425 protein-coding genes, 3 tRNA genes, 1 other RNA gene, 4 pseudogenes and 2 riboswitches (2 of these 435 cut by a window edge) are annotated in these 461,373 nt (G+C 71.8%); of the genes and pseudogenes, 165 read left to right on the top strand and 268 right to left on the bottom strand.

Features of this window, described 5'->3' with window-relative positions:
* On the bottom strand, positions 1–852 hold the 5' portion of the coding sequence (locus K415_RS0109945; protein ID WP_024286905.1) for an RDD family protein. Its footprint begins 753 nt before the window's first position; 852 of the gene's 1,605 nt are visible here — the first part of the coding sequence; its start codon is at positions 850–852; its stop codon lies off the left edge, out of view.
* 313 nt (positions 853–1,165) lie between these two features.
* Positions 1,166–2,563, bottom strand: a complete 1,398-nt coding sequence (locus K415_RS0109940) for a hypothetical protein (RefSeq protein ID WP_024286904.1) — start codon at positions 2,561–2,563, stop codon at positions 1,166–1,168.
* A 132-nt stretch (positions 2,564–2,695) separates the two neighbouring features.
* Here K415_RS0109940 and K415_RS0109935 point away from each other — a divergent pair, with 132 nt between their 5' ends.
* Positions 2,696–6,679 (top strand): type VII secretion protein EccC, encoded by a 3,984-nt coding sequence (locus K415_RS0109935; protein ID WP_024286903.1) that lies wholly within the window; start codon positions 2,696–2,698, stop codon positions 6,677–6,679.
* Between the two features lie 39 nt (positions 6,680–6,718).
* On the opposite strand, the gene K415_RS0109930 is transcribed toward K415_RS0109935, so the two are convergent.
* The 25 genes from K415_RS0109930 to K415_RS0109810 all read right to left on the bottom strand — a co-directional run bounded on the left by K415_RS0109930 (position 6,719) and on the right by K415_RS0109810 (position 42,293).
* Complete coding sequence (locus K415_RS0109930; RefSeq protein WP_155859425.1) at positions 6,719–7,531, bottom strand: hypothetical protein; 813 nt, start codon at positions 7,529–7,531, stop codon at positions 6,719–6,721.
* A gap of 146 nt (positions 7,532–7,677) precedes the next feature.
* Entirely contained in the window at positions 7,678–10,080 is a 2,403-nt protein-coding gene (locus K415_RS0109925; RefSeq protein WP_024286901.1) for a transglutaminase-like domain-containing protein, read from the bottom strand.
* On the bottom strand, positions 10,077–11,270 hold the full coding sequence (locus tag K415_RS0109920) for a DUF58 domain-containing protein (protein ID WP_051480500.1): 1,194 nt from the start codon (positions 11,268–11,270) through the stop codon (positions 10,077–10,079). Before K415_RS0109920 ends, K415_RS0109925 begins: the two co-directional genes overlap by 4 nt.
* Before the next feature lies 1 nt (position 11,271).
* Positions 11,272–12,231: a MoxR family ATPase gene (locus K415_RS0109915; protein WP_024286899.1), complete on the bottom strand. Its 960-nt coding sequence runs from the start codon at positions 12,229–12,231 to the stop codon at positions 11,272–11,274.
* A 96-nt stretch (positions 12,232–12,327) separates the two neighbouring features.
* Entirely contained in the window at positions 12,328–18,489 is a 6,162-nt protein-coding gene (locus tag K415_RS0109910; protein ID WP_024286898.1) for a fibronectin type III domain-containing protein, read from the bottom strand.
* Entirely contained in the window at positions 18,486–20,183 is a 1,698-nt protein-coding gene (locus K415_RS0109905) for a serine/threonine-protein kinase (protein WP_024286897.1), read from the bottom strand. The genes K415_RS0109910 and K415_RS0109905 overlap by 4 nt, the downstream gene beginning before the upstream one ends.
* A complete protein-coding gene (locus tag K415_RS0109900) occupies positions 20,180–21,550 on the bottom strand; it encodes an FHA domain-containing protein (protein ID WP_024286896.1) in 1,371 nt (456 codons plus the stop codon). Before K415_RS0109900 ends, K415_RS0109905 begins: the two co-directional genes overlap by 4 nt.
* Positions 21,547–22,413, bottom strand: a complete 867-nt coding sequence (locus K415_RS0109895) for a PP2C family serine/threonine-protein phosphatase (RefSeq protein ID WP_024286895.1) — start codon at positions 22,411–22,413, stop codon at positions 21,547–21,549. Before K415_RS0109895 ends, K415_RS0109900 begins: the two co-directional genes overlap by 4 nt.
* 260 nt (positions 22,414–22,673) lie before the next feature.
* Positions 22,674–23,678 carry a polyprenyl synthetase family protein gene (locus K415_RS0109890; protein WP_024286894.1) on the bottom strand — a complete coding sequence of 335 codons (1,005 nt, stop codon included), beginning with the start codon at positions 23,676–23,678 and terminating at the stop codon, positions 22,674–22,676.
* On the bottom strand, positions 23,675–25,258 hold the full coding sequence (gene nuoN / locus K415_RS0109885; protein WP_029663532.1) for an NADH-quinone oxidoreductase subunit NuoN: 1,584 nt from the start codon (positions 25,256–25,258) through the stop codon (positions 23,675–23,677). The genes K415_RS0109890 and nuoN overlap by 4 nt, the downstream gene beginning before the upstream one ends.
* Entirely contained in the window at positions 25,255–26,892 is a 1,638-nt protein-coding gene (locus K415_RS0109880; RefSeq protein ID WP_024286892.1) for an NADH-quinone oxidoreductase subunit M, read from the bottom strand. Before K415_RS0109880 ends, nuoN begins: the two co-directional genes overlap by 4 nt.
* A 13-nt stretch (positions 26,893–26,905) precedes the next feature.
* A complete protein-coding gene (nuoL, locus tag K415_RS0109875) occupies positions 26,906–28,873 on the bottom strand; it encodes an NADH-quinone oxidoreductase subunit L (protein ID WP_369795278.1) in 1,968 nt (655 codons plus the stop codon).
* A gap of 37 nt (positions 28,874–28,910) precedes the next feature.
* The gene (nuoK, locus tag K415_RS0109870; RefSeq protein ID WP_024286890.1) at positions 28,911–29,210 is read right to left on the bottom strand and encodes an NADH-quinone oxidoreductase subunit NuoK; all 300 of its coding nucleotides are present in this window, start codon (positions 29,208–29,210) and stop codon (positions 28,911–28,913) included.
* Positions 29,207–30,049: an NADH-quinone oxidoreductase subunit J gene (locus tag K415_RS0109865; RefSeq protein ID WP_024286889.1), complete on the bottom strand. Its 843-nt coding sequence runs from the start codon at positions 30,047–30,049 to the stop codon at positions 29,207–29,209. Before K415_RS0109865 ends, nuoK begins: the two co-directional genes overlap by 4 nt.
* Positions 30,046–30,672 (bottom strand): NADH-quinone oxidoreductase subunit NuoI, encoded by a 627-nt coding sequence (nuoI, locus tag K415_RS0109860; protein ID WP_231494984.1) that lies wholly within the window; start codon positions 30,670–30,672, stop codon positions 30,046–30,048. The genes K415_RS0109865 and nuoI overlap by 4 nt, the downstream gene beginning before the upstream one ends.
* A gap of 67 nt (positions 30,673–30,739) precedes the next feature.
* Positions 30,740–32,140, bottom strand: coding sequence for an NADH-quinone oxidoreductase subunit NuoH (nuoH, locus tag K415_RS0109855; protein ID WP_051480496.1), 1,401 nt, complete (start codon positions 32,138–32,140; stop codon positions 30,740–30,742).
* Complete coding sequence (locus K415_RS0109850) at positions 32,140–34,818, bottom strand: NADH-quinone oxidoreductase subunit G (protein WP_024286886.1); 2,679 nt, start codon at positions 34,816–34,818, stop codon at positions 32,140–32,142. The genes nuoH and K415_RS0109850 overlap by 1 nt, the downstream gene beginning before the upstream one ends.
* On the bottom strand, positions 34,815–36,176 hold the full coding sequence (gene nuoF / locus K415_RS0109845) for an NADH-quinone oxidoreductase subunit NuoF (protein ID WP_155859424.1): 1,362 nt from the start codon (positions 36,174–36,176) through the stop codon (positions 34,815–34,817). Before nuoF ends, K415_RS0109850 begins: the two co-directional genes overlap by 4 nt.
* Positions 36,173–36,889 carry an NADH-quinone oxidoreductase subunit NuoE gene (gene nuoE, locus K415_RS0109840; protein ID WP_081784969.1) on the bottom strand — a complete coding sequence of 239 codons (717 nt, stop codon included), beginning with the start codon at positions 36,887–36,889 and terminating at the stop codon, positions 36,173–36,175. Before nuoE ends, nuoF begins: the two co-directional genes overlap by 4 nt.
* Positions 36,889–38,241, bottom strand: coding sequence for an NADH-quinone oxidoreductase subunit D (locus K415_RS0109835; RefSeq protein WP_024286884.1), 1,353 nt, complete (start codon positions 38,239–38,241; stop codon positions 36,889–36,891). The genes nuoE and K415_RS0109835 overlap by 1 nt, the downstream gene beginning before the upstream one ends.
* Complete coding sequence (locus tag K415_RS21720; protein ID WP_024286883.1) at positions 38,241–39,083, bottom strand: NADH-quinone oxidoreductase subunit C; 843 nt, start codon at positions 39,081–39,083, stop codon at positions 38,241–38,243. The genes K415_RS0109835 and K415_RS21720 overlap by 1 nt, the downstream gene beginning before the upstream one ends.
* Positions 39,080–39,631, bottom strand: a complete 552-nt coding sequence (locus K415_RS0109825) for an NADH-quinone oxidoreductase subunit B family protein (RefSeq protein WP_024286882.1) — start codon at positions 39,629–39,631, stop codon at positions 39,080–39,082. The genes K415_RS21720 and K415_RS0109825 overlap by 4 nt, the downstream gene beginning before the upstream one ends.
* 49 nt (positions 39,632–39,680) lie before the next feature.
* On the bottom strand, positions 39,681–40,043 hold the full coding sequence (locus tag K415_RS0109820) for an NADH-quinone oxidoreductase subunit A (protein ID WP_024286881.1): 363 nt from the start codon (positions 40,041–40,043) through the stop codon (positions 39,681–39,683).
* A gap of 97 nt (positions 40,044–40,140) precedes the next feature.
* Positions 40,141–41,439, bottom strand: a complete 1,299-nt coding sequence (locus K415_RS0109815) for a geranylgeranyl reductase family protein (protein WP_024286880.1) — start codon at positions 41,437–41,439, stop codon at positions 40,141–40,143.
* Positions 41,440–41,546: 107 nt separating this feature from the next.
* The gene (locus K415_RS0109810; protein WP_024286879.1) at positions 41,547–42,293 is read right to left on the bottom strand and encodes a demethylmenaquinone methyltransferase; all 747 of its coding nucleotides are present in this window, start codon (positions 42,291–42,293) and stop codon (positions 41,547–41,549) included.
* Between the two features lie 263 nt (positions 42,294–42,556).
* Between K415_RS0109810 and K415_RS0109805 the strand changes: the two genes are divergently transcribed.
* Positions 42,557–43,888, top strand: coding sequence for an isochorismate synthase MenF (locus K415_RS0109805; protein WP_024286878.1), 1,332 nt, complete (start codon positions 42,557–42,559; stop codon positions 43,886–43,888).
* Between the two features lie 80 nt (positions 43,889–43,968).
* Here K415_RS0109805 and K415_RS0109800 read toward each other — a convergent pair whose 3' ends face one another.
* The 3 genes from K415_RS0109800 to K415_RS0109790 form a co-directional block, all read right to left on the bottom strand.
* The gene (locus K415_RS0109800; protein ID WP_024286877.1) at positions 43,969–45,477 is read right to left on the bottom strand and encodes a S1C family serine protease; all 1,509 of its coding nucleotides are present in this window, start codon (positions 45,475–45,477) and stop codon (positions 43,969–43,971) included.
* A 135-nt stretch (positions 45,478–45,612) separates the two neighbouring features.
* Positions 45,613–47,499: a 2-succinyl-5-enolpyruvyl-6-hydroxy-3-cyclohexene-1-carboxylic-acid synthase gene (gene menD, locus K415_RS0109795; protein ID WP_024286876.1), complete on the bottom strand. Its 1,887-nt coding sequence runs from the start codon at positions 47,497–47,499 to the stop codon at positions 45,613–45,615.
* On the bottom strand, positions 47,496–48,440 hold the full coding sequence (locus tag K415_RS0109790) for an o-succinylbenzoate synthase (RefSeq protein WP_024286875.1): 945 nt from the start codon (positions 48,438–48,440) through the stop codon (positions 47,496–47,498). The genes menD and K415_RS0109790 overlap by 4 nt, the downstream gene beginning before the upstream one ends.
* A gap of 82 nt (positions 48,441–48,522) precedes the next feature.
* Here K415_RS0109790 and K415_RS0109785 point away from each other — a divergent pair, with 82 nt between their 5' ends.
* Entirely contained in the window at positions 48,523–49,557 is a 1,035-nt protein-coding gene (locus K415_RS0109785; protein ID WP_024286874.1) for a 1,4-dihydroxy-2-naphthoyl-CoA synthase, read from the top strand.
* Positions 49,558–49,611: 54 nt separating this feature from the next.
* Here K415_RS0109785 and K415_RS0109780 read toward each other — a convergent pair whose 3' ends face one another.
* Together K415_RS0109780 and K415_RS0109775 are read right to left on the bottom strand one after the other, a co-directional pair.
* On the bottom strand, positions 49,612–49,800 hold the full coding sequence (locus K415_RS0109780; RefSeq protein ID WP_024286873.1) for a hypothetical protein: 189 nt from the start codon (positions 49,798–49,800) through the stop codon (positions 49,612–49,614).
* A gap of 161 nt (positions 49,801–49,961) precedes the next feature.
* Entirely contained in the window at positions 49,962–51,065 is a 1,104-nt protein-coding gene (locus tag K415_RS0109775) for a DUF3048 domain-containing protein (RefSeq protein WP_024286872.1), read from the bottom strand.
* A 115-nt stretch (positions 51,066–51,180) separates the two neighbouring features.
* Between K415_RS0109775 and K415_RS0109770 the strand changes: the two genes are divergently transcribed.
* On the top strand, positions 51,181–52,500 hold the full coding sequence (locus K415_RS0109770) for an AMP-binding protein (protein WP_024286871.1): 1,320 nt from the start codon (positions 51,181–51,183) through the stop codon (positions 52,498–52,500).
* A 78-nt stretch (positions 52,501–52,578) separates the two neighbouring features.
* Positions 52,579–53,448 (top strand): 1,4-dihydroxy-2-naphthoate polyprenyltransferase, encoded by an 870-nt coding sequence (locus tag K415_RS0109765; protein WP_024286870.1) that lies wholly within the window; start codon positions 52,579–52,581, stop codon positions 53,446–53,448.
* On the opposite strand, the gene K415_RS24620 is transcribed toward K415_RS0109765, so the two are convergent.
* Positions 53,412–53,861, bottom strand: a complete 450-nt coding sequence (locus K415_RS24620; RefSeq protein WP_024286869.1) for a DUF4229 domain-containing protein — start codon at positions 53,859–53,861, stop codon at positions 53,412–53,414. The genes K415_RS0109765 and K415_RS24620 overlap by 37 nt on opposite strands.
* A gap of 36 nt (positions 53,862–53,897) precedes the next feature.
* Between K415_RS24620 and K415_RS0109755 the strand changes: the two genes are divergently transcribed.
* Positions 53,898–54,401 carry a PLD nuclease N-terminal domain-containing protein gene (locus K415_RS0109755; protein WP_024286868.1) on the top strand — a complete coding sequence of 168 codons (504 nt, stop codon included), beginning with the start codon at positions 53,898–53,900 and terminating at the stop codon, positions 54,399–54,401.
* A 36-nt stretch (positions 54,402–54,437) separates the two neighbouring features.
* Here K415_RS0109755 and ccsB read toward each other — a convergent pair whose 3' ends face one another.
* Genes ccsB through K415_RS0109725 form a run of 6 tightly spaced genes read right to left on the bottom strand, consistent with a single transcriptional unit; the run spans position 54,438 to position 59,666 of the window.
* Positions 54,438–55,454: a c-type cytochrome biogenesis protein CcsB gene (gene ccsB / locus K415_RS0109750; RefSeq protein WP_024286867.1), complete on the bottom strand. Its 1,017-nt coding sequence runs from the start codon at positions 55,452–55,454 to the stop codon at positions 54,438–54,440.
* On the bottom strand, positions 55,451–57,082 hold the full coding sequence (locus K415_RS0109745) for a cytochrome c biogenesis protein ResB (protein WP_024286866.1): 1,632 nt from the start codon (positions 57,080–57,082) through the stop codon (positions 55,451–55,453). The genes ccsB and K415_RS0109745 overlap by 4 nt, the downstream gene beginning before the upstream one ends.
* Complete coding sequence (locus K415_RS0109740) at positions 57,082–57,852, bottom strand: cytochrome c biogenesis CcdA family protein (protein ID WP_024286865.1); 771 nt, start codon at positions 57,850–57,852, stop codon at positions 57,082–57,084. The genes K415_RS0109745 and K415_RS0109740 overlap by 1 nt, the downstream gene beginning before the upstream one ends.
* A 5-nt stretch (positions 57,853–57,857) precedes the next feature.
* Complete coding sequence (locus K415_RS0109735) at positions 57,858–58,460, bottom strand: TlpA disulfide reductase family protein (RefSeq protein ID WP_024286864.1); 603 nt, start codon at positions 58,458–58,460, stop codon at positions 57,858–57,860.
* A complete protein-coding gene (locus K415_RS0109730; protein ID WP_024286863.1) occupies positions 58,457–59,119 on the bottom strand; it encodes a histidine phosphatase family protein in 663 nt (220 codons plus the stop codon). The genes K415_RS0109735 and K415_RS0109730 overlap by 4 nt, the downstream gene beginning before the upstream one ends.
* A gap of 19 nt (positions 59,120–59,138) precedes the next feature.
* Entirely contained in the window at positions 59,139–59,666 is a 528-nt protein-coding gene (locus K415_RS0109725) for a MarR family winged helix-turn-helix transcriptional regulator (RefSeq protein ID WP_024286862.1), read from the bottom strand.
* 227 nt (positions 59,667–59,893) lie between these two features.
* Here K415_RS0109725 and K415_RS0109720 point away from each other — a divergent pair, with 227 nt between their 5' ends.
* A complete protein-coding gene (locus tag K415_RS0109720) occupies positions 59,894–60,457 on the top strand; it encodes a YceI family protein (RefSeq protein WP_024286861.1) in 564 nt (187 codons plus the stop codon).
* 190 nt (positions 60,458–60,647) lie between these two features.
* Here the strand turns inward: K415_RS0109720 and K415_RS0109715 are convergent, their stop codons facing one another.
* Together K415_RS0109715 and K415_RS0109710 are read right to left on the bottom strand one after the other, a co-directional pair.
* A complete protein-coding gene (locus tag K415_RS0109715; RefSeq protein ID WP_034662532.1) occupies positions 60,648–61,304 on the bottom strand; it encodes a redox-sensing transcriptional repressor Rex in 657 nt (218 codons plus the stop codon).
* 86 nt (positions 61,305–61,390) lie between these two features.
* Positions 61,391–61,660: a glutaredoxin family protein gene (locus K415_RS0109710; protein ID WP_024286860.1), complete on the bottom strand. Its 270-nt coding sequence runs from the start codon at positions 61,658–61,660 to the stop codon at positions 61,391–61,393.
* A gap of 34 nt (positions 61,661–61,694) precedes the next feature.
* Between K415_RS0109710 and K415_RS0109705 the strand changes: the two genes are divergently transcribed.
* Positions 61,695–62,522 (top strand): HAD family phosphatase, encoded by an 828-nt coding sequence (locus K415_RS0109705; protein WP_024286859.1) that lies wholly within the window; start codon positions 61,695–61,697, stop codon positions 62,520–62,522.
* A 46-nt stretch (positions 62,523–62,568) separates the two neighbouring features.
* On the opposite strand, the gene K415_RS24615 is transcribed toward K415_RS0109705, so the two are convergent.
* The 6 genes and pseudogenes from K415_RS24615 to K415_RS0109680 form a co-directional block, all read right to left on the bottom strand.
* Positions 62,569–62,733, bottom strand: a complete 165-nt coding sequence (locus K415_RS24615) for a hypothetical protein (RefSeq protein WP_231494868.1) — start codon at positions 62,731–62,733, stop codon at positions 62,569–62,571.
* A gap of 71 nt (positions 62,734–62,804) precedes the next feature.
* Positions 62,805–63,587, bottom strand: a pseudogene (locus tag K415_RS21715) (arabinan endo-1,5-alpha-L-arabinosidase); the annotation flags it as partial.
* 113 nt (positions 63,588–63,700) lie between these two features.
* Positions 63,701–64,789, bottom strand: a complete 1,089-nt coding sequence (locus K415_RS0109695) for a LacI family DNA-binding transcriptional regulator (protein WP_024286858.1) — start codon at positions 64,787–64,789, stop codon at positions 63,701–63,703.
* A gap of 211 nt (positions 64,790–65,000) precedes the next feature.
* Positions 65,001–65,099, bottom strand: a complete 99-nt coding sequence (locus tag K415_RS23460) for a 30S ribosomal protein bS22 (protein WP_003792170.1) — start codon at positions 65,097–65,099, stop codon at positions 65,001–65,003.
* Between the two features lie 164 nt (positions 65,100–65,263).
* Complete coding sequence (locus tag K415_RS0109685) at positions 65,264–65,485, bottom strand: helix-turn-helix domain-containing protein (protein ID WP_024286857.1); 222 nt, start codon at positions 65,483–65,485, stop codon at positions 65,264–65,266.
* 191 nt (positions 65,486–65,676) lie between these two features.
* Positions 65,677–66,858: an acetoin utilization protein AcuC gene (locus K415_RS0109680; protein WP_024286856.1), complete on the bottom strand. Its 1,182-nt coding sequence runs from the start codon at positions 66,856–66,858 to the stop codon at positions 65,677–65,679.
* A 178-nt stretch (positions 66,859–67,036) separates the two neighbouring features.
* Between K415_RS0109680 and K415_RS0109675 the strand changes: the two genes are divergently transcribed.
* Positions 67,037–68,404, top strand: coding sequence for a TrkH family potassium uptake protein (locus K415_RS0109675; protein ID WP_024286855.1), 1,368 nt, complete (start codon positions 67,037–67,039; stop codon positions 68,402–68,404).
* A gap of 151 nt (positions 68,405–68,555) precedes the next feature.
* Entirely contained in the window at positions 68,556–69,191 is a 636-nt protein-coding gene (locus tag K415_RS0109670) for a TrkA family potassium uptake protein (protein WP_029663512.1), read from the top strand.
* Positions 69,192–69,340: 149 nt separating this feature from the next.
* On the opposite strand, the gene K415_RS23455 is transcribed toward K415_RS0109670, so the two are convergent.
* The 13 genes from K415_RS23455 to K415_RS0109600 all read right to left on the bottom strand — a co-directional run bounded on the left by K415_RS23455 (position 69,341) and on the right by K415_RS0109600 (position 89,007).
* Positions 69,341–73,708 (bottom strand): alpha-L-arabinofuranosidase C-terminal domain-containing protein, encoded by a 4,368-nt coding sequence (locus K415_RS23455; protein WP_024286853.1) that lies wholly within the window; start codon positions 73,706–73,708, stop codon positions 69,341–69,343.
* Positions 73,709–73,893: 185 nt separating this feature from the next.
* On the bottom strand, positions 73,894–74,964 hold the full coding sequence (gene yjfF / locus K415_RS0109655; protein ID WP_024286852.1) for a galactofuranose ABC transporter, permease protein YjfF: 1,071 nt from the start codon (positions 74,962–74,964) through the stop codon (positions 73,894–73,896).
* Positions 74,964–75,989: an ABC transporter permease gene (locus tag K415_RS0109650; protein WP_024286851.1), complete on the bottom strand. Its 1,026-nt coding sequence runs from the start codon at positions 75,987–75,989 to the stop codon at positions 74,964–74,966. Before K415_RS0109650 ends, yjfF begins: the two co-directional genes overlap by 1 nt.
* Entirely contained in the window at positions 75,986–77,515 is a 1,530-nt protein-coding gene (locus K415_RS0109645; RefSeq protein WP_024286850.1) for a sugar ABC transporter ATP-binding protein, read from the bottom strand. The genes K415_RS0109650 and K415_RS0109645 overlap by 4 nt, the downstream gene beginning before the upstream one ends.
* A 132-nt stretch (positions 77,516–77,647) precedes the next feature.
* Positions 77,648–78,652, bottom strand: coding sequence for an ABC transporter substrate-binding protein (locus tag K415_RS0109640; RefSeq protein ID WP_024286849.1), 1,005 nt, complete (start codon positions 78,650–78,652; stop codon positions 77,648–77,650).
* Between the two features lie 418 nt (positions 78,653–79,070).
* Positions 79,071–80,255: a multiple monosaccharide ABC transporter permease gene (gene mmsB, locus K415_RS0109635; protein ID WP_024286848.1), complete on the bottom strand. Its 1,185-nt coding sequence runs from the start codon at positions 80,253–80,255 to the stop codon at positions 79,071–79,073.
* A gap of 11 nt (positions 80,256–80,266) precedes the next feature.
* The gene (gene mmsA / locus K415_RS0109630) at positions 80,267–81,799 is read right to left on the bottom strand and encodes a multiple monosaccharide ABC transporter ATP-binding protein (protein ID WP_024286847.1); all 1,533 of its coding nucleotides are present in this window, start codon (positions 81,797–81,799) and stop codon (positions 80,267–80,269) included.
* Positions 81,800–81,898: 99 nt separating this feature from the next.
* Complete coding sequence (gene chvE, locus K415_RS0109625) at positions 81,899–83,068, bottom strand: multiple monosaccharide ABC transporter substrate-binding protein (RefSeq protein ID WP_024286846.1); 1,170 nt, start codon at positions 83,066–83,068, stop codon at positions 81,899–81,901.
* Positions 83,069–83,184: 116 nt separating this feature from the next.
* Positions 83,185–83,988, bottom strand: coding sequence for a DeoR/GlpR family DNA-binding transcription regulator (locus K415_RS0109620; protein WP_024286845.1), 804 nt, complete (start codon positions 83,986–83,988; stop codon positions 83,185–83,187).
* 277 nt (positions 83,989–84,265) lie between these two features.
* Positions 84,266–85,774 carry an L-arabinose isomerase gene (gene araA, locus K415_RS0109615; RefSeq protein ID WP_024286844.1) on the bottom strand — a complete coding sequence of 503 codons (1,509 nt, stop codon included), beginning with the start codon at positions 85,772–85,774 and terminating at the stop codon, positions 84,266–84,268.
* A 40-nt stretch (positions 85,775–85,814) separates the two neighbouring features.
* Positions 85,815–86,510: an L-ribulose-5-phosphate 4-epimerase gene (locus K415_RS0109610; protein WP_024286843.1), complete on the bottom strand. Its 696-nt coding sequence runs from the start codon at positions 86,508–86,510 to the stop codon at positions 85,815–85,817.
* Positions 86,510–88,258, bottom strand: coding sequence for a ribulokinase (gene araB / locus K415_RS0109605; RefSeq protein WP_024286842.1), 1,749 nt, complete (start codon positions 88,256–88,258; stop codon positions 86,510–86,512). Before araB ends, K415_RS0109610 begins: the two co-directional genes overlap by 1 nt.
* An 80-nt stretch (positions 88,259–88,338) precedes the next feature.
* A complete protein-coding gene (locus K415_RS0109600; protein ID WP_051480494.1) occupies positions 88,339–89,007 on the bottom strand; it encodes a TetR/AcrR family transcriptional regulator in 669 nt (222 codons plus the stop codon).
* 177 nt (positions 89,008–89,184) lie between these two features.
* Between K415_RS0109600 and K415_RS0109595 the strand changes: the two genes are divergently transcribed.
* Positions 89,185–90,186, top strand: coding sequence for an ABC transporter ATP-binding protein (locus tag K415_RS0109595; protein WP_024286840.1), 1,002 nt, complete (start codon positions 89,185–89,187; stop codon positions 90,184–90,186).
* Positions 90,183–91,832, top strand: coding sequence for an ABC transporter permease (locus K415_RS0109590; protein WP_024286839.1), 1,650 nt, complete (start codon positions 90,183–90,185; stop codon positions 91,830–91,832). Before K415_RS0109595 ends, K415_RS0109590 begins: the two co-directional genes overlap by 4 nt.
* A 46-nt stretch (positions 91,833–91,878) precedes the next feature.
* Here the strand turns inward: K415_RS0109590 and K415_RS0109585 are convergent, their stop codons facing one another.
* The 6 genes from K415_RS0109585 to K415_RS0109555 form a co-directional block, all read right to left on the bottom strand.
* On the bottom strand, positions 91,879–92,886 hold the full coding sequence (locus K415_RS0109585; RefSeq protein WP_369795214.1) for a LacI family DNA-binding transcriptional regulator: 1,008 nt from the start codon (positions 92,884–92,886) through the stop codon (positions 91,879–91,881).
* Positions 92,883–93,713 carry a pyrroline-5-carboxylate reductase gene (gene proC / locus K415_RS0109580; RefSeq protein ID WP_024286837.1) on the bottom strand — a complete coding sequence of 277 codons (831 nt, stop codon included), beginning with the start codon at positions 93,711–93,713 and terminating at the stop codon, positions 92,883–92,885. The genes K415_RS0109585 and proC overlap by 4 nt, the downstream gene beginning before the upstream one ends.
* 78 nt (positions 93,714–93,791) lie before the next feature.
* The gene (locus K415_RS21710) at positions 93,792–94,664 is read right to left on the bottom strand and encodes a hypothetical protein (protein WP_024286836.1); all 873 of its coding nucleotides are present in this window, start codon (positions 94,662–94,664) and stop codon (positions 93,792–93,794) included.
* Between the two features lie 71 nt (positions 94,665–94,735).
* Positions 94,736–95,467, bottom strand: coding sequence for an ABC transporter permease (locus K415_RS0109565; protein WP_024286835.1), 732 nt, complete (start codon positions 95,465–95,467; stop codon positions 94,736–94,738).
* Complete coding sequence (locus K415_RS0109560) at positions 95,464–96,213, bottom strand: ABC transporter ATP-binding protein (protein WP_024286834.1); 750 nt, start codon at positions 96,211–96,213, stop codon at positions 95,464–95,466. Before K415_RS0109560 ends, K415_RS0109565 begins: the two co-directional genes overlap by 4 nt.
* Before the next feature lie 83 nt (positions 96,214–96,296).
* Positions 96,297–96,890, bottom strand: a complete 594-nt coding sequence (locus tag K415_RS0109555; RefSeq protein ID WP_024286833.1) for a TetR family transcriptional regulator — start codon at positions 96,888–96,890, stop codon at positions 96,297–96,299.
* Positions 96,891–97,009: 119 nt separating this feature from the next.
* Between K415_RS0109555 and radA the strand changes: the two genes are divergently transcribed.
* From radA to K415_RS0109540, 3 genes are all read left to right on the top strand, one after another.
* Positions 97,010–98,455 (top strand): DNA repair protein RadA, encoded by a 1,446-nt coding sequence (radA, locus tag K415_RS0109550; RefSeq protein WP_024286832.1) that lies wholly within the window; start codon positions 97,010–97,012, stop codon positions 98,453–98,455.
* 54 nt (positions 98,456–98,509) lie between these two features.
* A complete protein-coding gene (gene disA, locus K415_RS0109545; RefSeq protein ID WP_029663507.1) occupies positions 98,510–99,565 on the top strand; it encodes a DNA integrity scanning diadenylate cyclase DisA in 1,056 nt (351 codons plus the stop codon).
* A gap of 117 nt (positions 99,566–99,682) precedes the next feature.
* On the top strand, positions 99,683–100,063 hold the full coding sequence (locus K415_RS0109540; RefSeq protein ID WP_024286830.1) for a VOC family protein: 381 nt from the start codon (positions 99,683–99,685) through the stop codon (positions 100,061–100,063).
* Positions 100,064–100,115: 52 nt separating this feature from the next.
* On the opposite strand, the gene K415_RS21705 is transcribed toward K415_RS0109540, so the two are convergent.
* Positions 100,116–100,733, bottom strand: coding sequence for a hypothetical protein (locus tag K415_RS21705; RefSeq protein ID WP_024286829.1), 618 nt, complete (start codon positions 100,731–100,733; stop codon positions 100,116–100,118).
* Positions 100,734–100,890: 157 nt separating this feature from the next.
* Here K415_RS21705 and K415_RS0109525 point away from each other — a divergent pair, with 157 nt between their 5' ends.
* Positions 100,891–101,778 carry an adenine glycosylase gene (locus tag K415_RS0109525; RefSeq protein WP_024286828.1) on the top strand — a complete coding sequence of 296 codons (888 nt, stop codon included), beginning with the start codon at positions 100,891–100,893 and terminating at the stop codon, positions 101,776–101,778.
* Between the two features lie 15 nt (positions 101,779–101,793).
* On the opposite strand, the gene K415_RS0109520 is transcribed toward K415_RS0109525, so the two are convergent.
* Positions 101,794–102,339 carry an amino-acid N-acetyltransferase gene (locus K415_RS0109520; protein ID WP_024286827.1) on the bottom strand — a complete coding sequence of 182 codons (546 nt, stop codon included), beginning with the start codon at positions 102,337–102,339 and terminating at the stop codon, positions 101,794–101,796.
* A gap of 282 nt (positions 102,340–102,621) precedes the next feature.
* Between K415_RS0109520 and K415_RS0109510 the strand changes: the two genes are divergently transcribed.
* Both K415_RS0109510 and glpK read left to right on the top strand, forming a co-directional pair.
* Positions 102,622–104,373, top strand: a complete 1,752-nt coding sequence (locus K415_RS0109510; RefSeq protein ID WP_024286826.1) for a glycerol-3-phosphate dehydrogenase/oxidase — start codon at positions 102,622–102,624, stop codon at positions 104,371–104,373.
* Positions 104,366–105,883, top strand: coding sequence for a glycerol kinase GlpK (gene glpK / locus K415_RS0109505; RefSeq protein ID WP_024286825.1), 1,518 nt, complete (start codon positions 104,366–104,368; stop codon positions 105,881–105,883). The genes K415_RS0109510 and glpK overlap by 8 nt, the downstream gene beginning before the upstream one ends.
* A gap of 18 nt (positions 105,884–105,901) precedes the next feature.
* Here the strand turns inward: glpK and K415_RS22740 are convergent, their stop codons facing one another.
* The 14 genes from K415_RS22740 to K415_RS0109435 all read right to left on the bottom strand — a co-directional run bounded on the left by K415_RS22740 (position 105,902) and on the right by K415_RS0109435 (position 118,888).
* Positions 105,902–106,717 (bottom strand): alpha/beta fold hydrolase, encoded by an 816-nt coding sequence (locus K415_RS22740; RefSeq protein ID WP_024286824.1) that lies wholly within the window; start codon positions 106,715–106,717, stop codon positions 105,902–105,904.
* Between the two features lie 51 nt (positions 106,718–106,768).
* Positions 106,769–107,542: an SDR family oxidoreductase gene (locus tag K415_RS0109495; RefSeq protein ID WP_034661165.1), complete on the bottom strand. Its 774-nt coding sequence runs from the start codon at positions 107,540–107,542 to the stop codon at positions 106,769–106,771.
* A 109-nt stretch (positions 107,543–107,651) separates the two neighbouring features.
* Entirely contained in the window at positions 107,652–108,761 is a 1,110-nt protein-coding gene (locus tag K415_RS0109490; RefSeq protein ID WP_024286822.1) for a sugar kinase, read from the bottom strand.
* A gap of 29 nt (positions 108,762–108,790) precedes the next feature.
* A complete protein-coding gene (eda, locus tag K415_RS0109485; protein ID WP_231494867.1) occupies positions 108,791–109,417 on the bottom strand; it encodes a bifunctional 4-hydroxy-2-oxoglutarate aldolase/2-dehydro-3-deoxy-phosphogluconate aldolase in 627 nt (208 codons plus the stop codon).
* Between the two features lie 129 nt (positions 109,418–109,546).
* On the bottom strand, positions 109,547–110,395 hold the full coding sequence (locus tag K415_RS0109480) for an IclR family transcriptional regulator (protein ID WP_024286820.1): 849 nt from the start codon (positions 110,393–110,395) through the stop codon (positions 109,547–109,549).
* Between the two features lie 26 nt (positions 110,396–110,421).
* A complete protein-coding gene (locus K415_RS0109475; protein ID WP_024286819.1) occupies positions 110,422–111,177 on the bottom strand; it encodes an SDR family oxidoreductase in 756 nt (251 codons plus the stop codon).
* Positions 111,174–112,208 carry a zinc-binding dehydrogenase gene (locus K415_RS0109470; RefSeq protein ID WP_051480491.1) on the bottom strand — a complete coding sequence of 345 codons (1,035 nt, stop codon included), beginning with the start codon at positions 112,206–112,208 and terminating at the stop codon, positions 111,174–111,176. The genes K415_RS0109475 and K415_RS0109470 overlap by 4 nt, the downstream gene beginning before the upstream one ends.
* A gap of 1 nt (position 112,209) precedes the next feature.
* A complete protein-coding gene (locus K415_RS0109465) occupies positions 112,210–113,259 on the bottom strand; it encodes a C-terminal binding protein (protein WP_024286817.1) in 1,050 nt (349 codons plus the stop codon).
* Positions 113,256–114,047 carry an SDR family oxidoreductase gene (locus K415_RS0109460; protein WP_024286816.1) on the bottom strand — a complete coding sequence of 264 codons (792 nt, stop codon included), beginning with the start codon at positions 114,045–114,047 and terminating at the stop codon, positions 113,256–113,258. The genes K415_RS0109465 and K415_RS0109460 overlap by 4 nt, the downstream gene beginning before the upstream one ends.
* A gap of 72 nt (positions 114,048–114,119) precedes the next feature.
* Complete coding sequence (locus K415_RS0109455; protein WP_024286815.1) at positions 114,120–114,953, bottom strand: IclR family transcriptional regulator; 834 nt, start codon at positions 114,951–114,953, stop codon at positions 114,120–114,122.
* A gap of 40 nt (positions 114,954–114,993) precedes the next feature.
* Positions 114,994–115,833, bottom strand: a complete 840-nt coding sequence (kduI, locus tag K415_RS0109450) for a 5-dehydro-4-deoxy-D-glucuronate isomerase (RefSeq protein ID WP_024286814.1) — start codon at positions 115,831–115,833, stop codon at positions 114,994–114,996.
* A 139-nt stretch (positions 115,834–115,972) separates the two neighbouring features.
* On the bottom strand, positions 115,973–117,283 hold the full coding sequence (locus tag K415_RS0109445; RefSeq protein ID WP_024286813.1) for a TRAP transporter large permease: 1,311 nt from the start codon (positions 117,281–117,283) through the stop codon (positions 115,973–115,975).
* Between the two features lie 14 nt (positions 117,284–117,297).
* A complete protein-coding gene (locus K415_RS0109440; RefSeq protein WP_024286812.1) occupies positions 117,298–117,801 on the bottom strand; it encodes a TRAP transporter small permease in 504 nt (167 codons plus the stop codon).
* 31 nt (positions 117,802–117,832) lie between these two features.
* Positions 117,833–118,888, bottom strand: a complete 1,056-nt coding sequence (locus K415_RS0109435) for a TRAP transporter substrate-binding protein (protein ID WP_024286811.1) — start codon at positions 118,886–118,888, stop codon at positions 117,833–117,835.
* Positions 118,889–119,163: 275 nt separating this feature from the next.
* Between K415_RS0109435 and K415_RS0109430 the strand changes: the two genes are divergently transcribed.
* Entirely contained in the window at positions 119,164–120,135 is a 972-nt protein-coding gene (locus K415_RS0109430; RefSeq protein ID WP_024286810.1) for a DUF4862 family protein, read from the top strand.
* A 3-nt stretch (positions 120,136–120,138) separates the two neighbouring features.
* Here the strand turns inward: K415_RS0109430 and K415_RS0109425 are convergent, their stop codons facing one another.
* Positions 120,139–121,194 (bottom strand): D-2-hydroxyacid dehydrogenase, encoded by a 1,056-nt coding sequence (locus K415_RS0109425; RefSeq protein ID WP_029663499.1) that lies wholly within the window; start codon positions 121,192–121,194, stop codon positions 120,139–120,141.
* Between the two features lie 309 nt (positions 121,195–121,503).
* Between K415_RS0109425 and nhaA the strand changes: the two genes are divergently transcribed.
* Both nhaA and K415_RS0109415 read left to right on the top strand, forming a co-directional pair.
* A complete protein-coding gene (gene nhaA / locus K415_RS0109420; protein WP_024286808.1) occupies positions 121,504–122,874 on the top strand; it encodes a Na+/H+ antiporter NhaA in 1,371 nt (456 codons plus the stop codon).
* Positions 122,875–122,928: 54 nt separating this feature from the next.
* Positions 122,929–123,975 (top strand): LacI family DNA-binding transcriptional regulator, encoded by a 1,047-nt coding sequence (locus K415_RS0109415; protein WP_024286807.1) that lies wholly within the window; start codon positions 122,929–122,931, stop codon positions 123,973–123,975.
* On the opposite strand, the gene K415_RS0109410 is transcribed toward K415_RS0109415, so the two are convergent.
* The 4 genes from K415_RS0109410 to K415_RS0109395 form a co-directional block, all read right to left on the bottom strand.
* Positions 123,955–125,307 (bottom strand): Gfo/Idh/MocA family protein, encoded by a 1,353-nt coding sequence (locus K415_RS0109410; RefSeq protein WP_029663497.1) that lies wholly within the window; start codon positions 125,305–125,307, stop codon positions 123,955–123,957. The genes K415_RS0109415 and K415_RS0109410 overlap by 21 nt on opposite strands.
* 86 nt (positions 125,308–125,393) lie before the next feature.
* Positions 125,394–126,779 carry an ABC transporter substrate-binding protein gene (locus tag K415_RS0109405; RefSeq protein WP_029663496.1) on the bottom strand — a complete coding sequence of 462 codons (1,386 nt, stop codon included), beginning with the start codon at positions 126,777–126,779 and terminating at the stop codon, positions 125,394–125,396.
* A 79-nt stretch (positions 126,780–126,858) separates the two neighbouring features.
* On the bottom strand, positions 126,859–127,848 hold the full coding sequence (locus tag K415_RS0109400; RefSeq protein WP_024286805.1) for a carbohydrate ABC transporter permease: 990 nt from the start codon (positions 127,846–127,848) through the stop codon (positions 126,859–126,861).
* On the bottom strand, positions 127,841–128,782 hold the full coding sequence (locus K415_RS0109395; protein ID WP_024286804.1) for a carbohydrate ABC transporter permease: 942 nt from the start codon (positions 128,780–128,782) through the stop codon (positions 127,841–127,843). The genes K415_RS0109400 and K415_RS0109395 overlap by 8 nt, the downstream gene beginning before the upstream one ends.
* 234 nt (positions 128,783–129,016) lie before the next feature.
* On the opposite strand from K415_RS0109395, the gene K415_RS0109390 reads away from it, so the two are divergent.
* From K415_RS0109390 to K415_RS0109370, 5 genes are all read left to right on the top strand, one after another.
* On the top strand, positions 129,017–130,255 hold the full coding sequence (locus K415_RS0109390) for a Gfo/Idh/MocA family protein (protein ID WP_034661161.1): 1,239 nt from the start codon (positions 129,017–129,019) through the stop codon (positions 130,253–130,255).
* A complete protein-coding gene (locus tag K415_RS0109385; protein ID WP_197024702.1) occupies positions 130,252–131,250 on the top strand; it encodes a PmoA family protein in 999 nt (332 codons plus the stop codon). The genes K415_RS0109390 and K415_RS0109385 overlap by 4 nt, the downstream gene beginning before the upstream one ends.
* Positions 131,251–131,367: 117 nt before the next feature.
* Complete coding sequence (locus tag K415_RS0109380) at positions 131,368–132,348, top strand: LacI family DNA-binding transcriptional regulator (protein WP_024286803.1); 981 nt, start codon at positions 131,368–131,370, stop codon at positions 132,346–132,348.
* 176 nt (positions 132,349–132,524) lie between these two features.
* Positions 132,525–133,688, top strand: a complete 1,164-nt coding sequence (locus K415_RS0109375) for a Gfo/Idh/MocA family protein (RefSeq protein WP_024286802.1) — start codon at positions 132,525–132,527, stop codon at positions 133,686–133,688.
* Positions 133,685–134,659: a sugar phosphate isomerase/epimerase gene (locus tag K415_RS0109370; RefSeq protein ID WP_024286801.1), complete on the top strand. Its 975-nt coding sequence runs from the start codon at positions 133,685–133,687 to the stop codon at positions 134,657–134,659. Before K415_RS0109375 ends, K415_RS0109370 begins: the two co-directional genes overlap by 4 nt.
* Before the next feature lie 104 nt (positions 134,660–134,763).
* On the opposite strand, the gene K415_RS0109365 is transcribed toward K415_RS0109370, so the two are convergent.
* Genes K415_RS0109365 through K415_RS0109355 form a run of 3 tightly spaced genes read right to left on the bottom strand, consistent with a single transcriptional unit; the run spans position 134,764 to position 138,961 of the window.
* Positions 134,764–135,945 carry an SGNH/GDSL hydrolase family protein gene (locus K415_RS0109365; RefSeq protein ID WP_024286800.1) on the bottom strand — a complete coding sequence of 394 codons (1,182 nt, stop codon included), beginning with the start codon at positions 135,943–135,945 and terminating at the stop codon, positions 134,764–134,766.
* A gap of 57 nt (positions 135,946–136,002) precedes the next feature.
* Positions 136,003–138,105 (bottom strand): FAD-binding protein, encoded by a 2,103-nt coding sequence (locus K415_RS0109360; RefSeq protein WP_024286799.1) that lies wholly within the window; start codon positions 138,103–138,105, stop codon positions 136,003–136,005.
* 52 nt (positions 138,106–138,157) lie between these two features.
* Entirely contained in the window at positions 138,158–138,961 is an 804-nt protein-coding gene (locus K415_RS0109355; protein ID WP_024286798.1) for a 3-ketoacyl-ACP reductase, read from the bottom strand.
* 319 nt (positions 138,962–139,280) lie between these two features.
* On the opposite strand from K415_RS0109355, the gene recQ reads away from it, so the two are divergent.
* The 4 genes from recQ to K415_RS0109335 all read left to right on the top strand — a co-directional run bounded on the left by recQ (position 139,281) and on the right by K415_RS0109335 (position 143,859).
* Positions 139,281–141,161: a DNA helicase RecQ gene (gene recQ, locus K415_RS0109350; RefSeq protein WP_081785209.1), complete on the top strand. Its 1,881-nt coding sequence runs from the start codon at positions 139,281–139,283 to the stop codon at positions 141,159–141,161.
* 225 nt (positions 141,162–141,386) lie between these two features.
* Entirely contained in the window at positions 141,387–142,436 is a 1,050-nt protein-coding gene (locus K415_RS0109345) for a LacI family DNA-binding transcriptional regulator (protein ID WP_024286796.1), read from the top strand.
* A gap of 110 nt (positions 142,437–142,546) precedes the next feature.
* On the top strand, positions 142,547–143,677 hold the full coding sequence (locus K415_RS0109340) for a Gfo/Idh/MocA family protein (RefSeq protein WP_024286795.1): 1,131 nt from the start codon (positions 142,547–142,549) through the stop codon (positions 143,675–143,677).
* The gene (locus K415_RS0109335; protein WP_024286794.1) at positions 143,674–143,859 is read left to right on the top strand and encodes a hypothetical protein; all 186 of its coding nucleotides are present in this window, start codon (positions 143,674–143,676) and stop codon (positions 143,857–143,859) included. Before K415_RS0109340 ends, K415_RS0109335 begins: the two co-directional genes overlap by 4 nt.
* A gap of 2 nt (positions 143,860–143,861) precedes the next feature.
* Here the strand turns inward: K415_RS0109335 and gnpA are convergent, their stop codons facing one another.
* Genes gnpA through K415_RS0109300 form a run of 7 tightly spaced genes read right to left on the bottom strand, consistent with a single transcriptional unit; the run spans position 143,862 to position 152,387 of the window.
* Positions 143,862–146,027, bottom strand: a complete 2,166-nt coding sequence (gnpA, locus tag K415_RS0109330; protein ID WP_024286793.1) for a 1,3-beta-galactosyl-N-acetylhexosamine phosphorylase — start codon at positions 146,025–146,027, stop codon at positions 143,862–143,864.
* Positions 146,028–146,043: 16 nt separating this feature from the next.
* Positions 146,044–147,000 (bottom strand): PmoA family protein, encoded by a 957-nt coding sequence (locus K415_RS0109325; protein WP_034661155.1) that lies wholly within the window; start codon positions 146,998–147,000, stop codon positions 146,044–146,046.
* Entirely contained in the window at positions 146,997–148,364 is a 1,368-nt protein-coding gene (locus K415_RS0109320) for a Gfo/Idh/MocA family protein (RefSeq protein ID WP_051480857.1), read from the bottom strand. The genes K415_RS0109325 and K415_RS0109320 overlap by 4 nt, the downstream gene beginning before the upstream one ends.
* A gap of 30 nt (positions 148,365–148,394) precedes the next feature.
* A complete protein-coding gene (locus K415_RS0109315) occupies positions 148,395–149,129 on the bottom strand; it encodes a hypothetical protein (protein WP_155859423.1) in 735 nt (244 codons plus the stop codon).
* A 3-nt stretch (positions 149,130–149,132) separates the two neighbouring features.
* Positions 149,133–150,053: a carbohydrate ABC transporter permease gene (locus tag K415_RS0109310; protein ID WP_369795212.1), complete on the bottom strand. Its 921-nt coding sequence runs from the start codon at positions 150,051–150,053 to the stop codon at positions 149,133–149,135.
* Entirely contained in the window at positions 150,050–151,018 is a 969-nt protein-coding gene (locus K415_RS0109305) for a carbohydrate ABC transporter permease (protein WP_024286789.1), read from the bottom strand. Before K415_RS0109305 ends, K415_RS0109310 begins: the two co-directional genes overlap by 4 nt.
* Positions 151,019–151,049: 31 nt before the next feature.
* Positions 151,050–152,387, bottom strand: a complete 1,338-nt coding sequence (locus K415_RS0109300; RefSeq protein ID WP_024286788.1) for an ABC transporter substrate-binding protein — start codon at positions 152,385–152,387, stop codon at positions 151,050–151,052.
* Positions 152,388–152,664: 277 nt separating this feature from the next.
* On the opposite strand from K415_RS0109300, the gene K415_RS0109295 reads away from it, so the two are divergent.
* The 3 genes from K415_RS0109295 (at position 152,665) to K415_RS0109285 (ending at position 156,301) form a co-directional block, all read left to right on the top strand.
* Positions 152,665–153,876 (top strand): alpha-hydroxy acid oxidase, encoded by a 1,212-nt coding sequence (locus K415_RS0109295; protein ID WP_024286787.1) that lies wholly within the window; start codon positions 152,665–152,667, stop codon positions 153,874–153,876.
* Between the two features lie 46 nt (positions 153,877–153,922).
* The gene (locus K415_RS0109290) at positions 153,923–155,161 is read left to right on the top strand and encodes an MFS transporter (RefSeq protein WP_024286786.1); all 1,239 of its coding nucleotides are present in this window, start codon (positions 153,923–153,925) and stop codon (positions 155,159–155,161) included.
* Positions 155,162–155,311: 150 nt separating this feature from the next.
* Entirely contained in the window at positions 155,312–156,301 is a 990-nt protein-coding gene (locus K415_RS0109285) for an AEC family transporter (protein WP_024286785.1), read from the top strand.
* An 89-nt stretch (positions 156,302–156,390) separates the two neighbouring features.
* On the opposite strand, the gene K415_RS0109280 is transcribed toward K415_RS0109285, so the two are convergent.
* From K415_RS0109280 to K415_RS0109270, 3 genes are all read right to left on the bottom strand, one after another.
* Complete coding sequence (locus K415_RS0109280) at positions 156,391–157,167, bottom strand: SDR family oxidoreductase (protein WP_024286784.1); 777 nt, start codon at positions 157,165–157,167, stop codon at positions 156,391–156,393.
* A 143-nt stretch (positions 157,168–157,310) separates the two neighbouring features.
* Complete coding sequence (locus K415_RS0109275; RefSeq protein WP_024286783.1) at positions 157,311–158,510, bottom strand: hypothetical protein; 1,200 nt, start codon at positions 158,508–158,510, stop codon at positions 157,311–157,313.
* Positions 158,511–158,543: 33 nt separating this feature from the next.
* Positions 158,544–159,578, bottom strand: a complete 1,035-nt coding sequence (locus tag K415_RS0109270) for an aldo/keto reductase (RefSeq protein ID WP_024286782.1) — start codon at positions 159,576–159,578, stop codon at positions 158,544–158,546.
* A gap of 56 nt (positions 159,579–159,634) precedes the next feature.
* Here K415_RS0109270 and K415_RS0109265 point away from each other — a divergent pair, with 56 nt between their 5' ends.
* Positions 159,635–160,099: a tRNA (cytidine(34)-2'-O)-methyltransferase gene (locus K415_RS0109265; RefSeq protein WP_024286781.1), complete on the top strand. Its 465-nt coding sequence runs from the start codon at positions 159,635–159,637 to the stop codon at positions 160,097–160,099.
* Between the two features lie 19 nt (positions 160,100–160,118).
* Here the strand turns inward: K415_RS0109265 and nagB (K415_RS0109260) are convergent, their stop codons facing one another.
* The 8 genes from nagB (K415_RS0109260) to K415_RS0109225 all read right to left on the bottom strand — a co-directional run bounded on the left by nagB (K415_RS0109260) (position 160,119) and on the right by K415_RS0109225 (position 168,262).
* Entirely contained in the window at positions 160,119–160,907 is a 789-nt protein-coding gene (nagB, locus tag K415_RS0109260) for a glucosamine-6-phosphate deaminase (RefSeq protein WP_024286780.1), read from the bottom strand.
* A gap of 223 nt (positions 160,908–161,130) precedes the next feature.
* On the bottom strand, positions 161,131–161,808 hold the full coding sequence (locus K415_RS0109255) for a hypothetical protein (RefSeq protein WP_231494865.1): 678 nt from the start codon (positions 161,806–161,808) through the stop codon (positions 161,131–161,133).
* A 3-nt stretch (positions 161,809–161,811) separates the two neighbouring features.
* Entirely contained in the window at positions 161,812–162,597 is a 786-nt protein-coding gene (gene nagB / locus K415_RS0109250; protein ID WP_024286778.1) for a glucosamine-6-phosphate deaminase, read from the bottom strand.
* A complete protein-coding gene (locus K415_RS0109245) occupies positions 162,585–163,625 on the bottom strand; it encodes an ROK family protein (RefSeq protein WP_024286777.1) in 1,041 nt (346 codons plus the stop codon). Before K415_RS0109245 ends, nagB (K415_RS0109250) begins: the two co-directional genes overlap by 13 nt.
* Positions 163,625–164,536, bottom strand: a complete 912-nt coding sequence (locus K415_RS0109240) for a carbohydrate ABC transporter permease (protein WP_197024700.1) — start codon at positions 164,534–164,536, stop codon at positions 163,625–163,627. Before K415_RS0109240 ends, K415_RS0109245 begins: the two co-directional genes overlap by 1 nt.
* Positions 164,533–165,522 (bottom strand): carbohydrate ABC transporter permease, encoded by a 990-nt coding sequence (locus K415_RS0109235; RefSeq protein ID WP_081784963.1) that lies wholly within the window; start codon positions 165,520–165,522, stop codon positions 164,533–164,535. The genes K415_RS0109240 and K415_RS0109235 overlap by 4 nt, the downstream gene beginning before the upstream one ends.
* A 140-nt stretch (positions 165,523–165,662) precedes the next feature.
* Entirely contained in the window at positions 165,663–167,003 is a 1,341-nt protein-coding gene (locus K415_RS0109230; RefSeq protein ID WP_024286774.1) for an extracellular solute-binding protein, read from the bottom strand.
* Positions 167,004–167,092: 89 nt separating this feature from the next.
* Positions 167,093–168,262, bottom strand: coding sequence for an ROK family transcriptional regulator (locus tag K415_RS0109225; protein ID WP_024286773.1), 1,170 nt, complete (start codon positions 168,260–168,262; stop codon positions 167,093–167,095).
* A 97-nt stretch (positions 168,263–168,359) separates the two neighbouring features.
* On the opposite strand from K415_RS0109225, the gene K415_RS0109220 reads away from it, so the two are divergent.
* Positions 168,360–169,580 (top strand): N-acetylglucosamine-6-phosphate deacetylase, encoded by a 1,221-nt coding sequence (locus K415_RS0109220; RefSeq protein ID WP_024286772.1) that lies wholly within the window; start codon positions 168,360–168,362, stop codon positions 169,578–169,580.
* Here the strand turns inward: K415_RS0109220 and K415_RS0109215 are convergent.
* The 5 genes from K415_RS0109215 to K415_RS0109195 all read right to left on the bottom strand — a co-directional run bounded on the left by K415_RS0109215 (position 169,570) and on the right by K415_RS0109195 (position 175,932).
* The gene (locus K415_RS0109215; protein ID WP_024286771.1) at positions 169,570–171,003 is read right to left on the bottom strand and encodes a serine hydrolase; all 1,434 of its coding nucleotides are present in this window, start codon (positions 171,001–171,003) and stop codon (positions 169,570–169,572) included. The two genes, K415_RS0109220 and K415_RS0109215, sit on opposite strands and share 11 nt — an antisense overlap.
* A gap of 40 nt (positions 171,004–171,043) precedes the next feature.
* Entirely contained in the window at positions 171,044–173,590 is a 2,547-nt protein-coding gene (locus K415_RS21695; protein WP_024286770.1) for an ATP-dependent Clp protease ATP-binding subunit, read from the bottom strand.
* A 177-nt stretch (positions 173,591–173,767) separates the two neighbouring features.
* On the bottom strand, positions 173,768–174,709 hold the full coding sequence (locus K415_RS21690; RefSeq protein WP_051480484.1) for an alpha/beta fold hydrolase: 942 nt from the start codon (positions 174,707–174,709) through the stop codon (positions 173,768–173,770).
* On the bottom strand, positions 174,706–175,347 hold the full coding sequence (locus tag K415_RS0109200) for a TetR/AcrR family transcriptional regulator (RefSeq protein WP_024286768.1): 642 nt from the start codon (positions 175,345–175,347) through the stop codon (positions 174,706–174,708). The genes K415_RS21690 and K415_RS0109200 overlap by 4 nt, the downstream gene beginning before the upstream one ends.
* Positions 175,348–175,380: 33 nt before the next feature.
* Positions 175,381–175,932, bottom strand: a complete 552-nt coding sequence (locus K415_RS0109195) for an O-acetyl-ADP-ribose deacetylase (RefSeq protein ID WP_024286767.1) — start codon at positions 175,930–175,932, stop codon at positions 175,381–175,383.
* A 210-nt stretch (positions 175,933–176,142) separates the two neighbouring features.
* On the opposite strand from K415_RS0109195, the gene K415_RS0109190 reads away from it, so the two are divergent.
* Complete coding sequence (locus K415_RS0109190) at positions 176,143–177,000, top strand: aldo/keto reductase (RefSeq protein WP_024286766.1); 858 nt, start codon at positions 176,143–176,145, stop codon at positions 176,998–177,000.
* Between the two features lie 253 nt (positions 177,001–177,253).
* Here the strand turns inward: K415_RS0109190 and dtd are convergent, their stop codons facing one another.
* The 6 genes from dtd to K415_RS0109160 all read right to left on the bottom strand — a co-directional run bounded on the left by dtd (position 177,254) and on the right by K415_RS0109160 (position 182,001).
* Entirely contained in the window at positions 177,254–177,679 is a 426-nt protein-coding gene (gene dtd / locus K415_RS0109185) for a D-aminoacyl-tRNA deacylase (RefSeq protein WP_024286765.1), read from the bottom strand.
* Complete coding sequence (locus K415_RS0109180) at positions 177,676–178,740, bottom strand: asparaginase (protein WP_024286764.1); 1,065 nt, start codon at positions 178,738–178,740, stop codon at positions 177,676–177,678. The genes dtd and K415_RS0109180 overlap by 4 nt, the downstream gene beginning before the upstream one ends.
* Complete coding sequence (locus K415_RS0109175) at positions 178,734–179,072, bottom strand: DUF2516 family protein (RefSeq protein ID WP_024286763.1); 339 nt, start codon at positions 179,070–179,072, stop codon at positions 178,734–178,736. The genes K415_RS0109180 and K415_RS0109175 overlap by 7 nt, the downstream gene beginning before the upstream one ends.
* 9 nt (positions 179,073–179,081) lie before the next feature.
* Positions 179,082–180,203 (bottom strand): GGDEF domain-containing protein, encoded by a 1,122-nt coding sequence (locus tag K415_RS22735; protein ID WP_024286762.1) that lies wholly within the window; start codon positions 180,201–180,203, stop codon positions 179,082–179,084.
* A gap of 96 nt (positions 180,204–180,299) precedes the next feature.
* Positions 180,300–181,427 carry a folate-binding protein YgfZ gene (locus K415_RS0109165; RefSeq protein WP_024286761.1) on the bottom strand — a complete coding sequence of 376 codons (1,128 nt, stop codon included), beginning with the start codon at positions 181,425–181,427 and terminating at the stop codon, positions 180,300–180,302.
* A gap of 25 nt (positions 181,428–181,452) precedes the next feature.
* Positions 181,453–182,001, bottom strand: a complete 549-nt coding sequence (locus tag K415_RS0109160) for an FABP family protein (protein ID WP_024286760.1) — start codon at positions 181,999–182,001, stop codon at positions 181,453–181,455.
* A 183-nt stretch (positions 182,002–182,184) separates the two neighbouring features.
* Between K415_RS0109160 and K415_RS0109150 the strand changes: the two genes are divergently transcribed.
* Entirely contained in the window at positions 182,185–182,565 is a 381-nt protein-coding gene (locus K415_RS0109150; protein ID WP_197024699.1) for a DsrE family protein, read from the top strand.
* A gap of 24 nt (positions 182,566–182,589) precedes the next feature.
* Here K415_RS0109150 and K415_RS0109145 read toward each other — a convergent pair whose 3' ends face one another.
* Positions 182,590–183,351, bottom strand: coding sequence for a hypothetical protein (locus K415_RS0109145; protein ID WP_024286758.1), 762 nt, complete (start codon positions 183,349–183,351; stop codon positions 182,590–182,592).
* A gap of 125 nt (positions 183,352–183,476) precedes the next feature.
* Here K415_RS0109145 and K415_RS0109135 point away from each other — a divergent pair, with 125 nt between their 5' ends.
* Complete coding sequence (locus K415_RS0109135; RefSeq protein ID WP_024286757.1) at positions 183,477–184,241, top strand: response regulator transcription factor; 765 nt, start codon at positions 183,477–183,479, stop codon at positions 184,239–184,241.
* 9 nt (positions 184,242–184,250) lie between these two features.
* Positions 184,251–185,177 (top strand): alpha/beta fold hydrolase, encoded by a 927-nt coding sequence (locus K415_RS0109130; RefSeq protein ID WP_024286756.1) that lies wholly within the window; start codon positions 184,251–184,253, stop codon positions 185,175–185,177.
* Here K415_RS0109130 and nth read toward each other — a convergent pair.
* Positions 185,125–185,874, bottom strand: a complete 750-nt coding sequence (gene nth, locus K415_RS0109125; protein ID WP_024286755.1) for an endonuclease III — start codon at positions 185,872–185,874, stop codon at positions 185,125–185,127. The genes K415_RS0109130 and nth overlap by 53 nt on opposite strands.
* A gap of 162 nt (positions 185,875–186,036) precedes the next feature.
* On the opposite strand from nth, the gene K415_RS0109120 reads away from it, so the two are divergent.
* Both K415_RS0109120 and K415_RS0109115 read left to right on the top strand, forming a co-directional pair.
* Positions 186,037–186,432, top strand: coding sequence for a hypothetical protein (locus tag K415_RS0109120; RefSeq protein WP_024286754.1), 396 nt, complete (start codon positions 186,037–186,039; stop codon positions 186,430–186,432).
* A gap of 93 nt (positions 186,433–186,525) precedes the next feature.
* Entirely contained in the window at positions 186,526–187,203 is a 678-nt protein-coding gene (locus K415_RS0109115) for a Crp/Fnr family transcriptional regulator (RefSeq protein ID WP_024286753.1), read from the top strand.
* Positions 187,204–187,297: 94 nt separating this feature from the next.
* Here the strand turns inward: K415_RS0109115 and K415_RS0109110 are convergent, their stop codons facing one another.
* Genes K415_RS0109110 through K415_RS0109100 form a run of 3 tightly spaced genes read right to left on the bottom strand, consistent with a single transcriptional unit; the run spans position 187,298 to position 188,283 of the window.
* Complete coding sequence (locus K415_RS0109110) at positions 187,298–187,771, bottom strand: RidA family protein (protein ID WP_024286752.1); 474 nt, start codon at positions 187,769–187,771, stop codon at positions 187,298–187,300.
* Positions 187,768–187,938, bottom strand: a complete 171-nt coding sequence (locus K415_RS23930; protein ID WP_155859422.1) for a DUF4177 domain-containing protein — start codon at positions 187,936–187,938, stop codon at positions 187,768–187,770. Before K415_RS23930 ends, K415_RS0109110 begins: the two co-directional genes overlap by 4 nt.
* A gap of 9 nt (positions 187,939–187,947) precedes the next feature.
* Entirely contained in the window at positions 187,948–188,283 is a 336-nt protein-coding gene (locus tag K415_RS0109100; protein WP_024286751.1) for a WhiB family transcriptional regulator, read from the bottom strand.
* Positions 188,284–188,481: 198 nt separating this feature from the next.
* Here K415_RS0109100 and K415_RS0109095 point away from each other — a divergent pair, with 198 nt between their 5' ends.
* The 3 genes from K415_RS0109095 (at position 188,482) to K415_RS0109085 (ending at position 192,035) form a co-directional block, all read left to right on the top strand.
* Complete coding sequence (locus K415_RS0109095) at positions 188,482–190,911, top strand: transglycosylase domain-containing protein (RefSeq protein WP_024286750.1); 2,430 nt, start codon at positions 188,482–188,484, stop codon at positions 190,909–190,911.
* 3 nt (positions 190,912–190,914) lie between these two features.
* On the top strand, positions 190,915–191,838 hold the full coding sequence (locus K415_RS0109090) for a metallophosphoesterase (protein WP_024286749.1): 924 nt from the start codon (positions 190,915–190,917) through the stop codon (positions 191,836–191,838).
* Between the two features lie 123 nt (positions 191,839–191,961).
* Positions 191,962–192,035, top strand: a tRNA-Pro gene (locus tag K415_RS0109085).
* A gap of 86 nt (positions 192,036–192,121) precedes the next feature.
* On the opposite strand, the gene K415_RS22730 is transcribed toward K415_RS0109085, so the two are convergent.
* A complete protein-coding gene (locus tag K415_RS22730; protein WP_155859421.1) occupies positions 192,122–193,237 on the bottom strand; it encodes a tyrosine-type recombinase/integrase in 1,116 nt (371 codons plus the stop codon).
* Positions 193,218–193,469: an AlpA family transcriptional regulator gene (locus K415_RS0109075; RefSeq protein WP_024286747.1), complete on the bottom strand. Its 252-nt coding sequence runs from the start codon at positions 193,467–193,469 to the stop codon at positions 193,218–193,220. Before K415_RS0109075 ends, K415_RS22730 begins: the two co-directional genes overlap by 20 nt.
* 101 nt (positions 193,470–193,570) lie before the next feature.
* Here K415_RS0109075 and K415_RS0109070 point away from each other — a divergent pair, with 101 nt between their 5' ends.
* The 3 genes from K415_RS0109070 (at position 193,571) to K415_RS0109060 (ending at position 195,998) form a co-directional block, all read left to right on the top strand.
* Entirely contained in the window at positions 193,571–194,281 is a 711-nt protein-coding gene (locus tag K415_RS0109070) for a hypothetical protein (RefSeq protein WP_024286746.1), read from the top strand.
* Between the two features lie 318 nt (positions 194,282–194,599).
* Positions 194,600–195,052 carry a sigma-70 family RNA polymerase sigma factor gene (locus K415_RS23450; RefSeq protein WP_369795275.1) on the top strand — a complete coding sequence of 151 codons (453 nt, stop codon included), beginning with the start codon at positions 194,600–194,602 and terminating at the stop codon, positions 195,050–195,052.
* Positions 195,006–195,998 (top strand): hypothetical protein, encoded by a 993-nt coding sequence (locus tag K415_RS0109060; RefSeq protein WP_024286744.1) that lies wholly within the window; start codon positions 195,006–195,008, stop codon positions 195,996–195,998. Before K415_RS23450 ends, K415_RS0109060 begins: the two co-directional genes overlap by 47 nt.
* Before the next feature lie 86 nt (positions 195,999–196,084).
* Here K415_RS0109060 and istA read toward each other — a convergent pair.
* Positions 196,085–197,335, bottom strand: a pseudogene (gene istA, locus K415_RS21675) (IS21 family transposase); the annotation flags it as partial.
* A 217-nt stretch (positions 197,336–197,552) separates the two neighbouring features.
* On the opposite strand from istA, the gene K415_RS0109050 reads away from it, so the two are divergent.
* The 9 genes from K415_RS0109050 (at position 197,553) to K415_RS0109005 (ending at position 206,930) form a co-directional block, all read left to right on the top strand.
* Positions 197,553–197,819, top strand: coding sequence for a lactococcin 972 family bacteriocin (locus tag K415_RS0109050; RefSeq protein WP_051480476.1), 267 nt, complete (start codon positions 197,553–197,555; stop codon positions 197,817–197,819).
* A gap of 89 nt (positions 197,820–197,908) precedes the next feature.
* Positions 197,909–198,520 (top strand): hypothetical protein, encoded by a 612-nt coding sequence (locus K415_RS0109045; protein WP_024286742.1) that lies wholly within the window; start codon positions 197,909–197,911, stop codon positions 198,518–198,520.
* A complete protein-coding gene (locus tag K415_RS0109040) occupies positions 198,517–199,545 on the top strand; it encodes a peptidoglycan-binding protein (RefSeq protein ID WP_024286741.1) in 1,029 nt (342 codons plus the stop codon). Before K415_RS0109045 ends, K415_RS0109040 begins: the two co-directional genes overlap by 4 nt.
* Positions 199,536–200,153: an ATP-binding cassette domain-containing protein gene (locus tag K415_RS0109035; protein ID WP_024286740.1), complete on the top strand. Its 618-nt coding sequence runs from the start codon at positions 199,536–199,538 to the stop codon at positions 200,151–200,153. Before K415_RS0109040 ends, K415_RS0109035 begins: the two co-directional genes overlap by 10 nt.
* An 83-nt stretch (positions 200,154–200,236) precedes the next feature.
* The gene (locus K415_RS0109030) at positions 200,237–201,220 is read left to right on the top strand and encodes a hypothetical protein (RefSeq protein ID WP_155859420.1); all 984 of its coding nucleotides are present in this window, start codon (positions 200,237–200,239) and stop codon (positions 201,218–201,220) included.
* A gap of 599 nt (positions 201,221–201,819) precedes the next feature.
* Positions 201,820–202,482: a hypothetical protein gene (locus K415_RS0109020; protein ID WP_231494864.1), complete on the top strand. Its 663-nt coding sequence runs from the start codon at positions 201,820–201,822 to the stop codon at positions 202,480–202,482.
* 328 nt (positions 202,483–202,810) lie between these two features.
* Complete coding sequence (mobF, locus tag K415_RS0109015) at positions 202,811–206,233, top strand: MobF family relaxase (protein ID WP_231494863.1); 3,423 nt, start codon at positions 202,811–202,813, stop codon at positions 206,231–206,233.
* A 176-nt stretch (positions 206,234–206,409) separates the two neighbouring features.
* Positions 206,410–206,670 carry a type II toxin-antitoxin system Phd/YefM family antitoxin gene (locus K415_RS0109010; protein ID WP_024286736.1) on the top strand — a complete coding sequence of 87 codons (261 nt, stop codon included), beginning with the start codon at positions 206,410–206,412 and terminating at the stop codon, positions 206,668–206,670.
* Positions 206,667–206,930 carry a type II toxin-antitoxin system RelE/ParE family toxin gene (locus K415_RS0109005; RefSeq protein WP_034661148.1) on the top strand — a complete coding sequence of 88 codons (264 nt, stop codon included), beginning with the start codon at positions 206,667–206,669 and terminating at the stop codon, positions 206,928–206,930. Before K415_RS0109010 ends, K415_RS0109005 begins: the two co-directional genes overlap by 4 nt.
* Positions 206,931–206,960: 30 nt before the next feature.
* Here K415_RS0109005 and K415_RS21670 read toward each other — a convergent pair.
* A pseudogene (locus K415_RS21670) lies at positions 206,961–207,866 on the bottom strand (transposase); the annotation flags it as partial.
* Positions 207,867–207,953: 87 nt separating this feature from the next.
* A complete protein-coding gene (locus K415_RS23925; protein WP_155859418.1) occupies positions 207,954–208,091 on the bottom strand; it encodes a hypothetical protein in 138 nt (45 codons plus the stop codon).
* A 188-nt stretch (positions 208,092–208,279) separates the two neighbouring features.
* Between K415_RS23925 and K415_RS25135 the strand changes: the two genes are divergently transcribed.
* From K415_RS25135 to K415_RS0108975, 5 genes are read left to right on the top strand one after another with little or no spacing between them, the layout of a single operon-like run.
* The gene (locus K415_RS25135) at positions 208,280–208,687 is read left to right on the top strand and encodes a peptidase inhibitor family I36 protein (RefSeq protein ID WP_081784961.1); all 408 of its coding nucleotides are present in this window, start codon (positions 208,280–208,282) and stop codon (positions 208,685–208,687) included.
* Positions 208,606–209,193, top strand: coding sequence for an RNA polymerase sigma factor (locus K415_RS0108990; protein ID WP_369795210.1), 588 nt, complete (start codon positions 208,606–208,608; stop codon positions 209,191–209,193). The genes K415_RS25135 and K415_RS0108990 overlap by 82 nt, the downstream gene beginning before the upstream one ends.
* Complete coding sequence (locus K415_RS0108985; RefSeq protein ID WP_024286733.1) at positions 209,190–210,272, top strand: CU044_5270 family protein; 1,083 nt, start codon at positions 209,190–209,192, stop codon at positions 210,270–210,272. Before K415_RS0108990 ends, K415_RS0108985 begins: the two co-directional genes overlap by 4 nt.
* Entirely contained in the window at positions 210,265–210,993 is a 729-nt protein-coding gene (locus K415_RS0108980) for an ABC transporter ATP-binding protein (protein WP_024286732.1), read from the top strand. Before K415_RS0108985 ends, K415_RS0108980 begins: the two co-directional genes overlap by 8 nt.
* A complete protein-coding gene (locus K415_RS0108975) occupies positions 210,993–213,245 on the top strand; it encodes an FtsX-like permease family protein (RefSeq protein WP_024286731.1) in 2,253 nt (750 codons plus the stop codon). Before K415_RS0108980 ends, K415_RS0108975 begins: the two co-directional genes overlap by 1 nt.
* 61 nt (positions 213,246–213,306) lie before the next feature.
* Here the strand turns inward: K415_RS0108975 and K415_RS0108970 are convergent, their stop codons facing one another.
* Both K415_RS0108970 and K415_RS21665 read right to left on the bottom strand, forming a co-directional pair.
* Positions 213,307–213,678 carry a hypothetical protein gene (locus K415_RS0108970; protein ID WP_024286730.1) on the bottom strand — a complete coding sequence of 124 codons (372 nt, stop codon included), beginning with the start codon at positions 213,676–213,678 and terminating at the stop codon, positions 213,307–213,309.
* 390 nt (positions 213,679–214,068) lie between these two features.
* Positions 214,069–214,440, bottom strand: a complete 372-nt coding sequence (locus K415_RS21665) for a transposase (protein WP_155859417.1) — start codon at positions 214,438–214,440, stop codon at positions 214,069–214,071.
* Between the two features lie 180 nt (positions 214,441–214,620).
* On the opposite strand from K415_RS21665, the gene K415_RS0108960 reads away from it, so the two are divergent.
* The 4 genes from K415_RS0108960 (at position 214,621) to K415_RS0108945 (ending at position 217,765) form a co-directional block, all read left to right on the top strand.
* Positions 214,621–214,830 carry a hypothetical protein gene (locus tag K415_RS0108960; protein ID WP_024286729.1) on the top strand — a complete coding sequence of 70 codons (210 nt, stop codon included), beginning with the start codon at positions 214,621–214,623 and terminating at the stop codon, positions 214,828–214,830.
* A gap of 172 nt (positions 214,831–215,002) precedes the next feature.
* Positions 215,003–216,277 (top strand): Fic family protein, encoded by a 1,275-nt coding sequence (locus tag K415_RS0108955; protein WP_024286728.1) that lies wholly within the window; start codon positions 215,003–215,005, stop codon positions 216,275–216,277.
* Between the two features lie 73 nt (positions 216,278–216,350).
* Positions 216,351–216,986: a hypothetical protein gene (locus tag K415_RS0108950; protein ID WP_024286727.1), complete on the top strand. Its 636-nt coding sequence runs from the start codon at positions 216,351–216,353 to the stop codon at positions 216,984–216,986.
* Between the two features lie 278 nt (positions 216,987–217,264).
* Positions 217,265–217,765 carry an NUDIX domain-containing protein gene (locus tag K415_RS0108945; RefSeq protein ID WP_024286726.1) on the top strand — a complete coding sequence of 167 codons (501 nt, stop codon included), beginning with the start codon at positions 217,265–217,267 and terminating at the stop codon, positions 217,763–217,765.
* A gap of 38 nt (positions 217,766–217,803) precedes the next feature.
* Here K415_RS0108945 and K415_RS0108940 read toward each other — a convergent pair whose 3' ends face one another.
* Both K415_RS0108940 and K415_RS0108935 read right to left on the bottom strand, forming a co-directional pair.
* A complete protein-coding gene (locus K415_RS0108940) occupies positions 217,804–218,877 on the bottom strand; it encodes an aspartate-semialdehyde dehydrogenase (RefSeq protein ID WP_024286725.1) in 1,074 nt (357 codons plus the stop codon).
* Positions 218,878–218,879: 2 nt separating this feature from the next.
* Positions 218,880–220,154: an aspartate kinase gene (locus K415_RS0108935; protein WP_024286724.1), complete on the bottom strand. Its 1,275-nt coding sequence runs from the start codon at positions 220,152–220,154 to the stop codon at positions 218,880–218,882.
* Positions 220,155–220,347: 193 nt separating this feature from the next.
* On the opposite strand from K415_RS0108935, the gene K415_RS23440 reads away from it, so the two are divergent.
* A complete protein-coding gene (locus tag K415_RS23440; RefSeq protein ID WP_024286723.1) occupies positions 220,348–220,866 on the top strand; it encodes an SSI family serine proteinase inhibitor in 519 nt (172 codons plus the stop codon).
* Between the two features lie 91 nt (positions 220,867–220,957).
* Here the strand turns inward: K415_RS23440 and K415_RS0108925 are convergent, their stop codons facing one another.
* From K415_RS0108925 to K415_RS0108915, 3 genes are read right to left on the bottom strand one after another with little or no spacing between them, the layout of a single operon-like run.
* The gene (locus tag K415_RS0108925) at positions 220,958–221,557 is read right to left on the bottom strand and encodes a DUF5063 domain-containing protein (RefSeq protein WP_231494861.1); all 600 of its coding nucleotides are present in this window, start codon (positions 221,555–221,557) and stop codon (positions 220,958–220,960) included.
* Positions 221,550–222,149 carry a recombination mediator RecR gene (recR, locus tag K415_RS0108920; RefSeq protein WP_024286721.1) on the bottom strand — a complete coding sequence of 200 codons (600 nt, stop codon included), beginning with the start codon at positions 222,147–222,149 and terminating at the stop codon, positions 221,550–221,552. The genes K415_RS0108925 and recR overlap by 8 nt, the downstream gene beginning before the upstream one ends.
* Before the next feature lie 47 nt (positions 222,150–222,196).
* Positions 222,197–224,491 carry a DNA polymerase III subunit gamma and tau gene (locus tag K415_RS0108915; protein WP_024286720.1) on the bottom strand — a complete coding sequence of 765 codons (2,295 nt, stop codon included), beginning with the start codon at positions 224,489–224,491 and terminating at the stop codon, positions 222,197–222,199.
* A gap of 164 nt (positions 224,492–224,655) precedes the next feature.
* Between K415_RS0108915 and K415_RS0108910 the strand changes: the two genes are divergently transcribed.
* Both K415_RS0108910 and K415_RS0108905 read left to right on the top strand, forming a co-directional pair.
* A complete protein-coding gene (locus tag K415_RS0108910) occupies positions 224,656–225,534 on the top strand; it encodes a GyrI-like domain-containing protein (protein ID WP_024286719.1) in 879 nt (292 codons plus the stop codon).
* Positions 225,531–226,148 (top strand): GyrI-like domain-containing protein, encoded by a 618-nt coding sequence (locus K415_RS0108905; RefSeq protein WP_029663462.1) that lies wholly within the window; start codon positions 225,531–225,533, stop codon positions 226,146–226,148. The genes K415_RS0108910 and K415_RS0108905 overlap by 4 nt, the downstream gene beginning before the upstream one ends.
* Positions 226,149–226,187: 39 nt before the next feature.
* Here K415_RS0108905 and K415_RS0108900 read toward each other — a convergent pair whose 3' ends face one another.
* From K415_RS0108900 to ffs, 3 genes are all read right to left on the bottom strand, one after another.
* The gene (locus K415_RS0108900; protein WP_024286717.1) at positions 226,188–227,570 is read right to left on the bottom strand and encodes an FtsX-like permease family protein; all 1,383 of its coding nucleotides are present in this window, start codon (positions 227,568–227,570) and stop codon (positions 226,188–226,190) included.
* Positions 227,567–228,307, bottom strand: a complete 741-nt coding sequence (locus K415_RS0108895) for an ABC transporter ATP-binding protein (RefSeq protein ID WP_024286716.1) — start codon at positions 228,305–228,307, stop codon at positions 227,567–227,569. The genes K415_RS0108900 and K415_RS0108895 overlap by 4 nt, the downstream gene beginning before the upstream one ends.
* A 140-nt stretch (positions 228,308–228,447) precedes the next feature.
* Positions 228,448–228,544: signal recognition particle sRNA small type (gene ffs / locus K415_RS23435), an RNA gene on the bottom strand.
* A 95-nt stretch (positions 228,545–228,639) separates the two neighbouring features.
* On the opposite strand from ffs, the gene K415_RS0108890 reads away from it, so the two are divergent.
* The 3 genes from K415_RS0108890 to K415_RS0108880 are packed head-to-tail and all read left to right on the top strand — an operon-like array spanning position 228,640 to position 231,426.
* Positions 228,640–230,079, top strand: a complete 1,440-nt coding sequence (locus K415_RS0108890) for a ferredoxin reductase family protein (protein WP_024286715.1) — start codon at positions 228,640–228,642, stop codon at positions 230,077–230,079.
* 13 nt (positions 230,080–230,092) lie between these two features.
* Positions 230,093–230,584, top strand: a complete 492-nt coding sequence (locus K415_RS0108885; protein WP_024286714.1) for an FMN-binding protein — start codon at positions 230,093–230,095, stop codon at positions 230,582–230,584.
* Positions 230,584–231,426 carry an FAD:protein FMN transferase gene (locus K415_RS0108880; RefSeq protein WP_024286713.1) on the top strand — a complete coding sequence of 281 codons (843 nt, stop codon included), beginning with the start codon at positions 230,584–230,586 and terminating at the stop codon, positions 231,424–231,426. The genes K415_RS0108885 and K415_RS0108880 overlap by 1 nt, the downstream gene beginning before the upstream one ends.
* 78 nt (positions 231,427–231,504) lie before the next feature.
* Here K415_RS0108880 and K415_RS0108875 read toward each other — a convergent pair whose 3' ends face one another.
* From K415_RS0108875 to K415_RS0108865, 3 genes are all read right to left on the bottom strand, one after another.
* Positions 231,505–232,173 carry a methionine ABC transporter permease gene (locus tag K415_RS0108875; protein WP_024286712.1) on the bottom strand — a complete coding sequence of 223 codons (669 nt, stop codon included), beginning with the start codon at positions 232,171–232,173 and terminating at the stop codon, positions 231,505–231,507.
* The gene (locus tag K415_RS0108870; RefSeq protein WP_024286711.1) at positions 232,170–233,300 is read right to left on the bottom strand and encodes a methionine ABC transporter ATP-binding protein; all 1,131 of its coding nucleotides are present in this window, start codon (positions 233,298–233,300) and stop codon (positions 232,170–232,172) included. The genes K415_RS0108875 and K415_RS0108870 overlap by 4 nt, the downstream gene beginning before the upstream one ends.
* A gap of 92 nt (positions 233,301–233,392) precedes the next feature.
* Positions 233,393–234,373: a MetQ/NlpA family ABC transporter substrate-binding protein gene (locus tag K415_RS0108865; RefSeq protein ID WP_024286710.1), complete on the bottom strand. Its 981-nt coding sequence runs from the start codon at positions 234,371–234,373 to the stop codon at positions 233,393–233,395.
* Between the two features lie 586 nt (positions 234,374–234,959).
* On the opposite strand from K415_RS0108865, the gene K415_RS0108855 reads away from it, so the two are divergent.
* The 6 genes from K415_RS0108855 to K415_RS0108830 all read left to right on the top strand — a co-directional run bounded on the left by K415_RS0108855 (position 234,960) and on the right by K415_RS0108830 (position 237,576).
* Entirely contained in the window at positions 234,960–235,232 is a 273-nt protein-coding gene (locus K415_RS0108855) for a helix-turn-helix transcriptional regulator (RefSeq protein WP_029663456.1), read from the top strand.
* A gap of 7 nt (positions 235,233–235,239) precedes the next feature.
* On the top strand, positions 235,240–235,629 hold the full coding sequence (locus tag K415_RS0108850) for a VOC family protein (RefSeq protein WP_024286708.1): 390 nt from the start codon (positions 235,240–235,242) through the stop codon (positions 235,627–235,629).
* 204 nt (positions 235,630–235,833) lie between these two features.
* Positions 235,834–236,280, top strand: a complete 447-nt coding sequence (locus K415_RS21655; RefSeq protein ID WP_197024696.1) for a hypothetical protein — start codon at positions 235,834–235,836, stop codon at positions 236,278–236,280.
* Positions 236,241–236,759, top strand: coding sequence for an FAD:protein FMN transferase (locus tag K415_RS23430; RefSeq protein WP_024286707.1), 519 nt, complete (start codon positions 236,241–236,243; stop codon positions 236,757–236,759). Before K415_RS21655 ends, K415_RS23430 begins: the two co-directional genes overlap by 40 nt.
* 101 nt (positions 236,760–236,860) lie before the next feature.
* Entirely contained in the window at positions 236,861–237,394 is a 534-nt protein-coding gene (locus tag K415_RS0108835) for a DUF2231 domain-containing protein (protein ID WP_024286706.1), read from the top strand.
* 97 nt (positions 237,395–237,491) lie between these two features.
* Positions 237,492–237,576, top strand: a tRNA-Ser gene (locus K415_RS0108830).
* A 399-nt stretch (positions 237,577–237,975) separates the two neighbouring features.
* Here K415_RS0108830 and K415_RS25130 read toward each other — a convergent pair.
* The 11 genes from K415_RS25130 to K415_RS0108775 all read right to left on the bottom strand — a co-directional run bounded on the left by K415_RS25130 (position 237,976) and on the right by K415_RS0108775 (position 250,365).
* Complete coding sequence (locus K415_RS25130; protein ID WP_369795274.1) at positions 237,976–238,341, bottom strand: hypothetical protein; 366 nt, start codon at positions 238,339–238,341, stop codon at positions 237,976–237,978.
* A 35-nt stretch (positions 238,342–238,376) separates the two neighbouring features.
* On the bottom strand, positions 238,377–240,245 hold the full coding sequence (locus K415_RS0108825; RefSeq protein ID WP_024286705.1) for a hypothetical protein: 1,869 nt from the start codon (positions 240,243–240,245) through the stop codon (positions 238,377–238,379).
* The gene (locus tag K415_RS0108820) at positions 240,242–241,258 is read right to left on the bottom strand and encodes a hypothetical protein (protein WP_024286704.1); all 1,017 of its coding nucleotides are present in this window, start codon (positions 241,256–241,258) and stop codon (positions 240,242–240,244) included. Before K415_RS0108820 ends, K415_RS0108825 begins: the two co-directional genes overlap by 4 nt.
* A 106-nt stretch (positions 241,259–241,364) precedes the next feature.
* Positions 241,365–241,571 (bottom strand): tyrosine-type recombinase/integrase, encoded by a 207-nt coding sequence (locus K415_RS25125; protein WP_369795273.1) that lies wholly within the window; start codon positions 241,569–241,571, stop codon positions 241,365–241,367.
* A 29-nt stretch (positions 241,572–241,600) separates the two neighbouring features.
* On the bottom strand, positions 241,601–242,539 hold the full coding sequence (locus K415_RS0108810) for an IS1595 family transposase (RefSeq protein ID WP_024285365.1): 939 nt from the start codon (positions 242,537–242,539) through the stop codon (positions 241,601–241,603).
* A 37-nt stretch (positions 242,540–242,576) separates the two neighbouring features.
* On the bottom strand, positions 242,577–243,635 hold the full coding sequence (locus K415_RS0108805; RefSeq protein ID WP_029663454.1) for a site-specific integrase: 1,059 nt from the start codon (positions 243,633–243,635) through the stop codon (positions 242,577–242,579).
* Positions 243,635–243,868 (bottom strand): helix-turn-helix domain-containing protein, encoded by a 234-nt coding sequence (locus K415_RS0108800; RefSeq protein WP_024286703.1) that lies wholly within the window; start codon positions 243,866–243,868, stop codon positions 243,635–243,637. The genes K415_RS0108805 and K415_RS0108800 overlap by 1 nt, the downstream gene beginning before the upstream one ends.
* A 43-nt stretch (positions 243,869–243,911) precedes the next feature.
* Positions 243,912–246,842, bottom strand: coding sequence for a MobF family relaxase (gene mobF, locus K415_RS0108795; RefSeq protein WP_024286702.1), 2,931 nt, complete (start codon positions 246,840–246,842; stop codon positions 243,912–243,914).
* Positions 246,843–247,479: 637 nt separating this feature from the next.
* Positions 247,480–248,703, bottom strand: coding sequence for a hypothetical protein (locus K415_RS0108790; RefSeq protein ID WP_155859416.1), 1,224 nt, complete (start codon positions 248,701–248,703; stop codon positions 247,480–247,482).
* 149 nt (positions 248,704–248,852) lie between these two features.
* Positions 248,853–249,401 (bottom strand): hypothetical protein, encoded by a 549-nt coding sequence (locus K415_RS0108785; protein ID WP_024286700.1) that lies wholly within the window; start codon positions 249,399–249,401, stop codon positions 248,853–248,855.
* 520 nt (positions 249,402–249,921) lie between these two features.
* A complete protein-coding gene (locus tag K415_RS0108775; RefSeq protein ID WP_024286698.1) occupies positions 249,922–250,365 on the bottom strand; it encodes a hypothetical protein in 444 nt (147 codons plus the stop codon).
* An 80-nt stretch (positions 250,366–250,445) separates the two neighbouring features.
* Here K415_RS0108775 and K415_RS0108770 point away from each other — a divergent pair, with 80 nt between their 5' ends.
* A complete protein-coding gene (locus K415_RS0108770) occupies positions 250,446–250,841 on the top strand; it encodes a hypothetical protein (RefSeq protein WP_024286697.1) in 396 nt (131 codons plus the stop codon).
* Positions 250,841–251,983, top strand: a complete 1,143-nt coding sequence (locus K415_RS22715; RefSeq protein WP_024286696.1) for a helix-turn-helix domain-containing protein — start codon at positions 250,841–250,843, stop codon at positions 251,981–251,983. The genes K415_RS0108770 and K415_RS22715 overlap by 1 nt, the downstream gene beginning before the upstream one ends.
* 513 nt (positions 251,984–252,496) lie before the next feature.
* Here K415_RS22715 and K415_RS0108760 read toward each other — a convergent pair.
* Positions 252,497–252,967, bottom strand: a complete 471-nt coding sequence (locus tag K415_RS0108760) for a very short patch repair endonuclease (RefSeq protein ID WP_024286695.1) — start codon at positions 252,965–252,967, stop codon at positions 252,497–252,499.
* A gap of 273 nt (positions 252,968–253,240) precedes the next feature.
* On the opposite strand from K415_RS0108760, the gene K415_RS0108755 reads away from it, so the two are divergent.
* Positions 253,241–254,638: a DNA cytosine methyltransferase gene (locus tag K415_RS0108755; RefSeq protein WP_024286694.1), complete on the top strand. Its 1,398-nt coding sequence runs from the start codon at positions 253,241–253,243 to the stop codon at positions 254,636–254,638.
* Here K415_RS0108755 and K415_RS22710 read toward each other — a convergent pair.
* Entirely contained in the window at positions 254,546–255,331 is a 786-nt protein-coding gene (locus tag K415_RS22710; protein WP_051480470.1) for an HNH endonuclease, read from the bottom strand. The genes K415_RS0108755 and K415_RS22710 overlap by 93 nt on opposite strands.
* A gap of 137 nt (positions 255,332–255,468) precedes the next feature.
* Here K415_RS22710 and K415_RS0108745 point away from each other — a divergent pair, with 137 nt between their 5' ends.
* From K415_RS0108745 to K415_RS0108735, 3 genes are all read left to right on the top strand, one after another.
* The gene (locus K415_RS0108745) at positions 255,469–256,608 is read left to right on the top strand and encodes a hypothetical protein (protein ID WP_024286692.1); all 1,140 of its coding nucleotides are present in this window, start codon (positions 255,469–255,471) and stop codon (positions 256,606–256,608) included.
* A gap of 607 nt (positions 256,609–257,215) precedes the next feature.
* Entirely contained in the window at positions 257,216–257,812 is a 597-nt protein-coding gene (locus tag K415_RS0108740) for a helix-turn-helix domain-containing protein (RefSeq protein ID WP_024286691.1), read from the top strand.
* On the top strand, positions 257,812–258,270 hold the full coding sequence (locus K415_RS0108735) for a hypothetical protein (protein ID WP_024286690.1): 459 nt from the start codon (positions 257,812–257,814) through the stop codon (positions 258,268–258,270). The genes K415_RS0108740 and K415_RS0108735 overlap by 1 nt, the downstream gene beginning before the upstream one ends.
* Positions 258,271–258,466: 196 nt before the next feature.
* On the opposite strand, the gene K415_RS0108730 is transcribed toward K415_RS0108735, so the two are convergent.
* From K415_RS0108730 to K415_RS0108710, 5 genes are all read right to left on the bottom strand, one after another.
* Positions 258,467–259,711: an IS256 family transposase gene (locus K415_RS0108730; RefSeq protein ID WP_024286689.1), complete on the bottom strand. Its 1,245-nt coding sequence runs from the start codon at positions 259,709–259,711 to the stop codon at positions 258,467–258,469.
* 67 nt (positions 259,712–259,778) lie between these two features.
* Positions 259,779–259,997, bottom strand: a complete 219-nt coding sequence (locus K415_RS21650) for a helix-turn-helix transcriptional regulator (RefSeq protein WP_024286688.1) — start codon at positions 259,995–259,997, stop codon at positions 259,779–259,781.
* 39 nt (positions 259,998–260,036) lie between these two features.
* Entirely contained in the window at positions 260,037–260,186 is a 150-nt protein-coding gene (locus K415_RS23920; RefSeq protein WP_155859415.1) for a hypothetical protein, read from the bottom strand.
* Positions 260,187–260,269: 83 nt separating this feature from the next.
* Positions 260,270–261,214 (bottom strand): hypothetical protein, encoded by a 945-nt coding sequence (locus K415_RS0108715; protein WP_024286687.1) that lies wholly within the window; start codon positions 261,212–261,214, stop codon positions 260,270–260,272.
* A gap of 631 nt (positions 261,215–261,845) precedes the next feature.
* A complete protein-coding gene (locus K415_RS0108710) occupies positions 261,846–263,024 on the bottom strand; it encodes an IS30 family transposase (protein ID WP_155859346.1) in 1,179 nt (392 codons plus the stop codon).
* Positions 263,025–263,461: 437 nt separating this feature from the next.
* Here K415_RS0108710 and K415_RS0108705 point away from each other — a divergent pair, with 437 nt between their 5' ends.
* From K415_RS0108705 to K415_RS0108690, 4 genes are all read left to right on the top strand, one after another.
* Positions 263,462–264,700, top strand: coding sequence for a hypothetical protein (locus tag K415_RS0108705; RefSeq protein ID WP_155859414.1), 1,239 nt, complete (start codon positions 263,462–263,464; stop codon positions 264,698–264,700).
* Positions 264,697–266,031: a hypothetical protein gene (locus K415_RS0108700; protein WP_024286685.1), complete on the top strand. Its 1,335-nt coding sequence runs from the start codon at positions 264,697–264,699 to the stop codon at positions 266,029–266,031. The genes K415_RS0108705 and K415_RS0108700 overlap by 4 nt, the downstream gene beginning before the upstream one ends.
* Positions 266,032–266,145: 114 nt before the next feature.
* Positions 266,146–267,207, top strand: a complete 1,062-nt coding sequence (locus tag K415_RS22705; protein ID WP_024286684.1) for a type IV toxin-antitoxin system AbiEi family antitoxin domain-containing protein — start codon at positions 266,146–266,148, stop codon at positions 267,205–267,207.
* Positions 267,204–268,139 carry a nucleotidyl transferase AbiEii/AbiGii toxin family protein gene (locus tag K415_RS0108690; RefSeq protein WP_024286683.1) on the top strand — a complete coding sequence of 312 codons (936 nt, stop codon included), beginning with the start codon at positions 267,204–267,206 and terminating at the stop codon, positions 268,137–268,139. The genes K415_RS22705 and K415_RS0108690 overlap by 4 nt, the downstream gene beginning before the upstream one ends.
* 287 nt (positions 268,140–268,426) lie before the next feature.
* Here K415_RS0108690 and K415_RS24610 read toward each other — a convergent pair whose 3' ends face one another.
* On the bottom strand, positions 268,427–268,816 hold the full coding sequence (locus K415_RS24610; protein WP_155859413.1) for a hypothetical protein: 390 nt from the start codon (positions 268,814–268,816) through the stop codon (positions 268,427–268,429).
* A 274-nt stretch (positions 268,817–269,090) separates the two neighbouring features.
* On the opposite strand from K415_RS24610, the gene K415_RS0108675 reads away from it, so the two are divergent.
* A complete protein-coding gene (locus K415_RS0108675; protein WP_024286680.1) occupies positions 269,091–270,146 on the top strand; it encodes a Fic family protein in 1,056 nt (351 codons plus the stop codon).
* 363 nt (positions 270,147–270,509) lie between these two features.
* On the opposite strand, the gene K415_RS0108670 is transcribed toward K415_RS0108675, so the two are convergent.
* Both K415_RS0108670 and K415_RS0108665 read right to left on the bottom strand, forming a co-directional pair.
* Entirely contained in the window at positions 270,510–271,277 is a 768-nt protein-coding gene (locus tag K415_RS0108670; protein WP_024286679.1) for a signal peptidase I, read from the bottom strand.
* Between the two features lie 146 nt (positions 271,278–271,423).
* Positions 271,424–272,098, bottom strand: a complete 675-nt coding sequence (locus tag K415_RS0108665; RefSeq protein WP_024286678.1) for a hypothetical protein — start codon at positions 272,096–272,098, stop codon at positions 271,424–271,426.
* Between the two features lie 651 nt (positions 272,099–272,749).
* Between K415_RS0108665 and K415_RS0108660 the strand changes: the two genes are divergently transcribed.
* Positions 272,750–273,400: a hypothetical protein gene (locus K415_RS0108660; RefSeq protein ID WP_155859412.1), complete on the top strand. Its 651-nt coding sequence runs from the start codon at positions 272,750–272,752 to the stop codon at positions 273,398–273,400.
* A 98-nt stretch (positions 273,401–273,498) separates the two neighbouring features.
* Here K415_RS0108660 and K415_RS0108655 read toward each other — a convergent pair whose 3' ends face one another.
* Entirely contained in the window at positions 273,499–273,933 is a 435-nt protein-coding gene (locus K415_RS0108655; RefSeq protein WP_024286676.1) for an HIT family protein, read from the bottom strand.
* Between the two features lie 667 nt (positions 273,934–274,600).
* Here K415_RS0108655 and K415_RS0108645 point away from each other — a divergent pair.
* Both K415_RS0108645 and K415_RS0108640 read left to right on the top strand, forming a co-directional pair.
* Entirely contained in the window at positions 274,601–275,062 is a 462-nt protein-coding gene (locus K415_RS0108645) for a hypothetical protein (protein ID WP_024286674.1), read from the top strand.
* A gap of 462 nt (positions 275,063–275,524) precedes the next feature.
* The gene (locus K415_RS0108640; RefSeq protein WP_231494859.1) at positions 275,525–275,944 is read left to right on the top strand and encodes a hypothetical protein; all 420 of its coding nucleotides are present in this window, start codon (positions 275,525–275,527) and stop codon (positions 275,942–275,944) included.
* 75 nt (positions 275,945–276,019) lie between these two features.
* Here the strand turns inward: K415_RS0108640 and K415_RS0108635 are convergent, their stop codons facing one another.
* From K415_RS0108635 to K415_RS0108620, 4 genes are all read right to left on the bottom strand, one after another.
* Positions 276,020–277,258, bottom strand: a complete 1,239-nt coding sequence (locus K415_RS0108635; protein WP_024286672.1) for a TIGR03862 family flavoprotein — start codon at positions 277,256–277,258, stop codon at positions 276,020–276,022.
* Between the two features lie 138 nt (positions 277,259–277,396).
* Positions 277,397–277,528 (bottom strand): hypothetical protein, encoded by a 132-nt coding sequence (locus K415_RS24895; RefSeq protein WP_255347121.1) that lies wholly within the window; start codon positions 277,526–277,528, stop codon positions 277,397–277,399.
* Positions 277,528–277,959: an SRPBCC domain-containing protein gene (locus tag K415_RS0108625; protein ID WP_024286671.1), complete on the bottom strand. Its 432-nt coding sequence runs from the start codon at positions 277,957–277,959 to the stop codon at positions 277,528–277,530. The genes K415_RS24895 and K415_RS0108625 overlap by 1 nt, the downstream gene beginning before the upstream one ends.
* Before the next feature lie 153 nt (positions 277,960–278,112).
* Positions 278,113–278,625, bottom strand: a complete 513-nt coding sequence (locus tag K415_RS0108620) for a gamma carbonic anhydrase family protein (protein ID WP_024286670.1) — start codon at positions 278,623–278,625, stop codon at positions 278,113–278,115.
* A gap of 136 nt (positions 278,626–278,761) precedes the next feature.
* Here K415_RS0108620 and K415_RS0108615 point away from each other — a divergent pair, with 136 nt between their 5' ends.
* The gene (locus K415_RS0108615) at positions 278,762–281,005 is read left to right on the top strand and encodes a 6-phosphofructokinase (protein WP_024286669.1); all 2,244 of its coding nucleotides are present in this window, start codon (positions 278,762–278,764) and stop codon (positions 281,003–281,005) included.
* Between the two features lie 37 nt (positions 281,006–281,042).
* Here K415_RS0108615 and K415_RS21640 read toward each other — a convergent pair whose 3' ends face one another.
* Positions 281,043–282,203, bottom strand: coding sequence for a DUF4190 domain-containing protein (locus K415_RS21640; RefSeq protein ID WP_024286668.1), 1,161 nt, complete (start codon positions 282,201–282,203; stop codon positions 281,043–281,045).
* A gap of 164 nt (positions 282,204–282,367) precedes the next feature.
* Here K415_RS21640 and K415_RS0108605 point away from each other — a divergent pair, with 164 nt between their 5' ends.
* Genes K415_RS0108605 through K415_RS0108595 form a run of 3 tightly spaced genes read left to right on the top strand, consistent with a single transcriptional unit; the run spans position 282,368 to position 284,042 of the window.
* On the top strand, positions 282,368–282,712 hold the full coding sequence (locus tag K415_RS0108605) for a winged helix-turn-helix domain-containing protein (protein ID WP_024286667.1): 345 nt from the start codon (positions 282,368–282,370) through the stop codon (positions 282,710–282,712).
* Positions 282,709–283,005, top strand: coding sequence for a hypothetical protein (locus K415_RS0108600; protein WP_024286666.1), 297 nt, complete (start codon positions 282,709–282,711; stop codon positions 283,003–283,005). The genes K415_RS0108605 and K415_RS0108600 overlap by 4 nt, the downstream gene beginning before the upstream one ends.
* Positions 283,005–284,042: an NAD(P)-dependent alcohol dehydrogenase gene (locus K415_RS0108595; RefSeq protein ID WP_034661139.1), complete on the top strand. Its 1,038-nt coding sequence runs from the start codon at positions 283,005–283,007 to the stop codon at positions 284,040–284,042. The genes K415_RS0108600 and K415_RS0108595 overlap by 1 nt, the downstream gene beginning before the upstream one ends.
* Positions 284,043–284,286: 244 nt before the next feature.
* On the opposite strand, the gene K415_RS22700 is transcribed toward K415_RS0108595, so the two are convergent.
* On the bottom strand, positions 284,287–284,655 hold the full coding sequence (locus tag K415_RS22700; protein WP_024286664.1) for a hypothetical protein: 369 nt from the start codon (positions 284,653–284,655) through the stop codon (positions 284,287–284,289).
* Positions 284,656–284,806: 151 nt separating this feature from the next.
* On the opposite strand from K415_RS22700, the gene K415_RS0108585 reads away from it, so the two are divergent.
* The 7 genes and pseudogenes from K415_RS0108585 to K415_RS0108555 form a co-directional block, all read left to right on the top strand.
* A complete protein-coding gene (locus tag K415_RS0108585; protein WP_024286663.1) occupies positions 284,807–285,610 on the top strand; it encodes a Sir2 family NAD-dependent protein deacetylase in 804 nt (267 codons plus the stop codon).
* 205 nt (positions 285,611–285,815) lie between these two features.
* Positions 285,816–289,004 (top strand): NAD(P)-binding protein, encoded by a 3,189-nt coding sequence (locus K415_RS0108580; RefSeq protein ID WP_024286662.1) that lies wholly within the window; start codon positions 285,816–285,818, stop codon positions 289,002–289,004.
* A 14-nt stretch (positions 289,005–289,018) separates the two neighbouring features.
* The gene (locus K415_RS0108575; RefSeq protein WP_024286661.1) at positions 289,019–290,077 is read left to right on the top strand and encodes an ABC transporter substrate-binding protein; all 1,059 of its coding nucleotides are present in this window, start codon (positions 289,019–289,021) and stop codon (positions 290,075–290,077) included.
* The gene (locus K415_RS0108570) at positions 290,055–290,852 is read left to right on the top strand and encodes an ABC transporter permease (protein ID WP_081784954.1); all 798 of its coding nucleotides are present in this window, start codon (positions 290,055–290,057) and stop codon (positions 290,850–290,852) included. Before K415_RS0108575 ends, K415_RS0108570 begins: the two co-directional genes overlap by 23 nt.
* Positions 290,853–290,866: 14 nt before the next feature.
* A complete protein-coding gene (locus K415_RS0108565) occupies positions 290,867–291,439 on the top strand; it encodes an ATP-binding cassette domain-containing protein (protein WP_197024695.1) in 573 nt (190 codons plus the stop codon).
* A gap of 314 nt (positions 291,440–291,753) precedes the next feature.
* The gene (locus K415_RS0108560; protein ID WP_024286658.1) at positions 291,754–293,790 is read left to right on the top strand and encodes an SPFH domain-containing protein; all 2,037 of its coding nucleotides are present in this window, start codon (positions 291,754–291,756) and stop codon (positions 293,788–293,790) included.
* Positions 293,791–294,073: 283 nt separating this feature from the next.
* Positions 294,074–294,562: pseudogene (locus tag K415_RS0108555) on the top strand (inorganic diphosphatase); the annotation flags it as partial.
* A 134-nt stretch (positions 294,563–294,696) separates the two neighbouring features.
* Here K415_RS0108555 and ptsG read toward each other — a convergent pair.
* The 3 genes from ptsG to K415_RS24250 all read right to left on the bottom strand — a co-directional run bounded on the left by ptsG (position 294,697) and on the right by K415_RS24250 (position 299,589).
* Complete coding sequence (gene ptsG, locus K415_RS0108550) at positions 294,697–296,649, bottom strand: glucose-specific PTS transporter subunit IIBC (protein ID WP_029663436.1); 1,953 nt, start codon at positions 296,647–296,649, stop codon at positions 294,697–294,699.
* A 36-nt stretch (positions 296,650–296,685) separates the two neighbouring features.
* A complete protein-coding gene (gene ptsP, locus K415_RS0108545; protein WP_029663435.1) occupies positions 296,686–299,265 on the bottom strand; it encodes a phosphoenolpyruvate--protein phosphotransferase in 2,580 nt (859 codons plus the stop codon).
* 90 nt (positions 299,266–299,355) lie between these two features.
* Positions 299,356–299,589, bottom strand: coding sequence for a PLDc N-terminal domain-containing protein (locus K415_RS24250; protein ID WP_197024694.1), 234 nt, complete (start codon positions 299,587–299,589; stop codon positions 299,356–299,358).
* A 211-nt stretch (positions 299,590–299,800) separates the two neighbouring features.
* Here K415_RS24250 and K415_RS21635 point away from each other — a divergent pair, with 211 nt between their 5' ends.
* The 5 genes from K415_RS21635 to K415_RS0108515 all read left to right on the top strand — a co-directional run bounded on the left by K415_RS21635 (position 299,801) and on the right by K415_RS0108515 (position 304,696).
* Positions 299,801–301,036, top strand: a complete 1,236-nt coding sequence (locus tag K415_RS21635; RefSeq protein WP_024286653.1) for a DUF4214 domain-containing protein — start codon at positions 299,801–299,803, stop codon at positions 301,034–301,036.
* Between the two features lie 100 nt (positions 301,037–301,136).
* Entirely contained in the window at positions 301,137–302,114 is a 978-nt protein-coding gene (locus K415_RS0108530; protein WP_231494858.1) for an ABC transporter ATP-binding protein, read from the top strand.
* On the top strand, positions 302,101–303,063 hold the full coding sequence (locus K415_RS0108525) for an ABC transporter permease (RefSeq protein ID WP_024286651.1): 963 nt from the start codon (positions 302,101–302,103) through the stop codon (positions 303,061–303,063). Before K415_RS0108530 ends, K415_RS0108525 begins: the two co-directional genes overlap by 14 nt.
* Positions 303,060–303,971, top strand: a complete 912-nt coding sequence (locus K415_RS0108520) for an ABC transporter ATP-binding protein (RefSeq protein WP_024286650.1) — start codon at positions 303,060–303,062, stop codon at positions 303,969–303,971. The genes K415_RS0108525 and K415_RS0108520 overlap by 4 nt, the downstream gene beginning before the upstream one ends.
* Positions 303,968–304,696, top strand: coding sequence for an ABC transporter permease (locus K415_RS0108515; protein ID WP_024286649.1), 729 nt, complete (start codon positions 303,968–303,970; stop codon positions 304,694–304,696). The genes K415_RS0108520 and K415_RS0108515 overlap by 4 nt, the downstream gene beginning before the upstream one ends.
* Before the next feature lie 101 nt (positions 304,697–304,797).
* Here K415_RS0108515 and K415_RS0108510 read toward each other — a convergent pair whose 3' ends face one another.
* A complete protein-coding gene (locus tag K415_RS0108510) occupies positions 304,798–306,378 on the bottom strand; it encodes an alkaline phosphatase PhoX (RefSeq protein ID WP_024286648.1) in 1,581 nt (526 codons plus the stop codon).
* A gap of 184 nt (positions 306,379–306,562) precedes the next feature.
* Between K415_RS0108510 and K415_RS0108505 the strand changes: the two genes are divergently transcribed.
* The 4 genes from K415_RS0108505 to K415_RS0108490 all read left to right on the top strand — a co-directional run bounded on the left by K415_RS0108505 (position 306,563) and on the right by K415_RS0108490 (position 312,381).
* Positions 306,563–307,909, top strand: coding sequence for a hypothetical protein (locus K415_RS0108505; protein ID WP_155859411.1), 1,347 nt, complete (start codon positions 306,563–306,565; stop codon positions 307,907–307,909).
* 66 nt (positions 307,910–307,975) lie between these two features.
* A complete protein-coding gene (locus tag K415_RS0108500; RefSeq protein ID WP_024286646.1) occupies positions 307,976–308,830 on the top strand; it encodes a formate/nitrite transporter family protein in 855 nt (284 codons plus the stop codon).
* A 162-nt stretch (positions 308,831–308,992) separates the two neighbouring features.
* Entirely contained in the window at positions 308,993–311,092 is a 2,100-nt protein-coding gene (locus K415_RS22695; RefSeq protein ID WP_024286645.1) for a DUF4214 domain-containing protein, read from the top strand.
* Positions 311,093–311,187: 95 nt separating this feature from the next.
* Positions 311,188–312,381, top strand: a complete 1,194-nt coding sequence (locus K415_RS0108490) for a hypothetical protein (RefSeq protein WP_197024693.1) — start codon at positions 311,188–311,190, stop codon at positions 312,379–312,381.
* A gap of 22 nt (positions 312,382–312,403) precedes the next feature.
* On the opposite strand, the gene K415_RS0108485 is transcribed toward K415_RS0108490, so the two are convergent.
* From K415_RS0108485 to K415_RS0108450, 8 genes are all read right to left on the bottom strand, one after another.
* Positions 312,404–313,786 carry a hypothetical protein gene (locus K415_RS0108485; protein WP_024286643.1) on the bottom strand — a complete coding sequence of 461 codons (1,383 nt, stop codon included), beginning with the start codon at positions 313,784–313,786 and terminating at the stop codon, positions 312,404–312,406.
* Entirely contained in the window at positions 313,783–314,313 is a 531-nt protein-coding gene (locus tag K415_RS0108480) for a SigE family RNA polymerase sigma factor (protein WP_024286642.1), read from the bottom strand. The genes K415_RS0108485 and K415_RS0108480 overlap by 4 nt, the downstream gene beginning before the upstream one ends.
* A 152-nt stretch (positions 314,314–314,465) precedes the next feature.
* The gene (locus K415_RS0108475; RefSeq protein WP_024286641.1) at positions 314,466–315,314 is read right to left on the bottom strand and encodes an ABC transporter permease; all 849 of its coding nucleotides are present in this window, start codon (positions 315,312–315,314) and stop codon (positions 314,466–314,468) included.
* Between the two features lie 5 nt (positions 315,315–315,319).
* Positions 315,320–316,201 (bottom strand): ABC-2 family transporter protein, encoded by an 882-nt coding sequence (locus tag K415_RS0108470; protein WP_024286640.1) that lies wholly within the window; start codon positions 316,199–316,201, stop codon positions 315,320–315,322.
* Positions 316,198–317,214: an ATP-binding cassette domain-containing protein gene (locus K415_RS0108465; protein WP_024286639.1), complete on the bottom strand. Its 1,017-nt coding sequence runs from the start codon at positions 317,212–317,214 to the stop codon at positions 316,198–316,200. The genes K415_RS0108470 and K415_RS0108465 overlap by 4 nt, the downstream gene beginning before the upstream one ends.
* A gap of 160 nt (positions 317,215–317,374) precedes the next feature.
* Complete coding sequence (locus tag K415_RS0108460) at positions 317,375–317,791, bottom strand: nitroreductase family deazaflavin-dependent oxidoreductase (protein ID WP_231494857.1); 417 nt, start codon at positions 317,789–317,791, stop codon at positions 317,375–317,377.
* A gap of 8 nt (positions 317,792–317,799) precedes the next feature.
* Entirely contained in the window at positions 317,800–322,926 is a 5,127-nt protein-coding gene (locus K415_RS0108455) for a glycoside hydrolase family 3 N-terminal domain-containing protein (RefSeq protein WP_155859410.1), read from the bottom strand.
* A 161-nt stretch (positions 322,927–323,087) separates the two neighbouring features.
* Entirely contained in the window at positions 323,088–324,941 is a 1,854-nt protein-coding gene (locus K415_RS0108450) for a bifunctional UDP-sugar hydrolase/5'-nucleotidase (RefSeq protein ID WP_029663424.1), read from the bottom strand.
* 254 nt (positions 324,942–325,195) lie between these two features.
* Between K415_RS0108450 and K415_RS0108440 the strand changes: the two genes are divergently transcribed.
* From K415_RS0108440 to K415_RS22690, 3 genes are read left to right on the top strand one after another with little or no spacing between them, the layout of a single operon-like run.
* Positions 325,196–325,921 carry a response regulator transcription factor gene (locus K415_RS0108440; protein ID WP_369795207.1) on the top strand — a complete coding sequence of 242 codons (726 nt, stop codon included), beginning with the start codon at positions 325,196–325,198 and terminating at the stop codon, positions 325,919–325,921.
* Positions 325,918–326,979, top strand: coding sequence for a sensor histidine kinase KdpD (locus K415_RS0108435; protein ID WP_051480466.1), 1,062 nt, complete (start codon positions 325,918–325,920; stop codon positions 326,977–326,979). The genes K415_RS0108440 and K415_RS0108435 overlap by 4 nt, the downstream gene beginning before the upstream one ends.
* Complete coding sequence (locus K415_RS22690) at positions 326,976–327,479, top strand: DUF3060 domain-containing protein (protein ID WP_051480464.1); 504 nt, start codon at positions 326,976–326,978, stop codon at positions 327,477–327,479. The genes K415_RS0108435 and K415_RS22690 overlap by 4 nt, the downstream gene beginning before the upstream one ends.
* A 25-nt stretch (positions 327,480–327,504) precedes the next feature.
* Here K415_RS22690 and K415_RS25005 read toward each other — a convergent pair whose 3' ends face one another.
* Positions 327,505–328,539: an OmpA family protein gene (locus K415_RS25005; RefSeq protein WP_304412747.1), complete on the bottom strand. Its 1,035-nt coding sequence runs from the start codon at positions 328,537–328,539 to the stop codon at positions 327,505–327,507.
* A gap of 505 nt (positions 328,540–329,044) precedes the next feature.
* On the opposite strand from K415_RS25005, the gene K415_RS0108420 reads away from it, so the two are divergent.
* Positions 329,045–329,353: a DUF4190 domain-containing protein gene (locus K415_RS0108420; RefSeq protein ID WP_024286631.1), complete on the top strand. Its 309-nt coding sequence runs from the start codon at positions 329,045–329,047 to the stop codon at positions 329,351–329,353.
* Here the strand turns inward: K415_RS0108420 and K415_RS22685 are convergent.
* Both K415_RS22685 and K415_RS0108410 read right to left on the bottom strand, forming a co-directional pair.
* On the bottom strand, positions 329,346–330,998 hold the full coding sequence (locus K415_RS22685; protein WP_024286630.1) for an ABC transporter permease: 1,653 nt from the start codon (positions 330,996–330,998) through the stop codon (positions 329,346–329,348). The genes K415_RS0108420 and K415_RS22685 overlap by 8 nt on opposite strands.
* The gene (locus K415_RS0108410) at positions 330,995–331,924 is read right to left on the bottom strand and encodes an ABC transporter ATP-binding protein (protein ID WP_024286629.1); all 930 of its coding nucleotides are present in this window, start codon (positions 331,922–331,924) and stop codon (positions 330,995–330,997) included. Before K415_RS0108410 ends, K415_RS22685 begins: the two co-directional genes overlap by 4 nt.
* 229 nt (positions 331,925–332,153) lie before the next feature.
* On the opposite strand from K415_RS0108410, the gene K415_RS0108405 reads away from it, so the two are divergent.
* Entirely contained in the window at positions 332,154–332,936 is a 783-nt protein-coding gene (locus K415_RS0108405; protein WP_024286628.1) for a class I SAM-dependent methyltransferase, read from the top strand.
* Positions 332,937–333,114: 178 nt separating this feature from the next.
* On the opposite strand, the gene K415_RS0108400 is transcribed toward K415_RS0108405, so the two are convergent.
* From K415_RS0108400 to K415_RS0108390, 3 genes are all read right to left on the bottom strand, one after another.
* Entirely contained in the window at positions 333,115–333,621 is a 507-nt protein-coding gene (locus tag K415_RS0108400) for a ClbS/DfsB family four-helix bundle protein (protein ID WP_024286627.1), read from the bottom strand.
* Between the two features lie 134 nt (positions 333,622–333,755).
* The gene (locus K415_RS0108395; RefSeq protein WP_024286626.1) at positions 333,756–334,868 is read right to left on the bottom strand and encodes a hypothetical protein; all 1,113 of its coding nucleotides are present in this window, start codon (positions 334,866–334,868) and stop codon (positions 333,756–333,758) included.
* A gap of 132 nt (positions 334,869–335,000) precedes the next feature.
* Positions 335,001–335,738: a FadR/GntR family transcriptional regulator gene (locus K415_RS0108390; protein ID WP_024286625.1), complete on the bottom strand. Its 738-nt coding sequence runs from the start codon at positions 335,736–335,738 to the stop codon at positions 335,001–335,003.
* Positions 335,739–335,931: 193 nt separating this feature from the next.
* Between K415_RS0108390 and K415_RS0108385 the strand changes: the two genes are divergently transcribed.
* The 7 genes from K415_RS0108385 (at position 335,932) to K415_RS0108355 (ending at position 342,369) form a co-directional block, all read left to right on the top strand.
* Positions 335,932–337,215 (top strand): sugar ABC transporter substrate-binding protein, encoded by a 1,284-nt coding sequence (locus K415_RS0108385; RefSeq protein WP_231494856.1) that lies wholly within the window; start codon positions 335,932–335,934, stop codon positions 337,213–337,215.
* Between the two features lie 79 nt (positions 337,216–337,294).
* Positions 337,295–338,215 carry a carbohydrate ABC transporter permease gene (locus tag K415_RS0108380; protein WP_231494855.1) on the top strand — a complete coding sequence of 307 codons (921 nt, stop codon included), beginning with the start codon at positions 337,295–337,297 and terminating at the stop codon, positions 338,213–338,215.
* A complete protein-coding gene (locus K415_RS0108375; RefSeq protein ID WP_024286622.1) occupies positions 338,215–339,030 on the top strand; it encodes a carbohydrate ABC transporter permease in 816 nt (271 codons plus the stop codon). The genes K415_RS0108380 and K415_RS0108375 overlap by 1 nt, the downstream gene beginning before the upstream one ends.
* Before the next feature lie 3 nt (positions 339,031–339,033).
* Entirely contained in the window at positions 339,034–340,182 is a 1,149-nt protein-coding gene (gene dgoD / locus K415_RS0108370; RefSeq protein ID WP_024286621.1) for a galactonate dehydratase, read from the top strand.
* A gap of 2 nt (positions 340,183–340,184) precedes the next feature.
* Positions 340,185–340,820, top strand: a complete 636-nt coding sequence (locus K415_RS0108365; protein WP_231494854.1) for a bifunctional 4-hydroxy-2-oxoglutarate aldolase/2-dehydro-3-deoxy-phosphogluconate aldolase — start codon at positions 340,185–340,187, stop codon at positions 340,818–340,820.
* Positions 340,817–341,764: a sugar kinase gene (locus K415_RS0108360; protein ID WP_024286619.1), complete on the top strand. Its 948-nt coding sequence runs from the start codon at positions 340,817–340,819 to the stop codon at positions 341,762–341,764. The genes K415_RS0108365 and K415_RS0108360 overlap by 4 nt, the downstream gene beginning before the upstream one ends.
* Positions 341,765–341,871: 107 nt before the next feature.
* Positions 341,872–342,369, top strand: coding sequence for a gluconokinase (locus K415_RS0108355; RefSeq protein ID WP_029663415.1), 498 nt, complete (start codon positions 341,872–341,874; stop codon positions 342,367–342,369).
* 29 nt (positions 342,370–342,398) lie between these two features.
* Here K415_RS0108355 and K415_RS0108350 read toward each other — a convergent pair whose 3' ends face one another.
* The gene (locus K415_RS0108350) at positions 342,399–343,253 is read right to left on the bottom strand and encodes an alpha/beta hydrolase (protein WP_231494853.1); all 855 of its coding nucleotides are present in this window, start codon (positions 343,251–343,253) and stop codon (positions 342,399–342,401) included.
* 146 nt (positions 343,254–343,399) lie between these two features.
* Here K415_RS0108350 and K415_RS24240 point away from each other — a divergent pair, with 146 nt between their 5' ends.
* Both K415_RS24240 and K415_RS24235 read left to right on the top strand, forming a co-directional pair.
* Positions 343,400–343,957: a pyridoxamine 5'-phosphate oxidase family protein gene (locus K415_RS24240; RefSeq protein ID WP_024286616.1), complete on the top strand. Its 558-nt coding sequence runs from the start codon at positions 343,400–343,402 to the stop codon at positions 343,955–343,957.
* Positions 343,954–344,316: a pyridoxamine 5'-phosphate oxidase family protein gene (locus K415_RS24235; RefSeq protein ID WP_197024692.1), complete on the top strand. Its 363-nt coding sequence runs from the start codon at positions 343,954–343,956 to the stop codon at positions 344,314–344,316. The genes K415_RS24240 and K415_RS24235 overlap by 4 nt, the downstream gene beginning before the upstream one ends.
* Positions 344,317–344,458: 142 nt before the next feature.
* Here K415_RS24235 and K415_RS0108335 read toward each other — a convergent pair whose 3' ends face one another.
* A complete protein-coding gene (locus K415_RS0108335; RefSeq protein ID WP_024286615.1) occupies positions 344,459–345,640 on the bottom strand; it encodes an ATP-binding protein in 1,182 nt (393 codons plus the stop codon).
* 83 nt (positions 345,641–345,723) lie between these two features.
* On the opposite strand from K415_RS0108335, the gene K415_RS0108330 reads away from it, so the two are divergent.
* Positions 345,724–346,140, top strand: coding sequence for a hypothetical protein (locus K415_RS0108330; RefSeq protein ID WP_024286614.1), 417 nt, complete (start codon positions 345,724–345,726; stop codon positions 346,138–346,140).
* 407 nt (positions 346,141–346,547) lie between these two features.
* On the opposite strand, the gene K415_RS23910 is transcribed toward K415_RS0108330, so the two are convergent.
* Entirely contained in the window at positions 346,548–346,910 is a 363-nt protein-coding gene (locus K415_RS23910; protein ID WP_155859407.1) for a hypothetical protein, read from the bottom strand.
* An 895-nt stretch (positions 346,911–347,805) separates the two neighbouring features.
* On the opposite strand from K415_RS23910, the gene K415_RS0108320 reads away from it, so the two are divergent.
* Positions 347,806–348,255 carry a hypothetical protein gene (locus K415_RS0108320; protein WP_155859406.1) on the top strand — a complete coding sequence of 150 codons (450 nt, stop codon included), beginning with the start codon at positions 347,806–347,808 and terminating at the stop codon, positions 348,253–348,255.
* A 176-nt stretch (positions 348,256–348,431) separates the two neighbouring features.
* Here K415_RS0108320 and K415_RS0108315 read toward each other — a convergent pair whose 3' ends face one another.
* The 8 genes from K415_RS0108315 to K415_RS0108275 all read right to left on the bottom strand — a co-directional run bounded on the left by K415_RS0108315 (position 348,432) and on the right by K415_RS0108275 (position 353,497).
* Positions 348,432–349,208, bottom strand: coding sequence for an ABC transporter ATP-binding protein (locus tag K415_RS0108315; RefSeq protein ID WP_081784949.1), 777 nt, complete (start codon positions 349,206–349,208; stop codon positions 348,432–348,434).
* A complete protein-coding gene (locus K415_RS0108310) occupies positions 349,186–350,199 on the bottom strand; it encodes an ABC transporter substrate-binding protein (RefSeq protein ID WP_024286610.1) in 1,014 nt (337 codons plus the stop codon). Before K415_RS0108310 ends, K415_RS0108315 begins: the two co-directional genes overlap by 23 nt.
* 63 nt (positions 350,200–350,262) lie before the next feature.
* Complete coding sequence (locus K415_RS0108305; RefSeq protein WP_081785200.1) at positions 350,263–351,045, bottom strand: ABC transporter permease; 783 nt, start codon at positions 351,043–351,045, stop codon at positions 350,263–350,265.
* A 24-nt stretch (positions 351,046–351,069) separates the two neighbouring features.
* Entirely contained in the window at positions 351,070–351,363 is a 294-nt protein-coding gene (locus K415_RS0108300; RefSeq protein ID WP_024286608.1) for a thiamine-binding protein, read from the bottom strand.
* Positions 351,364–351,467: 104 nt separating this feature from the next.
* Positions 351,468–351,591: riboswitch (TPP riboswitch) on the bottom strand.
* A 43-nt stretch (positions 351,592–351,634) separates the two neighbouring features.
* Positions 351,635–351,850 carry a hypothetical protein gene (locus K415_RS0108295; protein ID WP_024286607.1) on the bottom strand — a complete coding sequence of 72 codons (216 nt, stop codon included), beginning with the start codon at positions 351,848–351,850 and terminating at the stop codon, positions 351,635–351,637.
* A gap of 256 nt (positions 351,851–352,106) precedes the next feature.
* Complete coding sequence (locus tag K415_RS0108285) at positions 352,107–352,583, bottom strand: hypothetical protein (RefSeq protein ID WP_024286605.1); 477 nt, start codon at positions 352,581–352,583, stop codon at positions 352,107–352,109.
* A complete protein-coding gene (locus K415_RS22675; protein ID WP_024286604.1) occupies positions 352,580–352,987 on the bottom strand; it encodes a helix-turn-helix domain-containing protein in 408 nt (135 codons plus the stop codon). The genes K415_RS0108285 and K415_RS22675 overlap by 4 nt, the downstream gene beginning before the upstream one ends.
* A 57-nt stretch (positions 352,988–353,044) precedes the next feature.
* On the bottom strand, positions 353,045–353,497 hold the full coding sequence (locus tag K415_RS0108275) for a hypothetical protein (RefSeq protein WP_024286603.1): 453 nt from the start codon (positions 353,495–353,497) through the stop codon (positions 353,045–353,047).
* A gap of 368 nt (positions 353,498–353,865) precedes the next feature.
* Between K415_RS0108275 and K415_RS0108270 the strand changes: the two genes are divergently transcribed.
* Complete coding sequence (locus tag K415_RS0108270) at positions 353,866–354,366, top strand: hypothetical protein (RefSeq protein ID WP_024286602.1); 501 nt, start codon at positions 353,866–353,868, stop codon at positions 354,364–354,366.
* A gap of 148 nt (positions 354,367–354,514) precedes the next feature.
* On the opposite strand, the gene K415_RS0108265 is transcribed toward K415_RS0108270, so the two are convergent.
* From K415_RS0108265 to K415_RS0108245, 5 genes are all read right to left on the bottom strand, one after another.
* The gene (locus K415_RS0108265) at positions 354,515–354,775 is read right to left on the bottom strand and encodes a hypothetical protein (protein ID WP_024286601.1); all 261 of its coding nucleotides are present in this window, start codon (positions 354,773–354,775) and stop codon (positions 354,515–354,517) included.
* Between the two features lie 173 nt (positions 354,776–354,948).
* Positions 354,949–355,914 (bottom strand): hypothetical protein, encoded by a 966-nt coding sequence (locus tag K415_RS22670; RefSeq protein ID WP_024286600.1) that lies wholly within the window; start codon positions 355,912–355,914, stop codon positions 354,949–354,951.
* A gap of 30 nt (positions 355,915–355,944) precedes the next feature.
* Positions 355,945–357,570 (bottom strand): relaxase/mobilization nuclease domain-containing protein, encoded by a 1,626-nt coding sequence (locus K415_RS0108255; protein WP_231494852.1) that lies wholly within the window; start codon positions 357,568–357,570, stop codon positions 355,945–355,947.
* A 26-nt stretch (positions 357,571–357,596) separates the two neighbouring features.
* The gene (locus K415_RS24600) at positions 357,597–357,911 is read right to left on the bottom strand and encodes a MobC family plasmid mobilization relaxosome protein (RefSeq protein WP_231494851.1); all 315 of its coding nucleotides are present in this window, start codon (positions 357,909–357,911) and stop codon (positions 357,597–357,599) included.
* 451 nt (positions 357,912–358,362) lie between these two features.
* The gene (locus tag K415_RS0108245) at positions 358,363–358,542 is read right to left on the bottom strand and encodes a hypothetical protein (RefSeq protein WP_155859404.1); all 180 of its coding nucleotides are present in this window, start codon (positions 358,540–358,542) and stop codon (positions 358,363–358,365) included.
* 164 nt (positions 358,543–358,706) lie between these two features.
* On the opposite strand from K415_RS0108245, the gene K415_RS22665 reads away from it, so the two are divergent.
* From K415_RS22665 to K415_RS0108220, 5 genes are all read left to right on the top strand, one after another.
* Positions 358,707–359,324, top strand: coding sequence for a TetR/AcrR family transcriptional regulator (locus tag K415_RS22665; RefSeq protein WP_024286596.1), 618 nt, complete (start codon positions 358,707–358,709; stop codon positions 359,322–359,324).
* An 11-nt stretch (positions 359,325–359,335) separates the two neighbouring features.
* Positions 359,336–360,559, top strand: a complete 1,224-nt coding sequence (locus tag K415_RS0108235) for a hypothetical protein (RefSeq protein WP_024286595.1) — start codon at positions 359,336–359,338, stop codon at positions 360,557–360,559.
* A 92-nt stretch (positions 360,560–360,651) separates the two neighbouring features.
* The gene (locus K415_RS0108230; protein ID WP_024286594.1) at positions 360,652–361,674 is read left to right on the top strand and encodes a phosphodiester glycosidase family protein; all 1,023 of its coding nucleotides are present in this window, start codon (positions 360,652–360,654) and stop codon (positions 361,672–361,674) included.
* Positions 361,675–361,683: 9 nt separating this feature from the next.
* Complete coding sequence (locus K415_RS0108225) at positions 361,684–362,844, top strand: bifunctional glycosyltransferase family 2/GtrA family protein (RefSeq protein WP_024286593.1); 1,161 nt, start codon at positions 361,684–361,686, stop codon at positions 362,842–362,844.
* Positions 362,801–363,691 (top strand): CPBP family intramembrane glutamic endopeptidase, encoded by an 891-nt coding sequence (locus tag K415_RS0108220; protein ID WP_024286592.1) that lies wholly within the window; start codon positions 362,801–362,803, stop codon positions 363,689–363,691. Before K415_RS0108225 ends, K415_RS0108220 begins: the two co-directional genes overlap by 44 nt.
* Here K415_RS0108220 and K415_RS0108215 read toward each other — a convergent pair.
* The gene (locus K415_RS0108215) at positions 363,600–364,352 is read right to left on the bottom strand and encodes a BTAD domain-containing putative transcriptional regulator (protein ID WP_024286591.1); all 753 of its coding nucleotides are present in this window, start codon (positions 364,350–364,352) and stop codon (positions 363,600–363,602) included. The two genes, K415_RS0108220 and K415_RS0108215, sit on opposite strands and share 92 nt — an antisense overlap.
* 45 nt (positions 364,353–364,397) lie before the next feature.
* Positions 364,398–365,279: a BTAD domain-containing putative transcriptional regulator gene (locus K415_RS0108210; protein WP_024286590.1), complete on the bottom strand. Its 882-nt coding sequence runs from the start codon at positions 365,277–365,279 to the stop codon at positions 364,398–364,400.
* 286 nt (positions 365,280–365,565) lie between these two features.
* Between K415_RS0108210 and K415_RS0108205 the strand changes: the two genes are divergently transcribed.
* From K415_RS0108205 to K415_RS0108195, 3 genes are read left to right on the top strand one after another with little or no spacing between them, the layout of a single operon-like run.
* A complete protein-coding gene (locus K415_RS0108205) occupies positions 365,566–366,777 on the top strand; it encodes an NADH-ubiquinone oxidoreductase-F iron-sulfur binding region domain-containing protein (RefSeq protein WP_024286589.1) in 1,212 nt (403 codons plus the stop codon).
* A complete protein-coding gene (locus K415_RS0108200) occupies positions 366,774–368,726 on the top strand; it encodes an NADH-dependent [FeFe] hydrogenase, group A6 (RefSeq protein WP_197024690.1) in 1,953 nt (650 codons plus the stop codon). Before K415_RS0108205 ends, K415_RS0108200 begins: the two co-directional genes overlap by 4 nt.
* The gene (locus K415_RS0108195; protein ID WP_024286587.1) at positions 368,720–369,229 is read left to right on the top strand and encodes an NAD(P)H-dependent oxidoreductase subunit E; all 510 of its coding nucleotides are present in this window, start codon (positions 368,720–368,722) and stop codon (positions 369,227–369,229) included. The genes K415_RS0108200 and K415_RS0108195 overlap by 7 nt, the downstream gene beginning before the upstream one ends.
* A 55-nt stretch (positions 369,230–369,284) precedes the next feature.
* Here K415_RS0108195 and K415_RS0108190 read toward each other — a convergent pair whose 3' ends face one another.
* From K415_RS0108190 to K415_RS0108180, 3 genes are all read right to left on the bottom strand, one after another.
* Positions 369,285–369,494: a YbdD/YjiX family protein gene (locus tag K415_RS0108190; protein WP_024286586.1), complete on the bottom strand. Its 210-nt coding sequence runs from the start codon at positions 369,492–369,494 to the stop codon at positions 369,285–369,287.
* Positions 369,494–371,782, bottom strand: coding sequence for a carbon starvation CstA family protein (locus tag K415_RS0108185; protein WP_024286585.1), 2,289 nt, complete (start codon positions 371,780–371,782; stop codon positions 369,494–369,496). The genes K415_RS0108190 and K415_RS0108185 overlap by 1 nt, the downstream gene beginning before the upstream one ends.
* Positions 371,783–371,933: 151 nt before the next feature.
* Positions 371,934–372,668: a hypothetical protein gene (locus K415_RS0108180; protein ID WP_024286584.1), complete on the bottom strand. Its 735-nt coding sequence runs from the start codon at positions 372,666–372,668 to the stop codon at positions 371,934–371,936.
* Positions 372,669–372,768: 100 nt separating this feature from the next.
* Between K415_RS0108180 and K415_RS0108175 the strand changes: the two genes are divergently transcribed.
* Positions 372,769–372,981 (top strand): hypothetical protein, encoded by a 213-nt coding sequence (locus tag K415_RS0108175; protein ID WP_024286583.1) that lies wholly within the window; start codon positions 372,769–372,771, stop codon positions 372,979–372,981.
* On the opposite strand, the gene K415_RS21610 is transcribed toward K415_RS0108175, so the two are convergent.
* The 9 genes from K415_RS21610 to K415_RS0108135 all read right to left on the bottom strand — a co-directional run bounded on the left by K415_RS21610 (position 372,956) and on the right by K415_RS0108135 (position 379,248).
* Positions 372,956–373,222 carry a ferredoxin gene (locus K415_RS21610; RefSeq protein ID WP_024286582.1) on the bottom strand — a complete coding sequence of 89 codons (267 nt, stop codon included), beginning with the start codon at positions 373,220–373,222 and terminating at the stop codon, positions 372,956–372,958. The two genes, K415_RS0108175 and K415_RS21610, sit on opposite strands and share 26 nt — an antisense overlap.
* Positions 373,219–373,839: an NADH-ubiquinone oxidoreductase-F iron-sulfur binding region domain-containing protein gene (locus K415_RS22660; protein ID WP_155859402.1), complete on the bottom strand. Its 621-nt coding sequence runs from the start codon at positions 373,837–373,839 to the stop codon at positions 373,219–373,221. The genes K415_RS21610 and K415_RS22660 overlap by 4 nt, the downstream gene beginning before the upstream one ends.
* Positions 373,830–374,558, bottom strand: coding sequence for a hypothetical protein (locus K415_RS22655; RefSeq protein ID WP_051480454.1), 729 nt, complete (start codon positions 374,556–374,558; stop codon positions 373,830–373,832). The genes K415_RS22660 and K415_RS22655 overlap by 10 nt, the downstream gene beginning before the upstream one ends.
* Positions 374,555–375,283, bottom strand: coding sequence for a hypothetical protein (locus tag K415_RS0108160; RefSeq protein ID WP_155859401.1), 729 nt, complete (start codon positions 375,281–375,283; stop codon positions 374,555–374,557). Before K415_RS0108160 ends, K415_RS22655 begins: the two co-directional genes overlap by 4 nt.
* Positions 375,276–376,274 (bottom strand): FAD:protein FMN transferase, encoded by a 999-nt coding sequence (locus K415_RS0108155; protein WP_024286580.1) that lies wholly within the window; start codon positions 376,272–376,274, stop codon positions 375,276–375,278. The genes K415_RS0108160 and K415_RS0108155 overlap by 8 nt, the downstream gene beginning before the upstream one ends.
* On the bottom strand, positions 376,271–376,720 hold the full coding sequence (locus K415_RS0108150; protein WP_024286579.1) for a hypothetical protein: 450 nt from the start codon (positions 376,718–376,720) through the stop codon (positions 376,271–376,273). Before K415_RS0108150 ends, K415_RS0108155 begins: the two co-directional genes overlap by 4 nt.
* Positions 376,713–377,198: a hypothetical protein gene (locus tag K415_RS0108145; protein ID WP_024286578.1), complete on the bottom strand. Its 486-nt coding sequence runs from the start codon at positions 377,196–377,198 to the stop codon at positions 376,713–376,715. The genes K415_RS0108150 and K415_RS0108145 overlap by 8 nt, the downstream gene beginning before the upstream one ends.
* Positions 377,199–377,296: 98 nt before the next feature.
* Positions 377,297–378,571 (bottom strand): HAMP domain-containing sensor histidine kinase, encoded by a 1,275-nt coding sequence (locus K415_RS0108140; RefSeq protein ID WP_024286577.1) that lies wholly within the window; start codon positions 378,569–378,571, stop codon positions 377,297–377,299.
* The gene (locus K415_RS0108135; protein WP_024286576.1) at positions 378,568–379,248 is read right to left on the bottom strand and encodes a response regulator transcription factor; all 681 of its coding nucleotides are present in this window, start codon (positions 379,246–379,248) and stop codon (positions 378,568–378,570) included. The genes K415_RS0108140 and K415_RS0108135 overlap by 4 nt, the downstream gene beginning before the upstream one ends.
* A gap of 144 nt (positions 379,249–379,392) precedes the next feature.
* Between K415_RS0108135 and K415_RS0108130 the strand changes: the two genes are divergently transcribed.
* Positions 379,393–379,998 carry a hypothetical protein gene (locus tag K415_RS0108130; protein ID WP_024286575.1) on the top strand — a complete coding sequence of 202 codons (606 nt, stop codon included), beginning with the start codon at positions 379,393–379,395 and terminating at the stop codon, positions 379,996–379,998.
* A gap of 99 nt (positions 379,999–380,097) precedes the next feature.
* Here the strand turns inward: K415_RS0108130 and K415_RS0108125 are convergent, their stop codons facing one another.
* The 4 genes from K415_RS0108125 to K415_RS0108105 form a co-directional block, all read right to left on the bottom strand.
* Complete coding sequence (locus K415_RS0108125; protein WP_024286574.1) at positions 380,098–380,553, bottom strand: GyrI-like domain-containing protein; 456 nt, start codon at positions 380,551–380,553, stop codon at positions 380,098–380,100.
* A 505-nt stretch (positions 380,554–381,058) separates the two neighbouring features.
* Positions 381,059–381,886: an ATP-binding cassette domain-containing protein gene (locus K415_RS0108115; protein ID WP_024286573.1), complete on the bottom strand. Its 828-nt coding sequence runs from the start codon at positions 381,884–381,886 to the stop codon at positions 381,059–381,061.
* The gene (locus K415_RS0108110) at positions 381,883–382,932 is read right to left on the bottom strand and encodes an ABC transporter permease (protein ID WP_024286572.1); all 1,050 of its coding nucleotides are present in this window, start codon (positions 382,930–382,932) and stop codon (positions 381,883–381,885) included. Before K415_RS0108110 ends, K415_RS0108115 begins: the two co-directional genes overlap by 4 nt.
* Before the next feature lie 94 nt (positions 382,933–383,026).
* The gene (locus tag K415_RS0108105) at positions 383,027–384,094 is read right to left on the bottom strand and encodes a substrate-binding domain-containing protein (protein ID WP_029663396.1); all 1,068 of its coding nucleotides are present in this window, start codon (positions 384,092–384,094) and stop codon (positions 383,027–383,029) included.
* A 155-nt stretch (positions 384,095–384,249) separates the two neighbouring features.
* On the opposite strand from K415_RS0108105, the gene K415_RS0108100 reads away from it, so the two are divergent.
* Positions 384,250–385,317, top strand: a complete 1,068-nt coding sequence (locus K415_RS0108100) for a LacI family DNA-binding transcriptional regulator (protein WP_231494850.1) — start codon at positions 384,250–384,252, stop codon at positions 385,315–385,317.
* A gap of 64 nt (positions 385,318–385,381) precedes the next feature.
* Here the strand turns inward: K415_RS0108100 and gtfA are convergent, their stop codons facing one another.
* On the bottom strand, positions 385,382–386,866 hold the full coding sequence (gene gtfA / locus K415_RS0108095; RefSeq protein ID WP_024286569.1) for a sucrose phosphorylase: 1,485 nt from the start codon (positions 386,864–386,866) through the stop codon (positions 385,382–385,384).
* Between the two features lie 190 nt (positions 386,867–387,056).
* On the opposite strand from gtfA, the gene K415_RS0108090 reads away from it, so the two are divergent.
* The 3 genes from K415_RS0108090 (at position 387,057) to K415_RS0108080 (ending at position 388,678) form a co-directional block, all read left to right on the top strand.
* On the top strand, positions 387,057–387,725 hold the full coding sequence (locus K415_RS0108090; protein WP_024286568.1) for a histidine phosphatase family protein: 669 nt from the start codon (positions 387,057–387,059) through the stop codon (positions 387,723–387,725).
* A gap of 120 nt (positions 387,726–387,845) precedes the next feature.
* Positions 387,846–388,214 carry a thioredoxin gene (gene trxA / locus K415_RS0108085; RefSeq protein ID WP_024286567.1) on the top strand — a complete coding sequence of 123 codons (369 nt, stop codon included), beginning with the start codon at positions 387,846–387,848 and terminating at the stop codon, positions 388,212–388,214.
* Between the two features lie 62 nt (positions 388,215–388,276).
* Positions 388,277–388,678: a DUF302 domain-containing protein gene (locus K415_RS0108080; protein WP_024286566.1), complete on the top strand. Its 402-nt coding sequence runs from the start codon at positions 388,277–388,279 to the stop codon at positions 388,676–388,678.
* A gap of 288 nt (positions 388,679–388,966) precedes the next feature.
* Here K415_RS0108080 and K415_RS0108070 read toward each other — a convergent pair whose 3' ends face one another.
* Positions 388,967–389,509: a gluconokinase gene (locus K415_RS0108070; protein ID WP_024286565.1), complete on the bottom strand. Its 543-nt coding sequence runs from the start codon at positions 389,507–389,509 to the stop codon at positions 388,967–388,969.
* A 114-nt stretch (positions 389,510–389,623) separates the two neighbouring features.
* On the opposite strand from K415_RS0108070, the gene K415_RS0108065 reads away from it, so the two are divergent.
* The 3 genes from K415_RS0108065 to K415_RS0108055 are packed head-to-tail and all read left to right on the top strand — an operon-like array spanning position 389,624 to position 391,670.
* Positions 389,624–390,667, top strand: coding sequence for a DMT family transporter (locus K415_RS0108065; protein ID WP_081784946.1), 1,044 nt, complete (start codon positions 389,624–389,626; stop codon positions 390,665–390,667).
* Positions 390,664–390,963 carry a type II toxin-antitoxin system VapB family antitoxin gene (locus K415_RS0108060; protein ID WP_024286563.1) on the top strand — a complete coding sequence of 100 codons (300 nt, stop codon included), beginning with the start codon at positions 390,664–390,666 and terminating at the stop codon, positions 390,961–390,963. The genes K415_RS0108065 and K415_RS0108060 overlap by 4 nt, the downstream gene beginning before the upstream one ends.
* Positions 390,963–391,670, top strand: a complete 708-nt coding sequence (locus tag K415_RS0108055) for a LytR C-terminal domain-containing protein (RefSeq protein WP_024286562.1) — start codon at positions 390,963–390,965, stop codon at positions 391,668–391,670. Before K415_RS0108060 ends, K415_RS0108055 begins: the two co-directional genes overlap by 1 nt.
* Positions 391,671–391,743: 73 nt before the next feature.
* Here the strand turns inward: K415_RS0108055 and K415_RS0108050 are convergent, their stop codons facing one another.
* The gene (locus K415_RS0108050; RefSeq protein ID WP_024286561.1) at positions 391,744–393,069 is read right to left on the bottom strand and encodes a uracil-xanthine permease family protein; all 1,326 of its coding nucleotides are present in this window, start codon (positions 393,067–393,069) and stop codon (positions 391,744–391,746) included.
* Positions 393,070–393,214: 145 nt separating this feature from the next.
* Here K415_RS0108050 and K415_RS0108045 point away from each other — a divergent pair, with 145 nt between their 5' ends.
* On the top strand, positions 393,215–393,748 hold the full coding sequence (locus tag K415_RS0108045; RefSeq protein ID WP_155859400.1) for a DUF4190 domain-containing protein: 534 nt from the start codon (positions 393,215–393,217) through the stop codon (positions 393,746–393,748).
* Between the two features lie 5 nt (positions 393,749–393,753).
* Entirely contained in the window at positions 393,754–394,995 is a 1,242-nt protein-coding gene (locus K415_RS0108040; RefSeq protein ID WP_024286559.1) for a glycosyltransferase 87 family protein, read from the top strand.
* Positions 394,996–395,001: 6 nt separating this feature from the next.
* Here the strand turns inward: K415_RS0108040 and K415_RS0108035 are convergent, their stop codons facing one another.
* The 4 genes from K415_RS0108035 to K415_RS0108020 all read right to left on the bottom strand — a co-directional run bounded on the left by K415_RS0108035 (position 395,002) and on the right by K415_RS0108020 (position 400,889).
* The gene (locus K415_RS0108035) at positions 395,002–397,218 is read right to left on the bottom strand and encodes a glycosyl hydrolase (protein WP_024286558.1); all 2,217 of its coding nucleotides are present in this window, start codon (positions 397,216–397,218) and stop codon (positions 395,002–395,004) included.
* Positions 397,215–397,949 carry an HlyD family efflux transporter periplasmic adaptor subunit gene (locus K415_RS0108030; RefSeq protein ID WP_024286557.1) on the bottom strand — a complete coding sequence of 245 codons (735 nt, stop codon included), beginning with the start codon at positions 397,947–397,949 and terminating at the stop codon, positions 397,215–397,217. The genes K415_RS0108035 and K415_RS0108030 overlap by 4 nt, the downstream gene beginning before the upstream one ends.
* Complete coding sequence (locus K415_RS0108025; protein ID WP_024286556.1) at positions 397,946–399,697, bottom strand: glycosyltransferase; 1,752 nt, start codon at positions 399,695–399,697, stop codon at positions 397,946–397,948. Before K415_RS0108025 ends, K415_RS0108030 begins: the two co-directional genes overlap by 4 nt.
* 244 nt (positions 399,698–399,941) lie before the next feature.
* A complete protein-coding gene (locus K415_RS0108020; RefSeq protein WP_024286555.1) occupies positions 399,942–400,889 on the bottom strand; it encodes an LLM class F420-dependent oxidoreductase in 948 nt (315 codons plus the stop codon).
* Between the two features lie 79 nt (positions 400,890–400,968).
* Between K415_RS0108020 and K415_RS0108015 the strand changes: the two genes are divergently transcribed.
* Entirely contained in the window at positions 400,969–402,231 is a 1,263-nt protein-coding gene (locus K415_RS0108015) for an NAD(P)/FAD-dependent oxidoreductase (RefSeq protein ID WP_029663389.1), read from the top strand.
* Positions 402,232–402,279: 48 nt separating this feature from the next.
* Here K415_RS0108015 and K415_RS0108010 read toward each other — a convergent pair whose 3' ends face one another.
* The 7 genes from K415_RS0108010 to K415_RS0107980 form a co-directional block, all read right to left on the bottom strand.
* Positions 402,280–403,221, bottom strand: a complete 942-nt coding sequence (locus K415_RS0108010; protein WP_029663388.1) for an Fpg/Nei family DNA glycosylase — start codon at positions 403,219–403,221, stop codon at positions 402,280–402,282.
* 70 nt (positions 403,222–403,291) lie between these two features.
* Complete coding sequence (locus tag K415_RS0108005) at positions 403,292–404,419, bottom strand: glycerate kinase (RefSeq protein WP_024286554.1); 1,128 nt, start codon at positions 404,417–404,419, stop codon at positions 403,292–403,294.
* Complete coding sequence (locus K415_RS0108000) at positions 404,409–405,044, bottom strand: cysteine hydrolase family protein (protein ID WP_081784944.1); 636 nt, start codon at positions 405,042–405,044, stop codon at positions 404,409–404,411. Before K415_RS0108000 ends, K415_RS0108005 begins: the two co-directional genes overlap by 11 nt.
* A gap of 55 nt (positions 405,045–405,099) precedes the next feature.
* The gene (locus K415_RS0107995) at positions 405,100–407,073 is read right to left on the bottom strand and encodes a glycoside hydrolase family 127 protein (RefSeq protein ID WP_029663386.1); all 1,974 of its coding nucleotides are present in this window, start codon (positions 407,071–407,073) and stop codon (positions 405,100–405,102) included.
* Positions 407,074–407,114: 41 nt separating this feature from the next.
* Positions 407,115–408,008, bottom strand: a complete 894-nt coding sequence (locus K415_RS0107990) for a carbohydrate ABC transporter permease (RefSeq protein WP_024286551.1) — start codon at positions 408,006–408,008, stop codon at positions 407,115–407,117.
* Positions 408,008–408,940 (bottom strand): carbohydrate ABC transporter permease, encoded by a 933-nt coding sequence (locus K415_RS0107985; protein WP_024286550.1) that lies wholly within the window; start codon positions 408,938–408,940, stop codon positions 408,008–408,010. The genes K415_RS0107990 and K415_RS0107985 overlap by 1 nt, the downstream gene beginning before the upstream one ends.
* 104 nt (positions 408,941–409,044) lie before the next feature.
* Positions 409,045–410,370 (bottom strand): sugar ABC transporter substrate-binding protein, encoded by a 1,326-nt coding sequence (locus K415_RS0107980; protein WP_029663384.1) that lies wholly within the window; start codon positions 410,368–410,370, stop codon positions 409,045–409,047.
* Positions 410,371–410,735: 365 nt separating this feature from the next.
* Here K415_RS0107980 and K415_RS0107975 point away from each other — a divergent pair, with 365 nt between their 5' ends.
* From K415_RS0107975 to K415_RS0107960, 4 genes are all read left to right on the top strand, one after another.
* Positions 410,736–411,740 (top strand): LacI family DNA-binding transcriptional regulator, encoded by a 1,005-nt coding sequence (locus K415_RS0107975; protein ID WP_024286548.1) that lies wholly within the window; start codon positions 410,736–410,738, stop codon positions 411,738–411,740.
* A gap of 232 nt (positions 411,741–411,972) precedes the next feature.
* Entirely contained in the window at positions 411,973–412,614 is a 642-nt protein-coding gene (locus tag K415_RS0107970) for a dihydrofolate reductase family protein (RefSeq protein WP_024286547.1), read from the top strand.
* Between the two features lie 27 nt (positions 412,615–412,641).
* The gene (locus K415_RS0107965) at positions 412,642–412,995 is read left to right on the top strand and encodes a YciI family protein (protein WP_024286546.1); all 354 of its coding nucleotides are present in this window, start codon (positions 412,642–412,644) and stop codon (positions 412,993–412,995) included.
* 7 nt (positions 412,996–413,002) lie between these two features.
* Positions 413,003–414,268, top strand: a complete 1,266-nt coding sequence (locus tag K415_RS0107960; RefSeq protein WP_024286545.1) for an RNA polymerase sigma factor — start codon at positions 413,003–413,005, stop codon at positions 414,266–414,268.
* A 75-nt stretch (positions 414,269–414,343) separates the two neighbouring features.
* Here the strand turns inward: K415_RS0107960 and K415_RS0107955 are convergent, their stop codons facing one another.
* From K415_RS0107955 to K415_RS0107940, 4 genes are all read right to left on the bottom strand, one after another.
* On the bottom strand, positions 414,344–415,408 hold the full coding sequence (locus K415_RS0107955) for a hypothetical protein (protein ID WP_024286544.1): 1,065 nt from the start codon (positions 415,406–415,408) through the stop codon (positions 414,344–414,346).
* A 128-nt stretch (positions 415,409–415,536) separates the two neighbouring features.
* Entirely contained in the window at positions 415,537–416,448 is a 912-nt protein-coding gene (locus tag K415_RS0107950; RefSeq protein ID WP_024286543.1) for a hypothetical protein, read from the bottom strand.
* A 102-nt stretch (positions 416,449–416,550) separates the two neighbouring features.
* The gene (locus tag K415_RS0107945; RefSeq protein WP_024286542.1) at positions 416,551–416,790 is read right to left on the bottom strand and encodes a hypothetical protein; all 240 of its coding nucleotides are present in this window, start codon (positions 416,788–416,790) and stop codon (positions 416,551–416,553) included.
* Positions 416,791–416,993: 203 nt separating this feature from the next.
* Positions 416,994–417,083, bottom strand: a tRNA-Ser gene (locus K415_RS0107940).
* Between the two features lie 73 nt (positions 417,084–417,156).
* On the opposite strand from K415_RS0107940, the gene K415_RS0107935 reads away from it, so the two are divergent.
* Positions 417,157–418,023: an NAD-dependent protein deacetylase gene (locus K415_RS0107935; protein ID WP_029663383.1), complete on the top strand. Its 867-nt coding sequence runs from the start codon at positions 417,157–417,159 to the stop codon at positions 418,021–418,023.
* Between the two features lie 62 nt (positions 418,024–418,085).
* On the opposite strand, the gene tadA is transcribed toward K415_RS0107935, so the two are convergent.
* Positions 418,086–418,541 (bottom strand): tRNA adenosine(34) deaminase TadA, encoded by a 456-nt coding sequence (gene tadA / locus K415_RS0107930; RefSeq protein ID WP_029663382.1) that lies wholly within the window; start codon positions 418,539–418,541, stop codon positions 418,086–418,088.
* A 108-nt stretch (positions 418,542–418,649) separates the two neighbouring features.
* Between tadA and upp the strand changes: the two genes are divergently transcribed.
* A complete protein-coding gene (gene upp, locus K415_RS0107925; protein WP_024286539.1) occupies positions 418,650–419,285 on the top strand; it encodes a uracil phosphoribosyltransferase in 636 nt (211 codons plus the stop codon).
* Positions 419,286–419,508: 223 nt separating this feature from the next.
* On the top strand, positions 419,509–420,177 hold the full coding sequence (locus K415_RS0107920) for a winged helix-turn-helix domain-containing protein (protein ID WP_024286538.1): 669 nt from the start codon (positions 419,509–419,511) through the stop codon (positions 420,175–420,177).
* 96 nt (positions 420,178–420,273) lie between these two features.
* On the opposite strand, the gene K415_RS0107915 is transcribed toward K415_RS0107920, so the two are convergent.
* From K415_RS0107915 to K415_RS23405, 8 genes are all read right to left on the bottom strand, one after another.
* The gene (locus K415_RS0107915) at positions 420,274–421,152 is read right to left on the bottom strand and encodes a prenyltransferase (protein ID WP_024286537.1); all 879 of its coding nucleotides are present in this window, start codon (positions 421,150–421,152) and stop codon (positions 420,274–420,276) included.
* Entirely contained in the window at positions 421,149–421,526 is a 378-nt protein-coding gene (locus tag K415_RS0107910) for a lycopene cyclase domain-containing protein (protein ID WP_024286536.1), read from the bottom strand. Before K415_RS0107910 ends, K415_RS0107915 begins: the two co-directional genes overlap by 4 nt.
* Positions 421,523–421,873 (bottom strand): lycopene cyclase domain-containing protein, encoded by a 351-nt coding sequence (locus K415_RS0107905; RefSeq protein WP_024286535.1) that lies wholly within the window; start codon positions 421,871–421,873, stop codon positions 421,523–421,525. The genes K415_RS0107910 and K415_RS0107905 overlap by 4 nt, the downstream gene beginning before the upstream one ends.
* Positions 421,870–423,606, bottom strand: coding sequence for a phytoene desaturase family protein (crtI, locus tag K415_RS0107900; RefSeq protein WP_024286534.1), 1,737 nt, complete (start codon positions 423,604–423,606; stop codon positions 421,870–421,872). The genes K415_RS0107905 and crtI overlap by 4 nt, the downstream gene beginning before the upstream one ends.
* Positions 423,606–424,484: a squalene/phytoene synthase family protein gene (locus tag K415_RS0107895; protein ID WP_024286533.1), complete on the bottom strand. Its 879-nt coding sequence runs from the start codon at positions 424,482–424,484 to the stop codon at positions 423,606–423,608. The genes crtI and K415_RS0107895 overlap by 1 nt, the downstream gene beginning before the upstream one ends.
* Complete coding sequence (locus tag K415_RS0107890) at positions 424,481–425,578, bottom strand: polyprenyl synthetase family protein (protein ID WP_024286532.1); 1,098 nt, start codon at positions 425,576–425,578, stop codon at positions 424,481–424,483. The genes K415_RS0107895 and K415_RS0107890 overlap by 4 nt, the downstream gene beginning before the upstream one ends.
* Positions 425,575–426,120, bottom strand: coding sequence for an isopentenyl-diphosphate Delta-isomerase (gene idi, locus K415_RS0107885; RefSeq protein WP_024286531.1), 546 nt, complete (start codon positions 426,118–426,120; stop codon positions 425,575–425,577). Before idi ends, K415_RS0107890 begins: the two co-directional genes overlap by 4 nt.
* A 282-nt stretch (positions 426,121–426,402) precedes the next feature.
* Positions 426,403–429,735: a sigma-70 family RNA polymerase sigma factor gene (locus K415_RS23405; protein ID WP_155859399.1), complete on the bottom strand. Its 3,333-nt coding sequence runs from the start codon at positions 429,733–429,735 to the stop codon at positions 426,403–426,405.
* Between the two features lie 247 nt (positions 429,736–429,982).
* On the opposite strand from K415_RS23405, the gene K415_RS0107875 reads away from it, so the two are divergent.
* Entirely contained in the window at positions 429,983–430,750 is a 768-nt protein-coding gene (locus K415_RS0107875; RefSeq protein WP_024286529.1) for a hypothetical protein, read from the top strand.
* Positions 430,751–430,839: 89 nt separating this feature from the next.
* On the opposite strand, the gene K415_RS0107870 is transcribed toward K415_RS0107875, so the two are convergent.
* The 4 genes from K415_RS0107870 to dnaK all read right to left on the bottom strand — a co-directional run bounded on the left by K415_RS0107870 (position 430,840) and on the right by dnaK (position 434,888).
* Entirely contained in the window at positions 430,840–431,259 is a 420-nt protein-coding gene (locus tag K415_RS0107870) for a heat shock protein transcriptional repressor HspR (RefSeq protein WP_024286528.1), read from the bottom strand.
* 62 nt (positions 431,260–431,321) lie between these two features.
* The gene (locus K415_RS0107865; RefSeq protein WP_024286527.1) at positions 431,322–432,320 is read right to left on the bottom strand and encodes a DnaJ C-terminal domain-containing protein; all 999 of its coding nucleotides are present in this window, start codon (positions 432,318–432,320) and stop codon (positions 431,322–431,324) included.
* A gap of 58 nt (positions 432,321–432,378) precedes the next feature.
* Entirely contained in the window at positions 432,379–433,035 is a 657-nt protein-coding gene (gene grpE / locus K415_RS0107860) for a nucleotide exchange factor GrpE (RefSeq protein ID WP_024286526.1), read from the bottom strand.
* Complete coding sequence (gene dnaK, locus K415_RS0107855; protein WP_024286525.1) at positions 433,032–434,888, bottom strand: molecular chaperone DnaK; 1,857 nt, start codon at positions 434,886–434,888, stop codon at positions 433,032–433,034. The genes grpE and dnaK overlap by 4 nt, the downstream gene beginning before the upstream one ends.
* Positions 434,889–435,163: 275 nt before the next feature.
* On the opposite strand from dnaK, the gene K415_RS0107850 reads away from it, so the two are divergent.
* Positions 435,164–435,787, top strand: a complete 624-nt coding sequence (locus tag K415_RS0107850) for a YdeI family protein (RefSeq protein WP_024286524.1) — start codon at positions 435,164–435,166, stop codon at positions 435,785–435,787.
* A complete protein-coding gene (locus K415_RS0107845; protein ID WP_024286523.1) occupies positions 435,784–436,152 on the top strand; it encodes a nuclear transport factor 2 family protein in 369 nt (122 codons plus the stop codon). Before K415_RS0107850 ends, K415_RS0107845 begins: the two co-directional genes overlap by 4 nt.
* On the opposite strand, the gene K415_RS0107840 is transcribed toward K415_RS0107845, so the two are convergent.
* Positions 436,125–436,874, bottom strand: coding sequence for an SRPBCC domain-containing protein (locus K415_RS0107840; protein WP_024286522.1), 750 nt, complete (start codon positions 436,872–436,874; stop codon positions 436,125–436,127). The two genes, K415_RS0107845 and K415_RS0107840, sit on opposite strands and share 28 nt — an antisense overlap.
* Before the next feature lie 168 nt (positions 436,875–437,042).
* Here K415_RS0107840 and K415_RS0107835 point away from each other — a divergent pair, with 168 nt between their 5' ends.
* From K415_RS0107835 to K415_RS0107825, 3 genes are all read left to right on the top strand, one after another.
* On the top strand, positions 437,043–437,603 hold the full coding sequence (locus K415_RS0107835; RefSeq protein ID WP_024286521.1) for a peroxiredoxin: 561 nt from the start codon (positions 437,043–437,045) through the stop codon (positions 437,601–437,603).
* Between the two features lie 70 nt (positions 437,604–437,673).
* On the top strand, positions 437,674–438,786 hold the full coding sequence (locus K415_RS0107830; RefSeq protein ID WP_024286520.1) for a GNAT family N-acetyltransferase: 1,113 nt from the start codon (positions 437,674–437,676) through the stop codon (positions 438,784–438,786).
* A gap of 77 nt (positions 438,787–438,863) precedes the next feature.
* Positions 438,864–439,949: a GNAT family N-acetyltransferase gene (locus K415_RS0107825; RefSeq protein ID WP_155859398.1), complete on the top strand. Its 1,086-nt coding sequence runs from the start codon at positions 438,864–438,866 to the stop codon at positions 439,947–439,949.
* Here K415_RS0107825 and K415_RS21595 read toward each other — a convergent pair whose 3' ends face one another.
* The 3 genes from K415_RS21595 to K415_RS0107810 all read right to left on the bottom strand — a co-directional run bounded on the left by K415_RS21595 (position 439,950) and on the right by K415_RS0107810 (position 444,080).
* A complete protein-coding gene (locus K415_RS21595; protein ID WP_034662315.1) occupies positions 439,950–441,026 on the bottom strand; it encodes an ABC transporter ATP-binding protein in 1,077 nt (358 codons plus the stop codon). It lies immediately after the preceding gene.
* A 176-nt stretch (positions 441,027–441,202) separates the two neighbouring features.
* Positions 441,203–442,912, bottom strand: coding sequence for an iron ABC transporter permease (locus K415_RS0107815; RefSeq protein ID WP_024286517.1), 1,710 nt, complete (start codon positions 442,910–442,912; stop codon positions 441,203–441,205).
* A 1-nt stretch (position 442,913) separates the two neighbouring features.
* Entirely contained in the window at positions 442,914–444,080 is a 1,167-nt protein-coding gene (locus K415_RS0107810) for a thiamine ABC transporter substrate binding subunit (RefSeq protein ID WP_024286516.1), read from the bottom strand.
* 88 nt (positions 444,081–444,168) lie between these two features.
* Positions 444,169–444,288, bottom strand: a riboswitch (TPP riboswitch).
* A 110-nt stretch (positions 444,289–444,398) separates the two neighbouring features.
* Here K415_RS0107810 and K415_RS0107805 point away from each other — a divergent pair.
* Together K415_RS0107805 and K415_RS0107800 are read left to right on the top strand one after the other, a co-directional pair.
* Entirely contained in the window at positions 444,399–444,836 is a 438-nt protein-coding gene (locus K415_RS0107805) for a hypothetical protein (RefSeq protein ID WP_024286515.1), read from the top strand.
* A 96-nt stretch (positions 444,837–444,932) separates the two neighbouring features.
* The gene (locus K415_RS0107800; protein WP_024286514.1) at positions 444,933–445,178 is read left to right on the top strand and encodes a DUF4235 domain-containing protein; all 246 of its coding nucleotides are present in this window, start codon (positions 444,933–444,935) and stop codon (positions 445,176–445,178) included.
* Positions 445,179–445,186: 8 nt separating this feature from the next.
* Here the strand turns inward: K415_RS0107800 and K415_RS0107795 are convergent, their stop codons facing one another.
* The 5 genes from K415_RS0107795 to K415_RS0107775 are packed head-to-tail and all read right to left on the bottom strand — an operon-like array spanning position 445,187 to position 451,793.
* Positions 445,187–447,007, bottom strand: a complete 1,821-nt coding sequence (locus K415_RS0107795) for an alpha-glucosidase (protein ID WP_024286513.1) — start codon at positions 447,005–447,007, stop codon at positions 445,187–445,189.
* Complete coding sequence (locus tag K415_RS0107790; RefSeq protein ID WP_155859397.1) at positions 447,004–448,701, bottom strand: glycoside hydrolase family 66 protein; 1,698 nt, start codon at positions 448,699–448,701, stop codon at positions 447,004–447,006. The genes K415_RS0107795 and K415_RS0107790 overlap by 4 nt, the downstream gene beginning before the upstream one ends.
* On the bottom strand, positions 448,698–449,540 hold the full coding sequence (locus tag K415_RS0107785; RefSeq protein WP_034661125.1) for a carbohydrate ABC transporter permease: 843 nt from the start codon (positions 449,538–449,540) through the stop codon (positions 448,698–448,700). Before K415_RS0107785 ends, K415_RS0107790 begins: the two co-directional genes overlap by 4 nt.
* Positions 449,537–450,493, bottom strand: coding sequence for a carbohydrate ABC transporter permease (locus K415_RS0107780; RefSeq protein ID WP_024286510.1), 957 nt, complete (start codon positions 450,491–450,493; stop codon positions 449,537–449,539). The genes K415_RS0107785 and K415_RS0107780 overlap by 4 nt, the downstream gene beginning before the upstream one ends.
* Positions 450,494–450,497: 4 nt before the next feature.
* Positions 450,498–451,793 carry an extracellular solute-binding protein gene (locus K415_RS0107775; protein ID WP_024286509.1) on the bottom strand — a complete coding sequence of 432 codons (1,296 nt, stop codon included), beginning with the start codon at positions 451,791–451,793 and terminating at the stop codon, positions 450,498–450,500.
* A gap of 199 nt (positions 451,794–451,992) precedes the next feature.
* Between K415_RS0107775 and K415_RS0107770 the strand changes: the two genes are divergently transcribed.
* Positions 451,993–453,150 (top strand): ROK family transcriptional regulator, encoded by a 1,158-nt coding sequence (locus K415_RS0107770; RefSeq protein ID WP_024286508.1) that lies wholly within the window; start codon positions 451,993–451,995, stop codon positions 453,148–453,150.
* Between the two features lie 73 nt (positions 453,151–453,223).
* On the opposite strand, the gene mnhG is transcribed toward K415_RS0107770, so the two are convergent.
* Genes mnhG through K415_RS0107740 form a run of 6 tightly spaced genes read right to left on the bottom strand, consistent with a single transcriptional unit; the run spans position 453,224 to position 459,758 of the window.
* Complete coding sequence (gene mnhG, locus K415_RS0107765) at positions 453,224–453,610, bottom strand: monovalent cation/H(+) antiporter subunit G (RefSeq protein WP_024286507.1); 387 nt, start codon at positions 453,608–453,610, stop codon at positions 453,224–453,226.
* Positions 453,607–453,999, bottom strand: coding sequence for a monovalent cation/H+ antiporter complex subunit F (locus tag K415_RS0107760; protein ID WP_024286506.1), 393 nt, complete (start codon positions 453,997–453,999; stop codon positions 453,607–453,609). Before K415_RS0107760 ends, mnhG begins: the two co-directional genes overlap by 4 nt.
* Positions 453,996–454,589: a Na+/H+ antiporter subunit E gene (locus tag K415_RS0107755; RefSeq protein WP_024286505.1), complete on the bottom strand. Its 594-nt coding sequence runs from the start codon at positions 454,587–454,589 to the stop codon at positions 453,996–453,998. The genes K415_RS0107760 and K415_RS0107755 overlap by 4 nt, the downstream gene beginning before the upstream one ends.
* Complete coding sequence (locus K415_RS0107750; protein ID WP_369795202.1) at positions 454,586–456,160, bottom strand: Na+/H+ antiporter subunit D; 1,575 nt, start codon at positions 456,158–456,160, stop codon at positions 454,586–454,588. The genes K415_RS0107755 and K415_RS0107750 overlap by 4 nt, the downstream gene beginning before the upstream one ends.
* On the bottom strand, positions 456,157–456,687 hold the full coding sequence (locus K415_RS0107745; protein ID WP_024286503.1) for a Na(+)/H(+) antiporter subunit C: 531 nt from the start codon (positions 456,685–456,687) through the stop codon (positions 456,157–456,159). Before K415_RS0107745 ends, K415_RS0107750 begins: the two co-directional genes overlap by 4 nt.
* Positions 456,684–459,758 carry a Na+/H+ antiporter subunit A gene (locus K415_RS0107740; RefSeq protein WP_024286502.1) on the bottom strand — a complete coding sequence of 1,025 codons (3,075 nt, stop codon included), beginning with the start codon at positions 459,756–459,758 and terminating at the stop codon, positions 456,684–456,686. The genes K415_RS0107745 and K415_RS0107740 overlap by 4 nt, the downstream gene beginning before the upstream one ends.
* Before the next feature lie 127 nt (positions 459,759–459,885).
* Between K415_RS0107740 and K415_RS0107735 the strand changes: the two genes are divergently transcribed.
* Positions 459,886–461,373, top strand: the 5' portion of a protein-coding gene (locus K415_RS0107735; protein WP_029663364.1) for a (Fe-S)-binding protein. Its footprint extends 900 nt past the window's final position; only the first 1,488 of its 2,388 coding nucleotides appear in the window; the start codon lies at positions 459,886–459,888; its stop codon lies beyond the right edge, outside the window.

Here is a 461,373-nt window from a genome sequence, read left to right as displayed (position 1 = left end):
GCGTCGCCCGGAGGTGTCGAACGCGCTGGAGGCGACGACGAGCCACTGCCCGACGCCGAGCCCGAGGTGCGCGGCGGCGAGCACAGCCGCCCGTCCGACAGCCCGCCCGAGACCCGGGGCGTACGGGGTCTCGACCTTGGCGGTCCGCAGGCCGAGCAGGGCGTTGCCGATCGTCTTGCCGCTGCGCGCCTCCCACAGCACCAGGCCGACCGCCAGCTCGCCGACCGCGAGGCCTGTGTACACCGGGCTGCGGGTGACCGCGAAGACCACGCCGCCGACGAGCCACACGACCAGCCAGTCGAGCGCGTACGCGCCGAGCCGCCGTCCGGTACCGGCCGGGCTGACGCCGTCGAAGGCCGGCCCGAGCGCGACGTCGTGCGCGCCAAGGACAGGAGCCGAGCCCGCCGAGCCGTACGGTGCGTCGGCACCGGGCGCGGGGAGGTACCGATCCGGCGCGTACTGAGCGGAGGCGTACCGAGCGGGTGCGTGCTGACCGGGTGCGTACGGGAGCGCGCCCTGGACGGCGCCGTCGAGCACACCGGCCCACGGGACCTGCGGCGCACCGACCGGGTCCGGCATCGGACCCTTGCCGTACTGCGCCGACCCGGCGTACGGGCCTGCGGCCCCGACAGCGGCGGCCGCCGGGGACACCTGCTGCTCGGGCGTCCGGGAAGCGGGCGACCTCCCGCCTCGGCGGTCGCGGCGTCGTGCGCCACCCCACTGCTGATCTGCGACCGGTACGGCGATGACCGTGACGTCCGGCAGGACCGCACCGCAGCGGGTGCAGAAGGCGCTGCCGGGCGCGACGCCGACGTGGCAGGTCGGGCAGGTGCCCGGGGCGGAGTCGCTCACGCCCTCCCCCTCCTGCTCAGCCGCGCGGCCGCACGGCGGCCAGGTCGGCGCCAGCCTAGCGGGACACGATCGGCCGAGGACCAGATCCCGAGCACCCGCCACTCCCCCGAGTGGAGCGCTCGACCCCCGAGTGGAGCGTTGCACCCCCGAGTGGAGCGTTGCACCCCCGAGTGGAGCGTTGCACCCCCGAGTGGAGCGTTGCACCCCCAACACGCTGGCGTGTCGGGTACGGAACGCTCCACACGCACCCCGGATGCTCCACACGGACGCCGGACGCTCCACACGCACGCCGGTCCCGACGAGTGGCAGCCGGTCAGCCGGACGTGACCTGGCGCAGGACGTCGATCACGCCGGCTCCCGCGAGGGCAGCCGGCAGGGCGAGCACGGCGGCGAACCCCTCGAGGGTGTCGGCCAGGCGGGAGAAGCCCACCGACCGCCAGCCGCGACCCAGCGGGACGCTGATCGCCACGACCAGCAGCCCGACGGCCAGCGCGACGACGGTCACCAGGACACCGGCACCACCACCGGCAGCACCCGCGAGCACGGCGAGCTCGAGCAGGAGCAGCGCACCGCTGACCCGCGGCACCCACCGCACGAGCACCCCCCGCGCCGTCCGGGGACCGAGGCCCAGGGCGACCGCGACGAGCACCGTCGCGCCGATCGACGCCCACCCGGTCACTGTTCCCGACTCGGCCGAGAGCATCAGCGTCGGGGCGAGGACCGCGGCGAGGACGCTGAGCACGACCGTCCCGGCGTCGCGGCGTCGCTCGGCACCGGCAACGGCCCGGTGGACCTGACGTTCGTTGACCGGGCCGAGCGGCTGCGGCTCGGGCGCGCGCACGGCGCCGATGGTGCGCCCGACGTGGGCGACGTCGATGAGCTGCTCGTCCGGGACGTCGACGCACAGGCTGGGCAGGGCCCGGAGGGCCAGCGGGACGGCGCCCAGCAGCGCGGCCGCGGCGAACACGCTCGGCAGCCCCATGAGCAGCGTGAACGCGAACGCCCCCGCGGCGACCCCCAGCACGACCAGGAGCACCCCGGCGAGCTCCGCGGCGGCGTCCCGCGTCCGCCGGGCCACCGACCACCGCACCGCCGCCGTCGATGTCGCGGCGACCAGGCCGGCCACGACCATCAGCTGACCCCCAGCGGCAACCGCGAGATCGACAGTGGCCGCGCCACCCGCGAACCCGGCCAGTGCGGCGACCGCCGTCGGCCAGGAGGTACCGAAGGCACCGGGTCGTGGCCCGACGGCGGCGAGCGCGAACCCGGCCACCAGCAGCGCTGCGGCGAGCGCCCAGCGCAGCACCGGGTCGGCACCGACCCCGTCGGCACCGGCCAGCATGTCGAGGCTGATCGTCGCGGCCAGCACGACCGCAGCCGCACCGGCGACGCCCAGCCACCACGGAGAGGTCGCCGGACGCGCGGCGGCCGGGTCGACAGGTGCCGCGTCCCGGGCAGCTCGCTTGGTCGTGACCGGCCGCGGTCGGGTCAGCACGTGCAGGACCGAACCCTCGGGAATCTGGTCGCCGGTCGTCGAGTAGAGGTCGAGCAGAGCACCCGTGGAGTCGACGATGGTCAGCCGCGGGTCGTCCAGGTCGACGCCCGTGGCCCGTAGCACCTCGTACAGCGGCAGCCCGTACGGGATGGCCACGTCGACGGTCCGGTCGCCCAGGCGCAGGCCGACGCGGGACCGCGCGGACGTTTCGGCCACGTCGCCTCCATGAGAGTCCCGGGCACGGCTGGACGCGCTCATATTAGGGTGTGCGCGGACACCTGTGATCTCGTCGGCCACCTCCGGAGGCCGCGGACCAGCCGGGTGGCACGAGGGGGAGAGGGAACCGAGATGGCCGCAGCCCCGTCGCGCAACCAGCGGATAGCCCCGCCGTCGGTGCCGAACGGCCGGATCGCGGTGCAGCCACCCCCCGAGCTGGCCAAGTCGGAGGGCGTGAGCAACATGCTCTCGACCATGCTGCCGATGCTCGGCTCGATGGGCTCCATCGTCTTCGTCGTGCTCGCCCAGCCCAACATCAAGGGCTTCATCGGGGCCGGAATGTTCGTCCTCGCCTCGCTCGGCTTCGTCGTGGTCAACGGCTGGCGACAGAAGTCGCAGCACCAGGCGACCGTGATCGGCGCGCGCCGCGAGTACCTCGCCTATCTCGCCGAGCTGCGCGACACGGTGCGCCAGGCCGCCCGCCAGCAGCGCCGCAACGCCGAGTGGAACAACCCCGACCCACGTTCGCTGGCCGTCGTCGCCGAGGAGCGGACCCGCGTGTGGGAGCGCCAGCCCGACCACGGCGACTTCCTGTACGCGCGCATCGGGCACAGCGACCAGCCGCTGTGCCTGACCCTCGACCCGCCGGAGACCGCGCCGCTGGCGCAGCTCGACCCGGTCGCCGCCTCGGCCGCCCACCGGTTCATGGTCACCCACGAGATCCAGCACGACATCCCGCTGCCGATCGACCTGCGCTCGGCCGCCCGGATCGAGATCACCGGCGGGGACGAGACCGCCGCCCGCGCGCTGGCCCGCGCGATCGTCAGCCAGACCGCCGCCTTCCACTCCCCCGAGCACCTGAAGATCGCCGTGCTCGCCGGGCCCGACGCGCTGGCCGAGTGGGACTGGGCCAAGTGGCTCCCGCACACGCACTCCCCGCGCGCCCGCGACGCCGTCGGGCCGGCCCGACTGATCGCGACGTCCCTGGACGAGATCGAGGACCTGCTCCCCGAGGACCTCGCCGACCGGCCCCGCTTCGAGCACAGCGAGACGCCGTTGCTGCCGCACGTCCTGGTCGTCGTCGACGGCGGCGAGGTACCGGCCGGCAACGCGCTGCTGACCTCCGAGGGTGTCCTGGGCATCACCGTCCTGGCCCTGCCCGAGCGCTGGGACGAGCTGAGCGACCCGCGGACGCTGCGCCTGACCCTCGGCGCCCGGCTCACCTCCGGCACGGACCGTGGCCGGACCCCGGTCGACGTGCTGCACCTGGGCTGGCCCCCGCAGCACGTGATCGCCGACCAGATGTCCGTGCCGGACGCCGAGGCCGCCGCCCGCCGCCTGACCCCCCTGTACCTGGAGTCCGGCCCGAGCCACGCCGACTCCCCCACCGCCTCCGCCGAGCTGGTCGACCTGCTGGGCCTCGGCGACGTCCGCGACTTCGACCCGGCCGTGGCCTGGCGACCCCGCCTGCAACGCGACCGGCTGCGGGTGCCGATCGGCCTGACGACCCAGGGCCAGCCGATCGCCCTGGACATCAAGGAGTCCGCCCAGCAGGGCATGGGTCCGCACGGCCTGATCATCGGCGCGACGGGCTCGGGCAAGTCCGAGGTGCTGCGCACCATGGTGCTGGCCCTGGCCATGACGCACTCGTCCGAACAGCTCAACTTCGTGCTGATCGACTTCAAGGGTGGTGCCACGTTCGCGGGCATGGCCGACATGCCGCACGTCTCGGCGATCATCACCAACCTCGGCGAGGAGCTCACGCTCGTCGACCGCATGCAGGACGCCCTGCAGGGCGAGATGACCCGCCGCCAGGAGCTGCTGCGTGCCGCGGGCAACTTCGCCAACGTGACCGACTACGAGAAGGCACGCACCGGCGGACGCACCGACCTCGAGCCGCTGCCGGCCCTGCTGATCGTCGCCGACGAGTTCTCCGAGCTGCTCTCCGCCAAACCCGAGTTCGTCGACCTGTTCGTGGCGATCGGCCGGCTGGGCCGCTCGCTGCAGATGCACCTGCTGCTGTCCTCGCAGCGCCTCGAGGAGGGCCGGCTGCGCGGGCTCGAGTCGCACCTGTCCTACCGGATCGGCCTGCGGACCTTCTCCGCCGCCGAGTCGCGGACAGTCCTCGGCGTCCCGGACGCGTACACGCTGCCGCCGATCCCGGGCATGGGCTACCTCAAGCCCGACACGACGACGATGATCCAGTTCCGCGCCTCGTACGTGTCCGGCCCACCGCCGGCCCGCCGGGCCCGGGCGGCCGGGCCCGGGCAGGCCGGCTCGGCGCGGATCGAGCTGTTCACCGCGGCGCCGGTGCTCGGCGCACCCGTCGACGACGACGTGCCCGCGTTGCCCACCGCCGTGCTCGACGAGGTCGACGAGGGCGCCACGTTCGACATCGCCGTGCGACGGATGAAGGGCCAGGGCCCGCCCGCGCACAAGGTGTGGCTCGAGCCGCTCGTCGTGCCGAACAGCGTCGACCAGCTCATGCCGGACCTCGCACCGGACCCGCAGCTCGGGCTGGTCTCGCACGCCTGGCGCGGCGCCGGCGACCTGGTCATCCCGCTCGGCATCGTCGACCGCCCGCTCGAGCAGCGCCGCGAGACCCTCACGCTCGCCCTGGGTGGGGCGGCCGGGCACATGGCGATCGTCGGCGGCCCGCGCTCCGGCAAGAGCACGGCGGCGCGCGCCGTGCTGGCCGGCCTCGCCCTGACCCGCACGCCGCTCGAGGTCCAGTTCTACGTCCTGGACTTCGGCGGCGGCACGTTCAGCCCGCTGACCCGTCTGGCGCACGTCGCCGGCGTCGCGAGCCGCGCTGAGCCCGACGTCGTGCGCCGGGTCGTCGCCGAGATCGACGGCATCGTCGACGCGCGCGAGCTGTACTTCCGCACCAACGGCATCGACTCCATCGAGACCTACCGCCAGCGTCGGGCCCAGGGCCGGGCCGACGACGGGTACGGCGACATCTTCCTGGTCGTCGACGGCTGGAGCACCCTGCGGGCGGAGTTCGACGAGCTCGAGGGTGAGATCCAGACCCTCGCCGGGCGCGGCCTGACGTTCGGCCTGCACCTGATCGCGACGGCCAGCCGGTGGATGGACTTCCGCACCCAGGTCAAGGACGTCTTCGGCACCAAGCTCGAGCTCCGCCTCGGCGACCCGATGGACTCCGAGATCGACCGCAAGGTCGCCGTCAACGTGCCGAAGGACCGCCCAGGTCGTGGCCTGGCGATCAGCAAGCACCACGTCCTGACGGCCCTGCCACGGGTCGACGGCTCGGGGGACGCCGCCTCGCTCGGCACCGGCGTCGACCACCTCGTCGAGACCGTCAACGCCGCGTGGCACGGACCCGCCGGCCCGAAGCTGCGCCTGCTGCCCGAGCACATCAGCCTCGACCAGGTGCGCGCGATGGCACCCGGGGACACCCGGCGCATCCTGCTGGGCATCGACGAGTCGGCCCTGCGGCCGGTGGGCATCGAGCCGGCCGAGGAGTCGCACCTGTACGCCTTCGGCGACGGCGGCTCAGGCAAGTCGGCGCTGCTGCGCGGGGTGGCCCGCGAGATCCAGCGGCTCTACACGCCGGCGCAGGCGCAGATCTTCGCGATCGACCTCCGCCGGTCGCTGCTCGGCGAGATCCCGCCGGAGTACCTGGCCGGCTACCTGACCACCCAGGACCAGGCCGCCGACGAGATCGCCGGCATCGCCGAGTACCTGCGCGGCCGTCTGCCCGGGCCGGACGTGACCCCGGACCAGCTGCGTTCCCGGTCGTGGTGGTCCGGTGCCGAGGTGTTCGTGCTGGTCGACGACTACGACCTGGTCTCGACGTCGACCGGCAACCCGGTCGCCCCGCTCGTCCCGCTGCTGGCCCAGGCGGGCGACGTCGGCCTGCACCTGGTGCTGGCCCGTCGTACCGGTGGTGCCGGCCGGGCGATGTACGAGCCCGTCCTGCAGGCCCTCAAGGACCTGGCCGCCCCGGGCATCGTGCTCGCCGGCAGCCCGGACGAGGGAGCGCTCATCGGCGGTGCGAAGCCGGTCCCCGGCGTCCCGGGGCGTGGTCAGCTGGTGACCCGCGACCACGGCCGCCGGGTGGTCCAGCTCGCCCTGGACCCGCCGACGCAGTAGGGCTGCCGGGTGTCCAGCTCGCCCTGGACCCGCCGAGCGTCAGTCCACCAGGCGCACCGAGCGGAAGGCCTCCTCCAGCTCGCCGCCGGCGAACGACGCGACCGGACCGGAGATCGACAGCACCGCAAGACCGCCGTCCTCGAGCTCCACGGCGAGCAACAGCTCACGCAGGCCGTCGGTGTCGGCACTCCCGGCGACGTGCGGGGCGCTGCCATTCCAGGGCAGGTCGACGGCGTTGTCGTCGAAGGGACCGGTCAGCGACTCGACCCCGTAGTGGGCCTGCGACCTCATGACCGTGACGATCAGGTCACCGGGGGCGACAGCACCCCACACGGCGTCGATCGTGAAGCCCGACGTCGACGCCTGCCCGCGGATCTCGGCGAAGGTGTCCTCCGGCACCACCGTCCACGGCCCGAGCTCACGTGGCAGCACGATGCTCACCGGACCGAGCGCCGTGGAACCCGGCAGAGGATCGCCGGCACCGGCTCGCGGGCCGGCCGCCGGGGCGGCGACGAGGGCCGACGCGCCGATCCCCGCCGTGAGTGCCAACGCCGCCACGGCAGCCATCACGACAGTCGCTGCAGGCAGGGAGAGCCGACGCCACCAGGACGTCGCCCGGCCCGCCGTCCGCGCGGCCGCCGCAGCAGACCCACGGACGCCGCCGGCGCGACGTCCGTGCGCGGTCGGCGCACCGGTCGACGCTCGGTGGCCGCCGGGACGGTCGGACCCATGGCCCCGACCCGCCGTCCGGCCGCCGGGTGCCCGACGTCCTGCGCCGACCCGACGCGCGAGGTCCTGGCCCGCCGCGCCCCGCAGCGCCGGCGCGCGCGCAGCAAGGTCCTTCGGGGGCATGTCCGCCACGGTAACCCCGGCGCGCGCCGGCCCGCGCCAGGACTTGACCGACCCGGCGAGGTCCACCCGTCCGCCACGCAGGGTTCACTCCTCCGCCAGTCGAGGTCCGGTGCGGTCCGTCCGGCGACCCGCCCGGCGGGACCCGCTCAGGCCCGGTGGATACCGGGACCACCCTGACGTCGGCTCGTGCGGGCCCGCGCCGCGCCCCGGGACCGCCGGCGGGCGCGCAGCGACGCCGTCGACCACCGGGCCCGCCAGCGGTGCCGGCGGGGCATCACGGACCGCATCGCGGACACTGTGCTGTCGACCTGCGCCCAGTAGGCCTCGACCTGCTGGGTCGTCGGGTGGCCCCGGCCGAAGACGATCGCGTCGGCCCCCGCGGCGAGCCCGGCCATGGGTCCGCCGACCATCGCCGCACGGCGCCGGGCGTCCTGTGCGTCGCGGTGGGACGCCGCGTGCGCGAAGGCGGTCGTCAGGCCGACGGCGATCTCCCGCCGGGTCGCGCGCGCGGGTGCGGCCTGGCGGAGGTCGCGCGCGTGGTCGAGGACCTCGTCCCAGCCGCCCACGACCCGGGTCACCCCGTCCCCTGTGGTGCGCCGGCGCCGACGGCGTCGTCGCTTGGCTGCCGCGATGAGCAGCAGCGGGCCCAGGACCACGACGAGCGGGATGCCGACGGCGGCCGCCACCAGCAGGACCTGCCGCAGACCGTCGTCGACCGGCTCGGGTTCGGGCTGGTCCTCGGTGCGCGGCTGCTCGGTGTCGTCGTCCGGCGCGGTGACCGGCTCCTGCGGCGGCGGCGGCGGCTGCATCACCTGCGGCTGCGGCTCGGACTGCTCCTCGGGGGTGTCCTCACGTGGGGTCTTGGTCTCGTCCGGCGTCGGGTAGAACGGGACCCAGCCGTTGCCCGCGAAGTTGATCTCCACCCAGGCGGTGATGTCCGCACCGCGCAGGGTGATCGCATCGGCACCCTGCTGCTCCTCGGTCGGGACGAAGCCGAGCACGACCCGGGCCGGCAGGCCCATCTCGCGGGCGAGCAGGGCCATCGCCGAGGCGTACTGCTCGCCGTCGCCGACCATCAGGTCACCGGTCAGCAGGGTCGTGAGCCGGTCCGCCCCGTGGCCGGACAGCGACGGGTAGTCGCCGGACTCGACCAGCCCGTGGCTGAACCAGCCGCGCTCGGCCAGGCCGGACTCCAGGCTGCGGGCGATCAGCAACGGTGAGCTTGCCGTGCCGGCGAGCTCACCGGCGAACAGCGGCACGGCGTCGGGCACACCCTGCGGCTCGGGCAGGCGGACCGACCCCGCGGCTGCGGTGCCGATCTCCGCATCGGACGGCAGCGCGGGCAGCACGACGTCGGTCGTCCACCGGGTCCCGGCCGGCACACCGCCGGTGAGGACAGCGGTGCCGGTGGCGTCGTTGTAGCGCAGCTCGCCGGCCAGGTCGAGTGCGTCCGGGCCCTGGAAGTCGATCCGCTCGGCGTACCCGACGGTCGGCAGCCAGACGAAGGGCAGCTCGTGGACCTCGAGCTCGACGGTCACCTGCTGGCCGCGGACCGAGGTGTCGATCGCGTCGCCCACCCGCCGGAAGCGACCCGAGCCCTCAGCAGCCTCCGCGCCGGCCACGTTCCACACGACGCCGTCGAACGCGTCCATCGTCGCGAGCCGCACCGCCGCACCGTCCGGGAGCCCACTGACGGTGAGCAGGTCGGTGTCCTTCCAGTCCTTGATGAACTTGCGGAAGGCGGACAGCGGGCTGGCCTGGTCACGCGGGTCGAACGGGGGCACGAGCTCGTCGCGCAGGACGAAGCGCGGGCGGTCCTGGGCCACCATCGGTCCGACCAGCGCACCGCTCGCGGCGACGACGGACCCCATGACCAGCAGGGACACCACCCGGCGGGGCGCGAGGCTGCCGCGCCGCCACGCCACCCAGGTAGCCAGCAGCAGGGCCAGCAGGACCCCGGCCGCGACGGGCTGGACGCTCTCCTTCGTGCCGAGCAGGACCGACAGCCCCAGGACCATCGGTGCGACCAGTCCCGCCCAGGCTCCGTCCGCCCGGGGCGATGCGCGCAGGGCGATGCTCACCGAGACGGCGGCGCCGGCCAGTGCGAGCAGGTACGGCGCGACCAGCAGGTTCCCGCTGCCGCCGAGCGCGGGGTCGAGAGTCAGGACCTGCTTCCAGACGGTGACCGCGCCGGTCAGCAGCAGGGTCAGCGACCGTCCGGTCGGCACGACACCGAGGACCGTCGTGGTGGGGACCGCGAGCGCCGCACCGGCGACCAGGTAGGCCACGACGGCGAGGGCCGTCGCGACCAGGCCACCCCAGCGGCGCCGGGCGGCGACGATCGCGACCGCCGCGCCGATCACGAGACCACCGACGACGGGCGGCAGCACAGGCCGGATCCCGTACACCGGCAGCAGGGGCAGCAGGGCGAGGCCGAGGGCCACCACCAGGACGACGACGTCGACGGCCGCACGGTCACCGGCGTGACGGACCGGTCGCAGTCGCGGCTGCGGCTGCGGCTGCGGCTGCGGCGCAGACGTCCCGCTCACGAGCCCACGACCCGGCGCAGGACGCGCGGCAGGTCGTCGAGCGACCCGACCTGCGCGACCGACAGCGAACCGTGTGAGGCGACCTCGACCGCCGCGCCGACCCGACAGGTCAGGATCAGGGTGCGTACGCCGGCCGGGATGCGCACCGCGCCGGAGCGCAGCTCGCCGCGGGTCGGCACCGAGCCGGTGACCAGGATCGCGACGGACGCGTCGGCGGCCTGCCTGGCCACCCACGAGGCCAGCTGGTCGCTGCCCCGCGCATCGGGTCCGGCCTCGAGCGTCGAGAAGTCGTCGAGGAGCCGGGCCGGTGTGTCGACCCGCAACGGTCCCGCTCCGGCCAGCACGGTCAGCTCGCGCTCGTCCCGCAGAGCCTGGACACCGATCGACGCCGCCGCGGCCACGGCGACCTCGAACTCGTCCGCGCTCGCGTAGTCGTCGGTCGACGTGGACAGCGCGATGGCCGTGTGCGTGCGCCGGGTGTCCTCGAACTGACGGACCATGAGCGCGCCGATGCGTGCTGTCGTCTTCCAGTGGATGTGCCGGCGGTCGTCACCTGCGACGTAGTCGCGCAGCGCGTGGAAGGACATGTCGGAGTCCGAGATCACCCGGGTGGCCTGACCTTCGAGGTCGCGCAGCACGCCCGACGCGGCACCGGCGAGGGAGACCAGCTCGGGGTGCACGTACAGGTCGACCGGGTCGGTCCACCGGACCCGGCGGCGCAGCAGGCCCAGCGGGTCCCCGCGCACCGAGAGCACGGGGCCGACGACGACGACGGCGCGCCGGGTCGTCGGGATGGCGAAGACGTCGTCGTGCGACGCCCCCGGCCCGAGCGACGGCAGGTGGAAGTCCGCCGAGCCGCGGCCGACCGGCAGCTCGATCTGCGCGGGCAGCAGCCGTCGGCGCGACGTGTTGCGCACCTCGAGCCGCCCGACGGCGCGCTGGCCGACAGTCACCCGGTGGTCCGACAGGTCCAGGTCGACCTCGTAGGTCGAGCGACCGATCGTCAGGGCGAGAGCGACGAGCACGGCGACAGCCAGGCCGGACGCGACGACCGTCAGCTCGACCCAGCCCAGCCACCAGCCGCCGACACCGAGCACGGCGGCGGCAGCGAGCACGGCCCAGCCCAGGCCGGAGACCGGATGGAGGAACCGGCCCACTGCGCGGCCGACCCGACGGAGCGCTGCGGGCACGTCAGATCCGCGCTGCCGGCGGCTGCGTGTCGGCGAGGATGCGGCCGACGACCTGCCGGGCGGTGACCCCGGCGAACTCCGCCTCGGTGTCGAGGATGATCCGGTGCGCGAGCACCGGCTCGACCAGGAGCTTGATGTCGTCCGGGATGACGTAGGTGCGGCCCTGCGACGCCGCCCAGACCTTGCCGCAGCGCACCAGGGCCAACCCGCCACGCACGCTCGCGCCCAGGGCGGTCTGCGCGTCGGTGCGGGTCGACTCGACGAGCCGGGCGACGTAGTCGAGGACTGCGGCGTCGGCGTGCACCGTCGAGGCGAGCTCGGCCATCTCGGCGACGGCGTTGGTGGTGATCTTCGGGGTCAGGTGGGCCGTGCGGTCACGCTCGGCCGAGCCGGAGAGGATCTCGATCATCGAGTCGTGGTCGGGGTAGCCGAGCGACGTCTTGATCAGGAACCGGTCGAGCTGCGCCTCGGGCAGGCGGTAGGTGCCCGCCTGCTCGATCGGGTTCTGGGTCGCGATCACCATGAACGGCCGGCCGACCGAGTGCGAGACCTTGTCGACGGTGACCCGCGACTCCTCCATGACCTCCAGGAGGGCCGACTGCGTCTTCGGCGAGGCCCGGTTGATCTCGTCCGCGAGCACGACCGAGGCGAACACAGGGCCCTGGTGGAAGGAGAACTGCCGCGTGTTCTGGTCGTAGATCGTCACGCCGGTCACGTCGGACGGCAGCAGGTCGGGGGTGAACTGGATGCGGCTGTGCGTGCCCTGCACGGTGGCGGCGATCGCCTTGGCCAGGGACGTCTTGCCGGTGCCGGGGGCGTCCTCGAGCAGCAGGTGGCCTTCGGCCAGCATGCAGGTCAGGGCCAGGCGCACGACGTGGTCCTTGCCGAGCAGAGCCTCGCCCACGTTGGCGACGAGCGCGTCGAAGGTCTCGGCGAACCAGGCGCTCTGCTCGGGGGTCATCGTCACTGCTGTCTCCTGGTCACTGCTGTCTCCTGTGGTGGGTGCTGCGGGTGCTGGGCATGGCGGGTCGGCGGGGCCGGGTCTCGGCCACAACCCTCACGGGGTCGGGGTCGGGGTCGGGACCGGCGGTGGGTCGGGGGCGGGCGTGTCCGCGGTCCGCTCGTTGCTCACGCCGATGACGTTCACGGCACGGACCTCGACGGTCACGAGCCCGGGCGCGACCGTGTCGGGGTGCACGTAGGTGTCGTTCGGGCTCGTGACCACCTTCGTCGTGGTCCACTCGCCGTTGACGTGGTACCTGACCTCGTACCCGGTGATGGCGGTCCCGCCGTCGTACCCGGGTGACCACGATGCGCGGTACGTCGTGTTCGAGTCCGCGACCAGGACGAGCGAGTCCACGCGATCGGGCTCGCTCGCGCTCTGGAACACCTGACGACCCGTCGACGCCTCGGCGGTACCCGCTGGTGTCTGCGCGCGGACGTCCATCCGGACCGCCACGTTGCGACCGATCGTGACCAGCCCTGCGCAGGTCGCGCTCGTGCTGTCGGCCGGCAGCGCGCTCCAGCCACGAGGGATGTCGTTGACGGTGCACTGGTACTCGAGGGTCCGGCTGTCGGCACCGCCCCACAGGATCGGGGCCCAGCTCGCGCTCACGCTCGTCGGCCGGTTGCTGCCGTCGTAGCTCGGCTCGCCGAAGGCGACCGAGAACGGGTCGGGCTTGGTGATCGGCTTGACGGCGACCGACATCGGGCTCCATGCCCCCGGCCCTGCGACGTTGCGCGCGACGACCTGGAACGCGTACGTCTGGCCGCCCACGAGGCCGGTGACCTCGAAGCTCGTGCCGGTACCCGCGTCGTACTCGGTGCCGTCGTCGCGGCGGACGACGTACTGCGTGATCGTCGAACCGTTGTCGTCGGTCGCCGGCCAGCTCAGGCGGACGGTGCCCTGGCCGGGTTCACGGCGGTCACCGGCCGTCGACGCCACGGCGCTCACGGTCCCGGTCGGCAGGGGGACGCCGTAGGTCGACGCCGTGGCCCGGCCGGCAGCACCGAAGCCGGCCTTGTTGCGGGCCCGCACCTCGAACGTGTACCCGACACCGTTCGCCGCACCGCTCAAGGGGTACGTCGTCGTGGTCAGCGGGTACACGGTGCCGGCGCCGGGACCGCCGGAGATGACCAGCTCGTAGTCCATGATCGCGTCACCGTTCGTCGAGCCGGGCGTCCAGGCGACGTCGATCTTCCCGCCCAGCTCGTCCTCCACCCGGGTCGCGGTGACCGTCGGGGCGTCCGGGGCGGACGCCGGGGCCATCGCCTCCGACCAGGAGCTCCACGGCCCCGGGTCCGGCGCGCGGTTGATCGCGCGGACCTGCACCGCATACGACGTGCCGTTGTTGAGGCCGCCGATCGCCAGGGAGGTGCTCGACGTCTCGAAGGACGACGGGCCGGAGCCCGGCGCGGGGCTGATCGTCACGAGGTAGCTGGTCACCGGTGAGCCGGTGGAGGTCGCGGGCGCCCAGGTGGCCGTGAGGGACCGGTTGCCGAAGGACAGCGTCGGTGTCCCGGGCGCGCTCGCCACAGCGTCCGGCCGGGCGGTCGTCGATGCCGGGCTGGGCTCGGACCAGTCGACGGCGTTCTTCGCCTGGACCGTGAAGGTGTACTCGGTGTTGTTGGTCAGGTCGTCGATCGTGCAGGTCGTGCTCGCGCAGTCCCTGGTCAGCGACCCCGGCTGGGCGGTGACGCGGTAGCCGGTGATCGGCTCGCCGTTGTTGACCGGGGCGTCCCAGCTCAGCACGACCGTCTGGTCGCGCACCTCGCCCACCCGGGGGGCCGTCGGCGCAGCGGGCCGGCCCCGCACGGTCACCGTGATCCGGCCCTCGACCTCGCGGTCCGGGTCGCCGGTCACGTCGCGCACCCGGAACCGGGTGACCATCGGGCCGATGTAGCCGGCCGTCGGCCGGACCGTCACCTGCGAGCCGGAGACCGAGGCCGTCCCGGCACCCGGCGTCTCGACAGTCGCGGAGACGAGCGTCAGGTCCTCGCCCGGGAACGGGTTGAAGGCGCCGTCGAGCACCGAGACGGTCGACGAGCCGCCCTCGACACCGTTCGGCACGTCGAAGTCGAGCACGCGGGCCAGCTGCCGGGTGCTCGCCACGACCCGGAAGTCCACCCGGGCCGGCATCGTCCCGGTGACGCCGTAACCGATCTCGATGCCGACGCCGGCGGCGGTCCCCTTGGGAACGGTCGTGGTGGCGCTGACCGTGAGGACCGAGTCCGCCAGGTCGATCTCGAAACCGCTCGGCAGCTCGGACGTCAGCCGGTAGGTGTACTCCTCCGAACCGGTCGCCGTGCCGACGGGCGCCGAGGTGAAGACCGTCAGGTCGACCCGCGCCGACTCCCCCGGTGCGACGTCGATGACCGACGGGACGAACGTCGGCGGGTAGTCCTCGGCCGCGAGGACGGTGATCGGCAGGGTCATGACCTTGGTGCGGGCGGTCAGGTCACCGGCCGCACCGTCGGACACCTCGAAGGAGATGGACGCCGGGCCGGCGTAGGTGCGCTCGGCGCGGTAGAGCAGGGTGCGCGCGTCCTTGACGAGCGAGGAACCGTCCGCCTTCGTCGCCTGCACCCGCGCGGCGTCGGTGATCCGCACCGTGCGGCCGGGCGCGACCTGGATCTGCTCGTCCAGCGAGATCTCCAGCTGCTCGCCCGCGATCACGACCAGCGGATCGGTGCCGGGCCGCAGGATCGGCGGGAAGTCGCCGAGGGCCGGCACCGTGATGAAGGCGTAGGAGCTCATGCCCGCGGCCTGCGGACTCGTGTTGGTCAACAGGTACGGCAGGGTCTGCGCGCGGTCGATCAGGGTCACCAGCACGTTGCCGTCGGGGGTCACCGTCGCGACCTCCGCGGCCGACGCGTCCACCGACACCGCGAGGTCGCTCATCGGCCCGCTCGGGTTCTCGGCGAGCTCCAGGACGTCGACCTCGACCACCGTCCGGTTGATCGTCTCGGTCGCCGGCACGACGATGTCGCGGGCGATCGGCGGCATGATCGGCGCGTCGGCGGTCACCGCGACGGTCAGCACAGCACTGCCCCGCCCGCCGCGCGCGTTCGTCGCGGTGTACGCGATCTGCAGGACACCGGGCTCGTCGGGCGTCTGCACGACGACCCGGCGCCCGTCGACGTGGGCGTCGACGCCCTCGGCGAGCACGAGGTCCGGTTCGAGCGTGAGCTCACCGCCGCCGGTGTCGGCGTCGTTGGCCAGCACGCGGACCTCGACGGACCGGCCCGGTCGGACCGTCACGTCGTCGTTGCGCGCCACGACCTGCGCCGACGTCGTCGGGCGCTCGGCGATGCCGACCCGGATCGTCGCGACGGCACGCTGACCGACCCAGTCCTCGACGGCGTAGGTGAAGACGTCCGTCCCGAGCTCGCCCGGCAACGCCTCGTACTCCATCCAGTCCGCTCCGACAGCGACGATCCGGCCCTTGGCGGGTGCCTGGTCCTGGCCGAGCAGGTACACGCCGTCGCCGTCCGGGTCGATCCCGGTCAGCGGGATCGGGATCCGGATCGTCTCGCCCTCGAAGACCCGCGCCGTCAGGTCGAGCGGCCGGGGCAAGGGCTTGGTCGCCGGGTCCGACGCGTGCACCGAGACGGTCACGGTCGCCGCTGTCCGGTTGTCGGCCGGGTCCCGCACCGCGAACGTCGCGTGCACGTCCATCGGCGTGGCCGGTGCCTGGTAGCGCAGCACGTCACCGGACACGAAGAGCAGTCCCTGGCCGGCAGCCAGCGGTTCGGCGAGGTCCCGCACCAGGGCCAGGGCGTCGCCGTCGGGGTCGTACGCGCCCTCGAGCACCGGGATCGTCACGATGCCGCCGGTGCGCACCGTCGCCTTGACGTTGGGCACGACCGGGGCCTGCTGGGTGGCGGACGCGGGGATCGGCTGGATCAGGACCTCGCCGACCGCCGACGCCACCCCGTTGGAGACCGTGTAGGTCGCCGTCACCGGCGCGTCGAGCACGCGCAGCGAGCTGAACTGCAGGAGCTGGTGACCGAGCACCGCGGCCTGGAGGCCCGACTCCGCCGGCAGGTCGACGGACTGGAGCACCAGGACACCGCCGCCCGGGTCGACGTCGTTGGCGAGCGGGTCGATCGTCACCTCGCCGCCCGGGGGCAGCAGGGCGCGGTCACGCACCGCGACCGGCGGCGGGACGACCTCCGGCCGCTCCCGGACGTCGATCCTGGCCAGGCCGCTGGCCTGCTGCGGGGATGCCGTGACGAGGAACGACACGTAGTAGGTACCGGCGCGCGCGGCCGTGAACGAGAAGGTCCCGGCGCCCAGGTCGGCCTCGACCGTCGCACCCTGGACCTCGTCGACGCCGGCCAGCCGCACAGGCTCGCGCGAGACGCTCCGCACGCTCTCCAGCGGCCGGACCACGACCGGCTCGTCGACGTAGGTCACGGCGAGCACGGGGTCGATCTGCGGTGCGACCGACCCGGCCGGGCGCACGTCGACGGTCAGCAGACCCTCGACCGTCTCCGTCCCGTCGGAGACCTGCAGGTGCACCTGCTGACGTCCCAGCGCGCTCCCGTCGGACTGGAAGGTGACCTCGCCGTCCTGGCGCGTGCGGACGGAGCCGCCACCCTCCGCGACGCCGGAGACGAGGATCAGGTCGTCGCCGTCCGGGTCCGTGAAGTCCTGCAGCACGTAGCCGACCGCCTGGGCGCCCTGCTCGACGAGCATCCCGCTGACCCGGACCTGCTCGGGAGCGGAGTTCTGGCCGGCCGGCTCGACGGTCAGCCGGACGGTCGCCGTCGCCGGCGCCGACGTGCCGCGACCGTCCGTGATCGTGTACATGAACTCGACGCTGCCGCTGGCGCCCGGCTGCGTCGTGAGCTGCAGCGCACGGCCGCCGTAGACCGGTTGGAGGGTTCCGAAGTCGGCCGGGATCGCGTCGTGCTCGGAGATCGCCAGGATGCCGCAGTCGGAGGACCCGTCGTTGTCGATGACGCTCAGGACCGTCGTCCGCCCGGCCCGGACGCCGTACTCGTCGTCGGTGGCCGACGGCGACGCCGACTGCGCGGTGCACTCGGCCAGCAGGGTCTGGGCGGCCTTCTGGCTCTCGGTCTCCTCGTCCTGCGTGGACTCCTCGTCCGGCTCGATGTCCTGCCAGTTGGGCTGGCGCAGCCTCGGGTCCTGCAGCGGCAGCCACAGCCGGCCGCGCAGGGTGTCGTTGAGCACGACGACGTCACGGTTGACCCGGAAGACCAGCACGTCCGCCGCCGTCATGCCCTCGAGATCGGTGAGCGTCGGGTCGGAGCCGCGGCACAGCTGCAGGTAGCTGCCGGTGGCGGACGCCCACGCGGCGTGCGCGCAGTCGCCGACGACGACCGGCGCCGCGGGCCGGCCCGAGCCGCCCGTGGCGTGCTCGCGGACCGCACCGCCGTCCAGCGGGACCTCGAGCAGGGCCGTGGTTGCGGCGACCAGCACGGTGCCGGCCTTCGGCCCGGGCTGCTGGAGCACCAGGTCGTCGCCGTAGGCACTGAGGTCCACCGCGCCGGACGGCGTGTGCACGGTGCGGCCCGAGAGCGCGACGAGCTGGTCCCCGACGGCGGTGACCTGCTCGATCGACCCGGCGAGCTCCCCGTCGAGGGTGCCGTCGGGCGACACCGTCACGCCGTCGTCGGTCACCTCCGCACGCAGCAGCGCGCCGTCGCCCTGGGCCGCGAGCACTGTGCCGTCGCGCGCGACGACCGCCGCGCCACCCTGGCCGAGCTCGATGTCCGGACTCTGCGCGTCGACGCTCAACGAGCCGATCGACGCCATGGTGCGCGCCCAGACGTCACCGGCCTCGGGGTCCGTCACGACGATCGTGCCGGCCGCCATCGCGACCACCGCCCCGTAGGGCACTGTCGTCTGGGCAGCGAGGGTGACGCTGGCCGGGTCCACCACCGACAGCCGGCCGGGCTCGACGAGCAGCACGTCCTGCGCGTCCTGCCGCACGTCGAAGTCGCCGGACGAGGCGATCAGCCCGGCGTTGAGCTCCTCGACCTGCGGGTTGTACCGGCCGAGCTTGAGGTCCGAGGTGTTGGTCAGCCAGACGGTCCCGTCGTTGAGGTCCACCTGGGAGACCGGGACGCCCGGGTAGACGATCGCGAGCGTCGCGATGACCGCCGGCACGATGGCGGCCGCGACGGTGGTCGACCACCGACGGCGTGCACCCGAGGCCTGACGGGCGGCGGTGCGAACGGTTCCGCTCACGGGGCAGCACACCCCACAGCCGGCGTCGTCGAGGCTCGTCCGTCGACGCGCACGATCGAGATCTCGACGCAGACCTCGGCGGCCGGTGCTGCCGGCGCCGCCGGCGCGACGGTGACCGTCGCCTCCTCGATGCGCTCGACCACCGGCTGCTCACCCGGCACGACGGTGTTCCAGATGTACGCGTCACCGTCCTGGGGGTCCGGGTTGGTCCAGGTGAAGACCGCGCTGCCGTCGGCGCGGACCGAGCCCTCGAGCTCGGCCGGCGTCGGCACGGCTGTCACGACGACCGAGGTCGGCGACGGCTTCGGGTCGGGGTCCGGCTCCGGCTCGGCCGCGCCGGGACGCAGGGCCAGGAAGCCGGCCACCGCGACGGTTGCCACGACGACGAGGCCGGCGCCCGCAGCCGCAGCGACCCGGCCACGACGGCGGTCGGTCGGTGCCTCGACGGGAGCTCCGGCGGCGACGTCCTGCGCGTGCTGACGCCAGGCGGCGGGGACACCGTCGTGCGGCTGACCGGGTGCCGGCGTCGCGGTCGTCGACGGCTCCGCCGCGGGTTCGGCCGACGGAACGCCCGTTGCGGCAGCGGCCGCTGCCGCCTGGGCCGCGTACCGGGCACCCGCCGCCTCGGCGGCCGGTGAGAGGAGCGGACCCGGCGCAGCCGGCCGGCTGGGCGGTGCACCCGGCGCGGGTGGGGCGAGGGTCGGGGCATCGGGCGAGATGCTCTGCACGGGGCGCAGCCGCGTGGCCTGACCGGCGTCGGCGGGGTCCGCGTCGGCGGTGCCCGGCCACGCGCCCGGCTCCCCGGGGACCTGCTCGGCGATGTCCTCCGGCAGGTCCAGCGGTGTCAGCGGCAGCATCAGCTCGGCCTCGACCTGCTGCAGCGCACGGGCGAAGGCCAGGGCCGAGTGGTGGCGCCGTCCGGGCACCTTGTCCATCGCGCGGTGCAGCACGGCGTCGAGGCTGTCCGGCACGTCGCCCCGGCCGGTCGGGGCCAGCGGCGCCCGCTCGATCCGGGTGATCAGGTCAGCGGCGGTGTTCGACCCGTCGGCCACCTCGAACGGTGAGCGGCGGGCGAGCAGGGAGTAGATCGTCGCCGCGAGCGAGTAGACGTCGGCCCGGACGTCGCCGGTCGGATCCTCGGCGAGCAGCTCGGGCGGCGACCACGGGATCGACATCCCGACGGCGGCGTGCGAGCTCCAGCCCGTCGTCGCGGCGATGCCGAAGTCGGTCAGCGCCGGCCAGCCGAAGTCCGTGATCAGGACGTTCGCGGGCTTGATGTCCCGGTGCAGGATCCCGGCACGGTGCGCGGTCTCCACCGCCGAGGCCAGGCGCACGCCGATCCGCAGCACCTCGGCGACGCCCATCCGCTCGGTCCGGTACCGCTGACCGAGGCCGGCGCGCGAGCAGTACTCCATCACCAGGTAGGGCCGGCCGTCCGGGGCGACGTCGGCCTGGTAGATCGTGACGATCGACGGGTGGTGGGACAGCTGGGCCATGACGTCGGCCTCGGTGCGGAACCGGGCGCGCACGTCGTCGCCCAACGAGCTCGCGAGCAGGACCTTGACCGCGACCGACCGGCGCGGCATCTGCTGCTGGTAGAGGAAGACGTCGGCGAAGCCACCCATCCCGAGCAGACGGGTGTGCTCGTACCCCGGGATGACCGGCGGTGTCGACGGTTCGCGGCGTGCGCTCACTCGCCTCGCTCCACCGTGAAGGTGACGCCCTCTCCGAGGTCGACGACGACACCCGGCTCGACAGCGGTCGGCTCACCGGGGTGCAGGCGCTGCGGCCCGCTGCCCTGGCGCAGCAGCAGCACGCCGTTGGTCGAGCGCAGGTCGGTGACGAGCACGTCCTCGCCGTCCATGCGGACCTCGGCGTGCGTCCGGGAGATGTCCTGGTTGGGGCTCGCCACGGTCACCAGGCGCGGGATCGCGCTGTTGGACACACGCGAGACCTGTGGCGCCCGGCCCAGCAGGACCGGCCGGTTGAGCGAGACGACGAGCCCCGAGGAGAGCAGGAGCTTGGCCGGCGCCGGCGTCCTGGGCGCCGGGACAGCCAGCGGACCCGGCATCGCGTCCCCGACCCAGGCCGGGAGCTGCTGGCGCAGTGCGACGACGTCCGAGCTCAGCACCGTCATCCCGTCGTGGTCGACGGCCTCGAGATCACCGGCCCCGGGCTGAGCCCGAGCGGACGGAGCCGGAGCGGGCTCGGCGGGAGCCCCGACGTGCACCACGTCACCCTGCACAGCGGGCTCGACCAGGGGCGCCGGTGCCCGGTGCGGCCCCGGGACGCCGGTGCCGACGGGCGCCGACGCGGTCAGGGCGTGCAGACCGCTCCCGTTGCGACCGGCGAGGCCGGCGGCGGTCGGCTGCAGCAGGGTGTAGTCGAGGTCGCCGAGGTCCGCGAGTACCAGCTCCGGCTCGGATGCTGGTGCCGGCTCGGACGTGGGTGCCGGCTCGGGCTCGGGCGTGGGCGTCAGCACGGGCGCCTGCTCGGGCTCGGGCGTGGGCGCCTGCTCGGCCGCCTGCTCGGGCGCGGCCTCGGCAGTGCCGCCGGCTGTCGCCGCGAACGGCACAGCAATGACGACGCCAGGTCCGGCAGGTGCGGCGTCGGCGGACGACGGCCTCAGCTCGACGCGGACCCCGGCCGCCCGCACGACGGCGGCAAGGACCGGCAGCGAGCTCTCGATCGAGGAGCCGACGAGTCCCGGCGTGCGGACCGTCACTGTCGACGCGTCGGCGACGGTCTCCTCGGCCCAGGTGGAGACGGCCGCTGCGCTGAGCGTCCGGCGCCCGGCCGGGGACTCGACCTCGACCTCGACCTGGCCCCGCACGATCGCATGCACCTGGCCGCCCTCGACCGAGACCAGCGCGAACGGAGGCAGGGCCTCGATCCCGCCGCGCAGCAGCATCTGGAGCTGCTCGGTCAGCCGCGCGCCGTCGCGCAGCGACGTCCACACCTCGGCGACCAGGCCGAGGTCGGTCGCGGGCGGCAGGATCGCGACGCTGCCGTCGGTCACGACCGCGAACCACTCGCCGGGTGCGTACAGGGGCACGATCATCGGAGCACCTCCGGAACTCGAGCGCGGGTCGGTCGCGGTACCGTCGCGCCGTGGATCTCGTCGTCCCAGTCGAGCTGACCGGACGCGTCGTCGGCGAGCACCACATCACGCTGCGATGCGCGCACGGTGTTCTCCGTGTCGGGCGTGTCCGTCGCGGCCGCGACATCGACCACGACGGCACTGACGTTGTCCTGGCCGCCTGCCGTGAGCGCCTCGGCGACCAGCTGCAGGGCGGCGTCCTGGGGGTCGGGGACCGTTGCCAGGATGCGGCGCAGCGCCTCGTCGCCCAGCTCCGTCGTCAGGCCGTCCGAGCAGATCAGCAGCCGGTCGGATGCGCCGGCCGGGATCAGCCAGTAGTCGGGCTCCGGGTCCGCGCCGGTGCCGACCGCACGGGTGATGACGTGCCGCTCCGGGTGCGCGAGCGCCTGCTCCGGGCCGATCTCGCCGCGGTCGACCATCTCCTGGACGACGGAGTGGTCGACGCTGATCTGCTCGAGCTCACCGCCGGAGAACCGGTAGACCCGGGAGTCGCCGATGTTGAAGACCAGCCAGTACGAGCCACCGTCGTACGCGGCGATCACGACCCCCGCCACCGTGGTCCCTGCGGTCCGGCCCGCGGCGACCGTCTCCCGCAGCCGCACGGCCGTGCGGTGGAAGCAGGCGTGCACCTCGTCAGGTGAGGCTGAGATCCGGCCCGCGAGGTGCGAGAACTCCTCGACGGCGAGTCTGCTCGCGACGTCGCCCGCGGCGTGGCCGCCCATGCCGTCGGCGACCATGAAGACCGGCGGGTAGGCCAGCAGGGAGTCCTCGTTGAGTCGGCGGACCCGGCCGCGGTCGGTCGCAGAGCCCCACGACGTGCGCACAGCTCTCCCCCCGTCCGGGTCCGGTCGCCGCGGCTTCGCGGACATCACCCTGTTCCTGACCATCGGCGCAAAACCACCCAGACATGAGCCCGGGACCGAGAGTCAGGAGTGCTCAGGCGCTCGTTCCCCGGGTGACGGGGCGAACGGCACGATGACCGGCCGGTGACCGGCCGACGACCGGCCGACGACCGGCACGGCGCAAGGGTACCGAGTGCCGCGGGCGCGCCGGGCGGGACTCCAGGACCTGGATCCCCGGTCGTTCAGGACGCCCGGTCGACCAGGGCGTCGGTGAAGGCGACGAGGGCGTCCTTGACCGGCCCGTCCGGCAGCCCGTCGAGCGCCGAGACGGCCCGGTGGGCCCACGCCACGGCGAGCTCCTGGGTCTGGGCGACGACCGCGTGGCGACGCAGGCCGGCGACCGCCTGCGCGAGCGCGGCGTCGCTGGTCAGGTCGGAGTCGAGCAGGGCGACGAGCTCGCGGTCGCCCTGCGTGGCATCCGGCCCCGCGGCCTTGGCCCGCAGCAGCAGCGCAGGCATGGTCGGGACGCGCTCGCGCAGGTCGGTGCCCGGCGTCTTGCCGGTCTGCGCACCGTCCGAGGTCAGGTCGATGACGTCGTCGGCGAGCTGGAAGGCGACACCGACCCGCTCGCCGTACTCCGCGAGGGTCGCCACGACGGCCGGCCGGCAGCCGGCGAACATCGCACCGAACCGGGCCGACGTCGCGATCAGCGAACCCGTCTTGTCCGACAGGACCTGCAGGTAGTGCTCGACCGGATCGGCGTCCGCCGCGGGTCCGACGGTCTCGTGCAGCTGGCCGAGGCAGAGCCGCTCGAAGGTGGCCGCCTGGATCCGCACCGCGTCCGGACCCAGGCCCGCGACGATGCCCGACGCCCGCGCGAAGAGCAGGTCACCGGTGAGGATCGCGACGTGGTTGCCCCACACCGAGTGCGCGGACGGCGCACCGCGGCGCACGGGTGCGGAGTCCATCACGTCGTCGTGGTAGAGCGTGGCCAGGTGCGTGAGCTCGACGACGACTGCCGCGTCGACGACCTCGGGGCGCTGACCCTCGCCGAGCTGGGCGGCGAGCAGGGCGAGCATCGGTCGCAGCCGCTTGCCGCCGGCGTTCACCAGGTGCCGCGAGGTCGCGTCGGCGAGCAGGTCGGTGTGCGCGACGGCGTCGCGCAGCCGCTCCTCGACCAGGGCGAGGCGGCCCGCCAGCAGGTCGGCGAGCTCGGGGTCTGCCAGCGGGAAGGGGGCCGACGTCACGGGATGAACTTCGCGGCGTCCGCGAGCAGGTCGAGCAGCGGCGAGGGCAGCACGCCGAGTGCGACGGTCGCCAGCACGCCCAGCGCGATGGCGACGGTGGTGAAGCCCTCGGAGCGGACGACTGTCGTCGACTCCCCCGGCGTACCCACCGGATCGGTGAAGAACATCAGGACGATGAGCCGCACGTAGAAGAACACCGAGGCGGCCGAGACCACGACACCGACGACGACGAGCCAGGTCAGACCGCCCTCGACGGCGGCGGAGAAGACGGCGAACTTCCCGATGAAGCCGGCCGTCAACGGGATGCCGGCGAACGAGAGCAGGAAGAGCGCGAACGAACCGGCCAGCAACGGGTGGCGCTGACCGAGTCCTGACCACTGGGACAGGTGCGTCGCCTCGGCGACCACCACACCGCCCGGCCCGGCGTTGACCTCACGGACGAGCGAGACGATGGCGAACGCGCCGATCGTGGCCAGCCCGTAGGCCAGCAGGTAGAACAGGACGGCGGAGATGCCGGCCTGGGTCAGGGCGACGACGCCGACCAGGATGAAGCCGGCGTGCGCGATCGAGGAGTACGCGAGCATCCGCTTGACGTCGGTCTGCACGATCGCCACGACCGTCCCGACGACCATCGTCAGGACGGCGACCGCCGAGAGCAGCGGGATCACGTCCCACTCGAGCGGCGGCAGCACGACGTAGACGAAGCGCAGGATCGCGCCGAATGCAGCGATCTTGGTGCACGCGGCCATGAAGCCGGTGATCGGCGTCGGGGCGCCCTGGTAGACGTCCGGCGTCCACGAGTGGAAGGGCACCGCGCCGACCTTGAACAGCAGTCCGACCAGCACCAGGACGACCCCACCGATCAGCAGCGGGTCGAGGCCGACGACGGTGCCGATCGCGGCACCGATCTCGGAGAGCCGCAGGGACCCGGCGAAGCCGTAGAGCAGTGCCGTGCCGAACAGGAAGAACGCCGAGGCGAACGCGCCGAGCAGGAAGTACTTCATCGACGCCTCCTGGCTGAGCAGGCGGCGACGGCGCGCCATCCCGGACAGCAGGTACAGCGGCAGCGAGAGCACCTCGAGCGCGACGAACAGGGTCAGCAGGTCACCGGCGGCCGGGAAGATCATCATGCCGCCGATGGCGAACAGGGTCAGCGGGTAGACCTCGGTCTGGGCCAGGCCCTTGCGCCGCGCGAGCTCCTCGTAGTCCGAGCCGGGGACGGCGGAGGCCGACGGCGCGAAGGCGTCCTCGCCGGAGTCGGTGCGGTCGGCGATCACAAGCAGCGCGATCAGGCCGAGCCCCGCGACGGTGCCCTGCAGCACCAGCGCCGGACCGTCGATGATCATCGAACCGTTGAGCACGACCGTCCCACCACTGGCGGCGACGTCGGACCACAGGGCGGCCACGGCGATCACGGCGCCCGCCGTGGAGGCCAGGGCGAGGCTGAGCTGCACGGGCCGGCGCAGCCGCTGGGGTGCGAACGCCTCGACGAGCACCCCGAGCACCCCGGCGATGAGCACGACGGCCACCGGTGCGAGGTACGCCCACGGGATCTCGGGCGCCACGAAGGCCGGTGTCACTGGTCGCTCCCGTCCTCGGAGGTACTGGCACCGGCCGCCGGGTCGGCGTGGGTGGGCACGACGTCGTCGACACCGACCTGGGTCAGGGTCACCGAGGCGGGCTCACGGACCAGGTCGAGCGCGGGCGCCGGGTAGAACCCGAGCACGAGCATCGCGGCGATCAGCGGTCCGACGACCCAGCGCTCCCGGTTCGACAGGTCCGGCATGGTCGCCAGGCCGTCGCGCACCGGACCGGTGAAGATCCGCTGGTAGGCGAGCAGGATGTACAGCGCCGCGAGCACGACCGCGAACGTGGCGACGACCGCGGCGGGCTTGTTCGCGCCGAAGGTCCCGACCAGCACCAGGAGCTCGCTGACGAAGGGCGACAGGCCGGGCAGCGAGAGCGCCGACAGACCGGCGACCAGGAACGTGCCGGCCAGGACCGGGACGACCTTCTGCAGGCCGCCGAAGTCGGCGATCCGCTGCGAGCCCCGCCTGGTCACCAGGAAGCCGGCCACCAGGAACAGGGCGCCGGTCGACAGGCCGTGGTTGACCATGTAGAGGGAGGCACCCTGCACGCTGACCGAGGTGAAGGCGAAGATTCCCAGCACGATGAAGCCGAAGTGGCTCACCGAGGTGTAGGCGATCAGCCGCATGAGGTCCTCCTGGCCGATGGCCAGCAGGGCGCCGTACAGGATCGAGATCACGGCGAGCACGATGATCACGGGCGCTGCCCACCGGGACGCCTCGGGGAACAGCGGGAGGCACAGCGTGAGCATCCCGAAGGTGCCGACCTTGTCCAGGACCCCGACCAGGAGCACCGAGGTACCGGCCGGGGCCTGCTCCGCCGCGTCGGGCAGCCAGGTGTGGACCGGCCACATCGGGGCCTTGATCGCGAACGCGAGGAAGAAGGCCAGGAAGATCAGCCGCTCGGTCGTCACCGGCAGGTCGAGACCGACGAGCTTGTCGATCATGAAGCCGTCAGGTCCGCCCGGGCCCTGCAGGTACAGCGCGATCACACCCGCGAGCATGACCAGTCCGCCGGCCAGCGAGAAGAGCAGGAACTTGACCGCGGCATAGCGCCGCTGCAGCCCGCCGAAGGCCCCGATCATGAAGTAGACCGGGATGAGCATGGCCTCGAACAGGACGTAGAAGAGGAACACGTCCCGTGCGGAGAACACCGCGACGATGAACGCCTCGAGCACCAGGACCAGCGCCATGTAGTGCCGGATCCGGTTGCCGCCCACCGCGCCGGGCCCGGCGACCCCCGCGACCACTGCGGCGTGGTCGCCGGATTCCGCGACCGCGACCACCCCCGCGTCGGGGTGCTCACGCCACGCGGCAAGCAGCACCAGCGGCACCAGGAGCACCGAGAGCAGCACGAGCGCCAGACCGACACCGTCGACACCGACCGCGTAGGAGACGCCGAAGGCCGGGATCCAGGCCTTCGTGTCGATGAGCTGGTGGGTCCCCGCTGCCGCCGTGTCGAAGTCGAGCGCCGCGAGGATGCCGAGCAGCAGCACCAGCAGGGACACCCCGACGGCGATCGGCCGGGCGAACCGGTGGGCCGACCGGGGCAGCGCCCACACGATGCCGGCACCGACCAGCGGGACCACGATCATCGTGGTCAGCCAGGGGAAGGTCTGATCGAGCATCTGGGTCTTCCCCTCAGATCCGGAACGCCAGGGCGATCGCCGCGAGGACGACGAACCCGGCAACCATGGTGGCTGCGTAGGAGCGGACGAATCCGTTCTGCAGCTTGCGGACGACCTCGCCGGAGCCGGCGACGAGCCGCGCGATGCCGGTGGCGGCGCCGTCGACCACCTGCCGGTCGCCGTAGACGAGCGACCGGGTCAGGTACTGGCCGGGGTGCATCAGAAGTCCCTCATTCACGTCGTCCTGGTACAGGTCCTTGCGGGCGGCCCGGGTGAGCACGGAGCCGCGCGGGGCGATGACCGCCACCGGTGAGGCCGCGTACTGACGCCAGGCCAGGAACGCCCCGGCGGCCACCAGGATCAGGGTCAGAGCCATGATCAGCGGGACCGGGATCACCGGCTCGTGGTGCTCGGTGTGGCCGGTCACCGGCTCGAGCCAGGTCGTGAACGCGTTGCCGACCGCGAGCACGAGGCCGAGGGCCACCGAACCGGCCGCCAGCACGATCATCGGCCAGGTCATCAGGCCCGAGGGCTCGTGCGGGTGCTGCACGGGCCCGTCCGGGGCGCCGCCGCCGTGCCCGTCGCTCCACCGCCGGTCGCCGTGGAAGGTCATGAAGAACAGCCGCGACATGTAGAAGGCCGTGATGCCGGCGCCGACCAGGGCGACCGAGCCCAGGAGCCACGGCTGCCAGCCCTCGCCGCCGGCGGTGGCGAACGCGGACTCGATGATCTTGTCCTTGCTCCAGAAGCCGGAGAACGGCGGGACGCCGAGGATCGCCAGCCAGCCCAGACCGAACGTGATCCAGGTGACCTTCATGTACCGCGACAGGCCACCGAAGCGCCGCATGTCGACCTGGTCGCCCATGCCGTGCATCACCGAGCCCGCGCCGAGGAACATGCCGGCCTTGAAGAAGCCGTGCGTGACCAGGTGGAAGATCGCGAACGCGTAGCCGATCGGGCCCAGGCCCGCGGCCAGCATCATGTAGCCGATCTGGGACATCGTCGAGGCTGCGAGCGTCTTCTTGATGTCGTCCTTCGCGCAACCGACGATCGCACCGAACAGCAACGTGATCGCACCGATGATCGCCACGACGAGCAGGGCGACCGGCGCCCCGGCGTAGACCGGCGCGGACCGCACGACCAGGTAGACGCCGGCGGTGACCATGGTCGCGGCGTGGATGAGCGCCGAGACCGGCGTCGGGCCGGCCATCGCGTCACCCAGCCAGGACTGCAGCGGGAACTGCGCCGACTTCCCGGTGGCTGCGAGCAGCAGCATCAGCCCGGCCGCGGTCAGCAGCGCCTCGTCCGCGCCGTCGGCCAGAGCGAAGACCGTCTCGAAGTCGGTGGCACCGAAGGCCGCGAAGAAGATCATGACCGCGACGAGCATGCCCATGTCGCCGACCCGGTTGACCACGAACGCCTTCTTCGCGGCGACCGCGTTGGGCAGCTCGTGGTTCCAGAAGCCGATCAAGAGGTACGACGCGAGGCCCACACCCTCCCAGCCGACGAAGAGCAGCACGTAGCTGTCGGCCAGGACGAGCAGCAGCATCGCCGCGACGAAGATGTTCAGGTACGCGAAGAACCGCCTGCGGTCCACGTCGTGCTCCATGTACGCGACCGCGTACACGTGGATGAGCGTGCCGACGAAGGTCACCAGGAGCACGAAGGTCAGCGAGAGCGGGTCGATCCGCAGTCCGGCGTCCAGGTCGAACGCGCCGGCCGGGATCCAGGTGAACAGGTGCAGGTCGGCGACCCGTTCACCGGCCGGCGCCGCAAGGGTCACGAGCCACAGCACCGCGCCGACGACGAAGGCCGCCCCTGAGGCCGCCACACCGAGCCAGTGGCCCCACGCGTCGCCGCGCCGACCGATCAGCAGCAGGATGGCAGCGCCGAGCAGCGGCAGGGCGACCAGCAGCCAGGCGGCGGTCAGGGCGCCCGTCGCCGGGACGGCCGTGGCGATGCCGTCGACCTCCGTCGGCAGGGCAGCAAGAGCAGTCGTGATCACCGTCGTGCGCTCCCTAGCTCTTCAACAGGTTGACGTCGTCCACCGAGGCGGAGCGGCGGGTGCGGTAGATCGCGACGATGATGGCCAGTCCGATGACGACCTCGGCGGCGGCCACGACCATGACGAAGAACGCCATCACCTGACCGCTGAGGTCACCGTGGATCCGCGCGAAGGTCACGAAGGCCAGGTTGGCCGCGTTGAGCATCAGCTCGATCCCCATGAACACGACGATCGCGTTGCGGCGCAGCAGCACGGCCGACGCACCGATGGTGAACAGCAGGCTCGAGAGCACCAGGTAGTTGCTCAGGTTCATCGGACCGGCTCCTCACCCGTGATGGCACGTCGCGGTGGTGTGGACCCGGTGCCCGCGTCGCCGATCTCCGCATGGACCTCGGCGACCGAGCGTTCCTGACCACGGCTGCGCAGCACGCGCGGCACCGAGGACTCGAGCGGGTAGCCGTCCGGACCGAGGGCCGGGACGTCCATCGCGTTGCTGCGTGCGTAGACGCCGGGTGCCGGCAGCGGCGTGAGCGTCCCGCCGCCCGCGACGCGCGCGTCGGCACGCTCCCGCTGGCCGCGGAGCTTGGTCAGCCGCTGGCGGTGCGTGAGCACCAGGGCGCCGAGCGCCGCCGTGACCAGCAGCGTCCCGACGGCCTCGAGGGCGAACACGTGGTCGCCGAAGATGACCCGCGCGACGCCGACCGGGTTGCCGTCGACGTTGGCGGCCGCGAGCCCCACGGGGGTGATGTCGGCCGCGGTGAGCACGACGCCGACGAGCACGACGGCCAGGCCGATGCCGAGCAGGGCGCCGATCCAGCGCTGCCCGGTGATCGTCTCCACCAGGGAGTCGGAGGAGTCGACGCCGACGAGCATCAGGACGAAGAGGAAGAGCATCATCACCGCGCCGGTGTAGACGATCACCTGCACGACGCCGAGGAACGGCGCCTCCTGTGCGACGTAGAGGATCGCCAGCGAGATCATCACCACCACGATGCTCATCGCCGCGTGCACGGTCTTGCGGGCGAACAGCAGCCCGAGCGCGGCGAGCACCATGACCGGCGCGAGGAACCAGAAGAGCACCGCCTCGCTGTTGGAGGTCTCGCCGGTCTCGGCGATCGTCGCGGCCAGGCCGGCCAGCAGGGCGGCGCTCATCGGGCCGCCTCACCGGTACGGCGCGCGGTCGTGACCGTGGCGAGGGACGGGTCCTCCGGGCGCCACCGCGCGACCCAGTCGACCTGCTCGGGGGCCGGTCCGGAGACCGATCCGCGGTAGTAGTCGGTGTCCTCGGTGCCCGGCACCATCGGGTGCGGGGCCGCGAGCATGCCGTCCGCGAGCGGCGCGAGGAGGTCCTGCTTCTCGAAGATCATCGCGCTGCGGGTCGGGCTCGCGAGCTCGAACTCGTTCGTCATCGTCAGGGCGCGGGTCGGGCACGCCTCGATGCACAGCCCGCAGAAGATGCAGCGCAGGTAGTTGATCTGGTAGACGCGGCCGTACCGCTCACCGGGCGAGAACTGGGCGTCGGGCGTGTTGTCCGCGCCCTCGACGTAGATCGCGTCGGCCGGGCAGGCCCACGCGCACAGCTCGCAGCCGATGCACTTCTCGAGGCCGTCCGGGTACCGGTTGAGCTGGTGACGGCCGTGGTAGCGCGGCTTGGTCGGCACCTTCTCGAACGGGTACTGCTCGGTGACCGTCGGCTTGAACATCGAGGAGATGGTCACGCCGAAGCCGGCCACCGGGGACAGCAGCTCGCCGAGCGCCGACTTGGGCTCGATCAGCGACTCGTACCGGGGCCCGCCGCCGGCGGCGACCTCGCCGGCGCCCTCGCGCCGGGTGATGTCCTTGTCAGCCACGGGGCTTCTCCTCCTCGACGTCGGACGGCTCGTCCGTGCCGCTCTCGAGCGTCGCGGTCGCGGCCTGCGCCGACGCGGACTGCTGCGCCTGCGCCCGCGCCCGGCGCGGTGACAGCGGCAGGGTCTGCCCGGGCAGGGGCGGGACGGGGTAACCGCCCGCGAACGCGTCGAACGGCTCGGTCGCGCCGGCCGACGGGTCGACCGGCTCGGGCTTCTTCTCAGGTATCAGGAACGAGACCGCGACCCCGACCAGCGCCAGGACACCCAGGCCGATGAGCATGCTCCGCAGGTTGACGTCGGTGAACTGCAGGACCCCCTGCACGACCGAGACGCACACGATCCAGGCCAGCGCGGCCGGGATGAGCACCTTCCAGCCGAACTTCATGAACTGGTCGTAGCGGAAGCGCAGCAGCGTGCCGCGGATCCAGACGAACAGGAACATGAAGAACCACAGCTTGGCCAGGAACCAGAGCAGCGGCCACCAGCCCTCGTTGAACATCCCGTCGTTGACCAGGTGCAGGCCGAAGGGCGCCCGCCAGCCGCCGAAGAAGAGCGTCGTGGCCACCGCGGAGACGTTGAGCATGTTGATGTACTCGGCAAGGAAGAACCAGGCGAACTTCATCGAGGAGTACTCGGTCATGAACCCCGAGACGAGCTCGCCCTCGGCCTCCGGCAGGTCGAACGGCAGCCGGTTGACCTCGCCGACCATCGAGATGAAGTAGATGACGAAGGCGGGCAGCAGCGGGAACACCCACCACACCTCCGCCTGCGACTCGACGATCTGCGAGGTGGACATCGTCCCGGCCAGGACGAAGACGCTCACCAGGGACAGGCCCATGGCGAGCTCGTAGCTGATCACCTGCGCGGTGGAGCGCACCGCACCCAGCAGCGGGTAGGTCGAGCCCGAGGACCAGCCGCCCAGCACGATGCCGTACACGCCGACCGACGTCGCCGCCAGGATGTACAGCACAGCGACCGGGAAGTCGGTCAGCTGCAGCGGTGTGACCACGCCGAAGATCGAGACCTCCGGTCCGAGCGGGATGACCGCGAACGTCAGCAACGCGCAGAACACGGAGATCATCGGCGCGACGATGTAGACGACCTTGTCCGCCGCCTTGACGTTGATGTCCTCCTTGAGCAGGAGCTTCATCGCGTCGGAGATGGACTGCAGCAGACCGAACGGACCGTGCACGTTGGGCCCGGGCCGGATCTGCATGCGGGCGACGACCTTGCGCTCGAACCAGATCGCCATCAGCACACTGACCAGCAGGAAGACGATCACGCCGACAGCCTTGATCAGGATGATCCAGCCGGTGTCGTTGCTGAAGTCGGCGCCCGGCACGTCGGCCGCATCGGCGGCCTGAGCCAGCACGAACGCGTTGAGCACGGCCATCACAGCCCCTCTCCCTCATCGGCGGGTCGTTCGTCGGGCACCTGCACGTCCGTCGGCTCGGCTGCGGCGAGGACGTCGACGACCGAGCCCGCGTCGACCCGGAGGGTCGAGCGCACCATCGAGCCGACCGACGCCGTCGGGACCCACACCACGCCGTCCGGCATCGACGTCACCACGAGCGGCAGGGTGACCTGACCGGCCTCGGTGCGCACGGTGATGCGGCCACCGGTCGCCAGACCGAGCCGGGTGGCGAGCTCAACGGACGCCCGGGCGACGGGCCGCTCGGCGGTTCCGGCCAGGAAGGCCTCGCCGTCCTGGCACCGACCGGCGTCCAGCAGCTGGTGCCAGGTGGCCAGTACCGCCTGGCCGTCGCCGACCGCCGGCGGCTCGACAGCGGTGACCGACGGCGCCGCGCCCCGTGCACCGTCCCACGCACCGAGCGCGTCGATCTCGGCGTGCACCTGGGCGAGCGTGCGGAGCCCGAGCGGTGCACCGAGGGCGTCGGCGAGGGCGTCCAGCACGCGATGGTCCGCCATCGCGGTGGAGGTCAGTGCCTGCGGGAACGGCCGCGGGCGGCCCTCCCAGTTGAGGAACGTCCCCGGCTTCTCGACCGGCGGGGCGACCGGCAGCACGACGTCGGCGAGCTCGGTGACCACCGAGGCGCGGACCTCGAGGCTGACCAGGAAGCCGACGTCGACGAGAGCCGTGAGGGCGGCCGTGGGATCGGGCAGGTCCATCGGGTCGACGCCGCCGACGACGAGCCCGCCGAGGGTCCCGTCGATCGCGGCCGCGATCATCTGCGAGGTGTCCCGGCCGGGCGCATCGGGCAGCCGCTCGACGTCCCACGCCGCTGCGACGTCCACCCGGGCCGCCGGATCGGCGACCGGACGACCGCCGGGCAGCAGACCGGGCAGCGTGCCGACCTCGACGCCGCCACGCTCACCTGCGCGGCGCGGCAGCCAGGCCAGGCGCGCGCCTGTCGACCGGGCCAGGCGCAGCACGGCGCTCAGCCCGCCGGGCACTGTGGCGAGCCGCTCACCGACGAGGATGATCGCGTCGCTGCGCAGCGCCACCGCCGCCTCGGCCAGCACGCTCCCAGCGGCGCGCCGCGGGGAGCCGAGCGCGTCGAGGACCTCGGGCTCGGTGCCGGGTGCGGCCTGGAGGAGAGTGCCGTTCAGCCTGGCCAGGGCCCGGCTCGCGAAGGGCGCGACGGAGAACACCCGGTTCCGGTGCGCCTGGACGCCCTTGCGCAGCCGCAGGAAGGCGATGCCGCCCTCGTCCTCCGGCTCGAAGGCGACCAGGAGGGTCGTCGGGGCGTGCTCGAGGTCGGCGAAGGTCACCGACATCCGGGAGCCGGCCACGTGGTGGGCGCAGAACGCCTCCTCCTCGGCCGAGTGCGGGCGTGCGCGGTGATCGACGTCGTTGGTGCCGAGGACCGCCCGGGCGAACTTCTGGTAGGCGTAGGCGTCCTCGATCGTCGACCGACCGCCCGGGAGCACACCGACGCCACCGGCGGCCCGGGCCGCCGTCAGGCCTGCGGCCGCGACCTCGAGCGCCTCGGCCCAGCTGGCCGGCCGCAGCTCGCCGCGGCTGCCGTCCTCGCCGCGGTCCCGCACCAGCGGGACGGTGAGACGGTCCGCCATGGCCTGCCAGGTGTAGCCGAACCGGTCCTTGTCGGTGATCCACTCCTCGTTGACCGCCGGGTCGTCACCGGCGAGACGGCGCATCACGACGCCGCGACGGTGGTCGATCCGGATCGCGGCACCGTTGCTGTCGTGCTCGGCGACGCCCGGGGTGGAGACCAGGTCGAAGGGTCGGGACCGGAACCGGTACGCGGCACTGGTCAGGGCACCGACCGGGCAGATCTGCACGGTGTTGCCCGAGAAGTACGACGCGAAGGGCCGACCCGAGGTGTCGAGCGTGGCCTGGCCGAGCGGGCCGGCCGAGTCGTGCGCCGGCATCCCGATCGCCGCGCCGATCGGCGTCCCGTCGGGCTGGGCGCCGCGGTACACCTGCACCGGCTCGGCGCCGGCGAAACCGAGCACGCTCGGGTCGAAGACACCGATCTGCTGCTTGATGCCGCGCTGCTGCAGGTCGATGAACGGGTCCCCGGCGATCTGCTCCGAGAACCGGGTGCAGCGCTGGCACAGCACGCAGCGGTCCCGGTCGAGCAGGATCTGGGTCGAGATCGCGATCGGCTTGGGGAAGGTCCGCTTGATGTCGTGGAACCGGCTCGTCCCGTGGGCGTTGCTCATCGTCTGGTTCTGCAGCGGGCACTCCCCGCCCTTGTCGCAGGTGGGGCAGTCGAGCGGGTGGTTGATCAGCAGGAGCTCGAGGTTGCCGTGCTGGGCCTTGTCCGCGACCGCGGACGTGCGCTGGGTCCGGACCACCATGCCCGGGGTCGCCTCGAGCGTGCAGGAGGCCTGCGGCTTGGGCATCGGACGGACGGTGCCCTCACGGTCGGGGGTCGCCACCTCGACCAGGCACTGCCGGCACGCGCCGACGGGCGTGAGCAAGGGGTGGTCGCAGAACCGCGGGATGGCGATGCCGAGCGACTCGGCCGCACGGATCACCAGGGTGCCCCGGGGGACGGCGAGCTCGATGTCGTCGATCGTGAACGTGACCTGGTCGGCGACGGTCGGCAGGGTCCCGCCCGCCGTCGGCTGCGTCGTCGTCATGCTCCCACCGTTCCTGCGGCCACACCGGAGAGCGCATGCACATCGGCACGCCGGTTGCGGGGGGTGTACTCGAACAGGGCTGCGGCCGCCGGGTCGAACGGGCAGCCACCGCCGGTGATGTGCGCCTCGAACTCGGCGCGGAACAGGGCGATGCCCGAGGTGACGGTCGACGTCGCGCCGTCGCCCAGGGCGCAGAACGCCCGGCCGAGGATGTTGTCGCACACGTCCAGGAGGGTGTCGAGGTCCTCCATCGTGCCCTGGCCGTGCTCGATGCGCGCCAGGATCTGCTTCATCCAGTACGTGCCCTCACGGCAGGGCGTGCACTTGCCGCAGGACTCGTGCGCGTAGAACTCGGCCCAGCGGGTGATCGCCCGGACCACGCACGTGGTGTCGTCGAAGATCTGCAGTGCGCGGGTGCCGAGCATCGAGCCCGCCGCGCCGACCGACTCGTAGTCCAGCGCCACGTCGAGGTGGTCGGCGGTGAACAGCGGCGTCGAGGACCCGCCGGGGGTCCAGAACTTCAGCTCGTGGCCCGCACGCACCCCGCCGGCCATCGCCAGCAGCTCGCGCAGCGTGATGCCGAGCGGCGCCTCGTACTGGCCTGGACGCTGCACGTGACCGGACAGCGAGAACAGGCCGAAACCGGCCGACCGCTCGGTGCCCATCGACCGGTACCAGTCGACGCCCCCGGTGATGATCGACGGCACGGAGGCGATCGACTCGACGTTGTTGACCACTGTCGGCCGCGCGTACAGACCGGCGACGGCGGGGAACGGCGGCTTGAGGCGCGGCTGCCCCCGACGGCCCTCGAGGGAGTCGAGCAGCGCCGTCTCCTCACCGCAGATGTAGGCGCCGGCTCCCGCGTGCACGGTGACCTCGAGGTCGTAGCCGGTGCCGAGCACGTCGGAGCCGAGGTACCCCTTGGCGTAGGCCTCCTCGACCGCGCGCAGGACCCGCCGGTACACGTGCAGCACCTCGCCGCGCACGTAGACGAAGGCGTGGTGGCAGCCGATCGCGAACGAGGTGATCGCGATGCCCTCGATGAGCGCGTGCGGATCGGCCATCATCAGCGGGATGTCCTTGCAGGTCCCCGGCTCGGACTCGTCCGCGTTGACCACCAGGTAGCGCGGACCGCCGTCGGGGGCCGGCAGGAAGCTCCACTTCAGTCCGGTGGGGAACCCGGCACCACCACGGCCACGCAGGCCGGAGTCCTTGACCGCGGACACGATCGCTGCGGGGTCCATGGCCACCGCGGTCCGCAGACCGGTGTAGCCACCGTTGGCCTCGTAGGTCGCCATCGACCAGGAGGCGTCAGCGTCCCAGTGGGCGCTCAGGACGGGCGTCAGGGTCACCATCACGCATCCTTCGTGCTCGGGTCGTGGCCGGTGGTCGTCCGGGCACCCCTCGCGGGTGCGGTCCAGCCCTTCTCCCGCGCGAGCACCGTACCGGCCAGGGTGGGCCCACCTGCACCGACGCCCTCGTCGGCGCGGCCGTCGCTGAACCCGGCCAGCACGCGCGACATCGCCTTGAACGAGCACACCGACGAGGCGCCACGGGTCGGGGCGACCGGCTCACCGGACCGGAGCCGGTCGACGACCTGCTTGGCCGAGTCCGGCGTCTGGTTGTCGAAGAACTCCCAGTTGACCATCATCACCGGCGCGTAGTCGCAGGCCGCGTTGCACTCGATCCGCTCGAGCGTGACGGCGCCGTCCGTGGTCGTCTCGTCGTGCCCGACGCCGAGATGGTCGGAGAGCTCCTCGTAGATCGCGTCGCCGCCCATCACGGCGCACAGCGTGTTGGTGCACACGCCGACGGTGTACGTGCCGTTGGGGTGGCGCTTGTACTGCGTGTAGAAGGTCGCGACGGCCGAGACCTCCGCCGTGCTCATGCCGAGGGTCCGCGCGCAGAAGGCGATGCCGTCCGGGCTGACGTAGCCGTCCTCCGACTGCACCAGGTGCAGCAGCGGGAGCAGCGCCGACCGCGGCTCGGGGTACCGGGCGACGGCGACCGCCGCATCGGCGACCAGACGGTCGAGCTTGGCGCCCTCATAGGGCTCGTAGCCGGTGGTCATCAGCGGTCCACCCCTCCCAGGACGGGATCCAGACCGGCGACCGCGACGACGACGTCGGCCACCTGGCCGCCCTCGCACATCAGGGAGACCGCCTGCAGGTTGTTGAAGGACGGGTCGCGGAAGTGCGCCCGGTACGGCCTGGTCCCGCCGTCGGAGACCAGGTGCACGCCGAGCTCCCCGCGCGGGGCCTCGACCCGCTGCCAGACCTGACCAGCCGGCACCCGGAAGCCCTCGGTGACGAGCTTGAAGTGGTGGATCAGGGCCTCCATCGAGGTGCCCATGATCTCCTTGATGTGGTCGAGCGAGTTGCCCATGCCGTCCGAGCCGATGGCGAGCTGTGCCGGCCAGGCGATCTTCTTGTCGGCGACCATCACCGGGCCCGGCCCCATGGCCTGGAGCCGGTCGGTGCACTGCTGGACGATCCGCAGCGACTGGTAGCACTCCTCGACCCGCAGGACGACCCGGGAGAACGAGTCGGCGTCGGTCGAGGTCGGCACGTCGAAGTCGTACGTCTCGTAGCCGCAGTACGGCGTCGCCTTGCGCACGTCGTACGGCAGGCCCGCCGAGCGCAGCACCGGTCCGGTGATGCCCAGGGCCATCGCACCGGCCAGGCTGAGGTGCCCGACGCCGATCAGGCGACCCTTGAAGATCGGGTTGCCGAGCATCAGGTCGGTCAGCTGGCGGATGTAGTCCCGGACCTTGACCATGGCCTCGCGGATCGTGTCGAGCGCACCGGGTGGGATGTCCTGGGCGACGCCGCCGGGGCGCACGTACGCGTGGTTCATCCGCAGGCCGGTGATGAGCTCGAAGATCCGCAGGATCTCCTCGCGGGCGGTGAACGCTGTCGTCATGATCGTCGTGGCGCCGAGCTCGTTGCCGCCGGTGCCGAGCGCGATGAGGTGGGACGCGACCCGGTTGAGCTCCATCATCAGCACTCGGATGACCGTCGCCCGCTCCGGGACGTCCTGCGTGATGCCGAGCAGCTTCTCGACGGCCAGGCCGTAGGCCGTCTCCTGGAAGAGCGGGGCGAGGTAGTCCATCCGGGTGCAGAACGTGGTGCCCTGCGTCCAGGTCCGGTACTCCATGTTCTTCTCGATGCCGGTGTGCAGGTAGCCGACGCCGCAGCGGGCCTCGGTCACCGTCTCACCGTCGATCTCGAGCATCAGCCGGAGCACACCGTGGGTCGACGGGTGCTGCGGGCCCATGTTGACGACGATGCGCTCCTCGCCGAGGCGTGCTGCCTCCTCGGCGATCTCGGACCAGTCGCCGCCGGATGCCTCGAAGCTCGGCACGTCCCGCGTCGAGGGGTCGACGACGAACGGGCTCGCGTGGGGGGTCTGGGACTCAGCCATCAGGTGTACGACCTCCGCTCGTCGGGCGGCGGGATGCTCGCGCCCTTGTACTCCACCGGGATCCCGCCGAGCGGGTAGTCCTTGCGCTGCGGGTGACCGGGCCAGTCGTCGGGCATCGCGATCCGGGCCAGCCCGGGGTGGCCGTCGAAGACGATCCCGAAGAAGTCCCAGGTCTCCCGCTCGTGCCAGTCGTGGCCCGGGTAGACCCGGACGCTGGACGGGATGTGCGGATCGCCGTCGGGCACCGCGACCTCCAGGCGCAGCGACCGCCCGTGGGTCACCGAGAACAGGTGGTAGACGGCGTGCAGCTCGCGGCCGGTCTCGTGCGGGTAGTGCACGCCCGAGACGCCGAGGCCGAGCTCGAAGCGCAGGTCCTGGTCGTCCCGCAGTGCCTGACACACCTGGACCAGGTGCTCGCGCCGGACGAAGAGGGTCAGCTCCTCGCGGTCGACGACGACCTTCTCGATCGCGGTGTCGAACGCGGTCCCGCCCTCGGTGAGCACCTCGGCGAGGATGTCGACGACCTCGTCGAACCAGCCGCCGTAGGGCCGCTCGCTCGGGCCGGGCATCGCGATCGTGCTGACCAGGCCGCCGAACCCGGAGGTGTCACCGGTGCCGCGGGCACCGAACATGCCGGTCCGGACGTCGACGACCTCGAGCTGGGGGCGGCCGTCGGTCGTGGCGGGCACGTTCTGCGAGCCGGCCTCGTGCGCGGCCTCGACGGCTGTCTGCGGGGTGTCCGAGGCCGCGGTGCCGACCGGGCCGCCGCCGGCCTTGGCCGCCGCAGCGGCGTCCTTGGCCTCCTGCGGCGCGTCGTCGTCGGTCTTCGGGGTGTCGCTCACCGCAGCAGACCCTTCATCTGGGAGGTCGGTGTCACGCCGAGCGCAGCCGCCTCGGCAGCCCGGGCGGCCTCCTCGCGGTTGACCCCGAGCGGCTCGGCCTGGATCTGGTCGTGCAGCGTGAGGATCGCGTTGATCAGCATCTCGGGCCGGGGTGGGCAGCCGGGCAGGTAGATGTCCACCGGCACGATGTGGTCGACGCCCTGCACGATGGCGTAGTTGTTGAACATCCCGCCGGACGATGCGCACACGCCCATCGACAGGACCCACTTGGGTCCGGCCATCTGGTCGTAGACCTGCCGGACGACCGGCGCCATCTTCTGGCTCACCCGGCCGGCGACGATCATCAGGTCCGCCTGGCGCGGCGAGGCGCGGAAGACCTCCATGCCGAACCGCGAGAGGTCGAACCGCGAGGTGCCGGCCGCCATCATCTCGATCGCGCAGCACGCGAGGCCGAAGGTCACCGGCCACAGCGAGGCCTTGCGGAAGTAGCCCGCCAGGTCCTCGATCGTGGTCAGCAGGAACCCGGACGGTGCGTCCTCGATACCCATGGCCCTCCTCCTTCCTCTCCTGCGTCCGTCAGTCCGGCTCGCTCGTCGGTCAGTCCCACTCGAAGCCGCCGCGGCGCCACTCGTAGACGAAGGGCACCGTGATCAGGACCAGGAACGTCATCATGGCCACGACGCCGAACATCATCAGCTCCCCGAAGGCCACCGCCCACGGGTACATGAAGACGACCTCGATGTCGAAGATGATGAAGGTCATCGCCACGAGGTAGTACTTGATCGGGAAGCGGCCGCCGCCCACCGCGTGCGGGGTCGGGTCGATCCCGCACTCGTAGGCTTCGAGCTTGGCGCGGTTGTACCGCTTCGGGCCGATGATCGCGCTCGCACCGACACCACCGAGTGCGAGCACTGCCGCGACACCCATCAGGACGAGGATCGGGACGTAGGGGTTGCTCATCGGACCCTCCAGGACAGGGGCGGTCTCAGCGACGGCGGGACGGCCGTCGCGCGGGCACGGTCGGTCGGCGACGCAGCCACCGCTGAGTGTCGTCGGGTCATGCTGCCGGCGCAATCCGGGTCAGCGCGCTGATGAAGCGGTCGGACAGGTCCCCGCCGTGCGGCTCGTAGACGTCCGCGAGGAGCTTGAGGGTCAGCCGCATGAGGGCAGGTCGCGGGAGCCCGTAGCGCGTGCACACCCGCATCACCTCGGGGTGCTCGATGAGCTTCACGAACACCCGGCCCAGCGTGTAGTAGCCACCCAGCTCGTCCGCCATGATCTTCGGGTACGTGGCGAGGGTGCTCTCGCGGGCGGCGTCGGTCGTCCGGGACCTGGCCTGCGCGATGACCTCGGCGGCCCGCCGCGCGGCCTGCATCGCGTACGCGATGCCCTCGCCGTTGAACGGGCTGACCATGCCACCGGCATCCCCGACGAGCATCAGCCCACGCGTGTAGTGCGGCTTGCGGTTGAAGCCCATCGGCAGAGCGGCGCTGCGCACCGGCCCGACCTGGTTCTCCGGGGTGAACTCCCACTCCGGCGGGGTGTTGGCGACCCACCGCCGCAGGAGGTCCTTGTAGTCGATCTTGGTGGTGGTGGCACGGGAGCTCACGCTGCCGAGGCCGACGTTCGCCGTGCCGTCGCCCAGCCCGAAGATCCAGCCGTAGCCGGGCATCAGGTTGGACTTGCCGGGCCGGCCGTCCCAGAGCTCGAGCCAGCTCTCCATCCAGTCGTCGTCGTGCCGCGGGGTCTTGAAGTAGGTCCGGACGGCGACGCCCATCGGCCGGTTCGGGTTCTTCTCGATGCCCAGCGACAGCGCGAGCCGGGACGAGACGCCGTCGGCAGCGATCACCACCGGGGCGCGCAGGGTGACCTCGTCACCGGCGCGCCGCCCCTCGGCGTCGACCGGGCGGGCCGTCACCCCGACGACGCGGCCGCTGCGCTCGTGCAGCACCGGGCCGGTCACGTTCATCTGCTCGACGATCCGGGCGCCCGCCGCCCTGGCGTGCCGGGCGAGGGTGTCGTCGAAGTCCTTGCGCGTGCGGCTGACGCCGTAGTTGGGGAAGGCGTCGAGCTCGGGCCACGGCAGCTCGAGGCGGTGCCCACCGCCGTAGACGCGCAGACCCTTGTTCCGGATCCAGCCGTCCTCCGCGCGCATCGGCACGCCCATCGCGACGAGCTCACGGACCGAGCGCGGCGTGAAGCCGTCGCCGCAGACCTTCTCGCGCGGGAAGGCCGTCTTCTCCAGGACCAGGACATCCAGACCTGCGACGGCGAGGTAGTAGGCAGCGGTGGATCCGGCGGGACCGGCACCCACGACGATGACGTCGGCGTCATCGTGCTGCGACCCAGTCGTCACGCCTGCCTCATCCTTGTGAATCCTTGTGAACAATTTCACGAACGGAACCGGGTCAGTCTACCGACGCAGGACGCCGGAGCCGATCAACGGCCCGCCCGACGTCGGACCTACGTCCTAGATGTCCTGTCGCCCGGTGCTGGGTCGCTGTCGCCTGCCGGTGGGTCCGGACGGACTGCGCGGTGCAGCGCGACGATCCCACCGCTGAGGTTGCGGTACGCGACCTCGCTCCAGCCGGCCCGACGGATCAGGCGGCCGAGACCCGCCTGGTCCGGCCACTGGCGGATCGACTCGGCCAGGTAGACGTAGGCGTCCGGCTCCTTGGAGACCGCGCGCGCCACCGGCGGCAGCGCGCGCATCAGGTACTCGGTGTACAGCGTGCGGAACGGCGCCCACGTGGGCCTCGAGAACTCGCAGACGACGAGACGGCCGCCCGGCTTGGTCACCCGCAGCATCTCCGCGAGCGCCGCCGTGGTGTCCGCCACGTTGCGCAGACCGAAGGAGATCGTCACCGCGTCGAACGATGCGTCGGCGAACGGCAGCCGCATCGCGTCGCCGGCGGTGAAGGGCAGGTCGGGACGCCGCGCCTTGCCGACCTCGAGCATGCCGACCGAGAAGTCGCACGGCACGACCCGCACGCCGTCGGCCTCGAATGGCTCGCTGGACGTGCCGGTCCCGGCCGCCAGGTCCAGCACGACGTCGCCCGGCCACGCGTCGACGGCGCGGATCGTCGCGGAGCGCCATCGGCGGTCCTGGCCGAGCGAGATGACGTCGTTCGTCAGGTCGTAGCGTCGCGCGATGCCGTCGAACATCGCGGCGACGTCGTGCGGCTGCTTGTCGAGGCTCGCGCGGGACATGTGGACAGTCTCGCATCCCGCGCGAGCCCGGCCGCCCCTGCCCCGAGTGGAGCGATCGGACCCCGTGTGGAGCGATCGGACCCCGTGTGGAGCGATCGGACCCCGTGTGGAGCGATCGGACCCCGTGTGGAGCGTCGCGACCTCGACACGCGGGCGTGTCGAGGTCCGAACGCTCCACACCGACGGGGTCCCGAGCAGGGGACGGCCGAGGTTGCACGGTCGGCGGCGGCGAGCGCACGCTGACCGTCCTACGCTGTACCGCGATGATCCCCGACCCGCACGCGGCTGCGGGTGCAGCCGCCGACGCGGCCGGCACCCGCGCTCTGCCGTTGGTGTCGCGCACCGTCGCCGTCGACGTCGCCGACCTCCCGGCCAACCTCCTCGACCTGCTCCCCCGCACCGGCGCGATGGCGTGGGTGCGCCGCGGCGACGGCCTGGTGGCGTGGGGCGAGCTCCTGCGGGTCGGGACGACCGGGCCGCAGCGGTTCGCCGAGGCGGAGGCGACCTGGCGGTCGATCGTGCGTCACGCCGTCGTACGCGACGAGGTCCGGGTGCCCGGTACCGGGCCGGTCGCCTTCGGGTCGTTCGCCTTCGCGGACGGCTCGCCGGCCGGCGGAGCGCTCGTCGTGCCGCAGGTCGTCGTCGGCCGCCGCGGCGACACGGCATGGGTGACCACCCTCGACGCCGGCGCCGTCGGCGCACCCGGCCCCGACGTGCTCGTCACGCACCCGGCCCCGCAGTCGCCCGGCGCCGTCACGTTCGACGACGGCGCGCTGAGCCGGCAGGGCTGGCAGGAGGCAGTCGCCCGGGCGGTCGGCGAGATCCGTGCGGGTCGGCTGGACAAGGTCGTCCTGGCGCGGGACGTCGTGGCGCGCACCGAGCTGCCGCTCGACCCCCGCTGGGTGCTGCACCGGCTCGCTGCGGACTACGGCTCGTGCTGGACGTTCATGGTCGACCGGATGCTCGGCGCGACACCGGAGCTCCTGGTGCGCAGCGAGAAAGGTCTGGTGACCTCGCGCGTGCTCGCCGGGACGATCCGGCGGACCGGCGACGACGACGCCGACCTGGCGCGCGCAGCCATCCTGGCGCACTCCTCGAAGGACCTCGAGGAGCACGAGTACGCCGTCTCGTCGCTGACCGATGCGCTCGGGCCGTTCTGCTCGTCGACCAACGTGCCAGAGACGCCCTTCGTCCTGCACCTGCCCAACGTGCTGCACCTGGCGACCGACGTGACCGGCGTGCTGGCCACCGACGGCGTGCACCCGGCGCCGTCGAGCCTTCACCTCGCCGCCGCGCTGCACCCGACCGCGGCCGTCGCCGGCACACCGACCGCGGCGGCCTGCGAGCTCATCGGTGATCTCGAGGCGATGGACCGGGCGCGCTACGCCGGTCCGGTGGGCTGGCTCGGCGCCGACGGCGACGGCGAGTGGGGCATCGCGCTCCGGTCGGCCGCGCTCGACCCGGCCGACCCGCACCGGCTGCGGCTGTTCGCCGGCTGCGGCATCGTCGCTGCGTCGGTGCCGTCCGCCGAGCTGGCCGAGTCCGAGGCGAAGCTCGAGCCGATGCGGCACGCGCTGCTCACGCCTGACGCCTGATCGACCACCCGCAGGCAGGACGACGCCGGCCGGGAGGCCCTGGGGACCTCACCGGCCGGCGCTGCGCCCGACGCGTCGGATCAGCCCTGGTCGAACCAGCCGAACGGGTCGGGGACGGCGGAGTCGGCACTGCCGGGCACGACGTCCTTGCCGGGGGTCTGCGAGTCCTTCGACCCGTCGGAGCCCTGGGTCCCGTCGGAGCCCTGCGAGTCGCTCGCCGTCGTCGTCTCGGCGCGCACCGCGAACGTCACGTCGACCTGGAGCGCCGATCCGTCGCGCACGATGGTCAGCGTCTCGGTCGAGCCCGCCGCGCGCTCCCGCACGAAGGCCGTCAACGCCTCGGCGCCGCTGACCGGGTCGTCGCCGATCGCGACGATCACGTCGCCGACCTCGATCCCGGCGTCCGATGCCGGGGAGCCGTCGGTGACCTGCTCGACGGCCGCCCCGCGGCGCGTCGTGCCGTCGACGGCGGCCGTTCCGTCGCTCATCGCGACACCGAGGAAGGCGTGGTCGGCGGAGCCGTCGGCGATCAGCTCGGCCGCGACCCGGTCGGCGAGGTTCACCGGGATGGCGAAGCCGAGCCCGATCGAACCGCTCGACGCCGACAACGACGCGATCGACGAGGTGATCCCGACGACCTCGCCGGACACGTTGAACAGGGGTCCACCGCTGTTGCCGGGGTTGATCGCGGCGTCGATCTGGATCGCGTTGGTCACGACCGTCTCGTCCGAGCCGTCCGACGTCGACACGGGGCGGTCGAGTGCGGAGACGATCCCGGTCGTCGCGGTGCTGTCGAGGCCCAGCGGGTTGCCGACGGCCATCACCGGGGCGCCGACGGCGACCGCGTCCGAGTCACCGAGCACCGCCGGGGTGAGGTCCTCCGGCGGGTCGGTCAGCCGGATGACGGCCAGGTCGGTCGTCGGGTCGGTGCCGACGAGGGTCGCCTCGAACACCCGCCCGTCGGCAAGGGTCACCTGAAGGCCGCCGTCGACCGCGTCACCGACCACGTGGTCGTTGGTCAGGATGTTGCCCTTGCGGTCGAGGATCACGCCGGACCCCTTGCCCGACGCCGTCGCGGTCTGGACGTCGATCGCCACCACCGACGGGCGCACGGCGGCCGCGACCGCCTGCCAGTCGGGCTGCTCGGCGGTCGAGCCGGAGACCGGCACGGTCGTCGACTCCTGCTGCTCGATCGTGGCCGTGGACGGGGTCGCCGTCGTCGGCTGGTCGGCGGTGAACGCGCCGGTCAGGCCCGCGGTCGCGAGGCTCGCCACCAGGGCGGCCGCGGTAGCCGTGCCGGCGAGCGGCAGCCACCGGGTGCGCGGCGTCGGGCGCGGCAGGTCGGCCTCACGGTACGCGGGGGCGATCGGCGGACCGACGGGTGGCGCGCCGAACGCCCCGGTGACCGGGGCGCCGGTGGCCGGGGCGCCGGTGGCCGGGGACCCCGTCGGGGGCACTCCCGGCACGGGCGTGCCCGTGGTCGGGGGCCCAGCGTTCGGGACCCCAGCAGTCGGGACCCCAGCGGTCGGGACGAGTGGTGCCGGCGGAACCGGCTGCGCTGCGAACGGGTCGCGGTGCTCGGTGCTCATGGTGACCTCCCTTTGGCCCCCATCACAGTCCGCCCGCCTGGGCGGTTGCTGGACCGGGCCTGGGAGTTCGCTGAGAACTGTGCCCGGGCACCAGCGCCGGCGGGGACGGGACCCGCGGCCGGCCGAGAGCTGCGCTCAGCCGCCCAGGGCCTCGCGGGCGGCGAGCCGCGCAGCGTGCGACAACCGCGCGGAGAGCTCGCGGCGCCCCGAACGATCGGTGCGCACCTCGATCACGCCGACCCCGTCGATCGGAGCCGCGAGCGCTGCGCGCAGGCCGGCCGCGTCGGTGACGAGGGTGTGTGCGACGCCGTAGCCGAGGCAGAGCCGGGCGAGGTCGGCACCGTGCGGCGTGCCGAACACGCGCTCGAACCCGTCTGCGTACGCCGGGGCACCGTGCTCCAAGGTCGCGAAGATCGACCCGCCGTCGTCGTTCGCGACGACGACGCTCAGGTCGGGCCGCCGCTCGAGCGGGCCGACGAGCAGGCCGCCGATGTCGTGCAGGAAGGTCAGGTCGCCGAGGTAGACCCGGACCGGTCGGCCCATGGCCAGGGCGACACCCGCTGCCGTCGCGAGGGTTCCGTCGATCCCGGCAAGGCCCCGGTTGGCGAGCACCGTCGGCGCCCGGTCCCAGGCCGCGACCAGGTCGAGGTCACGGACCGGGTTGCTCGACCCGACCACCAGGACGTCGTCCGGACCGGTCGCGGCCGCCACCTGGGTCGCGATCTCCGGACCGGTGAGGCGCCCACCGGCCGCCGGCCCGTCCCCGCCCGCACCCTCGGCGAGCACCGCCGCCACGGCGCGGGCAGCTGCGGACCCGGCCCGCTGCCAGCGGGCCAGCCACGGTGACCCGGCGCCGAGGTTGCCGGTCAGCAGCAGGGGCGGTACCTCGGCGAGCACCTGGGTCGCGTTGCGCGCGGCGTCCGGCCACCGCGCACCCAGCGGCGCGATGACGAGCGACTCGACGTCCGGTCGCGCGAGGAGGGCGTGGACCGGGCGGCTCAGGGTGGGCCGTCCGAGCACGACGACGCGCTGCACCGCCCCACCGAGGGTCGGCTCGTCGAGCAGCAGCCGGTAGGCCCCGATCACGTTCGGTCCCCACCGGGCGCCCGACGTCGGCTCGGCCAGCAGGGGCCACTCGTTGGCCACCGCGATGCGCTCCGCATCGGGCCCGGCACCGTCACCGGCCACGACGACCGTGCGCACGCCGTCGGGCGGCGCGAGCCACTGCGCGGTCAGAACGGCCTGCGCGGTCAGAACGGCCTGCGCGGCCGGAGCGGTCGGCGCGGCAGGAGCGGTCGGCGCGGCAGGAGCGGTCGGCGCAGCAGGTCCGGCGTACGCGGCACCGGGGGGCGTCGCCGGCCCGGCACCGCCACGCCGGACGACCTCGGTCAGACCGTCGCGCGAGCGGGTCGGCCACGGGACGTCGTCGGGCACGAGCGGTTCACGGTAGGCGATGTTCACGTGCACCGGCCCCGGGTCACCGGTCCGCGAGCCCCGGGCGGCGGCGACGGCACGCGCCAGGAGGTTGCGCAGGTCCCGGTCCTCGCCGGCACGACCGGTCGGCGCCGGGACGTCGAGGGTCAGCCGCACCGGCTCGAGCAGCCCGACCTGCTCGGTCGCCTGGTTGGCCCCGGTGCCGCGCAGCTCGTGCGGACGGTCGGCGGTCAGCAGCAGCAGCGGCAGTCCGCTGTGGTGCGCCTCGAGCACGGCGGGGTGCAGGTTGGCGACGGCTGTGCCGGAGGTCGTGACGACCGCGACCGGCCGGGCCGACCCGGCGGCCAGGGCGCCCCGGGCCAGGCCGAGCGCGAGGAAGCCGGCGACCCGCTCGTCGATGCGCACGTGCAGGTCGACACCCGGTGCGTTCGGGTCCCGCCCGGGGCCGACCCGCGCGGCGTCGGCGAGGGCGTGCGCCAGCGGGGAGCTCCGCGAGCCGGGCGCCAGCACGACCTCGCGCACCCCGAGGTCCTCGAGCGCCTGCAGCAGCACCCGGGCGGCTGCGCTCGCCGGGCTCGCGGGGCTCACAGCAGTCCTCGCACGGCAGCAGTCCGCGCGAGCCAGCGTCCGGTCAGGTCCGCATCGCCGCGGTGCGCCGCGAGCAGGGCCGGGTCGGGCTCGGGCCGACGAACCGGGATCGCACCGCCGACCGGCAGCAGGGGTTCGGCGACGACGTCGTCCGAGAGCAGCTGGGCGGTCGCCAGGCCGCACGCGAAGGGCAGCTCGGGCAGCGCGGCGGCGAGCGCGATCCCGGCCGCGAGCCCGACCGAGGTCTCCAGGGCCGAGGACACCACGACCGGCAGACCGACCTGCTCGGCCAGGTCGAGGCAGGCGCGCACCCCGCCGAGCGGCGCGACCTTGAGCACCACGATGTCGGCCGCCTGGGCGCGCACGACAGCGAGCGGGTCCTGCGCGCGCCGGATCGACTCGTCCGCAGCGACCGGGACGTCGACCGCACGGCGCACGGTGGCGAGCTCCGCGACGCTCGCGCACGGCTGCTCGACGTACTCGAGGCCACCGGCGGCGCGGTCCAGAACACGCAGCCGGGCGATGGCGGTCGCGGTGTCCCATCCCCCGTTCGCATCGATCCGGATCCGGCCACCCGGGCCGAGGGCGTCCCGGACGGCTTCGAGCCGCTCGATCTCGTCCGACTCGGTCTGACCGGGTTCGGCGACCTTGACCTTGGCCGTCCGACAGCCGCCGGAGGCCTCGACGATGCGGCGGGCGGCCGGTCCGTCGACAGCGGGGACCGTGACGTTGACCGGGATCGTCTCGCGCAGCGCGGCGGGCCAGCCGACGTCGGCTGCCTCGCGCGCAGCACGCCACCAGGCGAGGGACTCGGCGTCGTCGTAGTCCCAGAACGGCGAGAACTCGGCCCACCCGGCGTCACCGCGCAGCAGGACGCCGTCCCGCGCCGTCAGGCCGCGGAAGCGGGTCCGCAGACCGACCCGGTAGACGTGCGTGGTCACCGGGCCACCGTAGTGCCCGCCGAGCGCCGGTGCCGGTGCCCGGTGCGCTGCCGGCCGGCCACCGGCTGGCTACAGTCGAGCCGTGACCAGCGACCCCGCAGACCTGCCCGCCAAGGTCTCCGCGACCTTCGACCCGCAGCGGTGGCGGACCGTCGTCGGCTTCGAGGACCTGACCGACCTGACGTATCACCGCGGCGTCGTCCGCGACCTCTCGCCCGGCACGCCCGACGCGCCCGACGCACCCGACGCACCCGACGCACCCGACGCGCACGGCACGCACGGCACGGTCCGCGACCTGCCCGTCGTCCGGATCGCCTTCGACCGGCCGGAGGTGCGCAACGCCTTCCGCCCGCACACGGTCGACGAGCTCTACCGCGCGCTCGACCATGCACGGATGAGCCCCGACGTCGCCGTCGTGCTGCTGGCCGGGAACGGGCCGAGCCCCAAGGACGACGGCTGGGCGTTCTGCTCGGGCGGCGACCAGCGGATCCGTGGACGTGACGGGTACCGGTACACCGACACGACGCAGGGGCAGACCGCCGAGGCGATCGACCCGGCGCGGGCCGGCCGGCTGCACATCCTCGAGGTGCAGCGCCTGATCCGGACGATGCCCAAGGTCGTGGTCGCGGTCGTCGACGGCTGGGCGGCCGGCGGCGGTCACTCGTTGCACGTGGTCGCCGACCTGTCGATCGCGTGCCGCCAGCACGGACGCTTCAAGCAGACCGATGCCGACGTCGGGTCCTTCGACGGTGGCTACGGCTCGGCGTACCTGGCGCGCCAGGTGGGCCAGAAGCGCGCCCGGGAGATCTTCTTCCTGGCCCGGGAGTACTCGGCGGACGACGCCGAGCGATGGGGTGCCGTGAACGAGGTGGCCGACCACGACGACCTCGAGCCGCTGGCCCTGGAGTACGCGCGGACCGTCGCGGGCAAGTCACCGCAGGCGATCCGGATGCTGAAGTTCGCGTTCAACCTGGCTGACGACGGCCTCGCCGGTCAGCAGGTCTTCGCCGGCGAGGCGACCCGCCTCGCGTACATGACCGATGAGGCGGTCGAAGGTCGCGACGCCTTCCTGGAGCGCCGCGAACCCGACTGGTCGCCGTTCCCGTACCACTTCTGACCGGCCCCGCCCTCCGCGGGGCCGGCCAGGAGTCGGCCGGTCAGGAGCGGCCGGTCAGGTCGAGCTGACGAACCAGACGCCGAAGTCGACCATGTCGCGCAGCGCCAGGGCGCAGACCATCACCACGCCGAAGAGCAGGACCACCGCGATCAGCACGGGGACGGCCGACCGCAGGTGCTCCCGGGTCAGCGCGTCGTGCTCGATGGGGTCCTGGACGTCGTCGTGAACGGTGATCTGGGCCATGGCACGAGCCTGCCGCGGACGACCCGGGTCGCGGATCGGTCTGGCGGCTCACGTCCGGGCGACGCAGGTCAGCCGAAGGTCGCTCACGGGCGGCACGCACTCATCCCCAGGTCGTACGCGGACCCGCCCGGCAGGTGCCGGGCGGGTCCCTGTCGATCGGGTCAGCCGACGGTGATCGATCCCTGGCCGGCCGGGACGAGCTCGACCCAGGTGTTGCCGGGGGCGAGCAGCAGGGGCTGGCCGTCCGGGAGGAAGAGCTGCATCGGGGCGTCCTGCGCCGCCTTCTTCCACCGGCCGGCGACCGTCGTGCCACCGGTCGCGACCATCGCGTCACCCTCGCCGACCAGGCTGTAGGTCGGCACCACGGCGCCGTTCTGGGCGCCGAACCCGGTACCCGGGTGGTCGGCCGTGATCGACACGACGTTGACGGCCGACAGCCGGGCGCCGCTCGCCGCCGTCGCGGGTGCGCTGCCCTCCGACCTCAGCCAGGTACCGCTCGCGGCATCCCAGGCCCAGGACGGGTGCGAGGCACCGGAGAGCGTGAAGGACAGGCTCGACGCCGGTGTGCCGGCGAGCGGAGCAGTGGCCTGCTCGGCGCGCAGCGCGAACGCGAACTGCTGCGGCGGCGGCGCGACATGATCGCCGTCGGCGGCGTCGATGAACGTCTGGAGCTTGCCGTAGACGTTGTGCGGGGCCGCCCGGAAGCTGACCCGGTACAGGCCCGCGGCGCCCGCGTCGTGGCTGATCGACTGGACGCCGCTGTCGTAGACGAGGTTGAGGATGCCCTGCTGACCGCCGGAGTAGGCGAGCAGACCGTGCAGCGGCGCGACGATCAGCGGGTCCATCGGTCGCACCGAGCGGATCGGGCCGACCTCGTCGGGCACCTGCGAGTGGAAGACCGCGACGAACCGGGAGACGTCGAACTCGACGATGGTCTCCCAGACGACGTCGGCGGCCTCGAGGCCGGACTGCGGGCGCGCGACGTTGGTGTTCTCGATCTTCACGGCCACGGCCGGACGCTGGGCGACCTCGGCCACCGCGACACCCGTCAGCGGCCAGACGATGGGCACGACGGGCTCGGGCGGCGCCGCCCGCGACGGGTCGACGGTCGGCGTCATGGTGACCGGGTCGGGAGTCACCGGCGACGGTGGCGGCGAGGCGCTGCAGGCCGCGAGACCGAGGAGCAGGGCGACACCCGCAGCAGCAGCCCTGGCGAGGGTTCCGCGGGTCGGGACGGACGTAACGGTCGTGGTCCAAGACGCCACGGGGCAACTCCTTCTCGTGCCGGCGCCAGCGGCCGACGCAGTCCTGTCTCGTCGTGCAGCACCCGCCATGCGGCGAGCGCCCGGATCACTCTACGACCTCACCTAGGGTGGGGCGGTGGACCGATCGCTCCGTCGCCTGCCGATCGGGCCGACCTCGGCGGTGGCCGCGGACCGGCTCACCGTCGCTCTGCGGGCCGCGATCGACGGCTCCGGACCCGCCCTCGCGCCGATCCCGGCGGCGCCGGCGGCCACGGCAGCGGCAACAGCAGCAGCAACAACACGCGGGAGACCGTCGCGGGCCGGCGTCGTGCCGGCGGCGGTCGCGCTCGTCGTGCGGACCTCGGGCTCGACCGGCGAGGCCCGCGACGTGATGCTGGACACCGACGCCCTGCGGGCCTCCGCGACCGCGACCGCCGACCGGCTGGACGGCCCGGGCCGTTGGGTGCTCGCCCTGCCCCTCGGGCACATCGCCGGGCTCCAGGTCCTGGTGCGGTCGATCCTGGCCGCTACCCGGCCCGTCGTCGTCCCGGCGGTCGGCGGCTTCGACCCGGCCGGGTTCGCGCGCGCCGTGGCGCAGGCGCACGCCGACCGCCCGCGCGGGCAGCCGCTCTACACGTCCCTCGTGCCGACCCAGCTGCACCGCGTCCTGGTGGCGTGCGGCAGCGACGGTCGGCTGCCCGCGGAGCTCGCACCGCTGCGCCACCTGGACGCCGTCCTGCTCGGTGGCGCGGCCGTGAGCCCGGACCTGCTCGACCGGGCACGCGGCGCGGGACTACGGGTCGTGACGACGTACGGGATGACCGAGACCTGCGGTGGCTGCGTGTACGACGGCCGTCCGCTGGCCGGGGTACGGGTCGCGGTGCACGCCGACGGTGTGCGGCTCGCCGGCCCGGTGCTCGCCCGCGGCTACCTGCCCGACGGTCCGCAGGGCACCGGCCGGGTAGACGGCCAGGGCATCGGGCTCCCGGACGGTGCCGCCGGCCCGGCGCACCCCGACGACGTCGCGTTCACGACCGATGCCGACGGCGTGCGCTGGTTCCGCACGCGCGACCTCGGCGACCTGGACGACGGCGTGCTGAGCATCCTCGGGCGCAGCGACGACGTCGTGGTCACCGGCGGGCACAAGGTCGCACCGGCTGCCGTCGAGGCCGCCCTGGCCGGGGTCGCCGGCGTCGGCCAGGTCTGCGTCGTGGGAGTGCCGGACGCCGAGTGGGGACACGTGCTGGCGGCCGTCGTCGTGCCCGCGACCGGCGCCGGGACCAGCGCCGGACCGACGCTCGAGCGGCTGCGCGAGGCCGTGACCCGTAGCCTGGGAGGCGCCGCGGCACCGCGTCACCTCCTGCTCGTCACATCGCTCCCCGAGCGCGGACCGGGCAAGGTGGACCGGGCCGAGGTCAGCCGTCGCGCTGCGGTGGCACTCGACCGCGACACCTAGGACCAGGGCCGGACGACGGCCCGACCGACGAACGACCTGCGCCCGCACTCTCCGGCGCACCGACCTGGACGGAGCACGATGGCGACACCTGCCGAGTGGATCGAGGGTGCACGCCCGCGCACGCTGCCTGCGGCAGCGGCGCCCGTCCTGGTCGGCACCGGCGCTGCCGCCCAGCTCGGCGAGGCCTCGGTCGGGCGGGCCCTGCTCGCTGCCGGCGTCGCGCTCGCCCTCCAGATCGGCGTCAACTACGCGAACGACTACTCGGACGGTGTCCGCGGCACCGACGCCAACCGGGTCGGCCCGCTGCGGCTCACCGCGTCGGCCGCCGCGACACCCGGCCAGGTCAGGGCGGCCGCCTTCACCGCCTTCGGGGTCGGCGCGCTGCTCGGCCTGGCCCTGGTCGCACTCACCGGCCAGTGGTGGCTGCTCGCGGTCGGGGCACTGGCGATCGCCGCTGCCTGGTCCTACACCGGTGGCCGCAACCCGTACGGCTATCGGGGGCTCGGCGAGGTCGGTGTCTTCGTCTTCTTCGGCCTGGTCGCCGTGCTCGGCACGACGTACACCCAGGCCGGTCGGCTCTCCTGGGCGACGCTCGCCGGAGCGGTGGGGGTCGGGCTGCTCGCCTGCGCGCTGCTCATGGTGAACAACGTGCGCGACGTGCCGACCGACGTCCTCGCCGGCAAGCGCACGCTCGCGGTGCGGCTCGGTGAGCACCGTGCGCGGCGGCTCTATGCGGTGTTCCTCGGGGCGGCGATCCTGCTCGGGACCGGCTGCGCGCTGGTCGCCCCGTGGTCGCTGATGGTGCTGCTGCTCGCGGTCCCCGCAGGGATCCTGTCCGCAACGGTGATGCTCGGTGCGCGCGGCGTCCTGCTCAAGCCCGTGCTCGCCGGGACCGGTGCGCTCGAGCTCGCCTACGGCGTGCTGCTGGGACTCGGCTTGGCGCTCTGAGTCGGTCCGCTGACCGTGGGGTCGGCGTCCGTCTCGGCATCGGCGTCGGCGCCGGCGTCCGGACTGGCGTCGGTGTCGGTCTCCGGACTGGCGTCGGTGTCCGTGCCGGGGCCGGCCTCGGTCTCGGTCTCGGCGTCCTGCGCTGCGACCTCGGCCTCGGCGTCCTCTGCGAGCGCGTCGGACTCGACGCCCGCGGTGAACCGCGCACCCGACGTGCGCCGGCCCTCGGCGCGCTCGGCGAGCCACAGCGCAGCGGCATCGCGCGGACCGGCGAGGACCAGGTAGGACAACGCCCACGCCACGAAGGCCGCGACCACGACGAGCAGCCACCCGCCCATGCCCACCGCCCACAGCCCCAGGAGCGCCATCCCGAACAGGCCGAGGCGGAGCACGGAGTAGACGATCAGGCGCACGCTGCCACCCTAGGCCGCGCCGCTTAGTCTTGACGCATGCTCAAGGCCCTGTTCTACGTCGTGCCGATCGCCCTGGCGCTCTACGCGCTGATCGACCTGCAGCGCAGCAAGCCGGTCGAGCGCGCCGACATCCACCCCGTCGCCTGGGTCGCCCTGATCATCCTGCTGCCCGTCGTCGGGCCGATCGCCTGGATCCTGGTCAGCCGAAGCCGACGCGCTCCCGAGGCGCGCCCGACCCTGGGCGCGCGGCCCGGACCGAACGCTCGTCCGGCACCTGGTACACGTCCGGTACCGCCGAACGGCCGACGCCCGGGTCCCGCGGGACGCACCTGGCCGGTCCGCCGGCCCGGTCCCCTCGCCCCGGACGACGACCCCGACTTCCTGTGGCGCCTCGAGCAGCAGCAGCGACGTCGCGGGACGGGTCCTGGCGGCCGGAAGAAGCCGGCGTCCCCGCTCGACCCCGACACCGGCCCGACCGTCGAGGACACCCCCACCAACCCGACCGACAGCACCCCGCCACCCACCGACGAGACCCCCTGACGCCCCGACCCCGCATCCCCGCGGGGGCGGGTGTGGCTACTCGGTGGGCAGGCCGCTGTAGCTGTGCAGGCCCTGGAAGAAGAGGTTGACGCCGGTGAAGTTGAAGATCACCGTGGCGTAGCCGACCAGGACGAACCAGGCCGCACGCCGGCCCGACCAGCCGCGGGTCGTCCGGGCGTGCAGGTAGGCCGCGTACACGACCCACACGACGAAGCTCCAGACCTCCTTGGGGTCCCAGCCCCAGTAGCGGCCCCAGGCGTGCTCCGCCCAGATCGCTCCCGCCATCACCGTGAAGGTCCACAGCACGAAGCCGACCGCCGTGATCCGGAACGACAGCGCCTCGAGCTCACGCGGGGACGGCAGCACGTCGAGCGAACGCCACCGGCTGCTCGCGAGCATCGGGGACCCGCCGTCCCGCGAGTCCTTGAGCAGCTGCAGGACGCTGGCCGCGAACGCGACGGTCAGGAGGCCGGTGGCGATCGTCGCGATCGAGACGTGGATGACGAGCCAGTAGCTCTGCAGGGCCGGCTCGACCGGGTCGGCGGGGATGTAGAACGCCGTCAGACCCAGGCCGAGGGCGATCACGCTCAGGCCGACGACGATCGTGCCGAGGAACCTCAGGTCGCGGCGGCTGCACAGCACCAGGAACGTCCCGACGGCGACGAAGCTGCCGACCAGGGTGAACTCGTACATGTTCGCCCACGGCACGCGACCGGCCGCGAGGCCGCGCAGCAGGAGCCCGACGGCCTGCAGGGCAGCGCCGAGGACCGTCGTGGCCATCGCGATGCCGACCGCCCGGCGGGCGCCACGACGGACCTCCGGCACGATGCCGGGGGCGGCGGCAGAGGCACCGGCCGACCCGCGAGCCGACCCGCGAGCCGACGCCGCGGCCGACGCACGAACGACATCGGCGGCGGCGGGGGCTGCGTCGGCAGCGGGCCGGGCCGACCGGTCGGCGAGGTGCGCGAGGTCGATCGAGAACGCGACGAGCGCGATGGCGTAGGCCGTCGCCGCCCCCCACACGAGGATCGTGCTGACCTCTCCCAGACTCATGCGTCGTGCCTCTCGTCCAGCGCCCGTACGGCATCCATGACCCGGGCGAGCTCACCATCGAGCCCGACGTCGTCGCCACGGGCCAGGGCCGCACCGGCGACCACTGTACGTCCGTCGACACGGCGGATCCGCAGCCACAACCGGCGCCTCGGCGTGAACAACGACACGGCCAGCCCGACGATGGCGGCGATCGCGAACGCGAGGATCGCACCGAGGGCCGGGTCGTGCCGCAGGTCGAGGGCGACGAACCGCGGCAGGCCGTCCCAGGTGATCGTGCCGAGCCCGTCGGGCAGGTCGACAGTCTGCCCGGCCTCGACGAAGAAGGTGGTCGGCGTCCCGTCCGTCTCGACGGCCTGCGTCATGGCGGTCGTGTCGAGCTGGTAGACGTTCTGCGGCACACCGCCGTCGAGCCCGAGGTCACCGTGCCACACCGTCAGGACCAGCAGCGGGTTGTCCGGCTGCGGGTACACCGACGAGGCACCGGCCTCGGTGACGACGGCGGTGGGCAGGAGGTACCCGATGATGCCGATCTGCTCGCCGACCGAGACGTCGGGCACCTTGATCACCCCCCGCGAGAGGTACTGCGGGTCCTCCGGCAGGAAGGGCACCGGCCCGGCGAACGCGATCTCGCCGGCCGCGTCGCGGACCGTGACGTCCGGCGCGTACCCGTTGCCCTGAAGGTAGACGTGCGCCCCACCGATGGCCAGCGGGTGGTTGACCTTGATCGTCTCGGCGGTGGCCTCGCCACCCGGCTCCCGCACCGTCACGTCGGCCGTGAAGTCGCGCGGACGGGCCGCGGCGTCCTGGCTGAACTCGGCGGTGAACCTGTCCAGGGTCAACGTGAACGGGACGAGCGAGCGCGGGTCGAAGGCGGTCCCTGCCTCGAACGTGTCGTAGTCGGTGACCGCGTTCGCGAACCCCCTGCCCTCGACGACGATCGCCTGCCCGCGGTAGTGCAGCATCTGCCCGGTCGCGACCGAGACCAGGATGCCGAGCAGCGCGAGGTGGAACACCAGGTTGCCGCTCTCCCGCAGGTACCCCCGCTCGGCCGAGACCGTCTGCGCACCGGAGGGCTCGACGGCGTCGTCGACCCGGAAGCGGGGCAGGGCGCGCAGCGGTCCGACCAGGACCGCGCGCGCGGCGGCGACCACCGTCTCGGGGGACGCGGACGTGACGACCTCGTCGCGCACCGCGAACCGCTCGAACCGGCTCGGTGCGCGCGGCGGCCGGGCCCGCACGGCCCGCAGGTGCACCAGGAGCCGGGGCAGGATGCAGCCCACCAACGAGACGAAGAGCAGCAGGTACACCGCGGAGAACCAGACCGAGGCGTACACGTCGAAGAAGCCGAGCCGGTCGAGCCACACCCCCAGCGACGGGTTGTCCTGGAGGTACCGGGCCACGGCGGCCGGGTTCACCGGACGCTGCGGCAGCACCGATCCGGGGACCGCGACCACGGCGAGCAGCATCAGGAGCATCAGTGCGACGCGCATGCTGGTCAGCTGCCGCCAGACCCAGCGCAGCGTCCCGGTGACGCCGAGGCGCGGCAGGACGGGCGGCTCGGCCGTGGTCGTGGCCGCGGCGTACGGGTCGTCCGTCAGACCCTCGGGGCGGTGGTCGCGGGCAGCCATCACACCACCGGCTCGAAGCCGCCGACGAGACCCTGGAGGGACTGCGTCCAGACGCCCCACAACCCGGTGACCAGCGCGAGCCCGACCAGGACGAGCACGCCGCCGCCGACCCGCATCACCGCGACCCGGTGCGTGCGCAGGAAGGCCAGCGCCCGCGCCGACCGCTCGAAGCCGAGGGCGATGAGCACGAAGGGCAGGCCGAGGCCGAGGCAGTAGGCGACCGAGAGCAGGGCGCCGCGTCCGGCCGACGCCTGGTCGAGCGCCAGCGTGTAGACCGCGACGAGGGTCGGCCCGATGCACGGCGCCCAGCCGAGGCCGAAGACGACGCCGAGCAGCGGCGCGCCCCACAGGCCGGCGGCCGGCGCGAACCGGAGCCGCCGCTCGCGCTGGGCGAACGGGACCCAGCCGATGAAGACCAGACCCATCAGCACGACGACGACGCCGAGCACCCGGGTGATCACGTCGCTCCAGCGCAGCACGACCGAGCCGAGGGAGCCGGCCAGCACCCCGAAGAGCACGAAGACGACAGTGAAGCCGGCCACGAACAGGAGCACCCCGGCGAGCATCCGGCCACGGTGCACCTCGCGCAGGGAGGTCGTGCCCGACGCCGCCGCCTGGGTGCCTGCCATGCCTGTGACGTAGCCGAGGTAGCCGGGGACCAGCGGCAGCACGCAGGGTGATGCGAAGGACACGAGCCCGGCGACCAGGGCGAGCGGGACGGCCAGCAGCATCGACCCGCTCAGGACGGTCGCCGCGAACGTGTCGCCGATGCCCGTCACGCCGGCTCGTCCAGGAGGTCGTCGATCAGGGTCCGCAACGTGGAGGGATCGGCGAGGCCGAGGATCCGTGCGGCGACGTCGCCCTGGCGGTCCAGCAGCACGGTGGTGGGCACGGCAGCGACCGGCACGATGCCCTGCAGCGCCGCGACCGCCGCGCCGTCGACGTCGTGCACCGAGGGGTAGGGGAGCTCGAAGGTGCGCTCGAAGGCCTGGGCGGCCCCGGGCTCGTCGGTGGAGTTGATGCCCAGCAGGTGCACGCCCTGGTCGGCGTACTCGTCGGCGATCTCGGCCAGGTCGGGCGCCTCGGCGCGGCACGGGGGGCAGGCCGCGTACCAGGTGTTGAGCACGACGACGTCTCCCTGCCAGGCGGCGACGTCGACCGCGGCACCGGCGAAGTCCACCCCGACGATCTCGACCGGCCCGGTCCGCTCGTCACCGTCCCAGGTCGTCACCGACCGGTCACCGGAGACGTAGCCGGCCTCGTCGCCGTCGTCGGTCCAGCCACCGCCGGCACCCGACCCGCACCCCGCGAGCACGGCGACCAGGACGACGGCCAGCGCGCCCGGCGCACGCCGGCCGAACCGTGGGACCGGGCTCATGCGCCCGGGACGGTGGGGGTGGCCGGGAGCAGGTCTGCGGCGGGTTCGGTGTACGTGATGCCGGCCAGGCGGTCGCCCTCCCAGTGCAGCGAGGTCAACGAGGCCACCGAGCACTCGCGCCGGCGCGGGTCGTGCCACAGCCGGTTGCCCTCCATGGCCCGCCGGGTGACCCAGATCGGGAGCTGGTGGCTGACCACGACAGCCTCGTGACCCGCTGCCGCGTCGCGCGCGGCGACGATCCCGGCGAGCATCCGGGCGACCTGCACCTGGTACGGCTCGCCCCAGGACGGCCGCAGCGGGTTCCACAGGTAGCGCCAGTGCGCGGGACGACGCAGCGAGCCGTCGCCGACGCCGAAGGTCAGGCCCTCGAAATGGTTGGCGGCCTCGATGAACCGCTCGTCCGCGACGACCTCGACGCCGAAGGTCGCGGCGATCGGGGCGGCGGTCTCCTGGGCGCGCTGCAGGGGCGAGGCGACGACGTGCACGACGTCGCGCCGCTGCGCCCCGAGGGGCCCGGTCCCGCCGAGGTGGGCGGCCACCCGGACGGCCATGGCCTGGCCACGGTCGGAGAGGCGGAACCCGGTCAGGCGCCCGTACAGGACGCCGTCGGGGTTGTGCACCTCACCGTGGCGCAGCAGGTGGACGGTCGTGGTCGACATGGGACAAGTCTCCCGCACGTCACGGCAGGGCGGGTCCAGCGGCGGGTGGCCCGTAGGCGACGATCGCCATGGCCTCGCCCAGCGCCCGGAACTGCTCGGGCGTGAGCAGGTCGACCAGGTGCGCGCGGACCGCACGGACGTGCCCCGGAGCGGCCGCCTCGAGCAGTGCGTAGCCGACTTCGGTCATCACGCAGTTGACCCCGCGGCCGTCGTCGAGGCACGTCTGACGACGGACCAGGTTGCGGGTCTCCAGCCGGCTCACCGTGTGGGTCAGCCGGCTGCGCGAGTGCACGAGGGACGCGGCGAGCTCGGACATCCGCAGCGTGTGGTCCTCGCACTCGGAGAGTCGCACGAGGATCTCGTACTCGCTGAGCGACAGGCCGGCCTCGGTCTCGAGCTGGCGGGTCAGCGACTCGGTGAGCTGGGCGGAGCCGAGCAGGAAGGCGCGCCAGTGGCGCTGCTGGTCCTCGGTGAGCCACTGCACGGGCTCGTCGGCGCGGGTCGGCGCGACCGCTGCCTCGGTCTCGACCGTCCGGGTGTTCGACATCGATGTCTCCTGCCTGTCGCGAAGAAGGTTCCCACGACCGGGTGGGGGTTGGTGTGGGGGTTGGGGTTGCGCTCTGCATCCCACTGTAGTAGAACTGTCAACTATCAGGTTGTTGAGCATTCAATCACCAACCGACCGAGACCAGCAGGGGACCCGGTGAGCCGCTCGGCCCGCCGGAGCACGACATCCACCACGACCGGCACGACCGACCAGCACGAGGAGTCACCATGACCACCACCACGCCCACCACCCTCCCCGCCGGCATCACGACCGGCACCTGGGCCATCGAGACCTCGCACAGCACGGCGACCTTCACCGTCCGCCACGCCGGCATCTCCAAGGCCCGCGGCACCGTGGCGATCACACAGGGCACGATCACGATCGGCGCGGACCTCGCGGACTCGAGAGTGACCGCGACGCTCGACCCCGCGTCGATCGACACCAAGGACGCGGGTCGCGACGGCCACCTCAAGAGCGCCGACTTCTTCGAGGTCGAGACCTACCCGACCTGGACGTTCACGTCGACCGGCATCCGTGCCGACGGTGCCGACTACGTCATCACCGGCGACCTCACGATCCACGGCGTGACCCGGTCCGTCGAGCTCGAGACCGAGTTCAACGGCGCGGCCACCGACCCGTTCGGTGCCGCCCGGATCGGCTTCTCGGCCCGCACGGAGATCTCCCGCAAGGACTTCGGCCTCACCTGGAACGCCGCGCTGGAGACCGGTGGCGTCCTGGTGTCCGACAAGGTCAAGATCTCGCTCGAGATCGAGGCCGTCGCCCAGGTCTGACCCTCCGTGGGTCCGGCCGCTCGGCTCGGACCTGCCACCGACCAGTGCCCAGCATCCCCCTGCGCGGGCACGGCGCGATGCCGCCGGCACCTCGGTGCCGGCGGCATCGCTGTGCCCGTCGGGCATCGCAGCGCCCCCAGCAGGAGCGCCGACCGCCGGAGCGTGACGTGCCGCTTCCCGCGGCGGCGGCTCAGGGACGCCCGGCCAGCGCGCGGGCTGAGGTCTTGCGGCGCTCGTGGAAGGCGAGGATCTGCAGCTCGGTCGCCAGATCGACCGACCGGACGTCGACCCCGGCCGGAACCGTCAGGACGCGCGGGACGAAGGTGAGGATGCCGGTCACCCCGGCGGCGACGAGCCGGTCGCACAGCTCCTGGGCGACGTCGGCAGGGGTGGCCAGCACGGCGAGCCGCACCTCCCCGCGGCGCACGATCTGGACGAGGTCGCGGTCGTGCTCGACGACCAGACCGGCCACTGTCGAGCCGACGACCGAAGCGCCCGCGTCGACCAGCGCCGCGACCCGGAAGCCCTTGCCCGCCACCGCGACGTAGTTCGCGAGCGCATGGCCGAGGTTGCCGATGCCGACGATCACGACCGCGAGGTCCCCGGTCAGGCCGAGCGCCGCGGCGACCTGCACCTGGAGGTGCTCGACGTCGTAGCCCACCCCGCGCGTGCCGTGCGAGCCGAGGAACGACAGGTCACGGCGCAGCTGGGCCGGACCGACACCGGCCAGCGCGGCGAGCTGCCCCGACGACGTCGTCTCGACGCCGTCGGCGGCCAGACCGTCCAGGGCCCGGAGGTAGATCGGCAGCCGCGCGACAGTGGTCGCGGGGACGGCCCGGGGGCTCATGCCGGCGCGAGGGCTGATGTCGGCGCGAGGGCCGATGCCGGCGCGAGGGCTGATGTCGGCGCGAGGGCCGATGTCGGCGCGGGGGCTCATGCCGGCCCGCCGGCGAGCGCCCTGAGCAGGCGTGACCGGTCGAGCCGCCAGTAGCCCTGCTGCACGCCGTCGACAGTGACGACGGGGACGAGCTCGCCGTACCGGTCCACCAGGGCCTCGCTGTCGGGTGCCGTGTCGATGTCCACCTCGAGCCAGCCGACCCCGGCCTCGGCGGCGGCCGCGGCCACCACCGCACGGGCCGGCTCGCACAGGTGGCACCCCGCGCGGCCGTACAGGACCACTCGGTCCGCACCCTGCGCACTCATGGGCCAACCCTAGGGGTGTGGCTACAGTGGAAGCGTGGCTGAGCCGACTCCCGCCGTCGTCGGCGCACCGACCGAGGCGCCTGGGACGGCCGCCTTCTTCGACCTGGACAACACGATCATCCGTGGTGCCAGCGCGTTCCACCTGGCTGTCGGCCTGCGCCGTCGCGGCTTCTTCCGGTTCCGGGACCTCATCACGTTCGCGTTCCACCAGGCGCGCTACCTGCTCTTCGGCGAGGACCTGCACCAGATCGACCAGGTGCGCAACCGGGCCTTGTCGATCGTGGCCGGGCGGTCCGTCGCCGAGATGGCCGCGATCGGCGAGGAGGTCTGGGACGAGGTCCTGTCGCTGCGGATCTTCCCCGGCACCCAGGCTCTGCTGACCAAGCACCTCGATGCCGGCCACCAGGTCTGGATCATCACGGCGAGCCCGATCGAGATCGGCGGGCTGATCGGGCGTCGGCTCGGTGTCACCGGTGCACTCGGGACGATCGCCGAGCACGTCGACGGCTTCTACACCGGCCGCCTGGTCGGCGACATGCTGCATGGCACGGCCAAGGCGAACGCGATCGCGGCCCTGGCCGACGCGCACGGCCTCGACCTGGCGCGCTGCTACGCGTACGGCGACTCGATCAACGACCTGCCGATCCTGTCGTCCGTGGGCCACCCGGTGGCGATCAACCCCGACTCCCGGCTGCGCAAGCACGCCCGCGCCCAGGGCTGGCCGGTCCGCGAGTTCCGCGGCCGACGCCGGGTGGCCGCGCGGCGCAGCGTCAACGCGGCGAGCTGGGCCGGCGGCGCCTGGGTCGCCGGCCTGGTGCTGCGCTCGGTGCAGCGCACCCTGCGGCGCGTGCTGGCTCGCTGACGGACCGCCGACCCGCTGCCCGACGCGGTTCGGCTCCCGCGCGCGCTCAGCCGGTCCGCACCACGGGCCAGCCGTCGATCCAGGCGAGCTCCCGGACCGCCAGCTGGAACGCCCCGTCGAGCCGCTCGTCGTAGTAGTGGAAGGCCAGGTGACCGGCCGAGAAGGACTGCCCACCCGGACCGACCACCGGTCCGTCGGACTGGAGCAGCACCGTCCCCCGCCCTCGAGCAGGGACGTCCCGTCACGGTCGACGTACGGCCCGGTGACGTCGTGCGATCGGCCGACGGCGATCCGGTAGGTGCTCATCAGCCCCTGGCAGCACGAGTCCAGCGAGACGAACAGGTAGTACCAGTCGCCGCGCGGCACGACGTACGGCGCCTCGATCGCGTTCGGTGGACTCCCCCGGTCCGCCAGACGCAGCGGCTCGGCGGCAGGGTCGGCCCGCAGCCCGTCCGGCCAGCCCAGCTCGACCATCCGGATGCCGCTCCAGAACGAGCCGAAGGCCATCCACGGCGTGCCGTCCGCGTCCTGCACGACACCCGGGTCGATCGCGTTGAAGTCGTCGCCCCGCGTCGAGGACACGACCATCCCGCGGTCGACCCACCCGTAGCCCGGATCGTCCGGGTCGAGCGAGCCGCTGGTGTGCAGCCCGATCACCGAGGTGTTGCTGCCGAACGTCGACGCGGCCCAGTAGAGGTAGTAGGTGCCGTCGTGCTTGTAGATGTCGGGGGCCCAGTAGTTGCGCACGCCCGGGACGAGCTCGGCGACCCAGGCGGGCTCGTCCTGGGAGTCCCACACCGTCCCGACGTAGGTCCACTCGCGACCGTCGACGGACGTCCGGATCTGGATCGACCCGCCGGCCTCCCGCTGGTCACCCGTCGAGAACACGTACCAGGGCTCACCGTCCTGCCCGACGACGAGCGCCGGGTCGTGCGCGGCCAGGTCGCCGCTCAGGTCGAGCGCGGCCGCGTACGGGTCGGGCCGTCGCACGAACCAGGTGACCCCGGCCGCGAGCACGGCCACCACGGTGACCGCCGCGAGCAGGAGGCGCGTCCTACGACTCATCGCGACGAGTGCCTCGCATACGAATCCCCCGTGATCGGTCGTTCTACATCGTTGTACATCAACGATGTAGCTCGACTCGGTCATCGGTCAAGGCGACCCGGGTCACGGAATGGTCACGATGGCGGGCTGTGCCGGCCCACGGTCGGCACGGCCTGCACGGCCTGCACGGTCGGGAGCCAGCCGGCCGGGCCGTCGACGAGGGTCGAGCCGCGCTGCAGGATGCGGAAGTCGGCGTAGACGCGCTGCGGCACCCGCACGCCCTCCCGGTGGTCGATCTGGTCACGGAGCAGCCTGACCGCCGTCCTGGCGATCTGTTCGCGGCCCGGGTCGACGGTGGTCAGGGACGGGTTCGAGTACTGCCCTTCGTCCACGGCGTCGAAGCCGATCACTGCGACGTCCTGCGGCACCCGCAGCCCGCGGACCTGCAGCTCGTGCAGCACCCCGAGCGCCATCGCGTCGTTCATCGCGAAGACGCCGTCCGGCTCCGCACCCGCGTCGAGCAGCCGGGCCATCGCCTGCGCCCCGGTCGCCCGGTGCCAGAGGCCGGCCTCACCGAGGAGCCCCTCGTCCATCGGGATGCCGGCCGCGTCGAGCGCCTGCTGGTAGCCCGCCAGGCGCAGCCCGGCGGACCCGACGACCTCGCCGGTGTGCACCCCGACGACGGCGATCCGGCGGCGCCCCAGGCCGAGCAGGTGCTCGGTCGCGGCGCGGGCCGCCTCGACGTTTCGCATGGTGACGTGGTCGACCGTCTCCGGGAAGAGTCGCTCGCCGAGGATGACGACCGGGGCGTCGACCTTGAGCAGCGCCTCGTCGCCCGGGCCGAGCGCGAGCGGGCTGAAGATCAGCCCGTCGGTCAGGTACCTGCGCGCGCCGGAGAGCACCTCGAGCTCACGCGCACGCCGGCTGCCGGTCTGCTCGATCAGGACGGTGAGGCCCTGGGCATCAGCCGCCTCGATGATCGAGTCGGCGAGCTCGGCGAAGTACGGCAGGCTCAGCTCGGGCACGGCCAGCGCGATCATCCCGGTCCGTCCGGTGCGCAGGTTCCGCGCGGCGACATTCAGCTGGTAGTCGAGGTCCTCGATCGCGGCGAGCACGCGGGCGCGGGTCGTGTCGCGGATGTGCGGGTAGCCGTTGACCACGTTCGAGACGGTCTTGATCGAGACTCCTGCGAGCCGCGCGACGTCATGCATCGTCGCAGCCATGGCGGTCCCCTCCCTGCCCAGCAGCCTCCGCCGTCCGCGGCGCTCGGGGCGTCGCCAGCCAGGCGACGCCGTTGTACCAGGCTATGTCTTTGTACCAAGCACCGTCGTTGTCCACGGTGCCGTCCGGAACCCCGGACACACTGCGAGCCCGGCACCAGGCCGGGCCCACAGGGTCAGTCGTCGGAGAGTCGGCGCGCCGGGGTGCGCGACGTCACTTCTTGTTGCGGCGCTGGTGGCGCGTCTTGCGCAGCAGCTTGCGATGCTTCTTCTTCGCCATGCGCTTGCGACGCTTCTTGATGACAGAGCCCACGGGTCCTCGCAGATGTGATCGGGTGCTGCGCACGGTCGGACGATGCCGTCTCGGCCATCGCAGTACCCGCGCTCGGGAAAGTCCGCCGCTAACTCTACTCGGTTCCGCGACCGGCTGTGCCAGGCGGCTCTCCCGGGCGCAGACCAGGGCACCGGTCACTGCCCTCAGGACGTGAGGCGGTCCGCGTCCCCGACCTCGACGCTGGAGGCTGCCAGATAGGCCTCGAGCGCATCCTGCGGCACCCGGAACGAGCGTCCGACGCGGACGGCCGGCAGCTCACCGCCGTGCACCAGCCGGTAGACGGTCATCTTGGAGACCCGCATCGTCTCGGCCACCTCGGCGACCGTGAGGTATCGCAGGCGCGGTCGCTCCGGACCACTGGTCATGCTGCCTCGTTCCTGGCACGGCACAGCCGGGCACCGCAGGGGCGCCGGGTCGGCGTCGACGCACGGCAGCTCGCCGCGCGCTGCCAACCCTAGGGCCTGATGGGACTGGAGTGAAAGGGGTGAACAGAGTGAAAGTTGATCAGTCCGGGCAGCCCTGGACGGCGCACCCGATCGGCCGGTCGGCGGGTCGATCAGTCGTACAGCGGGTCCAGGTCGAACCAGTGGAAGACCGCCTGCCGGGTGGCCAGGACGACCCGGTCGACGTCGTCCCCCGGGTCGTAGCCGGCGCTCCACGGACGCGGCGGCGCGGCATCGCCCTCGTCGCCCATCAGCTCCGGGGGCGGGAAGCCGAGCACCTCCTCGACGTGCTCGCACCACGCCCGCGGCACCGGTGTCACCGGGTCCAGCGGCACGTGGGCCGCGATGGCCAGCAGGTGCGTCCAGATCCGGGGCACCACCTGGGCGACCGCGTACCCGCCACCGCCGACGGCCAGCCAGCGCCCGCCGGCGACCTCGTGCGCCAGGTCGTGCACGAGGATCATCGCCTCGCGCTGGGCGTCGACCGACACGGCGAGGTTGGTCAGCGGGTCCAGCCCGTGGGCGTCGCAGCCGTGCTGACTCACCACGACCTCCGGCGCGAACGCCCGCACCAGGGGCACGACGACCGAGCCGACGGCCCGCAGCCAGCCGGTGTCCGCCGTGCGCGCCGGAAGGGCCACGTTGACGACCGAGCCGCGCGCGTGCGGCCCGCCGACGTCCGTCGGATGGCCCGACCCCGGGAACAGCGTGTGCCCGCTCTCGTGCACGGAGATCGTCAGCACCCTGGGGTCGTCCCAGAACGCGCGCTCGACGCCGTCGCCGTGATGGGCGTCGAGATCGACGTAGGCGACCCGGTGCGCGCCCTCGGCGAGCACCGCGCGGATGGCCGCGACCACGTCGTTGTAGACGCAGAAGCCGGAGGCGTGGTCGGCCATCGCATGGTGCATGCCACCGGCGAGGTTGACCGCGTGCGCCGCCGTACCGTGCCACACCGCCGTCGCCGCAGTCACGCTGCCTGCCACGACGCGGGCGGCTGCCTCGTGCATGCCGGCGAAGATCGGGTCGTCCTCGGTGCCCAGGCCGTGGTCGAGATCCGGCTCGCCGGTGGCCTCCGCACGCCGGACGGCCTCGATGTAGTGCCACTCGTGCGCCGTGGCGAGGAGCTCGTCCGACGCGGGCGCGGTCTCGACGAGCTCGACGCCCGGCGCATCCAGCACGCCGAGCTGACGCGCGAGCCGGAACGTCAGGTCGAGGCGGAGCGGCGCCATCGGGTGCTGCGGGCCGAAGTCGTAGCCCAGCATCGCGGTCGACCACACGACGTGTGTCTGCGCCATGCCTCACCGTAACCGGTGCGCCGGTGAGCCGGTGCGCCCGTGCGTCCCGGCGCCGCAGCGCGCCGGGCGGTAGCCTTCGGGCCGACGTGCCAGAGTTGGCAGGTCAGATGTCGTCTCATCGATGCCGTCGGCGGCCCACGCCGACCGACCGGGTCAGCACAGGTGCGGGAGGGTGGAGATGGAGCTCCCACGCCCACTCGTCCTCGGCCGCGAGCTCGTCGACCAGATCGCCCGCCGCTCACCGGCTCGTCTGGTGCTCATCGTCTTCGCCGGCGTCATCGCCGTCTTCACCGCCCTCCTCCTGACGCCGCAGGCGACCGCCGACGGTCACTCCGCGCACGTCGCGGACGCCCTGTTCACAGCGGTCTCCGCCGTGTGCGTGACCGGGTTGACCACCGTGTCGACGGGGACCTACTGGTCGCTGTTCGGGCAGGTCGTCATCCTGGTCGGGATCAAGATCGGCGGCCTCGGGGTGATGACCCTCGCGTCGCTGCTCGGGATGGCCGTCTCGCGGCGCATCGGGTTGACCCAGAAGCTGCTCACCGCATCGGAGACCCGGTCCGGTCTCGGTGAGGTCGGATCGCTGCTCCGCGTGGTCGTCATCACCTCGACCACGATCGAGGCCGTCATCGCCCTCGCCCTGATCCCCCGCTTCGCCATGCTCGGCGAGAACATCGGTCAGGCCGTCTGGCACGGTGTCTTCTACGCGGTCTCGGCGTTCAACAACGCGGGCTTCGTCCCCACGGCCGACGGGCTCGCCCCGCACGTCGCCGACTGGTGGCTCGGCCTCCCGCTGCTGATCGGGGTCTTCATCGGCTCGCTCGGCTTCCCGGTCATCCTGAACATCGCGCGGCGACGGCGCGACGTCCGCCGGTGGAGCCTGCACACCAAGCTCACCCTGACGACGTCGGCCGCACTCGTGGTCGTCGGCGCTGTGCTGATCGGCGCGATGGAGTGGACCAACGTCGACACCCTCGGGCCGCTCAGCTGGCCGTCGAAGCTCCTGGCCGCCCTCTTCGCCGGCGTCATGCCCCGGTCGGGCGGGTTCTCCGCGGTGGACGTCGCCGACATGCACGAGTCCTCGTGGCTGATGACCGACGCCCTGATGTTCGTCGGTGGCGGCAGCGCGTCGACCGCGGGCGGTATCAAGGTCACGACCCTCGCCGTGATGATGCTGGCGATCATCTCCGAGGCGCGCGGCGACCGCGACGTCGAGGCCTTCGGTCGGCGCATCCCGCGGGAGACGCTTCGGCTGGCCGTCGCGGTCTTCCTCATCGGCGCCACCATCGTCCTGGTCGCCGCCCTCGTACTCCTCGAGATCACCGGAGCGAGGCTGGACGTCGTGCTCTTCGAGGTCATCTCGGCGTTCGGGACGGTCGGTCTGAGCACGGGGCTGAGCGCCGAGCTGCCGGAGGCCGGCAAGTACGTGCTGTCCGCCCTGATGTTCGTCGGGCGCACAGGAACCATGACCCTCGCAGCCGCCCTCGCGCTGCGAGACCGGCGCCGGGTCATCCGGTACCCCGAGGAGAGGCCGATCATTGGCTGACACACCAGCACCGGAGGGCCGCGACGCGAACGGCCAGATCCCGGCCGACGGACGTGGCGGCACGGACCGCCTGCACCCCACCGACCCGGGCACGGGCCGGACGACCGGCCGCTCGAGGGCCGACGCGGACCGCCATCCCCGCGACGCGGGCGTGCTCGTCATCGGTCTCGGCCGGTTCGGCTCGGCGATCGCCCTGACCCTGGACCGCCTCGGGCACGACGTCCTGGCGGTCGAGCGGTCCGCCGCTCTGGTTCACCACTACACCGGACGGTTCCCGCTCGTGGAGGCGGATGCGACGAACCCCGAGGCGCTCGTGCAGCTGGGCGCGCGCGACTTCCCGGTGGCGGTCGTCGGTGTCGGCACCTCGCTCGAGGCGAGCGTGCTCATCACGGGCAACCTCGTCGACATCGAGACCCCGCAGATCTGGGCCAAGGCCACCACACCCGAGCACGCGCGGATCCTGCAGCGGATCGGCGCGCACCACGTCGTCCTGCCCGAGTCCGACGCGGGCAGCCGGGTGGCCCACCTCGTCTCGGGCAAGCTGCTCGACTACATCGAGGTCGAGGACGGCTTCACGATCGTCAAGATGCGGCCCCCGCGCGAGACGCAGGGGTTCACGATCGCCCAGTCCCAGATCCGCAAGCGGTACGGCGTCACCGTGATCGGCGTCAAGCCGCCGGGCGAGGACTTCGTCTACGCGACCCAGGAGACCCGGATCTCCGCCAACGACCTGCTGATCGTCTCCGGCCACGCCGACCTGCTCGAACGGTTCGCCGCGCGGCCCTGACACGCCCGGGCACCGGCACCGCCGCCACTGCGCGCCACCACTGCGCGCCACCACTGCGCGGCCACCACCGCGGCGACAGCCGGTGGGGTCCTGCCTGCGTGCGTCGCAGCCAGGACCCCACCGGTCACTGTGCACCGGTCATGCACCGGTCACCTCCGGGCTCGCAGGACCGTCAGCGACACCGCTCCGCTCGACGCGGCGTACCGGTCGTCCCCGCTGTAGGCCAGGACGAGCGACTGCCGGCCGACCGGGAGGGCCGAGGTGTCGACGACCACCAGGGCGACGCCGTACCGGATCGTCGCCGAGCCGATCACCGCCCCGCCGGCCACGACCTCGACAGTGCCCGACGGCCGGACGGCCGCACCGCTCGGCCGCGGGCTGACCGGGCGCACCGTCGCGACGACGAGCGCCGGTGAGCCCACCCGCACCGCACCCGGGATCGCCACCCCCAGCACGCGGGTGCCGACCAGGTCCGCATCGGGCGGCACCTGCACAGTGCCGACCTGCCCGACGTTGCCTGCCACGTCGACCCCGCGGTGCTCGACGACCGTCGCCTGCGCACCGACGGTGACCGGCCCCGTGGCCACGGCCCACGCGCCGCCGTCGACGCGGTACTCGAGCCGGTCGAGCCCCGACGTCTCGTCCTGACCGGTGAGGGTCACCGTCCGAGCCACCTCGTCGACGGTCGCCGTCGAGGTCGGGGGCGTCGCGTCGATCCGCACCGGTGCGACGACCGGCTCCGAGACGTTCCCCGCGGCATCCGTCGCACGTGCGGCCACGTCGACGTTGCCGTCCTGGTCCAGGACGACGGGACCGGTGTACGCGACCCAGCCCGTGCCGACGTCCACCTCGACGGTCGGCGCCAGCCCGCTGTCGTCGGTCGCCGACGCCGTGGCGGTGACCGGCCCGGTGTACCAGCCGTTCGCACCCGACGGCTCGGCCGGGTCCAGCGCGAGCGAGACCTCCGGCGCCACCGTGTCGGGGACGACCGGGCTGGTCCGGATCCGCAGGAAGGTGATCGAGTACGGCGGCAGGTCGTAGCCGAAGCTGTTCGACAGACCGGTGACCGTCCGTTCGACCGGGACCACGGCGGTCGGGTCGGACTTCGTGTTGGTCTGGCCGGGCGCACCGGTCATCTCGATCGCCGTACCGGTCGACCCGACGACGACGTCCGAGATCTCGATCGCCGTGCGCAGGGTGTGCTCCGAGGTGTTGACGAGCTTGGCGACGAGGTCACCCGATGCGGTGTCCCTGGTCACCACCTGGTGCAGCGCGGACGTCGGCACCGGGTCGGTGTACTCCATCTGCAGCACACCGTCGAGGGAGAGCCGGACCGTGCGACCGCTCACCTCGACCGTGACCCGGTAGGTCCGCCCGGTCTCGATCGTGTGGCCCTCGATCGCCGCGACCTCTCCGGCCGAGCTGTTGTCGGCCTTCTGCAGCACCGACCGGGTGTTGTTCCACCCGCCGAGGTTCCACCAGTAGAACGAGTTCGGCGCGGTCGCCCCGAAGCCGATCAGGAAGCCCTCGCTGCCGGCGACCTTCCGCGCGTCGAGCTCGAGGGTGTAGTCCGTCCAGCCTCGGGTGTACGCGTCGGCGACGATGCTGCGGGCGTCGGTGACCGACGTCGACGACTGCACGTACTGACCGTCGGCGACCGCCCAGCTGCCCTGCTGGGGCGACCACTGGCCGGCGTCGTCGAAGCTGTCGGCGAACAGCACCTCACCGGTCGCGTTCGAGGTCACCGTGAGGTTGTCGTAGGCCGCGCTCGTCGACCAGGTGGACAGGAAGACCCCACCGCTGATGTCGGGGGCGACGACCTCACCGCCCTGCGCCGTGCTCGGTACGACCTGCTGGCCGCGCTGGGTCGAGAAGAGCTTCTGGACGTAGTAGCTCGGCGACCCCCAGACCTCGTCGTTGTCGAACCAGAGCGCGTCCGGCGACCACTGCAGGTAGTCCTCGTTGGCCAGCAGCGGCGCGTACGAGGCCAGCTCGACCAGGTCGGAGTTGCGTTCCAGGCCGGTCATGTACGCGGCCTCGACCAGGGCGTTCCAGAACGTGTTGCCGCGCGACGCGTACTCGCCGAGGAACACGTGCGGGCCGTCGCGGTCGTAGTCGTCGTACCGGCCGGTGTTCGCCAGGAACCACGAGGGGTCGTTGTAGTAGTGCTCGTCGACCATCGCGACGCCCTGCTCGCGGTTGAACTCCCAGAGGGCGTCGAACCGTGCACCGGTGTCGTCCGGCCCGGAGTTCGACACGACGGTGATGTCCGGGTAGGCGGCCTCGACCGCGTCCCGGAACCGTGGGAAGTTCGCCTCGAAGGTCGTCGTGTTCTCCTCGTTGCCCAGCCCGATGTAGCGCATCCCGAAGGGCTCGGGGTGGCCGAGGCCGGCCCGGACAGCGCCCCACTCGGTCGAGACGTCACCGTTGGCGAACTCGATCAGGTCGACGGTGTCCGCGACCCAGCGTTCGATCCGCTCGTCATCGGTCATCTCGGGGATCGTGCTGCCGCACCCGTTGGCGCCGACGGACAGCACCGGCAGCGCCGTGGCGCCGAGGTCCTCGGCAAACAGGAAGTACTCGTAGTAGCCGATGCCGTAGGACTGGTTGTAGCCCCAGAAGTTCCAGTTCGTCGGCCGCTGCTCGACGGGGCCGATCGTCTCCTTCCACTGGTAGGTGCGGCGACGGTCGGTGTAGCCGGAGTCCGCGTACGTGTCGAACGTGCCGACGTTGGTGACGCAGCCACCGGGGAAGCGGAGGAACGAGGGCTCCATCGCCGCGATCATCTCGGCGATGTCGGCCCGCAGCCCGTACTGCCCGTTGACGGGGCCGTCCCAGGTGTCCGCCGGGAAGAGCGACACCATGTCGAGGGCGAGGCTCCCCGCAGCACCCGAGAGGACGGCGAGCCGCCCCGCTGTCGTCGTCGACGTCGCGGCGAGGGTGACCGCGTACTGCTTCCACTCGTCGGAGCCGTCGACGTCGACGGTCCCGGCCGCGTGGACGGTGGCGCCGTCGGCCGACTCGACCTGCACGGCAAGGGTCTGCGCCTGCGCGGAGCGGGCCCACACGGTGAAGTCGTACGCCGCGCCCTCGGTGACGGCCAGACCCGTGCTGTAGCCGGCGTTGCGGACGCCGACGCCCGGCCCGGACGCCTGAACCTGCAGGTAGGCGCGGTTGCTGTCGTTCAGCCGGCCGTCGTCCTCGACGACCGTCGCGGTGCCGGTCGCCCCGGAGCGGGTCACCGTCTCCCACGCGGTCATACCCGTGAAGGACGCGTTGTCGGTCGCCGCGAACTCGAAGGACCGGTTGCGCACGAGCTCGGCGTACAGGCCGCCGTCGGCCGCGTAGTTGATGTCCTCGTAGAAGAGCCCGTAGAGATCCGGGCTCATCTCGATGCTGGTCGCGTCGCCGTCGATGGTCACCGAAGCCTGCTGCTCCGACACCACGGCGAGAGTCAGGCGCACCGCATCCGCGAGCACCCCGACGACCAGGGTGCCGTCGACGACGCCCAGGTAGCCGGCGTCAACGGTGGAGTCACCGGTGCGCAGGTACAGGCGTCCGCCACCCGCGTCGGTCAGGCGCAGCAGATCGGCCGGTGAGCCGGGCTCCCCGAGGGTCAGCCGCCCGTCCACGACCCGGACCGGCCGGTCGTCGGCCGCTGTGCGCAGGGTGAGCGCGCCGTCCGCGGCAGCCTGGGCGGTCAGCGCGACGGTGGTCGACGGACGCTCCGCACGCAGGCCCAGCGAGCCGTCGTCGGCGACCGTCAGGTACCGCAGGTCGCCGGAGCCGTTCAGGGTGAACGTGCCGTCCGGCACCACGTCCTGGCCCGGTGCGGCCACCAGCCCGACGTAGTCGAAGACCGCCTGGTGCGGCGGTGCGCCACCGGCCGCGAGCGCGTAGAGGCCCACCTGGATCGTGTCGAAGGTCACGGCCGCGGCCGCGGCCTGGACCCAGGCACCGTCGGCCCAGTAGCTGGTCGTGATGAGGTCGCCGACCCGCTGCAGGCGCAGCGTCTCGCCCGTCGACCCGGGGCGCGCCGTGAACGTCGAGGAGTACACGGCGCCGGTCTCGACACCGTTCTCGATGACGACCGGACCGCCGTCGGCGAAGCTGACGTGGGTCACACCGGCCCGCACGTAGTTGTCCGGGTCCTGCCAGGCGATCAGGCCGGCGCCCTGGAAGTCGGCCGAGACGGGTGCCTCGACGGAGGTCACGACGGTGAAGTCACCGACCGGGACGTCGAGCAGGAAGACGTTGCGGGCCGAGTTGTCGCCCTGGTAGGTGTCACCGGCCTGCGAGGTGAGCACGAGGGCGCCGGTCGCGTCGTCGAGGTGCCACTGCTCCGCCGCCTCGTTGTGGATCGACCAGCGTGGGTCGAGGGTGCCGGCGTCGAACTCGTCGACCCAGGCCCCGTCGGGCAGCACGCCGTCGGGTGCGGCCGCCTCGGCGGGTGCGGCACCAGGACCTGCGACGAGCACGCCGGCCGCCCCGGCGACAGAGAGGGTGAAAACGGTCACGAAGGCTACGAGTGGGGTCCCCAGGGACCGCCGTCGAGAGAGAATCATCATGCTCCAAGCACTCGGTAAGGGTGTGCGGGAGCCCGTTGACGGGCGCTGTTCCGGACCTCCCTCCTGAGCGGTCTCCATCGATGGAAATGCCGCCCGTCAGAAGGCTGCAACCTTCTGACGGGCGGTTCGGGGCGCTACCTGCGCCGGACGACCAGGGCGCGCTGCAGCACCACGAAGATCAGCAGCAGGCCGCCGATGACGATCTTGGTCCACCACGAGCTCAGGGTGCCCTCGTAGGTGATGATCGTCTGGATCAGGCCGAGCACCATGACACCGAGCAGCGACCCGAGGACGAAGCCGCTGCCACCGGTCAGGATCGTGCCGCCGATGACCACTGCCGCGATCGCATCGAGCTCCATGCCGACACCCGTGAGCGAGTAGCCCGAGCGGGAGAAGATCGAGAAGAGGAAGCCACCGATCCCGGCGCAGGTGCCGCTGATCACGTAGACGAGCACCTTGGTCCGGGCGACCGGCAGGCCCATCAGCATCGCCGACTGCTCACCGCCGCCGATCGCGTAGACCGTGCGGCCGAACTGCGTGTGGTGCAGCAGGTAGAAGGCCACCACCACGACCGACAGGGCGATGATGCCGCTCGGCGTGATCGTCCAGGTCTCGCCGATCGGGATGCGGTAGCTCGAGAGCCACACGATGGTCGGGTCGATGATCGGGATCGAGGACAGGCTGATCACGTAGGACAGCCCGCGCGCGAGGAACATCGCCGCGAGCGTCGCGATGAACGGTTGGATCTCGAACACGTGCACCATCAGGCCGACGACCAGCCCGATCAGCGAGCCCACGAGGATGACCAGCGGGATGACGACGGCGGCCGGCCACCCCGACTGCAGCAGCGAGGCCGCCAGGATCCCGGACAGCGCGACGACCGAACCGACCGACAGGTCGATCCCGCCGGTGATGATCACGAAGGTCAGGCCGACGGCGAGCACGATGAGGAAGGAGTTGTTGATGAAGAGGTTCGAGATGACCCGGCCGGACAGGAAGTTGCCGTAGCGGGTCTCGCCGATCACGAACATCAGGACCAGCACCACGAGGGTGCCGACCACCGGCAGGTAGCGCCGGTCCAGGCCATGACGAGGTCCTCGCGGTCCGGTGATCCGGCCCACCGCCGGCCGGCCGGTGCGGCGCGCGGCGCGGCGGCCGGTGCTGCCGTCCGTCTCCTGCGAGTGCACGATCTGGTCCGCGGCCATCAGGCTGCCACCTCCACGGCTGCCGGGACGTCGGGTCGACGACGCGCCGCGAGCTTCGAGCGCACGATCGGCGCCTGCATGATGACCACGGCGATCACGACGATGGCCTTGAAGAGCGGGGTGACCGACGGCGAGATGCCCAGGATCGTCACGCTGAGCGTCAAGGTCTTGATGATGAACACACCGATCAGGGTGCCGCCGAGGGAGAACTTGCCACCCGCCAGGGACGTGCCACCGATGACGACGGCGAGGATCGCGTCGAGCTCGATGAACAGGCCCGCGTTGTTCGCGTCGGCCGCCATCACGTTCGCGCTGGCCATCAGGCCGGCGATCCCGGCGAAGACGCCGGTCAGGGCGTAGACCGTCCAGATGATGCTGCGCGACTGCACCCCGGCGAGCCGGCTCGCCTCGGGGTTGATGCCGACCGACTCGATCAGCATGCCGAGCGCCGTCCGCCGGGTCAGCAGGGCGACGACCGCGAACAGGGCCCCGGCGATGAGGATCGCGACCGGCAGCCCCACCCAGTAGCCGGAGCCGATGGTCTTGTACGGGGCGCTGTTGACCGTCGTGATCTGACCACCCGTGATGAGCATCGCGATCCCGCGTCCGGCCATCATCAGGACGAGGGTCGCGATGATGGGTTGGATCCCGAGCACCGAGACGAGGAAGCCGTTCCAGACGCCCAGCACGAAGGACAGCGCCAGGGCGAGGCCGATCGCCACGAGCACTGTCGGGACCGCACCGGGCTCGGTCGAGGAGCCGATGTAGCTCAGCGCGACCGCGCCCGAGATCGCCAGGATGGCCCCGACGGACAGGTCGATGCCCCGGGTCGCGATGACCAGCGTCATGCCGAGCGCGACGAGCAGCAGCGGCGCGCTGTTGCGCAGGATGTCGATCAGGCTGCCGAAGAGGTGCCCGTCCTGGACCCGGATCTCGAGGAACGACGGCGTGTTGATCGTGTTCGCGACGATGAGGACCAGGAGGGCCAGGACGGGCCAGAAGAGGCGGTGCCGGACGAGGGTCATGACGCGGCCTTCCCGCTGGCGATGAGCTCGACGACGTCGTCCAGGCCGACGTCCTCGCCGTTGACGATCTCGGCGACCTTGCTGCGGTCGCGCATCACCGCGATCCGGTGGCTCAGCCGCAGCACCTCGTCGAGCTCGGCCGAGATGAACACGACGGACATGCCGTCGGTCGCGAGCTCCGCGACCAGGCGCTGGATCTCCGCCTTGGCCCCGACGTCGATCCCCCGGGTCGGCTCGTCGAGCACCAGGATCCGCGGCGCGGTCGCGAGCCAGCGCGCGAGCAGGACCTTCTGCTGGTTCCCGCCGGAGAGGTTGCGGACGATGGCGTCCGGATCGGTCGGCCGGATGCCCAGCAGCTCGATGTACTTGCCGACGACCTCGTCGGCGCGGCGCCGGGGTATCCGACGTCCCCACCCGCGGTCGGCCTGCAGGGCCAGCATGATGTTCTCGCGCACCGTGAGGTCCTCGACGAGCCCCTCGGCCTTGCGGTGCTCGGAGGAGAACGCGATGCCGTTCTTCATGGCGACCCGCGGGCTGCGCAACCGGGTGATCTCGCCCTCGATCGTCAGGTGCCCTGCATCGGCGTGGTCCGCGCCGTACAGCAGGCGGGCCAGCTCGGTCCGTCCGGACCCGAGCAGGCCGGCGATCCCGACGACCTCGCCCTCGTACAGGTCGAGGTCGACCGGCTGGACCGAGCCGCGTCGGCCGAGTCCGATGGCCCGCATCAGCGGCACGGCATCCGTGCCGTGCGCAGTGCTGCGCTTGGGCGCCTCCTCGAGGGCCTCGAGGACCTCGAGGGACTTGCCGATCATCTTCGAGACCAGCTCGAGGCGCGGCAGGTCGACAGTCATGTACTCGCCGACGAGCTGCCCGTTGCGCAGGATGGTCATGCGGTCGGAGATCTCGTAGATCTGGTCGATGAAGTGCGAGACAAAGAGGATCGCGACGCCGTCGTCACGCAGCTGGCGGACCACCGTGAACAGCCGGGCGACCTCGTCGGCGTCGAGCGAGGAGGTCGGCTCGTCGAGGATCAGGACCCTGGCGTCGACGACCATCGCGCGGCAGATCGCCACGAGCTGCTGGACCGCGAGCGAGTGCATCCCGAGCGTCGAGGCCGGGTCGATCGTCAGGCCGAGCCGGGCGAGGTACCCGCTGGCGTCGCGCCGCAGGGTGCGCCAGTCGATGCCGCCGAGCCTGCGTGGCTCGTGGCCGAGCATGATGTTCTCGCCGACGGAGAGGTTCTCGCAGAGGTTGACCTCCTGGAAGACCGTGCTGATGCCGGCCGCCTGGGCCTGTGCCGGCCCGTTGAACACCGCCGGTGCGCCACCGACGGTGATCGTGCCGGCGTCGGTGGCGTACACACCGGTCAGGGCCTTGATCAGGGTGGACTTGCCGGCCCCGTTCTCACCGATGAGGGCATGGACCTCACCGGGGAAGAGCCGGAAGTCCACGGACTGCAGGGCCTTGACCCCCGGGAACTCGATCGAGATGCCGGTCATCTGCACGACCGGGGTGGGCGCTGTCATCGTTGACCTTCCGTGCGGGCGGTACGGGCCCGACCCGGCCGTGCCCCGCGGAGGCGGGTGCACGGCCGGGGCCGGGGCCGGCGGTCACGACCGGCGGGAGATCCGACGGTCGTGACCAGATCCGGTCGTCGATCAGTACTCGCGAGTCGGCAGCGCCTCGATCGCAGCTTCCTGGTCGAACGCCAGGTCCTCGACGACGATCCGCTTCTCGACCGACTCGCCGGCCATCACCTTGTCGATGATGTCGGCCAGGTCCGGCCCGAGCAACGGGTTGCACTCGACGATGTAGTTGATCTTGCCATCGGCAAGGGCCTGCATGCCGTCGTGCACGGCGTCGATCGTGACGATCTTGATGTCCACGCCGGGGACGAGACCGGCTGCTTCGATGGCCTCGATGGCACCGAGGCCCATGTCGTCGTTGTGCGCGAACACCAGGTCGATCTCAGGGTTGGCCTGGAGGAAGCCCTCCATGACCGCCTTGCCCTCGGTGCGCGTGAAGTTGCCGGTCTGCGAGGCGATGATCTCGATGTTGTCGTTGCCTGCGATCGCCGCCTCGAAGCCCTCCTTGCGGTCGATCGCCGGGGCCGAGCCCGTCGTGCCCTGGAGCTCGACGACCTTCAGGGGCTCGCTGCCGAGGTTCTCGACGACCCACTCGCCGGCCATCTGGCCCTCGAGGACGAAGTCGGACCCGATGAACGAGACGTACAGCGACTCGTCCTGCGAGTCGACCGCCCGGTCGGTCAGGACGACCGGGATGCCGGCCGCCTTGGCCTCCTCGAGCACGGCGTCCCAGCCGGACTCCACGACCGGCGAGAACGCGATCACGTCGACGTCCTGGGCGATGTACGAACGGATCGCCTGGATCTGGTTCTCCTGCTTCTGCTGCGCGTCGGAGAACTTCAGGTCGAAGCCGTTGTCGGCGGTCAGCGTGTCCTGGATGGACTTGGTGTTCGCCGCCCGCCAGCCGCTCTCCGCGCCCACCTGGGAGAACCCGACGACGACCAGGTCCCCGCTGCTGGTGGCACCACCTCCGTCGGCGGCGGCTGTGGCATCGTCCGCCGGCTCCGTCGTCCCGCCACACGCAGCCAGTGCCAGTACTGCCACGGCTGCGGCTGCTGCCGCAAGCTTTCGTCCCATCTCAACGACCTCCTCGTCGCGCGTCCCCTCGCCCGGAAGGGCGGTGCTCCGAGGGACGGCGAGGACCGAGCGCACCGGGCCGCGGCGCTCGCCCTGGTTCAGGCGTCCGCCGACGTCGACCCCCGTGGCGACGCGGCGCACAGCGCCGGCGACACGGCGGTGATGCGGTCAGTACATCGTGGAGCCCCCGGCTGTCGCCGTCCCCACAGCGGTGCGGGGGCGAGTCGTCTTCGACCCGCTATACCCGATGTTAACGCTCACACATCGACGGTCAAGGGAGACGAGTCACGGTTTGGTAACGCTCCTACGACTGCTACCGAACGCCGGTCCCGGAGGGTGGCGGGGGGTGCCGGAACGCGACGAGGCCCGGTCCGCAGCGGCGGACCGGGCCTCGTCAGCGACCCGTACGAGCGTCAGCTCAGCGAGCCGCACCGGCGCGGCGCTTGTTGTAGACGTCGAAGGCGACGGCCAGCAGAAGCACCAGGCCCTTGACGACCTGCTGGATCGACTGGTCGATGCCCATGAGCTGCATGCCGTTGCTCATCACACCCATGATCAGACCACCGACCATCGCGCCGGTGACCTTGCCGACACCGCCGGTGACCGCGGCGCCACCGATGAAGCAGGCGGCGATCGCGTCGAGCTCGAACATGTTGCCGGCGCCCGGCTGGGCACCGTTCGAGCGGGACGAGTACACGATGCCTGCGATACCGGACAGCAGACCGTTGTTGACGAAGATGAAGAAGTTGACCCACTTCACCTTCACGCCGGACAGCTGGGCGGCGGACAGGTTGCCACCGATCGCGTAGACGTGGCGACCGAAGACCGTGCGGCTGGTGATCAGCGTGTAGACCATGATCAGCACGGCAAGGATGATCAGCACGATCGGCAGGCCACGGCTCTGCGCGAGCCGGTAGGCGAACGCCATCGCGACCGCGCCGACCGCCACGATCTTCAGGATGAAGAGCGGGAGCGCCTCGACGAGCTGCTGGTACTGCAGGCGGGCCCGCCGGCTGCGCCACGAGTTGACGGCGAAGCCGACCACTGCCAGCGCGAAGATGAGCAGCGTGAAGACGTCGACGCCCTGGCCACCCAGCAGCCCGTTGATGAACCCGCTGGCGACCTTCTGGTACTCGGCCGGGAACGGCGACAGCGAGATGTTGCTCAGCGTCTGCAGGGTGAGCCCACGGAACAGGAGCATGCCGGCCAGGGTCGTGATGAAGGCCGGGATGCCGACGAAGGCGACCCAGAAGCCCTGCCACGCACCCGCGATGAGCCCGACGGCGATGGCGGCGAGCATACCGACCCACCAGGGCATGCCGTTCTTGATCACCAGGATCGCCGAGACCGCGCCGGTGAGCGCGACGAGCGAGCCGACCGACAGGTCGATGTGACCGGCGATGATCACGATCACCATGCCGATCGCCAGGATCAGGATGTAGGAGTACTGCAGGACGATGTTCGAGATGTTCCCGGGGCTGAGCAGCGCGTGGTTCGGGGTCATGACCCAGAACAACGCGATGATCGCCACGAAGGCGATGTAGATGCCGCTCTGCCGCAGGTTCCGGGTCATGAGCTCCCGGAGATTCGCGATGCCAGTCATAGCAGTCGTCCCTATTCCTTTTCCTTGGTCATGAGCTGCATCAGACGCTCCTGGGTGGCCTCGGCCGCGGGTACCTCACCGGTGATCCGGCCGAAGGCCAGGGTGAAGATGCGGTCGCAGATGCCGATCAGCTCAGGTAGCTCGGAGGAGATCACGACGACCGCCTTACCCGCGGCCACGAGTCGGTTGATGATGGTGTAGATCTCGTACTTGGCACCGACGTCGATCCCACGCGTGGGCTCGTCGAGGATCAGGACGTCCGCGTCGGTGTAGATCCACTTGCTCAGCACGACCTTCTGCTGGTTGCCGCCGGACAGCTTGCCGGTCAGCGCCAGGACGGTCGGGGTCTTGATGTTCAGGGACGCCCGGTACTCCTCGGCGACCTTGAGCTCCTCGTTGCCGTTGACCCAGCCCCGGCTGGACATCTTGTGCAGGCCGGCCGCCGAGATGTTCCGCTTGACGTCCTCGATGAGGTTCAGGCCGTACTTCTTGCGGTCCTCGGTGGCATAGGCGATGCCGTGGGCGATCGCGTCGCTGACCGTGTGGGCCTTGATCTCCTTGCCGTTCTTGTACAGCTGCCCGGTGATGCCGCGCCCGTAGCTGCGCCCGAACACACTCATCGCCAGCTCGGTACGCCCGGCGCCCATCAGACCCGCGATCCCCACGACCTCACCGGCACGCACGTCGAAGCTCGCACCCTCGACCACGATCCGGCCGATCTGGGTGGGGTGGTGGACGGTCCAGTCCTCGACCCGCAGCGCCTCGGCGCCGATGTCCGGGGTCCGCTCGGGGAAGCGGTGCTCCAGGTCACGCCCGACCATGCCCTTGATGATCCGGTCCTGCGTGGCCTCGGGCTTGCTCATGTCAAGCGTCTCGATGGTCTTGCCGTCGCGGATGATCGTGGTGACGTCGGCGATCTCGGCGATCTCGTTGAGCTTGTGGGAGATCATGATCGAGGTGATGCCCTGGCCCTTGAGGTGCCGCAGCAGCCCGAGCAGGTGCTCGGAGTCCTGGTCGTTCAGCGCCGCTGTGGGCTCGTCCAGGATCAGCAGCTTGACCTTCTTCGACAGTGCCTTCGCGATCTCGATCAGCTGCTGCTTGCCGACGCCGAGCGTGCCCACCGGGGTCGTGGGGTTCTCGTCCAGACCGACCCGGGCCAGCAGCTTGGCGGCCTCGGAGTTGGTGTGGTTCCAGTCGATCAGGCCGCCGCGGCCACGCTGCTCGTTGCCCAAGAAGATGTTCTCGGCCACCGACAGGTAGGGCACCAGCGCAAGCTCCTGGTGAATGATGACGATGCCACGAGCCTCGCTGTCGTTGATCGACCCGAAACGCACGGGCTCACCCTCGAAGACGATCTCGCCCTCGTAGGTGCCATGGGGGTACACGCCGGAGAGAACCTTCATCAGCGTCGACTTGCCGGCGCCGTTCTCGCCACAGATGGCGTGGATCTCACCCCGGCTCACGCTCATCGAGACGTCCTGCAACGCCATCACGCCAGGGAACGTCTTCGTGATGGAGCGCATCTCCAAGATGTCGTTGCTCATGCGGCCTCTACCTCGCTCTTTCGTGGGCCACGGATGTTCGAACTGATGCCGGTCCGGCGGGGTTGGTCCCCGCCGGACCGGCATCATGCACCGATCAGATCACTCGGCGACGCCGCTGGCGACCTCTTCGGCCGTCCAGTAGGCCGAGTCGACCAGAAGTGCCTGGATGTTGTCGGCGTAGACGATGTCCGACTCCAGCAGGTAGGACGGGACGACCTTGACACCGTTGTCGTACGTCTCGGTGTCGTTGGCCTCCGGCTCGCCACCGGCAAGGTAGGCCTGGGCAGCCACGACGGACTGCTCAGCCAGCTTGCGGGTGTCCTTGAAGATGGTCGCGAACTGCACGCCATCGACGATCAGCTTGACCGAGGCGATCTCGGCGTCCTGGCCGGTGACCGGCGGCATGGGCTTGTCAGCCGTGCCGTAGCCAGCGTTCTGGAGCGCCGTGATGATGCCACGGGACAGGCCGTCGTACGGAGCGAGAACGCCGTCAACCGTGCTGCCGTCGTTGTACGCGGCGGTCAGCAGGTCTTCCATGCGCTTCTGGGCCGTCTCCTGCTGCCAGCGCAGAATGGCTGCCTGCTCGATGTTCGTCTGGCCGGACTTGACGACGAGCGTGCCCGCGTCCATGAACGGCTGCAGGGTGTCGATCGCACCCTTCCAGAAGAAGTGCGCGTTGTTGTCGTCCAGCGAACCGGCGAACAGCTCGATGTTGAACGGTCCGGTGGCGGTGCCCTCGGAACCGTCCGCGTTGAGCAGACCCAGGCCCACGAGCAGCGAGGTCGCCTGCTGCACGCCGACGTTGTAGTTGTCGAACGTCACGTAGAAGTCGACGTTCGCGCTGTCACGGATCAGGCGGTCGTACGCGATGACCTTGATGCCTGCGTCAGCAGCAGCCTGCAGCTGGCCCGAGAGGGCCGTGCCGTCGATCGCGGCGATGATCAGCAGGTCGGCGCCCTGGGTGATCATCGAGTCGATCTGCTGGGACTGGGTCGGGATGTCGTCGCCGGCGAACTGCAGGTCGACCGTGTAGCCGGCCTCCTCCAGGCCCTTCTTGACGGCGTCGCCGTCGGCGATCCAGCGCTCGGACGTCTGCGTCGGCATCGAGACGCCGATCAGGCCGCCTTCTGCCGGCGCTTCGGTGGCCGTGTCGGTGCCGGCGTCGGTGGTGTCGTCGGTGGTGTCACCGGCGCCGCCGCCACCGCAAGCGGTGAGCGTCAGCGCGAGGGCGATGCCCGCCGCTGCTGCGGCGAACTTACGTGTGCTCATGTTTCTCCTCCTCGAGAACGTGCATCTTCCTGATTCGGGCTGTTCTGGGCTCTCCAGACCGGCCCGGGCGACCTGACCGTTGATGTGCTCGGACCGGTCAGGAAGTCTGTGGGGTGCTACTCGACCTGCACGACCTGCACGCCGGTGTGGCGCAGCTGGCCGATCTCGTGGACCGGACCCGACGGGCCCGTCACGATGGTGTGGACGTCCTTGATCCGGCCGATCCGGCCCAGGTGGACCTGGCCGAGCTTCGAGCCGTCGGCGACGATCACGGCGCGGCCCGCCGAGGCGATCATCCGCTGCTTGATCTCGGCCTCCGGCAGGTTCAGGTTGGTGACGCCGTGCTCGGCCTCGACCCCGTTGCAGCCGATGAACGCGATGTCCGCATGCAGGTGGTCGAGCATGAGCGAGGCCATCGGGTTGACCAGCGAGTGCTGCAGCCGGCGCAGCGTGCCACCGGTGACGACGACGGTGAACCGGCCGATGGCCGGCTCGAGCTCGAGGGCGATGTTCAGCCCGTTGGTCATCACGACGACCTGGTCGAGGTCCTGCCGCGCCACCAGCGCCCGGGCGACAGCTGTCGTCGTGGTGCCGACGTCGAGCAGGATGCTCATCCCGGAGGTGACCATGGAAGCCGCGTACTGACCGATCCGATGCTTCTCGCCGGCGAACTCGACGAGCGACTCCTCGAACGACAGCTCGGTGCGACCGCTGCGCGCCGGGGCCATCGCCCCGCCACGGACGCGTCGGACCGCATGGGAGGTCGCGAGCGCTGCCAGGTCGGCGCGAACGGTCACATCCGAGATCCCGAAGGTCTCGGCAAGGTCGGTGACGCGCACGAACTCGCGGTCACCGATCAGCTGGAGCATCCGACCGCGACGGACTGTCACGGGCAGCTGCTCGGTCTCTTCCTTGAGCACGCCCCTACTGTCGAGGACGCCGAGTCGATGCGTCAACTTCTTGAAGCCAACTTTTGATTGCGAAACAATAACGACTCGCGAGCAAGCCCGACGGGTAGGTCGAAGGTCCCCAGGCGCCGTCACCCGATTGCCAGATCGGGTCCGCGCATGCTCAGGAGACCTCCCTGCGCGGGAGGTCTCCTGACCTGGTCTCGACTTGTCTATTCGAAAGGTTCGTAAGGCTTGGTTCACCAGCCGAAGAATCCCGCTCTGCGCCCGCAAGCCCTACGCTGCAGGCTCAGAAACCCTGGGCCAGGCGGTAGTAGGCCTGGTTCCAGCGCAGCTCCTGGGCGAATCCGCGCGATGTCGTGGTCGCGTCGATGGTCAGGAGCTCGGTCTGTGCGATGTCCGCGAAGTCGGCGAAGACGTCGATGCCGACCTGCGTGGAGAGCACCGTGTGGTGGGCGGCACCGGCCATCAGCCAGGCCTCGGCCGACGTCGCGAGGCTCGGCTCCGGCTTCCAGACCGCCCGCGCGACGGGCAGGTTCGGAAGCTCTTCGTCGGGCGGCACGACCTCGACGACGTTGGCCGTCAGCCGGAACCGGTCCCGCATGTCCGACAACGCGACGACCACACCCGGCCCCGCGTCCGTGTCGAAGACGAGCCGGACCGGGTCCTCCCGGCCGCCGATGCCGAGCGGGTGGATCTCGAGGGTCGGCTTCGCGGTGGTCAGCGACGGGCAGATCTCGAGCATGTGGGCGCCAAGGATCTTCTCGTCGCCCGGGACCAGGTTGTAGGTGTAGTCCTCCATGAGCGAGGCACCCCCGGGCAGGCCCTGGCCCATCACCTTCGCGGCCCGCACCAGGATCGCGGTCTTCCAGTCACCCTCGGCCCCGAAGCCGAAGCCACGGGCCATCAGACGCTGGACGGCCAGCCCGGGCAGCTGCCGGAGGGCGCCGAGGTCCTCGAAGGTGGTCGTGAACGCCGTCGCGCCGATCTCGCCGAGGAGGCTCAGCAGGGCGAGCTCCTGGCGTGCGCCGTAGCGCAGGGAGTCGTGCCGGTCACGGCCGGCCCGCAGCTCGGGGACGACGTCGTAGGTGTCCTCGTACTCGGCGACGAGCGTGTCGATCGCCGCGTCGTCGACCGTCTCGACGGCGGCGACCAGGTCGTTGACGCCCCAGGTGTTGACCGACACGCCGAAGCGCAGCTCCGCCTCGGTCTTGTCGCCCTCGGTCACCGCGACGTTGCGCATGTTGTCACCGAACCGGGCGAGCTTGAGCTCGTGCGTCGCGGCCCAGCCGGCGGCGGCCCGGACCCAGGTCCCGACCCGCTCCTGGACGGTCGGGTTCGACACGTGCCCGACGACCGTCTTGCGCGGGACACCGAGCCTGGTCTGGATGTACCCGAACTCCCGGTCACCGTGCGCGGCCTGGTTCAGGTTCATGAAGTCGAAGTCGATCGTCGACCACGGCAGCTCGACGTTGGCCTGCGTGTGCAGGTGCAGCAGCGGCGTGCGCAGCGCGTCGAGCCCGGCGATCCACATCTTGGCCGGTGAGAACGTGTGCATCCAGGCGATGACACCGATGCACTGGTCCGCGGCGTTGGCCTCCAGCGCCATCCGGCGGATCGCACCCGCGTCCTTGAGCACCGGCTTCCACACGATCCGCACCGGGACGGCGTCGGCGGCCTCGAGCTCGCGCGCGATCGCCTGCGACTGCTCCGCCACCTGGCGCAGCGTCTCGTCGCCGTACAGGTCCTGGCTCCCGGTGAGGAACCAGACCTCGCGGTCGGCGTAGGGCTTGGTCATCTGGACTCCTTCGTCGTGGTCCTGGGTGCTCGACGGCCGGTCAGCGGCCGTAGACGTTCTGGTAGCGGTCGTAGAGGTGGTCGATGTCCGCCTGGGCGATCGGCAGCGGCTCGCCCAGCTGCCGGGAGATGTGCACGGTCCGGGCCACCTCCTCGACCATCACGGCGGCCTTGACCGCAGCCTTGGCGTCCTTGCCGATCGTGAACGGCCCGTGGTTGCGCATCAGGACGGCCGGGCTGCGGCTCCCCCGCAGGGTCTCGACGATGCCGCGTCCGATCGAGTCGTCGCCGATCAGCGCGAACGGCCCGATCGGCACGTCACCGCCGAACTCGTCGGCCATCATCGTCAGCACGCACGGCACCGGCTCACCCCGTGCGGCCCATGCCGTCGCGTAGGTCGAGTGGGTGTGCACGACGCCGCCGACCGCCGGCATGTTCCGGTAGACGTAGGCGTGCGCCGCGGTGTCCGACGACGGCGAGCGGTCGCCGTCGACGAGCGTGCCGTCCAGGTCGCAGACCACCATCGACTCGGCGCTGAGCTGGTCGTAGGTGACCCCGCTCGGCTTGATGACGAACAGGCCGGCGGTGGTCAGCCGCTGCGAGACGTTGCCGGCGGTCCAGACCACCAGCTCCCAGCGCGGCAGCTCGGCGTGCAGGTCGGCGACGACCTGACGCACGCGCGCGATCTCCTCGACGACCTCGGGGCCGTAGCCGTCGAGGCCGGTCGGCTGCGCCATCACGCCTCCTGGTCCGCGGCCGGCGTCTCGGGCTCCGCGGCACCGGGCTCGGGCGGCCGCTGGGCGGTGGCCTGCCGCCGGATCGCGCGGAGCCTGTGCATGACGTCGTTCGCACCGCGACCGAAGTAGTCGTGCAGCGTCTTGTACTCGGCGAACAGCGCGTCGTAGGCGCGCGAGTTCTCCTCGATCGGCTGGTAGACCGCACGGTCCACCTTGCCCATCGCGGCCGCCGCCGTGCGGACGTCCGGGTAGGCGCCGGCCGCGACAGCCGCGTGGATCGCCGAGCCGAGCGCCGGGCCCTGCTCGGAGGCGATCGTCGACAGGGGCAGCCGGGTCACGTCGGAGTAGATCTGCATGAGCAACCGGTTCTTGAGCAGCCCCCCCGCCACGACGAACTCGGTCACCGGCACGCCGGAGTCCTGGAAGGACTCGACGATCACGCGGGTGCCGAAGGCCGTCGCCTCGAGCAGTGCGCGGTAGGTGTCCTCGGGCCGGGTCGCGAGCGTCTGGCCGACGACGACGCCCGAGAGCTCGTGGTCGACGAGGACCGAGCGGTTGCCCGAGTGCCAGTCGAGCGCGATCAGGCCGTGCTCGCCGATCGCCTGCTGGGCGGCGAGCTCGGTCAGGTACTCGTGCACCGACTCGCCGCGGCGCATCGCCTCGGCGTGGTAGATGGGCGGCACCCCGTGCTCGACGAACCAGCCGAAGATGTCGCCGACGCCGCTCTGCCCGGCCTCGTAGCCGTAGAGACCCTCGACGATCCCGCCCTGGACCACACCGCACATGCCCGGCACCTCGTGCAGCGCGCTGCCGTTCATCACGTGGCACGTGGAGGTGCCCATGATCGCGACCATCTGGCCGGGCTGCACGGCGTTCGCCGCCGGCGCCGTCACGTGGGCGTCGACGTTCCCGACGGCCACGGCGATGCCCTCCGGCAGGCCAGTCCATCCCGCTGCCTGCGCGCTCAACCGGCCCGCCGCCGCGCCGAGCTGCCCGATCGGGTGCTCGAGCTTGTCGGCGACGAAGTCGGCGAAGCCCGGGTTGAGCGCCGCGAGGAACTCCGGGGACGGGTAGTGCCCGTCCTGCAGGATGCCCTTGTAGCCGGCGGTGCAGGCGTTGCGGACGTACTGGCCGGAGAGCTGCCAGACGATCCAGTCGGCGGCCTCGACCCAGCGCTCGGTCGCGTCGTAGACCTCGCGGTCCTCCTCGAGGAGCTGCAGGCCCTTGGCGAACTCCCACTCCGACGAGATCAGCCCGCCGTACCGCGTGATCCACGACTCGCCACGCTCGTGGGCGAGGGCGTTGATCCGGTCGGCGTGCGGCTGCGCCGCGTGGTGCTTCCACAGCTTGATGTAGGCGTGCGGCCGGTCGGCGTACTCCGGCAGCTCGCACAGCGGGGTGCCGTCGGTCGTCGTCGGCACCATCGTGCAGGCGGTGAAGTCGGTGCCGATGCCGATCACGTCCGCGGGGTCGACGCCGGCCTCGCGCAGGGCGGCGGGCACGGCGATCTTCAGGACGTCGACGTAGTCGGCCGGCACCTGCAGCGCCCAGTCGGGTGGCAACGGGACCGGTGAGCCGGCGTCGGCAGCGGGACCGGCCGTCAGGACCCGGTCCATCACCGCGTGCGGGTACGGGTACACCGCACTGCCGAGCTCGGCGCCGTCGGCGACGCGCACGACGACCGCCCGACCCGACAACGTCCCGTAGTCCACCCCGACGACCAGCGCTCTGGTCGGGTCGACCGCCATGGTGACTCCTCATCGCCTCGTTGCGAGCTGTTCGCTCCTGGTCTGGCCTACGGATGATGTTAGCGCTCACATGCGCGCTGTCAAGTGACCGGGACGACCGTCGGGAGCGCGGTCCCGCCCCGGCTCGCGCGAACGCCCCGCTGACCCGGCGACTCGCCCGTCCGCACGTCGAGGCCGGCCTCGAACATGTCGAAGCACCGCTCGAGGACGTCACGCAGCGGCTCGGCGAAACCGCTGCCGTGCCAGTGGTGCAGCGCTCCGAGCAGGCCGCCCACGACCGCATGGGCGAAGACCTGGACCTCGAGGTCCGTGTGCGGCCGCTGGAGCCGTGCGGCCACGACCTCCCCGAGCACCTCGGACGTGGCCAGCACCTCGCGGGCCGACGCGGCCTCGAGCGCCGGGTGGGACATCATGTGCCGCACGCGGCGCTGCAGGCGCTGCTCGTCCGCGCTCGCGAGCCCGGTCATCACGGCGATCATCACCCGGCGCGCGGCGATCAGCGGCGGAGCGTCGTCGAGCTGTGCGAGCAGGCGCTGCAGGATCAGCGGGTCGAGCTCGTCCCAGATGATCAGCTGCTCCTTGGTGCCGAAGTAGCGGTACACGGTGCTCGGGGAGATCTCGGACGCCTCGGCGATCTGCTCGATCGTCACCGCGTCGTAGCCCCGCTCGTCGAAGAGGTCGAGGGCCGCGCTCTGGATCCGGTGCATCGCGGCCAGCCGCTTACGTTCTCGCAGTCCGCCGTCAGCCATGCCGTCATCGTAGACCACAGTGACTGCCACTTTCACTTGACAGTCACTGTCACAGACATCTACCGTCATTTGACAGTCACTGTCAGCCCGTTCGGAACCCACCGGACGGCCGGCACCGACACCAGCGGTCGGACGCTGCGGGGGCGGTCCCCCGCAGGCCCGACGGACGGAGGACCCGTGGAGAACGTCATCCGCACCCGCGGACTGGTCAAGGCCTTCGGCCGGACCCAGGCCCTCGACGGGGTCGACCTCACGGTGGGGCGCGGTGAGGTGCACGGGTTCCTCGGCCCGAACGGCGCCGGGAAGTCGACGACGATCCGGATCCTGCTCGGCCTGCTGCGCAAGGACGCCGGTGAGGCAGTCATGCTCGGCGGCGACCCCTGGCGGGACGCCGTCCCGCTGCACCGACGGCTCGCCTACGTCCCGGGCGACGTCAACCTCTGGCCCAACCTGTCCGGCGGCGAGGCGATCGACCTGCTCGCGTCGCTGCGCGGCTCGAGCGACCGACGCCGCCGTGACGAGCTGCTCGAACGTTTCGCGCTCGACCCCACCAAGAGGTGCAGCGCCTACTCCAAGGGCAACCGCCAGAAGGTCGCGATCGTCGCGGGGCTCGCGTCCGACGTCGAGCTCTTCCTGCTCGACGAGCCCACCAGCGGTCTCGATCCGCTGATGGAGACCGTCTTCCAGGATGTCGTGCGCGACCTGCGGGAAGGCGGTGCCACGATCCTGCTCTCGAGCCACATCCTGGCCGAGGCGGAGGCCCTGTGCGACACGGTCTCGATCATCCGGTCCGGCCGGATCGTGGAGTCCGGGACCCTCACCGCGCTCCGCCACCTCACGCGCACCGCGATCCACGTCACGACCACCCGTCCGCTCGACGCTCTCGACCGACTGCCCGGCGTGCACGACCTCGCAACGTCCGACGCCGGCCGGACCGCGCACTTCGAGGTCGCGGCCGAGCACCTCGGCGAGGTCGTCGAGCACCTCGGGGCGCACGGCGTCCGCACCATGACCAGCAGCCCGCCCACGCTGGAGGAGCTGTTCCTCCGGCACTACGGCGACGAGCTGGCGGCCCTGAACGGAACCGGGAACGGGAACGGGAACGGAACCAGCAACGGGAGCCGCGACGCGGATGCCCACGGCAGGCACCGGGCCCGCAGCGACGAGGTGGCACGGTGAACGCGACGACCGCCGCGCGAACCTTCACCGGGACCGGCCGCCTGGTGCGACTCGCCGTGCGCCGCGACCGGATCCTGCTGCCGGTCTGGATCCTCGCCATCAGCGGGATCGCCGGAGCCGTGGTCGCCAGCTACGCCGCCACCCTGCCGAACGAGGCCGAACGAGCCGTCACGGCGGCGTTCAGCGCGAGCAACCCGATGACGAGGGTGTTCGACGGCGCGGCGTCAGGCACGTCGCTCGGTGCGATGTCGCTGGTCGAGGGCTACAAGGTGCTGGCCATCCTGACCGCGCTGATGAGTGCGCAGGCCGTCGTCCGGCACACCCGGCAGGACGAGGAGACCGGCCGCGCGGAGCTGCTCGGCTCCGCCGTCGTCGGTCGGCACGCGCGACTGACCGCGGCCCTGGTCGTGACACTGAGCGCCGACCTCGTGCTCGGCGCAGCCGTGGCCGGCGCGCTGGTCGGCACCGACCTGCCGGTGTCCGGCTCGCTCGCTGCGGGCGTCGCCGTCGCCGGCACCGGCTGGGTCTTCGCAGGCATCGCCGCGGTCGCCGCACAGGTCCTGACCACGGCGCGGGGCGCGAACGCCGTGGCCGCGGCAGCCTTGGGCGTGGCGTTCGTCGTGCGGGCCGTCGGCAACCTGCTCGGCGAGGTCACCGACAGTGGCGTCGAGCTGGTCACCGCCTGGCCGGCCTGGCTGTCGCCGCTCGGCTGGGGCCAGGAGGTGCGCCCGTTCGACCAGGACAACTGGTGGGTCGCCGGGCTCTTCGTCGGCCTCACGGCCGTCCTGGTCGCCGTCGCCTTCGTGCTCACCGCGCACCGGGACGTGGGGTCCGGCATGGTGCCGGCCCGCTCCGGCCCGGCCTACGCCCCGCGCGGGCTGAGGTCGGCGACCGGGCTGGCCTGGCGCCTGCAGCGTGGGGTCCTGCTGGCCTGGCTGATCGGACTGGTCGGAGCGGGCGCCGCGTTCGGTGCCGTCGGCAAGAGCGCCGAGGACCTCGTCGCCGACAACGACCAGATGGAGCAGATGCTCGCGCGCCTCGCGCCCGAGGGCGGGATCGTCGACCTCTACTTCACCCTGCTGATGGCGATCATCGGCGTCGCGGCCGCGGGGTACACGGTGCAGGCCCTGCTGCGGATGCGCGCCGAGGAGGCGACCGGTCGGCTCGAGCCCGTGCTCAGCACAGCCGCCGGTCGCACCCGCTGGCTGGCCGGTCACGTCGTCATCGCTGCCGGCGGCACGACGGCGATCCTCGTCCTGAGCGGTCTGGCCGGCGGCCTCGTCTACGGCAGCGTGACGGGGAGCTGGGCCGCGGGCGTCAGCGACCTGCTCGGAGCCGCGCTCGTCCAGGTGCCCGCCGCCCTGGCGCTCGGCGCCCTGGTGCTCGCGCTGTTCGGCCTGCTGCCCCGGTGGGCCGGCTCGCTCGCCTGGGCCGCGCTGGCCGTCGCCCTGGTGATGGGCCAGCTCGGCGCCCTGCTCGACCTGCCCCAGTGGCTGCTGAACGTCTCACCGTTCACGCACGTCCCCCGGGTCCCGGCCGAGGCCTTCTCGGCGACGCCGGTGGTCTGGCTGGTGGCGGTCACCATCGCCCTGGGCGCCGTCGGGTTCGCGGCGTTCCGTCGGCGGGACCTGGCGATCGGCGCCTGATCCGGGGTCGGCCCCGCACTGCTGCACGCTGCGCGGCACGCCGCTGTCAGCTGCGCGGCACGCCGCTGCTCGCGCGGACGACGAGACGTGGCTCGATGAGCTCCGGCTGCACCGCGTCACCGGCGATCGCCCCGAGCAGCAGCTTCATGCAGCGACGACCGAGCGCCCCGAACTCCTGACGCACGGTCGTCAGCGGCGGGAAGAAGTTCGCCGACCCGTCGACGTCGTCGAAGCCCACCACCGAGACGTCGCCCGGGACGCGCACACCGGCCTCGGCGAAGGCGCGCAGCAGCCCGAGGGCGAGCTGGTCGTTCGCGGCGAAGACCGCCGTCGGCAGCACCCCGTCCAGCAGCCGGAGCCCGACGTCGTAGCCCCGGCCGGCTGTCCAGTCCCCTCCGATCGGGTCACCGGCGGTGATCCCTGCTTCGGCGAGCTCGTCCTGCCAGCCGCGGACGCGCGCCCGCGCGTCGAGCCAGTCCACGGGCCCGGCGAGGTGGGTCACCTGGGTGTGGCCGAGGTCCAGCAGGTGACGGGTGGCCAGCCGGGCGCCCGCGTACTGGTCGACCGCGACCGAGTGCAGCCGCCCCGGCAGGTCCTTGGGACCGACCATGACCACCGGGATCGGCGCGTCGAACGCCTGCACGGCTTCGATCGCCTCGTCGTGCGCCGCGATGACGACCACACCCTCGACGCCCTGGGACATGAAGTGCTCGAGCACCTCGTGCATGCCCTGCGCCTCCCACCGCGCGACCGTCGCGACGCTGACGAACATGCCGGCGTCACGCGCGGCACCCTCGACGGCGATCAGCGTGCTGGTCGGGCCGAACAGCGCCGAACCGGACGTCAGGACGCCGATGGTTCCCGTCCGCCGCGTGACGAGCGCCCGGGCGGCGGTGTTGCGGCGGTAGCCGAGGGCGGCGATCGCATCAAGCACGCGCTGCCGGGTCTCCGGGCGGACGCTCGGGTGCCCGTTGAGGACCCGGGACACGGTCTGGTGCGAGACCCCTGCGACGGCCGCGACGTCGCTCATGGCAGGGGGTCGTGCGATGGTCACCCGTCCAGCTCTGCGGCAAGCTCACGCGAGCGGTCGCGAGCCGCCTCCGCCGCGGCCAGGACCGCAGCCCGCACACCGTGCGCATCGAGCTCGCGCAGGGCGGCGACAGTCGTGCCACCCGGGGAGGACACCCGCTCGCGGAGCACGACGGGATGCTCACCCGACGCGGCAAGGAGCAGCGCGGAGCCGCGGAAGGTCGCCGTCGCGAGCTGCAGCGCCTGCGCCCTGGTCAGCCCGAGCAGCACGCCGGCCTCGGCCAGCGCATCGACGAGGTAGAACACGTAGGCCGGGCCGGAGCCCGAGATCGCCGTCACCGCGTCCAGGTCGTGCTCAGCGACCTGGATCACGAGCCCGGTGCCCGCGAGCAGGGCCTGGACCCGGTCGAGGTGCTCGGGGGTCGCCGACGTGCCGCCGCTGATCGCCGCGGCTCCCTCGCCGATCACGGCGGGCGTGTTCGGCATCACGCGCACGACCGGGACACCGGCCGGCAGACGCGTCTCGTAGAACGAGATCGGCAGGCCGGCGGCGACGCTCACCACGATCGCGCCGGGACGCAGGGCGGGCGAGATCTCGGCCAGGGCGCCGGCGACGTCGTTCGGCTTGAGCGCGATCACGACGACGTCGGCGCTCGCCGCGACCTTCGCGTTGCCGTCCGCCGCGCGAACGCCGTAGCGCTCACCGAGCTCGTTGGCCCGCGTGGCGAACCGCTCGCTCACGGCGAGGTCGTCGATCGCGACACCGGCCCGCAGCACCGCCGCGACGATCGCCTCGCCCATCACGCCGCCACCGAGCACCGCGACGCGTCCGTACGTCGCAGGTCCGGTCATCGCACGCTCCTTGTTCTTCTGATCACGGGACTGTCACGGTCACGTCACAAGAGTGTCACGATCACAAGCCTGTCACGATCACAGGGCGTACGCGGTGTAGACGTCCCGGAGGGCCTCGACGGGTCCGTCGACCTGGAGCACGGCGGTGCCGTTGGTCCAGGTGACGGTACCGGTGCCGTCACCTCGCGGCGCGACCAGGTAGCGGCCCACCTCGGTGCCGGCGACCTGGACGGAACCCTCCTCGACGTCGGTGCTCGACGCGTCGGGGGCCTCGGTCGCGTCCCCGGCGTCGGAGCCGCCGGCGGCAGCGACCGCAGCCGTCTGCTCCTGGACCATCACCTGGTAGGCGGCCGCGGCGGCTTCGGGCGTCGCCCACTGGCCGGCCAGGACGACGAGGTCCTGGCTGCCGTCGGTGTAGCCGAGGCGGTAGCCCTCGAGCGCACCGGCTGCCACCATCGGGGGGTTCTGCTCGACCGAGCTCAGTGCGTAGGCGAGCACCGTCGACGGCAGGGCCTCGAAGAACGGCGTGCCGGCGTCGCGGGCGATCGGGTCGACCGTCGGCGTGGGGACCGGGAGCGTCACGACCTCGGCCTCGAGGGTCTCGGCGGCCGCCCGGGGCTCGGGGTCGTTGCCGAGCACGAGCACGGCGCCGACCACGAGGCCGACGAGCACAGCGCCGCCGGTGATCAGCATCCACAGCGGCGGGCGGCGGCGGCCGGTCGGCTCCTCGTCGTCCGGTCCGGTCGACGGTCCGGCGGCGTGGCTGGGGACCGCACCGTGCGCAGGCGTCGGGGAGGCGCCAGGCCCGCCCGGCCGACGCGCGCCACGGCCGATCGGGTCCGACGGCGCTGTGCCGGGAGCAGCGGCATCGGCACCGCCGCCGACCCCGCCGAAGGGCCACCTGCGCGTCTCGTCCTCGCCGGGGCCCTTGCCTGATGTGGTGTCGCTCATCCGTCTCTCCCTGCCTGTGCTGTGCGGTCAGCCTATGGCCTGCCCGCACGTGGCACCCGGAGGGCTCGCGCTCAGGGCGTCCGACGGCGCAGGGTCAGGGCCCCGAGCAGCAGTGCACCGGCGATGAACAGGACGATCACGCCCACCGCGCCGCGGACCTGCTCGAACCCCGCACCTGCGGCCAGCTGCTGCAGCGCTTCCATGCCGTAGGTGAGCGGGAACACGCGCGAGATCGCCTCGAGCACGTCCGGCATCTGGTCGCGCGGCATGACCAGGCCGCCGAGGATCAGCTGCGGGAAGATCATCACGGGCATCAGCTGGACCGCCTGGAACTCGGTCTTGGCCACCGCCGAGCCGGCGAGGCCCAGCGCGGTGCCGAGGATCGCGTCGAGCACGGCGACCAGCAGCACGACCCAGAGCTCGCCGAGGACCTCCATGCCGCAGACCCAGATCGCGAACGCGGCGAGCACGAGCGCCTGGACGACCGCGACGAGAGCGAACGCCAGCGCGTAGCCGAGCACGACGTCGGCCTTGCCGACGGGGGTCGCCATCAGGCGCTCGAGCGTCCCGGACTGCCGCTCACGCAGGGTGGCGACGCTCGTGACGAGGAACATCACGATCAGCGGGAAGAGGCCGACGAGCAGCGGGCCGAGCATGTTGAGCACCGGCGTGCCGTCGAACATCCACGCGATCAACCCCGTCAGCAGACAGGGCAGGACGATGAGGATCGCGATCGTGCGTGGGTCGTGGCGGATCTGGCGCAGCACCCGCTCGGCGCCGGCGAGGGTCAGTCTCGCGCTCATCGTGCGGTCCCCTCGGTCGTCATGCCCTCGACGAGGGTCAGGAAGGCACCCTCGACGTCGTCCGCGCCGGTCCGTGCGAGCAGCTCGGCAAGGGTCGCGTCGGCCAGGACCCGGCCGTCCCGCAGGAGCACGAGCCGGTCGCACCGCACCGCCTCGTCCATCACGTGGCTCGAGACCAGCAGCGAGGTCCCCCGGTCGCTCAGCTCGCGGAACAGGCTCCACAGGTCGCGGCGCAGCACCGGGTCGAGCCCGACCGTCGGCTCGTCGAGCACCAGCAGGTCCGGCGAGGCGAGCAGGGCGACGGCGAGCGAGACGCGCGAGAGCTCCCCGCCGGACAGGTTGCCCACCCGACGGCCGGCGAGCGCGGTCAGGTCGACGTCCCGCAGGCTGCGGACGACGTCGTCCTCCACCGCACCGAGCAGCCGCGCGAAGTAGCGCAGGTTCTCGACGACCGTGAGGTCGGTGTAGACGCTCGGCGCCTGGGTCACGTACCCGACCCGGTGCCGCAGCACGGGACTGCCGGCAGGTCGGCCGAGCACCTCGACGGTCCCCTCGGCGACCTCCTGCACACCGACGACAGCACGCATCAAGGTCGTCTTGCCGCTCCCGCTCGGGCCGAGCAGCCCGATCAGCCGGCCCGCCGGGAGGTCGAGGTCCATGCCGGTGATCACCTCGACCCCGTGCCGACCACCGCGCACGACGCGCAGCCCGCGGATCCGGATCACCGGTTCGTCAGTATTCCCCATGCGGGGAATACTGACACCTGCCAGGCCACCGGCACAAGGGACGGCCGGCCGGTCGTCGGTGCTCGGACCAGGCGGCCGCCGGATCAGCCGGACGGCTCGAGGTAGTGCTGGAGCACCGGGCCGACCCGGCGGACCAGCTCGGCGGCGTCCGCGCTCGCGATCGGCTCGACCTCGAGCACGTACCGGGCCACCAGCAGCCCGGCCACCTGGGACGCGACCAGGCTCACCCGGAGCGGAGCGTCGGGCCCGGGCATCGCCGCAGCGACGCGGACGAACACCTCCCGGACCAGGAAGTCGCGGACCAGGGTGTCCTGGCCGGCGGCCGCGGCACCGAAGACGATGCGGAACTGCTCGCGCCCGCCCGGGGCGTCCCAGATGTCCAGGACGCTCGCGACGAGCCGCTCGCCCAGGCCGTCGATGCCGCCGGCCAGGAGCCCGGCGACCACCTGCGACGGGTCGGTCGGCCGATCCGCGACGGCCACCGCGAAGACCTCCGGCTTGCCGCCCGGGAAGTAGTACCGCACGAGCGCAGGGTCGACCCCCGCCGTCCGGGCGATGCCTCGGACGCTCGCCGCGTCGTACCCGCGCTCGGCGAACTCGACACGCGCGGCGGCCACGATCTCGGCGCGCGCCCGCGCACCACCGGCCCGGCGTCCGCGCTGCCGCTGCTCACCCATGGCCGCAGCCTAGAAGGCCACGGCCGTCGGCGAGCCGATCGGGGTGCGCCGGTGCATCGGCACCCGCCGTGCGGCCTGCCGGACGGGTCGTGTCGGACCAGGGCACTACCGTCGACCGCGTGTCGACGACCACAGCACGCAGCGCCCGGCCCCGCTCGCTGCGCCCCGGCTACACCTGCACCGACTGCGGCTGGACCGCCTCGAAGTGGGCCGGCCGGTGCGGCGAGTGCCAGGCGTGGGGAACTGTCGTCGAGGACAGCCCGGCAGGCGCCGGACCACGCACCGCGGCGACGCCACCCACCCGTGGCCCGGCCCGCCCGATCACGGACATCGACGTCGAGCCGGCGCGGGCCCGGGCCACCGGCATCGGCGAGCTCGACCGGGTCCTGGGCGGCGGCCTCGTCCCCGGCGCCGTCATCCTGCTGGCCGGCGAGCCCGGCGTGGGCAAGTCGACGCTGCTGCTCGACGTCGCGAGCCGGGTGGCGACCGGTCACGGGCCGGCCGGCTCGAACGGTCCCGCCGGGTGCCCGCGCACGGTGCTGTACGTCACCGGCGAGGAGTCGACGGGGCAGGTCAGGCTGCGCGCGGAGCGGATCGGCGCGCTCGCGCCCGGCCTGCTCCTTGCGGCCGAGACCGATCTCGGCGCCGTGCTCGGGCACCTCGAGTCGCACGACCCGGTCCTGCTCGTCGTCGACTCCGTGCAGACCATCGCGTCGAGCCTCGTCGACGGTGCCCCGGGCGGCGTGAGCCAGGTCCGCGAGGTCGCCGCCGCACTCATCGCCGCCGCCAAGGCACGCGACATCCCCGCCCTCCTGGTCGGGCACGTGACCAAGGACGGGAACGTCGCCGGGCCGCGCACGCTCGAGCACCTCGTCGACGTGGTGTGCCAGTTCGAGGGCGACCGGCACTCGAGGCTGCGCATGCTCCGGGCGACCAAGAACCGCTACGGGCCGACGGACGAGGTCGGCTGCTTCGACCTGACCGAGCGGGGCTGCCTCGAGCTGCCGGACCCGAGCGGGCTGTTCCTGTCCCACACCGTGCGGCACGTCGCCGGGACCTGTGTGACGGTGACCCTCGAGGGCCGCCGCCCGCTCGCGACCGAGGTGCAGGCGCTCGTCGTCCCGACCCTCCTGAGCAACCCACGACGGGTGACCAGCGGCGTGGACTCGAGCCGGTTGGCGATGGTGCTCGCGGTGCTCCAGCGCCGGGCGGGCGTCCCGATGGCCGACCGCGACGTGTACGTCTCGACCGTCGGTGGCGCACGCCTCGTCGAGCCGGCAGCCGACCTGGGCATCGCCCTGGCCGCTGCGAGCGCGAGCGAGGACGTCCCGCTGGTCGACCAGCTGGTCGCGATCGGCGAGGTGGGTCTGGCCGGTGAGATCCGGCCGGTCGTCGGCCTGGGCAGGCGGCTGAACGAGGCGCGACGCCTCGGCTTCACGAAGGCCGTCGTCCCGGCCGGAACTGTCGAGACCGGCGAGGCACCGGACGGTCTCGAGCTGCTCGAGGCGACCGACGTCGGCCAGGCACTGCGCCTTGCCCGCGGGCCCCGCCTGCGACCGGCGTAGGTGCCGCTCGCGTACGATTCGGACGTGGTCACCACCGAGCGCTCCGCCGAGGACATGCTGCGTTCAACCCTCGCCGCCGTCGCGCCCGGGACGGAGCTGCGCGACGGTCTCGAACGCATCCTCCGGGGCCGCACGGGCGCCCTGATCGTGCTCGGCCACGACAAGGTCGTCGAGTCGATCTGCTCGGGCGGCTTCAGCCTCGACGTCGAGTTCCAGGCGACCCGGCTGCGTGAGCTCGCCAAGATGGACGGCGCGATCGTGGTCGACCGCGACGCGACCCGGATCCTGCGCGCTGCCGTCCAGCTGCTGCCGGACCCCACCATCGAGACGACGGAGTCCGGGACCCGCCACCGTACGGCCGAACGGGTGGCGAAGCAGACCGGCTTCCCGGTCGTCTCGGTGAGCCAGTCGATGCGGATCATCGCGCTCTACGTCGGCGACTCGCGCTACGTGCTCGAGGGCTCCGACATCATCCAGTCCCGCGCGAACCAGGCGCTCGCGACCCTCGAGCGGTACAAGTCGCGCCTCGACGAGGTCGCCGGGACGCTCTCCGCCCTGGAGATCGAGGACCTGGTCACCGTGCGCGACGTCGCGGCCGTCGTGCAACGGCTCGAGATGGTCCGCCGGATCTCCGAGGAGATCGCGGGCTACGTCGTCGAGCTCGGCACCGACGGCCGACTGATGGCGCTGCAGCTCGACGAGCTGATCGGCGGTGTCGGGTCGGACCGGCAGCTCGTGATCCGCGACTACACCGAGACGCCGCGGACCGGGCGCACCCTGGCCGAGGTGCAGGCGGCGCTGGCCACCCTCGACGCCAACGAGCTGCTCGACCTGGGCTACATCGCTCGGATCCTCGGCCTGGTCACCGTCGACGACTCGCTCGACGGTGCCGTCGGGCCGCGCGGCTACCGGCTGCTGTCCAAGGTGCCGCGCCTGCCCGCGACGATCGTCGACCGCCTGGTCGGACACTTCGGCGGCCTGCAGAAGCTGCTCGCGGCCGGGATCGACGAGCTCATGGCCGTCGAGGGCGTCGGCGAGCAGCGGGCCCGTGCGGTGCGTGAGGGCCTCTCCCGGCTGGCCGAGTCGAGCATCCTCGAGCGCTACGTCTGAGCCCGCCGTCGGCCGGGCCTGACGCCCGCCTGAGTCCTGGCGACCCGGAGGCGGGTCGTCCGAACCTCTGAGGTCCAGGCCCTCGCCGCGCGCCGCCGGGCGCGCTACCGTGCCCGGATGGGAGTCGTGATCAGCCAGCTCTGCATCGACAGCGCCGATCCGGTCGTCCTCGGCAGGTGGTGGGCCGAGACGCTCGGTTGGGCGATCGAGGACGACGATCCCGAGGAGGTCTGGGTCGCGCCGGACGGCGACGCCCAGCGGGGGATCCTCTTCCTGCGCGTCCCCGAGGGCAAGACGGTCAAGAACCGGCTGCACCTCGACCTGCGCCCGGAGAACGGCTCGGACCAGGCGACCGAGCTCGATCGCCTGGTGGTGCTCGGTGCGACGCGGGTGGACGTCGGCCAGGGCGCCGTGCCGTGGATCGTGCTCGCCGACCCCGAGGGCAACGAGTTCTGCCTGCTGCGCGGTACCCCCGCCGAGTCCGCCGCAGCGGGCTGACCGCCGGCGGCATCAGCCCAGGCGCTAGGCGGATCAGCCAGCGCCGACGGGATCAGCCCAGGTCGAAGACGACCGGCGCGCTCTCGGCGCCGAGGAGCTTGGTGACCGCGTTGTAGGTGCCGGGCCGCGGCTCGGGCAGCCCGGTCGCACAGCCCTCGGCGGAGCGGATGCGCGACCAGCCGACGTCGACCGCGTCGCGGGCACCGGGCTCCAGGAGCAGCATCCGCTCACCGCCCTCGGCGGGGCAGTCCAGCGACGACCAGATGCGATCGGCGCCCGAGGTGATCAGGATCTCCCGGCCCGGATCGCCGGCGTCGACGGTGCAGCTGACGGTCCCGGTGTTCGTGACGGCGACGGTGAAGATCGGCAGGACGCCGGCGGCGTAGGTCGTCGCGTCGGTCGTGAGCGTCAGGGCCAGCTCGGCCGCGGTGCAGGCAGCCGGCCCGCCCGGGTCGGTCGCCGCGGCGTCGTCCGTCACCGCGCCGTCGGCCGCGGCCGGGTCCGCCGAGCCGGCCGGGTCGGCGGGTGCATCGGCGTCGGGGTCCGCACCGCCACGCAGCAGGGCGAACACGACCAGGACGACGACAACGGCGACGAGCACGATCACGAGCCGGCGGATCCAGTAGACCCGTTCCGGCTGCGGTCCGACCGGGTGCAGCACGGTGCTCATCGACGCCTCCATCCCTCGCCTCACGCTACGACCGCCCGCGGCTCGGGGACGGGAGCCGCGCCGGGGGTCGTGCGACGAGGTCCACGCGGCCGGACCGGGCCACCGCGGTCCCCGGTCGGCCGGACGCGGGCCGCCGGCCGTCCGGCATGATCGGACGGTGGAGCACCCGCTGGTCGCGCCGGTCCTGGCGTGGTTCGACGAGCACGCGCGCGACCTGCCCTGGCGTGCGCCCGACCGCACCGCCTGGGGCGTGCTGGTCAGCGAGGTGATGCTCCAGCAGACGCCGGTCGTGCGGGTGGAGCCGCTGTGGCGTGCCTGGATGCTCCGCTGGCCCACCGCTGCCGACCTCGCCGAGGCGAGCACCGCGGACGTGCTGCGGGCCTGGGACCACCTCGGCTACCCGCGGCGTGCGCTGCGGCTCCAGGCGTGCGCCCGCGTCGTCGTGGAGCGGCACGGCGGGGTGCTGCCGACCGCACCGGACGCCCTGCTCGCGCTGCCCGGCGTCGGGACGTACACGGCCGCTGCGGTGCTGGCCTTCGCGCACGGTCGGCGCGCCGTCGTCGTCGACACCAACGTGCGGCGGGTCCTCGGCCGGACCGTCCAGGGCACGGCTCTGCCGCCACCGCACCTGAGCGTCGGCGAGCTGCGGCGGGCCGAGCAGATCGTGCCCCTGAACGACGCACGGGCCGCCGGCTGGAGCGCTGCGGTGATGGAGCTGGGTGCCCTGGTGTGCACCGCGCGCTCGCCCCGGTGCGCGGACTGCCCGGTCGAGCAGCTGTGCGCCTGGCGGGCGGCCGGCATGCCGCCGGACACGCTGGGGCATCGCCGCCGGTCGCAGGCGTGGGCCGGGACGGACCGCCAGGCCCGCGGACGGCTGATGGCTGCGCTGCGCGACGCGTCGGGGTCCGTGCCTGCGGCGGCGCTCGCCGAGGTCGTCACCGGTGACGAGCAGCGGGAGCGCGCACTCGCCGGTCTCGCGGCCGACGGGCTTCTCGTGGCCGAGCCCGACGGGGTCGCCGGCACCACCTACCGCCTGCCCACCTGACGCCGTCGCGGCCCCTCAGAGCTCGATCAGCATCCTGGTGTTGCCGAGGGTGTTCGGCTTGACCCGGGCCAGGTCGAGGAACTCCGCGACGCCGTCGTCGTGCGAGCGCAACAGCTCGGCGTACACGTCGGTGTCCACCGGGGTGCCGGCGATCGCCCGGAAGCCGTGCCGCGTGAAGAAGGCGATCTCGAAGGTCAGGCAGAAGACGCGCTGCAGGCCGAGCGCCTTGGCCCGGTCGAGCAGCTCACCGAGCAGGGCATGCCCGACGCCGTGCCCGCGCCAGGCCGGATGGACGGCGAGCGTGCGCACCTCGGCGAGGTCGGACCACATGACGTGCAGGGCACCGCAGCCGATCAGCGCCGCTGTCGCGTCCTGGGCGACGACGAACTCCTGGACCGCCTCGTAGTAGCCGACCATCTCCTTGGCGAGCAGGATCCGCTCGTCGGCGTAGGGCGCGACGAGGTCGCGGATCTCGCGGACGTCGCGCGGCAGGGCAGACCGGACGGAGTACGGCTGCTCGGGGCGGTCCTGGTGGTCGGGTGTCGCCGTGGGTGCGCTCACCCCGCACACGCTAGGGCACCGACGGGGCCCGTCCCCGGCGGACGCCGGCCCGGGTGCGTCGTGCTCGAACGCGCGAGGCCGGTGCGAGGACAGTGCGAGGTCAGCGCGACGTCAGGGCGACCCACTGGCCGGTGCCGGTCCGCGCGGCGCCCTTGCGGCGCCGTCCGTCGGTCGTGACCATGGGACTGTCGCGCGTCCGACGGCTGGACAGACCAGGGCACCCGGATCCGGGTTGCCGCGTGGCCGACGGCACCGGTCGGACCGGTGCGCGAGGAGGACAGCGTGAGGACAGCAGCACTGACGCCCGCGGCTCGGCACGATGCGCTCACCACGCTCGAGCGATCGACGGAGCCCGGCGGCGAGCTCGACGTCCTGGTCGTCGGCGGCGGCGTCACGGGCGCAGGCATCGCGCTCGACGCGGTCACCCGCGGGCTGCGGGTCGCCGTCGTCGAGGCGCAGGACTGGGCGAGCGGGACGTCCGGCCGTTCGAGCAAGCTCGTGCACGGCGGGCTGCGCTACCTCCAGATGCTCGACTTCCACCTGGTGCACGAGGCCCTGACCGAGCGCGACCTGCTGCTCAAGCGCCTGGCACCACACCTCGTCCGGCCGGTCGCGTTCCTCTACCCGCTCGAGCACAAGGTCTGGGAGCGGGCGTACGTCGGTGCCGGCGTCGCGCTCTACGACGTCCTGGCCAGCATCGTGCCCGGCAACCGCGCCCTGCCGTGGCACCGGCACCTGAGCCGCTCGGCGATGTCGCAGCTCTTCCCCGACCTGCGTCACGACACCGCCGTCGGCGCCATCCGGTACTGGGACGCGAGCGTCGACGACGCCCGCCTGGTCACCATGCTGATCCGGACGGCTGCGAGCTACGGCGCGCACGCAGCGAGCCGCACCCAGGTGATCGAGCTGACCCGACGGAGCACCGGCGCGGTCGACGGCGCGGTCGTGGCGGACCTCGAGACCGGGCGCCGGATCACCGTCCGCGCCGACCAGGTGATCAACGCCACCGGCGTCTGGACCGAGGAGACCGAGGCACTGACCGGCGGTGCGGGCGGCCTGCGCGTGCTGGCCTCCAAGGGCATCCACATCGTGGTGCCGCGCGACCGGATCCGCGGTGACGTCGGGCTGATCCTGCAGACCGAGAAGAGCGTGCTGTTCGTCATCCCGTGGTCCCGGTACTGGGTCATCGGGACCACCGACACGCCCTGGGAGCACGAGCTCACGCATCCGGTCGCGACCGCGGCGGACATCGACTACGTGCTCGAGCACGCCAACGCCGTGCTCGCCGACCCGCTCACCCGCGACGACATCATCGGGACCTGGGCCGGGCTGCGGCCGCTGCTCCAGCCCGGGACGAAGGCCGGGACCTCCTCGGCCAAGGTGTCACGCGAGCACACCGTCGCCTCGCCGGCACCCGGCCTGACGGTGATCGCGGGGGGCAAGCTCACGACCTACCGCGTGATGGCCGAGGACGCCGTCGACTTCGCCCTCGGCGACCGGGCCGCGGCGCTGCCGTCGATCACCGACCGCATCCCGCTCGCCGGGGCGGAGGGGCATGCGGTGCTGCAACGCCAGGCCCGTCGGATCGGGGCGACCTACGGCTGGGACCGCGCCATGCTCGACCACCTGCTGCACCGGTACGGCTCGCTGCTGACCGAGGTGATCGACCTGGTCGACGCGGACCCGTCCCTCGCCCGCCCGCTCACCGGCGCGCCGGCCTACCTGCGCGCCGAGGTGGTCTACGCGGCGAGCCACGAGGGCGCGCTGCACCTCGAGGACGTCCTGGTCGGTCGCACCCGCCTGGCCTACGAGCAACGGGACCGCGGGCTCGGTGCGATCGAGGAGATCGCGGTCCTGGTCGGCGATCGGCTCGGCTGGACGCCGGAGCGGCGCGCGCACGAGATCGCCTCCTACACCGCACGCTGCGAGGCCGAGGAGGCCGCGTCCCACGAGCCCGACGACGCCGCCGCCGAGAAGGCCCGCCTCCGGGCGGCGGACGTCGCACCGCTGCACGAGCTCACCGCCCGTGGCTGACCACATCCTGGCGATCGACCAGGGGACCACGAGCACCCGCGCGATCGTCTTCGACCACGCGGGCTCGGTCGTCTCGATGGGCGCCAAGGAGCACACCCAGATCCTGCCGAGGCCGGGCTGGGTCGAGCACGACCCGATGGAGATCTGGGCCAACGTCCGTGAGGTCGTCGGCCTCGCCCTGACCCGCGCGAACCTGAGCCACCGGGACATCGCCGCCGTCGGCATCACGAACCAGCGCGAGACGACTGTGGTGTGGGACCGGCTCACCGGTGAGCCGGTCCACAACGCGATCGTCTGGCAGGACACCCGCACGCAGAAGATCTGCGACGGGCTCGCCGCGCTCGGCGGAGGTGCGGACCGCTACCGGGAGCGCGTCGGTCTGCCGCTGGCGACGTACTTCTCCGGTCCGAAGATCCGCTGGATCCTGGACAACGTCGCCGGCGTCCGTGAACGGGCCGAGCGGGGCGAGCTGGCGTTCGGCAACACGGACGCCTGGGTGCTGTGGAACATGACCGGCGGCATCGTCGGCGGCGTGCACGCGACCGACGTGACGAACGCCTCGCGCACCATGCTGATGAACATCGACTCGCTGACCTGGGACGCGGAGATCGCGGCCGAGATGGGCGTCCCGCTGTCGCTGCTGCCCGAGATCCGCTCGTCCTGCGAGATCTACGGAACGGGCCGGCCGGGCGGCATGGTGCCCGGGGTGCCGATCGCCGGGGTCCTCGGGGACCAGCAGGCGGCGACGTTCGGCCAGGCCTGCTTCGCGGTCGGGACCGCGAAGAGCACCTACGGGACCGGCAACTTCATGCTGCTCAACACCGGGACCACGCCGATCCGGTCGACGCACGGCCTGCTGACGACCGTCTGCTACAAGATCGGCGACCAGCCGCAGGTCTACGCGCTGGAAGGCTCGATCGCCGTGACCGGGTCGCTCGTGCAGTGGCTGCGGGACAGCCTGGGGCTGATCACGGACGCGGCGGAGGTCGAGGCGCTCGCAGCATCGGTGCCGGACAACGGCGGGGCGTACTTCGTCCCCGCCTTCTCGGGCCTGTTCGCACCGTACTGGCGGTCCGACGCCCGCGGCGCGCTCGTCGGGCTCACCCGGTACGTCACCAAGGGACACATCGCGCGGGCCGCGCTGGAGGCCACGGCCTTCCAGACGCGTGAGGTGCTCGATGCGATGAACGCCGACGCGGGCGTCGACCTGACCGAGCTCAAGGTCGACGGCGGCATGGTCGCCAACGAGCTGCTCATGCAGTTCCAGGCGGACATCCTGGGCGTCCCGGTGATCCGTCCCCAGGTCACCGAGACGACGGCGCTCGGTGCGGCCTACGCGGCCGGCATCGCGGTGGGCTTCTGGTCCGGCGAGGCGGACGTCGTGGCGAACTGGGCCCTGGGCCGACGCTGGGAGCCGTCGATGGACGACGCCGCACGCGCCAGGACGTACCGGAACTGGAAGAAGGCCGTGACCAAGACGTTCGACTGGGTCGACGAGGACGTCGACTGACCCGGTTCAGCTGGCGGTTCAGCCGGCGGCTGAGTCGGCGGCGGACACCACGCGCCGCACTGCTGCGACGAACATCGCCCGGCCCTCGCGGCGCACGTTGTGCCCGACGCCGATCAGCGGGACGTGCGTGAGCAGCGGGCCGAGGAGCTCGTGCGCGCGCTCGACGTGCTGCGCGTCGACGATCGCCCCGCGGGCCGGCTCGCCGGTCAGGAGCGTGACCGGGACACCGATCTGCCCGACGGCCTCGGACCAGACCCGCCCGGCCCAGTCGTGCGGGACGTCGGCCAGGCCCTGGTCGACCTGACGTTTCGACGACGTCCACGGACCGTGCTCGTCGGCCGGCCACCCCGGGTTCTCCCGCTGCGAGCGCTCCTCGAGCTCGGCCTGCGTCCGCCCGACGAAGGACCTCAGGGTGCCGCGCAGCCACCGGGGCACCCCGGCGTCGTCGACCTCACGGGCCCGGTTCCAGGCCGGCTCCTCCAGGACCACGGCAGCGACCAGCTCAGGCGCGGTCAGGGCGAGCTCCTGGGCGACCAGGCCGCCCATGGAGTGACCGACGACCACGACCGGCCGGCCGACGGCATCCCGGACGGCGGCGGCCGCGTCGGCGGCAAGAGCGGCGATCGTGAACGGCTCGGCAGGCAGGTCCGAGCGCCCGTGACCGCGGGCATCGACCGCCAGGACCGCCCGGCCGTCGGCGAGCCAGGGCAGCACGGGGCGCCAGCACTCGGCCGAGTCGGTCACACCGTGCAGGGCGAGGACCGGGACACCCGGGCCGTCACCGTGCAGGTCCCACGCGACACGTCCGGTTCGTCCGCTGCAGATGCTGAGCACGGCTCTCACGCTAGCGCCCACCTGCGGGAACAGCCCCACGCAGGGACCAGGTCACCAGGCGGAGTCCCCCCGCATGATGGCGTCCGTGCCGCCGTCGATGTAGACGACCTGACCGCTGACGTGCGTGTTCTCCTCGCTGACGAGCCACGCGAGGAGCCGCGCCGGGACGTCGGGCATCATGATCCCGCCGGTCGGCATCGGCGCACGCGCGAGAGCCGCCTTGCGGCCGCCCTCGGTGGAGATCACGCCCCGCGTCAGGGGCGTCGCGACCACACCCGGGCCGACGGCGTTGAGCGGGATGCCGGCGCCGGCCCAGGCCGGGCTCGGCGCGGTGCGGCGCATCCACCGGACCAGCGCGGCCTTGCTGCTCGGGAAGACCTGGTCGCCGCTGCCGGCCTCGAGGAGCTTCGCGGTCCGTTCGAGCGCCCCGCGCTCGTCGCCGGCCAGGCACAGGTCCACGAGCTCGGCGTCCGCCGGGAGGAGGCACGCCATCGCACCGGTGAGCGCCGCACGCGGTGCATCGGAGTGCCGGAGCAGCGGGCGCAGTCCTTCGAGGGTGGCGATCGCGCCGAAGACGTTCACGGCGATCGTCGACGCGCACGGGCTGACCAGACCCGCGTTGGCGACGATCGCATCGATCCGGCCACCGGTCAGCTCGGTCACCCGCTCGACCATGTCGCGGCGTCCGGTCTTGACCGCGAGGTCCGCCTCGACCTCGGCGCCGGAGAGGTCGACCCCGATGACCCGGTCACCGCGTCCGTGCAGGAGGTCCTTGAGGGCCTTGCCGATACCCGATGCCGATCCCGTGATCACAACCGTGCGCATCACGCCTCCATCGCCGGGTCGAGCGTTCGCCCGCCCCCAACGCTAGGAACGGACGCGGCGCGTCGGCGTGGACCTAGGTCCCTGCAGGCCGGCGGTCAGCGGTCAGCGGTCAGCGGTCGACGCGTGCGCCCCCGCCGCCGGCGAGCTTGAGGACCTCGGCCTTCGTCGCCATGGTCGTGTCGCCCGGTGTAGTCATGGCCAGCGCGCCGTGCGCGGCGCCGTACTCGACGGCTGTCGCGAGCGGCTGACCGTCGAGGAGTCCGTAGATCAGGCCCGAGGCGAAGGAGTCGCCGCCCCCGACCCGGTCCATGATCTCCAGCCGCTCGCGATGCGTGGCCTGCACGACGCCGGTGGCCCTGGACCAGGCAATGGCGCCCCAGTCGTTGATGCTCGCGCTGCGCACGGTGCGCATCGTCGTCCCGATGACCTTGAAGTTGGGGTAGGCCGCCGCGGCGGTCTCGATCATCGCGGCGAACGTGCCCACGTCGAGCGCGGAGAGGTTCCCGTCGACCCCCTCGACCTCGAAGCCGAGGCTCGCGGTGAAGTCCTCCTCGTTGCCGATCATCACGTCGATGCTCGTGGCGATCTCACGGTTGACCTCCTGAGCCTTGGCCTGGCCGCCGATGGCCTTCCACAGGCTGGGCCGGTAGTTCAGGTCGTAGGAGACGACGGTGCCGTACTTCTTGGCCGCCGTCACGGCCTCGACGACGGTGTCCGCCGCCGACTCGCTCAGCGCCGCGAAGATCCCGCCGGTGTGCAGCCAGCGGACGCCGAGCTCGCCGAACAGGTGGTCCCAGTCGATGTCGCCGGGCTTGAGCTGGGACGCGGCGGTGTTCCCGCGGTCCGAGACCCCGACCGCGCCACGGACGCCGAAGCCCCGCTCGGTGAAGTTGAGGCCGTTGCGCACGCTGCGGCCGATGCCGTCGTACGGCACCCAGCGGATGAGCTGGGTGTCGAGCCCGCCGGTCAGGATGAAGTCCTCGACCAGACGACCGATCTCGTTGTCGGCCAGGGCGGTGACGACCGCGGCGCGCAGACCGAAGGCGCGGCGCAGGCCACGGGCGACGTTGTACTCACCGCCACCCTCCCAGGCACGGAACGACCGCGCGGTCCGGATGCGCCCCTCACCCGGGTCGAGCCGGAGCATGACCTCCCCGAGGGACACCGCGTCGTAGCGGCACTCGGCAGCGGGCCGGATGGTCAGGGCGCTCTCGGTCATCGTCGTGGTCCTTCGTCGTGAGGTGTCGGTCAGGAGCGCGCCGCGAGGGCGACGGCCTGTGCGGTGAGCTCGGTGATGCCCGCGAAGTCGCCGGCCTTGACCCGGTCGCGCGGGACCATCCACGAGCCGCCGACCGCGGCCACGGCCGGGATGCTCAGGTAGTCGTGCAGGTTCTTCGGCCCGATGCCGCCGGTCGGCACGAAGCTCACGCCGCCGAAGGGCGCCGCGAGGGCGGCGATCGCGGCGGCGCCGCCCGAGGTCCCGGCCGGGAAGAACTTCACGGTGCTCAGCCCGAGCTCGAGGGCCGCCTGGATCTCGGTCGCGGTCACCGCACCGGGCAGGGCCAGCACGCCGTGCTCGCGGCAGCGCTCGACGACCGCGCGGCTCAGGCCCGGCGAGACGACGTAGGCGGCGCCGGCCGCGACCGCCTGGTCGACCTGCTCGACGGTCAGGACGGTCCCGGCACCGACCAGGATGTCGCCGCGGGCAGCCATCGCGCGGATCGAGTCCTGCGCGGCTGCGGTGCGGAAGGTGACCTCGGCCACGGGGAGGCCGCCGGCCACCAGGGCACCGGCGAGCGCATCGGCGTCGGCCGCGTCGTCGAGCACGACGACCGGGACGAGGCGGGCCGCGCTCAGGGCTGACAAGGTGTCCATCACAGCATCCATTCCGTTAGGCGAAACGTGTGTATCGCTCTCCGGAACCAAGGATGCCACGACTCGTCGCCGAACTCAACCCCTGCCGGTCACCCACGACGGCGGGAGCGACCTCGGACGCGCCGGACCTCAGTCGCGCAGGGTGGCCGGAACCGGCTCCGGCGGGAGCGCCAGCCCGTCCGGCAGCAGCGGTGGCAGGACCTCGAGCATCTGGCGGTGCAGCCAGGCGATCCGTTCGGTGGTCATCCGCTCCGCCGGCGCCGTGATGCTGACCGCGGCGATCGCGACGCCCGAGCGCAGCAGCGGGACGGCGACGCAGCTGATGCCTGGCTCGTTCTCCTGCTCCTCGGTCGCATAGCCGCGGGCCGCAGCACGCTCGACGACCTCCCACACGTGCTCGACGTCGATCCGGCCGTCGCCGTCCGCGGCGCGCGCGTAGCCGGCGAGCATCGACCGGTCGGTCCCCCGGTGCGCGAGCAGGGCGCGGCCCAGGGCGGTCGTCACCGCCGCGCTCCGTCGGCCGATCGAGGACCACACGCGCACCGAACGGTCCGGCTCCACCTTGTCCAGGTAGACGACCTGCGTCCCGCTGAGCACCCCGAGGTGCACGAGCTCGTCGACCGCGCCGCACAGGGCGATCAGGGCCGGGTGCAGCAGGACGGGCAGGTTCTCGTCGCTGAAGAAGTCGTCGGCGAGCTGGGTCGCGCTCGGGCCGAGCGTGTAGGCGCCCGACGACGGGTCCTGGGCGACGAAGCCGCGGAACCGCAGGGCGGCGAGCGCGCGATGGACAGTCGTCTTGTTCAGGTCGAGCGCCGCCGCGAGCTCGGCGAGGGTCATCCCGTGCGCACCGGCCCTGGCCAGGGTCTGCAGCGCGAGCAGCGCGCGGTCGACGCTCTCCACCGGTGAGGAGGTCTGCGCCATCGTGCTCTCCTGATCGTCGACGTGCTCGACCGCGGCCACCGACCTGCGGTGCGGCATGTGCCCAGGGTAGGAGGCCGGACGACCTACCGGGCCAGCCAGCCGCCGTCGACGGCCAGGACCTGACCGTGCACGTAGCCCGCTGCCGGTGACGCGAGGAAGACCACGACGTCGCCGATGTCCTGCGGCAGGCCCCACCGGCCGGCGGGGATCCGCACCGACAGCTGCTCGAGGCGTACCGGGTCGGCCAGCAGGGCGACGTTCATGTCGGTCGCCATGTAGCCCGGCGCGACGGCGTTGACGTTGACGCCCTGGCCTGCCCACTCGTTGCACAGCGCCTTGGTCAGCTGCGCGACAGCGCCCTTGCTCGCCGCGTAGGCCGGGACCGTCATGCCGCCCTGGAAGGAGAGCAGCGAGGCCAGGTTGACGACCGCCCCGTGCCCGCGCTCGAGCATCGGCCGGCCGAAGAGCTGGCAGAGCTGGAAGACGGCGCGCAGGTTGACGTCGATGACGTGGTCCCAGGCCGCCAACGGGAAGTCGACCGCGGGGTGGCGGTCCTGGGTGCCGGCGTTGTTGACCAGGATGTCGATCCGGTGGTCGGCCAGGACCTGCGCGGACGTCGCCGCGATGGCATCGCTGTCGGCCAGGTCGAGCGGGTAGTGCTGGACCGCCCGGCCCAGGTCGGCCGCCTGCCCGGTGAGCTCGTCGGGCAGCGGGTTGCGGCCGAGGACGACGACGTCGGCTCCGGCCGCCAGCAGCGCCTGGGAGATGCCAAGACCGAGGCCGCGTCCGCCACCGGTGACGACGGCCGTGCGGCCGGTCAGGTCGAAGGGGCTGCTCATGCGTCTGCCTTTCCGTCCAGGGGGGTGATCAGGACCTTGAGGCAGTCCTGGCCGGAGGTCGCCGCTGCCAGGGCGGCGCCGACGTCGGCCAGCGCGAAGGCCTTGGTCGGGAACCGGTCGAGCCCCAGCGCGCCGGCGGCGATCAGCTCGATCGCCCGCGTCATGTCGGCCGACGTGTAGACGCGCACCCCGACGACCGTCTGCTCCTTGAAGCACACGGCCTGCAGGTCGAGCGGCGTCGGCTGCTTGTAGACCCCGACGACGACGATCCGCCCGAGCACCCGCGTCGCGGCGGTGAGCTCGGCGGCCACCGTGGGGTGGGCCGCGGAGTCGAACGTCGTGTCCGCACCCTCGCCATCGGTCAGCGGGGCCAGGGTCTCGACCATCGTCGAACCGTCGGCGACCACGGTGAAGCCCAGGTCCTCGGCCACCTGCCGGCGCCACGGGCTGGGCTCGGTGATGACGACCGTGCCGGCACCCTCGTGCCGGGCGACCATCGCGGTCAGCACGCCGATCGGACCGGCGCCGTAGACGGCGACGGTGTCACCCGGATGCATCCCCGACAGGGCCACCGCGTGCACCGCGACGGCGAGCGGCTCGGCCAGGGTCGCGGTCCGGGGGTCGACGCCGGCCGGCACCTCGTGCAGGACCTCGGGCGGCACGGCGACGTACTGCGCCATCGCCCCGGGGGCGTCGATGCCGTACAGCCCCAGGCGTCGGCACACGTGCGGGTGACCGTCCCGGCAGGCCCGGCACCCGCCGCAGCTGATCAGGGGCTCGACGGTGACCAGGGCGCCCGCCGTCGGGCCGGTCGCACCGGCGACCTCGACCCAGCCGGAGATCTCGTGGCCCATGATCAGCGGGGCCGTCGCACGCGGGTGCTTGCCGTGCACGATCGACAGGTCGGTCCCGCAGACGCCGTCGTACGCCACCTTGACCAGTGCCCAGCCGGCCGGGACGTCCGGCAGCGGCACGTCGGTGACCTCGACCTGGTCGGTGCCGGTCCACACGGCTGCCTTCATCGTGCTCATCTCATGCTCCTGTCGGCAGGGCTGCGGGGGTTGCGGTGGTTGCGCGCACGGCGGGGGCCGCCACGGCGCACGCGGCGTTGCGGCCCGGCGCCCCGAGCACCTCCGGGTTGACGATGTCGCGGGGCGCCCGGCCGGCGCACACGTCCACGACGTTCGCCACGGTGCGCCGCTTGAGCTCGTCGTACGACTCCTCGGTGTACCAGGCGAGGTGCGGGGTCAGGACCACCGAGTCGAAGCCCATCAGCGGGTGGTCCGGGGGCAGCGGCTCGGTCTCGTGGACGTCGATCGCCGCACCGCGGATCGAGCCGGAGCTCAGGGCCGCCACGAGCGCGCCGGTGTCGACGACCCCGCCGCGGCTCGTGTTGACCAGGATCGCGTCGGTCCGCATCGCCGCGAGCTCCCGGGCACCGATCAGCGAGCGGGTGCTCTCGTTCAGCGGGGTGTGCAGCGACACCACGTGGGAACGCTCGAGCAGCTCGTCCAGACTCACCAGGGGGAAGCCGTGGAACGCGTCCGAGCCTGGCTCGGCGGCGATGTCGTGGCCGAGCACCTCGTACCCGAGACCGGCCGCCTTGCGTGCGGTCGCGGTGCCGATCAGGCCCATCCCCACGATGCCGAAGACCCGCCCGGAGGTCTGGTAGAGCGGACGGACCGCGACCAGGTCGAACGAGCCGTCACGCATCCCGCGGTCGAGCCGCGGGATGCCACGGGCGGTCGCGAGGGTCAGCCCGATCGCGTGGTCCGAGACCGACTCGGTGCCGTAGTCCGGCACGTTGCAGACCGCGATGCCGCGTTCGGTCGCCGCGGCCACGTCCACCGAGTCCACCCCGACGCCGTACCGGCCGATCACCCGCAGGCTCGGCAGCGCGTCCATCACCTCCGCGGTGATCTCGGCGTACTGGACGAGGATCCCGTCGGCGCCGGCGACGTTGGCGATCAGCTCGGCCGCCGAGCGGGACTGGGTCAGGACGAGCTCGGCACCCGCCGGGTCGGTGACCTCGTGCTCACGGTCGAACGAGTCGTGGTCGCACTCGGTGATGACGATCCTCATCGGGCGAGCCAGCCACCGTCGACCGGCAGGATCGCGCCGTTGACGTAGTCGGCCGCGCGCGAGCACAGGAACAGGACGGCACCGGCGATGTCCGACGGCTGCGCCCAGCGGGCCGCCGGGATGCGCGCGAGGATCGCGTCGCTGCGCGCGGCGTCCTGACGCAGGTCGTGGGTGTTGGCGGTCGCGACGTACCCGGGCGCGACCGCGTTGACGTTGACGCCCTTCTCGGCCCACTCGTTGGCCAGCGCCTTGGTCAGTCCGGCGATGGCCGACTTCGAGGATGTGTAGCCGGGGACGTTGATGCCGCCCTGGAAGCTGAGCATCGACGCGGTGTTGACGATCTTCCCGTGGCCGCGCTCGATCATCGTGCGGCCCACCTCGCGGGACAGGACGAAGGTCGAGCGGAGGTTGACGTCGAGGACGTGGTCGAAGTCCTCGTCGGTGTGGACCGCGGCGGGGGCACGGCGGATGGTGCCGCCGTTGTTGATCAGGATGTCGACGCCGCGGCCGGCGAGGTCGGCCGCGAGCGCGGTGACCTGCCCGCGGTCGGAGAAGTCGGCACGCAGCGGGGTGAACGTGCGTCCGGTCGCCTCGACGGCGGTGCGCACGGCGCTGGCACCCTCGGGCATGTCGTGGCTGACCCCGATGACGTCCGCACCGGCCGAGGCGAGGCACTCGGCGATGGCCAGGCCGATCCCCTGGCTGGCGCCCGTGACGACCGCCAGCTGCCCTTCGAGGCTCAGGAGACTCTCCGCATACGCGGCAGGCGTGATGGCTGCGTTCGTCATGGGTGCGTTGCTCTCTTCGTTCGGGGAGTTCGGGGCGTTCGGGACGGTCAGGTCAGGTCAGGTCAGGTCGTGTCAGGTCGTCGGGTCCGGGGTGTAGCCGAGGGCGGCGGAGATCTTGTCGGCCGTCTCGACGGCCAGGACGGACATCGCCTCGATCTGCTCGACGGTGTGCTCGAGCGTGAGCGTCGAGATGCTCAGGCCGTACGTGATCGACCCGGTGTGGTCGCGGATGGGGGCCGCCACGCAGCCGACCCCGGGGACGTTCTCCTCGCGGTCGAGGGCGTAGCCCAGCTCACGGACCGTCGCGATCTCGGCCCGCAGGCCCTCGATGCTCGTGATCGTGTGCTCGGTCCGGCGCGGCAGGCCCGCGCGCGCGACGAAGCGTTCGAGGCCGTCGTCCGTGTAGCTGCTCAGGACGACCTTGCCGATGCCGGAGGAGTGCATCGGGATGGCGTGGCCGACCCGCGAGGGCATCTGGTACGGCTTGTCGGAGTCGCTGCGGATCAGGTAGACGATCTCGTCCCCGTTGACCACGCCGACGTGCACCGTGCAGTGCACCTTCTCGACGAGCGCGTCGACGAAGGGCTGCGCGATGGCCGAGATGTCGATCCGCGCCAGGGCCTGGCCCGCGAGGGACAGGATCTTGGGGCCGGGCAGGTAGCTGCCGTCGGCCGCGACGGCGACGAACCGCCGGTCGACGAGCGTCGACAGGATCCGATGGGTGGTCGCCTTGGCCAGTCCGGTCGCCTCGACCACGTCCATGAACCGGGCATGGGTCAGGGCCGCCTCGAGCACGAGCAACGTCTTCTCGCTCGCGTTGGCGCTCGGCGCGACGCGGACGTCGGCACCCGCGACACCGCTGCCGATGGGCTCGACGACGGGTCCGGGCGTGGTCTCGATGGCCATGGTCTGTCCTCAGGACGCGGTGGTAGGGAGTGGTGCGGTCTCAGCGCATGTCGGCGATGGCGAAGCCGTCCATGTCGTCGAAGGACTGGTTCTCCCCCGCCATCGCCCAGACGAAGCTGTAGCTCGCCGAGCCGACGCCGGAGTGCACCGACCAGCTCGGGGAGATGACCGCCTCCTGGTCGGCGACCACGAGGTGCCGGGTCTCGGTCGGCTCACCCATGAGGTGGATGACGCGCGCGTCGGCCGGCAGGTCGAAGTAGAGGTACGCCTCCATGCGGCGGTCGTGCGTGTGCGCGGGCATGGTGTTCCACATGCTGCCCGGGTGCAGCGTCGTCACACCCATCACGACCTGGCAGCTCCGGACGCCGTTCTCGTGGATGTACTGGTTGAGCGTGCGGCGGTTCGACGTCAGCGCGTCACCGAGCTCGCGGATGTTCCCGGCGCCCGCCTCGACGAAGGTCGTGGGGTAGGCGGTGTGCGCGGGGGCCGAGACGAGGTAGAAGCGGGCGGGGCCGGCCTCGGTCCCGGCCTCGCTCGAGGCGAAGGTGACCTCCTGGGCGCCCCGACCGACGTACAGGCAGGACCCGTGGCCGACGTCGTAGGTGGTGCCGTCCGCCGTGATGGTGCCGCGACCGCCGACGTTGACGATCCCGCCCTCGCGGTGCTCGAAGAAGTGGTCGCTGCGGATCTCGGGGAACGTCGGCAGGGCGACGCCCGTCGTCACCGGCATGACGCCGACCAGGACGACCCGGTCGTGGTGGGTGTAGACCGCGTTCGCCTGGTCGGCGGCGAAGAGGCCGGGGACCAGGTAACGGGCTCGCAGCTCGGCGGTGTCCATCCCGGGCAGGTGCTCCGGGCTGGTCGCGTAACGCTGTTCCATGTCAGGCCTCTCCGACGTCGGTGGTGCGGTTGAGCGGTGCTTCATGCGGCAGCCCCCTAGTAATACTGTGCAGATCCGGCCGGCGGTGGCCGCCGTCCGGGTGTCGGCCGACCCGTCACCGGGCCGGCCGGCACCACGGTCAGGGCGTGACCAGCCCGAGCTGCGTCGGCAGCCACATCGACAGGGCCGGTGTGAAGATCACCATGATCAGCACGAGGATCAGGGCGCCGAAGAACGGCAGCAGCCTGCGGACGACGTCCTCGATCGAGATGTCCGCCACCTTCGCCCCGACGAACAGGATCGGACCCACGGGCGGGGTGATCGTCCCGATGGACAGGTTGAAGACCATCATGATCCCGAAGTGCACGGGGTGGATCCCCATGGCCATCACGATCGGCAGCAGGATCGGCGTGAAGATCAGCACCGCCGGCGTCGGGTCCATGAAGCACCCGAGGATCAGCAGGATGACCGCGATGAGCAGCAGGATGACGATCGGGTTGCTGCTCACCGAGAAGATCGCCTCCGACGCCATCGCCGGGATCCGCGCGAAGGACATCACGAAGCCCATGATCGACGAGACGCCCACCAGGAACATGACGACGGCCGTCGTGCGGGCCGCGTCCATGAGCATCGTCGGCAGCTGCCGGACCTTGATCGTCCGGTAGACGAAGGACAGCGCCAGCGAGTAGACGACAGCGATGTTCGAGCCCTCGGTCGGCGTGAAGAAGCCGAGCAGGATGCCGCCGATCACCACGACGATGAGCAGCAGTGCGGGCACCGCAGCCAGGAGCGTCTTGGCGCCCTGGGCGAAGCCGATCCGCTCGGTCACCTTGAGCTCGGGACGCTTGCGGGCGTACAGATACACGATGATCATGCACGCCGCGGCCCACATCGCCCCGGGGACGTACCCGGCGACGAACAGTGCGGCCACCGAGGTGCTCGAGACCAGCGAGTAGACGATCATCAGGTTGCTCGGCGGGATGATCATCCCGGACGGTGCGGACGCGATGTTGACCGCGGCCGAGAAGGACTTGTCGTAGCCCTCCTTGGCCTGGATCGGGCCGATCGTCGAACCGATCGCCGCGGCCGCCGCGACGCCGGAGCCGGAGACGGCCCCGAACAGCGCATTGGCGGCGATGTTGGTCTGGGCGAGCGAGCCCGGCATCCGGCCGACGAGCACCTTGGCGGCGTTGACCAGCCGGAGTGCTATCCCGCCTTGGTTCATGATCACGCCGGCGAGGACGAAGAACGGGATCGCCAGCAGGGGGAACGAGTTGATCCCCCGGAAGACCTGCTGCGCCGAGGTGAGCACGCCGTTCTCGACGCCGAGCGTGGTGAACATGGCGATCAGGGACGAGAGCCCGACCGCGATGCTGATCGGCGCGCCCATGATCAAGAAGAGGGCGATGCCGCCGAGCAGGATGAGTGCTGCGAGTGCTGCTGGATCCATGTGTCAGCCCTCCTTCACAGGACGTCCGGCTCGGCGTCCTCGACGGCGCTCTCAGCGCCGACGAGGATCCGGACCAGGTGGTAGACGGTGTAGAAGGCGATGAGGATCCCGGAGATGGGCAGCGCCAGGTAGAGCGGCCCGACGTTGGTCGGCAGCCCCGTCAGGTTCTGGTCCCAGGCCAGGTCGACCACGCGGAAGCCGCCCCAGATCAGGACGAGCCCGGTGAACGCCAGGATGGCGAGCTGGACGACCGCCGTGATGGCGATCTTGACCTTCTCGGGCAGCTTCTTGACGGCGAAGTCGACAGCGATGTGGCCGCGCTCACCGAAGACGAGCGCCGAACCGAAGAGGCCCAACCAGATGAACAGGTACTTCGCGAGCTCCTCGGACCAGCCACTGGGCTGGTCGAGGACCTGCCGTGCGAAGACCTGCCAGGTGACGTCGACCACGAGCACCGCGAACAGCGCCACGCACACCCACGTCAGCACGCGGTCGAGCACGTTCTTGACTGATGTCATGAGTTCGGACCTCTTCGGTTCGGGTGGCTGATCACTCAGCCGCGGCGCGGACCTGGTCGTAGATGGCGCGCGTGACGTCGGTCGTCAGCTTCGCCTCGGTGAGCGGGGAGATGGCCGCGGCGAAGGCCTCGGCGTCGACCTCGTTGAACGTGGCACCGGCCGCCTCGGCAGCAGCGATTCCCTCGGTGACCTGCTCCTTCCACAGCTCGGCCTCGCGCACGCGGGCCTCGGCGAGGAGCTCGGTGAAGATGTCCTGGGTCTCGGTGGACATCGCGTCCCACACGTCCGGGTTGATCATCAGGTAGTCCGGGAACATCAGGTGCCGCGTGTAGCTGTAGAACGGCGCGACCTCGGCGTGCTTGAGGTTCGAGTAGATGAGCTCGTTGTTCTCGCCGCCCTCGAGGATGCCGGACTGGATGGCGGTGTAGACCTCACCCTGACCCATCGGGGTCCCGGTGCCGCCCATCAGCGACATCATCTCGATGTTCGTGTCCGACTCGATGACGCGGATCTTCATGCCCGCGAGGTCCGCGGGGGTCACGATCGGCTTCTCGGAGTTGTAGACCGACCGGACGCCGCCGTGGAAGGCGGACAGGATCTTGATCCCCTGGTCCTCGAGCGAGGAGTACAGGTCGGAGACGATCGCCGGGTCGTTGGTGACAGCGCTCTGGTGCTCCGGGGAGTCGAAGACGAACGGCAGGTTGAAGACCACGAAGTCCGGGTTGAAGTTCTCCAGCAGCGGCCCGCCGACGTACGCCATCTCGATCGTGCCGGCCTGGACCAGCTCGATCGTCTCGCGCTGGGCACCGAGGGTCTCGTTCGGGAACACCTCGATGTCGTACGCACCGTCGGTCGCCTCGAACAGCTTGTCGCCGAGCTCGTCCATCACGATGTACTGCGGGTGGGTCTCGGGCTGGTTGAACGCCACCTTCATGACGAGCGTGTCGGCCGAGGCCTGGGGAGCCCCGGTCTCCTCGCCGGCAGCGGTCTGCTCGGTCACCGGGCTCGTGCCGGCGCTGCACGCGGTCAGCGCGAGCACCGATGCCCCGATCAGGGCGGTGATCGAAACGGCCTTGTTTCGCCTCATGGAAGGACTCCTCATTCGGCTCACGGGTGTGAGCACATCGGTACAACGGGGACGTGCAGCCAGTGCGTGGTGTCCCGCGCCCTGCTGGGCAACCGGAACGCTGCGTCGCGATCGAACTGACCGCGATGTCAGCGTAGCGTGGATGGAACTAAGTTCCGGTGTGCGGAACTCTAGCCAACGGATGCCCCCGTGTGTGGGACCTAGGTCCACGGGCGGGTCGATACCGTGTCGAGCCACAGGCCTCACGACCCGTGCCGCCGACGACCGGAGGAACCATGACGATCCCCGCGCTGCCGACGCCCGGACAGCCGCCCGCACCGAGCCCACTGCTCGGCGCCTACGCGATGGCTCCTGCCGATCCGACCGCGGCGGAGGCGTTCTACGCAGGCGTCGCGGGCCTCGACGTCGGCGGCCTCGAGCTGCCGCTCGGCCCGGCGGGCTCGGCGAACCTCGAGCCGGCCTGGTTCACCCGCAACGTCCAGCCGGACTGGGACCTGCTGGTGACCTGCATCCCGGCGGTCATGGGTCGGCTCGGCACCGATGCCGCCTACGGCCTGTCCTCATCAGACGCCGACGGCCGCCGCCACGCGCTCGACGACGTCGCACGGGCCCGGGACCTGGCGGTCCGGCTGGCCGACGAGCACGGCCGACGTCGCGTCGTGGCGATCCAGGTGCACAGCGCGCCCGGCCCGGGGCTCGCCTCGCTCGACGCGTTCACCCGGTCGCTCGAGGAGATCCTCGGCTGGGACCTGGCCGGCGCCGAGGCGCTCGTCGAGCACTGCGACGCACGCGTCCCGGGTCAGCCGGCGGCGAAGGGCTTCTGGTCCCTGGCCGACGAGATCGCGGCGATCGGTCGGGTCGGCCACGCCGGGCTGAGCATCAACTGGGGCCGGTCGGCGATCGAGGGCCGGAGCGCCGCCACTGCGCTCGAGCACGTGACGACAGCAGCCGGGGCGGGGCTGCTGCGCGCCGTCGTGCTCTCCGGGGCCACCGACGCGGCCACGCCCTGGGGCGCCCCGTGGGGTGACGCGCACATCCCGCCGCGCGGCGCCGACCCGGCCCTCGCCGCGTCCCACGCCTCGCTGCTCGGAGCGGCCGAGATCGCCGCGACGCTCGCCGCCGCCGGGCCGGAGCCGCTGGTCGCGGTCAAGGTCTCCGTGCGGCCGGCCGATGCCGACGTCGCCACCAGGCTCGCCGTCGCCCGGGCCGCGCTCGACCTCGTCGCGACCGCCCGCGCGGCGGGCTGACGGTCAGTCCAGGTCCGCCGGGTCGACCAGGTTGCGCAGCGGTTCGCCGTCGAGCAGCCGCCGGGCGTTGTCGGCTGTCAGCTCGGCGATCCGCCGGTCCTCGGCCGGGCTCAGCGCCGCGGTGTGCGGGCTGATCAGCACGTTCGGCAGGTCCCACAGCGGGCTGTCCGCCGGCAGCGGCTCGACCGCTGTGACGTCGAGGGCGGCGAACCCGACCGCGCCGTCGCGCAGCGCCGTCACGAGCGCGGGCTCGGCGATCACCGTGCCGCGGCCGACGTTGACGACGCTCGCCCCACGGCGGGCCGCGGCGAAGACCTCGGCGCCGACCAGGCCGGTCGTCGCCGCGGCACCTGGCAGGGTCACGACGATCGCGTCGACGCCCCGCGCGCCCTCGGCGAGCGCGTCGAGGCGGACCGTGCGCTCGACGCCCGGGACCTCGACGGCGCTCCGGTTCGCTCCGACCACCCGGGCGCCGAGTGCGCTGAGCAGCCGTGCGGTCTGCCGACCGATGCTGCCGAGGCCGACGACCAGGACGGTCTGCTCGTGCAGCTGACCCATCGCCCACCGGTCCGACCAGTCGTGGTCGCGCTGCTGGGCGATCAGCCGCGGCAGGCTCTTCGCACCTGCGAGCAGGCCGAAGACGGCGAACTCGGCCAGCGTCCCGGCGTGCACCCCGGCCGAGGTCGTGAAGCCGACCCGTGCGAGGTCGGCCTGCGACAGGCCGGCCGCGGCGACCTGGGACGCCCCACCGGCCGCCATCGTCTGAACCCACCGCAGCCGCGGGTTGGCGGCGACCGTCCGCGCCAGCGCGGCCGACGAGACGTCCGGGATGCCGTAGAGCGCGTCAGCCGAGTCGACCAGGGTGTCGAAGCACGCCTGCTTCTCGGGCGTCCGGCGCCAGGTCGGGTCGCCGCTGTGGTCCCCGGCATGCCGCATGGGCGGCAGCAGGCTGTGGTCGCGCACCAGCTCGACCCGCGGCTCGAGCTCCTCGAGCCGCACGCAGAGGTCCTCGTCGAGCGGTGTGGCGAGCACCATCCGTAGCCGCTGACCGTGGTCCATCGTGGCGTTCCCTCCGTCGGCGCGGCGGACACCGCAGGTCCAGTGCTACCGCACCGGGGCACCGACGTCACGCCCGGTCCAGGGCAGGGCACCGCAGGCCCGGGCCTCCGTCGAGGGTCGAGCCGTCGGATGCCGGGCCCTCGCGCATGCGTCGTGCACGCGCGACGCACGCGCCCGCGGATACCACCGGGGGACCCCGGGTCAATGGGGACGTCCGGGCCCCGGAGGCGCTCGGGACGTGGGCTACGGTTCACCGCGATGCGCCCGTCCACCGCAGTGCGGTGCATCCCGCTCCCACCTGAGGACGCCATGACCGACCGACCGACCAGCCCGTTCAGCCGTCTGACGCCCGGTGGCCGCCGCAACTTCGCCGACGACCTGCGTGCCGAGAACACCGGCGCGATCCTGCTCCTCGCCGGCGCCGTCATCGCTCTGACCTGGGCGAACTCACCCCTTCGGGACGGCTACACAGCGCTGAGCGAGATCGTCGTCGGTCCGAGCGCGCTGCACCTGGACCTGACCGTCGCGCAGTGGGCGACCGACGGCCTGCTGGCGATCTTCTTCTTCGTCGTAGGCCTCGAGCTCAAGCGCGAGATGGTCGACGGCCAGCTGCGACGGCCCGCCACCGCGATCGTCCCGATCCTCGCCGCCGTGGGTGGCATGGCCGCACCGGCAGCGATCTATGTGCTGATCAACGCGACCGGTTCGGGCGGCTCGATGGACGGCTGGGCCATCCCGGTCGCGACCGACATCGCGTTCGCGGTCGCCGTCCTGACCCTCTTCGGCAAGCGGTTGCCCACCGCGCTGCGCGCCTTCCTGCTCACGCTCGCGGTCGTCGACGACCTGCTCGGCATCGTGGTGATCGCGATCTTCTACGCCGACGGTCTCCAGTTCGCCTGGCTCGGCGCGGCCTTCGCGACGATCGCCGTCTTCGGCGTGCTGGTGCGCCGCCGCGGCATGACCGCGTGGGTGCTCATCCCGCTCGCGCTCGCGGCCTGGTACTGCATGCACGCGTCCGGCATCCACGCGACGATCGCCGGCGTCATGCTCGGCTTCACCGTGCCGGCCCTGGCCCGGCCCGGCGAACGACGGAGCGTCGCCGAGCGCTTCGAGCACCTGTGGCGGCCGGTCTCCGCCGGCCTGGCCGTGCCGGTCTTCGCGCTGTTCGCCGCGGGCGTGAGCATGAGCCCGGACGCCCTGGCCGGCGCCGCCCGGGATCCGGCAGCCCAGGGCGTCGCGCTCGGGCTCGTGCTGGGCAAGCCGATCGGCATCCTGCTCGCGACGCTCCTGCTCGTGAAGCTCACCAGAGCCACCCTCGACCGCTCGGTCACCTGGCCGGACCTGTTCGCCGTGACCGTCGTCGCCGGGGTCGGCTTCACCGTCTCTCTGCTGATCGGCGAGCTGTCCTTCGCCGAGACCTCGCCGCACAGCGAGCACGTCAAGGCCGCCGTCCTGATCGGGTCGCTCACGGCCGCCGCCCTCGGCGGAGCGCTGCTGACCTGGCGGACCCGGGTGCACACCCGGCTCGCGGACATCACGGCCGAGGACCTCGACCTGTCGGACGACCTCATCGAGGACGTCACGGCGGACCTCACAGCGGACCTCAAAGCGGAGCTCGCGCGCGAGCTGGCGCAGGACCTCGACGGCTTCGAGGAGGAGCTCGAGCCGGACGCACGGTAGCCGAATGCACCGCGGACGCGTCCTGCGCTGGGGGTAAGCCCTTACCCTGGTGCTGTGGCCGGACTCGTGACGTTGAGCCAGGTCGCCCGCGAGGCGGGCGTCTCTCTGGCCACGGCTTCGCGCGCGTTCAACGGGAGCGCCAACCGGACGGTGCGCGCCGACCTGCGTGACCGCGTGCTGGCCGCAGCCGAGAAGCTGCACTACTCCCCGGATGCGAACGCCCAGGCCATGGCCCGTGGCCGGACCATGTCGATCGGCCTGATCGTGCACGACATCGCCGACCCGTACTTCTCGTCGATCGCCTCCGGCGTGACGCTCGCGGCCGAACGCGCCGGCCTCGTCGTGACCCTGGCCAGCACCCAGCACGACCCCTCGCGCGAACCCGGGTTCGTCGAGGTCCTGACCAGCCAGCGCGCACGGGCGATCATCGTGGCCGGTGGTCGGCGCGACGACGAGACAGTGAACGACCGGATGCGCCGCGCCCTCGCGGACTACCGGCGCTCGGGCGGAGCGGTCGCCGTGATCGGACAGCCCCTGCTCTCGGTCGACACCGTCGTCGTGGCGAACACCAGCGGCGCCGCGGCACTAGCCCGCGCCCTGCACGCCCGGGGCTACCGCCGGTTCGCCGTCCTGGCCGGGCCGGACGACCACTTCACCGCGCGCGACCGGTTCACCGGCTTCGCCACGGCGCTCGCGGAGCTGGGTTGTCCGCTGCGCGAGCAGGATGCGATCGCCTGCGCGTTCACCCGGGACGGCGGCCACGAGGGGATGCACCGGCTGCTGCGCGGCGGCACCGACGTCGAGTGCGTCTTCGCCGTGAACGACGTCATGGCGGTCGGGGCGATGGCGGCCGTCCGCGAGACCGCCCGCACCGTGCCGGACGACATCGCGGTCGCGGGGTTCGACGACATCGTGACGCTGCGCGACATCACCCCGCCGTTGACCACGGTGCGGGTGCCGTTGGTCGACATCGGCATCGCCGCGACCGAGCTCGCCCTCGCGGCCCCGGCTGCCGAGCCGCGGCTCGTGCACGTGGAGGGCACCGTCGTGCTGCGCGCGTCCACGCCGGGGCGAGAGCCCTCAGATCAGGCCCAGCCGTAGGTCGGCCGTACGGACCGGCAGGCCCGTCTCGAGGGACGTGTTGGCGGCGATGCCCACGACGACCGACCGGACGCCGTCGAGCAGCCCGGCGGACCGTCCCCACGGGTCGTGGTCGGCACCCCGGAAGAGATCGTCGAGCATGCGTTCGTCGCCGCCACCGTGCGCCCCGGCCCCTTCGGGGATCTCGACCTCATGGGCACGGTCCCAGTGCCGCTGGACGACGAGCCGTCGGCCCCGGGGTCGCGCCACGTCCCCGCCGGGCCCGTCCGGCAGGTCGGCGACGCCCGGGTCGGTCACCGGACGCCCGTCGGCCCCGAGCAGGACGGCACCGCGCTCGACCACGTCCAGCTCGGCGCGGCCGAGGGTCCCGTTGATCGCGACCCGGTACCCCTCCCACGGGCTGTGCGCGTTGAGCGAGTACGTGAGGGTCGCCCCGCGGGCGTAGTCGACGATCACCGCGAGGTTGTCCTCGATCGTGATGCCCGACGTGAAGACGTCCCGGTCCCGCAGGTAGCCGTCGTGCACCTCGGCGTCGAGGTAGAGCGCGCGCAGCCTCGGGTCCGCGTGCAGGTCGAGCAGGAACGGGTCGGTCGACCCGGGCCGCTCCGAGCCACGGGCCGGGCGGCGGATCAGTCCACGGCGGCGCGCGTTGGCCGCGCCGTAGAAGCGCAACGCACCGCTCGCGTAGACCCTCGACGGGACGTCGGCCAGCCACCAGTTGACCAGGTCGAAGTGGTGGGCGGCCTTGTGCACCAGGAGGCCCCCGGACAGGTCCTTGCGGCGGTGCCAGCGCCGGAAGTAGTCGGCCCCGTGCACGGTGTCGAGCAGCCACTCGAAGTGCACCGAGGTCACCTCGCCGATCGCCCCGGACGCCACCACCTGCTTGAGGGCCAGGTTGCGTGGTGCGTAGCGGTGGTTGAGGGTCAGCACGATCGAGCGACCGGTTCGCTCGGTCGCCTCGACGATGCGCCGGCCGCCGGCCAGGTCGATCGTCATGGGCTTCTCGAGCACGACGTCGGCCCCGGCGCCCATGGCACGTGCCGTCTGCTCGGCGTGGGTGTGGTCAGGACTGGTGATGATCACGACGTCGACCTGCTCGACGTCCACCATCTTCTCGATCTGGTCCGGGACGTAGCGGGCCGGCCGGGACGCCCCGGGCACCGCGGCGACGAGCTCGTCGTAGTAGTCCATCCGGCCCGGGTTCGGCTCGCACCAGGCGACGAGCTCGCCGACGTCCGCATGCGGGCCGAGCAGCGCCTCGACGAACACCTGCGCGCGGTGCCCGGTACCGACCACGGCGTACCGCCGTCGGGCGTTGGCCCTGTCACCCACGCATGCTCCTCCTGATCGCACGGCCGGACACAGGTCGACGTCGCGCGTCGGTCCGGGCCCTGGCGGGGCCGGACCGACGCGGGTGGTCACTGACCGGTTGCGGTCTCGACCTCGGCGATGAACTGCTCCGCAGCCTCCTGCGGGGTCAGACGGTCGAAGAGCACCTCGGCGTTGATCCGCCGCGTGATCTCCGCGACCTGACCGGCACCGACGGGCGGCACCGGCAGACCGTCGACGATCTCGTCGTCGAGGTCGGACAGGAACTCCGCGGCCTGCTTGTCGACGGCGGAGAACTTGTCGGAGACCGCCGCGCGGATCTCGGTGTTCGCCGGCAGGCCGCGGTCGGAGAGCAGGATCTCGGCCGCCTCGGGGTCGTTGAGCAGGTAGTCGATGAGCAGGGCCGACGCCTCCGGGTACTCGGTGTCCGCAGCCATCGTGTAGAACATCGCCGGCTTGTAGTACATGCCGGTCCGTTCGAACTCGGACTCGCCGGGGTGGCGCAGCAGGGTGAGCTCGCGGCCCGAGGCGTTGGACACCGCCTCGAGCTGGTTGGTCCAGAAGAACGCCATCGCGCCCTTGTTGGTGCCGACCAGGGACTGCTCGGGTCCGCCTGCGTCGATCTCCACGGTTGCGGAGGCCGGCGGCGTGCCGCCCTGGTCGCGCAGCTGCAGCGAGATCTCCCACCATGCGGCGAGCGTGTCGGCGCTGAAGCCGAGCGAGCCGTCCTCGTTGTAGAGGGCCTCACCGTGCTGGCGGGCGAAGATCGCGAAGCCGGGCTCGTTGAAGCCGTAGTCCTGGGCGCCGTAGATCCCGTCCCCTGCGCTCGCACTGATCTGCGTCGCGATGTCGACGTAGTCCGCCCAGGTCCAGGTCGAGTCGTCGGGCATCTCCACCCCCGCGTCGGCGAAGACCTGTGGGTCGGCCATGATCGCGTAGGCGTTGACGCCGGTCGGGATGCCGTACTGGCCACCCTCCATCTGGCCGGAGGCGATGATCGACTCGTCGATCATCGACAGGTCGATCGCGTCCGGGTACTCGTTGAGGTCGGCCAGGACACCGCGCGAGGCGTAGTCGCGCAGGTACCGCTCCTCCTGGGTCATCACGTCCGGCGCGTCTCCGCCGGCGACGGTCGTGGCGAGCTTGTCCCAGTAGCCGCCCCAGTCGGTGAAGTCGCTGACGACCGTGATGTGCGGGTACTTCGCCATGAAGTTGTCCAGCACCTCCTGGGTCAGCTCATGACGCGTGTCGGAGCCCCACCAGGAGAACTTGATGGTGGCCTCCTCCGGCTCCTGCTCGGCGGCTGCCGTCTGGTCACCGCCCGCCGGAGCGGGTGTCTGTTCGGGGTCGCTCTCACCGCCGGCACAGGCGGTCAGGGCCAGGCCGGCGGCGACGGCGACGGCGACCGCAGCGAGTCGGGAGGTGCGGCGTGCTCCCCGCACTGAGGGTGTCGAGGTGCGCATGCGGTGGGACATCGTGCTCCTTGCGGTTGAGGGTCGATGCTTCAGCGGTGCCGTCCATGGCGGTGGTGCGGTCGTGCGTCGACGACGTCGATCACTTGATCCCGGTGGTGGCGATGCCCTTGACCAGGTACTTCTGGCCGAACAGGAAGACCAGGAAGACCGGGACCAGCGACACGATCGACATCGCGAACAAGGGGCCCCACGAGCTCTCCCCGGTCGAGTCGACGAACGTGCGCAGGGCGACCGGGACGGTGTACATGTCCGGGTTGGTCAGGAAGATCAGCTGGCTGAAGAAGTCGTTCCAGGTCCAGATGAAGGTGAAGATCGCCGTCGTCGCCAGGGCCGGCGCGGACAGCGGCAGCATGATCTGGAGATAGATGCGCGCATGCCCTGCGCCGTCGAGCCTGGCCGCCTCGTCGAGCTCGCGCGGGATCCCGCGGAAGAACTGGACCATCAGGAAGATGAAGAAGGCGTCGGTGGCCAACAGCTTGGGCACGACCAGCGGCAGGTACGTGTTGATCCAGCCCAGCTGAGAGAACAGGACGTACTGCGGGACGATGATCACGTGGATCGGCAGCATGATCGACATGAGCATCACGCCGAACCACAGCGGCTTCCCCCGGAAGTTGAGCCGGGCAAACGCGTAGGCGGCCATCGAGCAGGAGATCAGGTTTCCCAGCACCGCTCCGGCCACGATGATCAGCGAGTTCAGCAGGTAGTGGCTGAACGGGTGCAGCAGAGCGTTCCAGCCCAAGGTGTAGTTGCTCAGGTCGATCTCGCTGGGGATCAGCGCGGGGTCGCGGAAGATCAGCGCCGTCGGCTTGAAGGAGCTCGAGAGCATCCACAGCAGCGGGTAGAGCATCACGAGCCCGCAGATGATCAGCATCAGATGCTTGAGCACCGACCTGACGCGTGCGGGCCAGGTCCGCCGGTGCCGCCGCGGCGGCGACTTCCGGCGCTGGGCCGGCGAGCCGACCGAGGGGGTGGCGGTCCGGCGTCGGGCGGTAGCGGTCGCCCGCACGCCCGAGCCGTCGGGGTCCGCGGGAAGGGGGGCCGTCTCGACGGCGTCGCGCTCAGTCATTGTAGAAGACCCAGTACCTCGAGAGCAGGAAGTTGACGGCGGTCAGCGCCGCGATGATCGTGAGCAACAGCCACGCCATCGCCGAGGCGTAGCCCATGTCGAAGGCCGCGAAGCCCCGTTGGTAGAGGTAGAGCGTGTAGAACATCGTCGAGTCGACCGGGCCGCCCGTGCCGCCGCTGACCACGAACGCCTGGGTGAACGACTGGAAGGCGTGGATGACCTGCAGCACCAGGTTGAAGAAGATGATCGGGGTGAGCAGCGGGAGGGTGATCGCCCGGAACTGGCGGAACCTGCCCGCGCCGTCGATCGACGCGGCCTCGTAGTACATCTCCGGGATCTGCCGCAGCCCGGCGAGGAAGATGATCATCGGCGCACCGAACGTCCAGACGTTCAGGATCACGAGGGTCCCGAGCGCGTAGTCCGGGTGCGAGACCCAGCCCTCGCCCTGGATGTCGAAGATCGCCAGACCCTGGTTGACCAGGCCGTTCGTGCCGAAGATCTGGCGCCACAGGATCGCGACCGCGACGCTGCTGCCGAGCAGGGACGGCAGGTAGTAGACCGATCGGTAGATCGCCAGCCCTCGCAGCCCGCGATCCAGCAGGAGCGCGAGACCGAGGGCGGCGCCGAGCTGGAGCGGCACCGAGACGAAGACGTAGGTGAACGTGACCCGCAGCGAGTTGTGCAGGCGGGCGTCCTCGAGCATCCGGCCGTAGTTGTCCAGCCCGATCCAGCCGGGCGGCTCCAGGAGGCTGTAGTCCGTGAAGGACAGGTACAGCGACGCGAGCACCGGGCCGACCGTGATCAGCACGAGCCCGATGAACCACGGAGCGAGGAAGACGAGAGCCGCCTTGTTGTCGCCCCGCTCGATCGGGCTCGGGGTGGGCCTGCCGCCCTTGGTCCGCCGCAGCTGGGTGAGCTCACCGACGACAGACATGGCGTCCTCGTCGGGTGTCGTACGGGGCCCGCGCGGCTGCCGCCGCGGATGGCCGGACGTCGGTCATGCGCACTCCTCGGTGATCGCCCTTGATGGACCGAGCTGGGGACTGGCGAAGGTGGAAAGCGCTATCCAACTTCTGATAGAACTGGATACCAGGCCTTCTGATGTGATGTCAACCACGCGAGCCCCGTTCCAGCAGCCCGGAACGGCCCAGACGAAGCGGAGCAGCACGTGACGAAACACCCGCGGCACGGTCCACCGGCACCGTCCGTCGCGCTGGTCGGGATCCACGGCCACGGGCGCTCGCACCTGGTCCGCATCCTCCGGTCCTGGACCGGTGGGGACCTGCGGCTCACGGCGCTCGTCGACCCCCGTCCACTCGGGCCCGACGCGGTCGACGAGGTCACGGCGGCCTCGGGCGCACCGACCCGCGACCTCGCCACCGATCTCGCCACCGTGCCGTGGTACCCGGATCTCGGCGCGATGCTGGCGGCGGGAGCCGCGCCGGACGTCGTGGTCCTGTGCACGCCCATCCACACCCACGGCCCGCTCGCCACCCGGGCCCTCCAGGCCGGCTGCGACGTGCTCCTGGAGAAGCCACCGGCGGCGTCGCTCGGCGAGCTCGACCGGCTCCTCGCAGCCGAGTCGGCGACCGGTCGCGTCGTCCAGGTCGGCTTCCAGACCTTCGGCTCGGCGGCCCTCGCCGCGATCGACGAGATCGTCGCGGCCGGTGAGATCGGCGAGCTGACCGGCGTCGGCGCGGTCGGGACCTGGGTCCGGACGACCGGCTACTGGACGCGCTCGTCCTGGACCGGACGACGCTCGCTCGGCGGGCGCCCGGTGGTCGACGGTGTCGTGACCAACCCGCTGGCGCATGCCGTCGTGACCGCGCTGCGCCTGGCCGGTGCCCGGACGGTCGACGACGTCGCCTCGGTCGACCTCGACCAGTACCGGGCCAACCCGATCGAGGTCGACGACACCTCGGTCGTCCGGGTCACCACGAGCCGCGGCATCCCGGTCACCGCGGCGCTGACGCTGTGTGCCGCGACGCAGACCACGCCGCACGTGACCGTGCAGGGCAGCCGGGGCCAGGTGGTTCTCGACTACTACGCCGACATCGTCGAGGTCACCGGTACGGCGGGCATCCGGACCATCACCGCCGGGCGCACCGACCTCCTGACGAACCTCCTTCGGCACCGCTCCGACCCGTCGGTGGCCCTGCTGTGCCCGCTGCGTGACACCGGCGCGTTCACCCGGGTGCTCGACGCGGTACGGGCGGGCCCCGATCCGACCAGGATCGATCCCGGGCACATCACGGCAGTGACCGACGACACGACGACGTCCGACGACGGCACCCACCTCGTGGTGCGGGACGTCGACCGGTGGTGTGCCCGCGCCGCCGCCGAGCACGCCACCTTCGCCGAGCTGGGCGCGCCATGGGCGCGGCCCGCGGCCGGGACCGCGGGATGAGCGCCACGACCCCGGCGGAGCACGCGCCGCCGGGCAAGACGCCCCCGTGGGACCCGGCACCGCACCGCGGCGAGCACGCTGATCTGCTGCGGGTCCAGGTGGGCGCGACCGAGGTGGCCAGGTATGTCGACGGCGCCGGCAGCCCGGCCTTCGACAGCCCTCGCCCGCACCTGCACCCGGTGCGGACCCGCACCGGGATCATCGTGACCGACGCGAGCCCGGCCGATCACACCTGGCACGCCGGGCTCGGGGTCGCGGTGCAGGACGTCGACGGCGCGAACCTGTGGGGCGGACGCACCTACCTGCCGGGACCGGGGTACACCTGGCGCCACGACCACGGTCACATCGAGCACCGCGAGTGGCTGCGGCGCGCACCGGGTGGTGTGCGCCACCGCCTCGCCTGGACCGGTCCGACCGGTGAGGTGCTGCTCGACGAGGTCCGCGAACTGCACTGGGCTCTGCTCGACGACGAGTCCTGGCGGCTGGAGGTCTCCTTCACCCTGACCCTGCCGGCCGCGCGCACGACCCCGGTCGAGCTCGGCAGCCCGGGCTCCCACGGCAGGCCGCTGGCCGGCTACGGCGGGATGCTCTGGCGACTGCCACCGTGCGACGACGTCGACCTGCGCACCCCGTCGGCCTGCGGCGAGGACGCCGTGCACGGCAGCCGGCCGGACGACGGCGCCCGGTGGCTGGCGTGGAGCGCGCGCGCCCGTCCGGCCGGGCCGAACGGGCAGGGCGGCGAGTTCACGGTCATGGTCGCACCGGTGGACGAGGCCACCGCGGCCGACCCGTGGTTCGTCCGGGTCCGCTCGTACCCCGCGATCGGCTCGGCCCTCGCGTGGTCGGCACCGGTCGAGGTCAGCCACGGCCGCCCGCTGCGCCGCGCCTTCACCTTCGTGGTCGCCGACGGGCGATGGCCGGACGACCGCGTCACCGGGGCCATGACGTCCACGCGTCCGGGTGCCACCTGGCCGACCCCACCGAGCGCCGCCTGAAACGCGGTGCCATCCATCGCGGTCCCTGGTGAAACGCGATGAGACGCAGTGGGATCTGGTTCACTGGCATCTCACGTACTGCTCCCGAACGTCCCCACCGACGCGGAAGGACCGCCCATGGTCACGTTGCGCGACGTCGCACGCGCCGCCGGTGTCTCGCCTGCGACAGCCTCCCGAGCCCTCGCGCAGCCAGGTCTCGTGACCGTCGACCGTCGCGAACGGGTCGAGCGCGTCGCGGCAGAGCTGGGCTATCGCCGACCGGGGACGGCGACCCACCCCGGCGGCGTCCTCGGACTCGTGGTGCCGGACATGGAGAACCCGTTCTTCGCCGGGATCGCCAAGGGCGTCCAGCTCCGGGCCCGGGCCGCCGGCCTGTCCGTCGTGGTCGCCGACTCCGACGAGGACCCCCGCATGGAGACCGAGATCCTGGCGCAGATGGCCACCCAGGTGGACGGGATCGTGCTCTGCTCGGCCCGGATGTCCGACCAGGCGCTCGCCAGGATGCCGAGCAGCCCGCAGATCGTCCTGGTCAACCGGGAGGCGGAGCACCTGCGGTCGGTGATCATCGAGAACGAGGACGGCATCCGGCAGGCGCTGGCCCACCTGCACGCGCTCGGGCACCGCCGCATCGCCTACGCCGGCGGGCAGTGGGGCTCGTGGTCGGACCGCGAGCGCAGACGCGGCCTCGAGCTCGCGGCTCACACCCTGCCCGACGTCGAGCTCATCCAGCTCGGGCACTTCCCGACCGTCTTCGCCGGTGGCGTCGCCGCCGCCGACCTCGTCGCCGCCAGCGGGGCGACGGCGGTGATCGCGCACAACGACCTCATGGCGCTCGGGATCCTCGACCGGCTCCGCTCGCGCGGGACCCTTGTGCCGCAGCAGGTGTCGGTCGTCGGCTTCGACGACGTGCCCGCCGCCACCCAGGTCTCCCCGACCCTGACGACCGTCTCGGTGCCGCTGCAGCTGCTCGCCCGGGCCGCGGTCGACGTGCTGCTCGAGCCGCACGGGCACGCACCGGACGACCCCGCAGCCGGGCGCACGCAGACCGTCCCGGTGTCGCTCGTCGTCCGGGACTCCACCGCGCCCGTCCCGGTCTGACCGCGCCGTCCTGCTCCGAGGACCCGCGCGACGAGAGTCGGCCACCCGGTGCGGACCCCTGCGCGACGAGAGTCGGCCACCCGGCGCGGACCCGCGACCTTGACGGGACCGGTGCTCCTTGCCTACGCTCGGAAAGCGCATTCCCGCACTCTCACCCGACCCGAACCGGAGAAACCATGGCGTCGACAGTCCTTCGTATCGCGATGAACGGGATCACCGGCCGGATGGGCTACCGGCAGCACCTCGTGCGGTCGATCCTCGCGATCCGCGATGCGGGCGGTGTCGAGCTGGCCGACGGCAGCCGCGTGCAGGTCGAGCCGATCCTGATCGGCCGCAACGAGGCCCGGGTGCGGGAGATCGCCGAGCGGCACGGGGTCGAGCACTGGAGCACCGACGTCGACGCGGTGCTCGGCGACCCGAGCGTGAGCATCTACTTCGATGCACAGGTCACCTCGAGGCGCGCCGCCGCGCTCACCGCCGCCATGAAGGCCGGCAAGCACATCTACACCGAGAAGCCGACGGCCGAGACCCTCGACCAGGCCGTCGAGCTCGCCCGGATCGCACGGGACGCGGGCATCACGGCCGGCGTCGTGCACGACAAGCTCTACCTTCCCGGCCTGGTCAAGCTCCGGCGGCTCGTGGACGAGGGCTTCTTCGGCCGGATCCTGTCCCTGCGCGGCGAGTTCGGCTACTGGGTCTTCGAGGGAGACGTCCAGCCCGCCCAGCGCCCCAGCTGGAACTACCGCGCCGAGGACGGCGGCGGGATGACCGTCGACATGTTCTGCCACTGGAGCTACGTGCTCGAGGGCATCCTCGGGACCGTCCGCGCCGTCACCGCCCGCACGACGACCCACATCCCGGTCCGCTGGGACGAGCACGGACGTCAGTACGACGCGACGGCCGACGACGCCGCGTACGGCATCTTCGATGTCGAGACCCCGGCGGGCGACCCCGTCATCGCGCAGATCAACTCCTCCTGGGCGGTCCGCGTCTACCGCGACGAGCTCGTCGAGTTCCAGGTGGACGGCACCCACGGGTCGGCCGTCGCCGGCCTGAACAAGTGCGTCGCCCAGCAGCGCGCCCACACGCCCATGCCGGTCTGGAACCCCGACCTCCCGGTGACCGACCGGTTCCGCGACCAGTGGCTCGACGTCCCCGCCAACGGCGAGCTCGGCAACGGCTTCCGACTCCAGTGGGAGGACTTCCTGCGCGACGTCGTCGCAGGCCGCGAGCACCGGTTCGGCCTCCTCTCGGCCGCTCGCGGCGTCCAGCTCGCCGAGCTCGGTCTGCGGTCCTCCGCGCAGGGTCGCCGGCTCGAGATCCCGGCGATCACGCTGTGAGCGCCGGCGCGCCGGTGCCGATCGCACCGCAGGGTGCACCGGCCGACGTGTCCCGTCTCTCCCTGAACACCGCGACGACCAAGGCCTGGACGCTGCGCGAGGCCGTCGACGGCGCCGCGCGTGCCGGGTTGCCGGCCGTCGGGCTCTGGCGTGACCGGGTCGCCGAGGCGGGCCTCCGCGAGGCCGCGCGGATCGTGGCCGATGCCGGGCTGCGTGTCTCGTCGCTGTGCCGCGGGGGCTTCCTCACGGCCGCCGACGACGCCGGGATCGCGGCGGCGCTCCAGGACAACCGGGCCGCGATCGTCGAGGCGGCGACCCTCGGCACCCACGAGCTGGTCTTCGTGGTCGGCGGCCTGCCGGCGGCGTCAGCACCCGGCGGCGGCGCACTGCCCTACCCGTCCCGCGCCGACCGCACTGCCCGGCACCCGCTCGCCGACCCGGCACGGGACCTGGTCGCGACCCGCCGGCGGGTCGCGGACCGGATCGCCGACCTGGTGCCCTTCGCCGCCGAGCACGACGTGCGGATCGTGCTCGAGCCGCTGCACCCCGTGTTCGCGGCGGACCGCGCCGTCATCTCGACGCTCGGCCAGGCCCTCGACCTGGCAGCGCCGTTCCCGGCCGACGTCGTCGGAGTCGTCGTCGACACGTACCACGTGTGGTGGGACCCGGACCTGGAGCGCCAGATCGCCCGGGCCGGTGCCGAGCGCCGGATCGCGTCGTACCAGGTGTGCGACTGGATCCTGCCGCTGGCCGCCGACCCGCTGCTCTCGCGCGGGTACATGGGCGACGGGTACGTGGACTTCGCGACCATCACGCGGTGGGTCACCGCAGCGGGGTACCTCGGGGACGTCGAGGTCGAGATCTTCAACCAGGAGGTCTGGGACACCCCTGGCGACCAGGTCGTCGCCACCGTCGCCGCGCGCTACGCCCGGCACGTCCAGCCCCACCTGGCCCCGTCGCCTCAGGGCTGAGCGATCGCCTCAGGGTCGAGCGAGCGCCTCAGGGCTGAGCGATCGCCTCAGGGTCGAGCGAGCGCCTCAGGGCTGAGCGATCGCCTCAGGGTCGAGCGAGCGCCTCAGGACTGAGCGAGGAACCCGGGGACGAGAGCGGCGAAGGCCTCACCCATGTGACGGTGACCGGCGGCCGTCGGGTGCAGGAGATCGGGCAACGGCATCGAGGCCCACTCGGGCCGTCCGTAGAGCTCGCGGCCGTCCAGGTAGTGCATGGAGCCGTCCCCTGCGGTCCGCCGCCGGCCGACGACGCCCTCGAGCACCTCGCGGATGACCTCGAGGCTGAGCTTGCCCGTGGCGAGCTCCTCGGACCGTCCGACGGTGCGGAACACCGGCGCGTCGGGCGGCGAGTCAGGGTCGATCGACGTCGGGCCGGGGCGGTCCTCGACGATCGCGCACAGGATCGGCGAGACCACGACCAGCGGCGTGCTCGGGTGACCCTCACGGATCGTGTCGAGGAACCCCTCGACCGCCGGGGGAAAGGTGCGGCGCCGGAAGCAGTCGTGGTTGACCACGTTGATCCCCAGCTTCAGCGTGATCAGGTCGGCCGGCTGGTCACGGATCGTGCGCGCGATGAACGGGTCGAGCACGGCGTTGCCCGACAGACCGAGGTTGACCAGGTCCAGCCCGGCGAGGCGGGCGACGACGACCGGCCAGATCCCGGTCGGCGACGCGGCCGACGCACCGTGGCTGATCGAGCTGCCGTGGTGCACCCAGCGCGGCCGGCGGACCGATCCCGACGCGTGATCCGTCGCCGACGCCACCGGCGCGTCGGTCCGCACCGCCAGGAGCCGGGTCACCTCGGCGTACGGCAACCAGATCTCGAGCTCCTTGTCCCCGGCCTCGAGCACGGGGAACACCACGGTCGCGACCGGACCGGTGTGCGTGATCGTCATCGCCGCGATCGGGTCCAGCACGATGACGCCGTGGCCGTCGGCCGAACCGTGGCCGACCACGACGCCGTCGACCACGAGGTCGTACCGTCCGGCGTCCGGGACCGGGCGGTCGACGATCGCCGTGCGCAGGGCCCGCACGTCGAGCTCGACCTGCCGGGCCGCGGTTCGGAACGCCAGCCGCACCCCGGAGGGCTGCTCCTCGCACATCCGGATGAAGCCGTCGGGCAGCTGTGCCCGCGCCACGGCCGGCAACCGGTGCACCACGACGCCGTCAGCGGTCTGCTCGAGCTCAGCGGCGCCGAGCACCCGCACCGGTCCGCCGACCACCGGTGTGCTGATCCAGGCCGTCACCAGCGCCACAGCCGGCGTCGGCGCCGGCTCCGTTCGGACGACGACCCGGGTCCCGGCTCAGAAGATGTTGCGGTGCTCACGGAACTCACGCCAGACGTTCTCGAAGAAGTCGTCCTCCTGCGGGATCGGCCGGCGAGGACGCCACCGGAAGGCCACGCGACCGGCCCGGTCGGCGGCCGGCGACGGGTCTTCGGCTCCCGACCGCTCGGCTGCCCCCGATGGCTCGGGGCCGCTCCACGCGACCTCCTGCACCTGGTCGTCGAGCGCACCGCCGTCGAGCCGGAAGCGGAACAGGTCGGGCAGGTCGAGCTCGCGTGCGGCGTCGGGGCCGTACCCGACCCGGGGCAGCGAGCCCGCCGGGTCGGTGTAGAGGACCGAGCCCCGGGACCGGCCGCCATGGGCCAGGTAGTCGGCCATCGCCGACAGGTAGACGTAGGCGGTGGTGAGGATGTCGCGGACCAGGAACGTGCGGTTGATCGCCCGGCGCGAGCCCCGGTCGGCCGTGACGAGGTCCTGGTAACCGGCGAGCCAGTCGTGCACCTGGACCAGTGCCTCACCGATGGACTGCTCCGAGCGCACCGGCCCGGCCTTGGCACTCATCAGCACGCCCACGTCGTGGAGCAGGTCACCGGTGTTGTCCGGCACGCCGGACGCCGCACGCGCCGTGGCCCGGGCGACGAGGTCGAGCGCTCCGTCGAGCACCGGGCCGGCGTCCGCCATGAACGCCTCCATCGGCGCTGGGGCCCAGGAGCGGCGGGCGGCGATGAACTGTGCGGCCCGGGTCGCTCCGACCTGCCCGGAGTTGAGGGCCGCGCCGCCGGGCCGGTACACCCCGTGCGCACCGCCCGCCTCGCCGACCGGGAAGAAGCCGCCGACGTTCGACTGCCACCACGGGTCGACGAGCAGCCCGCCGTTGTTGTGCTGGACGCACACGTCGATCTCGAGCATCTCCCGCTCGAGGTCCACGTACGGGTTCTTGCCGAGGTAGAGCTGGTACGCGGGCTCGTTCATCCGGCGTAGCCGCTCGATCGGCGTCCCGAAGAGCACCCCGGCCCGGTCGAGGTGCTCGTGGGCCTCGGGCGAGAGGGCGCTCGGGTCGAGCTCGGCGCGCACCGGGTTGCTCCGGAAGTCGAGGAAGACCCGGCGGCCGCGCAGCACCGTCTCGCGGTACACGAGCAGGTCGATCAGCGAGGACCCGTCGAGGGCCTTGCGGATGTCGAACGGCCACTGGTAGCCCTTGAGGAAGACGAGCGAGAGCAACCGCCCGTAGTCACCGATCACCTCCGTGAGGAACTCGCGCTCGTCGCCGCCGTCGGCATCGGTCGACACGAACCGCGGGATGACCTGCATGTACGTCCCCGAGACGTTCCACCGGGGTCTGGTCGACGCCAGGCCGAACTGCCACTCGGTGAGGTTCTTGCCACGCACCCCCGCCCGGTAGGCCGCACCCGATGCGCCCCACTGGCCGTGGGGGAAGACGCTGGTCGCGTAGATCCCCGCCGGACCCCCTGTCGCGTAGACGATGTTGGTGCAACGGAACAGCAGGTACGGGTTCTGCTCGCCGTCGTGCGGGATGTCGGTGCGCAGCACGAGCAGGCCGGCGACCTCGGGCCCGTCGGCGCCGTCCCGGGTGATGAGGTCGACGACCCGGCACTCGTCGATGATCCGCGTCCCGTTGCGGCGCACCCTGTTCTCGAGCTGCTCGACCATGCTGCGACTCGTGTAGGGGCCCACCGACGTGGCCCGGCGACGCGGGTCGTGGTCGGTCTTGTAGCCGATGAACTCCCCGTACCTGTTCTGCGGGAAGGGCACGCCCAGGTCGCACAGGTGCAGGAAGGCCCGCGCCGACAGGGCCGCCTCGGCCAGGGCGTTGTCCCCGTCCATCGCACCACCGGCGAAGAGGGTCTCGGCCATCTCGCGCACCGAGTCGCCGTCACCCCCCGAGAGGGTCAGCTTGTAGTAGGTCTGCTTGTCCGAGCCCGCGTTGCGGCTCGCACCCGCGTTGACCTTGTCGGCGACCATGACGACGTCGTCCTGGCCGAGCTCCCAGAGCCGGTCCGCCGCGCAGAAGCCCGCCGACCCGGTGCCGACGACGACGGTGTTCGCCGTCACCACCGGCACGTCCTGCCCGGCGATCCGCAGCACCTCGGGCTCACTCATCGGGTCGCTCCTTCGCGTCGCCGGCCGCCCGCTCGAGCGGGCCGGGTGGGGTTCACAGGCGGGGGATGTGCATGCCGCCGTCGACGTGGAAGACCTCGCCGGTCGAGTACGGCGTCCGGCCCGAGGCGAGGAGCGAGACCGCTCCGGCGACGTCGGCCGGGCGACCCCAGCGGGCGATCGGGGCCAGCCCGTCGGCCAGCAGCGCGTCGTACCGGGACGTGACTCCTGCGGTCATGTCCGTCGCGATCACCCCCGGACGCACCTCGTGGACGACGATGCCCTCGGGAGCCAGCCGCACGGCGAACAGCTGCGTGGCCATGGCGACCCCGGCCTTCGACACGCAGTAGTCACCGCGGTTCGTCGACACCGCGACGGCCGAGATCGACGACACGTTGACGATCGTGGCGACCGGGGCGTCCGGCAGCACGACGCGGCCGCCGGCGACCGGCAGGTCCCCCCGGAGCTCGATGACCCGGTTGGCGAACACCTGGGTGAGGAAGTACGGACCGCGCAGGTTGATGCCCAGCACCCGGTCGAAGCTCTCGGTCGTGGCCTCGAGCAGGTCGGCCCGCACCGAGGGGGCGACGCCGGCGTTGTTGACGAGCAGGTCGAGGCGGCCCCACGCAGCGACCGCGTCGTCGACGTAGCGGCGATGGTCCGCCGGCTCGGCGACGGAGCCCTGCACGTAGCGCACCCGCTCGGCGGTGCCGGCGAGCTCGCGCAGCTCGGCCAGGACCTCGGTGGGCTCCTCGCGCGTGGCGAGGATCGAGACGGCGTACCCGTCGGCGAGCAGACGTCGGGAGATGCCGAGGCCGATGCCACGGTTGCCTCCGGTGACCAGCGCCACAGCCGGCATGGTTGCCCTCCTCGCGTCCGTCTCCGTCTGCCCTGAACAGTGACATGCCGAGAGCCATTCGGCAAGCGCTTTCCCAGCACGTTCCCGCACACGGCCCGCCGAACGGACGGCCGAGTGCCAGCGCGGTGCGGCCCGCCTCGCCGCTGTGGACGGTGCGCGGGACGTCAGGGGCGGCTCGTAGGGTGTGCGGGTGAGTGCAGCCTGGACCGGAGCGGACGACGAGCCCCCGTACGACCCTGCGTACGACGACGCCCCGCCGGACGCTGTCGCACGGCCGACCGGGGCGGCAGGGACGGCCGGGGCGGCCGCGGCACGGGCGATGCAGGTGACCCGGGAGGCGCCGGCCACGGCGGCCGCCGACGGCTCGCCGGCTGCGCCCCTTCGCGCACCCCTGGCGGTACTCGCGGAGGTGTTCGGGTACCCGACGTTCCGTGGCGAGCAGGCCGAGATCATCGACACCGTCGTCGGCGGCGGCGACGCCCTCGTCCTGATGCCGACCGGGAGCGGGAAGTCGCTCTGCTACCAGATCCCCGCGCTGGTACGCCCGGGCACCGGAGTCGTCGTCTCGCCGCTGATCGCCCTCATGCAGGACCAGGTCGACGCCCTGTCGGCTCTCGGGGTGCGGGCGGGGTTCCTCAACTCGACCCAGGACTACCCCGAACGCCGGCGCGTCGAGCAGGCCTTCCTCGCCGGCGAGCTCGACCTGCTCTACCTGGCCCCCGAGAGGCTGCGTGTCCCGGAGACCCTCGACCTGCTCGACCGTGGGCGGATCGCCCTGTTCGCCATCGACGAGGCGCACTGCGTGTCCCAGTGGGGGCACGACTTCCGCCCCGACTACCTGCAGCTCTCCCTTCTGCACGACCGGTGGCCGACGGTCCCGCGCATCGCGCTGACCGCGACCGCCACCGAGGCCACCCACGCGGAGATCGCCGAGCGCCTGCAGCTGGCCCGGGCACGCCACTTCGTGGCGAGCTTCGACCGCCCCAACATCCAGTACCGCATCGTCGGCAAGGACAGCCCGCGGACCCAGCTGCTCGGCCTGCTGCGTTCGGAGCACCCCGGGGACGCCGGGATCGTCTACTGCCTGTCCCGCAAGTCCGTCGAGCAGACGGCGGCCTTCCTGACGGCCAACGGGATCCCGGCGCTGCCGTACCACGCGGGGCTGGACCGCAGGGTCCGCTCGACCAACCAGGCGCGGTTCCTGCGCGAGGACGGTCTGGTGATGGTCGCGACGATCGCCTTCGGGATGGGCATCGACAAGCCGGACGTGCGGTTCGTCGCGCACCTCGACCTGCCCAAGTCCGTCGAGGGGTACTACCAGGAGACCGGGCGGGCAGGTCGTGACGGCCTGCCGTCGACCGCATGGCTCGCGTACGGCCTGCAGGACGTCGTCCAGCAACGCCGCATGATCGACACCTCCGAGGGCGACGCCGCGCACCGGCGTCGTCTCGGTGCGCACCTCGACGCGATGCTCGCCCTGTGCGAGACCGTCGAGTGCCGGCGTGTGCAGCTGCTCGCGTACTTCGGCCAGACGAGCGAGGCGTGCGGCAACTGCGACACGTGCCTGGCGCCGCCGGAGTCGTGGGACGGCACGGTCCCCGCTCAGAAGCTGCTCTCGACCGTCGTGCGCCTGGACCGCGAGCGCAACCAGCGGTACGGCGCCGGCCACCTGGTCGACGTCCTGCTCGGCAAACCGACCCCGCGGATCGAGCAGCTCGGGCACACGTCGCTGAGCGTCTTCGGCATCGGGACGGACCTGACGGAGCCCGAGTGGCGCGGTGTCGTGCGGCAGATGCTCGCGCAGGGTCTGCTCGCGGTGGATGCCGACGGGTACGGGACGCTGCGGATCACCCCCACCAGTGCCGAGGTCCTGTCCGGGTCCCGGAGCGTGCTGCTCCGCCGCGAGGCGCCCAAGGCGGCCCGTGCCCGGACACCACGGACCGGGAGGCGCGGCGCGGTCTCCCCCGCCGCGGACCTGGACGGTGCCGCGAGCCTGGTCTTCGAGCGGTTGCGGACCTGGCGGGCTGCGACGGCCAAGGAGCAGGGCGTGCCGGCGTACGTCGTCTTCCACGATGCGACCCTGCGGGAGATCGCGACCCGCGTCCCGACGACCCTCGAGGAGCTCGGTACGGTCACCGGCGTCGGGGTCAGCAAGCAGGAGCGGTACGGTCCGCACCTGCTCGAGGCGCTGCTCGGCTGACCCACGGAGCAGGCGAGAGGTCAGGACAGGCCGGGACTCAGGGCAGCCGTGCGCCGTCCGGGATCTAGATGGCGTCGTAGACCAGGACGTTCGGGGTGCCCGCGCGCTCGGCCGACCGAGCAGGCCACGCGCGCCGCGTCATGTGTTGAATCGCTTCAGGGGCAGAATGATCCGAGAAGTCGATCAAGCACGCGTCAACGCGGTCGTCCAGCGAAGGGACTCACGGTGGTCACCACGTCGGGGCGCGGTCCGGGGCGCAGCCCGCGGCGCTCGAGCATCAGCGACGTCGCCCATGAGGCCGGCGTCTCGCTCGGCACCGTCTCCAACGTCCTGAACCGCCCCGAGCGCGTCTCGCCCGCCACCCGCGAGAAGGTGCTGCTCGCGATCGAGGCGCTGTCCTTCGTGCCCAACGGCTCGGCCCGTCAGCTGCGGGCCGGGACGATCACCACCGTCGGGGCGATCCTGCTGGACATCGCCAACCCGTTCTTCACCGAGGTGGCGCGTGGCATCGAGGACCGCCTCGGGCAGGCCAACCACACCCTCATGCTCGCGAGCTCCGACGAGGACCTCGAGCGCGAGGCACGCTACCTGCGCCTCTTCGAGGAGCACGGGGTGCTCGGCATCCTCGTGACACCCGCCGGGCCCGACATCGACCACCTGATCGAGCTGCACCGCCGCGGCATCGAGATCGTGCTGCTCGACCGCACCTCGCCGGTCGCGGAGCTCTCCTCGGTCGCCGTCGACGACGTCGCCGGCGCCGCCCTGGCCGTCGACCACCTGCTGAGCCTCGGTCATCGGCGGATCGCGTTGATCAACGGCCCGCCGACGATCAGGCAGTGCGTCGACCGACGCGCCGGCATGGTGCGTGCCCTGGCCGGCGCCGGGCTCGACCCGGACGACGCCATGATCGAGATCACCGTCTCCGCGCTCAACGCCGAAGGCGGCGAGGCCGGGGTGACCGAGCTCCTGGCCGGCCGCACGGGATCGACCGCCGTGTTCTGCGTCAACGACCTGACGGCCCTGGGCGCCATGCGCACCCTGCGTGCCCACGGCCTCGAGATCCCCGGCGACATGGCCGTCGTCGGGTACGACGACGTCAACTTCGCCTCGATGTTGGCCACGCCCCTGACCTCGGTCCGACAGCCCCAGCGCCGCCTCGGCCACGTCGCAGCCGACCTGCTGCTGCGGGCATCCGGCCGGGGCGCGGCACCGCCGCAGCAGATCGAGTTCCAGCCCGAGCTCGTCATCCGCGCCTCCTCGGGCCCGCACCGCTGACCGGCCCTCACGATCCTCGGGACGCCGGATTGAAACGATTTACGGCACGGCTGTCGAGTGGCTAGGGTCGGAGTCTGCGCATCCTCACCTGCGCAGCGAAGGAGCCCGTCGTGACCCCCAGCACGACCCCCGCAGCGGTCACCCTGAGAGCCGCGATCGTCGGCACAGGGGCCGTCGCGCACCTGCACGCGCAAGCCCTGGCGGCCGATCCGCGCATCGACCTGGTTGCCGTGAGCAACCGCAACGCCTCGCGCAGGACGGCGTTCGCCGACACGTACGACGTCCGCGGCCGGTATGCGACCCACGCCGAGCTGCTCGCCGCCGAGACGCTCGACCTGGTCATCCTGTGCACCCCGCCCGACCTGCACCGCGAGCAGACGCTCGACGCCTTCGCCGCCGGGGTCAACGTGCTGTGCGAGAAGCCCCCCGCGCTGTCGCTCGCCGAGCTCGACGACATGCAGTCGGCCGCCGACGCCAGCGGGCTCGCCTTCGCGATCGTCTTCCAGCAGCGCACCGGCACGGCCGCAGCCCACGTCAAGCGGCTGCTTGACACGGGTGCGCTCGGCCGACCCCTGCTGGCCCAGTGCCAGACGCTGTGGCTGCGCCAGGACGACTACTACGCGGTCGACTGGCGCGGCACCTGGGACGGTGAGGGTGGCGGCACGACGCTCGGCCACGGCATCCACCAGATGGACCTGCTCGCCCACCTGCTCGGCGACTGGGCCGAGGTGGACGCACGGGTCTGGCGCCTCGCCCGGGACATCGAGATGGAGGACGCCTCCACGGCGGTGATCCGCTTCGCGAACGGGGTCGTCGCGACGGCGGTCTCGAGCGTCCTGTCGCCCCGGGAGACGAGCTACGTGCGGCTCGACACCGAGCTCGCGACGGTCGAGGTCGAGCACCTGTACGGCCACAGCGGCGACAGCTGGCGCATCACGCCGGCCCGCGGCGTCGGCGAGGAGCAGGTGGCGTCCTGGGCCTTCCCGAGCCAGGACGAGCCGAGCGGTCACGAGCCCCTGGTCCGCGCGGTGGTCGACGCCCTGGTCGCCGGCACGCCGATGCCCGACCTGGTGACCCACGCGCGCCGCCCGCTCGAGCTCGTGACGGCGATCTACGCGTCGGCGACCCACCGCCGCCCGGTCACACCCACGAGCCTGGACACCGACGCACGTTTCCGCACCTCGCTGCGCGCCGACATCACCGACCTGCGCCCCGGGACGGCGGTGCCGACCCCGACGTGATCCCAGCGCCGCTGTTCGTCGACCCGGCGCACGAGGGCGGCACCGACCCCGTCGTGGTACGCCGCGGCGACGAGTGGTGGCAGCGCTGCTCGGTCATCCAGGCGGCGCTGCTGCGCGTGGTCGACGGAGTGCTCGTCTGCGATCGTGACGAGGACGTCGAGCTGGACCTTGGCGGGACCTGAGCTCACATCGCGAGCGTGACCATCCCGCCCGGTGCGACGGTCACGGTGCGGGGGGTGCCGCCGTGCACCGTCGTCGTGATCGGTTCGTCCGCGGCGCTGACCACGACGAGGCGGCCCGAGGCCGGGAACGCGGCCACGTCGGCCCGCGGGTCCTGGGCCCACCACCCGCCACGGTCCGTGCCCGCAGCCCACAGGATCGCGTTCTCCAGCCGACGGGCGGCCGTGGGTCCGTGGCGGTGCCCGGTGAGGTAGACGGCGCGCCCGTCCCCGAAGCGGGCCGCCGTGGCCAGCGGGTTCGTCCCGTGAGCCGCGAGGACCGTCACGTCGCTGCGGGTCACGAACACCCCCGGTCGCGGGGCCAGACCCGCCACGTCGGCCCCGTGGTCGAGCACCGGGTGCGTCGGCGCGACGTCGAAGGTCCGCGCCATGACGCGGATCCGGTCGCCGGTGTCCTGGTCGACGCCCAGCACGTCGGCGAGCTGGAAGAACCGGGTCGAGAAGGCCGTGGCCGACGGCTGGCCGAGGCCGACCAGCCCGCCGCCGCGCGCGACGAACGCGGTCACGGCGCTGACCAGGGCGGGTTCGGCCCAGGCGTCGCCACCCGACCACGCCGACCCGGCGTCGCCCGCGTTGACCAGCACGTCGATGTCACCGGGCACGCCGTCGGCCGCGACCGCGGCGAGCGAGTGGAAGGTGACCCGGAGCGGGAGCCCGGCGAGGGACTCCAGCACGTGGGTGAGCAGCAGGTCGGGGTTCTCGTGCAGGTGCCCCGAGGTGCTCCAGGTCCGCAGCGCTCCCCACGCCGTCACGACGCCGACGCGCACGGGCGACGCGTGCGGCGCGCCCTCGGCGTGCAAGGCGCGGATGAGACGGTGCTCGGCGGCGACCTGCGCGACGTAGTCCTGGAAGTCCTCGAACGGCTCGGTCAGGCTCAGGTAGCCGCCCAGCCCGATGCGGTCGATCGGTGCGCGGAGCAGGGCGCGGCGCACAGTGGTCCAGCAGGCGCGCGCGTCCGACGTCGGGTCTCCGCCCGGCGCGAAGGTGGGCCGGCCCTCGAGGTCGATCGGGAACAGGTAGGGGTGCAGCCGCAGCTCGTGGGTCGGCACGTCCGCCGCAGCACAGAGCCGCGCCTCGTAGCCGGAGAAGACGGCCTTGATCAACCCGTCGAAGCCGTACTCGGCGAACCTCCCGGAGAAGGGTTCGAGACCGATCCACGAGTCGTCGTAGAAGACGTACGCCTGCTTGCCGTGCCGGTGCACGATCTCGACACACTGCCGACCGAGGTCGAGCACGAAGTCCTGCACGAAGGCCATCCAGGCGCGGTAGACGCCCGACGGCGGGTTGTGGGTCGAGGTGTAGCGGCCGGCGTTGACGAAGTCCTCGGACGTGATCGTCAGGCCCGTCGTGGCGCGGAACTCCCGCAGGGCGACAGGGTTGACCGTGAAGTCGTAGGAGCCCCAGTCGGCGTACACGTGCGGCAGCTGCGGGTCGTCGCCCCAGAACCAGGCGAAGTTGTAGAACAGCGAGGTGAACCGGACCACGGTGGTGTCGGGGTGGTCGACGCACCACTGCTCGAGCCAGGCGAGCAGGTGCTCGCGGACCTCGGGGTCGCGGGGCTCGACGGCGCGCAGGTGCTCGCGATCGCCCCAGCCGTTGGTGACGTGGTTGTACATCGAGATCTCTTCCCAGATCCGCGTCACGAGGAAGTTGACGGTGTAGGTGTGCCAGGCCTCCGCTCCGTGCACGGTGACGCGGCCACCCTCGACGAGCTCCCACCGCTCGGGCCGGACCTCGACGCCGGTCGTCCGGTCGAAGACCTGCCAGAGCTCGAGCCCGTCCCGGTCGTCGACCACGAACTGGTCCCGCGAGTAGCCGGCGAGCAGGTCGATCGTGACCTCGTCACTGTCTGCGGTCACCGGGGTGGTCATGAGGAAGTTCTGCTGGAGCTTGTCGGGATGGGCCGTGGCCCACTCGTTGTCCTCGCGGACGAGGCACAGGGTCGAGTAGATGCCGAGTCCCGAGTCGAGGATCTCGCGCGAGAGGCTCGTCCCGTCCGAGTCGCGGATGACGTCGGCGCCCCACCGCTCGGCCATCGCCAGGGTGTAGTCCTCGTGGCCCGCCTCGCCCGGAAGGGTGAACCCACCGGTCGACGGTCCCGTCGCACCCATCAGCGCTCCGCACCCATCAGTGCTCCTCACCCATCAGCCCGGCCAGGGCCACCCGGCCGAGCGCGGCGAGCTCCGCACCACGGTCCGGGTCGGCTCCGCCGTCGGCGATGACCACGGCGTACCGGAACGTCAGCGCCGCGCCGGGCCCGAACGGCACCTCCGCGCTGAAGAACGGTGCGGGGTTGACCCCCGCGAACCACTCGTTGCGCATGAACCACTGCGGCGGGTGCTGCGGGTTGGCCGCGTCGTCGACCATGACGAGCGTCGAGTGCCTCGCGGTCCCGTCGTGCTGACCGGTGAAGCCCATCCACCCGGCGCGCGTCCCGCGGATCTCCTCGCCCCCCGCGTGCCCCGGGGCGAGGATCGTGCCACCGGTGAAGGACCGCGGCCCGCGCCAGAACAGTCCGCCGTAGCCGGCGTTCTCGCGCCCCTTGGTCGTCGGCGAGCCGATGTCGAGGTGCGCACCGCTGATGTTGGTGATCGCCGACGCGAAGGTCAGCACCCACACGCCCTCGGCGGCCGCGGGCACCGTCACGCCGAAGGATCGGGACTCGCGGACGACCTCGTCACCGACCGCCTGGCCCGGGGTGGGCTGGGCGTGCCACACGAGGTCGTGCGCGACCCGGACGCCGTCGTCGTCGACCGCCATGGCCGTGAAGCGGTCGTGATCCATCGACCCGTCGTTCTCGAGCTGGACATAGCCCTGCCCGTGGACGTAGTTGGGCCCACCCCAGAAGTTGTGCGGCCCGACGTCGGGCAGCGACCAGGCGATGCCCTTGTGCCAGACGTGGTCGTGCGGACGGAACAGGCTCATCAGGTCGCCGCCGAGCGTGTGCAGCGGGTGGAAGTAGGGCCGCGGGGACTCCAGCTGCACGTCGTCCGGTCGGTAGACGTAGGTGAGCAGCGGCTGCCCGTCGCAGGCGACCTGGACCGAGCGGTCCAGGTCGTGCCGGACGGTCAGTCGGCGCGTCACAGGACGGTACCGAGGTCGAGGTCGGCGATCGCCACGGCCTGGCGGGTGCGCATGGACTCGTTCGCCGCGATGCCGACGGCGACGGCGCGGACTCCGTCGAGGTACCCGGCCGGGCGCCCGAGCGCGTCGGCGCCCGGTCCACGGAACACGTCGGCGAGCAGGATCGCGTCGCCACCACCGTGCCCGCCGATCCCCGCCGGGATGGCGTGCTCGGTGGCGCGCTCCCAGTGCTTCTGCACCAGGAGGTGGTCGCCGATCGGACGCAGCACGTCGCCGGCGAACGCACCCGGGGTCGCGCTCGGGTCGAGCACGGCGCGGCCGTCCTCGTCGAGCTCGACCGATCCCCGCTCGACGACCGAGAGCTCGGCCCGGCCCGCCGTCCCGTTGACGGTGACCGTGTAGCCCTCCCACGGGGAGTGCGCGTTGAGCGAGTAGGTCAGGGTCGCACCACCGCGGTAGTCGACCAGGACGGACATCGTGTCCTCGATGGTGATGCCGGGACCGAAGACGTCCTGGTCACGCCGGTAGCCGTCGTGGTGCTCGGCGTCCAGGTACAGGGCCTTGAGCCGCGGGTCCTGGTTCAGGTCGAGGCACCACGGGTCCTCGGCATGGCCGGTCCCGCGCTCCGGGCGCGGGCCCATGCCTCGCGACGCCGCCGCGTCGGCTCCGTAGAACCGCAGGGCTCCGCTCGCGTAGACCCGCTCGGGGGTGTCGGCGAGCCACCAGTTGACCAGGTCGAAGTGATGGCTCGACTTGTGGACCAGCAGGCCACCGGAACGGTCCTTCTCGCGGTGCCAGCGCCGGAAGTAGTCCGCACCGTGCACCGTGTCCAACGCCCACTCGAAGTGCACGGAGCTCACCGTGCCGATCACACCCGAGGCGATGACCTCCTTGAGCGAGCTGTTGCGCGGGGCATAGCGGTAGTTGAAGGTCATCACGACGTCCCGCGCGGTGGCCGCGACGGCGCCGGTGATGGTCCGGCAGCCCGCGGCGTCGATCGTCAGGGGCTTCTCCACCACGGTGTCGGCGCCGGCGGCGAGGGTGCGCGAGACCAGGTCGGCGTGCGTGTGGTCCGGTGCGGTCACGACCACGACGTCGACGCGCTGCTCGTCGATCATCTGCTCGAGGGCGTCCGGGGTGTAGCGCGGCAGCGCTGCCGCACCGCCGCGTCCGGCGACCAGGGCGTCGTAGTAGTCGATGCGGGTCGGGTTGGGCTCGCACCAGGCCACGAGCTCGGCGACGTCGGCGTGCTCGCCGAGGATCGCGTCGATGTACATCCAGGCACGGTGGCCGGTGCCGGCCACTGCGTAGCGTCGTCGCTGTGTCACAGGCGTGCTGCTCACGGGCGTACTGGTCACGGGCATCTTGGTCACGGTCGTCCTCGGTGGTGAGCGTCAGTGCGTGTCAGGCGTGTCAGGGGTGTCAGTGCGTGTCGGTGTTCGGGTCAGGAAAGCGCCTTCCGTCGGGGCGAGACTACCGCCGTCCGCATGCCGTTCGACGGCCAGCACCGCCAGCGCCAGCAGGCCGCCGACGACCAGGGCCAGCGGCACGAGCATCCACACGATCACGCCGGCGAGCACGAGGGCGATCAGGAGCATCCCGGTACCGCGCAGGTCGTCCCGGCTCCGCCGCGCGGCCGCCCGGACGGCGGGCCACCAGGCCGACCCCGGTCGCCATCCGCCCGCACTGCGCAGGAGCACCACGGCGAGTGCCGCGAGCACGACCCCCGACGCGACGCCGGGAAGCCGGAACGCGTCGGCGGCCGCCGTCCGGAGCAGCCAGATGTTGAACCCGAGGACGAGGACGGCCCCGACCCCGGCGATCGACACCAGCCACACCCCTCGGCAGGCCACGACGAACAGCCGGAGCAGGTCCGCAACCCGGTCGCCGCGCCCGTCGAGGTGCCGGCGCAGGTGCACCACGCCCGCGGCGAGCGCCGGCAGAATGGTCAGGACCGGGATGCTCAGGATCGCGACGACCAGCCCGACGAGCAGGACCTCGGCGAGCAGGGCGAACGACGACGAACCGTGCGGCAGCGGCGTCCGGCGGTTGCCCGGCTGCCGCACCCGCTCGGGTGCCACCCGCCCGGACCGGGGACCGGCGGGCGCTGCAGGGTCGACCCGCGCCATCGCTCAGCCCTTCAGACCCTGGGTCGCGACGCCTTCGACGAGGTGCCGCTGGAAGATGATGAAGAACAGGATCACCGGCACCAGGGCCAGGACGGCCATCGCCATCTGCGCGCCGTAGTCGGACGTGCTGGTCTGGTCGACGTACAGCCGCAGCGCGATGGGCAACGAGTACAGCGCCGGGTCCTTGAGGAAGAGCAGCGGCCCGAAGAAGTCGTTCCACGACCAGATGAAGGCGAAGATCGAGGACGTCACGAGCGCCGGCTTCATCAGCGGCAGCATGATCGAGCGGTAGATCCGCAGGTGACCGGCGCCGTCGATGCGAGCCGCCTCGTCCAGCTCACGCGGCAGGTTGCGCATGAACTGCACCATGAGGAACACGAAGAAGGCCTCGGCGGCGAGGAACTTGCCCAGCAGCAGCGGCCAGAACGAGTTCACCAGGCCGAGGCTGTTGTAGACGATGTACTGCGGGATGATCACGACGTGGAACGGCAGCAGGAGCGTCGCGATCATCAGGCCGAACCACAGGTTGCGACCGGGGAACCGGATCCGGGCCAGCGCGTACGCGCTCAGGGAGCCTGAGATCGTGATCCCGACCACGGAGCCCACCGCGAGGATGAGCGAGTTCTTGAAGAACGTCCAGAAGGACACCCCGCCGATCCCGCTCAGGGCCCTGGCGTAGTTGTCGAAGGACACCTCGTCCGGGAAGAGGCTGACGTTGCCGATGATCTCGGCAGTCGGCCGGAAGGACGACACGAGCATCCAGATCACCGGGTAGAGCACCACCGCCAGCAGGGCGAGCGACAGCACGTGGAACACCAGCGCACGCCGCGGACCTCGGCCCCGGAGCCCCGTCGGGCGTGCCTTCGCGGGCGCCCGCCGGGGCGGGTTGGTGCTCACAGTCGTCGGCGTGCTCACGGCGCTCACTTCTCTTCCCCGCTGTAGTGGACCCAGAGCTTCGAGGACTTGAAGAACACCAGCGTGACCAGGCCGACGACCATGACCAGGATCCAGGCCATCGCGGAGGCGTAGCCCATCTTGAAGTCGGCGAACCCGCGGATGTAGAGGTAGAGGGTGTAGAAGAGCGTCGAGTTGGCCGGGCCACCCGAGCCGCCCGAGATGATGAAGGCCGACGCGAAGATCTGGAACGAGTGGATCGTCTCCAGGAGCAGGTTGAAGAAGAGCACCGGCGAGAGCATCGGAAGCGTGATGGCGAGGAACTTCCGTACCGGGCCTGCGCCGTCGACGGCCGCCGCCTCGTAGAGCTCGGCGGGCACCTGCTTGAGACCGGCGAGGAAGATCACCATCGGAGCGCCGAACTGCCAGACGGTCAGCAGGACGAACATCGGCATGGTCTTGCCCGGGTCGCCGACCCAGCCACCGGCCTCGAGGCCGAAGCCCTGGCCGATCCGGTCGACGATCCCGCCGTCGATGAACATCGCCTTCCAGACGATCGCGACCGAGACGCTCGCACCGACGAGGGACGGCAGGTAGAAGGCCGAACGGTAGAAGCCCTTGGCGCTGAAGGCGTTGTTGAGCAGCATCGCCACGGCGAGGGACGAGGCGAGCTTGATCGGTGTGCCGAGGAGCACATAGAGGCCGGTCACCTTGAGCGAGGCGAGGTAGCGCTGGTCGGCGAACAGGCGCGTGAAGTTGTCGATGCCGACGAACGTCGGCGCGTTGAACAGGTCGTAGTCCGTGAAGGCCAGCACGAGGGAGGCCACCATCGGCCCGGCGGTCAGCAGGAAGAAGCCGAGCAGCCAGGGGGCGAGGAAGGCGTAGCCGGCGCGGGCCTCGCCCCGGCGGGGCCGACGCCGCGCGGGCGTCGGTCCCGCCGGGGACTGGACGTCCCCGCTGTGGATCCGGTCGACGAAGAGCTTGTCGGGGGTCATCGCGGTTGTCCGTTCGAGAATGACCCTCGGGTCAGCTGTTGTCGGCGATGGTCTGCTGAGCCTCGCTGAACCACTGGCTCACGGCGTCGTCGACACTGGTGCTGCCGTAGTTGATCTCCTCGGAGATCTCGCGGAAGCGGGTCTCGAGGGTGCCGAAGCCCTGGATGGGCGGCGGCGGGGACTCCTGCAGGTACTCGGCGATGGACTCCTCGTAGGCCGCGACCTGGGCGTCGGCACCCTCGAGTGTGACCGCGTCCCGCTGGAGGCTCGAGGCGCGCAGGCCCTGCGAGGTGCCGAAGACCTCGGCGACGGCCGGGTCGTTCACGAGGAAGTCGATCAGCAGTGCGGCCTCCGCGGGGTGCTCGGAGTTCGCTCCGATCGAGTAGAGCATCGAGGGCTTGAGGAACAGCCCGAGGTTGCCCGGGTCGTCCGACGGGATCGGCATCATCTCGAGGGACTCGGCGCCGGAGTTCGTCAGGTAGCCGGCGATGAAGTTGTCCCAGCTCATCTCGGAGCCGGTCTCCAGGGAGTCGAACGGACCCAGCGGGAGCAGCTGCGTGGCACGATCGGCCGGGAACGTGACGCCGTCGGCCCGCAGGTCTGCCGTCAGGTTCCACCACTCGCGCAGGTCGTCCTCGGTGAACGCAAGCTGGCCGTCCTCGGTGAAGACGTCCTTGCCCTGCTGGTTGAGCCAGTGGATGAAGATCCAGAACGTGGCGGTGTAGTCCGCGCCCCCGTGGACCAGGTTGCCGTCCGCGGTGGTGACACCCGCCTCGCTGACCTGGCGGAGGAAGTCGTTGTACTCCGCCCAGGTCTGCATCTCGCCGGGCGCCTCGACCCCGGCGGACGCGAGGATCGCCGGGTTGTAGAACATCGCGAAGGCGTTCGTGCTGATCGGGACGGCGTACGTCGTGCCGTCGATCTGCCCGGACGGCAGCAGCGTCTCGGCCATGCCCGAGACGTCGATGCCGGCCCCGAGGAGCTCGTCGAGGTCGTACAGCTGACCGGTCGCACCGAACTGACGCAGGTAGGACAGGTCCATCTGCACGACGTCGGGGAGGCTGCCGCCTGCGGCCTCGGTGGCCCGCGCGGGCCAGTAGTTGGGCCAGTCCGTGAAGGAGGGCTGGATCGTGATGTTCTGGTGCTCGGCCTCGAAGAGCGCCAGGGCTTCCTCGTACCGCGCGGCACGGTCGTCGTTGCCCCACCAGGTGACGGTGAGGGTCACGGGTTCGTCGCTGCTCGCCTCGGTGGCCTCGGCCGTGCCGTCGGCGGCGTCCGGGGCCTCGGCGGTGTCAGCGCCACTGCAGGCCGTCAGCGTGAGTGCGGCGGCAGCAGCCAGTCCCGCCAGCTTGAGGATGGATCGTTTCATCGTCGTGAGCCTCCTTGCTCGTCGGAAAACGCTTCCCCAGCGTATGGACGCCCTCCGAGGCACGTCAAGACCGCCGGGCGGCGAGATTGAATCGTTACAAGCATCTCGACCGTCTGGAGCCTCCGAGCCCAGGTCGCTCGTGGGCACCCGACCGCCCGTGGCGCGTGGCTCGGTACGTCACGCGCGATCGGGCCATCTGGCCGACTGCGGTGCGTCACGGTTTGAAACGTTATAACCTCGTGCCGACCGAAAGCCCTCGCGTGTCGACGGAGCCACGATGACTGACCGACAGCTTCCCCGGTGGTCCGAGCTCAAGCCCCTGCTGCGGGGTCGGCCGATCGAGCTCGACCCGACCACACGTCGCCTCGAGCGAGCCTTGTCGATCGCCGACCTCCGCCGGGCGGCGCGGCACCGGACGCCACGCTCGGTCTTCGACTACACCGACGGTGCGGCCGATGCCGAGATCAGCCTGCGGCGGGCGCGGAGCCTGTTCCGCCGGCTCGAGCTGCGGCCCTCGGTCCTGCGCGACGTCTCGGTCGTCGACACCACGACGACGATGCTCGGGCGGCCGGCGAGCGTGCCGTTCGCCTTCGCCCCCACCGGCTTCACCCGGCTCATGCACCACGACGGCGAGCGGGCCGTCGTGCGCGCAGCGCAGCGCCACGGGATCCCGTACACGCTCTCGACCATGGGCACGACGACGATCGAGGACGTCGCCGCCGCCGGACCCGACGCGCGCAGGTGGTTCCAGCTCTACGTCTGGAAGGACCGCTCCGCCGGTGTGGACCTCATGGCCAGGGCCAAGGCAGCCGGGTTCGAGGCGCTCATGCTCACGGTCGACGTGCCGGTCGCCGGTGCGCGGTTCCGCGACGTCCGCAACGGCTTCTCGATCCCGCCGTCGCTGACGGTCAAGACCGTGCTCGACGCGGCGACCCACCCGGCCTGGTGGTTCAACCTGCTCACCACCGAGCCCCTGACCTTCGCCTCGCTGTCCTCCTGGGACGGCACCGTCGCCGAGCTCATCGACCAGCTGTTCGACCCGAGCATGACCCTCGCCGACCTGGAGTGGCTCCGGGCGAGCTGGGACGGGCCACTGATCATCAAGGGGATCCAGACGGTCGAGGACGCCCGTCGCGTGGTCGACGCCGGAGCCGACGTCGTGGTGCTGTCCAACCACGGTGGGCGGCAGCTCGACCGCGCCCCGGTGCCGCTGCGGCTGCTCCCCGACGTCGTCGACGCGCTCGAGGGCCGCGCCGAGGTGTGGACGGACACCGGCATCCTCAACGGGACCGACATCGTCGCCGCCCTGGCCCTCGGCGCCGACGCCACGATGGTGGGCCGCGCCTACCTCTACGGGCTCATGGCCGGTGGCGAACGGGGCGTCGACCGCGCCGCGAAGATCCTCACCGCCGAGGTCCGCCGCACGATGGCTCTGCTCGGCGTCCGCACCGTGACCGAGCTCGGTCCCCAGCACGTCCGCCTCCCCTGACGCCCGCGCCCTCGCCGCTCCCGCCACCGAACCCGGGGCCGACGGCGTGAGGGGCGGGTCGGGGCAGACTCGGGCGCTGTTCGGGAGCGGCCCCTTCCGGCTCTACCTGACCGCCCAGCTGCTCGGCGGCAGCGGCATGTGGATGCTGCGGATGGCGACGGACTGGCTCGTCCTCGAGCTCACGGGCAGCCCGGCCGCCGTCGGCGTCGTCGTCGCGCTGCAGTTCCTCCCCCTGCTGGTCGTCGGCCCGCTCGGCGGGGTGATCGCCGACCGGCACGACAAGCGCCACCTGGTCCTGGGGGCCCAGACCGCCTCGGTGCTCGTGGCGGTGACCCTGGCCGCGCTCACCCTGACCGGCACCGTCGCCGTCTGGCACCTCTACGCCCTGGCGGTGGCGCTCGGACTGGTCGCCGCGATCGAGATGCCGGCGCGCCAGGTGCTGGTCAACGAGGTCGTCGGGGACTCCCTGCTGCGCCCGGCGATCAGCCTGGCAAACGCCGTCAGCCAGGGCGGCGGCCTGGCGGGCCCGGCCCTGGCCGGCCTGGTGATCGCCGAGGTGGGTCAGGGCTGGGCCTTCGGCATCAACGCCCTGGTCGGCGTGGCGGTCATCGCCCTCATCGCCGCAATCCGCCCGGGCGCGCTCCGTCACGTCCCCACCACCGGCCGTGCCCGCGGTCAGCTGCGCGAGGGGTTCGGCTACGTGACAGGTCGACCGCACCTGCTGGGCGTCGTGGCCCTCGCAGGGTTCATGGGCGCGCTCGGGCTCAACGGCCCGGTCGTCCTGTCGACCTTCGCCGAGGAGGTCTGGGAGACCGGCGCACGCGGCTTCGGCCTGTACAACACGGCGGGAGCGGTCGGGGCCGTGGTCGGCGCCGTCCTGTCCGCACGTCGTGGCCGGCTCAGGGTCCGCACGGTCGTCCTGGGTGCCGCGCTGTTCGGCGCGGCCGAGGTCGTCGCCGCCGCGATGCCCACCGAGGGGGCCTTCCTGGCCATGCTCGTCGTCGTCGGGGCAGCCACGCTCTTTTTCCTGACCAGCGCCGCGACCTACGTGCAGCTGGCGGCCGAGCCGTCGGTCCGCGGCCGCGTGATGGCGATCTACTCCCCGGCGCTGCTCGGTGGGCACGCGTGCGGCGGGCTGCTCCAGGGGTGGCTGGCCGAACAGCTCGGCGTCCGGCTCGGCCTGGCAGTGACGGGCTCGCTCGCCCTGGCCGCGACCGCCGCCGTCGCGCTGGTCCTGCGGCCGCGGTCACGCCCGCACCCACCCGATCCGCGCCCGGGCCCCTGACTCCTGCCGGCAGCTGCAGCTCGTGAACCCGGTGCGAGGGACGCCGCCCGACCCGGGCAGCCGTCGCCTCTGGGAGGATCGGGCCATGCTTCCGTCACGGCATGGACCTGAGGGCACCATGGCCCCCACCGACGCCGGGTGCCGGCGCTGATGGGGGCCATCGTCACGGCACTCGGCACGATGGGCGCGATCGTCGCACTCGGCTGGGTCCTCGGTCGCCGTGGGACGCTCGGGCCGGCCGGTCCGGCGGTCCTGGCCAGGGTCGTGTTCACGGTGGCGACGCCCTGCCTCCTGCTCGTCACGGTCGCCCGTGCGGACCTGCACCTGCTGCTGTCCCGGTCGGCCCTCGTCACGGCGCTCAGCACGTCGGCGGTCGTGCTCATCGCGCTCGTCGTGCTGCGCGGGATGTGGCGGCGGCCCGCGGCGGACGTCACCGTGGCCACCCTCGCGTCGTCGTACGTCAACGCGGGCAACCTCGGCCTGCCGCTGGCGGTGTACCTGCTGGGCGATGCGGTCGCCGTCGTGCCGCCGCTGCTCTACCAGCTGCTGATCCTCGCGCCGGTCGCATTCACGGTGCTCGACGCACGCGCGGTCCCGCCAGAGCCACGGACGGCCGACGACGACGACGGTGCGGCACTGCCCGGACCTCGGCGCAGGTCCGTCCGCGGGGCGTTGCTCGCGCGGCGCGTCGCCGGCCGGACGCTGCGCAATCCGATCATCGTCGGGGCGCTGTCGGGTCTCGTGCTCGCGGCCCTGCCGTGGCGCCTGCCGGAGGTGGTCCTCGGACCGTTCGCCATGATCGGCGCCGCGGCGGCACCCCTCGCGCTGCTCACCTTCGGCATGGCGCTGGCCGTGCCGCGGACCACCGACGTCCAGCCGGTCCGCCGCGAGCTCGTGCTCGTCGTGCTGCTGCGATCGGTCGTCCACCCGGTCCTCGCCGCCCTGATCGGCACGGCCCTCGGCCTGACCGGCGAGCTCCTGCTGGCCGTGACCGCCATGGCGGCGCTGCCGACGGCGCAGAACGTCCTGGTCTACGCGATGCAGTACGGCCGGCAGCAGCCGCTCGCGCGCGACGCCGGTCTGGTCACGACGGTGCTCGCCGTCCCGGTCCTCCTGGTGATCACCGCCGTCCTGGCCTGAGCAGAACCGGCCCCAGACGCAGGACCACGTGATCGGTCCCCGGCCCGGCGCGCAGACGCACCCGGCCGGGGGCACCCCACCCGGTCACCTCACCAGGTGGACTCGCCGCGGATCACGACGTCCGAGCCGCCGTCGACGAAGACGACCTGGCCGCACAGGTGCGAGTTCTCCACGCTGACGAGCCAGGCCAGCAGTGCCGCCGGCACCTCCGGCCCCATGAAGCCGTTGAGCGGCATGGGGACCACCTGCCGGAGTTCCGCGCGCTTCTCCTCGGTGTCGACCAGGTCGGCGGTCATCGGGGTGACGACGATCCCGGGGCCGATCGCGTTGATCGGGATGCCTGCGCCGGCCCACGCCGGGGTCGCCGCGTTGCGGCGGAGCCACCGCGCCACCGCTGCCTTGCTGCTCCCGTAGATCAGCCCGCCCGTCTCCGCGCCATCGGCGAGCACGGCGGCCCTGGCCAGCGCACCCGTCTCGTCGCCCGCGAGGCACAGCTCGACGAGCTCCGGGTCGTTGGGCATCAGGCTGGCCATCGAGCAGGTCACCACGGCGCGCGGCGCGGGCGAACCGGCAAGGAGCGGCCGCAGGCCCTCGAGCGTGGCGATCGCGCCGAAGTAGTTCACCGCGATGGTCGCGGGGATCGGGTGGGCCAGGCCGGCGTTCGCGACGACCGCGTCGATGTGCCCGCCGGACAGCTCGGTGACACCCGCGACCAGGGCATCGCGCCCCTCGGCGGTGGTCAGGTCCGCCACGACGTCGGCGTCGTGGATGTCCACCCCGATCACGCGCTCCCCGCGTGACGTCAGCAGCTGTGCGAGGGCTGCGCCGATCCCTGATGCCGAGCCCGTGACGACAGTCGTGCGCATCGTTCCTCCAGAGCAACCGGGGGCCTACGCGGGACGCCGATCGGGCGGGAGTGTCACTGGTCCCTTCCGCCGACCCCGGGCGCCTCGCGCCGAGCGACACCTCCGGCGGCCGGGGCGCGGTGCCGCTCCGAGGGTCCGGCAGCTCAGGCCAGCTGCTCGCCGAGCCAGGCGAAGGCGCGGTCCTGCATCGGGCGGCTGAACGCGTGGCCGCCGTCGTAGAACTCGCCGGTGTAGGCGGCGGGCCCACCCGCCGCGGCATACCGGGCGATCAGACGCTCGTGCGCCGCGGCCATGCCCTGCGGGGGGAACAGCTCGTCGTGGCGCCGGTACTGCACCAGGAGCGGGGCCGGCGCGCCACTGGCCGCGACGTCGGGCCAGTCCCCGAGCCGCGCGAGGCCCGGCGGGAAGAACATCCAGGTGTGCGGGGCCACGTGCTGCGGCAGGAGCGCACGCTGCGTGCTCATCATCGCGACGACCACCGCGGCGCGGATGTGCTCGGAGGTGGCCAGCAGGAAGGCGGCGCGCGCGCCTCCGCCGGACAGGCCGACGCAGCCGATCCGGTCGGGGCGGACGTCCGGACGCCCGGCGAGGTACGCGGTGGCAACGCGGTCCTCGTGGCTCACGACGGCCGCAAGGCTCGTCCCGAGCACGGTGCAGTACTTGGCGACGAGATGCTCGTGCGCGGCAGCGAGATCCTCGTACTGCGCGAGGGTCTCGACCGTCTCGGCGGTCTCGGCCGTCTCAGCCGTCTCAGCCGTCTCGGCGGTCTCGGCCATCTCTGCCGCCTCTGCCGCCTCCGACGGCACCGGCGCGCGGCCGAGGGCGGCACCGATCGTCGCGGCGTCGAACCGTCTGCTCCCCCACAGGAAGACGTCGTGGACCAGCACGACGTACCCCTGGCGCGCCATGTCGTCGGCATAGGCCCGACCGTCGTACAGGTCGTCGCGGACGGTCGGGATGCCGACGGCCGGGCCGTCCGGCCCGTCGGACAGCTTCTCCTTGCCGTACCGCTTGACCCGGCCGTGGCAGTGCAGGGCGACGACGCCGGGCAGCACCTCGTCGGTGTCCGGGCGGAGCACCCACGCTGCGGTCCGCGGCCCGTACCCGACGCTCCACGAGACCTCCTCGCCACGCAGCCCGTCGGTGACCCAGGTCCGCCCGACCTGCACACCGAGCGGGCCGTCGCGGCGACCCGGGTCGTCACCGAAGGTGAGCATGCCGCGCACGGCGCCACGCAGCGCCGCCCCGTCGAGGTCGACCGGCCACAGGTCGCCACGCCGCGCAGCCGCGTCGACCCAGTCGCCGTAGGCCCCCAGGTGGTCGGCCCCCGGGCCGCCGCTCATCGCCCGATGCCGCCGCTCATCGCCCGGCGCCGATCATCGAGCCGTGCCGTCGACCGCGTACTCCTCGATCGCCGTGAGCTCGTCGTCGGACAGCGGCCCGGCCGCGAGCGCGGCGACGTTGTCCTCGAGCTGGGCGACGCTGCTCGCACCGACCAGCGCCGAGGTGACCCGCGCATCGCGCAGCACCCAGCCGAGCGCGAGCTGCGCGAGCGACTGGCCGCGGCCGGCCGCGATCTCCTGCAGCGCCCGGGCGCGCGCCAGGTACGTCGGGGAGATCCGCTCGGCCTGCAGGAAGCGCCCGACGGACGCGCGTGACCCGGCCGGCACCTCGCCGGTCAGGTAGCGCGAGGTGAGCAGGCCCTGGGACAACGGTGAGAAGACGATGGTTCCGATGCCCAGGTCACCGACGACGTCGAGCAGCGACTCCTGCTGCCCGTCGGCGACCAGCTCGATGTGGCGGTTGAACATCGAGTAGCTCGGCTGATGGATCAGCAGCGGCGTGCCGAGGTCGGCCAGCACCTGCGCCGCCACCCGGGTCTGCGCCGGGGAGTAGTTGGAGATCCCGGCGTACAGCGCCCGACCGCTGGTGACCGCGGTGTGCAGCGCACCCATCGTCTCGGCGATCGGCACGGCGGGGTCGGGCCGGTGGGAGTAGAAGATGTCGACGTAGTCCAGCCCCATCCGCCGCAGGGACTGGTCCAGCGAGCTCAGCAGGTACTTGCGCGAGCCACCGTCGCCGTACGGGCCCGGCCACATGTCGTAGCCGGCCTTGGACGAGATCACGAGCTCGTCGCGGTACGGGCGCAGGTCCTTGGCCAGGACCGTACCGAACGTCTCCTCGGCCGAGCCGGGCGGTGGCCCGTAGTTGTTGGCCAGGTCGATGTGCGTGATCCCCAGGTCCACGGCCCGGCGCAGGATGGCGCGCTGGTTCTCGAACGAGTGGCCGGCACCGAAGTTGTGCCACAGGCCGAGCGAGAGGGCGGGCAGGTCGAGGCCGCTGCGACCGGTCCGGCGGTAGGTCATGGTGTCGTAGCGGTCGTCGGCCGCTGTCCAGGGTGAGTGCGTCATGGCGGCAACGCTAGTCACTCACGCCGATCATGTGGCCCGGGTGGCAGACTCGGCGCGTGCTGCGCGTGATGTTCTTCGAGCCTCGGATCGCCGGGAACACCGGAAGCGCGATCCGGCTCTCCGCCGCGACGGGGGCCGAGCTCCACCTGGTCGAGCCGCTCGGCTTCGACCTGTCCGAACCCAAGCTGCGCCGCGCGGGTCTCGACTACCACGACCTCGCGCACGTCGTCGTGCACCCGGACCTCGAGGCCGCGTTCACCGCGTGCCCCGGCGCACGCGTCCTCGCCTTCACGACGCAGGCGACACGGCGGCACACCGACATCTCCTACCGACCCGACGACGTGCTCCTCTTCGGCCCCGAGCCCACCGGTCTGCCCGACCACGTCCTGGCGCACCCCCGGATCACGGCCCAGGTCCGGATCCCGATGCTGCCGGACCGCCGGTCCCTCAACCTGTCGAACTGCGCAGCGATCGCGAGCTACGAGGCCTGGCGCCAGCTCGGCTTCGACGGCGCCGTCTGAGCACGGCGCGACCCTGCCGTCACAGACCCTGCCATGAGGGCTTGTTCGCCCACGCGTGCCGGTAGAAGTCGGCGAGCTGGAGCCGGCTCGCTGCCGCGTCGTCGATCAGGACCGTCAGGTGCGGGTGGTACTGCAGCACGCTGCCCGGCCACAGCGCACTGACCGGACCCTCGACGAGGTGCTCCACCGCTTCGGCCTTGCCCTGCCCGAACGCGAGCAGGACGACGTGCCGCGCCTCCATGATCGTGCCGAGGCCCTGGGTGAGCATGTACTTGGGCACCGAGTCGATGTCGTACTCGTCGAGGAACCGCGAGTCGTCCCGCCGGGTCTGCTCGGTGAGGGACTTCACCCGGGTCCGCGAGGCCAGCGACGACCCGGGCTCGTTGAACGCCACATGGCCGTCGATGCCGATCCCGAGCAGCTGCAGGTCGATCCCACCCGCGGCGGCGATGTCACGCTCGTACTGCGCACAGGCCGCGACCAGGTCCTCCGCGCCGCCGTCGGGCGCCCGCACCGCGCCAGGTGCGAAGTCGACCCGCGCGACGAGCTGCTGGTTGATCACCGCGAGGTTCGACTCAGGGGCGTTGGGGGGGAGCCCGACGTACTCGTCGAGCAGGAAGCCTCGGGCTCCGGCGAAGGACAGCCCCGTCTCGTGGTGTCGCCGGACGAGGGCCTCGTACACCGCGAGCGGGCTCGACCCGGACAGGAGCCCGAGCACCGCATCGCCTCGACTGCGCAGCAGCTCGTCGATGGCCTTTGCCGCCAGGTCCGCCAGGTACTGGGCGGACGGGTTGATCACGACCTCCATGGCACTTCCTCCGTCATCGCAGGATCCCCAGGACGGTCAGGGGCCGCGAGACCCGCGCCGACCGGTGCAGCACGCGCACCTGCGTCGATCATCCCAAGTCGGTCGAGCGTCCGTACGCGGTTCGGCCGTCGGATGCCCGTCGTGTCTCCGTCGGCCCGACGCCAGGCACCCCCGCGGGACGCATCGATCGGCACGGACCCCGGACGCTGGTCGCGGGTGCGGGTCAGCGGTCGCGGGGCTCGCTGAGCAATCGACGCAGGGCCAACCCGGTGGTCAGGGCCATCGCCGCGGCCATCGTGAGCCCGCCGAGCAACCCGATGGCCAGGACCAGCGCGGTGCCCTGCCCCGGCTGCCACAGCGGTGTGGTGACCAGGCCGAAGGCGGTCAGACCGACCCCCCAGGCGAGCGCCGTCGCTGCGACCCACGCGCCGGCGCGCGCGACGTGCCGACGCAGCTCGTACCACTGCGCGACCCCGATCGACGTCAGCAGCACCAGTGCGAGCGGGAGACCCAGGGCGATCGCCACGCCGACCGGCCAGGTGGACCAGGTGTCGTACAGGGTGCTCGGCAGCATGCCGACGACCCACGCCAGGGCGGCCGCCAGTGCGGTGCCGACGACCCAGCGGCGGCCGGACAGCGCCGGCAGCACCCCGCGCAGGACCCGGGCCTGGGCCAGGCCGAGGACCGTGCCCTCGCCCAGGCCGGCGACGACCGCAGCCGCGAGCACGACAGGTGCCGCACTGTCGAGCACGAGCGGGACGACGAGGGACGGCACGAGGAAGCCGAGCAGCTCGCCCGCGGTCACCCACCTGAGCCAGCGACCCAGCAGGCCGTCCGTCGCTGCCTCCGGCACCCGGCCCACGCCGTCGGCGGGCGGCCCTGCCAGTGCTCTGGGACCCACCGGTCAGAGGCCCTGCCAGGACGGCTTGTTGTCCCACGCGTGCCGGTAGAAGTCCGCGAGCTGGAGCCGGCTCGCCGCCGCGTCGTCCACCAGGAGGCTCATGTGCGGGTGGTACTGCAGCACGCTGCCCGGCCACAAGGCACTGACCGGACCCTCGGCGAGCTGGTGCACCGCCTCGGCCTTGCCCGGCCCGAACGCGAGCAGGATGACATGCCGGGCCGCCATGATCGTGCCGAGCCCCTGGGTCAGGACATGCTTCGGCACCTGCCGGATGTCGTAGTCGAAGAACCGGGCGTTGTCCTGCCTGGTCTGCTCGGTGAGGGTCTTGACCCGGGTCCGTGACGCCAGCGACGAGCCGGGCTCGTTGAAGGCCACATGACCGTCCGTACCGATCCCGAGGATCTGCAGGTCGACCCCGCCGGCCTCCGCGATGGCCTGCTCGTACTGCGCGCAGGCCGCGACCAGGTCCTCCGCGCCGCCGTCGGGCGCCTGCACCGCACCCGGCGCGAAGTCGACCCGTGACGCGAGCACGCGCTCGATCACCGTGAGGTAGCGCTCGGGGTGGTCGGCGGCGAGCCCGACGTACTCGTCGAGCAGGAAGGCGCGAGCCTCCGCGAAGGACAGGCCGCTGTCCCGGTGCCGCCGCACGAGCGCCTCGTACACCGCGAGCGGACTCGTGCCGGTCGCGAGCCCGAGGACGGCGTCCGGGCGGCTGCGCAGCAGCGTGTCGACTGCCTCCGCCGCCAGGTCCGCCAGGTACTGGGCGGACGAGTTGATCACGACCTCCATGGCACTGCCTCCGTCATCGCTGATGCCCGTGGACGCTCGCGGACCGCGAGTGCCGCGCCGATCGGTGCGACGAGCGCACCCGTAGGGATCATCCCAAGCCGGTCGGCGATCCGCATGCTCTTCAGGAACTCGGAGCGCTGCGCCTGCCGCCGGAGGGTCGACGCCACGGCCTCGAGCAACGGGGCGCCGATCTCCGCGACGCCGCCGGCGAGCAGGACCCGTTCGACGTCACAGGTGAGCACGAGCAGACGCACGGCGGCGCTCACGGCGTCGACGAAGCCGTCCCGCACCCGCAGGGCCTCAGGGTCACCGGCCGCCGCTGCCTCGAAGACCTCGGCGGGTGCCGGACGCCCGGAGCGACTCGGCCAGACGGCGTCGATCGCCGAGCCCGAGGCGTAGAGCTCGAGGCAGCCGCGCTGGCCGCAGGGGCACAGCGGCCCGTCGAGCACGTAGGTCAGGTGCCCGATCTCGCCGGCGCCGCCAAGATGGCCACGGCGGAGCCGGCCGTCCAGGACCAGCCCGGCTGCGAGGCCGGTGCCCAGGGCGAGGACGGCGAGGTCGCTGCGGTCCAGCAAGGACGCGGCACCGAGCGCGGCGGCGTTGAGGTCGTTCTCCACAGCGACCCGGACGGCGGCCCGCTCGGCCGGGTGCTGCGCCGGGTGCTCGCCCGCCCGCCCGGACAACCGCTCTGGCAGCCTCTCGGACAGCAGCGCGCCGAGCGGGACGTCGCGTGCGTGGACACCCAGGTTGACGGCGTGCGACACGGCGCCGGTCAGCGGATCGACCACCCCGGGCACCCCCACGCCGACCCCGACGAGGTCGCCAGGGGCCAGACCGGCCGCACCGCACAGCTGCCGCACCGCCTCGGCGGCCGAGCCGACCACACCGTCGATGCCGTGCTGGGTCGGCAGGCGTGCGGTACCGCGGACCGCGTCGTCGGCGTCGAGGAGCACCCCGTGAACCTTGGTCCCACCGATGTCGAGCCCGACGGACCAGCCGCTGGTCCCGGTTCCCGTCCACCCGGTCATCAGCCCTTCACCGCCCCGGCGACGAGCCCGGCGGTCATCTTGTTCTGGACGAACAGGAAGAACAGGATCACCGGTACGGCGATGAGGGTCGCGCCGGCCATGACGACGCCCCAGTCGGTCGCCCGGTTGGCCTCGACGAGGCCCTGCAGCCACAGCGGCAGCGTGCGCTGCGCGGGGTCGGTCATCACGACCAGGGCGAGCGTGTACTCGTTCCAGGCCTGCAGGAACCCGTAGACCCCCGAGGCGACCAGGCCGGGGGCGAGCAGCGGGAAGGTGACCCGGAAGAAGGCACCCGTGCGCGAGAGCCCGTCGACCATCGCGGCCTCCTCGAGCTCGATCGGCACACCGCTGACGAAGCCGCGCAGCATCCAGATCGTGAAGGGCAGGATCGCCGCGACGTACACGATCGACAGCCCGAGGACGGTGTTGACCAGCCGCCAGCCGTCGAGCATCTGGTACTGCGAGATGAACAGGCCCTCGGCCGGGATCATCTGCACCACGAGGATCGCGACGATGAACGGCTTGCGACCGCGGAAGCGGAAGCGGCTGACCGCGAGCGCCGCGAGGAAGGCGAACAGGATCGCGGCGACGAGCGTGAGCCCGGTGACGGCGAGCGAGACCCGGAACGAGGCGAGGAACGTCGGGTCGGCGAAGACGCGGCGGAAGTTCGACAGCGTGCCGTCGGTCGGGAAGAAGGTGGGCTCGGGTGTGCGCAGCCGGTTGGTGGGCAGGAAGGCGCTGCTGACCATCCAGTAGATCGGGAAGACCCAGACCACCGAGACGACGACGGCAAGGAGCCCGAGCAGCCAGCGGCCGACGACGGCACGCGGTGCGTTCGCCGCGGACGATCGCGGGGCGACGGCGTCCGGACCGGCGGCTGCGGCGGGCACGGCCCGTGCGGTCAGGCTCACAGCTCCTCCTCGCGCAGCATGCGGCGGATGTAGAAGGCCGTCAGGGCCAGCGTGAGGGCGAGCATGATCGTGGCCATCGCCCCGGCCATCGAGAACTCCTTGGCGAGCGAGTAGATGTAGGTGCCGAGCAGGTGGGTGTCCCGGGTCGGCGCGCCCGCCCGTTGCAGGACGTAGATCTGGGTGAAGACCCGCAGGTCCCAGATGATCTGCAGCAGCGCGACGACGAAGAGGACCGGCTTGACCATCGGGATGGTGATCAGCCAGAACCGCTGCCAGCCGTTGGCACCGTCCAGCTGAGCAGCCTCCATCGTCTCGGCCGGCACCTGCAGCAGGCCGGCGTACACGGTGAAGACGACGAACGGCACGCTCATCCAGACCACGATCACGGTGGCCACGAAGTAGAAGGACAACGGCTCGATGAGCCAGGAGTGGTACCGCATGCCGTCCATGCCGAGCGGCTCGGCGAGCAGCCAGTTGATCACGCCGTACTGCGAGTCGAACAGCCACTGCCACACGGTCATCGTCGCCAGCACAGGGGTCCCCCAGGCCAGCAGCATGCCGACCTGGAGAGTCATCCGGGCGGCCCGCCCGACCTTGGCCATCAGGACCGCGAGCGACATCCCGACCGCCATCGTGACGCCCGCGTTGACCAGGCAGAACGCGACCGATCGCGCGATCACACCCCAGGTGTACGGGTCGCTGAGCAGCTCGGTGTAGTTGCGCAGCCCGACCCACGGAGCGGGCCGACCGAACTGCTGGGCCAGGCCGTACTCCTGGAAGGAGATGACGAACTGGCGCACCAGCGGGTAGCCGAGCCCGACCAGGATGGGTACCGCTGCCGGGACGAGCAGCAGGTAGACGCCGAGCCGGGTGCGCAGCGGCCGACGGCGGGCCGGGCGCGCGGCCACCGGCGCCGGTGCCGGCGCGGGACCCTGCGGTGCCGTTGCGGCCACCACGGCGGGTGGTCCGGTGCGGGAAGCGGGCATGAGGTCTCCGGGGGAGCTGTCGGATCGTCGGATCAGCAGGGCGGGTGGGCAGGCGGGTCCGGCGGGCACGTCCGGCGGCCGGGACGGGCGAGCAGGGCAGGTGGGGCACGCGGCGAGGAGAGCGCGTGCCCCACCCGACCTCAGTTCAGCGTGTCGGCGATGAGCTGGTCGGCCTGCGCCGCGGCGTCGACCAGGTCTGCGCCGCTCGCTACCTGCTGGAAGAAGTCCTCGAGGATCCGGGCTCCTTCGACGTCGGCCCACTTCTCCGCAGCCGGGGTCAGACGGGCACCGAGGGCGGCGTCGATCGCGGCCGTGGCATACACGTCGTCACCCATGGCCGAGGCGTACTCGCTGTTGGCCGGGATGAGACCGTTCTCCGCGAGCATCGTCTGGTAGGTCTCGCTGAAGATGATCCGGAGCAGGTTCTTCGCCAGGTCCTGGTTCTCCGACTTGGCCGGGATGGCGATGTTGGAGCCGCCGGCGAAGACCGTCGCCGGCTCCCCTGCGGTCAGGCCGGGCAGCGGGAACACGCCGGTCTTCTCCTCGTTGCAGGCCTGCTGCTCACCGCGCAGCGCGGTCGCCTCGTCGGACGTGTCCTCCGGGTCGACACCCTTGTTGCACTCGGGCAGGTCGATGCTCCAGCGCGCCCAGGTGGGTGCGGAGAACATCGCGGCCTCGCCGTTGTTGAACGGCACCCACGGCTCGTTCGAGTCGGCGTCCCGCGGCGCGTTCGTCGCCTCGGTGAAGAGGGTCTGGAGCTGGGCCAGGCCCTCCTGCGACGCGGGGCTCGACAGCGCGCCGACCCACTGGTCGCCGTCCTGCACCGCGAGGTCCCCGCCGTGGCTGTAGATCCAGGCGGTGCCGTTGTACCAGTCCTGGCCGGGCAGCCAGAAGCCGGAGAAGTTGGCCGTGCCGTTCGGGTTGGCTGCCTGCAGCGCGACCGCCACCTCGGTGAACTCGTCGAGCGTGGTGGGCACCTCGACCCCGGCCGCAGCGAACACGTCCTTGTTGTAGAAGACCGCCCGGGCTCCCGAGTAGTACGGCAGCGCGTACACCGCACCGTCGGCCGAGCCGGCCTCGACGAAGCCCTGCAGGAGGGTCTCGCCACCGAGCTCCGAGTACAGGTCGGTGATGTCGGTGAAGGCGCCGGCGTAGGTGAACGTCGGGGCCTGCGTGTTGCCGATCTCGACGAGGTCGGGGGTCTGCTCGGCCGATGCGAGGGCGGTCTGCAGGCGGGGGACCAGGCCGTTCCAGTCCTGCTCCTCGATCACGAGGGTCGAGCCGGCGTTCTCGGCCGCGAAGGTGTCGATCAGGTAGTCCCGCAGCTCCTGCGGGGTGTCGCCACCGTTGACCCACAGCCGGATCTCGGTGGACTCGGCAGCGTCGTCGGCCGGTGCATTGTCGTCGCCGGTCGCGCCGCTGCACGCGGTCAGAGCGAGCAGGCCGACGGCGGTGATCGCTCCAGTACGTACGATTCTCACGTTGGGGTTCCTTCCCGTTGCACGGACGACGCCGGACAGCGTCGTCACAGGGTTGTGCTCCGACTTGCAGGCTGGTCGGCTCGGGGCCGTCAGGTGACCCCGAGCTGACCGGACAGCACGAGGACCGCAGCCCCGGACAGGGCTCCGTCCTCGCCGAGGGCGGACATCCGCAGCTCGAGATCACTGCTGATGACCGGCATGACTCGCTCCTGGAGGGTCACCAGCGCGGCATCGCGCAGGGGACCGGCCAGGAGCTCGGGGGGACCGCTGAGAACGACCTCACAGAGGTTCAGCGCACTGACGACCGGCGCAAGGGTGACCCCGAGGCGACGGCCGACCGACGCCAGGGCGGCGTCGGCTGACTGGTGGTCGAGGCCGGCGATCCGTCGGCGCAGGGCCGGGACGGACAGCACGGTCTCCAGGCATCCGCTGCGACCGCAGGCGCACACCCGCGCCGGGCCGAGCGGTGAGCCCTCGACGTCGTCGCGTTCGTCGACGACTGTCACGTGGCCGAGCTCGCCGGCCGCGTGGGTGTGCCCCTGGACGAGCGATCCGTCGAGCACGATGCCGGCCCCGACGCCCTGGCCCACGGTCAGGACGAGGAGCCCCTTGCCGGACGCCCCGCCGTAGGTGAACTCGCCCAGCACTGCGGTGTTCGCGTCGTTCGCGACGTGCACGGGCAGGGCGAGCACCTCGCTCAGGGTGGCCGCGAGCGGGACCCCGAACCAGCCGCGGTTGGGCGCCTCGAGCACGGTGCCTGCGTCGTCGATGATGCCCGGCGAGCCGACGCCCACCCCGAGCACGGGGTAGGCGGTGACCTGGACGAGCTCGCGGCAGAAGGCGGTCAGGGCATCGACGGCAGCCTGCCCGGTGCGGCCCTCGAGGGCGGCAGAGCGCCGCTGGACGATGGCTCCGGACAGGTCGAGCACGGCGCCGTGCATGTGCTCGTCGTCGGTCAGGTCGACCGCGACGATCTGGTACGCGTCGGTGCGCAGGCCGACCATGGTGGCGGGCTTGCCGACCTTGCCCTGCGGACGCAGCCCGAGCTCGGTGACCAGTCCCTCCGACATCAGGTCGCCGACCAGGTCGGAGACGGTGACCCTGGTCAGGCCGGTCGCCCGGGCCAGGTCGGCCCGCGAGCCGGGCCCGGAGTGGAACAGGTGCTGCAGGACCATCGACCGGTTGTGCGCACGCGCATGCTCCGGCAGGACCTTGCCGGTCGGGCGCAGCGACCGACCCCAGCTGCGCCGCTGCCACATGTCCGTCACATTTGTTAGTAGACCTTCCTTACATTCTTCTGTCAAGATCTGCCCGCGGTCGTGATAACACTGTGACCATGCACGTAGGAGGCCGCCGATGACCGGTACCGCAGCACCCGTGACCCTCCGGGGCAGGGTCGTCACACCCGACGCCGTGCACGACGACGGACTGGTCGTCGTGGACGGCGAGCGGATCACCTGGGTCGGCCCGGCCTCGGCCGCCCCGGTCGGCGTCACCGTGCCCGCGGCCGCCCCGGTCCCGCCGATCATCCTGCCGGGCCTGGTGGATGTGCACTGTCACGGTGGTGGCGGTGCGAGCTTCCCCGACGCGACCGACGCGTCGCAGGCCCGCGTCGCGGTCACCGAGCACCTCGCGCACGGGACGACGAGCCTCGTGGCCTCGCTCGTCACCGCCGACCGCACGGCGCTGCTCACCTCCACCGCGCTGCTGGCGGACCTGGCCGATGCCGGTCAGCTCGCCGGCATCCACCTGGAGGGGCCGTTCCTGTCGCGGGCACGATGCGGCGCCCAGAACCCCGCCCACATGGTGCCCGGCGACGCCGCGCTCGTCCGTGAGCTGGCGGCCGCCGCTCGCGGGCACCTCGTCTCGATGACCCTCGCCCCGGAGGCTCCGGGCGTCCTCGGCGCCGACGGTGCGCTTGTGGCCCTGGCCCAGGCCGGCGCCCTGCCGTCGATCGGGCACACCGACGCCTCGGCCGAGCTCACCGACACGGCCCTCGACACGGCCCGCTCGGCACTCGCCGCTCCGGGCAGCCGGTCGGCCCGCCCGACGGTGACCCACCTGTTCAACGGGATGCGGCCGGTGCACCACCGGGACCCCGGCGCGGTCGCGGCCTGCCTCGGTGCGGCGGCCCGCGGTCGAGCCGTCGTCGAGCTGATCGCCGACGGCGTGCACCTGGCCCCGGCGACGGTCAGGGCGGTGTTCGACATGGTCGGGCCGGCCGGGATCGCCCTGGTGACCGACGCGATGGCAGCGGCGGGCATGCCCGACGGCGACTACGTGCTGGGTCCGGTCAGCGTCCAGGTCAGGGACGGCGTGGCGCGGCTGACCGACGGCGGTGCGATCGCCGGCGGGACGGCCCATCTGCTCGACACCGTGCGCTGGTCGGTGTCGATCGGCGTCCCGTTGATCGACGCGGTACGGGCGGCGTCGACCACACCGGCGAGCGTGCTCGGCCGGCCGGACATCGGGGCCCTGGAAGCCGGGCGACGCGCCGACCTGGTGGTCGTCGACGCGGACCTCCGCCCGCTGCGGGTGATGCTCGCCGGATCGTGGACGGACCGCGTCAGCCGGTGACGGTGCCGACGAGCGACGCGATCTCGGTCGGACCGAAGCTGACGTTCACCACGGCCGCCGCGCGCACCTGGTCACCGTCGACGACGGAGGTCACGGTCACCACGAACGGGGTCTCGTAGAGCCGCACGGTGAGCACGTGCGTGTCCGGCGCGGTCCAGACGGCGCTCACCGCCACCGCCTCGGGACCCTCGCCGCGCACGGCGGACCGACCGAACTCCCACCGCCCGTGGCCGGCCTCCAGGACGAGCGTCCCGCGTTCGGCGACGACCCGGACGCGGGTGCTCTCCGGGCCGATGTCGAGCCGTGCCGAGCGGATCTCGCCCGGGTTCGGCTCGAAGGTCACCGTGCGACCTGAGATCCGTGCGGCGGCGTCGACGGCGTCCAGACCGACCGGCGGGTCGAGCCGCAGGTCGGCGAGCCGGGAGCCGAGCGCGTCGCACGCAGCGTCGTCCGGCGCCAGGGCCACCTTCTGCATCGCCGGCAGGACGTGCGTCCAGACCCGGTCGAGCACACCCTGCATGCTCGCGACACCGGCCGTGATCGCGACCACGGCGTCCAGCTCGGGGAGCACGAGGCAGAACTGGCCGAAGGCGCCGTCACCGCGATAGGTGCCGTGACGTCCGCGCCAGAACTGGTAGCCGTAGCCCTGGACCCAGTCGGGGTCACCCGCGGAGTGGGTCGAGAGGGTCTGCGCCCGGGTGGCCTCGGCAACCCAGCCGATCGGCAACAGCTGTCGGCCCTGCCAGAGACCGTCACCCAGGCACAGCTGCCCGAAGCAGGCCACGTCCTCGGTGCGCAGCGACAGGCCGAAACCGCCGGTGTCGATGCCGAGCGGGCACTGCTCCCAGGTCGCGCCGGTGATCCCGAGCGGTTCGAGCAGGCGCGGTCCGAGGTAGTCCAGGACCCGCAGCCCGGTGACCTTCTGCACGATGGCGCTGAGCAGGTACGTCGCCGCCGTGTTGTAGACGAAGTGCGACCCCGGCTCGTGCTCGACCGGCTCCGCGAGGAAGGCCCGGACCCAGTCGTGCTGCGCGAAGACCCGGTCGGACGGGTCGTCGTCGTGGCCGGTCGTCATGGTCAGCAGGTGCCGCAGGGTCATCCGGGCCAGGTTCTCGTCCGGCTCGACCGGTGCGTGCTCGGGGAAGTGCGCCAGCACGAGGTCCTCCAGCGCGAGCAGGCCCTCGGCCCGCGCCAGCCCGACGGCTGCGGACGTGAAGCTCTTGCTCAGCGAGTAGAGCTCGTGCGGCAGATCGGCCGCGTAGGGGGCCCACCAGCCCTCGGCGACGACACAGCCGTGCCGCACGACCATGAGGCTGTGCAGCTCGGGCACCGCGCTCTCGACGTCGTCGACGAACGCGAGCAGCGCGCGCGACGAGACGCCCTGCTCCTCGGGGGTGCTCCGGACAAGGCGACGGTGCGGCATGCCATCACTCTGGCACGCCGCACCGTCACCCTTCGACCGTTCAGTCCGTTGCGGCAGCCTCGTCCGTCGTCGTCAGAGGCGGCATCGCGGAGACCGCGACCGCGACCGGCTCGGCGTCGCCCCGTGCCGGGGCGTCCTTGCCGATCCCCTTGAAGAGGAACTCGCCGAGCAGACCCTCGCCGACGGCGTCCACGACCACCGTCTGACCGGGGCGCAGCTCGCCGAAGAGGATCTTCTCCGACAGGGCGTCCTCGATCTCCCGCTGGATCGCACGACGCAGCGGACGCGCACCGAGCACCGGGTCGTACCCCTTCTCGGCGAGCAGCTGCTTGGCGGCGGGCGTGAGCTCGATGCCCATGTCCTTGTCGCGCAGCCGGCCCGCGAGCTTGGCCATCATCAGGTCGACGATCTTGACGATCTCCTCCTGCGACAGCTGCGGGAACACCACGACGTCGTCCACGCGGTTGAGGAACTCGGGGCGGAAGTGCTGCTTGAGCTCGTCACCGACCTTGGCCTTCATCCGCTCGTAGGACGTCGACAGGTCCCCGCCGGCCTGGAAGCCGGTCATCAGGCCCTTGGCGATGTCCCGCGTGCCGAGGTTCGTGGTCATGATGATCACGGTGTTCTTGAAGTCGACGACCCGACCCTGCGAGTCGGTCAGGCGACCGTCCTCGAGGATCTGCAGCAGCGAGTTGAAGATGTCCGCGTGGGCCTTCTCGACCTCGTCGAACAGGACGACCGAGAACGGCCGACGGCGGACCTTCTCGGTGAGCTGGCCGCCCTCGTCGTAGCCGACGTACCCGGGAGGCGAGCCGAACAGCCGCGAGACGGTGTGCTTCTCGGAGAACTCGCTCATGTCGAGCTGGATGAGCGCGTCCTCGTCGCCGAACAGGAACTCGGCGAGCGCCCTGGCCAGCTCGGTCTTCCCGACGCCGGTGGGCCCGGCGAAGATGAACGACCCACCCGGGCGCTTGGGGTCCTTGAGACCCGCACGCGTGCGCCGGATGGCCTGCGAGAGCGCCTTGATGGCCTGCTCCTGGCCGACGACGCGCTTGTGCAGCTCGTCCTCCATGTGCAGCAGGCGGCTGGACTCCTCCTCGGTCAGCTTGAACACCGGGATCCCGGTGGACATGGCCAGCACCTCGGCGATGAGCTCCTCGTCGACCTCGGCCACGGTGTCCAGGTCACCGGACTTCCAGGCCTTCTCCTTCTCGGTGCGGGCGACGCCGAGCTGCTTCTCGACGTCGCGCAGCCGCGCGGCCTTCTCGAAGTCCTGCTCGTCGATCGCCGACTCCTTGTCGCGGCGCGCCGCGGCGATCTTCTCGTCCAGGTCACGCAGCTCCGGCGGGGCGGTCATCCGGCGGATGCGCAGCCGGGCGCCGGCCTCGTCGATCAGGTCGATCGCCTTGTCGGGCAGGAACCGGTCGTTGACGTAGCGATCAGCCAGCGTGGCGGCCGCGACGAGCGCGCCGTCGGTGATCGACACCCGGTGGTGCGCCTCGTACCGGTCGCGCAGACCCTTGAGGATCTCGATCGCGTGCTGCAGGGTCGGCTCGGCCACCTGGATCGGCTGGAACCGGCGCTCGAGGGCAGCGTCCTTCTCGACGTACTTGCGGTACTCATCGAGCGTCGTGGCGCCGATGGTCTGCAGCTCGCCACGGGCGAGCATCGGCTTGAGGATGCTCGCGGCGTCGATCGCGCCCTCGGCGGCACCGGCCCCGACGAGGGTGTGGATCTCGTCGATGAACAGGATGATGTCGCCGCGGGTGCGGATCTCCTTGAGCACCTTCTTCAGGCGCTCCTCGAAGTCACCGCGGTAGCGGCTGCCGGCCACGAGCGCACCCAGGTCCAGCGTGTAGAGCTGCTTGTCCTTGAGCGTCTCCGGGACGTCACCACGGATGATGTCCTGCGCGAGCCCCTCGACGACGGCGGTCTTGCCGACGCCGGGCTCACCGATCAGCACGGGGTTGTTCTTGGTGCGGCGCGACAGCACCTGCATGACCCGCTCGATCTCCTTGCCGCGACCGATGACCGGGTCGAGCTTGCCCTCGCGGGCGGCCTGGGTCAGGTTGCGGCCGAACTGGTCGAGCACGGCCGAGCCGGACGGCTGACCCTCGGCGGGCCCGCCGGCGGCGACCGGCTCCTTGCCCTGGTAGCCCGAGAGCAGCTGGATGACCTGCTGGCGAACCCGGTTGAGGTCGGCGCCGAGCTTGTTCAGGACCTGGGCGGCGACGCCCTCACCCTCACGGATCAGGCCGAGCAGGATGTGCTCGGTCCCGATGTAGTTGTGGCCCAGCTGCAGGGCCTCGCGCAGCGACAGCTCGAGCACCTTCTTCGCGCGCGGCGTGAAGGGGATGTGACCGGACGGGGCCTGCTGGCCCTCGCCGATGATCTCCTGGACCTGCTGCCGGACAGCGTCCAGCGAGATCCCCAGCGACTCCAGCGCCTTGGCAGCGACGCCTTCGCCCTCGTGGATCAGCCCGAGCAGGATGTGCTCGGTACCGATGTAGTTGTGGTTGAGCATCCGCGCCTCTTCCTGGGCGAGGACGACCACTCGGCGGGCTCGGTCGGTGAATCTCTCGAACATCTGCGCTCCTTGACAAGGACGTCGTCTCGCAAGGCTAACCGCGGCCTGCCCCAGGGACTGCCCGTGTTCGCCGCAGGCGTGACAACCCGTGGGTGGCGGCAGGGGCCGACAGGCGGCGGTCGGGCGGCGGCAGGTGACGGCAGGTGACGGCAGGTGACGGCAGGGCGACGGGCGGCGTCAGGCCGGCGGCGCCGCGCCGACGCGGTCGGTGATGTGGCCGACCGCCAGGGCGATCGTGCCGGCGTCGGTCAGGATCCGCTGGTGCCCGAGACCGTCGGTGCTGACCAGGGCGGCGTTCGGCCAGGCCGCGGCCAGGTCGACCCCGACCTGGTACGGCGTCTCCTTGTCGCGGCGGTCGTGCACGACCAGGGTCTGCGGCATGGCGCCGTCGGCCCCGAGGGGCACCAGGTCGAAGGAGCCGATCGGTCGCTCGCAGAAGTCCTCGATCCCACGCTGGAGCAGCGACCTCGTCCGCTCACCGAACCCGACCGTCCGGGCGAAGTCCGCGATGATCTCGACGAAGTCGTGGTTGGGTGCGACGAGCACCAGGCGCTGCGTCGGCAGCGAGCTCCTGACCGCGAGGGACGCCGTGGTGCAGCCCATCGAGTGCGCGATGACGCCGTCGGCCGGTCCGAACTCGCCCCCGACGGCCTCGAGTGCCTCGATGAACTCCATGGCGTTGCCGCGGCCGGGTCCCATCACACCGGGCTCCGAGTCGCCGTGGCTCGGTGCGTCGAAGCCGACGACGCGGTAGCCCGCCTCGACGAGCGGCGCGACGAAGGCGCCGAGCTGGCCGCGCCAGCCACCCCAGCCGTGCACGAGGTAGACGACCGGTCCGTCACCCCACGACTCCGCGACCACCTGGCCGCCGCGCGGGACCGGGACCAGCCGGACCTCGCCCGGACCGGGCCGCAGATCCTTACGGCGTCCGGAGCCGGCAGGCAGCGTGCACCACAGGCGCATGGCCCGGGCCGCCGCGGTGGACGGCGCGGCGACGTCGAGCGTCGCGAAGGTCGCGCGCAGGGCAGCGAGCCGGGCGACCTGACCCACGCGGGCGGCCAGACGCCGCGCCGGCCGGGGCGCAGGCCGGCGTGCTGGGGCGGGTCGGGCGGAGGTCATCGGACGCTCCCCAGGTCGGCCTGGTGCGTCCGTTCGATGCGTGCGGCGTCGAGCAGCGCGGCGACGGCGGCCCGGGCCCGCGCCTCGGCACCGGGATCGGCGAGCAGCCGGTGCGCGTGGTAGTAGCCGAGCATCACGCCGAACAGGTCGGTCGCGAACTGGTGCGGGTCGGCGTCCGGTCGGAGCTGCCCCTCGGTGATGCCCCCGGCGAAGACCCGTGCGATCGTCCGCAGGAGCTCCCGGTGCAGCTCGGCCAACCGGTCGCGCACCGGTCCGGGCTGCTCGTCGAGCTCGGCGCTGGCCTTGACGAAGAGGCAGCCGCCCGGCAGGCGCAACCGGCCGCAGGCGAGCCAGCCGTCGAGCAGTGCGAGCACCCGCCGCTCGCCCCGGGGCGTCTCGAGCGCCGGCACCACCACGGCGTCGCCGAACTCCTGGGCTGCGGCGTCGAGCACGGCGAGCTGGAGCGCCTCCTTGGAGCCGAAGTGCGCGTACAGGCCGCTCTTGGACAGGCCCGTCCCGGCCGCGAGGTCGCCGATCGTCAGACCGCCGAGCCCGACCCGGCAGGCCATGTCGAGGGCCCGCGCAAGGATCGCCTCACGCGTGCGGTCACCCTTGGTCGTCGTCCCGGTCGCGGTCACCGGCCGAAAATAGCACGGTCGTGCCGTTCGACGTCAATCCCCGGCTCGGCCCGACACCGGCTCGTCGAGGGCCGCGACGAAGGCGGCGTGGACGGTGTGGCCGAACAGCACGAACCGCACCGATCGCACCGACGACGCGCCGACGCCGGCCGCGGACCAGCCGCGGACCGCGGCGACGGCGATCCGCGCGACGTCGGACGCGTCCCAGCCGTAGACACCGGCGCTGACCGCCGGGAAGGCCACCGACCTCGCACCCAGGCCGGCCGCGACGTCGAGGGACCGGGTGAAGCACGAGGCCAGCAGGGCCGGGTCGGTCTGGCCGGCATGACGGTTCGGTCCGGCGGTGTGGACGACCCACCGGCAGGGCAGCCCGCCCGCCCCGGTCGCGACCGCCTCGCCGACCGGCAGACCACCCGGGAGCGTCGTGCGGCGCAGCTCGCGACACTCGGCCAGCAGGGCAGGGCCGGCCGCGGCATGGATGGCGCCGTCCACCCCGCCCCCGCCGAGCAGCGACGAGTTCGCGGCGTTGACGATCGCGTCGACCCGCTCGGCGGTGATGTCACCTCGCACAGCCTCGATCAGCATCCGGTCCCCTCCGGTGCGCTTCGCGCGGGCGCACCTCCGCCTTGCACCGTCCACGCCATGAGGAGCAGGCTAGAGGCCGAATCGTTTCGCGTCGGACCTCCGCAGGGAAGCGGCCGGCCGGCGACGACGACGACGACGACGACTCGACCAGCAGCACCACCAGCACGACCACCACCAACGGCACCACCAGCACGAAGGAGCGAGTGACCCATGCAGCAGCGCAGGATCGGGGACCGGACCGTGAGCGCCATCGGCCTCGGTGCGATGCCGATGTCGATCGAGGGCAAGCCCGACCAGGCACGCTCCATCGCGACGATCCACGCGGCGCTCGACGTCGGTGTCACGCTCATCGACACCGCGGACTCGTATCACCTGAACCCGACCGACGTCGGGCACAACGAGCTGCTGATCGCCAAGGCGCTGCGGCTCGCCGGGCGCTCGGCCGACGACGTCCTGGTCGCCACCAAGGGCGGTCATCGTCGCCCGGGCGACGGCTCCTGGTACGTGCAGGGCGACGCCGCCTACCTGAAGACGGCGTGCGAGGCGTCGCTGCAGCGGCTGGACGTCGAGGCGATCGGCCTCTACCAGTTCCACCGGCCCGACCCTGCGGTGCCCTACGAGGAGTCGGTCGGTGCGATCCGTGACCTGCTCGACGAGGGCAAGATCCTGATGGCCGGGATCTCCAACGCGGACCCCGAGCAGATCCGGCTCGCCCGCGAGATCCTCGGCGGCCGGCTCGCCTCGGTGCAGAACCAGTTCTCCCCCAACGTCCGCAGCAGCGAGCCGGAGCTCGAGCTGTGCGCCGAGCTCGGCATCGCGTTCATCCCGTTCAGCCCGCTGGGCGGCATCTCCTCGGCCGGCGAGCTCGGCTCCCGGCACGCGGCCTTCGCCGAGGTCGCCGCCGAGCGCGGGGTGAGCCCGCAGCAGATCGCCCTCGCCTGGGAGCTCGCCAAGGCCCCGGTCGTCATCCCGATCCCCGGCGCCAGCCGTCCGGAGACGATCCGCGACTCCGTACGCGCCGCAGAGCTCGACCTCACCCCCGAGGAGCTCGCCCGCCTCGACGCCTGACGCCCCCGATCCGGCGTCCCCGCCCCGAGTGGAGCCGTCCGTCCCCGAGTGGAGCGGTCCGACCCCCGAGTGGAGCCGTCCGCCGCCGAGTGGAGCGGTCCGACCCCGAGTAGAGCGGCCTTTCCCCAAGTGGAGCGGTCCGTCCCCGACACGCCGGCGTGTCGGGATCCGAACGCTCCACACCAGCATGGGGTTCGGGGGGACAGGCCGCGTGGCGTTCCGAACCGCCGGTCCTGGCCGGGATCGGCGGCGATCAGGCCTCCAGCAGGATCGTCACCGGCCCGTCGTTGACCAGCTCGACGGCCATGTCCGCGCCGAACACGCCGGTCACGACCCGCAGGCCGCGTGCCCGCAGGGCCTCGACCACCGCATCGACCAGGGGTTCGGCCACCGACCCGGGCGCCGCCGCGTTCCAGGTCGGCCGGCGGCCCTTGCGGGTGTCGGCGTAGAGCGTGAACTGGCTGACCACGAGCACCGGTGCGCCGACGTCGACAGCCGACTCCTCGTCGCGCAGGATCCGCAGCTCGGCCACCTTGCGGGCGATCAGCTCGACCTGCGTCGGACCGTCGTCGTGCGTCGCCCCCACGAGCACGAGCAGGCCGGGCCCGTCGATCGACCCGACGACGACACCGTCGACCGTGACCGACGCGCGGGTGACCCGCTGAACGACAGCCCTCACCGCACACCACCCACGTCGCCGAGCACCGCGGTCACAGCACCGCCCACCACACCACCCACGTCGCCGAGCACCGCGGTCACGGCACCGACCGGGCGCCCGTGCCCGAGCACCGGGGTGCGCCCGACAGCGCGCACCGCATCGACGACCTGCGCCGCGTGCCCTCCCGCATCGACCGCCGTACGCAACGCGATCTCGAGCGCAGCCGCCAGCACGGCCGGCCGAGGCCGCGCCCCGCCGTCGGCGACCTTGAAGGCGACCGCCGACCCGTCGGCGAGGCCGGCCGCGTAGACCCCCTCGGCCCCGTCCTTCGCGACGAGCCCCGGCACCGCGACCATGAAGGCGGTGACATCCCGCCCCGGACCACCGACCAGCTCGGGCCGCGAGGTCATGGCCCGGGCCACGCGCGCCTCGTGCGTCGCCGGTCCGGGCCCGACGTGCGAGCCGCCGGCCGCTGCGATCCGCCCGAAGGCGCGCGCCAGCCCGATCACCGTGGTGGACAGCAGCGGCGCGCCGCAGCCGTCGACCGTCACGTGGTCGACCGGCAGCCCGGTCAGGTCGGCGACGGTCACCCGGATGGCCTGCTGCAGCGGATGCCCAGGGTCGCGGTAGGTCGCCGGGTCCCAGCCCGCCGCGACGCAGGTCGCCAGCATCGCGGCGTGCTTGCCCGAGCAGTTCTGCGTGATCGACGACGCCGTGCGCCCCGCCTGCTGCCAGGCGAGCGCGGCGGCGGCGTCGAGCGGCAGGTCGGGGGTGTTCTGCAGGTCCGCCTCGGTCAGGCCGACACCGGCCAGGACGCCGCGTACGACGGCGAGGTGCGCGGCGGTCCCGGAGTGGCTCGCGCACGCGAGGGCCAGACCGGCCTCGTCGACCTCGAGCCCGGCGTGCAGCATCGCGACCGCCTGGACGGGCTTGAGCGAGGACCGCGGCCAGATCGTCCTGCCCGGATCACCGACCGCGAACCGCACCTCTCCGTCGGGCCCGAGGACGACCAGGTGCCCGACGTGGACCGACTCGACCAGGTCTCCGCGCACCACCTGGGCGAGCGTCCCTGCTGTCACCATCCACCCGGCCTGCCACCGCGTGGACCCCGACGTCCGCCACCGGACTGCGACGCGACCGCCGGCTTGACGTCGACGTGGTAGACGATCCCGGCCACCGCACTGCCCAGCGCGAGGAACGCGAGCGCACCGATGCCCAGCGGCCAGGGGATCGCGACGAACGCGACAGCCGTCGCCACCCCGGTCACCAGGAGCCAGAAGCTCCTCGTGCGCTTCCCCGCGCTGACGAACGCCGCGGGCGGACGTCGGGCCACGTCGACGAACGCGACGAGGCACGTGACGAACACGGCGAGATACAGGGCGAGGACGACGAGGACCTGCGTGTTCCGGATCACCGCATGAGCCTATGAGACGTCGTCGCCGTCCGCGCCACCGTCGCCGTCCGCGTCGCCGTCCGCGTCGCCGTCCGCGTCCGCCGCGCACGCCTCTCCCCGCTTGGCTGCGTACAGCTCGCGGTCGGCGACCCGGTAGAGGTCCTCGAGCGTCAAGCCGTCGGGCCCGGCGTGCGCCACGCCGGCGGTGAGGCTCAGCGCGATCAGACCGTCGCCGTGCGGGAGCGGGCTGCGGCGGACGGCCTTCTGCAGCATCCTCGCCCAGCGGCGGACATCCGCCGGCTCGGCCCCGGGCAGCAGGATCGCGAACTCGTCGCCGCCGATCCGCGCGACGGTGTCGCCCAGCCGGGCCCGGCTCTTCAGGATCCGCGCCACGTGCATCAGCGCTGCGTCGCCGACCGGGTGCCCGTAGGAGTCGTTGAGCGCCTTGAACCCGTCCAGGTCGACCAGCACCAGTCCGGTGCCCTCGCGGGTCGGCGACGCGCTGCGGACCATCGGACGCGCGCCGGCCGGGCCCAGGACGCTCTCGGCGTGCTCGGTGAGCACGCGACGCGTCGCGAGGCCGGTCAGCGGGTCGGCCGACGCGAGGACCCGCAGCCGTTCGAGCATCGCCTCGCGGTACCCGGCGCCCCGGACGAGGACCGAGGTCAGCACGACGATCGCCGTGCCGACGACCGCCAGGTCGCGCAGCGCGTCAGCGGGCTCGAGCGCCGTCAGCACGACGACGGCATCGGCGACCAGCGCCGCTGCCGCGACCAGCCACGCGCCGCCCGCGGGGAGGTGGATGCCGGCGAAGACCACGCCGTAGAGCAGCCCGACCTGGGCTGCCGCGCCGGCGCGGTCGGAGTTCAGGTCGACGAACGCCAGCGCGGCGATCGCCGCGAGCGGGAACGCCAGGTAGGCCACGCCCGGCAGCAGGTTCGGCGCCCGATCGGCCGTGACGCCTGCAGCCACCACCGGTACGAGCGCCAGGCTGGTCCAGATCAGGTCGGGAACCGTGTGGTCGGGGAGTCCGACGACGATGCCGTACGCCTCCGAGGCGACGGTGATCACCGTCCCGACGACCGCCAGGATCACTGCCGTCCGGCCGGCGTCGACCCTGTCCCGGGGTTCGCTGATCCCAGCCAGACGCATACCCCACGGTACCCATCGCGAGTCACGACGCAGCCCGATTCGGCGGCCTCAGGGCCCGGACGAACGGGCTCGGACGAACGGGCTCGCCCGGGTGGGTCAGAGCTGTCCGGGACCCAGGGCAGTCCGCGGTCCGAGCCCCCGCGCGACGGGTGCCCGCGCAGCGGGTCGGTCGACCGACAACCCCTCCCCCGGGACGACGACCTCCTGACCGGCTGCCACGTCGCCGCCGTCGCAGGCCACGAGCAGATCGGCCTCGGTGTCCGCGCTGCGCTTGACGACCGCGAGCGCGATCGGCCCGAGCTCGTGGTGCCGCGCGACGCTCGCCACCGCGCCGATCACGCGGCCGGCGAGGCTCACCTCGGCACCGGGACGCGGCAGCAGGTGACCGGACCCGTCCAGGTGCAGCATGACCAGGCGCCGCGGCGGGCGACCGAGGTTGTGCACGCGCGCGACCGTCTCCTGCCCGCGGTAGCAGCCCTTGTGCAGGTGGACGGCGGTGCGCAACCAGTCGAGCTCGTGCGGGATCGTGCGGTGGTCGACCTCCGCCGCCATCCGCGGACGCCACGCGGCGACCCGGGCCGCCTCACTGGCCCAGGTCCCGGCCAGCCGCCAACCGGTCGCCTCGCGCTCGGCGACGGCCGCGGCGAGGTCCGCGCGGGGGACGAGCACGATCCGCCAGGGACGCTCGGCGCCGGGGTGCTCGTCGTCGGCGGGGCCGTACCGGGTGCCGCCCGGCAGCGTCCGTGGCCACGGGTCGCGCCAGGTCACCGGCTCGTCGGGCCCTCCCTCGGCGTCGATCGGCTCACCGAGGGCCGCCCACCGGTCGGTCACGTCGGCCACCTCGACCCGCATCATGAAGCGCATCGACCCGAGCCATGACGCGAGGCCCGCTGCGCCGGCCGCCTCGGTGACCAGCCAGGTCGTCGTGCCGTCGTCGACCACACCGGCCGCGTGCTCGATGTGACCGTGCGGGCTGAGCACGAGGGTCTCGGTCGAGGTGCGCGGCAGCAGGTCGACCAGCTGCTGGGAGGTGATGCTGTGCAGCCAGCTCAGCCGGTCCGGTCCGGTGACCGTGACGACCCCGAGGTACGACAGGTCGACGACAGCGCCGCCCGCCGCGAGCGCCCGCTGCTCCGCGGTCGGGTCGCCGTAGTGCCACCCGACACCGGCGTCGGCCCCGCCGGCGGCGACGGCCCCGTGACGCTGCAGGAGCGGGCTGGTCATCGGGTCACCGTGCCACGCGCCGCGCTCACGGGTCCACCCGGCTCAGCCGCGCGGAGGCATAGGACTGCAGCGGCTGCCCGAAGGCGGCGATGTCCCAGGTCCACATCAGCTCGCCGTCGACCAGGCCGTACAGGCGGGTCGCCGCGGTGAGCTCGACGGCGTCGGGGGTGCGGACGACCAGGTCGCTCGCGAGGTCGATCCGGCCGTTGCCGACCTCCCCCGCATACAGCGACAGGTGGCCGGCCGGGTCGACGAGCAACAGCTCGACGGGGTGCCGCCCGGGCGCGAGGTCGGCCGGGCGGTCCGGCGGGACGCGCCAGTACCCGGACTCCGTCGCCCAGACCCGGTCCGGCTCGCCACCGGCGAGGTCCCGGTCCGGCGCGTCACCGGCGAGGTGCAGCGTGCTCGTCCAGCTGAGGTACGGCCCGCCGTCGTGGCCGACGACGACGTCCTGCACGACAGCAGCCTGCGGGATCTGCGGGTACCCGACCACGCCTTGCCCGCGCCATCGCCCGACGAGCCACGCGAGCGGGTAGACCTCGGGGGCGAGGCCCTCGGGCAGGGTGAACGGCATCGGCTACTGCTGACCCTTGTAGAGCTTGAAGACGACGTAGAAGGCGAACCAGCCGATCGTCAGGGACGCGGCGACGAGCAGTCCGATGAAGAAGACCTCCAGGGCGACCATGGCTCCGATCCTACGGTGCGTCCCGCCGGGCCCTCACCCGGCACGCGCCGGACCGTCGCCTAGGCTGCAGCCATGAGCGCGACGCCATCGGTGACCCGGTCCCTCGTGGTCAAGACGACCTCCGGCGTCGACCGCCCGGAGGCGTGCAACCAGGCCTTCACGGTCGCCGCCGCCGGCGTGGCGGCCGGTGTCCGGGTCAGTCTGTGGCTCACCGGCGAGGCGTCCTGGTTGGCCCTGCCGGGTCGGACCGCCGACATCCGTCTCGAGCACGCGGCGCCGCTCGGCGAGCTGCTCGCCGTGGTGCTGGCCGAGGGCCAGGTGACGTTGTGCACGCAGTGCGCCGTCCGCCGCGGCATCACGGCCGACGACGTCGTCCCGGGCGTGCGGATCGCGGGGGCAGCGGTCTTCGTCGAGGAGTGCCTCACCGACGGCGCGCAGGCTCTCGTCTACTGATCCGCGTGCCAGGTGGTGCGCTGGTCAGCCGACCAGGACCCGCCCGACGACGTAGACCAGGATCCCGCTCACCGAGACCGGCAGCACGATCACCGCGAACGACGCCAGGCGTCGGTCGAGGGCCGGGAGCCGGTCGAACAGGACGTGCAGCGCCGCGACGAGGATGCCCGTCGCCAGGCCGATCAGCGCCCCGGGGAGCAGCTCCATCGACGGCATGACCGCTCCGGCCGCACCACCGGCGAGCACCGCACCCAGAGAGGTGACGACCGCACCGGTCCACCCGCCGAGTCGCACGGCGGACGCCGCCGACCCGAGGAAGAGCGCAACGGCGCCGCACACGACCAGCGACGTACCACCCGGCGCCCGGCCCGCAGCGACCCAGCCGGCGGCCGCCGTCGCGACGAGCACGCCGGTGACCGTCCCGGTGACCGACTCGACCAGGCGGAGCCGACCGTCCTGACGCGCAAGCTCGTTGACGAAGGCCAGCAGCACCGCGAGCGCGACCACGACGGGCAGCTCACGGAGGAACGGCTGCCCGCGGGTCGCGGTCACCGCGATCACGGCGCCCGCACCGCCCAGGGCGATGACGACCGCGCTGCCGAGCACGCTGGGCAGCTCGAGGAGCACCGGCCACCCGATGGCCAGGACGAGGGTGAGCACCAGGGCCATGCCGACCACGGGCAGCTCGCCCAGGTGGGCCGTGGCCGGGAACTGACCGAGGAAGGCGGCGACGGCCACGAGAGCCGCAACGGCTGCCGTGATGACTGCTCGCGTCGAGACGTCCATCAACGCTCGCAGGAGGTGTGGGCAGCAGTGGGCACGGAGCAGAGTCTCGCAGATCGCGCACCGGCCACGGAGACCCACCCGACGGCGGTACCGTGAGCCAACCCGTCCGCAGGAGGCGCACCCCCGTGGCAGACCTGTTGCTGCTGACACCCACCACCGGAGGCTCCGCGCAGGTGCTTCCGGCACTGGGCCTGCTCGCGCACCGGGTCCGCGTGCTGCCGGTCGAGCCCTCCGCCCTGCTCGACGCCCCCGACTCCGACGTCCTGCTCCTCGACGCCCGCCGCGACCTCGCCACGGCCCGCTCGACCTGCCGCCTGCTGCGTGCCACCGGCCTGACCGTCCCGCTCGTGCTCGTGCTCACCGAGGGCGGGCTGACGGTGGTGACCGCCGAGTGGGGCGCCGCCGACATCCTGCTCGAGGACGCCTCCCCCGCCGAGGTCGAGGCGCGGCTGCGCCTGGTCATCGAACGGGCCGGTGTCGAGGCGCCCGAGACCGACCCGGAGGAGATCTCCTCCGGGGACCTGACGATCGACGCCGGCGGCTACACGGCACGCGTGCGCGGACGGCCGCTCGACCTGACCTACAAGGAGTTCGAGCTCCTCAAGTACCTCGCGCAGCATCCTGGGCGGGTCTTCACGCGCGCCCAGCTGCTGCAGGAGGTGTGGGGCTACGACTACTTCGGCGGCACCCGCACCGTCGACGTGCACGTGCGGCGGCTGCGCGCGAAGCTCGGCCCCGAGCACGAGCAGCTCATCGGCACGGTGCGCAACGTCGGCTACCGCTTCGACCCCCCGCGGGACCGGCGGGTCGGGGTCGACGCCGAGGAGGCGAGCGGTGCCGCAGCGACAGGTCGGGCCGAAGGGGCCGACGGTCGTCCTCTTGCCGGGTAGATTCGCCGCGTGACCGATTCGTCCGCCGTGCTGCTCGAGGGCCCCTGGCGGCACCTCTTCGTCGCAGCCAACGGCGCACGGTTCCACGTCGCCGAGCAGACGCCGGACGGCGGTGACGGGCACCACGCCCCCCTGGTCGTCCTGCTGCACGGCTTCCCGCAGATGTGGTGGGCCTGGCGGAACCAGATCCCCGCCCTGGCCGCGGCCGGCTACCGGGTCGCTGCGATGGACCTGCGCGGGACGGCGGCCTCGGACAAGCCGCCGCACGGCTACGACGTCCCGACGCTGACCCGCGACGTCGCCGGGGTGATCCGGTCCCTCGGTGCCGCCGAGGCCGTCGTCGTCGGGCACGGCCTCGGCGGTGCCGTCGCGTGGTCGATGCCCGCGCTGCAGCCCGGGGTCACCCGCGCGATCGCCGCCGTGTCGGCACCGCACCCCAGGCGCATGCACGCCGCTGCCATGGTCGGGCCGCTGCTGATGCGGACGACCGCGCGACGTCTGGCGTTCTTCCAGCTGCCCTACTTCCCCGAGCGGCGTCTGACCCGCGGCGACCTCGCCGTCCGGGTGCTCACCGAGTGGGGCGCTCCCGGCTGGCTGCAGCCGGACGTCGCCGCGACGTACCGCGGGGCCGGGCAGATCCCGTTCGCCTCGCACAGCGCGATGGAGTCGCTGCGCTGGCTGGTGCGCTCGACCCCTCGGGTCGACGGTCAGCGGTTCCTCGCCGCCCTACGCGATCCGATCGGTGTCCCCGTGCTGCAGCTGCACGGCACCGCCGACCGGTGCATACCGCTGCGGGTGGCCCAGGGCGGCACCGGGGCGCCCTACCGTTTCGAGGCCGTCGAGGGCGCCGGGCACTTCCTGCCGGAGGAGGCACCCGAGCGGACTACCGACCTGCTGGTCGAGTGGCTGGCGACGCTGCCGGCGGCTCGCCCCTGACCGGTGGACCGTCCTTGACCAGGGCGCGAGCGAGCTCGGGATCTGTCTCGCCGATGCCGTAGGAGGGGCACAGCCGCGCAACCGGGCACGCCCCGCACGCCGGGCGGCGCGCATGGCAGGTCCGCCGGCCGTGGAAGATCAGCCGGTGCGAGAACAGGGTCCAGCCCCGCCTCGGGATCAGGGCCCCGAGCGCCTCCTCGACCGTGACCGGGTCCGCCAGGTCGGTCAGGCCGAGCCGTCGCGCGACCCTGCCGACGTGGGTGTCGACGGCCAGCCCTGGGATGCCGAAGGCGTTGCCGAGCACGACGTTCGCGGTCTTGCGCCCGACGCCGGGCAAGGTCACCAGATCCACCATCCGGGCCGGGACCGCACCGTCGAACCGTTCGACGAGCCCGCGGCCCAGCCCGATCAGCGACTCGGCCTTGGCTCGGAAGAACCCGGTGGACCGGATGCGGTCCTCGAGCTCGGCCCGGTCGGCACCTGCGTACGCGGCGGCGTCGGGGTACCGCGCGAAGAGACCAGGGGTCACGAGGTTCACGCGCACGTCAGTCGTCTGGGCCGACAGGACGGTGGCGACCAGCAGCTCGAGCGGGGTCCGGAAGTCGAGCTCGCAGCGCGCGTCGGGATACCGCTCGGCAAGGACGCGGTCGATCCGGCGCGCCCTGCGCACCCGGGCCAGGGCGGCTTCTTCGACCATGGGAGTGAGCCTAGGTGGCCGATCCGACACCGTCCCGGTGGGATGCGCGGCAGTGCACCATTGGAGTGAACTGTCCCCTGCGCGCTCAAGGTCGGCCCGGTCGGCGTCGAGTTCATGGGGGAAGAGAGCCGGCGATGGCTCCCCACAGACAAGGTTGGCGGCATGTCATTGACCCAGGCGGCTGTCCCCGGGACGCGAGACCCAGGAGACGCGCGCGCGGCCCGCAGGATCCTGCGGGCGGAGAAGGCACAGGTGCTCCGTTGGCGCCGACTGCTGCGCGCCCGGCTCGACCTCGCCGTCGCGGCGTTCGCCCCGCCGGAGGCGCTCGGCGGGATGAGCTGGGAGCTGCTGCCCGACGCGCAGCTCGGGCTGCCGACCCACCGGGACCTCATCCACGCGGTCACCGTCCCCGCACCGTCGGACCCGGTGGCCCTGATGGAGCACCTGCGACTCCTCGACCGTGAGCTCGCGGCCTACGGCTCCGAGCTCGACTGCGAGCTCGAGAACCGGATCCAGTCCGTCCTCGACCAGCTGGCGGGTACCGAGAGTCTGCCCTGAGGCCTGCTGCTACTCGCTGCGCCCGGCCGCATGCGGCAGGATGGAGCGCGTCACCTTCAGGCGGCCGGCACGGTAGACGAAGGACGGGACGGCGTGGACGACGACGTTGTGCTCTCGGCGCCGCTCTTCTCGGCGATCGACTCCGAGGCTGCGCAGGCGCTCTTCGCCTCCATGCGGCCGATGCACCTGGCCCGCGGCCACGCGGTGTTCCAGGAGGGCGAGCCCGGGGACCGGCTGTACGTCATCGGCTCGGGCAAGGTGAAGCTCGGCCGGCGCTCCAACGACGGGCGGGAGAACCTGCTCTCGATCCTCGGCCCGGCCGAGATGTTCGGCGAGCTCTCGCTGTTCGACCCCGGGCCGCGGACCGCGACCGCCACGGCGGTCGCCGACGCCACGCTGTACGAGCTCAGCCACGCCGAGCTCATCGGGTGGCTCGAGCGCTACCCCGCTGTCGCCAAGCACCTGCTCGAGGCCCTGGCGCGGCGGCTGCGCCGCACCAACGAGGCGCTCGCGGACCTCGTCTTCTCCGATGTGCCCGGCCGGGTCGCGAAGGCGCTGCTCGACCTGTCCACCCGGTTCGGGGAGCAGGTCGACGACGGGCTCCGGGTCGCGCACGACCTGACGCAGGAGGAGCTCGCCCAGCTGGTCGGCGCATCACGCGAGACGGTGAACAAGGCGTTGGCCGACTTCGCGGCGCGTGGCTGGGTCCGCAGGGAAGGGCGCGCGATCGTCCTGCTCGACCTCGACCGCCTGGAACGCCGCGCGCGCTGACCCGACCGGTCGGTCTGCCCGGGGCGCGAGCCTGCGCCGGACGTCAGCGTGCGGCCGACCGCGGCCTGCGCCGGACGTCGGCCGACGCCGGAGCTCAGCCCAGCTCGACGACGAGCTCGATCTCCACCGGGGAGTCCAGCGGGAGGACCGCGACGCCGACGGCGCTGCGGGCGTGCACACCGGCCTCGCCGAAGACCTGTCCGAGAAGCTCGCTCGCCCCGTTGACGACCTGCGGCTGGCCGGTGAAGGACGGGTCGCTCGCGACGTAGCCGACCAGCTTCACCACCCGGCGCACGCGGTCGAGGCTGCCGGCCTGCTCGGCGACCGCCGCCAGCGCATTGAGCGCAGCCGTCCGGGCCAGTCCGGCGGCTGTCGCCGGGTCGACGAGACCCGGTCCGACGCCGACCTTCCCGGTGGCCGCGAGGACGCCGTCGACGAAGGGCAGCTGCCCGGACGTCCACACGTAGCTCCCGGTGCGCACAGCGGGGACGTAGGCCGCGACCGGCGCCGCGACCTGGGGCAGCGTGATGCCGAGCTCGCGCAGACGCTGGCCGATGCTGTCCGTCATGCCCCGGCCTCGCCCTTGGGACGCTTGAGGTACGCGACGAGCCCGTTGCCGTCCGGTCCGGTGATGACCTGGACGAGCTCCCACCCGTCGGCCCCCCACTGGTCGAGGATCGCCTTGGTGGCGTGCACGATCAACGGAACGGTTGCGTACTCCCAGGTGGTGGCCATCCCCGAACGCTACCGTCCGCCGGCCGGCGCGTGCTCGGAGCGGACACCCCCGGCGCGGTACGCGTGCGGCAACGAGACGAGCCCGGGCTCCGCCTCGACCAGCTCACGCCACGACGCGACGTCGGGGTACCGCCGGACCAGGGCACGTCGCTCGCGCTCGGTCATGCCGCCCCAGACCCCGAAAGCGACCCGGTTGTCCAGCGCATCGATGAGGCACTCCAGCCGGACCGGGCACGACGCACAGACCTCACGGGCCACCCGCTGGGCTGCACCCTCGACGAAGAGGTCGTCGGGGCATGCGCCGGCGCATGCGCCGTATGCGGTCCAGTGCTGGTCTGTGCTCACCACGTCCCCTCGTCTCGCACTCTGTTCTAGCCTAGAACCGCCGCGGGGGTCCTCGGATGGGCCGTTCGGGTACCCCGTAGAGGTACCAGCCACACCGACGACCTCCGGCGGGCGCCGGAGCCGATGGGCACAGAGCCTCCACATCGCCCGGCCCCGGTTCGGCGGGCGCCGTGAGCACCCTCCCGTAGGCTGAGCACCATGGTGTCCTCTGTCGCCGCGCGCCCGCGTCCGGGGCGCCAGGTCAACGCCCTCCAGGCCTTGGCCCTCCTGCTCGCCTTCGTCCTGATCGCCGGCCTCGGGGGAGTCCTGTCCGCCGGCCTGCTGATGCCGGTCGTGGCGACGACGAGCACGATGACGGACACGTCCGTCCGGCTGTTCGACGACCTGCCGACCGAGCTCGAGCAGGTGCCGCTCTCCGAGAGCTCGCGGATCCTGGCGGCCGACGGGACGCTGCTCGCGACCTTCTACGACCAGAACCGCATCGTGGTGACCCTCGACCAGGTCTCCGTCCACATGCGCAACGCCGTCATCGACACCGAGGACAAGCGCTACTACGAGCACGGCGGCGTCGACGTGCTCGGCATGACCCGCGCGCTGATCCGCAACGTGACGACCGAGGACAACCAGGGCGGGTCGACGCTCACCCAGCAGTACGTGAAGAACGCGCTCATCCAGGCAGCCCTCAACATCGAGGACCCGGCCGAGCGCGCCGCAGAGATCGCGGCCGCCCGCGAGACCGACGGCGTCGCCGGCTACGCCCGCAAGCTGCAGGAGGCCAAGCTCGCGATCGCCCTCGAGCAGCGGATGTCCAAGGACGAGATCCTCCAGGCGTACCTGAACATCGCCCAGTTCGGGCTGTCCGTCTACGGCGTCGAGGCCGCGGCACAGCACTACTTCTCGGTGACGGCCGCAGACCTCAACTACCTGCAGGCCGCGACGATCGCCGGCATCACCAAGGCGCCCGGCGAGTACGACCCGGAGCGCAACCCGGAGGCCGCAGAGGGGCGCCGCAACATCGTGCTGGGCCTGATGCTGCGCGAGGGCGACATCACCCAGGCGGAGTACGACGCCGGGGTCGCCACCCCGGTGGCCGCCACGCTCGCCATCGGCCAGAACCGGCTGGGCTGCATGGAGGCCAACCAGGTCGCCAACTCCGGCTACTTCTGCGACTACGTCACCAAGGTGATCGCCAACAACACCGCCTTCGGCGAGACCAGGGCCGAACGTGGCCGGCTGCTCTACCGCGGCGGCCTGACGATCACCACGACCCTCGACCCGCGCCTGCAGGGGATCGCGGACGCCGAGGTCAAGGCCGGCATCCCGGTCGACGACCCGTCGGGGGTCGCCTCGGCCATCTCGGTCATCGAGCCGGGCACGGGCCGGATCCTGGCGATGGCGCAGAACCGCATCTACAACAGCCTCGAGACCGTCGGCCCCGGTGAGACAGCCGTCAACTACAACACCGACCAGGCGTACGGCTCCTCGGGCGGGTTCCACCCCGGCTCCACCTTCAAGCCCTTCACGCTCCTGGAGTGGCTCAAGGAGGGCCACGCCCTCGGCGAGATGATCGACGCCAACCTGCGCCCGTACCCGATGGACGCCTTCAACTCACCCGGGTGCACCGGCTACGTCGGCGGGCCCTACAAGTTCGGCAACGCCGAGGGCCGCGGCGGCGTCATGACTGTGCAGGCCGCGACGCAGAACTCGGTCAACTCCGGGTACATCGAGATGGCGAGCCAGCTGAACCTGTGCGCGATCTTCGAAGGGGCCGCAGCGCTCGGCGTGCACAAGGCCGACGGCAACCCGGTCGACGCGTACCCGTCCAACGTGCTCGGCAGCACCGAGATCGCACCGATGACCATGGCGGCGGCGTTCGCAGCATTCGCGTCGGGCGGCACCTTCTGCGAGCCGATCGCGATCACGAGCGTGGTGGACACCGACGGCAACGAGATCGCCGTGCCACCGGCCAACTGCCGCGCGGTGATCTCCCCCGAGATCGCCGCAGCGATGAACTACGCCCTCGGCCACGTCTGGCAGGGCACGGGTCGCGACATCGGCGCGCTGCCCGACGGGCGTCCGTCGTCCGGCAAGACGGGCACGACGTCGCACAACGAGTACACGTGGTTCGTCGGCTACACCCCGCAGATCGCCTCCGCGGTGTGGGTCGGCTACCCGGACGCGATGATCCCGGTCCAGAACATGACGATCAACGGTCGATGGGTGCGCAACGCCTACGGCTCGACGATCGCCGGACCGACCTGGAAGCGGTTCATGACGGGCGCGCACGAGGGTCTGCCGGTCATGGGGTTCGCCGAGCCCAACGCGGCGCAGGTCGTGGGTGTCAAGGTGTCCGTGCCCGGCGTGTCCGGACGCTCGCCGGGCGACGCCAAGGCGATCCTCGAAGGCGTCGGCTTCCACGTCCGGACGGGCGACGCGGTGTACTCCCAGGCGCCGGCCGGGACGGTCGCCTGGACGGACCCTGGATCCGGGAGCAGCTTGACGAAGGGCTCCCTGGTGACCCTGGTGATGTCCAACGGGCCCGAGCCCCAGCCACCGCCGCCGGTAGAGCCACCGAACAACAACAACGGTGGTGGCAACGGTGGTGGCAACGGTGGCGGCAACGGCTGACCGGTGAGCGCCTCCCTCGGACGCGCGCTGGGCTGCGCCGCACTCGTCGGTGCGACCGGCCTGGCCTGGGCGACGGTGGAGGCGCAGTGGTTCACGGTGCGACGCGTGACCGTCCCCGTGCTCGGGCCGGCCGCGCGACCGATCCGGATCCTGCACCTGTCCGACCTGCACCTGACCCCTGACCAGGACCGCAAGATCGCCTGGGTACGGTCGCTCGCGCGGCTCGAGCCGGATCTCGTGATCGACACCGGGGACAATATGGCGCACGTCGACGCCCTCCCTGCCGTGCTGCACGCCCTCGACCCCCTGCTCGGGGTGCCCGGCGCCTTCGTGATGGGCTCGAACGACTACTACGCCCCGATGCCGAAGAACCCCGCCCGGTACCTGACGCACGACGCCCGGCACGAGCGCATCACCGAGAACACGCGCCTGCCGGCGGACGACCTCGCCACCGCTATGCGGGACGCGGGGTGGAAGGACCTGACCAACCGGCGCGACGTCGCCGTCGTCGACGGCCAGGACGTCTCGCTCGTCGGGGTCGACGACCCGCACCTCGACCGTGACCGCTTCCCCGTCCTGACCCGCAGCCACCGGTCGACCGTCGACCTCAAGCTCGGGGTCGCCCACGCGCCCTACCGCCGGGTCCTGGACGCCATGCACGCCGACGGCGCCGACTTGGTTCTCGCCGGCCACACCCACGGCGGCCAGCTGTGCGTCCCGCTCTGGGGCGCGCTGGTGACCAACTGCGACCTCGACGCCAGTCGCGCCAAGGGACTGCACGGCTGGCCCGGACCACGGCCGGACGAGCCGGGCGGCCACGGCTCCACCTGGCTGAACGTCTCGGCCGGCCTCGGCACCTCGCCGTACGCCCCGGTGCGCTTCGCGTGCCGCCCCGAGGCGACCCTGCTCACCCTGGTCGGGCGCTGAGACCGCACCGTCCGGCCGGCCGCACCGGCCATGACGTCGGCGGGTCGCCGGGGCTCCGCCGTCTCATCGGGACCGACGGTTTCACCGGTACCCCGCGGCTGGGCTATCCTTGTCAGGCTCCACCGGGGTGTGGCGCAGCTTGGTAGCGCGCTTCGTTCGGGACGAAGAGGGCGCAGGTTCAAATCCTGTCACCCCGACACGGTGGTAAAGGCCCCTGGCCTGCGGAGACGCAGCCGGGGGCCTTTCGCATTGTTGGTGTGGAGAGGGTTCAGGGGGCCGAAAATCACCCCGAAATCACCCCCCGCGTCGGGGCGGGTGCGGCGGAGTCGTTGAGCAGCTGCAGCGCTGAGCGGTCGGCGGAGTCGCCGAGGTGGTGCAGGTAGCGCGCGGTGATCTCGACGGAGCTGTGACCGAGCCACGCCTGCACGGTGGTCAGCGGGACGCCACGCAGGATCCACTCGCAGGCGGCGGTGTGGCGCAGGTCGTGCAGGGTTCGACCCTGGCCCGCCTCGCTCCAGTGGGTCTGCCGCACGAACGTCGAGCGGTGGAGCTGTCCGCCGCCAGGACCGGTGAGCAGCAGAACGCCCGGACCTTTGCCCGCGGCGAAGCGCCGGAGCACGGGCACCAGCGCGTCCGGAACGGGAACCCGCCGGCCCCTGCCCGACTTCGGGGTCTTGGCCGCGGCGGTCCCCTCCGGCTGGTTCCGGACGACGCGCAGCATGGGCATCGGCACCTCGATGAAGTCGCTGACGAGCATCGCCCTGGCCTCACCCCAGCGGATGCCGGTGCGCCCGAGGACGCTCACGAGGTCGGCGTAGACCTGGCCGGCCTCGCCGACCTTCGCCAGCACTTCCTCGAACTCGAGGGCGGGCAGGGGGCGCATGTCCTCACGGGCGCGACGGTCCTTCGGCGGCGGGGCCGACTTGACCGGGTTGACCGCGACGTAGCCCTCGGCGACGCACCAGGCGAAGAACGACGACAGCGACTCGCGGTGACGCTTGACCGAAGTCGGCGCCAGACCGCGCGCGAGAAGGCCGTCCTGCCATGCGCTGATGGCCGTGCTGGTGACCTTGCCGACGTGGAGCTTGCGGAGCCAGATCGGCAGGATCGTCTCGGTCCCGGTCCTGCCGGACCGCTGGCCGGAGGTGGGCAGCAGGTAGCGGTCGGTGTTCAGCGTGGTGCGGCTGACCCGCCCTTCTCGCTCCTCGAGCCAGTCGGCGAGGAGCACCTCGACGGCGACCTTGCCGCGGCTCGGGTCGTAACCGTGCTCGTCGAACGCGCCGCGCTGCCGACGCTCCCACTCGGTCGCCGCTCGCTTGGTCTCGAACCGGCGGGTGCTGACGACCAGGCCGCCGATCTTCAGGCGGCCCTCCCATTTGTCACCTCGTCGCACCGGCACGGGCACCCACTCGCTTCAGCCCACGGGGGCGGGCCGCAGAGCGCCCAGCCAGCCACCGTTCGACGTCCGACGCCCGGTAGCGCGGCACACCCTCCGAGAGCCAGTAGACGTCCGGGCCCTCGAACGACTGGCGCCAGCGCACCAGCGTCGACTTGGAGACGGCCAGCCAGGCCGCCACCTCCTGCGTGCGCAGGAGCCTGTCGCCTGCATCCACCGTGTGCGCTTCGCTCATCGCTACACCTCGCGTTCTCGCGGATACACGCGATTGAACCACGGCAAAAGGCGTATCGGCAAGTACATGAGTTGGGGCGGATTCTCGCGTAGCCTGGCGCCATGTCGACAGCCCCCCGCCTGCCCGGCGACCAGACCTACGACGGGCTGCTCGTCCCGGGCGACCTGCCGGCCGGCTGGTACCTGCCACGGCGGTTTCCCGGTGAACGCCCCGACGACGCCAGCGCAGCGATCGACGCCCTGCTCGGCTACGACGACCAGACCGTCGAGGACGAGGAGCGCGCGGCGCAGCTCGAGTCCGAGCAGAACGAGACGATCGACGGCCGGTGGCGCTACCTCGAGCACAGCGCGACGCACACGCGCGTGTTTATCAGGCTCCAGCGCCAGCTCTACGCCATCCCAGAGGAAATCCGCATCACCGGCGTCGTGTACCTGCCCTGGCGGCCCGGCGACCCGATCACCAGCCAACTGCTGCGCGAGCTGCCGACCGCTCGGATCGAGGCCTCAATCAACAAGCGACTCTTCGCCATGACGCGCACCAGCACCATCACCGGCGGCAAGATCGAGCTTCCCAGTGGCCGCAAGGTCGCCGAGCGCGACCTCCTCAAGCCGCTCGGCGACCCCAAGCAGACGGCCGACTTCTACGAGCTCGTCGCGCTCCAGCACGGGCGGCTCACCGTGAATGGCGACTCGAACCCGTCGGCGACGATGGCCGAGATCAGTGGCGTGGCGCTCAGCACGGCGCAGGGGTGGGTCGCGAAGGCTCGTGCTCGTGGGCTGCTCCCGCCGGGGCGCCGGGGACGCGCCGGATAGCTGGCGTTGGTCATGCTGCTCGGGACCTTGCGGTCGGATCCAGGCGATCGCGACTGCACACAGGCGGGAACACGCGCCCTCAAGGCAACTCTCCGAGGGGCTGAGCCGTGTTCTATGTGTGCTGACGTCTATAGAGGGGGACCGGGTGACTCCCGAAGAACCGTGCGAGGACGTCATCGTCGCGGTTACGTCAGCAGGGGCCGTCGGCCGGGACGCTGAGTTCACCGCGTTCATGGCTCAGTCAGAGCCTCTCCTGGGCCGGATGGCGTGGTTCCTGTGCGGGGACATCCACGGCGCTGAGGAACTGGTCCAGCAGACATTGGTCCGCACCTACGCCGCCTGGCCGCGCGCACGGGCCACAGACCCTCGGCCTACGCTCGCCGCACCCTCGCCAACCTGCGTATCGACACCTGGCGCAAGCATAGAAACGAGGTGCTGGTCGGCACGGATGAGTTCTTCTCCGGCACGATCGCGTCAGCTGCCCAGCACCACGCCGAACGCGATGCCCTGGTCCGAGCGCTGCTCCAGCTGACCGAGCGCCGACGCCGCGTCGTCGTCCTGCGCTACCTGCTGGACCTGTCCGAACGCGAGGTGGCCGACGACTTGAACATCTCCGTCGGGACGGTGAAGTCCACAGCCTCGCGCGGCCTCGATCAGCTGCGTGCGCTCCTCGGCGAGCAAGCCCCCCATAGGCAACCCGCGCCCATGACCGCAAGGGATCGAAATGAACCACAACGAGTCGTTCACCGCGGCCCTGCGGACCATGGCTGACCAGACCCCGCTGATCAGGGTCGACCGCCACACCGTTCTTCGGCTTGGCAGGCGCCGCCGCGCGGCGCGCACGGCAGGCGTCAGCGTGATGATCGCCGTAGGTGTGGCGGGTCTCTACGGCGGCGTCGTCGCTGCCCTTCCGCGGGTGCAAGACCACATGGTCGCTCCGGCGACGCCGACGCCTGAGCCATCCCCTGAGCGCTCGGTGACCGCGGTAGGCGCCGTGGTGGACAAGGAAGCCGGGACGATCTCCCTTCCGCTGGACGAGCGGATCTGGAGCTCCGCCGACGTCGCAACGATGCAGGCCGCCGTCGACCTGTACGTGTCGCGGTGCATGGCGGACGCCGGGCTCGGCGCCGAGTACACCTTCCAGGGCCCCTACGCGGTGCAACCGGACGACGTGTACTACGGCGTGTGGGTACGAGCCGTGGTGCTCGAATCCGGATACCGAAGCCTTGGGCCGGACACCAGCCGGCCCGGCAGCGGGCTGCGGGGCAACGACCCCAGGATCAGCACCCAGACCGAGTGCTACCTGAGCGCGCTGAAGTCGGGTCTCACCTATGAGCCGACCGACTTTGACGCTACGGCTCCGGTCGGGCACAAACTGCCCGCCGACCTACCCGAGGGCCAGGTGGTCATGGACGAGTGGCGGCAGTGCCTGCGGGCAAACGACGTCGCGCCGCCCGTCGATGACGCCTCACTCCTCCCACGGGACGCGCTCGGCGCGCCGCTCGAGGAGCAGATTCGCATCGGTCTCATCGATGTCGACTGCAAGGAACAGACCGACTTCGTCCAACGCATCGCCGACATCGACGCTGCCGAACAACTCGCCTACATCGAGCGCGCCAGCGACTACCTGCAACAGATCCGACCCATCCAGCAGTCAGTCATCACCAAGGCCCGCGCCTACCTCCAAGACGCTGGTGTGCCCATCCCCGGGGACTGAGCAGACCCAGCCACAATCGCGGGGGCGCGCTCTGTCGACGACGCGTGAAGACTGGGCCGTAGTCGTCGATACCTGCTCAGATTCCAGCCGTCGCCCCCGACACGCATTCCGACTGGGGACGTCCCACCCGAACGTGGCGGCTCCGCAGGCCGTGGACGCAACGGCCGTGGTATGCCGGGATGGGTCGGGCGGGCTGGCGAACCGACAGCGTGGTGCTTGAGCATGGCCTAGCAGCGCTGCCCAGCACCGCTCGTGACGCGCGATGAGACGCCCGGCCCAGGTGACCGCGACCGAGGTCAGGTTCGCGGTGACCTCGACCTTGCGGCCGACCGCGGCCGGGTCCACGGAGTAGTCGTTGGCGTCCAACCGCACGTAGTGGTCCCGCGGCAACCGGGTGGTCAACCGCCATCCCAGCGCCGGTGTCACCGGCGGCAGGGCGACCATCGCGGCAGCGTCGACGGCCCACCGGTCGGCCGGCCGGCAGCCCAACGACCGGTGATGACGGGCGTTCGCCCTGACCAGCCACGTCGTCAGCTGGTCGTTGAAGTCCGCCGCCGAGGTGAACGTGCGCCCGGGCAGGAACGAGCTCTCGAAGTACCCGTTCGTGCGCTCAACCAGGCCCTTGGCCTCCGGGTCGCGCGGGCGGCACTGATGCACCGCGACACCCAGGATCCCGCGGAAGGCTTCGAACTCCTCGGCGAGCTTGGGCGCCCCGCCCCGCCAGGACCCGACCGCGCCCTCGTTGTCCCAGACCAGCTCGCGGGGGACCGCACCCATCTGCGTCAGCAGCTCCCAGTGGCCCAAGATCAGGTCCGGGGCCTGCCGGGTGGGGATCATCACCGCGAACAGCATCCGGGAGTAGCCCGCGCTCATCACCAGCACCGGCGGAGAACCGACCTGCCCTGCCCCCAGCGGGATCTCGGCGGACGGGGACCGCAAGTCGCACTGCATCCGGTGCCCAGGGTCATAGCTGGTGCGCGTGGACGGGTCCGGCGGCAGGTAGTACGGGGGCGGATCTCCCGAACCCGGTCCTTCAGGACCGTGATCGACCGGGTCCACCCGATCCGCTCTGCGATCACCGTCGCCGCCATGTCCGGGGTCTTGCGCAGCAGTTCCCGCACTGCCGGCTCGACCGTGTCCACGATCGAACCCTTCGGTGGCCGGACGTACTTCGGCGGCACGTTACGGGCCAGCGCCCGCCGCACCGCGTTCCTCGAGACCCCGAGCCGGCGACCGATGGCCTGATCACCCACGGCCGCGGCGGCCACCGCGACCCCGAGTCCCAGCCACTCCTCGAGTCCTGGTTCGGCCGGGTCAAGAAGGGTCGCAGGTCCGATCCGGACTCGTAAGCGTCGTCGAGGACGTCCACCTCCCCATGAATCACTCCACGCCGATCCCACCTTGGAAAGCAGCCCCTCGGGGATCCGCTCGACGCTAGTCTCGAACCGCGTGACTCAAGTCACGCGATCGCGCGACCAAGCCACTTGGCGCAGTGCGCGATCCTGGCAAACGAACTGGCCGGGGGCCTCGATGAAGAAGCTAGTGCGACGTACCATGGTTGCTGTTCTCGCGGGGGGAATGGGTATCGGGACGGCTAGTGCTAGCAGTGCCGCGCTGACCTACCCCGGCGGCGGCACATGGGAGTCGGGAGCCGACTGCTGTTCGGTCTGGTCGGAGTACCTGCACCCCAGCAAGGCGCACCGCGCCTCTGTCCAGGGGCGCACCTACGAGTCGAGCCAGTGGCGGGGGGTGAACGTCTGGGCGTTCGCTGAAGTCGGGACCGCCCTGACCGGGAACAAGGCGTACTGGGACGTCCGGTAGGCATATCGCGGGCGGGTCTGGCGCCAGGCTCTGGCGCCAGACCCGTCACGACGGCCGGCACACCACGCATCTATCCCTTTGAGGTCGCAATGCCACGCAAGTTCGAGGCCGGATTTCTGCTCACGCTGTCACTGCTCATGGCTGGTTGCGCCGGTTCCGGCGACGGCCCCGAAGAAGGACCCGCCGATCCCGAGACGGCGGTGGCCGTTCCGGACTTCTCGGGGCCTTACGCCGCAGAGTTCGCCGAGAGTTACCGGTCTGCAGACTCCGACTTCGTACGTCAGGCACTTGCCGACGAGGAGATTTCGGACGCAGAGTACGCAGAGATGACCGAGCGGTTCCGGACGTGCCTGGACGAGGTTGGCATCACGTTCAACGGGTTCAACAGCGACGGCTCCTACAGCACGTCCCTCGCACCGAACTCCGACGAGACCCACGATCTGGTCAGCGAGTGCGTCACTTCCAGTGGGCAGGACGCCATCGGGATGCTCCGCGACATCATGGCCGCCAATCCCACGAATCAGGATGCGTCGACGATCATGGCCGAGTGCCTCGTTCGCGAAGGTGCAGCGCCGCCTGGGTACGGGGCTGACGACTACGTCGCGGACATCGAGGGTCGGTTTGCTGACTTGGATGGGCTCCCAACGGAAGTCCGCGAAGCGCTCGTCACCTGCTCTGACGATCCCCTCGGCATCGGGTGACGAAGACGACGCCGACGCGGGTCGGGTTGGCCTTCCTCGGCGCCTCTGCCCTCGTCGCGACAGGGTTCCTGGCGGGTGTCGCGTACACGGATCCGGCGGTACCGACAGTTCTGCAGTCGGCCACGGAAGCTTCCACGTTCCCCGTCACCGAGACAGCCTTCGACGACGCCCGTTCGGTCAGGCTTGCGGTGGCTCATCGCTCGTCGACGAGCCTGACGTCGCCCCTCGGTGGTCGGGTCACGGGATATGCCTGCAGCCCGGGTATGCCCATCGCTTCAGGCACATCGCCGCTCTCGATCGACGGTGCGCCGGTCATCGCCTTAGCGACGCAGACCCCCCTGTGGCGCGACCTCGCGCGTGGGGACAAAGGCGACGACGTCGTGGGACTCCAGCAGGAGCTCGAACGGCTCGGTCACCTCGCGGCGGTCAGCGGCAAGGTGGACGCGGCGACGATCAGAGCATTCAACCGATTGCGCAGGACAGTCGGGGAAACATCGCAGTTCACGACGACGATTGTGGTCGACCATGTCCTGTGGCTCCCCGCTGCGACCACAGATGTCGAGTCCTGCTCGGTCTCGGTGGGCGGCACGGTCGCCGCAACGGACGAGATTGCGGTCGTTCCCGGGACGCTGAGCAGCATCTCAATCGTCGACACCCCGCTCGATCTGGTCGACGGACCCAGAACGCTGTCGATCGATGGGACACGCATCCAGGTCGATCCGGCGACGCCCATCACCGACCCGACGACACTGCAGTCGCTCGAGACCCTTCCCTCGCTCCAAGAGCAAGAGGAAGGCGACGAGCCGGTGACGGCGAGACTCGAGCTGACTACGCCAATCCAGGTCTCCGTAGTCCCTCCGTCGGCCGTCATCGGACGAGACGATCAGTCGTGTGTCCAGTCCGGCGGAAACCCGGCAAGCGTTCGAGTGGTCGGCTCTGAACTGGGGCAAACCTTCGTCATCTTCGACGACACCCCGCCCACAGTCGTCGACGTCACTCCGTCCGAGGGGGCGGAATGCGCGTAGCCGTCTCGGGCCTGGGGCACCATTTCGCCGATCGACCGTGGCTCTTCCGGGACCTCGACTGCACACTGCTGCCGGGCCACGTCTACGCACTCACCGGGCCGTCGGGCTCGGGCAAGAGCACGCTCCTCGCCATCCTCGCCGGCTGGCTGACGGCGTGCGAAGGGACCGTCGACCGTCCGGAAGTCGAGGACATCGGCTGGGTCTTCCAGAACCCGCACGGAACACCGCGACGGACGGCAATCGACCACGTTGCGCTGCCGCTCCTGGTACGAGGGGCCGCGATCCAGGACGCCGAGACCGACGCCATGAGCCTGTTGCAGAGGTTCAAGCTGGACGACGTCGCGCACCAGCAGTTCCGTCGCCTGTCCGGAGGCGAGGCGCAACGACTGATGCTTGCTCGCGCTATCGCCGCCCAGCCACAACTCCTGCTGGTCGACGAGCCCACGGCACAGCTCGACCTCTCGACGGCCCGCGAGGTCAACCAGGCGATCTCTCAACTGACGTCACCGGCCACGATCATCGTCATAGCCACCCACAGCGCCGAGACCCAAGAGTCGTGCACCGACCTCATAGAGCTGGCGACGCACCAGCCTGCCATCACCCGATGAAGCTCAGCGCGATCCTCCGCGAGGCCCGGCGGAACGTCACCTCCGGCACGACCCGAGCGGTCTTCCTCTCGATCACTCTCTCGGTGCTCGGGCTGGCGGCCGTCGCCTCGGAGGTCGCGGTCGTCGCGGCGCTCGAGCGCGAGGCGGAAGCGTTCAAGAGCTCGGGCGGTTCAGTCCTGACAGTGGTCGCCCCCGGCCAGATCGACGGCGATCGCTGCGAGAGCTTGTCGAAGGTCCCCGGGGTGCGGGCCGCGGGAGCCGTCACCGTGCCTTCCGACCAGCGCATCACTGCCGTAGCGCTCCCGGGCGCCCCCCTGCCATATGGGTACGCAACCTCGGGATTCGCGACAGTCCTGCGCGTGGAGACCGACGGCGGCCCCGGGCTGCTTCTGTCGAGCGACGCCGCGCAGCTGCTGGGCGCGTACATCGGCAGCGACCTCCGGACGACGGGCGGAACCACCCGAGTATCCGGCGTCTACGAGTACCCGCGCGACGGCCGGCGCAACGGATTCGGCTACATGGCGCTCGCGCAAGTGGACTCAGCGCAGGCCTTCGACGAGTGCTGGGCCGACGCCTGGCCCCAGAACCCGGCGTTGAGGTCACTACTGCTCACGGTGGTCCTTCGCGGAAACCCGTCCGGCGACGAGCAGCCAGAGGTCGCGCCCTTGAACCTGACGCATGGTCTCGAGTTCGACGGGAACACGAACTACCGACAGAGAATCACGCGTTGGGCCGGAGTGGCACTCGGCACACTGACCGCGATGGTGGGCTTCATCACCCTGCGCGCACGGCGCGTCGAGCTCGCTTCTGCGCTGCACGATCGCATGTCTAGGCTCGACCTAGCGGCTATTGCGTTCTTCGAGGCTCTGACCTGGACGGCACCGCCAGTGCTCTTCACGATGGTGGCGAGCACAACCTACTTCGCACGCGAGGGCGAGCTCCACGTCGGCGTCGTTCTCGGCGCTCGCATCGCCGCGCTGATCATTGCCGGAGCAATCGTCGGCGTTGGCGTCGCCCTTCTGACGACCCGCGAACGCGACCTGTTCCTCTACGCCAAGGACCGATGACGCGGACGGCCCGCACGACCCCACCACCGCCTGGATCAAAAACGGCGCCTGCCACCACCAATCATCGAAGGCCCCTGGACCCGGCACGACACCCTGCGCTGGACCTAGTGGCTCCGCTCAGGGCTGAGCGCCGCGGGCATCGGCCATTCGGCGCTGGCTAGGCTTCACGGTGCCCCGGGCGCGGGCGAGCTCGGCCTCGAACTCGGCGACCATCGCCAAGAGGTTAACGGCAGCCGCCCCGTCGGATCGTTCGGGTCGTGCACCAACTCACCGATGTTCGGCGGGACGCCGCGGCCGGTGAGCTCGGCGACGATCTCGCGCGCGTCGGCAGCAACTGGGCCTGGCGGTCGAGCTTGGTCACCACCAGCACGTCCCAGCGCCTCCCGCAGCCCTGGCCGCTGGTTGGTTCCGGCCAGGCCGTGGCCGCCGTAGACCCGGTCCGCCTCGACGCCGAGCCGGCCCATCGCCTCGCGCGGGCGGACCTCGTGGGACCGTGGGACGTGCCGCGGACTCGTCGTCGAGCGGAGCGGGCTGGGCGTCCCGTTGAGGGATCCCCATACGGGCATCGCTGAAGCCACTGGCTACGCTGCACGGCGGGGGTGGACGTGGCGACTGTGAGTAGTGGTTGGCGGCGGGTTGCCGCGGCGCTCGGCCCGGGGCTCGTGGCGATTGGGGTCCTCTCGACCCTGGTAGGCGTCCTGCACGTGGTCGACGCCGGCACGGACTTCTTCGGCGAGGTCGCTGTCCCGATGCGCCTCGTCGCCTCTGACGGAATCGGCGCGGGCGTCGAGCTGAACGTAGCGGCCGAACCGTTCAGTGGGGCCTGGGTCAGCGGGATGGCGGCCGGAGGTCTGCCCGACACTGACCCGTACTCGGACCCGCTCGGGATCGTCACGATCCACGCGGCCGGGTCCTCGCTGGGGGAGCGGCTGCTCTCGCCCGCCGACGTGCTGGTGCGGGGTGCGGCAGTGCTCGTGGCAGCGATCGCGCTGCTCCCGGTGCTGCGAGCGTTCACGACGTCACGCCCGCCCGGCGCGGGGACTGCACGTCGCCTGCGCATGGTTGCGCTCTGCGTGCTCGTCGGTGGCTACGTCGGGCCGCTGCTTCCGTGGTTGGCGAGTGCGTCGGTCCTGGCCCGGCTCGAGCCGGTCCACGGGATGAGCGCCACCCCGCCGCACCACCTCCCCGCGATCGTCGCTGCGGCGCTCGTCGGGCTCCTCGCGGCCGCCGTCGACGGCCGCCCCGGACCTGAGGTCCACTGATCCGGCCAGGTCGATCGGTTCGGGTGCTCGAACGGCGGCGACGCTCGTCGGCAGCCGCGCTGGACGAAGCGGCTCCGCTCAGGGCGGGGCGCGCGGGTAGCCGCCATTCGGCGCTGGCCCTCCATTGTCTGATGCGTTCGACGTCACCGCAGGACGGACGCCAGTCACTGGTCATCGGCTCGATCTGCCTCGTGCGCGGGATCTCGCGCTCATGCGCGTAGGCGAGCATCCTCCTGATGTCGACTCTGCCAACCTGACGCGAATGGACGTATGCTACCTTCGATAGTTGCAAGTACACGCGATGACGGGAGTCGGCGTGAGAGGAGGCGTGCTCCTGTACCGAGGGGCCGGCGCGGCCGCGCGCCGCTACCTCGAGGCGGATCGGTCACGGGCTGACGAGTACTACCTCGACGGCGGCGTCGCACGGGCGGACCTGTCGGTCGTCGACGGGTCCGGGAGGGTGACCGGCGAGAGGTCCCTGACGCCCATCCAGTACGCAGGTTGGGTCGACTGGGGCGACCCGATCACCGGGGAGTCGATGGGGACTCCTCGTCAGGCAGGCGAGGCTCGACAGAGCTCGCCGCGGTTCGCGGAGATGGTCGTGAACAGCCCCAAGTCCCTGTCGATCGCCGCCGCCCTGCACCCGGAAGTGTCCGAAGCGTTGGACGCGGCGCAGCGGGATGCCGTGGCAGAGATCCGGTCCTGGCTCGGCCTGCACTCGGTGACCCGCGTCGGCCCGCGCGGGTGGCAGGAGGTCGTGCCGGTCGAGCGTCTGGAGACGGTCGCCATCTCGCACAGGACCTCGCGGGCGGGCGATCCGCACCGTCACATCCACCTGCAGATCGGGACGCGGGTGTGGGCCGCCGGCGCGTGGCGAGGGCTGGACACCGCGGCGCTGTTCCGGCAGCAGGGCGCCATCCGCGCGCTCGGCACCGCCGTGCTGGCTGCCCACCCGGGGCTCGCCTCGGTGCTGGACGCGCACGCCCTGACGCTCGATCACGTCACCGGCGAGGTGGCCGAGCTGCAGCCGTTCAACGCCGCGATGAGCAAGCGCGCCAGCCAGGTCGCGCGCAACCTGGCGATGTTCGAGGCGCAGTGGGCGGCCGCCAACCCCGGCCAAGAGCCTGGTCCCGTGGTCAGCGCACGGTTGCAGGCCAAGGCCTGGAACCACGAACGCCCGCACAAGAAGCCGTCACGGCTCGGCAGCGAAGCGGGCTGGCGGCGCGAGCTGGACGACGCCGGCTACACCCCCGACCTCCCCCGCGCGCCCAGACGCGACCCCGTCGTCCTCGACGAGCTGCGCGTGCAGGAGATCGCCAACCGCGCCCTGGACCGATGCGCCGCGGGCGCGTCGACGTGGACCGTGCACGGCATCCAGGAACACGTCACCCGGATCATCGCCGAGGCGGGCGTGCGGGCCGAGCGTGGCGAGCTCCGCGACGTCATCGCGATGACGACCCGGCTGGCGGCCGAGGACTGTCTGTCCGTGCTCCCACCCGTCATCGCCCACCCCGAGCACGTCGCGCACCTGACCAGCGTGCGGGTCATCGCAGCCGACACGCAGCTGCGCGACCTGCTGACGGCGCGCGCCGCTCAGCCGTCAGGTGCCACGCCGGACGTGAGCAGCCTGGCGCGTGATCGCGGCCTGGACGACGAACAGGAACGCGCGGCCGCAGCGGTCGCCTCCAGCGCTCCGCTGGTCGTGGTCGAAGGGGCCGCAGGTGCGGGCAAGACCACGATGCTCGGCGTCGCGATCGCCGCGGCGGAGGCCGAGGGCCGCGCGACCAGGGTCGTGACGCCGACGAAGAAGGCAGCCGACGTTGCCGCCCGCGAGCTCGGTGTGCCGACCGACTCCGTCGCAAAGCTCGTCCATGCCCACGGATGGCGATGGGACGAGGACGGAGTGTGGACGCGCCTCGCCGTCGGCGAACCGGACCCGCGCACGGGCACCATCTACGCCGGGCCGCCCGCGGCGGCCCGCCTGCACCCGGGAGAGCGAGTCGTGGTCGACGAGGCGGGGATGCTCGACCAGGACACCGCCCTCGCCCTGCTGGAGATCGCCGACGACGCCAGAGCGAGCCTCGCGCTGGTCGGAGACCGCGCGCAGCTGGCGGCGGTCGGCCGGGGCGGCGTGCTCGACATCGCGGCCCAGGTCTCGCAGCGCACGTTCGACATGGCGACGGTGCACCGCTTCGCCGACCCCGAGTACGCCGACCTCACCGTGCAGATCCGCCGGGGCGAGAACTTGGCGGTGCTGTTCGACCGCCTGGAGGCCCTAGGCCTGGTCGTGCTGCACCCGAGAATCGAGGACGCGCACGACGCGGTCGCCCGCACCGCTCGCGACGGCGACGCGGTCACCGTCGCGACCAACGACGAGGCCCGCGCCCTCAACGCAGCCATCCGGGAGGTGCGCGTGCGGCGGGGCGACGTCGACGACGCCCACACCACGTACGGCAGCGACGGCCTGCCGATCGGCGCCGGCGACGTCGTCCAGACCCGCCTGAACAACAGCGAGCTCGGCGTGGCGAACCGCCAGACCTGGACCGTCCAGCACGTCACGGACGACGGCGACGTCTGGGCCAGGGCAACCGCGGCCGGCGGCGCGCACGGTCGCAGTGTCAGGCTCCCGGCGCCGTACGTCGCCGAGCACACGCACCTGGCGTACGCCGCGACGTCCTACGGCGCCCAGGGCGCGACCACACCCGGGGGGCACACGATCCTCAGCGACGCACTGGACGGAGCCGGCCTGTATGTCGGCATGACCCGAGGGCGGGAGAGCGACACCCTGCACGTCGTCGCGGCGGACCGGGACGAGGCCCGGGCGCAGCTCACCGCAGCACTCCAGCGCGACCGCGCCGATCGCGGGCTGACCGACGCGACCCACGCCGCGCATCACGCGGTCAGCGGCCTGGTCGCCGACGGCCCGATGGCGCTCGTCAACGCCGAACGGGCCCTGCTCCGCGCACAGATCACGAGGGCCGAGCACGAGGCAGCGCGGTGGGAGAACGCCCTGGGCGCCCTGTCTCGGCAGGGCGCCCAGCACCGCGTCGAGGCGGAGCAGCAGGTCCACGTCGTCACGGCCGCCGACGCGCGCCTCGCCGACGTCCGGGCAACGGTCGCCGCACCCCTGATCGAGATGGCCAACACCGACGGCGCCGACTACCTCAGTGCGCAGGAGCGGGCGTGGCAGGCGCACCGCGCACTGAGCGTCGCGGGGCGGTTCGGCAGGCGGTCGGCCGCCCACACCGCTCGGGAGGCGTTCGCGACGCACCGCATGGCGGAGAACTCCGTGCGCCGACGCTGGGGTGACGTCCCGCACACGACGACCCACCTCCCCCTCTGGGCCGAGGCCGCTGCTGAGCGACAGGCCGTCGCCGACCCGCGGGTGGTCGCGGCACAGCAGGCGGTCGACCGCGCCCACCTCGAGCAGCGGGAGCTGAAGGCGACCCACCAGGAGGAGCGGTCGAACCTGATGGACGAGGTCGCGGGCGGGCACTGGCCAAGCAGACTGGCGGAGCGCGTCACCGATCTGCGCGGCCACGTGCGTCAGGCACGCCGCGAGCTTGCCGAGATCGACGCCCTGCCCGTGGGCGAGGCCGCACAGCTCATCCGCGACCGCGCGGCACGGGCCGAGGCGGAGCGGATCGCCGAGGCCGCGCGGCTGGCACGAGCGGCCGAGCGGAGTCGCTCGGACTTCTCGGGACCGGTGTACCCGTCGGCTCCCGATCGCGATTACGGGATGGGTCGGTAGGTGCTACTGGTGAGGGCCAAGCCGCCGCAGTAAGCAAGGATCCTGCAATAGCCTTTCGTAACTGCCGTCGGCGACAAGGCTCCTGACCCGAGCCGTCGAGGGATCCCGCTACTCGCGGATCCCGACTGCAGTCCCTGGCCTGTACATCAGGTCCGCCGGTGACTAGAATTCGGGTCATGACGACCACAACATCGCTGGCCAACGTCAAGGCCCATCTGTCCGCGATCGTTGGATCCGTGCACGACACCCACGAGCGGGTTGTCATCACACGCAACGGCGAGCCGGCCGCTGTCCTCGTGTCCCCCGACGACCTGGCATCGCTGGAGGCGACCCTGGACATCCTGTCGGACAGGGCGCTGATGGCACAGGTCGCCCAGGCACGAGCTGAGATCGACTCCGGCGAGACCGTCGAGCTGGCTGCGCTGCGCCGGCGGTGACCTACCTCATCCGCTGGGCGTCACCGGCGCGGCGAGCGATCGAGATCACCCTTCCGGAAGGCGTAGCAACAGCGGTCTGGGAGTTCGCCAACGGAGCCCTCGCCGAGAACCCGCAGCGCGTCGGCAAGCGTCTCGCGCGTGAGCTCGCCGGGTACTGGTCCGCCCGCCGCGGCCAGTACCGCGTCATCTACGCCATCGACGACGAGACAGCCACCGTCACGATCATGACGGTCGACCACCGCCGCGACGTCTACCACTGAGGAGCGGGACGTGAGCAGCACCCCAGACGCTCACCCCAGAATCACCCCCACTGCGAGCTGGACGGCCCCGGAGGCGCCCCCGAACCGCCGCGACCTGGGCAAACACCCCCGACGGGACGTTCGGGACGAAGAGGGCGCAGGTTCAAATCCTGTCACCCCGACAGAGTGAGTAAGGCCCCTGGCCTGCGGATACGCGGCCGGGGGCCTTTCCTTTCGCCGCTGCCGCCGGCGCTGGGCCCGTGGCGAGGTGCGTGGTTGCTGGCGCTTGACCCGGCGCACGACCAGGCGGCAGGTGATCTGCTGGGCCTTGGGCAGGGAGGTGAACGCGACCTCGGCGACCTGGGCGTCGGAGACCCAGGCGCCGGCCTGCTCGTCGAAGACCGCGTTCGGGTAGTGGGTCGGCGTCCACGCGTCATCGTCGATCGCGGCGATGGCCTTGACGACCTGGAGGTTCATCCGCGCGGTGACGGAGAACCACGCGTCATGGCGCACCGCTGCGGCCAGGAACGCGCGCAGGTAGTACGCCGAGTCGGCACGGGCCAGGACCCGCCCTCTCGCGCCGGCGGCGCGAGCGGTGGTGATGGCCTGGGCCAGCAGCCGCGGTGAACCGGTGGCCGAGGCGATGTTCCCCCGGCGCAGCCGGGCCCGGACCAGCACCGGCGCACTGGTCGGGGTCGAGGCCGTGGCCAGCTGCACGTTCAGGCCTCGGACCCGGGAGTACCCGAACCCGGCGCCCTGCTCGGCATACCCGTGAACGGCGCGGATGGTGTCGTCGACATCGATGAAGACCATGCCGTCGTCCTCGCGCCCGCCGGCCAGCAGGCCAGGGACCTGCCCGGTCAGCCCGGCAAGGACAGCGGCGGAGATCTTGTCGACCTGCTGGACGTGACCGTGGGTGAACGTGCGCAAGAACGTGCCCAACGTCGAGGCCCCCCCGCAATGACCCGGGCCATGCCGCCCGAGCGCGGCAGATCCAGGTCATCGATGCTGTCCGCGCCCGCGAGCATCCCAGCCCACGCTGCGCTACTTGTCCGCCGCATTCGCGCTCGGCACGCTCAGGTGCTCGGCCAGCAAGCCGTCCAGGCCAGCCCGCCCGGCCAACTCCAGCAGCGGCACCAACCCGGCGGACGACACGAGATTCGGGTCATCAAAGACCGGCACGATGCTGTGGCAGGCTCTCACTTACGAGATGCCCTTCGTGAGCCGCTCGGATGGGACGTCGCAATCCACATCCTCGCTGCTCAGGAAGGCATTCTCGCTCACCGCCACGCACCATCACCAGCCTCGGGCCGGTCGATCAGGGCTCAGTGTGATCGAGATCACTAGACCGAAACCCTCCTGCGCATGACATGCAGTGCGGTCGGCGACATGTCATGGGCATGAGATGTTCGTTCCGTCCGTCATGGCGTGGTGCGCCGGTCCTGGCGCTGACAGTGTCGCTGGTTGCCGGTCCGCTGATTCCGGGTGCCTCGGCGGTGGATGTGGCACCCGCGAGCAGCGCGCAGTGTTCCGCAGGTCGCGCGTGCCTGTGGAGCGGGACCCTGTACACCGGGACCATCTTCAGCACGACAGTGTCGGGCAACGTGTCCGGCATGACGGTCGCGGGATCGATATGGAACCGCACGTCGACGGCAGTGCGTGTGTACTCGGCAGCGGGCGGGAGTGGATCGTCGACGTGTATCGCGCCAGGGGGGCAGCTGGCCAGCACGAGCGTGGCAGCACGCTCGGTGAAGGTCATGACCGTGACGACCTGCTGACCGGCGAGGACGTCGCCGCGTTCACCGAACTGTTCACCCGTGCACACCGTGACGTGCGCGCCTTCGTGGTTCGACACGTCGGTCTCGACGGCGCGGACGATGTCGTGGCCGAGACGTTCACCACGGTGTGGGCACGCTGGGACGACGCACCGACCGACCTGGACCAGCGGCGCGCGTGGACCTTCGGCATCGCGCACCACAAATTGCAGGAGTCGACCCGCTCGTCCTTGCGGGTCCGACGCTTGCAGGATCGCCTCACGCACGTCCTTCCCCGACAGCATCAGGACCCTGGAGACGCCATGGTCGCCCTCGAACGCACACGCGAGTTGCTCGCGTCGCTGCCAGGCGCCGAGCGTGACGCAGTCAGCCTGACCGTGCTGGCCGGCCTCACCTGCGACCAGGCGGGTCGGATCCTGGGATGTTCGACCAGCGCCATCACCAGTCGCGTGCACCGGGCACGTACACGACTGAGGGCCCTACTCGAGGACGAGCGAGGTGAGCAGTGAGTGCGGATCGCGGCGAGAGCGAGGTCGCGGCCCTGCGCGCGCTCATGGCGGCGCACGATCTACTCCCCCCGGTGCCGGACGATCCAGGCGACGGCGAGCGGGCCAGCCGTCTGCTGCGGCGGGTCCTCACCACGTCGACCGACCGCCAGCACAGACCGCCGGTCGGTTGGGCCGCGGTGCTCGTGCTACTCCTGGTCGTCGGCTCGGGGTACGCGTTCGTGGCGTCGACCCCCTCCGCGACTGCCAGCACACCGCCCAGCCTGCGGTACTCCCTGGCGTCTCCGGTGAACCTCGTAGAAGCCGCGTCGGCCAGCGAGGCGCTCGCGGCGATCGCGGCCGCCACCGAGGCGGCCACCACTGCCACACACACCGCCGACGTGCAGTACGTCGCCCAGTACGGGTGGCTGCTCGCGGTGGATGTCGACCACACCTCGACGACGGTCGGCGTCCACCCGACCCTGACACGTCGATGGACCGCTCCGGACGGTTCTGCGCGCGTCGACCAGACCCGGGCCCCGGCACTGGACCTGGACGGCCGGCTCAGCACGGACGCACCCGCCTCCGTGCCCGGTGTATCGAGCGACGTCGCGGGTCCGGGCACGGAGGATGCCGCCCTGCCCCAACAGCTGCCCCTCGACCGTGCAGCCCTGCGGGCGACCCTGCTCGCCCGGTACGACGCCCTGCCGTGCGGGCAGAGCGCCGCGTGGACGACGCAGTGCCTCCTGACCGCCGTGCAGGACCTGTACGCCCAGTACGTCGTGCCTCCTGAGCTGCGCGCAAGCCTCTGGCTGGTGCTGGCCGACGATCCCGGCGTCAAGGACCTGGGCTCGACCGAGGACCGGTTCGGACGGCCCGCGCACGCAGTCGCCGTCCAGACGACCGATGACCCTCGGTCGAGCGGCGTCGTCGTGCTGCTCATCAGCCCGACGACCGGTGACCTGCTGGGCACCGAGAACATCACGCTGCGGGATGAGCAGATGGGCATCACGAACCCCACGGTCACCGCGTTCACCACCTTCACGACGTCGACGTGGGTGGACGCAGTCGGCGAGCGGCCGGAAGGCGGAGACGATGACTGACCTGTGGTCCAACCTGGCGGGCGACGGACTCGAGGAGCCCGTCGCCGGACGCGCGGGGCTCGAGGTGCACCACGTCGCCAAGTCTTTCGGCAACCGCGTGGCGCTTCTGGACGCCTCGCTCAGCGTGGCGCCCGGACAGATCGTCGCGGTCATGGGTCCGTCCGGCTCGGGCAAGTCCACCCTCCTGCACTGCGCGGCAGGTGTGCTCCGGCCGGACTCCGGGGCCGTACGGTTCGACGGGCACGACCTGGTCGCCGCCACAACGACCGAAAGGGCTCGTGCCCGCCGCACGACCTTCGGGTTCGTTTTCCAGTTCGGTCAGCTCGTCCCCGAGCTCACCGCTGTGGAGAACGTCGCTCTGCCACTCCTGCTCAACGGGACACCTCGGCGGTTCGCGCGAGTCACCGCCCACGAGATGCTCACCCGTCTCGGTGTCGCGGATGTGGCCGACCAGCGACCGGGCGCGATGTCAGGCGGGCAGGCTCAGCGGGTCGCCGTGGCCCGCGCACTGGTGACCGGGCCACGTGTGATCTTCGCGGACGAGCCCACCGGATCCCTGGACTCCGTGACGGGGAGAGCCGTGATGGAGCAGTTCGTCGCCGGCGTCCGCCAGGAGAACGCCGCGATGGTGCTGGTCACCCACGACGATGAGGTCGCCGAGTACGCCGACCGGATCGTCACCGTGCGCGACGGGCGCACGGACACCCCGACGGACGCCTGATGCTGCGCCTGGGAACGCGACTGTGGTGGGGATCGGGCATGTCGGGGTTCCTGGCCGGCGCTCTGGTGGCCTTCGCCATCGCCCTCGGTCTCGGCGTCACGATCGTCGGGCTCGGTGTCGGGCCAGCCATCCAGGAACGCGCTGACCGCGTCGCCTGGACCACGCTCGACATGCCCGAGCTGACCGCCGGCATCCCCGCGAGCCTCACAGTCGCTCGGTCGCCCAGCTACGTCGGCACCCACCGCATCACCGTGATGACCGTCGCCGGCGACGACGACGCCCCTGTGCCACCCGGCATCGGCGCGCTCCCCGCGGCCGGGCAGGCCTACCTGAGCCCTGCTGTCACCGATCTGCTCGAGCAAACCCCACAGGCGATCGGGCGCTTCGGCACGGTCGTGGGAACGATCGACGACGAAGGCCTGCGTGGCCCGGGCGACCTGCTGGTCGTGCGCGGGGCGCCCGTGGAGCAGGTCGCTCTGTCGGGAGTGACGGTCGACCACATCGCCGACCGGGGGCTGTTGCCCGCGCTGAGCGGGGTCGAGCGCCTGACCTTCACCGTGGGAGCGGTCGCCCTGATCGCCCCAGTGCTCCTGCTGGTCGCGATCGCGGTCCAGCTCAACGCCACGACCCGCCGCCGACGTCGGGACATCCTGGACCTGGCCGGTGCGACACCTCGCCAGCTGACGTCCATCGCCGTCGGCGAGATGGCGGTTCCCGTGCTGTCCGGAGTGCTCCTGGCCGTACCCGCTGCACACGCGCTCCGAGGGCTGGCAGCATCCGTTTCCCTGGACGGCGCCGCATTCTTCGTGGACGACCTCATCATCGCCACACCGGCCCTGGTCGCCGTGTGTGTCCTCGCGCTCATCCTGTGCCTGGGCGCGGTCGCTGTGGGTGCCCGTGCCATCGTGCCGGGGACGGCGGCGCCTCGCGCCGCGGGCGCGCACCGGCGCTGGGGCAGAGGTGTGGCGTCGATGTCGGCCGCCGCCATCGCGATCGCATCCGTCCTCATGGGCGCCGACCGGTCCCCGGCCCTCGCCGTGGTGACCTTCGTGGGCACGCTCATCGTGCTTGTACTCGCGACACCGCGGATCCTCGGCTATGTCGGGCGCACGCTCGAGGCCGCACCCGGGGCTGCCGCGCTCCTGGCCGGACGTCGCATACGGGACAACCCCCGGGCAGGGGTGCGCGCCTCGGCGGGCCTCGGCCTCGCCCTCATGATCACCGCCATGTTCGCCGCCATCACACCCGCCGCGGCCGCCACCCTGGACCGCAGCGCGCAGGTGGGACAGGCCGAGGGAACGGCTCAAGCGGTCATCCAGTACGTCAGCCCACAGGATGCGTCCTCACTCGCCGAGACCATCGACGACCGCGCCGGGATCGACGGGGCCACGCTCGTCATCACCGCACAGGTCAGCGCCCCTCAAGGGGCCTACCGTGCGTGGATAGGGAACTGCTCGGCGATCATCACGCTCGCCCGCCTGGACGATGCCGACTGCACGACGGGCATGGTCGCGGGCCGCGACGTGACAGCCGCGCTCCGCGACCCTTCCACGCTTGAGCTCTACGACCTGGCGCCGGCCCAGGTACGGGCGTGGGACGCGATACCGGAGCAGGGGGACCCCGACATAGCCATGCTGCACGACGACGCCCGATGGAGTGTCATGGCATCCCAGCCGGGCATCGACATGCCCGACATCGTCATCGATCCCACCCTCGTCGATCTCGACCCCGCCGCCGTGCGGCCCACGCTGCTGGTGTTCGCCTACGACTCAGCCGAAGCGCTGGAGGGCGCCCGGACGGTGATCGAGCAGAGCAGCCCTCACGCCACGGTCGCCACCCGGGCAACCACCTTCGACGGGCTCAGCCTCGACGTCCGCCGCCTCTACACCGCGGTCAATATCGGGGCGGCAACGCTCGCCTTGGTCTGCGGCGCTGCCCTCCTCGCGTCGACGGCAGCCACGGTGATCGAACGCCGACGGTCGCTGACGACGCTGCGGATCGCCGGCGCGCCGCTACGGACGCTGCGCACATCGATTATGATCGAGGGGCTCGCCCCACTGGTGATGCTTGCGACGCTGTCCGCCGGGGCCGGTATCGCCCTCGGCCTGCTGCTCGCGGAGGGCCACAGCTATCCACTGCGAGGCGTCGCCTTGCCGCTCCTCGGCAGCATCACCGCGGGAGCACTGGTCGTTGCGGCCAGCGCTCTCCTGGTCGAGCCCCTCACGCGCACCGAGCAGACGCGTACGGAGTGAGCTGGAAGAGCATGAGCGGGAGGAGCGCCCGCCCGGACGCGCCTCCCGCCCCTTCTGCTCCCTACGCGTCGATCTCCTGAAGGTAGATGTACGCATCGGATCCTTCACGCCACGGGAGCGTGAACGTGACCGTCGTACCCTTCGGACACGCCGTCGGGCTGTAGTCCGTGCCTTGGTAGACGTTGTAGGAGGCGTACACCCGCGCGCACTGCCCGTCCGCGTCGGTGTCCGTCACCGTGCCGTTCACCCGGATCCTCGACCCGTCCTTGCACTCGCGCACCATCGCGTGGGCACCGGACGTGTCCCGCGCCTCGTACGCCCCGCACGTGACGGCCGACGGCGTGACCGTGGCCGCCGTCGCGCTGGCAGCTGCCAGCACCGTGGGCACGAGAGCGATCAGGCCGGCTGCAGCAACCCTGATGGCAGTTCGCATGACATTGCCCTCCACATCGTGAGTTCGGTCGCGGGGAACCCCGCACCCACACATGCCGAAGACACACGCGCACATCACGCTGACACAAGTGACCTACGTCACACCGTGGCGCCCGGTGGGTCGTCGCGCGGCACTACGGCGGGCGCGCTGGCTGAGACCCGCCGATCTCCCAGGCGGCATCCAGCCTGCTCCCAGGATCACCTGGGCAGAATCGACCATCGGGCGTCCGTCGTGGGGCCCTACGCCGGCTGAGCCCTGATCCACCGGTCCTTCTCGGTCGGGCGTGGTTTTCGGGATTGTCGGTAGTTGCCGAGCGGAGGGCGTGGCGGGGTCGCCGGTCTGCACCGGCTCTTCCACTGGTTCTGCGGTCGGGCCCGTTCGGGCGAGTGGTCAGGTGGTGGCGGGCGGGGGTCCGATCGCGGCGTCCCAGAGTGCGGCCCAGGCTGGTACCCAGGGCCAGCGTGCTGGCAGGTGCAGCACGATGCGGCGTCCGGTGGAGGCGAGGCGGGCGCGGACGGTGATGATGCGGCGGCGGCGCAGGGTTGCCCAGCGGGCGGTGACCATGCCAGGGGCGATGCTCGCGGCGCGGGCGAGGTTGAACGTCAGGGCCGCGAACCCGACCCAGGCGGCGTTGGCGGCGTAGTGGCCCGAGGGCAGGTGGGCCAGGGGACCGTCCTTGAGCTCGGCGATGACCTGCTCGATGATCGCGTGGTCGCGGCCGCGTTGGTCGGCCAGGACGGTGGTCAGAGTCGAGTTGGTCACGAAGGCGTGGTGGCGCCAGTCGGCGAACAGCTCGCCCTGCACGGGCCCGTGGCGAGGTGCGTGGTTGCTGGCGCTTGACCCGGCGCACGACCAGGCGGCAGGTGATCTGCTGGGCCTTGGGCAGGGCCCGCCCACTGCCCGGCCAAGACCTCAGCGCGCGCCGCGGAGCTGCGCAGTGGCGTGGACCAGGCGCGCGGCATCCTCGCCGAGATCGAGGCGCTACCCGTGACCGCGGCCGCCCAGCTCATCCGAGACCGGGCGGCAGAAGCCGTGGCCGAGCGGTTCGCCGAGGCCGCGAGGCTGGCACGAGGGGCCGATCCCGGCCGCTGGCAGTCGCCGGCCACGGTCTACCCGTCCCACCCCGAACGCGGCCTCGGGCCCAGCCTGTAGCCGGCCCGACCCACCGCTCAAGAGGATGGGATCCAACACACGTTGCCAAGCCACAGTTGTACGCAATGATATGGTGCTAAGCTTTCTTAACCGGCGCTCTTGAGTAAGGTTCCTGAGCGAGCCTTCCCCAACTGGGCGCCGGGGGCAAGGTTCTGAACACTCCGGAGGATCCATGACCCAGCCACGCCGACCAGCCGGTCGGCCCGACGGCGGTCAACGGTCCAGCACCGCAAGCACCGAACCCGGCCCGCACCCCACCACCGGCTGGCCGCCGATCGCCTACGAAGACCGCGACTGGACCTCCACCATCAATGAAGGCCACCTCGACGTGTGGCAACGGCTCAAGACCGCCCGCCCCTACAAGGCCGCCGTCCCACCGTTCATCGCCAACCTCGACCCTCGGCTACGACCCGAAGCACTCACCGCCGCGCTGGACGCCACCAACGAGGTCACCCGCTTCGACACCGAGATGGCCGGCCTTCCCGTCCCCATGCCCGCAGTCCTACTGCGCGCCGAGTCAGCGTCCTCCTCCCAGATCGAGCACCTCACCTCCAACGCCCGCAACATCGCCCTCGCCGAGCTCGGTGCCCCCGGCAAGGAGAACGCCGCACTCATCGTGGCCAACGCCCGCGCCATGACCACCGCCCTGAACGCCGGGGGCACCGTCACCCCCGCCACCATCCTGGCAATCCACGCCGCCCTGCTCCAGGCTGCCGAACCCGAGCACGCCGGCACGTGGCGCGACCAACAGGTGTGGATCGGGTCCTCACCGATCTCGCCGCACGACGCCGACTTCGTCCCACCGCACGCCGACCGGGTCCCCGACCTCATCGACGACCTCAGCGCGTTCGGGCGACGCAGCGACGTGCCACCCCTGGTGCACGCCGCGCTCGTGCACGCCCAGTTCGAGACCATCCACCCGTTCTTCGACGGCAACGGTCGCACCGGTCGGGTCCTGGTCCACACCGTCCTGCGCGGCCACGGGATCACCCGGCACACCACCGTGCCGGTGTCTGCCGGGCTGCTGCGCGCCACCGACCGGTACTTCGCCGCCCTGGGCGCCTACCGTGACGGCGACCCCAGCCCCATCGTCACCGAGATGTCTGCCGCGGCGCTGGCCGCCGTCGCCAACGGCCGTCAGCTCGCCGACGACATCCTGCAGATCCGCCAGCAGTGGCGGGACCAGATCAAGGCTCGCACCGACTCGTCAGCGTGGCGGCTCGCCGACCGGCTGTTCGCCCAGCCGGTGATCAACACCGACCGTGCCACCACGGACCTGGGCGTCTCCGCACCGGCCGCTCGAGCATCCATCGCCACCCTGGTCGACGCCGGGGTCCTGACACCCACGTCGGACGCCCGTCGCAACCGCGCCTGGCAGGCGACCAGTGTCCTGACCGCGATCGACGAGTTCTCCCGCAGGGCCGGGCGCCGCACAGCGGGGCGTTGAACAGGACCGGTGTGCGAGCAGCCTGGCGCGTGATCCCGGCTGAGTGCGGGCGGCGCCTGGCAGGATCTCCACCGTGGAGTTCCACCGAAACCGCGCCCTCCCCGTCGTGCTCGGCGTGGTGCTGGCGGTCGCGAGCGCCGTCGCGCTGCTCGGTGCGATCGCTGCCGCGGCCGGCGTCGTCCAGTGGCTGCCGTGGGCTCCGCTCGTCGCGGCCCCCCTACTGCTCGCCGCGGCCTTTCTGGTGCTCAGCCGGCCGGTCACTCGCTCGCGCGGCGTCGCGGCCACCGTCTTGGTGCTGCTCGTGGTGGCGATCCCCGTCGTCGGGCACCTGCGCCACGAGACCGGCGGCCGCATGATCTCCGTCGACGACACCGGCCTGCCCTCGCGCCCGATCGAGGAGGGATGGATCGTCGTCCTGCCATCCGCCGACACCACCTGGGACCTGCTGGGTGCGCGGCCGGGCGCGACGGACTTCGAGAATCTGGGCGCCTCGCTCGACGAGGGCGACGTCGCCGCCGCCGGCGGTCGCGTGCAGCCCATCGGGCGCTGGGGTCGGTTCGACCTCCCGGTCGAGCCCGGCGACTGGGTCCTCTGCTACGCCTGGTCGAACACCGAGTTCGGGTTCGTCGCCGGCTGCTCCGCGGTGCAGCTCAGCGCCGGCGACCTGGTCGAGGCGTCCTGGGGCGAGGGCGGCTTCGGGGCCTCGTAGTCGGCCGGCGGCTCGTCATCGCGGCCTCCTGACGCTCGCCCCGAAATCACCCGAAGGCGCACCGGACGGTCCCGGATACGCCTGGCCGCCCCGAAGAGCCGGCGGAATCGTTCCACACCACGTTCGGGACGAAGAGGGCGCAGGTTCAGATCCTGTCACCCGACGTGAGTCGAAGGCCTCTGACCAGCGGAAACGCAGGTCGGGGGCCTTCGTCATGGGTGCTCCGACAGTCTTCGTCATGGCTGCCCCGACCACCGCTCTCACGCTAGGGTCCAACCGTGCCGATCCCTGAGTTCATCACGCGCCTGCGGGCGGGCGTCGGCCACGACCTGCTCTGGCTGCCCGGCGTCTCCGGTGTGGTCATCGACGAGGACGGTCGTCTCCTGCTCGGTCGGCGTGCGGACAACGGGCTGTGGGCCGTGGTCAGCGGCATCCTCGAACCCGGCGAGGAGCCTGCCGTCGCGACCGTCCGCGAGGTGCTCGAGGAGACCGGCGTGCAGGCCGAGGTCGTCGCGCTGACCGCCGTCTCGAGCGGCTCTGTCGTTCAGTACGACAACGGGGACGTCGCGCAGTACCTCGACATCTGCTTCTGGTGCCGCCCGGTCGGTGGCGAGGCGCACGTGGCCGACGACGAGTCGACGGAGGTGGGCTGGTTCGCGCGGGACGCACTGCCGGCGGATCTCACGCCGTCGTCGGTCGAGCGGATCAGGCGCACGCTGGCCTACGTCGCGGCGGCGGGCGGCGGCGGGGATCCCCAACCCTGGTTCGCCCGGCCCTGACCAGCACGGGCTCGGCAGCGACCCTGGTGAGGCCGGAGTCAGGTGGTGGCGAGCCGTCGGGCGGCGACCAGCTCGGCGATCTGCACCGCGTTGAGCGCCGCGCCCTTGCGCAGGTTGTCGTTCGAGATGAACAGCGCGAGCCCGCGGCCGTCCGGCACGCCCGGGTCCTGACGCAGCCGTCCGACGAAGGACGGATCGGCGCCCGCCGCCTGCAACGGGTTCGGGACGTCCGTCAGCTCGACACCGGGGGCGTCGGCGAGCACCTCGAGGGCGCGCGCGACGCTCAGCGGGCGGGCGAACTCGGCATTGACCGACAGCGAGTGGCCCGTGAAGACCGGCACGCGCACGCACGTACCCGAGACGAGCAGCTCGGGCAGCCCGAGGATCTTGCGCGACTCGTCGCGGAGCTTGCGCTCCTCGTCGGTCTCGAACGAGCCGTCGTCGAGCAGGTTGCCGGCGAGCGGCACCACGTTGAAGGCGATGTGGCGCACGTACTTCACGGGCGCGGGCAGCCGGACCGCCGAGCCGTCGTGCACCAGGGCCGTGGTGTCCTGCGCGACAGCGGCTCGCACCTGGGTGTCGAGCTCCTGCGCGCCGGCGAGTCCGCTGCCGGAGACGGCCTGGAAGGTCGTGACGATCAGGCGCAGCAGGCCGGCCTCGTCACTGAGCGCCTTGAGGGCCGGCATCGCGGCCATCGTGGTGCAGTTCGGGTTGGCGATGATGCCCTTGCGCGCGTCGTCGATCGCCTCGGGGTTGACCTCGGAGACGACCAGCGGCACGTCGGGGTCCATCCGCCAGGCCGAGGAGTTGTCGATGACGATCGCCCCGGCAGCCGCGAAGCGCGGGGCCTGGGCCGTCGACGTCGCGCCGCCGGCCGAGAAGAGGGCGATGTCGATCCCGCTCAGGTCAGCGGTCGCGGTGTCCTCCACGACGACCTCGCCGCCCTGCCAGGGCAGGCTCGTGCCGGCCGAGCGCGCCGAGGCGAAGAACCGGATCGACGCGACCGGGAAGTCCCGCTCGGCGAGCAGGCGGCGCATGACGCCACCGACCTGGCCGGTGGCGCCGACGACGGCGACCCGCAGGCCCCCGGAGACGTCCGGATGAGCACCCATGACTACCGTCCTGTCCCGCCGTAGACCACGGCCTCGTCCTCGTCGGAGTCGAGCCCGAAGGCCGTATGGACCGCGCGGACCGCGTCGTCGAGCTGGTCGGCGCGGGTGACGACCGACACCCGGATCTCCGAGGTGGAGATCATCTCGATGTTGATGCTGGCGTCCCGCAGGGCGCCGAAGAGCTTGGCCGAGACCCCGGGGTGGGACCGCATGCCCGCGCCGATCAGCGAGAGCTTGCCGATCGTGTCGTCGTACTGCAGCGATGCGAAGCCGACCGTCGACTGCATGGCGTGCAGCGCCGCCATCGCCTTCTGGCCGTCGGCCGCGGGCAGGGTGAACGAGATGTCGGTCAGCCCCGTGGCCGCGGCCGACACGTTCTGGACGATCATGTCGATGTTCACCTCGGCACCGGCGACGATCTCGAAGATCTGGGCGGCCGTGCCCGGCACGTCCGGGACGCCGACGACGGTGATCTTCGCCTCGCTGCGGTCGTGCGCGACGCCGGAGATGATCGGCTGCTCCATCGGTACGTCTCCCTCGATCGGGTCGTCGGTCACCATCGTCCCCAGGTGGCCCGAGAACGACGAGCGCACGTGGATCGGCACGTTGTTGCGGCGGGCGTACTCGACGCAGCGCAGCATGAGCACCTTGGCCCCGCTGGCCGCCATGTCGAGCATCTCCTCGTAGGTGATGCGGTCGAGCTTGCGGGCGTTCGGCACGATGCGCGGGTCGGCGGTGAAGACGCCGTCGACGTCGGTGTAGATCTCGCAGACGTTCGCGCCGATGGCCGCGGCGATCGCCACCGCCGTCGTGTCGGAGCCACCGCGGCCGAGCGTCGTGACGTCGTTGGTGTGCTCGGTGACGCCCTGGAAGCCGGCGACGATCGCCACCGCCCCGGCGTCGAGGGCCTTGCGGATCCGGCTGGCCTTGACGTCGATGATCCGTGCCCGGCCGTGCGCCTCGTCGGTGATGACGCCGGCCTGCTGGCCGGTGAAGGACTGCGCCTCGACACCGAGGTTGGCGATGGCCATGGCGAGCAGCGACATCGAGATCCGCTCACCCGCGGTGAGCAGGATGTCCATCTCGCGCGACGGCGGCATCGGTGAGATCTGGTGGGCGAGGTCGACCAGCTCGTCGGTGGTGTCACCCATCGCGGAGACCACGACGACCACGTCGTCACCGGCGCGCTTGGCCTCGGTGATCCGCTTCGCGACGCGCTTGATGCTCGCGGCATCGGCGACGGAGGAGCCTCCGTACTTCTGCACGATCAGGCCCACGGTGAGCACTCCGGGTGTGTGTGGCGGTCGGAGGACGAAGAATAGTCCTGCCCAGAGTCCGGACATCGGGACGTCCGACATCCGGGCGGGCGTGCGACGATGGTCGCAGACGCGGCACGGGGACGGTCCGGGGCGCACGGCGTCACGATCGGTCTCCGCTGTCGGCTCGGACGCTTGGGGTGGGGAGGTCGGGGTGCGGATCTCGCGGTGGGCTGTGGCGCTGACGGCGGTGCTCGCGCTCGCCGGCTGTGCCGGCGGCCAGGTCCCGGAGCCGGGTGGCGAGCCGTCAGGGTCCGGCCCGACGACGTCGGGCACCACGACCGAGCCGCCCACGAGCCCCGCGAGCCCCACCGCCGAGCCGACCAGCACGCCGTCCTCGTCGGACGACGGGACGAGCCTGACGATCACCCTGGACGAGACCGGCTTGGGGACCACCCGGACCTTCATGCTCACGTGCGACCCGCCGGGCGGCGACCACCCCGATCCCGACGCGGCCTGCGCCGCCCTGGCGGCAGCCGGCGGCGCCGACGCGTTCGTCGCACCGCCGCGCGACGAGATGTGCACCGAGATCTACGGTGGCCCGCAGGTCGCGACCGTCGAGGGCACCGTCGACGGCACCCGGGTCCGGGCGCGGTTCAGCCGGACCAACGGCTGCGAGATCTCCCGCTGGGACGCCCTGGCACCACTGCTCGGGAGCGCGGGCGGGGCGTAGGCGGACACGCTCAGTTCGCCGGTCAGACGTACGCCGGTCCGCCGGTCAGACGTACGCCGGCTCCTGGTGTGCCGATCAGGGGAGCAGGCGCTCAGGGGTGCAGCGCGTGGAACTCCGCCTCGGCCACGGTGTCCTCGTCGATGTCGAGTCGCAGGTGGGCCAGGATCGTCTGGAGCACCCGCAGCACGGCCGAGCCGCGCTCGCCCCAGTTGGCCAGGTAGGAGTACTGCCACCACCACAGGGCCTCGATCACCTGTCCGGCCTCGTAGTGCCGGAGCCCCTGGCTGAGCGCACCGGCCACCATCACGAGGTCCCCGGACACCGACGACGTCACGACCTCGACGCCGAGCACAGGGTCGTCGATCTCGGTGTAGTCGTCGATCCCGTCGAGCACGTTCTCGAGGGCTGCCCGCAGCGGGTCGAGGTCGGCATCGGGGCCGACGTCGGGCTCGAAGCGCTCGGCCGGCAGGACGTCGACCATGGCGCCCAGGCGCGCTCCGGCCGCCAGGACGTCCGAGACGGCCAGCAGCAGCAAGGGGATGGCCACCTCGGGGTTCGAGCCCGCGGCGACCTCCGTCACCGTCGAGAGGAAGCTCCGGGTGTCCCGTGCGACGGAGTCTGCGACGTCACGCAGGTCCGCCGGGGTGTCGACGAGTGCGTCGCCCACGTGGTGAATCGGCTTGTCAGGCACTGATCTGCCTCCGTCCTTCGAAGGCACGCCCTAGCGTGACCTCATCGGCATACTCCAGGTCTCCCCCGACCGGCAGCCCTGAGGCAAGCCGCGTGACCCGCAGGCCCATGGGGACCAGCAGGCGCGCGAGGTAGGTCGAGGTGGCTTCGCCTTCGACGTTCGGGTCGGTCGCGAGGATGACCTCGGTGACGGTGCCGTCGGCGAGCCGGGTCATGAGCTGTGAGATCCGCAGGTCGTCCGGGCCGACGTTGTCCATCGGGTTGATGGCGCCGCCGAGCACGTGGTACCGGCCCCGGAACTCACGGGTGCGCTCGATCGCGACCACGTCCTTGGGCTCCTCGACGACGCAGATGCTGGCCAGCGAACGCCGTGGGTCACGGCAGATCCGGCACAGCTCCTCCTGCGAGACGTTGCCGCAGATGGTGCAGAACTGGACGCGGGCCTTGACCTCGGTGAGCGAGTCGACCAGCCGACGGACATCGACCGGGTCCGCTGCAAGGAGGTGGAAGGCGATCCGTTGCGCGCTCTTGGGACCGATGCCGGGCAGTCGCCCGAGCTCGTCGATCAGGTCCTGGACCGCGCCCTCGTACACCCGTCCAGCCTAAGGGGTCCGGCGGACGTCGGCTCCGTCCGCCGCGCTCAGCCTGTTCCGTCGGGGATCTCGTCGATGACCGTGCCGCCGAGCATCTGCGCGATCAGCGGTGCGCCGACCAGGCCGGTGGACGCGAGATCGGGGTCGTCCGGGTCGGCGTCCTCGCCCTCGTCGACCGAGGTGGGTGCGGCGGGAGCTCGACCTCGATCGGCGCCGGACCGCGGACCGCCGCTGCCCGTGCGCGGGCCACCGCTCCCGGTCCGCGAGCTCCCGGTGGGTCGGCCCGCGGACCGCTGCGCCCGATCCTCGGGCTCCGGGCCGCGCGCGTGGGGCTGCTGACCGCTCGTGCCGGACGACGGGCCGCTCGTGCCGGACGACGAGCCGCTCGTGCCGGACGACGGGCTCTGCGCGGTCGGCGACGCGACCGGCCGCGCGGGGGCGGACCAGGACGCCTCGGCGTCGCTCGTCGAGACGCGGCCGGGGTCGGTCGACGCCGCCGATCCCACGGTGCCCTCGGCGGAGCGATCGTCGTCCGCAGAGCCGCCGGCCGCCCGACCTCCTTCGCTCGGGGCCACGGCCAGCGCCGTCTCGACGCGCACGTCGAGGCCGAGCGTCTCGTGCAGCGCACGCTGGACGTTCTCCGGGTGCGGCCCGGTGCGGAACGTCGTCGCGAGCTGCGGGGTCGTGAAGCCGAGCAGGACCTTGTCCGCGGTGACCTCGGCGACCTGCGCGTTCTGGCTCACGAGCACCCAGGTCGCCATCCGGAGGCCGCGCAGGGTCTGCAGCACCTCGGGCCAGCGACGCCGGACGACCTCGGCATCCAGCCCGGACGACACCACGGGGACGGCCGGCTCGTGGGCGACCGACTCGTCACGGGGTGGTTCGCTCTGCGGCTGCTCGTCGGTCGGCTGCTCGTCGGTCGGCTGCTCGTCGGTCGGCGGCTCGTCGGTCGGCGGCTCGTCGGTCGGCGGCTCAGCGTCCGGCACCTTGGTGTCCGGCGGTTCGACAGCCGCCGGCTCGGGCACGACGGCCGGCTCGGCCCGCACAACCGGCTCCGGCACGACGGCCGCGTCGGCCCGCACGACCGGGACGGCCGCGACAGCGACGGGCGCGACAGCAGGCGCTGCCACACCAGGGGCGGCCGCGACGGGCGCCGCCGCCCGGGCACCACCGACGCGATCCGGACCGAGCTCGCGCTCGACCCGGTCGAGGCGCGCCCCGAGCCCGACCGCGCCGTCGTCGGCGGCGGGCAGCAGCAGCCGGGCGACCAGCAGCTCCAGGTGCAGGCGGGGCGAGGTCGCGCCGGTCATCTCGCTGAGCGCTGCGTTGGCCAGGTCGGCCGAGCGGGAGAGCTCCGAGGCACCGAGCACCCCCGCCTGGGCGTACATCCGCTCGAGCTGGTCGGCGGGCAGGTCGCGGAGCACGGCGCGGGCCGCGTCACCCGACGCGGCGATGACGATCAGGTCGCGGAGCCGCTCGAGCAGGTCCTCGACGAAGCGACGCGGCTCGTGGCCGGAGGAGACGACCCGGTCGACGACCCGGAAGGCGCTCGCGCCGTCGCGCGCCGCGATCGCGTCCACGACGTCGTCGAGCAGGGCGCTGTGCGTGTAGCCGAGCAGCGCGACGGCGCGCCCGTAGTCGATCCCCGAGGCGTCGGCACCTGCGACGAGCTGGTCGAGCACGGACAGCGAGTCCCGCACCGAGCCACCACCCGCCCGGACGACCAGCGGCAGCACGCCGGAGCCGACGGCCACACCCTCGGCGACACACATCTGCTCGAGGTACGGCTGCAGGGTGTCCGGCCCGACGAGCCGGAACGGGTAGTGGTGGGTGCGGGACCGGATGGTGCCGATGACCTTGTCCGGCTCGGTCGTGGCGAAGATGAACTTCACGTGCTCGGGCGGCTCCTCGACGATCTTGAGCAGCGCGTTGAAGCCCTGCGGCGTGACCATGTGGGCCTCGTCGAGGATGAAGATCTTGTACCGGTCCCGGGCCGGGGCGAAGGTCGCCCGCTCGCGCAGGTCCCGTGCGTCGTCCACGCCGCCGTGGCTGGCCGCGTCGATCTCGACCACGTCGAGGCTGCCCGGTCCGCCACGGCCCAGCTCGACACAGGAGTCGCACGTCCCGCACGGGGTCGGCGTCGGTCCCTCGGCGCAGTTCAGACAGCGCGCCAGGATCCGGGCCGACGTCGTCTTGCCGCAGCCGCGCGGCCCGGAGAACAGGTACGCGTGGTTGACGCGATCGGCGCGCAGCGCCTGCATGAGCGGCTCGGTGACATGCTCCTGACCGATCACCTCGGCGAAGGTGTCAGGCCGGTAGCGGCGGTACAGCGCAGTGGTCACGCACGAACCCTATGCGCCGCGCCGGACATCGGTCACCCGGCCCTGGCCCGTCCCGGGACGCCGGACGGCGCCCCGTCTCGTGCCCTTGCGTCTGACAGCCCTTGCGCCTGACACCCCTGGCGTCCGGCACCCCTTGCGTCTGACACGGTGTCAGAGTGTGGGTTATGGGCATGCCTCCCAACGGCGAGCGACTGCTGACGATCGGCGAGTTCTCGCGACTGTCCCAGCTGAGCGTCCGCATGCTCCGGTACTACGACGAGCACGACGTGCTGCGCCCGTCCCGGGTGGACCACCACTCGGGCTACCGCTCGTACTCCCCCGCGCTGCTGTCCGTGGCGCGCTGGGTGCGCGAGCTGCGCGACGTCGGGCTCGGGGTCCACGAGATCGCTGCCTGCGTGCCGATCCTCGACGACCCGCGTGCCGTGCGTGCGGTGCTCGAGCGGCAACGGACGCGACTCATCGCCGAGGCCGCCGACGTCGTCGACCGGGTCCGGGAGGTGGACCACCTCATCACCGCACTGGAGGGACCTGTCATGTCCGTCACGATCACCCACCGCACCAACCCGGCACGCATCACCGCGTCCGTCCGCGACATCATCCCGACCTACGCCGACGAGGGCCGGCTGTGGGAGCGCCTCATGCCGGCGCTGTTCACCGCCGGGGCCGCCATCGCGCCCGACGCACGGTCCGTCGCCGTCTTCCACGACGAGGACTACAAGGAGTCCGACTGCGACGTGGAGGTCCAGCTCGACGTCGCCGCGCCGTTCGCCGGCTCCGGCGACGTCCATTGCGTCGAGGTGCCGGCGCAGGAGGTCGCGGTCGCCGTCCTCGACGGCCCGTACGACGGCATCGGTGCCGTGATGGAGGCCGTCGGCCACTGGGTGCCGGAGAACGGGTACCGGTTCGCCGGGCCGATGTTCAACGTCTACCTCGTCTCGCCGCACGAGGACCCGGAGCCCAGTCACTGGGTGACGGAGGTGTGCGTGCCGGTCGCCCGCGTCGCGCCGGACGCCCCCGAGGTCGCCGCACCCGACGCCCGATGACCGCGGACAACAACGACCTGCGGCGCGACCATCCCGGGCTGTACCGGGCCCCGGACGCACCGGTGCGCCTGACGGTCCCACCGCTGCGGTTCGTGATGGTCGACGGCTCGGGCGATCCGGGCACCGCACCGGCCTACGCGGACGCCGTCGGCACGCTCTACGCGGCGAGCTACGGCGTGCGCGGCCTGGTCAAGCAGGCCGGCGGCTCCCCGTGGACCGTGCTGCCCCTGGAGGGGTTGTGGTGGGCCGACGACATGTCCGCCTTCACAGCGGGGAGCCGCAGTGACTGGCTCTGGACGATGATGATCGCCCAGCCCGAGGTGGTGACCGCCGACCTGGTCGAGCAGGCTGTGTCGGCGGCCGTCGCCAAGGGTCGCGCCCCCTCGGCCGACCGGCTGCGGCTCGAGGTGCTCGACGAGGGCGACGTCGTCCAGGTCATGCACCACGGCCCGTACGCCGACGAGGGTCCGACCATCGCCGCACTGCACGCGTTCATCGCCGACCACGGGCTGGAACGCGCCGGCAAGCACCACGAGGTGTACCTCAACGACCCTCGTCGGGTCGCACCGGCGGCGATGCGGACGATCCTGCGGCAGCCGGTCGCCCGGGGCTGAGGCACCGGGCACTGTCGGCGGGCTGGTCGTGCGGGCGGCTCAGTCCGCCCGCACGACCGTCTCGCGGAGCACCGAGCGCAGCAGGGGACGGCTGGTCTCGGTCGCCGCGAGCACCAGCACGACGCCCGCCCCGAGGCAGGCCGCGAGCGCCAGCAGGCCCTGCGGCGCCGTCGCGGCCGCCGTGCCGAACAGCGGCACGAGCACGACGATCGCGACGAGCGCGGAGGTGCCCGAGACGAAGATCAACGGGGTGAGCACCTCGCGCCGCCGGACCGCGTCGAACAGCTCGACCGGGACGCCGGCCAGCTGCTGCAACGCGTACTCACGCCGCCGGTCCAGGACTGTCGCGGCCTGCACGATGCCCGCCGAGCAGGCCGCCGCCGTGAACGCGATCGCCAGGGTCAGGATGGCGCCGGTGACGAGGTCCGCGAGCAGCATCGCCCCCTGCGCGTCCTGCCCGCCGTCCTCGGCCGAGACGATCCCCGGCAGCACGGACAGCACGCCGGCGACGAAGCTCGCCAGGCTGAGCCCGCCGACGACGCGCCACGCCGCGCGCGGGTCGTCGAGCAGGCGCCGGGCGGCGAGCAGCCAGGGGACGGTGCGGGCGGTGCGGGCCATGACCCGGCCCAGGACGCTGATCGTCCACGGGCCGAGCAGGTTGAGCGTGCCGAAGACCACGGCCAGCAGGCCGAGCAGGAACCCGATGGCGACCGCCTCCTCGAACCCGACGCTCACCTGCGTGTAGGCCACGAACGCGCCGAGTGCCGCGAGGACCGCCAGCATCCGCAGCCAGCGCATCCGGGCCGGGGTCTGGCGCATCGCCACCCCGAGCGGTGAGATGACCACCCGGCGCAGCGAGACCATGCCGCTGACCGCGGCGAGCAGCGGGACGGCCGCGAGCGCGACCAGCACGGCGAACGGTCCGACCCACAGCTCCCCGACCGTGAAGGTCCGATCCATGAACGGGATCCGCGTCCACACCGGCATCAGCCCCAGGTAGCCGACGAACCCGAGCGCGGCACCGAGGAGACCCTGGCCGGCGGTCTCGACGACCGTCAGCCCGATCACCTCCCGCGGCGTCACGCCGAGCAGCCGCAGCGTCGCCAGCCGGGCGTCGCGGCGGGCGACCCCGAGCCGCGCCGCCGCACCACCGAGGGAGACCAGCGGGACGAGCAGGAGCACGACGGCGATCCACGCGAGGATCACGTACGTCGGCGCGAGCTCGGCGACCAGGTCGGACGACGGGTCCTGGGCGCGACCCATGAAGCCCATCAGCCCGCCCACGACGCTCAGGCCGAACGTCGTCATGACTGCGAACGCCAGGACGGCGAGGCCAGCCGGCGTCAGCAGCCCGCGGATGCCGCGGCCGGGCACCCGTCCGGCGCGCAACGGCCCGGACGACAGGGCCAGGACGGCGTTCACCTGGCCGCCTCGACGGTCGCGCTCGCGCGGACCACCCGCCCGTCACGCATCTCGATCCGCCGCGAGCACCAGGCAGCGACCGACTCCTCGTGCGTCACGACGACCAGGGAGGCACCGGCCGCGCGCGTCGTCTCGGTCAGGATGCGCATGACGTCGGTCCCGGTGGCCTGGTCGAGCGCCCCGGTCGGCTCGTCGGCGAAGACGACGTCGGGCCCCGTGATCAGCGCCCGGGCGACCGCGACCCGCTGCGCCTGCCCACCGGACATCTCGCCCGGTCGGCGTGTCTCCATCCCGGCCAGACCGAGCGCCACGAGCCACTGCCGCGCCAGGGCGACGGCCTGGGCCCGCGGGGTGCCGAGCAGCATCAGCGGCAGGGCGACGTTCTCCTGCGCGGGCAGCTCGGAGAGCAGCTGGCCGAACTGGAACACGAAGCCGTAGTGCCGGCGGCGCAGCAGCGACCGCTCCCGCTCGCCGAGGCCGGCCACCTCACGGCCACGCAGCGCGACAGTGCCCGTGTCCGGCCGCAGGATGCCTGCCATGCAGTGCAGCAGGGTCGACTTGCCGGAGCCCGACGGACCCATCACGGCCAGCGACTCGCCGTCGGCGAGGTCGACGTCCACCCCCGCGAGCGCTGTCGTCGGGCCGAAGGTCTTGACGAGCCCGCGCGACGAGAGGCGCGGGGTCGTGGCCGGGGCCGGGGCCGGTGGGAGGGTCACGGGTGCGGGCACGGTGCTCATGCCCTCAGGGTGGTGGCCCGACGTCGCGCTCCGCGTCGGACGGTGGGACGGTCGGGCCCGGTCGGACCTGCGACCTGGGGTGGCCCGACGGTACGACCACGGTCGCACGACCGGTCGGGGTGCGGGGGCGCGTCCGGGCATGCGAGGACCCCTCGCACACCCGCCAGAGCTCACCTGCCCTTGCTGCCTTCCGGCCCTGGGGGAGTTCAGCGAGATGACGCCGCACGAGGGGTCGCCACAAGCGTAACGCAGGCCGGCGCCGTCGAGCCTGCACAGGTGACGCACAGGGAGCGTCCAGGTTCCCCGCAGGTGGGTGGAGGACCGTTCCGGCCATGACGACACTGACCCGCCCCGCACCGGTGGCCATCGCCCCCGGTCGGCGTCCGCCGATGCCGGCTCGCCCACGGTGGTGGGGTGACGCGGTCGGGCTGATCGTCTGGGCGACAGCGCTCGTCGTCATCGGCCTGTGGGTGTCCAACGGCGGCGTGACGAACCTGACGGCCGGCACGGGTGCGGCGCTGACGTCGCTCGGCCGCCTGACCGGGCTGGTCAGCTCGGACATGCTGCTGCTGCAGGTGGTCGCGATGGCGCGCATCCCGTGGGTCGAGCGGTCGATCGGCCAGGACCGGGTGACCCGCTGGCACCGGCTGCTGGGCTTCACCTCGGTCAACCTCCTGCTCGCCCACGCGGTCCTCACGACGCTCGGCTACGCGGCCCTGGACAGCACCGGCTTCCTGGCCGAGCTCTGGTCCCTGATCACGACGGCGCCCGGGATGCTCCTCGCGACCGCCGGCACGGGGCTGTTCGTGCTGATCACCGTGACCTCGATCCGTGCGGCCCGCCGCCGGCTGCGGTACGAGTCGTGGCACCTGCTGCACCTGTACGCCTACCTCGGCGCCGGCCTGGCCCTGCCGCACCAGCTCTGGACGGGCGCCGACTTCCTCGCCTCCCCCGTGGCGACCGTCTACTGGTGGACCCTCTACGCGCTCGCCCTGGTCAGCGTCCTGGTGTTCCGGGTGGCCCTGCCGCTGCGGACGTCCCTGCGGCACGCCCTGGTCGTCAGCGGCGTCGTGTCGGAGGCACCCGGGGTGGTCAGCGTCCTCGTCACCGGCCGTCGCCTCGACGAGCTGGCCGTCGCGGCCGGGCAGTTCTTCGTCTGGCGCTTCCGTACCGGGCGCGGCTGGACCCGCGGGCACCCGCTGTCGCTGTCCGCCGCACCGAACGGCACGTCGCTGCGGATCACCCTGAGCGTCCGCGGCGACGACGGCGCACGCATCGCGACGATGCGGCCCGGGACCCGGGTGCTGGTCGAGGGCCCGTACGGGCGGCTGACCCCCGACGTCCGCACGCGGCGCGGGATCGTCGCGATCGGCAGCGGGCTCGGCATCACCCCGCTCATCTCGCTGCTGCAGGACGCCGCCCTCGACGGCCGTCTCGACCCGGCCCTCGGCGGGCGTCCGGCCACGCTCGTGCGCCGCGTCCGGTCCGCCGAACGGCAGCCCCTGCAGGCCGACATCGATCGGCTCGTGCAGTCCGGTGCGCTCCAGGTGGTCGACCTCGTCGGGCCCCGCAGCGCCGCCGGTACCTCCTGGCTGCCCGCCCAGCTCGGTCACCACCCCGGCCCGGTGGCCGCCCGGTGGCTGGTCCCGGACCTGGCCGACACCGACGTCTTCGTCTGCGGTACGGCCACCTGGGCGGAGGCCGTCGCGGCCGACCTGCACGCCGCCGGCGTGCCGTCCGCCCAGCTCCACGTCGAACGATTCACCTGGTAACGGAAGGTTCATCATGCGTCGCATCGCCATCGCCATCGGCACCACCCTGACCGGCCTCGTGCTGCTCTTCTCCTGGCCGACGAGCCTCAACCGCGCCGTCGTGGGCAGCGGGACGACCCCGGCGACGGGCACGACCACCACCGGCAGCGGGACGTCGACGACCGGCAGCGGGACGGCGACCGCCGACGCGGGTTCGGGCGCCGAGACCACGGCCGCCGCGACGCCCGTCGTCGCCACGTACGACGGCGCGGCCGCCTCGACCCGGTACGGGGACGTCCAGGTGCGCATCACCGTGACCGACGGCGTGCTGACCTCGGCCGAGGCGATCGCGTATCCGAGCGGCGACCGGCACAACGAGCAGATCAACGCGTACGCGATCCCGATCCTGAACGACGAGGCGACGTCGGCCGGCAGCGCCCAGATCTCCATGGTCAGCGGTGCGACCGTCACGAGCCGCGGCTACGTCCAGTCCCTGCAGGACGCCCTCGACCAGGCCGGTCTGTGATGACGACCGGGGTGCACGAGGCGCCGGCGCCCGCGTCGGCGTCGGCGACCGAGCCGGCGACCGAGCCGGAGCACCGGGCGTGGGTCGAGCAGATCATGGGGATGCCGATCAGCGTGCACCTGCGCGGTGCAGGCGCTCGAGGGTCCGCGGCCGAGCCCGCCGTCGCCGCGCTGTTCGCCGACCTCCGGGCCGCCGAGGCGATGTTCAGCACCTATCGGGACGACTCGCAGATCAGCCGGATCCAGCGCGGTGAGCTCGACCTGGCCGACGCCGATCCGGCCGTCCGCGAGGTGCACCGGCTGTGCGAGGTCGCCCTGATCCGCACGGACGGGTGGTTCGACGCCTGGAACGCCGTGCCCGGGCGGCCAGGGGTCTTCGACCCGACCGGCCTGGTCAAGACCTGGGCCGTCGGGCGCGCAGCCCGGATGCTCGACCACCTGCCTGGACCGTCCGCGGCGATCGGTGCCGGCGGCGACGTGCTGATCCGGCCCGGCGCCCTGATCGGGCCCGGTGCCGACGCGTATGCGTGGCGGGTCGGCATCGAGGACCCGCGGGACCGGACGCGGATCCTGGCCACCGTGCCGCTGTCCGACGGAGGAGTGGCGACGTCCGGGATCGCTGCGCGCGGTGCGCACATCCTCGACCCGCACACCGGCGAGGCCGTGACCGAGGTGCTGTCGGCGACCGTCATCGGGCCGTCGCTCCTGTGGGCCGACGTCTGGGCCACGACGGCTGTCGCACGCGGCGCCGCGGCCGTCGACTGGGTCGCCACGCTGCACGGCACCAGCGGCATGCTCGTCCTCGCCGACGGCACGATCCGCCGCTGGAGCAACGAGCCGTAGGCCCCGCCTCACGTCGGGGCGCCACGTCGGGCGAGGTCTCCGGGGTGATCCGCCCCGGAGACCTCGCCCGATCGGGCGCTACCGGCGGAGCACCCGGCGGCTGAGGTGGTTGCCGAGCAGCTGGACGGCCTGGACCAGGAGCACGATCACCACGACGGTCACCGCGGTGACCTCCCAGTTGAAGCGCTGGTAGCCGTGCCGGATGGCGAAGTCGCCGAGCCCGCCACCGCCGATCAGCCCCGCCATCGCCGACATGTCGACCACGCCGACCACCAGGAAGGTGAAGGCCAGGATCAGCGGTCCGAGCGCCTCGGGGACCAGCACCGACCAGATGATCCGCCACCGCGACGCACCCATCGCGCGCGCCGCCTCGACGACACCCGGGTCGAGGCCGACGAGGTTCTGCTCGACGAGCCGGGAGAACGCGACGGACGCCATGATCGCCATCGGGAAGATGGCCGCCTCGGTGCCGATGGTCTTGCCGACGACGGCCATCGTCGCCGGGCCGATCGCCGCGATGAAGATGACGAACGGGATCGGCCGGACGAGGTTGACCAGGACGTTGAGCACCGTGAAGGCGGCGCGGTTGGCGAGCAGGCTGCCGCGCCGCGTGACGTAGAGCCCGATGCCGATCGCCAGGCCGACGACGCCGGCGACCAGGAGCGCGACCGAGACCATCTGAAGGGTCTCGCCGAAGGCCTTGACGAGCAGCGGGCGCAGGTAGTCCCAGTCGGTGTCGCCGTTCATCGCTGCTCCCCCCGGCCCGGTGCCGACCCGGCTGCCCGCGGCCCGGCTGCCCGCGGCCCGACGGCGTCCGGGTCCACGAGCGGGGCGTCGGCGGTGCCGAGGTCGAGCACCGTCGTGCTGCGGGACAGGTCCGCGATGAAGGCGTCGACGTCCGGCACCGCCCCGGCCAGCTCGAGGGTCAGGGAGCCGTAGGGCCGTTCGGCGATCTCCGTGATGCCGCCGTAGACCACCGTGCCGTCGACCGGGTGCTCGCGCAGGGCGCGGGTCAGGTCGGTGGTCGCGGCGCCGTCCTCGCGGATCGCGACAGTGACGATGCGACCGGGGTGTCGATGGCGGAGGCGCTCGAGGGCCGCGGGGCTCGGCCGGTCGCGCAGCGCGGTGCCGACGAAGCGCCGCGTCGCGCGGTGCTGCGGGCGGGCGAAGACGTCGTAGACGTCGCCGTGCTCGACGACCCTGCCCTCCTCCATGACCGCGACCCGGTCGCAGGTGTACTTCACGACGTCCATCTCGTGGGTGATGACGACGACGGTGACGCCGAGCTCGGCGTTGACCCGGCGCAGCAGGTCGAGGACGTCCTGCGTCGTCTCCGGGTCCAGCGCCGACGTCGCCTCGTCGGCCAGCAGGATCCGCGGGTTGGTGGCGAGCGCCCGGGCGATGCCGACCCGCTGCTTCTGACCGCCCGAGAGCTGCGACGGGTACTGCCGCGCCTTGTCCGTCAGCCCGACGAACTCGAGAAGCTCGGCGACGCGGGCGGCGCGCGCGTGCCGTGACCAGCGGGCCACCGCCAGCGGGTAGGCCACGTTGCCGGCGACGGTGCGTGAGGACAGCAGGTTGAACTGCTGGAAGATCATCCCGATGCCGGCGCGCACCCGGCGCAGCTCGTGCTCCGCCAGGCCGGTGATGTCCTGGCCGTCGATCAGCACCTGGCCGGAGGTCACCGGCTCGAGGGCGTTGATCAGCCGCACGAGGGTGGACTTCCCCGCCCCCGAGTAGCCGATCACCCCGAAGATCTCCCCGGCGTGGATGTCGAGGGTCACCCCGTCGACCGCACGGACCACCCCCGAGGTCGCGGGGAAGGTCTTGACGGTGTCGCGGAAGCTGACCATCGCGGCGGTGGTCGTGGTCATGGGGTCCTCGTCTCAGTGGTCGTCCGTCGTCCGGGCGCCTGCCCGGCGTCGGGGCGGTGCGGACCCCCTGCGGCCGCACCGCCCCGATCTGCTCAGCCGCGCGCGTCGGCCTCGACATCGGCCAGGTAGCCCTGGAGCTCGTCGACCGTCTGGTCGGCAAGGACGGCGGTGCCGCCCGACGCGTCGAGCAGCGCGTCCTGGATCTCCTGGTCCTCGTAGATCTCCACGAGCGCGAGGAGGGTCGGGTCGTCCTTGTCCTCCGCGCGGGCGGCCCAGATGTTGATGTACGGACGGGCGCCCTCGGCCTCGGCGTCGTCCTGGTAGAGCGCGTCGGCCGGGTCGATGCCGGCGTCCTCGAGGAAGTCGTTGTTGATGATCGAGGCCGCCACCGAGTCGAGGGCGAGTGCGGTCTGCTGGGCGTCCACCGGGGTGACAGTCACGCGGGAGTCCTCCGCGACGACGTCGGCCTCGGTGGAGAACGCCGAACCGCCGTCGCGCAGGGCGATGAGCCCGGCGTCCTGGAGCACGAGCAGCGCCCGCGCCAGGTTGGTCGGGTCGTTCGGGACCGCGACCTCGGAGCCGTCCGGGATGGCCTCGACCGACTCGTACTGCGTGGAGTACAGGCCGAGCGGGTAGATGGCGGTGGCGCCGACCGGGACCAGGTCCTCGCCGGCCTCCACGTTGTACTGGGCCAGATACAGGATGTGCTGGAACTGGTTCAGGTCGAGCTGCTCCTGGCTCAGCGCCGGGTTGGGTAGCGAGTACTCGGTGAAGTCGACGATCTCGACGTCGTAGCCGGCGTCGGCGGCCTTCTCCTCGAACAGTCGCCACGTGTCGTCGGACGCGCCGACGACGCCGATGGTGATGGTCTCGGTGGCGGCTGCGGTGTCGTCGGAGGTGGCCTCGTCGCTGCCGGCCGCGGGCGAGGAGCAGGCGGCGAGGCCCGCGACGAGGGCGCTCGCGGTCAGGACCGCGGCGGCGGTTCGGGTCGCGCGGAGCGTGCTGGTGGTGCGTGTCGAGCTGGTGGCGCTCGTGGTGCTGGCGGTGCTGGCGGTGCTGGCGGTGCGACTCATGAGGGTTCCTTCGGGTAGCGGCCGGTGCGGCCGGTGCGGCGGGTGCGTTCGGTGTGGTGCGGTCTCGTCGGGGCGCGCGCTCAGCAGCGCGCAGGCATGCGACGGGCACGACGGCGGGCGGCGGGCCACCGCGACGCGCACCCCCGACCAGGTCAGGGCGTGACGTCACGACGGTCGGCGCGAGGCCGCGCGCCGCGGCATGCGGCGGGGGAGGGCGGGGTGGCCCGGCAGCTGAGGTGCCGGTGGCCGTCGGTCGGACCGAGCGACTGGAGCGGGCTCGCGGTGCGAGCGGTCAGTCTGGGCTCAGGCGGTTGCGGCGTCCCGCTGCAGCATTCGGCAACACATCATCGAGCGGGCAGGTGCCGCGTCGATGTGCTGGGCCGTGATGCCGGAGCGAGTCATGGCGATCATGCTGCCCCTCGCGGACGTGCCGCCCAAGCCGCTTCGGCCCGCGTCTCACATAGCGGGCACGCGTGGACCGGTTGCCAGCACAGCCTGTGTGCGACGTCACAGCACGGGAGCCCGACGCGGCCGGCCCTGCTGCGAGCCTTGACAGGCAAGTGGCTCCTTGCCTAACGTCGACATCGTGGGAGACGTGTTCAAGGCGATCGCAGATCCCACGCGACGCGCCATCCTCGACGAGCTGGTCGAGCGCGACGGCCAGACCCTCTTCGAGCTGTGCACCCGCCTGACCATGAAGCACGACCTCGGCTCGTCGCGGCAGGCCGTCTCCCAGCACCTCGACGTCCTCGAGGCGGCTGGGCTCATCACGACCCGTCGTGAGGGTCGATACAAGTTCCATCACCTCGACACGCGCCCGCTCGGCACCATCGCCGAGCGCTGGCCGCTCCAGAAATGAGCCACCCATGCCACGCATCAACCTCGCCAGCGTCTTCGTCGACGACCAGGACAAGGCGCTGACCTTCTACACCGACGTGCTCGGCTTCGTGAAGAAGACCGAGATCCCGATGGGTGAGCACCGGTGGCTCACCGTGTCCTCGCCCGACGAGCCCGACGGCACCGAGCTCGTCCTCGAGCCGAGCGGCCACCCCGCCGTCGGCCCGTTCAGGGCGGCGCTGATGGCCGACGGCATCCCGTTCACCTCGTTCGCCGTCGCCGACGTCCGCGCCGAGCACGCGCGGCTGCGCGACCTCGGCGTCCGGTTCACCCAGGAGCCCCTGACCATGGGCCCGGTGACGACGGCCGTGCTCGACGACACCTGCGGGAACCTGATCCAGCTCGCGTCGATGGGCTGACCCGCACCCCACGTGCCGCCGCGCTGCCCTTCCGCCCTTCCGCCCTTCCGCGGCCGGTTCCACGATCCGGCGAGGTCTCTGGGGTGATCCACCCCCAGAACCTCGCTCGATCGCGCTCGCCGCGGGCGGCGACCGTCGGGGGCCGGCGGGGGCCGCGACCTCCAGCATCGGCGTTGCTGACCAACGTCGAACCCGGAGGCTCTCGTGGACGCCGACCTGGACACCCTCGCGACCGCAATCTACGTCAGGACCGACGATCTTCTGAAGGGGTCACCTGATCGGACTCCGTGGCGTCCGCCGGTCGGGCTGGCGCCCCGGATCACTGATGCGGAGCTGGTGACGTTGGCGGTGATGCAGGCGCTGCTGGGGTTCACCAGCGAGGCGCGCTGGCTGCGCTACGCGACCGCGCACCTGGGCGGCCTGTTCCCGTATCTGCCCCGCCAACCGGGCTACGACAAGCGACTGCGCCGGCCGGCCGGGACGTTGAACTGGCTGATCGCGGTGCTGGCCCGCGAGACCAGCATGTGGACCGACGACGTGTGGGTGGTCGATTCCACCCCGATCGAGTGCGCCCGGTCCCGGGACACCGTGCGCCTCTCTGACCTGGCCGGATGGGCGCAGCACGGGTACTGCGCCAGCCACTCCCGTTAGTTCTGGGGCCTGCGCCCACACCTGGTCGCGACCTTGCAGGGCCTACCCGTCGCGCTCGCGATCACCGACGCCAAGGCGGCGGCGGCGGGGACATCCTCGTGCGGCCGGGGGCCGCTGCGCGGACCTGGACCGTCGGGATCGAGGACCCGCGCGACGGCGGCCGCATCCAGGCGCGGGTCCCCGTGCAGGACGGCGCGGTGGCGACGTCCGGGACCGCGGCCCGCGGGCTGCACATCGTGGACCCGAGGTCCGGCGAGCGTGCGGCGAACGTCCGCTCGGCAACGGTCATCGGGCCGTCGCTGCTGTGGGCGGACGTCTACGCCACGGCGGCGGTCGCGCTCGGGCGCGAGGCCGTCAACTGGGTGGGCTCGCTGCACGGACGAGCGGCATGCTCGTCCTGGCCGACGGCGTCGTGCACCGCTGGCAGAACGCGGCCTGAGCGCTCGGCGACGGTGGAGTTCGCCGTTGGAGCAACGTGACCTGGCTTCGCTATTGTGACTTCCCAGGACCCCAGACCGGGCAGGCTACGGCACGGCCATCGTGCCGGCCGGCGCGGCGGGACGCTCCCTGAGGACGCGCCATGTTCGACACCATCGCCGGTCTGCCGCTGCACCCGCTCGTCGTGCACGCGACGGAGGTGATCGTCCCCGCCGCCGCCCTGGCGCTGGTCCTCGCAGCCCTGTGGCCCCGGTTCCGTCGCTGGGCCGGCTGGGCCCCGCTCGGCCTCGGCGTCGCTTCGCTGGTGCTGGTGCTGCTCTCGACGCAGTCGGGCGAGGCTCTCGAGGAGCGCGTCAACGAGACGTCTGCGGTCGAGCGGCACGTGAACATGGGCGAGGGGTTGGAGGTGTGGGTGATCGGCCTGGTCCTCGTCTCTGCCGCGATGTTCGCCTTGGACCGTCGGCGGCGGAACGAGGCGCGCACCGCCGAGGCGTCCACGCCAGCGGAGGGTACGGCAGGCGTCGTGGGCGCGCTGCGCCGACCGGCGTCGGCACGCCTGATCGCCGTCGTGTTCGCCGTGGCGGCCATCTCGGTGGGCACCGGCACGATCGTCCAAGCCATCCTGATCGGCCACAGCGGCGCAACGGCCGTGTGGGCCGGCACCACCGGCGGCTGACCCGCCCGCGCCTGGCGGCGACGAGCTGACCGGGGAAGCGACCGCCCGACGACGGCGTTCGGCCTGGGCGAGGTGGTCCGCTATCCTCGTTCGGCCGGGAGGATTCGCCTAGTGGCCTATGGCGCACGCTTGGAAAGCGTGTTGGGTGAAAGCCCTCGGGGGTTCGAATCCCCCATCCTCCGCGTGACGAAGGGCCCGTGACCTGCGAGTTCGCAGGTGGCGGGCCCTTTGGCGTGGGTGGGGGCGGGTCAGGTGGCGGTGCGTGGTAGCAGTTGTGGTAGCAGTTTGCTCAACACCGCCGGACTCCGACCCCAGCCGCCCGCACCGCGACACCGCGCTCCGAACCATCGACCGGCTACTGTCGCCCGGCCGAGTGCGAGCGCCTGCCGCCGACACCTACACTCGCCAGCCTCGCCACCCCCTGGGGATCCCGCGTGAAAGCCGCACGGCCGTCTCCGGCGCCTGAAAAGAACCGCTAGGCCCCAGCCTCATGGGCAACTACACAAAGCGGCGAATGCATGCGTGGACGTTTCGATCGAAAGTATCGCGTTCGCGCACAAGAAGCTCTACCCATGAACCCGTCAGGATGGATAGAACGGCATCAACTCGGCCGCGCTTCGCCACGCAATAGGCGCGCCAGGTTCGCGCTGGAACCCGACCAACGTCGCGCCTCCACACAACTCGAAAATCCAGTCTGTGCAGGCTCCGCAGGGCGTGAAATTGTCCCGCTCAGCGACTACAAGTATCGCAATAACCTGCCCTTGAGCACCCTCCGAAACGACTCTCGAAAGCGCACTGACCTCTGCATGTATGTCATGGCTTCGAAAACGGTGCTCGATATTGCACCCAGAGAACAATTCGTCAAGGTCGGTTACGACGCCGCAACCGACCCGCGTCCGTCCGTACACGCGAGCCCGTTCGCGCGCACGCCAGGCCAGGTCCGACATTAGATCGATCGTGGAATCGCTAAGAGGAACCGCACTCATCCGAACTCCTTCTTCGATGCCGCCCTTATTCGTTCGGCAAGTTCAACGACTCTGTGGCCGGAGCCCACGCCTTCGTCGTGCCTCCACAACTCACCCAGGAGCCCCTCCGCGGCGTGGAGCCAGATGGCCGGCGGATCGACCAGATCCAATCCATTCAATGCCTCTCGGTGGAGGTACGGGGTGGACGCAATCTCCCTGGCCCGGGCGGGCTCGCCGAGGCGAGCGAGAACTTCAGCCATAACCCAGTCCTCGGACCGTGATGCGATCTCGAGCAGGCTCCGGAGAGCGCCGTACCGCACCCACTTGCTCCCGTCCGCGCGATCGAGCACCGCGAAGAGCGACTCTCGAACATCGGGGTCGCCCGACGCCCCGAGGACGTGAACCGCGCGCCACCGAACGACTTCACCGGCAGTCCCCGTTGCGAGGCCGGAGAGATGCTGCAGCTGGGACGTGTTCAGCGCCGCCCGTCGTAGCGCGTTACTCGCCGCCCATCCGATCGCCGCGAACTCCGATCCGAGAGCATCAATCTCGCGCTGTTCGGCGACCTCACCGTCGGCCCGCCCGAACATTGCGAACCACTCGGAGAGCCAATCTGCGGGAGACGTCCAGGAGATTGAGCGAGAAACCAACGCGACCAGATCGTCGCGCGATGTCGCTGAGAGCATCTCGTCGGCGACTTCGTCACGCTGAAGCATTAGCGAATCGACCGCTCGTTGCGCGGTCGGGCGCATCCGGTCGAACTGCTTTTCAGCAAGCATCGCGAGAAGAACAAGCCGCATATTCGCACTAACCCGGCGAGGGCCTACGGAGTCCTGCTCGAGCACATCCGCGGCTCCGTACAGATTCCAGTCGTAGATTCTGTGGACGAATTCATCGACCACCGCGTCATCTAGCAATGTCAGCACGAGCCCGAGGGAGTCGAACGAATTCGCGTCGAGCGTCACGACATCGAAGCCCCCCTCACCCCACGCGTCCGGGTTTGCAGCGAGGTGCCGTGCCGCGAGATAGTCGTGGACAAGTTGGTGCGCGAATCTGCAAGACTCCGAGGCAACGAGGACACCAGCATCGATTAGCGAGGACACCTGCTCCGATCCAATGCCCGCACGAAGAGCTTCTAGGTCAACGACACGGTCGCGGCTTGACCGATACGCCTCGTACGCCACCTCTGCCAAGGCCTCTATTGCACCCTCCGCCAGCCCCCCATGCACGGAAAGGAACTCTTCGATAGCCTCGCCGCGACTCCGCTCCACCCCCTGAGCGATCGCTTGGTTCAGGTAGTACGGAACGCGCAGGTGCTCTGCGAGCGCCCCGGAATCTTGAACTACAAGACGTCTGATCACCTCCGAAGGAACCAGCCCGAGCGTCGCTAGCGTCCAGAGGGTCGCAGCTGGGCGCCGCGTCAACCTATCGGTCGCGAGGAATGCGAGCCCTAATGTAGAGGCAAGGAGATAGGGGATCTCAGCGAGGAGCCAGTCAGACGTTGCCCTCGGCACCTCGTTAAGACCGTCTATTACGATGACGCCGTGTCCATCGAGGACGCGACCATAGGAATCGACTTCACTCGCGACTTCGAGAAGATCCGAAAGGGTGAGAGACCTATTTGCGTCCAGGTCGCGCAAATTCCAAGACCGGATGAAGACAGTTCCAAGTCCGCGTTGCCTCGCTATTTCAAGAATTGCGCGCGCCGTGTGGGTCTTCCCGGCACCTCCACGTCCTTGGATAAGCAAGCGACCCGATGCAAGCAGTTTATCGAGCAGCTCGTCCGGCCCAACCGCAGTGCCCGTGCCGGCCAATACGTTGTCGAAGTCGCGCGCGAGGAGGATCTCGTAGCCAAACGAGACTTCCTGGGTTCTCGCCTCCGTCACTCTTGCACCTCCGGGTCGGTCGCCAAATTCATGCTGTAGGCGGGGATCATGGGGTGCCCTCGATGCAGGGGACTGGCATTCGCTACCACGCGCCGAGTTAAGGCAGCCGCGAACGCTGCGGCCGACGACGCGGCGCGAGGAGACCAAGTAGCTCGCTCGTCAGTCTTGCCGACTCCAATTCCAGACCGCTCCAGGGTCGCATCGATGTCAGCTTGCACGAGTTCACGCTCTTGTCCGCGCCCGTAGACGATGTCGCTGACGCCTCTGACCGTAATGAAGGTAGGATTGTAGTGAACTGCCAAACGAGTCTGAGTACGGACCCGATGTAGGCTGTGCGCGATCCCGCTCGACTCCATCTCAATACCGATGGCTTTGTCGAAATGCTTCATCAGCGTCTGCTGTCGCGGCTCCAGCGGATCGTCTGCCAAAGTGTCTCCAGAGACAATCTCGCCGAAATGGACTGCGGGACGAACGCCCGCCCCCTCCCAAGAGGGACCCAGATATTCCAGCCAGGTTGTTTTCCGGCTCACCTGTTTCGCATCGCTGATGAGTTGCATGCTTGGCTGGTCTAGAGCCAGATAGCGAATCAGGTAGCGATGCGGCTCCGACTTGATGAAGTTGGTGTGATGCACATACTCCGACACGAGAACATCGCCGCGATCGGGTCCCTTGAAATGGCCCGGTTCGCCTTCAATCGGCCTGTGCACTCCCCCCGCCGTGCCGACAACAATGACGATCTGCGGTCGGAATTGCCGAATTCGCTCCGCCAGGGAACCGGCTGCGACAAGAGTCGTGAGGCCGTCGGACTGAACTAGCGCGAAGGGAATATGGCTGGTGTCAACACACGAGGCCGGTGCGTACGCTCCGGTGTCCGCGACCTCCGCGAGAGGGCTGAACCGTTCGAAAACCTCTTGCGCCCGTGGAAACTCCTTGTCGGTAATGGTGAACACCAGCACGTGCACATGTTTGCCGGACGCCCCATTAAGGCACACGTCTTCGCTCTCGTCCCCCACGCCATCTCCTCGGTCAACACGGCTTCGAGGTCATCATGCCGCACCGCACCGACACGTCTCGGCGCGGCTGCCCCGCCGGCGCCCATCAGTCCAGGTCACGCGAGGTTCATACGGCACTGTCAGGGCTTGATAGTCCGGGTTGAACGCCCCACAACAGCTCGCTCATCCGCCGGTTCGCCTCCTCGACGAGCTCGGGCACCACGTGCTGGTACCGAGCCGTCATCGTCGGAGAGGTCCAGCCGAGCATGTCCATGACTACCCGCTGGTCGACGCCCTGGACGAGCAGCAGAGTCGCCGCGGTGTGGCGGGCGATTGGGTATCTGCTTGAGTCAAGTGTGCAGGTCAGACGCTGTTTTCGGTGCCGCCGATGAGGCTAGTCAGGGGGTGGGGGTCGGTGGCGACGGCTTGTTGGAGCAGGCGGTAGAACAGCAGGCCGCGTGAGCGTGAGGAGCGACGGTTGAACCGGAAGGTGAACTCGTCGAGGTAGTAGTCCAGCTGGCGCTTGGAGATCCCGTGGTGCAGGGTCCCGGCGACCCAGCGTTTGAGCAGCGAGGCAACCAGGTGGACCCCGGGCAGGTACTCGTGGGCCGGCTCGACCGAGGAGATCAGGACCCGGTACTCGTGGGTGAAGCCCTGCTCGCCGAGCTGGCGCAGGTTGCGGGCGCCGTCGGTGCGGATGTGCGCGCCGGGGGCTATCACCCGGTGGGCGAAGTCCACGAGCTGGTTGGAGTTGCGTGCATCGGCCCTGGCCAGACGGATCCGGCCGATCTTGCGGCCCCCGGGGGTCTCGACCGCGACCATCACCGGGACCTTGGTGATCACCACGCTCGACGCCTTCTTCGCGCGCCCACCGACCATCGTCTCGTCCAGCTCGACGACCCCGGCCAGCAGCTCACGCTCGGGGCGGACCATCGCCCGGCGCAGCTTGTGCATCCACGCCCAGGCGGTCTCATAGGACCCGAACCCCAGGACCTGCTGCAACGTGCTGGCCGAGACCCCGTTCTTCGACGCGCAGACGAACCAGATCGCCGCGAACCACGTCGTCAACGGTGTGTGGGACCGGTGGAAGATCGTGCCCGCCGTGACCGACGTCTGACGCCCGCACCCCGAGCACATCCACATCCCCCGCCGGGCGGTGCGCCACGCCCGGTCCGACCCGCACCCCGGACACACGAACCCGCCCGGCCAGCGCAACCGGGCCAGGTACGCCAGGCAGTCCGCCTCCGTGGAGAACCACGCCACCAACTGCTGATGGGTGCGCGGGTAGTCCACCCCTGCCACCGGAATCCGCTCGTCCATACCCCAGAATCTACTGGACTCAAGCAGATGCCCAATGGCGGGCGTCGTGGAGTCGCGCCGGGCGGACCCCAGCACCCTCGAGGAACTTGACCCAGTGCACGGAGTGGTCGCTTGGATCGATCGGGCGGCCGGTGACGGTGGTGAAGACGAGGCCGGACTCGTGCCACTCGGAGCCGGCGTAGATCCGGGCCTTGCGCTGGGCCTGTCGGTGACGGCGCAGCGCGTCGACCATCGGGCGCGGCATGGGCAGGGTCCGCTTGCTCTGCCTCGTCTTCGGCTCCGCAAGAACGAGCCCGCCGTCGCGCCGCTTCGGGCATTTCGCGGGCCTCTCGTCGCACCGGGTCGGGTCCTCGCAGCCGTGGCGGTACCGGCGGCGTTCCAGCTGCTGGCGCACGCGCAGCCGTCCCGGCTCCAGGTCGACGTCGGCCCAGGACAGCCCGAGCGCCTCTCCCCTGCGCAGCCCGAGGGAGATCGCCAGCATGAATGCGACGCCGTTCGGCTCGTCGTCGGCCGCGGCCATCAGGGTGCGCGCCTCGACGACCGTCAGGGGGTCGATCTCCGGGGCGTCGTAGCGGGGCGTGTGCGCGAGGGCGACGGGGTTGCGCGGGATGCGGCGACGTCGGACGGCGTCGTTGAGCGCCTTGTTCAGCGTCGTCCGCACGTGGTGGACCGACCCGACGTTCAGGCCCTTGGCCAGCAGCGCGGTGTAGAGGTACTCGACGTGCTCCGGCTCGAGGTCGGCGAGCCGATGCTTGCCGATCGTCGGGACGATGTGCGCCCGCACGTCGGTGGTGTACCCGTACAGCGAGTTCGGGCGCACGCGCAGGGCCGAGGCGGTGAGCCAGTCTTCGAGCCAGTCGGCCAGACGCGGCGACCGGCCGGCGGGTACCTTCGCCGCGTCGTCGCGCTCCCGCTCCAGGGCGCGGACCTTGTGGGCGACCTCGGCCTGGGTGGCGCCGCTGCGCTTGCGCCGATCGGAGGAGCCGTCGGGCCTGGTGCCCATCGTGACGAAGCCGTACCAGCGGCCGTCGGTGCTCTGGAACACCGAGGACCGGTTGTTGGCGGCGCGGGTGCCCATCACTCACCGACAGGTTCGTCGGGGTCCGGGTTCTGCTCGCGCCGCAGCCGCTCGACGTACTCGACCAGGCAGTCGGCCGGCACTCGGCGCAGCCTGCCCAGGAGGACGGTCTCTAGCTCGCCCAGCAGCATCAGCTGGTAGACGTAGGAGCGGCCGATCGACAGGCGTCGGGCGGCCTCGGGGACGGTGAGCATGAGGCGCGGGGCCTCGTCGTGCTCGGGGTTCTGGCTCATGGTGATCCTTCCTCGGTGCTGATGCGGATGCGGGTGATGCGGCTCAGATGCCGAGCACAGGTCCATCGCGTGCTGGTGTCGGCGGGTAGGACGAAATGGGTCGGGAGAACTGTGGAGAGGGCGACCGGTCGAGACCCTGTGGATCGGGCAGCCCGAACCGGTAGGGCTCGTGCAGTGGCCGGACCGGGGCCGGGGCGTCCGGGTGGTAGTCGGCCCAGGTCTCGGTGGCGCTCCGCTCGGCGTGGCTGGTCGCCAGGATTCGGTCGAGGACGTCCCGGGTGGAGGGCGGCGACTGGACCTGGCCGGGAAGGCAGTCGTCGCCCACGGGTTCGGTGACCACGTAGGTGCGGTTGAGGTGCCGACCGCGGCTCATCGCGACGTAGAGGTCCTCGCGAGCCATGCCCGGCCCAGCGACGGTGTGGGACTGGTCCACCGTCATGCCCTGGGAGCGGGCGGTGGTGGTCGCGTAGCCGAGCTCGACGTGATCGGCGACGTACGCGTACGGGAGACGGACCGAAGCGCCGTGGTCGTCGCGGCGCCAAGGCCCACCCGCCGGGCGGACCCGCAGCGCCCCGTCGCGCTCGATCGCGACGACGTCCCACAGCGCGCCGTTGCGCACGAACCCGTTCGCCGTGCGCAGGTGACGGTCGTTGCGGCGGGTGACGACCCGGTCACCGACGCCCGCTGTCAGGCCGTCGTGCAGCTCGATCCCGGCGCGCTCCACGGTCCCCGACTGCACGCCGTGGGCGCGAGCGAGGCGGTTGAGGTCACGCACGGTGCGACTGTCGGCGGCCTGCAGGACGGCGACATGGCCCTCGTCCTGGGCGGCCGTGAAGCCGTCGAGTGCGGCGTAGAGCACCTCCTCGCGACTGCCACCGGTGAACGCACCGTGGGCCTCGTAGGCGTCCAGGGCCGCCGGGTGGGCGCGGCGCAGCTCGAGGCTGGCCCGGGCCTCCCACGGCCGGCTGAACCGGAACAGCGACGTGAGCTCGGCGGTCGGGCCGCGGCGCGCGAGCATCGCGAACCCGCCGCCGGCGTCGACTGATCCGCGTTGCAGGTGGTCGCCGACGAGCAGCACCTTGGCCTGGGCGTCGCGGGCCTGGGAGACGAGCGCCGCCAGGGTTCGCGTGTCGGCCAGCGAGGCCTCGTCGACGATGACCAGCTGCCCGGTCCTCATCGCCCATCGGCCCTGTTCGGCCTGGAGTCCGAGGGCCCGGCGACGCTCCCGCTCCCAATCGGTGCCCGGGCCTCCGCCAAGGGCACTCAGTGCGGCATCGAACGCAACGCCGCGGGCGCGCGCCCCGTCGCCGATGGACTCGTGCAGCCACTTCGCCGTGGTCTCGCACGGCACACCCAGGGATGCGCTCAGGGCATGCGCAGCCGTGGCCGACGGCGCCAGCGCGACGACGGGGCCGACGTAGCGCTGCCAGATCGTGGTCAGGGCCTTGAGGGTCGTGGTCTTACCTGACCCGGCCGGCCCGACGAGCGCGTCGAGCAGGTGCTCCGACGTCAGGATGGCCCGGATGGCGGCGGTCTGATCGGCGACCAGTGACCGGCCGACGTCGGCGCTCTGCTGCTCGGCGTCACCCAGCCAGTGCCGCCTGATGAACGGGAAGCCCTTGGTCTCGGCCGCGTCGACGAGGACCCTCTCGGCGGCGAGGAGCTCGGTGGAGGTGAACAGCCTCTCGCCCACCCGGCGGCGCTCGGGCTCGCGCGTGTCGTCCAGCTGCACGCACGCCGCCTGGACCTGGTCGGTGATCGCGCTCGTCAGGCGCAGTCGCTCCTGCGGGGAGGCCATCCGCAGGAACTTCGAGGCGCGCAGCGTCTCGCTCCCGACGTTCCAGTCGGTCCACACCGACCGCCTGGTCGAGACGTCCTGCACCACCTGGGCGACGATCGCGGCGCGAACCTCGGGCCCGACGTCGTGCGCGTGCAGCGGCCGGCCGTAGGCACCGGACAGGGCTCGCGCGGCCAGGTCCTGCGGCTCCCGACCGGTCAGGGCGCGGGCGCGGTTGGCCCAGTCGGTCAGCAGGTCCCGCAGCGGACGGACCACCTTGGGCGGGCGGGTGACCCGCGTCAGGTGCTGCCGCGCCCTGGTGGTCTCGACCCGGGTCGGTTCGCGGCCGCGGTCGGCCTGGAACTGGGCCGCCCACTCGGCCTCGGCGCAGTGGATCTGCTCCGAGCGCGAGGAGAAGTGCGCCAGGACAGCGTCGTCGATGCCGTCGATCTCGAACGCCTGATTGCGGCGCGGGCCGCGGTCGCGCAGGGACAACGCAACCGGTAGGCGCCGGGCGAGGTCGTCGGCCAGGAGCACGTCGTACAGCTCAGAGACCGTCACCGCGGCGGCGTGGACCGTCTTGCCGTCCAGGGACCGCCAGAGCCCGTCGGGCCCCTGGACCTTGTTCGCGAGCACGACGTGGGTGTGCAGGTTCGGGTCGCCGGCGCGGGTGTCCCAGTGGTCGAAGGCGGCCGCGATCATCCCTCGGGTCCGCACCTGTCGGCAGCCCGCGTGCCCGACGCGGGTGCGCACCACCTTCTCCTCGACGAACGCGAGCGTCTGGGCGACGGCGGCGTGGTGGGCGGCGTGCACGGCGGCTCGCGTGGCGTCGTCGCCCAGGGCCCACAGCACGGAGGCGGACTTGGGGACGGTGAACGTCAGGTCGTAGCCGACCACCGGACGACCGAGCTGCCCGGCGTATTGGCGCCCGAGCGGCTCGCCCGTGACCGGGTCGTGGCCGTCGCGGAAGACCGCGGCCATCGCCTCCTCGGTGACCACCGCGCCAGGGGCGACCCGCCCGATCGGCTCGTGCCCGAGACCGGCGAGCCCGCTACCGCTCCACCGCCCCGGCGGGTTGCCGGTGGCCTCGTAGTAGGCGACCAGCGAGTCGCACGCGGCTAGGCCCAGGTCGCCGGCTGCGACGTGACGCGTGAGGTACGCGTACCCGTCGCCCGCGCCGAGCTTGTGCATCGACATCACGAGCGAGACACCTCCCCTCCGGGACCTGCCGGACCTGCTGGCCGGCGCCGGCCCGCGACCACTCCTGCACTAGAGAGCCCTGGCTCTGCGCACATGCCCATACAGAAAGGGGTGCGCCAGGACGACCAACATGAGGGGGTCCGCCGTTTCTACCTCGTCTGGCAGCGCACTCCCCCTTCACTGGGCCTGAGTGCGGTCCGGGGGAGAAGACGCACGGTTGGAGCAGAACTGGGTGCCGTGGGTTGGCCTGACGCGGTAGGTGCGCAGGTCAGCGGGGTGGCGATGTTGGGCAGTCGGGACGGCCGTGGGTGCGTCAGGCATGGACGCGGGGCTGGCGACGGTCACGCAGGCGTCGACGGGTGTCGTCGTCGCCCGTGGCCGCGTTCGAGGCCGAGGTGGACCGCCTCGGGGCGGTCGGGCTCGCGCGGTTCGGCCGGCTGACGCAGCCCGAAAGAAGGCCGCGGTGCGGGCGAAGTCCTCCGTCCAGCACGTGGTGCAAGAAGAGTCCCGCGCCTTCCTGCCTCGCACGACCACATGGCCGCGACGAGACGCTGCTCCAGCCGTCGCCTCCATCCGGCCGATCTCGCAGCCCTTCGGATTGACTAACCAATATGGAGCGGACCGACGGGGCGCCTCAGCCGCCAGGCGGTCTGGGTTCCGCCAGCAGGAACTCCAGTCGGGTGGGCTCGGCGGAGCCAGGAACCTGGTGGGCCGGGTGCGGTCGTCGAGCATTCAGATGAAGGTGCGCGTCCACGATCCCGCCATTCAGCGCTCTGAGAGGCTGGGCGAGGGCGAGGCACGCAGCGACCACGCCTACGAACGAAGCAGCGGCAGCTCGGCCTGCGAGCTGCACGACCCCGCACCGGTCCGCGCCCCGGAGTTCGGCGTCCCGGTAGGCGTCGACGCGGTTCGCAAGCACCTCGCCAGCTTCTGCCGGCTCCGCCGACCACGCTCGGATGCGAGTCGAGTCACCCGCGGCGGGGAAGGTCTTCACGGCGATCTCCGAGAACGATCGGTCAGTTCGCCCCAGCCCTGCGTCGACGGCCATGGTCCATCTGGCCGCGGTGATCGCGCGTCGCGCGATAACGTTGTCGACGCCGATCAGCGCGAGTCCGGGCTCGTGGGACTGACGGACTTGCCCCTCGATCAAGCGCCGCTCGACGAGCCGAACGCTGAAGCCGAGGTGGTCCAGGGCATCACCCACCAGTCGCGTCTTGAGGGTGCCGACATTGTCTTCAGCGACAAGGAGGCCGGTGCTGACGTTCGCCGCCGACACAGACTCGTCGTCCTGCAGGACCACGGTGACGGCCGACCGGTCGACGAACGGCAGCAGACCCCAGCACCAGCTATAGGCCTGGCCGAGATGTCCCAGGCCGACGATCCACACACCCTTGGGCAGGTAAGCGAGGTCCGGTCCGGTCTCGCAGTCCTCGGACGTGCAGCCGGGTGCCCACAGGGACAGGGAGATGTTCTCAAGCCCCACGTCGTCCCGACCGGATGCCAGGGCGAACAGTTGGCCGACACCGAGGGCCGCCGCTGCAGCCGGCGCGAGCGGCATCTGGTCCGACTCGGCAAGCCTGGCGCCGTCCGTCGCGACCATGGCGGTCCACCCTTCCCAGGTGATCTGGAACACCGGCTCGGCGAGCCGAGGATCGGCAGCCCCGATTGCAATGGTCGGCGCGTCTGTGAGGTCCTCGAGGTTGACGAGTTCGGCTCCCTCGGCAGCTAGGGCTGCTCCGAGCGACTTGTCGGCGTGCCAAGCCACGCGGCACGCGGTGGCGGCAACCTCACGTGGGGCGCAGACGCGCACCGTCCCGAACGCCCGGACGCCCGTCATGACGGCGATGAGCGCTGCCACCTGGTGCGAGTGGCGTGTTGCGTCCTCGCCGAGGACCACCTGGGCGACCAGGTTCTCGCGCATCTCGATCGCCTCGTCGAGGGTCCTCGCAACGCCGCAGTCGACGAAGATCTTGGCGGTGCGATCGAAGTTCTCCGCGCTGTGCACAGTCACGGGTCCACCCTCGCGATCGGTCGGCGGAACAGATGGGCCAGACGCGGCCAGGCCGGCATCGACGTGAGTCGCAGCGCTCGCAGCTCGGCGGATCGATCGGCACCCATCCAGCTGCCGCCGCCCTGGTAGACGTAAACACCGCAATCGTCGAGACGAGCGCGGTACGCGTACTGGGGCACGACGACAGCCACGTGCCCGGCCTCCGGGATCATCGGGTGCCTGCGGTCGATGTCGCTCTGGTGGACCCAGGAGGACGGGTGGGTGTGGACGTCCGCGACCACCTTGAAGTTGTGTTCCCGGCAACGCCGCCACAACTCCGTATAGCCAGCCCCGGAGAAGGAGATGCCACCGGTCAGGCAAGTTGCGTCGAGGTCGTCGTACATCACGAACGCAGAGATCCGCTCCGGCGCAAGCCTGGAGGCGAGCAGGAAAGCCCCGGACTCGCGTACGGCGTTTCCTCGCGTATGGAGCTCCCGGGTCAGGCCCCGCCACAGCCGCCGCGAGATGCGCAGCCTGGGAGCGGGGAGCGCTCGCGTTGTGCTCATGCCGCGACCTCGACCATCGTCGGCTGAGTCGCCGTCCGCAGGACGTCACGGATGAGCTGCAGGTAGTCCACGATGGACTTGTCCGGGCCCCACAGGTGTCGCGGATGGTCCGTGCGCCAGGGGTCATGGCCAACGAGCGCTCTGCGGTCGTAGGGAATGTACGGAGATCCCCCGTTCCCGACCGACCAAGCCAGGCTGAAGACCTCGCTCGCCCGGCCGCCTTGTGGCCAGAGGTTAGTCGGCAGCGCGGAGCCCTCTGAGATCGACCACAGGGCGCCTGCCGGCGCGCAGCCGGGGTAGCCGGCACAGTCCAGGATCATGTCGACGCTCCGACCGGTTCCCGCGACCACGCGGAACGTCGCGGTGGTGCCCGACCGGTCATGCAGCGTCCACCAGCCGCGGTCAACGCCGATCTCGAACCGCTCCGAGGTTAGATCGGATGCGAGGGCGGCTTCGTCAGGCGCCACAGTCCTCCTCCTTCATGTCTAGACCGCAGCCGTGCCCTTGCGGTTCTGCACTCTCAGCCCGCGAAGCGGTCGGCGACGACTAGGTCGAGGTCGAGCTTGTGGTCCCGCCCGGCGAGCCGACCGACGTGAGCACCCACGTCGAGCTCGTCGGTGCTCCCGGTCTCGCGGAGGACGAGATCACCAGCATCGGCCGGGTTCAGGTTGAACCCGTCGTGGCCGACGACCCAGCGGTGGACACGCTCGATGGTCGTCCCGGGCGCGAAGCGCCGCTCCCTCTCGTCCCCGTTGTAGTGCACCCGCACGTCCACGCGGTGACGGCCACGGTGCAGACCACGTCGCGCAAGCTGAGCCGCCGTCGCGCCGCGGGCGAGGGTCTCATCGGCGTCCTCCTCCCACAACTCCTCGTCTTCGGCGAGGGCGATGCTGTCGGCGAGCACGGCGCTCTCGTCGATCTCGACGACGGCGCTGGTATCCGAGTCCTGCAGGAAGATCTTCATGAGTGCTCCTCGTGTCGCGATCGGTAGCCCGCTCAGTTCCGAGTTAGGCTTTACCTATCTGGTAGCACCGATCGTACCCCATGAACTGCTTTACCTGGGAGGTAAAGGTGCTTCTCGCGTGGTGGTCGCCTGAGCTGCGGGACATCTGCCGGTCGCAAGTGGCCCTGGCAACCCGGTGGCCGGCGAGCGCAGGCGCAGCCGAGGACCTGCTTGGCGCGGTGGCGCATGCGGAGACCCTCGGTTCGCTGATGCAGCTGCGCTGCATCCGGATCGGGATCTTGGATGACGGTGGACGTGCCGCGGCCGTAGTACAACTGGAGGAGGTTTCGATGCACGCCGCAGTACTGAGCAAGACGGGTCAGAGGCTGCCCATGGTGGCGCCGGCGAACCTGCGCAAGGAGCTCGGCTCCGCTACTGCCCTACTCATCAATGACCTGCAGGCCAACGGCGTCGGCCTCCTTCGAGCGGCTGGCTGATGTCGGGGCAGCGGGAGCAGGGCGACCAGCGCTACCTCACCAGTGAGTTCGCGCCTGACTGGGCGGTTCCGCCAGGGCGGCTGATACAGCGTGAACTGAGCGCTGCGGGGTTCACGCAGACGGATGTCGCTGCACGAACCAACATCAGCGCCAAGCACCTGAACCAGGTGCTGCACGGCCACGTCCCGCTATCCCCGGACGTCGCCGTCTCCCTCGAGATGGTTCTCGACGTGTCCGCGGACCTGTGGCTGCGGATGGATGCCACCTGGCAGGCGGCGCGCCTTCGCCGATCATCGCAGGAGTCATTCGCCGACCTGGCTGGGTGGCTCAACCGGTTCCCAGGCAATGTGCTCGAGTCTCGCAACGTGCTCGACGGCACCGCGCCGGTCGCCACGCGCGTCGAGCAGCTCTTGCGCTTCTTCCGCGTTGCTGACGTCGAAGCCTTCCAGCGGGTCTGGTTGACACCCCAGGCGAGCTACCGTCGCAGCCAGAAGTTCGCCATCGACCCCTATGCGACCGCGCTCTGGCTCCGCCTGGCCGAGCAAGCAGCCGAGGAACTCGCTCCGGATGCCGCCGAGTACGACGCACAGCGGCTCCGCGAGGTGGCTCGGCTGATCCCGGGCTTGTCGCGACTGCCAGTCGCCCAGGCGTTTCCACAGGCGGTGTCGCTGCTGCTCACGTCCGGAGTTCTCCTCGTCTTCATCCCCGAGGTGGACAACACCCGCATCTGCGGCGTCTCCCGATGGACCCACACCGGTCACCCGATAATCGCGCTCAGCGGTAGGCAGAAGTACCTGGACATCCTCTGGTTCACGCTGCTGCACGAAGTCGCCCACGTCATCCTCCATCCGAAGCGTGCAACGTATCTGGAGGTGGACGGGAGTGACACTGTCGTGAACGACGACCGCGACGCACTGGAGGCGGCGGCCGACGACTTCGCGCAGAACGCCTTCCTGGGACCCTGGGAACGCCAGCTGGTCCGATCGCTCCAGGACACCGACGAGCTCGTCGCCCTCGCGGAGCGGGCTGGAGTCCACCCCGGAATAGTCGCTGGACGATACGGACATGACACCGGCGATTGGCGCAAGTTCGGCAAGCTACGACCACGGATCGAACTAGCTACAGCGCTCATTCCCACGTGAACGTCCTGTGAGTTAACCGAGCTCTGCGGGCCGGGGACGGTCCGCAGTGGGCCACGTTCCTCTTCTGCGGGCGCGCCGGAGGTCGTCTCCCGCGAGACACTGCTCGAACAGAAGCCCGCGGACACCGCGGCGACGACAGACCATCGCCGGAGTCACGCTCCCTGTTCCATGCTCGGCGCCGGACGCACCGAGTACGTCATCGGGGTCACGAGGCGATGAACCTGATGCCCGCGCGGTAGCGGTTCTGGTAGCGGTCTTGTGCTGTGCGGCCCCTTCCAGGCGCCTACGCGTCCGGCCGCGCGCACCCCTAAAGGTGACGTCCCGCGCAAGACGAGTCGGTGCTGATCTTGAATGTCGGAGGTTGTCCGTACCGTCGGCTCCGTGAAGGGAGGTGTGAAACATGGCGAAGCCGTCGAAGGGCGCGCTGTCGAAGGCGGGCAGCACACTGGCGTCAAGCGGATCGAGCAAGCCCGCCAAGTCGAAGGCCGGCTCGACCCTCGGGAAGGGCTGACCTCAGTTCTCGGAGGGCCCCGTCGACGAGTTGGCGGGGCCCTCGCACTGCAGTGCCTCCAAGACCCTCCGAACCACGACTGCGGGGTCCTCGTGCTCCCAGGCCCGCACGACGCTCCACCCGGCATCAAGCAGCTGACTTGTCGTGTCCTGGTCGCGGGCTTGGTTGGCGGCGAGCTTCACCGACCACCACTCGGCGTTCGATCGAGGACGGGTGCCGTGCCGTGGGCATCCGTGCCAGAAGCAGCCGTCGATGAATACCGCAACCTTGCGCCGTGTGAGGGCAATGTCGATCGTCCGGCGAGCATGCCCAGGCACCGGGTACGCGACCCGGTAGCGGTAGCCGGCCGCGTACAGCAGTCGTCTGACCGCGAGTTCGCCTTCGTTGTCGCGGCGGCGCAATGCGCTCATCCTGCGGGAGACGGCCTCGCCAGACGAGCCCGGGTGAGGCGGGACCCCGAAACCGCCGACCATGTAGGCCTCCTCCCTGGCTGCGGCTCACAGCCCTCGGCTCCACTCACAGGTTCTCGTCGAACATCCTGATCCACAGGAGGGGCGGCCCCTCGCCCTCCCCGCCCCTTGCATATTCGTACTGTCGTCTCTCCACTGGCATGAGACGAGGCGACGAGGATGCGCACCATCCAACCAGCGCTCGCGATCGACTGGTCAGCCATCGGCGGCCCGGCTCCAAGGACTCACCCGGGACGAGGGCCGGGAATGTCGCACCGGGCAGGTAAGCTGACCCGCATGTCGTTCTCGTTCGTTGATCTGTTCTCGGGTATCGGCGGCTTCCACGCCGCCCTCGGCGCACTCGACGGAGAGTGCTGGTTTGCGTCAGAGATCGACCTGCAGGCCAAGGCCGTCTACGAGAGGAACTGGCACACCGAGGTCGCCGGCGACATCGTCGCCCTGACCGAGGACCAGATGGCCGTTCCGCCCCACGACGTGCTCGCGGCCGGGTTCCCCTGCCAACCCTTCTCGAAGTCTGGGTTCCAGCGCGGGATGGATGAGACGCGCGGCACGCTCTTCTGGAACATCTGCAGGATCCTCGACGAACGCAAGCCCCCCGTGATCTTGTTGGAGAACGTCCGCAACCTCGCTGGCCCTCGGCACAAGGAGACCTGGCGCACCATCGTCAGGTCCCTGAGGGACCTCGGCTATCGAGTGTCTGGCACGCCAACTGTCTTCTCCCCCCACCTTCTCCCGCCGAGCCTCGGTGGTCGACCGCAGGTCCGGGAGCGGGTGTTCATTACGGGCACCTACGTCGGTCGGGCCAGGGCGTGGGCCGAGGCGACCGATGAGCCCCTTGTGCCGAACCGCCCAGTCGCCGGTTGGGACCCCCAAGGGTGGGACGTCGAGCAGGACCTGCCGCTCGACGCCGATGCGGTGATCGAGGGGGTGCACCGCTACGAACTCACAGCCGCCGAGACGTCGTGGATCGCGACATGGGAAGACCTGCTCGTCGAGCTGAAGCCCCACCTGGCGGGAGGGAAGCTCCCTGGGTTCCCTATCTGGGCCGACGAGTTCAAGTCAGTGCCTGAGATTGACGCATCGACGCCCTCGTGGAAGGCCGACTTCCTGCGCAAGAACAGCGACTTCTATCGCCAGCACCAGGAGGCCATCGACGAGTGGAAGATCCGCCACAACGACCTCGAGGAGCTGCCACCGTCCCGGCGCAAGCTCGAGTGGCAGGCGCAGGACGCGGCGACACTGTGGGACACAGTGATGCATTTTCGCCCCTCGGGCATCCGGGCGAAGAAGGCCACCTACCTGCCGGCGCTGGTCGCGATCACCCAGACCAGCATCATCGGGCACCGCCGACGTCGGATCACGCCTCGCGAGGCTGCGAGGCTCCAGGGCCTACCCAACTGGTTCGACTTCGGGGCTCAGCCTGACGCGGCGAGCTACAAGCAGCTGGGCAACGGCGTCAACGTCGGAGCGGCCTACTACATCCTTCGTGAGCACGTCATGCGCGACAAGGACGACATCGCGGCACTCGCTCCGGGTTTGGTCGAGGCCGTTCTCGCCTCTGATCCGAACCCCGATGGGGCGCTAGAGGCCCGCCCATTCGCGATGGCTCCGCAAGGCGGCAGCCGACGGGCGATCCGCGAGCCGATGGGGTCTGCGGACGTACTCTCCGGCTAGCGCCCCGTACTGGGTCACCTCAAGGTGTGGCTTCAGCAACACCTGCAACGACGTCTCGTGCACGGCGATCGCGCCTCGGTCGAACAGAAGGTGAATGTCGGCTCGCAGGAGCAGCCCGTTGGAGACGTGGTTCGTGGCTGGGCCACGGTAGGGGTAGATGTGCGCGGCCTGTAGTGCCTCGACCGCGGTGTATCCCGTGATCGCGCACGCAGACGCGTAGGCCTCCATCAGCGCCGAGCGGAACCGGTCGCGACCTTCCCTGGTAGCGATCTCGACCAAGCGCCGATCTCGCTCATCCTTCAGCTCCAGCGGATCGAACTCCTCCGCGTCGCCATCCGGCACCTCCTGTTCGATCGGTGGAGTGAGTGATGGTGCCCGGCCCGGCGAACCGTGGATGATCAGCCCGTCAATGATCCGCTGGAGAGCGCGATCGGTGACGGTTCCACCGGGGGAGTACAGCGTGGGGTCCATCGGCTCGTGCGTCGCGGCTTCGACGACGGCCGCAAGCAGGTCGTCCTTGAGCAGGCCGTCCGCGCGTGCATGGGGGATACCGAGCCCGCCTGCGACACCCCTGAGGAAGTCGGACCGCACCGTGGAACCGCGGCTCGTAGTGAAGTGCGGGATCCCAAGAAGGTCGGAGATCACCGACATCAACGGTCGCTCCGGGTACTCCACGCCATAGTCCTTGGCCACTGGTCAAGCCTACGGGGGCGATGTCCCGATCCGGCCAAGACCGGCCCGCGCGAGCTACTGTGTGGAGCAGGACAAGAGGGGGTCGCATGGGAGTGCATGACGACCGTCGCGCCACGGCTGCGGAAAGACGGCGGCGGGTGATCGAGGTCTTCGACCGACAGTTCAACTTGAAGGACGAACGGTCGGCGGTGCGGCGTTTCGGCGCCCTGCTTGACGAGCCCCGCGTGATCGTGGCCAACGCGGACATCGACGGCCTGGTCTCCAGCATGATGCTGGCCTCGGTCAGTCAGTGGCGCGTCGGCGCGATCATCGACAAGAGGGGCTACCTTCACCATCCGCACCGCAGCCCGTTCCTGAATCCCGACTCGCTCGCGACGACCGCAGTCGGGGTCGACGTCTTCTCACTCCGGTTCCCCAGCGCGGCGAATCATCCCGTCCTCTACGGCGGCGACGTCAGCCGCGCGCAGGCCGCGCCCCTACGACGCCACGACGAACGCGTCGCCGCCGCGTCGGTCGACCTGCCGATGGTGAACCCCTCGCTGTGGGTAGGCACGGAAGCAAGGCTTGGATCCGCACACGCCCTCGGCATGCCGTACAAGTATCCCTTCGGCACCGCGCAGGTCCTGCTTGCCGTCCTCGAAGCCGTCGGTCGGCCTCCGCGCTTCTTCGATCGTCAGTTCCTTCCCTGGCTCGTCGCCAACTGCGACGGCGGCGTCGACACGATCCGGACCTATGCCTGGAACGCCGAGGTGTGGTGGTCGGCACTCGCCGCCGTGGTAGGTCCGAGCAGCCAGAGCGAGGCCCTATACCGCCTGGCGACGACCCAGCGCCCCAACGAGTTCGTCGACGCCGACCACAGGCTTCGGTACGAGTACCCGGAGACGAGTCCGAACCTCAACGGCAAGTGGAACCTGAGGAACACAACGCCCCGAGCCCTAGCGGCCGTAACGTCCTTGATCACAGACCTGTCTGGTTGGCCAGACCCGTTCCTAGATGGGGTGTCCTCCCTCAGCACCTGGCAGTCGGTCGAGCCCCATCGCGATGTCTTGCCCGTTTCCGGGCTGACGAAGATCAACGCCCAGGACCTCGAAGCGCTCCTCGTCGAGGCTTCGAGTGCGATTCATCTGAACTTCTCGGTCTTCAAGGAGCGAGGCACCGCCCTGGGCTGGATGCTGCTGGACCCCGCGGCGTCTAGCCTGATTCAGGGAGACGTACCGATCGAGGAATCGGATGTTGGCGACCCCGAAGGAGTCCCGGACGCCGACGCTCTTGACTAACCCGTCGCACGCAGGCTCAAGGCCCGTCGACCCCGGTGAGTCGTGAGTCATCCGGTAGCAGTTTTGGTAGCAGTACTTCCCGATCCAGCCCGATCCAGGGGCCATGCGAAGTGCTCGCGAAACTCCCTGACCTGCGGAAACGTACAGCGGCGAACACTTCCCACCCCCATCGAACCTCTTGGAAAGCGTGTTGGGTGGAAGCCCTCGGGGGTTCGAATCCCCCATCCTCCGCCGGTGCGAAGGGCCCGTGACCTGCAGAGATGCAGGTAGCGGGCCCTTCGTCATGATCGGCTGGAGCCGGCTGGCGGGGCGGGGTAGCAGTTCTGGTAGTTGCCAGAGACGGAGACGAGGCCGACCTTGAGGAACGACGCGAGTTCGACGCCCGGCGAGAGAGGGTCGCCAACGAGAGGCGCGAGCGGCCGACGCCAACTCCTCGGGACGTCGTCCCGTCGACGGAGGCATCGAGCAGGTTCGTCGCAGAGGACCCATCGATCGCGGCTCGACGTCTTGATCGCTCGCCTCGGCTTGTCGAACCCGCGCCCGGGCGGGACAGGGAGACCGCTCGCCATCGTTGCGTTCTCATTTGGCGGAAGATATCTTGCGTCATATGAGAACTGAGGCGCCGGCACTCATCCCGATCTTCCGGTCAAGCCTGCAGGCGCGGCTGCTCCTCCGGGTGCTCACCGACGGCGCTGGCCACACGACCACGGACCTCGCTCGTCTCCTCGACGCGCCCGTACCGACCGTCCACCGGGAGGTCCGCCGGCTGATGGAGGCCGACCTCCTCACCGGGACGCGGGTGGGGCGCTCGGTCGTCTTGCGCCCCGCCGACCACAACCCGGCCACCGGCCCTCTCCGCCAGCTCCTTGTGGTCACGTACGGCCCTGCCGCGTACCTGGAGCGGGCGCTGACCGACGTCGTGGGGATCGAGGAAGCGTACGTCTACGGGTCGTGGGCGGCGCGCTGGCACGGCGAGGCGGGCGACGCACCGGGCGACGTTGACTTGCTCGTCGTCGGCACGCCGGACCGGAGTGCCGTCTATGACGCTCTGGACGGCATTGACTCGGCACTCGGCCGGGAGGTCAACGTCACCTTCGTCTCCCCCGAGCGATGGGCCTCCGGTGACGAGCCGTTCCTCGCCACCCTGCGTCAGCGCCCGCTCGTACGGTTGGGCGTCGGCGAGCACAAGGGGGAGGCTGCCTGATGGCCTGGGAGCAAGGGCGAGCCACGATCGAGCGACTGATCGCAACTGGGATGCTCGAGCGGGTGCCGCCGAACCTCGACGGCGCCCAGGCGCTGGTCCAGGCCGCCGTGACCCACCTCGCCTCGGCGCTCACGCTCGCCGAGACCGACACCGTCCTGGCCTACGACGCCCTGCACGGCGCCAACCGGAAGGCGCTCACCGCGATCCTGCTCGCCCAAGGCCTACGCCCCACCCGAGCCGGTGGCCACATCGCCATCTACGACGCCGTGCACGCCCAGCTCGAACCGCCCCGGGGCCGCGACCTGGCGACGTACCACCGTGTACGACGAGCACGGAACGCTGGCGACTACCGGGAGGAGTACGCGGCCGTCGCGGACGACGTCCGTGCCGACCACCCCGGATGCCAGAAGATCGTCGACATCGCCAGGCGCGTCATCGAGCAGATGCCACCGTTCTGAGCGATGACGGCCGCACGGGCCGACCACGCCCGCATGACATGCAAGAAGAGTCGGCTCCTGGGTCATCTCGAGTTCCCGGGGTCCGTCGGCACGTTTCATGGGCGATCACTTCAATGAACGTGAGAGCTCAAGGATGCCGCCCGGCGGTCAAGTCCCGGGGCGTGGTGTGTGACGGCTGTCGCGTGATCTTCGTTGGTTAGGCGCTGAGCGCCGGGAACTGGGGCGTGGTCACCTCCGCGGCGTTGTCGGGGACGGCGGTGATGCGTGAGCGGGCTAGGACGTCCAGGGCGAGGTAGCGGCGTCCTTCGGCCCATTCGTCGTGCTGCTCGGCAAGGACCGCCCCGACCAGGCGGATGATGGAGGTGCGGTCGGGGAAGATCCCCACGACGTCGGTGCGTCGACGGATCTCGCGGTTGAGGCGCTCGTTGGGGTTGTTGGACCAGATCTGGCGCCAGACCTCCTTGGGGAAGGCGGTGAAGGCGAGCAGGTCGGCCCGGGCGGTCTCCAGGTGGTCGGTGACCTTGGGCAGCTTGTCTGCGACGGTGTCCAGGAGCCGGTCGAACTGGGCTGCGACGGCGTCGGCGTCGACCTGGTCGAAGACCGAGTGGAGCATGGTCTTGACCCAGGGCCAGGACGCCGCGGGGCAGGTGGCCTTGAGGTTGACCGTGTAGTGGGTCCGGCACCGTTGCCAGGAGGCGCCGGGCAGGGTGGCGCCGATCGCGGCGACCAGCCCGGAGTGCGCGTCAGAGGTCACCAGCTTGACCCCGGTCAGGCCGCGTGCGGTCAGGTCCCGGAAGAACGTCAACCACCCCGCGCCGTCCTCGGCGGTGGACACGTCGATCCCCAGGATCTCGCGGTGCCCGTCGGCGTTGACGCCGGTGGCGACCATCACCGCGATGTTGACCACCCGCCCACCCTCACGGACCTTCACCGCCAGGGCGTCAGCCGCGAGGAAGGTGTAGGGGCCGGCGTCCAGCGGGCGGGTCCGGAACGCGGCGACCTGCTCGTCCAGGTCCGCCGCCATCCGCGAGACCTGCGACTTCGACAACCGGGTGATCCCCAACGACTCCACGAGCTTGTCCATCCGCCGGGTGCTCACCCCGAGCAGGTAGCAGGTCGCAACCACCGAGGTCAGGGCCGCCTCGGCGCGGCGGCGACGTTCCAGCAGCCAGTCGGGGAAGTAGGTGCCCGCGCGCAGCTTGGGGATCGCCACGTCCATCGTCCCGACCCGGGTGTCGAAGTCGCGGTGCCGGTAGCCGTTGCGTGTGTTGGCCCGCTCCGGGCTGCGGGCGCCGTACTCGGCCCCGCAGATCGCGTCGGCCTCGGCGCCCATCAGCGTTTCGATGAACGTGGCCAACAGGTCACGCAGCAGGTCGGGGCTGGCGTTGGCCAGGTGCTCGTGCAAGAAACGGGCAGGGTCCAGACTGGGAACGGCGGTCATCGCGGGTCCTTCTCTCGAGTCGACTTGGTAGGTCTCTCGAAGAATCACGCGGTGGCCGCCACTTCGTCTACGACGCCCTCACCGACGAGGGCTGATCGCACACCACTCTGCGGGACGCCACTCCGCCCGGCTGCCTCGCGCGGACATCGCAGACCGCGGTGAGCGTGCTGAAGCGAATCGCTCGGGCCCGACCGTTCTTCAGCACCGAGAGGTTCGCGACCGTAATCCAGCTCAGGGCGGCCAGCTGCACGAGCGTCATGCCGCGGGCATCGAGTAGCTCACCCAAGTGGGCGACGACTCGGTGAGTTCCGGCCCCGTCGCCCCTTCACACCAGGCCCTCGGTGTCCGACGCCAGACGCGCTCCTGCCCGTGTCGCCGCGGCGAGCCCTGCGAGCAGTACGACGATCGTGAGCGGCCACACGGCGACGTCCAGGTCAGGAACGAGCCGGCCTCCCGGGAAGTCGAAGGAGCCCATCCCCGTCTGCACCGGCGTCGTGGCAGCAGTCCGACGCCGACCTCGAACCCGCCGGCGAGCGCGCGCCGACCCTCCACGCCACGTCAGGAGAAGGTCTCCACCCACGCGTCGAGCTCGGCGCGATGCGCGTCGACGTACTCCTGCTGGAGCCGGTCGCGCGCTTCCTGCCAGACATCGTCGTACCGGGTCTCGGCCCGGCAGTCCCAGTCGGCCGTCGCGAGCGCCGCCTCATCGTCCGCCAGCCCGGCCTGCCCGAGGATCAGCCCGTCTGGCCCCTCCTGCCCGAGCGCGGGGTCAGCGGCGATGGCGTCGTTGAACGCGGTCCATCTGTCCCACGCCGCCTCCTCCGCATCGGGTGAGGTCCCGTACCCCGGGTGCCCGGCGTCCGACATGCACGCGGACCACCGGCCGGCGGCAGCGGAGACGGCGGCGTCCGTCGGCGCCGCCTCGGCGTCGACCCGCGTGATCTCTTCCTCGAGCGCCAGTCGGACGGGATCCTCCTCGCGGTCGCCCCAGACCTGTTCGCGGGCTGCACCGAAGCACCCGGCAAGGTCAACTTCCCCTCCGGCATCCGGGTCCGCACCGACCGCGTCACCCCAGAGGGCCTGTTGATAGGCCTCGAGCTCCTCCGGGCTCATCGCGCCCAGGATCGCGTCGTTCGGGTTCACACCCGGCGTGCTCTCGGCGCGCATCTCCTCGGGCAGGGCGGCGAACCCGTAGCCGTAGAGCTCGGCGAACTCGCGGGAACCCGGCGGCGGATCGATCGCTGCGGCGTCGACGTAGTGGTAGCCGGAGGTGTCCGGGACGTACTCGAAGCCCTGCTCGGCCATGCATGCAGCGACGGCCTCCTCCATGTGCAAGGCGCCAGCGGCCGCGTCGTCGGAGGTCACCCCGAGAGCCGCCTCGAGGTAGGCCTCCGCCGGTCCCGGCACGCGGCTGGGAACGGGCTGGGGCTCGGCCTGACGGGCACAACCGACCACGAGGCCGACGAGAACGACGGCGACCGCAGCGGCGGCTCTGCGGTACATCTGTCCTCCTGCGGCGTCTCGGCAGGCTGACGCCGCCAGGCGACCAGGATGCTTCGCCGCCTCAGCCGCCAGCATCTCGGGGGTGACGGGCCCGAGACGGACGAGCGTGGCGGGCCGGGGCACAGACGTCGGGCCCGATGTCGACGGTCGGTGGCTGAACCAGGGCATACCGGCATAGTGGCAGAGCAGCCAACGCGGCGTGGATCGCTTGCCGCAGTTGCCGTTGAGCGGTCGGCGACGGCGGGGCAGGCCTGGAAGGGCTCCCGGACTACCGGGGGAGGGGACTCCCGTTTCTGTCACCGCGGGCACCTCGAGCACGCGGCGGGCAGCGACCCCGATGGCGGCCCAGTACGTCGGGTAGGCGAACTCCGGCGGCCCAGCGGTAGCAGTTTCGGTAGCAGTTTGCCTTCAGACCGACCCTGCCGCGCCCAGCCGCCCGCGTCCGCGCACCGCGCTGACCAGCCCAAACACGTCCACCCACACCCACCCGTGACCCCTCCAGGGCACTTGGAAAGCGTGTTGGGGTAACACCCTCGGGGGTTCGAATCCCCCATCCTCCGCGTGTGGAAGGGCCCGTGACCTGCGGTGACGTGGGGCGGATTCCAGGGGTCGCTGCAACACCGCTGGTTGGTTAGGCGGACAGTAGTTCACCGAGGCGCTCGGCTGGGTTCTTCCAGCCGAGCGTCTTGCGTGGGCGGCCGTTGAGCTCCTGGGCGACGTGCTCGAGGTCCTCGGGCCCGAAGACCGACAGGTCGGTGCCTTTGGGGAAGTACTGGCGCAGCAGGCCGTTGGTGTTCTCGTTCGAGCCGCGCTGCCAGGGGCTGGCCGGGTCGCAGAAGTAGACCTGGATGTCGGTGGCTAGGGAGAACGAGCGGTGGGCGGCCATCTCGGCACCCTGGTCCCAGGTCAGCGAACCGCGCAGGTGCGCGGGCAGGGTCGCCATGGTCGTGACCAGCCCGTCGCGGACCTGCTCGGCGGTGCGCCCATGGGGCAGGTGGACCAGCATCACGTAGCGGGTGGTCCGCTCGACCAGGGTCCCGATCGCCGAGCCGCCGTCCGCGCCGATGATCAGGTCACCTTCCCAGTGCCCAGGGACCGCCCGGTCGGCGACCTCGGACGGGCGCTCGGAGATCATGACCATCGGGTCAACGAACCGGCTGGTGCGCGTGTTCGGGTCACGTCGGGGGCGCCGACGCGCCCGCCCGGTGCGCAGCGCGGCCGCGACCTCGCGGCGCAACCCGCCGCGGGCCTGCAGGTAGAGCGCCTGGTAGATCGTTTCGTGACTCACGCGCATCTCGAGATCGTCAGGGAAGTCGGTCACCAGAGCGTGGCAGATCTGCTCCGGTGACCACCGCAACGCGAGCTTGCCGCGCAGGTAGGCGCGCAACGGCCCGTCAACGGTCAACTTGGCGGTCTTGGGGCGGGGTCGACGAGCCGCCGCAGCCCGGTGCGCAGCGAACGGCGCATAGCGTCCATCAGCGCAGGCGTTGCGGCGGATCTCCCGGCTGACGGTCGAGGGCGCCCGACCCAGCCGGGCCGCGACCGCCCGCACCGACAGCCCCGATCGACGCAGGTCCGCGATCTGCTCACGCTCGCTCAGCGACACGAACCGAGCGTCGAGCACCCGCTCGACGTGTACGAGGTTCAGCGGCGTCGCAACATCGATGATCGTGGTCACGCCCCGTGCATAGTCGACCAACCGACCATCGGGATACAGGCGTCGACCATTGCTCTTGCGCACCCCGCGGTCCCAGTCCCTCGCGGTGCGCCCGCTCACCCCGACGATCTCGGACGCACGACCACGCGACACGCCCTCTGCTCGCAGCCTGTCGTACTCCGCCCGACCCGGGTGCGGCGCCCGGCCCGGGCGAGCCGGCACAACCGAACGTCGCCCCGCCGCCCGCGCCCAGCCGAACGCCGTGTTCGGGTTCACCCCGACCGCACGCGCGGCCAACGTCACCGAACCCACACGATCCAGCTCGACGAAGAACAGATCCCGCAGATGCCCAGAAACGACCACGGTCGCTGCAACTCCTCAGATCGAGGTGTTGCACCGACCGCGTGAACCCGCCTGGGTGGCGGGCCCTTCGTCATGCTGGACATGGACCAACTCAAGCCACGTCCGAGGGCGCTCCCGCGCGAGTGGTAGCAGTTTCGGTAGCCGTCTCGCCGCAGGTGGCCTCTTGCACCGTCGCTCTGGCGGACGAGGCGTGACCCGCGGGAGTCCCCTGTGGTGTGCTGTCGCCCATGAGTCCGAAGAGCCACGGCCGACCCAAGGGGCGCGGCCGCACTCCTGTGCGCCGCCGCCCGCCGGTCCGGGAGCTGACCGAGCTGGACCACGTCCTGAAGGAGGCCCGAGGCCTGCGCGAGTGCAGCTTGCTGGAGGCGGAGGCCGTCGCCAGCGCCTGGCTCGGCGGGGCATGGCAGAAGCGCACCCTCGGCCAGCAGGACGCCGAGGGTGACCTTGTGCGCGCGGTCGTCGGTGCCACCCACGGATCGCGGGCGGACCTTGCATTCCTGGCGCTGCACGCCCTGGCGACGATCCCCCTCGAGGACTGGCAGCGCGACGTCGCCGCCGCACTGGACCGCGCGCCGTCGGACACGGCCCCCGCCTGGGCCGTCGACCCCCGCGCCCGCGTCCCTGAGGTGCCGTACCGCGCGCAACGCTGGTCCGACCCGTGGGGCTCGAACCTCGTCCACCTGCTCCGCTTCACCGAACCGATCGAGCACTCGCTGATCATGAAGGAGACAACGGTCGGCGGGCGGTACGTGCAGGCTTTGGAGGTGGGTGTCCAGGACGCCGAGCCCGACCCGGTCGTCGACGCCCTGACCGTGGCCGAGGTGGACCCGGTCGACGCGCTCGCCGACTTCGCCGACGCGCTGTGGCAGACGGACATGTACTGGCCGCCTCAGGACGATGCCGACTACGTCCTCACCCGGGCGCTCGCCCACTGGCGAACCCGGGGGCACCGTCGCGAGGTCGAGTGGCAGCCACTGCCCGATGACGAACGGCGTCGGCTCATCGACGACTTCGCCGCCGAGAAGGCGGTCGGGGTCGACGCGAGCATCGTTGAGGTCTTGGCCGACACCTTCATCGACTTCGGCGACGGGTACCTGCACGGTGGCGTCCTGGCATGGAGCCCCGGCGAGGTCGAGCGCTTCATGCTCGACTGGGTGCACCGCAAGGTCCTCTTGGAGCCTGAGTGCATCGACGCAGTCCCGGCCGTCCTGGCCGCGTGGGTGCGGTTCGCACTGCACCGCCGCGGGCTGGCGGTCGAGGACATCGCACCGGTGGTCGACGCGGTCGCGGAGGCCACCGGCGAGTTCCACGCCCTGAGCGCCGACGGGAGCGCCGGAGGCCCGGCCAAAGAGATCCTGACCCGAATCCTCGCCGAGGGCGTCGATCTCCAAGACCGCCACGCCGTCGACCGGGTCATCGGCGCGTACAACGCCGAGCAGAACGCTCGAAGCCTTCTCGAGCCGTGACCGGCCCAAGTGTCGAGCGGGCGCTGCTGGAGCTGCCCGACGCGACCCGCGACGAGGCGCGGGCAGCGATCGAGTGGCTGCTCCCCGAGGACGACGACGAGTGGGACGGCCTGCTCCAGCTCACGTTGCAGGGGTTCCTTTGGTACTCGCTGCCGATGAAGTGGCTCACCGACAGCGCCCATCACCACGAGGTCGCCTGGGCGCTCGGAGACCTCTTCGCGGCCGCGGGTCTGGAGCGCTACGCAGGCCTGTGCCGGTCCACTGCCACCCACGAGCTCATCGGCCGGTGGGAGACCGACCCGGAGGCGGCGCGCGCCCAGTTCCACACACTCATGGCCGACTCCGGGGTCGATCCCCCAGACATCGGTCTCCTGATCTGGGGCCAGCTGCAGAGCCTTACCGAGCATGCGGCCTCACTCCACGTGAGCGCGGCTCTCGAGGCCGCCGTCGATGCCGGCTCCCTCGTGCCCGGGCGACGGGGCTGGCGATCGGTCGCGACCTCCGTCACGGAGCGGACGCTCGAGGGGCCCGACCCGCACGGGGAGCACCCCCGCCTCCTTGACGCCGTCGAGGCCGCGCGGTGCAAGGACTGGCTCTCCGACCTCCGGCGCCGGACCGCTATGTCCGACGACGACGCCGCAGCGCTGATGGCGAGCGTCGCGCCGTCGTCGGACGCCGACCTGGGCGCGGTGGGGGCGTCACTGGAGCCGCTGACCTGGTTCCTGCGCAGGATCGGCGATGGCGTCACCATGACCGAGGCCGGCTACCTCCCCCGCCCGCTCGCCCTCGATGCCGACGAGCGCTATAACTGGTTCGGCCTCAAGCCGAAGTTCACCGTGCGCGGTGAGCGGGACCTGCCCGAGCTCATGCTCGTCCATCGCCTCGCCCGTGACGCCCGGCTCGTCACGCTGCGCGGTCGCCGGCTCACGGTGTCGGCACGGGGACGCAAGGCGCTCGACGACGAGAGACTGCTCCCTCGCGTCGTGCTCACCAAGCTCTTCGACCCCACCACGTGGCGGGGCGACGCGGCGATTGGCGTTGCCGTCGCCCTCGTCTGCGCCGACCTGACGCAACGGTTCGCCAGCTCCGACCTCGACGCCGCGCTGCACCGCCACCTGCGAGCGCGCTGGCGGCGCGGCACGACAGCCCTGGCCGTGGACGACGTGCGCGGGGCGGGCGGGCAGTTGCGGACGGCGGCGCAGACCTTCGCGTGGTTCGCGCCCACGGAGCGCGGGGCCTGGGACCTTGCACCCCGGCTCACCGACGTCGGGCGACAGGCGTGCCTGCTCGGCCTCCGGGGGGTCGCCTGCGGACCTCGCCCTGCGCTGTGACAACCCGCAGGCGCTGCTTTCGTATCTCGTAGTTGATACCGATATAGTCCCAGGATCGAAGTGGATCCGAGCTGGCTGCTGCGTTAGTAGCATCTTCAGGCTACAATCGCAGTCATGATGACGGACGTGGTGGCGCGAGCCTCCCAGCTCGCCGCAGGGCAGTGGGGGCTACTCACGACCGCCCAGGCCGCCCGTGAAGGCATCACCCGCCTGCAGCTCGCTCGCCTCGCCGACGCCGGTGTGCTCGAACGCCTCGGCCGAGGGGTCTACGCCACCACCTCATCCGCGGACGAGCACCTCAGCCTTCGTGCCGCGTGGCTGGCCCTGGATCCCACCCGAACCGCCGAGGAGAGGCTGAAGAGTCCGACCACCACTGGCGTGGTGTCCCACGCCTCGGCTGCAGGTCTGCACAACCTCGGCGACCTCCTGGACGACGAGCATGAGTTCACGCTGCCGCAGCGAAAGCAGACCCGGCGTGAGGGCATCCGGGTGCACCGCGGTGACCTGACCGAGCAGGACGTGACGATCGTGGAGGGGCTCCCCGTCACGACGGAAGAGCGCACGATCGCTGATCTGCTCCGTGCCGGGCACGACCCCGAGCACGTCGCCCAGATCATCGGGCAGGGCGTGCGTCGCGGTGTCGTCGACCTCTCCGACCTCGCCGTCCACCTCGACCCCCTCGCCCGCCGCCATAACCAGCCCGACGGGGGGGCGCTGGTCGAGTACTTCCTGGACCTCGTCGGGCTGAGCCGCGCCGCGCTAGCCCGCGAGCTTGCCCAGAGCCCCGCCGGTCAGGATCTGGTGGCCGCTGGACGCCTCAGCGCGATCGGGGAGATGCTCGGGCCGATCTTTCCGCAGATCGACATCGCCCAGCTCTTCGGGCTGGACAAGCTCGACCTCGGCCGGATCTCAGGCCTGAGCGAGGTCGTCGCGCGCATGCAGCCGATCTACCCGGCCATCACGCAACTCCAGGAACTGAGCAAGGTTGCGCTGTCGCCGTCCATGCAGGCTGCCATCGCCGCGACGCAGTCCCCTGGCGTGAAGGCGGCGATCACCGCAGCGAAGTCCCCAGAAGGGGATGCGGCGCGACGGTGGCTCGAGTCCAGCCAGGGCCAGCAGGCCTACCGGGCAGCAACACGAGCCAGGCGCACAGAGAGCGCGGAGGCCGAAGGGTGAGCAAGACGGACGGGTACCGCGACGGCACGGCCCTATGGGCTGCGGCATCCGCGCGCGCCAAGGCAGTTGCGAGCGCCACCGGCGCCGACGTCTCGACGCTGCTGCGCCGCTTCGTGAACGAACGGTTCCTCGCCCGGGTCTTCCACGACCCTGAGGGACAGTGGGTGCTCAAGGGAGGTACCGCCGTCCTCGCCCGGGTCAACGACGCACGGACCACCAAGGACGTGGACCTGCTCCACGAGCTGCAGGACATCGACGCCGCTCTTGAGCGCCTCCGCGCTGCGATCGCGATCGACCTCGACGACCACTGCCGGTTCGTGATCACCGGCCATGAGGCGAGCCTCGCGGGCGGCGGCCAGCCCCGGATCGACGGGTACCGGGTTCACGTGGACGCGTACTGCGGCACGGCACGCAGAGGCAGCTTCGGCGTGGACCTGGTGACCGGGTCGCTGATGACGAGCGAACCGGAGGTCATGACCGACACGGTTCTGGAACTGCGGGGTCTGTCATCCCCGCCGATGCGCCTGTACCCCGTGGTTGACCATGTCGCTGACAAGCTGTGTGCGACACAGGCCACGTACGGCTCGGCCGGCGATCGCCCGTCGAGCCGCGTGCGTGACCTCGTCGATCTCGTGGTGCTCGCCCGGTCGCAGGACATCGACGGCGACTCTCTCATCGGCGCGATCCGCGCCGAGTGGGTCCACCGTGGCCTCGACGGTGACCCGCTGTTCGCGCCGCCGGCGAACTGGGATCGGCTCTACCCGCCCGTCGCAAGAAAGGTCCGTGCATGCGAGGGCCTGACCATGTACGCAGCCGCGGTGGAGTTCGTCAGCGAGTTCCTCGGCCCGGCCCTTGACGGTTCAGCGACCGGGCGTCGCTGGTCATCGGAGCGTTCCGCATGGGAGCCACCGCGAGAGCGACCCGAGCGGTAGCAGTCTCGGTAGCAGTTTGCCCTCAGATCAAACCTGCCGCGCCAGTCCGCCCCCGTCCGGGCAGCCCGCTGACCAGCCCAAACACATCCACCCACGCCCACCCGCGACCCCTCCAGGGCATTTGGAAAGCGTGTTGGGTGAAGCCCTCGGGGGTTCGAGTCCCCCATCCTCCGCGTGTGGAAGTGCCCGTGACCTGCGGTGACGTGGGTGGCGGGTCCTTTGACGTGGGTGGGGATGGGAGGTAGCAGTTCTGGCAGCAGTCGTCATCCGACCCGACTCCCACAGGTCTAGTGCCCCACTGTGATCGCGGGTAGCTGGTCGAGGATGGTGCGGGCGTCGGGTCCTGGTGTGGGGTCAGCGGGGATGGTCTGGTCGCCGATCGCGATGACGACCGAGCGCAGAGGCCGCAGGGTCTGCACGAGCTTCTTGATCGTGACGCCGGTGGTGTCCTGCAGGTAGCGGGCCACCGCCAGAGGGGCGACCACGATGGTCACACGGGCTTCGATGGCCTCGCGCCGGCCGGCCGGCGGCGGGCATTCGCCGGGACTCCGACGGGTGCCGCGAACTAGTCTGGCGGCATGCGCCAGCCCTGGTCGCAGTCTGCCGGCGACGTCGACATGGTCGACGTCATCCTGGTGGAGGACGAGGCCGCTGATGAGTTCCTGGCCCTGCTGCACGAGCTCGCGCTCGAGGCGATCGCTCTGCGCGCAAGCTCGCCTGGCGACCCACGCCCGGAGATCGGTCCCGACCAGACACAAACGCGAGCGTCTGGCCGACAGCGGCGCGCGTGGCCTCGTCGCCCAGGGGCTTGACCTGCGCGGACGCATCCGCCAGGGTCCGCGTGCACCCCCTCCCAGGATCACGATGTTGCTCTGCCTCGATTCGAAGCGGCACAACGTAGCAACTTCGCGGCGCAGCGGACACCGCGAAGTTGCTGTGCTCCAATTAGATGTGGCCGAGCGCAGCAACATCTCACGACGGGGGCCAGGGCGTCCGTCCCGCCAGGACGTCTACGACCGGCTCGACGCGGCCATCGCCGAGGTCCGCGACCGCCTCGGCGGGCTGCCCACGCCTGACCAGGCGCGCGCCATCTGGGACGAGCTGTGGGTGCACGAGGCCCACAACTCCACAGCCATCGAGGGGAACACCCTGGTGCTTCGCGAGGTCGAGCAACTCCTGCTCGAGGGCCGCGCGGTCGGCGACCGCCAGCTGGCGGACTACCTGGAGGTCAAGGGTTACGCCGACGCCGCGCGGTGGGTCTACGGGCAGGCCCTGGAACCCTCGGCACAGGGACCCGACGAGCTGCTCACCCTGACCGAGGTCCGACGCGTCCACCAGATGGCGACGGGACCCGTCTGGGACGCGGCGCCTCACCCCGACGCAACACCCGACGAGTCGCCAGGCAGCTTCCGCAAGCACGACATCCACCCCTTCCCAGGGGGGATGCGCCCGCCTAGGTTCGCTCTTGTCGAACCCACGCTGCGCGACTGGCTCGACCAGGTGAACGCCATCCCGAACAGCGACCGCCATCCGATGGAGCTCCTCGCCCAGGCGCACGTCGGCTTCGAGCAGGTCCATCCCTTCCTCGACGGCAACGGCCGCACCGGCCGGCTCCTGCTCAACCTCGTGCTTGCCCGGCTCGGCTACGCGCCCGCGATCATCCAGAAGCGCGAACGCCCCCGCTACCTCGACGCCCTCCGCGCAGCCGACACCGGGAACACCGGACCGCTGGCTGAGCTCATTGCCCGGACCGTGCTGGACAACCTCTACCGATTCGTGGTCCCAGCCCTCGCCGGCCCCGCACGCCTCGTCCCGCTCGCCTCGCTCGAGACTCCACAGATCAGCCGTGTCGCCCTACGCAATGCCGCCCAGCGCGGCCGCCTGCGCGCCCAACGGGGCGACGACGGCCAATGGCGCAGCAGCCGCACCTGGGTCGACGAGTACATCGCGGCCCGGTACACCCGGCGCACCGAGACCGCTGACGGCGCCCGACCTGGGGTTGGGTAGCGGCTCGACTCCGGCGGTGGGTTGAGTAGCCTCCGCCCGCGGCCCGCAGGCGACCGGAGCGCGCTACCGGCTGCGGCACGGCGCTCCTGTCTTCGGCACGATGTGGGCACGGCACATCGACGCCCGGTCCCAGCCGCCGCCCGCCTGCTCGACGGCGAGGTCCTCGATCTGGACGACCTCGCTACCCGAGAGGTCGTGCTCGCCGACCCGACGACAAGGGTCGCCGACACCGGACTCACCTGCAGCCCGTCGACCAGCTCTGGTCGGCTCCGTAGGCGGCGCCCGTCGTCGGATCGGAGAACTCAGCGGGCCATGGGACGACGACGCAGGGATCAGCCGGCCGGAGCGCGCGCCGGCGCTCGGTCAGTCCGCCCGCTCGCCGCGGTGTGCCCCTCCGCGGGTCCGCCCTCCGCCCGGAGATGCCGACACCCGGTCACGCCTGCGGATCGAACCACCGGGCGCCTCCACATCTCCCTTCGCTGCGACGAGCGCCGGGGCAGAGACGCCAGGCGCGCCGGGGCGCGACCCGGCGGGCGGCTCGTCCGACCGCGACTCCGGCTCGTGACCCGGCGGCACAGGGTCGAGAGCGGGCGCGGACTCACCCAGGCGTGCCCGCCGAGCGCGGGAGAAGCCCCCGGCCACGGAGAGCAGGACCATGAGCGCCCCCGCAGCCATCGTCAGGTTCCGGCCGAGCGGCCCGTGGACCCACACGGCGACATAGCCGATCCACGGGAGCGAGAGGACCGCCCGGTGCGCCGTCGTGCCCTGGAGGGTCAGCGTCCACGGGTCGGGTGCGTCGTTGGCGTCGCCCTGGGTCCGGATGACCGGCCCGGCCTCGCTGGGGGTGAGCTCGACGACGCGGTGCACCGTGAACTCGTCCGGCTTGCCCGGAGGGTGGAACAGCAGCACGTCCCGCGCCTGCAGCTCCGACAGCGGGATCCGCTCGGTGACGACCACCCCACCGACCGGCAGGCCCGGCCGCATGCTGCCCGAGAGCACTGGCCGGATCTGATACTCGCCAACGGCCACGCCGACGACCGCCAGCCCGACCAGCGCCACGAAGAGGGCCAGGAAGGCGCGCCCGACCCACTGGCGCGCCCGGTCGAGCTGAGACCGCTGGCGTGCACGCATGAGTACTCCTGACGTCGACAGCTACCTGGGAGGTGCCCAAGTTCGCGAGATGGGGGGATACGTCGGTGTGAGACCTCGGCACGTGAGCCACGGGAGTACGCCGTGGTGGGGGGATCCCGACGGTCCCCCCACCACTGCGCAACGGCTCAGCCGGTGAAAGAGAACGTCAGGGTCGGCGTGACCACACCACCCATCGCGTCATTGGTCAGGCTGGTGGGCTGCACATAGCCACCGGAGAGGGCCTGCCAGGCGGCCCTGGTGTTGGAACCGTCGCTGATCGTCGTGCCGCAGTAGGACGAGTCCTGGCCCGCGTAGAAGCTCACGGCGTACGTAGCGTCGCCGTCGCCCGGGTCAAGCCTGACCGGGTTCTGCTTGACCGTCGGGACCAGCGTGATGGCAGCCCACAGCGGACCGTTCCCCTCGACCCACGTGCCGCTCGGGTCGGAGCCCTGGATGCAGACGTTGATCTGGTTCCTGAGGGCGACCGAGGCGGCAGCGCTGCCGTGCGTCTCGCTGATCTGGATGGCATCGAAGAACGCCGGGATGGTGCCGGTGTTGTTCAGCGTGATGGTGATCGGATCCGACTCGAAGGTCGAGCCCACGGGGCCCACAGGGGGCAGGGTGACGGCGTCGCACTTGTTCGACGCGTCCGTGCAGCCCGGGATGTCGGGCGACGACAGCGACACGTCGAGAGTCCCAGCCGTGATGGTCTGGGTGCTCGACGTGGACTCGGTGAAGGTGGCGGCGGCGCCGACACCGATCGCGGCGATCCCGACCAGGGCGACGCCGACAAACGCGAGGGAAGGATGCGGGGTGGACATGAGCTGCCTCCTGGGGGATGACAGAGCGCCGGTTTCGCCTTTGACTCCCCGCCGATCCACTGGGGCGACCACACGATCGACGGATCCACGTCTCGCTCACGGACCTGACGGACCGCACCACAGGCGTAGCACCAAATCCGGATGGGTGTGGGCAAAACGGACAAACAGTACACAACCAATATCAGCCCTTCACCCGGTTGGCCGCACTCCGTCCCGTGGCGGCAGGCCGCCCTCGTCCGCGCAGAGTTGCGCGACCTTCCAACAGACGCGTCTCCTAGCCTGGCCGATTCGGCAGCAAGGTCGAGCGGTCAGTAGGTTCGCGGCCCTGACGACGTCGTACGTTCCCCATCGAGTCATCAGACCTGGGACGCCCGGCGAGCGGACAGCGGCGAGCATCTCCACGCTGCCGATCCCGTGGGCAGAAGGAGAGTCGCGACCCAAGGGCCCGCACTTCGACGGCGTGATGTCGCGACTCATGGCGAACCTGGCTTCCGGATCGAGCTCGACGAGCACCGCGGTCGCCAATCCCTCCATCTCAGCATCTCGGAGACTTCGCTCTTCGCGTTCGCGGCCACTCAGTGGGCCGATCGCGATCCCCGACGTCACGGCGATCTCGCCTACTGCGCGCGCGGTCTGTCTGTGAACCTTCTCTTGATCGACGACGCCAGCAAGGTGGTCTTCGTCCGCAGGAGTCCGGACATCAGCCACGGGAACGGCTTCGCTGGCGCGGCAAGCGATGCCTGTGAACTGGTCGACCGTGCGGGCATGCGCGCTGATCGTGACGACTCAGGCTTCCCCGACCCGCTCCGTACTGTCCGGCGTGAGGCTCGTGAGGAACTCGGCCTTGACCTCTCGACCCGGGAAGCGAGGCTGAGCACGCTCGGCCTGACCCAGGTGAAGAGCTGGCACGATCTCTTCACCTACGTCCTTGTTGCGACCGCTCGACTGGCGGAGCCCGCTGAGCGCTTCCGGTTGGTCCCGGGCTCGACGGATGACGTCGAGGGGACCTGGGAACTGGGCAGTGATGCGATGGTCGTCGACCTCAAGGCCGCGCTCTCGGACCGTGGGGAGCTCGTTCGCCTGGTTCGATGGCTGCGGTCCGCCGAACAGGTGCTGCCCCACGCAACGGGATCGCTCCTGCTCCTGCTGGCCGCGAATCTCGGGGACGAGGTGAAGAGGCGCACGAGGAAGTCGCCGACCCTGGCAGACCTCCAGTCCGCCGTCTCCGAGCCGCCGCCCACGGGTCGCGCTGCCGTCCCTCGATCCGTCGCGTTCCAGCCACTCTGGGCCAAGGAGCGGTAGCGGTCCTGGTAGCAGTCCGGGGTCGCAGATCCCGTCCACACCGAGCCACCCCGGTCCTCGCAGGTCGCTGACCAGCCGCAGCGGACGACGCCGTCGCCTCAGCAGGTGTCACCCCATGCGGCCCTGATCGCCTCGGCGTGCGCGTCGAGCTGCGCACGGCTCGGGCCTGACCCCCATCGCGCGTCGATGGTGAAGCCGTCGCCCGGATACCGGGGGATCACGTGGAGGTGCGAGTGGAAGACCTCCTGGAACGCGGCCTCGCCGTCGGCGTAGAAGAGGTTCACCCCTTCGCAGCGCAGCGGCGCTCGTCGAAGGGCGGCCGCCACCTTTCGGGCAACAGCGAGCATCTCGCCCGCGAGCTCATCGGTTAGGTCACTCAGGGCCGGAAGAGGAACCCTTGGCATGACGAGCACGTGACCTGCGGTCACGGGGTCGGTGTCCATGATGGCGAGCACCGTCTCGGACTCCGTGATCCGACTTGCCGCGAGGTCACCGCGAGCGATCCGGCAGAAGACGCAGTCATCGGACGTCATGGTCAGAGCGTCCCGCGACACGCCGGTGCGACCCCAGAGGCGCGCCACGGTGGCGGCAGGTTCCGGCAGACGACGGGCCCCGGATCACGGCTCCGACTGCCAGTGCCACCCAGGTGTACCGCAGCTCGTCGGGGGCCACCTGGCCTCAGGCGCCCGCGACAAGGCGCGCCTCCATCCCGACCTCGTCGAGTGGGGTGCCCTGTCCCCGGACGAGAAGCAGAAGGACGTCGACAGCGTGTCCAGCACATCCGCCCTCATGAAGACCCTCGGACTCACCCTGACCGACTCGCCGAACCGCCGGCCGTGAGGTACTCACGGGTCCCCCACGAGGTCACGGCCGAGATCCTGACCGCACCGTGGACGTGGAGCACCTCGAACGGCGACATGGCCACGGCCGAGGCCCGCGACTACCGCCTCACCGACCCCGCGACGGGTGCGCAGTGGTCGATCACGCCAGGCGCTTTCGCCGAGAGCTACCGCCACCTCCACGGGCCGACGTTCGTCTCACGTGGCGACGTGGTGGCGCGCCGGCTGACGCCCGGCGAGCCGTCGACAGACGTCGCCACGCTGGAGGGGCTGGAGCGGGCGCTCCCAGGCGGCGTCGGCAAAGGGCACAAGCTGCAAGCGCCGCTAGCTTCTGGCCGCCGCAGCTGCGAAGCTCGCGGCCGTGGACATCCGGCATGCGCGCTTCGTGCGCTCCGTGCTGGACTCCGCAGAGTCCGCCGAGCTCGAGCACGTCGACGCGCTCGCCGACCAGCTCACGGAGCACCTGACCACCCACGGGCCGCAGATCGACCTGGTCCACATCCATCGCGCCCAGTCCAGCGCCGTCCAGACGATCGTCGCGGCCATGCTCCGCGAGCACCTCGGCTTTCGCGAGGAGGTCGTCCTGACCCCACAGGACGGGTTCGTCACCCACGCCCGACCCGACTTCGTCTACACCCTCGGCCCCGGCCGCGGGATCATCGCCGAGGTCGAACGCGGCGGCACCACCACCAACAGCCACGACCTCAAGGACCTCTGGAAGACGCACATCGCAGCCGACGCCCAGCACCTGTTCCTCGTGGTCCCAACGCCAACTGGAACGAGGCCGGAGTCGCTCGCGAGCACCCCTACGCCCGCGTCCTGACCCGGCTGGGCTCCTTCTTCGGCAACCCACGACGCGAGATCGACGTCGTCAGCCTGCACGTCTTCGGCTACGGGCGAGACACCTGAAGCCCGGTCTGGCGCGTGCTCCGGAACATGCGACCGGTAGCGGTCCCGGTAGCAGTGCGACGCCCAGGTAGACCGCCCACCGCCGCCCACCTGCGGGCGTCGCTGCGGGCCTGAGCGCCCCGCCCCGATCAACCGTGGGCCGAGAGTCGCAAGGCCCTGAGTGGCGAGCACGGCCCAACGAGGTCAGGGGCTCGTGTCCCTCGAAATCAGGGGTTCGAGCTGCGCGAAATCAGGAGTTGGGGCTGCGCGTGGGCCGGCCGGTGACCGTGCTGAACACCAGCTCGCTGCCGTTCCACGTCGACCCGGCGGAGCGGGCGCGGCACGGCCACGGCCCCGGTTCGACGTACGCTCCCTTGTCGTGGCCACGTTCTCCTCTGTGACGAGACAGCACGTCCTCCAGGCGCTCGCCGAGTACGACGCCCGGGGTGGCGAGGAGTTCCTCGAGGTCTACGGCTTCGAGCCGTCCCGGGGCTACACGCTCGTCCATGAGGGCCACAGCTACGACTCGAGGGCGATCCTCGGGGTCGCCCACCGCTTCGCCACCGGGCGGCTCGCAACGCCGGACGACTTCAGCGGCGGCATGCAGGGGCCCGTCGCGATCCTGCGCAAGCGAGGCTTCGAGGTGTCCGAGCCGGTGTCGGCAGCGCGCGCGGCGCCCGTGCGCGCCCCGCGGACCACGCGCGCACCGCGGAGCCCGGTCGCGCGGTCCGCCGCCGCCCGCGAGACTCCGGCCGCGATCTGCCCGACGTGCTTGATGACCCTCCCGGCGACGGGTGTCTGCGACGAGTGCGGCTGAGGCCTGCGGCATCTCCCGCCGCCGCGATGATCGCCGGCCGCAGCCTGATCCCGCTGAACGACGTGCTGCCGAGCCTCACTCCCGCGTTCCGGGCGAGACGGCGCGCCGGAGCCAGTCCAGCGCGCCCTGTCCCGCGACCACGCCGGTGCTGAACGAGGCCTGCAGCAGGTAGCCGCCGGTGGGCGCCTCCCAGTCGAGCATCTCGCCGGCGACGAACGTGCCGGGCAACCGGCGCAGCATCAGCGACTCGTCGACCTCCGGCCATGCGATGCCGCCCGCGGTCGAGATCGCCCGTTCGATCGGCATCGTCGCGGTCACCACCACCGGCACCGCCTTGACCAGCGCGGCCGTCGCCGCGGCATCGCTCGGCATCGCCCCGCCGCTCGACTCGCGCATCAGGGCGATCGCGACCGGATCCAGACCGATCGAGCGGCGCAGCCAGGTCGAGCCGGAGTCCTTCGGACGGCGGTGCTGCAACCGGTCGGCGAGCTGCTGGACGGTGCGGTCGGGACGGAGGTCGACCTCGAGGACGCACCGCCCGTCGGCGTCGAGGGCGTCGCGGATCGCGACGCCGATCGCGTAGACCGGGCCGCCCTCCAGCCCGGTCCGCGTCACCATCGCGTCACCGCGCACCGACGGACCGGGGCCGCGGACCGTCAGACCCACCTGCTTCAGCGGCGTCCCCTCGAACCGGTCGGTGAACGCGCCGGTCCACTCGACCCGCACCCCGACGTTCGCCGGCCGCAGCGGCGTCACCGCCACACCCCGGTCGGAGAACGGGCCGACCCATCCGCCGTCCGAGCCGAGCCGCGGCCACGACGCCCCACCGAGCGCGAAGACCGCCACGTCGTCGGCGACCTCGACCGTCGCTCCGTCGGCGCCGGTCAGACGCAGCGCGCCGTCGTCCGTCCATCCCGTCCACCGCTGCCGCGTCTCGATCCGCACCCCGAGCTCGGCGAGGCGCGCCCACCACGCGCGGACCAGCGGTGTCGCCCGGAACGACCGCGGGAACACGCGCCCGCTGGACCCGACAAAGGTCGGCTCACCCAGACCCGCACACCAGTCCCGGAGATCCTCCGGGCCGAAGACCGCGAGCATCGGCGCGAGCCGGTCGGCGGATCTGCCGTACCGGGCCAGCAGGCTGTCGCGGTCCTCGGAATGGGTGATGTTCAGCCCGCCGTGGCCCGCCAGGAGGAACTTGCGGCTCACCGACGGCATGCGGTCGTAGACGGTCACAGCAACGCCGGCCCGGGCCAGCACCTCCGCGGCGATCAACCCCGCAGGGCCGCCGCCGATCACGCTCGCCGTGCTCACCGGCCGTACCGGACGACGGGGCGGACAGGCACGGGCATCTGCCGAACGTATCCCACGCGTGACGGCTCCCATGAGCGCGAGGCCGCCCGAGGTCGCGAGCCCGTCGGGGACGACGGGCGGGGCCGCGCCGCGGCAGGCTCAGGACGCCGCGGCGACGGCTGTCTCGCGGGGCGCATCGTCGAGGGCGGCCCGCTCGAGAGTGCTCTCGGCCTCGCCGTCGGTCAGGGCCAGCGCGAGCTCGACCAGCAGCGGCCGGCACCCAGCGCGCATCAGCCTCGTTCGGCGATCACCTTCACGCTCGCCACGAGCTGGTCCCACATCGACGCGGAGTGCTCGGCCTCCTCGGCGCTCGCGTTGCCGCCCTGCGACAGGGTCAGCAGCGTGCCCCCCGCCGTGCCCTCGAGCGTCCAGGTCAGCGTGTGGTAGCTCTCCGGCACATCGGGCTGGCCGCTGAGCGGGCTGAAGTGGGTGTTGACCAGGCGGCGCCCGGGTTCGACCTCGAGGATCACGCCCTTGTCCTCGTACTCCTTGCCCTCCCACACGCCACGCCACACGATCGGGGAACCGACCGTCCAGTCCGTCACGACCTCGGCGCCGAACATGAACTCCCGCACGGCGTCGGGATCGGTCAGGACGGACCACACCCGGTCCGGTGCCGCGTCGATCGTGATCGTCGACGTCGCAACATGATCGTTCGCCATGGTTCCTCCTCGTCGGACGGCTGCCCCGCTGCGGCGCAGCGCGGGCGGACCCTCGTCGACCAGTGTTCGCGCTCTGCGGCCCATCCGCGCGTCAGGCGTCGTCCGGTGCGCGCCGTCGAGCAGAGCCGCGCCCTCACCCGGGACATGCGCCGGTCAGCCCAGCGCGCGGTAGTCGTTCGCGCGGGTGACGTAGCGCGACGAGTTGCCGTGCAGGGCCGCGACCTCCTCGTCGGTGAGCTCGCGGCGCACCTTCCCGGGCACCCCGGCGACGAGCGATCGCGGCGGGATCGTGGTGCCTTCGAGGACGACCGACCCGGCGGCGACCAGCGAGTCCCGCCCGACACGGGCGCCGGTCAGCACTGTCGCGTTCATGCCGATGAGGCAGCCGTCCTCGATCGTGCACCCGTGCACCACGGCGCCGTGCCCGACGCTCACGTTGTTGCCGACGATCGCCGGGAACCCCTGCTCCGTGTGGACGACGACGTTGTCCTGCAGGTTCGACCCGGCACCGAGCTCGATCTCGTCGATGTCGCCACGCAGCACCGCGCCGAACCACACGCTCGCGTCGGCGTGCACCCGCACCTTCCCGATCAGGGCGGCGTTCGCCGCGATCCACGCGGTCTCGTGCACCTCGGGTGTGCGGCCGGCGAACGGCAGGGAGATCATGCGGCCTAGGCTAGTTTCCCCGGCGCACCATCACGCGAAGGCACCATCGGAACCTGGAGCGGCGGCGCCCGGTGCTCTGGACAGCGGCGGCGAATAGGCTCGTCCGAGAGCACCACCGCCGACCAAGGGATCCGACATGGGCAACACAGCGCGCGCCGACAGCGGCGGGGCGAGCCCGAGGACCACGATCGCCGTGCTCACGTCCGGCGGTGACGCCCAGGGCATGAACGCCGTCGTCCGGGCCGTCGTGCGGACCGCGATCGGCGCCGGGGCCGACGTCTACGCCGTCTTCGAGGGTCTGCAGGGCATGGTCGAGGGCGGCGAGCGGATCAAGAAGTTCGACTGGGGCTCGGTGGGGTCGATCCTGCACCGCGGCGGAACCGTGATCGGGACCGCCCGCTCGGCCGACTTCCGCCGGCGCGACGGGCGCCTCAAGGCCGCCCGCAACCTCGTGCACCACGGGATCGACCGGATCGTCGTGATCGGCGGGGACGGCTCGCTGTCGGGCACGGACCTGTTCCGCAGCGAGTGGACCGGGCTGCTCGACGAGCTCGTCGCACAGGGCGAGATCACCGCGGAGCAGGCCGGGCGGCACAGCCATCTCATGATCGCCGGCGTCGTCGGCTCGATCGACAACGACATGGTCGGCACCGACATGACTGTCGGCGCCGACTCGGCCCTGCACCGGATCGTCGAGGCGATCGACGCTCTCTCGAGCACGGCGGCGAGCCATCAGCGCTCGTTCGTCGTCGAGGTCATGGGCCGGCACTGCGGCTACCTCGCCCTGATGAGCGCGATCGCCGGTGGTGCCGACTACGTGCTCATCCCGGAGAACCCGCCGGCCGACGGCTGGGAGGACGAGATGTGCGCCCGGCTGCGTGCGGGTCGCGCTGCCGGACGCCGCGACAGCATCGTCGTCGTCGCCGAGGGCGCCCGGGACCGCTCAGGAGAGCCGATCACGAGCCAGGGCGTCCGGGACATGCTCGAGGAAAGGCTCGGCGAGGACACCCGGGTCACGATCCTCGGTCACGTGCAGCGAGGCGGCACCCCCAGCGCGTACGACCGGTGGATGCCGACGCTGGTCGGCCACGCAGCGGCGCTCGAGGTCGTCAACGCCGGCCCCGACCACGAGCCGCAGCTCATCGGCGTGCGCAACAACCGGGTGCACCGGACCCCGCTCATGGCGGCCGTCCAGCGCACCAGGGAGATCCCCGGGCTGATCGACGCCGGCGACTACGACGGTGCGATGGCCGCCCGCGGCTCGTCCTTCACCGAGATGGTGCGGGTCTTCCAGGGCATCGCCCAGGTGGCGCCGACGGACGCCCCGACGGGCTCGCGGATCGCCATCCTGCACGCTGGTGGGCTGGCGCCGGGCATGAACACCGCCGTGCGGGCCGCCGTGCGGTTCGGCCTGTCCCGCGGGCACACGATGCTGGGCGTGCGGGGCAGCTTCCAGGGCCTCATCGACGGCCAGGTCAGCGAGATGACCTGGGGAGATGTCGACGGCTGGGTGGGTCTGGGCGGGGCGGAGCTCGGCACCAGCCGGGCGACACCCAGCGTCGAGCAGTACTACGCGGTGAGCCGCGCGCTCGAGAACCACGACATCGAGGCGCTCCTGGTGGTCGGCGGGCACAGCGCCTACGAGGCCACCTACCGGATGCTCCAGGAGCGGGACCGCTACCCCGGGTTCCACGTGCCCGTCATCTGCCTGCCCACGAGCATCGACAACAACCTGCCCGGGTGGGAGATGGCCATCGGTGCCGACACGGCACTGGGCGAGATCGTCAGCGCGGTGGACCGGCTCAAGCAGTCGGCGATGGCGTCACGCCGGTGCTTCGTGGTCGAGGTGATGGGGCGCTACTGCGGCTACCTCGCGCTCATGGGCGCACTGTCCGTCGGCGCCGAGCGGGTCTACCTGCACGAGCAGGGCGTGCACCTGGCCGACCTCACGGCGGACGTCGCGCAGATGGTGGCGAGCTTCGCAGCGGGCCGCCGCTTCCACCTCGCGATCCGCAACGAGGACGCGAGCATCGGGTACACCACGGAGTTCCTCTGCCAGATGTTCACGGAGGAGTCCGGCGGGGACTTCGACGTGCGTCCGATGGTCCTCGGCCACCTGCAGCAGGGCGGCAACCCGACACCCTTCGACCGCGTCCACGCGACCCGCCTCGCCGCCTACTGCGTCGACTGGCTCTCCGGTCAGATCGTGGGCGGCAAGCGGGAGTGGGGCTTCGTCGGGCTGACGGACGGCGTGCTGTCCACCGTGCCCCTGAAGACCATGCCCGACCTCGTCGACATGGAGCTCCGCCGGCCGATCGACCAGTGGTGGCTCGAGCTGCAGCCGATCATGGACGCGCTCGCGACGGAGCCACCCGAGTAGGGACGCCGGACGGGGCCGGTCGCGTCGGTCGACGGGCTCAGGTCCCTGAGCCGTACCCTGCCGCGATGATCGACTCGATCTGCGCCTGTTCCCGGTCGTAGGCCGCCTCCTGCTCGGCGCTGATGGCCGCCCGGTCCTCGTCCGACATCTGGTCCCATTCCTCGTGCACCCGCGTCTGCTCGGCGCGATCCTCCGCAGTGAGCGGGGTCTGCCACGCCTCGGGGAAGTCCGGTGGGCCTTCGACGTCCACGAAGCCGCCGTACCAGCACGTGAACTCGGCACCGAGATAGCCCTGCCAGAAGGCGTAGATGGAGTCCTGCTCCAGGTCGAGGTCGCCGGCCATGGTGTAGAGGGCGTTCTCCAGGTCGAGGTCACCCAGTGCACCGACCGGCTCCTCGAGCAGGAGCACGAGCGCCTCCCGGTCCGAGCGGTCAGCCAGATGGTCACGATTGCCGGCGAGCAACGAGCAGACCTCGACGTCGACCTCCGGCACATGCCGGACCCCGAGGTCGGCCGGCGGCCCGAGGGACGACGTCCGCGCCTTCTCCTCACCGCGGACCCGCACCTCGGCCACCGTGGCGTCGAGGTCTGCCTGCGCAGAGGCCTGGCGTTCGTCGGCCGTGGCCGCACTCAACGTGAGCGCGTAGCCGCGGTCGGGGCACTGCGCCGCCTGCACCTCGCCGTCGGCGTAGGAGGCGCTGTAGCCGGGCCGCGAACCCTGGACGCACACGGCATCACCGCTGCGGAAGGCGAGCACCTCGACCCCGCGGACGGCACCCTCGGCGTCGACATCGACGTCGTCCAGATCCTTGAACGAGGAGAGCCACTCCCCGGTCCCCGCATGGTGCTCGTCGAGCCCCCGAGCGATGTCGGTGACCACCGCGTGCACCCGGGTCCGGTCTCCCCGCGTCTGGGCCTCGTCCTGCCACTGGTCGACGATGCCCGACGTCGCCAGGAACCACAGAAGGCCGCCGACGCCGACGACTGTGGCGATCGTGGACAGGACCGCGCCTACCATCGCGATCCCCCAGCCTCCGTCGCCGGTTCGCCGGATCCGGCGCAGGGCGAGGTAGGAGAGCACCAGCCCCAGGGGCCAGAAGACGAACGTGAGCACCAGACCCCAGATGGCCAGCGGCTCGGTGTCGCGATACGAGCGCGGCGGGTGCTGCGGACCGCTCGTCGGGCGCTCGTCGGACATCGACTCTCCAGGGCGGGTCGTGGCGGAACAGGGCGATTCGGACCGAACCCTACCGATGCGGTCCACCGGCCGGTCCAGCGCCGTGCACCCGAAGGGCTGGCGCACGACCTCCCCATACGCTAGCGTTTCACCCGTAAGCAACACCTGACAGGTGAAGGAGAAGCATGACGGCAAGCCCGCCGACCGGTGACGAGCTGGTCGGGATGCTGTCTGCGCTGGCCAACCCCATCCGGCTGCGGATCGTGGCCACCCTGGCCGGCGGCCGCGACTACGTGAGTCATCTGGCCAGGGAGATCGGCGTGAGCCGCCCGCTGCTGCACATGCACCTGCAGCGACTCGAGGCCGTCGGCCTGATCGTCGGCCACCTCGAGCTCTCCACCGACGGCAAGGCGATGAAGTACTTCGAGGTCGCCGACTTCGCCCTCCTGCTGACACCTGCGGCACTCGCCCAGGCCGCGACAACCCTGACCCCCTCCGAGCGGGGTCCCGCACCCAAGGAGCACACGTGATCTACCTGAGCACCGTCGAGGTGGCGAGCAGCCGCTCGTGGCCGGACGTCATCCTGATCCTCGGCCTGGTCCTGTTCGGCTTCCTGCTCGTGGCAGCCGCCACGGCGTTCGTCTCCGAGAACCGGAAGATGAAGATCGACGCTGCGAAGACCGACGAGCTGCGCCAGCTCGTCGACCGGTACGAGCAGCTCGCCGAGAAGACCATGGACGCCCAGCAGCGGGCGGCCGCCGACGTCGCCGAGCTGCGGTCCCGGACGGCCTCGATCGAGCAGATCCTGCGAACGGTGGAGTGATGTCGACCGACGCCCCGGCCCCCGACCGGCCCGAGATCGCCGTCGCCCCACACACCATGCGGGCGATCGTCCAGAACCGCTACGGGCCCCCGTCGCAGGTGCTCGCCCTGCGCGACGTCCCGGTCCCCGAGATCGGCGACGACGACGTCCTGGTGCGGGTCCGCGCCGCCGGGGTCAACCCGGCCGACCTGTTCCTGACCACCGGCCGTCCCGCCATGATGCGGCTCGTGCTCGGTCTGCGCCGACCCAAGCCGGCGACTCGCGGGCAGGACGTCGCCGGCACCGTCGAGGCGGTGGGCGTGAACGTGACGTCGCTGCGCCCCGGCGACGACGTCTTCGGCGAGGGCGACTTCGGGAAGACCACCGGGTCGTTCGCCGAGTACGCCCGCCTGCCGCACACCGTGCTCGCACCCAAGCCCGCGGCCCTGACGTTCGAGCAGGCCGCCGCGATCACGATGGTCGGACTGACCGCCCACCGGGCCATCCGCGTGGCAGGCGTCGGGCCCGGGCAGCGAGTGCTGATCATCGGCGCCTCCGGGGGCGTCGGGCACGCGGCGGTGCAGATCGCCGCGGCCGCCGGCGCCGAGGTGACCGGCGTGTGCAGCACCCGCAACGTCGAGATGGTCACGGCGCTGGGCGCCGCGCACGTCACCGACTACACCCGCGAGGACCTGACCCTGCTCTCCGAGCGGTACGACGTGATCCTCGACAACGTCGCGAACGTCCCGCTGCGGCGCCTCCGCCGGCTGCTCACCCCCCGCGGCGTGCTCCTGATGAACAGCGGCAACGGCGGCCGGACCCTGGGTCCGCTGCCGCGCATGGCACGCGGGTACCTGTTGTCGCTGCTCGTGCCGCAGACCATCCGCGCCTTCAGCTTCACGCCCACGACGTCCGACCTGGTCGAGCTCTCGGAGCTGATCGACAGCGGCGCCCTGACCCCGGTGATCGAGCGCACCTTCGCCCTGGCCGACGCCGCGCAGGCACTCGAACGGGTCGCCACCCACCGCGTGGCCGGCAAGGTCGTCGTCGTCGTCTGAGCCCCGAGGAGCACCCCGACGGCCGCGACGCCCCGGGCCCCGGAGACGGCACGGTCGCTCAATCACCCACCGTCCGCACCATCGACCACGGCCCCTCAGCCGGCCAAGTCCGCCCGAACCCCCCGAGCGCCCCCGCCCGCTCACCCGCCTCCCGTTGTGCGGAGTCTGAGTAACGCCTGGCGATACTCAGACTCCGCACAAGCCCGACTCCGGGGGGGATGCGGGGATGGGGGCCTCGCCTGGCTCAGTCGATCGGCGGACCCTCGAGCTCGGCGACGACTGACACACCGTCCGCGTCGCGCACCACGTGGGCCGTGGCGTCGTGGTCGACACCTGCCAGCAGCAGGCGCACCGGGTGCGGCGGGTGCGGCGACAGGACGTTGCGCCACCAGGTCTTGCGCTCCGCCATCCCGACCGCGAAGCGGACGGTCCGCCCGTCGGTGGCGTACTGCGCCACGAGGCGGTGCCTTCGCCCGGTGCGGCGGCCCACGTACTCGACGACAGCGAGCCGGCCTCCGAGCCGCCGACCTGCCCTGCTGCTGAGCACCGGGATGACGACCCGGCTGGTCACGAGGTTCGTCATGGCGAAGGAGTGACGGTGGGCCGGTGACATGGATCAAGCGTCCTGCGCACACGGCGCTCCGGGCGGAGGCCAAGGTCCCGTCGGGCGACTCCGCGGCTGCCGGCGCGGCGCCCGGTCGTGGGGCGCCCGGTCGTGGTGCGGAGACCCGCCGCGCACCGGCGCGCGGCGTACGGTCGACGACGTGGATCACGCACCCGGCAGCACCGAGAGCGCCGGCGGCACCGGCGGCACCGACAGCACCGGCAACACCGGCAACACCGCCCGGACGCCATGGGTCACGGTCCTCGCCGGAGCGGGGATCTCCACCGGCTCGGGCATCCCGGACTTCCGCGGTCCGCACGGGGTGTGGACGCGCGACCCGGAGGCGGCACGGCTGCTGGAGCACGGCTGGTACGTGGCCGACGCGGACATCCGACGGCGCACGTGGCGGATGTGGCGCGAGAGCCCGGTGTGGCAGGCCGAGCCGACGCCGGCCCACCGCAGCCTGGTCGACCTCGAGCGCGCCGGCGCGCTGCGCGCCATCTGCACCCAGAACTTCGACGGCCTGCACCAGCGAGCGGGGTCGTCCGCGCAGATGGTGCTCGAGCTGCACGGCAGCCTGACCGGGTCGCGCTGCCTGAGCTGCGGCTCCGGTGAACGCACCGCTGAGATCCTCGCCCGGCTCGACACCGACCCCGACCCGCACTGCGCGCGCTGCGGTGGCCTGCTGGCCACCGATGTCGTCATGTTCGGCGAGGCCCTGCCCGGCGACGTGCTCGACGCCGCCGCCGAGGCCGCCGCCGCGTGCGACGTGTTCGTGGCGGTCGGCTCGACGCTGACGGTGCAGCCCGTGGCAAGCCTCACGCTGGTGGCCGCCGAGGCCGGTGCGCGGGTGGTCATCGTGAACGACGAGCCGACGCCGTACGACCGGCTGGCCGACACGGTGGACCGCCGACCGATCCAGGTGGCCCTCCCCGAGCTGGTGCGTGAGCTGCTGGTCGGTTGACCGCATCGCGACCGGGCGCCGAGTGCTCGTGGCGCACCGCGGCAACCTCCACCTAGGCCCGAAGTCCGAAGATTCGCCCCGGGCGCCCTTCTAGGGTGATTTCGGGAGCAGGCGTCGGCGCAGACGCTCTGGACACGAGGTGCACCGGGTGGCTCATCTGAGCCACCCCGCACCCGGGACCACAAGACACCGACGGAGGTCTGACGTGCGCGAACTGTCAGAGAGCGACCGCTTCACCATCACGGTCAACAATCGCGAGATCCAGGTCTTCGGTGGCCTGACGATCCTCCAGGCACTCGTGATGGAGGACATCGAGGTCCCGTCGCTCTGCCACGACATCCGCCTGAAGCGGTCCAACGGCAGCTGCGGCCTGTGCGTCGTCGAGGTCGGGACCGAGGCACCGCGCGACGTGAAGGCGTGCCTGACCCCGGTCCAGCCCGACATGGTCATCACGACCCACTCGCCCAGGCTGGAGGAGTACCGCAAGGTGCGGCTCCAGCAGCTGCTCTGCGACCACAACGCCGACTGCGTGGCGCCCTGCGTCGAGACCTGCCCGGCCAACATCGACATCCAGACCTACCTGAGCCACGTGGCGGATGGCAACTACCAGGCCGCCATCCACGTGATCAAGGACCGCAACCCCTTCCCGTCGGTCTGCGGGCGCGTCTGCCCGCACCCGTGCGAATCCGAGTGTCGGCGCAGCCTGGTCGACGAGCCGGTCGCGATCAACTACGTCAAGCGGTTCGCCGCCGACTGGGACATGGCCCAGGACGAGCCTTGGATCCCGCGGGTCGACGCGCCGACCGGCAAGCGGATCGCCGTCGTGGGCGCCGGGCCCTCCGGCCTCTCGGCCGCGTACTACAGCGCGATCTCCGGCCACGCCGTCACAGTGTTCGAGAAGCAGGACCACGCGGGCGGCATGATGCGGTACGGCATCCCCGAGTACCGGCTCCCGAAGGCCACGCTCGACCAGGAGATCGGCGTCATCCAGGCGCTGGGTGTCCAGATCGTCACCGGCAAGGCGCTGGGCACGCACCTGAGCCTCGAGGACCTGAAGCGGGACTTCGACTCGGTGTACCTGTCGATCGGCTCGTGGCGTGCGACGCCGCTGGGCATCGACGGGGACCGCAACGAGCGCGTCGAGCTCGGCATCGACTACCTGCGACACATCGCCAAGGGCTCCACCCGCTCGCGCGGCGACACCGTCGTGGTCATCGGCGGTGGCAACACCGCCATCGACTGCGTCCGGACGGCCCTGCGCAAGGGTGCCAAGAGCGTCAAGCTCATCTACCGCCGCACGCGCGACGAGATGCCCGCCGAGGCGTTCGAAGTGGCGGAGGCGCTGCACGAGGGCGTCGAGATGATCTTCCTCACCGCGCCGACCAAGATCACGACGGCCGAGGACGGCCACAACCAGCTGCACTGCACGAAGATGGTGCTCGGCGAGCCGGACCGCTCCGGACGCCGCCGGCCCGTGATCGTCGAGGGCAGCGACTTCGTCATCGATGCCGACACCATCATCGGCGCCATCGGCCAGAGCACCGATACCGGCTTCCTCTACAACGACCTGCCGGTGCGCCTCAACAAGTGGGGCGACATCGACGTCGACGGCCACACGATGCAGTCCTCGGAGTCGAACGTCTTCGCGGGCGGCGACTGCGTGACCGGTCCGGCGACAGTTATCCAGGCCGTGGCGGCTGGACGTCGCGCGGCGATGGCGATCGACGAGTTCGTCACGCGTGGCTACGTGCGCCCGAGCACGGAGGACTACTCGTGCAGCCGCGGGACGCTCGAGGACCTGCCCCGTGCGGAGTTCGAGGAGATCCCCAAGCTGGTCCGCGCGAGCATGCCCGGGCTGCGGCCCGAGGCGCGCATCGACAGCTTCGTCGAGGTCGAGACGGGACTGACCGAGGAGCAGGCCCGCGCCGAGGCGGCCCGCTGCCTCAAGTGCGGCTGCGCCAAGCAGAACCACTGTGCGCTGCGCCAGGAGGCGACCGACCACGGCGTCGAGTTCGCGACACCCCTGCACATCCGCCCCTACACGCCGATCGTGGAGGACCACCCCTTCATCATCCGCGACAACAACAAGTGCATCTCCTGCGGGCGGTGCGTCGCCGCCTGCGCCGAGATCGAGGGACCAGGCGTTCTCGCCTTCCAGTTCCACGGCGGGCGTCTGACTGTCGGCACCACCACCAACCTCCCGCTCGGCCTGACCGACTGCGTCTCGTGCGGGCAGTGCGTGCGCGCCTGCCCCTGTGGCGCACTCGACTACAAGCGTGAGCGCGGCGACGTGTTCACGGCCATCAACGACCCGACGAAGGTCGTGGTCGGGTTCGTCGCCCCGGCGGTGCGCAGCGTGATCGCGGCCGAGTACGAGATCCCGTTCGACGAGGCGTCGGCACACATCGCCGGCATGATGCGCGCGATCGGCTTCGACAAGGTGTTCGACTTCACCTTCGCCGCCGACCTGACGATCATGGAGGAGACCACCGAGTTCCTCGGCCGCGTCACCGGCGGCGGCGTGCTGCCCCACTTCACGTCCTGCTGCCCGGGCTGGGTGAACCTCGTCGAGCGCCGGTGGCCGGAGATGATCCCCCACCTGTCCAGCTGCAAGTCGCCCCAGCAGATGATGGGGGCCACGGTGAAGAACCACTTCGCCCAGCAGGCCGGCATCAGCCTCGACGACCTGTACGTGGTGTCGATCGTGCCGTGCCTGGCCAAGAAGTACGAGGCTGCCCGGCCGGAGTTCGCGCCCGAGGGCATCCGCGACGTCGATGCCGTTCTCACGACCACCGAGTTCCTCGAGATGGCGGAGATGCTGCGCCTGGAGCTCCGGGACATCACGCCGGCGGAGTTCGACGCCCCGTACAAGCGCGTCAGCGGTGCCGGGATCCTCTTCGGCGCCTCGGGCGGTGTGGCGGAAGCCTCCCTGCGGATGGCCGTCGAGAAGCTCACCGGTGAGCCGCTGGTCGACCAGCTGGACTTCCACGACGTCCGAGGCTTCGAGGGCTTCAAGGAAGCGACCGTCACCGCGAACGGCACGACCGTGCGGGTCGCGGTGATCTCGGGCCTCAACAACGCCGACCCCCTCGTGCGGCGCATCGTGGCCGGCGAGGACGTCGGCTACGACCTGGTCGAGGTCATGGCCTGTCCGGGCGGCTGCATCAACGGCGCCGGGCATCCCGTACCCGACCGGGTCGGTGAGATGGCGGCCCGCCAGAAGGTGCTCGTCAACATCGACCAGACCTCGAGGTACCGCAAGTCCCAGGAGAACCCGGACGTCCTGCGGCTGTACGACGACTTCTACGGCGAGCCCAACTCGGACGCCGCCCACCACCTCCTCCACACCAGCTACGCCCCGTTCCGGGACGGGCCGGTCATTCCGACCCGATGAGAGGCCTGACCCCCATGAAGCGACTCGTGGCTCCGGCCACCGGCCTGATGCTGGTGGTTGCCCTGCTGTCCGGCTGTGGCAGCAGCGCGCCCGCGGTCTCGTCCGCATCGGCGACTCCGTCCGCGACCAGTGCGCCGTCACCGAGTGCTGAGCCGTCCAGCGACCCGACGACGATCCGGATCGCGTCCCTCAAGGGCCCGACCACGATGGGTCTGGTCGGGCTGATGGCCGACGCCGAGGCCGGCGACGGCGCGCAGGACTACCAGGTGACGATGTACGGCACGCCCGACGAGGTCCTGCCGCTGGTCCTGCAGGGCGAGGCGGACGTCGCCCTGATCCCGGCGAACCTGGCCGCCGTGCTCTACAACCGGACGCTCGCCGACGACGGCGCGCAGGTCCAGGTCGCCGCGATCAACACCCTCGGCGTGCTCGACATCCTCGAGTCCGGCGACACCGTGCACAGCATCGCGGACCTCGCGGGCAGGACCATCTACGCCTCCGGCAAGGGCGCGTCGCCGGAGTACGTCCTGAACTACCTCCTCACGAGCAACGGCCTGGACCCCGCCACCGATGTCACCATCGAGTACCGCAGCGAGCACACCGAGGTCGCCGCCCTGCTGGCGAGCACGCCCGGAGCCGTCGCCATGCTCCCCCAGCCCTTCGCGACCGTCGTGCAGGCGCAGAACCCGGCCGTACGCACCGCCCTGAGCCTGACGGACGAGTGGGCCAAGGTGGCCACGGACTCCCAGCTCGTGACCGGCGTCGTCGTGGTCCGCACCGCCTTCGCCGAGGAGCACCCCGAGGCCTTCGCCGACTTCCTGACGGACTACCAGGCGTCCACCGAGTTCACGAACGAGCACCCGGCCGAGGCCGCGGTCCTCATCGCCGAGGCCGGCATCGTCCCCGCCGCGCCGATCGCCGAGGCCGCCATCCCGGGTTCCCACATCACCTACATCGACGGCACCGAGCTCATGACCGTCTTCTTCAGCGGCTACCTCCAGGTGCTGTTCGACGCCGACCCGGCCTCGGTCGGTGGGAGCATGCCGGGGGATGACTTCTACTACAGCCGCTGACACGGCGAACCGGAGCGTGCTGGCGAGGGCCGCACGCCCCCTGCTCGTGCTCGCCTTCTGGCTGGCCGTCTGGCAGGTGGCCGCGGTGGTCGTCGACCAGGAGATCCTGCTCGTCTCGCCGGCCGGCGCACTCACCCGGCTCGGCGAGCTCGTCGTGACCGCCGAGTTCTGGGGCATCGTCTGGCACTCGTTCGTCCGGATCGCCGGCGGCTTCCTGGCCGCGTCAGTGGTCGGCGTCCTCGGTGCGACCGCGGCGGCCGCCTCTCGGGTCGTCGATGCGCTGGTCACCCCCGCGCTCACGGCGATCCGCAGCACGCCGGTGGTCAGCTTCATCATCCTGGTGCTGATGTGGACCAGCAGCGGTCAGCTCGCGTTCGTCATCAGCTTCCTCATGGTGCTGCCCATCACGTACACGAACGTGCTCGAGGGCATCCGGCACCGTGACCTGGCTCTCCTCGAGGTCGCGACGGTGTTCCGGGTGCCCGTGCTGCGCCGGCTGCCCGCCATGGACGTCCCCGCCGTCCTGCCGTTCTTCGTCGCGAGCTGCCGCATCGGCGTCGGGCTGGCCTGGAAGAGCGGGATCGCGGCCGAGGTGATCGGGCTCTCGACGGGCAGCATCGGGGAGCGGCTCTACCAGGCGAAGATCTTCCTCAGCAGTGCGGACCTGTTCGCGTGGACCGCCGTCATCATCGCGCTGAGCTTCGGCTTCGAGAAGGTGGTGCTGGTCCTGCTGCGCCGTGCGGAGACCCGGCTGTCGCTGGGGCGTGCGGCATGATCACCCTCCGCGGGGTGACCAAGCGGTTCGGCGAGCAGGTGGTGCTCGACCGACTCGACCTCGACCTTGCCGACGGCGACGTCACGGCGGTGATGGGCCCGAACGGGTCCGGCAAGACGACCCTGGCCCGCCTCGTGCTCGGGCTGACGACGCCCGACGGCGGCGCGGTGTCCGGGGCGGCGGGCCGGCGCGGCGCGGTGACCTTCCAGGAAGACCGGCTCTGCGACCAGCTCACCGCCGTCCGCAACGTGCGGCTGGTGCTGGACCGGAGCGTCTCGACGACCTCGGTGGTGGCGGAGCTGGGCCGGGCCGGGCTCGACGGGGAGTCCCTCACCAAGCCGGTACGCGACCTCTCCGGCGGCCAGCGCCGACGGGTCGCGATCGTGCGTGCCCTGATGGCCGACGCGGACCTCGTCGTGCTCGACGAGCCCTTCAAGGGCCTCGACGCCGACGGGAAGACCGTGGTGATGGACTACGTCCGGGAGCGGCGCGCCGGCCGGACCATGCTCCTCATCACGCACGAGCCGTCCGAGGCGGAGTACTTCGGGGCGCGCGTCGTCGAGCTCACGCTGGACGGGCGGGTCTGAGGCGCACCACTGTTCCGTCCCGGAGCCGACGTAGGCTCACCCGGTGACGGGGCCGGAGCGCCCGATGGTCGACGTCGAGCCCGTCGAGGAGCGGTCCGACGAGCCGGACGCCGGGCGCCCGCGCGGCCGGGAAGCGTCCCGCCGCTGGGCACTGAGCTGCTTGCCGGTCGGCCTCATCACGGCGAGGGGGCTCCCAGCCACCGAGCGGTACCGCGCGATCGGACGACCGCCTCGTCACGTCGCGTCCGAAGAGCCCGGGCCGGTGCGATACTCGCCCGAGCGCCACCAGGTGCTCACCATCTCCGGAGGCCGTTGTGCCGTCATCATCGGTTGCGCTCACCGTCGGGATCATTCTCGGGATCCTGTTGTTGATCGTCCTTGCGTCGCTCCGGTTCATCGGAGCCAGCGAGGTCGGGCTGGTCAACAAGCGACTGGGGCGACGCCTCCGCGGCGACCAGATGGTCGCCTTCCAGGGCGAGGCCGGCTACCAGGCCCGTCTGCTCATGCCCGGGCTCCGGTTCAAGCTGTGGCCGGTGTTCTCGGTGACCAAGCACCCGTGGGTGCAGGTATCGCCCGGCGAGATCGGCGTGGTCATCTCCCAGCTCGGCGCCCCGCTGCCCGTCGGCGCGAAGAGCGCCCACTACAAGCCGGCTTTCGCCAACTTCACCGACCTGCCCACCTTCTTGAGCGAGGGCGGCCAGAAGGGTATCCAGCGCCCGGTGCTGCCCCCCGGGTCGCTGCTGCCGCTGCACCCGCTGGCATTCCTGGTGCTCACCGCGAGCCGGATGTACGGCGTCCCGATCTCCCAGGGCGGGCGCCACGCAGAACCGACGCTCGCGTCCCTCGGCCTGGTTCCCGACCAGCTGCGGGTAGCGGTCATCGCGCCCCAGGCCAACCAGGACGTCATCGGCGTCGTGACCACCCTCGAGGGTTTCGCGCCGGAGGCCGCTGACATCGCCAGCCGGCTGGGAGGCTTCCAGGACATCACAGCTCTCGAAGCGGCCGACGCGACGGATGCCGAGAAGATCGAGGCGATCCTGTCGAGCAAGAACGGGCTGCACAACTGCTACCAGGACTACCAGGCCTTTCTGGACAGCGGTGGGCGCATCGGTCTGCAGCACGACCCGCTGCTCTACGGCTCGTACCTGCTCAACCCGTTCCTGGTCAGGGTCGAGCTGGTGCCGATGCTCGTCGTGCGCCAGGGCGAGGTGGGCGTCGTCAAGGCCTACGTCGGTCTGCCGACGGTGGACACCTCCGGTGAGGAGTTCAAGTTCGGCTCGATCGTGCGTCCCGGTCACCGGGGGATCTGGAACGAGCCGCTGCGCACCGGCAAGTATGCGATCAACCCCCGCGTCTACGCCGCGGAGATCGTGCCGACCTCGATCCTGACCCTGAACTGGGCCAACACCACGTCGATCGCCCACAACCTCGACGAAGGGCTGAGCCCGATCGACGGCAAGTCCCGTGAGGGCTTCGTCTTCGGGATCGACCTCCAGGTGCAGATCCACGTGCCCGACCTGAAGGCGCCCAAGGTGATCTCCATGGTCGGCACCATGCAGAACCTGGTCAACGAGGTCCTGCAGTCCGCGGTGGGCAACTACTTCCGGAACGCGCTCCAGCAGCTGCCGGCCGTGCAGTTCATCGAGACCCGCGACACCGTGCAGGCACAGGCGCAGGAGTACATCACCGGCTATCTGAGCAAGTACGACGTGGAGACCAGAGGCGTCTACGTCCAGGACGTGATCTTCCCGCCGGAGCTGGTGGCGGTGCTCACCCAGCGCGAGATCGCGAACCAGGAGCGCGTCACGTTCGGGGAGCAGCAGCGCGCCCAGGCGGTGCGGGTCAACCTCGAGCGCGTCCGGGGAACCGCGGACATGCAGAAGGACCTGGCCAAGGCCAGCGTGAACGTCGACATCCAGAAGGCGGCGGCCGAAGCCCGTGCCGCGCAGGCGGAAGGTGAAGCCACCTTCGTGCGACTGACCGGTCAGGCAGAGGCGGACAAGCGCCGCGCGATCGGCCTCGCCCAGGCCAAGGCGATCGAGGCACTCGGTCTGGCCAGGGCAGCCGGCTTCGACGCGCAGGTCGCGGCCATCGGGCAGCAGGCGACTGCCGCCGTCGCCATCGCCGGTGCGGTTGCCGACGGCCACGTCAAGATCGTGCCGGATGTGCTCGTCGAGGGCGGGAACAGCGACGGGGCGATCACCGGACTCGCGGCGTCGCTCACCGGAGCCCTGCGGAACTGGAGCCCATCGCCCACATCGCCGGCGGTCGACGCGACCCCCGTTCCCGACGCCATCGTCCCGGACGTCGCCACGCCCATCACCCCGGAGGACGCGCCCGTCACTCGGTGATGGTGACGAGCGCCGGGCCTCAGGCCGGAGTCGGCGTGCCGCCGCCGGCGGGCGTGGACGTCTCGCCGCCCACGAGCTCGCCGAGGCGCAGTGGTTCGGTGGTCCCCTCGTCGAGTTCACGCGACCCCGTACCCAGGCGTGGCCGCGCCCGGACGGCACGTCGGGTGCCCCTCGTCCATCCACCACGGCTGCGTCGCACGAGTGTGCGGCGGGTCCCCCGGGCCGACGGTGCGCCACACTGGGGTCAGCAGCGCGGTGGTACGAGGGCTGGAGAGGGAGTCTCGTGGAGTTCGACGTGACGATCGAAATCCCCAAGGGGCAGCGCAACAAGTACGAGATGGACCACGCCACCGGGCGGATCCGCCTGGACCGGATGTTGTTCACCTCCACGCGGTACCCGGACGACTACGGCTTCATCGACGGCACGCTCGGCGACGACGGCGACCCGCTCGACGCGCTCGTCCTGCTCGACGAGCCGACCTTCCCCGGGTGCCTGATCCGCTGCCGGGCGCTCGGCATGTTCCGCATGCGCGACGAGGCCGGCGGCGACGACAAGGTGCTGTGCGTGGCGGCCGGTGACCAGCGGTGGTCGTGGCGCCAGGACATCGACGACGTCAGCGAGTTCCACCGCCTGGAGGTCCAGCACTTCTTCGAGGTCTACAAGGACCTCGAGCCCGGCAAGTCCGTCGAGGGCGCCCACTGGGTCGACCGCGCGACGGCCGAGGCCGAGATCCGGGCCTCCTTCCGGCGAGCCGCTGCCGCCGGCTTCTACGACTACCGTCGTCGGCCCCGAGCCGCCATCCCGCTCGCCCGCGCCGGCATCGCGGCGCTCGGGGCTGCCGCCATCGCCGGCCTCCGCCGGCCCCGCCGCACCGGGGGCACCGGGGACACCAGGAGCTCCGGAACCTAGACGCCGGCAGGCTCGCCCATCAGCTGCCCTCGCATCTCGGCGGCGTACTGATCGGCGTTGCGACCGGCGATGAGGTGCAGGGTCCCGCCCGGCAGCACCGCCACGCCGGCGATGCCCGCCGCCGTGAGCACGGCCTCGTCGACGGCCTCCGGGTCCCGCACGACGACGCGCAGCCGGGTCTCGGCGGCGGCCTCGATCTTGACGATGTTGGCGCGACCGCCGAGTCCGGCGAGGTAGTCCCGCGCCTTCTCGGCGGCCTGCGGGTCGCGCAGCTTCGGCTCGGTGCCGGGTGCCTCGTACGAGACGTCGGCGATGTGCTCCTCGGACATCTCGGCCTCGTCCCCGGCGACCTTGAGGTACTCCTCGATGTCGGTCTTGAGGTTCTCCGACCGGGTGCCGAAGATCGCCTGCATGTTGTCGCCGACGACCAGCACGCCGGCCGCACCCAGGGCCTTCAGCTTCTTCTGGTTGACCTTGCCGACGTCGTGCACCCCGACGCGCAGCCGGGTGATGCAGGCGTCGAGATCCTTGATGTTGCTCCGCCCGCCGAACGCGAGCACGAGCTGCTGGGAGAAGCGGTTGGCGGCGTCCTCGATCGCCTCACCGCGGTCGACCTCCTCGTCCTCACGGCCGGGGGTCTTGAGGTTGAAGGCCTTGATGAGACCCGTGAAGACGAGGAAGTACGCGACGAAGTAGATCGGGCCGACGATCAGCACCAGCCAGGGCTTGGTGCCGTTGGCGTAGAAGAGGCCGAAGTCGATGGCGCCCTGGGAGAACGTGTACCCGAGCCGACCGCCGAGCAGGTACATGATCGGGAACGAGATGCCGGCCAGGATGGCGTGCGCGACGTACAGCAGCGGCGCCACGAAGAGGAACGAGAACTCCAGCGGCTCGGTGATCCCGGTGAGGAACGACGTCAGCGCACCGGCGATCATGATGGAGCCGATCCGCGTGCGGTTCTCCGGCTTGGCCGTCCGCCAGATCGCGATCGCGGCGCCGGGCAGGCCGAACATCTTGAACAGGAACCCGCCACCGAGGACGCCGGACGCGGAGTGGCCCGCGAAGAAGCAGGTCAGGATGCCCTGGCAGTCGGACCAGCCGCCGACGTTGAGCGTGAAGAAGAACGGCGCGTTCCAGATGTGGTGCAGCCCGAAGGGCAGCAGCGAGCGCTCCACGAGGCCGTAGACGAAGACGGCGATGGGCGTGTTCGCCTTGAGGATCCCGTTGGCCCCGTTGTTGATGAGGTCACCGATCGGCGGCCAGACGAACGAGAGCACGATGCCGATCGCGATCGCGGCGAACGCCGTGACGATCGGGACGAACCGTTTGCCGGCGAAGAAGCCGAGGTACGAGGGGAGCTTGATCCGGTAGAAGCGGTTGAACGCGTAGCCCGCGAGGATGCCGATGATGATGCCGCCGAAGACGCTCGTGTCCAAGGTGGCCTGGCCGAGGATGCTGCTCGTCGCGACCCCGCGCGCCTGCGCGACGACCCCCATCGTCCCGTTCATGACGAGATAGCCGACCGTCGCCGCCAGCGCCGAGACACCGTCGTTCTTCGCGATCCCGAGCGCGACGCCGATCGCGAAGATCAGCGGCAACGCGGAGAAGATGGGTTCGCCCGAACCCTGGAGGATCTGCAGGAAGATGTAGACGGGCTGTGCGACGACTCCCGCCGTGACGGGGTCCCCGACGGCCCCGGCGGCGTCGCACGCCGCTGCGACGTGGTCGACGGCGCACACGCCGAGGTCGAGCGCTCGCTGGTTGAAGCCACCGATGAACGCCCCGCCGACGCCGAGCAGGATGCCGGCCACGGGCAGGACGGAGACCGGGAGCATGAGGGACTTGCCGAGCTTCTGCATGAAGCCGAAGACCCTGCTCCCGATGCTGATCTTCTGTGCCGGTCCCGCAGACGCGGTTCGGGTCGGCGCGGTGTCCGTCGCCACTGACATCAGTGCGTCCTCTCCTGGAGATCCGGTGCGGTCGACTCAGTCGTCGTCGTCGGTCGGCACGAGGGCACGGACCGCCGCGGCGGAGACCTGGGTCAGTGCGCGGGCGGCCAGCTCCTGGCAGTCCACGAGGGACAAGGCCCGGATCTGCGCCTTGACCGCGGGGATCGCGGGGATGCTCACGCTGAGCTCGTCGACGCCGAGGCCCACGAGGATCGGCACGGCCTGCGGGTCGGAGGCGATGCCCCCGCACACGCCGACCCATTTGCCTGCTGCCCGGGCGGCGGTCGCGGCCAGCCCGATGAGCCCGAGGACGGCGGGGTTCAGGCCGTCGACCTGCGGCGCGAGCTTCGGGTGTCCCCGGTCCATCGCGAGCGTGTACTGGGTGAGGTCGTTGGTGCCCACGGAGAAGAAGTCGACCTCGGCCGCGAACTGCGCCGCCATGACCGCCACCGAGGGCACCTCGACCATGATCCCCACGGGGACCGGCGGGACGCCGAGCTTCTCGCGCTCCTCCTCGAAGATCTCCTTCGCCTGACGGAAGTCGTCGATGGTGGAGATCATCGGGAACATCACGCTGACCTTCGCCCCCGAGCCTGCGGCACGGAGGATCGCCCGGACCTGGCTCCGCAGGATCTCGGGGCGGTCGAGGCCGACCCGGACACCGCGGACGCCGAGGAACGGGTTCTCCTCCGGCGGGATCGGCAGGTAGGGCAGAGGCTTGTCGCCGCCGACGTCGAGCGTGCGGATGACCAGCGGCTGCCCGGGCCGCAGCGCCTCGGCGATGTCGGTGTAGATCTGCGCCTGCTCGTCCTCGGACGGTGCCGTGGTCCGTCCGAGGAAGATGAACTCCGACCGGAGCAGACCGACGCCCTCGGCGCCCTTGGTCATCGCGTTCTGCGCGTCCTCGAGCCCGCCGATGTTCGCGACCACCTCGAGGTGGTGCCCGTCGGTGGTGGTCGCGGGCTCCTCCGCGTGCAGGAGGTCCTCCGCCCGCCGCTCGGCGGTGCGCTCCTGGTGCCGCCGGATCCTGGCGACCTCGTCCTCGGTGACGTTGGTCCGCAGGGTGCCCTTGGCGCCGTCGAGGATCACCAGCGAGCCGTCCGGGATCTCCATGGCGCGGGGTTCGATCCCGGCCACGGCGGGGATGTCCAGCGACCGGGCGATGATCGCCACGTGCGAGGACGCCCCACCCGCTGCGGTGCAGAAGCCGACGACCCTGGTCCGGTCGAGGGAGGCGGTGTCGGAGGGAGTGAGGTCCTCGGCGACGAGGATCGTCCCCTCGGGGATCTCCGGCTTCTCGTGCCGCTGCCCGGTCACCTCCTCGAGGACCCTGCGCCCGACGTCCCGGACGTCGGTCGCGCGCCCGGCGAGGAGCTCGTTCTTGAGGCCGGCGAGCCGGTCCGCGTACAGGGTGTAGGCAGCACGCCAGGCGAAGGCCGCCGTCTTGCCCTTGTCGATCGCGCTCGAGGCGATGTCCAGCAGGTCCGGGTCCCGCAGGATCTCGCGGTGCGCCGCGAAGATCGCGGCCTTGTCCGGGTCGGCGTCCTGCTCGAGCCGACTCTCCAGGGCGCCGAGCTGCACCAGTGCCCGGTCGGTGGCGTCGTTCAGGATGCGGCGCTCGCGGTGCCGGTCCGAGGCCTCCTCCTTGACCTCGATGTCCTCGCGGACCACCCGCAGGGTCTTGCCGATGGCCAGACCCGGGGAGGCGGCGACGCCGAGCAGCAGGTTCGGGTCGTCCGACCGGGGCCGGGCCCTGACCGCCGGAGCCGCGGCAGGCTGCGGCTCGACCTCACCGAGCAGGGCCTCGACGATCGGGACGACGCCCTCCTCGCCCAACCCGTCGCGCAGAGCTGTCGTCAGGTCGTGCACCGCCTCGGCCGCGTCCGGCCCGTGGGCGATGATCTGGACCTTGTCGCCCTGGCTGACCTCCAGACCCATGATCGCCATGACGCTCTTGGCGTTGGCCTGATCCTCCCCGCGCTTGATGCGGATGTCGCTCGCGTACCCCTGCGCGAGCTTGGACAGGACCGCCGCCGGCCGGGCGTGCAGACCGACCGGGTTGGGCACGACGACCGCATCCGAGGTCACGGTCCGCCCGACGGCCACCGCGACGCCCTCACCCGGCGGGGCCGCCATGACAGCCTCGGCGACCTCGTCCTGCCCAGCCGTGACGAAGCCCTCCCCGGCCCTGAAGGTGGAGAGCAGGTCCGAGTTGGTGATCACCATCTGCGTGAGGACGCTCTTCGCGCTCGTCGCGACCATGTCCAGGTCGAACACGATCAGGGGGGCGCCCGTCTGCACCTGGTCACCCACCGCGACCCGCACCTCGAAACCCTCACCGCGCATCTTGACGGTGTCCAGCCCGATGTGAAGGAGGACCTCGAGCCCTCCGGCCGCCCTGATCGACACAGCGTGCTTGGCCGGGTGGATGTGGATGACCTCACCGTCGCACGGTGCGAGGAGCTCGTTGCTGACGGGGTCGATCGAGATACCCTCACCGACCATCTTCTGAGCGAAGACCGGGTCGGGAACCTTCTCGATCGGTACGAGCACCCCTGTCACGGGTGCCGTGAGGCTCAGTCGGGTGATGGGAGGTGCTGCGGTGTCTGTTGCCATGGCTGCACTCTCAGTGGCCGCCCCCGTCTTCCATGGCGGGAGACACATCGACCCTAGCCCGAAGGCCCCGGGGCCGACACTGCTGGACCGTCAGGAGCCGCTGTCGAATCGGCGCCGGCCGTAGATGAACCAGATGGCCGGGCCGACGACGGGGACCAGCACGATCAGGACCACCCACTCCACCGCCCGCAGGAAGGTGGCCGTTCGCATCACGTCCAGGAGGGCGAGCAGCATGAGCCCCGACACGAGGACGATGAGCGCGTTCCACAGGCCGTCGTACGCAGCAGGCCAGAGCGGGTTCTCGGTCGTGATGACGTCGTGCATACCCGCGGCTCCCTGGGTCCCGGAACGCAGGCACCCACCCGGGACGACGAGGCCGGTGCGATGCGACGCCACCACCCTAGAGGTGCGATGGTCGCTCCTGGCAGCCTCCTCCCCCTTCAGCGGGGCGCCGCGGCTGCCGATAACGCACGTGTCGTGCGGCGATGCCCGCACCTGACGTGCACGGCCTCTCGCCCACCCGGTTCGGAGACTCATGTCCTTGTTCACCAGTGCTGCCACGGCTCGACCGCTGCGGATCGCCGCCCTCGCCCTGACGCTCGCCCTGTTCGGCGCAGGGGCCTCGCCGGCTCAGGCGGACGAGCTCCCGCCCGGGCCCAGCGCTCCGGCACCCGCGCCGAGCCCGATCGACGCCTACGTGCGCTACCAGGGGCAGACCACGTGCGACCCGACGGCGAAGCCCGGTGCGCAGTACGTCATGGCGATGGTCCTGGGCTACTACAAGGTCGGCCGCAACATCTCCATCACCCGGGCGTGCACCGTCGGCGGTACGAGCGAGCACAAGGAAGGCCGCGCGCTGGACTGGGGCGTCAACGTCGACAACCCGGCGGAGAAGGCAGCGGGGGACGCGTTCACGAACTGGCTCACCGCCGTGGGCCCCGACGGCAAGGCCGGCTACAACGCCCGCCGCATGGGCGTGATGTACATCATCTGGAACCGGCAGATCTGGAGCAACTCCAGCTCCACCAGCGGATGGCAGACCTACGCGGGCGCCAGTCCGCACACCGACCACGTGCACATCTCGCTCGGCTGGAACGGCGCCTACATGCGCAGCTCGTGGTGGACCGGGATCGCGATCCCGAGCGAGGTCACGACCAGGAGGTACGTGACGCTCGTCTACCAGGACCTCTTCGGACGCAGCCCCGACCCGTCCGGGCTGGCGACGTGGAGCGACGCCCTCAACAACGGGACCCCGCGGATCGCTGTCGCCAACTCCATCACCTACTCCACCGAGTACCGCAGCGGGCTCATCGGCGGGGTCTACCGGGACTTCCTCGGTCGCGAGCCCGAGTCGGACGGGATGCAGAACTGGCTCAACGCGATGGCCGGTGGCCTGACCATCCAAGGGATGGAGTCGGGCTTCCTGGCCTCGCCGGAGTACTACATCCAGTCCGGCGGGACAGATGCCGGCTGGGTCAGCCGCCTCTACCAGCACGTGCTCGGCCGCGACGCCGGCGAGGCCGAGGTCCAGACCTGGGTCACCGTGCTCGCCCAGGGCAGCAGCCGCCAGTCGGTCGCGATCGGGTTCGTCTACTCCACGGAGCGGCTGAGCACTGTCGTCAACGGGTACTACCTCGACCTGCTGGGCCGCGGCATCGACCCGAACGGTCAGCAGACCTGGGTCGGCGCGATCCAGAACGGTGGCCGGACCGAGGCCATCATCGGCGGCATCGTCGCCAGCGACGAGTACTACGCCAGGGCCGAGCGCTAGCCGGACTCCGCCGGGGCGGTCCCGCCGGCGACCGACTCAGGGTCCTCTCAGGGACGTACCGGATAGCGCGCGGACCCCGCGAGGCGGCAAGATCACGACCATGGAACACCAGGCCGCCGTCGGCCGACCGGGGCGCGACGTGCCCGCACCCATGCCCTCCGTGGTGACCGAGGGCCTGACGCGCACGTTCGGCGCCGTCACGGCGTTGTCACAGCTCAGCGTCGAGATGCCCAGGGGCGTCGTCGGCCTGGTGGGCGCCAACGGGGCAGGCAAGTCGACCCTGATCAAGATCCTGCTCGGCCTGCTGCCGCCGACGTCGGGCCGCGCGCAGGTCCTCGGCATGGACTGCAGCACCCAGGGCCTGGCGATCCGGCAGGTCGTCGGGTACATGCCGGAGAGCGACTGCCTGCCCGGGGACGTGTCGGCCACGGAGTTCGTGGTCCACCTGGCGCGGATGTCCGGCCTGCCGACCGCCGTCGCGCGCGAGCGCACCGCGGACACGCTCCGCCATGTCGGCCTGTACGAGGAGCGGTACCGGCCGATCGGCGGGTACTCCACCGGCATGAAGCAGCGCGTGAAGCTCGCGCAGTCACTCGTGCACGACCCCCAGCTCGTGCTGCTCGACGAGCCCACCAACGGCCTCGACCCGGCGGGTCGCGACGACATGCTCGCCCTGATCCAGCGGATCAGCACGGAGTTCGACATCTCGGTCGTGGTGACCTCGCACCTGCTCGGTGAGCTGGAGCGGATCTCCGACCACGTCGTGGTGATCGAGAGCGGCGTGCTGCAGCGGTCGACCTCCACGGCGGCCGCGACCCAGCTCAGCGGGGTCCTGCTGGTCGAGGTGACCGACGGCGGACCCGAGCTCGTGGCCCGGCTGCGCGCGATCGGCGCCCAGGTGGCCGACGCCGGCGGGGCACACAGCTTCGTCGTCGAGCTCACCGACGAGTCGGTGCTCGACGCCGTGCGCGACGGCGCGACGGACCTCGGCGTCGGCCTGGTGCGGATGCAACGGCGGCGGCACCACCTCACCGAGATCTTCCGACCGGAGCAGGAGGGCGCACATGTCCGGCGTTGAGCCCGTCCCCGGTGCCGCGGCGTCGGCCTCTCCGCCGGCGCCCCAGCCTGGGCCACCCCCGCCGCCGGCACCGGCCGGCGACGTCATCCACGACATCGGCTTCCGGCACTACGCCGGGCAGCGCCTGGGCCGCGGGTGGGTCGTGCGGTCGCTCCTGGTCGAGACTGTGCGGGGCGTGTTCGGCCTCGGCCGTCCGGCGAGGTCCAAGGTCATGCCGTGGGCACTGATCGGCATCCTGCTCGTCCCACCGCTGGTCATCGCGCTCTCGATCCTGCTGACCGGTGGCGACGAGCTGCCCATCTCCTACACGGCCTACCCGAACTCGATGCAGCTGGTGGTCTCGCTGTTCGTGGCCGGTGCGGCGCCGTACTGCGTGTCCCGGGACCTGCGTCACGGCGTGATGCCGCTGTACCTGTCGCGGCCGATGATGCGCAGCGACTACGTGCTCGCGAAGTACGCCGGGCTGTCCATCGCGTTGTTCGCCGTCCTGGCCCTGTCCGAGACGTTGCTGCTGGTCGGTGCCCTGCTCGCCAAGCTGTCGGTCGGCGACCAGCTCGCCGGCTGGGCCGGTGGGATGCTCACCGCGGCCGTCCTGGCCGTGGTGCTGAGCGGGATCGGCCTGGTGCTCGCGGCGTTCACCCCGCGGCGCGGCCTCGGCGTCGCGGCGATCATCACCACCCTGCTGGTGGTCACCGGGATCGTCGAGCTGCTGGTCGCCGTCGCCGACCAGAAGGGGTACTCGACGGTCGCCACCTACCTCCAGCTCCTCGACCCCTTCAGCCTGGTCGACGGGTTCTCCGTGCGGCTGCTCGGCGTCGATCCCGCCGGCGGCAACAGGTACCCGCCCGGGGTGCTGGCCGGGTTCGTGTTCACCGCCGCGGTGGTCGCCGTGGTCGGGGCGTGCCTGGGCATCCTGGTCCGCCGGTACCGGAAGGTCGGTGGCGTATGAGCACCCTGGTCCTGGATCGCGTCTCCCGCTGGTACGGCAACGTGGTGGCGGCCAACGACGTGACGATGACGATCGGCCCGGGCGTCACCGGACTGCTCGGTCCGAACGGCGCGGGCAAGTCGACCTTGATCGCGATGATGGGCGGGTTCCTCGCGCCGTCGGCAGGAACTGTCACCCTCGACGGCGTGGTGGCGTGGCGCAACCCGGAGATCTACCGCACCGTCGGCCTCGTCCCGGAGGCGGAGGCCATGTACGACATGGTCACCGGCTGGCAGTTCCTCGTCGCGAACGCGCGGCTGCACCGGCTGCCCGACCCCGAGGGCGCGGCCCGGACCGCTCTCGAGACCGTGGAGATGATGGACGCGAAGGACCGCGACATCGGCACCTACTCCAAGGGCATGAAGCAGCGGGTCAAGATGGCGACCGCCCTGGTGCATGACCCGTCGGTCCTCCTGCTGGACGAGCCGTTCAACGGTATGGACCCGCGCCAACGGCTGCACCTGATGGACCTGCTGCGCCGGCTCGGTCAGGAGGGCCGCACGGTGCTGTTCAGCAGCCACATCCTGGAGGAGGTCGAGGAGATCGCCGGCACGATCGAGGTGCTCGTCGCCGGCCGGCACGCCGCATCCGGGGACTTCCGCCGGATCAGGCGGCTGATGACCGAGAGACCGCACCAGTACACGATCAGCTCGAGCGACGACCGTCGGCTCGCGGCCGCGATCATCGCCGACGGCTCCGCCGACACGGTGGACCTGAGCACGGGCGACCTCGCCGTCCAGACCGCGGACTTCGGGCGCTTCGTGCACGCCCTGCCCCGGTTGGCCCACGACACCGGGATCCGGCTGCTCGAGGTCTCCCCCGCGGACGAGTCCCTCGAGAGCGTCTTCGCCTACCTGGTGGCCCGATGAACGCCGTGGTGATGCAGCTGACGCTGCGCGGACTCCTGGGCCGCCGCCGGTCCCTCCTGCTCGTGATCCTGCCGCTGCTCCTGCTGCTGCTGGCGGTGGCGGTGCGCTGGGCCACGGGCAGCGACCCGAGCGGCTCCGTGCACCTGACGAACGAGTTCGCGCTGGGCACGCTGCTGCCCCTGATGTGCCTGCTGATCGGCACCGGGGTGATCGGGTCGGAGATCGACGACGGGTCGATCGTCTACCTGCTCGCCAAACCGCTGCCGCGGCGCACGATCGTCCTGTCGAAACTGGTCGTCGCGTGGGCCGCAGCCCTGGTCTTCGCCGTCGTGCCGCTCGTCGCCGCGGTCGAGATCGCCGGGGACGACGGCGGGCGGCTGGGCTCCGCGTACGGCGTCACAGCCGCGCTGGCTGCCATCGCCTACACCTCGATCTTCTTCGCCCTCTCGGTCGCGACCCGGAACGCGGTGATCATCGGCCTGCTCTACGCGCTGCTGTGGGAGACCGTGCTCGGCGGCTACGTGGCCGGTGTCCGCAACGTCAGCGTGCGGCAGTGGGCGCTGGCGGCGGCCGAGCGCATCCTCGGCGATCGGGCGACCGTCTGGGGCGTGACCTCGGACGTCAGCCTGAGCGCGGCCCTGCTGCTGCTCGCGGTGACGACCGTGGGAGCTGTCGTGCTCGCTGTGCGACGGCTGCAGACCCTGCGGCTCACCACCGTCGACTGAGGGGCGCGCCGGCGCTCGTCGGCCCACGAGACCGGTCGGCAGTCAGCGACCGCCCCGGCGATCGGCCGGGACGCTCGCTGACCGGTGCTCGCTCCGGACGTTCAGTGCTCGGAGCGGTCGCCGCCGTGCCCGGTCTGGCCCAGGGACAGCTCCCAGGTGACGTTGTCGCCGTGCTGCTGGGTCCAGAACACCCGCCACGCGTCGTCGGTCAGGTTCGGGACCTTCGCGCCGAGGAGCCCCTGGACGGTCGGGTCGCCGTCGGACGCGGTGATGCCGGTGATCTCGTTGTCGCCGTCGTTGTAGCCAGGGCTCGTCGTGGCGTCGTACAGCGCCGAGGCGTCACGGCCCTCGGCCAGCCACCGGGTGACCTCCGGCGCCCGGCGGTCGTTACGGCCCAGCCGGATGAGGTAGCCGGAGTCGAGCGCGTTGCGCTGGGCGTGCAGGGTGTCGCCGGCGTCCTCGACGACCAGGAGCTGGTCCCGGCCGGCGAACGCGATGTTGTCCAGGCCGGTGTGCTCCAGGTCGCCGACGAAGACCGGGGCGATCGTCCCGGTCGCCGCACTCGGCGAGGACTGGGTCAGGCGGAAGACGGCACCGAAGGCGCCCGGCAGCGTCGAGGTGGCCGAGGTGTCGCCGGTCTCGGTGAAGTAGAACTCGCCGAACTGGCTGCCCGGGCGAAACACGCCGTTCTCGGGACGCTTGAACGGCGTCGCCCCGGCCGCCGCAGCCGCTGCGGTGGCGTCGAACGCCTCGGTGCCCTCGTGCACGGTGACCCACGTCGTGCGCAGCGACGTCCCGTAGGTGTGCAGGGCTCCGATCACCGGGTCGGCGGGGTCGGCGGCCAGCTGGCTCGCCGTCACCGGTGTGCCGTCCGCACGTGCGACCTGCAGCGCCTGGAGCGTGCCTCCCGCGGTCAGGTCGCCTGTGTCCGTCGGCGTGAACCGGTAGAGGTAGCTGTTCGGCGCCTTGCCGTTGGCGCCCGCGACGGTCGGCCCGCCGATGTCCTCGACCAACCAGATGTTCCCGTCCGAGTCGTTCTGGACCCCCTCGTACCCGCCCGAGCCGAGCGCCGGCAGCGCGACTGCCACGCCGGTGGTGGGGTCGCCGGCCGAGTCGAGCGCGACGCCGAACACGCCACCCCGCGGCGCCTTCGCCTCGGCCGTCAGGAGCAGCTGCCCGCTGAACGGGTCCCAGGTGATCCCGTCGAACGTCGGCAGCGGCTGGCCGTTCGCATCGGCGTCCGCGACGAGCGACACGCGCTGGACCGGGTCCGGCTGGTCCAGGTCGACGCGGGTGACGTAGCCGCGCGGCCCGCCCTCGTGACCCTGGTACAGGTAGTGGTGACCGCCCAGGACGAGGTAGACGTTCTTGTCCGGCTCGGTCTTGTCGGCCTCGCGCTGGTCCTGGGTCAGCGGACCGCCGTTCGCCGTGACGTAGCCGTAGTGGGTGACCCCGTTGGCCGTGTCGGGGTTCGTGAGCGAGAGCGACCCCCACGCGACGGAGGTCTGGGTCAGGCCCTGCGCCAGGACGTTGTCCTGGATGCCGCTCCGCGGGTTCGCGCCGTCCACGTCACCGAAGGAGCCGTGGGCGTCGCCCGAGGCGACCACCGGCCCAGCTGCCAACGCCGCCCCGACGAGCGTCGCCGCGGCACCGATCAGCCCGGTCTTCTGCCATGCACTCATACGTCTGCCTCCCAAGAGCAGGGCCCGTTCGCCCTGACCTCAGCCAGACAACCCGCCACACGTCGCAGCCGGGTGCACGGACCACGTCCGGCACGTGAACAGTGGCCCGCGGTTCGTCGGTCGTCCCGGGCGGCCACAGCGGCGGCGCCGCCGTACGCTCACCTGGCCGTCGTACGCTCACCTGATGACGCGGCCGGATCACCGGATGGTCGACGTCGAGCTCGTCAGTGACTCCTCGACCGACGGGCCGGACGCCGGCTCCGGCGTGCGCCCGCTCACCACGCCGGGCCGGGGGCGCAGGTCGCTGACGGCGGCAGTGGTCCTCGTCGCCGCCGGCATCGTCCTGCTCGGCTCGCTGCGCACGGAGACGGACGCCGAGCGGCGCGACGACGCCCTCGTCGCGGCCTATGCCGACGTGCCCGGCATCGCCCCGTCCCTACGGGACCCGCCGGCCGAGCCGTGGCGCCTCACCGGGGCCGGCGAGCTCGTCGGCGGACTCGTCATCGCCGAGGAGGACGTGGGCGGTACGCGGCGCACTGTCGCGCGCGACGTCCTGACCGGCGAGCTCCGATGGGTCGTCGCGGAGTCGGTCGAGCCGGCAGGGCGCGGGGCGGACTGCTCAGCAGCGGTCGCGGACGGGGCGATGCTGCTGTGCCACGTACCCGGCGAGCCGGGTCAGGGCGGGCCGAACACCGACGCGGTGCTGGGTGGGACAGCCGACCGCCTGGTCGTGCTCCGGGCCGAGGACGGGCAGGTCGTGACCGAACGGGAGCTGGGCCCGACGACGATCGGTTGGGCCGTCCTGGACGACGACGTCGTCATCGCGAGCCGGTACGGCCCGACGGCGTACGTCGAGCGGTCGACGGTCCTCGACCAGCGGTCGCTGTGGCGGACGGAGATGCCGCTGCCGCCCGACGTGCTCGCCCGGCAGATGGCCCTGACGGCCGACGACGGACTGGTGGCGCTCACCGGCTCGGTCGCCGGTGTCCTGGACGGTCGGACCGGCAGGCTGCTCGGGACCTGGACGGCGTCGGGGGACGGTCGGCTACCGGTCCAGGTCGACCTGTCGTCGATCGGCTTCACCGTCTGGACCGCACCGGCGGAGGGAGTCTGGCTCGATCGCACCGGCGCGGCCGGCGCCCGCCTGCCTGGCGGCCCGGTGGTCACCGCGGTCGATGACGGTTCGGTGCCGCGGGTCGTGCTGCTGCAGGACGCACAGGTGCTCCGCGCGGTGGACGTCTACGAGGGAGTCCTCTGGGAGCGGCCACGAGGCGACCGGGTGCCGATCCGGCTGGACGGGCTCGTCGTGCTCGAGGAGTCCGGCGTGCTGCGGGTCGTGGATGTGGTCTCGGGGAGGGACCGCTGGTCGGTGACGACCGGGATCCGATCGCCGGCCACGACGCGCGTCGTGACGGACGGGGTCCGGGTCCTGGTCGCCGGATACGGGGCGAGCACCGGTCGGCTCGTCACCGCCTACGGCCTGCGCGACGGCGAGCCGGCATGGACCGCATCGCTGCCGCAGCAGGGCTGAGGTTCTGTCACAGCGGCGCACATGGGTGCCGAGCGCTCGAGGTCCTCGGCGTGGCACCGTAGAGCCATGGCGTCCGATCCGCAGCAGCTGTTCCCGGGCAAGCTGTTCATCAGCACGATCCTGGAGGCCCTGGACTCCAAGACGGCGATGTCGGGCGAGCTGGCGCGACGCTATCTGCAGCGCGCGGCCATGGCGGGGATCATCATCGGCGTCTTCTACGCCACGAACTACGCGATCATCGCGGCGTTCGACGCCGTCACCGTCGACGGGTCCACGCTGCGCCCGCTCGGCCGGATCGCGGGCGCCCTCGCCTTCGGCTGGGCCCTGGTCTTCATCTACTACTCGAAGTCCGAGCTGCTGACCTCGAACATGATGATCGTCTCGATCGGCGCCTACCACCGCCGGACGAGCTGGACCAAGGCGCTACGGCTGCTCAGCCTGTGCTTCGGCGGCAACATCCTCGGCGGGCTGTTCGTCGCCGTCCTGATCAGGTTCTCCACGATCGCCGACGGCCCGGCGTTCGAGGAGATGGCAGCGTCGGTCGAGCACAAGCTCGCGTTCATCACGGACGGCGTGACGGGGTGGACCGACCTGCTGGTCCGCGCGATCCTGTGCAACTTCCTGATCAACATCTCGATGGTCCTGATCTACAACGGCGTCATCAAGGACGACCTCACGAAGAGCCTCGCCATGATCATGGCGGTCTTCATGTTCGCCTTCCTCGGCCTGGAGCACTCGGTGGCGAACACCGTCCTGTTCGGCATCGTCGGCCTGCGCGAGGGCATCGACCTCGGGCTGGCCGCGGCGAACGTCGGCATCGCCCTGCTGGGCAACTTCATCGGCGGCGGACTGCTGATCGGCCTGTACTACGCCTACGCCAACGACGACACCCGGTACCGGCCCAGCCCGCCCGCCGGGTAGCGCGCCGCCCGCCGGGTAGGCCGTCCGGCTACCCGCGCGATCACCCCCGCCACACCCCCACGCCGGTCTACGCTCGTTGCCATAGGGCCACGGCTTGTCCCGCACGGTGGCGCCGGCCCGCGACGCATCGGCGGTGTTGCCCGCCAGCGCGAGAAGGCTCCCATGGACGTGTCGCGACTCTCCGGCGCAGGTCTCACTCGGCGAGCGATCGTCGTGACGCTCGGGGCGCTCCTCCTCGGGACGGGTCTGTCGACGACGAGCGCGCAGGGCGTGCCCGCGCAGCCCGAGGCGGCCGCTCCGCACGCCGCCACGACCCAGCAGCCCGCGCGGCCACAGAGCGGCAACTCGGACAGCGAGCTCGTACGGTTCATCACGTTCGTGTACAGCGACCTCTTCGGGCGGGAGCCCGACCAGGCGGGCCTGAACGGCTGGGTGTCCGCGCTGGACCGTGGTTCGCCGCGGACTCCGGTCGCGAATGCGATCACGTACAGCACGGAGTACCGCGCCCGACTCATCGGTGCCTCCTACGACCGCTACCTCGGCCGCGGGCCGGATCCGGTCGGACTGGCGACCTGGCTGCAGGCGATGGAGGCCGGCTGGACGATCTCGCAGATGGAGGCAGGCTTCATCGCCTCTCCCGAGTACTACGCGCGCGCGGGCGCCACCGACACCGGGTGGGTCACGACGCTGTATGCGGACGTCCTGGGCCGCACGGCCGGGGCGAGCGAGGTGGCGGCGTGGACCGGGGTGCTGCGCAGCGGCGGCTCCCGCTGGGCCGTCTCGATGGGCTTCCTGCTCTCGACCGAGCACCTGAGCACCGTGGTGGACGGGTACTACCAGCACCTGCTGGGCCGGGGCCTGGACCCGAACGGACAACAGACCTGGGTCGGCATCCTGCAGGCGGGTGGGCGCGACGAGGCGATCATCGCCGGCATCATCGCCAGCGACGAGTACTGGGACAGGGCCACGAGGCCGGCCCAGCTGGAGCTCACCCCGTCGTCGTCGGTGATCACCTCCGGGGCCGCGCAGACGTATGTCGTCGAGGGGTTCAGCACGATGGGCGTGTCCCAGGGCGACTTCGCGCAGTTCGCCACGTTGGCGGTGGACGGCGACCCGTCGGTCTGTGTGCGCGCGACCTGCTCGCCCCTCGCGGTCGGTGATCACGTCGTCACCGCCACCGTCGGTCGCGCCGACGCCGCCACCGCCGTCCTGCACGTGAGTCCCGCGTCCGGCCCCGTCCTCTACTCGATGTTCGCCTGGGGCAGGAACATGTCCGGTCAGCTGGGCGACGGCAGCCGCACCGACCAGTCCGCCCCGATCATGGTGGGTGCCGAGACCCATTGGTCCACGGTGTCCGCCGACGCGAGCCGCACGGCGGGGATCAAGACCGACGGAACCCTGTGGGCGTGGGGCTGGAACGGGTCCGGCGAGCTGGGCGACGGCACCACCACCGATCGGCCGGCGCCGGTGCAGCTCGGCGCCGACACCCACTGGGCCTCCGTGGCAGCGGGCGGCTCACACACGGCGGCCCTCAAGACCGACGGGTCGCTGTGGTCCTGGGGAGTGAACGACCGTGGCCAGCTCGGCGACGGCACCACCTACTTCAGATCCACTCCCCAGCGCGTCGGGACCGACACGACCTGGGCCTCGGTCTCCGCCGGTGGCGACCACACGGTCGCGGTCAAGACCGACGGCACGCTGTGGACCTGGGGCGGCAACGGCAGTGGTCAGCTGGGTGACGGCACGACGAACGCGCGGTCGGTGCCGGTGCAGGTCGGCTCCGACACCCACTGGGCGACCGCAGCGGCCGGCGACGGGTGCACGGCAGCGGTCAAGACCGACGGGACCCTGTGGGCGTGGGGACTGAACGACCGCGGCCAGCTCGGCGACGGAACCGTCGACCCGCGGTCGACGCCGGTGCAGATCGGCACCGACACCCACTGGGCCTCGGTGTCGACCGCTCTCCGCAGCACGGCGGCGATCAGGACCGACGGAACCCTGTGGGCGTGGGGCGCGTACGAGACCGGCATCGGGACCACCGGCGGCCGACTCCTCCCTGCTCAGGTGGGAAGCGACACGCACTGGTCCGCCGTCGCGGCCGGCAACACCTCCACCGCCGGCCTCACGACAGACGGCACCCTGTGGGAGTGGCCCTCCATCGCCGGCGGCGACGCCGTCGTGCGGCCGCTCCAGGTCGGCGCCGCCGCCGGATGGGTCACGGTGACAGCCGGCAGTGGTCACGTCGTGGCACTCAGGCCGTGAGTCGTCGCGCTTCGGCCGTGAGTGGCCGGACGGTGCTCCTGATCGAGCCCCCCGAGACCACGCCGTGCGGGAGCCGGGACCCCTAGCATCGGCTCGTGAGATCCCGCCGAGGCACCATCGCGCTGGTGCTCGCCGCGACCGCCGCGCTCGGGCTCTCGTCCTGCACGGGCCGCGCGACGCCGGCGCCCCCGGTCACCCCCGCCCCCAGCTCCGTGGACGCCGCTGTCCCCGCCGTCCGGGCGGCGCCCCCGCCGGTCCCCGCGGCACCGGCCGTCCCCGCCGTGGCCGAGGCGCTCGCACCCGTCGCGAGGGCGGGCAACCCCGACGGCCGTGCGGAGGTCCCGCCGGAGGCGCAGGCGGTCGACACCTCGGACCCGACCCGCGTGATCGGTGACGGCACGCCGGCGAGCTGTACGTCGCAGGCCGTGGTCGACGCCGTCGCAGCCGGCGGCATCATCACCTTCGCCTGCGGGTCGGCACCGGTGACGATCCTGATGGCCCAGACCGCGAAGGTGGTCAATGCGAACGGTCCGGTCGTGCTCGACGGCGGCGGCCTGGTGACCCTCAGCGGCGGTGGGGAGCGCCGGATCCTCTACCAGAACACGTGCGACCAGGCGCAGGGCTGGACGACCTCGCACTGTCAGGACCAGGACCACCCGCGGCTCACGGTGCAGAACCTGACGTTCGCGGACGGCAACTCCACCGGCGAGCTGACCGAGGGTGGCGGCGGCGGGGCGATCTTCGTCCGCGGCGGCCGCCTCACGGTGATCGGCTCCACGTTCGTCCGCAACCGCTGCGACTCCACCGGCCCGGACCTGGGCGGCGCGGCGCTGCGCGTGCTGAGCCAGTCCGGCGGGCAGCCCGTCTACGTGGTCGACAGCACCTTCGGCGGCGCGGCAGGCGACGGTGGCAGCTGCTCCAACGGCGGGGCCGTGAGCAGCATCGGTGTCTCGTGGGTGATCCTCAACTCCGTCATGACGCACAACGAGGCGATCGGCAACGGGGCCAACCCGGCCGAGGACGGCACGCCCGGCGGCGGCAGCGGCGGGGCCGTCTACGCCGACGGCAACCTGTTCACTGTGCGCATCGCCGGTTCGATCATCGAGGACAACACGGCCGACGAGGGCGGCGGGGCGATCTTCTTCGTCAGCAACGACCGCACGGGCACGCTGACGATCGAGGACTCGACGCTGCAGCGCAACCCGAGCGGGGCGTTCGAGACCCAGCCGGGGATCTTCTTCCTCGGCGGCACGGCGGCCCCCGCGATGCCCGGCTCCACGGTCGGCTGACCGCAGAGCCCGGGACGGCGCCTCACCGCACGGGTGTGAGGACCTGCACCTGTGCGCTGCCGGGCCGCCCCGCACCGGGCCAGAAGCCGATCGACGCCCCGTCCAGCTCGGTGATGCAGAACGGGACGGCTCCGGTCGACGCCTCGTCGACCCGCTCCCAGCCCGCACCGGCGGCGCTGCGCCACAGACCCGCAACGCTCTGGCTCCCCTCGGGCCGGGACGCGTCGTAGTCGAGGCCGGCCGCATAGAGGTCGTCGCCGACGCGGGTCACCGAGGTCGCCTCGAGGTAGGCGACGCCCACCTCGACCTGCTCCGCCGTCGACTCCTCGCGCGTCCAGCTCACCGCGTCCGGCGACGACCAGACGGCCATCAGACCCGTCTCGAAGGGGCACGAGCCGACCGCGACGAACCCGCTCGCGGTCTCGGTCGTGGCGATCATGTAGCAGTCACCGAAGCCTGCACCCTGCGGAGTCACCCGCTGCCAGGCCAGGCCGTCCGCCGACACCCACGCGGCAGCCGTCGGGACGAGCTGCCCGCCCGGTGACGCCCCGACGGCGAGCAGTCCGTCCGCCGTCGCGACGACGTCGGCCACCCCGGCATCGTCGAAGAGGGCCGCCGCGCTGTCGGGCGCCTTGATCCAGACGGCGCCGTCGGTCGTCGAGTACAGGCTCGCAACGGTGCTCTCGGCCAGAGACGCCCGGCTCACCAGCACGGTGACGCGGTCGCCGACGGCGAAGACGGCATCGACGGAGCCGGCGCTGACCAGGTCCGGGTCGAGCGTCACCGGCTCCCAGGCCGATCCGTCATCGGAGCGGAGGAGCGCAAGACCGTGCGCGAAGAGTCCGTGGGGCGTCGCCACGACCTGGTCGAGGCAGCCCACCGGCTGACCGTCGCTGGTGGCGGCCGGACCGGACGCGCGACGCCAGGTCGAGGCGTCGTCGCTCAGCCACACCGGGAGCTCGGCCGGGGCACCGACGGCTCCGGCATCGACCGGACAGCCCACGACGACGGCCCGCCCGTCGACGGACACCGCGTCGCTGATCGTCGCTCCGCCGAACACGGCTGGATCGGCGCCGACGTCCTGCCAGCCGTCGATGGCCGGGCCGCCGGCACTCGAGGTCGTCGGCGACTGTGTGGCCGAGGGCGAGGGGGTGACCAGGGGCGAAGGCGCCACGGTCCCCGCCGGTGGTGGCGGTTCGGGGCGCTGGTCCACCAGTGCGGCTCCGACCACGCCGACCACTGCCAGCGCGGCGACCGACACCGTGACCACCAGGGCGTCGTGCACCCGACGGCTGCGCCGCGCGCGGTCCTTGATCGGCGTCGTCGCGAAGCCGGTGCCCGACGCATGCGCCTCGGCAGCACGGTCCGCCAGGTCACGAAGCCTGTCGTCGAAGGTGCCGCTCATCGCTCCGTCCTCTCGGTCGTGATGACGTCGATGTGTCCTGCAGTGCTGTCGCCGAGCAGGTGGCCGAGGCGACCGCGGGCGTCGGACAGGTACCGCTTGACCGCGCCCTCGCTGACGGCGAGGCGGTCCGCGACCTCCGGCACCGTCAGGTCCTCGTAGTGGCGGAGCACGATGCACGCCCGTTCTCGCGGTGAGAGACGTGCCAGCGCGGCGTGCACGTCGGCACGGTCCGCAGCGATCGCATCCGGTGCTCCGTCGGCGGTGTGCTCAGCGACGAGGTGCCGGACACCGAACCAGGTCCGTCGCTTGCGACAGCCGTCGCGGTAGACGTTGAGCACCGCGCGGCGCACGTACGCCTCGAGCCACTCGACGTCCGCCCCGGACCGCCGCCTGGCGAAGGTCCGGACGAACGCCTCCTGGACCAGATCCTGCGCGGAGGCCAGCTCACCGGTCAGCAGGTAGGCGTACCCGACCAGCGCGGAGCCGCGCTCCCGGGCGAGGTCGTCGAGATCGTCCTCCCACGCCACCGTGTCCTCCACTCATCGGTCGCGACATCTTCTCGGACCCAGACGTGCGAGCGGCCTGGAACGTTGGGGGACAGGCCGTTGGCGGATTCGACATGCCCATCCTGCACGCGACCGGCGGCTGACCGGCAGCTGCACGGCACCGTGAGCGGACCTCAGTTGCCCGTGCTCGCGTAGCTCCGCAGCTGGCGACGCCACACCTGGTAGCCGAGCGCGAACCAGATCGCGCCGACGACCGGTGCCAGCCATGCCACCGTCGCGGACACCCCGAGACCGGCGGTGCGATCGAGGATCACCGCGGCCGGAACCCACGCGATGAAGGCCACCGGCAGGATCCACGTCATGAACCACTGCGCGGCGAAGCCGAAGACGCTCAGCGGGTACGACCCGAAGTTCAGCAGGATGTTGTCGACCAGGTAGCGGGCCGGCCACACCTCCACGAACCGGAAGCTCATCGCCGAGATCCCCAGTGCGAGGCCGCCCTCGATGAGCGCACCACCGACCACGGCCGTGACGCCGAAGAGGATGTGCGTCGGCGTCCAGGTGAGGTCGGCGATGGAGCTCGCGAACACCAGGATCCCGACCGCCGTGATGACGTCCCCGAGCGTGTTGACGCTGAACCGGCGGGTGAGCACCTGCACGAGGGGGTTGAGAGGTCGGACGAGGAAGCGGTCGAAGGTGCCGTTGCGGACCAGGTCGTCGAGCTCGTTGAGCATGTACAGCGGCACGAGGTAGACGGCGTGCGCGACCAGTCGCAGGGCGTACAGGACGGCGATCTCCGGGAAGGTCCAGCCACCGATGCTGGGATACCGGCTCAGGACGACCGCGATGAACGCGAACCCGCTGCCCTGGTAGGCGATCCCCATCAGCGCGAGGATCACGAAGTTGAACCGGTACTGAGCGGCACCGCGGACAGCCGCCTTGGTCAACGCCCACGTGACGCGGGTGCTGTCCGCGAGGGTGGGGTGCGCAGGTGCCGCACTGACGCGGGCCTGCTGCGACATCCCGCTCACCCGCCCTGGACGACGACGCGGAGCATCGCGCGCCGCCACACGAGAGCCGCCAGGACGCCGAGGACCGCGACCCAGGCGAGCTGCACCCCGATCGATCGCCAGGCGGCCGCGCCGTCGAGCGCACCGACGTAGATGCTGGCCGGGACGTACGTGGTCGCCTGGAACGGCAGCCAGGCGACGAGCGTCCGCAGGACACCCGGGAAGACGCTGACCGGGACGAGTGCTCCGGACAGGAAGCCGGAGACGAGCACGTAGAGCATCGTCAGGCCGTCGATCTCCAGCGTCCAGAACGCCACCATCGCGAGCAGGAGCGCCAGCAGGCCGGCGATCGCGTACGCGCACAGGAGCGAGACCAGGAACATGCCGGCGGCGCTCGCGTCGGCCGGCAGCGCGAGGCTCCCGGCGAACGCCACCACGGGCAGTGCGATCACGATGATGACGAGCGCACCGCCGAGGGCACCGACCAGCTGGGCGATCATCTGCGGCACGAAGCTCACCGGACGCATCAGGTCGAACACGACCGAGCCCTCCCGGATCCGCTCCCGGAGGTATCGGCTGACGGTGTGCGTCGGGAACGACCAGACGATGAGGTTCGCCACCGTGAGGTACACGATCAGGTCGCCGAGCGAGATCGCCAGCACGCCCGGTCGCGCCGCGTACAGCGCCCCCCACACCTTCTTGAGCATGAAGATCTGGACGACCGAGACGCCGAGGAACAGCAGCATCGTGTTGCGGTAGGCGTACATCGCGGCCGCTCGGGTCCGTGCGATGTGCGCCAGGGCCGGCAGCTGCCGCCACCAGCCGAGGGCCGCGGTCGAGGCGGGCCGGCTGGGCGGGCCGGGCGGAGCGAGCGTCGAGCTGACGCCGACGGTGGTCACGTCGGGAGCCCCTGCCGGCTGTAGATCTGCCGGACCACGCCCTCGAGGTCCGGCTCCACGATCGAGACGTCGGCGATCGAGTACCGCGCGGCGAGCGCCGCGATCAGGTCGGACGCGGCGGTCCGGCCGCCCTCGAACCGCAGCCGCACCGTGTCCGGTGCACCGTCGTCGTCGGGGACCAGCTCGGCGCCGAAGGCCGCGACGTCGGCCGTGGTGATCGGGTCCGTCGTCTCACCGTCGCCGGCCACCCGGACGACGAGCGTGCGGTGCGGGGCGAAGCGGGACTTCAGCTCGGCGACCGTCCCGTCGTAGAGCACTCGTCCGTGGTCGATCAGGATCACGCGCGAGCAGAGCCGCTCGACGTCGGCGAGGTCGTGGGTGGTGAGCACGACCGTCGTGCCGTGCTCCCGGTTCACCTCCTCGATGAAGTCACGCATCGTGGCCTTGGCGACGACGTCGAGCCCGATCGTCGGCTCGTCCAGGTAGAGGATCCGCGGCTGGTAGAGCATCGCCGCGGCCAGGTCGCCGCGCATCCGCTGGCCCAGGCTGAGCTGACGCACCGGCCGGTCGAGGAACTCCGTCATGTCGAGCATGTCGACGAACCGGTCGTACTGCCGTCGGTAAGTCTCCGGCGAGAGACGGTAGAGCGTCGCGATCAGATCGAGGGAGTCCTTGAGCGGCAGGTCCCACCAGAGCTGGGTGCGCTGCCCGAACACCACCCCGATCTGCAGGGCGTTGCGCTGGCGGTCCCGCCAAGGGACGACGCCCCCGACCTCGACCGTGCCGGACGTCGGCACCAGGATGCCGGTCATCATCTTGATCGTGGTGCTCTTGCCGGCCCCGTTCGGGCCCAGGTAGCCGACCATCTCGCCGGGCTGCACCTCGAACGAGACGTTGTCGACGGCCGTCGTCCGCATCACCTCGCGCGTGACGAGCGTGCGCAGACCCGCGAACCGACCCGTCTGCGGTGCCGGACGGGTGAAGTCCTTGGTCAGCCCTTCGACCCGGATCACGGGGACCGTCTCCTCCGTCGGATGCTCGTCTCGGGGATGCGCGCGTCGCCGTCGACCGGGCAACCGCTCCCACGTACGCGACCAGGCTAGGCGCGAGCACCGACACCGACGCAGCCAATATCGCCGTCCACCGGCCCGAGGGCCGCGCGCGCTCGTCCGGTCACGTGCCGGGCGGCGCCAGTATCGGCAGCTCGATGAAGTCCCGGCAGCGGATCGGCCAGCGCAGCAGCGCGCGCTGCGGCTGAGGTACCCGGGAGAGGCCCTCGTCCGGGTCGAGCGTCCTCGGTGGGCCCAGCGTGAGGATCCGACGGCCCATCCGCATCCGGCACCGGCCGGCGGCCCGGACGTTGCGCAGCCACTGGACGTCCGGGCCGTAGGTGAGCGCGATCGTCACCGTTCCGCCGGCGGCACCGTCCGCACCGTCGGCACCGTCACGGAAGGCCATCAGCGGCGTGTGGTACCTCGTCCCCGACGTCCGGCCGACGTGCTCGAGGTCGACGATCGAGCCGTGCCCGGCGAGCCGGACGGTGAGCGGGTTGAGGAACCGGCGGTTGAACCGGGTGATGCGCGACGGCATGGGCAAGGTCAGCGCACCCACAGGACCATCGGCCGCGCCATACCCGGGGCGAACGTGACATCACCGCGGTAGACGACCAGGACCAGGGCGGTCCGGGTCCTCGCCGGCAGCGCGACCGAGGCGGTCCCGTCCGGGCGCAGGGCCGCCGAAGCCGCCCGGACACCGTTGGCGTACACGTCGACGGTGCCCGTGGGCACGACCCCGGCAACCGGGCCGACCTGCACCTCGACCACCTTCGGGTCGCTGCGTCGCACCGTCCGGTCGGTCCCGTCCGTGCGGACCTCCGGGGCAGCACGCAGCACGACATAGCGCTGCGTCTGTGATGTCGAGCCGTCGACCGTCGGCGTACCGCGGTACACGGCGACGACGTCGTGCCGCCCGACGGCGAGGTCCGCCGGCAGCTCGATCCGGGCCTGGGCACGGGTCCCGCCTCCGTGATGGCCGGCGGTGAGCTCGCCGGTCGCCACGACAGTCCCGTCCACCTCGATCTCCACCGTGCCCGTCGACACCCCGGCGGATGCCCGGACGGTCACCACGGCCGTGGTCGGCCGACCGAAGTGGTTGACCTGCGGCGAGATCCGCAGCTGGGTGGTTGACGTCGCGGGTTCGGCGAGGTCGACGCCTGCCACGCCGGCGAGCAGCTCGGCCGCCTCACCGGCACGCCCGGACATGAGCGCGTGCTCGGCGTCGGCCGTGACCGCGAGCGCGTCGGCCGGCAGACCGGTGGCGCCGGCCACGACCGCCGCCTGGGCGACGTCCCGGACCACCGAGACCACGAGACCGGCCTGCACGAAGAGCACGTCGTCCCCCGCCCCGTCGAGCTCCGCCGACGCGGCGACGAGCAGGCGGACCGCTCGGGCGACGTCCGCAGGTTCGGTCGAGAGCGCGTCGCCGGACCACACGTCGGCGTCGAGCACGGCCGTCAGGGCCTCGCGAGCCGCACCCGCAGCGAGGGCGTCCCGCACCTGCTCGAGCCGACCGCGCTGGGCATCCGTGCGCAGGCCCCAGCCGTAGGCGTACGCCGGGGCGTAGGTCGGGTCACCGACGTTCACCGGGACCTGGTCGACCGAGGCCGGCCAGGAGAGCGGCAGGCGACCGGTGAACGGCGCCGCGCCGAACAGCACGTCCGCGACACCGGCACCCTCCGACCCCGGCAGCCAGGACGCGACGAGCGCGTCGATCTGCGGCAGCCGGTCGCTCACGACCTGGGGCCGGCCGGCCACGACCAGCACGGCGCACGGCATCGCACCGCACACAGCGTCGATCGCCGCCTGGTCCGCCGCGGGCAGCTCGAGGCTGCGCCCGTTGTTGCCGACGTCGCCGATCCCCTCGGCGTAGGACGGCTCACCGACCACGACGATGCCGACGTCGGCGCCGTCCATCGGTGCGGAGGCGTCCGCCGAGTACGTGACGGAGGCGTCCGGGGCGACCTCGCCGATCCCCTCGAGGATCGTGATGCCCTGCGTCGTGTCGCCGGAGCCACCCTGCCAGGAGATCGTCCAGCCACCCATCTGGTGGCCGAGGTCGTCGGCGTTCGACCCGGCGACGTACAGGTCGGCATCGGCGGCGAGCGGCAGGACGCCGTCGTTCTTGAGCAGCACCTGGGACGCGGCCGCCGCCTGGCGCGCCACCGCGCGGTGCTCGGCCGAGCCGAGGTCACCCGCGTACGTCCGGTCCGCCATCGGCTGCTCGAACAGGCCGAGGGCGACCTTCTGGGTCAGGATGCGCCGGACGGCGTCGTCGATGCGCTCCTGGCTGACCGACCCGTCGGCCACCTTCTCGGTGAGCGCGGTGATGAAGGCACCGAAGTTGTAGGGCGCCATCGCCATGTCGACACCCGCGTCGACCGCCCGTGCGGCCTTCTCGGCGTACGTCCCGCCGGGCAGCTTGTCGATGCCCTCCCAGTCGCTGATCAGGAAGCCGTCGAAGCCCAGCTCGCCCTTGAGCAGGTCGTTGTTGAGGGCAGCGTTCTCGTGCATGCGCACCGGTCCCGCGCCGGCGATGTCGACGGCCGAGTACGACGGCATGATCGAGCCGACCCCGGCGTCGATCGCCGGGACGTACGGATCCACGTGCAGACGGCGCAGCTCGTCGACCGAGTCCGCATAGGTCACCCCCTGGTCGATCGGATAGCCGGACCCGGCGAGCGCCGGCTCGTAGCGGGTCCCCCCGTCACCGGCCCAGTGCTTGGCCGTGGCCAGGACGCGCGACGGCCCCGACAGGTCGCCGGCGTCCTCGCCCTGGAGCCCGACGACGGCGGCCCGCGCCAGGGCGGTGACCAGGGCCGGGTCCTCGCCGAAGGACTCGTAGCTGCGCCCCCACCGCTCGTCGAGGCTCACGCACAGGCAGGGCGCGAACGTCCACGGCACGCCGGTGCCGCGCACCTCGAGCGCAGTCACCTCACCGATCGCCTGGACGAGAGCGGGATCGCGGCTCGCGCCGAGCCCGGCGTTGTGCGGGAAGATCGTCGCCTCCGCCACGTTGTTGTGCCCGTGCACGGCGTCGACGCCGTAGATCAGCGGCACCTGCAGGCGGGTGGACAGCGCCTGGCGCTGGTAGCCGTCGACCATGTCGGCCCAGCCTGCCGGCGTGTTGTCCTGCGGCACGGAGCCGCCGCCGGACAGCACGGACCCGAGTGCGAGGTCGGTGATCTGCTGCGGCGACTGCAGGCCGAGCCGCTCGGCCTGGGTCATCTGACCGATCTTCTCGGCGAGCGTCATCCGGCCGAGCAGGTCCTCGACCCGCTGCGCCGTCGGTAGCGAGGCGTCCAGGTACGGTGCGCCCACGGCGTTGAGCACGATCCGCGGCGAGCTGACCTGCGCGCCGTCGGCGGTGAGCGTCAGCTCGAACGAGCGGGCGTCGTCGACCGGCGCCGTCGCGAGGGTGGCGACCTCCACGACCTGCTCGCTGCCGGACGCCGCACCGGCCTCGAAGGTCAGCGAGCCGGTCAGCGGTGGGTAGTGCGTCCCCGCCTGCGCGGTGCCCGCGGTGTCGGCGTAGCCGACGGTCACAGCCGCGCCGAGGGGCGCACCGTCGGTCGTCGTGACCCGCACAGCCACCTGGGCCGCGTCACCCGGGTCGACGAGGTAGACCTCCTGCGCGGGCGCGACAGCCACGGTCGGCGCGGGGACCGCCGAGCCGTAGAGCTGGACGTCGTCGACCGCGTAGCCCACCGCGTCCACCGTGCCCGGCACCATCGTCAGCGCGTAGCCCCACGCGGACGTCAGGTCGAGCGTGCCGCTGCGGGTGGCTGCGTCGCCCGGCTGGTAGCCACCGAGGGTGAAGTCGCTGAACGGCAGCTCGACGAGCTTCCACCGGCTGCCGGCCGGCGACCAGTTGTCCTTGAAGGTCGCCGCCCACAGCTCGGAGTGCTCACCGTCCGGGCCACCGTCCTTGAGCTCGACCTTGATGTCGCCGCCGGCAGTCGGCGAGGCGGGGCGGTTGTCCTGCGAGGCGTACCAGAGGAACCGGATCCCCTGGAAGGAGCTCCAGTCCTGCGCCGCGGCGAGGTTGTGGCTGAAACCGCCCCAGCCGCCGGACGGGATGAGGTACGCACCGGAGAGCACGTGGTTGCCGACGGGGCCGCCCTCGCGCTCCATCTCGGTGACGTTCAACGAGACCGTCGCACCGGCCGAGCCCCACGTGAACAGGCCCACGGTCGTGCCCGGCGCGGCGATCGGCACGTCGCCCTCGAAGTCCTCGACGGTCGTGACGCGCTCGTAGAGACCGATGTCGTCGATCAGCCAGTCGCCGGCACCGAGGTCGGTCAGGGTCACCGCGAAGCCGGTCGAGGCGCTGGGGTCGAACCGTGCGTCCGAGCCCGGGTCGCCCTTGAGCCTGAGCTGGCTGAACGGGACGGATACCAGCCGCCAGCCGGCCGTGTCGTCGACCACCGCACGCTCGAACAGCTGCCCACCGCTCTTGAGCTCGTAGCGCAGCAGGCCGCCCGACCCGGTGCCGAGGAACCAGAAGCTGAAGCCGTCGGAGGCGGACCAGTCCTGAGCTGCGAGGTCATGCGTGAAGCCGAACCAGTCGCCCGCGACAGGCGTCGCGCCGACCGTGGCCTGCAGCGCGTGGTTGCCGGCCGGTGCGCCGTCCCGGTCGCTCGGGACCGTGCTGAGCACGGGCGTGACCGGGCCGCTGCTGCCCCACGTGGTGTAGCCGGCGGGGACGCCGGACTCGAAGTCGTCGAGGACCACGACCGTGCCGACGTCGGGCAGGTCACCGTGCGGGCTGAGCGTGACGGTCGTCGCGGCGCGCGCGCCGAGCACCAGACCGCCCGACGGCTCGGTGAGCGCGAGGTCGACAGTGCTCACCGGTGCGAGCGGGCCCCGGTCGACGGTCTCGACGATCACGTCCTGGCGGGTGCTGCCCGCCGGGAAGGTCAGCACCTGGTCGACCGGCGTGTAGTCGGTCCCGGGCACGGCGGTGCCGCCTCCGCTGGTGACCCGCACCGTGAGGTCCTGGGTCGCGGGAGCGTTGAGGACGACCGGCACCGCCGCGCTCTGCCCGGCCGGGACCGACGTCGTCGCGCGGGCGAACAGCACGGCGGTCTGGTCCGGCGTGCCGTGCACGCCGAGGGTGAACAGCGAGTAGCCATACCAGTGGGTCCGCGCCGGGTCCCAGTCGAAGCCGACCCGCTCGAGCATGACCACGCGGACGTAGCGCGCCTCGACCGGGGCCGCGAGCGCGATCGCGTCGTCGCCGCCATCGCCCGCGGTCTCGGTGTGCACGGTGGTCCAGCTGGCCTCGTCCTGCGGCGACGACGTCGCGACCTGCAGGTCGTAGGCCGTCGCGTAGGCGGCCTCCCAGGTCAGCGTGATGCTCTCGACCTGGGCCGCGCCGCCGAGGTCGACCTGCAGCCACGCGGTGAACTCGACGTCCTCGTCCGGCCCGTTGCCGCTGGCCCAGCGGGTCGCCGGGTCGCCGTCGACCGCGTTGTCCGGCGGGAACCGGCCGTCGCCGTCGTCCTGCGACTGCGAGGCGGTCGCCACGCCGCTGAGCGCGAGGTCTGCGGTGGCGGCGGCAGCCGGGGTCCCTGCGCTGAGCACCGCGAGCGGTGCGAGGAGGCCGATGACGGCCAGGGCGGCGACGGAGGGACGGGACAGACGGTGGGTTCGGGTCGGGCGGCGCACGATCACTCCTTCGTGAGGCGACCCTGCCACCCCACCACTCCGCCATTCGGGTGAGAAGGAGGGCCAGGTCACGATCCGATAACGGAGCGTGACTCGCTGGTGTGACAGAAGCAGGACCCCCGGACCGCGGGCCCGGGGTCCTGCTCGTCGCGCCCCGAGCGCTACGGCGTGATCGTCAGCGGCACGCCGCCGAAGGTCAGCTGCCAGTCCGGGTTGGTCTTCGTGAAGGTCGACGGGTCGACGACCTGCTCAGCCGTGACCCAGTCGATGAGCAGCTGCCGGATCTCCATCTGCCGGTTGTACACGACAGGTGCCGTCGTGACGCCCGGGAAGTTGCCTCCCCCGGACTGCCGGTAGTTGTTGATCGCCACGACGAACTCCTGGCCGTCCGCCACCGGCACGCCGCCGTAGGCGAGGTCGGTGATCCGCGCCCCGGCCGCCTGCGACAGGTCGATGCCGTAGGTCAACGGCTGGTCGAGCCCGCCCATGACGTCGTAGTTGTAGTCCGGCGTGCCGTTCGGCGCCGTGGCCGTCGGTGCGTTGGTCACGTCGGTCGAGGCGTAGCTGCCGGCCGCGGGGACCTGCTTGAAGTACTCGGCCGACTTCTCGAGGTACGCCCTGACCTGGGCACCGGTGAGCTTGATGCCCAGCAGCGTGTTGTCGTAGATGTACAGACCTGCGATGTCCCGCACCGAGACGTCGCCGGCGGGGATCGCCGCGTCCCGGTTGAACGGCGCCGCGATCGACAGCACCGGCAGAGCGGCGTCGGCGCCGGTCAGGTTCGCCTGGACCTCCCGGGCCTGGACGTAGTTGATGAAGTCGAGCGCCGCCGTGTCCTCGTACCGGGCGGTCGCTGCCGACATCGGCTCCGTCGCCGTGCCGATCACGCTGTTCACGTAGCTGACGACCGTGTCGTGCTGCGCGGACAGCAGGTTCACGATCTCCGGGTCCTCCGTGACGGTGTTGGCGTTCAGGACGCTCGCGTCGACCGAGTCGACGGTCCACCTGCCACGCGCGTACGACAGGTCGAGGTCGAAGACCGACAGCCGCTCGCCCCACCGCAGCGGTTCGGAGAGCACGACCTCCTTGCCGGTGGTCTGGTTGGTGACGATGCGCTCGGCGATCTCCTTGTGGGCGTGCCCGACGAGGATCGCGTCGATACCCGGCACCTGCTCGGCGACCAGGGTGGCGGCGTTCTCCGGGAACGGCAGCGTGTCGCCGTACGACGACGACGTGTCGGCACCCGAGTGCGCAGCGACGATGACGACGTCGGCACCGGCCGCACGCATCTTCGGGACCCAGACCTGTGCCTGCTCGACCAGGCCGGGGAAGCTCATCTGGCCCTCGACGTTGGCCTTGTCCCAGATCGCGATCCCGGGGTTCGTCAGGCCGAGGATGCCGACGCGGACCGGCTTGCCACGCTCCGGTCGCACCGTCTCGATGACGTACGGCTTGAACGCCGGTCGCCCTGTCGCGTCGTCGATCGCGTTCGCGCCGAGCAGCGGGAAGTCCAGCTGCGACTCGTAGGCGCGCAGCAGCGGGATGCCGTAGTTGAACTCGTGGTTGCCCAGCGCAGCGGCGTCGTAGCCGATGGCGTTCATCGCGGCGGCCATCGGGTGGATGCTGCCCGAGGTGATCGGATCGATCTTGGCGTAGTAGTAGGCCAGCGGCGTGCCCTGGATCGTGTCGCCGGCGTCGATCAGCAGCGTGTTGCGGTCACCGCGGTCCGCGCGGACCTGGTCGACCAGGGTCGAGATCTTGGCCAGACCCACGTCGTTGTGGGCGCTGTCGTCGTACTCGGCGTTCCTGAAGTAGTCCCAGTTGAAGGCGTTGCCGTGCAGGTCCGTCGTGCCCATGATCGTGAGCTGGTAGGTACGCGGCTGACCGTGACCGTTGCCGCGCCCGTCGCCGTTGTCGTCGCCGGCCGCGGCCGGCAGCGCCGCCGCCGCGACGAGGACCGCGGCGGCGGCCATGGCGCCGAACGCTCGGGCTCGAGGTGCGATGCGAGTTCTCATGCGGGGATCCTCCCGGGATGTGAGATGTGCACCGGTGGGGTGCCCGCCCATGCTTGTCCCGACCTGACGGACCGGCAAGAGATGGCGGCGGTCGGGGAGACGACCGGTCGATGAACCCGGCCGCGCGTCAGGCGACCTTCGGCGTCCGCTCGCAGCCGGGCCGCAACCGAAGCCACCGGCCACCGGCGCCGTCGGTGCCGGTCCTGGCCGCAGGTCCCCACCCGCCGTGAGACCGCAAGGCTAGGATCAGCCGGGTGCTGACGCCCCCCCGTGCTGAGCGTCTGCTGCTGGTCGATGACGACCGCTCGATCACCGATGCCCTCGCGCCTCTGCTGCGCCGCGAGGGCTTCGACGTCACGGTCGCCGGTGACGGGGAGCGCGCACTCGCGGAGATCGCGGCCCGCGAACCCGACATCGTCGTGCTGGACGTCATGCTCCCCGGCATCGACGGCCGCGGGGTGCTGCGCGAGCTGCGGGTGGCCGGGCGTACTGTCCCGGTCGTCCTCCTGACCTCGGTCGGCGAGGCCGGCGAGCGGGCGCGGGCGCTCGACGAGGGCGCCGACGACTACCTCAACAAGCCGTTCGATCCGGGCGAGCTCGTCTCGCGCGTGCGGGCGATCCTGCGTCGCGTCGGCCGCGGCACCCCCAGCCTCACCGGCTCCGGCCGGCTGCGCGCCGAGGACCTGACCGTCGACCGGGTGGCGCGCCGTTTCTGGCTCGCCGGAACCGAGCTCGTGCTCACCCCGAAGGCCGCGGCCCTGCTCGACTTCCTGCTCACGCATCCGGACGAGCTGTTCACGCGCGAGCGCCTGCTCGAGGTCGTCTGGGGGTTCGAGCATCCCGTGGGGACCCGGGCCGTCGATCACCGGGTCGCCGAGCTGCGCCGCGTCCTTGCCGACGACGCCACGGCGCCGCGGTGGATCGATACCGTGCCGGGGACCGGATACCGGTTCCGGGCAGTGGTGGAGATCGCGCCGTGAGCGGGCTCACGAGCGGTCCGGGCCCCTCGGTCGCGCGGTCCGGCGCGGTGCTCGCACCTGTTGCGGGTGGTCTGGTGCTCGCGGCGCTCTGGTGGCTGTGGGGCCCGTCCGTTCGGGTCACCGCGTCGGCCTCACCCGCACTGCTGCTCGCGGAGGCGGGCGTGGTCACGGGCGTCGTCGTCGCCCTGGTGCGCCGCGCTCGGCGACGGGCCGACGACGCACGCCGCCACCAGGCCGACGAGAGCGAGCGGGTGCGGGCCCGGGCGCAGGCCGACGCCGAGCAGCGCGTGCACGCCGAGCAGCTGCGACTGCTGAGCCGGCTGGATCACGAGCTGAAGAACCCGCTGATGGCGATGCGGCTCGGCCTGGCGAACCTGCGCGCCGACGGCAGCGACGACGCGCTCGCGCTCGTCGAGCAGCAGGCAGCACGCATCGGGGCGCTGCTGAACGACCTGCGCAAGGTCACCGACGTCGAGCGGCTGGCGCTGGACGTCGAGGACGTCGACCTGGCAGCCGTCCTTGACGAGGTCCGCGCGTCGGTCGCCGGACGCCCGGGCGCCGCCGAGCGGACCTGGGTGCTCGTCGTTCCTCAAGCACCGTGGCCCGTCCCGCGCCTGCGGGCCGATGCCGACCTGCTGTTCCTCGCACTGCACAACCTGGCCGACAACGCCCTGAAGTACTCCCGCCCCGGGGACCGCATCGAGCTGCGCGTCGCGGAGGAGTCGGACACCCATGTCGTCGTGGAGGTCGCCGACACCGGGGCGGGCATCCCTGCCGACGAGGTCGAGGCCGTCTGGGAGGAGCTCGCCCGCGCCTCGACCTCGCGCGGGGTACCCGGCACGGGGCTCGGCCTGCCGTTGGTCCGGACGATCGTGCGCCGGCACGGTGGCCGGGCCGAGCTGCGCTCCCGCGAGGGGCACGGGACCGTGGTGCGCCTGCGGCTGCCGGTCGCCGGACCGCCCGCACCGTCCGCCCGACCACCCGCGCCCGAGCCGTCCGCACGACCACCCAGACCCGAGCCCGTCGCCATTCAACGACCACCAAGGAGCACGACGTGAGACGTCGAGCCACGCCCGGGCACCGATCGGCCGCCGTCGCCCTGACCGCACTGCTCCTGCTGCCCGGGCTCACCGGATGCTCGGCCGGGATCGAACCTGCGGAGGCCGCCGGATCGGCACCGACGAGCGACGGCAAGGTTCCCGCCGACGACCCGACGCCGGGCCCCCACGCACGACCCGCGGACACGTCCGGCCCGCCGACCGACGACTCGGCTCCGTACATCAGCTCGACGTGTCAGGACGACGACCTCGATGTCACCCAGGACGATGCGACAGTCCTCATGGACGGTCAGTGCGCGACAGTCACCATCATGGCGTCGGGTGCCTATCTCAGCCTGGACGACGCCAGGTCGGTCGTGGTGATCGGCGACGGGAACACCATCCTGGCGGGCGCGGTCGGCCAGGTCACCGTGAGCGGTTCCGACAACTACCTCTCGCTCGACACCGTCAAGGGCGCCGTCACCGACGAGGGCGCGGGCAACACGGTCCTGACGTCCTGACCGTGTCACCCGCGCCGCGGATGGGTCAGACCGGGGGGATCAGGATCTCGACCCGGCGGTTGAGCTGGCGTCCGGCCGGGTTGTCCACCCCGCCGATCTCGTTGGCTGCCACCGGCAGGGTCTCGCCGAACCCGACGGCCTCGAGCGGCGCCCCGACCCCACGTCCGACCAGGGCGTCGACCACCGAGTCCGCGCGCCGCTGGGACAACGCCAGGTTGAACGCGTCGTCACTGACCGAGTCGGTGTGCCCCTCGACGGTCACGGTCGAGGTCCGGGCGAGCGGACCCCCCAGGGCCTCGGCGACGGCGTCCAGGACCGCACCCGCCTCAGGCCGCAGCTCGGCCGAGCCGAAGTCGAACAAGACCCCACCGGGCAGCGTCACGAGGGTGCCGCACGACGGCGCAAGCGGCTGCAGCGCGGCCAGCGGCGGGGACGCCCCCAGGCGCGGCAGCGGCGGCAGCGGCTCCATCGCGGTCGCGACGCCGTTCACCGTCCCGGTCCCGTCGCCGTTGTTCCGCATCGACACGCGGCCGGTGATGTAGCTGCCCGAACCATCACCGTAATTCCAGATCGACGCGCTGCCGTCAACATAGCTGCCCGACCCATCACCGTAGTTCCAGATCGACGCGCTGCCGTCAATATGGCTCCCGGAACCGTCACCATAGATCCAGATCGACACATCGCCGTCGATGTAGCTGCCGGAACCGTCTCCGTAGTTCCAGATCGACATATTGCCGTCGATGTAGCTTCCCGAACCGTCGCCGTAGTTCCACGTCGAGCTATCGCCGTCGATGTCGGAGCCCGAACCGTCACCGTAGTTCCACGTCGACTCGTTGCCGTCCGCACCGAAGTACGAGCCGGACCCGTCGCCGTAGAGCACGGTGGCGTCGTCGCGCACGAGATTGCCCTGGGCGTCACAGCGGGCTGGGACCACCGTCAGCCCGGACAGGTCCACGTCGGTCAGGTCGACCAGGTCCGCGACGGCGGCGTCGAGCGAGGCCGTGAGGCCCTGCTGGGCGTCGTCGAGCGCGGCCAGGTCAGGGATCTCGATCAACGGCACCGGGGGGACCTGCACCGGCTCCTGGGCCCCGACCGCGTCGACCGAGGGGGCCGCGGTCGCGTCCCCCGCCGCGGAACGGGTGGGCCGGGGCGACGGATCCGCAGGCGCCGGATCAGCCGGCGACGGCGCGGACCTGCCGGACGGCGGCGGCTCCTTGGTGCTCACCCCGACGCCGCAGGCCGCGATCAGACCGACCACCAGAGCAAGGCACATGGCGACCGGCACCGTACCTCTGAGCACGCGGACGGGGGCAGGACGTGGGCGCAGATGGGACATCCGGGACTCCTCAGAGGTCTCGCCAGGGCTTGCGTCGCTGGCTCGGTCGGTGACTCGGCTGGCAGCTCGGCCGGTGTGGCGCAGATCGCTGCGAGCACGACCGTAGTGACCGGCGGGCCCCCGGTCGTCGCAGCGTCGTCGCAGCTCAGCGACCTGTGTCGCAGAGCTGCGACCAGCCTGCGACACCGCTGCGACCCGTGGGCCGCACCGACTGCCTAGCGTCGACGTCATGAGCAACCCGCCGCTGTCCCAGCCAGGCACGCCCGCCTACCCGGCCCAGTTCCCGCCCGCCTACCAGGTCCTGGCACCCCGGACGAACGGCCTGGCCGTCACGGCGCTCGTCACGTCGCTGCTCGGGTTCTCGCTGGTCCCGGTGATCTGCGGCCACATCGCACTGCGCCAGATCAGGGCCCGTGGCGAGGCGGGCGAGGCGCTCGCGATCGTCGGCCTCGTGCTCGGCTACCTCGAGCTGGTCGCCACGGTGGCGATCATCGCGATCATGATCGGCGCCGCAACCCTGCCCGTCTTCCTCACCTGACGGGTGCCCGCCCGACAGATCGCCGCCGCCGGCTCGGCTCGAGGTCGACCCAGCTGAACCGCCAGGCCACGACGACCAGCCCGACGACCGTCCAGGCCAGCAGCGCCCCGAGGTGGTCCCAGGACAGGCCCGAGCCGACGACGTCGTTCGCCGCGGCCGTGGTCATCGCACCCGTGGCGTGCCGCAGCGGGAAGAACCACGAGATGCGGTCGAGCAGCGGTGGGAAGTCGGCGCCGTAGACGAAGACGTCGGAGATGAAGCACAGCGGCAGGAGCGTGCCGAGGGTGACGCCGATGACCGCCTCCGCGGACCGGATCAGGGACATGACCGCGAGCCCGAGCACCGCGAAGCAGGTCGTCGCGAGCAGGAAGGTCAGGAGTGCGCCCGGCCACGCCGGTGGGATGCCGGTGCCGTACATGAGCCCGGCGACCAGGTACATCGCGACCAGGGTCAGCACGGCGACCACCAGCGTCCCGGCCACCCGCCCGACCAGCAGCGCCCAGGCCGGCAGCGGCGAGCCGTGCACGCGTTTGAGCACGCCACGGTCGCGGGCCTCGGCCAGACCCTGCGGCATGTTGACGTAGGCCGTCACCGCCGCGCCGTAGACCGCCATCGTCGCGGCGAAGAACCCGCCGAGCAGCTGGCCGTTGTCGAGCACGACGTCCCCGCCGCCGTTGACCGTCGGGATGATCGCCACCAGCAGGACGGGGAAGATCACGGCGAAGAAGACCGAGGAGGCGTCCCGCCACAGCACCGTGCTGGTGTGCTTGACCTGGCCACCCATCAGGGCCAGCGCCGACGGCGACGCGGTGCGGCGAGGTGCGGCGTCCGCCGCCGGGGTCCGACGAGCCGATGCGCGCGCCGTCGTCGTCACCCGGTCGCGCTCCCGCCGCAGTCCCCAGGCGGCGACGAGCGCACCGGCCACACCCCACGCGACGATCACGGCAAGGTGGTCGAGCTGGAACCCGTTGCCGGTGAGGTACGGGTTGAGCGCGTCGGCGAAGACGTTGACCAGGTGCTTGAGCGGGAAGAGCCAGCCGACCGTCGACATCCAGCCCGGCATCTCGCCGCCGAACAGGAAGATGTCCGAGAAGAAGGAGATCGGGATGACGATCCCGTTGGTCACCGCGAGGGTCGCCTGCGGCGTCGGCAGGAGGACCGCGAGCGCGAGCCCGAGGGCGCTGAACGTCACCGCCGAGAGCACGAGGGTCACGACGACGGCGAGGATCGAACGGCTGAAGAGCTGGACGTCGTAGAGCACCACACCGGCCGTGACGACGACCGCGGTGGCGAGCACGCCGAGGAGCAGCGCGGCGCCGATCCGCCCGCCGAGCAGCGCCCAGCGCGGCAGCGGGGTGCCGTTCTGCCGCTTGAGCACACCCGTGCTGCGGGCCTCGGCGAAGCCCACGGCGAGGAACGAGAAGGTGGCCATGACCACACCGAAGGAGGCGAATCCCGGGGCGAGGAACTGGGCGAGCCGGACGCCGTTGCGCTCGTCGAGGGTCTGGTTGCCGACCAGCGCGGCGATCAGGACGAAGAAGAGCAGCGGGAACCCGATGCTCAGGATCATCGTGATCGGGGTCCGCCTCAGCATCGCCAGCTCGTGCCCGACCTGACGCAGGAGGATGCCGGCGTCGCGATTCATGCGCCGACCTGCGCCTCGTCCTGGTCGACCTGCTCCTCGACCAGGTCGAGGTAGACGTCCTCGAGGCTGGGCCGCGCGAGCGAGAGGCTCTCGAGCTCGACGCCGCGGCCGACCGCCCAGGCGGCGAGGGTGTTGACGTCGGCCGTCGCGGACCGGGTCCGCACCTCCACCAGGTTGCCCGCCAGGCGCAGGTCCTCGCCGATGACCGGGAGGTCGTCCGCCACGACGCTCTGCGGCAGCCGGAACGAGATCACCGTCGCGAGCCCGGAGGACGACGCGAGCTGCTCCGGCGTGCCCTGCGCGACGATCCGGCCGTGGTCGATCACCACGACGCGGTCGGCCAGGTGCTCGGCCTCGTCGAGGTAGTGCGTGGTCAGCAGGATGGTGGCGCCGAGGTCACGGAGCCGGTCGACGAGCTCCCACGCCTTGCGCCGCGCCGACGGGTCGAAACCCGTGGTCGGCTCGTCGAGGAAGAGCATCTCGGGGTCGCCGACGATGCCCAGGGCGAGGTCGAGCCGTCGGCGCTGGCCACCGGACAGGGTCCTGACCCGCGCGTCGGCCTTCTCCTCGAGCCCGACGAGGCGGATCACGTCGTCGACGGCACGGGGGTGCGGGTAGTAGCCGGCGTGCAGCCGGATCAGCTCCCGCGGGCTGAACTGCTCCTCGAAGCCCGCCTCCTGGAGCACGACGCCGATCCGCTCGCGGTACCCGCGCCCGCCGGTCATCGGATCCATGCCGAGGACGGAGACGGTGCCCGCGTCGGCCTTGCGGTAGCCCTCGAGGATCTCGACGGTGGTCGTCTTGCCGGCGCCGTTCGGTCCGAGCAGGGCGATCACCTCGCCCTGCTCGATCGTCAGGTCGAGCCCGTCGACTGCTGCGAGCGTGCCGTAGCTCTTGCGCAGACCCTCCACGACGACGGTCGGCATCCGGCCACCCCTCCCGCTCCGGGCGATCGCGTCGCGCACGACGGCGTCGCGCCGCGGCGAGTCACCCGCCCCCGTTGTACCGCTCCGCACGGGTCGGGCGACAGGGCCCTCGGCCCTGCGGCGACGTCGGGTCGTCGCCCGCACCGCCGTGCGGATGCCGCGTGGCGGCGCAGGTGCCCGACAGCCCGCCGGCGTGGGCCCGAAGCGCGCCGGAGCGTACATTCGAGCGATGTCCTTCGACGTCGCAGCGGATGCCTACACGCGCTTCATGGGTCGGTACTCCGAGCCGCTGGCCGCGGAGTTCGCGGAGCTGGTCGGCGCACGGCCGGGCCTACGGGCGCTGGACGTCGGGTGCGGTCCCGGCGCGCTGACCGGACAGCTGGTGGACCGGCTCGGGGCGGACGCGGTCTCGGCCGTCGACCCGTCCGCGTCATTCGTGGCGGCGATCCGATCCCGCTTCCCCGGCGTGGACGTGCGGACCGGTGTCGCCGAGCGGCTTCCGTTTGCCGATGACACCTTCGACCTGGCGCTTGCCCAGCTCGTCGTGCACTTCATGTCCGACCCCGTCTCGGGCCTCTCCGAGATGGCTCGGGTGACACGCCCGGGCGGGACTGTCGCTGCGTGCGTGTGGGACCACGCCGGGGACGGCGGGCCGCTGAGCACCTTCTCGCGCGCGATGCGCGACGTCGACCCCGGTGCGAGCAGCGAGGCCGATCTCGCCGGCACTCGCCGGCACCACCTGGTGGAGCTGTGCGAGGCGGCCGGCCTGACCCGCATCGAGCCCACCTCGCTGACCGTCGTGGTGCCGTTCGCGACCTTCGCCGACTGGTGGGAACCCTTCACGCTGGGCGTCGGGCCGGCGGGAGCCTACGTCGCCGGGCTGGCCGGGGATGCGCGCGAGGCGCTGCGGACCCGCTGCTCCCAGCTCATGCCGGCGGCCCCGTTCGAGGTGGCCGGCTCGGCCTGGTGCGTGCGCGCCCGCGCCCAGGACCCTGGAACTGCTGTCGAGTGAGAGCTGGCGTCACCCGCATGGCGAAGACCCGCTGCGCAGGGGGCCGGCAACGGGTCTTCTGGTTGAGGATGGCACATCGTCGGCCCGATTCGGCAGTCCCCGCGCGGGTGAATCCGGCAGCCGGATCGTCGGGTTCCCCGATCGGCCTGCGGCGTCCCGGGCGCGAGCGGTGCGCCTCTCAGCCGAGCGTCTGTCGGTACCGCCGGATCTTCTTGGCCGCCCAGTCGTAGTGGCTCGACGTCGACGAGACCAGATAGGCACCGAGCGAGGTCGACCCGGTCCACGGGTAGCGCTTCTTCGTGAACAGCTCGGCGTCCGTGTGGCTCCGGATCAGCTCCTGCAGGCGGCCGTGGCTCGCCTCGAGGGCGGCCCGCGTCGTCGGCAGGTCCGAGGCCTGGCAGCGCTGCCAGATCTCGGCGTTGAGCGCAGGCAGGGTGGACCAGGTGTGACCGGGCGCGGGGATCGCCGGGTGTCGGCCGGCCATGCCCTCCTCGTACCAGCCGAGCATCATCAGGTGCCAGACGTGCAGGTGCCCGAGCACGTCACGCACCCGGCGGTCGCGGTCCTCGAAGCCGAACTCCCGGTCGAGCGCCTCGGGGGGCAGCCCGTCGACGAGCGCCAGGAGGGCCCGGTAGCGGCTCTCGCTCGCCGCGAGCAGCTCGTCCTTCGTCGTCGGACGCGGCATCGCGGGTCAGCTCCCTACCAGGTCGCGGGCGCGGACCGACCCGTTCTGATCTTGCGCTCTTCCGCGGGTGCGCACCAGTGCACGGTGCGGTCGGTCCCGCCGGCTCGTCCGGCTCGACCCGGAGGGTCCGCCGGTCACCGCGCGCCGCGCGGTGGGCGGGCCGTGCCGCTGCCGCCCTTGGAGCTGCCGAGCGCGGCGACGTCGATCTCCGCTGCCTCGTCCGCGAGGTCGTCCAGCCTCCGCAGGACCTGGTGCAGCCGGGCGGTGGCGAACGGCGAGGGGCGCTTCTTCTGGCCGAACGAGTACTCCTCGAAGCCGCGGTAGCAGGACTGCGGCGTGACGGTGCCGGCAGGCGCCATGTTGTACGCGACCAGGCACGCGACCAGCTCGGCCAGGGCCCGGCGGTCGGCCGGATCGGCGCCGGCTCCGCGCCACAGCGCCGGGTACCGGCCGAGCGTGTCCAGGACGCCGTGCACGTCGTACCAGGTCGTCGGCCACTTCACGATCTTGAAGCGGTAGCCGTGGCCGAACATGTACGGCTGCTCGTCGGCCCGGGCGCGCCAGGCGCGCAGGGACACCCGCGCGGCGTCGTGCACCTCGGCCGGGCGCTCGTCCGGCGGCACGTAGGACCAGGCCCGCAGCGCCTCGAGCGTCGCCTGCGGGCAGAAGTCGCCCTTGCGTCCCGGTCCGCGAAACCCGCGGACCTCGTCCGGCAGGCACGGCCAGCTGCGCCCCTGAGCGGTCGCGGCCAGGTCGCCGATCGTGGTCTGCAGGGCACGGGCGACGCGCGGGTCGGCGCCACGGCCGAGGCGCTGCAGCACCTCCGTGATCGCGTGGGTGTCGCACAGCAGCGAGGCCCAGGCAGCCACCGGGGTGACCCGGCTCTTGGCGATGGACGCGAACCTGCCGTCGGCGAGCTGATGACGGAGCATGGCGTCCAGCACGCGCTCGACCCGCTCGTCGTCGCCGGCCGCGACACCCATGTCCGCGAGCAGCCCGAGCAGGTTGGGCACGAAGGCCGGGCTCTGGTGCCCGCCCAGCTCGGCGGCCACCTCCCAGTCGGGCAGGCGTTCGAGCAGCGCCTGCGTCGCGGGGTCCGCCAGCATCGCCGCCCGCGCGTCCTCGGCGAGCTGCGCGTGGTCGACCCCGTCGACGCGTCGGCCGGCCAGGACCTGGGCGTGCACGATCCACCGCGCCGCCGGCTCGTCGGACGCGAGGACCCACGCGAGCACCTCGGCGCCGCCCACACCATCAGTGTCGCAGCGCGGGTCGCCCAGCGGACGGCACTCCGGCCCGGGACATGCAGACCAGGTCAGACGATCACAAGAGCCTGCGACGGATCCCGATGTGGATGCTCGGCCGGTCCACAGGCGAGGGCTTCACAGCGCGCCCTCATCACCCGCCCGAGCCCACAGGCTCTTCATCTCGTCCAGGGCCTGCTCCATGATCTGGTGCATCGCCGCCCGGGCACGCTCGCCGTCCCGCCGTTGGATGGCTTGCGCGACGTCGGCGTGCAGCCGCATGGCGTCTTCGTGCGGATGGTGCGGCATCAGACCGTGCTGGTGACGGCCGGTGAGGACCTCCGCGATGAGCTCGTGCAGCTTGAGGAACATCTCGTTGTCCGAGCTGGCGAGCACGAGGCGGTGGAACTCGATGTCAAGCCTGAGGAACTCCTCCTCGTCGTCGCCCTGCGCCGCCGCCCAGAGCTTCGCCGCTGTTCCGACGATGTCACTCGCGCGTTCCGGGGTCGCCCGCTCTGCAGCGAGGAAGGCGGCCGCGGGCTCCACGGCGCCGCGCAGCTCGGTGATCGAACGCAGCTGCCCGAGCCTGCCCACGGACGCCAGACGCCAGCGGATCACCTGCGGGTCGTACACGTTCCACTCGGAGGCGGCGAGGATGAGCGTGCCGACCTTGCGCCGCGACTCCACGAGGCCCATCGATGCAAGTACCCGCAGCGCTTCCCGGACCACAGACCGCGACACGCCGTAGCGCTCGATGAGGTCGTCGATCGAGAGGATCACCCCCGAAGCGAGGTCTCCGCCGCAGACGGCGAGGCCGATCTGGTCGAGAAGCTGGGCATGCAGCCCCGTCAGCGGTGTGGCACTCTCGGCGGCCACCGGTTCTCCCATCGTGGGTCTCACGCCGAGCGTCCTCGTCGGTGTGTCAGGGCACGCTAAAGCATACTCATACGCCATGGGTCTTGTATAAGTCCGATCATATGGCTAGCGTGTGGGCATTCGGCGGATGTAAGCGCTCCGTCGGCGGAGGCGGCCCAATGGCGGGACGCCCGCGACAGGATTGGAGACCGACGTGTTGCGACAGTCAGCGATCGGGACCTCACTGGCCATGGTGGCGGCCATGGGTCTGTCCGCCTGCGGCGGTGGGGAGGCAAGCACGGGGTCCACCACGGTGCAGGTGACCTTGGCCAACCACGTGTGGACCGACAACATCAAGGACGCCCTGCCCGAGTTCGAGGCAGAGACCGGCCTGACCGTCGAGCTGACCCAGCTCGGCGAGGACCAGCTCTCCGACCAGTACAACGTCAAGCTCAACGCCGGTACCAGCGACATCGACGTGATGATGTACCGGCCGCTCCAGGAGGGGAAGCTCTTCGCCGAGAACAACTACCTCGCAGACCTCACCGACGAGGTCAGCAGCAGTGCTGACTGGGAGTGGAGCGACTTCCAGGCCGGCCCGGTGGCCGCGACGACCTACGAGGACAAGGTGGTCGGCGTACCGATCATCACCGAGCAGGAGATCCTCTACTACCGCACCGACCTCCTCGAGCAGGCCGGCTACGCCAACCCGCCGCAGACGCTCGAGGAGCTCAAGGAGGCGGCCGCCACGATCCAGGCCGCGAACCCCGGCATCGCGGGCTTCGTCGCCCGCACCGCCAAGTCCGCGGCCGTGACCCAGTTCTCCAGCTTCCTCTACAGCTTCGGCGGTGACTTCGTCGACGAGGACGGGAACGCATCGATCAACACCCCCGAGGCCAAGGAGGCGTACGCCTACTACGGCGACCTGATCAGGGAGAACGGGCCGGAGAACGTGAGCACCGACATGGGCTGGCCTGAGGCCATGGCGATCTTCACGCAGGGCCAGGCCGCCTTCTACACGGAGGCGAGCTCCCTCTACAAGAACGCGACCGACCCGGTCAACTCCAAGGTGTCGGAGACGGTGGGCTTCGCGCCCTTCCCCGCTGGTCCAGCCGGCTCGAAGCCGTACAACATCCCGTCGTGGGCCCTCGGAGTGAACGAGTCCTCCGAGAATCAGGCCAACGCCTGGAAGTTCATCGAGTGGGCCACCAGCAAGGTGCAGACTCTCGAGAACCAGCAGGCCGGCGTTCCCGGCGGGCGCACCTCGGTGTGGGAGAACCCGGAGGCCACGGCCGACTACCCGGAGGACCTCGTCGCGGCGATCGCAGTCAGCACCGAACAGGGCGTCGGCCACGATCGTCCGCTCGTGGTGAAGGTCGCCGAAGCGCGGGAGATCGTCGGCCAGCCGCTCGTCGATGCCATCACAGGCAAGGATGCGGGCGCCTCGGCCGATACGGCGAACACGGCGTTCCAGGCCTTCCTGGACGACGCGAACTAGGCCGCCGCCGGGTGGTCAGGCGACCAAGGCGCCGCCTGACCACCCGACACCACTCGCAGCGCGCACCTGGAGCAGAACAGTGGACGCCAGCACCTTCACCAGATCCCGCACCGGCCCAGCGCTCGCCGGCTGGGCGAACCAGCACCGCAAGTGGCTCTTCGCAGCACCGGCGATGATCTTTGTCGCTGTACTGATCATCTTTCCGGTGGCCTGGACGGTGTTCTTGAGCCTCACCGACGCGCAGGGCTCGGTTCGTGCGGAGTCCGAGTTCATCGGCTTCGCCAACTACGCCGAGGTCCTGTCCGACACGGCACGCTTCTGGCCGGCCGCCGCCAGGACCATCGCGTTCACCGCCGTGGTCCTCGTGGTGGAGGTCGTCCTCGGCATGTGCATCGCGCTCCTGCTGTGGCGGCCGTTCAAGGGCGAGAAGTGGGTGCGCGTCGCGATCCTGCTCCCGCTGGTGGCGACGCCGGTCGCCGTGGGCATGATGTGGCGACTGATCTTCGACCCCAACATCGGTCTGGCCAACACGATGCTCGGGTGGGTCGGCATCGCCCCCCAACCGTGGCTGGCCGGGCAGAGCACGGCGCTGCCGACGACGATGCTCATCGACATCTGGCAATGGACACCGATGGTGGTGCTCATCCTCCTCGCCGGCCTCACGTCGTTGTCCGAGGAGCCGAACGAGGCCGCCCTCATGGACGGCGCGAGCGCGTTCCAGCGATTCCGCTACGTCACCCTCCCGCTGATGATGCCGACGGTGATCGTCGCCATCCTCCTGCGGGGCATCGACGCCCTGAAGACCTTCGACATCCTCTATGCCACCAAGGGCAAGGGGGGCGGCTCCTTCCACGAGGTCGAGACCTTGAACGTCTACGCCTACGGCCTGAGCTTCGACTACAACGAGTACGGCCTGTCCTCGACCGTCCTGATCATCTTCTTCCTCATCATCATCGGCTCCATGTGGGCCCTCACCTCGCGGAAGAAGGCGAGAGACTGATGCGGGTCAGCACGCCGTACAAGGTCTTCCGGGTCGCCGCCCTGATCGTTGTCGTCATGACGCTCCTGGCGCCGCTGGTGTGGATGGCGACGGCGTCCCTGAAGACCAACGTCGACATCTACGACGTCGCCAAGGCGGTCTTCTTCGAGCCGACCCTGGACAACTACGACACCGTCCTCGAGCGGGCGAACTACGTGCAGTTCATCGGGAACAGCCTCTGGCTCGCGTTCGTCTCCACGTCGCTGTCGATCATCATCGGGGTACCCGCCGCGTACTCGATGAGCCGCTTCGCGATGAGGCGTTCTGCACTCGTCGTCCTGATGGCCCGCGTGATCCCTGCGGTCTCGTTGCTGGTTCCCTGGTACTACGTCTTCTCCAACCTGCGGATGGTCGGCGGCTTCGGCGTGCTGGTCCTCTCCCACATGTTCGTGGCGCTGCCGCTGATCGTCTACATCATGATGGGCTACTTCGACACCCTGCCGGTCGAGCTGGAGGAGTCGGGACTCGTCGACGGGCTGACGCACATCGGTGCATTCCGAAGGATCAGCCTGCCACTCTCCATGCCGGGGATCGCGACCGCCGGGATCCTCGCCTTCATCTTCTCGTGGAACAACTTCATGTTCGCCCTGGTGCTGTCCGGGGCCAACACCAAGACCCTGCCCGTGGCGATCTTCGACTTCGTCGGCTACGCGAGCATCGACTGGGGCGGGTTGATGGCCGCCTCGACCGTCGTGACCGTCCCCATCATGGTGCTCGCACTGTTCGCACAGAAGTACGTGGTCTCCGGGCTCACCGCCGGCGCGACGAAGGGCTGAGCCATGACCGATGTTGCACAGGTCGAGACCTTTCTCGTCGCGCCACGCTGGCTGTTCGTGCGCGTGGAGACCGTCAGCGGCATCGTCGGCTGGGGTGAGGCCACCTGCGAGGGCCGCTCGGAGACGGTTCGGACCGCGGTCCACCAGTTGAGCGAGGTGCTCATCGGCAAGGATGCCCTGCGGATCGAGGACCACTGGCAGGTCATGACCAAGGGCTCCTTCTATCGCGGCGGCCCCATCCTGGCCAGTGCGGTCTCGGGCCTCGACCAGGCGCTGTGGGACATCGCCGGCAAGCGGTACGGCGTGCCGGTGCACCAGTTGCTGGGGGGCCCGGTCCGCGATCGGGTCCGGGTCTACGGGTGGGTGGGCGGAGACGAGCCCACCGAGGTGGCCGACCACATCCGGGAACAGGTGGAGGCGGGCCTCACTGCGGTGAAGATGAACGCCAGTGGCCGGATGAGCCCCATCGCCACCGTGGCCGAGATCGACTCGGTCGTGCAGCGGGTCGCTGCGGCGAGAGGCGTCCTCGGTGACCGTGGCGATGTGGCGGTCGACTTCCACGGCCGGTTCACGCTTGCCAACGCGAGGCGGGTCGCACCGCTGCTCGAGCCGTTCCGTCCGCTCTTCCTCGAGGAGCCGGTGCTCCCCGAGAACTCCCACCTCATGGCCGACTTCACCCGCTCCACGACGACACCGGTCGCGACGGGTGAGCGTCTCTACAGCCGCCAGGAGTTCCTCCCGGTCCTGCAGGCCGGCATCGCCGTCGCTCAACCTGACCTCTCGCACGCCGGCGGCATCACCGAGACACGCAAGATCGCCTCGCTGGCGGAGGTCTACGACGTCCAGCTCGCCCCGCACTGCCCCCTGGGACCCATCGCGCTGGCGGCATGCCTCCAGGTGGCCTTCGCGACGCCGAACTTCCTCATCCAGGAGCAGAGCATCGGGATCCACTACAACCAGGGCGCGGAGGTCCTCGACTACGTGGTCGACCCACGACCGCTGGCGTTCGCCGACGGCCACATCGAACGTCTGACCGCGCCCGGCCTGGGCATCGAGGTCGATGAGCGAGCCGTCCGCGACGCCGACAGACGTGGCCACGCATGGCGAGGGCCGGTCTGGCGCCACACCGACGGCTCGTTCGCGGAGTGGTGACGGTGCCCAGGAGCTTCATCGCGGGGTTCTCCGCTGCGCGAGTCATGGCCATCATCCGGGGGTCTGACGCGGCAGCATCCGTCGAGACCGCACGCACCTTGTTCGCAGAGGGCTTCCGGTACGTCGAGGTGTCCCTGACGACGAAGGACGCGCTGCACGTGATCCAGGTGATTCGCGAGAGCGCACCGGCCGGCTGCAGCATCGGCGCAGGCACCGTCCTCACCGCCCGGGATGCGGCCGACGTGGCGGCGGCCGGTGGGCAGTTCATCGTGACCCCCGCGGTGACTCCCTCGATCGAGGCCGGTGTGCGACAGGGCCTGCCCGTGGTCGCCGGCGCGCTGAGCCCCACCGAGGTCTGGCTCGCCATGCAGCACGGCGCCTCGGCGGTGAAGCTCTTCCCGGCTTCGGTCGGGGGCCCCGGCTACCTCAGGAGCCTGCGCGACCCGCTGCCGGACATCCCCTTCCTCGCTGTGGGCGGCGTCGGGCTGACCGACGTCGTGGAGTACCTGAGGGCCGGAGCTGTCGGCGTCGGCGTGGGTGGTCCGCTCGTCGGTGACGCCGCCGCGGGCGGGGACCTCGCGGCGCTGCGCGAGCGCGCCCGCTCCTACCTCGCGGCAGCGCAGGGCTTCTCGGCATGAACGCGACCGAGGTCCTGACATTCGGCGAGACGATGGTGTCCTTCCGCGGCGCTGGTCCGCTCAGCCTCGGGGGAACGTTGACGACCCGACTCGCCGGGGCAGAGTCCAACGTCGCGATCGGTCTGGCCAGACTCGGCCACGCCGTCTCCTGGGCCGGAAGGGTGGGCGCGGACCCGTTCGGGGAGATGATCCTGCGCCAGCTGCGCGCAGAGGGTGTCGACACCTCTCACGCCGTCATCGACCCGACCCGATCGACCGGGCTGATGTTCGTCGAACAGCGCACCGCCGACCTGACCCGGGTCGAGTACCGCCGCAGCGGGTCGGCCGGATCAGCCCTGAGCGCCGAGCAGATGCTGTCCGCCCTCGACCGTGCACCGCGCATGCTGCACCTGACCGGTATCACGCCGGCCCTGTCGGCGTCGGCCCGAGAGTGCACCAGGTCGATGGCAGCATCGGCCTCGGCCGCGGGCGTCCTGGTCACTCTCGACGTGAACTACCGCAGTCGGCTGTGGTCACGCGACGAGGCGCGCGAGGCGCTCCGTCCCCTGGTCGCTCATGCCGGGATCGTCATCGCCTCGGACGACGAGCTCGACCTGGTTGCGGCCGGCCCGGAACCGGAGGCCGTGGCTGCGCTCATGGCTCGGGGCGTGCGGTACGTGGCCGTCAAGAGAGGCTCCCGCGGCGCGACGATCCACACCGGCGAGGGCCGCGTCGATCTCGCGGCTCTCACCGTCACCGCTGTGGACCCGATCGGAGCCGGCGACGCGTTCAGCGCCGGACTCCTGTCAGGCTTCCTCGATGGGCTCGCCCCCGAGGCGTGTCTGCGGCGGGCAGTGACCAGCGGCGCGTTCGCCGTGTCCACCAGGGGTGACTGGGAAGGCGCTCCCACGAGGGCCGAGCTGGCCCTCCTCGACGACCAGACGGTCGGGACCACCGTGCGATGAGTCCTGTCCACTCGCTCGACCAAGTAGGAGCGCAACAGTCCATGACGGGTGAGCGCATCCACGACGGAGACAGACCACTGGGGCTTGGCACCCGTCACGTCGTCGTCATGGGGGTATCAGGCTCCGGGAAGACGACCGTCGCGCGCGGGATCGCGCTGACCACGGGACTGCTCTTCGCCGAGGCCGACGACTTCCACTCGCAAGCCAACGTCGACAAGATGCGGTCCGGCAGCCCACTCAGCGACGACGACCGCTGGCCCTGGCTGAACGACCTCGCCCTCTGGATGGCTGAGCGGGCAGCCGAGGGCCAGTCGACGGTCATCGCCTGCTCAGCACTGAGACGCGCATATCGCGACGTCCTGGCCGGCGGACCGCCCTCGATCGACTTCGTCCACCTCCGGGGGACGGCACAGCTGATCCGGCGGCGGATCTCCATTCGCGCCGGGCACTACATGCCGGCCAGCCTGCTCGGCTCCCAGATCGACACTCTCGAGCCGCTGGAGCCGGATGAGCCGGGAGTCGTTCTCGATGTCGACGCGCCAGCCCACGAGCTCATTGCCAGGGCGGTTCGAGAGGTCACGGCACCCAAGGACCATCTCGCCTAGACAGGGTGCAGAGGCCTGGACGAGACGCCTCAGCCGCAGCCCGTCACGCCGGCCAGCTCGGCCACGGCGACGAGCGCATCGGTCAGGTCGGCGCCCTCGGCCAGCACGGCATCGTTGTGGTTCGCCCCGGGCACCTCCACCTCCACGACCTCGGCCCCGCCGTCCCGTGCGGCCTGCGCCACCTCGCGGCTCTGCCCGGGCGGCACGATCGTGTCGCCGCTGCCGTAGACGACAGCGACCGGCACCGTGACCTGCGCGACGTCGTCCCGCACCGGATACGTGTCCCGCCACACCCAGCCCACCGGGACCTTGTACAGCGCCTGCACGACGTCGGGGAAGGACGTCATCGGCGAGCGCAGCACCATCGCCGCGGGCGGGTGCTCCACGGCGAGCGCGCTGACCACGCCCGTACCGAGGCTCTCGCCGAGGTAGATCAGCCCCTCCGGCGCGACGCCCTGCTCCTCGAGCAGGAAGGCGCGGGCTGCGCGTGCGTCGCGCGCCAGGCCGGCCTCGGTCGGCTGACCGGCATTGCCGCCGTACCCGCGGTAGTCCAGCAGCAGCACACCGAACCCGCGGTCACCGATCGCACGGGCGAGCCCGACCCGCCCGGCCCGGTTGCCGCCGTTCCCGTGCGCCACCAGGACTGTCGCGTCGCACGACCCGGTCGGCGGCAAGTACCAGGCAGCCAGCGTGAGGCCGTCGGACGTCGCGAACGTGACGTCCTGCGCGCCGGGGAGCACCTGCGCGGCCGCGGGCGGCGTCGTGCGGTCCGGGTGGTACATCTGGGACCGCTGGCCGAACCAGACGGTCGCGACCGCCGCCAGGACGACGACCAGGACCACGCCGAGCGGCGTCATCCGCCGCACCGTCGATCGCTGTGCCATGGGTCGAGCGTCCCACCCGGACGTGCGGTGGACCTGGGCCCCTGGTCGGGGATCTCCACACTCCGACGGTAGCCCGCCCAGGACGCGTCCGGACCTTCCGCGGCCCGGCTGGTGTGCCTGGTCAGCGCGGCGGCACAATCAGGTGTGTGAACGCCACGACGGCGACGCTGCCCGCCGGCCACCTCGACCTGCTCGACCGTCCGCTGCCGGCGGTCCTGACGACCCACCTGGCCGACGGCCGGCTGCAGTCCCCCGTCGTCTGGTACTGGCGCGACGCCGATCACCTGCTGCTCAGCACCATGGAGGAGTTCCACAAGGCCCGGAACCTGCGCGCCCGCCCGCGCGCGACCCTGCTCGTCCTCGAGCCGGAGGGTGCCGAGCGCTGGATCGAGGTCCGCGGCACTGTCCTGCCCGAGCGGAGCGACGCGGCGGCCGACCTCGATGCGCTCGCGGTCCGCGACATCGGCACGTCACCGTACTTCGGCGCGGTGGTCCCGGCCGAGCTCGCGCAGAGCGAGCACCCGACCTCGTTCCGGCTGGTCCCGCACACCGTGGTCACCGGCCGACCGCGCCTGACCCGGCCGGGACGCTGCGAGGCGCGGCCGCGCACCTCGCCCTGCCGTCCCACGACACCAGCCGCGCGGCGGTCGCGCTCCCGGCCAGCCACCTCGACCTGTTCGACCGGCCGCTGCTCGCAGCGTTGAGCACCCGGATGCCGGACGGCTCGGCCCGGACCCAACCGGCCTGGTGCCGCCGCGACGCGGGCGTCGTCGTGCTGTCCACCACGATGGAGAGCCGCGAGGGCCGCAACCTCCTGGCGGACCCCCGCGCGACGGTCCTGGTGGTCGACCCGGCGGACAGCTCCCGGTGGATCGAGGTCCGCGGCGACGTCGAGCTCGTCACCGACGGAGCCATCGACGTGCTGGACCGGCTGACCCAGGAGTACCTCGGCGCACCCGCCGACGACAGGCACGTCGCCCCCGACGGGCTGCGCACCGCCGAGACCCGGGTCGCCGTGCGGATCCGTCCCGTCCGGGTCAACTGCGACGCCATCCACCGGTGAGTGGCCAGGGCAGTGGTCCACGGACCTCGAGCGTGTCGACGACGAGCGGCAGGCCGCGCAGGGCGCCGAGACCGAGGCGAGCCTGCCCTCGGTGTCAGGACGCCTGACCCGACCTCCCGGGGCAGCTGGATGTGCCCAGCAGTCAGGCGTCGGCGTCTTCGCGGTGGCGGTGGACGTAGGCGGCCATGCCGGGGACGGTGTAGGCGATCTCGCCGTGCTCGGGGGAGTAGACCAGGCCCTTGGCCATGAGGTTGGCCCGGTAGGGGCCCAGGCTGTTGATCTTCAGACCCATGCGTCGTGCGACGTCACTGGTTTGCGATGGGGCGTCGTTGTCCTGGGACATGGCTCGAAGGAAGCGGCGCTCGGCGGGGGTGGCGCGTTCCCATCGGGCTCGGAAGAAGCCTTGGTCGAGGTGCTCGAGACCGAAGATGACGGCCGCCTTCGCATCTGCGGCGGTGAATGTGGCCGTCGGCGCGAGGTTCCAGATCGCCTGCCCGTACTCCTGGATGAAGTACGGGTACCCGTCCGCAGCGGTCACGAGCGTTGCCAGGGCATCCGGTTCGAAGTGGGCGCCGAACCGGGTGGCCGGTTCGGCCAGGGCTTGTTGGGCGTCGGCGGGGCGCAGCCGGCCGATCGTGCGGTAGTCGAAGAGCCGCTCAGCGTAGGAGCGTGCGTCGGACAGGACACGAGGGAGGTTCGGCAGGCCGGCGCCGATGATGTAGAACGGCCAGTCACGTTGGCCGGCCTGGTGCTGGGCCGTGACCAGCGCGCTCATGGTGGCCGGGTCGAGGTCCTGCAGCTCGTCGATGAACAGCCCGAATGTCCCGTGCTCTTCTTGCAGGGCGACGCTGATGTCCTGGACGAGCTCGCCGAGGTCGACCTCGATGTCCCCGGAGTCAGCCCTGCCGGGGGAGAGCTGGACGCCGAGGTCGATGCCCGTGGCACCGATCTTGGCGTTGAACGCCGCGACCGACTGCAGCGCCCGGACCATCCGCTTGGAGACCTTCGGCTTGTTCAGGGAGCGGGCCGCGGCGGCCAGGCCACGAGCGAGGCGACGGCGAGTACTGTCCGCGCCGGCCTCGTCGCGTCGTGCCTCGAGCCGAACGACGAACCAGCCCATCTGCTCGGCATGGGTGAACATCTCGTTCAGCAGCACTGTCCTTCCCACCCCGCGCAACCCCGCGAGCATGATCCCGCGGCTCGTCAGGCCACTGCGAGACCGGGCCACGATCGTGTCGAACGCCTCCAGCTCCGAGGTGCGCCCGACGAGCTCGGGCGGTCGACGACCAGAACCGGGGCTGAACGGGTTGAGCGCGGAGTCCATCTACGGGAGTCTAGGCCACACTTAGGAAAACCCAATAGTGTACAAGACTCTCGTAGAGTTAGTGGAGGGGTCGCACGTCAGCAGTGCCGAGCCTGGTGCGCCGCCCGGGCACGCCGTTCTACGATGCCCGCACGACCGGGAGGAGCGCCGTGGAGGGTACGGGCGATCGCCTTGCCCGCCGTGTCGCCGAGGCGGCCGATGCGTGGCTGACCGATCCGCGAGACACCCAGACCTACCAGCGGCTCGTGGACGCGACCCTGACCTGGCGGGCCCACTCCCAGCCGATGCTCGAGGGCACCGAGCGTGCCGGGCGCCGCTCACCGATGACCGAAACCCTGCCAGTGCCCACCACGATCGAGGACGGGTCGCCGGAATCGGCCGACGAACCGGAGACCCAGCCCCCCGACGGCGCCGCGGGACCACAGCGGCTCGGCAACCTGATTGAGGCTGTGACCGGCCAACTTCGAGCCGCCGGCGGCGACTCCCCGCCAAGCCGATGAGTGTTCCTGTGCCGCCGCTCCGCGGTCAGCAGAGCCGGCACCTCACCCGAGTGATTGCATTGGCCGCGCTCGGTGGGGTCCTCTTCACGATCCTTGTAGGTCGCGCGGTGTGGGCGCTTGTACACGACCCCGGTGAGGTGACGCCGCCAGCCAAGCAGGGCACGGTCGCGACCACGCCCCGACCGTCACGGACCGCGCGAACTCCCGCGAGTGTGCCGGCGACTACGACTCCTGATCCCCTGCCCCCGATCAAGCGCACCGCCTCCGCCAATCGAGGTCGCCAGGGGGTCACTCTCAGTCCGCCGTTGACAGTCCCCGCCGCCCGGCAGCCCTGGGCGCTGGCGGAAGGACCGCCTGGTGTTCGCGCGTAACGCCAGGCCGCTCCACGTCGGCCCTCTGGCTCTGGGCTAGGCGATCCACGTCTGCCCTTCGCTCGTTACTTGACCATCGTCCCAGGCCACGATCGACCAGTCGTCGCGTGGGTCGACCGCGCGCAGTTCCGCCTCGCGCTGCGCTTCAATTGCGTCAAGCTTCGACACCATGTCGCGCACCCACGGGGTGTCGAGGATGACAAGCGACTCGCACCCTCGCTTCTTGCAGAGACACACCCCGTTGCCGAGCGGCTCGTGCAGACGACTGAGCGCCCGTAGTCGGCGTACGGCCACCTCGCGGCTGCCGTACGCCGCGTGCATCTTCTCCCTGTAGCGGTCGCGGTCGGCATAGGCCTTCTCTGCCGAGTCCCGAGCGGCGCTGAAGTGCTCGGTGACCATCGCAAGGTGGCTCTCCGCGCGGCGACGCTGGGAGACCTCATCGACACCTCTGTGCTCGTAGCACGTGCGACAAACCCTCGAGGTCTCGTAGCCGGTCTGGTCCACAACCTGCTGCACAAGCTCGCAGCACTTGCATCGGATGTAGGGGCGAGTCTTCAAGATCAGCCCTTCGTTCGCCCGCTGGGTCAACCTGGCCGCGTGAGCGGAACTCTCCCGCCTCACAGTCAATGGTGATCTGCATAGTGTTCAAATCGTGATCCGACACGCCGCAGTCGATTCTTGATTCGAACTACGCGGCGCCCGATCATGCAGCCCTCTCGGACGGGTCGGCTGTCACGGCTCAGCACTAGACCGCCGGTCCAGGGTTCACCCTCACGCCGACACCCGTACAGTGACCAGTCCGCCAGGATGGTCCGGTACACCGGCATGATCATCTGGTTCGATGCTCACCCTGGCACCGCCGCCTGACCACCGCACCCCCCGGAAGGACATCGTGAGTGCGCTCACTCGCCGCCTGACCCGTCCAATGCCTCGCGCGGCCCTGGCTGCTGTGGCGGCCGCGGTCTGGCTGTCTGGGTGCTCCGGCGAAGGAGCCGGCGGCACACCGGCCCCCAGTGCCGAACCAGTCGTCGTGGACACCCCTGCCCCGGAGCCTCTCGTGGTTGAGCCTGCACCCGAACCGACTCCCGAGCCTCTTCCTGTGGTGGGTGCGTTCTCCGTCCTGGACAGTGACGGGTACACAACGGACGTGGAGGTCAACGACATCAGGGTGCTCGATCCGATGCCTGACGACGTCACGTCAGCCAGGCCGGGAAACACGATCCTGTCGTGGGATTTCACCGTGACCATGTCGATCCACAACACGACGGCAGACCGTCAGAGCACCCTGTCTCACATGGAGCCGTGGCTGGTCTTCCCGTCAGCCTCGTACGTCTGCACCACGCCGAGTACCTTCGCGTTGGCTGATGTCTTCCTCGGCATGAGCACGGACGAGCTGGACGTGTGCGCGATGCCGATGGTCGACCCTGCGTACGGCGCGAACGGTGATCCTGAGTGGGTCTCTGCGCTGGGGGTGGACGAGACCGTGCAGTACCACAACGCGTGGTCGTTCACCGCCGAGGTTCCTGAGGTGGACGTGGACACGGTCCGGGCCGAGCTGGCGGCTGCGACGGTCATCCTGGCAAGCCAGTCGGCGGGGACGACCTGGACGGTTGACGGGTGGCAGGACACGACGAACGAGGCGTGCACCGTGATTGCGTACTTCGCGCGGTTCCGCGCAGCGTGGTCAACTGCGCCGATCCCGGGGTGCACTGTTCCTGCTGTGGGGATGGCACCGGGCGTCTGACCCGCAACGGTCGGCGGGCGCGGGCGCGGGTGGCGTCGGCGGGACAAGGGCGTTTGAGGACCACACAGGGCCGCCGGGCCTGGCTACCGAAGCTGGCCGATAATTTGCCTTATGTCAGTTTGACGAGAATAGTGGGCCCTGCTCATCCGCTCGCCGGCCGCGAGGCGGGGCGAATCTCAGACCCCGAGCAGTTCCAACAACCTCCCGCGCGCGGCGTCCTCGCTACCTGCGCGAGTCAAGATGCAGTCGACCACCCGGCCGGGTGGGCCGGACATCACGAGCACCCGGTCGGCCAGCAGCACTGCCTCGTCCACGTCGTGCGTGACGAGGACGACGGCGCTGCCCCGCGAGCCCGTCCCCACCAGGTCGACGTCGCGCAGCCAGCTGTTCATCCGGCGCCGGGTGAGCGCGTCCAGGCCGGAGAACGGCTCGTCCAGGAGCAGCAGGCGCCGGTCGGCGAGCACCGTGCGCAACAATGCGAGGCGTTGCCTCATGCCTCCGGAGAGCTCGTGCGGCCAGCGACGCTCGGACCCGGCCAGCCCGAACCGCTCAAAGAGCTCGGTAGCGCGGACCTTCGCCGCAGCCTCGTCCCGGCCCGCGATCTGCGCCCCGAGCATCGCGTTGGACCACGCCCGGCGCCAGGGCAGCAGGCCATCGCGTTGCGGCATCCACGCGACGTCCCTCCGCCCACCGTCGGTCGCCACGTCGATCCTCGACCCACCTGACGCCACCAGCGATGGCGGAAGGAGGCCGGCGACGGCGCGGAGCAGTGTCGACTTGCCGCAGCCCGACGGCCCGACAACGGCGACGAACTCGCCCGCACGCACCGACAGGGCGACGTCCTCGAGGATCCTGGGCCCCGAAGGTCCGCGGACGTCCACGGTCAGCCGAGCGACCTCGGCCACCACGACGTCGCTCGGTGCGCGCTGCTCAGTGCGTGGGTAGGTAGTCATTCGTCCACGCCGCATCGGTGTCGAAGCCGTCCTCGAGCAGGTCCTTGGCCTCGAGGAATCCGACGAAGCCGTTCCAGGTCGCCGGGGTCTGCCGGCCCCAGGCTGCGGCGTCGTCGGCGTATCGCGTGGCGAGGTAGTCGGCGCTCGCGCGGACCAGCGTCGGGTCGAGCTCCGGCGCCGCCGCCAGCAACGCGTCCGCAGCGGCCGCAGGGTCCTCCATGGCTGCGCGGTACCCGCGGCTCAGCACGTCGAGGAAGGCCCTGACCATCGTCGGATCCGACGTCAGTGTCGACGCCGTCGTCGCGAGGAGCGGCGTGTACCAGTCGGGGATGCACTGGGTGTAGTCGAGGAAGGGCAGCGTGCCCACGTCCATGCCGTCGATGTCGCGGAGCCGGATCGTGTCCCAGGCATCAAAAACCCAGGCGAAGTCGAACTGGTGCTCGCTGAGGCCGATCCTGAAGTCGTCGCTGGCCAACGGGGCCGTGGCCATCTCGGGGTCGCCGCCGTCGCAGGCGATGAGCTGCGAGATCAGCGCGTTCTCCAGGTCCGAGCCGTAGGTGCCGTAGACCTTGCCCTCGAGGTCCCGGGGGCGGGTGATGCCCGACGAGGCCTCGAAGATCAGGCTGGACGTGTTGTGCTCGACGATCGCCGCGACAGACACGGCGTCCACGCCCTGCGCACGCGCGGGCACCAGGGACTCGGCGACGGAGTAGGCGAAGTCCGCGTGGCCCGTGGCGAGCAGCTGGAGGCCGGACGTCTCCCCCGGCTCGATGATCTCCACGTCGAGGCCGGCGTCGTCGAACCAACCGTTCGCCTCGGCGAGGTACAGCCCGCCGTGGTTGGTGTTCGGGGTCCAGTCGAGCACGACGGTCACCGGTTGTCGGTCGGCGGAGTCGCTGTCCGAGGCCGTGGCCGGGCTGCAGCCGGCGAGGAAGGCCAGTGCCGCCGTCGCACCGGCCGTGGCGGCGAGGAAGGAACGGGTGGGGGTCATCAGATCTCCAAGATCGGGTGCTGAAACGGGCGGGGTCAAGACGGGCGGGCTGCGGACAACGGGTCAGGACGGGGCGCGTGACCGCACCCGTGCTGGGCCCCGAGCGCGCGGCCGCCAGGGGGTCGCCGCCCGCTCGAGCAGCACGACGGCGCCCACGAGCACTGCGGTGAGAAGTGCCACAGCGATCACGCCGACGAGGATCTGGTCCACCGCGTACGCCTTGCGCGAGCGCTGGATGAACACGCCGAGCCCGGACTGACCGGCGAGGTACTCCGCCACGACCGCGGCCCCGACGGTGTAGGTCGCGGCCACCCGCAGGCCTGCCATCGCCCCGGTCACGGCACCCGGCAGCCGGACGACCACCAGTTGGTCCCGAGCGCGCCCACCCAGACCGGCGACGACGTCGAGGAGGTCGGTGTCCGCCGAGCGCATCGCCGACGTGGCCGAGATGAAGACCGGGAAGAAGACCGTGAGCGCCACCAACAGCACCTTCGGCACGAGGCCGAAGCCTGTCCACAGGATCAGCAACGGCGCCAGGACGACCGTCGGCACCGTCTGGGTGAGCAGCACGAGCGGTTCCAACGCGTCGCCGGCCCGCGGCCAGAGCACCGCCCCGAGCGCGAGAAGCGTGCCGGCCACCGCGCCGAGGACGAGACCGAGGACGGCCTCGGTGAGCGTCGTCACCACATGGGCCGGCAGCACCCCGGCCGTCCGGACCGCCGCCTGCGCCACTCGCGACGGCGCAGGCAGCACGAAGGGCGCGACGTCGAGCACCCGGACGGCCGCCTCCCACACGAGGAGCAGCCCGAGGACCGACGTCGTAGGAAGCAGCACGCGGCGGGTCACGCCGGGAGCAACGACGGCCACGGCTCAGGCACGGAACTTCGCGACGAGGTCCACGATCCGCGGGCCCGCGTCGTCGGCACCCTCGGACACCTTGATGACGCTGGAACTGGCCTGCGCACCGGCCGCGAGCGTGGCCTCGTGGACCTGACGCAGCAGCGGCCAGAGCCGGTCCGGCGGCCCTTCGACGACGGTGCCCAGCGCGTGGACCTCATAGGTCAGACCGGATGCCTGGATCACAGCGATCGCGGCATCGACATGGGCGTAGGGGGCATCGGGAACCCCGGCAGGGCGGGGATACACCTGGATCTCGGCAAGCATCGAATCCTCCGGACGTCGGACCGGGGGTCAACCGCACGACGGGAGGCGACGTCGACGACGAGACCGGGGACACCCAGGGGCTTCACGACCCGCAGGCACCGACACACGTCGGCCACAGTGCATCCCTACGCTGGCATTACCCAGGTCAGGTTCACGGGTCGACGGCGCCGGATATGAATCCCGGCCGTCCTCTCAGCTCGACTGTCTCGAGCTCCCCGGCATGGCAGGCCCAACACTACGGCACGCGAGCGCGCCGTTCATCGTTCATCGTTCATCGGGCCGAGAGCGTCGGCCGGCGGGTCGCGCCGCCCTGCCCAGCAGCGCCGAGCTCGCCGACCTCATCACCGACGTCACCGACCCCGAGTAGCCACGGCCCCACCCCCAGGACCGCCTCGGAGGTCTGGCCGGCGCCGAGCAGCTCCCCGGCCTCCTGGACGAACAGGTGCGCCGGCCAGACCAGCTCGAGGTCGGATCGTTCGATCGCCATGGAACCTGACCGTAGCGGCCATCACACGGGATTCCGTGCATTATCCCACCCAATGGAGCGGACCCCGTTGGACTCCGTCCATGACCAGGTCGACGCGGTCGCGTTCTCGCAGTCCGGCAGCGTCCTCGACGCCCTGATCGCAATTTCCCCGCATTCCGATGTAGGCGGGTGCCACGGGTCGGGCTGTTGGAGCCTGGGGTGCGCGAGCCCCGAGCGCCCTGCACGCCACATCCTGCTGGTCGCGGCGCTGGCGACCTTAGACGCCGCCGACCCCGGCCGTTGACTCGCTCGCTTCCGAGTCCGGCGCCTCGACATGGAGCTCCCCGGCGCGCAAGAGCCCGATGACAGGCGCGGGGACGCCGAGCCGGGTCGCGGTCGTGAACACGGACTCTCGCAGAAACGGGAAGACAGCCATGACGCCGACCTTCTCGATGAACTCGGCGATGACGGGTTGCGGGATCTCCAGAGGCTCCTCGAAGGAGTAGAGGGCACCTACCTCGGCTGCAAGGTTCGCTTCCTCCGTGGACACGGTCATCAGGACGCGCGTCTCAAGGCCGTTTGCGTCGCCGCCGACCTGCACCTTCAGGTCCTGGCCCGTCTCCCGCACGGGCTCACCGTCGGGTCGCTCGACCCGTACGCCGGCGATCTGGTAATAGCGGATCTCGCTAAGCTCCGATGCCTGCAGGAGCTCGACGACGTCCTTGATTTGTCTGACGTCAGCGCCTGTTGTCATGCCGCGAGAGCCACGGAGCTCTTGATCGTGTCCGGAGCCGCGAACTGGACCTGTCGAGCAGTAGCCCCGGGGTTCACGGAGAACGTGAAGCTGGTCGACACGGGCGCCCAGCCGCACTGCACCGGCGTTCCGTCGCGCGAGACGGCGTGTGTGATCACGACGCCGACCGCATGCGCGTAGCGGCGAATCGTCGACAGACGCGGGTCGTTGTCATATCGCTCGAACGCGGCGACGGTGGGCTGGGTCACGCCCATGACCTCGGCAACGTGCTGCTGGGACAGGCCTTGGTCGTGGCGAGCGGCGATGAGAGAGGCGTGCAGCATCTCGTCGGCTTCGACCAGTGCCGCGGCCCGGCGACGGGAGGGGGTGTTGCGGTCGCGCGTGAAGCGCGGTGCGTCAGCCATAGACTCAAATCTATAGGGTTGCGGTTCGGTCGTCCAGTCCGTTGGCAGGGTGAAGCTTCAGCAGTCGAGTCCATCGACCGGGTGGAGTGGTGATCGCCGGTACCGCTCGGCGGCTTCCGCCATCTGTGCGTTCTGCGCCGTGTTCACCTCAGAGGGAGTCCGACCCGAGGTGTCCTTCCAGTGGTACATCAGGGCGAGGAGTGCTCGCGGATCCTGCTGGGGCTCGGCATGGTAGAGCCGGAGTTGGCGGTCGGAGAAGTCCCACTTGATCTCCCACAGGACAGGCTGGCTCATCACCGGGGTGACCTCGCTCGAGGGCGCCAGGCGTCCGGCCGCGGCCCGCCGCTTGCGCGCGTCGACACCCTCGACGCAAAGGTCGTAGTCGGCCTGGTTGACGCAGGTGTTCTGCAGACAGGCGTCCAACTCGTTCTCCGCGACGCGCGCGCGGTCGCTGGCAACGTAGTCATGCCACTCGTACGGTGCGCCTGCCGGCTGGGTAGTGCGCGACACGCGACGCACCGAAACCCCCTGACTCTCATCCTTGCTCGGCAACGAACGTAGCAGTCACCACGGACGTCGTTGGTGACGACCGACCGAGCCGCGGGTCTTGCGTGGTATGGGCCTTGTATGACGCTCCCAAGACGGTTGGGCTGCCACCAGCTGCTCTTGAGCGCCTTGGAGCGGATACGGTCCGCAGCTCGCCGGGCCGCGCCGCGCCAGGGCGATACGGTCACTCCCCCGCTCCGCACGATCAACATCGCGGAAGCTCCGGACACTGGGTGCAGCCGTCGTCCCGCTCGATGTGGACCGTGTAGTGGAGTAGGCACCTCGCTGTGCCGATGGCTCTAGGAGACAGACGCACGAGGAGAGGTCAGGTAGTGACGACGAAGCAGGCGAAGGCGCTGCGGATCACCCTCGCGATTGCAGGACTACTGCTGCTCTTGGGTGGCTGCTCCGTCGGCTTCGCCGCAACCGAGACCGAGTACGTCTGCGTCGGTAGCGCCTTCGAGTGCGCAGTGGACACGTCCCCAGGCTGGGTCACACCGCTCAAGTTCGTCAGCGCCATCGGTGGACCGCTGTTGCTCGTGGCTGCACTGATCACCCGCTCGCCTGAGGAAGAGCGGAAGCAGAGAGTGGACATCGAGGCGTACGTCCAGCGCGGTCGCGACGTGATCAACTCCGTGCGGGAGCGGGACGGAGGCAAGTGCCGTGAGTGCGGTGTGTCGGACGGCACGGACGTGGTGTACCGGTCCGCACCCGTCCCTGACATCCGAAACCCCGAGCGCTACAACCCTGACCTCATGCTGTTGCTGTGCAGGGAGCACCGGGGAGTCCTTCCCATGCCACGCGGCGTGCTGAGCGTGCCGACTGGCGGGTAGTCGGACGTGGACGACCCGGACCTCGAAGGCGACCTCGATGCCGCTCGCGCGGCGTTCTAGGACCAGCGGGAAGCCGCCATCAGCGACCTCGCCCGCATGATGCGCGCCCGGACGACAAGGCGCAAAGACCTCCATCGAACGCGACGCCTCAACTGAACGCTGCGAGCACCGACGAGATGGCAGACAGAACGACCCCGGCGCCTACTCGGATCAGGTCTCCGCGAGCAGCGGCGACGTCCTCGACCGCCCGGTCATGAAGACCGTTCATCATCGCGTTGAACGACGCGATGTCAGCGGGGCCTTCCGGGATCTTGGCGGCCGCAGTCTTAGCGCGGCGGTAGAGCCCGAGGCCGCCCCAGATCGGGAGGGCTGCGCCAACGGCGGCCAGCACGACGGCGGCGATCTTCATCCACCCACGGTAGCGGCGCGGCGCGTCCAGGACGCGCCTGAGGTCCGCGACGACTCAGGACCAGGCACTGACGGCGCTCCGGTGGGGAGGTCCTGGGTGTAGCCGTTGAGGATGTAGCTGGTCAGGTGGTACTCCGTTCCGCCGCCAGGGCGGCGCTCTCCTCGTTGTGCTACCTACCGACCCAGTCCCGGGCGTTGACGCTGCCGGGCGGTGGCGCCGCGACCTCGGCGACCGGCCGTTGCGGGGCCGCCCTTGGTGTCTACGGCCTCGCGCGGATGCCGCGCCTGGCCGGTGTCGGCGACCACTCGGGCGTTGATCGTCTCGGCGTCAGCCTTGCCGTCGAGGTCGGCGGCCATCTGCCGGCGGCGATCGGCAGAGTCGTAGCCCGTGGCGCCCCTCTCGCGTGCCGCACCAGCGCGCGAGTCCTCTGCCGCGGCTTGGCGTTCGCTCTGGGCGAGCTCGGGCTCGCGGTCGTAGAAGGCCTCGCGGTGCTCCTCGGTCGGGAACGTGCGGCCAGCGATCGCCAGGTCCCGTTCGTCCTGCGCACGAGCCTTGTCCGCTGCGCGCTGCTCGATCTCCTGGCTCATGGCGTCGGCCTGGTGCTGGGGCGAGACCGTCCCGCGTGCGTCCTGCGCGGCACGGTCTGCGCGGTCGGCCTGGGCCATCAGGGCGTGCGCCTCGGTGATCGCCGTGCTGGCCGCGCGGTCAAGCCGCTGGGCCTCGGCCCGTAGGCCGGCGGCGATGGCCTCGTTGACTGCGGCTGGGTCGCCGCCGGCGTGGTCGACGTCAAGGCCGTACCGGGTGCGCAGCTCCGTGCGGATGTGCTGCTCGGCCCGGTCAGCTTCGGGCTCGATCCCTGCCCACGCGTGGGCAGTGGCGTACGCGGCACCAATCGCTTGAGCATCGGCACCGGCCCACCACTCGTCGCGGCGCACGGGTGCCAGCTGGGCCCTGGCGCCGGCGCGCTCGGCGTCCAGGCGCACTGCGAGCTCGCGGCCTTCCTGCTCGCTGCTGATTCGAGCGCGTGCCAGCTGCGCCTCACGCATCCGCATGAGTTCTTCACCGACCCGTCCTGCAGCGGTGACGGCGACGCGCAGCGTGCCCTCGAAGGCCTCTTCGATCCCGTCGGATTCAGACATGACGCTCCCCCTTGTGTCTGCGGATGGTGCTCAACGTTCGGGCCCGCCCCGGTCGTTGCCGGGTGCGGCTGGTGTTCGTGGTCGGGCCGGGTCCAGCCGGGCCGGGACTGGTGACCCGGCCTGGATAGGCGCCTGGCCCTGCTGTGCGCGACGCGTAGCGTCCGTGACGCGCTGGTCGACCACGTGCGCGTGGCCGGCGGGCTGCGGCATCCGGGCCGCAACCTGAGCGAGCTGGCCGCGGACCGCGGCCGCGACCTCCGCGGCGCGGCGCGCGTCGCCCGCGGCGCGGTGCATGTCGTACAGCGCCTTGGCCAGGTTCGCCAGCTGGCGCAGCATGACGGCCTCGGCGGCCGGCCCCTGCCCGCCTTGAGCGGCCTGGATCAGCAGGAGTGCCGCGCCACTAGCCGAAGCCATCGCGGTGCGCGTCGGTCGCGCGGGACTGCGCCGCAGGTGTGCGGACTTCGCCAGCGCATCGGCGGTCGCGGCCAGCGGGCCGGGCGTGGCCTCGACCCGGTGTGACCAGGCCGCGAACGCACCGGCCGTCTGCCCGGCCACCCGAGCCCAGGTCTCACGGTCCTCGATCGGGACCGCCCGCAGCTGCTCGCGCAGCTCCTGGACCTGACGGGTGTACTGCGCCCACAGCTCAGGGCCCGGCTGGTCGACCTCCCGACCCGGTGCGACCGGCCGCCGGCCGCGCCTCGCAGCGGACCACTCACTTGCGGCCGCGGTCGCGCACTGCGGGGTGTCGGGCCACACCTCGCGTAGCCGCGGCAGCGTCAGGTCGCGCGCCAGGCGCCCGCCCCCGTACCAAACGGGCCGCTCCCCCGCCGTCGGTCGCACCGCGACCGAGTAGCCCACCACGACGTCGTCGCGGCCGTCCGCGAAGCGCGGCCGGGCGAGCAACCCGACCTGGCGCATTCGGCGCACGAACTCCGCCTCATCGACGCTCGCTGTCGCGCACGCGCGCACCCGCCTGGCCAGGTCCCAGCGTGGCTGGTCGCCGGCCGCGGCCGCCGTGATCCGCCCGTTCCGATCCGCCGCACTCAGCCCCGCCCAGGGCGTCGCGCCCAACACGGCGGCCCGCTCGTAGGTGGCCCGCGCGGAGCGTCGCGCGTGCGCCTCTCGCTCCCCCGGCTTGAGCCCACGCGAGGCGTACGTCGTGTCCAGCTCCTGCAGCCCGTGCTCGCGCTCGAGGTCGCGGGCGACGGTCTGGGCGCGCTGGAAGTCGCGCCAGACCCCGGCCTTGGTGCCATCCTCGCGGACCAGGTTCACCGCGATGTGGATGTGGTCGTTGCCGTTGGTCGACACACCGTGACGGACCGCCACCCACCGGCACGGTGCCTTCGAGCCACCCTCGTCGCCGAAGCCCATCCGGTCGACGAAGTCGCGGGCGATCGCCCCCCACTTCTCATCGCTCAGCTGCCCCTCCTCGGCGCGCAGGCTCAGCGAGCAGTGCCACACATGACCGCCGGCCACCTCGACGTCGAACGCACGGCGAGGCTGGTCCAGGTAGCGCGCGATCGACAGGGCCGCGGAGTGGTTCAGCTCGTCCTCACCGTGCCACGCCATCATCGGCGCATCACCGGCCACCAGATGTGGCTCGGTGTGCTCGTTCGCCCGGCCCGGACCGGCCAGGTAGGTCAACAGCCCACCCATCCGTTCACCGCGGACCACGTTGGGCATCACGGCAGGGCCAACCCGTCGATCGCGCCCTCGACACGGTCCGCCACCCGCCGCACCGCCCGCATCGTCTCGGTCAGCTCGGGATGCACCTGGCCGGTCGCGTTCGTCGCCCGCGCCATCTGGTTCACGTTGTTCGCGATGGTCCCCAGCAACCGGTAGATCCGGAACAGCTCGGCGATCGCGTTGCGCCGCTCCGTCGGGGTCTGGCCGGCCGACGCGGACAGCGCCGCCTCGACCAGCAGACGAGGAACCGTGACCCCCTGCGCGGCGGCGAGCTGCAGCAGCAGCGCCTCCTCCGCCGGCGTCACCTTCACCACGTGCCGGTGGTGAAGGCCTGCTTCGAGCCGCCGGTGGCGGCCCCCGCCGAGCAGATGAGTGTTCCTGTACTCCGGCGTGACCCGCGGTCGCCTGAGCAACAAGGTCCACTTCGTCACGGGCGACCTGCTCGACGTCGACCTGCGCACCCAGCCCACGCCCGCCCGCGCGAAGCTGAACACGTCCAGCGCCGCCCCTTCGGCCACCACCACACTGGACGAGGAGTGGAGCCGGGCATCGTCACTGGCGCGCCTGGTCCCGCAGTACGAGGACGCATACCTGCGCGTCCTGGACCCCGGGCGCCACGACCGTATGGAGGCGGCGGTGCTCAGCGGCATAGGCGAGGCCGCCGGGCGGGCAGTCCAGGACGAGGCCGCAGGGTCGTGGTGGACCGGGCATGCAGCTGGCGGCCAGCCTGGCGGCATCAACGGTCGGCGGCGACGTGCGCGCCTACCTGGCCGTCCACCACGCCGACCAGCGGATGCGGATCGCGTCGCCGATTCGCCAGTACAGCGTGAGCAGCTCGGTGTTCACGACCCGGTGAGCCTGGAGCCGGGCCGAACGGACCTGGTCCTTGAGGTCGGCGAGCAGATCGGCGTAGTCGGGCAGCAGAGTCAGGTCACCAGACACGCTCTCATCGTGGCGCACGGCACCGACGAGCCGTCCGTCGACGGCCGCCGGCCTCACAGACCGAGAATGGTGCCGGCTTTGTCGGTCCATGCCTGCTGGACCCGGACCAACTGCGACGCCATCCACCGATGAGTGGCCGTGCTTTGGAGTGTATGCTCTAAAACATGGCCCGCACCCCTCGAACCCGGACCGCCCGGCAGACCGCTGACCGCGTGCTCGACGGCGCGCTGGAGCTGTTCAACCGGGATGGCACGGCCCGGGTGACGACCAACCACATCGCAGCACACGTCGGGATCAGCCCGGGCAACCTCTACTACTGGTACGCCGACAAGCCGGAGATCATCCGGGCCCTGTGGACCCGGTTCGCCGACGCCCACGGTGTGCTCTGGGAGGCGCCGGAAGGCCCTCCGCCCGGACCGGACCAGGTGCTGGCCCGGCTCTCCGCCGCCACCGAGCTGAGTCGCACGTACCGGTTCCTCGCCCGGGACATGCTTGCCCTCGTCCACGGGGACCCAGAGCTCCACGCCGCGTACGTCGCCAACCGCGAGCATCGACTGGCGGCGCTCACGGGGCTCGCGCGCTCCTGGCGTGCGAGCGGCGTCATCCGGGCCGTGGACGACGACCGGCTCGAGGACGTCGTCCGGGCGCTGTGGATCCTCGCCGAGACGTGGTGGTCGTTCGCCGAGCTGGACTCAGCGGAAGGCGACCCGGACCCCCGTGTCGGCGAGAACCTGCTGCGCGCCGTGATCGAGCCCTACCTGAGCACCGGTCGCGCGACCTGAGGAGACAGACCATGGGCAGAGCACGCACCCGAGGGACCGAAGACGACTCCGACGTCGACCGGTCGCCCGATGCGGCGCCCGCTTCCGGGCCGACCCGCAGGAGGTTCCTCCGCGGCGCGCTCGCCGGGGCCGTCGTCGTCGCCGGTGGCATGGTGTGGCGCGCCGACGACCAGGGTGTGTTCGCGCCCTTCGAAGGCCCGGCCTTCGAGGCGTGGCGGAGCTCGGGCGAGTCCGGAACCGGTGCGCTCGCGGCGGCAACCGTGCTGGCCGCCAGCGCCCACAACATGCAGAACTGGCTGCTTCACCTGACCGGCTCTCGCGCCGACCTGTTCGACGATCCCCGACGCTCACTCGGCGCCGTCGACCCGTTCCGACGCGAGGCTCACCTGGGCCTGGGGTGCGCACTGGCGAACCTCGAGCTCGCCTGCCCGCCGTCCGGCCTGTCCGGACAGACCACCCTCGTGCCGTCGGCCACGGAACCCGAGCTCGTCGCCACCATCGCGCTCACGCAGGCGGACGCCCGGGACGACGATCCCCTGTTCCACGCGATCCGCAGCCGGCACTGCGACCGCGGACCCTACCCCGAGGAGGCGCCGGGTCAGGAGCTCCTCGACCACCTCGCCCGTACCGCGTCAGCAGGCAGCGAGGGCGTCGAGGTCCGATGGCTGACCGGCGGGCACCAGCTCGACGAGGCGGGCGCGCTGCTCGTGGACGCCGCCGAGATCGTCGTCGCCGACGAGGCGATGAGCAGGGACGGCTTCGCCTGGTTCCGCACCACCCCGGACGAGGTCCGTCGCCAGATGGACGGCCTGACCCTGGACTGCCAGGCGCTGCCGGCGCTCACCGAGCTGGCCGCGAAGATGCTCCCGCCGGTCTCCCGGCAACGCGGCGACGCCACCTGGGTCCAGATGACTCGCGAGGTGCACACCGCGACTGCCCGCGCCTACGGCCTCGTCCTGGCACCCCGGACGGACGTCGCCGCCCGCCTGCGGGCCGGATGCGCGCTCCAGCGTCTGCACCTGGCCCTGACCAGCGAAGGCTGGGCGATGCAGCATCTCAACCAGGCCGTCGAGGTGGCCGAACGCGAGGAGGCGACCGGCCGCAGCCCGAACATCGCGGACCGCCTCAGCAGCCTGGCCGACGGCGCGGAGGTCATCGCCATGGTCCGCGTCGGCCGACCGAGCGGACGCGCCGCCCGGAGCCCGCGCCGACCGCACCCGCTCGTGCTCGTCTGAGGACTGGCGCGAGCCGGGCGAGCGCACGCCCTCTCAGCGGAGCCACAGCCCAGGCACATCGACGGCACACCGGCGCCGCCTAGAACTGGCGCATGCAACGAGCCACCCGCAAGCCCGGACGACCGGCCCACCGCGCGGTCGTCGTCGGCATCGTGACCCTGTCGCTGTCCCTGGTCGGGGTCGCCGGCTGGGCGCTCGACCGCTACGTGATCGAGCACGTGCAGATCGCCGACGTCGACGCGTACGAGGCCGCCCAGTCCGCGGAGCAGCCCGCCACCGGGACCACCGACACCAGCGGGACCACCGACACCACCAACGCCACCGACACCGCCACCTCCTCGGCCGGGACCGCCACCCCCGCCGTCGTCACCGACACCTCCGCGGTGTCCGACGACGCCTCGGTCACGATCTCCACGGTGGTCACCGGCAGCGGGCAGGACACCGTCACCTACTACGTCGCCGACGTCGTCCTGACCGACGCCACCGCCCTGCGGTCGGCCTTCGCCCAGAACAGCTTCGGGCTGAACATCACCGAGGACACCTCGGACATCGCGGCCGACAACGACGCGATCTTCGCCGTCAACGGCGACTACTACGGCTTCCGGGACACCGGCATCGTCATCCGCAACGGGGTCGTCTACCGCGACGAGGACGCCCGCGACGGGCTCGCCTTCTACCGGGACGGCACCGTGGCGGTCTACGACGAGACGGCCACGACCGCCGCCGAGCTCGTCGCCGCAGGGGTGTGGAACACGCTCTCGTTCGGTCCGGCGATCGTCGCCGACGGGCAGGTCGTCGCCGGTATCGAGGACGTCGAGATCGACACGAACGTCGGCAACCACTCGATCCAGGGCAACCAGCCGCGCACCGCCGTCGGCGTGATCGAGGCCAACCACCTCGTCTTCGTCGTCGTCGACGGTCGCAGCCCGGGGTACAGCAAGGGCGCCACGATGACCGAGCTGGCGCAGATCATGCAGGGGCTCGGCGCCACGACCGCCTACAACCTCGACGGCGGCGGCTCCTCGACCATGGTCTTCGACGGCGAGCTGGTCAACGACCCGCTCGGCAAGGGTCGCGAACGGGGAACCTCCGACATCCTCTACATCGCGGGTTGAGGCACGACCGTGATCGTCCTGATCCCCGCCTACCAGCCGGACGAGCGCCTCGTGCGGCTCGTCGAGCAGGTCCTCGGCACCCGGCCGGACCTGCACGTGGTCGTGGTGGACGACGGCAGCGGCCCCGCCTACCGGCCGGTCGTCGAGGCAGTCCGCGCGCTCGGCTGCACCGTCATCGGGCACCCGACGAACCGCGGGAAGGGCTTCGCCCTGCGGGCCGGGTTCGAGCACGTCGCCCGGGTCCACCCGGGTCAGGACGTGGTGTGCGCCGACTGCGACGGCCAGCACAGCCCGGTCGACATCCTGCGCGTGGCCGACCAGGTGCACGCCGGGCGGGCCGGGTCGGGACGCACTGCGATGGTCCTCGGCGCACGCCGGTTCACCGGACACGTCCCCGTGCGCAGCAGGTTCGGCAACGCGATGACCCGGCCCCTGGTCGGGCTGGCCACCCACCTGCGCGTCCAGGACACCCAGACCGGTCTGCGCGGCTACCCGGCCTCGATGCTCGGCTGGCTGCAGACCGTCCCGGGCGACCGGTTCGAGTACGAGCTGACCGTGCTGCTGCGGGCCCAGGGCGCCGGCTACCGGATCGAGGAGGTCGGGATCGAGACGATCTACCTGGAGCAGAACGCGTCCTCGCACTTCCGGCCGCTGGCGGACTCGCTGCGGGTCCTCGCCCCGCTGCTGAGGTTCCTGCTCTCGTCGCTCGGCGCCTTCGCCGTCGACGCGGTCGCGCTGCTCGCGCTGCACGCGGTGACCGGGCAGCTGCTCACGTCGGTCGTGGGTGCACGGGTGATCAGCTCGACGGTGAACTTCCTGACCAACCGCCGGCTGGTGTTCGCCGGGGGGTCGGACAAGCCGGTCGGCGCGGCCGCGGCCCAGTACTGGAGCCTCGCCGTCGCCCTGCTCGCGGCCGGCTACGGCCTGCTGGCCGCGCTGACGCACGTCGGGCTGCCGCTGGTGGCGGCGAAGGTCGTGACCGACGCGACGCTGTTCGCGGCCAGCTTCCAGGTCCAGCGACGGGTCGTCTTCGCCCGGCGGGCACCTCGGCCGGCGCGCAGCACGGCGCGTGCCACAGGGACGTTCGACCCCGGGTCACGATCCGCCCCGATGCCTACGGTGGGGTGTGACGCCCCCGCCACGTCACGACGACGCGCCCCCGCCCGCTGAGCAGCGGCACGACCTCCAGGCCCTCGACGTCCGACGGCCGCACCTGTTCACCGCGCTGATCGTGGTGACGGTCGTCCTCGTGCTGGTCGCCGCCCACGCGGCGGCATCGGCGTTCGACCTGCCGACCGGTCGGCTCGAGCTGGCCGCAGAGGCGGCGCTGGCCGCCCTGGCCGCGATCCTGCTGACCCGGCTGCACGCGTGGCGGGACGTCGGCTTCCGCCCGCTGAGGACGTCACGGGACCTGCGCCTGTACTGGATACCGCTGTTCCCGTTCCTGCCCGTGCTCGGCACCGCGATCGCGTCCCTCGCCGGCATCGAGCCCGGCCGGCTGGCCTCCTACCTGGCCCTGGCCGCCCTGGTCGGCTTCGTCGAGGAGACGTTCTTCCGCGGGCTGATCCTGCGTGCCCTCATGGCCCGGGGGACCTGGCGGGCGGCGATCGTCTCCTCGGTCCTGTTCGGCCTCGCGCACGGTGCCAACCTGCTCGTCGGCGCCGACCCGGCCGCCACCCTGCTCCAGGTGGGGTACGCCGCCGCGATGGGCTTCGCCTTCGCGGCCGTGGCCCTGCGCACCGGCGCGATCTGGCCGCTGGTGATCATCCACGGGCTGATCGACGCCGTCGCGTTCATCACGGCCGACGGCACGGTCGCGACCGGCATCTCGAAGGCGGACGTGCTCGTCCAGGCCGGGTACGCCGTCGGCTTCACGGTCTACGGGTTCCTGGTGATGCCTCGAACCGGGCGACCGGCCGCGACCGTCACGCCTCTCGCGCCCGAGCCGCTGCCGCCTGCAACGCCGGCCCCGGCTCCAGGCCGAGCTCGCGAACGAGCAGCTCCCGGCACACAGTGAACTGACGCAGCGCCTCACCCCGGTTCCCCGCGCCGACCTGGGCTTCGATGATCACCCGATGCGCGGCCTCGCGCAGCGGCTCGGTCGCGACCACGAACATGGCCGCCTCGATCGCGCGGTGCCACAGCTCCGCACGGAGCAGCGACTGCGCCATCTGCTCCATGCCCTCCAGGCACAGCTGACGGAGCCGTTCGCGCTCGACGATGACCCAGTCGTCGTACCAGCCGCGGAGCAGCTCACCGCTGAGGACCTGCGGCGACACCGGGCTGCCACCCATCAGCTGGGTGTGCGCGGCGCCCGCCGCCTCGTGCGCGTCGACCGACACGCCGTTCAGGGCGATCCGGGTCCGGCCGGCCTGGATCACCGGCGTCGCGCGCCCGCCGTTCACCCGCCAGATCGCCGACCGGAGGCACGCGCCCGCCCGGTTCTCGCTGCGATCGCCCCACAGCGCCCCGGCGACGTGCGAGCGCATGAGCGGCCGCGACTGCAGCGCCAGGAACGCCACCAGCCGGGCCGCCGCCGGCGGCAGGTCCCAGGACCTGCCGCCGACCGTGAGCTCGAACCCGCCGAGCAGTCGCAGGCGGACCTCCTCGCGGTGGCCCCCGGGCCGGGCCGCGGACAGGGCCCGCTGCTCCGCGAGGCGCTCGCTGCCCACCGACATGTGCCCAGGATCGGGCGGTGGCGTCTCCCGCACGTCTCTGCGGCATCACAGCGGCACGGTCGGCACGATCGGCACAGTCGGCACAGCCGGCACGATCGGCACAGCCGGCACAGCCCAGCCGAGCGAGCCGACCAGCCGCGACGTCTCGGCCGACGGGGCGACCCCGAACTCCCGGGAGAGCACTGCGCAGCAGTGCCGGTACGCCTGGACCGCCTCCGCGAGGTTGCCCTCGGCGAGGTGGATCCGGATCACGGCCCGGTGGGCGCTCTCGCGCAGCGCATCGGCCCGCAGCGCGGCCAGGGCCGCCTCCATCGCCAGTCCGAACATCCCGTCGGCCGACAGCTGGCCCGCCATCGTCTCCAGGACGTGCAGCCGGAGCTGGCGCAGCCGCTCGCGGTCGGGCACGAGCCACTCGTCGCTCCAGTCCGGGAGCAGGTCGCCCTCGACGTACCGGAGCGTCGGCTGGTCCGGGTCGGTCGTGGCCCGGCCGTCCATCACGTCATGGGCCGCCCGCACCAGCCGGGTCACGTCCACGTCGACGTCGTCGTCCAGGGCGAGGCAGTCGTGGTCGGCGACCACGAGCCCGGGGCACAGCTGGTTGGCCCGCCAGATGGCGGTGCGCAGGTTCGCCAGGGCGCGGGCCTCGGTGTTCTCCGGCCAGAGCGACCCGGCGAGCCTGCTGCGGCCGCACCTGCCCCGCAGCGCCATCAGCGCGACGACCCGTTGCAGGGTCACCGGGACGCTGACCGGGCGACCGTCGACAGTCAGTCCGAACCCGCCGAGCAGGGTGACCCGGCTGATCCCGTTCCGGGCGGCGCGGACCGGGTCGGCCGCGCCTGCGCCACCGACAGCCGGGCGCGTGCCGCGCGCCACCTGCACGTGACCCGCCGGCAGCACGCTGCGCGCCACCCTCAGCACGTCAGCCATGTCCACCCCCCTTGGTGGGCGCACGTCTGCCCCCGACCCACCATTCCCCCTGCCGCGGCCTCCCCGCAAGAGTGGGCCGTTAGTCCCTTGTGCGGCCTTTGTCCGGGTGGGTGGCGACGTCCAGACGTCGGCGACGGCGTCGGACCGACCCGGCGCTCAGCAGCACAGGCACGGGACCGTGGACATTGGGCCCAAAGGACCTATGCGGCGACGTGATACGGCCACCTACGGTCGAGGTGTCGCCTCGATGCCGTGGCGACCTCTTCAGGTCCAAGGAGACTGCCCGATGAGCGTGCGTACTCCCATGACCCTCGCCGGCGTGGAGGTGGGACGGGGGCTGCGCGCCGCCCTGGCCCTCGACCCGGCCGGCGTGGTCGCGACCGTCAAGGACTCCGGGATGAAAGGTCGGGGCGGCGCGGGCTTCCCGACCGGCCTCAAGTGGCAGCTCGCTGCCGCGGCGCCGGCGCCGGGCGGGCAGCGGTACGTCGTCTGCAACGCCGACGAGGGCGAACCCGGCACGTTCAAGGACCGCGTGCTCCTCGACGAGCTCGCCGACCTGGTCTTCGAGGGCATGACGATCGCGGGCTACGCGATCGGCTCGACCGAGGGGATCGTGTACCTGCGCGCCGAGTACGTGTACCTGCTCGCGGACCTCGAGGAGTGCTTGACCCGACGCCGCGAGGCGGGCCTCCTGGGCGCCGGCGTGGCCGGTCGCGCGGACCTGACCTTCGACATCACCATCCACCTCGGCTCCGGCGCCTACGTCTGCGGTGAGGAGACGGCCCTCATCGAGAGCCTCGAGGGCCGCCGTGGGGAGCCGCGCAACCGGCCCCCGTTCCCGGTCGTCAAGGGTCTGCACGGTGCCCCGACGGTCGTCAACAACGTCGAGACGTTCGCGTGGGCGGCTGCCATCATGGCCAAGGGCGCCGACTGGTTCGCGCGGATCGGCACGGACCACTCCACCGGGCCGAAGCTGCTCAGCGTGTCCGGCGACGTGGCCCGGCCCGGCGTGTACGAGTTCCCGCTCGGGGTGAGCATCGCCGACGTGCTCGAGGCGGCCGGCGCGCAGGACGCCAAGGCGGCCATCGTCGGTGGCGCCGCGGGCGTGTGCGTCCCTGCCGCGTCGTTCGGCCGGGCCATCAGCTACGAGGACGTCTCTACGGGCGGCGCGGTGATCGTGATCGGTCCGTACCGGGACCTGCTCGAGGTGGCCGAGAACCTGCAGTGGTTCTTCGTCAACGAGTCCTGCGGCCAGTGCACGCCGTGCCGGGTCGGGAACGTCAAGCTGCTCGAGGGGATCGGGATGCTCCGGCGCGGCGAGTGCTCGCTGGCGCACCTGGAAGACCTGATCAAGCTCGGTGGCACCATGCGGGTCGCCTCCAAGTGCGGTCTCGGGCAGGCCAGCCCCAACGTCTTCCTCTCCATCATCGAGAACTACCGCACCGAGGTCCTCGGCCGCGTACCGGCTACCGGCTCAGCACGAAGGAGCGAGTGGTGAAGACCCAGGACCCGGCAGTCCGCGCTCAGGCCATGCGCATCATGGCGAGCGCCACCCCGCTGAACACCGACGAGATGGTCACCGTCACTGTCGACGGTCGCGCGGTCGAGGTCCCGATGGGGTCCAGCATCCTCGAGGCGGCCGAGCGCGCGGGCCGGCGGATCCCGACCCTGTGCCACCACCCGGACCTGCCCGACGCCGGCGTCTGCCGGGTGTGCGTCGTCGAGGTCTCCGGCCAGCGGAACCTCCAGGCGAGCTGCGCCTACCCGATCACTGCACCGGTGGAGATCAGCACGTACAGCCCGCGGGTCCGGCAGGCCCGGCGGGACATCGTCGACCTGATGCTCGCCGAGCACTGCGGCAACTGCCAGACCTGCGGGCGCAACGGCAACTGCGAGCTGCAGGACCTCGCCGCGGAGTACGGCTCGGACACCTTCCGGTTCGGCCACCGGACCGAACCCACCCGGCTCTTCGACACCTTCGGGCCGTCGATCATGCGGGACATGAACAAGTGCGTGCACTGCACGCGCTGCATCCGCACCTGCGCCGAGCTGCAGGGCGTCGGGGCGCTCGGTGTCATCGGCCGTGGCGACTCCACGACCATGTCGCCCTACCTCACCCTGCCGATCTCCGAGGTCGTCTGCGTGAACTGCGGGCAGTGCATCAACCGGTGCCCGACCGGCGCCCTCCAGGAGGCCGACAGCACGCAGGACGTGTGGGCGGCCATCGAGGACCCGACCAAGCACGTGGTGATCCAGACGGCGCCGGCACCGCGGGCCGCGATCGGCGAGGAGTTCGGCCTCGAGCCGGGCACGCCGATGACCTGGAACCTCAACACCGCGCTCAAGGAGATGGGCTTCGACAAGGTCTTCGACACCAACTTCAGCGCGGACCTGACGATCATCGAGGAGGGCACCGAGCTGCTCCTGCGCCTGTACGAGAACCTCGTGCTCGGCGACAGCAGCCGGCCGGTGCCCCAGTTCACCTCGTGCAGCCCCGGCTGGATCAAGTACATCGAGCACAAGTACCCCGAGTACCTGCCGAACCTGTCCAGCTGCAAGAGCCCGCAGCAGATGTTCGGCGCGCTGATCAAGACCTGGTACGCGGACCGGAACGGCATCGACCCGGCCGACGTCGTGTCGGTCTCCCTGATGCCCTGCACCGCGAAGAAGTTCGAGTCCCGGCGGCCCGAGATGACCGACAGCGGGTACCAGGACGTCGACTTCGCGCTCACCACGCGCGAGCTCGGCCGGATGATCCACGAGAACGGCATCCACCTGCCGGACCTGCCGGAGAGCGACTTCGACGACCCGTTCGGCACCGCGAGCGGCTCCGGCATCATCTTCGGCGCGACCGGTGGTGTGATGGAGGCCGCCCTGCGCACCGTGATCGAGCTGGTCACGGGGCTCAAGGTCGAGGACCTGTTCAGCCATGCGGACATCACGCCGGTGCGCGGGTTCGACGGTGCGCGGATGGCCGAGGTGACGCTGCCCGACCAGCTCGGCCCGGTGCCGCCGATCCTCGCCCACCTGGTACCGAGCTGGGACTGGCTGCGCGGCGTGACCCTGAAGGTCGCCGTCGTGCACGGCACCGCCAACGCGAACCGCGTGATGGCGGACATCAAGGCCGGCGGGACCTTCAGCGAGTGCCACTTCATCGAGTTCATGGCGTGCCCCGGAGGGTGCCTCGGTGGCGGTGGCCAGCCGATCCCCACGGATGCCGCGATCCGCACGGCGCGGGCCAAGGCGATCTACGGCGAGGACGCGCACTACGGCGAGACCGGCCGGGCGCGCAAGAGCCACGAGAACCCCGCTGTGCTGCGGCTGTACGAGGAGTTCCTCACCGACGGGCCGTGCGGGCAGATCAGCCACCATCTGCTGCACACCGAGTACACCGCACGCGGCACGTTCATCGACGTGAACGCCCGGGGCGAGGAGTCGACATGCTGACCCTTCCGGTGGAGCTCGCCGCCGAGCACGCGGACCTCATCGCCGCGATCGACGCCCTCGTCGACGCGCACGGCGCGACGCGCAGCGCCCTCATCCCGGTGCTCCAGGGCCTGCGCGAGCAGCGGCACGAGATCAACGACGTCGCCATGCAGGTGGTGGCGGACCGGCTCGGCATCACCCCGGTCGACGTCCAGGGCGTCGTCACGTTCTACTCGTTCCTCAAGATGGAGGCGGCCGGCAAGCACATCGTGCACGTCTGCCGCACGCTCAGCTGCGAGATGGCCGGCATGCGCCGGGTCGCCGAGCAGCTCCAGGCGGAGCTGGGCGTCACGGTCGGCGGGACGTCAGCGGACAACCTCGTCACGCTCGACTGGGTGAACTGCATCGGCATGTGCGACCAGCCGCCGGCCCTGCTCATCGACCGGAAGGCACTGGGCCGGGTGACCCCGGCCCAGGTGCGCGAGATCGTCGCCGGGCTGCGTGCGGAGGCCGCCACGACGTGAGACCGGTCACGACCTGAGACCGGTGCCCTGAGCTCACCCGGTGCTCACCCGGTGCTCAGCAGCACCGGCCCTGGGGGTTGGTGTCCTGCCGGTCCGTCAGGTCCCGCCAGAACTCACGCTCGGTCATCGGGCGCGGCTCCTGGCCGGGCGCATGCGTCGTCTCGACGTGCGCCAGGTACTTCTCGTAGGCGTCCTCGCGGACCATGCCTCGGACGAACCAGGCCAGACCTCGCCACGCCCGGCGCAGGGGTCCCGCCAGGTCCATCAGTGACCGCCGGTCCGCACAGGCACCTGACCGGTTCGGTGCTCGTCCCACTGCTGCTGGAGCTCCTTCGACGCCTGGGTCGGGACGAACCCGGCCGGGGCGAAGATCCTCGACGGCAGGGCGGGGTCCTCGGTGCTCGGGCCGCCGCCGGCGCGGAAGGCGTTCCAGGTCGCCCAGATCGCGGTCACGATCACGATGATCGCCAGGCCGACGAAGAGGATCGACAGGACACCCTGGATCATCGTGTTGCGGACCACTGCCTCCATGGCCTCGACGGTGCCGGCGGTCCCGAAGCTCGTCTTGCCGTCCGCCAGGGCCTGCGAGAAGGCGCTGTGCTGCGCGAAGTACCCCACCGCCGGGACCGGCGAGAAGATCTTCTGGAACGACGCGGTGATCGTGACGACCGAGGCGAACGCCAGCGGGACCGCGACGATCCACAGGTACCGGAAGGTGCCTCGCTTGGCGACGATCGCCATGCACACCGCGAGCGCGATGGCCGCGAGCAGCTGGTTGGCGATGCCGAACAACGGGAACAGGGTGTTGATGCCGCCGAGCGGATCGGTGACGCCCATCAGCATCACGGCGCCCCAGGCACCGACCATGACCGCCGTCGTCACCCAGGCCCCCAGGCGCCAGGAGGTGTCCCGGAACCGCGGGACGACGTTGCCGATGCTGTCCTGGAGCATGAAGCGCGCGACGCGGGTGCCGGCGTCGACGGCGGTGAGGATGAACAGCGCCTCGAACATGATCGCGAAGTGGTACCAGAAGGCCATCATCCCGCTGCCGCCGATGGCCTGCTGCATGATGTGCGCGAGCCCGACGGACAGGGTCGGCGCACCGCCGGTGCGGGAGACGATCGACTGCTCGCCGACGTCGCTCGCCGTCTGGGTGAGCATCGCCGGCGTGAGGTCGACACCCTGCAGGCCGAGGCCGTTGACGAACGCGACAGCACCCTCGACGGTGCCCCCGGTGAAGGCAGCGGACGAGTTCATCGCGAAGTAGATCCCACGGTCGATCGACAGGGCGGCGACCAGCGCCATGATCGCGACGAACGACTCCATGAGCATCCCGCCGTACCCGATGAAGCGGGTCTGACGCTCCTTCTCGACGAGCTTGGGCGTCGTCCCCGAGGCGATGAGCGCATGGAAGCCCGACAACGCGCCGCAGGCGATCGTGACGAAGAGGAACGGGAACAGCGACCCGGCGACGACCGGACCGTTCCCCGCCCTGGCGAACTCGCTCACCGCGGGGACGTCGATCACAGGACGGACGACGATGATCGCCACGGCGAGCATCACGATCGTGCCCACCTTCATGAAGGTGGACAGGTAGTCCCGGGGGGCCAGGAGCAGCCAGACCGGCAGGATCGCGGCGATGAAGCCGTAGATGATGATCCCCCACGCGATGGTGACCTTGTCCAGGAGGAAGATCTCCGTGCCCCACGCGGTGTCGGCGATCAGGCCGCCACCGATGATGGCCGCGACAAGCAGGACGAAGCCGATGATCGAGACCTCGGTGACCTTGCCCGGGCGGAAGAACCGCAGGTAGACACCCATGAGCAGGGCGATCGGGATGGTCATGGAGACCGAGAACACGCCCCACGGGCTCTCGGCCAGGGCGTTGACCACGACGAGGGCGAGGATCGCGATGATGATGATCATGATGACGAGGGTGGCGACGAGGGCCGCCGTGCCGCCGACGACGCCGAGCTCGTCGCGCGCCATCTGACCGAGCGAACGCCCACCACGGCGCATCGAGAAGAACATCACCAGGTAGTCCTGGACCGCGCCGGCGAGGATGACACCGACGATGATCCAGATCGTTCCCGGCAGGTACCCCATCTGGGCAGCCAGCACCGGGCCGACCAGCGGACCGGCCCCGGCGATCGCGGCGAAGTGGTGGCCGAACAGGACCCGGCGGTCGGTGGCGACGTAGTCCTTGCCGTCGGCCTTGTACTCCGCCGGGGTCGCGCGCCGGTCGTCCGGCTCGAGCAGGTGCTTCTCGATGAACTTCGAGTAGAAGCGGTACGCGATGAGATACGAGCAGACGGCCGCGAAGACGAACCAGATGGCGTTGACCGTCTCACCGCGCACGATGGCGATCACGACCCAGCTGACCCCGCCGAGGAGCGCGATGCCGACCCACAGGGCGATCTTGGCCGGGGTCCACCTACGGTCCTCGGCGTCCAGGAGCGCGGCGTCGAGAGCGACCGGTGGGAGCGCCGGATCCTGCTCCAGAACTGTCGATCCTTCGGGTCGATCGTTCGGTGCGTGGAGCCTGACGGTCATGTCTCCTCCTGGAGATCATGAGAGACGAGAGTCCCTCGGCCGCCGACCTTCCGGCAACCGCGTCAGTATCCATGCCCCCGCGCGGAATAGTCGGATGACCATGGAACGGCGCCCGGGAGCCCGTGGGACGCCGGTGGACCGGCGCCGCTCGTCACCGGGCCGAGGATCCCGGTGCCGCGGCGAGCAGTCGGATCAGCCGCGCCTTGGAGCGGTTCGCCGTGACGATCCAGCGGACATCGGGATCGTCCGACGCGGCGAGCTCGTCGAAGGCGGGCAGCCCGTGCTCGGGGTCGCCCACGACGGCGACGCTCCAGCAGTACCCGAGGCCCTGCCGCAGGACCCGCACGTCCGTCCGCCGGCGGACCTCCGGACCGAGGGCCGCGATCGACGCGGTCGCGAGGCGGCAGGCCTCGAGCGCACACCGGGCGGTCGACGGGTCGCGCAGCAGCCGCGGCTCGCAGATCCCCGCGACGGCGGCGCGCTGGACCAGCGGGTCGTCGGCGACCGCCCAGGTGAGCACGACGGCGCACAGGCGGACCGGGTCGGCGTCACCGAGCCGCTGCAGGCCCATCGCCACGCCCTCCCGGACCCGCCAGCGGAGGTCCGCGGCCGACGCGCGCATCAGGTCGAGGGCCTGCCGGGACTGCTCGGCCGACCCGGATCCGGCGAGCCGCCCGAGGGCGGCAGCGGCGCACGACGCGACGTACTCGTCGTCGGATCCCACCAGGGCGAGGATCTGATCGGCGGGCGCGACATCGCCGAAGGCGGCGAGGAGCTCGAGGTTGGCGCGTGGCCCGGGCAGCGCGGAGTGCGCCGTCAGGAACTCCTGGGTCGCGGCCGCGTCGAGGCCTTCGAGCACCGTCCGGAAGTCGCCCCGCACCGTCATGCGCCGAGCGTCCCACCGGCGAGCGAGGCCCCGCAGCCCATCGGCGCGCCGACCGCCGCATCGTGCCCGAATTGCCCGACTCTGCTGGCAGCATGGCCGCGTGGCCTACACCTGTGACAGCTGCCGCCGTACCTCGACCGGCTCGCCCGTCGTGACCGTGACCGGTCGGGACCTGTGCGACCCGTGCAACGACCGGCTGACGGGCGCGGCAGCCGGCCTCGCTGCCGGTGACGGCGTGGCCGCGACCGTCGCCACCGCCGGCTGGTACGCCAGGCTCCGACGTCGGCTCACCGCGCCGCAGACAGGCTCGTGACTCTCTCCAGCCACAGCGCGCGCCGCGGGCACGCTCGAACGGCCCCGCGGGCGGCCTTGACCTCACGGGGCGCCAGGTCGCGCCGCACGACGACGGGGAACCCCCACCGGTCCAGCTCGATGACGTCCGGGGCCAGGAGAGCGCACAGCCCGATGCCGTCGCAGGCGACCGGGTCGACCCGGAGCCGGGTCTCGGCCGCCGAGCCCGACGGCCTCGGACCGGCACCGCTGCGGGGCGTCATCGCCTGACCTCGGGCACCGGCACGGTCCGGCGGTGGGCGCCGCCGCACAGCCGACCAGCGGCGTGCTCGGCCACATCGCTGTCGAAGGTCGCGATGGCGGACGCGACCAGCCGGGTCACGCCGTCGGGATGGTGGCACGCCCCACGGCCCGCGACCGCCTGCAGGTCCGCGAGCAGGCGCGTCCGCTCGCCGGAGGGCGCATCACCGTCGGCGAGCCGGCCCATGCTGTCGGCGAGGGCGGGCAGGCCGAAGTGGCACGGGCCGCACTGGCGGGCGCTCATCGCGGCGAGGTAGCCGGCGATCGCGGCCGTCTCGGCCACGCCGCAGGCCGACGACGGGATCGGGGCGACGACGCCTGCGCCGACGCTCAGGCCGAGCGCGCGCAGGTCGTCCTCGTCGAACGTCCGGTGCTCGAGGTCGCGCCACGGCGCCCAGCTCCCGCCGAACCCGCCGAGCAGCAGCGCCTGCGGCGGCCCGGCGCGCAACCAGCCCGTCTCGCGCATGACCTCGGCGACCCGCGTGCCCCGAGGCACCTCGAGCACCAGCCGGTCCACCGGCGTCAGCACGGTGAGCAGCAGTGTCGCCACCGGCGGGTAGCCGCGGGCGATCAGGGCCACCCGGGCCAGCGTCTCGACGTTGTGCACCAGAGTGCGCGGGGCACCGGGGGCAGGGCTGCCGGGCGCCGTGCGGTCGGCAGCGCGGGGCCACCGGCCAGCGCGCGGGCGATCGCGCTCGACTCACCCGAGAGGTAGTGGTCCGGGCCGACCACGACCTCCATCCGCGGGTCCGGGGCACCGGCGGTCAACCGCTCCGCGAGCGCCAGCTCGACCGCGGCCCTGGCCCCGGTGTCGCCGGCGTGCAGCCACAGCACGGCCCGTCGGGCACCGAGCGCCTCGGCCGCGAGCGCCAGCCCGTCCAGCACGAGGTGCGGACGCTGACGCAGCAGCGTGGCGTCCTTGGCGCTGAGCGGCTCGCTCTCGGCGCCGTTCGCGACGACGACGAGCGGCCGACCGGCGGCGAGGGCGGACCGCCACTTCGTCGCCGTCGGCACGTGGGCTCCGCCGTACCCCGTCAGATCGGCCCGGCCGAGGGCCTCGACGAGCCCGGTCGTCCCGCGCGGCCGGTGCCCGACCCGGTCGATGTGCTCGGCGAGGTGCTCGGTCATCGCCCGCGAGCGCGGGTCGGCGGCTCCGGTGCGGCCGAGCCGGACACCGCCCAGCAGGAGCGCGACCTGGTCGTCGGCCGGCCGGCCGAAGGGCTGCGTGTCGAGACGCACCGGGTCGAAGGGCTGGGTGTCGAGGCGCTGGGTGTCGAGGCGCACCGTGTCGAAGGTCATCGCGAGGCTCCGTCGTGGTAGGCGGCGTGGGGGACGGCACGGGCGACGGAGGCGCCCAGCTCGCGGTTCAGCTCGGCCACCCGGTCGGTCGGCGTCCGTGCGCTGTACCTGGTGATCGCGAGGCCGATCACGGCAACGCCCGTCGAGACGTAGAACCACCGGAGGGTCGGGGTGTCGCTGCCGGCCAGCACGCTGTGCGACCAGACGAGCACGAGGATCCCGGCCGCCACCTTGTGCACCGGCCACCAGATCCGGGCCGCGATCGACCCTGCCAGGCGCGCCGTGATGCCCGTGAGCAGACCGGCCCAGAGCGCGAGGACACCGAGCGTGACGGGTACCGGCCGGTAGGTCGAGGCGAGCGGGAGCAGCGCACCGCGCCAGCCGACCTGGGCCCACGGATCCGTGGCGAGGACGACGACGTGGAGCACCGTGAACGCCAGGGTGAACGTCGCGAGGGCGATGTGCAGCCGGAGCCGACCGGCGGGGGACGGACGTCGCATCCCGCGCGCCCACGGGTGGGACAGGACCAGGCCGGTGGTCACGAGGGCGAGCAGCAGCAGGTAGGAGGTCAGCCCGCTCGCGCGGCCGAGCACCCAGGACACCGGCGAACCGCCCATCAGGGTGGTGACGACGGTCCAGGCGGCAAGACCCACCGCGGCGGATCCGGCCAGGGCGGCGAGCACGACACCGGCCGTGGTCGCTGCGGTCGGACGGGACTCAGACATCTGCACGCCTCCAGGTCACCGAACGCTCCATCGCCGTCGTCGTGCCGACAGTCCCGTCCAGCCCGACCCAGGCGGCCGCGAGGCCGAGGTCGGTCGCCTGGTCGCGGATCTCCGCGGCGCCGGCGAGGAACAGGCACTTGCTCAGGACCTCGGCCCACGCGGGGTCCGGGTCCAGGACCGTGACGGCGGCGAGACCGGCACCACCCGGACGCCGGGTCCGCGGGTCGACGAGGTGGTGCACCCGCTCACCTCCCGCGCGCCAGTGGCGAAGGCGGGTCGACGACGTCGCACACCCGGTGTCCGTGACCTCGAGGACCAGGACGGGGTCCGGCCCGCCCGCGGGGTCCTCGACGCCGACCCGCCAGCTCCCGCCGTCAGGTCCGGCCCCGCTGAGCGCGCAGTCCCCGCCGGCGTCGACCAGGTGGCCACGGCCGGCGCCGTCCAGCGCCGCCGCCGCCCACCGCACGGCGAGACCCTTGCCGATGCCGCCGAGGTCGATCGGGCGCCCGCCCAGGTGCAGCAGCCACTCGTGGCCGTCCTGGACGACCTCGGGCTGCCACGGATCGGCGGACCCGGCACGGACCGCGCCACCCGCGGCGTCGGCGAGGCCGTCCCGGTCGACCGAGCCGGACTCGAACGGGAGCGAACGGTCGTAGCCCCAACGGAGCAGCACGTCCAGGATCCGCGGGTCGAAGAGACCGCGTGACTCCCGGTGGGCGCGTCCGGCCTCCTGGACCGCCGCCGCGAGCGTGGCGGGCACGGTGTGCCACCGGTCCGGCTCGTCATTGGCGCGCGAGAGCGCGCTGGTGGGGTCGAAGCGGGAACAGGTGCGTTCGACCTCCCGCACGATCTGCTCGGCGCGGTCCAGGCAGTCCTGCGCCTGCGGGCCCGGGTCGACGACGCTCAGGGTGACCGGGCTCGCCATCGCCCGCAGCGACCGGCTGACCACCGAGGTCTGGGCGCCGACGACGGCCGGGCGGGCCGGGGTCATCCGGACGCCCCGGTGGTGACGTTGACCGGGGGCGCCGCCGGAGCAGGAGCCGGCGCCGGCGCCGCTTGCGTCGCGGCCCGGTCGGCTGCGGCCTGGGCTGTTGCCGCAGCCTGCGTGGCAGCCGCGTCGGCTGCCTGCACCCGAGCGCTCTCGGCATCCGACGCCTGCGCGGCGAGCGTCGCCTGCAGCGCGGCGATCCTGGCCTGGGCCGCGAGCACCTGCGCCGTGAGATCGGCCAGCCGCTGGTCCTCCGCCGTCGGGCCGCTCGCCACGGCCGGTGCCGCGTCGGCGGTCGGCTGGGCTGTCGGCTGGTCTGTCGAGGTGGCCGCGACCGCGAGCGGGTCGTGCGCGCCGGCCCACGCCACGCTCCCGCCGAAGATCCCCGCCGCAGCGGGGATCAGGGCGAGCGTGGCCGCACGCCGGCGCGCGGCCCGGTACTCAGTCATCGTCGCCCGTGTCGCTGGCGTCGTCGCTCTCGTGGCTCTCGCCCTGGCTGTCGTCGCTGTCGTCGTACGAGTCGCTCTCGTCGTACGAGTCGTCGTCGCCGTGGTCGTCGTACGAGTCGTCGTCACCGTCGTCGTAGCCGACGGCGCCCGAACCGGCGCCGGCGGGTGCGGCGGGTGCGGCTGCGGTCACAGCCGGAACTGTCACGGCCGGCGTGGTCACGACCGGCGCATTCGCTGCTGAACCCGCGGCCACCGCTGCCTCGAGGCCGTCGACCTGTCCGAGCAGGTCCTTGACCGATCGCTCGAGGTCCGCCGCCTGCGACGAGCTCGAGGTGGGCTCGGTGCTCGCGACTGCGGCGACGTCGTCCTGGGTCGGTGCCGCGGACGTCGGCATGGTGCTCGCGACGGCGGCGACAGCCCCGCCGGTGAGTACGACGGCACTGGCGATGGCGATGGTCGAGCGGCTCTTCCAGCTCATGATCGATCCCTTGTTGGTCGGTACGACGCTGCTTCCGCGTCGCGCCCACCATCGCGGCCCCTGGGTTCGGGGCGCGGCAAGCGACCGCTAAGGCTCGGTTAAGGCCGCACCGGCAGCTCGAGGACGATCCGGGCGCCACCGAGCCGGCCGGGCTCGACGACGAGCCGGCCGCCGGCCCGTTCGGCGGTCCGCCGGGCGACGTCGAGGCCGAGGCCGGTCGATCCCGCGCCGCTGCGGCCCCGCTCGGCGAGGTCGCCGGTCGGGAAGCCGAGGCCACCGTCCTCGACGACCACCTGGACGAGGTCGCCTGCCGGGCGCACCGCCAGGGCGAAGGGCGTCTGGTCGGGGGTATGGCTGAAGACGTTGTCGACCAGGACGTCGAGCGCCACACCGAGCTCGTCGGCACCGACGCCGACGCCGAGGACCGCGTCCGGCACGTCGAGCCGCAGGTCGCGCCCCTGGTCGACGGCGAGGACCCCCCAGAACGTGGCCCGGTCGCGTACGACCTGCACGGCGTCGCACCGGCTGACCGGCGCGTCGTGCAGGGGGTGCCGGGCGGTCCAGACGATCGCGTCGACCGCATGGACGAGCTCGTCGATGTGCGTGGTCATCCGGTCCCGCTCCTGGGCGTCGGCAAGCAGGTCGACATCCAGCCGCAGTGCGGTGATGGGTGTGCGCAGGCGGTGCGACAGGTCCGCGACGAGCTCGCGCTCGGTCGCCAGCAGACCCGCGACCCGCGCTCCGAGCCCGTTGAGCACCCGACCGACGGAGGCGACCTCCGGCGGGCCGGAGGGCTCGACCCGGGCCGCCAGGTCACCGGCGCCCAGGCGTTCGGCAACCCCCGACAGGTCCAGGACGGACCTCGCCAGGCGAGCCGCGATCCGGTCGCCGGCCAGGACGGTCCCGGCCAGCAGCACTGCGCCGACGACGGCGAGGATGAGCCACGACTGCTGGACGCCCTCGGTGAGCTCGGCGTCGGGCACGAGGGTGCGGACCACCGCGACACCCGCCGAGCCGCCGACCGGGAGCACGAGCTCGATGCCGCCGTCGGTCCGCGACGTCAGCGCGGTGCCGAGGCCTGCGAGCTCGACGGCGGGCGTCCGTGCCGCCGCCGCCCCGACGCTCGTGCCGTCGGGCAGGTAGACGGTCGTCTGCCGATGTCCCCCGTTGACCGCCAGGACGGCCGCCTCGAGCCGTGCGTCGTCCTGCCCTGCACCGCCGGCGAAGACCGCCACGCTCTGCGCGTCCTGCCGTCCGGCGTCGAGGGCACGCTCCTGGGCGAGCGACCGTGCGAGCAGGCCGAGCGGCACCAGGAAGGCCACCAGCACCACCGAGGTCATGGCCAGTCCGTAGCGGACCAGCAGGCGTCTCACGGCGGTGGGGCGAGCTTGACGCCCACCCCGCGCACCCGGTGCAGGTAGCGGGGGGCGTCGGCACTCTCGCCGAGCTTGCGACGCAGCCAGTGCAGGTGGACGTCGACGGTCTTGTCCGCACCGCCGTAGGGCTGGTTCCACACCTTGGCGAGGAGCTCACGCTTGCTGACCACCTCGCCCGCCCGTTCGGCGAGGTGGTGCAGCAGGTCGAACTCCTTGGGGCTCAGGTCCAGGACGGTGCCGTCCAGGACAACGGTGCGCGCTCGGGCGTCGATGACGAGTCCGCCGACCGTGACCGGGCCGGCCGGGCGGGCCGGGTCGGCGCGCCGCAGGACGGCCCGGATGCGGGCGTCGAGCTGGTCGGCCGCGAACGGCTTGACCAGGTAGTCGTCCGCGCCGCCGTCCAGGACGGCGACGATGCCCGGGCCGTCGTCGCGTGCGCTCAGCACGATGACCGGGACGTCGCTGACCGAACGGATCATCGCCAGCAGGGCCGTGCCGTCCAGGTCGGGCAGTCCCAGATCGAGCAGCACGACGTCGGGCCGGTGCGCGACGAGGCTCTGCAGCCCGTCGAGTGCCGTCGGAGAGGTCATTGTCGAGTGCTCGCGCGCCGACAGGGCGCGCACGAGTGCCGTCCGGATCGTCGCGTCGTCCTCGATGATGAGTACGTCGGCCACATCACGGACGGTAGGCCATAGACGCGGTCGGTGGGGCCACGGACGGCCACCCGGCGGACCTGTGGCGTGAACCTTCTCCTCGCCTTAACCCTGCCTTGAGGTGGGGATGCGGCACGATGGGGCCATGAGGAGAACGGGACGCCGATGAGCGGCGCGCGGACCGTCCACGGTGCACGGGTCATGGTCGCGCTCGCGTGGGCGACGGCTTCGGTGCTCGCGGGTCTGATCGCGTGGTGGGGCGTCGCCGTGGTCGGGGACGACGGCGGGGTGTCCGGGGACGTCGTGCGCACCGAGTCCGACGTGCGGGCGGCGCTCGCCGAGGCGAGGGCTGCGGCGACGGCCGGTCCGACCGCAGGTCCGACATCGGCCCCGACACCGACACCCGGACCGACCACGACGCCCGAGCCGACGCCCTCGACCAGCCCGGTACCGACCTCGGAGCCGTCACCGACCACACCCACGACACCCCCGACGACGGAGCCCGTCGTCGCTGAGGTCGCGCGGACCTGGGACGTCGTCGGCGGGCAGGTCGAGGTCATCTGCCGCGGCGCCGCGATCAGCCTGCTGGGCGCAACCCCGCTGGACGGCTGGACCGTCGAGGTCAAGGCCTCCGGACCCGAGAACGTGGAGGTCGAGCTCCACCGCGACGAGTCGGAGCTGACGGTGCGGGCCGCCTGCACCGACGGCATCCCGACCATGCAGACCGAGACCGGCGGCGCCTCGGAGGACAGCGGGGCCGAGGACGACTGATCGACGGGCGGGACGACTGACCGACCGACGGGCGCGACGACTGACTGACCGACGGGCGCGACGACTGACCGACGGGCGATCGGACGGGGCGGCCGACCGTCAGCCCATCGGGTAGACGATGCGGGTCTGCCACCTGCCGGGGTCGGCGACGCTCGCCGGCCCGACGAGGTACTCCTCCCACATCGCGGCGGACGGCGTCAGTCCCTGCTCCTCGAACCAGCGCGTGAGCTCTGCGTACGCGTCCGCCAGACCGTCGTAGGCGCCGACGTACGTCGCCTCGACCGTCGGGCCACCGGGCAGGGTCAGTGCGACGAGCCCACGTGCCGGGACCACCGAGCCGATCACGGGGAACCCGGCAGTCACGTCGGCCACCTGCTCCGTCGCACCGGCGTAGAACGCCACGGGTGGACCGGCCGGTGGGACCCCCTGCTGGTCGAGGGCGGCGGTGACCTCGGCGAACGCCCGTCCGAAGAACTCGGACAGGCCCGCCATCGCGACCTCTCCGTGGACTCCGATGATGAGCTGCGGCTCGCGCTCGCCCCGGTCGATCCTCATCGTGATCTCCTTGCACCGCTCTGCCGTCTCGGTCGAGACCTGCTCTTCCAGCCCTAGACCTCGGCCACGCCGTCCCAGAAGGGGCGAAGGTCCCGAGGCGGCGTCGACCACCACCCGCGGCGGACCGCCTGCGCCTCCGCCAGGACCTCGTCCACCCCTCCACGAGTGGAGCGCACCGTCCGCGACGCGCTGGGCGTGTCGCACCCGAACGCTCCACACAGGATCCGAACGCTCCACACAGGATCCGAACGCTCCACTCGCGGGTCGCACTCCCCGCCACACGAGTGCGACCGCTCCCGCGGGGCTGTCGTGACACTCACCCTCGCCGCGCCATCAGCAGCACCGTGAGGTAGCAGCCCGTTGACGATGTTGCTGCCGCGCGCGTCACCCAGGGCGACCTCCGACGATCCCTCGACTGCCGCATCGATCCCCACGGACAGCTCGGCGCTCGAGGTCGCGAAGGCGGCGAGGCGAGCAGGTCGTCGACAGCCCCGCCGGTGCCACCTCAGACAGGGGCGAAGGTCCCGCCGTCCCCTTCGACGCTCATCGCACCCGTCATGATCGCGACGGCTTCGCTCGGTGTGTGGCTCTGCGGAGTCACCACGGCCACCCGCCGGCCCAGCCGCTGGATGTGGATCCGGTCCGCCACCTCGAAGACCTGCGGCATGTTGTGGCTGATCAGGATGACCGGCAGGCCGCGGTCGCGCAGGTCGCGGACCAGTCGGAGCACCTGGTTGGACTCCCTGACCCCCAGGGCCGCCGTCGGTTCGTCGAGGATGACCACCTTCGAGCCGAATGCGGCGGCGCGGGCCACCGCGACCGCCTGCCGCTGCCCGCCGGACAGGGTCTCCACGGCCTGCGTCATGCTCTGCAGCGTCGTGATGCCGAGGGCCTGCACCTGGTCCTTCGCCCGGGCCCGCATCCCCCGCTTGTCGAGCATCCGGAACACCGAGCCCATGACCCCGGGCAACCGCTCCTCACGACCGAGGTACAGGTTGGAGGCGATGTCCAGGGCAGGTGAGACGGCCAGGTTCTGGTAGACGGTCTCGATACCGGCCGCCCGGGCGTCCTGCGGTCCATGGAAGATCATCGGCCTGCCCTCGAGCAGCAGCTCCCCGCGGTCAGGGGTGTAGGCACCGGACAGGCACTTGATCAGCGTCGACTTGCCTGCGCCGTTGTCACCGATGATGGCCAGCACCTCGCCGGGGTAGAGCTCGAGGTCCACACCGTCGAGGCCGACGACGCTGCCGAAGGTCTTGACCAGGCCCATCGCCTGGATCACCGGTTCGCGCGTGACGGTCGCAGCCGCCATCGGGGTCGTGGAGGTGCTCATGCCCGTCCCTTCCGGATCCACTGGTCCACGGAGACCGCGACGATCACCAGGATGCCGACGGCAAGAGTCTGGTAGAGCACGTCGAGGCCGGCGAGCGAGAGCCCGTTGCGGAAGACGCCGACGATCAGCGCCCCCAGCAGACTCCCCCACACGATGCCGCGACCACCGAACAGGCTGGTCCCACCGATCACGACAGCGGTGATCGAGTCGAGGTTCGCATCCGCGCCCGCGTTCGGGCTCGCCGCGTTGATCCGACCGATCAGGATCCAGCCGGCCAGCGCGAAGACCACACCGGCACTGACGTAGACGCTCAGCAGGACACGGTTGACCGAGATGCCCGCCAGACGCGCGGCGTCCTTGTCGTCCCCGACCGCATACACGTGGCGACCCCAGGCCGTCTGCCCCAGGCAGAAAGCGACCACGGCGTACATCACGAGCATCAGCAGCACGCCGACGGTGACACGTACCTGCCCGATCGAGAACGCCGAACCGGCCCGGGTGAGGAGCCCCGGCAGGTCGTCACCACGGACGGTGGCGCCCTTGGAGTACAGCAGGGTCAGCGCGATGAAGATGTTGAGCGTGCCGAGGGTGACGATGAAGGGCGGCAGCTTGAGGCGGGTGACCAGGACGCCGTTGAACAGGCCCGCGAGCAGGCCGACGGCGAGCCCGAGCCCGAGCGCCAGCGGCCCGGGGACACCGTTGGTGGTGGCTGTCTGCGCCATCACCATCGTGCCGAGGAGCATCACGGCCCCGACCGACAGGTCGATGCCCGCCGTGAGGATGATCAGGGTCTGGCCGACGGCGAGCGCCCCGACGACCGCGACCTGCTGCGTGATCAGGGAGAGGTTCTCCGGCCGCAGGAACCGGTCGTTGAGGATGCCGAAGGCGATGATCGAGACGATGAGCACGAGCGCCGGGCTCAGCGCGGGGTACCGGTGCAGGGTGCCCTGGATGCGCTGGCCGACGGTCTGCTGCTCGAGGAACTCCTCCGCGAGGTCGTGATGCTGCGCGGTCGACGCATCAGCAGGAGCTGGTTGGCTGTTCACGGTGTCTCCTGTGCGTCGTGGCGATGGCTGTGCGTCCAAGTCACCGGGCGTGGTCGGTGGCGCGTCGCGACGGCGCGCCACCGACCACCCGGGCTCAGCCCCAGCAGATCGCCTCGGCTGCGGCGACGTCAATGCTCTCGACGCCGTCGACGGGGCTCTCGGTCACGAGCGCGACGCCGGTGTCGAAGAAGTCGAGCCCTTCGGAGGTCTCCGGGGCGGCGCCGGTCCGGACCAGCTCGGCGATCGCCTTGACGCCCTCCTGGGCCATCCGCAGCGGGTACTGCTGCGACGTCGCACCGATGATCCCGTCCTTGACGTAGCCGACGCCTGCGCAGCCGCCGTCGACCGACACCAGGGTCACGTCACCCTCGCGGCCGGCGTTCTGCAGCACCTGGTAGGCGCCATAGGCAGCCGGCTCGTTGATCGTGTAGACCACGTTGATGTCCGGGTTCTTCGACAGGCAGGTCTCCATGGCGGTCGCCCCGCCGTCCTCGGCACCGTTGGTGGCCTCGTTGCAGACGATCGTGTAGGTGCCACCGCTGTAGCTGCCCGTGGGGTCCTCGTCACCGTTCACGGCGGCGTCCTTGACGTCGACGCCCATGCCGGTGAGGAAGCCCTGGTCGCGGTTGTAGTCGACCGAGACGATCTTGTCGTCGAAGAGGTCGAGCATGGCGATCACGGCGGGCTGGCCGTCCAGGTGCCCAGCGGTCCACTCCCCGATGCGCAGGCCGGCGTCGAAGTTGTCGGTCGCGAAGGTGATGTCGACGGCATCGGCGGGGTCCGGTGGCGTGTCGAGGGCGATCACGAAGAGCCCCTCCGCACGCGCCTTCTCGATCGCGTCGACGACCGCGGGGCCGTTCGGAGTGATCAGGATGCCGCGCTGCCCCTGGGAGATCGCGTTCTCGATCGCCTGGATCTGGGTGTCCTCGTCGCCGTCCTCCTTGCCTGCCGCGAGGGTCAGCGTGACACCCTCGTCCTCGGCGGCCTGCTTGGCACCGTCCTGCATCGCGACGAAGAACGGGTTGGTGGTGGTCTTGACGATCAGCGAGACGCCGATCTCCTCGTCGGAACCGGCCGACGGCGACCCGGCCTCGTCGCCGGACGGCGACGACGTGCATCCGGCGAGGACGAGGACCGCGGCGCCCAGCGCTGCGGTCGTCATGGTGCGCGGTCGGCGTGAGCGCGTGATCGGATGTGTGTTCACCGTTGAAGCTCCCCGGGTCGGCGGCGCCAAGGCGCCTGACAACGTTGTCACGGCCATGTCTACCCGGCTGCACGTAGCCGGTCAAGAGCGTTGGATCGCGATATGGTCACAGGATGACAACGTTGTCTGACGAGAACCAGGGCCGGCCGCCGCGCCAGCGCCCGACGATGCGTGATGTCGCCGCACTCGCCGGTGTCGGCATCAAGACGGTCTCCAGAGTGATCAACGACGAGCCCGGCGTGACGCCCGCCACGGCCGAGCGCGTGCACGCTGCCGCGCGGGCCCTGAGCTTCCGGCCGGACCTGACCGCCGGCACGCTGCGCCGCTCGGACCGCCGCTCGCGCAGCCTCGGGCTCATCCTGGCCAGCGTCGACAATCCCTTCTGCGCGGCCGTCCACCGCGCGGTCGAGGACGTCGCAGCGCTCCGCGGCGTCGCCGTGTTCTCCGCCAGCATCGACGAGGACCCGGAACGCGAGCGCGACCTCGTCGCAGCCTTCACCTCACGCCGCGTCGACGGCCTGATCATGACAGCGGCCTCAACCGACCACTCCTACCTCCGCAACGAGCAGGAGTCGGGTACCCCGATCATCCTGGTCGACCGCCCGCCGCAGGGGCTCGAGGTCGACTCCGTCGTGGTGGACAACGCCGAGGGCGCGCGGCAGGCGACGGCGCACCTGATCCGACACGGTCACCGCCGCATCGCCTACCTCGGTGACCTCTCGCGGATCGCGACAGCGCGGCTGCGTCATGCCGGATTCCTGGCGGCGGCGCTGGAGGCCGGGATACCCACCGACCAGCTCCGGGCGATCGACGACCTGCACAGCGAGGACGCGGCGGAGGCTGCGGCGCTGCGCCTGCTGGACGGGCCGGAGCCACCGACAGCCCTGTTCGCCAGCCAGAACCTCGTCACCATCGGGACCATCCGTGCCCTGCGTGCGCGCGGCGTGCAGCACACCGTCGCGCTGGTCGGCTTCGACGACTTCGAGCTCGCCGACCTGCTGGAGCCGGCGGTGACCGTGATCGCCCAGGACCCCGCCCGGATGGGTGCCCTGGCAGCCGAGCAGGTCTTCGCACGGATCGACGGCGGGCACCTCCCCGTGTGTCGGACCGTCGTGCCGACCCGGCTGATCGAGCGGGGCTCCGGGGAGATCAGGCCGCCGGCCACCGACTGGACCCCCTGACCCGGCGCACGACCGCCCGAGCGGAGCTGTCCGCCGTCGAGCGGAGCGCTCCGCGGTCGCCGGTCTACTCGGGCGGCGAGACGAGCAGGTCGTCGGTGCGCCGCGTCGTCCCGTCCGCCGTCCACTCCAGCGACGCCCTGCCCGCACCGAGGTCGACCCGGAGACTCGCCCGACGGTCGCCGTCCACCCAGGTCAGCGTCAGGACCCGGCCGTCCTGCTCGGCAGCCATCGAGAAGTCGCCGTCGAACACGTCGAGCGTGTTGCGGAAGCGCGCGAGCGCGAGCAGAGCCGTGACCACGGGCCGTTCGAGGGCCGCGTCGACCTCGGCGTCCGTGTAGCGGTGACGATTGATGTCCCGGCCGACGCCGGTCCGTGCCAGCAGGTCCAGGTCGTTGTGACCGGCCAGTGCCCCGACGTAGTAGACCTGCGGGATCCCCGGTGTGAAGAACTGCAGCGCACGCGCCGCGAGGTACCGGTGATCGTCCCGACCGAGCGCGTCGTAGAAGGTCGAGTTGACCTGGTAGACGTCGAGGTTGGACGCCGCCCAGCCGGTCGCCTGCCGGCTCGCCCCGTCCGTGCGCTGGTGGATGCCCTCGACGAGCGCGTCGACCTGCGCCGGGGTGAGCAGCCCGGGTCGGTCAGGCTCGGTCTGGTCCGGCCCGACGTCGATCACACCGATGCCGTCGTGGGTGTCGAGCACCGTGACCGCGTTGGCCGGCCGGATCCGCATCCACGCCGCCAGCGGACCCCCGTCACCGGTGTACAGGGCGTGCAGCACGAGCGGCGGAAGGGCGAAGTCGTAGACGCGGTCGACCGAGCGACCGATCTCGACCTGGCGGCGATAGTAGGAGTGCACCTCGACGAGCACCTCGAGGCCGCGCTGCCGGGCGAGTGCCGTGAGCCGGTCGATGAAGGCGAACGTCTCGGGTGTCATGAAACAGGTGGTGCCCGGCGTCTTGACGGCGTAGCCGACCGCGTCGAACCGGATGAGCGTGACGCCGGCCGCAGCCAGCGTGTCGAGGACCGAGACGAGGTACGCCTGGGCCGACGGCGAGGCGACGTCGATGTCGATCTGCGCTGCGGTGAAGGTCGTCCAGACCAGGCGCCGCTGCCCACCGAGCGTCACGGGGGTGAAGGGCAGGCCCGGCCGCGGTCGGTAGATGGCGGTCAGGTCGCTCTCGGTCGCACCCACCGGGAACACCGTGCTCATCGTGAGGAACATGTCCGCCCACGGGGACGCGGCACCCTTGGCGACGACGTCCTGGAACTGCGCGGAGTCGGCCGAGACGTGGTTGACGATCACGTCGACGACGGTGTCGAGGTCGCGTCCCAGGTCGCGCACGTCGTCCCAGGAGCCGAGGCGCGGGTCGACAGCGGTGTGGTCCACCGGGTCGAAGCCCGCGTCCACGCCGTCGTACGCGGTGAAGAACGGCAGCACGTGCACGCCACCGAAGGCCTCGCCGAACTTCTCCCGCAGGAGGCGGCCGACGCCCGGGAGGTCGCCGCCGAACCGATCGGCGTAGGCGATGAGCTGAACCTGGTTGCGCATGGCACGTCCTTCGTCCTCGACGACCCTCGGGCCGGTCCGAGCGCCGTCCTGCCGGCAGCGGCGACGATCGACGGCCCCGAACCCCGGGCGGAGCCTACCGGTGGGCGCCCGGCCGGGCCATGGTCCAGGGCCACCCGGTCACCCGGACCACCCGGCCGGCCTCGCGCTCCGATCGGCGAGAATGGGACCCATGCGACTCCTGCTCATCCGCCACGGCCAGACGCCCTCCAACCTCGGGGGCCTGCTGGACACGGGCGCTCCGGGCGCCGACCTGACGGGCCTGGGCCGCGCGCAGGCCGCGGCGCTGTCGCGGTCGGTCGGGACCGAGCCGATCGACGTGCTCTACGCCTCGACGCTGGTCCGGACCCAGCAGACGGCCGAGCCGCTCGCCCTGACCCTCGGCCTGACGGTCGAGGTCCGCGCGGGCATCCGGGAGATCGGCGCGGGCGCGCTCGAGATGCTGGGCGACGCCGCCTCGGTGCAGACCTACCTGGACACCGCGTTCCGGTGGAGCGACGGCGACCTGGACCTACGGATGCCCGGTGGCGAAAGCGGGACGGAGGTCTTCGAGCGCTACGACCAGGTGGTGGCCGAGATCGCCGCGTCGGGGGCGGGCACGGCCGCGCTGGTCAGCCACGGAGCCGTGATCCGGTCGTGGACCGCCGCGCGGGTGTCGAACGTCGACGTCGACCACGTGGCGAGCAACCCGCTGTCGAACACCGGGGTCGTGGTCCTGGAGGGGAGCCCCGGCACGGGCTGGCAGGCACTGACCTGGGAGGGTCGCGCGCTCGACGGCGGCGCGTCCAGCACACCCGAGGCGGACGGCCCGGCCGCAGAGCCGGTGCGCAGCAGGCGCTGACCCACGGCGCCACAGGGTGCACCGGATGCGCCTCCCTGGTCGCGGGAATACCCTCGTCCTGCGGTCGTTATACCCCCCGGGGTATCCAGGACCCCATCGCGCCGACCCGAGGAGGCAACCATGCCCACCATCGATCTCACCGCCAGTACCTTCGAGCAGACGGTCCGTGACAACGACATCGTGCTCGTGGACTTCTGGGCCGCCTGGTGCGGCCCGTGCCGCGCGTTCGCGCCGGTCTTCCAGGCCGCGTCCGAGCAGCACCCGGACATCGTCTTCGGCAAGGTCGACACCGAGGCCGAGCAGGCCCTCGCCGGACAGGCCGGGATCACGTCGATCCCGACCCTGATGGTCTTCCGCGACGGCATCCTGATCTACGCCGAGCCCGGCGCCCTTCCCGGTCCGGCCCTCGCCGACCTGATCGGCCAGGTGCGCGCCCTCGACATGGCGGCCGTCCACGCCCAGGTCGCCGCCCGGCAGCCGGTCTCCTGACCGGCACTGTCGACACCCGCGACACCCGCGACACCCATCCCCGACATCCAGGAGGACCACCCGTGAGCTATGCGATCAGCACCACCGTCGACCAGCCGTTCGAGCAGACCGTCACGGCGGTCCGGACCGCCCTCGCCGACCAGGGCTTCGGCGTCCTGACCGAGATCGACCTCGCGGCGACCCTCAAGGCCAAGCTCGACGTCGACATCGCGCCGCAGGTCATCCTCGGCGCCTGTCGACCCCCGCTGGCCCACCACGGCCTGCAGGTCGAGGAGTCCCTCGGCGTGCTCCTGCCGTGCAACGTCGTCGTCCGCTCGCTCGGCGACACGAGCACCCGGGTCGAGGCCCTCGACCCGCTGACGATGGTGACCCTCACCGGCAACCCGGCCCTCGCCGAGGTGGCGGAGGACGCCGCCGCACGCCTGCGGCTCGCCCTGGCCGCACTGACCGTCCCGGTCGGCTGAACCCGGCGGCACCCGCCCGGCCGGCACCGCCCGCACGTCCCGCACTCCCGCACGCCCACGCGTCCCGAACACACCCCAGAAGCACGAGACCCTAGAACGACCAGGAGACAACCATGTGCAGTCCCGCCCGTTGCATGTTCTGCGGCAACGTCACCTGGAGCGGTTGCGGCCAGCACGCCGACGCCGTCCTGGCGAGCGTCGAGCCGTCGAGCCGCTGCACCTGTCGCTGATCGACCACTGATCGACGCCCGCGCCCCCCGCGGACCGTCGTGGTCGCGGCCGACCCGCTCAGGACTGCCCGGCGCCCAGGCCGAGCGCCTCGAGAACCCGGTCGGCCACGACGTCCGGCGGGGCGTCGACGACGACCGTGACGCCGTCCTCGGAGTCCCGCAGCGGCTCGAGGGTGCCCAGCTGCGACGGCAGCAGGGCCGCCGGCATGAAGTGTCCGACCCTGGTCGCCAGCCGGTTCCCGATGACCTCCGGCGCCGCTGTCAGGTGCACGAACCGCACCGTGCCCTCGGCCTCGCCGAGGACGTCGCGGTAGGCGGACCGCAGCGCGGAGCACGTGACGATCGAGCTCCGTCCCGCGCGGGACTGCTCGGTCAGCCAGTCGCGCAGGGCGCGCAACCAGGGCCACCTGTCGTCGTCGGTCAAGGCGATGCCCGCGGCCATCTTCTGCACGTTGGCCGGGGGATGGAAGTCGTCGGCCTCCGCGTAAGGCCAGCCGAGGCGGTCGGCGAGGACCTCGGCGAGAGTCGTCTTTCCCGAGCCTGCGACCCCCATGATCACCAGGTGCTGGGCCGGTGGTCCGGGCCGCGCGTCGTCCGCCATCCGCCCACTGTGGACCACACCGGCCGCCGACGCACGAACCGCCCACGACCCACCAGGGCCGCCCACGACCGAAATCTGCCGGACGATGTCGCCGCCTGCCCGTAGCGTCTGCCCATGACGACGAGCGATCGACAGGCCGACCCGGGTCGACGGCCGGCCATGCCGGACCCGCCGGCCATGTCGGACCCGCGAGCCCGGTCGGCTCTCCCGGCTCTGCCCACGCTGGCCATCGGCGTGTCGGTGGTGCTCTGGGCGTCCGCGTTCGTCGGCATCCGCATCCTCGGGTCGGACGTGTCGCCCGGCGCCCTGACCTTCGGCCGCCTCCTGGTCGGCAGCCTCGCCCTCGGCGCCCTCCTGGCGACGAAGCATCAGGCATGGCCCGCGCGCGCGGACTGGCCCTCCTTGATCTGGATCGGCGTGCTCTGGTTCGCCGTGTACAACGTCGCGCTGAATGCCGCCGAGCAGCGGATCGACGCCGGCACGGCGGCGATGCTCGTCAACGTCGCGCCGGTCCTGCTCGCCGTCCTGGCCGGCCTCCGGCTCGGCGAGGGCTTCCCCCGTCCGCTCATCGTCGGCAGCGTGATCGGCTTCGTCGGCGTCGTGGTGATCGGCCTCGCAACCTCGAACGCGGCGGACGCGGACGTCTGGGGCGTCGTCCTGTGCTTCGTCGCCGCTGCCGCGTACGCGGTGTCGGTGATCATGCAGAAGCCGTTGCTCGCGCGCTCCTCGGGGCTCCAGGTCACCTGGATCGCGTGCACCGTCGGCGCGGTCGTCTGCCTGCCCTTCGCGCCGCAGCTGGTCACAGATCTGCGCGCGGCCGGTCCGGAAGCAGCCGCGGGCATCGTGTACCTCGGCCTGTTCCCGACCGCGATCGCCTTCACGACCTGGGCATACGCCCTGGCGCGCAGCGACGCCGGCCGGCTCGGCGCCACCACCTACCTCGTGCCACCGATCGCGATCGGACTCGGCTGGCTGCTGCTCGACGAGGTCCCACCGGTGCTCGCACTCACCGGCGGGCTGCTCTGCCTCATCGGCGTCGCCGTCACCCGACGCACCGGACGGCGGGCGTCACCGGACGGCCCGATCGCCGCCGCGGGCGCCCCCGTGCGCGCGTGGCCGGGACGGCAGCGCGCGCGCGCGACTAGACTCGACCCGTGATCTTCAAGGCCGTGGGCGACGGACGCCCCTATCCCGACCACGGCCTGACCACGCCCAAGCAGTGGTCGGAGGTCCCGCCGCGCCAGGTGCGTCTCGACGACCTCGTGACGACCAAGCGCACGCTGAACCTGGACAACCTGCTCTCCGAGGACTCCACCTTCTACGGCGACCTGTTCGCTCACGTCGTGCAGTACAAGGGCGTGATGTACCTGGAGGACGGCCTGCACCGCGCGGTCCGCGCCGCCCTGCAGCAGCGAGCGATCCTGCACGCCCGCGTGCTGGTGCTGGACGACTGATGACGACGTCCCCCGACCGCGAGCGGATGCTGCGCCGGCGGCACAAGCACGAGCGCCAGGCTGTGATCTTCGGCTCCATCGCCGCCGCCCTGGCCGTGGCGAGCCTCGGCGCCGTCGCCGTCTACAGCGGCACGCTGTCCGTCCCGATGCTCGACCGCGAGTTCACGACCCCCGACGTCGAGGACGTCGCCGCGATGCCCGACCCGCCGTGCCCACCCGAGGGCACCCTGCCGGTCGCCTACAACGTGATCCAGGTGAACGTCCTCAACGGCTCGGGTCGCGAAGGCCTGGCGGGCACCACGAGCACCGCGCTGACGACGCGGGGGTTCGCCGTCCTGAGCACGGGCAACTACCCGGCCAGCATCTCGAGCCCGGTCCAGATCGGCTTCGGCGAGGCCGGCCTCGCCGCCGCCTACACGCTGGCCGCCCAGTTCGACACCCCGCAGCTGCTGCTCGACACCCGGGTGGACGCGACAGTCGACCTGGTGCTCGGCGAGGACTTCACCGACCTCCTCGACCCGACCTTGATCACGATCGACCCGGTCGCCCCCTTGGTCGGGGTGCCCGGATGCGTCGCCCTGGAGACGGCCCTGGCCGACGCGGTACCCGGCCCGACGCCGACACCGACCGTGAACCCCGACGAGGAGTTCCAGGACGGTGGCGAGGGCTTCCCGACCGAGACCCCGGCGCCACCGGCCGAGGGCTGACGCCACCGGCCGAGGGCTGAGCGGGGCACCCAGGGCACCACGCCCCGGGCACCCCGCTGGTCACGCAGTCCGGTCAGTGCCTGTCGCTCTGACGCTCGAGCTCGTCGCCGCCGGGCACCGACGCCGGGCTGACCGGCTCGGCCGTCGTTCCCCGCCACCGGGCGATCGAACGCATCAGGTGGTAGATGCCGATCGCCGCGGCGGTGCCCAGTGCGATCCCCTCGAAGCGGACGTCACCGGCTGTCCAGCTGTAGTTCGCGATGCCGACGATGAGCGCGACGGCGGCCGTCGTGAGGTTGACCGGGTCGGAGAAGTCGACCTTGTTCTGGACCCAGATCCGCGCACCGAGGATGCCGATCATGCCGTAGAGGACCGTCGTCGCCCCGCCGAGCACCCCGCCGGGGATCGTCGCGATGAGCTCCCCGAACTTCGGCGACAGGCTCAGCACCAGCGCCGTCGCGGCTGCGACCCAGTAGGCGGCGGTCGAGTACACCCGCGTCGCCGCCATGACGCCGATGTTCTCGGCGTACGTCGTCGTGCCGGAGCCGCCCCCCGCGCCGGCGAGCGTCGTGGCCAGGCCGTCCGCGAGCAGCGCGCGGCCGATCATCGGGTCGAGGTCCTTGCCGGTCATCGCGGCGACCGACTTCACGTGGCCGACGTTCTCGGCGATCAGGACGAAGACCACCGGGATGAACAGGCCGAGGACGGCGAGGTCGAAGGACGGTGCGGTGAAGTGCGGCAGGCCGACCCACCCGGCGGCCTCGACCGAGGTGAAGTCGATCTCGCCGCGGATCACCGCGACGGCGTAGCCCACGAGCACACCCAGCAGGATCGCCAACCGCCCGACGATGCCGCGGAAGAAGACAGTGATCAGGATGATCGCGAAGAGCGTGACCATCGCGGTGATCGGCGACGCCTGCACGTTGGTCCACGCGACCGGCGCCAGGTTGAGCCCGATGAGAGCGACGATCGTGCCGGTCACGACGGGCGGCATCACGATGTCGATCCAGCGCGAGCCGGCCAGGTGCACCACCAGACCGACGACGGCGAGCAGCACACCGGTGATCATCACGCCGCCGAGGGCGACCGCCATCCCGCCCTGCGCCTTGGCCGCGGCGATCGGGGCCAGGAACGCGAAGCTCGAACCCAGGTAGCTGGGCAGCCGGTTGCGCGTGATCAGCAGGAAGATCGAGGTGCCGACGGCGGAGAAGAACAGCGTCGTCGCCGGCGGCAGGCCGGTGATCAACGGAACCAGGAAGGTCGCGCCGAACATCGCGACGACGTGCTGCATGCCGATGCCGATGGTGCGGGGCCAGCTCAGGCGCTCGTCCGGGCCGACGACGGTCCCCGGACTCACCTGGCGGCCATCTCCGTGCACGCGCCAACCGATGCTGCTCATCCGCGACTCCCTCAGGTGACGGGCCTGCCCGGAATGGCGTAGGGGCGCCACCGGTGACCCGCACGAAGAGTAGCGATCCGCGACCCGGAGCGGGCGACCTATGGGATGCTGAAACGCGCGAATCCAGACCTAACCAGGGAGCATCGTGAGCGAGCCAGGATCCCCCAGCGACCCGAGTGCACAGCCGTCCGGCGCTGCGCAGCCCTACCCGCCGGTGGCACCCGTCGGCCAGCCGTACCCGCAGCAGCAGCCCTACCCGACGGAGCAGCCCTACGGCGCGCAGCAGCCTTACGGCGCCCAGCAGCCCTACGGCGCCCAGCAGCCCTACGGCGCCCAGCAGCCCTACGCCGGGCAGCCCTACCCCGGCCAGGCCTACCAGGGCTACCCGAGCCAGCAGTACGCACCGGTGACGCCGACGAACACGATGGCCATGCTCGCCATGATCGCGGGCATCGCAGGCCTGACGCTCCTGCCCCTCATCGGTTCGATCGCCGCCGTGATCATGGGCCCGATGGCCCGCAAGGAGATGGCCCGCACCGGTGAGCAGGGCCAGGGCATGGCCACGGCCGGGGTCATCACCGGCTGGATCGGGATCGGCCTCGCCGTCCTCGGCGTCCTCGCCATGCTGCTCTTCTGGGGTGTCTTCGCCGCCTCGTTCAGCACGATCGACTACAACTGACCGCTGTGACCGGTGCGGCACGGGGCCGTGCCGCACTGTGGGTGGCCTTCGTCCTGGTGCACCTGTGGCTGACGGTCCTCGGGGTGCTCGTCGTCCCGGCCGAGGCGTTCCACGACGTCGACCTCTACCGCTGGTGGATGTACCTCGCCCTGGAGCGGGGCCAGTGGCCGGTGCTCGACGACGCCTGGGTGTACCCCGTCGGCGCGCTGGTCCCGATGCTGCTGCCGGCGGTGGGCACGACCGTCTCCACCGTCGGCTACGCCCTCGGCTGGTGCCTCCTGGTGACGGCCCTCGACGCGGTGGCGGTCGTCGTGCTGGTCCGACGAGCTGCGACCACGGCCGGCGCCTGGTGGTGGCTCGCCTTCCTCGCCCTGCTCGGTCCGGTGGCCGTCGGACGGCTCGACGCGATCGTCGCACCGCTCATGGTGGTCGCGCTGGTGCTCGCGCTGCGCAGCCCACCGGCCATGGCGATCGCCACCGCGCTGCTCACCGCCGGGGCCTGGGTCAAGGTCGCCCCGGGCGCGCTCCTGCTGCCACTGGTCGCGGCGTCCCGTCGGCCTGTGCGCGACGTCGTCGCCCCGGCAGCGGCGGTCTGCGCGGTCGTCGTGTGCACCGTCGCGGCCGGCGGCGGGCTCTCCCGGCTCACCGGGTTCCTGACCACCCAGCAGGGCCGTGGTCTGCAGGTCGAGTCGGTCACCGCCACACCGTGGGTGCTCGCCACCCTGTCCCGCGACGACGTACGGATCACGCTCAACGAGGCCCTGACCACGTACGAGGTCACCGGTCCCGGTACGACGACGGCCGCGGCGGCCCTCGACGTCGTGCTCGCCCTCGCCGTCGCCGCGCTCGCCGCGGTGCTGCTCCTCGCCCGGCGCCGAGGGACGGCGCAGGCTGCGCTGCTCCCTGCGGCGCTGACCCTTCTGACGGTGCTGATCGTGACCAACAAGGTCGGCTCGCCGCAGTTCCTGGCCTGGCTCGCCGCGCCGTTCGCGGTTCTGCTCACCGCGGGCGTCGACCGGGGCGGCAGGCCGCGGTGGGTCGTCGGGGCAGCCGTGCTCGCACTCGTGGCGGCGGGCTTGACGCAGGCGGTCTTCCCCTGGTGGTACATGGACCTGCTCGCGGGCGACGCCCTGCCCGCGCTGACCCTGGCAGCCCGCAACGTGCTGCTAGTCGCGGTGCTCACCGTCGCCGCGGTCGGGCTGGCGCACGCCGTCCGCGGCGCACCGGTCGGGCGCTCCGAGCGCTGACCGGGTTCAGCCCGTGGCCGCGGCCGCGTGCTGGGCGAGCCACGCCATCAGGTACGCGCGGGAGCTGCCGTCGTCGATCGCGGTGTCGGGCAGGCCGGCCGCGGCCTGCCATGCCTGCTCGGCGTCCTGCCGACCGGCGAGCGCCAGGTACATCAGCAGGTAGTCGCCGAACTGCACGCCGTACCCGTCGGGGGCAGCCTCCGCGACACGCTCCCGGATCCCCGCCGGGTCGCCTGCCAGGTACTGCGAGACCGGCCCCATCGGGATGAGCAGGATGCCCAGCATCGCGTTCGGCTCCGCGCTGAACCACGTCGCGTAGTCCCGCTTGCCGCCCCAGACCAGCGAGACGACCTGGTGCTCGAACCCGTCGTAGAGCGGGTCGTCCAGGTCGAGGTCGGTCCAGTAGGTGCGGGCCGAGGCCGCCTCGGTCGAGGCCAGCCAGGTCGCCTCGGTGACGAGCTCCGCCTGCCCGGTCGCCTGCGCCCACAGCCCCAGGCCGTTCCAGGCGTTGACGGCCTCGGAGCTGGACTCCTGGTTGTTGGCGTCGGCGAACGGCACCGTCCCCGAGGCCCACGAGTGCCCGGCGTAGACGTCGAAGACCCTGAGCTGCGGGAACCACGGACCGGGCCGGGCGGCGGCGATGTCCTGGGCCAGCAGGTCCATCACCGGGGCCAGGTCGCGCGCGAGCGCCGGGTCGTCCGCGGCAAGGATCCCGGCCGCCGCGAGCAGGTAGCCGTAGTGGAAGTGATGGTCGTTGAACTCGTCCGACCCGAAGGACGGGGTCAGGCCGACGACGCCACGCGCTGCCTCGTCGTAGACGAAGCACCGGGCGTCCCGGCGGGCGCAGCCGTCGGGCTCGGTCCACTCGCGCAGCGCCGCCTCGACCTGCTCCCGCAACGGCGCGACGACGTCGTCGGCCCCGAGCTCGCGGCCGAGGGCGACGAGGGTCGCGGCCCGGTACAGGGCCTTCCCGCCGAAGTAGGTGTCCGAAGGGAACGCAGGCGTTGCCACGACGTCCAGGCGCAGCTGCTCGACGACGGCGGCGCGGCGGTCGGCCGGTACCGCTGACAGGTCGAGGGAGCCGGCGGGCTCGATGACCGGGGCCCAGGACGTGAGGATCGACCCGGCGCACAGCTCGAGCGTGCCGTGGACGCTCGGGTAGCTGCCCAGACCGCACCCGTCCCGGTCCGGCTGCTCCCCGGTGCGATGGTGCGGCATGGTGACGACCGCCGTGGGCTGACCGGTCCGGGTCCGGTAGGCGATCGTCGTGCGCGCGTGACCCTCGCCGACCCCGTAGCTCACCTCGGTACCGACGACCTGGTCGGCGGCGGCCCGGGCGAGCACCTCCGCCGCGCTGCCGGACGGGCCCGACGACGAGCCGGGCTCGTCCGGCAGCGGGTACCAGGTCGCGCTCTGTCCCGCTGCCAGCCGGAGACCGCCGGTGTCGGTGATCGAGCCGTCGGGCACGACCAGGGCCCACTCGCGGCCGGAGATCACCGCCGTCGCGGATGCCGGGCCGTCCGGGGTCGGTTCGAAAACGGCGTCGACAGTCATGCTCAGGCCGGGGCCGGACTCGTCGGCCGTCAGGCTCACGAACGGCGAACCCTCGGCCAGCAGCAGCCGGCCGAGGACGGCGGCGCCCGCCTGGCCGTCGTCGCCGAGCAGCTCGACCGTCACGCTCGCGGCGTCGTAGGCGCCGACCCGCACGCCGCCGGCGGCCACGTCGACCGTCAGCGCGGGCTGGTGCGGGCCGACGATCGCCGCCGCGCTCGTCACCGGCTCCGGCACGCCGAGCGAGAAGCCGGACCCGGTCAGCGCAGCGGAGAGCGGCAGCGGGAAGACCGGCTGCGGCTCGTCGCCGAAGACCAGCCCGCTGAACCAGCGGTTGGTCGGCGGGACCAGCCCGGGTGCCAGCCGTGCGGGGTCGACCTTCGCCGCGGCGGCGTGGTGGATCGCTCCGACCAGGCCATCGGTGTCGACCTCGGGCAGCGGCGCGTCGGGCGGACCGTCGGCGGTGCCGTCACCGGCCACCGTGCCGATCGGGCTGCCGGACGGACTGTCGGTCGGGCCGCCGTCGGAGATCACTCCCCCACTGTGCCCCAGACGCAGGGCCGACGCGGCCAGGAGCACGGCGATCACGCCGACAGTGCCGACAGTGCCGACGCTGCCGATCAGCACCATCCGCCGCCGCCCGGTCGACCGCCCGGTCGACCGCCCGGTCACGGCGCCACCTCCCGGACGAACCGTTCGACGGCCGCCGAGACCCGGGTCACCACCCCGTCGTTGCGCAGGTGCAGCCGGGCGGTCACCGGGGTGCCGGCTGCCACCAGGGGGTCGCCGTCCGCGTCGTCGGTCAACGTCGGCGACGTCACCCGGACCACGACCTGGGCGCGGCCGCCGGCCGTGGTGACGGACAGCCCGTCGACCCGCCCGGTGAGCTCCCGCTCGTCCGGCAGCACGATGGTGACCCGGGCGTCGTCCGCGAGGCGCGCGTACTCCTGCGTGCCGAGCTCGTACTCGGCCTGCACGTAGAGGCTGGCGGCCTTCTGCACGGTGGCCACCTCGCTCGACGCCTGCACGAACGTCCCCGCGGCGGCGTCCAGCTCGGTGACGGTCCCGGGGCCCGTGGCCCGGACCACGAATCGGCCCTGCTCGTCGAGATCCTCACCGATCGCACCCGACGGCACGAGCCCCACGGCGATGTCGTGCTGCAGGGTCGCCGACTCGATCACGAACAGGGCGTCGTTCTCGGCGACCACCTGCCCGACCTCGACCAGCTGGTCGACCACGAGGCCCGCGTAGGCGGCCCCGACCGTGTAGGAGTCGGCGGCGATCTGCGCGGACGAGCTCTCCGCGACGCCGCGCGTCTCGTTGAGGTGGTAGGTGCCGAGGGCGGCGACGACGAACACCGCGATCAGCCCGACGGCCAGCCGGAACCGGTTGCCCCAGGTCATCGTGCACCTCCCGCCGGCTGGGCCTCGGCCGTCGCGATCGGGCCGTCGAGCCTCCGGCGCGGGTGGCGCGCCGCGATCCGCTCGACGCGCCGCACCCGGCGGGCGGCGTGTGCCTCGCGCAGCGCCGTGACCATGAACGCGCCGAGCACGACGGTGTTGGTCACGTTCCAGGCGAGCGCGAGGCTCAGGGTTCCGTTGGCGAGGTCCTTCCAGCCGCCCACGACCGAGGTCAGCAGCAGGAAGGCGAAGAAGAGCGCCTGCGGAAGGATGTAGTTGAACGGTGACGTGGCCGTCCCGGTGCTGCCCGTCACGTGCCACCGCTGCTCCCGCCGGAGGACCGCGTTGACCAGGGCGCGCAGGTAGATCGGGAACGAGACGGTCGCCAGCATCAGCACCTCCCAGCGGAACGAGCCGAGGGTGTAGAACGCGACGACGATCTGCAGGACGTAGAACCCGGCGTAGTACAGCAGCCAGGTCAGCGGCGAGATCTGCAGGTTCATCGGGGACAGGCCCAGATAGATCTGCAGCGGTGGCACGAGCAGCAGGAGCAGCGGGCAGATCCCGGTCAGGTAGTGCGTGGCGGTGACCGTGTACTGCAGCCGCTGGTCGAGGGTGAGCCCACGACGTCGGGTCATCGGGTTGTGCGTGAGCATGATCTCGAAGCCGCCGGTCGCCCAGCGCAGCTGCTGCTTGGTGTACGCCTCGATGGTCTCGGGGGTGTCCCCGATGGCGAGGGTCATCGGGATGTAGACCGACCGCCACCCGCGCTGGTGCAGCATGAGCGAGGTCCAGACGTCCTCGGACTTCGAGTCCGAGTAGATGCCGCCGATCTGGTCGATCGCGGCCCGCCGGAAGATGACGTTGGTGCCGACGCAGAACGCGGCGTTGAACCGGTTCCGCCCCGGCTGGACGAACCGGTAGAACACGGCCTGCATGTAGCCGGCGCCACGCGAGACGAGGTTGTTCAGGTTGCCGTAGGTCTGCGGCGTCTGCACGAACGCGACGTCGTCGGAGGCGAAGAACGGCACCGTCTCGTGCAAGAACCCCGGCAACGGCACGAAGTCGGCATCGAAGATCGCGAAGTACTCGCCCGAGGCGAGGCTCAGCGCGTGGTTGATGTTGCCGGCCTTGGCGCCGTTGCCCGACAGCCGCCGCACGTAGCGGGCGCCGAGCTCGGCCGCCAGGTCCCGGACCTCGTCCGAGCGGCCGTCGTCGAGCACCCAGGTGATGTGCTCGCCGTGCATCCCGACGGCAGCCGAGACGGTCCGCCGGATCGTGCTCAGGTCCTCGCCGTACGTGGTGATGAACACGTCGATGCCCACCTCGCGGTCCCGCAGGAGCATCGGCCACCGGTGGGGCTGGTTCTCGGCCCCTGCCCCGATGATGCCAGGCAGGTCGTAGAGCTGGTCCTGGGCGTGGTGGAAGGCGAACCCGCGGGGGTCGTGGCCGCTGGAGAGCACTGTCCACATCGCCAGCAGGGCGTGGCTCACGAGCACGGTCTCCGCGGTGATGACCAGCAGGTACGGCAGCCAGTCGCCACGGTTGGCCGGGTTGAGCAGGAAGACCGCGTACACCACGACACCTGCGCTGGCGAGCAGCACGAGCAGCATCAGCGACGGGCTCTGCGCTGCGGCGTTCTCCGGGGTGCGGGTCGGCGCTCCGGTCGGGGCGGACGCCCGTCCGGCGCGCGTCGGGTCGGTCCTGCGGGGTTCGGTCACGAGTCGGTCGAAGGTGGTCTGCGTCGTCACTGGGACTCCCGGGATCGGGGACTCAGGGCGATGGTGGGCCGACAGGCCGTCACCACCGGGTGCGACGGCAACGTTGGCGCCCGGTGCACGGTGCGCACCTGGTGCGCGCTCTCCGTGAGGTGCACGAACCTAGCAAGACCGGATGACATCGGCATGAACTGGACATGTGGAACAGGTCACATACCGGGCGGACGACGAGGGGCGGTCGACGCAGGCCCGGGTACGACGCCGAGGCCCGGGCGGCTCAGCGCAGCCGCGGAGCGACCTCCTGGGCGACCAGCGCCAGATGGTCGAGGTCCGCCAGGTCGAGCACCTGGAGGTACACCCGCTGGACGCCCTCGGCCGCGAGGGCCGCCAGCCGCTCGGTGGCCTCGTCGACGGTGCCCGCGACCCCGTTGGCGCGCAGCTCCTGGGGTTCGCGGCCGATCGCCTCGGCCCGCCGGGCGACCTCGGCATCGTCCGCGCCGACGCACATCACCAGGGCCACCGAGTAGACGAGGTCGTCCGCGGGTCTGCCGATCTCCTCGCACGCGGCCCGCACCCGGGCGAACCGGGGTCCGATCTCCGCCAGTGGCGGGAAGGACGCGTTGTACTCGCCGGCGAACCGGGCTGCGAGCGCGGGCGTCCGGCGCGGCCCGCTGCCCCCGACGATCACCGGCACACCGGCGGCGCCGGGCAGGACGGTGCTGCGCTGCACGGGCTTGGGCAGCCCGGGGCAGTCGGTCAGCGTGTAGTGCGCACCGTGGTGCTCGAAGGTCCCGCGCACGGGCGTCGCCCAGAGCCCGGTGACGATCTCGAGCTGCTCGGTGAGCAGGTCGAACCGCTTCTCGGGGAACGGGATGCCGTAGGCCTCGTGCTCCCGCGCGAACCACCCGGCGCCCAGGCCCAGCTCGACCCGGCCGCCGGACATCTGGTCCACCTGGGCCACCTGGATCGCCAGGACCCCGGGGTGACGGAAGGTCGCCGAGGACACCAGGGTGCCGAGCCGGATCCGGCTGGTCTCGCGGGCCAACCCGGCGAGGGTGGTCCAGGCGTCGGTCGGTCCGGGCAGGCCATGGCTGTCGCCCGTGGCCAGGTAGTGGTCCGACCGGAAGAAGCCGTCGTAGCCGAGCTCCTCGGTGGCCTGGGCCACGCGCAGGATGTCGTCGTAGGTCGCGCCCTGCTGGGGCTCGGTGAAGATGCGCAGATCCATGGCCCTACCCTGCCATTGGGACCGCGACGACGCGGCTCCCGCAGCCGCCCGGCCCGGCCGTGAGACTTCGGAGGACACGATGACGTCATCAGCAGCACCAGCCGGACCCACCGTCGTCGTCGTCGTCGGCGCGAGCCTTGCCGGTGCCACCGTGGCCACGACCCTGCGCGCCGAGGGCTGGACCGGGCGGATCGTGCTGGTCGGCGACGAGGAGCACCTGCCCTACGAGCGGCCGCCGCTGTCCAAGGCGTACCTGCAGGGCACCGCCGAGCGGAGCACCGTCTTCGTCCACCCGGCCGACTGGTACGACGAGCACGACGTCGAGCTACGGCTGGGCCGGACGGTCACCGCCGTCGACCGGGACTCCCGCGAGGTGCTGCTCGACGACGGCGAACGGATCGGCTGGACGGACCTCGTCCTGGCGACCGGATCGCGCCCGCGCCTGCTCGACGTCCCCGGCGCCGGCCTGGACGGCGTGCACTACCTGCGCCGGCTGGAGGACTCCGACGAGCTCGCCGACGCCTTCGTCGCCGCGGACCGTCTGGCGATCGTCGGTGGCGGCTGGATCGGCCTGGAGGCCGCCGCCGCCGCACGCGGAGCCGGGCTCGAGGTCACGGTGCTCGAGGTGGCGGAGCTGCCGCTGCTCCGGGTGCTCGGCCCCCGGGTCGCCACGATCCTGGCGGAGCTGCACCGCGAGCACGGTGTGGACCTGCGCACGGGGGTGCAGGTCAGCGAGCTGCTCACCGAGGACGGACGCTCGGTCAGCGGCGTGCGCCTCGCGGACGGCAGCACCGTCGCGGCCGACGCCGTCCTGGTCGGCATCGGGATCGTGCCGAACGTCTCCTTGGCGGCGGACGCGGGCCTTGAGGTCGACGACGGCATCGTCGTCGACGAGCACCTGCGGACCGCCGATCCGCACGTGCTCGCGATCGGCGACGTGGCCGACGCCCTGCACCCCGTGCTGCACCGCCGGCTGCGCGTCGAGCACTGGGCCAACGCGACCCGCCAGGGCGAGGTCGCGGCACGGACCATCCTCGGGATCGACGCGGTCGACGCGCGGCTGCCCTTCTTCTTCACCGACCAGTACGACCTGGGCATGGAGTACGTCGGTCACGTCGAGCCGGGCCGGTCCGACGAGGTCGTGCTCCGCGGCGACGTCGCAGGTCGCGAGCTCCTGGCGTTCTGGGTACGGACCGACGGAGCCGGCTCCGGGACGGTGCTGGCCGGTGCCACCATCAACATCTGGGACGTCAGCGAGCGGATCGAGGCGCTGATCGTCTCGGGACGCACAGTCGACCTCGCCCGGCTCGCCGATCCCGACGTGCCGCTCGACGAGCTCTGACCGGCCACCCCGCCGTCACACCAGGCCGTCACGCCGGGCGCTCGGCCGTCACACCTGGCAGGCCGGGCACCAGTAGAGGGTGCGGCCCGCCAGGTCCGCCCGGGCGATCGGCGTCCCGCAGACCAGGCACGGCTCGCCGGCCCGGCCGTAGACCGCATGCCGCTCGGAGCGGTCGGCGAGCGCCCGAGACCGACCCTCGGCGTCGAGCCCCTCGCGCGTGACCATCACCCCGGTGCGCACGCCGTCGTCCAGCAGACCGACCCAGTCCCGCCAGAGACCGCGGGCGATCTCGACCGGGACCTGCCGACCGGGGGTGCGTGGGTCCAGCCGGGCCCGGAAGAGCAGCTCGGCCCGGTAGATGTTGCCGATCCCGCTGATCACCGACTGGTCCATGAGGAGCTGGCCGACGGCGGTCCGGCGAGCGGTCAGGCGCTCGACGGCCGTCGCCTCAGGGTCCGGCCACGCGTCGACCCGCGGGTCGGGACCCGCCGCGGCGACCAGGGCCGCGACGTCGTCCGGGGTCAGCACCTCGCACGCCGCCGGGCCACGCAGGTCGGCCAGGGACTCGTCGGTCAGCAGGCGCACCCGGACCTGGCCGACCGGTGCGGGCGGGAAGGCGGGGGCGGCGCCGTCGTCGGGCCCGACCGCGTGCTCCCCCTCGCCCATCCGCACCGCGCGCCGCAGCCGGGGCGCACCCATCGAGCCGACCGCGACGCTCTCGGCGGTGACCGCCGAGATCCGGCCGTGGAAGTCCCAGGCGCCGTACAGGCCCAGGTGGACCCGCAACCAGCGGGTGAGGTCGGCGTCCCCGGCGTCGAAGGCGACCAGCAGCTGCTTGCCGACCGCGCGGGCCTGCGTGATCGTCCGCCCGTCGAGCAGCGCCGCCCCGGCCGCGAACCGGCCCTGGGGTGAGCTCACGGCGGCCGGGTGCCCGACGAGGTCGGCGGTCAGCTGCATGGCGATCCGATGGACGGTATGACCCTCTGGCACGGGGTGAGGGTACCCACGTCGCCGGCGGGATCACCGGTCGACGGCGGGAACACCGGCGGCGCGGGCGGGATCACCTGTCGCGGAGCAGCAGCTCGCCGACAGCGACCCCGGCCCCGCGGAGCAGCGGCAGCACGTCGACGATCGCACGGTCGACCGAGCCCGCGACCTCCGCCAGGCTCACCCCCATGACGACGCCGGTGCCGTCGAGGGATCCGGCGTCGATCTGGCCCGCGACGACGACAGCCGGCACGCCGGCCTGCCGGGCCCGGCGCACCACCTCGCCGGGCCCCTTGCCCAGGAGGCTCTGGGCGTCCCACGACCCCTCTCCGGTCACCACGAGGTCGGCCGTCGCGAGCGCCTCGTCGAAGCCGGTCGCCGTCAGGACGAACACCGCTCCGTCGACGACCTCGGCCCCGAGGGCGGCGATCGCGGCACCGGCGACCGCCCCCGCCGCGCCCGCGCCGGGCGTCTGCGCCGGATCGGCGCCGCAACGCTCCCGAAGCACCCCGGCGAGCCGCACCAGGGCCGCGTCGAGCGACGCGACCTCGGTGGGCGAGGCGCCCTTCTGGGGCCCGAAGACCGTCGCTGCGCCGGCGGGGCCGTGCATCGGCGAGACGACGTCGCAGGCGAGCCGGATCCGCACCCCGACCGGGAGGTCGATCCCGGACACGTCCAGGTCGGTCAGGCGCAGCAGCCCGGCGCCGTCGGGCGGCACCACCCGGCCACGGACGTCCAGCCCGCGCGCGCCCATGGCCGTGAGCAGCCCCAGCCCGCCGTCCGTCGAGGCGCTGCCCCCCAGCCCCAGGACGACGTCGCGGAAGCCGGCCGCGAGCACCTCCCGGAGCGCGACCCCCAGACCGAGGCTGGTCGCGCGCAGCGGCTCGCGCCGGGAGCCGAGCTGGGCCAGCCCACAGGTGGACGCCAGCTCGATCACGGCCAGACCGCCCCGGGTCGCCACCACCGTCACGCGTGGCCGACCGAGCACGTCAGCGGCCGGCACCCCCATCGGCCGGTAGCCGCCGTGCAGGAGCACGTCGACCGTCCCGTCGCCGCCGTCGGCGATCGGCCGGCCGATGACGACGGACCCGGGTGCGCTGTGCCGCACACCGTCGGCCAGGGCCGCGACCACGGCAGCCGCCGAGGCCGAGGCCTTGAACTTGTCGGGTGCCAGCAGGACGCACGGAGCGCTAGACGACACCGGCGAGGAACTCCGTGGAGGTCATGACCTTGCCGATCCGCGGGAAGATGATCCGCTCGGCGTAGGACTGCTCCTCCTCGGTGTCGGTCGCGGTGCAGTCGGCCAGGACCGTGACCCGGTAACCCTTGTCGTAGGCCGAGCGCGCGGTCGACTCGACGCACCAGTTGGTGTGGAAGCCGGTCATCGCGACGTGCTCGATCTCGTTGGCCCGCAGCAGGTAGTCCAGCGCGGTGGAGTGGAAGGCGTCGAGCGTCTTCTTGCCCTCGATGACGATGTCGCCGGGCTCCGGGGTCAGCTCGGTGATGATCTCCGGACCGGGCGTTCCGCGCAGCCAGGCGCCGGTGCCCCAGTCCGCCACCATGTCCATCTCGACGCCACGCAGCCCCTCGACCGCCGGGCCGCCGGCCTTGAGCTCGGGGAAGCCCTTCTCGTAGGAGTGGAACGGCACGTAGAAGACCTTGATGCCCTTCGCGCGGGCACCGGCGAGCAGCGCCTGCAGGTTGCCGATCACACCGCGCTCGGCGAGCTGGTCGGCGATGTGGGCGTACATGGTGCCGCCGGGCGACAGGAAGTCGTTCTGCGGCTCGATGAGCACGATGGCGGTCTTCTCCGCGGGCATGGACATGGCGTTCCTCTCGGTGGGTGGTGCGGTGAGCTGCAGCGCAGTGCGGTGGGTCCGGTCAGCCGCCGTCGACCGGGATCCAGACCCGCATCGTCGACGGTCCGCGGTTGGACCACGCGTAGTAGGGGACGAGCTCGATCTCGGCCGCAGCGCCCGCAGCGCCCGCAGCTCCGGCACCGACGCCGGCCCCGGGCACCGGCACCGCGCCGGTTCCCGGTTCGGCGTACGGCCACGCACGGGTCGGCTCAGGGTCGGCGAGCACACCGCGGACCCTGACCACCTCGGCGGCGTCGCTCGGCCCCTGGGCCGCGGCCTCCACCAGCGGCGCGGTGGTGTCGAGCCGGAAGGTGTCGAGATCCACGGCCCCGGTGTCGGCCACCACGGACTCGGCGCAGTAGACCAGGGGCCCGCGCTGGACGGCGGCCGTCCCGCGCAGGGCGTCGATGCGGCTGTCGGGGCGCTGCAGCCGCGCCACCACCGGCAGGTTCAGCAGGACGACGTCGCCGTCGGCCCAGGCCCGGGTGAGGCTCACGTAGCCCGGCTCCGCCTGCGTGGTCTGCCCGTCGACCTCGACGGTGGCCCCAGCCGCCCAGGCGGGGATGCGCAGGCGCAGCGTCCAGGTGCCGGGTGAGCCGGCGACCCGCACCGCGACCTGCCCGTCCCACGGATAGTCCGTCGTGACGTCGATGCCGACCTCACGGCCGTCCGCGAGCCGCGTCCTGACCTCGCCGGTGAAGTACTGCTGGACGGTCAGCGCGGCGTCGTCCACGGTGGCGAAGTACCCGGTCAGGGAGGAGAGCAGGCGCACCACGTTGGTCGGGCAGCACGAGACCCAGAACCAGTTGGCCCGCAGGGTGTCCTTGCGGAACGGCGCCTCCCCCTCGGCCACCTCGATGCCGGGCTCGCGGGCCAGCAGCGGGTTGACGTAGAAGAAGCGGTCGCCCTCGGCGTTCGGCGACGTCGCGATCATGTTGTAGAGCAGGCGTTCGATCGCGTCGGCGTAGTGGCTCTGGCCGGTCGCCAGCAGCAGCCGCCAGGCGACCTGGATCGCGGCCACGGCGCCACAGGTCTCGGTGTAGGCGCGGTCCGGCGGCAGCTCGAAGTCACGTCCGAAGGACTCACCCAGGTGCCGCGAGCCCATGCCGCCGGTGATGTACGTCCGACGCGCCCAGGTGTTCTCCCACTGGGTGACCAGGGCGGCCAGCAGCTCGGCGTCACCGGACTCGACGGCGAGGTCGACGGCACCGGCAGTCAGGTACATCGCGCGCACCACGTGCCCGCGCAGCACCGTCGCCTCGCGGACCGGGACGTCGTCGAGGTAGTACTCGTGCCCGATCGCGTGGTGCTCGAACGTCTGGTGGCCGCGCTGGTCGACGAATCGCCGGGCCTGGTCGAGGTAGCGCGTCTGCCCGGTGGCCCGGTACAGCTCCATCAGGCCCACCTCGACCTCCGGGTGGCCGTCCGAGCCGGTCAGGCCGCCCTCGCCGAAGTCCTCGCAGATCCGGTCCGCGAGCCGGATGGCGGCCCGGGTCAGGTCGTCCTCGGTGCCACCGCGCAGTCGCGCGACAGCGGCCTGGAACAGGTGCCCCGCGCAGTAGAGCTCGTGACCGTGGGCGAGGTCGGTGTACCGCGCCTCGCGGCCGCGCGGCCCGAAGAACGTGTTGAGGTACCCGTCGTCCTCCTGGGCTGCGGCGATCAGGCCGGCGATCTCCGCGATCCGGGCCTCGCGAACGCTGTCCGGCCGCTGCGCCACCTCCCAGGCGAACGCCTCGAGCAGCTTGTACACGTCGGCGTCGGTGAAGAGCTTGCCCTGGAGGGGCTTGTCCGGACCGATGCCGGCAGCCGTCTTGAACGTGTCGTACCAGCCCATGCGGTCGATCCAGGTGTCGCAGTGGTCCAGCAGCGCCGTGGTGTTGAGGTCCTGGCGCGTGCGCCAGAAGCCGGCGGTGAGCCGCACGGCGCTCGCCGCGACGGGTGCCACCGCCCCGACGGAGGGAATCACGGGGCTGACGCCCGGTGCAGGGTGTGACATCGGTGCTCCTGGTCGTTTCTGGTACGTCTCGGCGGGGGTGGTCATCCCTTGACCGCGCCATTCGTGAATCCGTTGACGAATGCGCGCTGCAGGAAGAAGAACAATGCGATGCACGGCGCCGCAGAAATGATGATCCCGGCCTGGAGGGCGCCGAAGTCGATCATTCCCCAGTCGCCCTGGACGAGATTCACGAGGGCCAGCGGGAGCGTGTACTTGTTGCCGTCGCTCAGCAGGATCAGCGGTGTGACGAACTCGTTCCACGAGGCGAGGAAGGCGAAGAGGGCGACGGTGATCGTCCCGGGCGCCACCGCCGGTAGCACGACCCGCCGCAGCGCACCGAACGGTGAGCAGCCGTCCATCAGCGCGGCCTCCTCGAGCTCGGGCGGCACCGACTCGAACGCGTTGCGCATCATGAAGACCGAGAAGGGCATCTGATACATGATCATCACGAGGCTCACGCCGACCAGGCTGTTGCCGAGCGACAGCCGGTCCAGCCAGATGTAGAGCGGGATGAGCAGGCTCGTGTGCGGCACCATGAGGATCGCCAGGATGCCGACGAACAGCGCCTTGGACCCGGGGAAGGCCAACCGGGCGAAGGCGTACCCGGCGAGGACCGAGACGACCAGCGAACCGACCACTGTCAGGAGCACCACGACCCCGGTGTTCGCCAGGTACGTCCCGAGGCCTTCGCCATAGGTCACCAGGCGGGCGTAGTTCGCGCCGGACAGCGCGCCGTCGTTGCGGATCGAGCCCCAGACGACCCAGAAGATCGGGCCGACGAAGAAGATCACCAGCACGACGACGAGGACGACGCCGGCGATGCGCAGGGCCCGGCGCCCGGCACCGCTGCGGGCCGCACGAGCGGTCGTGGGTATCGACAGCGGCAGGCGGGCCGGTGTGGTCGAGTCAGGTGTCGGTGTCCAGGTCGCAGTCATCAGGCCACCTCGTCCTTGTCGCGCATCAGGCGCAGCTGCAGCATGTTCAGGAGCACCAGACCGAGCAGGACGACGACGGACATCGCCGCGGCCATGCCGAGGTTGAACTGGCTGAAGGCCTGGCGGAAGATCGTCATCACCATCGTCACGGTGGAGTTGTCCGGCCCGCCGCGGGTCAGCACGTAGAACTGCTCGAAGGCGACCAGCCCACCGGTGACGATCAGGACCGTGCACAGGGCGAGGGTCGAGCGCAGCAGCGGGATCGTCACCGAGCGCAGGGCGCGCCACTTGTTGGCGCCGTCGATCGCTGCCGCCTCGTAGAGCTCGGTCGGGATCGCCTGCAGGCCGGCGAGCAGGATGATCATGTAGAAGCCGGCGAACCGCCACGTCATCATGACGACCGTCGAGATCAGGGCCCACGTCGGGTCACCGAGGAAGTCCACCGAGATCCCGAACCACGCCAGGATGTCGTCGACCGGACCGGCGCTCGGCGAGAGCAGCCCGAGGAACAGCAGCGCGGCCGTCGTCAGCCCGGTCACCACCGGCAGGAAGAACACCGTGCGCAGGACGCCGGTGCCCCGCCGCTTCGACTCCTGGATCAGCAGGGCGAGACCGAGGCTGAGCGTGAGCAGGACGACCGCGATGATCGCCGTGTACTTCACGGTGAAGCCCACGGCGGCGGTGAACAGCCGCTCGTCGGGGATCTCGGCGTAGTTCGCCGGGAAGTTCAGGGTCGGCGCGTCGCCGAGCAGGGGCCAGTCGTGCAGGGACATCCAGACGGCGAGCCCGAGCGGGATCACGAACAGCAGGATCAGGACCGCCGTTGCGGGCGCGGCGTAGAGCCACGCCCGCAACGAGGTGCGCCGACGGCGCTTCCTGGACGCGTCCGAGGACCCGATCGTCGCGCGAGGAGTCGCGACTGCAGTGGTCATCGTTCTGCCCTTCGTGGGAGTCGAGCGTCGGGTCGGGTCAGGGGAGGTCGAGCCGCCCAGAGGGGCCCGGTCGCCGGGGACGACGGCGACCGGGCCGCGCTGGGTCAGGAGTCCTGGAGGGACTCGGTCACCAGGGTGTTGCTCGCCGGCAAGCTGTCCGGGCCGGAGCCGAAGACGGCTTCCCGGACCAGTGCGAGGAACGGTCCCTGCGGGTCGTTGAACGTCTGGAAGAACCGGGCGGAGTACGGCGTCTGACCGTCTTCCACGAGGGTGTTGAAGAGCATGACCCGGGGGTCCTGGGCAGCGAACTCGTTCTCGGCGAGGTCCGTGCGCACCGGCATGAAGCCGGCCGAGGCGTAGATGTCGAGCTGGACCTGCTCGTCGAGCGTCCACTCGAGGAAGGTCCAGGCGGCGTCGGCGTACTCGGACGAGGACGAGATCCCGATGACGTCGCCGCCGACGAAGGTCGACGAGCCGCCGTCGAGGCCGGGGATCGGCGCGACGCCGATCTCGAGCTTGTCGTTCTCGGCGATCGTCCCGAGGGCCTTCGAACCCAGGAGCGCGAAGCCGGCGGTGCCCGCCTCGAACGCGGCGTTCTGCGTCGCACCGTTCTCGTTGCGGGACTCGGGGATCATCGAGCCGTCGTTCCACATCTGGTTGTAGATGCCGAGGACCTCAGCGGCCTCGGGCGAGTCGAGCGTCGCCTCGGTGCCGTCCTCGTTCATCACGGTGCCGCCGGCTGCCCAGATGGACGGGAAGACGGTGAAGGCGAGGCAGCCACCGCAGTCGCCCGGCAGGTACAGGCCGCCGATGCCGTTGCCGAGGGCTGCGATCGCCGCAGCGTCCTCCGCGACCTCGGCGAGCGTGGTCGGCGGGGACTCGGGGTCGAGGCCGGCCTGCTCGAAGAGGACCTTGTTGTAGTAGAGCGCCGAGGCATCCAGGACGTGCGGCACCGCGTAGGTGACGCCGTCGGTCGTCGCGGCGGCGATGTGCGCCGGGGCGAGGGCGTCGGCGTAGTCGAGGCCGGCGATCCGGTCGGTGAGGTCGGTCCACAGGCCCAGCTCGGCGTAGTTCGGGCCGTCGATCACGTTGGCCGCGAGCAGGTCGGGGAGGTTGTCCCCGCTGGCAGCGGCACTGACCTTCTGCAGGTACTCCTGGAACGGCACGACCGTGAGCTCGACAGTGATCTCGCCGTCGTGCTCGTCGTTGAACGCTGCCACCAGCGCCTCGGACTGGGCGGCCGTGACCGACCGGGTCCACATCGTCAGGGTGACGGGCTCGGCGGGCTCGGCCTCGGCGGTGGTCTCCGGGGTGGCGGTGCCGTCGTCCGCGGTGGGCGCGGCGTCGCCGCCGGAGCAACCCGCCAGGGCGAGAGCAAGAATGCCCGCGCCGACGACGCCGGAAAGAAGTCTCCTGTGAACCATTGTCATGCTCCCGTTCGGGTGGGCGATGCGCCGGAATGAGTGCACCGGGCAGGTGGGGGACGATCTTTGCTCGAGCGGCTGTGCACGAAGGACGTCCGCACGCCTCGGCAGTGAGGAGCGCCCGCTTGTCTTAGCCGATGTGTTGTCAGATTGTGACCGGTCACAATCTGACCGTGCCGCCAACGTAGGCGCCTGATCTCGGTGTTGTCAAGGCGTGTTCTGGGTGAGGTCCGGTGGGAACGCGACCACGTCGGCGGGGAGCACGTCGCGACAATCCGCACCGGGCTTAGGATCGTCGCGAGGGTCGTCCGAGAGGGGCGCTTCGCGGCGCAGCCGTGCTGGACGTGATCGTCGACGGGACCGGGTGAGCCATGGGCGGGAAGGCAGCCAACATCCGCGACGTCGCGCGCGCCGCCGGCGTCTCGCACCAGACGGTCTCCCGCGTGATCAACAACCACCCGAACATCAGCGCTGCGACCAGGCTGCGGGTGGAGGCGAGCATGGAGCGCCTCCACTACCGGCCCAGCCGCGTGGCACAGGCGCTCGCGAATGGCCGGTCGGGCACGATCGGCATCGTCTCGACGGACAACGGTCGCTACGGGCCGCCGAAGACCCAGCGTGCCATCGAGACGGCCGCGCGGGACGCCGGCTACTTCGTGAGCACCGTGAACCTCGCCTCGATCGGGCACGAGCCGATGCAGGACGCCCTGGGACACCTCGTCGACCAGGGCATCGACGGCCTCGTGCTGATCGCGCCCCAGGCGGCGATGCTCGACTCGTTCGACGAGTTCTCCCTGAAGCTCCCCTTCGTCACCGTGGACTCCGCCGGTCGCGGCGGCCGACGCACCGTCGCGATCGACCAGGCCGAAGGGGCACGGCTGGCCACCCGGCACCTGGTCGGGCTGGGGCATCGCCGGATCATGCACATCTCCGGCCCGTCCGACTGGCTGGACTCCCAGGCGCGGGTCCAGGGCTGGCGCACCGTGATGGCACAGGCCGGGCTGCCGGCACCCGAGCCCGTCGTGGGTGACTGGTCGCCGCGGTTCGGGCACGACCTTGCCATCGAGCTGGCCCGCCACCTGGACGTCACCGCCGTGTTCGTCTCGAACGACCAGATGGCCCTGGGCCTCCTGCAGGGCCTCCACCGGTCCGGCGTGCGCGTCCCGGCGGACCTCAGCGTGGTCGGCTTCGACGACATCCCCGAGGCCGAGTTCTTCTGGCCGGCCCTGACGACGGTGCGCCCGGACTTCTCCGCGCTCGGGCGTCGATGCGTGTCGTTGCTCCTCGACCAGCTCACCGGCAACGAGCTCCCGCCGGAGCTGCCCATCCCGCCCACCCTGACGGTCCGCGAGTCGACGGCACCGCCGCGAGCCTGACGTGGCGGACCCGACGGCCGCCGGCGACCGCTCCGGCCGGGCAGTACGAGGTCTGGGGCTGGCAGGAGGTCGGGCGCAACGGCGGCGGCGACCTGGCGTGGTCGTCCGGGGCGCTCCCCGGGTGTACGGCGCGTGTTGTCTCCGGCAGGGTGTCCTACGGAGCACGGCCCGTTCGTGGAGTAGGTGAAGGACAGCTCACACGGCTGTCAGGCAGCCTCGACAAGGAGACACGATGAAGCTCACCCTCAACGCGTTCGTCAGCCTCGACGGCGTCATGCAGGGACCCGGCGGACCGGACGAGGACCGATCGGACGGCTTCGACCAGGGCGGGGGGGTCGTCCCCTTCGTGGACGAGGAGTTCGGGGCGATCGTCGGCGACTGGTTCGCGAAGACCGACGAGATCCTGCTCGGCCGGACGACCTACGACATGATGCAGGCCTTCTGGTCCCAGATCACCGACCCGGACGACGTCGTGGCCACGGTGCTCAACACCCGGCCCAAGCACGTCGTCTCGACCACGCTGCGCGAGCCCTCGTGGCGCAACTCGTCCGTCATCGCCGGCGACGTCGTCGCGGCGGTGGAGCTGCTCAAGGCGAAGCCGGGCGGCGAGCTCCAGGTCCACGGCAGCTGCGCGCTGGCCCACACGCTGCACGACGCCGGCCTGATCGACCAGTACCGACTGATCGTCTTCCCCGTGGTCGTCGGCCAGGGGAAGCGGCTCTTCCGCGACGGCAGCGCCCCTGGGTCGTTCACCCTCATCGGCTCGACGACGACGTCCACGGGGGCCGTCGCCCTGACGCTGCAACCGGCCGGGGTGCTCGACCGCGGCGACATCGAGGTCATCGACGGCAAGGAAGTCATCCACCAGGCCTGACCAGGGTCCCGAGAACGAGGAGCACACATGACGCAGTACCTGCTGTCGGTCCACGGCAGCGACGCCGACCCCGTCCCGGACAACGTCGACGACCTCTATGCGGCCGTCGACCGGTTCAACGCCGATCTCCAGCGGTCCGGCTCGTGGGTGTTCGCCGGCGGTCTGCACCCGGCGCACACCGCCACGGTGGTCGATGCGACCCGCACGGGCGACCCGGTCGTCACCGACGGGCCCTACCTCGAGTCCAAGGAGCACCTCGGCGGCTTCTGGATCGTCGACGTCCCCGACCTCGACGCCGCGCTCGAGCTGGCCCGCAGGGGGTCCGCGGCCTGCGCCGGGCCCGTCGAGGTGCGCCCGTTCCAGGACGAGCCGCAAGCCTGACGGCCTCGTGTCGACGCGCGGGACGCCCGATCTCGACCGTGTCTTCCGGGAGGAGCACGGTCGGGTCGTCGCGACCCTGGTCCGCCACTTCGGCGACATCGACGTGGCCGAGGAGGCGGCCCAGGAGGCGTACCTCATCGCCGTGCAGCGCTGGCCCGAGTCCGGCCTGCCTCCGAACCCCGGGGCCTGGCTGACGACGACGGCCCGCAACCGGGCGATCGACCGGATCCGCCGCGAGTCGATCCGCGACGCCAAACATGCGCAGGCCGCCATGATCAGCGACACCAGCGACTGGGCCACCGCACCCGTCTCCTCGGTCGTGGACGACCGGCTCCGGCTGATGTTCACCTGCTGCCACCCGGCGCTGGCGACCGGCGCCCAGGTCGCGCTCACCCTGCGACTCCTCGGCGGCCTGACCGTCGCCGAGATCGCGAGCGCCTTCCTGGTCGACGAGGCGGCGATGGCGAAGCGGCTGACCCGGTCCAAGCAGAAGATCAAGGCGGCACGGATCCCGTACCGGGTGCCGTCGGACGCCGAGCTGCCCGACCGCCTGAGCGCGGTCCTCGCGACGCTCTTCCTCATCTTCAACGAGGGCTACCTACCCTCGACGCCGACCGCCGCACCGGCAGGCGACGGGCGCCCGGTGGTCCGGACCGACCTGTGCGTCGAGGCGGTCCGGCTGACGAGGATCCTCGCGGCCCTCATGCCGGACGACCTCGAGGTGCTCGGACTGCTCGCCCTGATGCTCCTGACCGACGCGCGCCGGCCGAGCCGGGTCGAGGACGGCGTCCTGGTCCTGCTGGCGCACCAGGACCGCTCCCGCTGGGATCGCGCCCTCATCGCCGAGGGCCACGACATCGTCCGCGCCTGCCTGCGCAGGGGACAGCCCGGCCGCTACCAGATCCTCGCCGCCATCAACGCCGTCCACACCGACGCCAGGAGTCTCGAAGACACGGACTGGCGCCAGATCGTCGCCCTCTACGACCAGCTGTACGCCGTGGACCCCACCCCCGTCGTCGCACTCAACCGTGCCGTCGCGGTCGCGGAGACGGACGGGCCAGAGGCGGCCCTCGACATCCTCGACACGCTCGACCTCGCCGGGTACCACGCCTACCAGGTCACCCGCGCGGACCTGCTCCGTCGAGCCGGGAGACGAGACGCGGCGGTGACGGCGTACCGGCGTGCTCTCGAGCTGGCGACCAACCCGGCCGAGCATGCGTTCCTTCGCACCCGACTGAACGAGCTCGGCGCTCGACCTGCCTCTGCTGGATGATCCACCCGCACCGGCCGAGCCGCCGCGAGTGGCGCGATCGGCAGACAGGTTCGGCGGGTGGTTCGCGGGTCGTCCTCAGTCGTCGGTGTCGAGGTCGTCGGGTTCGCCGAGGGCGGCGCCCAGGTCGCGGGCCAGGCGACGCAACCGCGAGACCACACGGTCCCAGTGCTCGGGGGTGGCGACGGTCTGGTTGACGTCGACCAGGCGCAGGCGCCCGTCGTGCGCCGCGACGCACAATTCGCTGACCCACATGTCGTCGGCCCCGGCGGTGAAGGTCGCCTCGTCCAGGGTCAGGTCCGCGGGTGCGGGCCGGCGTCCCTCGATGGTGTACCCGAGGTCGACCAGCGCGGCCGCGACCACTGCCTCGTCCAGGGGCTCCAGCAGGCGCGGGTCCTCCAGGCCCGCGCCCGGCCCGCGCATCACCACCAGCTGCGGCTGCTTGACCATGCCCCGCCCGGCCGGGGCCGGTGGGGCCGGGGCCGGCCGTGCCGGGGGTTCGGGTTCGGCCAGCCAGCGCAGCACCGGGGACACCGCCTGCGGCGGGACCGGACCCAAATCCGCGGTCAGGTACGGCGCCAGCACCGACTCCCCCCGCACCCCGCCAAGCACCACCGCGGGATAACGCGCCTGCACGAGCTGGAGCAACCGGTCCGGCTCACGGGTCCGCGCCCGACCCGTCACGAGCCCTCGACTGATGATCCCGACGAACTCGAAGTCCGGCACCTGCCCGTCCGAACGCTGGATGCCGGTGTGGTTCTGGTAGATGTGCGGTGGCCTGCCCTTCGGCGAGCGGAGCACCGCCCACGGGGCCGGCGGATCGTATCGGGCCACCACCAGCCGCACGTCGTGGTTCACCCGCTCCGCCACCGCGGACAGCCGCGACGTCTCGCACGGCTCGGAGTCGGGTTGGTCGGCCGGCAGCAGGTCGGTCGCCACCCCCGGACACCCTGCATCGACGAAGCCGACGAACCACGCCCACAGCTCCACCAACGACTCCGCGGACGCGTCCATCCCCTCCACCGGGCCACCGGTGGCGTCCATCCACCCCGCCAACTCCTGGAGGAAGAACGGCTCACGCGCCTCCACGTGGTCACGGAACTCCACCGCACGCTCGAACGAGATCTGCGCGAACTGAATCATGGTGTCCTCGGGACGTGGATGAAGATCTCGATGTTGTCAGAAGCCAGGAGCGCGTTCAGCACCGACGGTGACGGGCCGACCCGGCCGCTCCAGCTGCCCGCGAAGGCGTCCGGCGGCAAGGACCAGCCTCAGGTGCGGCGCCGGACGATCGCTCCGACGGCACCCGCACCCGCACCCGCACCGAGCAGGCCCCCTGCCAAGGCGCCGCGCCCGTCCACGGGGCGTCGCCGCACCGTCACGGTGTACGGCGCAATCCCGTCCTCGTCCAGCAAGACCGTCCCCTCGACGTCGCCCCGTGAGACCACCAGCGTCGTCCCCCAAGGTTCACGCTCGACGTCGTCGGTGCGCCACCCCGCGGCAGCGACCGTCGCCTCCACGTCACCGGCGTCGGGCGCCGACGACGGCGGGTGCGCGCTGAGCAGCACCGTCCCGTTGATCGGCACGGGATCCTCCACGGTGTACCCGGGCGGCACGAGCCCGCGAGCGGCGGTCCCGAGCTCGTCCGACGACGGCCCGAGCACGACGACGTCGACGACGACACCCGCCGTCGCTCCTACGAGAGCGCCCGCCAGCGCGACGAGGAGCGCGGCAGGCGCGGCTCGTCGCCGGCCGTCGTGAGGTGGCACCACACGACCCGTGAGCCGACGCTCCGTGACGAGGAAGGCCACCGTGCCGGCGGCGGGCAGGAAGACGGGCACGAGCCCCGCCACCCACGGCGCACCGCCGGAGTCGAGGAGGCCGATGGTGCCGGCAACGGGCACGGCGCACACGACCGCGCCAACCACGGCCCCGCGGACCGCCCCGCGCGCGAGGGGTGCCGCGAAGGTTCGGCGCGCGACCTCGCGCAGGAGCGCGACGGATCCGCCGAGCCACACGACCGCGGCGCCGAGGACGGCGAGGAGCTCGCCCCCGAGGTTCCCGAGCCCCCCACCGTCGGTGGTGAGGAGCTCCCGGAGGATGAGCATCGTCGCCCAGGCGACCCCGCTCACGACCGCGACGACGAGCCACGGGGACAGCACGAGCCAGGCGGTGCGTCGCACGTCGGCCCCCTCCCGTCGGCTTGACGCTAGGGGGTCCGCGTGCGCCAGCGCGCCCGGCGGACGAGTGACTGCGTCCGGTGACACCGGGCGCGCGACGCCCCCTTACACGGCGTTGCGGTGCACGACCAACCGGGACGTCGAGCGCACGGTCACAGCGACGACGTAGCCGACCATGGCTGCCGTCGCAACCCTCTGACCGTCACCGTCGGTGACCCACGCGGCACCGATCACCACAGCGAAGCCGAGCAGCGTCAGGACCGTCGCAGGCGCGCCCCTGAGTCCTGCCAGGAACCAGCCGGCTCCCACGGCAACCGCAGCGGCCACGATCAGCAGCGCAACCATGTTGGACTCCCGTCAGGTGCAGAGCCCGCTGTTGTGGTAGATCGGCAGCGGGACGTGTGGGGCAACCGTCATCGGGATCGTGAGGCCGACGCACGCGTTCGCAAGCCGTGCCCCGAGACGACCGAACCCCCCGCCGAAGGCCCTGTCGGGCCCCTCACGAGGGGTTCTGTCACTGCAAGAGCCTGAGTTCCGTCAGTACCCCATGGCGGTAGCGGTGGGATTTGAACCCACGGAGGACTTTCACCCTCACACGCTTTCGAGGCGTGCTCCTTAGGCCGCTCGGACACGCTACCTCGCGGGTGACGATACCCGGTCGGCGCACCGGACTCCGAATCGTCCGGTCGCCGGACGTACCGTGGAGCGGTGATGTCGACCTCCACCTCCACCGCGGACGCCGCCCGGCCCGAGGCGGTGGACCGAGCCGCGGACGTGCTGTCCGGTCGGCGGGTGGCCGTGCTGACCGGCGCCGGCATCTCGACGGACTCGGGCATCCCCGACTACCGCGGTCCGGACTCTCCTCCCCGGCGGCCGATGACCTACCAGCAGTTCGTCTCCGACCCGGCCTTCCGGCGCACCTACTGGGCCCGCAACCACGTCGGCTGGCAGCACGTCCACCGCACGCTGCCCAACGCCGGCCACAGCGCCCTGGCCGAGCTGGAGGCACGCGGCGTCGTGCTCGGCGTGATCACCCAGAACGTCGACCGGCTGCACCAGCTCGCCGGGAGCCGCCGCGTCATCGACCTGCACGGCAGCTACGTCGACGTCGTGTGCCTCGCCTGCGAGGCCCGCACCGGCCGGGCGGACCTCGCGCGTCGCCTCGAGGCGCTCAACCCGGGCTTCACCAAGACGGTCGCCGCGGTGGCCGACGTGGAGATCGCGCCGGACGCCGACGCCGTGATCGAGTCGACCGCGGGCTTCGTCGTCGCCGACTGCGAGCGCTGCGGCGGGATGCTCAAGCCGGACATCGTCTACTTCGGCGAGAACGTGCCCAGGGCGAGGGTGGCCGACGCCTTCGCCGTCGTGGACGGCGCCGACGCGCTGCTCGTCGCCGGGTCGTCGCTCGCCGTGCTGTCCGGGTTGCGCTTCGTCCGGCACGCCGCCAGGTCGCAGCTGCCCGTCGTCATCGTCAACCGGGGTGCCACCCGCGGCGACGAGCTCGCCACCGTCCGGGTCGAGGCCGGGACGTCGGAGACGCTCGTCCACCTCGCGGAGGTCCTCCCGGCGGTCGGCTGACTGCCGTCCGTGCCGGGACGCCGGTCAGCGCGACGTGGCCCCGCCGCCGCGGCCTGACCCCGTCAGCGCTGCGTCGCGAAGAACTCGCGCAGGAGCGTTCCGCAGTCCTGCTCGAGGACCCCGCCGACCAGCTCGACCCGGTGATTGAGGCGCCGGTCCCGGACCAGGTCGTGCACCGAGCCGGCCGCACCGGCCTTGGGGTCCCAGGCGCCGAGCACCAGGCGCCGGATCCGCGCCAGCACGATCGCCCCGGCGCACATGGCGCACGGCTCGAGCGTCACGACGAGCGTGCACTCGTCCAGCCGCCATCGTCCGACGGCGGCCGCAGCCTCGCGCAGGGCGATGATCTCGGCGTGGGCTGTCGGGTCCCCCGTCGCCTCCCGGGCATTGCGACCGCGGGCCAAGACCGCGCCGTCAGGCCCGACGACCACAGCACCGACCGGCACGTCCCCGGTGGCGGGAGCCAGGCGCGCCTCGGCCAGGGCCAGCTGCATGTGCCGCTCGTCGTCCTCGCGCATCGTGCTCACCGCCCACCTCACCCGACCCGGACGCGCCGCGTGGCCCGGTGGCCACCTCGTCGGACGTTAGCCCACAGAGCAGGGGCTACCAGCCGGTACGGTTCAGTCATGCGCCTGCACGTCGCCGACCACCCTCTCATCGCCCACAAGCTCACCATCCTGCGCGACGAGCGGACGACGTCCCCGACGTTCCGTCTGCTCGTCGACGAGCTCGTCACCCTGCTCGCCTACGAGGCCACCCGCGAGGTGCGCGTCGAGCCGGTCGAGATCACCACCCCGGTGGCCAGCACGATCGGCACCCACCTGGCCGAGCCCCGGCCCCTGGTCGTCCCGATCCTGCGGGCGGGCCTCGGCATGCTCGAGGGCATGACCCGCCTGCTGCCCACCGCAGAGGTCGGGTTCCTCGGGCTGCAGCGCGACGAGAAGACGCTGAAGGCGATCACCTACGCCAACCGGCTGCCCGACGACCTGTCCGGCCGGCAGTGCTTCGTCCTCGACCCGATGCTCGCGACCGGCGGCACGCTCGTGGCCAGCATCGACTACCTCTTCGAGCGGGGCGCGCGCGACGTGACCTGCATCTGCCTGCTCGCCGCGCCCGAGGGGCTCGAGCTCGTCCGTCAGCACGTCGGTGACCGCGCCGACGTCAAGATCGTCGTGGCGGCGGTCGACGAGCGGCTCAACGACAAGGCGTACATCGTGCCCGGTCTCGGCGATGCCGGCGACCGGCTCTACGGCCTGGTCTGACCGAGGTCGCCCCCGGCGCGTGCCCGACGGGCGCCCGCCGATCCTGCCGTCGACCTGCTCTCGACCTGCTGCCGACCCGCCTCGCCCCACCGCGGTCCTCGCGCGCCGTGGCACTGCGTCGACCAGCCGTGGCACTGCCTCGACCGGGTGATCCTTGTCCACGATCTGAGACAGTCGGCTCCGGGGGCTTGGTCGTGGCCGCGGGGGCAGTCACACTGCACCTATGACTGCTGTCGCGTTCCCTGTGACCGCCGCATCCGCGGTGCGTGCTCGGGCACAGTCACGCCCGGTCGAACCGGGCTTCGCCCTGTACGTCGGGATGGGCGAGGCAGGGGTCGCCGGACGGGCGCTCCTCGCCGATCTGGCCCAGGCCATCGTCCGCCTGGTGTCGGACGTCGCGCCCCAGGCAACCACCCGATCGGCCCTCGCTCTCGGCGGGCACGGCTCCCAGGGTGACGTCGTCGCCCGGCTCCGCGAGGCCCTCGAGGAGTCGAGCACGCTGCCCGACGACGCCCCACAGCCCACCGCCGGCACCGCGGCCACGCGGGCCAGGACGGCGTGGCTGACGACCCAGCCGGTGCAGGTCGTCCTCGACACCGACGCGCGCACCCTGGCCATCGACGGGCGCGACGTGACGCTCACCTTCAAGGAGTTCGCGCTGCTCGAGTACCTGCTGCGCTCCGCTCACCGCGCGGTGAGCCGTGAGGAGCTGCTGGAGACCGTGTGGCACAAGGGCGCGTCCGCCGTGGGCACGCGCACCATAGACGTTCATGTGCGGCGACTGCGGGAGAAGCTGGGGGGCTGCCTGCAGATCGCCACCGTCAGGGGTGTGGGGTATCGCTGTGACTCCACACCCGAGAATGTCCTCGTCGGCTCGGGGGATGCTGGCTGAGGACCTCGCGCTGCCGGGTCGGGCCGAACCAGGGGGCTGGTGTCCGACCCGGCAGTGCGTTCTCCCCCTTGCGCGTCCGCGCGACGCACCCGTGGGTCAGAGGCGGGCGCTCCAGATCAGGAGCATCGTGACGAGGAAGCCGACCGCGTAGTTGGCGCCGAGGAACTGGCGCCAGCCACGGTTGGCCGACTCCGCGGCGGCGTCGGGCACGGACCGGAAGGGCCAGACGATCGCGGCATAGGGCAGGACCAGCAGGGCGGCGAGCGGGCCGGGCCACGGGGTTGCGAGCAGGAGCAGACCGGCCAGCAGGTAACAGCCCAGCGAGAACCGGACGGTGCCGCGGGTACCGAGGACTGTCGCGATCGAGCCGATCCCGGCCGCGCGGTCGGCGGCGATGTCCTGGACGGCGCCGAAAGCCTGGCTCGCCGCGCCCCACACGAAGAAGGCGGCGAGCACGAGCCATGCCGCGCGTCCGATCGGCTGTCCGGCCAGGACCAGCCCGTACAGGGCCGGCGAGACGAAGTGCGTGCTGGAGGTCAGCGAGTCCAGCACGGGGCGTTCCTTGAACCGGAGCACCGGCACCGAGTAGGCGAGCACCGCGAACAGGGACACCGCCAGGACCAGCCAGGACAGCGGCGGGCCCACCGCCACCAGGACCGCGACGAACGGCAGCGGGAGCAGCAGGGCCGCGGCCAGCGTCGTCCGGTGCAGACGCCGGTCCAGCAGCGCGCCCTCGACGCCACCCTTGCGCGGGTTCTGCAGGTCCGACTCGTGGTCGAACACGTCGTTGACGCCGTACATCAGCAGGTTGTAGGGGATCAGGAAGAACACCGTCCCGACGACCAGGCGGAGGTCGATCTCATGCGCGGCCATGACGTAGGCGGCGGCGAACGGGTAGGCGGTGTTGACCCAGCTGAGCGGCCGGGACGCCAGGGCCAGCTGACGCAGCGTCGCGGTGACGCCACCTGCGGTCACCGGTCGCCCCCGCTCGGGGCGTGCGTCGAACGGCCGTCCTCGGCTGGGTCAGGCTCGGCCCGCCCCTCGGCCCGGTCGCGCTCACGTCCGGCGAGCAGGTGCCACAGGGCCGGGAGCAGCAGTGCACCGGCCACCGGATAGCTGACGTCCTCCACCGGGGCCCGCCCGACGAACGCACCGATCAGGTGCTCCTCGGCGAAGCCGAACAGCTCCGCGGAGATCATCAGGTTGTCGAACACGGCCGTCGTCGCGGCGAGCACGACGACGCTCAGGGCGATCGCCGTGACGGACGGCCCGCCGGTGCGCCATCGGGCGACGAGCGCCACCGTCGTGGCGAGGCCGATGAACACCATGGCCAGGTACAGGTACGTCACCCGTGACCTCCCGGGCGTGGCGCTGCCCGCTCCCGGTCCCGGACGGTGAGTCGGGTGAACGCGACGTAGAGGTTCATCGTCAGGTAGCACAGCAGGGCGAGGAAGCCGATCTCCTCCACCGGGAGCTGTGGCGCGAGCAGCCAGCCGGACATGAACTCGGTCCGGCCGCGGAAGAAGATCCCGAGGTCGACCCCGACGAGGTCCCAGACGACGAAGAAGGCCACCCCGGACACCAGCACCACGGCTGCGCGACGCGGCGCGTCGAAGAAGAAGAGCCGGAACCGGCGGTCGAGCATCGCCATCCCCGCGAGCGAGACCAGCAGGGCAAGACCGTACGCGGCGCTCATGCAGCTCCCGCACCGGGGTGGTGCAGCGGGACCTCAGCCGGCGTCGGGACCTCGGCCGGGGCCGGGACCTCAGCCGGGGCCCGGACCTCGGCCGCCACCGGCACCGGCACCGGCACCGATGCATGGCGCCGCTCGAAGGCCGGGACAGGGAGCGCCCCGGTCGAGGTGTCCCCGCGCAGCCGCTTGATCACGAGCTCCGCGCTGATCAGGCACATCGGCAGGCCGATGCCTGGCACGACCGAGCCGCCCGCGTAGTACAGCCCGGCGACCCGTCGCGAGGCGTTGCCGGCCCGGAACATGGCGCTCTGCCGCAGCGTGTGAGCCGGGCCGAGCGCCGTACCGCGCCACGCACGCAGGTCGTGCGCCCAGTCGGCCGGTCCGATCGTGCGTCGCAGCACCACGCGCTCGGCAAGGTCCGCCACACCCGCCCAGCCGGCGATCTGCGCGATCGCCGCATCGGCGACGCGCTCGACCCAGGGATCGCCCGCACCGTCGAGTCCCCCCCGGCCGAGGCGGACGTCCGGCGGCACCGGGACGAGCACGACGACGTTCTCCATGCCGTCGGGCGCAGCCGTCGGGTCGGTGGCGGTCACCCGGCTGACGTAGACCGACGTCGGGTCGGGCATGGGCCGCGGGTCGTCCGCCGTCAGGGGGGCGAAGATCTGCTCGAACGTCCGGTCCCAGTTCTCGGCGAAGAACAGGCTGTGGTGCTCGAGCTGCGGCAACGGTCCTCGCACGCCCAGGTAGACCATCACAGCGCTGGGACCTGGCAGCTGCGCACGCCACCAGCGCCGGGAGTACGACTGCAGACGCGGTGGCAGGAGGTCGCGCTCGGCGTGGCTCAGGTCGGTGGTGGCCACGACGAGGTCGGCCCGCAGCTCGTAGGTCCTGCCGTCGGCGTCCCGGTACCGGACACCTGTCGCGCGGGCGCGGCGCAGCAGCCCGCGCTCCCGCGGCCCACGGGTGGGCCCGGTCGTGATCGCCACGACGTCCGCCCCGGTGCGCACCTCGACGCCGGCCTTCGCCGCGAGGCGGTGGATCGCGGCGATGAGCTCGGTGAAGCCGCCCCGGGGGTAGAGCACACCGTCGACGAGGTCGAGGTGGCTCATCAGGTGGTACATGCTCGGGGTCAGGCTGGGGGCCGCACCGAGGAACACCGCGGGATACCCCAGGATCTGCCGCAGCCGGGTGTCGCTGACCGTCTCGTGGATGCGGCTCTTGAGGGACTGCGTCAGGAGCCGGCCGAGCTGGGGCAACCGGGTCAACACCTCGACGCTCGCCAGGGGCAGCAGCGAGGCGTACGTCGTGTAGAGGAAGTGACGGGTGGCCATCGTGTAGGCGTCCGACGCCGACGCCAGGTAGCCGCGCAGCCGCTCGCCGGCGCCGGGCTCGACGCCCTCGAAGAGCCGGACGCTGTCCTCGAGGTCCGACCGGACGTCGAGCGGCTCGTGGTGCTCGTAGTAGACGCGGTACGCGGGGTCGAGGCGCACGAGCTCGAGCTGCTCGGCCGCGGTGGTCCCCAGGAGCGCGAAGAAGTGCTCGAAGACCTCCGGCATCAGGTACCACGACGGCCCGATGTCGAACCGGAAGCCGTCGGCGACCCAGGAGCCGGCCCGCCCACCGACCTCGTCGCGCGCCTCGAGCACGGTGACCTGGTACCCCTCGTGCGAGAGCAGGGCAGCGGTGGCCAGCCCCGCGATCCCGCCGCCGACGACGACAGCGCTCCTGGACATCACTGACCCCCTGGCCGGTTCGGCAGCAACGCCACGACGGCGAGCCGGACCTTGACCGGCCCGGGTACGCGCACGCGACTGCGCAGGACGTCGCGCGCCGGGGTCGCCGCCAACCGGCGCGACAGCTCGGCGAAGAGCGCGTGCGCGACCCGCACGGCCCGGCGTGCCGACGGCGGCAGGTCACGGACGGCGACGGCGGCCACGGCCAGGTCGGCGTCGATGTCGGCGATGATCGCCCGCTTCTGGGTCTCGGTGAGCCGCTGCGGGTCGACCCCGACGAAGTAGCTGCGGCCCAGCGCCTCATGGTCCTCGGCCAGGTCGCGAAGGAAGTTGATCTTCTGGAAGGCCGCGCCGAGCGCCTTGGCCCCTGGTGCGAGCGCGTCGTACCGGGCCGGCCGGTTCGCCGCCGGCGCGCTCGCGAGGAAGATCCGCAGGCACATCAGACCGACGACCTCGGCGGAGCCGTGGATGTACCGGGCCAGGCTCGCGGCGTCGTGGTCGGAGCGGTCCAGGTCGGTGCGCATCGAGGCGAAGAACGGCTCGACGAGCTCGGTGCCGATCCCCGCCCACCGTGCCGTCGTCGCGAAGGCGTGCACCAGGACGTTGGTGCTGTAGCCGGTGGTCATCGCCTCGTAGGTCTCCGCCTCGAGGCGGTCGAGCAGTCCCCTGGCCGTGCCGGCGTCGGCGCCTGCCTCCTGGGTCGCGCCGTCGACGACCTCGTCCGCCAGGCGCACCAGGGCATAGACGTTGCGCACGTGCACCCGCTCGATCGGCGGCAGCAGGCGGGTGGCCAGGCCGAAGCTCGTCGAGTAGCCCCGGACCATCACGTCGGCCGCACGCTGGGCGACCGTGTCGTAGAGGCTCAGCCGGCCGCTCATCGGGCCTCGTCGATGTGCCGCGCGACATCGCCGAGCGCCGCACCGATCTGGTCGGCCACCGAGGCGACGACGAGCGCGAGCGCATCGGGCAGGCGTCCGGTCGACAGGCGGCTGCGCACGACCGTCAGGTCCGCGCGGATGGCGTCCTGCACCATCGTCGGCGCCACCGAGCGGGCCAGGGCACGTCGAAGGCCGGCGGCCGTCGCCTCGTCGAGGTCGGGGCGCCCGACGTGGTCGGCGAGCTCCGCCCATACCGGCATGGTCGCGGCGAACAGGATCAGCGGGGTCCGTTTGCCCTCGCGCAGGTCGCTCAGGTTGCTCTTGCCGCTGGCCTCCTCCGGGGCGAACACGCCCAGGAGGTCGTCGACGAGCTGGAAGGCACGGCCGAGCAGACGGCCCAGGTCGTCGAGCTCGTCGAGCACGCGCTGCCCGGCCCCGGCCAGCACGGCCCCGGCGCGCAGCGGGGCCCGGAAGGAGTACATCGCCGTCTTCGTCTCCGCGACCAGCAGCGACTCCTGGAGGCTCGGCGTGTGCAGCCCGAGACCGAACGCGGTGTCTGCGAGCTCGCCGCCGGCCGTGACGACGAGCGTCTCGTCGAGCAGGTCCAGCAGGGCCTCGCGACGTGCGGGGGACACGTCCGCGGACGCGATCAGCCGGTGCGCCTGGCTCAGGGCGAGGTCACCGGCCAGGACGGCGGCGGCGTCCGACCACCGGCGCGAGCACTCGGTGCCGTGCCCGGCGGCCATGGCCTGGCGGTGCATGGTCGCGGCAAGGTTCGGCTGCCCGCGTCGCATGGTGTCGCCGTCGATGAGGTCGTCGTGGATCAGGAAGGCGGTGTGCAGCATCTCGAAGCCCGCCGCGACGCTCACCGCGGCTGACGGGTGCTCACCGCGCAGGGCCTCGTGGGTGCGCAGGACGATGGCCGACCGGAAGCGTTTGCCGCCGCGGACGCTGCGCGCGATCTCGGACCACAGCAGCACGTACTCGGGACCGAACGGTGCCGCCCGGAGGCGTGCACGCTCGGTCGCGGTGGTGACGAGGTCCTCGACCTGGAGCTCGAGGTCGCGCGCGGGTGCGATCGTCAGGGCGCTCATGACCGGCTCACGAGGCGGTCGTCGAGCCTGCCGAGGTGGGGTGCGGAGCTGACGAGCCAGGGGCTCAGGGCCCAGGGGGCCGCGGTGATCGCGGTACGCAGCCCTTGGGGAGTGACCCACGCGTGGTCCATGACCTCGTCGGGGTTCGGCACGGGCTCTGCGACGGCACGTGCGGTGTAGATCGGGCAGATCTCGTTCTCCACCAGGCCCGAGGCGTCGGTCGCGCGGTAGCGGAAGTCCGGCGCCACCAGCTGCAGGTCGGTGAGCTCGAGCCCGAGCTCGAAGCGTGCTCGCCTGCGTACCGCATCGGTCGGCTCCTCGTCGGGGGCAGGGTGGCCGCACACGCTGTTCGTCCACACCCCGGGCCAGGTCGCCTTTGCCAGCGAGCGCCGCGTGACGAGCACGAGGCCGGCGGCGTTCAGGACGTGGCACGAGAACGCGAGGTGCAGCGAGGTCTGCGTCGTGTGCACGGTGGCCTTGTCGGCGGTGCCGAGGCGCGTCCCGTCGTCGTCCAGCAGGACGACGGTCTCGGTGGTGGTCATGCGCGGCTGCCTTCTGTCGCGGTCATGGTGCTCGGTTCTCGGAGTGAATGCTCAGCATGCTGAACATATTCCCTCCAGGTCGCGATGTCCCGGGAGATCTCCGTCATCGTCGCGGGTCAAGGATGACGCACCGGGCCCGGCGACGTGCCGTGATGGCGCCGCCGTGGGAGCGGAGGGGCGCACGGCTGAGCAGCCGCCGGCGTCGGGAGATGCGCCTTGGGGCGACGATGGCAGGCCGGAGCATCGACCCGGGCGTTCAGCCGACAGTGGCTCCGTGCGTGATCAGCTGGAGTAGCACTGGGCGATCGGTCGCCAGTAGTCCGGGATGGTGTCAGGCGGGAACCGAGCTTCCTCCGCCTGCAGCCGCAGGTAGTTCCAGCCCTTGTACGTGACCACCGCGTCCTTGGCGTACCAGACGCCTTCCGTCCACTCCACGGGAGCGCACGGCTCCGACGCCACGACCACAGCCGTGACGTCCGTGTCGCTCAGGCCTCCACCGGAGACCTTGGCGGCGATCTGGCGGTACGCGACTGTCCCCGTCGCGGAGACCTCGGTTGCGAGGGTGGTGGGCTCCCCGGGCGACAGCTCCGCGAGGGTGCATGTGACGATGCCGTTCGAGCCCTCCTTGCCGGTGCACGACCAGTCCGACGCAGTCGCAGGACGAGCCCAGGTCACCGCGGGCGGCAGGGTGATCTCAGCAGTGAGGTTCTCGATCGTGGTCCCGCCATCGTTCACGACCGTGAAGGTCACCGCCCGAGGGACACGGGCCTCAAAGATCGCCTCGGCCTCGGCCGCCTCGATTGAGAGGGACGCAGGCGTCGCGGGCTGGACGTTGAGCACGAGGTCGGCGGTCGCCACCGGGGTCGTTCCGTGGCGGACCCTCGAGGTGATCGAGTACTCGCCCGGTGCCAACCGCGCCGAGATGCTCAGCCGCAACGGTAGCTCCACGGGCTTGTCGGTCGGTGCACCGGCCGACAGCACGATGTCGGCCGCGCACAGCCGGACCAGCGGAGCGTCGTCTGCCGAGTCGGAGCACTCGGTCCATCGTGGGGAGCTGCCCTTGACCCAGCTGACGCCCACCGGCAGGTCGACCTCGGCGGTCAGCGCGCCCGTCGTGGTGGCACCGAGGTTCTCGAGCCCGACGACGGCGTCGTAGGTCCCTGCGACGAACACGTCACCGTCGGGTCCGAACGAGACACCCACGTCCGCCGGCGCCGAGCGGATCTCGATCGGAGCCGCAACCGTGATCGTGGCGGCCGGGATGTCGATCGTGAGCGCATCTGCGTAGTCGACGTCGATCAGTCCGGTGTGCGCCGCGAGATCCGGTGCCGCCGCCGTGAGGTCGACCTGGAGTGCTCGGCTGGAGCCCCGGAGGAGCCTGCCGTTCCTGCAGGTCAACGACCTCTCGCCGGTCGGCGCACACGTCCACGCGTCGGTCGCGTTGTCGCGCAACGTGACGCCGGCCGGCAGGTCCTCCGGCGGTGTCACGATCGCCGTCACCGGGACGGACGTGCTGCCCGCGTTGCTCACCGGGATGCTCACGGTGGTGGTCCTCGGCCCCTCGACGGCGCCGGTGAGCTGGACACCCTCGGCGACCTGTGCCGTGATGCGGGCCGGCTGCGATGCGAGCCGTCCGGTCACCGGGACCGATGCCTTGGGCGCCTCGGACCCGTCCATCCACGTGGTGATGTCGAACGTGACGTCCTCCTCGCCGTCGACGCGGTCGTCGGTGACGGAGACGAGCACCTCGAGCACGCTCGGGACCCCGGCGACGAGGGCCGGGTTCGTGCAGACGGAGACGGTCGATGACGTGCTCTGGCAGGTCCAGTCATCGGGGCCCGCTGCGGCACGGGCGGTGCCGGAGGCGAGGTCGGCGGCGTCAGGAGCGATCGTGACCTTGCCGATCTGGCCGGCGCCGAACGCGAACTCCGCGTTGACCACGCCGTCGATCACGCTGGTGACGGTGACCGAGACGGGCGTCGGCTGACCGGAGACCAACGCCAGCGCACCGACCGTCGCCACCTGCACGGGCTCGTCAGGCTCCGGCGGCGTGGTCGGTGGTGTCGTCGGCGGTGTCGTCGGCGGCGTGGTCGGCGGCGTGGTCGGTGTCGTGGTGGTCGGTGTCGTGACCGACGTCGTCATGTCAGGCGTCGTCGTGCTCACCACCGGCACCCCGACGGGCCCCGGCACGATCGCCGGGTCGGTCCCCTCGGGGGTCACGCTCTGGTCCGGCTCGCCTGCTGCACCCTCGTCGGTGGTTCCCGCGGGGCTCGTGGGCTCAGGCTCCTCGACGGCGGCGAGCGTCGCCGCCTCCTGGGGCTCGTCGTTCGGGGAGAAGACGCCCAGCAGCCCCGCGACACCGACGGCTGCGGCCACGACCACCGTGGCTGCGACCAGCCCGATGACCACCGGGACCCCGGCCAGGAACCCAGCCAGGCCGCCGGCGGCAGCGGCACCAGCACCGGCGGCTCCGGCACCCGCTCCGGCGCCCGCACCGGCGATCGACCCTGCGCCGACCGACGAGGTGGCGCCCGACGCCGACGCGGCACCGTGCACCGCGTCGACCAGCACGGCTGCGCCGGCACTCGCGCCGACCAGACCGCTCGCGGCCAGACCGAGCGCCCCGCTGCCGGCCCCGACGAGGGATCCCCCGCCGGCGGCAGCGCCCGCACCGACCCCGGCACCCGCACCAGCTCCGGCACCGGCTCCCGCACCAGCACCGGCACCAGCACCCGAACCGGCTCCCGCACCCACCCCGGCCCCGGCACCCACCCCGGCACCGGCTGCAGCGCCGACGGCACCCGCCGCACCGCCGAAGCCGAGCCCCTTGAGCGCGACCAGAGCAGCCGCCCCGAGCACGAGCGGGGCGATGACCACCCGCATGCCGTGGTTGACGTCGCCGAGCTCGAGCACGAGGGGGCGGCAGGTCCCGCACTCCTCGAGGTGCGACTCGACCAGCGCGGTCTCGCGCTTGGCCAGACCGCCACGGACGTAGGCACCGAGCTTGCGGTTGACGATCGTGCACGCCTCGCTGGCCGGTGCTGCGAGGTGCTGCTGGAGGTAGGCCTGCCGCAGGCCCTCGCGCGCGCGGTACGCGAGCGCGGCGACGCCGTTGGCGGTCAGGCCGAGCACCGGTGCGATCTCGGCCGGCGTCAGCTCCTCGACCTCGGTGTACCAGAGGACCGCCTGCCACCGTTCGGGCAGCGACTTGTACGCCTGGGAGACGACGCCGCGCTCGAAGCCCGCCATCGTCGGCTCTTCGGTCGACTCGCCTGCGCCGAACGCCTCCTCGAAGGTTTCGAGGTCGTCCGTCGGCTGCGCGCGCCGGCCGCTCTCGACCCGGACGAGGGCGACCCGGCGGATCACGGTGAACAGGTAGGCCCGGAAGGCGACGTCGGGCCCGCCGCCGCCCTGGATCGCGACGAACACCCGCGAGAAGGCGTCGGCGACGGCGTCCTCGGCGTCGGCGGCGGAGTTCGAGTACTGGCGGGCGACCGCCCGGGCGGCGTCGGCATGCCGCTCGTACAACGTCCCGAAGGCCTCCGAGACGCCGCTGCGGACAGCCGTGATCAGCTCAGCGTCGCTGGACAGCTCCCAGTCGCTGGCGAGCCTCACGGCGTCCTCCCCTCCGGCGATCGTCGGCGTGCGCGGGCACACCGCGCCCCAGCGGTCCGGGTGCTGCAGACGCCCGGACGACGGCGTCCGGGCGCGGGGAGCCGTCCCAGTGTACGGGCCCTCTGGTCACAGCGTCTCACGTCGGCCGGGCGTCGGGCGCCGCCCACCTGGGTGAGATCGGTGCACTTCGGGCACATTCCCCCCAGAAGTCGCGTCATAGGCGGGCCTGAGGGCTGTCTCATCAGGCGTGACCTCGACCGAGCAGATGCGCGACGCCTGGGCCTCGACCCTGCGGGAGCAGTGGCGGGCCGAGACTGTCGACTCCGTGTGGCTACGTCCGGGCGACTGGTACCACCCTGCTGTGGACGCCCTGGCCGAGGCGCTGAGCGCCGGTGCGAATGCCTGCGCAGCCGCCGGACGGCTGGGCGAGGTCCGCGGTGCCGCCGGTGTCGGCATCGCCGAGACGCTCGACGACGTCGGCGTGCTCTTCCGGCTGATCGGCCGTGACCCCGGCCTCGACGTCGTCCGCGCGCTGTGCGAGGGCTGGGCCGGCGCGATCGAGTCGGCACCCGTCCAGGCCGCCTGCATGGACCCCGAGTCCGGCCTGCCGACGGCGGAGTACCTGGGTGTGCGGCTCGGCGAGACCTACGGCGCCGCGGGCAAGCACGCGCACTACGCCTTCCACACGCACTGCCTCGTCCTGGTCGACGTCGCGTCCCAGGACCTCGCGCCGTGGCGCCGGATGGCGCGCTCGGCCGCCATGGGCCGGGCACTGACGTCCGCGATGGCGCCGGGTCACCCGATGGCCGCACTGGGTGGCGGGGCCTTCGCCGTCCTGGTCGCTCGCGACTGGGACCTCGGCGAGGCCGTTCGCCGGATGCGCCTGCGGGTCAACGAGCAGGCTGCCAAGCTCCAGATCACCGACCTGCTGCGCCAGCCGCCCCGGATCTGGATCGAACCCCTTCCGGAGACCCACGCCCGCGCGGTCGAGCTGCTCAACCAGCTCCGTCGGTAGGCACACGAGAGTCCAGCATCCCCCCACGACGAAGAGCGCGACCCCCACGGGTCGCGCTCTTCGTCATCCGGTCACAGCCCGCCCGTCGATCAGGTCCGCGGCGGGCTGGGGCGCCACACCACCAGGGCGCCGGTGGAGGTCACACGGGCGGGCCGGTGGCCGCGCGGGACGGCCACGACCTCTCCCTGCGGACCCGCGGTGAACACCCGGCGGCCCGGGTCGGCCATCGACCGCAACAGCTCGACCTGCTGCTCCAGACGGCTCACGTGCGACTCGAGCGCGAGGATGCGCTTGATCCCGGCGAGGTTGATGCCCTCGTCCTGCGACAGCCGCTGCACCTCACGCAGGGTCGCGACGTCCCGCAGCGAGTAGCGACGACCGCGGCCGCGTGCCCGGCCGGGGGACACCAGGCCGAGCCGGTCGTACTGCCGCAGGGTCTGCGGGTGCATGCCGGCGAGCTCCGCCGCGACCGAGATCACGAAGGCGGGCTCGTCGTACGGGACACCCATCACGCCTCCCTCGTCGTCCTGAGCGGCTCGTCGTGAGCCGCTCGTCCGGTGTGCTGACCTGCCTAGGTCGCCGCGTTGGCCCGCAGGTCGGCCCGGACGTCAGCGTCGCTCGTCGCCAGCGCGAAGGCTTCGACCGCACTGCGCGCCTGGTCCGAGAGCCGCTGCGGGACGACCACCTGGACGTTGACCAGCAGGTCGCCGGTGCCCTGCGACGTCACGACGCCCTTGCCCCGGACCCGCAGGGTGCGGCCGGACGGCGTGCCCTCCGGGACCTTGACCCGCACCGTGGCACCGTCGATCGTCGGCACCTCGATCTGGGCTCCGAGGGCGGCCTCGGCGAAGGTGACCGGGACGGTGACCCGAAGATCACGCCCGTCGATGCTGAACACCGGGTGCGGCTCGACCTTGACCGCGATCACCAGGTCACCGGCAGGCCCACCGAGCTCGCCCGGCCGGCCCTTGCCGCGCAACCTGATCTTCTGGCCGTCCCGCACCCCGGCCGGGATCCGGGCGTTGACCCGACGCCCGTCGACCTGGAGGGAGACGGTCGAGCCTTCGAAGGCCTGCCGGAACGGCAGGGTCGTGGTCGCCGAGACGTCGGCACCCTGCCGGGGTGCGCGATTCGGCCGGAAGCCCGTCTGACCACCGCCGCCGCCGCCGAACAGCCCGCCGAGGATGTCGTCGAAGCCGCCGCCACCGCCCTGGGTCGTGTACCGGACCCGCTGGCCGCCGCCCGGTGCACCGCCGCCGAACAGACCACCGAAGAGGTCCTCGAATCCCGCCGAGCTGCCCGCGCCACCCGGTGCGGAGAAGCGGGCCCCGCCGCCGGCCATCGCCCGGACGGCGTCGTACTGCTGACGCTGCTCGGCGTCCGAGAGCACGGCGTACGCCTCGCCGACCTCCTTGAAGCGGGCCTCTGCCGCGTCGTCGCCGGGGTTGTGGTCAGGGTGCAGGGTTCGCGCCAGCTTGCGGTAGGCCTTCTTGATCGCCGCGGCGTCCGCGTTCTTCGGCACGCCGAGGGTCGCGTAGAAATCCTTCTCGAACCAGTCCTGGCCGGCCATCCCTACCCCCTTCCGTCCGTCGTCGTCCGATCAGTCGTGGTCCGCGGGTCAGTGACCGTCAGGAGTCCTCAGGCTCGGCGACCGACACCCGCGCCGCCCGCACGATCCGGTCCCCGACCCGGTGCCCGGGCTGAAGCACAGCCACGACAGTCGGCTCCGTGACGTCGTCGGAGTGCTGGTGCATCAGCGCCTCGTGCACCGTGGGGTCGAACGTCTCACCCTCGGCGCCGTAGCTCTCCCAGCCGAAGCGACCCAGCGTGGCCTCGAGCTTCTCGGCGATGGAGGCGAACGGGCCCTCGGTGAGCTCGCCGTGCTTCCGGGCCAGGTCGATCTCGTCGAGCACGCCGATCAGCGCCTCGACCATCGCGACCACCGTCTGGTCACGGGCGACCAGACGGTCCCGCTCGACCCGCTTGCGGTAGTTGACGTACTCCGCCTGCAGTCGCTGCAGGTCCTCGAGCCGCTCGGTGGCGACCGCCTGGGCGGCCTCGAGCTCGGGCGGGGCGTCGGCGCCCGTGAGCAGTCTCTCGTCGGACCCGTCGGACCCGTCGGACGCGTCGGACGCGCCGGCTGGGCCCGCTGCGGTAGCGCCTGCGGGTGCGGCGGGCTCGCGCACCGCGCCGGTCTGCGGATCGATGCGCCGCTTGTCGGTGAACCGCGGCCGGGTGGGGTCGACGTCGTCGGCCCCACCCTGAGCGGTGAGGTGGTCGGTCACTTGGCCTCGTCCTCGTCGACGATCTCGGCGTCCACCACGTCCTCGTCGGACGCGGCGGAGGTCGGAGCACCCTCGGCATCGGCTGCCGGAGCGTTGGCGGCCTCCGACGCGTAGATGGCCTCGCCGATCTTCTGGCTCACGTGGGCGAGCGCGGCCTGCTTCGACTTGACCGCCTCGAGGTCGGTGCCCTCGAGCGCCGTCTTGAGCGCGGCGACCGCCGCAGTGACCTCGGTCTTGACGTCGTCCGGGACCTTGTCGGCGTTGTCGGCAAGCACCTTCTCGGTCGAGTACACCAGGGACTCGGCGTGGTTGCGGGTCTCGGCCTCCTCGCGGCGCTTCTTGTCCTCGGCCGCGTGCTCCTCGGCCTCCTTGACCATGCGGTCGATGTCTTCCTTCGGCAGCGCGGAGCCACCGGTGATCGTCATCGACTGCTCCTTGTTGGTGCCGCGGTCCTTGGCGGACACGTGCACGATGCCGTTGGCGTCGATGTCGAAGGTGACCTCGATCTGCGGCACCCCGCGCGGGGCCGGCGCGATGCCGGTCAGCTCGAACGTGCCGAGCGGCTTGTTGTCCCGGGCGAACTCGCGCTCGCCCTGGAACACCTGGATCAGCACCGACGGCTGGTTGTCGTCAGCGGTCGAGAAGATCTCGCTGCGCTTGGTCGGGATGGCCGTGTTGCGCTCGATGAGCTTGGTCATCACGCCGCCCTTGGTCTCGATGCCGAGGCTCAGCGGGGTCACGTCGATCAGCAGGACGTCCTTGCGCTCACCCTTGATGACACCGGCCTGCAGCGCGGCGCCGACGGCGACGACCTCGTCCGGGTTGACGCCCTTGTTGGGCTCCTTGCCACCGGTGAGCTCCTTGACGACCTCGGTCACGGCCGGCATGCGGGTCGAGCCACCGACGAGGATCACGTGGTGGATGTCGTCCACGTTGATGCCCGCATCACGGATGACGGTGCGGAACGGCTCCTTGGTGCGCTCGAGCAGGTCAGCGGTCATCTGCTCGAACTGTGCCCTGGTGAGCTTCGAGTCGAGGTGGATGGGGCCGTTCTCGCTCATCGACAGGTACTGCATGGAGATGTTGGTGCTGGTCGAGGAGGACAGCTCCTTCTTCGCCTGCTCGGCGGCCTCGCGCAGCCGCTGGAGCGCGATCTTGTCCTTGGACAGGTCGACGCCGGCGGTGTTCTTGACCTCCTTGATCAGGTGCTGGACGATCCGGTTGTCCCAGTCGTCGCCACCGAGCCGGTTGTCACCGTGCGTGGCCCGGACCTGGATCGTGGAGAAGTCGTCCTCGTCCTTGCCGACCTCGAGCAGGGAGACGTCGAACGTGCCGCCACCGAGGTCGAAGACCAGGATCAGCTCGTCCTCCTTGCCCTTCTCCAGGCCGTAGGCCAGCGCGGCGGCGGTGGGCTCGTTGACGATGCGCAGCACGTTCAGACCGGCGATCTGGCCGGCGTCCTTGGTCGCCTGACGCTCGGCGTCGTTGAAGTACGCCGGGACGGTGATCACGGCGTCGGTCACGGGCTCGCCCAGGTACTGCTCGGCATCGCGCTTGAGCTTGCCGAGGACGCGTGCGGAGATCTCCTGCGCGTTGTAGTTCTTGTCGTCGATCGCGACGTGCCAGTCGGTGCCCATGTGGCGCTTGACCGAGGAGATCGTGCGGTCGACGTTCGTCACGGCCTGCCGCTTGGCGACCTCGCCGACCAGGACCTCGCCGGTCTTGGAGAACGCGACGACGGACGGCGTCGTGCGTGATCCCTCGGCGTTGGCGATGACGGTGGGCTCGCCGCCCTCGAGGACGCAGACGACGGAGTTGGTGGTACCGAGGTCGATCCCGACTGCACGTGCCATGTGAGGCGCTCCTTGATCATTCGTGCTCCTCGGCGCGTCTCGCCGCGAGAGCTGCGTTGCGTGTGGTCCGGCATCGCGTGTGGACACAGTGCGTGTCGACGGACGATGCCGACCGATGGTTGAGCCTGCTGCGCTCAAGTCTGCGCCGTCGTCGGGCACGATGCAAGTCGCCGGGCCCAGACTTGAGTCCACTCGGCTCAACTACAACAGGCCGCCCGGCATTCCCTCGGCCGTGGACCCTGACGCGTGTCGGACCGCAGGGGCACGATGGCAGCATGGCTGTCGACCTCCCTGAGCTGCTCCTGCCGGATGCGCCCGCGTGGCGTGCCTGGCTGGCCGAGCACCACGACACGTCCCCCGGGGTGTGGCTCGTGCTGCACAAGAAGGGTGGGACGGTGACGTCCCTGACCTACGCCCAGGCCCTCGACGAGGCGCTGTGCTTCGGCTGGATCGACGGTCAGGGCGCTCGACGGGACGCGGAGACCGTGCTGCAGCGGATGACACCCCGGCGCGCGCGCAGCCGTTGGTCGGCCCGGAACGTCGGCCACGTCGCCCGCCTCGAGAGTGCGGGCCTGATGCACGAGGCCGGGCGCGCCCAGGTCCGCGCGGCCCAGGCGGACGGTCGCTGGGAGCAGGCCTACGGCGGTCAGGCCGGGGCGCAGGTGCCGGCGGACCTGGCCGACGCACTCGCCGCCGAACCCCGCGCGCAGGCCTGGTTCGACGTCCTGACCGGGACCAACCGGTACGCGATCATCTACCGGATCACCTCGGTCAAGCGTGCCGAGACCCGCACCCGCAAGATCGCCGAGTTCGTGGCAGCTCTCGCACAAGGTCGGACGCCGTACCCCCAGCGGCGCTCGCCCGAGCCGGACGCAGCGGCCGGGAAGGCCGAGCAGTGACGGTGCTCGAGGAGTACATCGACGGCTGGCGACGTGATGATGTGGACGCGGTGCTGGCGACCCTGGCCCACGACTGCGTCGTCACCGAGTCGTACGGTCCGGTCTACCGCGGCCCGGTGGCAGTGCGTCGGTGGATGGAGCAGTGGTTCGGCCAGGGCGGGCAGATCCACCGGTGGGAGACGACCTCCCACCGGCTGGGCGACGGGTTCGAGGTCGCCGAGTGGACCTTCGAGTGCACCTGGGCCGGCAACCGCAGCACGTTCGACGGCATCACCCTCGCGACGACGACCGGCGGGCGGGTCCACCGGTTGCGCGAGTACCAGACGACGGCGCCGCTCTACGAGTGGGACGGCACCTGGCGCTGAGCCGGTGTCACGTCGGCGTTGCCCCACCACCCGGTCCACCGCTCCTCGGTCGCCGCGTGCCCGGCGTCGTCCTGGCCGTAGGTGCTCAGGACGAACATCGCCGCACCGTCCGGCGGAGCGCTCGACGGTGGGGTGCGCGCGATGACGAGCAGGTCATCACCCTCCTGCTCGACGGTCAGGCCCAGCTGGAGGTCGGTCTGGAAGAAGATCTCGCCGCCGAACTGCGTCCCGTCCGCGCGGTCGACGGTGTACCGGGAACCGACCGGCTCGTCGCCCAGCAGCCGGATGCCGAGCCGGGCGAGCAGCGGGTCGTCCTGCGGGCCGAGTCCCACGCCGAGCGCCGAGACCGTGCGCCGCGCCTGGCCGCGGTGCCGCTCGAGCCCGAACCGCAGCTGCTGGGTGAAGGTGATCCAGCCCTCGTCGATCGGGTCGTACTCGCCGACGTAGCCCGCCGGGTGCTCGTTGCGGAGCACCCGCAGACCGGTCCGGTCGTCGCCCTGCGGATCGAGCACGATCCGGTCGCCGTCCGGGAAGGCGAGCGAGCCGGCCTGCTGGTCCGCCTCGACGTCGTCGACGAAGATCTGCCGGATCTCGGCGGCCAGACCGTCGTAGTCCCAGCCGAACCACCGCTCGATCTGATCGGGCTCCCGCAGGGCGGCCCAGACGGCGTCGGCGCGGGCTCCCAGGACCATGTCGACCAGGACTCGGCGGTTCTCGGACATGGGTCCTCCTCGGACAGTGAGCCGCAGTGGGCTCTTCGAGCATGGCACCGCACCGCCGGGGGCGCATGTGATGACCGGCGACCCGCGCCGACGCGCATCTCGAGGCGACAGGTCCCACGGGGGCTCCCGGTTCGGTACGGTTTCGCTCATCGGGGAAGGGGGCCAGACGTGACGACCCATCTGTCACCGGCACCGGGCCTTCCCGTGCCGCGCGACGACGGCGCCGCAGCCCACGTGCGCGGCGCGTGGATGCCCGAGCTGAGCCTGCGCTCGACCGACCACACCACTGTCGACCTCGCCGACCTGCCCGGCCCACGCACGATCGTGTTCCTCTACCCCCTGACCGCACATCCCGGCGTCGAGCTGCCGCAGGGCTGGGAAGCCATCCCCGGCGCGCGCGGCTGCACGCCTGAGGCCTGCGGCTTCCGCGACGACCACGAGAGCCTGCTTCGCGCCGGCGCCGCGGCGGTGTTCGGCCTCTCGAGCCAGGGGTTGCGCTACCAGCGCGAAGCCGTCGCACGGCTGCACCTGCCCTTCCCGATGCTCTCGGACCCCCACCTCGAGCTGGCCGCGGCACTCGCTCTGCCGACCTTCGAGGTCGACGGCATGCGGCTCTTCAAGCGGCTGACCCTCGTGGTCACCGGCGGAGTGGCCGAGCACGTCTTCTACCCGGTCTTCCCGCCCGACCAGCACGCCCACGAGGTGCTGACCTGGCTGCTCAGCCACTGAGCCCCGGCACGCACCGGCCCATGTTCGAAAACGCGTGGCGCGCGACGCCGTCGTGCGCCCACAGTGGCGCATGACCACGTGGACCATCACGCGGGCACCGGTGCCCGCCGACCTCGACGCCCCCGACGCCTGGGCCGTCCATGGCACGTCGGCCGTGTCCGTCGCGGTCGACCTCGACCACTGGGGCCACGACGACCTCGCCTACAGCCCGCTGTACGCGCTGACCTACCTCCGGCGGCAGGACTACTCGACCCGGATCCAGCTCGTCGCGATGCGCGCCGACGCCGGCACCCCGCCCCAGCCGAGCGAGGTCATCGGCACCGCAGGCATCGCCATGCCCAGGACGAGCAACGAGCACCTCGCGTACCTCGAGGTCCTGGTGCACCCGGAGCATCGCGGGGCCGGCGTGGGAACGGCGCTGCTCGCCGAGTGCGAGCGGATCGCAGCGGAGCACGGCCGCCGGACCCTCATCGCCTCGAGCGAGCACCCCGATGAACCCGCCGCCGACGACCCCTTCGCGATCGAGCCACCGACCGGCAGCGGGCGCATCTCGGCGGCCGACCCCGAGGCCGCCTTTGCCCTGCACCGCGGCTACGCGCTCGAGCAGGCCGAGCGGTACAGCGTCCTGCAGCTGCCGATCGACCCGGGCCTGGTCGAGCGTCTGCACGACGACGCCGCGGCGCAGGCCGGGCCGGACTACCGCCTGGTCGCGTGGTCCGACCGGGCGCCGGACGAGTGGGTCGACCAGTTCGCCGGGCTCGAGACGCGGATGAGCACGGACGCCCCGATGGGGCAGCTCGAGATGAAGGAGGACCCCTGGGACGTCGAGCGCATCCGCACGGCCGAGCAGGACATCGCCGCGCGCGGCCACGGGTACCTGACCGTCGCGGCCGTGCACGGCCCCACCGGCAGGCTGGTGGCCTTCACGATGGTCGAGTACCCCTGGCGCCAGCCCGAGGTCGTCTTCCAGGAGGACACGCTGGTCGTCCGCGAGCACCGGGGGCACCGGCTCGGCATGCTGGTCAAGACGGACCTGCTGCGGCGGCTCGCCGGGATCCGGCCGGACGCCCGACGGATCCACACCTGGAACGCCGAGGAGAACGCCTTCATGCTCGGCATCAACGTCGCGCTGGGGTTCCGACCCACCGGGGTCTGCGGCGCGTGGCAGAAGAAGCTCGGCTGACAGCGGGTCTGCCCAAGTGGACCGCGAGCGTCCAGGGCGGGCAATCTTCGCCCATGACGTCGTGGTCCATTCGGATCGTGCCAGCACCCGCCGATCTCGACGCGCCCGGCGCCTGGCTGCTGCACGGGGCCGTCGAGGCGGAGCGGGCGAGCTCCTTCGAGTCGTGGGGCACCGACGACCAGGCGCTGACCGCTCTCGAGATGCTCGTCACACTCCACGACGACCGCTATGCGAACCACGTCCTGCTCGCCGCCGTCCGGGACGATCCGACGGACGCACCGGATCCGGCACGGGTCCTCGGCCGAGCGCACCTGCAGATGTGGACGCGCGACAACACCCACACGGTGCGGTTCGCGCTCGACGTGCGGCCCTCGGCGCGGCGGCAGGGTGTCGGCACCGATCTCTTCGCGGCGACTGTGGCGTTCGCGCGCGATGCCGGCCGGACCACCCTCGCGGTCGGGACCGGCCAGGCCTCCGAGCCAAGCCCGGGGCCCGGCACGCTCGCCCCCGGCTCAGGCACCGGGCTCGTCCGGACGTCGGATCCGTCGGTCCGCTTCGCCCTCACGCGCGGCTTCACCCTCGCGCAGGTCGAGCGCTACTCGATCCTCGACGTGCCGCTCGACGCTGACCGGCTGGCCGTGCACCGCGCACGTGCCGAGTCCTCCGCCGGTGCCGACTATCGCCTCGCCACCTGGGAGGACGCATGTCCCGACCAGCTGGTCGACCAGTTCGCCGTGCTCAAGACCCGGATGAGCACGGACGCACCGCTCGGAGGCTTCGACGCGGCGGAGGCCCCATGGGATGCCGAGCGCGTGCGCGCGAGCGAGGACCTCCTGCGCAGCCGGGGACGACGCCAGCTCACGACCGCGGCCGTCCACACGCCGTCAAGCACACTGGCCGCGTACACCTCGTTCGTCTGCCTCGGCTGGACCGACCAGGTCGTCCATCAGCACGACACCCTCGTGCTCCGCGAGCACCGCGGGCGCCGGCTCGGCATGCTGGTCAAGGCAGCGAACCTCGAGCACCTGGTCGCCCGGAAGCCGACCGTCCGTCGGATCGGCACCTGGAACGCCGAGGAGAACAGCCACATGCTCGCCATCAACGCAGCGCTCGGTTTCCGGCCTGCAGGGGGCTCCGGCGGGTGGCAGCTCCGCCTGACCTGATCAGGAGCCGGGCACGACGGCGATCGCGGCCGGATCGGGCCGCAGCCGGACGCGGTCCCCCGGCACGGGCAGACCCGATGCCGGGGCGAGCTCCGCACCGGATGCGGGCTCCGGTGCGGCGCCCGTGAGGTACGCCCGGCTCGGCTCGACAACCGTGACCTGCCCGATGCCGTCGACGTCGACGAGGGTCTCGACGACACCGCGCCGGAAGCCGGACCGCACCACGCGGCCGGCGAGCACGCCGTCGTCGGCACGCAGCAGCGAGCCGGGGCCGATGGCCAGCACGTCGTCATCGGCGCGCGCCGGCGAACCTGGCTGCGCCAGGGCCACCGCCTCGGGTGCGCCGGCCGGCACGAAGGCCTCGTAGCCGAGGAACTCGGCCACCCGGCGCGATGCGGGTCGGTGCCACAGCTCGGCCGGCGGCGCGACCTGGAGCAGCCGGCCGAGGTCCATCACCGCGATCCGGTCCGCCACCGCGAACGCCTCGTCGTGGTCGTGGGTCACGAAGATCGCCGTCGTGCCCGTCCGGGTGAGCGCGGCCCGCACCTCCCCCGCGAGCCGCTCGCGCAGCGCACGGTCCAGGGCTGACAGCGGCTCGTCGAGCAGGAGCAGGCGTGGCCGCGGGGCGAGCGACCTGGCCAGCGCGACGCGCTGCCGCTCCCCACCCGAGAGGCTCGCCACCTCGCGCGCACCGAACCCGACGAGCCCGACGAGCCCGAGCAGCTCGGCGACACGCGCCCGCCGGCCGGCGCGGTCGACGTGCTCCATCTCCAACCCGTAGGCGACGTTGCGCGCGACGTCGCGGTGCGGGAAGAGCTGGCCGTCCTGGAACATCAGCCCGAAGCCGCGTCGGTGGACCGGGACGCCCGCGAGGTCGGCGCCGTCCCAGGTGATCGAGCCGGCCGAGATCGGCTCGAGGCCCGCGACGGCCCGCAGCAGGCTGGACTTCCCGCTGCCGGACGGTCCGAGGAGCGCGACGACCTCACCGGGCGACACGTCGAGGCTCAGCCCGTCGACGGCCGTCGCCGTCGTGCCGTCGTCGTCCCGGTAGTGCACGACGACGTCCCGCACGCCCAGCCCGCGCCCCGCCCCGTCCGCCCCGCCCGCCCCGAGCGCCCCGCCCGCCCCGCGATCACGGTCGGGCAAGGTATCGGGGGTGATCTGCCCCGGAGACCTCGCCCGATCGGGGCGGAGATCGGGTCGGGGGTGCCGGCGGGGGTCGCGGAGCCGGCCGCCGGGGTTGCCGCGTGCCATCAGAGGTCTCCCGCCCCGCCGGCTCGCAGTCGTTCCGCGAGCGCCATGACGGCCGCGGTCATCAGGGCGAGCAGCACCGACGCCGCGAGCGCCATGCCCAGGTTGTCCGCCCCGGGCCGTCCGATCAAGCGGAAGATGACGACCGGGAGCGTCGGACGCTCGGGCCGCGCCAGGAACGACGTCGCGCCGAACTCCCCGAGACTCACCGCGAACGCCAGTCCGAGCGCGAGGCCGAGGGAGCGCGCGGCGATCGGCCAGTCGACCGACGCGACCACCCGGCCGGGCGATGCGCCGAGCACGGCCGCCGCCTCGTGCAGGCGGGTGTCGATGGCGCGCAGCACGGGCAGCACGGTGCGCACGACGAGCGGCGTCGCCACCACGGCCTGCGCGATCGGGATCAGCACGGGGGAGCTGCGCAGGTCCAGGTCGAGCCCGAGCGGGCGGTGCAGGGCGACCAGGAAGCCGAAGCCGACCGTGACGGCCGAGACGCCCAGCGGCAGCATGAACACCGCGTCGAGCAGCCGCACGGCCCGCCGGGCCCCCTTCGCGCGCGGCCGGCGCGAGACGACCAGCGCCACCAGGCCGCCGACGACCACGGCCATCACGGTGGCGTCCAGGGCGATCCGCAGCGAGGTCAGCGCGGCCTCCCAGACCGTCACGCTGAGGGTGTTCGCGCCGCCCGTCGTGCCCAGGTTGACGTAGTTGCCCAGCCCCCAGCCGCTCGGTGTGTGGAACGAGCGCACGAGCACTGTCGCGAGCGGCAGGGCGAGCAGTCCGACGACGACGACGCCGGTCACGCCGACCGCGAGCAGGTCGCCGGCGCGACGCTGCGGACCGCGCAGGGCGAGGCGCACGGGGTGGACCGTCCGGTCGGCCGCGCCGAGCTGCAGGGCACGCTCGCGCTGGGACCTGGCCAGGCCGGCAGCCGCGAGCACCCCGGCGACGACGACGAGCTGGACGACGGACAGCACCGCGGCCGCGCGCAGGTCGAGGAACTGCGTCGTCTGGACCCAGATCTCGGTCTCGACCGTGCCGTACCTCGTCCCGCCCAGCACCAGGACCACCCCGAAGGCCGTCGCGCAGAACAGGAACACGATCGCCGCCGCCGAGGCGATCGCCGGTCCGAGCGCCGGCAGGGTGACGGTCAGGAAGGCCCGCCACGGTGGTGCGCCCAGCGCCCGGGCGGCCTGCTCGGTGCGGGGGTCGAGGTGCGCCCAGAACCCGCCGACGGTCCGGACCACGACGGCGTAGTTGAAGAAGACCAGCGCGGCGACGATCGCGACGAACGTCCCGTCGAGGCCGAGCGCCCCGAGCGGCCCCGAGTCGCTGAGCACCGACCGGAAGGCCACCCCGACGACGACCGTCGGCAGCACGAAGGGCACCACGACGAACGCCCGCAGGGCGGCCCGGCCGCGGAAGTCGCAGCGGTGCAGCAGGTAGGCCCCGGGGATGCCGAGCAGCACGGCGACGACTGTCGCCGCTGTCGCCTGCCCGACGGTCAGGCCGATGATCCGCCAGGTGCGCGGGCGCCCGAAGACGTCCGCGAACCCGGACAGGTCGAGCGTGCCGTCGTGCACGAAGCCGCGCAGCACCAGCGTGCCGACCGGCAGCGCGAAGAACACGCCGAGGAAGGCCAGCGGCACGACGACGGCGAGGGTCCACGCGAGGTAGCGGCCGGCGCTGCGGGGGCCGGTGGGGCCGGTGGTCATGTCAACCGATCACGGTATCCGTCCACTGCTGGATCCAGTCGTCACGGTTCGCGCTGATCGTCGCCGGATCCACGGTGAACGGGTCCGTGGGCTGCGGCGCGTACTGCGTCCACGACTCCGGGAGCCCGATCGAGGAGTCCACCGGGTAGACGTACATGCTCTCCGGGATGTCTGCCTGGACCTCCGCGCTGAGCAGCCAGTCGATCACCTGGCGGGCGCCCTCCGGGTTGGCGGCGCCGGCCAGGACCCCGGCGTACTCGACCTGGCGGAAGCACGTGTCGAGCAGCGCGCCGGTCGGCGCCGACGTCGCGCCCTCGGCGACCTCGTACGGCGGCGACGACGCGTAGGACAGCACGATCGGCCGGTCGCCCTCGGACGACGGTCCGGAGAAGTCGACGTAGTACGCGTCGGACCAGCCGCTGACGACCGTGAGCCCGTTGTCGCGCAGCGCGGCCCAGTAGTCGAGCCAGCCGTCCTCGCCGAAGGCGCCGACCGTCGCGAGCAGGAAGGCGAGGCCCGGGGACGACGTCGCCGGGTTGGTCACGACGAGCAGGTCGCGGTACGCCGGGTCGGTCAGGTCCTCGAGGCTCACCGGTTCGGGCACCCCGGACTCGGCGAACCACTCGTGGTCGACGTTGAGGCACACGTCGCCGACGTCGATCGCCGTGAGGTGGCCCTCGTCGTCCGCGGCGTAGCGGGCCGAGTCCTCGCCGGCGGCCGGCGACGTGTACGGGTCGAGCACGCCCTCGTCGATCGCCCGGGAGGCGAACGTGTTGTCGATCCCGTAGACCACGTCGCCGAGCGGGGCGTCCTTGGTCAGGATGAGCTGGTTGACCAGGGCCCCGCCGTCACCGGGTGCGCGCTGCTCGAGCGTCAGGCCGGTGGTCGCCTCGAAGTCGGCGATGAGCTCCTCGCTCAGGGCGAAGGAGTCGTGCGTGACCAGCACGACCGTCCCGCCGGTGCCGCCGGTGCCGCCGGTGGAGTCGGTGCCGGACGCTCCGGAGTCCGCTCCGATCGCCGAGCAGCCGGCGAGCGCGAGCAGGCCGACCACGGCCCCGACGGTGCGCAGCGGCATCGCCGTCGGGCGCAGGGTCGTCGGGCGTCTCGTGCTGGGTGTGTGGCGCGTGCTGGTGCCGGCTGCTGCCGGCCGGTGGGCTGTGCCCGCCATGTCGTCCTCCTCGTGGGTCCAGGAGGGGGACGCCGACCGGCGTCACGGGGCACGCCGATCGGGCACGCCACGTGACGACCGGGCCGACGTCAGAGACGTCCCGACTCCCTACGCCGGTACCAACCGGATCAGGTTCGAGGGTCTGCGGATGTCCGCACTCTCAGCGTCTGTGTCCGGCTCGCCGGACGACGCTCCCCTGTCGTTCGCCGCAAGAGTACCCGGATACGCTCGGGGTACGGACCATGCGGAACCGTCACTGCGGTGCGGTGCCCGACGCCGGGCGTCGCGTCGCGGCGGCCCAGCGCACCAGGAGGAACCATGGCTGTCCTCGCCCAGCTCTTCGCCGCGACCCACGCCGAGGCGCTGCATCGCGCCGACGCCCTCGACCTCGGTCCGGTCCCCGGCGACGTGCCGCACGTCGACCTGCCGTCGATGGGCCCGCTCGACCTCGAGGTGCTCGGTGAGGTCGCGGCCCGGGCCGTGCACTTCGGCGCGGGCGATCTCGAGGTCGCCGAGATCGACCTCGAGCACGAGCAGCTCTTCCGGCTGCCGGAGTTCCTCTGCGAGGTCCTCGTCGACCTCGGGGTCGCCGAGGACCCGGACCTGCCGGGCGATGTGGCGACCGAGTGGGCGGGCTCCGAGGAGCTGGACCTGGCGGGGCAGGATCTGCTGCCCGTCGTGCAGGCCGTCATCGGGCTCGCCACCCAGGCCGACGCGGCGGGGCTCGACGTCTACCTGTGGGTCCAGGACGCCTGAGACCGGCGGGCACCGACCAGGCCCGCGCACTAGCGTGACCGTGAACCCGAGTGAACCGCTCACGCCGAACCGCCCCCGCCGAACCAGGAGGTCCCTGTGGCCGACAAGCAGTCCATGATCGCCAAGCTCGTCGGGCTCGGGGTCGCGCTGGCCGCGGCCTGGGCGGCCCAGCAGCTCATCGCCGGCGCCTGGAAGATGACGGTCGGTCACAAGCCACCGAAGCCGGAGGACGAGGGCGACGCACGCTTCGGCGAGATCGCCGCCGCCGCCGCGATCACCGGTGCGGTGGTCGCGCTGTCCCGCGTGATGGCCACCCGAGGCGCCGCCAAGCTGCTGCACTGACTTCTGCACTAGCGCCAGGCTGCTGCACCTGCGCCGTGCGTCCGCCGCAGGACGACTGCCTCCCAGGGCCGCAACGCCAGGTGTGACGGGCCGAGCCAGACCGGGTCGCCGGTGCCCGCGTCGTCGCTCTGCTGGTTGGTCAGCACGACCTCCGCACCAGGCCAGGACCCGGCTCGTCCACCGACCCGCGCTGCGTCGCCGACCACTTCGTCGTCGCCGACCTCTTCGCCGAACGTCGCGGTCTGCGGCACCCCGGACAGGTTGGCGACCACCAGGAGCTCGGTCCGGTGCCACCGCCTGAGGAAGGCGAAGATCGCGGCATCGTCGGGCAGCAGCATCTCGAAGCGACCGTCCACCACTGCCGGCTCCGCGTGCCGGAGCGCGACGAGCGCGCGGTAGTGCTCGTAGATCGAGCCCTTGACCCCGCGCTCGGCGGCGACGCTCACCTCACGACCGTCGGCGCCGACCGGCGTCCACGGCGGCGTCGTCGAGAGCCCTGACGTCGGGCCTTCGTCCCACGGGAAGGGCGCCCTGGCGTTGTCCCTGCTCATCCTGCGCAACGCGTCGAGCACCGCGGCCGGGGGCTCGCCGCGCAGCGTCGCCGACCGGTAGTGGTTGATCGACTCGATGTCCTCGAAGTCGTCCACCGAGGAGAACGTGCGGTTGCGCATGCCGATCTCCTCGCCCTGGTAGACGAACGGCGTCCCCCGCTGGAGGTGGAGCACCGTCGCGAGCGCAGTCGCGGACTCCCGCCAGTACGCGCCGTCGTCACCGAACCGTGACACCGGGCGCGGCTGGTCGTGGTTGCACCAGTACAGGCTGTTCCAGCCGCAGTCGGCCAGGCCGTCCTGCCAGCGCCGGAAGCTCGCCTTGAGCGCCCGGATGTCGAGCGGCTGGACGTCCCACTTGCCGCCCGGGCCGTGGTCGACCCCCATGTGATCGAACTGGAAGACCATGTCCAGCTCGCCGCGGGCCGGGTCGGTGTAGAGCCGCGCCTGGTCGACCGTCACCCCCGGGGTCTCGCCGACGATCACGAACGGCAGGTCGTCACGGCCTGCCAGCACCTCCCGCCGCATCTCCTGGAGGAACTCGTGGATCCGCGGGCCGTGGCCGTAGGAGGCGAAGCCGTCACCGCTGACCTCACCGGGCCGGACCGGACCGTCGGGGAGCGCGGGGTCCTTCGAGAGCAGGTTCACGACGTCCATCCGGAAGCCGTCGACCCCGCGGTCGACCCACCACCGCATCATGTCGTAGATGGCACGTCTGACCTGCGGGTTCTCCCAGTTCAGGTCCGGCTGACGCGGCGAGAAGAGGTGCAGGTAGTACTCGCGGGACGCGGCGTCGGCGGTCCAGGTCGGACCCGAGAAGAACGACGTCCAGTTGGTCGGCTCCGCGCCGGGCTCCCCGAAGGCGGCTCCGGGGCGTGGCCGTCGCCACCAGTACCAGTCGCGCTTGGGGCTGTCCGCACCCGACGCCGACTCGACGAACCACGGATGCTGGTCCGACGTGTGGTTGACGACCATGTCCAGGACCAGCCGGATGCCGCGCCCGTGCGCCTGCGCCACGAGCTCGTCGAAGTCGTCCAGCGTGCCGAACACCGGGGCGATGCTCTGGTAGTCGCTGATGTCGTAGCCGTTGTCGGCCTGCGGCGAGGCGTACACCGGCGAGAGCCACAGGACGTCGACGCCGAGGTCGTCGAGATGGTCGAGGTGGTCGATCACGCCACGCAGGTCGCCGACGCCGTCCCCGTCGGAGTCGGCGAAGCTGCGCGGGTAGACCTGGTAGACGACCGCCGAGCGCCACCAGGCCGCTGTCTCGGGCCGGCTCACGGGTGGGCCCCGGCGGGGCCGTCGTCGATCACGACGACCTGCCAGACGGTCGGAGCCGGCAGCGCGGCGACGGCGTGGTCACCGTCGAGCGTGACCGGGACCTCGACCAGACGCGGGTTCGTGCTCGGATCGGCCACCCGGACCCGGGGGCGACCCGGCCCGGTGCGGCGAACCCGCAGCGTCCCGGGCCCGGTCTCGCCGACCGGCAGGCGAGGAGCGTCCCAGAGCGTGTCCCGCTGGCCGACCAGGTTGACGAGGTGGAGCACGAGCGCGTCCCCGACCCGGGTGGCCCGACGCCACACGGCCCCGGGGATCGCGTCACCGGTCACCCGATCGTGCCCGTAGGCCACGTCGGCGTCGTCGTTGTACGCGCCGGCGTAGGACCCCGTCACCTCGACCACCGACGGGTCGAGCAGCAGGGCGTCGTGCTCGACGAGGAAGTCGTACCAGCGCCGGAGCATCGCCGCGGTGGATGCCGCCATCCGGTGGTTGCGGACGTAGTACGGGTCGACGAGGACACGATCGCCGTCACCGGCGAGCAGCTGGGTCGCACCGTGCGAGAACAGCGTCGCCATGGTGAACGCGGTTGCGAGGTCCGCCTCGGCGACCGGCGCGGTGTCGTAGACGTGCTGGTACGCGGCGATCACGACCGGCTTCCCGCCGCCTGCGGACCGGGCTCGTCCGACCACGTGCCCCAGCGACCCGAGCGTCACGTGCGGTTCCCACACCTCGATGTAGACCGCGTCCTGAGGGCTGGCGCCGGTGCGCCAGGTGGGGAAGTCGTTGACGTTGTTGAAGACGAGATGGCTCTCGGGGAGCCGTTCGCGGACGGCCTGGACGAGCGTCACGAACGAGTCGGCGACGTCCACGACGACGCCGTCGGCACGCAGGGCGCGCTGCGGGTAGCCGTACTGGTCCAGGTGGAACCCGTCGAGGCCGACCGCGTCCACCGCTGCCGCGAGATCGGCCGTGAAGTGGTCGAGCCACGCGGGTTCGGCCGGGTCGACGAGCGACAGGAAGTCACCGAGCCCGTAGGGCGGCCCGCTCGGGGTGAGCAGCGCCGCGTGCTCCCACCGGGACCACTCCGCGCGACCGACGCCGTACACGGCCGCATAGCCGAGTGCCCGTGAGCCGGCCGCCTTGATCGCGCCGACCAGTCGTCGCACCGTGTCGAGCGAGACGGGACGGTCGAGCGCGTCGGTGTAGACCTCGCCCCCGCCCACCAGGTCGGCGTGACGATAGGCCCAGTCGTACAGCTGGATGCCCGTGAGGTGCAGGCGCCGCACCATGTCGGCGACGGCCTCGGCGTCGCGACCCGGGGCGTAGTCGGCGACGAAGCCGTAGCGCAGCCGTGCCCGGACGTCGTCCGCGACCTCGATCGCGGTGCGCGCCACCGGGGGTGCGTGGACGCCGCCCGCTGCCACGGTGAGCTCGACCCCGTGCCCGCCCACGGGCAGCAGGCCGAGGTCGACGACGCCGGACCCAGGCACGCGGGTCGACGCGCCACGCTCACCGAGCGTCCAGACCGTCAGGCTGCCGTCACCGGTGAACCCGCGCACCTCGATCCGGACCGGATCGGCCGAGGCGTAGGTGGCCCGCGTCGGCAGCAGCTCGACGACCGGCTCGTCGGCGACTCGGCCCGCATCGATGCTGCTCGACGACTCGATGCTGCTCGACGACTCGGTCATGGTCATCCCTTCACGGCTCCGCTGGTCAGGCCCTGCACGAAGTACCTCTGGAAGATCAGGAACACCAGGATCACCGGGAGGACAGCGACGACCGACGCCGCGAAGACGAGCCCCCACTGGGTGGCGTTCTGCCCCTGGAACAGCTGGATGGCGAGCGGGAGCGTGCGCTTGCCCGGGTCGTTGATGATCGTCAGCGCCCAGGCGAACTCGTCCCAGGTGGCCAGGAACGTGAAGATCGTGGTGGTCGCCAGGGCGGGCGTCGACAGCGGGAGGACGAGCCGCCAGTACCGGGTCCAGGCGTTGGCGCCGTCGACCTGCATCGCATCCTCGAGCTCGGCCGGGATCGACGCGAAGAACCCGCGCAGCAGGAACGTGTTGAGCGAGATGGATGCCGCGACGTAGAAGACGATCAGGCCCTGCAGCGAGTCGATGAGCGCGAGCTGCTTGGCCAGGATGAACTGCGGGATGATCAACATCATCGCGGGGACCATCAGGCCCAACAGGACCAGGCGGAAGAGGACCTCGCGCCCCGGGAACCGGAACCGGGCGAACGCGTAGGCCATCATCGAGCTCAGCAGGACCGAGATCACCGTGGCGGTGGTCGACACGACGACCGAGTTCCTGAAGTACGCGGCGAAGCTCTGGGTGGTCAGGACCTGGACGTAGTTGTCGACCGTCGCCGGGTCCGGGACGAACTGCGGCGGGATCGCCAGCACGTACGCCTGGCTCTTGAACGAGGTCGACACCATGTAGACGAAGGGCGTCAGCATGATCGCGGCGCCGACCGTCAGCAGGACGTGACGCAGCACGGCGGCCATCGGGCGCGTGCGGTGCAGGGTGCTCATCTCTCGTCCTCGCCACCGCTCTTGAACAGTCGCATCTGGACGAGCGACAGGACGAACACGACCACGGTGAGCAGCACGGCGATCGCCGAGCCGTAGCCGAAGTCCAGGTTGGTGAACGCCTGCCGGTACATGTAGGTGAGCAGCACCTCGGTCTGGCCACCCGGGCCGCCGGCAGTCATGAGGAGCACCGACGTGAAGACGTTGAACCCGCCGATGACGAGCATCACGACGACGAACGCGAGCGCGGGCCTGATCGCCGGCAGGGTCACCACCCGGAACCGCTGCCACCGGTTGGCGCCGTCCATCACGGCCGCCTCCTCGAGGGACTTCGGGACGCCCTGCAGTGCAGCGAGGAAGATCATCATCGACCAGCCGATGCCCTTCCAGACGCCGAGCGCGCAGATCGCGATCAGCGCCGTCCACCGGCTCGAGAGCCACGACGTCGACCCGTCGCCGAGGTGCAGCAGGTCGCCGCTCACGTAGTTGATGAGGCCGTTGTCCGCGAACAGGTACTTGAACAGGAGCGAGACGACGACCCAGCTCGTCACGACCGGCAGGTAGAAGAGCACGCGGTACACGGGCTGCGCCGGACTCTTCGCCTTGAGGAGCATCGCGATCAGCAGGCCGATGACGATCTGCGGCGGGACCGACAGGGCCATGTAGAACCCGCTGTTCGCGAGGCCGCGCCAGAACGTGGGGTCGGCCATCGCGCGCGAGTAGTTGTCGAGGCCGATGAACGTGCTGGTGGCCCCCGCGAGCACCTTCCAGTCGTACAGGCTCATCTGGAAGGCCCGCATCATCGGGTAGACGATCAAGCCGCAGAACAGCACCAGGGCCGGCGCGAGGAAGAGATAGGGCGTGACGTGGATCGCACGTCGTGGCCGCCGCACCGTGCGTGCGACGGAGACGGACTCCGTCGCACGCACGGCTACCGACTGGGTCCTGTCGAGCATGAAATCAGCTGCTCGCCAGCAGTGCGTCGATCTGCTCGGCCGCGCGGGTCAGCGCGACCTGCACCGTCGTCGAGCCGTCGAACGCGGGGGTCAGCTCGGTCGACAGGATCGTGTCCACCTCGGAGGACTGGGGGATCGCGAGCCGGGGCTTCGCGGTCGCGAGCTGGGTCGCGAAGGGCTCGTAGAACGGGTCCGCCTGTGCCGCAGCGGAACCGGCCGACTCGACCACGGGCATCTGGCCGACCTGCGCCATCGCGAGCTGGAACTCGTCGCTCTGGGTGAACCTGACGAACTCGGCGGCGGCGTCCTGGTTCGACGAGCTCGCCGGGATCACGATGTCCTCGCCACCGACGACGGACACGGAGCCGCCGTCACCGGCCGGGACCGGCGCGTAGATCGGCGTGAAGTCGGGGTACTGACCGGTCCAGATGTCCCGCATCCAGGGGCCGTCGAGGATCGTCGCGTACTGCGTCGAGGGCAGGCCGTCGGACGTCGACGTCGCACCCGAGTTGCCGGTGATGAGGTTCGGGATCGCGTCGGCCTGGTAGAGGTCGACGAGCATCTGGACCGCCGCGACGCTCGCCGCGCTGTCCAGGTAGCCGGACGACGTCGTCAGTCCCTCGTCAGTGATCTCGCCGCCGCCGGACCAGATCCACGGCAGGACGTTCCAGCCCTGGAGCCCCGAGTCGGCGAACAGGGCGATGCCCGTGCCCTCGAGGTTCGCTGCCATCGTCTCGAGCTCGTCGAAGGTCGCCGGCGACGCGCTCATGCCTGCGGCGTCCAGGGCCGCCTGGCTCGTCACCAGGACGCGGGTGTTGGTGTCGAGCGGGAGGCCGTAGTAGTGCCCGTCCCAGGCGTTGGTCGCCAGCGAGCCCGGGTAGGTGGCGTCGGCCAACGTCGTGAAGTCGTCCATCGTCTCGTCGAGCGAGGCCAGGACGCCGAGCGACGCGAACTGCGGCACCCAGCCGATGTCGACGCGGGCGAGGTCGGGCAGCTCGCCCGCGGCCGCGCCGGTCGTGAGCTTCTGCTTGAGGGAGTCGTACGGGATGTCGACGTACTCGACGGTGATCCCCGGGTGGGAGGCCTCGAACGACGGGATCAACGTGTCGTTCAGGACGTCCGTCTGGGCGGTGTTGCCACCGTTGCCGTAGGTGCCCCACATGGTGAGGGCCACCGGGTCGGTGCCGGCGGTGGCACCGGCGGCGTCCTCCGTGGGCGTCGATCCCGAGCAACCGGTGAGGGTCAGGGCTGCTGCCGCGACGACAGCCGTCACGGTCAGGGCGGTCAAGGAGCGCTTCATTGCGGAACTCCGTTCCTGGAAGGTGTCCGGCATGCAGCGCGATCGGAAGGGTCGTCCAATGCCGTCGAACTGTTTCTACCGCAAAAGCAATTAGCCGTCAAGAGCCGCCTTCCGGCGATCGGTGGGCCGTCGTTGCTTCTTGACCTGAAGTAACCCTCGTGACATCCTGACGGCACATCGACGAGGAGGGCCCGCCCCCGTGCACGTGACGCCACCACCCTGGCCGCCGAAGAGCGGGGCCCCTCGCGCCGTCGCGCTCGAGATCCTGCGCTTCGGCCCCCTCTCACGATCCGAGGTCGCCCGGCGGCTCGACCTCTCCCAGGGCTCGCTCACAAGGCTCAGCGGCCCCCTCCTCGCGTCCGGGCTCCTGGTCGAGGCGGACGAGCAGCCCACCGGCCGGGTCGGCAGGGGCTCGCGCCCGCTCGACGTCGTCGCCGAGTCGCACCACTTCGTCGGCATCAAGCTCACTGGTGAACGGGCGTTCGGGGTCGCGACGAACCTACGCTCCGAGGTCGCCGCGGAGGCCGACGCCCCGTTGACGTCCCGTGCCCCGGCGGCGGTGGCGGACACGCTCGCCGCCCTGACGCGCGAGCTCGCCGATGCCGTCCCGTCGGTCACGGCCCTCGGCATCGGGCTCGGGGGTCTCGTCCTGGACTCGACCACCGTCGCGCGGGCGCCGTTCCTCGACTGGGTCGACGTCCCGCTCGGAGACCTCGTGGAGGCGCGGACCGGACTGCCCACCGTCGTCGGGAACGACCTCACCGCCCTCGCCGAGTTCGAGCACTGGTTCGGCGCCGGTCGCGGCCTCGACCGGTTCGCGATCGTGACCCTCGGCGCGGCAGTCGGCTACGGGACTGTCATCCACGACCGGATCGTGCTCGGCCCCGACTCGGGCGTGGGCCTCGTCGGCCACTGGCCGCTGGACCCGCTCGGCCCGCTGTGCCCCGACGGGCACCGCGGCTGTGCGCAGAGCATCCTGACGATGCCGTCGATCACGCGACTCCTCTCGGAGGCGCTCGGCCGACCCGTCGACTACGACACCTGCCTCGACCTGGCCGAGGCCGGCGATCCCGCTGCGCGGACGATCATCGACCAGGGTGGGCACGGGCTCGGCCGGCTGATCGCCGCGGTCGCCAACCTGACCCTCGCCGAGCGGGTCCTGATCGGCGGCGAAGGCGCCCGTCTCGCCGAGGTCGCGGCCGACGCGGTCCGGGACGGGATCAGCCAGGACCGCGACCGGCGCGCGTCACCGGTGGACACCGTGGTGCACCTCGCCGACACCCGTAAGTGGTGTCGTGGGGCCGCCGTGCTGGCGATCCAGACGTATGTGCTCGGCATGGGCGCCGCCGACTTCTGACGCCGCCGCACGAGGATCACCCGCCGCCACGCGTCGGGCCCACGCGTCGGGCCCACGCGGCCGCGGGCCGGGGCTACCGGTCCGACGCGTCAGGGGGTGCGGCCGGGGAGGCGGCGGCCTCGAGGTCGCGGGTGAGCTCGTCGACCACGAGCAGCTCCCGGCGCACCTTCCCGGTGCGGTACCCGGCCCGCGCGACCATGTGCGCGGCCACCGGTGAGGTGACCATCTGGAAGAGCGCGACGAGGACCAGCATCCAGACGATCGGTCCGTTGCGCAGCCGCAGCCCGAGGCCCGCCAGCATCAGCAGGAGGCCGAGCACCTGCGGCTTGGCCGCGGCATGCATCCGGGCGAGCAGGTCGGGGAACCGCACCACACCGACACCCGCGGCGAAGGACAGGAACGAGCCGCCCAGCAGGCACACCGCGGCGAGCACGTCGGCGATCGTGTCGAGCACCGTCATGTCCTGACCTCCCCCTGGGCTCCCCCACCGTGGTGCTCGTCGTCGGTCGCAGCCCGCTCGGCGTCCTCGGTGGCGATCCGCTCGGCCTCGAGCGCTGCGATCTCCTCGCGGCTCAGGATGCGGCCCTCACCCTCGGGCTCGACCGAGGCGAAGCGCGCGATCGTGACCGACCCGATGAAACCGACCAACGCGAGCACCACCAGGATCGGCACCGTGTCGATCCGGCGGGACCACGCCGCCTCGAGCGCGATCGCCCCGACGATGGTGCTCGTCAGGATGTCGAGCGCGAGCGTGCGGTCGAGCATGCTGGGGCCCTTCTCGGCCCGGACGAGGGCCAGGACCGCGGCGGCCGCCAGCAGCCCGGCGCAGACCGTCACCACGATGCTCACCGCACCACCCCCCGGTCGCCGCGCGGGACGCCGGCTCCCCGTGGGTTCCGGGTCAGGCCGGCCTCGGCCAGCTCGGCGTCCGAGGCCAGGGCCCGCAGGACCCGCGACTCGGTGTCCAGGACGTGCTGCCGGGCCGCGTCGATCCCGCCCGCGGTCCCGACGTCGAGCACGTGCACGTAGAGCATCCCGGTGATCCGGTGCGCCTCGACGATGACCGAGCCCGGGACCAGCGTGCAGAGCTCCGCGGTCAGGGTCAGGTACAGGTCCGAGTGGCTGCGCAGCTGCACCGCGACCACGGCGCTGTGCGGGACGCGGCCCGGGATCAGCGCCTGGGCCGCGACCTGGGCGCTCGCCACGACGATGTCGACGACGAAGCGGTAGGCGAGGTAGAGCAGGGACAGCGGGTGCACCCGACCGTGGAAGTCCACCGAGGGCATCCGGAACACCCGGCCGACGACCACCCCGACCGTCGCCCCGGCCAGCACGTTGGCCACGCTCAGGTCGCCCCAGAGCAGGACCCAGACGGCTGTCATCCACAGGGTTGCGGCGACCTGGAACCGGAAGCCGCGGCGGCGCGGGTGCAGGCTCATGGGTTGTCCCCCGCCCCGGCGTCCTCGGCGACGTCATCCGACAGACCGGCGCCACGGCCGCCGTCGGGCAGCACCGCGGAGATGTACTGGCCGGGGTCGCGCAACGTCGCCGCAGCCCGCTCGGTGAAGCTCATCAGCGGCCCGGCCAGCACGGTCAGCGCCAGGCCGAAGCCGACCAGGGCGGCAGCCGGGCCGACCATCCCGCGGGGGAGCCGCATCGGCGCCGGCTCGTCGGGCGCCGTCTGCCAGAACGCCTTGTTCCAGGCCTTGACGATCGCGTAGAGGGTCAGCAGCGAGGTCACGACGGCGCCGCCGACCAGGGCGTAGGACAACGGCGTGCCCTGCGCGACGCCGGCCTGCAGCAGCCCGGCCTTGCCGAGGAAGCCGGACAGCGGCGGGATGCCGGCCAGGTTCATCGCCGGGACGAAGAACAGGATGGCCAGGACCGGCGCGATCTTCGCCAGCCCGCCGAGCTTGTCGAGCGACGTCGAGCCACCCCGGCGCTCGATCAGACCCACGACCAGGAACAGGGCGGTCTGCACGGTGATGTGGTGGGTGACGTAGAAGACCGCCGCCGCGAGGCCCGCCTCGCTCGACAGGGCGATGCCGAAGATCATGTAGCCGATGTGGCTCACCAGCGTGAAGGAGACGAGCCGCTTGATGTCGTTCTGGGCGACCGCGCCGAGGACCCCGACGAGCATGGTGGCGAGCGCCGCCCACATCAGCAGGTCGTCCAGCCGGCCATCGGGGAACAGCAGGGTCTGGGTGCGGATGATCGCGTACACGCCGACCTTGGTCAACAAGCCGGCGAACACCGCCGTCACCGGCGCGGGAGCCGTCGGGTAGGAGTCGGGCAGCCACGCCGAGAGCGGGAAGATCGCCGCCTTGATCCCGAAGGCGAGCAGCAGGAGGAGCTGCAGGACGAGCTGGATGCCGGGATCGACGTCGGGCAGCCGCTCGCCCAGCTGGGCCAGGTTGACCGTCCCGGTCGCGGAGTACACCAGGGCGATCGCCAGCAGGAAGATCACCGACGACAGGAGCGAGACGACGACGTAGATCGTGCCGGCCCGGATCCGCTCACCCGTGCCACCGAGGGTGATCAGCACGTACGACGCCGCGAGCAGGATCTCGAAGCCGACGTAGAGGTTGAACAGGTCACCGGACAGGAAGGCGTTCGAGACGCCGGCCGTCAGGATGAGGTACGTCGGGTGGAAGATCGCGATCGGGGTCTCGGCGTCGCCGTCCTCGACACCCTGGGCGATCGAGTAGATGAGCACGCAGAGGGTCACCGCCGACGAGACGGTGAGCATCAGCGTCGAGAGCCGGTCGGCGACGAGGTCGATGCCGACGGGAGCGGCCCACCCGCCGACGTCCAGGACCAGCGGACCGGAGTCCGCCGCGATGAGCAGGGTCACCGAGGAGATCAGGACCAGGGAGAGGGCGACGACGCTGATCACGCCCTGGGCCCGGCCGTGCCGCCACAGCGCCAGGGCCAGCCCGGCGGCGAACAGCGGGAGCACGACGGGCAGCGGGACGACCCAGGACAGGTCGCTCAGGTCGACGACGTTCACCGGGCGTCACCGCCGGTGGCGGGGGCCGAGGCGTCGGCCGGTGTGTCGGCCGGGACGGGCGGCTCGTCGTCGGATCCGGTCTCGTCCCGCACCTCCGCCGCGTCCTCGTCGAGGTTGGTGGCGCCGACCGCGTCGGAGTCCTCGAAGGCGGCAAGGTCGGCTGCGGCGCGGCGGGCGATCCGGCGGTCCTCGAGGTCGTCCTGGACCTCGTCGTGCCCGTTGAGCTGCCACGAGCGGTACGCCATCGCGAGCAGGAACGCCGTCATGCCGAGGGTGATCACGATCGCGGTCAGCACCATCGCCTGCGGCAGCGGGTCGCTCATCTGCCCCTCGGGCGTCTGGCCGATGATCGGCGCCCCACCGGCCGCGCCGCCGGCCACGAGGAAGAGCAGGTTGACCCCGTTCCCCAGGATGATCACGCCGAGCAGCACCCGGGACAGGCTGCGCTCGAGCAGCAGGTACACACCGGCCGTGACGAGCACGACGACCACCGCGACCAGGACGAGGTTCGGGCTGGTGTCGATCATCGGTCGACACCTCCGTCGAGCGCCCCCGCAGGCGGGACGGCGGGCGGGACGGCGGGCGGGACGGCGACGAGCTCGCCGCCCTCGTCGCGCAGCCCGGTCTCCTCGCCCTGCCGGTCGATCTCCGCACCGAGGCTGCGCAGGATGTCCAGGACGAGTCCGATCACGACCAGGAACACCCCGATGTCGAAGAAGAGCGAGGTGACGAGCTTGACCTGACCGAGCACCGGGACCGCGAGCTCGATGATCACGCTCTGCAGCACCGAACCACCCGCGAGGAGCGCGACCAGCCCGACGCCGGCCGACAGGAACAGACCAGAGCCGAGGAGCAGACCCGGGTGCACCGGCGCGGCCTCGCCGAGCTCGTACCGTCCACCGGCCAGGTACCGGACGATCAGCGCGATCCCCACCACGAGACCTGCTGCGAAGCCGCCGCCCGGGGCGTTGTGCCCGGCGAACAGCAGGAAGACCGCGAACAGGATCATCGAGTGGAAGAGCAGCCGGGTGGCGATCTCGAAGATCACCGAACGCCGCTGGGGTGCGAGCGTGCGCCCGCCGCTGAGCCACTCGCGCTGCCGGCCCCCCTCCCGCCCGACGACGCCGCCCGACCCGGCGGCCGGCCCGGCGGTCGGCCCGGTCGGTGTCGCGCCGGCCACCGCGCCGGCGAGCCGACGACGCAGCGCCGCCATCGGGTCCGGCGCCTGGCCCCAGACGGAGCTCTCGGGCGCACCGGCGTCCCGGGTGCGCAGGATCTCACCGCTGCGGCGCCGCAGGAAGATCAGCGAGGCGACGCCCGTCGCGGCGACCAGCAGCACCGAGATCTCGCCCATCGTGTCCCAGGCGCGGATGTCGACGAGCGTGACGTTGACGATGTTCTTGCCGCCGCCGAACGTGTACGCCTCCTCGGGGAAGTCGACCGAGATCGGCACGGCGGTCCGCGTCCCGGGCACGACGAGCGCCAGCCCGCCGACGGTCAGACCGACCGCGAGGCCGACGGCGAGCCGCACCCACCGGCTCGCGGCCAGGGGGCGCACCGAGAAGTACGGCGGCAGGCGGCGCAGCACGAGCACAAAGACGATCAAGGTGATCGTCTCGACGAGCACCTGGGTGAGCGCGAGGTCCGGGGCGCCGTGCAGCAGGAAGAGGGCAGCCACGCCGTACCCGCTGATCCCGGCCAGGATCACCGCCTTGAGCCGACGGCGGGACCGCGCGGCCAGGAACGCCGCGGTCGCCGCGAGCCCCCCGGCGACGAGCTGCGCCGGGGTGTCCCACAGCCGGACCTCGTCCGGGCCGGGGAGCGTCGTGCCGGCCATCAGCGCACCGCCGGCCAGCGCGACCAGGACCAGCAGGATCGTGCCGAGGTACAGCGGCAGCGAACCGCGCTGGGTGTACGCCGTGACGTCGGCGGCCACGTCGTCCAGCCTGCGCATGGCGCGGCGGTAGACCATGTCGGCGTCCAGCGGGACGCTGAACCGGCGCTGGAGCCGCTCGACCCGGGCCCGCCAGACGAACAGCAGCACACCGCCCGTCAGGATCAGGACCGTCAGACCGAACGCGGGGGTCAGCCCGGCCCACAAGGTCAGGTGACCGGCATCGCCGGGGTAGGTGTCGGCGTGCGGGGCGAGCAGGCGCTCGCCCAGGTGCGGCACCAGGGCGGCACCGAGCCCGAGAACGGCGAGGATGCCGGCCGGCCACACCAGGAGCAGCGAGGGCCGGGTGATCGGGTGCGGCTCGACCGGCTCGCCGTCGATCATCTGCGCACCGGCGGGCAGCCGGGGCTTGACCCCGAACGCCCCCCACCAGAACCGCAGCCCGTAGCCGACCGTCAGGGCGGAGCCCACGACCATCGCCACGAGCACGACCACGCCCGCGAGGCTGTCGGTGTCGCGCCAGAAGGCCTCGAGGGCCGCCTCCTTGGCCACGAAGCCGGCGAACGGCGGCAGGCCGATCATCGAGGCGGTCGCGAGCGCGGCGACGGTCGCGGTGACCGGCAGCGCCCGGCCGACGCCGGTCAGCCGGCGCAGGTCACGGGTACCGGTGGCGGCGTCCACCACACCGACGGTCAGGAACAGCGCCGCCTTGAACATCGCGTGCGCACCGAGCATGGCCAGGCCCGCCAGCGCCGCGGTCCTGGTGCCGAGCCCGACGAGGAGGATGAGCAGCCCGAGCTGGCTCACGGTGCCGAAGGCGAGCACGAGCTTGAGGTCGTACTGCCGCAGCGCGCGGTAGCCACCGTGCACGAGGGTCCAGGAGCCGAGCGCGATCACGATCACGCGCCACGCCCCCAGCTCGCCGAAGCCCGGCGCGAACCGGGCGACCAGGTACACCCCGGCCTTGACCATGGCGGCCGCGTGCAGGTACGCCGAGACCGGCGTCGGCGCCGCCATCGCCGCCGGCAGCCAGAAGTGCACCGGGACCAGGGCGGACTTGGTCGCGGCGCCGGCCAGCACGAGCACGACGGCGACGGTCACGGACGTGCCGGACGGCGGTTCGGCGATCACGTCGGACATCCGGTACGTGCCTGCGGCCGACCCGATCAGCACGATGCCGACCAGCATCGCCAGACCGCCTGCCGTCGTCACGATGATCGCCTGCATGGCCGCCCGCCGGGAGGCCTTGCGGTCGGCGTAGTGCCCGATCAGCAGGTAGGAGGTGACGGTGGTCAGCTCCCAGAAGACGTAGAGCAGCAGCATGTCGTCGGTCGTGACCAGGCCGAGCATCGATCCGGCGAACGCGACGAGCACCCCACCGAACCTGCCGAGGCCGCCGGCGCGGGCCGAGAAGTACGCCGAGGAGTAGACGAGCACGAGGGCGCCGACCCCGGCGACGAGCAGCACCATGAGCCACGACAGCGTGTCCAGGTGGAAGGCCAGGGACATCCCCAGCTGGGGCACCCACTCGACGACCTCGACCGGGCCGTTGCCGGCCATCACCTCGCTGGTCCAGCTCAGCGCCCACACCAGGGCCGCCGCCGGCGCGAGTGCCAGGACGAGGAAGGCGCGGCGACCGAGCCGGGAGACGAGCGCGGGCGCGCAGGCGGCCACCACGAGGTGGGCGACGAGCAGCAGCGTCACGTCCGCTCCGTCCGTGTCGAGGGCGGTGGTCGGTCCGTCGGTCCACATCGGCGCCGCGAGGGACGGGGCCGAGTCTATCGGCGGTCCGACCGGTCCCGACCCGGGGCGGAGCGGCTACCGTGACCGCGTGCAGCCGCTGCAGATCGTCGCCCTCGTCCTTGCCGTCGTCGCGAGCGTCGTCGGGGTGTCCGTCTTCGCCCTCGGGGTGCGCGCCATCGTCCGGACCGTCGCCGTCGGCGGCCCCGCGCCGGACCGCCGGACGCACCCGGCACGACGCACCTGGCTGGCGCTGCTGCTGCTCCTCGGCCACGGTCGGTTCCAGCACCGGCCGTTCGTCAAGGTCGCGCACTGGTCCGTGATGGTGAGCTTCCCGGTCCTGTTCCTGACCCTGATCACCGGCTACGGCCAGATCGTCGACCCGCGGTACTCGCTGCCTCTGGTCGGGCACTGGGCGCCGCTCGAGTGGGCGACCGAGGTGCTCGCCTGGACCTCGCTGGCCGGGATCATCCTGCTGATCGTCGTCCGCCAGCGTCACCACCCCCGGCGGGGCGAGGCCGCGGCCGCTCGGCCGTCCGCCGTGCTGGACACCCCGGCCGGCCGTGCCGGACCACCCGGCGCCCGGTCCTCGCGGTTCTTCGGGTCCAACGCCGGCCAGGCGTACTTCGTCGAGGCGATCGTCGGTGGCGTCGTGCTGGCGGTCGTCGTGCTGCGCGGGCTCGAGTACGCGCTGGCGGCACAGAGCCGGCCGATCTCCGGTCAGTCCGCCACGATCGCCACCTGGGTGCACTTCCCGCTCACCGCGTGGCTCGGCGAGTGGTTCGCGACGTGGTCGCCGACCACTGTCGAGACCGCCGTCGTCGTGACGGCCCTCGTCAAGATCCTGACGTCGATGACCTGGATGGTCGTCGTCGGGCGTCGGCCCGCGATGGGGGTGTCCTGGCACCGGTTCCTCGCCGTGGTCAACGTGTGGGCGCGGCGCGAGGTCGACGGCTCGCCCGCCCTCGGCCCGGTGCCCCCGGTGCGGGCCGCGGGCAAGGTCGTCGACTTCGAAGCCCTCGACGACCTGCCGGAGGACGCCCGCCTCGGCGTCGGGCGGATCGAGGACTTCACCTGGAAGGGGCTGCTGGACTTCTCGACCTGCACCGAGTGCGGTCGGTGCCAGGAGCAGTGCCCCGCCTGGAACACGGGCAAGGCGCTGTCCCCCAAGCTCATGGTCATGGCGCTGCGCGACCACGCCTACGCGAGCGCTCCCTACCTGGTCGCCGCCCCGAACGCCTCGACCGCCCCCGCCGGCCACACCACCACCACGGGCCACGTCCCGCTCCGCAACCCCGCCTCGTCGTCCTCGGCGTCGTCCTCGGCGTCCGACCCGCAGCTCCTCGCGGGCGGCCGCGGGTCGGACACCTCGCACGGCGGGGTGGACGCGTTGTCGTTGGTGGGTGGTGTCGTCGATCGGCAGGCGCTGTGGGACTGCACGATGTGCGGCGCGTGCGTGCAGCAGTGCCCGGTGGACATCGAGCACGTCGACCACATCCTCGACCTGCGCCGCAACCAGGTCCTGATGGAGTCGGCGTTCCCCGACGAGCTGGGCCCGATGTTCACCAAGCTCGAGAAG

Source organism: Cellulomonas sp. KRMCY2 (assembly GCF_000526515.1).
GTDB lineage: Bacteria > Actinomycetota > Actinomycetes > Actinomycetales > Cellulomonadaceae > Actinotalea.
Note: the sequence above shows the minus strand (reverse complement) of the source record. Positions and strands in the feature narration are given on the sequence as shown.

Bases quoted from the DNA above. Each gene is read 5' to 3' on its own strand.
- K415_RS0109935 (WP_024286903.1), top strand. From the start codon at position 2,696: ATGGCCGCAGCCCCGTCGCGCAACCAGCGGATAGCCCCGCCGTCGGTG.
- K415_RS0109930 (WP_155859425.1), bottom strand. From the start codon at position 7,531: ATGCCCCCGAAGGACCTTGCTGCGCGCGCGCCGGCGCTGCGGGGCGCG.
- K415_RS0109915 (WP_024286899.1), bottom strand. From the start codon at position 12,231: ATGACCCCCGAGCAGAGCGCCTGGTTCGCCGAGACCTTCGACGCGCTC.
- K415_RS0109900 (WP_024286896.1), bottom strand. From the start codon at position 21,550: ATGATCGTGCCCCTGTACGCACCCGGCGAGTGGTTCGCGGTCGTGACC.
- K415_RS0109880 (WP_024286892.1), bottom strand. From the start codon at position 26,892: ATGCTCGATCAGACCTTCCCCTGGCTGACCACGATGATCGTGGTCCCG.
- nuoK (WP_024286890.1), bottom strand. From the start codon at position 29,210: ATGAACCTGAGCAACTACCTGGTGCTCTCGAGCCTGCTGTTCACCATC.
- K415_RS0109865 (WP_024286889.1), bottom strand. From the start codon at position 30,049: ATGAGCGCCGCCCTGCTGGCCGGCCTGGCCGCGACGATCGCCGAGACC.
- nuoH (WP_051480496.1), bottom strand. From the start codon at position 32,140: ATGGCCGTGCTCAACGCGTTCGTGCTGGCTCAGGCCGCCGATGCGGCC.
- K415_RS0109850 (WP_024286886.1), bottom strand. From the start codon at position 34,818: ATGACGACGACGCAGCCGACGGCGGGCGGGACCCTGCCGACCGTCGCC.
- nuoE (WP_081784969.1), bottom strand. From the start codon at position 36,889: ATGACCACCGGCTACGAGCCCTATGAGGGCGCCAAGCTCGACCGTCTG.
- K415_RS0109835 (WP_024286884.1), bottom strand. From the start codon at position 38,241: ATGGCTGAGTCCCAGACCCCCCACGCGAGCCCGTTCGTCGTCGACCCC.
- K415_RS0109825 (WP_024286882.1), bottom strand. From the start codon at position 39,631: ATGGGTATCGAGGACGCACCGTCCGGGTTCCTGCTGACCACGATCGAG.
- K415_RS0109820 (WP_024286881.1), bottom strand. From the start codon at position 40,043: ATGAGCAACCCCTACGTCCCGATCCTCGTCCTGATGGGTGTCGCGGCA.
- K415_RS0109810 (WP_024286879.1), bottom strand. From the start codon at position 42,293: ATGTCCCGCGCGAGCCTCGACAAGCAGCCGCACGACGTCGCCGCGATG.
- K415_RS0109805 (WP_024286878.1), top strand. From the start codon at position 42,557: ATGATCCCCGACCCGCACGCGGCTGCGGGTGCAGCCGCCGACGCGGCC.
- K415_RS0109800 (WP_024286877.1), bottom strand. From the start codon at position 45,477: ATGAGCACCGAGCACCGCGACCCGTTCGCAGCGCAGCCGGTTCCGCCG.
- K415_RS0109780 (WP_024286873.1), bottom strand. From the start codon at position 49,800: ATGGCCCAGATCACCGTTCACGACGACGTCCAGGACCCCATCGAGCAC.
- K415_RS0109765 (WP_024286870.1), top strand. From the start codon at position 52,579: ATGGCGACACCTGCCGAGTGGATCGAGGGTGCACGCCCGCGCACGCTG.
- K415_RS0109755 (WP_024286868.1), top strand. From the start codon at position 53,898: ATGCTCAAGGCCCTGTTCTACGTCGTGCCGATCGCCCTGGCGCTCTAC.
- ccsB (WP_024286867.1), bottom strand. From the start codon at position 55,454: ATGAGTCTGGGAGAGGTCAGCACGATCCTCGTGTGGGGGGCGGCGACG.
- K415_RS0109745 (WP_024286866.1), bottom strand. From the start codon at position 57,082: ATGGCTGCCCGCGACCACCGCCCCGAGGGTCTGACGGACGACCCGTAC.
- K415_RS0109735 (WP_024286864.1), bottom strand. From the start codon at position 58,460: ATGAGCCCGGTCCCACGGTTCGGCCGGCGTGCGCCGGGCGCGCTGGCC.
- K415_RS0109730 (WP_024286863.1), bottom strand. From the start codon at position 59,119: ATGTCGACCACGACCGTCCACCTGCTGCGCCACGGTGAGGTGCACAAC.
- K415_RS0109725 (WP_024286862.1), bottom strand. From the start codon at position 59,666: ATGTCGAACACCCGGACGGTCGAGACCGAGGCAGCGGTCGCGCCGACC.
- K415_RS0109720 (WP_024286861.1), top strand. From the start codon at position 59,894: ATGACCACCACCACGCCCACCACCCTCCCCGCCGGCATCACGACCGGC.
- K415_RS0109715 (WP_034662532.1), bottom strand. From the start codon at position 61,304: ATGAGCCCCCGGGCCGTCCCCGCGACCACTGTCGCGCGGCTGCCGATC.
- K415_RS0109710 (WP_024286860.1), bottom strand. From the start codon at position 61,660: ATGAGTGCGCAGGGTGCGGACCGAGTGGTCCTGTACGGCCGCGCGGGG.
- K415_RS0109695 (WP_024286858.1), bottom strand. From the start codon at position 64,789: ATGGCTGCGACGATGCATGACGTCGCGCGGCTCGCAGGAGTCTCGATC.
- K415_RS0109685 (WP_024286857.1), bottom strand. From the start codon at position 65,485: ATGACCAGTGGTCCGGAGCGACCGCGCCTGCGATACCTCACGGTCGCC.
- K415_RS0109680 (WP_024286856.1), bottom strand. From the start codon at position 66,858: ATGGCGCAGACACACGTCGTGTGGTCGACCGCGATGCTGGGCTACGAC.
- K415_RS0109675 (WP_024286855.1), top strand. From the start codon at position 67,037: ATGGAGCTCCCACGCCCACTCGTCCTCGGCCGCGAGCTCGTCGACCAG.
- yjfF (WP_024286852.1), bottom strand. From the start codon at position 74,964: ATGGCCGCGGACCAGATCGTGCACTCGCAGGAGACGGACGGCAGCACC.
- K415_RS0109650 (WP_024286851.1), bottom strand. From the start codon at position 75,989: ATGACCCTCGTCCGGCACCGCCTCTTCTGGCCCGTCCTGGCCCTCCTG.
- K415_RS0109645 (WP_024286850.1), bottom strand. From the start codon at position 77,515: ATGACAGCGCCCACCCCGGTCGTGCAGATGACCGGCATCTCGATCGAG.
- K415_RS0109640 (WP_024286849.1), bottom strand. From the start codon at position 78,652: ATGGGACGAAAGCTTGCGGCAGCAGCCGCAGCCGTGGCAGTACTGGCA.
- mmsB (WP_024286848.1), bottom strand. From the start codon at position 80,255: ATGACTGGCATCGCGAATCTCCGGGAGCTCATGACCCGGAACCTGCGG.
- mmsA (WP_024286847.1), bottom strand. From the start codon at position 81,799: ATGAGCAACGACATCTTGGAGATGCGCTCCATCACGAAGACGTTCCCT.
- chvE (WP_024286846.1), bottom strand. From the start codon at position 83,068: ATGAGCACACGTAAGTTCGCCGCAGCAGCGGCGGGCATCGCCCTCGCG.
- araA (WP_024286844.1), bottom strand. From the start codon at position 85,774: ATGACCAAGCCCTACGCCGACCGCGAGGTCTGGTTCCTCACCGGGAGC.
- K415_RS0109610 (WP_024286843.1), bottom strand. From the start codon at position 86,510: ATGGCGCAGCCGACCGGCCTCGACGGCTACGGCCCCGAGGTCGTCGAG.
- araB (WP_024286842.1), bottom strand. From the start codon at position 88,258: ATGGCGGTCGACCCGACCAGAGCGCTGGTCGTCGGGGTGGACTACGGG.
- K415_RS0109600 (WP_051480494.1), bottom strand. From the start codon at position 89,007: ATGGCTGACGGCGGACTGCGAGAACGTAAGCGGCTGGCCGCGATGCAC.
- proC (WP_024286837.1), bottom strand. From the start codon at position 93,713: ATGACCGGACCTGCGACGTACGGACGCGTCGCGGTGCTCGGTGGCGGC.
- K415_RS21710 (WP_024286836.1), bottom strand. From the start codon at position 94,664: ATGAGCGACACCACATCAGGCAAGGGCCCCGGCGAGGACGAGACGCGC.
- K415_RS0109565 (WP_024286835.1), bottom strand. From the start codon at position 95,467: ATGAGCGCGAGACTGACCCTCGCCGGCGCCGAGCGGGTGCTGCGCCAG.
- K415_RS0109560 (WP_024286834.1), bottom strand. From the start codon at position 96,213: ATGGGGAATACTGACGAACCGGTGATCCGGATCCGCGGGCTGCGCGTC.
- K415_RS0109555 (WP_024286833.1), bottom strand. From the start codon at position 96,890: ATGGGTGAGCAGCGGCAGCGCGGACGCCGGGCCGGTGGTGCGCGGGCG.
- disA (WP_029663507.1), top strand. From the start codon at position 98,510: ATGCTGCGTTCAACCCTCGCCGCCGTCGCGCCCGGGACGGAGCTGCGC.
- K415_RS0109540 (WP_024286830.1), top strand. From the start codon at position 99,683: ATGGGAGTCGTGATCAGCCAGCTCTGCATCGACAGCGCCGATCCGGTC.
- K415_RS21705 (WP_024286829.1), bottom strand. From the start codon at position 100,733: ATGAGCACCGTGCTGCACCCGGTCGGACCGCAGCCGGAACGGGTCTAC.
- K415_RS0109495 (WP_034661165.1), bottom strand. From the start codon at position 107,542: ATGCGCACGGTTGTGATCACGGGATCGGCATCGGGTATCGGCAAGGCC.
- K415_RS0109490 (WP_024286822.1), bottom strand. From the start codon at position 108,761: ATGACCGAGAGCGCCCTGACCATCCGGCCCGCTGCCGAGTGCCGCTAC.
- eda (WP_231494867.1), bottom strand. From the start codon at position 109,417: ATGGACACCTTGTCAGCCCTGAGCGCGGCCCGCCTCGTCCCGGTCGTC.
- K415_RS0109480 (WP_024286820.1), bottom strand. From the start codon at position 110,395: ATGCCGCACCGCAGGTCGGTGGCCGCGGTCGAGCACGTCGACGATCAG.
- K415_RS0109475 (WP_024286819.1), bottom strand. From the start codon at position 111,177: ATGAGCAGCCCCTTCGACCTGACCGGCCGCACGGCCGTCGTCACCGGT.
- K415_RS0109470 (WP_051480491.1), bottom strand. From the start codon at position 112,208: ATGAGCACGATGAAGGCAGCCGTGTGGACCGGCACCGACCAGGTCGAG.
- K415_RS0109465 (WP_024286817.1), bottom strand. From the start codon at position 113,259: ATGAGGATCGTCATCACCGAGTGCGACCACGACTCGTTCGACCGTGAG.
- K415_RS0109460 (WP_024286816.1), bottom strand. From the start codon at position 114,047: ATGACGAACGCAGCCATCACGCCTGCCGCGTATGCGGAGAGTCTCCTG.
- K415_RS0109455 (WP_024286815.1), bottom strand. From the start codon at position 114,953: ATGGCCATCGAGACCACGCCCGGACCCGTCGTCGAGCCCATCGGCAGC.
- kduI (WP_024286814.1), bottom strand. From the start codon at position 115,833: ATGGAACAGCGTTACGCGACCAGCCCGGAGCACCTGCCCGGGATGGAC.
- K415_RS0109445 (WP_024286813.1), bottom strand. From the start codon at position 117,283: ATGGATCCAGCAGCACTCGCAGCACTCATCCTGCTCGGCGGCATCGCC.
- K415_RS0109440 (WP_024286812.1), bottom strand. From the start codon at position 117,801: ATGACATCAGTCAAGAACGTGCTCGACCGCGTGCTGACGTGGGTGTGC.
- K415_RS0109435 (WP_024286811.1), bottom strand. From the start codon at position 118,888: ATGAGGCGAAACAAGGCCGTTTCGATCACCGCCCTGATCGGGGCATCG.
- K415_RS0109430 (WP_024286810.1), top strand. From the start codon at position 119,164: ATGACGATCCCCGCGCTGCCGACGCCCGGACAGCCGCCCGCACCGAGC.
- K415_RS0109425 (WP_029663499.1), bottom strand. From the start codon at position 121,194: ATGGACCACGGTCAGCGGCTACGGATGGTGCTCGCCACACCGCTCGAC.
- nhaA (WP_024286808.1), top strand. From the start codon at position 121,504: ATGACCGACCGACCGACCAGCCCGTTCAGCCGTCTGACGCCCGGTGGC.
- K415_RS0109405 (WP_029663496.1), bottom strand. From the start codon at position 126,779: ATGTCCCACCGCATGCGCACCTCGACACCCTCAGTGCGGGGAGCACGC.
- K415_RS0109400 (WP_024286805.1), bottom strand. From the start codon at position 127,848: ATGACTGAGCGCGACGCCGTCGAGACGGCCCCCCTTCCCGCGGACCCC.
- K415_RS0109395 (WP_024286804.1), bottom strand. From the start codon at position 128,782: ATGTCTGTCGTCGGTGAGCTCACCCAGCTGCGGCGGACCAAGGGCGGC.
- K415_RS0109385 (WP_197024702.1), top strand. From the start codon at position 130,252: ATGAGCGCCACGACCCCGGCGGAGCACGCGCCGCCGGGCAAGACGCCC.
- K415_RS0109380 (WP_024286803.1), top strand. From the start codon at position 131,368: ATGGTCACGTTGCGCGACGTCGCACGCGCCGCCGGTGTCTCGCCTGCG.
- K415_RS0109375 (WP_024286802.1), top strand. From the start codon at position 132,525: ATGGCGTCGACAGTCCTTCGTATCGCGATGAACGGGATCACCGGCCGG.
- K415_RS0109360 (WP_024286799.1), bottom strand. From the start codon at position 138,105: ATGAGTGAGCCCGAGGTGCTGCGGATCGCCGGGCAGGACGTGCCGGTG.
- K415_RS0109355 (WP_024286798.1), bottom strand. From the start codon at position 138,961: ATGCCGGCTGTGGCGCTGGTCACCGGAGGCAACCGTGGCATCGGCCTC.
- recQ (WP_081785209.1), top strand. From the start codon at position 139,281: ATGCAGGTGACCCGGGAGGCGCCGGCCACGGCGGCCGCCGACGGCTCG.
- gnpA (WP_024286793.1), bottom strand. From the start codon at position 146,027: ATGGGTGCGACGGGACCGTCGACCGGTGGGTTCACCCTTCCGGGCGAG.
- K415_RS0109320 (WP_051480857.1), bottom strand. From the start codon at position 148,364: ATGCCCGTGACCAGTACGCCCGTGAGCAGCACGCCTGTGACACAGCGA.
- K415_RS0109315 (WP_155859423.1), bottom strand. From the start codon at position 149,129: ATGGCGCGGGTCGACCCTGCAGCGCCCGCCGGTCCCCGGTCCGGGCGG.
- K415_RS0109305 (WP_024286789.1), bottom strand. From the start codon at position 151,018: ATGACCCCCGACAAGCTCTTCGTCGACCGGATCCACAGCGGGGACGTC.
- K415_RS0109300 (WP_024286788.1), bottom strand. From the start codon at position 152,387: ATGAAACGATCCATCCTCAAGCTGGCGGGACTGGCTGCTGCCGCCGCA.
- K415_RS0109295 (WP_024286787.1), top strand. From the start codon at position 152,665: ATGACTGACCGACAGCTTCCCCGGTGGTCCGAGCTCAAGCCCCTGCTG.
- K415_RS0109285 (WP_024286785.1), top strand. From the start codon at position 155,312: ATGGGGGCCATCGTCACGGCACTCGGCACGATGGGCGCGATCGTCGCA.
- K415_RS0109280 (WP_024286784.1), bottom strand. From the start codon at position 157,167: ATGCGCACGACTGTCGTCACGGGCTCGGCATCAGGGATCGGCGCAGCC.
- K415_RS0109275 (WP_024286783.1), bottom strand. From the start codon at position 158,510: ATGAGCGGCGGCCCGGGGGCCGACCACCTGGGGGCCTACGGCGACTGG.
- K415_RS0109270 (WP_024286782.1), bottom strand. From the start codon at position 159,578: ATGACGCACTCACCCTGGACAGCGGCCGACGACCGCTACGACACCATG.
- nagB (WP_024286780.1), bottom strand. From the start codon at position 160,907: ATGGAGGTCGTGATCAACCCGTCCGCCCAGTACCTGGCGGACCTGGCG.
- nagB (WP_024286778.1), bottom strand. From the start codon at position 162,597: ATGGAGGTCGTGATCAACTCGTCCGCCCAGTACCTGGCGGACCTGGCG.
- K415_RS0109245 (WP_024286777.1), bottom strand. From the start codon at position 163,625: ATGACCGGGTGGACGGGAACCGGGACCAGCGGCTGGTCCGTCGGGCTC.
- K415_RS0109235 (WP_081784963.1), bottom strand. From the start codon at position 165,522: ATGCCCGCTTCCCGCACCGGACCACCCGCCGTGGTGGCCGCAACGGCA.
- K415_RS0109225 (WP_024286773.1), bottom strand. From the start codon at position 168,262: ATGTGGCAGCGGCGCAGCTGGGGTCGGTCGCTGCGCCCGACCGGCAAG.
- K415_RS0109220 (WP_024286772.1), top strand. From the start codon at position 168,360: ATGACCGGTACCGCAGCACCCGTGACCCTCCGGGGCAGGGTCGTCACA.
- K415_RS0109215 (WP_024286771.1), bottom strand. From the start codon at position 171,003: ATGCCGCACCGTCGCCTTGTCCGGAGCACCCCCGAGGAGCAGGGCGTC.
- K415_RS21695 (WP_024286770.1), bottom strand. From the start codon at position 173,590: ATGTTCGAGAGATTCACCGACCGAGCCCGCCGAGTGGTCGTCCTCGCC.
- K415_RS21690 (WP_051480484.1), bottom strand. From the start codon at position 174,709: ATGACCTCCGCCCGACCCGCCCCAGCACGCCGGCCTGCGCCCCGGCCG.
- K415_RS0109195 (WP_024286767.1), bottom strand. From the start codon at position 175,932: ATGCTGATCGAGGCTGTGCGAGGTGACATCACCGCCGAGCGGGTCGAC.
- K415_RS0109190 (WP_024286766.1), top strand. From the start codon at position 176,143: ATGCAGCAGCGCAGGATCGGGGACCGGACCGTGAGCGCCATCGGCCTC.
- K415_RS0109180 (WP_024286764.1), bottom strand. From the start codon at position 178,740: ATGGTGACAGCAGGGACGCTCGCCCAGGTGGTGCGCGGAGACCTGGTC.
- K415_RS22735 (WP_024286762.1), bottom strand. From the start codon at position 180,203: ATGCGTCTGGCTGGGATCAGCGAACCCCGGGACAGGGTCGACGCCGGC.
- K415_RS0109165 (WP_024286761.1), bottom strand. From the start codon at position 181,427: ATGACCAGCCCGCTCCTGCAGCGTCACGGGGCCGTCGCCGCCGGCGGG.
- K415_RS0109160 (WP_024286760.1), bottom strand. From the start codon at position 182,001: ATGCCGTTCACCCTGCCCGAGGGCCTCGCCCCCGAGGTCTACCCGCTC.
- K415_RS0109150 (WP_197024699.1), top strand. From the start codon at position 182,185: ATGAGCGCGACGCCATCGGTGACCCGGTCCCTCGTGGTCAAGACGACC.
- K415_RS0109145 (WP_024286758.1), bottom strand. From the start codon at position 183,351: ATGGACGTCTCGACGCGAGCAGTCATCACGGCAGCCGTTGCGGCTCTC.
- nth (WP_024286755.1), bottom strand. From the start codon at position 185,874: ATGGTCGAAGAAGCCGCCCTGGCCCGGGTGCGCAGGGCGCGCCGGATC.
- K415_RS0109120 (WP_024286754.1), top strand. From the start codon at position 186,037: ATGTCATTGACCCAGGCGGCTGTCCCCGGGACGCGAGACCCAGGAGAC.
- K415_RS0109110 (WP_024286752.1), bottom strand. From the start codon at position 187,771: ATGACGGACAGCATCGGCCAGCGTCTGCGCGAGCTCGGCATCACGCTG.
- K415_RS23930 (WP_155859422.1), bottom strand. From the start codon at position 187,938: ATGGCCACCACCTGGGAGTACGCAACCGTTCCGTTGATCGTGCACGCC.
- K415_RS0109095 (WP_024286750.1), top strand. From the start codon at position 188,482: ATGGTGTCCTCTGTCGCCGCGCGCCCGCGTCCGGGGCGCCAGGTCAAC.
- K415_RS0109075 (WP_024286747.1), bottom strand. From the start codon at position 193,469: ATGAGCGAAGCGCACACGGTGGATGCAGGCGACAGGCTCCTGCGCACG.
- K415_RS0109070 (WP_024286746.1), top strand. From the start codon at position 193,571: ATGTCGACAGCCCCCCGCCTGCCCGGCGACCAGACCTACGACGGGCTG.
- K415_RS0109060 (WP_024286744.1), top strand. From the start codon at position 195,006: ATGAACCACAACGAGTCGTTCACCGCGGCCCTGCGGACCATGGCTGAC.
- K415_RS0109050 (WP_051480476.1), top strand. From the start codon at position 197,553: ATGGTTGCTGTTCTCGCGGGGGGAATGGGTATCGGGACGGCTAGTGCT.
- K415_RS0109045 (WP_024286742.1), top strand. From the start codon at position 197,909: ATGCCACGCAAGTTCGAGGCCGGATTTCTGCTCACGCTGTCACTGCTC.
- K415_RS0109035 (WP_024286740.1), top strand. From the start codon at position 199,536: ATGCGCGTAGCCGTCTCGGGCCTGGGGCACCATTTCGCCGATCGACCG.
- K415_RS0109010 (WP_024286736.1), top strand. From the start codon at position 206,410: ATGACGACCACAACATCGCTGGCCAACGTCAAGGCCCATCTGTCCGCG.
- K415_RS25135 (WP_081784961.1), top strand. From the start codon at position 208,280: ATGCAGTGCGGTCGGCGACATGTCATGGGCATGAGATGTTCGTTCCGT.
- K415_RS0108980 (WP_024286732.1), top strand. From the start codon at position 210,265: ATGACTGACCTGTGGTCCAACCTGGCGGGCGACGGACTCGAGGAGCCC.
- K415_RS0108975 (WP_024286731.1), top strand. From the start codon at position 210,993: ATGCTGCGCCTGGGAACGCGACTGTGGTGGGGATCGGGCATGTCGGGG.
- K415_RS0108970 (WP_024286730.1), bottom strand. From the start codon at position 213,678: ATGCGAACTGCCATCAGGGTTGCTGCAGCCGGCCTGATCGCTCTCGTG.
- K415_RS0108955 (WP_024286728.1), top strand. From the start codon at position 215,003: ATGACCCAGCCACGCCGACCAGCCGGTCGGCCCGACGGCGGTCAACGG.
- K415_RS0108940 (WP_024286725.1), bottom strand. From the start codon at position 218,877: ATGGGTGCTCATCCGGACGTCTCCGGGGGCCTGCGGGTCGCCGTCGTC.
- K415_RS0108910 (WP_024286719.1), top strand. From the start codon at position 224,656: ATGGGCATGCCTCCCAACGGCGAGCGACTGCTGACGATCGGCGAGTTC.
- K415_RS0108905 (WP_029663462.1), top strand. From the start codon at position 225,531: ATGACCGCGGACAACAACGACCTGCGGCGCGACCATCCCGGGCTGTAC.
- K415_RS0108895 (WP_024286716.1), bottom strand. From the start codon at position 228,307: ATGAGCACCGTGCCCGCACCCGTGACCCTCCCACCGGCCCCGGCCCCG.
- K415_RS0108890 (WP_024286715.1), top strand. From the start codon at position 228,640: ATGACGACACTGACCCGCCCCGCACCGGTGGCCATCGCCCCCGGTCGG.
- K415_RS0108885 (WP_024286714.1), top strand. From the start codon at position 230,093: ATGCGTCGCATCGCCATCGCCATCGGCACCACCCTGACCGGCCTCGTG.
- K415_RS0108880 (WP_024286713.1), top strand. From the start codon at position 230,584: ATGACGACCGGGGTGCACGAGGCGCCGGCGCCCGCGTCGGCGTCGGCG.
- K415_RS0108875 (WP_024286712.1), bottom strand. From the start codon at position 232,173: ATGAACGGCGACACCGACTGGGACTACCTGCGCCCGCTGCTCGTCAAG.
- K415_RS0108870 (WP_024286711.1), bottom strand. From the start codon at position 233,300: ATGACCACGACCACCGCCGCGATGGTCAGCTTCCGCGACACCGTCAAG.
- K415_RS0108865 (WP_024286710.1), bottom strand. From the start codon at position 234,373: ATGAGTCGCACCGCCAGCACCGCCAGCACCGCCAGCACCACGAGCGCC.
- K415_RS0108850 (WP_024286708.1), top strand. From the start codon at position 235,240: ATGCCACGCATCAACCTCGCCAGCGTCTTCGTCGACGACCAGGACAAG.
- K415_RS23430 (WP_024286707.1), top strand. From the start codon at position 236,241: ATGGGCGCAGCACGGGTACTGCGCCAGCCACTCCCGTTAGTTCTGGGG.
- K415_RS0108835 (WP_024286706.1), top strand. From the start codon at position 236,861: ATGTTCGACACCATCGCCGGTCTGCCGCTGCACCCGCTCGTCGTGCAC.
- K415_RS25130 (WP_369795274.1), bottom strand. From the start codon at position 238,341: ATGTCGGACCTGGCCTGGCGTGCGCGCGAACGGGCTCGCGTGTACGGA.
- K415_RS0108805 (WP_029663454.1), bottom strand. From the start codon at position 243,635: ATGGGCACCCGCGCCGCCAACAACCGGTCCTCGGTGTTCCAGAGCACC.
- K415_RS0108800 (WP_024286703.1), bottom strand. From the start codon at position 243,868: ATGAGCCAGAACCCCGAGCACGACGAGGCCCCGCGCCTCATGCTCACC.
- mobF (WP_024286702.1), bottom strand. From the start codon at position 246,842: ATGTCGATGCACAAGCTCGGCGCGGGCGACGGGTACGCGTACCTCACG.
- K415_RS0108785 (WP_024286700.1), bottom strand. From the start codon at position 249,401: ATGAGCACAACGCGAGCGCTCCCCGCTCCCAGGCTGCGCATCTCGCGG.
- K415_RS0108775 (WP_024286698.1), bottom strand. From the start codon at position 250,365: ATGAAGATCTTCCTGCAGGACTCGGATACCAGCGCCGTCGTCGAGATC.
- K415_RS0108770 (WP_024286697.1), top strand. From the start codon at position 250,446: ATGAACTGCTTTACCTGGGAGGTAAAGGTGCTTCTCGCGTGGTGGTCG.
- K415_RS22715 (WP_024286696.1), top strand. From the start codon at position 250,841: ATGTCGGGGCAGCGGGAGCAGGGCGACCAGCGCTACCTCACCAGTGAG.
- K415_RS0108760 (WP_024286695.1), bottom strand. From the start codon at position 252,967: ATGGTCGGCGGTTTCGGGGTCCCGCCTCACCCGGGCTCGTCTGGCGAG.
- K415_RS0108755 (WP_024286694.1), top strand. From the start codon at position 253,241: ATGTCGTTCTCGTTCGTTGATCTGTTCTCGGGTATCGGCGGCTTCCAC.
- K415_RS0108740 (WP_024286691.1), top strand. From the start codon at position 257,216: ATGAGAACTGAGGCGCCGGCACTCATCCCGATCTTCCGGTCAAGCCTG.
- K415_RS0108735 (WP_024286690.1), top strand. From the start codon at position 257,812: ATGGCCTGGGAGCAAGGGCGAGCCACGATCGAGCGACTGATCGCAACT.
- K415_RS0108730 (WP_024286689.1), bottom strand. From the start codon at position 259,711: ATGACCGCCGTTCCCAGTCTGGACCCTGCCCGTTTCTTGCACGAGCAC.
- K415_RS23920 (WP_155859415.1), bottom strand. From the start codon at position 260,186: ATGGGCTCCTTCGACTTCCCGGGAGGCCGGCTCGTTCCTGACCTGGAC.
- K415_RS0108715 (WP_024286687.1), bottom strand. From the start codon at position 261,214: ATGTACCGCAGAGCCGCCGCTGCGGTCGCCGTCGTTCTCGTCGGCCTC.
- K415_RS0108705 (WP_155859414.1), top strand. From the start codon at position 263,462: ATGAGTCCGAAGAGCCACGGCCGACCCAAGGGGCGCGGCCGCACTCCT.
- K415_RS22705 (WP_024286684.1), top strand. From the start codon at position 266,146: ATGATGACGGACGTGGTGGCGCGAGCCTCCCAGCTCGCCGCAGGGCAG.
- K415_RS0108670 (WP_024286679.1), bottom strand. From the start codon at position 271,277: ATGCGTGCACGCCAGCGGTCTCAGCTCGACCGGGCGCGCCAGTGGGTC.
- K415_RS0108665 (WP_024286678.1), bottom strand. From the start codon at position 272,098: ATGTCCACCCCGCATCCTTCCCTCGCGTTTGTCGGCGTCGCCCTGGTC.
- K415_RS0108655 (WP_024286676.1), bottom strand. From the start codon at position 273,933: ATGACGTCCGATGACTGCGTCTTCTGCCGGATCGCTCGCGGTGACCTC.
- K415_RS24895 (WP_255347121.1), bottom strand. From the start codon at position 277,528: ATGCGCGCTGGGTGCCGGCCGCTGCTGGTCGAGCTCGCGCTGGCCCTG.
- K415_RS0108625 (WP_024286671.1), bottom strand. From the start codon at position 277,959: ATGGCGAACGATCATGTTGCGACGTCGACGATCACGATCGACGCGGCA.
- K415_RS0108620 (WP_024286670.1), bottom strand. From the start codon at position 278,625: ATGATCTCCCTGCCGTTCGCCGGCCGCACACCCGAGGTGCACGAGACC.
- K415_RS0108615 (WP_024286669.1), top strand. From the start codon at position 278,762: ATGGGCAACACAGCGCGCGCCGACAGCGGCGGGGCGAGCCCGAGGACC.
- K415_RS21640 (WP_024286668.1), bottom strand. From the start codon at position 282,203: ATGTCCGACGAGCGCCCGACGAGCGGTCCGCAGCACCCGCCGCGCTCG.
- K415_RS0108605 (WP_024286667.1), top strand. From the start codon at position 282,368: ATGACGGCAAGCCCGCCGACCGGTGACGAGCTGGTCGGGATGCTGTCT.
- K415_RS0108595 (WP_034661139.1), top strand. From the start codon at position 283,005: ATGTCGACCGACGCCCCGGCCCCCGACCGGCCCGAGATCGCCGTCGCC.
- K415_RS22700 (WP_024286664.1), bottom strand. From the start codon at position 284,655: ATGTCACCGGCCCACCGTCACTCCTTCGCCATGACGAACCTCGTGACC.
- K415_RS0108575 (WP_024286661.1), top strand. From the start codon at position 289,019: ATGAAGCGACTCGTGGCTCCGGCCACCGGCCTGATGCTGGTGGTTGCC.
- K415_RS0108570 (WP_081784954.1), top strand. From the start codon at position 290,055: ATGACTTCTACTACAGCCGCTGACACGGCGAACCGGAGCGTGCTGGCG.
- ptsG (WP_029663436.1), bottom strand. From the start codon at position 296,649: ATGTCAGTGGCGACGGACACCGCGCCGACCCGAACCGCGTCTGCGGGA.
- ptsP (WP_029663435.1), bottom strand. From the start codon at position 299,265: ATGGCAACAGACACCGCAGCACCTCCCATCACCCGACTGAGCCTCACG.
- K415_RS24250 (WP_197024694.1), bottom strand. From the start codon at position 299,589: ATGCACGACGTCATCACGACCGAGAACCCGCTCTGGCCTGCTGCGTAC.
- K415_RS21635 (WP_024286653.1), top strand. From the start codon at position 299,801: ATGTCCTTGTTCACCAGTGCTGCCACGGCTCGACCGCTGCGGATCGCC.
- K415_RS0108530 (WP_231494858.1), top strand. From the start codon at position 301,137: ATGGAACACCAGGCCGCCGTCGGCCGACCGGGGCGCGACGTGCCCGCA.
- K415_RS0108525 (WP_024286651.1), top strand. From the start codon at position 302,101: ATGTCCGGCGTTGAGCCCGTCCCCGGTGCCGCGGCGTCGGCCTCTCCG.
- K415_RS0108520 (WP_024286650.1), top strand. From the start codon at position 303,060: ATGAGCACCCTGGTCCTGGATCGCGTCTCCCGCTGGTACGGCAACGTG.
- K415_RS0108515 (WP_024286649.1), top strand. From the start codon at position 303,968: ATGAACGCCGTGGTGATGCAGCTGACGCTGCGCGGACTCCTGGGCCGC.
- K415_RS0108510 (WP_024286648.1), bottom strand. From the start codon at position 306,378: ATGAGTGCATGGCAGAAGACCGGGCTGATCGGTGCCGCGGCGACGCTC.
- K415_RS0108505 (WP_155859411.1), top strand. From the start codon at position 306,563: ATGACGCGGCCGGATCACCGGATGGTCGACGTCGAGCTCGTCAGTGAC.
- K415_RS0108500 (WP_024286646.1), top strand. From the start codon at position 307,976: ATGGCGTCCGATCCGCAGCAGCTGTTCCCGGGCAAGCTGTTCATCAGC.
- K415_RS22695 (WP_024286645.1), top strand. From the start codon at position 308,993: ATGGACGTGTCGCGACTCTCCGGCGCAGGTCTCACTCGGCGAGCGATC.
- K415_RS0108485 (WP_024286643.1), bottom strand. From the start codon at position 313,786: ATGAGCGGCACCTTCGACGACAGGCTTCGTGACCTGGCGGACCGTGCT.
- K415_RS0108475 (WP_024286641.1), bottom strand. From the start codon at position 315,314: ATGTCGCAGCAGGCCCGCGTCAGTGCGGCACCTGCGCACCCCACCCTC.
- K415_RS0108460 (WP_231494857.1), bottom strand. From the start codon at position 317,791: ATGCCGTCGCGCATCACCCGGTTCAACCGCCGGTTCCTCAACCCGCTC.
- K415_RS0108450 (WP_029663424.1), bottom strand. From the start codon at position 324,941: ATGAGAACTCGCATCGCACCTCGAGCCCGAGCGTTCGGCGCCATGGCC.
- K415_RS0108420 (WP_024286631.1), top strand. From the start codon at position 329,045: ATGAGCAACCCGCCGCTGTCCCAGCCAGGCACGCCCGCCTACCCGGCC.
- K415_RS22685 (WP_024286630.1), bottom strand. From the start codon at position 330,998: ATGAATCGCGACGCCGGCATCCTCCTGCGTCAGGTCGGGCACGAGCTG.
- K415_RS0108410 (WP_024286629.1), bottom strand. From the start codon at position 331,924: ATGCCGACCGTCGTCGTGGAGGGTCTGCGCAAGAGCTACGGCACGCTC.
- K415_RS0108405 (WP_024286628.1), top strand. From the start codon at position 332,154: ATGTCCTTCGACGTCGCAGCGGATGCCTACACGCGCTTCATGGGTCGG.
- K415_RS0108400 (WP_024286627.1), bottom strand. From the start codon at position 333,621: ATGCCGCGTCCGACGACGAAGGACGAGCTGCTCGCGGCGAGCGAGAGC.
- K415_RS0108375 (WP_024286622.1), top strand. From the start codon at position 338,215: ATGCGGGTCAGCACGCCGTACAAGGTCTTCCGGGTCGCCGCCCTGATC.
- dgoD (WP_024286621.1), top strand. From the start codon at position 339,034: ATGACCGATGTTGCACAGGTCGAGACCTTTCTCGTCGCGCCACGCTGG.
- K415_RS0108360 (WP_024286619.1), top strand. From the start codon at position 340,817: ATGAACGCGACCGAGGTCCTGACATTCGGCGAGACGATGGTGTCCTTC.
- K415_RS0108355 (WP_029663415.1), top strand. From the start codon at position 341,872: ATGGGGGTATCAGGCTCCGGGAAGACGACCGTCGCGCGCGGGATCGCG.
- K415_RS0108350 (WP_231494853.1), bottom strand. From the start codon at position 343,253: ATGGCACAGCGATCGACGGTGCGGCGGATGACGCCGCTCGGCGTGGTC.
- K415_RS0108335 (WP_024286615.1), bottom strand. From the start codon at position 345,640: ATGGACTCCGCGCTCAACCCGTTCAGCCCCGGTTCTGGTCGTCGACCG.
- K415_RS23910 (WP_155859407.1), bottom strand. From the start codon at position 346,910: ATGGTCACCGAGCACTTCAGCGCCGCTCGGGACTCGGCAGAGAAGGCC.
- K415_RS0108320 (WP_155859406.1), top strand. From the start codon at position 347,806: ATGGAGCCGTGGCTGGTCTTCCCGTCAGCCTCGTACGTCTGCACCACG.
- K415_RS0108315 (WP_081784949.1), bottom strand. From the start codon at position 349,208: ATGACTACCTACCCACGCACTGAGCAGCGCGCACCGAGCGACGTCGTG.
- K415_RS0108310 (WP_024286610.1), bottom strand. From the start codon at position 350,199: ATGACCCCCACCCGTTCCTTCCTCGCCGCCACGGCCGGTGCGACGGCG.
- K415_RS0108300 (WP_024286608.1), bottom strand. From the start codon at position 351,363: ATGCTTGCCGAGATCCAGGTGTATCCCCGCCCTGCCGGGGTTCCCGAT.
- K415_RS0108295 (WP_024286607.1), bottom strand. From the start codon at position 351,850: ATGGCGATCGAACGATCCGACCTCGAGCTGGTCTGGCCGGCGCACCTG.
- K415_RS0108285 (WP_024286605.1), bottom strand. From the start codon at position 352,583: ATGACAACAGGCGCTGACGTCAGACAAATCAAGGACGTCGTCGAGCTC.
- K415_RS22675 (WP_024286604.1), bottom strand. From the start codon at position 352,987: ATGGCTGACGCACCGCGCTTCACGCGCGACCGCAACACCCCCTCCCGT.
- K415_RS0108265 (WP_024286601.1), bottom strand. From the start codon at position 354,775: ATGAAGATCGCCGCCGTCGTGCTGGCCGCCGTTGGCGCAGCCCTCCCG.
- K415_RS22670 (WP_024286600.1), bottom strand. From the start codon at position 355,914: ATGTCTGAATCCGACGGGATCGAAGAGGCCTTCGAGGGCACGCTGCGC.
- K415_RS0108255 (WP_231494852.1), bottom strand. From the start codon at position 357,570: ATGGGTGGGCTGTTGACCTACCTGGCCGGTCCGGGCCGGGCGAACGAG.
- K415_RS22665 (WP_024286596.1), top strand. From the start codon at position 358,707: ATGGCCCGCACCCCTCGAACCCGGACCGCCCGGCAGACCGCTGACCGC.
- K415_RS0108235 (WP_024286595.1), top strand. From the start codon at position 359,336: ATGGGCAGAGCACGCACCCGAGGGACCGAAGACGACTCCGACGTCGAC.
- K415_RS0108230 (WP_024286594.1), top strand. From the start codon at position 360,652: ATGCAACGAGCCACCCGCAAGCCCGGACGACCGGCCCACCGCGCGGTC.
- K415_RS0108215 (WP_024286591.1), bottom strand. From the start codon at position 364,352: ATGTCGGTGGGCAGCGAGCGCCTCGCGGAGCAGCGGGCCCTGTCCGCG.
- K415_RS0108210 (WP_024286590.1), bottom strand. From the start codon at position 365,279: ATGGCTGACGTGCTGAGGGTGGCGCGCAGCGTGCTGCCGGCGGGTCAC.
- K415_RS0108205 (WP_024286589.1), top strand. From the start codon at position 365,566: ATGAGCGTGCGTACTCCCATGACCCTCGCCGGCGTGGAGGTGGGACGG.
- K415_RS0108195 (WP_024286587.1), top strand. From the start codon at position 368,720: ATGCTGACCCTTCCGGTGGAGCTCGCCGCCGAGCACGCGGACCTCATC.
- K415_RS0108190 (WP_024286586.1), bottom strand. From the start codon at position 369,494: ATGGACCTGGCGGGACCCCTGCGCCGGGCGTGGCGAGGTCTGGCCTGG.
- K415_RS0108185 (WP_024286585.1), bottom strand. From the start codon at position 371,782: ATGACCGTCAGGCTCCACGCACCGAACGATCGACCCGAAGGATCGACA.
- K415_RS0108180 (WP_024286584.1), bottom strand. From the start codon at position 372,668: ATGACGGTGCGGGGCGACTTCCGGACGGTGCTCGAAGGCCTCGACGCG.
- K415_RS21610 (WP_024286582.1), bottom strand. From the start codon at position 373,222: ATGACGCCCCGCAGCGGTGCCGGTCCGAGGCCGTCGGGCTCGGCGGCC.
- K415_RS22655 (WP_051480454.1), bottom strand. From the start codon at position 374,558: ATGACCTTCGACACGGTGCGCCTCGACACCCAGCGCCTCGACACCCAG.
- K415_RS0108160 (WP_155859401.1), bottom strand. From the start codon at position 375,283: ATGTCTGAGTCCCGTCCGACCGCAGCGACCACGGCCGGTGTCGTGCTC.
- K415_RS0108155 (WP_024286580.1), bottom strand. From the start codon at position 376,274: ATGACCCCGGCCCGCCCGGCCGTCGTCGGCGCCCAGACCTCGGTGGTC.
- K415_RS0108150 (WP_024286579.1), bottom strand. From the start codon at position 376,720: ATGACTGAGTACCGGGCCGCGCGCCGGCGTGCGGCCACGCTCGCCCTG.
- K415_RS0108145 (WP_024286578.1), bottom strand. From the start codon at position 377,198: ATGAGCTGGAAGAGCCGCTCGACCATCGCCATCGCCAGTGCCGTCGTA.
- K415_RS0108130 (WP_024286575.1), top strand. From the start codon at position 379,393: ATGAGCGGCGCGCGGACCGTCCACGGTGCACGGGTCATGGTCGCGCTC.
- K415_RS0108125 (WP_024286574.1), bottom strand. From the start codon at position 380,553: ATGAGGATCGACCGGGGCGAGCGCGAGCCGCAGCTCATCATCGGAGTC.
- K415_RS0108115 (WP_024286573.1), bottom strand. From the start codon at position 381,886: ATGAGCACCTCCACGACCCCGATGGCGGCTGCGACCGTCACGCGCGAA.
- K415_RS0108105 (WP_029663396.1), bottom strand. From the start codon at position 384,094: ATGACGACCGCAGCGCTGGGCGCCGCGGTCCTCGTCCTCGCCGGATGC.
- K415_RS0108100 (WP_231494850.1), top strand. From the start codon at position 384,250: ATGACAACGTTGTCTGACGAGAACCAGGGCCGGCCGCCGCGCCAGCGC.
- gtfA (WP_024286569.1), bottom strand. From the start codon at position 386,866: ATGCGCAACCAGGTTCAGCTCATCGCCTACGCCGATCGGTTCGGCGGC.
- K415_RS0108090 (WP_024286568.1), top strand. From the start codon at position 387,057: ATGCGACTCCTGCTCATCCGCCACGGCCAGACGCCCTCCAACCTCGGG.
- trxA (WP_024286567.1), top strand. From the start codon at position 387,846: ATGCCCACCATCGATCTCACCGCCAGTACCTTCGAGCAGACGGTCCGT.
- K415_RS0108070 (WP_024286565.1), bottom strand. From the start codon at position 389,509: ATGGCGGACGACGCGCGGCCCGGACCACCGGCCCAGCACCTGGTGATC.
- K415_RS0108065 (WP_081784946.1), top strand. From the start codon at position 389,624: ATGACGACGAGCGATCGACAGGCCGACCCGGGTCGACGGCCGGCCATG.
- K415_RS0108055 (WP_024286562.1), top strand. From the start codon at position 390,963: ATGACGACGTCCCCCGACCGCGAGCGGATGCTGCGCCGGCGGCACAAG.
- K415_RS0108050 (WP_024286561.1), bottom strand. From the start codon at position 393,069: ATGAGCAGCATCGGTTGGCGCGTGCACGGAGATGGCCGCCAGGTGAGT.
- K415_RS0108030 (WP_024286557.1), bottom strand. From the start codon at position 397,949: ATGACCTGGGGCAACCGGTTCCGGCTGGCCGTCGGGCTGATCGCGGTG.
- K415_RS0108020 (WP_024286555.1), bottom strand. From the start codon at position 400,889: ATGGATCTGCGCATCTTCACCGAGCCCCAGCAGGGCGCGACCTACGAC.
- K415_RS0108015 (WP_029663389.1), top strand. From the start codon at position 400,969: ATGACGTCATCAGCAGCACCAGCCGGACCCACCGTCGTCGTCGTCGTC.
- K415_RS0108000 (WP_081784944.1), bottom strand. From the start codon at position 405,044: ATGTCCATGCCCGCGGAGAAGACCGCCATCGTGCTCATCGAGCCGCAG.
- K415_RS0107995 (WP_029663386.1), bottom strand. From the start codon at position 407,073: ATGTCACACCCTGCACCGGGCGTCAGCCCCGTGATTCCCTCCGTCGGG.
- K415_RS0107990 (WP_024286551.1), bottom strand. From the start codon at position 408,008: ATGACTGCGACCTGGACACCGACACCTGACTCGACCACACCGGCCCGC.
- K415_RS0107985 (WP_024286550.1), bottom strand. From the start codon at position 408,940: ATGACCACTGCAGTCGCGACTCCTCGCGCGACGATCGGGTCCTCGGAC.
- K415_RS0107980 (WP_029663384.1), bottom strand. From the start codon at position 410,370: ATGACAATGGTTCACAGGAGACTTCTTTCCGGCGTCGTCGGCGCGGGC.
- K415_RS0107975 (WP_024286548.1), top strand. From the start codon at position 410,736: ATGGGCGGGAAGGCAGCCAACATCCGCGACGTCGCGCGCGCCGCCGGC.
- K415_RS0107970 (WP_024286547.1), top strand. From the start codon at position 411,973: ATGAAGCTCACCCTCAACGCGTTCGTCAGCCTCGACGGCGTCATGCAG.
- K415_RS0107965 (WP_024286546.1), top strand. From the start codon at position 412,642: ATGACGCAGTACCTGCTGTCGGTCCACGGCAGCGACGCCGACCCCGTC.
- K415_RS0107955 (WP_024286544.1), bottom strand. From the start codon at position 415,408: ATGATTCAGTTCGCGCAGATCTCGTTCGAGCGTGCGGTGGAGTTCCGT.
- K415_RS0107945 (WP_024286542.1), bottom strand. From the start codon at position 416,790: ATGGTTGCGCTGCTGATCGTGGCCGCTGCGGTTGCCGTGGGAGCCGGC.
- K415_RS0107935 (WP_029663383.1), top strand. From the start codon at position 417,157: ATGTCGACCTCCACCTCCACCGCGGACGCCGCCCGGCCCGAGGCGGTG.
- tadA (WP_029663382.1), bottom strand. From the start codon at position 418,541: ATGCGCGAGGACGACGAGCGGCACATGCAGCTGGCCCTGGCCGAGGCG.
- upp (WP_024286539.1), top strand. From the start codon at position 418,650: ATGCGCCTGCACGTCGCCGACCACCCTCTCATCGCCCACAAGCTCACC.
- K415_RS0107920 (WP_024286538.1), top strand. From the start codon at position 419,509: ATGACTGCTGTCGCGTTCCCTGTGACCGCCGCATCCGCGGTGCGTGCT.
- K415_RS0107905 (WP_024286535.1), bottom strand. From the start codon at position 421,873: ATGAGCGCCGCGTACGGTCTTGCCCTGCTGGTCTCGCTCGCGGGGATG.
- crtI (WP_024286534.1), bottom strand. From the start codon at position 423,606: ATGTCCAGGAGCGCTGTCGTCGTCGGCGGCGGGATCGCGGGGCTGGCC.
- K415_RS0107895 (WP_024286533.1), bottom strand. From the start codon at position 424,484: ATGAGCGGCCGGCTGAGCCTCTACGACACGGTCGCCCAGCGTGCGGCC.
- K415_RS0107890 (WP_024286532.1), bottom strand. From the start codon at position 425,578: ATGAGCGCCCTGACGATCGCACCCGCGCGCGACCTCGAGCTCCAGGTC.
- idi (WP_024286531.1), bottom strand. From the start codon at position 426,120: ATGACCACCACCGAGACCGTCGTCCTGCTGGACGACGACGGGACGCGC.
- K415_RS0107870 (WP_024286528.1), bottom strand. From the start codon at position 431,259: ATGGGTGTCCCGTACGACGAGCCCGCCTTCGTGATCTCGGTCGCGGCG.
- K415_RS0107865 (WP_024286527.1), bottom strand. From the start codon at position 432,320: ATGGCCGGCCAGGACTGGTTCGAGAAGGATTTCTACGCGACCCTCGGC.
- dnaK (WP_024286525.1), bottom strand. From the start codon at position 434,888: ATGGCACGTGCAGTCGGGATCGACCTCGGTACCACCAACTCCGTCGTC.
- K415_RS0107850 (WP_024286524.1), top strand. From the start codon at position 435,164: ATGGCTGTCGACCTCCCTGAGCTGCTCCTGCCGGATGCGCCCGCGTGG.
- K415_RS0107840 (WP_024286522.1), bottom strand. From the start codon at position 436,874: ATGTCCGAGAACCGCCGAGTCCTGGTCGACATGGTCCTGGGAGCCCGC.
- K415_RS0107830 (WP_024286520.1), top strand. From the start codon at position 437,674: ATGACCACGTGGACCATCACGCGGGCACCGGTGCCCGCCGACCTCGAC.
- K415_RS0107815 (WP_024286517.1), bottom strand. From the start codon at position 442,912: ATGACCACCGGCCCCACCGGCCCCCGCAGCGCCGGCCGCTACCTCGCG.
- K415_RS0107810 (WP_024286516.1), bottom strand. From the start codon at position 444,080: ATGGCGGGCACAGCCCACCGGCCGGCAGCAGCCGGCACCAGCACGCGC.
- K415_RS0107805 (WP_024286515.1), top strand. From the start codon at position 444,399: ATGGCTGTCCTCGCCCAGCTCTTCGCCGCGACCCACGCCGAGGCGCTG.
- K415_RS0107790 (WP_155859397.1), bottom strand. From the start codon at position 448,701: ATGACCATGACCGAGTCGTCGAGCAGCATCGAGTCGTCGAGCAGCATC.
- K415_RS0107785 (WP_034661125.1), bottom strand. From the start codon at position 449,540: ATGAGCACCCTGCACCGCACGCGCCCGATGGCCGCCGTGCTGCGTCAC.
- K415_RS0107780 (WP_024286510.1), bottom strand. From the start codon at position 450,493: ATGCTCGACAGGACCCAGTCGGTAGCCGTGCGTGCGACGGAGTCCGTC.
- K415_RS0107775 (WP_024286509.1), bottom strand. From the start codon at position 451,793: ATGAAGCGCTCCTTGACCGCCCTGACCGTGACGGCTGTCGTCGCGGCA.
- mnhG (WP_024286507.1), bottom strand. From the start codon at position 453,610: ATGACGGTGCTCGACACGATCGCCGACGTGCTCGCCGCGGTGTGCCTG.
- K415_RS0107755 (WP_024286505.1), bottom strand. From the start codon at position 454,589: ATGAGCCTGCACCCGCGCCGCCGCGGCTTCCGGTTCCAGGTCGCCGCA.
- K415_RS0107745 (WP_024286503.1), bottom strand. From the start codon at position 456,687: ATGATCGACACCAGCCCGAACCTCGTCCTGGTCGCGGTGGTCGTCGTG.